The following is a 458,454-nucleotide window of genomic DNA, read 5'->3' as shown; positions in this document are numbered from 1 at the left end:
GCGGTGGTCATCCCGAGGGGCTGGTTCATCCCGGTATTTCTCTGCTCGTCAAAAATCCGGGGATTCCGTACACAGCTCCGCCGGTGCAGGAGGCGCTGAAGCTCGGGATCGAAGTGGTGACCGAGGTGGAAGTCGCCTATCACATCTGCAAGGCGCCGATTATCGGGATCACCGGCTCCAACGGCAAAACGACCACCACGACGTGGGTGGGCAACATGCTGGAAGCGGCCGGTATGCGTCCGATCGTCGCCGGCAACATCGGCACGCCGCTGTGTGAAGCGGCGCAGCATGCCGATGCGGGCAACTGGATGGTGACCGAGCTCAGCAGCTTCCAGCTGAAAGGAACGACGGATTTCCGTCCGCGTATCGGCTGCCTGCTGAACCTGACGGAAACCCATCTTGATTATCATGGCAGCATGGAAGACTATGCTTCTTCCAAAGCGAAAATGTTCGCCAACCAGAAAGAGGATGATACCGCGGTCCTCAATTGGGATGATTCTTACTGCCGCAGCCTGGTGCCTTATATAAAGGCCCAGCTGCTTCCGTTCTCGGTGACGGAAGAACTGCAAGTCGGCGTGTATGTGAGCCCGCCTTATATTCCGGACACGGAAGACGACCTAGAGCGCAGCATCGTATACCGCGATTCGGACGGGCGGTCCCAGGTAATCATCCCCGTGAAGGAAATTGGTATTCCCGGCCGGTTTAACGTCGCAAATGCCGCAGCGGCCTGCGCGATCGCGATCGCAGCCGGCGCCGCACCAGACCGGTTAGCCGAACCTCTGGCTTCGTTCCACGGGGTGGAGCACCGCTTGGAGTATGTCAGAGACGTCGGCGGAGCTGCCTATTACAACAATTCCAAAGCGACGAACGCCAAAGCGACAGGCATGGCGCTCACCTCGTTCCATCAGCCGGTCGTGCTGATTGCCGGCGGTCTGGACCGCGGCTCGGATTACATGGAGCTGATGCCGCTGCTGAGCGAGCACGTCAAGGCGGTCGTGGTGCTCGGCGAAACGGCGGATAAAATCGCGAAAGTTGCCGAAATGGCCGGATTAAAGCATATCCGCAAGGCCGATACTGGTGAGGACGCCGCCGCTGTGCTGCGTTCCGCGGTACAAGAGGCCGCAGCTCTCGCCGAAGCCGGGGATGTCGTTTTGCTCTCGCCGGCCTGCGCGAGCTGGGACATGTTTACCTCATATGAGGAGCGCGGACGCATTTTTAAAGAGGCGGTGCATAATCTTTAAGTAGGGGGGTGGATAAGCCCCTACTTCCTGGCAAAAGGTGGCCTCCTCATGAACAAGACACGACCGGCGCCGGATCTGTGGCTCCTTCTTTGTATTTTGGGCCTGCTGACGATCGGCATGATCATGGTATACAGTGCAGGCTCCGTACTGGGCTTTCACGATTACGGCGACTCATTCTATTTCGTCAAGCGACAGATGCTGTTTGCCGGACTCGGACTGGTCGCGATGTTTTTTACCGCAAATTTGGACTACCATGTATGGAAAAAATACGCCAAGGCGGGACTGATCATCTGCTTCGGGCTGCTCGTCATCGTCCTGATTCCGGGCATCGGCGTTGTGCGCGGGGGTGCACGGAGCTGGCTCGGGATCAGCTCCTTCGGCATTCAGCCCTCCGAATTTATGAAGCTCGGGATGATTCTGTTCCTGTCAAAGTGGCTGAGCAGCGAGAACTTCAACATTACGGCGTTTGGCAAAGGCCTGCTCCCGCCTCTCGGTCTGATTGGACTGGCCTTCGGGCTGATCATGATGCAGCCGGATTTGGGAACCGGTACGGTGATGCTTGGCGCGTCGATGATGATCGTTTTTACGGCAGGGGCCAAGCTGAGCCATCTGGGCTTTCTCGGGCTCGGCGGGGTAGCTGGCTTTGCGGGCCTGATCATTGCCGCGCCCTACCGGCTGAAGCGTATTACCGCTTTTCTTGACCCATGGTCGGATCCGCTCGGAGCCGGTTACCAGATCATCCAGTCGCTGTATGCGATCGGCCCCGGCGGACTCGGGGGGCTCGGACTCGGAATGAGCCGGCAGAAATACAGCTACGTGCCCGAGCCCCAGACCGACTTTATTTTCTCCATTCTGGCGGAGGAGCTCGGATTCATCGGCGGTCTGATCGTGCTGCTGCTGTTCCTTGTGCTCGTATGGCGGGGGATGCGAGTGGCCATGACGATCCCCGACCGGTTCGGAAGCCTGCTGGCCGTCGGCATTATCGGCATGGTTGCCGTCCAGGTCGTCATTAACATCGGCGTGGTCATCGGCATGATGCCGGTCACCGGAATTACGCTCCCGCTGATCAGTTACGGAGGCTCATCTTTAACTCTGATGCTGACCGCGCTCGGCATTTTACTTAATCTATCACGTTATGCGAGGTGAATACATTGCGCGTCGTATTATCCGGCGGCGGCACGGGAGGACATATTTACCCGGCCGTCGCTGTCGCGAGACAATGTGAGGCGGAAGATCCTGATTCCGAATTTTTATATATTGGCGGTACCCGGGGGCTGGAGAGCAAGCTCGTCCCCCAAGAAAATCTCCCTTTCGAAGCCATCGACATTACGGGGTTTCGCCGTAAGCTATCGATGGACAATGTGAAAACGGTTATGCGTTTTCTAAAGGGAGTCCAAACATCCAAGAAGCTGCTGAAAGAATTTAAGCCGGACGTTGTCATCGGCACCGGCGGCTATGTCTGCGGTCCCGTGGTGTACGCGGCTGCGAAGCTCGGCATTCCGAGCATCATTCATGAACAGAACGCCATCCCTGGGCTGACGAATCAGTTTCTGAGCCGGTACGTCAGCACGGTCGCCGTAAGCTTTGAAGGTTCCGAAGGCGCCTTTCCCAAAGCCAAACGGGTGATTTACACCGGGAATCCGCGGGCGACGACGGTTCAGACGGCGAACCGGGAAAGAGGTTTTGCCACACTGGGCATTCCGATGAACAGCTCGGTCGTTCTGATTGTGGGCGGCAGCAGAGGAGCCAAGGCGATTAACGACGCCATGATCGAAATGGCGCCGCGGCTTGAGAAGCTGAAGCATATCCATTTCGTTTATGTGACCGGAGAAACTTATTTTGACCAAACGCGTGAGGATATCAGGAGCCGGCTTGGAAGCCTTCCTAATCATCTTCACGTTTTGCCGTATATTCATAACATGCCGGAAGTGCTTGCGGCGACATCCCTGATCGTCAACCGTGCAGGGGCTTCGTTCCTGGCGGAGATCACATCGCTCGGGATTCCATCCGTTCTCATTCCTTCCCCGAATGTGACCAACAACCATCAGGTGGCCAACGCAAGACAGTTGGAGAAGGCCGGCGCGGCCAAAGTCATCCTGGAGAAAGAACTGACGGGCAAGCGCCTCTATGAGTCCATTGAAGATATTATGATGAATTACAATCTGCAGCAGGAAATGTCCGCAAGCTCCCGGAGCTTGGGTAAACCGGATTCGGCCAAGGTGATCGTGGAAGAAATGCGCCGCCTGTCGCGGGGCCGCTGAAAGCCGTGGGCGATTGTCACACACGCGGTATGTACTACATAAGATACTCTATAATCGTGACAATCACCCATGGAATACCGGCACGGTTCTACGATCGGCCGCAGTATACCGGTCCATACCGCTTCTTTCCCGCTTAACGATAAAGGAGGATGCTTTGCGATGCAGCAGTGGAAGTCCCTACTGTCCGAAGCCCATGTCGGAACGATTCGCTGGAATGAACCTCTCGAGAGCTATACCACCTGGAAAATCGGCGGTCCTGCCGACGCGCTTGTCATCCCGGGCAGCGTGGAGCAGCTGGTAAGCCTGATGTCCCTGCTGCATGCGAATCAAATCCCCTGGCTGCAGATCGGCCGCGGCTCCAACCTGCTCGTTGCCGACAAAGGCTTTCGCGGCGTCGTGATTAAACTGGGCGGGGAGCTCGATCATGCCCATTTTCAGGGAAACCGGGTTACCGCCGGAGGAGGCTTCTCCCTCGTAAAGCTTAGTGTCCTGGCCGGAAAAGAAGGTTTAACAGGCCTCGAGTTTGCGGGAGGGATACCCGGAAGCGTAGGCGGTGCCGTGTATATGAACGCCGGAGCCCACGGGTCTGATGTGTCACGCATATTCAAGTCCGCTGAGATTGTACTGGATACAGGAGAATTGGTGACTTACACTGCAGAAGAGATGGCCTTTGCCTATCGTCACTCCATCCTTCATGAGCGCAAAGGGATCGTGGCAAGAGCCGTGTTTGAGCTGCGGCCTGAAGACCGCAAGCAAATTGCGGAAGCGATGGCCCGCTTCAAAGAATACCGGCGCTGCACCCAACCGCTGCAGATGGCCTGCGCGGGGAGCGTGTTCCGCAATCCTCCAGGCGATCATGCCGCCAGGCTGGTGGAGCATGCCGGTTTGAAGGGCAAACGGATCGGAGGGGCAGAAGTGTCCATGCAGCACGCCAATTTCATTGTAAACACCGGTCAAGCGACAGCAGAGGACGTGCTCACATTAATGCATCACATTCAGGAGACGATTCAAACTGAATACGGCATTGAACTGATGCCGGAAGTGTATGCGGTTGGTGAGCGGTAAACTCGGAGGTGATACATTGGACAAATTGGTGATTGAGGGTGGCAAAGCCCTATCAGGAACCATACGTATCCATGGAGCAAAAAATGCCGCATTGCCGATTTTGGCAGCAAGCTTGCTGGCCGCAGGCGAAGTTCGGCTGAATAATGTCCCCCGGCTGCTGGACATTGATGTGATGCTGGGCATTCTCGAAAGGATCGGCTGCAAGACGCTGCATGAGCAGGAGACGGTCACCGTGGATACATCGTCCGCCAATTCGTTTCATGTGCCGGAAGACTTAATGGGGCAAATGCGTTCCTCCATATTTCTGATGGGTCCCCTTCTGGCCAGGTTCGGCGAGGTTGCCGTTTATCAGCCGGGCGGATGTGCGATTGGCGAACGGAAAATCGACCTTCATCTGCGGGGGCTTCAGGAGCTTGGTGCGGAAATTGAGGAGAGAGATCAGCAAATTATTTGTAGGGCGCGCAAATTAACCGGTGCCGACATCCATTTGGATTTTCCCAGCGTAGGGGCTACCGAAAACATTATGATGGCGGCGGCCACCGCCAGCGGAACGACGACGATTTCGAACGCCGCGCGCGAACCGGAAATCCAGGACTTGGCCAACTTCTTGAACAGGATGGGAGCCAGCATTATCGGCGCAGGTACAGATACGATCACGATCCAAGGGGTTCAGCAGCTGACCCCGTGCACTTATGAAATAATTCCTGACCGGATCGTAGCCGGAACCGTCATGATTGCCGCGGCGGCGACGCGGGGGAACGTCACTTTGACGCACTGCAATCCCGCGCACTTGTCTTCGCTTATCCACGTGCTGAAGCGCGCTGGTGTTCAAATCAGTATTCTCAATGATATAATGAGCGTAAGCTGCATGAGCCGCCCCAAAGCGGTGGAACGGATCGTAACATCACCGTATCCGTCGTTTCCCACCGACTTGCAGTCCCAGGTCATGGTGCTGCTGTCGTTAGCCGACGGTTTCAGCGTCATGAAGGAGACGGTATTTGAAGGCCGGTTCAAGCATGTCGACGAGCTAACCCGTATGGGCGCGGATATTACTATCGACCTGAACAGCGCTTTTATCCGCGGGGTGCAGCGCCTATACGGGGCCACGGTTGAAGCCACGGACTTGCGGGCCGGCGCCGCGCTGGTCATTGCCGGTCTGGCTGCACAGGGCAAAACGGTTGTGGAGCAGGTGCATCATATCGACCGCGGTTATGATCATATCGAAATGCTGTTCCAAAAACTCGGAGCGGATATACATCGGTTTACCCCGGTACCCAAACCGCTTGATTTAGCTAATTAACGCCATGCTTATCCCCTTCGCCAGTTGAAGGGGATAAGAGGCATTTTATGGAGAGTATCCTATGCCTAACGCCCAAATTCCTGTTTTAAAAGAAGACAAGCCTAAAAGAAAAGCCAGCAAACGTATTATTTGGATCCTGCTGCTGCTATTTATCGTGATCCTTTCCGTTCTGTTCTTTCGTTCGACGATGAGCCAGGTTACGGAGGTTCATTTCAAAGGCAATACATTTACGACAAGGGACGAGCTGCTGAAGGCCAGCGGCCTGCAGGTTGGCAGCCAGTTCTTCGGCGTATCTCCGTCCAAGGTGGAGAGCAGCCTGCTCAAGGTGAAATCGATTCAAAAGGCGACGGTGGACAAGCAGTTTCCGGGCGTCATTAACGTTACGATCGAGGAGTATCCTACCGTTGCGTACGAGCTTGCCGCGGAGGGGGATCTGCAGGCGATCCTTTCCAGCGGTGCGACGGTTTCGGTGAACAACACCGGAATCGCGGTGGAGAAGCCGATCCTGACGAAATGGAATGCCTCCGATCCGAACAAAGCAGCGCTCTGCAAGGTGCTGGGGCAAATTCCGAATGAACTGACCTCCGACATCTCGGAGATCATCCCGTCGCCGACGGAGTCCTTCCCGGACCGGATCAAGCTGTACACCCGCTCGCGGTTTGAGGTCATTACGGCCATCTCGCTATTAAAAGACAAGGTCGAATATCTTAACCAAGTCATAGAGACGGAAGAGCCGGGTATCATCACAATGCTGGAGGCTGATTCCTACGTTCCTTTCGAGCCTTCCGGCGAGGAAAACGGCGACCAAAATGCCACTACTCATGAATAGTAAAAAATGCTACAATTAAAATTACGGACAAGTATGAAATCTCCCTCTTTTTTCTTCTGATTTTGAAGAGATTCGTAACAAAGATTGGCAATTGAAAAATTTGTAGAAAAAAGAGGGAAAGAATCATGTATGTTGAATATGTAAAGTTGAGTGTCTTTTTACGCAGTTATTTTATAAAAACAGGAGGTGCCACGGTTGAGCAACAATGACATCATTGTTAGTTTGGACATCGGTACATCCAAAGTTCGTGCTATTATTGGGGAAGTTAATAATGGAACCTTTAATATTATTGGAGTTGGATCTGCCGACTCGGAAGGAATTCGCAAGGGTGCAATCGTAGATATTGACCAGACTGTACAATCCATCCGCAGTGCCGTTGACCACGCGGAGCGTATGGTCGGTATTCAAATATCGGAGGTCTATGTCGGCATTTCGGGGAATACTATCGGACTTCAATCAAGCCACGGTGTTGTGGCGGTATCGAATGAGGATCGGGAAATCGGCGAGGAAGACATCGAACGCGTGCTTAAGGCCGCTGAAGTTGTCGCTCTACCGCCGGACCGGGAAATTATTGATGTAGTTGCCAAACAATATGTTGTAGACGGGCTGGAGGGAATTCATGACCCGCGCGGCATGATCGGTGTCCGCTTGGAAGTGGAGGCCATCATTATTACCGGCGCTAAGACAGCCATACATAATCTTTTGCGCTGTGTGGAGAAGGCAGGACTCAAGATCAAGGATTTGGTCCTGATGTCTTTGGGAGCGGGCCAGCTGGCTTTGTCCAAGGATGAGAAGACGATGGGATCCGTTCTGGTTGACATCGGTGCGGGCTCAACGACGATTGCCGTGTTTGAGGCGGGAACGATCGCAGCGACATCCTCTTTGCCGATCGGCGGGGAATTCGTAACCAACGATATCGCTTACGGGTTGCGGACGCTGACCGACCAGGCCGAGAAAGTGAAACTGAAATACGGCTGTGCGTTAATGGCCGATGCCGCTCCGGACGTCACCTTCAAGGTGGTCCGCATCGGAAGCAACGTGGAGAAGGAGTTTACCCAGGAGGATTTGGCGGCTATCGTCGAGCCTCGGGTACAGGAAATTTTCCACCTGATCCGCGAAGAAGTGAAGCGGCTTGGTTACAGCGAGCTGCCTGGAGGTTATATTCTTACAGGCGGAACTGTTTCCATGCCTGGTGTTCTTCAGGTGGCACAGGGTGAGCTGGCGGCTTCGGTCCGAATCGCCGTGCCTGATTATATCGGGGTCAGAGATCCCGGCTATACGAGCGGTGTGGGGGTACTGCACAACGTGATCCGCAACATTCGCGTGCGCAGCACCAACAACACGGCGAGTGCCAATACCAGTAATGTGAAGAAAACAGTGAACCGACCGAAAGCGAATCCTGCTACCAACTCGGAGTCAGCCCAGAATCCGGGTATTATCGAACGGTTGAAGAAAATGTTCAGCGAATTCATCTAAGCAGGTTTTCCATATAACGTGGACGGGCCATCCATGCACAATGAGGGGGAGATGGGGAAATATGTTGGAATTTGATTTTGAAATGGAGAGCTTGGCTCAAATTAAAGTGATCGGTGTGGGCGGCGGCGGCAGCAACGCTGTAAACCGGATGATCGAGAATGGCGTGCAAGGCGTAGAATTCATTACGGTGAACACAGACGCCCAAGCATTGCATATGGCCAAATCGGAACACAAACTGCAAATCGGGGACAAACTGACCCGCGGATTGGGCGCAGGCGCAAATCCGGAGGTCGGCAAGAAAGCAGCCGAAGAATCCCGCGATTTGATTATGAATACGCTGAAGGGTGCAGACATGGTCTTCGTTACTGCGGGGATGGGCGGAGGTACCGGAACGGGTGCCGCTCCTGTCATCGCGGAAATCGCCAAGGAATGCGGCGCACTGACGGTCGGTGTGGTGACACGGCCGTTTACATTTGAAGGACGCAAGCGTTCCACCCAGGCTGTGCTCGGTATCGAAGCCTTAAAGGAAAAAGTCGATACACTTATCGTTATTCCGAATGATCGGCTATTAGAAATCGTTGATAAAAAAACACCGATGATGGAGGCATTCCGCGAGGCGGACAACGTGCTGCGTCAAGCGGTACAGGGCATTTCGGACTTGATCAAGGTGCCCGGCCTGATCAACCTTGACTTCGCCGACGTCAAAACAATCATGACCGAACGCGGTTCGGCTTTGATGGGGATCGGCATAGCGACAGGCGAAAACCGTGCAGCCGAAGCTGCACGTAAAGCGATTATGAGCCCGCTGCTCGAAACTTCGATCGAAGGTGCACTCGGCGTCATCATGAACATTACGGGAGGCGCGAATTTGTCGCTGTATGAAGTCAATGAAGCGGCGGAAATCGTTACCTCGGCATCGGATCCGGAGGTCAATATGATCTTCGGCGCTATTATTGAAGAGAGCATGAAGGATGAAATCAAAGTAACGGTCATCGCGACCGGGTTTGAGAACCGTCCTGTGCAGCAGCCTCAGGTGCGCAAGCAGGGAACACCGGCGCCGTCGGAACCTGCGGAATCGCGCAGCAACAACACGAACAATCTGCGTCCGTTCGGGAACCAGACAAGCAGCGATCAATTGGACATTCCAACGTTCCTGCGGAATCGTTCCCGTCAGAACAATAACGACTAAGGATGTCATTCCATCCGTCAAACACCCGCATTTCTTCGGAAATGCGGGTGTTTTTTTGTAGAATCGGGAATCCGTTGGAAACGAAACATCGTTGCTCGAAAAACTTTTGTTTGAGTGCACTCGGTCATTTCTGTCATCCGTGCCAATGCCTGAAGGCGTTCCTCTTTACAGAGTTCATCATATGTCATTAAATCCGGATGTAATACTTATAACAATTTGATGATAGATATGGGAGTGTCGAATCCCATGCCAACTGCGGCTTACGCTTCTTTTTCCCCGAAACTTCCTCTATAAAAGAACGGAACTCGACAAAAAAAGTTCAGGAGTCCCTTCCAATTTTAGACAGACTTTGAACCGTATTATTTTTATACTAATCACATCTCCCAAAAATGCTTAAGAGAATATCGGCGGTACCGTGTATGCGTTATGGATCCAATCATTCCATAAACATGAAAGGCGTCAGGCAGGTGATAAGCACTGGTTGTGTATATTGATTTGATATTCATCACGAATCTGCTGATCGACGGTGCACTGCTCTGGCTTACAGCCTGGATGCGGAAGCTGAAGCCCCCGTGGTGGAGATTGATTGTGGCGGCTGTGGTGGGTGCCCTGTATGTCGTCATGATGTTTGTGCCGCAGCTCTCGTTTATGTATACCTTTTTGGTCAAGCTGGGTTTATCCCTGCTGATGTTATGGATAACCTTCGGTTTTGGAAGTCTTCAAAACTATATCCGGAATATGGGGGCCTTTTATATTATCAATTTTGCGGTGGCCGGGGGGATTATCGGGATACATTATTTGCTGCAAAATTCGGGAGAAATTTTTAATGGGATTTGGTTCACGGCTTCAGGCGGCATGTCGTTTGAGCTGAAGATCGGGTTCTGGTTTACCTTCATCGGGGTGTTTGGCATGCTGCTGTGGTTCAAAATGGTTCACTCGACCCGGAAGCAGCTGGAAAGCCGTTCTGTATTTATGGGCGAGGTGGCCGTCGAGATCGGCGGTCACCGGGTGACCTGCAGAGGGCTGCTGGATACGGGCAATCAGCTGAGCGATCCGCTGACGAGAACGCCGGTGATGGTCATGGAAGCTTCGCTGTGGACGGACCGCCTGCCTTCGGGATGGTGCGAAAGGCTGGCCGATGGAGAGCCGGACAAACTGGTGATGGAGCTGGAACATATGGATTTTGCGTGGCAGGACCGGCTTCGTCTCGTTCCCTATCGGGGGGTGAACCGCAGCGCCTCGTTCATGCTGGCCATCAAGCCGGACGCCGTTGAGGTTCGGATCGGTGACGGCGTCCATCGTTCCAGCAAGGTGCTGATCGGCCTGGACGGCGGGCAGCTGTCGGGCGACCGGTCGTATCAGGCCATTATCCATCCGAAGCTGGTTGAGGATGATGCCCAGAGTCCAGCAGCCGAGCCATTGGAAACGGCGGGTAACCTGTGATCGCAGGGGAAGGTCGAAGACCGTTTGCCTGCGGAAGACGAAACAGACGCTTACGAAGATCGTTTTCCTATGGAAGACTAACGCTTATGCTTACGAAGATCGTTTTCCTACGGAAAACTAATGCTTATGCTTACGAAGATCGTTTTCCTATGGAAAACTAATGCTTATGCTTACGATGAGAGTTTTCCTGCGGAAAACTTATAGGAGGATCAATTATGCGTGTGAAATGGAGATTGGTGGCGCAGCTGCAGTACTACAGATTCCTGTTTCTCTTAGGACTCAAAAGCGAAGAAATCTATTACATAGGCGGCAGCGAGGCTCTCCCTCCTCCCCTGACACGCGAAGAGGAAGAATATTTGCTCCAGCGGCTGTCCACCGGAGATGCGGCCATCCGGGCGATGCTGATCGAGCGCAATCTGCGGCTCGTCGTGTACATCGCGCGCAAGTTCGAGAATACGGGCATCAACATCGAGGACCTGGTGTCCATCGGAGCGATCGGTCTGATTAAGGCGGTCAACACGTTTGACCCGGAGAAAAAAATCAAGCTGGCCACGTATGCCTCCCGCTGCATCGAAAACGAAATTTTGATGTATCTGCGGCGGAACAGCAAAATCCGGAGCGAGGTATCCTTCGATGAGCCGCTCAATATCGACTGGGACGGAAACGAGCTGCTGCTTTCCGATGTTCTCGGAACTGAAAATGATACCATTTACCGGAACATTGAAGAGCAGGTCGACCGTAAGCTTTTGCACAAGGCGCTCGACAAGCTGACCGACCGGGAGCGAACCATTATGGAGCTGCGTTTTGGCCTTCAGGACGGGGAGGAAAAGACGCAAAAGGACGTGGCGGATATGCTCGGCATTTCCCAATCCTACATTTCCCGGCTTGAAAAACGCATCATCAAGCGGCTGCGTAAGGAGTTCAACAAAATGGTCTAGGCAAAATTTTTATCAGGAATAAAATGACCCTCCAGGGAGATAATGTACATTAGTTTCTCCTTGGGAGGTATATCATCATGACCCGAAACAAAGTCGAGATCTGCGGTGTGGATACTTCGAAGCTGCCCGTCCTGACCAATGTGGAAATGCGGGAGCTGTTCCATGACTTACAGCAAAACAACGAACGTACAGCCAGAGAAAAGCTGGTGAACGGCAACCTGAGACTGGTGCTCAGCGTCATCCAGCGATTCAACAATCGGGGGGAGTTTGTCGACGATTTGTTTCAGGTGGGCTGTATCGGACTAATGAAAGCCATTGATAATTTTGATTTGTCTCAAAATGTGAAATTCTCAACCTATGCGGTGCCGATGATCATCGGGGAAATTCGCAGGTATTTGCGGGACAACAACCCGATCCGGGTATCCCGATCGCTCCGGGATATTGCGTACAAAGCGCTGCAGGTTCGTGATTCCTTAACGAATCAAAACTCAAGGGAACCGACGATTTTCGAAATTTCGGAAGTGCTGAACGTCCCCAAAGAGGACGTCGTCTTCGCACTGGATGCCATCCAGGACCCGGTGTCGCTGTTCGAACCGATCTACCATGACGGCGGCGACCCGATCTACGTGATGGACCAGATCAGCGACGACAAAAACAAGGACGTCTCCTGGATCGAGGAGATCGCGCTGCGTGAAGCGATGCAGAGACTGGGTCAGCGGGAAAAAATGATTTTGTCCATGCGCTTCTTCGAAGGCAAAACCCAGATGGAGGTCGCTGATGAAATCGGCATTTCCCAAGCCCAAGTATCACGTCTTGAAAAATCGGCCATCCAGCAAATGCAAAAGCACGTGAAATCGTGAATAGATGAAGTAAAGCAAGGCGGTCCGCGCTACGGGCCGTCTTTTTTTATGGATGAGATGCTGACTGCTGCTCGGCTTCTGCTATGGGTCGTCAACTTAAAGTTTCGAGAAACCGTACACAAAGCCCCTTCAAACCAACGAGGAGAGGCTGAGTATTGCGGAGGATTTCGCATCAAAACATGGGCATTTTGCCCGGCGCCGGCATATATTAATCATATATATTGAACGAGTCTGATGAATAGACTGCTAAAGGAGAGGAACATGTGAATCCAGAACGGTGGGCGGTGGACAGAAACATGAAAATATCCGATTTTCAAACGAAGGATGTCATCAACATCGTGGACGGCAAAAGGCTGGGGCAGATCAGCGATCTGGAGCTCGACCTTCGCCAGGGGCGGATCGAAGCGATCGTTGTCCCAAGCTACAGCAAGTTCAGGGGGCTGTTCGGAGGCGGCAGCGACCTGATCATTCCTTGGAGCAATATTGTCAAAATCGGATCGGATGTCGTCCTCGTCAAGATGGAGGAACTGCGGACACTCCAGGACGAGAAGGACGCCGCCTCCTACAGAGAGAGAACGGAGCAGGCGGACCGCCGCGGCTACCGGGATGTGTAAGGAAAGGACTGCCTTGTCAAACCAACCATTTTGGTTTTATGCAAGCCGTGTCCATGTGGTACACTGGAGGTTGAGGTGATTGAAATTGGAACCGTTCAAGTTAAAAGAGGGCGATTCGCGCTCTTCGTTATTTATGCTGGAGCCGTGGGTTCGTGAATGGAACGGCATCAGCGCCGGATTTACCGGACGGCATGGCGGCGCGGGAAGCGCGCCTTACGATACGCTTAACACCGCCTTTCATGTGGGAGACCAGCCGGAGACGGTGGTAGCCAACCGCTTGAAGGTTGCGGAAGAGCTGGGCTTTACGCTGGATGACTGGACGTGCGGGGAACAGGTTCACCGGGCGGACATCGCGGTGGTGACGAACGAAGGCCGCGGACGCGGCAGCCGGAATAGAGAATCGGGATTTCAGGATACAGACGGGCTTCTGACGAACGTGCCCGGGGTGCTGCTGACGTCGTTTTATGCGGACTGCGTACCGCTATATTTTTACGATCCCGTTCACCAGGCTGTCGGACTGGCCCATGCCGGCTGGAAAGGGACTGTGGCCCGAATCGCCGCGGCTATGGTGGAGAAGATGGGGCAGGCTTATGGCAGCCGGTCTGAGGAGATACGCGCCGCAATCGGTCCGTCCATCGGCTCCTGCTGTTACGAGGTAGATGACAAAGTGATGAGTCATGTACACGATTTAGCAAGTCATTTCCTGGGTAATGAACAGTACTCCCCTGCCGATTTTTACATTGCCAAACCCGACGGCAAAAGCATGCTGAACTTGAAAGAATTAAATCGACAGATTATGATGAAAGCAGGAATATTGCCGACTCATATCGAATGTACATCATGGTGTACGAGCTGTCGCAACGATTTGTTCTTTTCCTACAGAAAAGACGGCGGAACGACAGGGCGTATGGCGAGTTGGATCGGGCTTAGAGAAGGGGTGAATCTTCCTTGACATTGGAAGAACGGATAAGAGAAGTCAACAAGCGCATCGAGGAAGCCTGCCTTCGCAGCGGAAGATCCAGGGAAGACGTCAATGTGATCGCTGTAACCAAGTACGTGTCGACATCCATGACAGAAAGAGTACTGGACAGCGGTTTGACGCATATCGGCGAAAATCGCTGGCAGAACGCCGAGGAGAAATGGAATGCGCTTGGTTCCCGCGGGACCTGGCATTTTATTGGACATCTGCAGACCAACAAAGTCAAAGACGTGGCAGGCAAATTCGAATATATACATTCGCTGGACCGGCTTTCATTAGCCAAAGAACTGGAGAAGGTGGCGTCAGCTCGGAATCTGGAAATTAAAACCTTTATTCAGGTTAACATTTCTGGAGAAGATACCAAATACGGTTTGGAGCCGGAGCAGGCCGTCCCTTTTTTGAAAGAACTTCATCAATTTCCTCATATCAAGGTCGCCGGCTTGATGACCATGGCCCCCTTTGAAGGGGAGGCGGAGGATACCCGGCCCGTTTTTCGCGGGCTGCGGGAGCTAAGAGACGACATAAACCGGCAGGCAATTACGCGAGAGCCATTAATCGATCTTTCCATGGGAATGTCCAACGATTTCGAAGTGGCCATTGAAGAGGGAGCCACCTGGATCCGTTTGGGCTCGATTCTAGTAGGTAAACAGGAAGGGGAATGATGAGCGTGATGAACAAGTTTATGTCTTTTTTGGGATTACAAGAGCAGGAGGAAGTCGTAGAAAGGGAGCAGCTGCCGGTGGAGGAAGAAGAAGTTGAAACCCCGAGCATTGAGACACGTAGAAATACTAGAACCAACAATGTGGTCAGCATTCACTCCCAGAAAAATGTAAAGGTCATTTTGCATGAGCCGCATTCGTATGACGAAGCACAGGCCATTGCCGACCATCTGCGCGCGCACCGCACGGTGGTTGTCAATCTGCAGCGGGTCCGTTCGGACCAGGCGCTCCGCATTATCGATTTTCTCAGTGGGACGGTTTATGCCCTGAACGGCGGTATTTCCAAGATCGGCCATAACATCTTTTTGTGCACACCGGATACGGTCGAGATTCAGGGTGCCATTTCGGAATTATTATCCGAGGAACATGATTACAACAGAATGAGGTGAGCCAAGTTTGGCCCAAAACATTGATACGATTTTAAGTCTGCTCTTTAATATCTACTTCTACATGATCATCATCTATGTTCTCATGTCATGGCTTCCGAACATTCGCGAGAGCTTTATCGGTGAGCTGCTCGGCAAGCTCGTGGAGCCATACCTGTCCCCTTTCCGCAAAATTATCCCGCCAATCTTCGGCATGCTGGATATTTCCCCGATCGTCGCTCTGTTCGTGCTCCAGTTCGCTATGCAGGGATTGCGGTTCATTATTTTTTCACTATTGTTTTAGGTGACTGAGATGAAATTAGACATCTATGATCACTTTCACCCGGATGAACGCGAGTTTGTGGATCGGGCATGGGAATGGGTCGTTCACGCCGGGGAATATCACGAAGTCAAGCTTACCGATTTTTTGGACCCGCGGCAGGCTTTTATTTTGCAGTCGCTGGTGAACCGACATCCCGACGTTCAGGTGCGCCTGGACGGCGGATATGAGGGAGCGGAGCGCTGCCGGGCGCTGGTGGCTCCCGATTACCGGAATTTAAGCCAAGAGGACATGGGACTGAAGGTGCTTAGCATCTACTCCGGGGATCAGAAATTTTTGTCGCTGGAGCATGGCGATTACATGGGCTCCATTCTGGGACTCGGCGTAAAACGAAGCAAAATCGGGGATATCCATGTCCTTGAGGATGGATGCCACACCGTGGTTTGCGAAGAGATCAGTACGTTTCTCGACATGAACTTAACACAGGTGCACCGGATTCACGTGCTGCGCGAAATTTTGCCGATCGAACAACTGCGGACAAGCCAGGTTGAGCTGGAGCTGCAGGATATTACGGTCGCTTCTTTGCGTTTAGATGGAATTGCTTCTGATGCCTACCGCATCAGCCGGACCAAAGTGGTCGTTCCTATCCGTGCCGGCCGCTGCCGCGTCAATTGGAAAGTCGTCGAGGATCCTTCCTATCTGCTGAAAGAAGGGGACCTCGTTTCGATGCAGGGGTTCGGGCGGTTTAAAGTGATCGAAGCGGGCGGCATGACGAAAAAAGGACGCCAGCGCGTAAAAATAGGGAAATTTGTGTAGACCTACAGCAGGAATTGTCTTTTTGCTGTCGAAATGAATTATCCAAGAATATTAAAGATATCGTAACTTTTGACCGATACATTTGGGTGAGGCCCATCAGGACCGCTCGTCGACAGGGAAACCTGAACATTTTAGGAGGTGCGCATCAATGCCATTAACACCACTGGATATACATAACAAGGAGTTTGCCCGCCGAATCCGGGGTTATGACGAAGATGAAGTGAACGAGTTTCTCGACCAAGTCATTAAGGATTATGAGAGCGTGATCCGCGAGAACAAGGAACTTCAGGGTCAGCTGGCCTCATTGCAGGAAAGACTTGACCATTTCGTGAACATCGAGGAGACGCTGTCCAAGACCATCATCGTTGCGCAGGAAGCTGCGGATGAAGTGAAGAACAACGCGAAGAAGGAAGCGCAGCTCATCATCAAGGAATCGGAGAAGAATGCTGACCGCATCATTAACGAATCCTTGTCGAAGGCCCGCAAGATCGCGATGGAAGTCGAAGAGCTGAAGAAGCAAGCCTCGATTTACCGTACCCGTTTCCGGACGCTGGTGGAAGCACAGCTCGAGCTGCTCAGCCAGGATGGATGGGAAGCGCTGGAAACCCGGGAGACTCGTGAAGCGAACGAAGTATACTAGGCTTCTGCTTGGTTGACTTTTGCGGGAAAAAGGAATATAAATATATTCATATCGGTTTTTTTGCAAGTGATTGGGTTAGACTTGAAACGTAATATGAATTCGATGACGGGATAAGTAAGCTTGGGATTTGTTCCCCAGAGAGTTGGCGTATGCTGAAAGCCAATGTTCAGACCGAAGCCGAAGATCCTCCCTGAGAAGTGAAGCTGAAACGCAGGTTTGCGTGCGTAAGCCGAAACGGGCCGCCGAACGTTATATCGGCTCCATGCCGGAAGCTTGGCATGGACTGAGGAGTCATTCTTTGATCAATGTGCTTGACCTTGCGGCTCAAGGACGATTGTTGAAAGAATGGAATTAGGGTGGTCACGCGAGCAGAAGCCTCGTCCCTTAGGGGATGAGGCTTATTTTTGTTTTTCGGATCCCCCTAAATCCCCCTTATCCTAAGGGGGACCCCAGAGGGTCCTACCCTCTGGACACCCGAAAGTCTCCGAGGTCGGAACTGGTTTGGAGTTTTGATGCGACGGTAGGCGAGGTGCCCGGTTCTTCTCCGGCTGCCCCCTTTGGGGGACCGCCTTCGGAACCTCTCATGCGAGATGGGTCTTACGCGGCTTCGCACCCGCTCGACCTGGGGCACATGCGCAGGCTGTGTGCCGGGCTTTTGAGGACCATTTGGCTTACTGAGTGTGTATCAGGCTGGAAATGTTGGGATATAAAGATATTTTGCTCATCTAATTGCCCGTAGCTAGGTAACCCAAACGTCAAGCGTGCCCATCTTCACTTTGCGGGGCAAAGGAAGATGGGCGGCAAGCGGGGATACGCTCAAGCACAACTAAGTCCGTATCAAATGATGCGCCACGGAGACTTCCGGGTGTCCAGAGGACAGCGCCCTCGGGGTCCCTCTTATGAAGAGGGATTTAGGGAGATGGGAAGGCTTTTGATTTAGGGAGATGGGAAATCTTTTAAAGATTACGAAAGGTTGGATAATCATGCATAAGGTCGATGTCAAAGAAAAAGCGCGCACGAGAGATCAGCGCATCCTGAAAAAATGGAATGAAGAAGGCACCTTCAAAAAATCCATCGAAAACCGTTCGGGCAAGCCGAACTTCGTATTTTTCGAAGGTCCGCCGACAGCCAACGGGGCTCCGCATATCGGGCACGTGCTGGGACGCGTGATCAAGGATTTTGTGCCGCGTTACAAAACGATGAAGGGCTACCGCGTCGTGCGTAAAGCCGGCTGGGACACCCACGGTCTGCCGGTGGAGCTCGGCGTAGAGAAGCAGCTCGGCATCTCCGGTAAGCAGGATATCGAGAAATACGGCGTGGAAGAGTTTGTGAAGAAATGTAAGGACAGCGTGTTCGAGTACGAGAAGCAGTGGAGAGAGCTGACCGAAGCGATCGGGTACTGGACGGATCTGGACCATCCGTACATCACGCTGGAGAACAATTACATCGAGAGCGTATGGAACATCCTGTCCACGATTCACGGCAAAGGGCTGCTGTACCGCGGACATCGCGTCAGCCCGTACTGCCCTTGCTGCCAGACGACGCTCAGCTCCCACGAAGTGGCGCAGGGCTACGAAGACGTCAAGGATTTGAGTGCTACGGCCAAATTCAAACTGCATGACAGCGGCGATTACGTGCTGGCCTGGACGACCACGCCTTGGACGCTGCCGTCCCACGTGGCGCTGGCCATGAACCCGGATATGGAATATGCCCGCGTCCAGCAGGAAGACGGCGTCTACATCGTCGCCAAAAACCTGGTTGAAGACGTAATGAAAGGCGACTATACGGTTTTGTCCACACACAAAGGTTCCGAATTTGTCGGCCAGAGCTACACGCCGCCGTTTACTTATTTCAAGCCGGAAAAAGGCAACATCATCGTTGGCGCATCCTTTGTCACGGATTCGAGCGGTACGGGGATCGTGCATATGGCGCCGGCCCACGGGGAAGACGACTACAAAACCTGCCGGGAAAACGGCATCAGCTTCGTGAGCGTAGTGAACGCCCAAGGACGCTATACCGATGAGGTTACCGACTTCGCCGGGCGCTTCGTGAAAGATTGCGATCTGGACATCGTGAAGATGATGTCGGAAAAAGGAACTTTGTACAGCAAGGAAAAATATGAGCACAGCTATCCGTTCTGCTGGCGCTGTAAGTCTCCGCTTCTCTATTATGCGATGGAGAGCTGGTTTATCGAAACGACGGCCGTCAAGGATCAGCTGATCGCCAACAACAATGGCGTTACCTGGTATCCGGGCCATGTCCGTGAAGGACGTTTCGGCAAGTTCCTGGAAGAGCTGGTGGATTGGAATATCAGCCGTAACCGCTATTGGGGCACGCCGCTGAACGTTTGGGTCTGCGAATCGTGTAAAGGCGAATTTTCGCCGCACAGCTTTGCGGAGCTGAAGGCGCAGGCGGTCGGCGAAATCAGCGACGATCTGGAGCTTCATAAGCCTTACGTTGATGAGGTCAAAGTGCGCTGTCCGCACTGCGAAGGCGGCGTGATGGAACGGACGTCCGAAGTGATCGACGTTTGGTTCGACAGCGGCTCGATGCCGTTCGCGCAGCACCATTATCCGTTTGAGAACGTGGACACGTTCGAGGAGCAGTTCCCGGCGGATATGATCTGCGAAGGGATCGACCAGACCCGCGGCTGGTTCTACAGCCTGCTGGCCGTATCGACTCTGTTCAAAGGCGTTGCGCCTTACAAATCGGTCATCGCCACGGGGCATATCCTGGACGAAAACGGCCAAAAAATGTCCAAATCGAAGGGCAACGTCATCGACCCTTGGGACATCATCAACGAATACGGCACGGATGCGTTCCGCTGGGCGCTCCTTTCGGACAGCGCACCTTGGAACAGCAAACGCTTCTCCAAAGGCATCGTCGGTGAAGCCAAATCCAAAGTGATCGACACGCTGGTCAACACGCACGCGTTCCTGACGCTGTATGCGAACATCGACGGCTACAACCCGGCGGAGCATCCGTACCAGCCGTCGGAAAACAAGCTGGACCGCTGGATCCTGTCCCGTCTGAACAGCCTGATCCTGCTGGTGGACAAAGCGCTGGAAAGCAACGACTTCCTCAACTCGGCCAAGGCCATCGAAGGATTCGTCGACGAGCTGAGCAACTGGTACATCCGCCGTTCGCGCGACCGCTTCTGGGGCAGCGGACTCGGAGAAGATAAACTGGCCGCTTACGGCACGCTCACGCATGTGCTGGTCACGCTGGCCCAACTGATGGCGCCGTACACGCCGCTACTGTCGGAAGATATCTACACGAACCTGACCGGCGGGGAAAGCGTTCATCTGACGGATTATCCGGTTGCTGATGAGGCTCTGATCGACAAGGCGCTCGAGGAAGATATGGAAACCGCCCGCCAGGTCGTCGAGCTCGCCCGCAACGTGCGGAACGAAACGGGGATCAAGACCCGCCAGCCGTTGTCCGAGCTGATTGTGTCGCTGGACCGCGATTTTGATGTGGCCGGATACGAGGAGATCGTCAAGGAAGAAATCAACGTGAAGAACATCGTCGTGGAGACGAGCGACAGCGGATTCGTCGACTTTACGCTGAAGATGAACCTGAAGGTGGCGGGCAAGAAATACGGTAAAAATATCGGATTCCTGCAAGGCTTCCTGAAAGCGATGAGTCCGGAGGATACGCGGAACGTCGTCAATAACGGCAGCCTGAACGTCACTTCGCCGGATGGGGATGAGCTTCAGATTACGGCTGACGAGCTGCTCGTCGAGAAGCAGGCCAAAGCCGGATTTGCATCGGCTTCGGGCTATGGCATCACCGTCGCCCTCAATACGGAAATCACGCCTGAACTGGAACAGGAAGGCTGGGTCCGCGAAGTGGTGCGTGCCGTACAGGACTACCGCAAAAAGCTCGACCTGCCGATCGAAAAACGCGTTACGCTGGTCCTTGATGCGGATGAAGAATTGACGGCTGCGATCCAGGCGTTTGAGCATGTGCTCCGGGAAAACGTGCTGGTGAACGAGCTTGCGTTTGGCCAAGAAGCCGAAATGGAGCGCGTTGATCTCGCCGGCAAAACGCTGGGTATCCGCATTGCCGGATAACCTGCCCTTTCACCGCCATTGAATGGCAATCGCCGCTTTGGCGCATAATAGCACAACAAACGAACAAACGAGCCTTCTGGCCCGTGCGGAAATGAAAGACCATTTTCGCGCCGGCTTCGGCTCGTTTGTTGTTCATCGGAACGTGGATACCGCGCTGATCCGAGAGGAGACTGCAGAGATGGCGAATAAGAAGAGCATCATTCCTGAATCGGAAGAAGAGAAGCTGAACGTCGTGTACCGCTTGACCGTGCGGATTGCCGAAGAATTGGAGCAGGCCCGGATTGCGGAATATACTCAGCTTCTCCACAGGCCCTTCCGTTTGATTATGTTAAATCTGCTGTCCGGTGCGGCGCGCGGCGTCGGGGTCGCCATTGGATTCACCTTTTTTGCGGCGACGATTATTTATGTGCTGCAGGGGCTGGGAGCGCTCAATCTTCCGATTATCGGAGATTATATTGCCGATATCGTCCGGATCGTCCAGCGCCAGCTTGAGCTGAAGACGTATTAAATAAACCCTTCGTCCTCTTCGCCGAGCTGGTCCATGCTGATACCTTCGCCTTGGTCCATATATTTTCGGTACTCTTGGTTACGGACAAATTCGATCGGATTCCCGTAAATATCGGTGGCGACAAAAGCTTCATACGGCTCTACGCAGCCCTCCAGCTCGTCGGATGCTTCGATTTCAATCTCGTTGTAGCTGTGAACCTCCCGGCCTGTCGGGTAGTTGGAGGTGCCGAAATTTTCAACGATCTGCCACGCGTCTTCGCCGTCGAAACCGTTCTGGTCATCGCGTTCGTCCAGGCTCGTCCGGCCAAAAGGAGGCATCAGAAATTCCTCTTCAACCGGGCGGTAATTCTCGACATGTACTTTAGGCGAATGCTCTTTGCAAAAGGACGTCGTCGGAACGGCTTCCAACCGCTCGTACGGGATCGGCTTGCCGCATTCCTCACAGACTCCATAGGTTCCCTGCTTGAATCGGTCCAGCGCCATTTCAATACGGTCCATGTGGTGATCGTCATGGTCTTGAAGAGTTAAATCGACTTCCCTGGCGTAAAGCTCAGTGGCGACATCGGCGGGGTGGTTGTCGATGTTCGACAGCTCGCCGGTCTGGTCGCGCATGGAGTCTTCCAGGCCATAATGCTCGTTGCTGTCATCCTTTTGTCGGATGGATTCCTGCTGTTCTTTAAGCATGCTGTGCAAATGATCCAGCTGTGATTGTGTGAGATGCTGCATGACAAAGCCCCTTTCCGCTTCGGATCAACAAAACGATAAAGACGATTTCTTTTCATATCTAGAATGTGCGGATTAAGCCTGTTTTACAGAAGGAAATTGTTTTCGCCATTCCCCGTTTATGGACGGTTTCCGGCGCCCTATGCTACAATAAACAAGTCTTTACATGACGTGAAAGGCTGTGTCCGAGCGGACGGGCCTAATGAATAAGAACGGAGTGACAAATGGCTGTGGTGTACTACTTAATCGCTTTAATCGTGTTTTTGGTGGATCAGGGCGCCAAGTATTTAATTGCCACCAGATTGGAATTAGCAGAGGAAATTCCGGTGATTGGCAACTTTTTTCTGATTACCTCCCACCGGAACACGGGTGCAGCCTTCGGTATTCTTCCCAACCAGCGCTGGTTTTTTATCGTGATTACCATCGTCGTGGTGGTGGCGATTATCTGGTATATGAACCGGGTGAGAAGATCGTCTTCGCGCAAGCTGCTACCGGTAGCGCTTAGCCTCGTCCTGGGAGGGGCGATCGGCAACTTTCTCGACCGGGCGCTGAACGGCGAAGTGGTGGACTTTTTACAATTCAATTTCGGCAGCTATACGTTTCCGATTTTTAATGTGGCCGACTCCTGCATCGTGATCGGGGTGGCGCTCATTATACTGGATTCGCTGATGGACATGAACCGAACCGAATCGAACAACAAGAGCAATGAAGGGAATGAACCGGTTTGATCGAAGAACAAACATCCGGAGCGGGGGAAAACCCGGAGAGTGCGGATATCAGGGAGTGGGTCGTTGACCCTGTCCATGCCAAAGAACGCATCGATAAATATATTACGGAATCCTGGGAGGAGGACATTTCCCGGTCCCAGGTCCAGCTCTGGATCAGCGCAGGCCATGTGCTTGTGAACGGTCAGCCGGTCAAAGCCAATTATAAGCTGGCGGCGGGCGACCGCTTGGAAGTGACTGTTCCGGAGCCGTCCGCCGTCGAGATCGTACCGGAGGACATTCCACTGAATGTCGCTTTCGAGGACAAGGATGTCATCGTGGTCAACAAGCCGCGGGGGATGGTCGTTCATCCTGCGCCCGGGCATGCCTCGGGGACTCTGGTGAATGCGCTGATGTACCACTGTAAGGATTTGTCCGGCATTAACGGGGAGCTGCGCCCAGGCATCGTTCACCGGATTGATAAGGACACTTCCGGCTTGATCATGGCCGCAAAGAACGATATGGCCCACGCCTCTTTGGCCGCCCAGCTCAAAGACCACAGCGTGACCCGGCGCTATTATGCCCTGGTCCACGGCAATGTCAGCCATGATCAAGGAACGATAGACGCTCCGATCGGGCGCGATCCAATCGACCGCAAAATGTATACCGTGACGGAGAAGAACAGCAAGCACGCCGTCACCCATTTTACGGTCAAGGAGCGCTTTGGCGATTACACCCTGCTGGAGCTTCAGCTCGAAACCGGGCGGACTCACCAGATCCGGGTGCACATGAAGTTCATCGGCCATCCGCTCGTCGGGGATCCGGTGTACGGACGGAGCAAAGGAATCAAAATGAACGGACAAGCGCTGCACGCCGGCGTGCTTGGGTTCATCCATCCGGCAAGCGGCGAATATATGGAGTTCTCAGCGCCGATTCCCGGCGATATGGAGGATCTGCTGACATCGCTGCGCAGCCGTTGAAAGTACAAATCATACGATAATTAGTCCATGGCATTCCGCCATGGATTCCTTCATATTTAGGGGTGTAGAAATTGAAGTAGGAGATGAAAGAATACATGAGTATCGAACAGTACCAGCAAACGTACATTCAGAACAGCTTTGCGGACCGGATCGGCGGTTCCAATTATGGTAAAGACACAGCCATCTATAAATTTGAAAAAATCAAGCGGGCCAAAGCCCAGGCCATAAAGGACTTCCCGGACGTGGAACTGATCGACCTTGGCGTAGGCGAACCGGATGAAATGGCTGACGCCGGCATTGTGGCCAAGCTTGCGGAAGAAGCGGCCAAGCCGGAGAACCGCGGCTATGCAGATAACGGAATTCCTGAATTCAAGGAAGCGGCGGCCAAATACTTGAAGGAAGTCTTCAACGTGGACGGCATCGACCCGCAGACGGAAGTGCTCCACTCCATCGGCTCCAAGCCGGCCCTGGCGATGCTTCCATCGGTGTTCATCAACCCTGGCGACGTGACCATCATCACCGTGCCTGGTTATCCCGTTCTGGGAACACACACGAAATACCTCGGCGGGGAAGTATACACCGTTGAGCTGAAGAAGGAAAACAACTTCCTGCCGGACCTGAAGAGCATTCCGGAAGACATCGCTCAGCGCGCCAAGCTGATCTACCTGAACTATCCGAACAACCCGACGGGCGCAAGCGCCACAGTCGAGTTCTTCACCGAAGTGGTGGAATGGGCGAAGAAGTACGACATCGTCGTCGTTCATGACGCTCCTTACGCAGCCCTGACTTATGACGGACTGAAGCCGCTGAGCTTCCTGTCGATTCCAGGTGCGAAGGACGTAGGTGTCGAGCTGCACTCGCTGTCCAAATCCTACAACATGACCGGCTGGCGGATCGGCTTTATCGCCGGTAACCCGCTCGTCGTGAAAGCCTTCGGCGACGTGAAGGACAACAACGACTCCGGCCAGTTTATTGCCATCCAGAAAGCGGCCGCTTACGGTCTCGCCCATCCGGAAATTACGGAGAAAATTGCGGAGAAATATTCCCGCCGCCACGATATGCTGGTAGCCGCGCTGAACGAGCTTGGCTTCCAGGCCGAGAAACCGAAAGGCTCCTTCTTCCTCTATGTGGAAGCGCCTAAGGGCATTAAAGGCGGGGTCCGCTTCAATTCCGGCGAGGACTTCTCCCAGTTCTTGATCCGCGAGAAGCTGATCTCCACCGTGCCTTGGGATGATGCCGGCAGCTTTGTCCGTTTCTCCGTCACTTTCGAAGCGAAGGGCCAAGAAGACGAGAAGCGCGTCATTGCCGAAATTAAACGCCGCCTGAGCGACGTGGAATTCGAATTTTAATTCAATGTGCAGCAAGATCCGTCCCTGACATGCAGGGCGGATCTTTTTTTTGGCCGCAGCGTTATATCACCTGATGTAGCCCGATAAAGATGAGAATAAGGCCGGCAAGGACGCTGGCGCTTTTGCCCAGGCGTTCCCCGGCGATTTTTCGGCCGATGAGAGAGCAGAGACCCACGCTGGCAAAGCTGAAGATACCGGACAAAATCGACGTTTCCCAGATGCCGATATGGGTGATCCCGGCGTCGAAGCCGCCCGCCAGATTGTTGACCGACAGCGCGATGCCGAGGACGACCGATTCTTTGAAATCGACCGATTTGGACGCGTTGAAGTCGGCGGTTTCGGGATTTTGCAGGATTCGGGTCAACCAGTTCCGCCGGTCCGAATGCCGGGCCAATTGCTCCTGCAGCAGCGGCTGAATGATGACCCAGGTGCCGATCGAGACGAGGATGACCATGCCGACAATATTGCACACGGATGGCGGCAGCCAGGCGGACAGCGCTTTTCCCGATATCCCGCCGATCCAGGTCAGCAAAAATCCGATAAACGCGATGACGGTACCCGCCAATGCCGGTATTTTTATATTTCTTACACCATAAGCCACGCCGACGCCCGCATTATCGAGATTGGCGGCAAGCGCGATGGAAATCACCGGAATCCAAACAGCCAGATCCATGATGTCAGCTCCTTTAATTGAAGTAATACATCATATGGGGCCGTTGAGAAAAAGTGACGGGGATGGGCCAATTTGTTGAGATATCGTCAACAGGGTTTGGCAGCGAGCAATGGTTGTTGACTTAACGAAACGCATCCATTTTCAAGGCAGAAAGGGAGTGCAGCTTATGGTCACGGGGCCGGAAGATTCGATGTCCCACGAGAAATTGGCAGATATCATCAAGGCGGCACTTAAAAAGCAATCGCTCTCCATGCGCGGCCTCAGCGCGTTGACGGGCATGGATACCGCAACAATATCAAGAATTGTCAACGGAAAACAGAAGGCGAGGCTGGAGCATTTGCAGCATTTCGCGGTCCACCTGGGCATACCGATGGAGGCGTTGTTATCGGCAGCGGGGTATCCGCTTGACGGCAATACACAGCTAAAGGATGCAGATCAGCCAGGGGCTGCCGATGCAGGCTCCAATGAGCAGGAACTGCTGCGCGTGTTTGACGGGCTGGGCCTTGATGTCCGGGACATGACAGAGCGGGTCCGGCAGGAGCTGGTGAAGTACGAGGAATACGCGGAAACCCGGGAAGGGAGCGAGCTGATTACCGATCGGTTTCCGGAGAAGCTTGAGCAGCTGCAGAGCGCCGGGTTCTATATTCAGCAGCTAAAAGATTTGTACGCCCGCTATCATGAACCGGATGTTCCCGCCAATATGAAGACAGTGATCGGCAGCGCGCTGCTCTATTTTGTATTGTCCGCAGACATTATCCCGGATTACAGTTTTCCGCTCGGGTATATCGATGATGCGCTGGCAGTGCGGCTGGTGCTGGAGCGGCTGAAGGAACTGGAAACAAGCCCATGATTTTTGCGGCCAAACATGGTAAAGTGGACATAGCAATAAGGGCGCTTGCTTTTGAGAGCAAGGCCTGAAGTGGGAGTTGAGCAGCTCTGTTTAAACATTGGAAATGGGATTCGTATGTCGAACATTTGGGCGAATTGCGCAAGCGCCTGTTCTGGATTTTGGGCGCGTTTTTGGTGTCAATGATCGCGGCGCTGTTCGTGGTGGGCGACGTGCTTCACTTCTTGAGGGGCAGGCCGCCGGCCTCGCTGGTCGAATGGAACGCGTTCAGCCCGTGGGAGGGCGTTCGCATGTATATGTACATTGCTGCAGCCCTGTCGCTGGTTGTAGCGGTACCTTTTACAATGCTGCAAATTTGGGCTTTTGCCAAAAAGGGACTGCGCAAGAGCGAGCAGAAAGCGGCGCTAAAGTATGTGCCGGCTGCGTTCGTACTGCTGCTTGTCGGGTTTGCTTTTGCCTATTTTGTCGTGTTCCCGATGGCGTTTCGCTTTACGACGAGTATGACCAAAAACCTGGGATTGGTGGAGACGTACGGCATTGCGCAGTACTTTACGTTTCTGACCAACATCGTGGTTCCGGTGTCACTTGCCTTTGAGCTGCCGGTGCTGGTGATGCTGCTGACAAGGCTGCGTGTCATCAACCCGGGACTGCTGGGAAAAATGCGTAAAGTCTCATACATGGTGCTGGTCTTCATCGCGTGCATGATTTCTCCGCCGGAGTTTTTTTCGCATATTTCGGTGTCGGTACCGTTTATTCTGCTGTACGAAATCAGCGTTTTGATGTCCAAGCTGGTATACCGCAAGCAAATGCAGACGGATGCGGGGACCAAGGACCGGATGAATTATGGATCTGCCTAATGCAGGTTCGACCTTGGGTGATGAAGTGCACTGAAATCAAGTGGAGAAGCTGGTTTATAAATTGGTTTAAGGGAGGACGATTTACGTTATGCTAAGCGATATCGGTTTGCCGGGTTTCATTTTGCTGGCCGTGCTTGCGCTGCTGTTATTCGGACCAAACAAGCTGCCCGGTCTGGGCCGCTCGGCCGGACGCATGCTGCGGGAATTTAAAAACGAAATGAGCGACATTATGGGCGACTCGCCGCGCCAGAAGCGCAGCTCCGCCCAGGAGCCCGTAACGGAACAGGAGCAGCAGCCTCAGGCGGTTCGGACGGAATCCGCCGCATCCCCGCGTTTGCCGGAATAAAATTCCACGGATCGGGAAGGCTAAGCTCGGTTGACAACAGACGTCCAGTCTGTCATAATCTTCTGTAGTTGAATAGCACCTTTAAATCAGTCCCGTGAGACTGGCAAGGTAACGTGAACCGAGGTTCACTTCGCGGCAGCATACTGTCTGCTTTAAGCCGCCCAGCGAATCTCTATGTCTATCAGCGCATGCTGATGGCCTCTAACTCCTTGCCTACGGGCAGGGAGTTTTTTTGTTATCTGGGTCCCCTCAAAGCATCTAAACAGGCATAACAGCAAAGCCTCGCTTTGTGGGGAACCTTCACGGGTCAGCTATTTAAATCCCTTTTAGACGGAAGAAGGAGTGTGGAGCATGAGCAACGAGGTGCATGTCATTATGGATGAAACGGCAATCCGCCGTGCACTGACAAGGATTGCACACGAAATACTGGAGAGGAACAAGGGGATTGAAAATTGTGTGTTCATCGGCATCAAAACCCGGGGAGAATTTCTGGCCCAGCGCATCGCCGGCAAAATTCTCGAAATCGAAGGTACACCGGTTCCATGGGGCGCCGTTGACGTCACCCGGTACCGGGACGACCAGAAAGACAGCGCAGCATCCCTGACTGAAGCAAACATCGGCCTGGAAAAGCTCGATATTCATGATAAAAAAGTGATTTTGTTCGACGACGTGCTGTACACGGGACGGACGATCCGCGCCGCAATGGACGCCCTGATGGACTGCGGTCGGCCGCAGATGATCCAGCTGGCGGTGCTGGCGGACCGGGGACACCGGGAGCTGCCGATCCGGCCGGATTATATCGGCAAGAACGTACCGACGGCAAGGTCCGAGCAAATTGAAGTGGCCCTCACGGAAACGGACGGCAAGGACGAAGTGACGATTATGCAAAACCGGGAGGAGAAATAACATGCTAACGATGACGCAGCTGAAGGACCGGAGCCTGCTCGGACTGAAGGATCTGGGCCGCGACGAAATCGAATCGATCATGAACCGGGCCGCATACTGGGAAGCACAGCATGAAAAGCTGGTGCCGGTGCTGGCCTCCAAATTCGTGGCCAACATGTTTTTTGAGAACAGCACGCGGACGCGCTTTTCCTTCGAAATGGCAGAGAAACGCCTGGGCGCCCAGGTGCTGAACTTTACGGCGGCTGCTTCGAGCGTAGAGAAAGGCGAATCGATCTACGACACGGTAAGAACGCTCGAATCGATGGGGATTGACGCAGGCGTCATCCGGCTGAAGCCGGCTGGGGTACTGGAGGAGCTGTCCAGCAAAATCTCGGTTCCGCTCATCAATGCAGGGGACGGAAACAATGAGCATCCGACGCAGGCGCTGCTCGACCTGTACACGATGAAGAAACGGTTCGGCAGCCTTCAAGGCCTGACGGTGTCGATCATCGGCGACATTAAGCACAGCCGGGTGGCCAGATCGGACCTGTGGGCGCTGCGCAAGTTCGGGGCCGAAGTCAAATTCTGCGCGCCGAATAATATGACGGCACCGGAGCTGGAGCCGTTTGCCAGATACGTAACGATGGAAGAGGCGCTCCGCTCGGATGTGGTCATGATGCTGCGGGTTCAGCTTGAGCGTCATGCGACCGGCATGCTGAAATCGGCGGAGGAATACAGAGCGCAGTACGGATTGACGGAGGAGCGGGCTTCCAAATTGTCCAAGCATACACTAATTATGCATCCTGCTCCGGTGAACCGGAACGTGGAGATCGACGATGCGGTTGTCGAGTGTGAACAGTCGGCGATCTTCCCGCAAATGAGCAACGGCGTTCCGATCCGTATGGCTGTCATGGAACGGGCGATGAAATAATCAGGGATATATAGGCATACACAAATTTTATTAATAAATATACACAAAAATGAATTATTATTATACAATAGATTGGAAGCCACAGTGCCAATCAACGACCGGAGGTACTCATGATACAGATCATAACGAACGCCAGCGTACTGAACGAACAAGGGGAACAGGTAAGCAAGCATATCGTCATCGAGGACGGCATCATCAAAACATTGGTGGAACCCGATGCCGGCTGGAGTGCTCCCGAAGGGGCGGAAGTGACGGACGCTGCCGGCAAGCTGGTTACGCCCGGCTTGATCGATATGCATGTCCATCTGCGCGAACCTGGATTTGAACATAAGGAAACGATCGAGACCGGGAGCCGCTCGGCTGCCAAAGGCGGCTTCACGACCATCGCCTGCATGCCGAACACGAAACCGGTGACCGACAACCCGGAAACGGTCCAGCTGGTGCTGGAGAAGGCCCGCGAGGCGGGAATCGTGAAGGTGCTCCCTTATGCAGCGATTACGGTACGGGAGCTCGGACGGGAGCTGACGGATTTTGAAGCGCTCAAAGCATCGGGGGCGGTTGGCTTCACCGACGACGGCGTTGGCGTACAGAACGCCAAGATGATGAAAGACGCCATGCGCCGGGCGAAAGAGCTGAACATGCCGGTGATTGCGCACTGTGAAGAGAACTCCCTGGTCGAAGGGGGAAGCGTGACGGAAGGCAAGTTTGCCGAGCAGCACGGACTGATCGGTATTCCAAACGAGTCGGAAGCGATTCATGTGGGGCGGGACATCCTGCTGGCGGAAGCGACGGGCGTGCACTATCATGTGTGCCACGTCAGCACGGAACAGTCGGTCCGGCTGATCCGCCAGGCCAAGGAAGTCGGCATTCACGTCACCGCCGAGGTGTGTCCGCACCATCTGCTGCTGTCGGATGAAGACATTCCGGGGCTGGACGCCAACTGGAAAATGAATCCTCCGCTGCGCTCGCCGCGGGACGTGGAAGCCTGCATCGAAGGGCTGCTGGACGGAACACTCGACATCATCGTGACGGACCATGCGCCGCATGCGGCGGAAGAGAAAGCAAAAGGTATGGAAATGGCGCCGTTTGGCATCGTTGGCTTCGAGACGGCCTTCCCGCTCTTGTACACCAAATTTGTGGCGACTGGCAAATGGGAACTGGCCCTGCTGGTTCAGCGGATGACTTCCGATCCGGCGCGGGTGTTCGGTTTGAACACCGGACGGCTTGAGGAAGGCGCTCCTGCTGACCTGACGATGATTGACCTGGAAACCGAAAAAGCGGTGAATCCGGAAGAGTTTGCCTCAAAGGGACGGAACACGCCGTTTACCGGGTGGAAGCTGAAGGGCTGGCCGGTTAAAACCTGGATGGACGGCAAAGTCGTGTTTGAAGCCTAAGACCGGATATAACCGGGCCGGATCGGTTGATACAAAAGAAACAGATATAGATACTACTAGATACTAACTTAACGTAATTTGACAGAGGAGTGAGTGGGATGCAGGCAAGATTGCTGCTGGAGGACGGAACACTGTTTACGGGCAGTGCTTTCGGAGCAGAAGGTGAAACGACGGGCGAAGTCGTGTTTAATACAGGGATTACGGGATATCAAGAGGTGCTGTCGGACCCGTCGTACTGCGGGCAAATCGTCACGATGACGTTCCCGCTGATCGGCAACTACGGCATTACGCGCGACGATTTTGAGTCGGTTGCGCCATATGTGCACGGATTTGTCGTACGCCGCCATGAAACGGTGCCGAGCAACTGGCGCGCCGAGTACAGCGTGGATACGCTGCTGAAGGAATACGGGATCGTCGGCATCAGCGACATCGATACGCGCATGCTGACCCGACTTATCCGCAGCCACGGCACGATGAAGGGGATTCTGACGACATCCGCTCAGTCCGTCGAGGAGCTGAGAGAGCGTCTTGCTGCGAGCACCCTGATGACCGATCAGGTGTCGCGCGTGTCCACGAAGCATACTTACAGCAGCCCGGGCGCTAGAGAGCGGATCGTACTTATCGACTACGGCGCCAAGAGCGGTATTTTGCGCGAACTGACTTCCCGCGGCTGCGACGTGGTGGTTGTTCCGCATGATACGACGGCCGAGGAAATCCGCCGCCTGAATCCGGATGGCATTCAGCTGTCCAACGGCCCTGGGGATCCTAAAGATGTACCGCACGCGATCCAGACGATCAAGGAACTGCTCGGCGAATATCCGATCTTCGGCATCTGCCTGGGTCACCAGCTGTTCGCCCTGGCTTGCGGCGCCGACACCGAGAAGCTGAAATTCGGCCATCGCGGCGGTAACCATCCGGTGAAGGATTTGGCCACGAACCGCTGCTATATCACATCGCAGAACCATGGCTACACGGTTAAGGATGACTCCATTGCCGGCACAGAGCTCGAGGTTACGCATATCAACAACAACGACAAGACGGTGGAAGGGCTCAAACATAAGAAATACCCGGCCTTTACCGTGCAATACCACCCGGAAGCGGCCCCTGGCCCTTACGACAACAGCTATCTGTTTGACGAGTTCTTGAAAATGATTGCCGATCATAAACAGCAAAAACCTGCAAAACCGCGCCAGGCTGAACTGGCTGCAGCCGTGAAAGGAGCACGATAATATGCCTATCAATAAACAGCTTAAGAAAATCCTCGTTATCGGTTCTGGACCGATCGTCATCGGCCAGGCGGCTGAGTTCGACTATGCGGGCACGCAGGCATGCGAAGCACTGAAAGAGGAAGGCGTCGAGGTTGTCCTGATCAACAGCAACCCGGCGACCATCATGACCGACACGAACACGGCGGATAAAGTATACATCGAGCCGATCACCCTGGACTTTGTAACCCAGGTCATCCGCCAGGAGCGCCCGGACGGACTGCTGCCGACGCTCGGCGGCCAGACCGGCCTTAACATGGCGGTGGAACTGGCGAGAGCAGGCGTGCTGGAGCAGGAAAACGTTAAACTGCTGGGCACCCAGCTTCATTCGATCGAAAAAGCCGAAGACCGCGACCTGTTCCGCGAACTGATGCGCGAGCTGGAACAGCCGGTACCGGAAAGCACGATCGTCACAACCCTGGAAGAAGCGCTCGACTTCGCCGAAGAGATCGGCTACCCGCTGATCGTCCGTCCGGCGTACACGCTCGGCGGAACCGGCGGCGGCATCTGCGCGAATGAAGAAGAACTGCGTGAGACGGTAAGTTCTGGTATCCGTTACAGCCCGATCGGCCAGTGCCTGATCGAGAAGAGCATCGCGGGTATGAAGGAAGTCGAATACGAAGTCATGCGCGATGCCAATGACAACTGCATCGTCGTATGTAACATGGAGAACTTTGATCCGGTCGGCGTTCACACCGGGGACAGTATCGTCGTAGCCCCGTCCCAGACGCTCTCAGACCGTGAATACCAAATGCTGAGATCGGCGTCGCTGAAAATTATCCGCGCGCTGAACATCGAAGGCGGATGCAACGTGCAGTTCGCGCTGGATCCGCACAGCTACCAATACTATGTCATCGAGGTTAACCCTCGCGTCAGCCGCTCTTCGGCGCTCGCTTCCAAAGCGACCGGGTACCCGATCGCCAAGATGGCGGCAAAGATCGCCCTCGGCTACACCCTGGACGAAATCGTCAACCCGGTGACCGGGCAGACTTACGCTTGCTTCGAGCCGACGCTGGACTACATCGTCAGCAAAATTCCGCGCTGGCCGTTCGATAAATTCGTGCAGGCGAACCGCAAGCTGGGCACGCAAATGAAAGCGACCGGCGAAGTTATGGCTATCGGCCGCACGTTCGAGGAATCGATCCATAAAGCGATCCGCTCCCTGGAAATCGGAGTGCACCGCTTCTATCTGAAAGGTACGGAAGAGCTGAGCGAGGAAGTGCTCCGCGAGCGCCTCATCAAAGCCGATGACGAGCGGATCTTCCTGATCGCGGAAGCGTTCCGCCGCGGCTACGGCTTGCAGGAAGTTCAGGACCTGACCAAGATCGACTGGTGGTTCCTCGATAAAATCCAGGGGCTGATCGCGTTCGAAGAGCAGCTTCAGGAAGACACGCTTTCTTATGACACGCTGTACCTGGCGAAACGCCGCGGTTTCACCGACCGGGCGATTGCCGAGATCCGCAGCCAGAGCCAGGCCGGAAGCCTGACGACGGAGACGGAAGTTCGCGAGTTCCGCCTCTCGAACAGTCTGCGTCCGGTCTACAAAATGGTTGACACCTGCGCGGCCGAATTCGAAGCGACAACGCCATACTACTACTCGACCTACGAGACGGAGAACGAAGTAACGCCGTCCAACAAGGAGAAAGTGGTCGTGCTGGGATCCGGACCGATCCGGATCGGCCAAGGCATCGAGTTCGACTACTCGACCGTACACGCCGTGTGGGCGATTCAGAAGGCCGGATACGAAGCGGTTATCATCAACAATAACCCGGAAACGGTATCCACGGACTTCAACACGTCGGACCGCCTGTACTTCGAGCCGCTGTTCTTCGAGGACGTCATGAACGTTATCGAGCAGGAGAAGCCGATCGGCGTCATCGTGCAGTTCGGCGGCCAAACGGCCATCAACCTGGCCGGACCGCTGAGCAGAGCGGGCGTGAACATTCTCGGCACCAGCCTCGAAAGCATCGACGAGGCGGAGGATCGCAAGAAGTTCGAGGCGCTGCTCTCGAGACTGCAAATCGCCCAGCCGAAGGGCAGCACAGTTACATCGGTCGACGAAGCCGTAGACACGGCCCAATCGCTAGGCTATCCGGTGCTGGTCCGTCCATCCTACGTCCTTGGCGGGCGCGCGATGGAAATCGTCTACTCCGATGACGAGCTGCTGAGCTATATGGAGCAGGCTGTAAAAATCAATCCGGAGCATCCGGTCCTGATCGACCGCTACATGCTGGGTAAAGAGGTGGAAGTCGACGCGATCTGCGACGGCGAAACCGTGGTCATCCCGGGCATCATGGAGCATATCGAGCGCGCAGGCGTGCACTCCGGCGACTCTATCGCGGTATATCCGCCGCAGCACCTGGAGGAGCATCTGAAGGAGAAGATCGTGTCCATCACGACGCGGATTGCGAAGGAACTGAAAACGATCGGCCTGGTCAACATCCAGTTTGTCATTTACAACGACGAAGTGTATGTCATCGAGGTAAACCCGCGCTCTTCCCGGACGGTACCGTTCCTGAGCAAAGTGACGACGATTCCGATGGCGAACCTGGCCACGCAGGCCATTCTCGGCCGCAAGCTGAAGGACGCAGGCTACAAGGAAGGCCTCTGGCCGGAAAGCGACTACGTTTCCGTCAAAGTGCCGGTGTTCTCCTTCGCGAAGCTGCGCAGAGTCGAGCCGACACTCGGACCGGAAATGAAGTCGACCGGCGAAGTTATGGGACGCGACCTGCAGTACGCCAAAGCGCTGTACAAAGGCTTGATCGGCGCAGGCATGAAAATTCCGGCATCGGGTGCAATCATCGTTACCGTGGCCGACAAGGATAAGGAAGAAGCTGTGGAGCTCATGAAGGGCTACAAGCGCCTTGGTTACAAGATCTATGCAACCGAAGGTACGGCTCAAGCTTTGAACGAAGCCGGACTCAACGTAACGACCGTGCAGAAGCTCAGCGACGGCACACCGAACATCCTGGATCTGATCCGGGGTGGTGAAGCGCAGTTCGTATTCAACACCCTGACCAAAGGGAAAACGCCGCAGCGCGACGGATTCCGTATCCGCCGGGAAGCGGTAGAGAACGGCGTAGTCTGCATGACCTCGCTGGACACGGTGAGAGCGCTGATGAATATGCTGGATACCCTCAACTTCTCTTCGCAGGCCATGCCGGCTTTTGCGAACTGAGAAGGGGGAAATACTAGAAGTATGAATGATAAGTATACAGAAATGGCGGGCCGCTTGATCGTGGCCCTGGACTACCCGGATGCCGAAGCGGCATCCGCGCTGGTCCGCGAACTTGAAGGGATTCCCTGCTACTTGAAGGTGGGCATGCAGCTGTACTATGCTGCAGGGCCTGCTTTTGTGCGGGAATTGAAGTCAAAAGGCTACAGCGTATTTCTTGATCTGAAAATGCATGACATACCCAACACAGTAAGGGGTGGCGCAGAGAGCATCACCCGTCTTGGTGTGGACATGTTTAACGTCCATGCTGCCGGAGGTACGGCGATGATGAAAGCCGCGCTCGATGGAGCCGAATCCGCGCTTGCGGCCGATCCAGGGCTGAGCAGGCCGCTCATCATTGCGGTCACCCAGCTGACCAGCACCAGCCAGGAGACGCTTAACAGCGAGATCGGCATTCAGGGCAGCGTTCAGGACGCAGTGGTGCACTACGCCAAGCTGACGCAGTCGGCCGGACTAGACGGCGTAGTCGCCTCAGCCCAGGAATCGGCGCTGATCCGCGAGGCTTGCGGCCAGCAATTTATCACCGTTACGCCGGGTATCCGGCCTGCGGGCTCCGCAACAGGCGACCAGGCGCGCGTCCTGACGCCGGGCGAAGCCATTCGCCAAGGCAGCCATTACATCGTCGTCGGGCGTCCGATTACGGCGGCGGAAAACCCGCGTGAAGCTGCCGAACACATTATCAAGGAGATGATCGAAGCTTGACTACCCTAGCAGAAATTCCAGCACGTATCGCATCCCATTTGCTTGAGATCGGAGCGGTGGCGCTCCGGCCGAAACAGCCGTTCACTTGGACTTCGGGCATCAAGTCGCCTATCTACTGCGATAACCGTCTGACGATGTCTTACCCTGAAATCCGCGAGCTTATCGCCGAATCGTTCGCTGCGATCATCCGGGCGCAGTATCCGGACGCGGAAGTCATTGCGGGAACGGCGACGGCCGGTATCCCTCATGCGGCGTGGGTTGCCCAGAAGCTGAATCTGCCGATGGCCTATATCCGCGATAAAGCGAAGGGGCACGGCAAGGAGAACCTGATCGAGGGCATCATCAAGCCGGGGCAAAAAGTTGTCGTCATCGAAGACTTGATCTCGACCGGCGGCAGCTCGCTCAAAGCGGCGGTAGCCGTGAAGGAAGCCGGTGCCGAGCCGCTCGCCGTGCTCGCCATCTTCAGCTATCAGCTCGATAAAGGGGTACAAGCCTTTGCCGAAGCGGGGATTCCGCTGCAGACGTTGTCCAACTATGCAGCGCTGATGGAAGTGGCCCTGGAACAGGGAACCATTCAGCAGGAGGACGTCGAAGCGCTCAAAGCGTGGAGAGAAGATCCGTCATCGTTCGGAAACTAAGAAGACGACGCTTGTGTGAATTTTTCTCAAATGGATTTATAAAATGATACAGCAAAGGCAGCCCTAAGGGCTGCCTTTTTAAGTTGTTTACACGGATGATCGACCTTGCTGTAAACCTTAAGCTTGAGGTTTCAAATGATTTAGTGGATGGCATTTTTCTCAAAATTGCCGCCGAGCACATCGGACACATGCTCAATGGCAATAAAGGCTTTGGGATCGATCTCCTGCACGAGCGCCTTCAGTTTGGCCAGCTCAAGCCGGGTGACGACGCAATAGATGACTTGTGTATCTTCCTTCGAGTAGCCGCCTCTGGCGTACATGAAGGTCGTGCTGCGTCCCAGCCGATCCTGAATCGTTTGGGAAATTTCCTCGTATTCGTTCGAGATGATGGTGACCGACTTGGACTCGTTCAAGCCCTCGACCACGATATCCATCACTTTGGAGGCCATATAGTATGTAAATATGGAGTACATCGCGGAATCCCAACCGAAAACGAATCCGGCAACAATGAAAATGAAGACGTTCATGATCATGATGATTTGGCCGACCGGCATGCGGAGCCTTTTAGACAGCAGAATCGCGACAATTTCGGTTCCGTCGAGCGAGCCGCCGAAACGGATGACGAGTCCGACGCCAAGGCCGAGAATAAGGCCGCCGAACAGGACTGCTAATATTTTCTCATTGGTAAAAGGACTGACATGATGCAGCAGCTGCGTCGTTACTGACATCACGGCGATGCCGTAAAGGGTAGAAAAGGCGAACGTTTTTCCGATCTGCTTGTATCCCAGAAATAAAAAGGGGAGGTTGATAATAAACAGAAAAATACCGAGCGGAAAGGTCGTTACTTTGGATAAGACGATCGAAATCCCGGTGATGCCGCCATCGATGATTTCATTGGGAACCAGAAATACCTCGAGCGCAACGGCCATAAGCACGGCCCCCACCGTAATAAATACAAATTTTTTGACCAGATCCGCAAAAGACAGCTTTTTATGTGTTTTTGCCATGGACATTCCCCGCTTTCCTGAAAATTAAAATGTTAAACAACTTAGTTATCAGTATAAACGATTTTTCCGCTCAGCACAAAGCAATCTCGCTTTTTTTCGAACGTTTTCGACATTTTACTAGCCGAGATTTCGGCTGCTATGAATGAACCATCGCGTTTGCGGCAACAATAGGCATCAAAACAGCTCATCTATGAAAGGAGGGTTAGCAGCAATGCGGTGGGTGTATTTCGGCAAGCTCTACCGGACGAAGTTCCAGGCAGGGTGCCTGGCGAAGAGGCTGGAGCAGGACAGCTGGATTTACGGCTATGAAGAGCCGCGGCTCGTTGAAATTTTCCGTTCAAGGAGAGGCAGGTACGGTGTCCGCTTTTTGCCGTGACATGGCAGGCTCCACGTTGTCCTAACACCAATTCCATAAATAAATACTTGACGCAGTGGGTACATATGCTGTATATTAATTCTTGTCGCTATTTGATATGGTTAATGACGCGGGGTGGAGCAGTCCGGTAGCTCGTCGGGCTCATAACCCGAAGGCCGCAGGTTCAAATCCTGCCCCCGCAACCAATTTAACAGCCATTATCTGTACGGTATATACTTGATCAGGGCCCTTAGCTCAGTTGGTTAGAGCGGTCGGCTCATAACCGACTGGTCGGGGGTTCGAGTCCCTCAGGGCCCACCATATAGCAATATGCAAGAAACAGCATGCCGGGGTGGCGGAATTGGCAGACGCACAGGACTTAAAATCCTGCGGTAGGTGACTACCGTACCGGTTCGAGCCCGGTCCTCGGCATACAGGTAAACCATTCGAAGGAAGCCGGTTCAGTCTTTGACTGAGCCGGTTTTTTTGTGCTCATGGCCGGTAAAAGGAATGGGAATTAAAGGATTGCCGGTATAGGCCAAACATGTTATATTAAATTTTGTCGTCACAAAAGTGATAGACAAGCCGGGATGGCGGAATTGGCAGACGCACAGGACTTAAAATCCTGCGGTAGGTGACTACCGTACCGGTTCGAGCCCGGTTCTCGGCATTGGATTGGAACAAGATGAACAGGGTAAGCTGGTCCGGATCGGGGCCGGCTTATTTTTTTAGCTGCCGTTCAATGCGGTCTGACTTTCATTGATTGTGCGTCGGTAGACGTTTTTCTATAAAAATAGGTTTATATATTTACGAGAGAGGAGAAATGCTTCATGATATTTAATAACGATTGGGACGAGCAGCTGAAGGAAGAAACCGAAAAGGACTATTTTCAGGAACTCCGTTATAAGCTGGCCAAGGAATACAAGCTTCACAAAGTGTACCCGCCGAAAGAGGACCTCTTTAAAGCGCTCAAGCTGACCCCATACGAGGATACCAAAGTGGTCATTTTGGGACAGGATCCTTATCATGGACCCGGACAGGCCCACGGTCTTAGCTTTTCGGTCAAACCCGGCGTGCGGATTCCGCCTTCCCTCGTGAACATTTACAAAGAGCTGCACAGCGATTTGGGCGTGCCGATTCCAAACCATGGAACGCTGGTGCATTGGGCCGAGCAAGGGGTGCTGCTGCTCAATACGGTGCTGACCGTCCGGGATGGCGAGGCTAATTCGCATAAAGGATTAGGATGGGAGCGATTTACCGATGCTGTCATTGAGAAGCTGAATGAGCGGGATAAGCCGGTCGTGTTCATTCTATGGGGAAGCCATGCCCAGAAAAAAGGAGCTTTTATCGATCGGAAAAAGCATCTGGTGATCCAGTCGGTTCACCCGAGTCCGCTGTCGGTGCACCGCGGTTTTTTTGGAAGCAGGCCGTTTTCAAAAGCCAACGCGTTTTTAGCAGCCCATGGGATCAAGCCGGTCGATTGGGCGATTCCTGACAGGTAACTCATTTTAATGCGAAAGGAGGCGAAAGGGCCATGAAGAACTGGATCGGCAGGCGGGTTACCATCCTGTGCAATGACAAGCTGCATTCCCGGGTCAAGGGGACGCTTCGCAAGTGGGATGAACATAACGAATGGCTCGTGCTCGGGCCGCACGACCTGAAGCTGCCGTTTGGCGAGGTTTGTACGATCCGGCTTCTTCCCGAAGGGAAAAATGCCCCTGACGCCGTGCCTCATTCGGTCGGATATATCATGAAGGACAAACGGCAGTTCGATAACGCCGTGTTGTTCGGGTCCGAGGTCATGATCTGGCGGAAGGACCGTCTGGAAGCATACAGGGCCACCCTGAGCTCGCATAATGCGGAGACGGTGACCCTGTCGGACGGCCGGACTTTTCGGAAAGCGGAGTGCACTTGCGTTGTCCGGTCATTGCGGGGCATGCTGTGAGACATTCGTCTTGCGGCATGCTTTTTTTCCTCACTCTTTCATGTCATCTACCTTTTCCGCCAAAAACAGCCCATACCCCCTGACGATAATAATCTTGGCGATCATATAGACGGGAATGGCCAAAATGACGCCGACGATCCCGGATACGTCTCCGCCGATCAGCAGCAGGACGATGGCCGTCATCGGATGAATGTCCAGCTGCTTGCCGTAAATAATCGGCGTCAGCAGATTATCCTGGATCTGCTGGGAGACGATGATCACGACGAGCGACCATACGGCGACGGTAGGCGAATCGATAAAACCGATGATGACGACCGGAATGGCAGCGATGATCGCACCTACGTAAGGAATCAGGTTCAGGACGATTGAGATCAGCGCGAGCAGCAGAGAGTATGGAAGCCCGATAATGAGGAAGCCGATGTACATCAGCACGCCTAGAATGAGATTCAGCACGACCCTGCCGACGATAAAGTTGCTGAGCGCCGTATCGATTTCCCGCAGCGCTTCTTTCCCTTCCTTCCGGTATTTCCGCGGAAGTATGTGCAAAATTTTAGGCGGAAGCTTGCTGCTCTCTTTCAGCATGTAATACAGCACAATCGGAACGGTGGCGATAATGACCACGACATTGGATACGACGGATATAAAATTGGAGATCGAATCTGTTACGGCCATAATCAGCCCGTTGAGGTATTCACTCACGCGGGCATAAATTTCCGACTCGCTTGGCAGCGCCTTGGCGAAAAAGCTGTTTTTCTGAAGAGCCTCAAACTGCTTCTGCAAATCTTCCACGAAATAAGGCGCGTTTTCGGCAAAAGTGATCACCTGCTCGCGCAGCGTTGGCCATACCAGCACCGAAAACAGGGCGATCAGACCAACGAACACGAGGTAGATCGACAAAATCGAAAGCGACCTTTTCCAGTGGTGCTTTTCCAAGTAATTCACGATAGGCCTCAGCAAATAATACATGAAACCGGCCAGCATCACCGGGACCAGCAGCAGCTTGAACAGCAGCACGATCGGATTGAAAATAAACTTTACTTTGGCACCCAAATAAATAATTAAAAGCGCCGCGATGATACCCAGACATGTACGAAAATATTTGCTCTGCAGCAATCAAATCCCCCCAGCCTTCATGGACCAGCCTATGTAACGGTCTGTTTCCTCTTTTACAACCCATTAACCAAATGTCATAAGGATGATTCAGGGAGCTCCTGCCATCGCTTCTGGAAGCGGTAACCGTTTGAGGCAATCCGGGTATTCGTACAGTCAAACCGCAGGTGAACTACATAATATAGGTTGACCCCATGAAAAAGGAGGTTCAAACCTATGAGCGGAGTCGTAGGCGGCGTTGGTTATCCAGGCGGAGTCTTCAAATCGACGGGAGCGATCCTGGTTCTCTTCATCCTTTTGGTCATTATTTTGAGCTCCTGTTTTTGTTAAGGCGGAACACAACATCCTGGCGGTATCTTGCCGGGATGTTTTTTTATGCCCGCGTTAGTTTACCTAATTACATACAGTCATTTAACCTGGGAGGGATTGAGGATGAACCAACTCGTGATCGCATTGTTCCGGACGAGACAGGATACGGCGCTGGCGGTCAGCGCGCTTTGGGAGCGTCATTTTGACAAAAAGGACGTGTCGCTGCTTGCCCTTGACAAGAGACAGTTATCTATCGTATGCCGGGATACCGGCTTGAAAGAACCCGTGTCCAGGCATGGTACCAGCGGGTTGTTCGGCGAAATCCGGGATTTAACCTCCAGCCTGACGCTGCGGGATCAAGTCACCTGGGCATCGGGGCCGGCAGCGGCCAAACTTGGGGGGGCGGAAGTCGGCGGGAAGAGCGACGGGCTGATTGTCAGTCTGGTGGGGATTGGCGTCCCCGAAGGGGATGCAGAAAACTATGAGAAGCTGCTGATTCAGGGGCATTTTATGGTCATTGTGGAATGCAGTAAGGAGCGAAGCATCGAGGCGCAGCATGTTCTTGAGGCCCATCGTTGCGTCGAGACGAGAAATAAAAAGCGTGTATCGACATAAAAAAAAGGCGATCGAGTACCGATCCCCTTCCGGTCAATAAATGATTCTCCGGCTTAAGTTAACGGCCGTTCCGTATTTTTTGCTGAGGATCTTGGCCTCTTCGGTGACGTAGGCGAGGATGTGCTGCAGCCGCTGGGTGGCCGGCCGGATGGTTTCTTTGACTTCTCCGTGGACGATGACGTCAAACACGATCATGAACGAATACCTCCTTATATGCGGGATAAATCCATGATAAAATACAACCATCAGAGAGGAATCAATTTGGATGGAGCGGTTTGTAAACTCTACGGTTTATACTCGCATTACATAAGACGGGTACGATAAGTTGTAAGGTTTGCGAGAATACCAGTCGGGAGGTTGAGAGAAGTTGGATTCGATTATTAATTTTGCCCACCGTGGCGCATCTGCGGTATGTCCGGAAAATACGATGGCCGCTTTTGCCCGCAGTTTGGAGCTTGGTGCCACAGGGATTGAAACCGATGTTCAGTTAACCCGGGACGGCCGGCTTGTCCTGATTCACGACGAAACGTTGTCCCGGACGACAAACGGGAGCGGGTGGGTCAAAGACCATGACCTGGAAGATCTGAGGAAGCTGGACGCCGGCAGCTGGTTCCATCCCGATTTTGCGGAGGAGCGCCTTCCACTGCTGGAAGAGCTGCTGGAGCTGGTTCAGGACACCGGGACCGTTGTCAACATCGAGTTGAAAAATACGAAGGTACCTTATGCAGGGCTTGAGGAAAAGGTCATCGACATGGTAAGAAGCTATAACCTGAGCGAGCGGATCGTCATCTCAAGCTTCAATCACTATTCCCTGCGGCTCTGCAAGCAGCTCGCGCCTGAAATCCGCACCGGCATTTTGTACATGGAGGGACTGTATGAGCCGTGGGAGTATGCCCGCAGCGTTGAAGCCGACGCCCTGCACGCCTACCATTTTGCGGTGCTGCCTGAATTTGTGGCGGGAGCGAAGGCGGCCGGTAAGGTATACCACCCATGGACGGTCAACGAAGAAGAGGAAATGCAGCGTCTTATCGACGCAGGGGCAGCGGGGATCATCACCGACTACCCGGATAAGCTGGCGGCGCTGCTGAGCGCTTCTGTGCGATCTTAAACACCGATAACCCGATGCCAGGGCGGCATCGGGTTATTTTGTGCCTGAAAAGTCTCCAGAACAGTGAGGGAACGCGTCACCCTTGATGATCCGGTGAATTCCCGTTCGACGGATGTTTACCTTTCTTCAATTCCCGCGCCCCTTCTTCCAGCACGTCTTCAATCATGTCCGTGGATGAGGGCGTTTCATGATCGGGATCCGGAATGGGGTCGACCCCGGGGAAACGATCCTCTTCATTCGGTTTATTCATCGCCACACGTCCTTCCAATAGAATCGTTGGTACTTCCATAGTGTGTTCCTTATATGTAAGGATAAACCGTTCCAAGCGCCGATGAACCACATTTTCCTGCACCTTACGAGCCGAAAGGTGGTTAATCGTTATATAAAAAAATAAAGCCGCCCAGGCAGGGCAGCGAATATTAACGAATATGAATGAGGCGTGACAGATGGCCGACTTCATCCAGCGGAATCCACATGGAGCCATACACCGTCCGCATCTTTAAAGTTCCCGGATCATCGGATTTCTCGGGGATGCCGGTGATGGATTCGCCATCCAAATTTTGAACGAATAATTGATGGCCGCGGCGGATCGCCATTTCAATTTCCTTTTCCATGAGACTATTCTCCCGTATCCACATACTGGTAAGACTTTTGTATCAATAACTATCTTTATCATAAGATAATTTTCGTCTGTTGGATAGAGAACGAATGTTTGATTGGTGGGGATATGGACCTAAAATATGAATTTAATTTGAACGGATGTGCTGAAAAATAAAAAAACCCTCCGTCTGGAGGGGCAGAAAAGAAAACCGAGCAGCTAAATCCGGATGTCTAGACGGTTTCCCAAATGGGGTACAGCGCTGCTATCCAGCATTTTGACCAGGGATTGACCGTCCTGCGAGGCTTGATCCTTAGCGATTTTAAGCACCTGAATGCTCACATTTTGTGCCAGCCGGGACTGGCTCATGGCCATCGATAAAGCAGGGATATCCATCATAAGCCTCCTCTATGTAAAATGGGTAACATCTATGTTATCGGATGTTCGGTGTGATTTATAAAATAGATGCCGCCCGGGAACCAAGTTCCCGGGCGTGCGATCAGGGAGGTGTCATGCTGATTTCATCCGAAAAATCCGGAATTAATACATGTCTCCACCGAAGTGATCGCGACAGTGGCATCTTTTATGGTGGCGTTTTTTGAAGTGGTGGTGCTGTTTGTGAATCTTATGGCAGGAAACATGCTTTTCTTTGTGAACCTTTTTAATTACAGGTTCCCAGTCCACTTTGACAAATATCGTTTTCTTGATTTCTTTTTTGAGTACGACTGGTTTTGGTTTACGGACATGACAGTGACGACGGTGATCATGTTCGTGGAAAAAGAATTTACCCATTAGGTTACCCCACCTTTGTTGGAAAATGTGAAACCTGAGATATCGTATGTAACGGTTTCCTTCGCAAACACGGCGGAGGTCCCTGTGAGAACAAAATAGATGATTATCTTAACGGGACAAGGCCAAAACTTCTGCAGCTAAGTGTGAAAATAACAAAAAACCCTTGAAGCCTTAAGCTTCAAGGGTTTCTATAGATGATCTGCAGTGGGCTCGAACCACTGACCCCCACCCTGTCAAGATGGTGCTCTCCCAGCTGAGCTAGCAGATCTTATAAGTCAGATACATTTAATATAATAACAGCGCCGTAGTTAGCTGTCAATCATTTTATTTTGCTCACGGTGAATGGCATGCACAATTTGTTTGCCGCTCATGATTAGAAGCTATCCAAACGGGCGAAAACTAAAGTATATTTCGAAACAGAAGGAGTGGCACGGTATGCCGAACAAAGGCGGGCTGCTCGCTGCAGGGCTGTGCCTGCTGCTTGCCGGATGCTCCCCCGCGGGTGAGTTTTCGGATGCGCAGGAGCCGATCAAGCCCGGTTCAACAATGGCCGACTCACCGATTATGCTGGACGTTTACGGCAAATCGGTCAGCGAGGATGTGTATTCCAAGGGCCCTATTACTCCGCCCTGATTCCCCTGAACAAGACATAGGGTCCGTGCTCCGACTGCACCGGCCCTTGTTTTATTTTAGATATAAGAAAGTATTTGCATCGGAGATTCGGTTTCCTTATATCGCAAGAAAAACTTCCGCAAAACGCGGTCTATCTTCCGTGAGTGTTCGTCGATAAACGTTTTTCTTATTCCTCATCCCATTTGCGCGAATACCCTTTTTGGATGACATAAATGAATGAATAGATCAAGATGGCTGATAAAATGACGATCAGCGCAATGGTCATGCCCATAACGATCCATGGTCTCCCTTCCATAGAGCTCTCATGAGTCAACTATACAGGAAAATCATTTTTTTGTATAATGATTCAGCCGTGTTTTTTATATTGATTGCATGAAAGAGAGGGTAACCGATGCCTGCAGAAATAGTATACGTGACGACCCACGAGCAGCTGGAGCATGCGCTGGACATCCGCCAGGAGGTGTTCGTCAAGGAACAAAACGTGCCCGCCGACCTGGAGATCGACGAATACGATGTGATCAGCGAAAATGTTCATCATATCCTCCTTCAGGACAAGGATCAGTATGTGGCCACCGGCCGGATCATTTATTATAACAGCGATACCGCCAAAATGCAGCGAATCGCGGTTCGCCGCGAGTTCCGCACCCACGGGTTCGGCCGCATTTTGCTGATGGCGATGGAAGAGCGGGCGAGGGAACTGGGGCTGGCCTATTCCATCCTGGATGCTCAGTGCCAAGCTGAACAGTTCTATGCAAAACAAGGCTACGAGGTCATTTCCAAGGAGCCGTTCGATGACGCGGGCATTCCGCATGTCCGTATGAAGAAAACACTGTAGACTTCATTTCTTCGTATAAATCCATGTTCTCAGGGAACGATATCCATATGTCACCTTGATATATCATGACAACTTAAGGAGTGGATATCGATGGGAAACCCGGGAAGAGAACAATTTATCGCAGTACAGAAGAACGGTGACGGCGACTTGACGGCCTTTCAAACGTCGTCGGGCCGGGTGCTCGATTACGAGCAGGCGCTGCAGGAAGTAAAAGCGGGCGCCATTGCCGGAGTAAACGTCTTTAAAGGCCGTGACGGCGAGATGTACATCCGCGGGGACGCCGACGGCGATCCGTCGAATAATCTTGATAACCTGCCTACTTTTGAATAAAAGACGAGCGTCATGTTTCCAAAAATAACAGCCGGCTGCAGAGAAGGTTCATCTTTCTGCAGCCGGCTGTGTTTTTTCACCCGTAATCCACATCGACCTGCAAGGGTTACAGCGTATATACGTGCCCTTGCTCAAGGAAGGTCATTTCTCCGGTTTTTCCTACAAACTCGTCTTTATTATCAGCATAATGCATCAATCGGATCATACGCTGAACCGGCTCCGGCAGCGACAGCAGCTCGCTGAGCGTCGTATGCACCTCGCCCGGTCCTTCCAGCTGGACCTCGTGCAGGATCGTATCACAGCCGCGTTCCCGTACGAGCTTGTCCAGCAGCCCGGGGTCGAAGGTCATGTCCGCGCTGTAGAAGATCCGGCCGTTAATATAGAGGGAGAAGCTGTCTTTACCCGGAATGTGGCGGTTCGGGATGAGCTCCAGCTCGATTTGCTCCGACAGGCGGCAGGGAACTCCCGGCTGAAGCGTATGTACATCGAAGGCGTCCTCGAGGCAGGTGATTTGGCCGGGTTGGGACAGACCGCCCTTCAGCGTGTGCTCCCACAGCACATCACGCAAAGCTTCCGCGATATAAAGCTTCATTTTGCGATGGTACGCGTATTTCATCTGGAAGGCAAGCTCCTCCAGGCCGCCGACATGATCGCCATGAATATGGGTGATCAGCACGGCATCCAAGTCATTAAACGTTTTGCCCAGTTGGTGAAGGGCAAGGGGGGCCGTAATTCCGCAATCGATCAGCAAAGTAAACGACCCGTCCCCGAGCAGGGCATTATTGTTGAAATACTTTTTGGCAAAAGCGCTGCCTGTCCCCAGCATCTGAAGCTGCAAGCTCATCGGTCGATCCTCCTGTGAACGAGCGGCATGCCGAGCATGCCGTTCGTATTTTTTTCTTTCATTATACACCACAGTTCCCAATTTCCATCTACCCCCATAATATGCTGTAAACGCGCGAAATGGGGTTTTGTCATGGCGAAGGGAAAAAGCAAGAAACCGGCACAATCCAAAGGGGAAAAAGTCATCCGGGGCATGAGGCTCGTTACCTCTGACGTATGCGAGGCGTGTAAAACGCCCTGTGCCCGGGGAATGGCGTACGCGGCACGGATGAGAGTTCCGGGTGCGGTCGGCAAAGGGGTGCCCTGTATTTTAACCAAGAAATAAAGAGAGAAATGAGGAACTGAATCAAAAATTTGGAGCTATAGTCCCACAAGGTGGGGCTTTTTTTGTATTCCTGGAACAAAATTCCTTCACTTTTGAGAAAAAATGTGAGTTTTGCCCGTATGGACAGCGCAACTTGCGTTTGTACTTTTCGTATATACATACAACATCACGATGGAAATGGAGGGAAACGAACAAGATGAATTGGAAGAAAGTTATGGTATGCGTATTCGCCTTTTCCCTGATGGGGGGTTCTGTGTTTGCGGATTCGATCACCCAGAAAGTCAGGGTGTGGATGAACGGCAAGGAAATCCAGGACGGCGGTTATATCATCGACGGCAAAACCTATGTCCCGATTCGGGAGTTTGACGGGGTCGTAAAGTTTAATTCAGATACGAACAAGGTTGAATTCATTAAGCCTAACGTACATATATTTCTGTTTAATGGAGATACCGTCTTCGGTAACGTCAATAAAGGGAAGCTCAAGTTTAACGTATTCTGCCAGGTGGACAGCTTATCGGACGATGTGGCGAGCGTAAAAGTGGCTATTACGGATCCTTCGGGAAAGGTCAAGGATATCCAGTCTCAGGACGTGAGCGGCAGCCAGAAGGATAATTTCTGGTTCCGGACATACGATTTTACGTATGATTTCAGCAGCGCGGGCAAATATAAAGTGGGGTTCTACATTAAAGCCACCAAGACCAGCGATTACGTCCTCGTATCGCAAAAAGTAATCACTGCGCTGAACTGACAACCCCCGAGGAGGATAAATTGACCAGATCATGCGGACGTGATACGATACGGTGGTATGATCCATTCCAACCATAAGTGAGGTTTTTGTTAAAATGAGCGATCACAAGCATGAACACGGCGAAGCCTGCAATCATGATCATGACCATGATCACGAGCATGAGGAATTTGTTCTGACGCTGACAGATGAGAACGGCAAAGACGTGGAAATGGTTCTTGTCGAAACATTCGATGTAGGCGAGAACGTTTATGCACTGCTGCTGGAACGTGAGAATCCTGAAGCGGACGGCATCATCCTTCGCGTCGAGGAAGAGGACGAGGAAATGATGCTTTACAATATTGAAGACGAAGAAGAATGGAACAAAGTGGAGGCCGCTTATAACGAGCTGGTTGCCCAGTTGGACCAGGAGTAATCCTTTTCGCCACAAGACCTACACCAAGAAACCCCCGAACCGCAGCGAAAGCGGGACCGGGGGTTTCTTTTTTTTGGTGCAGGCGGCAAACAGCCGCGCGTATTAAAAAATCGGATCGGTTTCCACAATGACCTTGACGTTTTGGATATACCGGTCTTCCGGTCCTTTTACCGGCAGCCCGACGTCCACATGGTCGACGATGTAGTCGATATTGTCTTGGGAGATGACCTCACCCGGAAGAAGGATCGGAATGCCCGGCGGATACACATAAATGAACTCGGCAATGATGCGTCCGGCCGATTCCTTGAACGGAATGACTTCCGTATCCCCGTAGAAGGCGTCCCTTGGAATGAGGGACAGCTGCGGAATTTCCGGAATTTTAACAACCAGCTCGTTGGCTGTGTTTACATTATAGTAGGTCTGTGCCAGCTCGCGTAGCGCATTAACCAGGATGGAGATGGTCTCCTCGTTATCCCCTGGCGTAATCAGGCACAGGATGTTGTACATGTCGCTCAGCTCGACTTCGATATTATACTTTTCGCGAAGCCAGTTTTCGGTCTCATAACCGGTGATGCCCAGGTGGCGGACATGGATGGTCAGCTTGGTCGGATCATAATCGTAAGTCGCTTCCCCGCCGAGAATTTCCTTGCCGAAGCAGTAAAGACCTTCAATTTCATTGATTTGCTTGCGGGCGGACTGCGCCATGTCGATGGCACTTTGGGCCATGGCATATCCGTTCAGCGCCAGGTTCCGTCTGGAGGTATCCAGCGAGGCGAGCAAAATGTAGGAAGTCGACGTCGTGGTCAGCATACTGATGATCGTTTGCACGCGCTGCGGATTGACATAGCCGTTCTTCGTGTTCAGATTCAGCACGGAGCTCTGCGTCATGGAGCCGCCCAGCTTATGCACGCTCGTCGCGGCCATATCCGCTCCGGCATCCATAGCGGACATCGGCAGTTCCGGATGGAAATGGGTCAGCACGCCGTGGGCTTCGTCCACGAGGACGGGCACATGCCGGCTGTGGGCGAGGTCCACGATCTCCTTCAGATTGGCGGAGACTCCGAAATACGTCGGATTAATGACGAGAACCGCCTTGGTGTCCGGATGACGGTCCAGGGCCCGCTGCACGGAGCGGACGGTAATGCCGTGGTCGATCCCTAAATTTTCGTCGCGGGCCGGCGATACGAAGACGGGCTTGGCGCCGGAGAAAATAATCGCGGACATGACCGACTTATGAACATTCCGGGGAACGATGATTTTGTCGCCAGGAGAGCACATCGTCAGAATCATGGTCATGATCGCGCCGCTGGTTCCCTGTACGCTGAAGTACGTGTAATCGGCGCCGAAAGCGTCAGCAGCAAGAATCTGGGCTTCCTCGATGACACCGGTCGGCTGGTGGAGGTCGTCCAGCGGGGCAATATTGATCAGATCTATAGAGAGGGCGTTATCGCCGATAAATTCTCTGAATTCGGTATCGGTCCCCATTCCCTTCTTGTGTCCGGGAATATGGAACTGAACGGGATTTTTTGCCGCGTGCTGTGTGAGTGCTGTAAATAAAGGGGTACGGCTATGGTCCATGTATGCTGTCACAACCTTTCATCTGTTAAAATTACAAAGCTCAGTATAGCAAATCGGGGGGCGAATGCAAGCGGCTTTTTGACCCTGTGAAAATCTCGTCCCCATATGGGGTACACTATTAGTATAGACCATACTGCTGGGAGGATTCGCACAAACCAAAATAGGGAAGTGGTGAAACGCGTGTCGCAAATGACGGAAGCGGCGGCAGCCCGCCGGCTGATTTCGCCCTTTTTCATCGGGCTGCTGACGATTCTATTTCTCGTGGAATTTATGAAAGGGTCGCTTCTGGTGGCCATTTTGCCGGTTTATATGAAAAACTCGCTCGGTCTTGGCGCCCACACGATCGGTCTCGCTTTTTCCCTTCAATATATCGGAGACAACCTGTTCCGCAGCCCGTCGGGCTGGATCGCCGAGCGGCTGGGGTACCGCAGAACGCTGACGGGAGCGCTGGTGCTGACCATCGTCGCGGTTGGCATGATCGCCTTCTTATCCGGCGCCGGCTGGTTGTCGCTTGCCTGTTTTATTCTTGGGGTAGGCACTTCGCCGCTGTGGCCATGCGCCATGACCGGGACGACGGCCATTTCGGGTCCGAGAGGCAGCAGCGGACAAATGATCGGCATGCTCGAGATCGCTTCGCTGGGCGGAACAGGCGCAGGACCGATCGTCATGAATTTTTTGATGGACCGTACGAACAAAAACTATCAGACGCTATTTTTTATCCTTATCGGCTGCTGCATCATCGTAGTTCTGGTTGCATTGCTCCTCCCGGGAAGAGTCAAGGCCAATGGGCAGGGGATGGAAGGCAGGACGGAAGCTGTGAGGGGGTTCCTTCCCCAGCTGCTCGGGAAGGTGAATCATCTTTTTGCCAGCATCCGCAAGACGCTGTACGAAATCAGGCATAACCTGAAGGTCAGCTGGCTGGTATTTCCGGCGCTGTTTCTCCAATCCTTCGTCATCGGGCTGCTCAGCCCGGTGATCACGCTGTACGTTCAAAATGAGCTGCACCTGTCTCCGAATATGTACAGCCTGCTGCTGATCGCGGGCGGGGGCATTACGGTGCTGGCGATCATTCCATGCGGGAAGCTGGTCGACCGGTTCGGAACCGCTCCCTTCCTGAATGCCGGGTTTCTGCTGGCGGCTATTTCCCTCATCATGTTCTCGGCGGTGCGCTCGCTGCCGGTTGTGTTCGCCATCGTAGGTGTGGTGGGCATCAGCTATGCCATGATCCTGCCTGCCTGGAATACCTTTGTATCGACACATGTGCCCAAAGGCGAGCGGGGAGCGGTCTGGGGATTTTTCCTCACCCTCCAAGGCTCGGGCATGGTTGTCGGGCCGATCGTTTCAGGTCAGCTCTGGGACCGTATCGGGCATTCGGTGCCTTTTGTCGCCAGCAGCATCGTCATGGCCGTGCTGTATGTGATCCACCTCGTTTTGTCGCGCAAGAAGCGGGCAGAGGCGCCGTAACAAACAAAAAAAGGATAGGGTGCCAGCGCGCTTATGCGTACTGGCTGCTCTATCCTTTAATATTTGGCTGCACCGTAAGCGGCGGTTAGAACGCCATTTTATACAGCGGCAGCAGCTGTTCAAAGGTGGAATGAATGACGGACACCAATTGGTCTCTGTCCTCCAGCACGGGGTCCCCTTTTTCAATCCGGAGTCCGCACAGCACCTCGGATTTTTTGACGTTCTTCAGCTTGTCCGCCATTTTGGCGAAGTCTGCGGCCGTCATTTCAGACTGCGGGGTAAAGCCGGGATCCATATGGTCCATCGACCAATAGAACGTTTTGGGGAGCTTTTTGACTGCCGCGATTCCTTTCTTGCCTTCCAGATGCTCGGCGAATACAGACTTGTTCGTGCTCTCGTAAATGATCGCAAAGATGATGAACAGATGCGTGCCGAACATGCCCACCTGAAAATGGGGGAGGGCTTTGTAGCCGCGTTTGTTGGCTGCCCAAGCCACCCAGGTATCGTTCGGCGGATTCACCGTCCGGCGGGCATGCTTGGCCACGTGAACGAACATTTCCTCTCCGCAGAGCGCGGACAGGAATGGAACGATTTCGCTGCCTAATATTTCAAGTTTGGGGCGAACCCGCTCAATGAGCACTTCCATCCGGGGCTCCAGTCCCTCCACATTAAACACTTCAAAATCCTGCGCGTTAAATCCTGCAAACGGCATTCTTGCTGCCTCCTCCATCCAAATGCGTGTTGAATTTTTGTCCCATTATACCACAATCCGCGGCGGATCTTTAATTGGCAGGGCTTCGGCCGGTCTTTTCCGTTTAATGCTGCGCCCTGTCGGGTAAAAATAGTCAATAAACCAAGTTACCGTTACATAGGATAAAGTATAAAATATAGCAAAGCTGTTAAGCCATCAGCTTGATAACGAAGCTGAAGAATCACCGGCCGATTCCAGCCCGCCGGTCTTAAGAAGCGGGAGAAGGAAATAGCCAAAGGCGGTCCAATTTTGAAGGAGGGAGTGCCGTGAATAAGAGCTATGAAGTGGAATACTGCAATTTGGAGCTTCGGTTTAACCGGCGGCATATTCAGGACCTGATCAAGGATTTGATTCAAGACGGCTATTCGTTGTACTGGAGCGAAAACGAAACCCTGTTCATCATCTCCGTCCGAACGGGGCGCAAACTCGTCAAGCTGCGGTTTAACCGGACGAAAAACGGTTATAAGATGGTTGGGGATTACACGATCCGGGACGCCAAGCTGGCGGAATGGATGGAGAAGCTGATCGAGGATACCCGCGGTCACGCGATCGTCAAACGGTTCAAGGACCGCCAGATTCTGATCGAGAGCATTCTATTCGGCGAGGTGATCCGGCTTGTCGAAATTTCAGGCTATCAGCAAAAAGTATTGTATCAGAAGGGTCCCTTTATGACGGAGCAGGAGATTTCCAAAATGTATTTCTCCAAAGAGGGCGACTTGCGCCTGCAGCTCCTGAGGCTTGAGCTGGATGACGAGCTGGAGCGCCTGTACGAGGCGATGCAGGCCGGAGATGCCGAAAAAGCGGAGAAGAGCAAGGAGAAGCTCGCCGCCCTGTCCAAGGATTTAATGATGCTTGAATGGTAAATTACCTTTTGTACGACAATAGAATGAAAGATCGTTCATAAACACCTCGGATGCGCTGCGGGGTGTTTTATCACGGGCAGCTGACTGCCGAACCCAGACTTCACTTTCACGCGTAAACACGTTAAAATAGGCTTGTTCTAAAATTTTCATCAAAAAATCGCAAAGAATGGAGAAAAAACATATGTCGAAACAACAAATTGGTGTCATCGGCCTTGCTGTCATGGGCAAAAATCTGGCACTCAACATTGAGAGCAGAGGCTTCACCGTTTCCGTGTTTAACCGCTCTCCAGAAAAAACGCATGATCTTTTGAAGGAAGCCGAAGGAAAAAATCTGACGGGGACTTTCTCGATTGAGGAATTTGTGAACTCGCTGGAAACACCGCGAAAAATTTTAATTATGGTACAAGCCGGCAAGGCGACCGACGCCACAATCGAGCAGCTGGTGCCTCACTTGGACGAAGGGGACATCATCATCGACGGAGGTAACGCGTACTTCCCGGATACACAGCGCCGCAGCGCGGAGCTGGAAGCAAAAGGTCTGCGCTTTATCGGGACAGGCGTATCCGGCGGGGAAGAGGGAGCACTGAAGGGACCTTCCATTATGCCTGGGGGACAAAGAAGCGCCTACGAACTGGTGGAACCGATTCTGACGGCGATTTCCGCCAAAGTGAACGGGGAGCCTTGCTGTACATATATCGGACCGGACGGTGCCGGACATTACGTAAAAATGGTGCATAACGGCATCGAATATGGCGACATGCAGCTGATCTGCGAAGCTTACCAGCTTCTGAAGGACACGCTGGATTTGAGCGCCGAAGAACTGCATGAAATTTTCTCCGACTGGAACAAGGGCGAGCTTGACAGCTACCTGATCGAAATTACGGCCGATATTTTCGCGCAAAAGGATCCGGAGACGGGCAAACCGATGGTGGACGTTATTTTGGACGCAGCCGGCCAAAAAGGCACGGGCAAGTGGACAAGCCAAAGCTCCCTGGATTTGGGCGTGCCGCTGTCCATGATCACCGAATCCGTGTTCTCCCGCTTCCTGTCGGCCATGAAGGAAGAACGCGTAGAAGCGAGCAAAATTTTGAACGGCCCGAAAAAAGCCCCGTTCCAAGGGGACAAAGCCGAGTTTATCGAGAACGTCCGCAAGGCGCTGTTTGCAAGTAAAATCGTATCCTACGCCCAAGGCTTCGCGCAGCTGCGCGTCGCTTCCGACGAGTACGGCTGGGATCTGCAGTACGGCAACCTGGCGAAAATCTGGCGCGGCGGCTGCATCATCCGCTCCCGCTTCCTGCAGAACATCACCGACGCCTACGAGAAAGATCCGGGCCTGAAAAACCTGCTTCTGGATCCGTTCTTCAAGGACATCATCGAGAACTACCAGGAAGCATGGCGTACGACGGTATCGACGGCCGTGGCTCAAGGCGTTCCGGTTCCCGGCTTTGCCAGTGCCCTGGCCTATTTCGACAGCTACCGCACGGAGCGGCTTCCGGCGAACCTGCTTCAGGCGCAGCGCGATTACTTCGGGGCCCACACGTTCAAGCGCGTGGACAAGGAAGGCGTCTTCCATCACAACTGGATTCAGGAGTAATCGTTACTTGGGGGAGCCGCTTCGTTTTCTCCGCTCTGGAAAAGACCGTGCATCGCCTCCAGCAGGCAGACGCGGATCCTCTCGTTGTCGAGCCCCTGGGCAGATGACCGGCTGAGCAGGAGGACGGCGGCCTCGCCGAAATATTGAAAATTGCGCATTAGACGTGGCTTGGGAAGCTCCAGCAGGGCTGGATCTTTCTGGGCCACTTTTTTTTGGACGTAATGAAGCACCCAGAGCAGATCGTCCCGGCACAAAATGTGCTGGGGATCGAAGATTTGCTCTATCCGTTTGGGGCCTCCTAGTAAAGGGCTATGGGAATCATGCATGGCTCCTCTCGACCACTCCTCATATTCTACTGGTTATCAAGTTGATGTATGTATATGATAGAGTTCCTGCAAATAGACTTGCAGGCGAAGGACGGCATTGTCGAAAGTTTTTGGCCTGTGTTATGATATGTAGCAAGTAACGGCATGGGCAGCAGCAAGTGCAAAAAGGGGTGTTCTATTGAACCGGACTAAACAAAATATTATCTTGATCGGTATGATGGGCACGGGCAAGTCAACCGTTGGCGATCTGCTGGCTATGGAGCTCGGATACCGGCTGATCGATCTGGATGCCGCCGTCGTGGAAAAGGCCGGCATGACGATCCCGGAGATCTTCGAGCGGCATGGCGAGCCGCATTTCCGCGAGCTCGAGAACGAGACGCTGCGGCAGGTGCTCGCCTCCGGAGAAAGAGTGATCGTCGCCACGGGAGGCGGCGCGGTGCTTCGCCCGGACAACTGCGAGCTGATGCTGCAGGGCGGTCTCGTCGTGGCGCTCACCGCGGATGCGGAGCACATTATTGCCAGGGTCCAGGAGGACCGAAACCGGCCGCTGCTTGCTGGCAATGCGGATGAGCGTGTGAGAGCGCTGCTTGAGGAGCGGAGAGACGCATATCGCTTTGCCCACTGCACGGTGGACACATCGGGCCTTGCGGCGGAAGAAGTCATGCGTGCAATTTTAGCGCATTACCGCGTCTAAGCTTATCTCTGTGAAAAAGCAGCAGCAGCCTGACCGGGGTCAAGCTGCTGCTTCAGAAGCTTAGGTTGCGGAAGGGCATCGAAGCCATAACTTCACTTTGTGGGGATAATGTTTTGGGGCCCCCCGCAAAGTACCTGAATAGGCATCGAAGCAACGACTTCACTTTGTGGGGAGATGATTATTCTTCTTCCTCGTTCCATTGAAGCATGCCGCCGACCATGTTGACGCAGTCGATGCCGTGCTGCGCCAGGTACTGGCAGGCGCGCATGCTGCGGCCGCCGCTGCGGCAGATCATGATGACTTCGCCGTCTCTTGGGATTTCGTCCAGACGGGCGGGGATTTCACCCAGCGGGATATGCTTGGCGCCGCTGATCATGCCCTGGGCCACTTCATCGTCCTCACGGACGTCGATCATCTGCAGGGACTCGCCGGCAAGCAGGCGGCGTCTCACCTCAGAAGGCTCTATTTCACGAAACATTGACAATGTTAAAACCTCTTTTCGACTGTAATCATACTGTTCATCACCTATGATAACCAAGCAGTAAATCGGCTGTCAATCCGGACAGACCCGCGGGAAGAGCCATACTACCGACTAGTGCAAAGGAGATTACACATGGACATGATCGTACATCCGACTCCCCGGCTGAGCGGGGAAATCGGAGCTCTCTCATCCAAAAACTATACGACCCGCTACCTGCTGGTGGCGGCGCTGGCCGAAGGGACAAGCACGGTATACTTCCCGGCTCACAGCGAGGACAGCGATGCAATGCGCCGCTGTATCCAGGACCTCGGCGCCACGCTTGTCGAAGACGACGAGAAGGCCGTCATTACCGGCTTCGGCAGGCATCCGCGTGACGTCAAGGAGCTGAACGTCGGCAACGCCGGCGCGGTGCTGCGCTTCCTGATGGGGACCGCTGCCCTTTGCCCGGAGGTGACGTTCGTCAATACGTATCCGGACTCGCTGGGCAAGCGCCCGCACGACGACCTGATCACCGCGCTTGAGCAAATCGGCGTGCAGGTGGAGCACAACAACGGGCGCCTGCCGATCACGATTCGCGGCGGGCAGGCGAAAGGCGGTCGAATTACGGTATCGGGCGAAGTAAGCTCGCAGTACTTAAGCTCTCTGCTGTTCCTGACACCGCTGCTGGCGGAGGACAGCGAGATTGAGGTGACGGGCGACCTGAAATCGAAAGTCGTCATCGGTCAGACGCTGGAAGTGCTGGAGCAGGCAGGGATCGTCATTCATGCCAGCGACGACTATACGCATTTCCGCGTTCCCGGCAACCAGTCCTATCAGGCGAAAACCTATACCGTGCAGGGCGACTACCCCGGATCGGCGGCGGTGCTGGCCGCAGCTGCGGTCACGGAATCGGACGTGCTGATCAAGCGCCTGCCGGTGAAGAGCAAGCAGGGAGAGCGCGCGGTTGTCGACGTGCTTCAGATGATGCAGACTCCCCTGACGCATGAGAACGACGAAGTTCATGTCCGCGGCAACGGGAGGCTTAAAGCCGTCGAGTTTGACGGGGACGCGGCCACGGATGCCGTGCTGGCCATGGTGGCGGCCGCCGTGTTTGCGGAAGGGACCTCCCGCTTCTATAACGTGGAAAATTTGCGCTACAAGGAATGCGACCGCATCACCGATTACCTGGCCGAGCTGCGCAAAGCCGGGGCCAACGTGGAGGAGCGCCAGGCGGAGATCATCGTCCACGGGCGGCCGGAAGGGGTCGAGGGGGGCGTCGAGATCAACGCCCATTACGACCACCGGGTCATCATGGCGCTGACCATCGTCGGCCTGCGCTCCAAGCAGCCGCTGCGGATCAAGGACGCGCACCACGTCGCCAAATCGTATCCGCAGTTCTTCGACCATATGAAGGCGCTTGGCGCCCAGGTGGAATGGGTAAAGTAACTCATAAGTTATAAGTACAAGTAAATCCGATCTTGAAGGAAAAAAGAGTAAAGGCGGGATAAACGATGTCATTTGAAAATCCGACCCGGGAAGAAATCAAAGAAATTCTGGAGCAGGCCGGCAACATTGCGGTCGTCGGCCTGTCCGACAAGCCGGACCGCACTTCTTATATGATTGCGGAAGCGATGCAGCAGCGCGGCTACCGGATCATTCCCGTGAACCCGACCGTTCAGGGAACCATCCTTGGCGAAACGGTCTACGCCTCGCTGAAAGACATTCCCGAACCCGTCGATATTGTCGATGTGTTCCGGCGCAGCGAATACTGCGCGGACGTGGCCAGGGAGGCTGCCGTCATTGGCGCGCGGGTACTGTGGCTGCAGCTCGGCGTTGTCAGCGATGAAGCCGCCAGCATCGGCGAAGAGAACGGCATGCGGGTCATTATGGACCGCTGCATCAAGGTGGAGGACTCCGTAACCCGGCCGAACCGTCCAGGCCAAAAGAACGGATAATACCTTCACTGAATACGAGGCGAGACAGGGCCGTGCAGAGCAATCTGCAGGTCCTTTTTTCTTTTTGACAAAAAGTTGAACAACGCGTACCATTTTAAATATGTGTGTGTGTTGAGAGGGGAGTGCATGTCTTGAACTGGCTTGGATCGCTGCAGCAGCTCGGCAGAGCAGTGATGCTGCCTACGATGGTTCTGCCGTCGGCCGCCATACTGCTGTGTGTCGGCAGTCTGCCATGGGCAGCCTGGGGGCTGCCGGGCGTCGCAGAGGTGTGCACTTGGGCAGGACAGGGTATTTTTTATTTCCTCCCGTATCTGTTTGCGGTAGGAGTGGCCTGGGGACTGGCGAACCAGGCGGGACCGGCTGGCCTTGGGGCTCTGGCCGGGATGTTTATCTATGATCAAATTACGAGGCATCTGGGTAATGGTGGCATTCAGCCTTCCACGCTGATCGGCATCATTTTCGGCATGATCGCCGGCTCTGCCTATAACCGGTATAAACATATCAAGCTGCCTGAGATTGTCCAGTTTTTTGGCGGCTCGCGCTTCGTGCTTTTGTTTATGGGGCTGTTCTCCGCCCTGTTTTCGTGGGTGATGGTCTTCATCGCTCCGCTGCTGCAGAAGGCGCTGAACGAGCTGACCATGCTCATGGCGCATATGGGCGGATTCGGTCTGTTTTTATACGGCATTTTGTACCGGATCCTGACGGCGTTCGGCCTTCATCATCTGCTCAACAATGTTTTCTGGTTCCAGCTGGGAACTTACAAAACCCCGTCGGGCAGCATCGTGCAGGGGGATTTGCCGCGTTATTTTGCGGGGGATCCGACAGCCGGTACATTCATGGCCGGACTGTTCCCTATTATGATGTTCGCACTGCCGGGCATCGCCTTGGCGATCATCCAGGAAGCGCGGGAAGACCTGAAGCCGAAGGTCAAGAAGACGTTTTTGACGGCGGCCTTGGTCTGCTTTTTGACCGGGGTGTCCGAACAGATCGAGTTTGCCTTCTTGTTCGCAGCGCCTTATTTGTTCATCCTGCATTCGATCCTGTCGGGGATCGCGATGTGGATTACGTATGCGCTCGATATTCATCACGGGTTTTCCTATTCCGCAGGGGCGATCGATTACCTGCTGAACTTCCATCTGTCGCATAACGCGCTTCTGATTATTCCGATCGGGCTCGGATACGGCCTTGTGTACTATTTCCTGTTCCGCTGGGCCATTCGGAGGTTTCAAATTCCGACGCCCGGACGCGAGGAAGGCTCCACGCTGGAGGATTGGGCAGGCAATATCCCTTATCAGGCGCCGCTCATTCTGGAAGCGCTCGGGGGCAAGGACAACATCGTTCAGGTGGAATCCTGCATCACCCGGCTGCGGCTGACGGTCAAGAACGACCGCATGATCGACAGCAATGCGCTGAAGCTGCTCGGCTCCGCAGGGCTGATCAAGCTCGGCGGCGGCAACGTGCAGGTCGTATTCGGCACCTATTCGGAGCTGATCCGCGAGGAAGTGAACAAGCTGCTGCACCGGGATTTGCCGCAGGTGCTGTTCAGCGCGCCGGTCCAAGGAAAAATGATCCCGATCGAAGAAGTGCCCGATCATATTTTCGCCGCGAAGCTGGTGGGAGACGGGGTGGCGTTCATGCCGGAGAAAGGGGAGCTCGTGTCTCCGGTATACGGGACGATCATGCACCTGTACCCGACGATGCATGCCATCGGGATCTCGACACCGGAAGGGCTCGAGGTGCTGCTTCACATCGGCATCGATACGTCCCAGCTCAAGGGCGGGCATTTTACCGCAGTCGTTCAGGAGGGGGACGCGGTGGAGCCCGGCCAGCTGCTGGTTAAATTTGATATCAACTATATCCGAAGTCATGCTTCATCGCTTGCCACGCCGATGGTGATCACCAACCCGGACCGCGTTAAGTCATGGAGCTTCGCTCCGTTCAAAGCCGTCAAGAAGGGGCAGACGTCGGTTATGTCCGTAGTATTACACGACAGAAATGTTGGAGGTTTGGAATCATGATACAAGGCATCGGTGCATCTGCCGGGGTAGCGATTGGAAAAGCATTTGTACTGCCGAACTGGGAATGGGACCTGCCCGAGACCGGGATCGACGCAGTAGATCTGGCCAACGAATTTGAACGGCTGTATGAGGGGATACGCACCTCCAAAAATGAGATTGAGTTTATTAAAAACGAATTCAGGGATATGGTCGGGGAAGAGGAGTCGAGCATTTTTGACGCCCATTTGGCCATCCTGGACGATCCGGTGTTCATGAATGAAATCCAGGGCGTCATTGAGCGCCAGTATAAAGCGGCCGAGGTCGCGGTAAAAGAGGCGATCGATCATTTCGTCACGATGTTCGACCTGCTGGATGACGAATACATGAAGGAGCGGGCGATGGACATCAAGGATGTCGGCAACCGCCTGCTCAAGCATCTGCTCGGCGCGCCGGAGATTACGCTGCCTGCGGATACCCAGCCGTATATCCTCGTGGCCAAGGAGCTGTCCCCGTCCCAGCTGGCGCATTTGAATCCTTCCCACGTGCTCGGCATCGTGACGATGGTCGGCGGGAAGACGTCTCATTCGGCCATCATGGCACGGGCTCTCGGTATCCCGCTCGTTGCGGGGCTGGAGAACAAGCTGAAGGATCCGATCCAGACCGGGGATTTGCTGGTCATTGACGGGGACTCCGGGGCGCTGTATCTCAATCCGGACGATACGCTCGTGGAAGAATATGTGCGGATCCGGGAGCGCCAGCTGGCGAAGAAGGAGCAGCTGGAGCTGCTGGCTGCCGTCGAAGCGATCACGAAGGACGGCTGCGAGCTTCACCTTGCCGCGAATATCAGCTCCGCCAAAGAAGTGGAATCGGCCTTGAAATACGGCGCCAATGGCGTAGGTCTGTTCCGGACGGAATTTTTGTACATGGACCGCAGCACGTTTCCGAGCGAAGAGGAACAGTTTGAGGTGTACCGCCAGGTAGCCCAGCAAGTGGGTGAGCTTGGGGCGGTGATCCGCACGCTCGACATCGGCGGCGACAAGCAGCTGGATTATTTTGCGCTGCCGGATGAGGATAACCCGGTTCTAGGCTACCGGGCGATCCGGATCAGCCTTGACCGCCAGGAGCTTTTTCAGACGCAGCTGACCGCGATTCTTCGGGCGAGCGCGTTCGGCAGGGTCAAAATTATGTACCCGATGATTTCATCGGTCGACGAAATCAGACAAGCCAATGAAGTGCTGCATCGGGCCATGGCCGATCTTGACGCAAGGGGCATCGCTTACGACAAGGACATCCCGGTCGGCATCATGATCGAGATTCCCGCCGCGGTCATCATTGCCGATCTGCTCGCGGAAGAATGCGACTTTTTCAGCATCGGTACGAACGATCTGGTGCAGTACGTATTGGCTGTTGACCGGATGAACGAGCAGATCGCCCATATGTATCATCCGTTCCATCCGGCGATTCTGCGGATGCTGCGCACGACGGTGGAAGCGGCGCACCGGGCGGGCATTCCCGTCAGCGTGTGCGGCGAAATGGCCGGCGATGAACGCTCGGTACCGATCTGGCTGGAGCTGGGCGTGGACCATCTGAGCATGTCGATCCAGTCCCTGCTGAAGCTGAAGCATCGGATACTAAACACGACGGCTTCCGATGCGAAGCGGACGGCGCAGACATGCTACCAGTTGAAGAGCAGCGTCGAAATCGAACGCCTGCTGACCGAATTTGCCGAGCCTGCCTGCGCAAATAACGAAGGCGTGAATCAGCCTCGGGGCGAAAAGGGCAGCAACGCTTCCTGACCGCCTGCCTGCCCCTGCCGTCTAAATACAGAAAAGAGCCCGCCGATCCACCAAGTGGACGGTCAGGCTCTTTTTTTTGACCAAGCTGACTGCCTATGGCCTGCTGCTTATTGCCCCGCAAGCGCATCGCAAAAGGCTTTGCCGTAAGGCGGAAGATCCGGCGGGCGGCGGGCGGACACGATATGTCCGTCAGTGACGACCGCCTCGTCCTTCCAGATCGCGCCGGCGTTCTCCATGTCGTCCCGGATGCCCGGAGTGGAGGTCACGGTAACGCCCTGCAAAATTTTAGCCGAGACCAGCACCCAGCCTGCATGGCAGATTTGCCCGATCGGCTTGCGGTCCTCGTGCATTTCCCGCACCAGCTGCAGCACCTTTCCGTAGCGGCGCAGCTTGTCCGGCGCCCAGCCGCCGGGCACCAGTATGCCGTCGTAATCCCGGCTGTCCACTTCTTCAAACGAATAGTCCGATACGGCAGGAACGCCATATTTGCCGATGTAGGTATGTCCCTTCTTGTCCCCGACCAGGTGCACCTCGGCGCCTTCCTCCCTCACCCGGTATACGGGATACCACAGCTCCAAGTCTTCAAACTGGTCATCGACGAGCGCAATGACCTTCTTTCCGGCTAATCTCATGTTCAGCATGCTCCCTCCTGAGTAAATGTCCCTATGTTTCCAGTGTAACAAAAATGAATAGAACAATCATGCTTTACAAGAAAGGGATGGGCCGTTTGGTAAATAAAACAGGTGGGCTAGAGAGGAAGGAATCCAGCGCGGGCAGGGCGAATACGAAGGGGAACGACGATTTTTTACAATGACTATATAAAGATGTAAAAAGATATATGGGGTGGAAATATGGGATCAAAATGTAAATGTGGGGAAGTCCTTAGACTTGACCTACGCACGGTGATGTATACCCGTAATGTAATCATACGGCATGTTCCAGTGCTTGCTTGTGACGATTGTTCGAACTATGAGCTGCTGCCATGCATGAGACCGGTGCTGAAGAAATGCGTCGAGACGCTCGGGGAGCGTCCTTCCCGTCGAAGCTTTTCTTTGGCAGACCACCATGAGCTGGCAGGAATGGTTCGCGAGGTGTTCCTGCGTCCCGACAGCCTGTCCCGCGAAGATTTGGAGCTGCAGATTGAAACCGAGGTCAGGGACCGTATCAACCTGCTTCTGGACTTATACGGCTTTGCCGAACAGACGGAGGACCACGAGTGGGTGGAAAATATCCGGGAGCGGCTGTCCCAGCTGTCGGCGATGCTGCCTGAATTGAACCAATTTTACGCCTGATTTACGTTTTACTGCATTTTTTCGGGTTTTTCGCTAGGTATGTTGGATTTTTCACGAGCTTTTTGATACGATAGATTCAGGATTTGAATCGAAAAAAGGGGATGTATATCAAATGGCGACAATGACTAAACTGACTACTAGCGATCAGCTGCAATCCGCATTGGAAGCCTCCACAGATAAGCCTCTGCTGCTGTTTAAGCATAGTACACGCTGCCCGATCAGCGCCGGTGCGTATCGGGAAATGATGTCTTACTTGGAAGATCAGCCGAATGAAGCCGTACAGTATGGTCTGATCCATGTTGTCGAAGACCGTCCGGTATCGATGGAAGCGGCGGATCGTCTTGGGGTGCAGCATGAATCGCCTCAGGTTATTCTGGTTCAAAATCAGGCGCCCATCTGGCATACGTCTCATTCTCATATTACTTCTGAAGTGATTAAAGAGCATTTGCAACAGCTGTAAGTGTAATCATTGCACAATGCAAAATTTTGTCGTATCATTGAGTTTAATGGGTTGACGAATGAAAATTTATTTGCAATGGAGAGAAGGAATTTGACGGTAACCATTTACGATGTGGCGCGTGAAGCAGGCGTATCGATGGCCACGGTATCGCGGGTTGTCAACAACAATCCGAACGTGAAGCCTCAGACCCGGAAGAAAGTATATGAAGCAATTGAACGTTTAGGATATCGTCCGAACGCGGTGGCAAGAGGACTTGCCAGCAAGAAAACGACAACCGTGGGTGTCGTGATTCCGGACATATCCAACTCCATTTTTGCGGAGATCGCCCGGGGTATCGAAGATATCGCCAACATGTACCACTACAATATCATTTTGTGTAACGCTGACAAGAGAAAAGACAAGGAAATTCGCGTCATCAACACGCTGCTTGAGAAGCAGGTGGACGGGCTGCTCTTCATGGGCGGAACCGTAACGGACGAGCATATTCAGGCCTTCCAGACATCGGCTGTGCCGATCGTGCTCTGTGCGACCCGTGACGAGAACGGCATTTATCCTTCCGTGGATATCGATCATGAGGCGGCCGCCTTTGACGCAGTAAATACGCTGATTCGTCACGGTCACCGGGACATCGCCATGATCAGCGGAACGCTCCAGGACCCGGCGAACGGCTATGCCCGTTTCCAAGGCTACAAGAGAGCGCTGGAAGCTGCCGGCATCGAGTATCAGGAAGACCTGGTTCGCATCGGCAACTACCGGTACGAATCCGGTGTGGAAGCGATGAAGTATTTCCTCGGGCTGAAGAAGAAGCCTACGGCGATCTTTGCGGCCACTGACGAGATGGCGATCGGCGCTATTCACAGCATTCAAGACGAAGGTCTGAAGGTTCCCGATGACTTCTCGATCATCAGTGTGGATAACATCCGCATGGCTTCGATGGTTCGTCCGCAGCTGACGACTGTAGCGCAGCCGATGTACGATTTGGGTGCGGTAGCGATGCGTCTCTTGACCAAGCTGATGAAGAAAGAAAATGTGGACAACCCTCGGGTCATTCTTCCTCACGAAACGATTTTGCGGCTCTCCGTAAGTCATGTGAACGAGGAATAAATAGACATATCCAAATATGAAAAAGGTTGAATACTCGTGAAAAAAGCTCCTTCAGGGAGCTTTTTTTGGGATGTGCGGCTCTTAACAGATACGATGCAGCCATGTGCCTGTTTTCATAGCCAATGAAGGCCTTATCGTCCGAAATCATATTTTTGCACAAGCCAGCATCATCGAGAACTGACCGCTTGAAAGGATTGGAGATGACATGCCAGAAATGATAGGAATCATCGGAGCCATGGATGAGGAAGTGGAACTGCTTCTTGCCGGGATGGAAGGGGCGGAGACGGTCACGAAAGCGGGCGTCAAATATGCCCGGGGTACATACAGAGGCAAGCCGGTTATCGTTTGCAAATCCGGCGTGGGCAAAGTCAATGCGGCGGTAACGACGCAAATTTTGATCGACCAGTTTGGCGTCGGCAAAGTGCTGTTTACCGGTGTGGCCGGAGCCGTTCATCCGGAACTGAACATCGGCGATATCGTCATTTCGTCGGACTGCGTGCAGCATGATATGGATGTCAGCCCGCTCGGATATGCACGTGGCGTAATCCCTTACCAGGAAGTATCGGAGTTCAAGGCGGACGCAAGTCTCATCGCTTTGGCGCAGGAAGCTTGCCAGGCTCTCGGAGAGGTCAACTGCAAGGTGGGACGGGTTCTCTCAGGGGACCAGTTTATCGCGAACGTCGATCAGGTAGCCTGGTTTTATGAGCATATGGAAGGAGCCTGCGTCGAAATGGAAGGCTCTGCCGTAGCTCAAGTCTGCTATATGAACGGCGTGCCGTTTGTTGTGATCCGGTCGATGTCCGACAAGGCCGACGGTTCGGCACATGCCAATTTTGCTGAATTTACGGTAGCGTCGTCACGCCGCTCCCATGCGATTCTGGATTACATGGTGCAGCGGTTGTAGTCGGCGTCTCGACAAGCATCGAAACGATTGGAATCTAACTAAAAATCCCCAGTCCCTTGAAGAGAGGATGGAGCCGCACGATGATCGGCTCGCTTCGTCCCTCTTCCGGGAGACCGGGGATTTTTTCGGCTTGTCCGGCATATGGCAAAGGCCATCTCCGAAACATTGTGTATATTGTTAATACATAAATCGCTGCTGGAAACGGATCCGGTCAAACTGTTCCTTGGAGGATAGCGGAACGTCCCGGCCGATGCGGACCATAAGGCAGTTGGCCGGATGGGAACAGATCTCCGGATCGTCGGTGGCGTACCATACCATGTCCACGACTTTCATCAGCCGCTCCATCATTTTGCGATAGTCCCATACGCTGAGGCCGCTGGATTTGAGGTCCCAATGCCAATAGTACTCGGTCGTAAAGACAATGTAGGGCTCCATTTGGCCGCCTTCAAAAGCGGTTGTGATCATTTTCTGCCCGAGTCCCAGCGAACGGTAGCTGTTGGCCACCTCAATCGCTCCCAGCTCGATCAGGTCGGCCATATGGCCCTGCGACCAGCGTTCCTGCTCGTCCGGGTAATGGAAGGTGACATAGCCGACGATCACGTTTTCATCCCGGGTAATGATGATTCTCCCTTCCGGAAGGCCGGCGATTTCGATCAACGCCTTGTGCTGCTCGGCCGGCCTGCGGAAAGCGTCGAGATCCGGATGCATCGTAAGCTCCGCGAGCCTTCCCGGCGGTACGGGACCTTCGACAATCAGGCAGCGGTCCTCGCGGGACAGCGGATGGACATGATACAGTTTGAGGTGTTCCATCTGGACGCTCCTTTCTGCTTCTAACCTACTTATAGCAAAAAAACAAATAAATGAAAAGGGAATGGCAGGGGCATACATCCTGTGCTATAATATCTCTGACATAAATTAGTCACATTTTTTGCTGTTTCCGTAAGTGCTTAACCTGTATGCTATACCCTTTCAGCAATCATTCAAAACTCTCGTAAATCAAGTCATGATGTGTATGGTGTCAATCTATTGGCATGAACTCATACAAGATTGTAAGCGCTGCCCTAGCATGGGAGAACAGAGGGAGGATGAAAGTATGGATCAAATTCACAATGAAATCTTGCCGAGCGTGGTTTCATCATCCAATATGGGCGATTATGAACAGGCTCGTTCCGAGTTTCAATGGGAAGATGTGGAGAAACATTTCACCTGGTATGACACAGGCAAGGTAAATATGGCTTACGAGGCAATTGACCGCCATGTGGCGGAAGGACGCGGATCGAAGACGGCGCTCCTGTACAGCGATGCTTCCCGTGACGAGTCATATACCTTTGCGGAGATGAAGGAGCAGTCCGACAAATTCGGTAACGTGCTGCGCAAATACGGTATCGGTAAGGGAGACCGGGTGTTTATTTTTATGCCGCGGAGTCCGGAGCTTTATTTCTCCCTCATGGGTATTTTGAAAGTGGGAGCCGTCGTTGGACCGCTCTTTGAAGCGTTTATGGAGACGGCCGTCAAGGATCGGCTCGAAGACAGCGGGGCTGTCGCCCTGATTACGACGCCGCAGCTGCTTGGGCGCGTCAAGAAGGATGAGCTTCCCGACTTGAAGCATATTTTCGTCGTTGGCGACAATGTACAGACGGACGACAGCATTATTGATTATAAGCAGGAAATGAACGAAGCGCCTGCGGACCTGCAGATCGAATGGCTGGACCGCAGCGACGGATTGATTATTCATTATACTTCCGGTTCCACCGGCAAGCCGAAGGGCGTATACCACGTTCAGAATGCGATGATTCAGCATTACTATACGGGGCGGATCGTCCTTGATCTTCGGGAAGACGATACCTATTGGTGTACGGCTGACCCGGGCTGGGTAACAGGGACATCGTACGGCATTTTTGCCCCATGGCTGAACGGGGTAACCAATGTCATCCGCGGCGGACGCTTCAGTCCGCAGGATTGGTACGGCACGATTGATAAATACAAAGTCACGGTGTGGTACAGCGCACCGACCGCTTTCCGGATGCTGATGGGGGCCGGGGCCGATGTGATCTCCCAGTTTGACCTCAGCAGCCTCCGCCACGTTCTGTCCGTTGGCGAGCCGCTGAACCCTGAAGTCGTCCGCTGGGGCGAGAAGGTATACGGGCAGCGCATTCACGATACATGGTGGATGACCGAAACGGGCGGGCAGCTGATCTGTAACTATCCTTCCATGGCCATCAAGCCTGGCTCCATGGGACGCCCGCTTCCAGGGATCGAGGCCGCTATCCTGGACGATAACGGCAAGGAAGTGGCTCCATATACGATGGGCAATCTGGCCATCAAGGTCCCTTGGCCGTCGATGATGAACCAGATTTGGAAAAACCCGGCCAAGTATCAGGAGTATTTCAGAATTCCCGGCTGGTATATTTCCGGGGACTCGGCATACATGGACGAAGAAGGTTATTTCTGGTTCCAGGGCCGGATCGACGATGTCATCAACTCGTCCGGTGAGCGGATCGGACCGTTCGAAGTCGAGAGCAAGCTTGTCGAGCACCCGGCGGTTGCAGAAGCCGGCGTCATCGGCAAGCCGGATGCGACGAGAGGCGAAATCATCAAGGCGTTTATTTCGCTTCGCGAAGGTTACACCGAGTCGCAGGAGCTTAAGGACGAGATCTACCGCTTCGTCAAAGAGGGATTATCGGCCCATGCTGCACCGCGCGAAATTGAGTTCAAGGATAAACTGCCGAAGACGCGTTCCGGTAAAATTATGCGGCGCGTGCTGAAGGCGTGGGAGTTAAACCTTCCGACAGGCGATTTGTCCACAATTGAAGACTAAGCACTGAATCTAGCGTTATTTTTGCTAACGGTAAGGGATAACGCCGTAAACAGAATAAAGAACAGCCGGTTGCCCAGGGTTATACCCTGACAGCCGGCTGTTTTCGTTATCCCGATTATTCGGATAAACCGCTCTATACAATACAAGAGGCAATCCCATACCGGGATTGCCTCTTGTGATGCTGTAACTGCTTGCCAGGTCCATTACTTTTTCTCAAAGTAGGCGCCCGGCGATTTTGGCGATTCGCCTGCGCTATTTACTGCAGATACGAAGAAGTAACCTTTGATTGGAGTCGATGTGGTGTACGATAAGCCAGGCTCCGTGCTGGTGCCTAATTTAACATACGGACCGTTCGGATTTGTACTGTAATAAACATCGTACTCTGTGACCATTTCCTGGGCTCCTGCGGCGGTCCACTGGAATTGGATTCCGGTCTCCGTAGCAGCCATTTGAAGCCCGCTAGGAGCGGCTGGGGCCGTCTGAGGCGCCTGTTCCGTTCCCGGTGTCTCTCCAGATGCCATACCGCCGTCCGGATTGTCTTGCCCATCGTTTTGTCCTTGTTCCCCGGACGGATCGTCCGTGCCTCCGATAATGTTGGTCAATCCGCCGCCCAGGCCGACGGTCATGCTCGGTGCGGACTCTTTGCCGGCCACGTCGACGGCCGTGACATAGAAGCTGGATCCGCCGCTCGCAGCGCTGGTAAAGGATGACCCTTCTCCGACGAGGAGGCTGGCCTGTCTCCGGTAGGAGCCACCGTTATCCGAGCGGTACAGCCGGTAGCCGACGACATCGGATTGTCCGGTAGGGCTGAAGGAGATGACGGCCTTGCTGCCGTTCCACGAGATCGAAGCGTTCGATGGGGCAGCCGGTGCGGCGCCGTCGTCCACCCGCGGATCGATCTTGGTCGGCATGTCGCTGTTGGCATCCCTCGGGATGTAGTAAGACAGCGCATTGTGGCCGCCCTTCATTTTGGCAAACGCGTTCTCCAGCTCTTTGATCAGCTCGGAAATCGGCTTTTCCCGTTTGACGACGACCTTCTCCTTGAGCATGTCATCCGGCGTACCATCCTGCGGGATATAGTTTACGCCGTTATAGGTAATGTACTTCTCTTTGGCGATGCCGTCGTCGCTTTCCGTCGGAACGTATTTGCTGTTGAAAATGTCGGTCACGAACCGGTCCGTGAGCGATGTCGGCAATTTGCCGCTGTAGGCGGACACCGTCTTGGTTACGATGCCGTCCGGTTTATCGAACTTCGAAGTCTTGAACAGCTCCGGTTCTCTGTCGATCACCTCGTTCATCACGAGGGTCCAGATCGACTGGGCGCGTTTCTTCGCCGCCTTGGTGGTCAAGGTGTTCTTTTGTTCCTTATAGCCTGCCCAGACCCCGAGCGTCACGTCAGGGGAATAGCCCATAAACCAGACGTCGCCGTAATTCTGGGTCGTACCCGTTTTGCCGACGATCGGCACGGTTTTAAAATGCTTGTAATTTTTGCGGACGACATCGCCGGTTCCTTCGGTGATGACGGTCCGCAGCATGTCGGTCATCAGATAGGCCGTCTGCTTGGAAAAAGCCTGCACCGGCTTGGCTTCGTGCTGATACACGATGTTGCCTTTGGAGTCGGTGATTTTCTCGATCATGTAGGCGTCGTTAAACTGGCCGTTGTTCGCAATAGCGCTGTAAGCATTGGTCAGCTCTTCAACCGTCACACCATGAACGAGGCCGCCCAGCACGCCGGTCCTTGCAGTATAGTCATCCGGTTCCAGAGTCGTGATCCCGAGCTTCTTGGCAAAGCTCCAGGCGTTCTGGATTCCGACAATGTTGTTGTACAGTTTAAGCGCGACCGTATTCACGGAATTGTTGAGCGCGGAGCGCGCCGTCATCAATCCTTTATATCCCGTAGTTGAGTTTTTGGGAATATGATACCCTTTCTGTCCGTCCGGCAAAATAATCGGGGAGTCGTCAACCACGCTTGCCGGCTGTATGGCCCCTGATTCTATCGCCGGCAGGTAAGCCGCAATCGGCTTCATCGTCGATCCCGGCTGGCGGATCATCTGGGTCGCATAGTTCATCTGTTCTTTGTTAAAATCGCGGCCCTCGATCATGCCGAGAATGGCGCCGGTCTTGTTGTTGATCATCATTGCCGCCGTTTGCTCGGCCCCCTTGGTCTTGCTGTCAGGGGAGAAGTTGCTGTCATCCTCGGCGATTTTATGCATCGAATTGTACACCTTTTTATCAATCGTGGTATAGATCCGATACCCGCCCGTGCTGAGCTGCTGCCGGGCTTCTTCAAGCAGGTCGCCGTCCTGCTTCGCATCGTCCCCAGGAACCTTGCCTTCCGCCTGCTCATTCAGCTGCATGATGATTTGGGCGCCTTGGCGTTCCGTTTCCATCATCAGATAAGGGAAGGTGGCGTATGCCTTCTCCACATGGGGAGCCAGCTGCTTGCGAATGTCGAAAGCGAGCGCTTCCTTATACTGGGCTTCCGTGATTTTGTTCTCTTCAAGCATCCGCCGGAGCACCAGATGCTGCCGGTCGATGGCGCGCTTAAAGTTGGCTTCGTTAAACTCGCCTTTTCCATTGAAGGCCGAATATCTGGAAGGCAGCTGAGGAAGACCGGCCAAATAAGCCGCCTCGGCGACGTTCAATTTACTGAGATCACTAATATTAAAAATGCCTTTGGCTGCGGCCTGAATACCGTACAGATTGTAGCCGCTGGATCCGTTGCCGAACGGAACCTTGTTTAAGTATGCCGTTATAATTTCTTCTTTCGTCATAAACCGCTCCAGCCGGAGCGCGAGCAAAATTTCCTTGAACTTCCGGTCTTCCGTTTTGTCCAGGTTCAGGAATACGCGTCTGGCCAGCTGCTGGGTGAGCGTGCTTCCTCCGGTCTGAACGGATTCATGCAGAAGCTTCTGTTTGACGGCACGGAGCGTGCCCTTGATGTCAACACCCTTATGTGTAAAAAAGTTATTGTCTTCAATCGATACGACGGCGTCGATGACGATGGGCGGTATCTGCTTATACTCCACGGGGCGTCTGTCCTCATCGGTCCGAAGCTGTCCGATGGGGGTGCCGTCACGGAAGTAGGCGAATCCCGTAATGGAGTTCTCGCTCATCTTCTGGTCAATCAATGCCCTGGAACGGACCGGATCATCCTTCACGATGGAAGTGAGGTACCCGGCTGCCGTACCGCCGGCGAACAGCGCTCCCATAACGATAACGACCAGCGTCCACATCGCGGTAAGGCCGATGATGCGGCCGTAGGACCGTTTTTTCGGAGCGGTCTGCTCTTCCGGCTTTTGTTTGTTATCTTCAACCATTCGTGGCTATCCTCCTTTTGACGGAACTATTATAGCATAAATTGCGTATTTTGAATGCAGAGATCGAATCGTGGCCAAATGGATGGCAATCATTGACTTTTTTCGGGTGTGTGGTATAAATAGGTTTAATCCAAAAAGAACATATCGTCAAAAGGCAAAGAAAGACTCCAGTAGAAGGGAGCCTGGGCTGATCAGAGAGCCGGTGGGTGGTGCAAACCGGCAGCCTCTCCCTTTGAATTACCGTCTTGAGCCGTCTGGAGGAACGCGCGTCACCAGGAGCGCAAGTAGTCTGGCACCGGACCTGGCAGTCCGTTATCGTAATGAAGTGAAAGCAGTGGGTGGAAGGGGGTCGTCCCCGAAACGGCTGCTTTAATTAGGGTGGTAACGCGAGCAGGCTCCTTCTCGTCCCTTGGGACGAGAAGGAGCCTTTTTGCTGTACATTCTAAACGGATCAGAGAGAGGTTGATGACGATGAACTGGGAACAACTTATGCCGGCCCAGAAGGAAGAGGTTGAACGCCAACTGGCTGTCATCAGGAGGGGGACGGTCGAAATCCTGCCGAACGAAGAGCTGGAACGCAAGGTGATCCGGTCGGTTGTGCAAGGACGGCCGCTCAAGGTAAAGCTGGGTCTTGATCCATCCGCTCCGGACATTCATATGGGGCACACGGTAGTGCTGCACAAGCTGCGGCAGTTTCAGGAGCTGGGCCATGAGGTGCAGCTGATCATCGGAGATTTCACGGGCCGGATCGGCGACCCGACCGGGAAATCGGAAACGCGCAGACAGCTTACGGAAGAGGACGTGAAGCTGAATGCGGAAACGTACCAGGAACAGGCGTTCAAAATATTAAGCCCGGACAAAGCGAAGGTATACTACAACTCCGAATGGCTCGGCCCGATGACCTTTGCCGACGTGATCGGGCTCGGTTCCAAAGTGACGGTAGCCCGGATGCTGGAGCGAGACGATTTTTCCAAACGGTATGCCGGCGGGCTCCCGATCAGCATTCACGAGTTTTTCTACCCGCTGATGCAGGGCATGGATTCGGTGGCGCTGGAGACGGACATCGAGCTCGGTGGTACGGATCAGACGTTTAATCTCATGATGGGCCGCACCTTGCAGAAGGAATACGGGGCAGAACCGCAGGTGGCGATCACGCTTCCGCTGCTGGAAGGGCTGGATGGCGTGCAGAAGATGAGCAAAAGCCTTGGCAACTACATCGGAATCGATGACGCACCGAACGAAATGTTCGGTAAAACGATGTCGGTGCCGGATGGGCTGATGGTGAAATACTTCGAGCTGGCCACGGATATAACGAATGAAGACCTTCAGATTCTGCGCGAAGGATTGGAAGGCGGCCGTATCCACCCAAGGGATGCCAAAATGAGCCTGGCGGCAGCCTTTGTCCGGATGTACCACGGGCAGGAGGCGGCCGAAGCGGCCCGGCAGCATTTCGTCACCGTCTTTCAGCAGCGTGCGCTTCCTGAAGATATCGAGCTGCGCGGTATCCCCGCAAACGAGCTGCAGGGAGGGGCCATCCGGCTGGTCCGGCTGCTGACCCTTATCGGATTTGCTTCTTCCAACAGCGAGGCCAGAAGGAGCATTGAGCAAGGATCGGTCAAGCTGAATGAAGTGAAAATCGAGGATCCCCATGCGGAGATCGCGGTCAGGGACGGCGATATCGTTCAAGTGGGAAGACGCAAATTTGCCAAGCTCCGGCTGCTATAGAAGATTTAAGAAGCCGTGAGAAGGCTGGGAGAGGCCGGGGGATACTACCATGATAAACAGGGCTGCCAGTCAGCCCTGTTTATCATCCAGAACAAACAAAAAAGCCCGGAACATAAAGTTCCAGGCTTGGTTGCAGCAAATATTAACGGTTGTAGAATTCGACGATTTGTCTTTCGTCGATGTCTTGGGAAAGCTCGGCGCGCTCTGGGAAACGGATATATTTACCTTCCAAAGCTCCATCGTTGTACTCCAGGTAGCCTGGCAGATGCGCACGGTTTTCCAGCGCTTCTTTAATAGAAGAGAGGCTGCGGCTTCTTTCGCGAAGACCGATCACGTCGCCTGTGCTTACTTGGTAGGAAGCAACGTTTACTTTCTTGCCGTTAACAGTCACGTGACCGTGAGCGACCAATTGGCGCGCTCCTGCACGGGAGTTAGCGAAACCAAGACGGTAAACAAGGTTGTCCAAACGGCTTTCCAGCAAGAACATGAAGTTTTCGCCGGCAATACCTTGCATTTTTTGCGCTCTGTCGAACAGCGTGCGGAATTGCTTTTCACCCAAACCGTACATGTGGCGCAATTTTTGTTTTTCTTGAAGCTGCATACCGTAGTTGCTCATTTTTCTCCGTTGGTTAGGACCGTGTTGTCCTGGAGGAAAAGGGCGTTTCAATTCTTTACCAGTACCGCTCAGGGAAATTCCCAGACGACGGCTCAATTTGAACTTTGGACCTGTGTAACGTGCCATGTTATAGTAGACTCCTTTATTTTTCGAATAATTTACAGTAGGGCTCTATTTGCGCCGTATTTGTTTACCTGTGCGTCCTAGTACGAACTGCACAACTGACGGGAAAGTTCAGCCGCTGTCCTGTCAGCAACAAATGACGTGAGGGTGACACAACGTTACGCCCAAATCAAGACTATATTGCAGTCTTTTTCAACAATAGATTTTATATTATAGAGTAGGCAAAAGTCAAGGCCTGACATTTTGCTGGAAAAGTCTAATTTTGTCGATAGGGCTATAGTCCTAAAAAAGTAGGACAAATATCTGAAATATGAGTGCAAAATTGCTTGGAACAGAGTAGAATATGATTATTATAACACATCCGACATAACCCGACTTTGTCAGGGGATTTTCATATTGCAAGGATGACAATGATTGATTGTGATTTTATTGGTGCCTTGAAAGACACCCTCTGGGCACGGTGTAAAGGAGCGCCTGTCTATGTCAGAACACCAACGAGAAACAACCAAGCATCAAAGCCTGTTTCAGACGAATACCGAGCTGGCGTTTCCCTCAGAGTCGGCTACTTCCTGGCTGCAGGAGATCGACTTGTCCATTCATGATTTGCCCTATGTGGATCACGTGATTCAGGAAGCCTTTCTCCAATGGCGCACCGAAGGGCAGGCGCTGACGTTAAGCGGACAAGCCCTGTGGGCCGTGACGGATTACGAGGGGCGGTGGATCGAAGGCGATGAAGCTCTCCTTGCGGAACCTTTCTGCGGTTTGACGGGAGAGATCGGCCGCTGCCTGAAGTCCGGGGAACAAGTCTGGGTCCATCCTGATGACCCAGCGGAGCGCGGAAACTCCTGGGTCACGACGGTTATTCCGGTCTTTACGCGCCGGGACCATGCGCTGGTGTGCCTTCTGGTCTGCGGAATCCCCGCACGCTTTTTTGATGAAGGAATCCGAGACACCGTTGCCGCGATGGCGCTTCATTATCGTTCCTGCCTCTACAAAAGCTTTAAGTTCGCCCTCGTATCGGACATTCTGAAGGTGCAGGAAAGCACGGAACGGGAAGCCAATCGCCGGTCCATCCTGTTCCAAATCATGCAGCGGATGCATGATCAGATCGACGTCGATACCGTGCTGACGGAAGTTCTGGACAGTCTTGAAGTACTGTACCCCACCATCCGGGCGAGGCTGCTCATGTCCCAGGACCATCAAAGCCGCAATCCGCGGGTAGAACCGCTCGTGTTTCATCCCTGGGGCGAGGATATCTGCGTCAGGTCTTTCATGGATGGAAGGCTCATGATGCAGGATGGCAGTGGCGAAGGAATGGAAGGCCAGACCGAAATCGCCATTCCGCTCGGCGGCAAGCAGGGCGTCTATGGGGTGCTGCATCTGGTGATGTCCCGGGAGCTCCGGGAAGACTTAGACCTGCAGCTGATCGGCATGGTGGTCGACACAGCGGGGAACGCGTTCGAGAATGCGAAGCTCTACGAGCAGTCGAACCTGCTGATTCATGAGCTGCGCCTCATTAACGAATTGACCCAGCGGCTGAACCAGAGCCTCAAGCTGGGGGATATCTACAAGTTTGCCAGCGAAGAGATGCTGGATATTTTTCAGGCGGATTACTGCTGCTTCCTGCAGTACAATGAGGAGCGGGACGTTCTGGAGGTCATGGCATCCAACGTTTCCGGTCTTGCCTCGTCTTTTGACGCAGAGTACGGCTTCGGCGGACTTGTCTTTCATAAAAAGGAACCTGTAATTCTGTCAGACTATTCGCTGAACGGCAAAGTCCCCTCAAAGCTGATGGAAATCACGCATTCGCAATCCCTCATCGCTTCACCGCTGACCGTAAACGGCAAGGTGATGGGGGCGATTCTGCTGACGCACCGCAACCCTCATTATTTTTCCTATGACAACTACCGGCTTCTGCAGACCTTGTCCAGCCACATCGGCCTGTCGGTGAGCAACGCGCTGCTCCACGCCGAGCTGAGACGGATGGCCAACCGGGACATGCTGACCGACATGTACGCCCGCCATTACCTCGATAAGATGATTCAGCAGTATCAAGTGAGCGATTTTTGCGGGTCTCTGATCGTGGTAGACATTGATGAATTCAAACAGGTTAACGATACATACGGCCACCAGAAAGGGGACGACATTCTGAGGCAGGTCAGCGATATCGTGAAATCCTCCATTCGGGAGGAAGACGTGCCTGCACGCTGGGGCGGGGAAGAGCTGGCGGTGTATATGCCGCAGCTAGGGGTGCACCAGGCGGTCAAAGTCGCAGAAGTGATCCGGAGCCGGGTCGCCCGGGAGACAAGCCCGTCCGTAACGATTTCAAGCGGAATCGCGGAATGGTGCTGGACGGACCCGCAGGTGAGTGTAGACAGCTTGTTCTACAGAGCGGATATGGCCCTCTACAGGGCGAAGAACAGCGGACGCAACCAAATCCAAATGGAAAACATGAACGATATGTAGCAGGCGGCCTCGCTCTCGGGTGGGGGCGCCTTATTTTTGCATGAACTGGCCGGGCGGGGGACAGTCTATAAAGCAAAAAGGACCTATGATCGAAGAATGAACCTTGGTTCATTTTGTCCGGAAAGGCAGTTTTTCCATGATGAAAAAAATGGTACTTCCCGCCTTGCTGCTGCTCGGCCTTTACGGCGGTTTGACAGGCTGCGGCATGTTTCAGGACTCGAAATCGCCGGAGGAGTGGTTTTCCCAGACGATTACCGGTCTTGCCGGCATCGATTCGTTTTCATTTAGCGGCCTGGCTTCGGTCCGTGCCCAGGATCAGGGGCAGGTGCAGAACTTTGCTTACACCGGCAGGCTCACGGGCCACGACCAGCTGACCATGGAGAGCGTAATCCCTACTGGGGAGGCTGTTCAGACCACGGGACTCCAGGCACGGGGAATCACCGGGAAAACCGTGAAGGTGACGAATTTCCGCAGGCAGGACGGGGGATGGGTGAGGTTGTCGAGCGAAGCGAACCCTGAGGATAACTCTCCTTCATTAACCCGGTTAAACCCTCTGCAGCAGCTCGACGGCATTCATGGGCTTCCCAAAAGCATCAAGGTGGAGTCCAGCGCTGGCCGCGGCACCAAAGTGCTGCGGATCGAACTGGAAAGCTCCAGCGCAAAGGACTTTTTGACGAAGCAGCTTGAATCGGAAATGGAGGGTCTCCGCAAGCAGCCAGGATACACCCATGCACAGTCCGGGCAAAAGCAAAAGCTGCAGACGCTCTGGAATCAGGGGGACAAACAGCTGCGGCAGATGCTGAACGACGCCCAGGTCAGCACGGTCTATCATTTGACGATTAACCGCAAGTCCGGATTTCCGGTTCGTCTGACCTCGGAGAGCGCGATCGACTATATCAATCTGGACGGTGCGCAGACGCGGGAGACGATGGTCAATGATGTATCATTCCAGCCTTAGGCTCGCCCAGTGACGATAAGTTCCGCACCGAACGATCAGGTGACTGCTCATTTGGTCATCATCCGACCGGCAGACTTCGGGCTTTCCGCCTGCATCCGCAGCGCTCATGCTGACGGGACTTGCCATGCGTGCTACAATAAGTCTGAATGAATTAACCTTTGTTCAAATAAATAGCTAACAGGTTATGTCAAGGGGAGGAAATAAGTCATGCGTGATCCTAGAATTCAAAAACTGGCGGAAAACCTCGTCGGTTATTCCGTGAACGTACAGCCGGGGGAGAACGTCCTTGTCGAGATGATCGGCTCGGAGCGCGACCTGCTGAAGGCCGTCATTGATGAAGTCGGCAAGCGGGGAGGACGTCCGTTCGTACAAATTACCGACAAATCGGTGCAGCGTACGATGCTGATGAACGCAACAGAAGAGATGCTCAAGACATGGGCGGACATCGACCTGAACCGGATGAAGCAGATGGACTGCTATATCGGCATCCGCGCCGGAGAGAACGTCAACGATCTGGCCGACGTTCCTGACGAAAAGGTAAAACTGTTCAATTCGCTCTACAATCATCCGGTACATAGCGGGCAGCGCGTCAACCACACCAAATGGGTGGTGCTGCGTTATCCGAATCCAAGCATGGCCCAGTTGGCCAATATGAGCACAGAAGCCTTTGAGGACTTCTATTTTGACGTATGCAACCTCGATTACGCCAAGATGGATAAAGCGCAGGATCCGCTTGCCGAGCTGATGAGAAAGACGGACAAGGTCCGTATCGTCGGCCCGGGCACCGATCTCAGCTTTTCCATTAAGGGAATCGGCGCCGAAAAATGCGCAGGCGAGAAGAACATTCCGGACGGCGAGGTATACAGCGCACCGGTGCGTGATTCCGTCAACGGTACGATCAGCTACAACACCAGCACGGTATACAACGGCATTTCGTTCGAAAATATCAAGTTTACCTTCAAGGACGGAAAGATCGTGGAAGCGACCAGCAACGATACCGAGCGCCTGAACAACATTTTGGACTCGGATGAAGGGGCACGCTATATCGGCGAATTCGCGATCGGGTTTAATCCGTACATTTTGCACCCGATGAAGGACATTCTGTTCGACGAAAAAATTGCCGGCAGCATCCACTTCACCCCGGGTCAAGCCTATGAAGTAACGGATAACGGCAACCGTTCCTCCATCCACTGGGATATCGTGCTGATTCAGCGTGAAGACTACGGCGGCGGGGAGATCTACTTCGACGACGTGCTGATCCGCAAAGACGGCATCTTCGTCATTCCGGAACTGCAGGGGCTGAATCCTGAAAACTTGAAATAGGAATAGCTGAAGAAGGGAACCCGGCCCGTGAGGCCCAAGGTTCAGCGCTTTTCAGAAATTCCTTGCGCGAGAAAGCGGATTCAATGTATCATAAAAGTGGTAAAATCATAGTATACTTGATATCAAAAGCTACGGAGGGATCCTATGTCCAGTAACAACGCAGCTGTTGTAGAAATCGCTCAAACGGCAAGCCAATTTACCTCTTCGATCGTACTTCAAGCGGAAAACAAGTACATCGATGTCAAAAGTATCCTCGGTCTGTTTACGACACTCGTAAGCAGCCAAAGCTATGAGCTTCATGTTCATGGACCGGATGCGGACGAGGCTAAAACGGCGATGAAGGAAGTATTTGCCAAACACGGCCTGAACGTCAACGTGGTCTCTGAGTAAGCGATGAAGAAGAGCGCACCTGCTGGCAACAGTAAGGGCGCTTTTTTTAAAGTCATAACCTTGATATTTACCGGGGTTATTCTAGAACCTTGCACCGCCGCCAGCCTTCCCCTTAGAGTCCCTTTGCGCCGCGCTTGGCATTGAAACCCGGGTTCTTTGCGGACGATGGGCCAGAGTTTCCTGTTCCTTCGGCTTCCCGGGGACGTTTTTCTGGGCCAGGTTCTTGTATTGGTGTTCAATTTCGTCTAATATTAAGAATAGAATACAAGGGTGTAATTGTAGGATTTTGGACATAGGGGGGAAGATGCATGACTTCATCTGAGCTGCAGGAGCAGTTGAATATTAAGGCGATTAATCTGCTGAAAGATGATGCAGAGAAAATAGAGAAGCTTATTGAAGTACAAATGGAGAATCTGGCCACACGCTATTGCCCTCTCTATGAGGAAGTGCTGGACACCCAGATGTACGGATTTTCACGTGAGGTTGATTTTGCCGTACGTGCCGGTCTTGTGCCCGAACTTACTGGCAAACAGCTGGTCAGTGAGCTGGAGAAGAATCTGGCCAACCTCTATGAAGCCCTGAACAACAGGGAAGCCTAAATCATCAGCCTGTCGCAAGCAGGCTTACATAAGATGCAGAGTACGGGACGGCCTGTTCCTGTATCACACGATGATGAGTAGTTGCAGCTTGGCCTTCACATCGGAGGTCCCGAGATTTATAAATTTATACGTATAAAAAGGCATGCACTCCGCTGGAGCGCATGCCTTTTTTGCGTTTCCCTGCTTTGCAGGGTTAAGAGCTTAAGCTGCCTTGCTACACCAAGAAAAACGATACGCCCAAAATAACGTATACGACCAGCAGCAGCAGACCTTCATACCAGTTCGTTTTGCCATCCTGGATAATAGACTTGGCGATAAATACCGACACGCCAATCGCAAGCAGCTCTATGGTTGTAAACACCAGGTCCATCGTGGTAGGCCCGAAGAAATAGCTGACCAGCACGAGCACGGGGGCGACGAATAAAGCGATCTGCAGGCTGCTGCCTACGGCGATTTCGACCGCTGCGCCGATCTTGTTCTTCATAGCCAGCATGACGGCCGCACTGTGCTCTGCCGCATTGCCGATGATGGCCACGAGGAACGCACCTACGAACAGCTCACTAAGCCCAAATCGCGTCGTAAAGGTCTCCAGCGTATCTACCAGCCACTCACTCACGAAAGCGACCATAACGGTCGCCAGAAGGAGATACAGGATCGATTTGCCCTTGGACCATTCCGGCTCGCGTTCATGAGGCAGCTCTTCATCTTCTTCGTCGGTGACATCCGCCAAGTACTTCTTGTGCGTAATCATCGAGAAGACCAGCCAGGCAAGGTAAGCCACGATTAAGATACAAGCTACGATAAGGCTCAGCAGCTGGGTATCGCTTCCGGTAATGGAGTGGCTGCGCAGGAAGACCGCAGGCACGATCAGAGCGATCACGGCAACGAGCATCAGCGAGCCGTTCATACCCGCCAATGATACGTTGAAGCTCTGAACTTTAAACTTCAGTCCCCCGGCAAAAATACTGAGTCCCAGTACGAGCAGCAAGTTTCCGATTACCGAACCGGTCAGACTGGCTTTGACCATGTCGAACAAGCCTTCCTTCACGAGGAAGATGGCGATAATCAGCTCCGCTGCGTTACCGAAGGTGGCGTTCAGAAATCCACCGAGCCGCTGTCCGGCATAATGCGATACGTTCTCCGTCGCTTTGCCCAAAAATCCGGCCACAAAGATGACAGAAATCGCGGACAGAATAAACTGCAGCGTTGCATCCCAGCCTGCGAAATGTCCCACAGCACTAAGGATAAAGAAGGCGATGAGCAGGGTGGGGCTGATCCATTTTTTCAATTTTTGACACCTCTTGCCTTATGTAAGTTCGATTCTTATTCAATATACCCAAATTGCATAAGGTTGTAAACAAATCGGCAGGGCTTGGGATTTGCTTTTTGGGCCTGTTAGGATTTACAATAACGGATAATGGATGTAAAGGAGGATGGAGCATGTCGGAACAACTCCAACTAGAGAATGGAACCATACGGATTGCAGATGATGTCGTAGCGAAAATCGCCGGACTGGCCGCACTCGAAACACCAGGGATTGCAGCTATGTCGGGTGGTTTGTCGGAAGGATGGGCCAAGCGCCTGAGCGGAAAAAACGTGCAGAAGGGTGTCACGGTGGAGGTAGGCCAGCTGGAAGCGGCCATTGACCTGCGAATCATCGTGCTGTACGAAACCCCGATTCACGAAGTATCCCGCATGCTTCAGCAAAACGTGCGTGAAGCTGTCGAAAGCATGACCGGTCTGCGTGTGGTCGAAGTGAACGTGAAAGTGGAAGGCGTCGCTTTTAAAGATGACATGATTGAAGAGGTACCTACGCGCACCAAATAAGCACACGAACACATGAATAAGACGAAAAAAAGACTAGGGGACTTCAACGTCCTCTAGTCTTTTTGGTATGAGTCGCTTCAGGGTATCCCCTGAAGGTTCAGTTAAAGCGGCGTGTCTGATTGCGGGAGGAGACGGCGACCGACGGTTTCTTGACAGTCACCGACTTCACCTGCTCCTGCTTCGACGGCAGCGTACTGATCCGCGAGATGCTGAGCATGATCCCCATGCTCGCCATCATGATCAGCAGGGAAGTTCCGCCGTAACTGATAAACGGCAGGGTTACCCCGGTCAGCGGGATCGTTTGGGTGACGCCTCCGATGTTGATGAACGCCTGGATGGCAATCAAGCCCATAATCCCGATGCCGACAAGCGTTCCGAACGGATCGGGGCACCTCAGCGCGATGATGATTCCGCGCCAGATGAAGTAAATATAGACGATCAGGAAGATCGACGTTCCGATAAACCCGAACTCTTCGCCGATGACGGAGAAGATAAAGTCGTTATAGGGGTTAGGCAAATAATGAAGCTTCTGGACGCTTTTGCCGAATCCGGCTCCGGTCAACTGACCTTCACCGATAGCGGTCAGCGACTGCAGCAGATTGTAGCCCTCCCCCTGTGGATCCTTAGTCGGGTCCAAGAAGGCGTTAATCCGGCCGAGCTTATAGTTGCTCGATTGCACTGCCTGCTCCCCGCTATGGGACACCGACTTGATCAGGGCGTTAGCTCCGAGAACGAGGCTTGCACCGAGGATCAGCAGCAGGGCTGAACCTATCATATGCTTGAGGCTCGCGCCGCCGGCATAGATGATCAGGGCGCTCGTGGCCACCAGAATGAGGCAGGAACCGAGGTCCGGCTGCATCATGATGAGCCCGGCGACGAAGCCGACGATAACCATGACCGGGATGTAGCCTGTCCGCAGGTCGCGGAAGCGCTCCCCTTTTTTGCTGATCAAAGCGGACAGATACAGGATAATCGCGATCTTCGCGATTTCCGTCGGCTGGATGCCGAGAGATCCGACGCCGAACCAGCTTCGGGCACCGTTTAGGCTTTTCCCTATGAAAAGTACCAGTACTAGCATAATGACTGTCACGATAAACAGCGGGGCAAACAGCTTCTTGTACCTGGTGTAAGGAATGTTCATCGCGACGAACATGGCGACAGTGCCCAGAACTGCCCATACGAACTGCCTCTTAGTAAAGTACAGTGAGTCGTAGTGAAACTTCTCACTGGCGATGGCCAAGCTCGAACTGGCGCTGAATACCATGACCAGCCCAAAACCAACCAACAGCAAGGTGAGGATGAGCAGTTGGAAATCCGGCGTCCCTCTCTTGGTTTGTTGGGGTTTTTCTTCTCTCATAAGAGACCTGCTCAGGCTTCCAAAGCGGCTTTAAACTGCTGAAGCTTCTTGGTTGCAATTCCCATGATGGACGACGGAATCGGTGTTTCGTATTCCAGCCCGTGAGGGAAGGTCGCTTTGCCCATATACACAGCTTCAATTTGCAGCACAGCGCTTGGGTGTTCCAGCTTGCCCTCCACCGCACGGGTGTTGATCCGTACGAAATACTCCGAATTGGTGTTTTTATCTTCGATCTTATAGTCATATGTAGCGCGGTAGTATTCCCACTGCCAGCGGACAAAGCCTACTTTCTCGGCTACTTCGTCCATAAACGCCAGGTCGGCTTTGATGCCGTCCAGTCCCGTATTTTCAAAAATCATGGTTACTAAATCCTCCTCTATTGGTTGCCTGTAAAGTTCTTTACTCATGATATTATGTTTTAAACACTTGTGCAAGCCTTGGCAATATTGGGGCGATACCCCATCTTAAGCGTTTCTGCTACAATAGAAAAAAGGGTTCACAACCGCAATGTGGGATGACATATCGGCAACTTAACATCCATTCTATGGCGAGAGGACGGATACATATGAAAGAAGAAGCATTGCTGAGCAAGCTGCAGCCGCAAATGGTGGAGTGGAGGCGGTATCTGCACCGGCACCCGGAGCTGTCTTACCACGAGGAGAAGACGTCGGCGTTCGTGGCGGACAGGCTGCGGGAGCTGGGGATCGACGTCCGGACGCGGTTTGGCGGCGGATATGGGGTAGTCGGCGTATTAAAAGGAAGCAAGCCGGGGAAAACGGTCGTGCTGCGGGCGGATATGGACGCGCTTCCGATCCAGGATGAAAAGTCGTGCGATTATTCGTCCGAAGTTCCGGGCGTCATGCATGCTTGCGGTCACGACGGGCATACGTCGATCCTGCTGGCGGTGGCGACATACTTCAGCGCCCGGAAGGATGATCTTCCCGGAGAGATCCGGTTCGTATTTCAGCCGGCAGAGGAAGTATGTCCGGGCGGAGCCAAGGGGATGATCGAGGCCGGCGTTCTGGATGGGGCCGACGCGGTGTACGGCGTGCACTTATGGACGCCGTTCCCGGCAGGAACCGCGGCCAGCACGCCGGGGCCGATGATGGCGGCAGCGGATGAGTTCTTTATCGATATCATCGGTAAAGGCGGCCACGGTGGCATGCCGCACGTGACGGTGGACAGCGTGGTGGCCGGATCGGCGCTGGTCATGCAGCTGCAGAGCATCGTCAGCCGTTCGGTCAACCCGCTTCGGCCGGCGGTCGTTACGATCGGAACGATCCAGGGCGGAAGCGCGCAGAACGTCATCGCCGAATCGTGCCGGATTACCGGGACAGTACGGACATTTGATGAGGAGACGCGCCAATTTATCCGCGAACGGATCGAAGAAATAACCCGGCTTACGGCGCAGACTTATGGAGCCGATTCGAAAATTCAATATTTGATGGGTTACCCGCCGCTTGTGAATGATGAAGCGGAGACGGAAAGGTTTTTCCACGAAGCGCCGAAGGTGTTCGGGGAGTCGAAGGTGGAGCGCTGCGAGAAGATTATGCCTGCGGAGGACTTCGCATACTATTTGCAGGAAATCCCCGGGTGCTTTATGTTTGTGGGAGCAGGCAACGAAGAGCTTCGGGCTGTCTACCCGCACCATCATCCAAGGTTTGACTTTGACGAATCGGCCATGCTGAGCGCCGCCAAGCTGCTGGTGACGATGACCCAATCCTATCAGGGATGGGAATAGGCAGGCTCGGGCCGTCGAGTCTCCCGGTCTTGCATAGAGACGGTTCCTGAAGGCACGAATGTTTTGGCGGACGATGGGAAAACTTGAAATGGAAGAGGAAAAGTTCATTTCCGCTCTAGGAGATGAACTTTTTCATATGTTTGAAGGCTGAAAGAACAATTCGGATTGAAAGAAGGGGATTTGATGAGCGATACAAAAGCGTGCATCGTGCAGCGGGACCGGACCGTCCTGCTGGAATGCGGACATCCGGGGTTTGAGGAAGCCCGCGGGAAGCTGGCCCATTTTGCAGAGCTGGTCAAGAGTCCTTCTGCGTTTCATACGTACCGGATCACTCCGTTATCGCTGTGGAATGCCGCTTCGCTGGGATGGACCGCAGAGGAAATCGTCGACGCCCTGGCTTCGATTTCCAGATGGGAGGTTCCATCCGCGTTAATCCAGGACATCCGCAGCCTGGTGGGCAGATACGGGAAGCTCCGGATCGAGGCGGGGAAGGCGGAAGCCGGGAAGCTCCGCCTGACGGCATCCGATCCGCAGCTGCTGGATGAGGTGCTGGCGATCCCCGCCGTGCAGGCCAGCGGGCTGCGGCGCGCCGCGCCGGAGCAGGCGGAGCTTGATGCGGTCCGACGCGGACGGATCAAGCAGGAGCTGACGCGGCTCGGATATCCGGTCCTGGACTTGGCCGGATATCATGAGGGACAGCCGCTGCAGTTGGGCTGGAAAGCGCAGGGCGGCTCATTTGCGCTGCGGGACTACCAGCAGGCGGCGGCCGACGCTTTTGAAGGGGTGGCCGGGAGTGGAGGCAGCGGGGTGCTGGTGCTCCCTTGCGGAGCCGGGAAAACGGTCATCGGCCTTGGCGTGCTGGAGAAGCAGCAGTGCGAGTGCCTGATTCTGACGTCGAACGCAACCTCCGTCGGACAGTGGATCGCGGAGCTGACGGACAAGACGACGCTCGATCCTTCCCAGATCGGGGAGTATACGGGGCAGAAGAAGGAGGTGCGCCCGGTCACAGTGGCCACCTATCAAATTTTGACGCACCGCCGCTCCAAAGAGGACGAGTTTGAGCATATGCGTCTGTTTAACGAACGGAATTGGGGGCTCATCATTTACGATGAGGTGCATCTGCTGCCGGCTCCGGTGTTCCGGGCGACGGCCGATATCCAGGCGACCCGCCGGCTTGGACTGACCGCTACGCTCGTACGGGAGGACGGCTGCGAGCAGGATGTGTTTTCGCTGATCGGGCCGAAACGCTACGAGATGCCCTGGAAGGAGCTGGAGTCCATGGGCTGGATTGCGAAGGTCGAATGCACGGAGGTTAGGGTGGCGATGGCGCCGGAGCTGCGTGAAGCATACGCGTATGCGGAGGGCAAGGAGAAGTTCCGCATCGCCGCCGAAAATCCCGGCAAGCTCGAGGTCGTTCGCAGGCTGCTCGCTAAGCATCCGGAGGAGAGCATCCTCATTATCGGCCAGTATATCGATCAGCTGAAGCAACTGTCCGAATCGCTGGGCATTCCGCTGATTTCGGGGCGAATGGCGCACAAGGAACGCGGAAGGCTCTACGAGTCTTTTAAACGGGGAGAGATCAGAGTGCTGGCCGTTTCCAAGGTAGCCAATTTCGCCGTCGACCTGCCGGACGCTTCCGTGGCGATTGAAATATCGGGCAGCTTCGGCTCCAGGCAGGAGGAAGCCCAACGCCTAGGGCGGATTTTGCGTCCGAAAACCGAAAACAACCGGGCATATTTTTACGCACTGGTGTCCCAAGAAAGCAAAGAAGAGGACTTTGCCATCCGCCGCCAGCTCTTCCTTGTCGAACAGGGGTACGAGTATTCCGTCCGATATGATTCGGATCCCGGGCTGTTTCGTTCTGAGTCCAGTCATGAGCGGGCTTCTTCCCATCCTGCGAATGACCGTCCCATTCCAGACCTAAAGGAGGCATCATCCCGACCATGAGCACTGAAATGAACGAAGACCGGCCGCAGGAATCCGCGATCCGGTCCATCCTGCGTACGCTGGCTCCGGAGGATGCCGAGCTGCTTAAACGGCTGATCGTCCGTTTTGCCGGGCAGCCGTTCAGCGACGATGCCCGGACCACGGTGAAGAGCAGCGGCCGAAGCGGTGCGGAGCTTGAGCTGTCCTTTATCCGCTTGAGACGAGCCGGCCTGATCCAGGCGGTGAAAAAAGCTTGGGGAGAAAAGCTCTACTACATTCCTTTGGAAAGCCTGGGTCTATTGTATCGGCAGTTTTTCACCCCCGAAGCAGAAGTTGTCCCGGATTCAAATGTGCATCGGATCAGCGAAGCCAAGCCGGGCCTCGCCTTGGATCTGCTGCATGCGCTTGCGGCTCCGGCCGAGCATGGGCTTCCCTTAACGGCGAAAGGAACGGTACATAAGAAAAATATCCAGAAGCTGCTGGAAGCTGTGCACCTGAAAGATTCCGACCTTGAAGCGCTGCAGCTCCAATACGCGCATGCTGAAACCTATCCGCTTGTGGCCGCGGTGCTGCTCGATATGATGATGTGCCTCGGCCTTGCGGTGAAAGAAAGCCAGGGGATTCTGCTGGAAGAGGAGCGGCTCGGCGAGTGGCTGGGACTGTCTGAACAGGAGATGAACCGGGTGCTGCTCCCGGCGGTGTTGGACCGATACGGCATGAACAGCCCGGCGCTGCAGCATTTCCGCTACCTTCTTTGCCATCCTTCTTTCCAACCAGGCGTCTGGTACGATATGACGAATATGCTGGATTGGATGGAGCGGGAGGTTCTGCTCACCCGGTCCGTTTCGGAAGCGGGAGCCCGGGCATGGATGACGGCGATGGCGGGGTTTGGCTGGGGCGATACCGGTGAGGACGGCAGCGGACGCTGCTGTTTCCGGTGGGCCATGGATCCGGCCTTCGTTCTGGTTTCGGGCGGCGAAGATCGAGAGATGGCGGAAGAGGGTCGCTTCTATGTTCAGCCGGATTTTGACGTCATCGTTCCACCGGATGTGCCGTACCGGATCCGATGGAAGCTGCTTGCCTGCTCGGAGCGGGTACAGAGCGAACGGATGTCCATATACCGTTTGACCCGCAGCAGCACGGCCCGGGCGGTGGAGAACGGCATGAGCGCGGCCGAAATGACGCAGCTGCTGGACAACTTCTCGAGCAGCGGCGTCCCGGAGAACGTAAGGCTGGCTTTGGAGCAGTGGGGCAGGGAGATCGGCCGGACCCGCTTTGAGGAAGCCATGCTGCTGTCGTGTTCGGCTGAAGAAGACGGCGATCGGATCGAAGCGCATCCGAAGCTGATGGGGCATTTGCAGCGGATCGGTCCGAAGCATTTTCTCGTGAACCCTGGCGCGGTGCCGGAGGTGCGGAAAATTCTGGATTCGTCGGGACTCTCGCCCTTAAAGGCGATCGCTGAACCCGGCCGGACCGTTTCCGCATATCCGCTGATCCATGACTCCACACCGGACCTGGCAGGGCAGCGGATCGATGAAGAAAAGTTCCGCCAAACCGGGCTTTCCGCCGCCGGCGGTCTGGTGTACAGCGGCCGGAATATCCAGTATTTCGAGCCGGATTCCGACATTCCGAAGCCGGAGTCCCTGTTCCCGGGTTACGGGCAGGTTCCGAAAATGTGGACCCAGGATTTCCGGAACTATCACGGAACGACCGCCCAGCACATTATGGAACAGGCCTTGGAATGGCAGACCAAGGTGCTCATATCCCGCGGAGGCAGCCGTTTGGAATTCATCCCCCGGGCGATTCGGAGCCACCCTTGGGCGGTGGAAGGAACTCTCTTTGATCCGGAACGGGACGGTTATGAGGACGGGGCTCTGCTCTCGCCGGGGGATTGGGAGCAAATCCGGCTGATTGTGCCTTCTTTCACCTGAGGGTATCAGCAGGAAGTGCATTCAAACCTCTTCTTATGGGCCAAAGGTTATGATATGATAAAAGAGTCTACTCCAGACGGAGGAGAACATTCTTATAGAATTGGGATGAAGTTCATGAGCGTATCGGAGATCAACACGGTCGACATGGCAGCCGTGCTGATGAACGCCTATGAATTAGGCGATATGATCAATCAGTCGGTTGAGGTGTCCGATTATTTATATTGGAAGCAGCAGGTTGGCGGCAATCCGGCCGTACAGGAGCTTGTTCGGCTTCTGGCGAAGAAGAAGGAGCTTTTCGAAGAGACTCAGCGTTTCGGCCATTTTCATCCGAATTACCATAGTGCCAAGGATGAGGTCAAGGCCGTAGAGGAGCAGCTGGAGCAGTTCGAGGAAGTGAGACGCTTCAAACTGGCCGAGCAGAACTTGGATGACATGCTGCACCAAATGTCCGAAATGATCGCTTATTCCGTATCGGATACGATCAAGGTGCCGGGCAACGATTCGCATCTTAAAGGATGCGGCGGCGGGGGCAAATGCTCCTGCGGCGGGTAAAATATAGAGAGCCAGTATAAGTGAGGTGGGAAAATCATGTTTGCAGAACGGACGGGGTATATCATTTGGGTTAGCGATATCAAGGCAGCGCGGAATTTGGAGAAGTACGGGACCGTTCACTATATATCTCGCCGGATGCACTATGTCGTCATGTACGTGAATGCGGACCGGGCCGAGGAAGTAGCCAAAAATATCCGGCGCCTTTCCTATGTGCGTAAAATCGAACGCTCCTACCGCAACGAGATCAAAACGGAATATTCGAGCGACGTAACGGATAAGACCAGATTTTATGGCTTATAGTAGGAGGTTCATCTGCCTGTCATCAGTTTCAATCCCACCTGGAAAGTTATCGTATTGTCAGGAAGCAGCCGGATTCGGCTGCTTCTTTTTTTAGATCATGGCTTCCGGCTTCAGCGCGGGCAAAGCCTGTGAATCCGGCTAAGAAATTATCCGATTGGCGCGGAAAGAAACGGTGTAGATACGACGGTCCTCTTTTCCGTATATGAAAATATGCCGGGATACGTAGTTTGGAGCTTGTGAAGAACGTGGTAATGATGTAATATAATAGGCATAAATACATAGATACAAAGTCCTATGTAGTGGAGAGTGATAGTCCATGCGCGACAAAGGAATGGAAAGATGGAGCACCTATGAACCTTTTTTTGTGACCTTAGGGGATAAGCGGGTGGCCGATATCGTCATTACCCATCATGCGAAGACAAGGTACAACGACCGGATTCATAGTGATATCCATAGTATAGATGATATAGCCGCATGGATGTGGGAGTGCCTGAAGCAGGGCCGGATCGCTCCCTACTACCGGAATGAGAAGGACGTTTACCTGATTGACGAGGATCTTGTCGTCGTCGCGGAATTTGCGGAGATCGAAGGGGAAACCGACATCAGCGGAAATCCGCTGCACAAGATGATTATCGTGACGTTCCTTGGCAAAATGTCGGAGACGATCGAGCTGAGGGACCTGAAGTCTTATTATTCCTGGCTGCGCCATTCGCGGAGAATGACGTTGATTAAAAATACTCGCAAGCGGAAATAACCGCGTTTTGTAAGCGTGAGCATGGATTCCCCCTCCGGGAAGCCATGCTCATTTTTGTTGATTCATGTGCCGGGTTTCGCAGTCTTTATCTGCCGCTGAAATGTTAAACGGCGTTGGTGGTTCACGGCCGAATCGGATACAATATAAGAACGACGAGGGGGAGAGCATGCCATGAATTTTCACCAGCTCCACATTTTTTATACCGTGGCGGAACGTGGGAGCTTCTCGGCGGCGGCGAGCGCGCTGCACATGACCCAGCCGGCCGTTACGATGCAGATTCAGTCCCTGGAGGAATATTTCGGGACGCGCCTGCTGATCCGCTCCACCAAGAAGATCGAGCTGACCGAAGCGGGGATCACCCTTTTGCCGTATGCGGCAAAGAGCATTGCCCTGGTCAAGGAAACGGACAATGCGATGGCATCGCATACCCATATGCTGCAGGACCGGCTTCAGCTCGGCTCCAGCCTCACGATCGGCGAATACTTCCTGCCGCGGCTGCTCGGTCCGTTTGGACAGCAGTATCCGCACATCAGCATTATGATGAAAGTGATGAACACCACACAGATCATCGAAGAGATTACGAAGCATCAGCTGAATTTCGGCCTGATCGAGGCGACGATCCACCATCCGGATATGGTCATCGATCCCGTCATGCAGGACGAGCTGAAGCTGATCGTGCCTATCGGCCATCCCTTGGCGGAGCGGGAATCGGTCGAGCTGGAGGAAGTGCTTGCCTATCCGTTTGTGCTGCGGGAAAAAGGGTCGGGCACGCGCCAGGTGATGGAAAGTGTGCTGATCCACAAGGGGATCGATCCACAAAGCCTGCAGACCGCGATGGAGCTTGGCAGCACGGGAGCGGTGAAATCCGCCGTTGAGGCCGGTTTCGGCATTACGATGCTGTCGCCGGCCTCGGTCAAGCATGAAACCGCACTGAACCTGGTTACCATCATTCCGATCCGAGACGCCGAATTTAAGCGGCAGTTTTATGCCATTCATTTGAAATCCACCCTGCTTCCGCTGTCTGCCGTGACCTTTCTGAATTTTCTTAAACAGCAGCAGGAACAGCAAGGGGAATAGGGCCAAGCCGACAGTTAAAAGAATATTTCACAGCTTAAGACGCTGAATGAGTGAAGGAGGAATGGACTTGTCCACAGATCAGAAATACGGTGACCTGCATACGCATACGACGGCTTCCGACGGGATGCAGCCACCCTCGGAGAACGTTCGGATCGCCCACGGGAAGGGACTCGCGGCCGTGGCGATTACCGACCATGACACCGTGGGAGGCATTCCGGAAGCATTGGAAGCCGGGCAGCGGCTCGGCATCACCGTCGTTCCCGGCGTCGAAATCAGCACCCGTGCCAGCGGCAAGGATATACACGTCCTGGGCTATTACATCGACATAACACATGAGCCGTTTTTGAACCATCTCGCCGAGCTGAGACAGACCCGGGAACGGCGTAACGATCAGATGATCGCGAAGCTGCAGCAGCTTGGAATTTCCATCACGCTTGAGGAGATCATTGCCGGGCTGGGGCGCGAGCTGAAGCCGGATGAAAGCATCGGGCGGCCGCATATGGCCGATGTATTGGTCAAGAAGGGTTATGCCTCTGACATGCGGGACGCCTTTAACCGCTATTTGGGCGAGGATGCGCCTGCCTACGTATCCGTTCCGCGGATCACACCTGCGGATGCCTGCGCCTGGATCCGGGAAGCCGGCGGAACGCCTGTGCTGGCCCATCCGGGGATCTACGGCGATGACGCGCTGGTGGAACGGATTGTTAGGGAAGCGAAACCTGCCGGAATCGAAGTCTACCATTCCGACCACGGCCCGGCCGATGAGAAACGGTACCTGAGGATGGCTGATGAGCATGGGCTGATCGTCACGGCGGGCTCCGATTTTCACGGGGAACGGCAGGGCGTCGTCTTCCATGGCGATATCGGCAGCCGTACGATCCCGGTGACCGTATTGGAACAGCTTCAACGGGGAACAAAATAGTCATGGGTGCCCGGGCGAGTTTTAACCTTTTTTTGCAAAATTGGAAAATTGGGCTTGCGCCGGGCTTGCAGGCCGTACTATAATGTTGAACCAAGCAACAAGCACAAACAGTAAGGCGATGACCAAAGACATGATTTCGATCCAGGACAGCCCAGAGAGAGAAGTGAGTGGTGCAAGCTTCTCCTGACACCGGTTCAGAAATTACCCCTTTGCAGCTGTCCCTTTGAACCCACTGTCCAAACGGCGGCAGTAGAAGGAACCGGTTAATCCCCGATATCGGATGCTTAATAAGGACTTTGCATATGTACGTGTTCAGATGAACCGTCGGATGCAGGTCGAATTAGGGTGGAACCACGAGCTGAACGCACTCGTCCCTTGGGATGAGATGCGTTTTTTTGCGTTCACCAAATAGACCGAATTTGACGGAGGGAAGAACATGAACAAGGAAATACAAGTCAAGTTGCCGGACGGCTCGGTAAGAGCATTCGAGCAAGGCGTCCGGCTGGGGAGCATCGCCGAATCGATCAGCAGCAGCCTCGTGAAAAATGCCGAAGCAGGCAAAATTGACGGGATCCTGGTGGATCTCAGTACGCCGGTTGAGCAGGACAGCAGCATTGAAATCGTGACGGTGGACAGTCCGGAAGGGATCGAGGTGTACCGGCACAGCACAGCGCATTTATTGGCGCAGGCCGTGAAGCGTTTATTCGGAGCATCTTCCGTCAAGCTGGGAATCGGGCCGGTCATCGAGGACGGATTTTATTACGACATGGATCTTCCAAGCCCGCTGACGAGCGATGATTTATCCCGGATCGAACGGGAAATGAAGCGGATCGCGGAAGAGGATCTGCCGATACGGCGGAAGGCGGTCAGCCGGAAGGAAGCGCTGGAACTGTTCGGGCAGCTGCAGGAGCCGCTGAAGCTTGAGCTTATTCGGGACCTGCCCGAGGACGCCGAAATTTCGATTTACGAGCAGGGAGAGTTTGTGGACCTGTGCCGAGGACCGCACCTTCCTTCCACGGGTAAAATCAAAGCGTTCAAGCTGTTGAGCGTAGCCGGAGCCTATTGGCGCGGAAGCTCGGACAACAAGATGCTGCAGCGGATTTACGGCACCGCCTTCCCTAAGAAGGTGCAGCTTGACGAGCATCTTCACATGCTCGAGGAAGCGAAGAAGCGCGACCATCGCAAGCTGGGCAAGGAGCAGGGACTGTTCCTCTTTTCAGAGGAAGCGCCGGGCATGCCGTTTTACCTCCCTAAAGGTATGACTATCCGCAACGAGCTGGAGAAGCTGGAGCGTGAGCTGAACGCCGCTAGAGGATATGAAGAGGTCCGTACCCCGCTTATGATGAACAAGCGGATGTGGGAGGAATCCGGGCACTGGGATCACTACAAGGACAACATGTATTTTACCCAGGTGGACGAGACGGAATATGCGTTGAAGCCGATGAACTGCCCGGGGCATATGCTGATTTTCAAAAGCGGCCTCCGCTCCTACCGCGAGCTGCCGATCCGGCTGGCCGAGTTCGGACAGGTTCACCGCCACGAATTTTCGGGTGCGCTGAGCGGCATGATGCGTGTGCGGACGTTTTGCCAGGATGACGCTCACCTCTTTGTCAGACCTGACCAAATCGAGGAGGAGATCGCCGGCGTCATCGACCTGATCGACTATATGTACGCCATATTCGGCTTCTCTTACCGGATCGAACTGTCGACGCGGCCGGAGGATTCCATGGGCTCGGATGAGCTGTGGGAGCAGGCCGAGCAGTCGCTGCGCAGCGTACTGGAGCGGCGGGGGATCGAATACCGCCTGAACGAGGGGGACGGAGCTTTCTATGGTCCGAAAATCGATTTTCATATTCTCGATGCCCTGAAGCGCAGCTGGCAGTGCGGGACGATCCAGCTCGATTTTCAAATGCCGGAGAAGTTTGGTCTCAGCTATGTCGGTGAATACAACCAGAAGCATCGCCCGGTCATCATTCACCGCGCTGTCTACGGCTCCATTGACCGTTTCATCGGCATTCTGACGGAGCACTACTCGGGAGCTTTTCCGCTGTGGCTGGCACCGGTCCAGGCCAAGGTCGTCCCGGTATCCGAGCACGATCTGGATTATGCTTATCAGGTTAAGCAGTCGCTTGCGAAAGAGGGCATCCGGGTTGAGGTCAGCGCCAAAAACGAGAAGCTGGGCTATAAAATCCGCGAAGCCGAGCTGGAAAAAGTGCCGTACGTGCTCGTCGTCGGCAAGAGCGAGCAGGAGGCGGGTGCAGCGGCGGTCCGCAAGCGGGGCGAAGGGGATCTTGGCATGCAGCAGCTGCCGGACATCATTGAGCGCTTAAACCGGGAAATCCGGAAGAAATAAACGGGACAATAAATCAGGAAGACATCAAAAAAGGCTGTATCCCACCCGCTCTTAGGAACGGAGGATACAGCCTTTTCTATTATAGGGGCTGAAGCTTACAGGCGTTCATTGTGCACGGCTTAACCGTATTCTTTCTATATTTAGAAATCTAAAGCTTTGTATGATTATTTAATGACGCTTGTAAGCGACTTGATCAATTCCTCGTCAGGCGTGACGATCAGCGTCCGCTGGTGATCATAAATGACAAAGCCCGGTTTGGCGCCGCTCGGCTTATGCACATGGCGGATCAGAGTGCAGTCGACCGGCACGCTGCTGGATTCCTTGGCCTGGCTGAAGTAAGCGGCCAGTTGGGCGGCTTCCTCCAGGGTCTGGTCCCCGAACTGGCTGCTGCGGATGACGACGTGGGACCCGGGGATATCCTTGGTGTGCAGCCACGTATCACTGCCGCTGGCCAGTTTGTTGGTCACGTATTCGTTCTGCAGGTTGTTTTTGCCTACGTAAATTTCGATGCCCTCGGATGATGTGAATACATGCAGGGTAGGGCGGTCGTTTTTCTTCTTTTTGCGCGTTTTTTTGCTGCGGTCGCGGAGATATCCCTGCTGGACAAGCTCCTCGCGGATTTCGTCGATATCGTTCATGGATGCATGGGCCAGCTGCTGGAGCAGGTCATCCATGTAGCGGATCTCTTCCTTCGTTATAGCAAGCTGCTCGTCGATGACGGCCAGACTGTTTTTGTACTTATTATATTTCTTGAAGTACCGCTGGGCGTTATCGGAAGGGCTGAGCAGCGGGTCCAGCGGAATGGCCACTTCCTTCTGGTCCTCGTCATAGAAGTTGGTCAGCACCGCCTCCTTGTCCCCCTTTGCAATCGTATGCAGGGAGGCAAACAGCAGCTCGCCGTAAATCCGGTACTGGTCCGCATCGGCGGCTTCCTCCAGATCGGCGTGCAGGTGGTCCAGCTTTTTAATGTTTTTGGCGCGCTCATTGTGCAGGAAACGAAGCAGATCGCTCGTTTTTTGCTTGACGGTGTCGCGCTCGGCTTTTTCACCGTAATAATCCTCCATGCATGTGCTGATGGATTCATAGCGTTTGATCTCTTCCTGAATCATCGTCAGCTCGACGGCGGAAAAAACCATTTTCCCCTTGGCGTTCGCCCCTGACATCGGCTGGTACGCCTGCTGTCTGACGCTGTCCATCAGCCCGGTAAAGGCGTTCCATAGGGCGCTTCGGCGTGCTTCGCCAGCTTCGGGCCCTTCTTCCGAGTAGGACTGAAGGCCGGCGCGGTGCACGATCTCCTGCGCAACCAGCGGACTTACGCCGCTGAACGTATCCACAATCCACGAAATCGGTTCGGCGTCCGCTTCCTCGGTATATTTTTGTGCAAATAGCTCTCCTGTAACCTCAAGCGGATTCAGCTTATGCTGCTGCGGAGGCTCCGTATAGGAAAAGCCCGGCATGATGACCCGGAAGCTGCTGATGCTCGGGGTGACATGGTGGATGCCGTCCAGGATCGTCCCGCTCGAAGGGTCTGACAAAATAATGTTGCTGTGCCGGCCCATCAATTCGATGATGAGCTGCTTTGAGGAGACGTCCCCCAGCTCATCCCGCTGTCTGACGGTAATATGAATGATCCGCTCCATTCCAACCTGCCTGATGTCTTCAATGATGCCTCCTTCGCAGTGCTTGCGCAGCAGCATGCAGAACATCGGTGCCTCCTGCGGATTCAGAAAGCTTCGCTCGGTGAAGTGCACCCGCGGATACGTCGGGTTGGCCGACAGCAGCAGCTTGGCGTTGCCCTCCCGGGTCCGGAGGTGAAAGAGCAGGTCGTGATCGTTGGGCTGGTATATTTTACTGATCCGGGCGCCCTGAATGCTTTGCAGCTCATGGACAAGGGCCCGCGTTACGATTCCATCTAATGCCATAGTGTATCTCCCATCTTTACGCTGTACTTGGTTACGATTGCCTCCATACTATGATGCCATAGTTTGGCCAAAAACTTAAGAGGCCAGGCTTGTGATATTTTAGGCCCTGTCCGAATACATTTACGATAGAACAGGTGGAAAAGCTGTTGAACACCGGCAGCGCACAAAGACCGGGAGGGAAAGGGAAGCTATGGAACAAAAAAAATGGCATCAGTTGGACGCGGAAGAACTGCAGCATGTCCTCGGCGTTCACCCGCAGCAGGGCCTTTCGGAAGAAGAGGCGGAGGAAAGACGGAAGAAAAACGGATGGAACGAGCTTTCGGAAGGAAAGCGTATTTCTCCTTTGGCCTTATTTCTGAACCAATTTAAAGATTTCATGGTGCTGGTGCTGATGGGGGCAACGCTGGTTTCGGGCCTCCTCGGCGAATACCTGGACGCCATCACCATTATCGCCATCATTTTGCTGAACGGTGTCCTCGGCTTCATCCAGGAGTTCAAGGCGGAACGCTCCCTGCGCGCGCTGAAGCAGCTGTCCGCTCCGGGAGCGAAGGTGCTTCGGGGAGGCAAGGTAGTTCAGGTGCCGGCCAAAATGCTCGTTCCGGGGGACGTCGTTCTGCTGGAAAGCGGAGACCGTGTGCCCGCCGATGTCCGCTGGCTGGAAACGAGCAGCTGTTACATTGAAGAATCCGCGCTGACCGGGGAATCGGTGCCGGTAGGCAAGCATGCCCAGCCTATTCAAGAAGCGGACGTGCCCCTTGGCGATCAGAAGAACACCGGCTTCATGGGAACCATGATGACGCGGGGGACCGCCAAAGGCGTTGTCGTGCGCACCGGCATGGATACGGAAATGGGGAAAATCGCCGATCTGATCCAGAATACAGACTCGCAGGAAACGCCGCTTCAGCACCGCCTGGAGCAGCTCGGCAAAATGCTCATCATCCTGTCGCTGGGGCTTACGGTCATGGTCGTCGTTGCCGGAATTTTGCATGGACAGCCTGCCGTCGGCATGTTCCTGGCCGGCGTCAGCCTGGCCGTTGCGGCGATTCCCGAAGGACTGCCTGCCATCGTGACCGTGGCGCTGGCGCTCGGCGTGCAGCGGATGATCAAGCGGAAAGCGATCGTGCGCAAACTGCCGTCGGTCGAAACGCTGGGCTGCGCATCGGTCATCTGCTCCGATAAAACCGGAACGCTGACGCAGAACAAAATGACCGTTACGCGCGTATGGGTCGGGGGAAGAAGCCTGGAGGTCACCGGCGACGGTTATGCACCGACCGGACAAATCCTCGAAGAGAAGAAGCCGGTCGACGTGAAGAACGACCAGGGGCTGCGCAGGCTGCTCCAGATCAGCGCGCTGTGCAACAACGCGGAAATTTACGAAACGGCGGCTCCGGAGTCGCGCGGCAAGCGCAAAGGCAAGGAGGAGCCTCAAGGCCCGGTATGGGAGCTGAAGGGGGATCCGACCGAAGGGGCGCTCATTACCCTCGCTTCCAAAATGGGGATGACGACGCAGTCCTTGTCGGCACTGTATCAGCGGGATAAGGAATTTCCGTTCGATTCCGAACGGAAGCTGATGTCGGTCGTGGTGAGCCACCAGGGCGGCAAAATTTTATGCACCAAGGGCGCGCCTGACGTGCTGTTGAACCAGTGCACTTATATATTGTGGGAAGGCAACGTCGTGCCGTTTACCGGCACGCTCCGGCAGAAGGTGCTTGCCGCCAACGAAGAGATGGCTTCCTCCGCGCTTCGCGTGCTGGGGACGGCATACCGCGACCTGCGCCCGCATGATTCGCTGGACAGCGAAGCGGACGCCGAGAGCCAGCTCGTCTTCGTCGGCCTCGCCGGCATGATCGATCCGCCGCGCCGCGAAGTGCGCGATGCGATTAGCACCTGCCGCCGCGCTGGCATCAAGACGGTGATGATCACCGGTGACCATGGCACGACTGCCGAGGCGATCGCCCAGCAGCTTGGCATTATGCCGCGCGGAGGCGAAGCCATGTCCGGCCAGGAGCTGTCGCAGATCGACGACCAGGAGCTCGATGCGAAGGTCGACAACGTGTACGTGTACTCGCGCGTATCCCCTGAGCATAAGCTCCGCATCGTCAAATCTCTGCAGCGCAAAGGCCATGTCGTCGCTATGACCGGCGACGGCGTCAACGATGCGCCGGCCATCAAGGCGGCGGACATCGGCATTGCCATGGGCATTACCGGTACCGACGTCACCAAGGAAGCATCGGCGCTCATCCTCAGCGACGACAACTTCTCGACGATCGTGGCGGCAATCGAGGAAGGCCGGAGCATCTATGAGAATATCCGCAAATTCATCCGGTATTTGCTTGCATCGAACGTCGGTGAAATATTAACGATGTTCTTTGCGATGATGCTCGCCCTGCCGCTGCCGCTGCTGCCGATCCAGATTTTGTGGGTCAACCTCGTGACCGATGGCCTGCCGGCGATGGCCCTGGGCGTGGATCAGCCGGAGAAGGACCTCATGGAGCACAAGCCGCGCGGGGCCAAAGAAAATATATTCGCCCGCCGGCTGGGGTGGAAGATTATCAGCCGCGGCTTCCTGATCGGTCTGTGCACGCTCGGCGCGTTCTGGCTCACTCTCCGCGTTGATCCGCACAACGCCGCTCAGGTCACCAAAGCCCAATCGGTAGCTTTCGCCACGCTCGTTATGGCCCAGCTCATCCACGTGTTCGACTGCCGGAGCTCCAGGTCGATCTTCCATCGCAACCCGCTGCAAAACAAGTACCTGGTGCTGGCGGTGCTGTCTTCGGTCCTGCTCATGCTCGGCGTCATGTACATCGAGCCGCTGCAGCCGATCTTTAAAACCGTGCCGCTCGGCTTCCGCGAATGGTGCATTACGATCGTCGGCGCCGGCGTGCCTACCTTCCTGATGGGCATCGGCAGCGTATGGGGCGGAAGACGCAACAAGCGGCGGGGAAGCGGCCGCCTCGTGGCGAAAAGTACAAACATTTCTGCATAAAGTCAATAGCACGGCCCGGTCCTTTGAGGTATGCTAGTGGACAGTAAAAAGCTAGCATAACAAAGGAGTGGCACCATCCATGGAATTTACAAAAATGCACGGACTCGGGAACGACTTTATCGTTATCTACGGCGAGAAGGCTCTGCCGGACAACGCGGCAGAGCTCGCCTTGAAATGGTGCGACCGCTATTTCGGCATCGGAGCGGACGGACTGGTATATATTTTGCCGTCAGAGAAGGCGGATTTCCGCATGCGCATCATCAACTCGGACGGCTCGGAAGCGGAGCAGTGCGGCAACGCCATCCGCTGCGTGGCAAAATACATGTACGACCACGGCTATGTCAGCAGTGAGCAAATTACGATCGAAACGCTTGGAGCCGGCGTGCAGCCGGTAACGATCCATGTGGACAACGGCCTGGCCGCCACCGTCACGGTGGATATGGGCGAGCCCGTGCTCGACGGATTGAGCGTACCGACGACGATTGACGCGAACCCGGTCGTGGATGCGCCGATCGAGGCTGACGGCCGGCAGTTCCGGTTTACGGCCGTGTCGATGGGCAATCCGCACTGTGTCATTTATGTGGACGATGCGGTGAACTTCGACCTCGCCACCTGGGGGCCAAAGCTGGAAGTGCATCCGGTATTCCCGAAAAAGGTGAACGTCGAATTCGCGACCGTGAAGGACCGCGGTACCGTGGACATGCGCGTCTGGGAGCGCGGCGCCGGTCCGACGCTGGCCTGCGGAACCGGGGCGTGTGCAACCCTCGTATCCTCCGTGCTGAACGGTTTAACCGACCGGTCGGCATCGATCCGGCTGAAAGGTGGAGACCTGTTCATCGAGTGGAGCGAGAAAGACAACCACGTCTATATGACAGGCCCTGCGGCTGTCGTGTATACGGGAAGCGTCCAGGACGTTTAATCGCCCGGACTTTTGAAAAACCTGCGTTTAACACTTCAATAGCCCGGGGAGCGTATCGGCGGATACGATCCGCCGGGCTTTCCTGTTTCTTGGGGGCGCAGATCGTCCAAATCCGACTCTAGTAAAATAACTGGAGGATTCTATGACTTATCTTGTGCGCTGATTTATGATACATTAATGTGAAACTACTTTTTCGGGGTGGAGGAGCCAACATGAAACCGGATTTGCGTCAAGCGTGGGATCAACAGGTGCTGATCGGCGACGGAGCGATGGGCACTTTTCTATATCAAATGGGCTTTCCTGTGGGGATTTCCTATGAAGAACTGAACCTGACCTCACCGGAGGTCATCAAGGATGTTCACCGGCGTTATGTGGAAGCGGGGGCTCAAATCATTGAGACCAATACGTTTTCGGCCAACTTCGACAAGCTGTCCAAATACGGCCTGGAGTCGAAGGTGGAGGATATCAACCGGGCGGGTGTCCGGATTGCACGGGAAGTAGCGGGATCCGCCGGCTATGTGGTCGGAGCCATCGGTTCCATCCGCGGCGGCAAACGGACCAACGTCTCGACGGCCGAGCTTAAGAAATACTTCGAGCAGCAGATTCAGGCCCTTCTTCAAGAAGGAGTGGACGGCATCCTGCTCGAAACCTTCTACGATGTGGAAGAACTGTATCTGGCCTTGTCTATCGTGCGCAAGCTCAGCCCGCTGCCGGTCATCTGCCAGTTCGCCGTTGAGGACGTAGCCCGGACCTTGGACGGCTATACGATGCCGGAAGCGTTCCGGATGATGCAGCAGCAGGGCGCGGACGTGATCGGCTTCAACTGCCGCACGGGCCCGAACGGCATCATGAGCGCGATGAAGACCCTCGGCGGCCACTTGTCCGTGCCGATGTCAGTGTATCCGAATGCCGGGGTCGCCGATTATGTGGACGGGGAATATCAGTACGGGGCCAAGCCGGATTATTTCGGCCAGATGGCGGTGAAATTCGCCGATCTCGGCTCCCGGATCATCGGCGGCTGCTGCGGGACGACGCCCGCGCATATCGCGGCCATTTCGTCGGCGCTTCAGGGCTACGAGCCGCAGCCGATTACGTACGGGCCGATTGACATCGCCCCTGCCCCGATCGAAATCCATGAACATCTCGCGCCAGACGGCGGCGGTGAAGGCAAAGGCGGCAACCCGAACCTGGTCGACCTCGTCAAAGAGCGTCACACCGTCATCGTGGAGCTGGACCCTCCGCGCGATTTGGATATCGCCAAATTTATGAAGGGTGCGCAGGTGCTGAAGGATGCCGGGGCGGACGCGCTGACCCTCGCTGACAACTCGCTTGCGGTTACGCGGATGAGCAATATGGCTCTCGGCCATCTGGTGCAGGCGCAGACCGGTTTGCGCCCGCTGGTGCACATCGCCTGCCGGGACCGCAACTTGATCGGAACGCAGTCGCACCTTATGGGCTTTGACGCCCTTGGCATCGATCACGTGCTGGCTGTCACGGGCGACCCCGCACGCTTCGGGGATTTGCCGGGATCGAGCTCTGTATACGATTTGACTTCTTTTGAGATTATACGAATGATCAAGCAGTTAAATGAGGGAATCGCCTTCTCCGGCAAGCCGCTCAAGCAAAAGGCGAACTTCGTCGTCGGCGCGGCGTTTAACCCTCACGGGAAGCATCTCGATAAAGCCGTGCTGCGATTGGAACGCAAAATCGCTGCCGGCGCCGATTATATCATGACCCAGCCGGTGTACGATCCGGAGCTGATCCGCGCACTGAAGGAAGCGACGAGCCACCTCGACATTCCGATCTTCCTCGGCATCATGCCGCTGGCGAGCGGGCGCAATGCGGAATACCTGCACAACGAGGTGCCGGGAATCCAGCTCTCGGACGATGTGCGCCGCCGGATGAGCGGCCTGGAAGGCGAAGAAGGAAGAGCCATGGGGGTTGCCATTGCCAAAGAGCTGCTCGACGTGGCGATGGAGCATTTTAACGGAATTTACTTAATGACGCCGTTTATGCTGTATGACATGAGCGCCCAGCTCATCAGCCATGTGTGGGAGAAATCCGGACGCCGGCAGTCCCCCTTGTTTCACAGATAGTTATCAATTACAATAGTGTAATGGATGTGGTGCCGATGTCTTTCAGCATGACCGGTTACGGTCAATCCGCCCTTCATTTCGGAGGGTATAAAGTGGAAATTGAAGTGAAATCCGTGAACCACCGATACTGCGAAGTGGTCATACGCCTGCCGCGTGAATGGACACGCTTTGAGGACCCTTTGAGAAGAACGGTACAGCGGTTTGTCAAGCGCGGCCGGATCGATGTCTTTATTAACAAGGAGGCGGAAGAGAATACCGCTCCGCCTGTTTTGTTAAATCATAAAGCCGTCAATACTTATATGGAGGCGGCGCGTGAGGTATCCGAGAGGCATGGCCTGAACGGCGAACTGACGGTAAGAGACCTGCTGTCCCTGCCGGGCGTGTTTCTCACACCCGAGGAAGTCGGGACAAACCTTGATCCGGAGCCTGAAGAGTGGGGACGCGTACTTGAAGAAGGTCTTGTAAGGGCTATGGAAGGACTCGTCGCGATGAGGACTTCCGAAGGAAGCTTCCTTGCCCGTGATGTGGAGCAGCGCCTGAACCGGCTGGAGAAGCTTCACGGAGAAATGGTACAGCTCGCACCCAGCGTAGTGGAAGAATACCGCAATAAGCTCAGACAAAGGCTGACTGAACTGAATGACGGTTCGTTTGCTTTTGATGAACATAAATTTGGCATGGAAATTGCTATTTTTGCAGACCGCTGCAATATCGATGAGGAATTGATACGTCTGCACAGCCATTTTGAGCAATGCAAAGGATTACTTCGTGCGGATGAACCGGTCGGAAGAAAACTCGATTTTCTGATTCAGGAAATGAACAGGGAAGTCAATACGATTGGATCCAAGGCCAATCATCTGACTCTGGTAAACCGTGTTGTCGAAATGAAAGCGGAGCTGGAAAAAATTAGAGAGCAACTGGCCAATATAGAGTAAGGCACAATTTCGACAGAAAACAGGAGAGAGTCAAATGAATAGGGGGAAGAACCTGAATATGGCAATCAAACTCATTAACATCGGCTTCGGGAATATTGTATCGGCTAACCGTATCATTTCGATTGTAAGCCCCGAATCAGCGCCTATTAAGCGGATTATTCAGGAAGCAAGAGATCGTCACATGCTGATCGATGCGACCTATGGCCGCAGGACGCGCGCCGTAATCATTACGGACAGCGACCATGTCATCCTGTCGGCGGTGCAGCCGGAGACGGTGGCTCATCGCCTGTCCAGCAAAGATGACGATAATGACGAATAACAAGATGGGGAGTAATATGTCAAAAGGTATATTGTTTGTATTGTCAGGACCTTCCGGGGTCGGTAAAGGAACCGTGTGCAGCGCGCTGCGCGGGAAGCTGCCGGATTTGGTCTATTCGGTATCGGCGACGACACGGAGTCCGCGCCAGGGAGAAGTGAACGGGGTCAATTATTTTTTCAAAACCCGTGACCAGTTTCTGGATATGATGCAGAACGACCAGCTACTGGAGTATGCGGAGTACGTGGGGAACTATTACGGAACGCCGCGCGATTTCGTAGAGAAAACGCTGGAGAGCGGAAACGATATTATTCTGGAAATTGAGGTACAGGGTGCCCTTCAGGTCAAACAGAAGTTTCCCGAGGGGGTATTTATTTTCCTGCTGCCGCCTTCTCTGGACGAACTCAAGGACCGGATTATCGGGCGCGGTACGGAGAACCAGGCGACGATCGACCACCGCATGACGGTGGCGGTTGACGAAATCAATTTGATGCAGCATTATGACTATGCGGTGGTTAACGATCAAATTGATTGCGCCTGCAAACGAATAGAATCGATTATTATCGCCGAACATTGTAAAATCAAGAAATAAACGAAGACAGCAGCCATTTGAGAATAATAAAAGAGGTGTCGCCAAGTGTTGTACCCATCGATTGATGAAATGATGAATAAAGTCGACAGTAAATACTCGCTGGTCGTCGCGGCTTCCCGCCGTGCGAGACAGCTGCGCGAGGGCGCGAAGACCGACCTGAAGCATCCAAGATCCCACAAATACGTGGGCGTGGCGCTTGAGGAAATTTATGGGGATATGATTCGGGTGATTCCGGAACCGGTCGCCGAACGGGATGAGAATAAGGCGTAAGCCTGTTCTTCCCGGGACGGGGCTTTTTCTGCTGTTATGCGGCAGGTCTAACAAGAACTCATATTAAGTTTGCAGCAAGAGCGTATAGACGTCTTCCAGATACAACCGCAAGGTTGTATTTTTTTCTCTATCTAAATGAAACGGAAAGCGGGGAAATCGTATGTTAACCGGCAAAACCATCGTGCTCGGTGTGACGGGTGGAATCGCGGCGTTCAAGGCGGCCAGTCTGTGCAGCAAGCTGGTGCAAAAAGGCGCAGATGTCCACGTGATCATGACGGAATCGGCGAAGCAGTTTATTACGGAGCTGACCTTTCAGAGTCTGTCCAAAAATCCGGTATACAGCGACACGTTCGATGAGCGCGATCCATCCGTTGTCTCCCATATCCATCTGGCCGATGAGGCCGACCTCGTTCTCATCGCACCGGCTACAGCCAATATGATCGCAAAAATGGCCCATGGCCTGGCGGACGACATGCTGTCGACGACGCTGCTTGCCACCGAGGCGCCGGTCATGATCGCACCGGCCATGAACGTGCATATGTATGCCCATCCGGCGGTTCAGGCCAATATGCGGCTGCTCGAGTCCCGGGGCGTGATGATGATCGAGCCCGGCGAAGGACTGCTTGCCTGCGGCTATGTGGGCAAGGGACGGCTGGAGGAGCCGGAAACGATCGTCCAGGTGGTGGAGCGCTTTTTTGCGGCTCACAATGAATCCATACAAGGGCAGGGTCTGCTCCGCGGGAAAAAGGTCATCGTCACCTCGGGCGGAACGGTTGAACGGATCGACCCGGTGCGTTACATCACCAATGATTCTTCCGGGAAAATGGGGTTTGCCATCGCCAAGGCCGCCAAAGACATGGGCGCGGAGGTGCATGTCGTTTACGGCCATACGGACGTTGAGCCCCCTTCGGACGTGGACGCGGTGAAAGTCCAGTCCGCCGAGGATATGTACCGGGCGGTGCTGGAACATTGGGAGGACAGCGACCTGGTCATCAAGGCGGCGGCTGTCGCGGATTACCGTCCGAAGGTGACGGCCGCAAGCAAAATGAAAAAGTCGGGGGATACGATGACACTCGAGCTCGTCAAAACGGTGGATATTCTGGAGGAGCTCGGCAAGACGAAGACAAAGCAGTTTTTGATCGGATTCGCAGCTGAGACGAATGATGTGGAGAAATATGCCCAGGATAAGCTGAAACGGAAAAACGCCGATCTGATCGTGGCCAATGACGTAACGGCGGAGGGAGCCGGTTTCAGATCCGATACCAACATCGTTCAGGTATACGATGCCGGCGGACTGGTCGAACAAATGCCCGTAATGACCAAGGACGAAGTGGCCCGGCGCCTGCTGACGATCGCTGCGGCCCGGATGAATGGGGCTTTGTCCTGATGGAGATGCGTGTGGCAAAGGTGATCGTCGACGTCCCGGTGCGTGATACCGACCGTCCCTTTGACTATCTCATTCCCGAATCCATGCGGGCATGGATCGAGGTGGGAAGCCGGGTCGGTGTGCCGTTCGGCCACCGCACGGTCCAGGGATTCGTGGTCGCGCTTGAGCCGGAGCCGGCGGCTGCCGGCATGAAGCTTAAGGCCATCCAGGAAGTGCTTGACGTCATTCCGCCGCTGTCCGAAGAGCTGGTGGAACTGGCCGGGTGGATGAGCCGCAGGTATGCCTGCCGGATGATTACGGCGCTTCAGGTCATGGTGCCTACGGCCCTCAAGGGCAAGGCCGAACGGTTTATCTCGCTCGGAACCCCGCAGCCGAAGGAGCCTGAGGATTTGTATTCCGGCGGCTTGTTCGAATTGGAACTGGAGCCTTCCGGCGGCGAGCGGGCGATTCTTGATTTCGTCGAAAAAAAGGGTGAGGTCACCTCCAAGCAGCTGAGCAGGCAGTTTCCGGACAGCGCACCGGCGATCAAATCGCTGCTGCGCCGGGGCGTGCTGCAGGAGAACCAATCCATCAAGGACAAGCTGCAGATCAAGACGCTGAAAGCCGTCGATCTGGCGGTAACGCCGAACGAAGCGGAGGCCGCGCTGGCGTCGTTCGCGCCGAAAGCACAGCGTCAGCGCGAGGTGCTGCAGTTTATTGTGGAAATGAAAGAGATGCTTCCGCTTGCGCTGAAAGATGTCCTGGCGACGCTGCAGGTTTCGGCCGCGACCGTGAAAGGGCTGGCGGATAAAGGTTACATTACGATTGAGGACAAGGAAGCGTTCAGGGATCCTTACCGGGGTCGCTGGTTTAAGCCAAGCGATCCGCTGCCGCTGACCGCGGAGCAGCAGAACGCCTATGACCGTATTGTCTCGGTGCTCGATGCGCAGCGGCACGGGGTGTTTCTGCTGCATGGGGTTACAGGCAGCGGAAAGACCGAAATCTACCTGCAGAGCATCCAGCGCTGTATTGCGCAGGGCCGACAGGCCATCGTGCTCGTGCCGGAAATTTCGCTGACGCCGCAGATGGTGGAACGGTTCAAAGGGCGCTTCGGCGACCAGGTCGCCGTCATGCACAGCCGCCTGTCGGGCGGGGAGCGCTACGACGAATGGCGTAAAATCCGCGAAGGCCGGGCGGCCGTCGCCATCGGCGCCAGATCGGCGGTGTTCGCGCCGTTTGCCAAGATCGGGCTCATCATTATGGACGAGGAACATGAAACGTCGTACAAGCAGGAAGAAAGCCCGAAATACCATGCCCGGGACGTGGCTGTCCAGCGGGCGATGCAGCACGGCGCGGCGGTCATTCTGGGCTCGGCGACGCCTTCGCTTGAGAGCTACCATGCCGCGAGATCGCAGGCGAACGACGAGTTTGCACCAATGCTGCTCGAGATGAAGGCCCGGGCGCTCGGAAACGAGCTGCCTGGAGTACAAATCATCGATATGCGGGAAGAATTAAAAGAAGGCAACCGCTCCATGTTCAGCCGTTCGCTGCATCAGGCGGTTGCGGCCCGGCTGGAACGCAAGGAGCAGACCGTGCTGCTGCTCAACCGGCGCGGCTACTCCACGTTCGTCATGTGCCGCAGCTGCGGCTACGTGGCCGGCTGCCCCGAATGCGACATTTCGCTGACGTACCATCAGAAATCGAACAACCTCCGCTGTCATTACTGCGGCTATGCCGAGCCGGCGCCGTCCGTGTGCCCGGAATGCGGAAGCGAGCATATCCGCTATTTCGGCACCGGTACACAGCGCGTTGAGGAAGAGCTCGCGAAGCTGTTCCCGGGGATCCGGGTGATCCGGATGGATGTGGATACCACGACGGAGAAGGGGTCGCACGAGAAGCTGCTGAAGCAGTTCCGGGACAAAAAAGCGGACGTGCTGCTGGGCACCCAGATGGTGGCCAAAGGGCTCGACTTTCCGGACGTAACGCTGGTCGGCGTTATTACGGCCGATTCGGCGCTTAACCTGCCGGATTTCCGCGCCGCGGAGAAGACGTTCCAGCTGCTGACCCAGGTCGCCGGCCGCGCCGGCCGCCACCAGCTGCCCGGGGAGGTCATGATCCAGTCCTATACGCCGGATCATTATTCGATTATTCACGCCAGCGGGCACGATTACGATTCGTTTGTCCGGGAGGAGCTGAAGCATCGGCGGAACCTGCATTATCCGCCGTACTGCCGGCTGATTCTGGTCACGCTGTCGCATGAGCAGCTGCCGTTTCTCGTCCGGATGGCGGAGAACATGGTATCCGTCCTCCAGGGCAAAGCCCGGCAGAAGGGTTGGTATGGCAGCCTGGACCGGCTGACCTCGGACGCTTTTGACGTACTGGGGCCGGTGGCATCTCCTGTGCCCCGGATAAAAAATAGATACAGATTTCAATGTATGATAAAATGGCGTGGGACCATCGACGCTGTCGGCCTGGTCAGGGAAGCCGCCGAGCAGCTCGAGGATACCGCGCAGAATCCGAAGCTTCAAATCAGTATCGATGTAGACCCGCAAATGCTGATGTAGCAGCCCTAAGCGGCGTACCGTCATCATATGGAATCATGGATGAATAACCAACAATGAATATTTGAACCCGATAAGGAAGGTGTCAGCATGGCGATCCGAATTATTGTGAAAGAACCGGATGAGGTTTTGCATAAAACCGCTAAAGAAGTGAAAGAAGTTACCCCTAATGTCAAAAAGCTGCTGAACGACATGGCGGACACGATGTACGACGCGGAGGGCGTTGGCCTTGCCGCGCCGCAGGTTGGCATTTTGAAGAGACTGATCGTCGTCGATGTCGGCGATGAGCACGGCCTGATCAAGATGGTCAACCCGGAAATCGTAGCCAAGGATGGCGAGCAGTTTGGCCCAGAGGGCTGCCTGAGCATTCCCGGATTAAACGGAGACGTCCGCCGTGCCGAGCAGGTTACGGTGAAAGGGCTGGATGAGAACGGCAAGGAAGTGACGATTACGGGCACCGGCCTGCTGGCCCGCTGCTTCCAGCACGAAATTGATCATTTGGACGGCGTGCTGTTTACCGACATTGCAGAAAGAGTGTATGAGTATACGCCGGAACGCGCCGGAAAGGAGTAATGCCTGATGAATATCGTTTTTATGGGGACGCCCGCGTTTGCCGTTCCCAGTCTCCGCATGCTGCTTGCGGAGGGCTACAACGTCGTGGCCGTCGTCACGCAGCCGGACCGTCCGCAGGGACGGAAGAAGGTGCTGATGCCGACGCCCGTCAAGGAAGTGGCGCTTGAGCACGGTCTGCCGGTGCTGCAGCCGCAGCGTATGCGCAATGTCGAAGCGGTAAGCGAGCTCGCGGCCTACAAGCCCGACTTGATCGTTACGGCCGCTTACGGGCAAATTTTGCCGAAAGCGGTGCTGGATCTGCCGGCCAAGGGCTGCGTCAACGTTCACGGCTCGCTTTTGCCGAAATACAGAGGCGGCGCACCGATTCAGCGCTGCATCATCAATGGCGAGACGGTGACGGGCATTACGCTCATGTACATGGCCGAAGGGCTGGACACGGGCGACATGATCGCCCAAGTGGAGGTACCCATCACCGACGAGGATACCTCGGGAACGCTGTTCGAGAAGCTGAGCACCGCCGGGGCGGCGCTGCTCAAAGAACAGATGCCGCGGCTGCTGGAAGGCGGCGTCCCGGTGACGGTCCAGGATGACTCGCAGGCTACATACGCCCCGAACCTGAAGCGTGAAGACGAGAAAATCGACTGGAGCAAGGCGACGCGTGATATTTACAATCAAATTCGCGGCCTGGTGCCTTTTTCCGGGGCGTTTACGTTCTGGAACGACGACGTGTTCAAGGTCTGGGGCTCCCGCAAAGGAGAGAAGGCCTCCAAGGAAGCGGCTCCGGGAACGGTGCTTCAGCTTACACCGGAGGGGATTGAAGTAAAAACCGGCGACGGGGCCCTGTGGCTGACCGATATTCAGCCGAGCGGCAAGAAGGCGATGGATGCCGGGCAGTTTATCCGGGGAACCAGCATGACGCCCGGGACGGTGCTGAAGTGAGCGGACGCGGAACCCAAGAACGGAAGGGCCGCCAGCCCTCGGCGCGCGAGCTGGCGATGGATATTCTGACACGCGTGGAGCAGGAAGGCGCCTACAGCAACCTGCAGCTGAACGCTGCGCTGCAGCGCGCGAACCTGTCCCGCGAGGATGCCGGCCTTGCGACCGAGCTCGTGTACGGTCCGATCTCCCGGATGAACACGCTGGATTATTTCCTGAACCGCTTTGTCAGCAAAGGCGTGAGCAAGCTGCAGCCCTGGGTGAGAAGCCTGCTGCGGCTCAGTCTGTACCAGATCATGTACCTGGACCGCATTCCTTCCCATGCCGTGGTTAATGAGGCTGTGAACTTGGCTAAGCGCCGCGGCCACCAGGGCATTTCCGGGATGGTGAACGGCGTGCTCCGGAACGTGCTGCGCAGTCCCGACAAGCTGGTTCTGCCGGAAAGTCTCGGACCGGCCGAACGGATCGCGCTGGAGCATTCCCATCCTGAATGGCTGGTTCAGCGCTGGATCGGGCAGTACGGGGAAGAAGCGGCCGAGGCGATCTGCCGGGCGAACAATGAGCCTCCGGCCGTCAGCGTCCGGGTGAACACGACGATGATCAGCCGCGACGGCCTGCTAGGCGAGATGGAGGAGAAAGGCATGGACGCGGTGCCATCTCCGCTTACGCCGGAAGGTATTCTCGTCCGCAGCGGGGGCAATATGGCCCTGACCGGCTGGTACCGGGACGGCCAGCTGTCCGTACAGGACGAGAGCTCGATGCTGGTCGGGGATGCGGTAGGTCCCGAGCCCGGCATGAGGGTGCTCGACTGCTGTGCCGCCCCCGGAGGCAAGACGGCGCATATGGCCGAGCTCATGCGGGACGAGGGGAAGATCATCGCCAACGATCTGCACGAGCATAAGCAGAAGCTGATCCGCGAGCAGGCCGAGCGGCTCGGGCTGGACGCCATCGAGCCGGTAACCGGCGATGCGCTGGAACTGGCCGGACGGTATCCGGCGGCGTCCTTCGACCGCATTCTGCTGGATGCCCCATGCTCCGGCCTTGGCGTTATCCGGCGCAAGCCGGACCTGAAATGGGCCAAAACCCCGGGGGACATCGAGGAGATCGCGGCCCTGCAGTACCGGCTGCTGGAATCGGTGTCGGCTCTGCTCCGGCCCGGCGGCATTCTCGTATACAGCACGTGTACGATCGAGCCGCGGGAGAACGAGGAGAACGTCGAGCGGTTCCTGCGGAACCACCCGGAGTTCGCCATAGCACCGGAAGCGCCTCCTACCTGGGAACGGCTGCTGGATACGGCGCTGCCGCGGGGCGGCGGCGTACAGATTTTGCCCCAGCATTTTCATAGCGACGGATTTTACATTGCACGGATTCAGAGACTCTCCTAAACTAGCGGACCGCCCGCACGGGCAGCCGCTGCTTCCTGTAACCCGCCGGGCGCGAGCTTGGCGGGTTTTCTCTTTTACCGCTACTTTTATTTGTGTTAAAATAGGAAGAATGAGAAACAATAAGCATATGAATGAAAAGACAGGTGTGGTGAAGATGAAACCTTTTATATATGATTTGAATTTGGAAGACCTGCAAGATTGGGCGAAGGAAAACGGCGAGCCCGCGTTCCGCGCCGGCCAGATTTTTGACTGGCTCTACGTCAAACGGGTCAACAGCTTTGACGAAATGACGAACCTCTCCAAGGAGCTCCGCAAAAAGCTGGACGACCAGTTCCAGTTTGTGACGCTGCAGGAAATTACGAAGCTGGAATCCAAGGACGGAACCGTCAAGTTTCTGTTCGGCCTGCATGACGACCATGCGATTGAAACGGTCATCATGAAGCATAGCTACGGCAACAGCATCTGTGTCACGACCCAGGTCGGCTGCCGTATCGGCTGCACCTTTTGCGCCTCGACGCTGGGCGGTCTGAAGCGGAACCTGACGGCCGGGGAGATCGTGGCCCAGGTGGTGCAGGCCCAGAAGATTCTGGACGAGAAAGGGGAACGCGTCAGCAGCATCGTCATCATGGGCTCGGGCGAGCCTTTTGAAAACTATGAAGCGACGATGAAGTTCCTGCGTATTATGATTCATGAAAAAGGATTGAACATCGGGCAGCGGCATATTACCGTCTCCACGAGCGGCATCGTGCCGAACATTTATAAATTTGCAAACGAGGACACCCAGATCAATCTGGCGATTTCCATTCACGCGCCAAACGATGTGCTCCGCTCGAAGCTGATGCCCGTGAACCGCCGTTATCCGTTCGAGGATGTTATGGAATCCCTTCGCTATTACCTGGCCAAAACAGGCCGGCGGATTACGTTTGAGTACGCGCTGATCGGCGGCGTTAACGACCGTCCGGAGCATGCCCAGGAGCTGGCGAACGTGCTCAAGGATATGCTGTGCCACGTCAACCTGATTCCGGTCAATCACGTACCGGAGCGGAAGTATGTCAGAACGTCCCGTAACGATATATTCCAGTTTCAACGGGTTCTCGCCGATAGCGGCGTGAACGTGACGATCCGCCGCGAGCAGGGCCACGATATCGCGGCTGCCTGCGGACAGCTGCGGGCCAAGCACATGGAGTTGAGGTGAGAGGAATTTGATCAAAACTGTTCATGTCAGTAACGTTGGCCGGGTCCGCTCGGTCAATGAAGACTCGGTATGGGTCGGCCAGCTTCCGCAGGGCTATACCCTCGGGATCGTCGCTGACGGCATGGGAGGACATCAGGCGGGCGATACGGCCAGCCGGCTGGCCGTCGAAACCATGACGGGCGACCTGTCCTCGCTAGAATCCGGCATTTCGCCGGAAGGCCTGAAGGCCGCGCTTAGCGACGCCATCCTGCACGCCAATGATGTGATTTATACCGAGGCCTCCAAACACGAGGAATTTTACAATATGGGAACGACGGTCGTGGCCCTGCTCCTGAGCGGGGAATCCGGCTACATTGGACATATCGGCGACAGCCGGGCTTACAAGGTTGCCGGCGGCGAGGTCGTCCAATTAACGGAAGACCATAAACTGGTGTATGAATTGTACAAACGCGGACAAATCAGCCTGGAGAATATGAAAGTCCATCCGATGCGCAATGCGATTACGCGCGCGCTTGGAACGGACGCCGACGTGTCCGTGGACCTGTATCCCATCAGCCTCTCCCCCGGAGAGGTGCTGCTCTTGTGCAGCGACGGCTTAAGCGATCTGGTCAGCTCCGAGCACATCGGGCAAATATCCGGAAACCGCGAGCTGCCGCTGGAAGAAAGAGCGGACCGTTTACTTCAACTGGCACTTCTCGCCGGAGGCGATGACAACATTACCGTCGCCCTGTTCGAACTTCAAGACGAAGTCGCCGGGCAAAGCATAAAGGAGTGGGATTCATGATCGGACACGAATTGGGCGGTCGTTATGAGGTGATCGAGCGGATCGGTGGCGGCGGAATGGCACTCGTATACAAAGCTCATGATATTTTATTGGGCAGGAACGTAGCCATTAAGGTGCTGCGCCAACAGTTTGTGCACGATGAGGAATTTATTCGCCGTTTCCGCCGGGAGGCACAGTCAGCGGCTTCGCTATCGCATTCGAACGTGGTCAGCATTTATGATGTGGGCCAGGAAGACGACATTCATTATATCGTTATGGAATACGTCGAGGGGCATAATCTCGACGAGATCATCAAGGAGCGGGCTCCCCTGCAGGTGGACGAAGCGGTGCGAATCGCCTCACAGATTTGCGACGCGCTGGATCATGCGCATCAGAATCAAATCATCCACCGGGATATCAAGCCGCATAACATTATGATCGGCCGCAACGGCCGGGTAAAGGTAACGGATTTCGGGATTGCCCGTGCCGTTACGTCGACGACAATTACGCAGACGGGTTCGGTGGTCGGATCGGTTCATTATTTTTCTCCGGAGCATGCCAAGGGCGTGGTGACCGGGGAAAAGTCGGATTTATATTCTCTTGGTATCGTACTGTACCAGATGCTGACCGCACGTCTGCCGTTTTTGGGGGAGAGCCCGATCAGCGTGGCGCTTAAGCATCTTCAAGAGGAGTTCGAGGAGCCGCGTGAGGTGAATCCTCTCATTCCGCAGAGCGTCGAGAACATCATTTTGAAATCGATGCGCAAAAATCCGCAGGAGCGTTACCAGTCTGCCAAGGAAATGCTTCAGGACCTGGAGACCTGCCTGCTGCCGGAGCGCCGGAATGAGCCGAAGATCGAGTTTGACGATATGGACGATGAGGATCGGACCCGCGTCATTCCGGCCATCAAGCCCCAGCCGCGCTCCATTTCGAGAGCGAAAGCGCAGGCCGTGGAGGACGATGACGAGGCGGACGAGCCGGTGGTCGCCAAAGGCAAGCCAAAGAAGAAAAAGTCGGGCAGGGCGGCGCTGTGGATCAGCTTGACCCTGGTCGTTCTATTGGCTTTGGGCGGTGTGGTGTGGTACGTCAACCAGAAGCTGGTCGTGCCGAACGTCACCGTGCCGAACGTCATTAACATGACTGAGGAACAGGCGCGCAAGGCTCTCAGCGATCAGGGGCTGGAGGTGGATGACCCTGTCATCCGTAAATACAACAAGGACTTCGGCGAAGGAATCGTCTATGAGCAGAGCAGGCCGGAGGGAACGGTCGTCAAAGAAGGCGCGGCGATTCAGCTGACGGTGAGCACGGAGAAGCCGAAGGTGCCAATGCCTGACGTGAAGGGTTCTACGTTTGACGATGCGAGAAAAGCGCTGATTGATAAAGGGGTCAAAGAGAATAACATTAAGCAGAAACCGGAGTTCAGCGACAACGTTGAAAAGGGATTGATCATCAGTTCTGACCCTGGAGCTAACGAAGAAATCGATGTGGATAACCAGGAGATTACACTGACGGTCAGCCAAGGCCCAGAAACCGTAAAAATGCCCGATTTGATCGGCAAGACACTGCAGGAGGCACAGGATCTTCTAACGCAGAAGAAGCTGAAGCTGCTGCGGGTCGTCGAGGAAGATAGCTATACGGTGGAAAAAGGGAAAGTCATCAAGCAGTTCCCGTTTGACCCGAATATGCCGGCCACGCCGAATGCCGAAATCACGCTCACGATAAGCAAAGGCTACCCGGCGGATGCCCTGAACTATACGCTGAACCTGCCTGTGGCTCCGGTTGAGGAAGGCAAAAATACGAAAATCCAGATCAAATACTCGGACGCCCATACCGAAGGCAAAACGGTCGATTGGGGAACGAAGACGGTCCAAACGACGCAGGTGCTTCCGATCGATCTGGTGGTCGATCCGAACAGGGACGCTGTCGTCACGGTGCTTCGCGACGGACAGGTGTTCGATACGTATTCGGTTCGGTATACCGATGTACGAAATGGAACTGTTCCGCCGATCGAGCTCCCGGCCATGGGAAGCGAGGATCCCGGTGATCCGGGCCATGAGGGTGATCCCGGTGATCAGGGAGATTCCGGCAACGGGGATGATCCAGGATCAGACGAGACCGGATTTCTGAACGACCACCCGGGGAAGGGCAAAGGTAAGGACAAGGGTAAGGGGCCCGACACCGAAAACGTCATTTACAGATAACCAACGTGCATCCGGATATATTGAATAGATGTCAAAGTTAGTTAACTTTTAACAAATCATATTATCTCCGGCTCCTGCCTCACCGGCAGAAGCCGGAAAGAAAGAGAGGCCTTGCAATGTATGCCTGATGGAGTAATCGTGAAAGCTCTGAGCGGATACTACTATGTCAAACCGCTGGAGAACGGAAAAGCCGTAGGAAGCGCCGAAGCCGTACAGTGCCGTGCGCGGGGGATCTTCAAGAAGAGAGGCACCTCTCCGCTTGTCGGGGATCATGTGGTGTACTCCCTTACCGAGAACGGTGAGGGGATGGTGGATGAGATCAAGCCCCGCCGATCCGAACTGATCCGCCCGCCCGTTGCCAATGCGGAGCTTGCGGTCCTGCTGTTTTCCGTTCGTGAACCGGACCTCAACCTGTCCCTGCTTGACAAATTTCTGGTCCATATTGAGCATTCCGGCCTGGAGACGATCATTTGTCTCACCAAACAGGATCTGCTTGCCGCGGATACGGATGCCCAGGACCCGGTAATGGCCGTCAAGGAGCTCTATGAGCGGATCGGTTATGAGGTTCTGGTTACGAGTTCACGTTCCGGCCTGGGAAGCAGCGAGCTGAAGGAACGCCTTACGGACGTCATCAGCGTGTTTTCGGGCCAATCGGGCGTCGGCAAGTCCTCGCTTCTGAACCGGCTCGTTCCCGGACTTTCCCTCGAGACGAGCGCCATCAGCATGAGACTGGGGCGGGGAAAGCATACGACGCGCCATGTGGAGCTGATCGAGCTCGATAACGGCGGGTTTGTCGCCGATACGCCGGGGTTCAGCCAGCTCGATTTTCTGGAGCTCGGCGTCGAGGAATTGTCCACCTGCTTCCGGGAATTCGCGCCTTACGCGGAGCTATGCAAATTCCGCGGCTGCAGCCATACGCACGAACCGGGCTGCAAAGTCATTGAGGCGAAGGAGAGCGGGGATATCGCATTAAGCCGCTACGAGCATTATGTGCAGTTTTATACGGAAATGAAAGAAAAGAAGCGGAGGTATTAACACGATGATTAAAATCGCACCATCGATATTGTCGGCGGACTTCGCCAAACTGGGTCAGGAGGTTGCCGAAGCGGAGAAGTCCGGAGCCGACTGGATTCATGTGGACGTCATGGACGGGCACTTTGTGCCGAATATTACACTGGGGGCGCCGATCGTCAGCGCTATTGCCCCCCACACGACCCTGCCGCTGGATGTGCATCTGATGATCGAGAATCCGGAGCGGTACATCCCGGATTTCGCCAAGGCGGGAGCGGCTTTCATTACAGTGCATGCGGAAGCCTGCACGCATTTGCACCGCGTTGTGCATATGATTAAAGAGCTGGGCGTAAAGGCGGGGGTTGCCCTGAATCCGGGTACACCGGCGTCTGCGATCAGCGAAGTGCTGGAGGATCTGGACCTGGTGCTGGTCATGACCGTTAACCCCGGCTTCGGCGGACAGGCGTTCATTCCGCGCACCGTTCACAAAATCCGCCAAATCCGCCAGCGGCTCAACGAACTGTCGCTGTTTAACGTCCATATCGAAGTGGACGGCGGCATTACGTCCGAGACGGCGCCGCTGGTAACCGAGGCGGGTGCCGACGTGCTGGTGGCGGGAAGCGCCGTGTACGCACAGCCCGACAGAGCCGCTGCCATTTCGGCCATTCGCCGCAGCGTCGGGGGAAAATAATTTCATGAAATTCAAAGACGCGCTGTATCTGACTTTGGCCAGTATCGGAACAGGCCTGTTACTCGGTATATTTTCCATTCTGAAATCGCCGTTTAATGCCATCGCCTCGCTGATCGCGGTGGTGCTGGCCATTTATTATTTCCGGAAAAACGAACGCAAGGGATTAAGGATCGGCTACGTCATCTTTTCGATCCTATACTACCTGCTGTTTATCTTTATGCTGTCGGTCTACCAATTTTATCAATTGTCTCCGGCTTCAGCTTGAGGCTTAAGGCATAGGGCGTGCTCTTTGAGCATACATATGGTTACATGAGTCAAGGTTCTCATGTAACCTTTTTTTTGTTCCGTCTTAACATTGATCTGGTTCAGGGCATACCATACCGTGATGACATGAGAATGATGGGGAGGGTGAGATATGAAATTTTATACGTTTAAGCTGCCAAAGTTTTTGGGAGGATTCGTGAAGGCTCTTTTAAACACGTTTCACAAAAGCTGATCTTGATACCCTTTGGTATGCCGCTTGCACAACCGTAAACGGCTTCGCCTTATTGAAGATCATAGAACATACAAGGTTCAGCGGAGCTGAACGAATCTATGATCGCAAGAAAAACTTCTGCTTCGCGGTCTGTCTTCCCATGAGAGCGCATCAATAGACGTTTTTCTTACAGGCGGAGCTCACGTTTCGCGGATGAAATATAAGGCCGGTATAAGAACACAGGCGGATTGACCCTTATATTTCAAAAAAAACCTCTGACAGATGCCAGCGGCATGGCTGCCAACTGATACCGGCCAAAGGCATTAAAAAAGCACCTGCTGGAAACTAGGTGCTTTTTGCTTATATGTCATTACTAAACGCGGGTAACTTTACCTGCTTTCAACGCGCGAGTGCTTACATAAACGCGCTTCGGTTTGCCGTCAACGAGGATACGAACCTTTTGAACGTTTACACCCCAAGAACGACGGTTACGGTTGTTAGCGTGGGATACGTGGTTACCGCTGCCTGGTTTTTTGCCAGTCACATAACATTTGCGAGACATAGATTACACCTCCTTAGCTCCAAACACCTGCATAAAACAATACTTGTATATTTTATCATAGCAAAAAATGCTTCGTCAACCGCCTGCAAAAACATTTATTTCTGGGGTGTCTTATAGTACAATGTTGATTAGCCCATACTATTTTGAGATGGGATCAATTAACATTTATTTTTTTGAATAGGATTATCCGAAAATTGGACGAATGGCGAAACGAAAACGTGCATTGATTCGTATTTATAAGGACGCCAATGGCTTAGGGATCAAGCTAGGAAGGGGATTTATCATTGAGTAAGCGTTCTTTGAATGGAACTGATTTTACCGCTATGGTTCTGGCTGGGGCGGAACAATTGCAGCAGCATGCCGAGCATGTCAATTCATTGAATGTGTTTCCGGTACCTGATGGTGATACGGGCACGAACATGAATCTGACGATGGGTGCCGGTGTCGCTGAACTGAAGAGAAACAATTCGAATTCGATCGGGCACAGCGCAGGCGTGCTGTCCAAGGGACTGCTCATGGGCGCGCGGGGGAACTCCGGCGTGATTACCTCCCAATTGTTCCGGGGCTTTGGACGCTACGCCGCAACCTATGATGAACTGAATGCGGTTCAGTTCGCGCAGGCGCTGCAGACCGGAGTTGACGCAGCTTACAAGGCGGTGGTCAAGCCGGTGGAGGGCACGATCCTGACGGTTGCGAAGGAAGCCGCGAAGCATGCGGTATTTTTGGCACGGCGCACACCGGATATTACGGAGCTCATGGAACAGGTGCTCGCCAAAGCAAAAGAAACGTTAGCCCAGACTCCGGAGATGCTCCCTGTCCTGAAGCAGGTGGGGGTTGTCGATTCGGGGGGACAAGGTCTGGTTTATATTTACGAGGGATTTTTGCAATATTTGCACAGCGTCAGCGAAGGCGGCTATGACTACCAGTCCTTTGCGGCACCGAGTGCGGTACAGCCGGTCCAGGATCAACCGGCGGCAGCAAGAACCCAGATAAAGCCAGCGCCCGTGGCGACAGAAGTCCCGGATATTGCGCAGTCCCGCCTGGAAACGGAAGACATCGAATTTTTATATGATATGGAATTTTTTATTAACCGGAAGTTAGGGGATGCGGCAGGTACGCATTTCGACGAGGATCAATTCAGGAAAGCGTTGTCAATGAACGGGGATTCGATTATCGTCATTGCCGATGACGAGATCATCAAGGTTCACGTGCATTCCAAAGCACCGGGCGAGGTGCTGAATTTGGCGCTGCGTTACGGCGAAATTACCCAGATTCATATTCTGAATATGCGCGAGCAGCACCGGGATCTGCTGTCGGCCGGGATGGACATCGCGCCGATGCCGGAGGTTTTTGCCGATATTCCGGTCGAATCGATGGACCATACGCCGGAAGAGGCGCCCGCCGAGCCGCCGGCCGATGAACTGGCACCTTACGGGTTTATCGCTGTGGCCTCCGGACAGGGCATTGCGGATATTTTCAAGAGCCTGGGCGTCGATGTCGTCCTCTCGGGCGGCCAGACGATGAATCCGAGCACGGAGGACTTTGTGAACGCGATCGCGTCCATTTCCGCGCACCATATTTACATTTTGCCGAACAACTCCAATATCGTGCTGGCTGCCCAGCAGGCGGGAGAACTGCTTGAGGGCGAACGCAGCGTGAAGGTCATTCCGAGCAAGACGGTGCCCCAGGGCATTGCCGCGGCATTCGCCTTTTCGGAGGAGGATTCCGAGGAGACGAATACGAGCAGCATGCTGGAAGCGATCGGCCGGATCAAGTCGGGTCAAGTGACCTACGCCGTGCGCGACTCGCAAATCGATCAGCTGGATATTAAAGCCGGCCAGTTTATCGGCATCGAAAATTCGAAGATCGTGACGGCTGCTGAAGGCCTTCTGCCTGCATGTCAGGAGCTTCTGACCAAGATGCTGGAGAACGGGGACGAAATTGTGACCATTCTCGCCGGGGAAGAGGCGAACCCGGAAATGACGGGCGAGTTGGCCGCGTGGCTGGCAGAGCAGTACCCGGATGCGGAAATTGAAGTGCATCAGGGCGGACAGCCGCTGTACTATTACATTTTTTCAGTGGAATCTTGAAGAGCAGCCTTGGGACCGAAAATCGAAGTTTGAATGAAAATGAAGGAGGCCCCATTCGATGACCAAACCGGTAATTGTAACGGACAGTACGGCCGATATACCCGAGGATATCGCGAAGCAGCATGACATTCACGTCGTTCCGCTCCGGCTGATGTTCGGCGAGGATACCTTTGAAGACGGCGTGGATATTTCCGCCGAGGTGTTCTACAAACGGCTTGTCCAGTCCGAGCAGCTTCCGACCACGTCGCAGGCTTCTCCAGCAGATTATATGCAGGTTTATCAAGAAATTATGAATGAATATCCGGGATCTCCAATTATTTCCATTCATATTTCCTCCGGGCTGAGCGGCACGTATCAATCGGCCACGATTGCCAAGTCCATGCTGGAGGGCGACCCGGATATTACGATCGTCGATTCCAAATCGGCGTCCTACGGATTCGGCCTGCTGGTCGTGCATGCAGCCAGACTGGCTGCCGAAGGCAAAACTGCAGAGGAGATCGTGCGTTCCGTTGAAGAGGTGCGCAGGCAGCGCAAGCTGTATTTTCTCGTGGACACGCTGGAATATTTGCAAAAGGGAGGACGAATCGGCAAGGCGGCGGCCATGATCGGCAACCTGCTGAACATCAAGCCGATTCTGTCCATTGACGAAGAAGGCATTATTTATGCGGTGGAGAAGGTCAGAGGCCGCAAGAAGGCGCTGGCCCGGATCCTGGAGCGTTTTCGGGAGGATTTGGGCGGCGTTCAAAACATCAATGTGGCAGTGGGCCATACGGCCGACCCGGCTTCAGCCGAGCCCGTGCTTGAGGATCTGTCGCGGGACTTCCGGCTGCAGGAGGTCGTTCTGACGAACATCGGACCGGTCGTCGGAACCCATGTCGGGCCCGGGACGCTGGCCGTGTTTATATGGCCCGCTTAAATGAGGGATAACCATGAGTCTGAGTCTTGAACAAATATCGGTACGGCAGGTCCGCGGCGTGAGCGCCCTCAAGGAAGGGGAGCTTCACGCCTTTGGCATCTTTACGGTGAAGGATTTGCTGGAATATTATCCGTTCCGGTACGAGGATTACCGGCTCCGTTCGCTGCAGGACGTGAAGGACGGGGACAAAATTACGATCCAGGCGAAGGTGATGGGCGTTCCCGTACTGCAGCGGTATGGGCGAAAGTCCCGCCTCAGCTGCAAAATGATGGCTGAGGAGTGGATGTTCACCGCCACCTGGTTCAATCGGCATTTTCTGAAGGATCAGCTGACCTCCGGGCGCGAAATCGTGCTCGTCGGCAAATGGGACCAGCGCCGTATGCAGCTGACTGTGTCGGAGTCGGAGTTTCCGGACCAGGGGGCATGGCGCAGCGGTACGGTGCAGCCGGTCTATTCGGTCGGGGGCAAAATTACGCAGACCTGGATGCGCAAAACGATGACCCAGGCGCTCGAGCAGTACGGGGAAATGATCCCGGAAATTTTGCCGGAGGAACTGCTGCGGAAGTACCATCTGATGCCGCGGAAAAAGGCGATCGCCACGATCCATCAGCCCCAGGATACCGGGGAAGGGCAGCAGGGTCGCGAGCGGATGGTCTATGAGGAGCTGTTTCTGTTTCAGCTGAAAATGCAGGCGTTCCGCGCCCTGAACCGGGAGCGGATGGACGGCGTCGTCCATACGGTGGACAACAAAACGATGCGCGAGTTCGTGCGCAGCCTGCCGTTCGAGCTCACCGATGCGCAGAAGAAGGTCGAGCTCGAAATTTTGCAGGACATGCGCTCGCCGCACTGCATGAACCGGCTGCTGCAGGGAGACGTCGGCTCCGGCAAAACGGTGCTGGCGGCGATCGCCTTGTACGCGTCGGTGCGTTCGGGCTATCAGGGCGCGCTGATGGTGCCGACCGAAATTTTGGCCGAGCAGCATACGCGCTCGCTGCAGAAGCTGTTTGAGCCGTTCGGCATCACCGTCGGCCTGCTGACAGGCAGCGTTACGGGGCGCAAGCGCAAGGACCTGCTCGCCTCGCTGCAGATGGGCTTGACCGACATCGTCGTCGGAACGCACGCCCTGATCCAGGAGGACGTGTTTTTCCGCAAGCTGGGCGTCGTGGTCACCGACGAGCAGCACCGGTTCGGCGTCAACCAGCGCGGCATTCTGCGGCGCAAGGGGTATAATCCGGACGTGCTGACGATGACCGCGACGCCGATCCCGCGGACGCTGGCGATTACAGCGTTCGGCGACATGGACGTGTCCACGCTGTCGGAGCGCCCGAAAGGACGGATCCCGATCACGACGTACTGGGTCAAGCACAATATGCTCGACCGGGTGCTGGGCTTCATCGCCCGAGAGGTGGACCAGGGGCGCCAGGCGTACCTGATCTGTCCGCTGATCGAGGAGTCGGACAAGCTGGACGTGCAGAACGCGATCGATCTGCATGTCCAGATGCAGCAGGCGTTCCCTTCCTACAAGGTGGGCCTGCTGCACGGCCGTATGACGCCGGCCGAGAAGGAGGAAGTGATGCGGGCCTTCTACGAAAACGAGGTGCAGCTGCTCGTCTCGACCACCGTCGTCGAGGTCGGGGTGGACGTGCCGAACGCGACGCTGATGGTCATTATGGACGCGGACCGTTTTGGCCTGTCGCAGCTGCATCAGCTTCGGGGCCGTGTCGGACGCGGTGAGCACGCTTCCTACTGCGTGCTGATCGCCGATCCGAAGTCGGAGGTCGGGCAGGAGCGCATGAACGTCATGACCGAGACCGACGACGGCTTTGAGGTATCCCGGCGCGACCTGGACCTTCGCGGACCGGGCGATTTCTTCGGTACGAAGCAGAGCGGTCTGCCCGAGTTCCGCCTGGCGGACATGGTGAGCGACTTTGCCGTGCTGGAGCAGGCGAGGGATGACGCCGCCCGGCTGGTGGCGGATCCCGCGTTCTGGACCTCCCCGGCGTACGGGCCGCTGCGGGACTATCTGCAGCAGGAGCAGATTTTTCAAGGAGATTTGGTCGATTAGGTCAGTGGACAACCCCTCCCGTCATATACTTAGTTGGACTGCATTAGACGGGAGGTGCCAATATGGGTTATCAGCAGTACGGAATCAGCCCCCAATTGGTCGCACGGATCAAGCTGAAGATGAAAAATCCGGCCACCAAGGAGCGCATTAAAAAATTGATCGAAGGCGTAAACAAACAGGACCTGCAGGATCCGGCCAGGGTACAGCGGCTGGTCAAGTCGGCATCGTCCATCCTGAACGAGAAGCTGACCGGCGCCGAGGAAGGACAAATCGTCCGGTTTGTGATCGCCCAAAAGATCGATCCCAACAATACGTTCCACCTGATCAAGTTGTGGGGAATGTTCCGCTAAAAAAGCATACAAGCGCTTAGAATGCAGCCCTCCGGGAGAAACCCGGGGGGCTCTTTTTGTATTCAAAGCAGGCAGCAGCGAGACCTGCCCGAACTTCTTGACGTATAGGCTGTCAGGTGATTTGCGGATTCTCTTCCTTTGAAGATCATTGCAGCGGTTGTGATGGAAACCGCGAGGTTCGTCCTAGTCATTTGGTCGCAATATGACGTCTGATGTCAGATATTGCGTTTGAAACAGAGAAATTTTGGGTAACTGATTCGAAGTGGTCTTCTTTATTGCATCCACAATATTCATAATTGGAGGGATCATGTTGCCAGGACTGAAATTGGGGAAGAGCAGCAAGCCGGCCCGGTCGAAAGAACCGGATGAATCCCGGCGGAAATTTTTGAAAGCCTCGGGAATGACGCTTGGCGGTCTGGTCGTCGGCGGCGTGTTCGGGGGCGTCCTGACGGACAGTCTGGAGAAAAATCAGGCCCCCAAGACGGCGCCTACGGGCAGCAAGCCTGAGACTTCGCTGCAGGATGCGCTGATGTTCTTTAACCAGGAGCAGTTTAAAATGACCGAAGCGGCGGCCGAAAGGATTTATCCCGAAGATGAGAACGGTCCCGGTGCCAAGGCGCTGGGCGTCGCCTTTTTTATTGATCATCAGCTCGCAGGCCCATGGGGGTATAACGCGCGGGACTATATGATGGGTCCTTTTGTCCAGGCCCAGGCAACGCAGGGGGAGCAGTCACGGCTGAAGCGCAACGAGATGTTCACGCTGGGCCTGGAGGGACTGAAGAGCTACTGCCAGCAAAAGCACCAAAAGGCTTTTACGGAGCTTGAGGGCCAGCAGCAGGACGAAGTGCTGACCGCCATGGAGAAAGGGGACAAATTCCCCATGCGCGGGGTGACGAGCAGCAGCTTCTTCAACATGCTGAAAAATTTGACGATCGAGGGCGTATACGCCGATCCGCTCTATGGCGGCAACCGGAATATGAACGGGTGGAAGATGCGGAATTTTCCGGGCAACCAGATGAGCTACGCCCAGCAGATTACGAAGGAAGGGCTGGTCCAGATCCAGCCGAAAAGCCTGCAGGCTCACATGAGCGAATAAATTTCACAGATATAAGGGGACATCAGAATTGGCCAAATTACCTAAAGTACCAGTGGTTATTGTTGGAATGGGCTGGGTCGGCGGCATCATTGCGGCCGAGCTGACCAAAGCGGGCGTCCAGGTCGTCGGACTGGAGCGCGGAAAAAGCCGGAGTACGGAAGATTATTTCATGGATCATGATGAGCTGCGGTATGCGCGGCGTTTTGAACTGATGCAGGACTTGTCCAAGGAAACGATCACGTTCCGCAATGCGGAATCGATGAGGGCACTGCCGATGCGCAGCTATGGCTCCTTCCTGCTGGGGGACGGGCTCGGCGGCGCCGGATCGCATTGGAACGGGCAGACGCACCGCTTCCTGCCGTATGACTTTGAGATTTACAGCAAGACGGTCGATCGGTATGGAAAAGGCAAAATTCCCGCCGGCATGCAGCTGCAGGACTGGGGAATCACGTATGATGAAATCGAGCCGTATTACGACAAGTTCGAGCAGATGGCCGGCATTTCCGGGGAATCGGAAGCGAACCCGATGCTTGGCAAACGGTCCCATCCGTTTCCGACTCCGCCGATGAAAAAAACGCCGATCCTGCAAAGGTTCGAGGAGGCTTCGAAAAAGCTCGGGTACCATCCGTACATGATCCCTTCGGCCAACCTGAGCGAGAACTACAAAAACCCGGACGGCGTCTCCCGTGCGGCCTGCCAGTACTGCGGATTTTGCGAGCGGTTCGGCTGCGAGTACGGCGCCAAGGCGGATCCGGTCGTGACTGTGATCCCGACGGCGATGGCCACCGGCAAGCTGGAGGTGCGCACGTTCTCGAACGTGACCGAAATTCTCCATGACGGCAAAAAGGCGACCGGGGTAGTGTACATCAACACGGTGACCGGGGAAGAGGTGACCCAGCCGGCGGACGTGGTCATTCTCGGCAGCTTCGTGCTGAATAACGTGCGCCTGCTGCTGAGCTCCAAGCTCGGAACGCCCTATGACCGGAAAACCGGCCGGGGAACGATCGGCCGGAATTATGCGTATCAGGTCAACTCCGGGCACGCGGTCGGCTTTTACGATGATGAGGAATTCAGCACGTTCATGGGCGCCGGAGCGCTGGGGATGGAGTTCGACGACTTCAACGGGGACAACTTTGACCACTCCGATTTGAAGTTTCTGCACGGGGCGGGCATCCGGATCAGCCAGAACGGCCTGCGCCCGATCGAAAACAACCCGGCGCCGCAGGGCACGCCGACCTGGGGCAAGGAATGGAAGAAGACCACGCTGAAGTACGCCAACCGCGTGCTGACCGTAGCGACGCAGGGGGCAAGCTTGCCCTGGAAGCACCACTATTTGGATCTCGATCCGACCTATAAGGATATTTACGGCAAACCGCTGCTGCGGATTACGTTTGATTTCGAAGATCAGGACCGTGAGCTGACGAAGTTTCTGGCAGACAAGGCCGGTGAGGTCATGAAGGAGATGGGTCCTTCCCATGTGGAGATCAAGGACAAGCTAGATCCTTACAATATCGTTCCTTACCAATCCACCCACAATACCGGCGGGGTCATTATGGGCGCGGACCCGGAAACGTCGGCGGTGAACAGTTACCTGCAGATGTGGGAAGCGGAAAACGTATTTGTGGTAGGTGCTTCGGCATTTCCGCATAACAGCGGCTACAATCCGACCGATACCGTCGGCGCGCTTGCCTACCGGGCGGCGGAAGGGATCCAGAAGTATTTGAAACAGGGAGGCATGCTTGTCTGAACAGGCAGTGCTTTCGGGCTACTGCGTGACGGTCATGCGACTTCAAAATGGAAAAGGAGGGATCGGCCATGCTTTCGACGATCGGAATACCGGGGCTGCTGCTGTTGCTGCTGCTCGTCCTGCTGCTGTTCGGGCCGTCCAAGCTGCCGCAGCTCGGCAAGGCGGTGGGAACGACGCTTCACGAATTCCGTAGCTCCGCGCGGCATCTGACGGAAGAGGATGAGGAGAAGCAAGATGCGGGGCGCCGCCAGGAAGGATAACAGAACAACCATACTTATTTATTTCAAATGGAGGGATTTAACATGAAAAAATGGATGCTGATGGGACTTACACTGCTGCTGGTTTTTGTGCTTAGCGCCTGCGGAAGCAGCGGCGGAAGCGGGAGCGGCTCGTCGGATGAGTCTTCGTCTTCCGGCGGCTCGGACGGCGTGAAGGAAATCAAGGTGACGGCGTCAAACTTTAAGTTTGAGCCATCCGAGATCAAGGTCAAAAAGGGCGAAAAAGTCAAAATTACGCTGGAGAACAAAGATGGAAACCACGGTCTGGCCATTCCCGATTTCAACGTGGACCTGCAGAAGCCAAGCTCTGCAGAGTTTACCGCCGATCAAGCAGGTGAGCATGAGTTCCACTGCTCCGTCATGTGCGGTGCCGGCCACAGCGATATGAAGGGGACTCTGATTGTTGAATAAATTGACTTGGCAGATGATGGAGCACCGGACTGCCTTCTGACGAAACAGGAGGCAGAACCCAGAAAGCGCCGCCCAGCCGGACCGTAAAGGTTCGTGCAAGGCGGCGCTTTTTTTGCATATAAACGGTTACGCGCCTTCCGGCACCCGTTCGATGCAATCGGGCGTATCGTTTTTAACCGAATTGACCGTCCTTGAGACCGGGTAAGCTTCCATTTCCTCGGCAGGATAGGGCACGAGCAGCTTCTGCAGGGCGTTTACGTCCGTCTGCCCGCGGTCCAGCCAGGCCATTTCGTCCTCCGGGCGCAAAATGACGGGCATCCGGTCATGGATCGGCGCCATCAGTGCATTGGGCCCGGAAGTGATGACCGTGCAGGTGCTCAGCTTGCTGCCGTCCTCCTGCAGCCAGGTGTCGTAGAGGCCGGCCATGCTGAAGATTCCCCCGCCCCGGAGGGTGATCCGGTAAGGGACTTTGCCGCTGTCGGTTTTCATCCATTCATAAAATCCGTCGGCGGGGATCAGGCACCGCTTCCTCGCAAAAGGCAGCTTATAGGCCGGCTTGTCCGCCAGCGTTTCGCTTCTGGCGTTGATCATCTTGCTCCCCATGCTGCTGTCCTTGGCCCAGGACGGGACCAGCCCCCATTTAAGCTGACCGGCGCGAAGGCTGCTTCCATCGTGAATGACGGCCAGTACGTTCTGCGCCGGAGCGATATTGTAACGGGGATGAAAGTTCAGCGCAAGCTCGAGCTCGTAGCGCAGCATCAATTCTTCCATCGACACGGTCAGTGTATAACGGCCGCACATCAGGCACTCCCCCTTTTGTGGAATGATCGTTGTAAACAGTGTACCGCGGGATGCCGGTTTACGCCAGCCTGTCTGCCAGCAGCAAGGGAAGGCTGTCAAAAAATACATTTGCATAGAGAACATGTGTTTGGTATATAATACGAATATACGTTCGCTTACCGAGTGAGCATGCTTCGTGGAGAGGGAAGCAGCCCGGATCGTTTTTTTCGACGAGCGGTCTTTAGGGAGCTAGAGCTTCTCGGAGCTGCCCGGCCCAAACCGGTTTAACGAAATGCCAAAGTGGATGTGGAGGGTGTGTGCGCTTGAGCAGATCAAAGGAGAGAATTATATTTTTGGCCGATTGTCAGAGCTTTTATGCAAGCGTAGAGAAAGCGGATCATCCGGAGTATAAAGACAGGCCGCTCGCCGTTGCCGGAGACCCGATGCGCAGATCGGGCATCATTCTGGCCGCCTGCCCGATCGCCAAGAGCTACGGGGTATCGACCGCCGAACGGCTGGGGGAGGCGCTCAAGAAGTGCCCGGATCTCGTCATTATGCGTCCAAGAATGCAGCATTATATCGATGTCTCGCTTCAGATTACCCGGATTTACGAGGAATATACCGATCTGGTCGAGATATTCAGCATCGACGAGCAGTTTCTGGACGTGACCGGCAGCCTGGCTCTCTTCGGCGACCCCGTGAGCATTGCCAAGTCGATCCAGCAGAAGGTGATGGAGGAGACGGGAGTCTGGGTGCGGGTCGGCATCAGCTCGAACAAAATTTTGGCTAAAATCGCCACCGACATTTGGGCGAAGAAGAACAAGGAAGGCATTTTTATACTGCCCAAAGCCGACATCGAGAAGAATCTGTGGCCGCAGCCGGTCCATAAAATGTTTGGAGTGGGCTCGCGCATGACGGCCCATTTTGCCAAGCTCGGCATGACGACGATCGGGGATGTGGCGAGAACGCCTCTTCCCCAGCTGAAGGATAAATTCCGGGCGCGGTTCGGCAAGCAGTCGGATATCCAGGCCGAAGTGATGTGGCGCACCGCCAACGGCATGGACGACAGCAAGGTGACCCCGGAAACGTTCGACAAGCCTCCCAAATCGGTCGGGCATATGATGACGCTGCCCCGGGACTACGCCATCCCCAAGGAGGTCGACACGATCCTGCTGGAGCTGACGGAAGAAGTATGCCGCGACTGCCGCCGGAAGGGATACATGGGCTCGGTCGTCACGGTCAGCTGCATGTGCAGCCCTTATGACGCGCCGACAGGCTTTTCCCGGCAAATGAAGATGCCGGATCCCACGAACAACACGAACAAGGTGTATGAAGCCGTAAAAGCGATTTTTTATAAGCACTGGGACCGCATGCCCGTTAGGCGCGCCGGGGTCATGCTGAGCGAGCTCAGCGACGACCGGAATTACCAGCTGACGCTGTTTGAAGACCAGGAGCGGCTGCGGGCTCTGGAAAAGGCGACGGACCATATCAAGCAGCGGTACGGCAGCATGGCGATCGTAAGAGCCTCTTCCCTTACGGGCGCCGGCCAGGCGGCGGAGCGGTCCATGAAAATCGGGGGGCATTATAAATGAGCAAGAAGCTTGAGAATAACGGGATTTGGGAATCCAGCCGCATGATGCTGCCACAGCACCGGGAGGAACTGCTGAAGAGGCGCTCGCAGCAGGCGGAGGAACACCGGCCGCCCCGCAGGGAGGACCTGGAGCTGATGCGGGACAGAATCCTGCTCCCGGTCATGATATCGATTGTGAAGAAGCGGATCCAGGCGATCGAGGCGTCAAGCGAGGCCTTGAAGCACCTTTATTCGAAGGTGGCCCAGGTCCTGTTGCAGGACATCCAGAAGGATTTGTCCAAAGTAGAACAAACCTTCCTCGATGAGCGCATCGATCTGACCCAGGAGGGAAAGGACACCCAGATGATCTGGTACCGGTATTCGTTTCATGGGTATGAGGATACCTTCACGATCACGCGGGATTATATGCGCACGGAGGTCAGCGTAAGAATCGGACGGTACTCGGACCGGCTGATTACGGCATTGTACGCCCGTCTGCAGGATCATAAGCAGAAGTAACCGAATGGAGCCCGTTGTCTTGTCTGGGAGACAACGGGCTTTTGGCGTGTCGTACCTGGAGGAGATCAGGATCGGCGGACATCCAGGCGCTATGGCCATAACGATGGATAGGAAGCGTGCAGCAGAAATTACCAGGTTCAGCCGCCGAGATCCAGGGTAGGTATGGGAGTGGAACGCCCAGGAACGGAATGGGGCCTGTTTCCTATTTTGGAAATCCGGGGGATCATACGTTTTGCAATTCGGCGGGAAAAAGGACGCCAATGGTAAATTTCAACAAATTGCGATTTTAAAAAAAGCCCCCATAGCGATTGATTTTTGAAAAACCTGCCCGATGATCCTAGTCAAAAAGGAGCGGGGGAACGGGGAGGAAGGACCACAAAAATGAACGAAAAGTCTGGTAATAGAAATCCAGTAAATGGAATGATTTGGTGAAAAAAAGACAGGAGGTCCTACCCGGGACCACGTCCTCATTTTTGTAGTTTGACATAAATTGGCAAACGTTGATGTGACGCGGTTTTTCGCTGTCGCTTTATCGGACTATGGTATCAATTTTGTAATCTTTATGGATAAAGCTGTTAAAAAGACCACAACTTTAGCAATTTTGAGGCGTATAAATGTCCAGTTAACCTGTCGGCTCAAGGCTTGGTTTACGTTTCTTTGTCATTCGTAACGGGGCCGGCTGACAGGGGATGGCAGGGCTCTATGGTCCGCACGAGGGAGTGGCGGGCTAGGTCGGCGGGGTGGGAAATTTCCAACTACTAGCCTAGTTTACAGATCGGGGCCGAATAGTTAAAAATTAGATTTAGGCGAAGGCCAAGCCCCGGACCGATGAGGCAAAAATCGAAAACGAGGTGGGAACGAAGAGGCGATGATCAGACGTAAAACACTATTTATTTGGATCACGGCGGCTGCGGTTCTCATAGCCGGAGGCGGGGCGGCGGGACTGATGTTGAAGAACCCGACGGCTGCGGCCTACAAAGATCCGGACGGTACGAGATTTACGTTTAAAACCCAGGGGGACCGTTTCCTGAAGTACGAGAAGGACGGGACATGGAAAGAGATATTCGTTAAAGGCGTTAATCTTGGCGCCACGGTGCCGGGACATTTTCCGGGGGAGCTGCCGGCGACCGAGGAAGATTATCTGCGCTGGTTTAAAGAAATTGACGACATGGGCGCTAACGTCATACGGGTCTATACGATTCACCAGCCCGTATTCTATCAGGCTCTCGTCAAGTACAACAAAGACAAGGGGGACGACCCTCTGTATTTTATGCAGGGGATCTGGTCGCCTGAAGAACAGCTGATCGAGCAGCAGGACGCCTATTCGGGGGATATTACGAAACAGTTCAAAGAGGAAATCAAGAAAGCGGTGGCCGCGGTATACGGCGATGTCACGATCCCGCAGAAGCAGGGTGCGGCAAGCGGGGAGTACAAGGCGAATGCCGGCAAGTACTTGATGGCATGGCATCTTGGAACCGAATGGGACCCGGGTATGGTCAAAAATACGAACAAGGTGCACAGCGACGTGAAGGCCTATCAGGGCAAGTATTTTTCGGGTACAAAAGATGCGGCTCCGTTCGAAAACTGGCTGGCCAGCTTGCTTGACTATACGGCCGAGCAGGAGGAGCATTACGGTTGGGAGCATCCCGTGACTTTCACCAACTGGGTCACGACCGATGTGCTCAGCCACCCTGGCGAACCGCTGTTCGAGGAAGACATGGCGAGCGTTGATGCCCGGCATGTTCAGCCTACCGGCTGGAAAGGCGGTTATTTCGCGGCCTATCACGTCTATCCGTATTACCCGGACTTTTTCCGGACGGATTCGACGCTCCAGACGATCAAGGACGACCAGGGGAACTACAATACCTACAAAGCTTATCTCCGTCAGCTAAAGGCCAAGTATAAGGACATGCCGCTGATGGTCACGGAGTACGGTGTTCCTTCTTCTGTCGGCGTGTCGCATTTTGGCGCCGGAGGGCGCGATCAGGGCGGCCATAACGAACAGGAGCAGGGAGAGATCGATGCATCCCTGACCAAAGACATTCACGACGAAGGCTACGCTGGCGCCATCCTGTTCATGTGGCAGGACGAATGGTTCAAGAAAACCTGGAACACGATGCCGATGGAACTGCCTGAAGACCGGAGGTCCTATTGGATCAACGTTCTGACCAATGAGAAAATGTTCGGCCTGCTCGGCATGCTGCCGGGCAAGGAGAAGCTGATTACGATTGACGGTAATCTCGCCGACTGGGACAGGCTCCCGGAAGGGGAAGTACAGCACTGGCAGGGCAAGATCCCGGGAGTCCAGGATATGAAAATTACGCATGATGAGGGCTACCTGTACATCGGCATGAAGCTGGATCATCCATTTGATCCGGCCAAGTCGAAGCTCTACATCGGTGCCGACACGATCACAGGCGGCAACCAGCCGTCCGCGAAGCAGCTTCCCGGGAGGAAGCTGGAAGGCGGGGCGCCCGAGACGCTGATCGAAATTGGCAAGGACGAGGAGTCCCAGGTGGAAATCGCGGCCGATTATGATTTTCACCAGCGGCTGTACGGCAAAGACGGTTATTGGATGCTGCCCGAGGCCGAGGCTGGAAACACGGCGCCGTTCCATCCCTGGAAGCTGGCGATCAGCCTGCTCATGAATCCGCCGGATACGCGCTTTTCGCATCCGTTCATCGACAAGACGATGGGTACGCTGAAAAGAGGGACGACGGACCGCAGCAAGGAGACGTTCGACTCGCTGACTTCTTGGCAGTACAGCGGTGATTCGATAGAGATGCGAATCCCGTGGATGCTGCTGGGCTTCTCGGATCCGAGCTCCCTTCAGGTCATCGACTACGGTCCGCTGAAGGAACGGAGTTACTTCGGCACGACCACAACCGACGGGATACGGCTTATTCCGTGGATCGTCCAGCGTGACGGAAGCGGCGTGTCCTGGCCCGGAGGAGACCAGAAGACGCTGAACGTGCAAAGCCTGCCGCTGTATACCTGGAAGCAGTGGGACACGGTGCAGTACAGTGAACAGTTGAAGCAGAGCTATTACATCATGAAGGATGCTTTTACGAAAATTTCCGGCCCTAAAGAGAAAAAGGAGTAGGAGAATTGACTTTCTAAAAAGGAGGAACCTGCTAACATGTTTCATTTAACCGTTGCCTATATTTTCATCTATGTGTGCCTCGGCTTGATTGCCCTAGGGATTCTGCTGTTGCTCCAGATGAAAATATCGCATAACCGGGAACTTCGGAACCGTGAAGCGTATGCGAAGAAGCATCATGACTACTTTGTGTACGTTCAGGCCAATCTGCAGGACAATGTCGAATTGAGGCTTCCGCCCGGCAAGCTGAAGAAGCTTGAAAAGAGAGTGATTCAGGATAAATTTATCGAGTGGATCGAGCAGTTTAAAGGCGATTACCGTCTCAAGCTGATCGAACTGTGCCGGGAGGCCGGCTTTGTGGAGGAGGACCTGAAAGCACTCCGCAGCATCCGGTACGGCCGGAGGCTGGAGGCGGCCTACCGTTTGGGAGGCATGCGCGCGCCGGAGGCGGTGCCGCTGCTGCAGAACATCCTGCAAAAACGCAAATACAGCTCGCTGTCGATCGTTATGGCCCGCTCCATTGCGAAAGCGGCGGATAACAGCGAGGATCTGCTCCAGATGCTGCGCGCCCTCTTGTCTCACGGCAAGCCGATCCATAACCTGGCGGCGGATATTATGCTGGAGACGGGGCTGGATTCGAGTGCGATTTTGCTCAAGCTGCTGAACGACTCCGATTCCGCGCTGGTCAAGGTGGGACTGGTGGCCATGTGGGGACAAGCTGTACCGGAAGTCATGCCGGTTCTGGGACGTTTGGTCGGTGCGGAAGAGAAGGACGTTCGCGCCGAAGCGGTCAAGCTGTATCTCACTACAAATCCAGCGCTCAAGGACGATACGATCGCCCAGCTGATGAGCGACCGAAGCTGGGAAGTCCGGGCCGAGGCGGCCAGAGCGCTTGGCCAGCTGCACGCCGCAGGCAGCATTCCGCTGCTGACCGATGCGCTCCGCGATTCCAGCTGGAAGGTGCGCTATAACAGCGCCGAGAGCTTGGCGGAGCTGGGAGAAGCCGGCTTTGAGGCCTTGTGCCAGGCCGCGCTGACCGGCGCCGGCATCCAGCGCGAGGCTGCTCTGCACCGGATCGAGCTGGTGATGGAAAAGGAGCGCGAGCACAGCGCGATCGAACAAATGGTGGCTTACAACAAGAAACGGCTTCTGTACGACCGTTATTTCGGCGTGAAGCAGCCGGCCAAACGGGTTGGCGGGGTAGCCGCTGTAGGAGGGGATTACTCTGCTTAGAGACATACTAATGTATTACGGCATGGTCGCCGTGTATTACGTCATGATCGTTAACATTTTGTACTTTACCATTATGATCCTGTCGTACCGGAACATCGGGACCATCTACCGGAGGTCCAAATATTCCAATTACAATACGCTGTCCGGCTCGGAGCTGGTGCCTCCGGTATCACTGCTGGTGCCGGCCTTCAATGAGGAACTGACCATCAGCGAGAACGTCAACTGCCTGCTGACGCTCAACTATCCGACCTACGAGGTCATCGTCATTAACGACGGGTCCAGCGACAATACGGTGGATGTGCTCATCAAGGAATTCCGGCTGAAGAAAATGCCGAATCCGGAGTTCCGGGGGACGATCGACACGCAGGAGATTCGAGGCGTTTATCATAATCCCGATTATCCCTCCCTGTTTGTAATAGATAAGGAAAACGGCGGCAAGGCCGATTCGCTGAATGCCGGTATCAACTTGTCGCATTATCCGCTGATCTCTTCGATCGACGCGGACTCGCTGCTGGAGAAGGATGCCCTGATCCGCATGGCCCGCATGTACATGGAGAATCCGGAGGAAATGGTGGCGATCGGCGGCGACGTGCGTATTGCCAACGGCTGTCTGATCGAGAACGGTGCGGTGCAGAAAGTGTCGCTGCCGCGCAAGATCTGGCCGATGTTCCAGTCCATCGAGTATATGAAAGCCTTCCTGGGCGGACGGATCGGCTGGAGCCATATGAACGGCCTGATCATTGTCTCGGGCGCGTTCGGCCTTTTCCGCAAGGACTATGTCATTGCTGTTGGCGGGTACCGCGGCGGTTATCCGGGAGAAGACATGAACATCATCATCAAGCTTCACCGGTACATGCTCAGCCATAAAATCCCGTACAAGGTAGCTTTTTGCCCTGAAGCGGTCTGCTGGACGCAGGCACCGGATACGTACAAGATTATCTCCAACCAGCGCAAGCGCTGGGGGCGGGGAAATCTGAAGAACATGATCGAGAACCGCGGAATGCTGTTCAATCCGAAGTACAAGGTCATGGGTATGATCACGATGCCATACAACGTCCTGTTTGAAACGTTAAACCCTTATTTTAGAATCACGGGCCTGTTGGCTCTGGTAGGATATACGCTGCTGGACATGACTCACTGGCGCATTCTATTGACTTTCTTCCTTCTGAACTTCCTGAGCGGCTATCTGCTCAGCGTCGGTGCCATCGTCCTGGAGGAAATCGCCTTCCGGCGATACAAGAAATTGTCCGATCTGTGGAAAATGCTGCTGTTCTCCGCGCTGAAGTTTTTCGGATACCATCAGCTCGGCGTGCTGTGGCGCGTCCAAGGACATATCCAGTATCTCCAGAACAACAATTCCTGGGGAACGATGACCCGGCAAAGCTGGAGCGAAGAAAGCAAAACGGCCTGATGGGCCCCGATTCAAAGATTTATACATTTGAGAGAGGTGGGAGTGGATTATGCCGCAAACCGTAACTTTACAGAGAGAACAGACGACCGATGTGTACCACCATCTGGGAGAACGTTTGAAGGAAACGTCGCCGGACACTTGCGGAATCATGTTTCTGTACAGCAGTGCGAACCCCCCGCAGCTGGAAGAGCGGGTTCGGGAGATTTTGCAGCATGGTTCCGGGCTCGACTATGAGGTGCTGAAGGATGCGCAAACCCGGACGCTGGCGATTCTGCTGCCGGGACTTACGCTGGATGCGGCCCATTACCAGGCGCTGCTTCTGAAGCAGCAGCTGCAGGAGACGGTGAAGGATGCAGATCCGCGGATTACGCTGGCCGTATTCCCGGGGCAGGTCGAACCTACGCCTGGCGTTCTCAAACAGATGGCCGAGTCCACAAAGCTCAGCACATCGTCCGATATTCATATATTTACGAAAGAGGAGGCCGCGGAAGAGGCCGGAAGAATTTTGATCGTCGACAATGACGCCACCGTCCGCGAGTTTCTCCAGATTCGTCTGAAAATGCAGGGCTACGAGACACTGGCCGCTCATGACGGCACGTCCGCCCTGGAACTGATCGAGAAATGGGAGCCGGATCTGGTGCTGACGGAGCTCAACCTTTACGGGATTGACGGGCTGCCGTTCATTCACCAAATCCAGCAGCTGCCGGTCGACAACACGCCGAAAATCGTCGTGCTGACCGAACAGCGCGTGGAGCAAACCATCAGCCAGTGCTTTAAACACGGAGTAGACGACTATGTGACCAAGCCTTTCTCTCCGGTAGAGCTGGATGCCCGTATACACCGGTGCTTTCACTAAATCATCCGCTTTTCTTGAGCGTTACTTAGCAGCATACCAAAACTTACATCTAATGGAGGTTGAGTGCTTGTGAATCACGAATATGAGCAGTTGTTGGAAGGAATTAAAACCAAAAAGGCCGTATTGGGCGTAGTAGGACTGGGATACGTAGGACTTCCGCTGGCCGTGGAAATGGTCAAGCAGGGCTTTACTGTAATCGGTATCGACGTGGATCCTGCGAAAATCGATAAAATCTATCAGGGCGAATCCTATATCACCGATATCTCTTCCGAAGACTTGGCCGCGGTCGTGGCTAGCGGACGCTTCAAGCCGACGACGGACTACAGCATGATCGCCGTCATCGACGCGCTCAGCATTTGCGTGCCGACACCGCTCAGCGAAAACCAAGATCCGGATACGTCCTACATTACGAGCGTTGTGGATCAAATCAAGCTGCACATGAAAAAAGGCATGCTGATTACCCTGGAAAGCACGACTTACCCGGGTACGACCGAAGAGCTGATCCAGACGGAAATCGAAGCGCTCGGCTACAAGGTGGGCGAAGACTTCTTCCTCTGCTTCTCTCCGGAGCGGGTGGACCCTTCCAATGTGCGCTTTAACACCTTCAATACGCCAAAAGTTATCGGCGGTACGACCGAGGCCTGCCTTGAGCTGGGGACGGCGCTCTACTCCCAGTATGTACAGACGGTGGTGCCTGTCACTTCGCCGAAAGTGGCCGAAATGTCCAAGCTGCTAGAAAACACGTTCCGCAGCGTAAACATCGCCTTCATCAACGAAATGGCCATGATGTGCGACCGCATGGGCATCGACATTTGGGAAGTCATCGACGCAGCGGCAACCAAGCCGTTCGGCTTTATGCCGTTCTATCCGGGTCCTGGCATCGGCGGACACTGCATTCCGCTCGATCCGATGTACCTGTCGTGGAAGGCAAAGGGCTTCCGCTTCTACAGCAAGTTTATCGAGCTGGCACAGTCGACCAACGACAACATGCCGTATTACGTTATCGGCAAGACGTCGACAATTCTGAACGAATACGCGAAGTCCATCAAGAAATCGTCGATTCTCATCCTCGGCATGGCTTACAAGCCGGACATCAGCGACCTGCGCGAATCTCCGGGGCTTGAAGTCTACGAGCTGTTCAAAGAGAACGGCGCGAACGTGGAATACTACGATCCGTACGCTGTCAGCTTCCGCGACAAACACGGCGAGACCGTGCACAGCGTAGCCTACGATCCGGCGCAGTTTAAAAAATACGACTGCATGGTGCTGATCACCAATCACAGCGGACTCGACTACGGCGAAATCGCGGCGATGGGCGTGCCGATCATCGATACGCGCAATGCATTCAAAAACTACACCCTGCCTCATATTTACAAAATCGGACATTCGGTGCAGCACGTGGAAGAGCCGGATGTGGCGTTAATCGTATAATAAAGGAGGGGATGGTTTGGGAGAGCTGCTCAAAAAAGCGAAAATCCCGGTGATCCTAGTCATCTGCGGCTTGCTGCTCCTGCCTCTCCTGTTAAAATCGTCATCGATGGAAGATCAAAAAGCGACCTGGCTGTGGGATACCGAGCTGATCAAGGATCCCGGCAAAATTATAGCATTCTGCAGGGAGCAGAACGTAGGCACGATCTTCCTTCAGGTTCAGAAAAAGGTTAGCGATGAGGACTACCGCCGCTTTATTGCGGCAGCCTATGAGGAAGGCATTGCCGTGCACGCGCTGGACGGGCAGCCCGATTGGGCCTATGAACGACAGAGCAGGCAGGCGGATCAATTTCTGCAGTGGGTGTTTGATTATAATGCAAAAGCAGCCCCGAGCGAGAAGTTTGCCGGCATCCAGCTGGATGTGGAGCCCTATCAGTTAAGACGCTGGCAGAGGGATCAGGACGGCGTAGTCCGCGAATGGAGCAGCAATGTGGAAAAATGGGTAGCCCAGGGCAAGGAGAAGGGCCTGTACATGAGTGCGGCCGTTCCCTTCTGGCTGGGCAACGTTAAGGATGCCAACGGCAGCGGGAACCTGAGCCGGTGGATGATCAGCCAGTTTGATGCCGTCGCCGTCATGTCGTACCGGGACAGTGGACGGAAGATTTACGATGTGGCCCGCGAGCAGTTGGATGAAGCGGACCAGCTCGGTAAATCGGTATGGATCGGCATGGAGCTGGGCGACACCGAAGAAGGTTCGCACATCACGTTTTTTGGCAAGGCCGTGCCTGTGATGGAGGAAGAGATGAAGTCTGTGAACAGTCTGGGCGACAGCCATCCTTCCTTTGCCGGACTGGCGGTACACCATTATGAAATTTGGCAGGACAAAATCGCTTCAGCGGCTTCGGACGAGAAGCCCGAGAAGTCCAATCAGTAAATGGAATCAGGCGTGCGAAGAGGGAAACCATTCGCACGCTTTTTTTCGTGGATGGAGAGCAGCCTCGGCACCGCACAAGGTTGAACGCACATCGCACACCGATATAAAAGGCCCCGCTTGCCGGGGGCTTCACTTCAGGCATCCGGATCCGGCAGCCGGATGCCGAGATAACGGCTGAGCACGAGGCCCGATTCCGCCTGCACGTACGTCCAGAGCATGGCGAACCGCCGCTGGTATCCGCGGCACAGGTACGACGCCTCAATGCCCTTGGCGGTCCGGGTTTCCTCGTAGACCCGAATGCCGCGGGCCTTCATCTCGCGGCGGATCGATGTCAGGCTTGCCATAATCTGATCCTGGATGGACGACAGGGCGCGGATATACAGCTGTGCCATCTTCAGCGGGACAGTGCCGATCAGGCGAACGTCCTGCTCCAACGCATCAAGCAAAACCACGTGCAGCAGGTAGGCTTTGACCAGACGGCCGTCTTCTTCCGAGGGGGCCGGAGGGGAGAGGGATGCTTTCATGAGGCATGGCACTTCCTTACTAACAGTATAGGAACATACGTTCTAATTATACTCATGTTAAGGCAAAAGTATTCGGGAAGGCAATAACGAATTTATGGAAGCGCGCAGAGTATCGGTCCGGACGGGTGGATTTGATATAATAAAGAGAAGCGTTTATCAAATGTACTCATAAGATTTACCACAGACGGGAAAGCGTGGAGCAGTGATGATAGCCGGGGAACGGTTGTCAGCTCCACAGAGGCCAAAATTTTATATTTTGCGATGAGACCCTGGTTAGCTTCGCAGAAGCGGTATTGAACAAAAGAAACTTGGAATCGCGGAACTTTAGGTTGGAGGAAGAATCATGTTTTTGAACAAAGGAGAAATATTATTCAGACAGGGGGACAGCGGGGAATTTTTATACCATATCAAGAGCGGTTTGTTCAAGGTAACACGGCGTCCATAAAAACGGGAACAGCGTTCTGTTTAACGTGCTTTATCCGGGGGAAACGGTGCCTCACCATTCGTTGATCACCCCAAAGGATATCCACGGTACGGCAACGGCCCTGATGCGCAGCGAAGTCGAGAAAATTCCGGCAGAGGAGTGGTACCGCGAGCTCCGTGAGCACCCGGAGAAGGCGCTTGAAATCGCCCTTTTGCTGCAGGAAAAGGTGCGCTTTATGCAGCAGCGGATCGACCACCTAACCGTCGGGACTCCGGCCGAGAGGCTGGCGCTGCTGACCGATTGGCTGGACAGCTACGCCCACGGTATCCACTTTACCGAGCTGCTGACCCAGGAGGAGATCGGCCAGCTGATCGGTGTACGCAGGGAAACGATCAACCGGCTGCTCCGAGGACATTGACATAACGCCATCCAGCCATCCGCCATACGCGAACGGTTCGGTAAACAAACAAAGGGGCTGCCCCATTCAGGTTCTCTGAACCTGGGGGCAGCCCCTTTGTGCATTTTAGTAAATCGTATTGGCCGGTTTGGAAATCGCATTTGCTAACTCAGCGCATCGCATTAGCTAACTCCGCGCATTGCATTGACGTTGCATTAGCCTCCAATGACACCGTAGTCCGATAGGCGGGGTTGTCCCGCGAGCTGACAAGCTAACCGAGCTTGGCCCGCCGCCGATACGTTAGTCGAGCTGGCCTGCCGGGCCGAAAAATTCGTAATGGATCCGCTCTGCGGGGATTCCCAGCTCCTTAAGGGCGCTGTAGACGGTGCGCATGAACGGAACCGGGCCGCAGAAGTAAAAATCAGCGTTTGGATCGACGATTTGCTGCAGCCATGCAGCGTCGATATATCCGGTTTTATGGCAGCTGTCGCCCTCAAGCGGTGTCTCATAACAGAGGTAGGAGGACATTTGCGGATGCGCGCCTTCAAGGTCGGCGATATGCTCCTTCATCGCATGATGGCTTCCGTTAATCGCGGCGTGAACATAAGTGACTTTACGGGCCGGCTGTTCTTTCAGCAGCGTCTCCAGCATGCTGACCATTGGCGTCAGGCCGACCCCGCCGCTGATCAGCACGACTGGAATGTCTTGGGTCTGATCCAGCGTAAACGTGCCCGCCGGTGCACTGATTTCAAGGACGGTGCCTTCTTGGGCGTGCCCGTGCAGATAGTTGGAGACGACGCCTGCCGGTTTACCTGGCGCGGCATCTTCGCGGCGCACAGAAATCCGGTAGGAAGAACCGCCCGGCGCAGCGGACAAGCTGTAGTGGCGGATCTGCGTATACGGCTGGCCTTCAGGCTGAACGCGGACCGTGATGTATTGTCCCGGCAAATAAGAGGCGATCGGTCCGCCGTCTTGCGGTTTTAAATAGAAGGAAGTGATCACTTCGCTCTCCTTCACTCTCCGTTCCACGACGAATGGGCGGAAACCGGACCAGCCTCCCGGTGCGGCTTCAGCTTCCCGGTACATTTCCGCTTCCACGCTGATAAATGCGTCTGCAATGACGCCGTAAGCCTCTTTCCAGGCTTCAAGAATTTCCGGCGTGGCCGCATCGCCAAGAACTTCCTTGATGGCCCCAAGCAAATACTGCCCGACGATCGGGTAATGCTCCGGCTTGATTTGCAGCGCCCGGTGCTTCTGCCCGATCTGCTTGACGGCTGGAATGATATCCTCGAGATGATCGATATGCGCGGCCGCGGCATAGACGGCGCCCGCCAAGGCGGCCGACTGCCGTCCTTGGCGCTGGTTGGCATGGTTGAATATGTTCAGAAGCTCTGGATGATCCTTGAAGAGATTGTTATAAAAGACGGATGTAATGGACTGTCCGTGTACTTCCAGTACCGGAACGGTCGATTTGATCGTATCAATGGTTTGTTGGCTCAGCATAAAGGGTTCCTTCTTTCAACGTAATATTTAACGATTTCATAAGTTAAGTATAGAAAAGCCGATTACCCTTTATTGTGATTTCAGTCACATAAAAAATTGACATTGTGTGAACTTGAATTTACGTTCTGAAGACATGATCCGACGGAATAGGGCATAGGATATGACACGGTATCACGGTATCATTCCTGAAATCTGGATGACAGCGCCTGTGGCATAGAAGCCCTTCTTTTAGATATAAGAAAGTTATAAGTTTCGGAGACTGGTTTCCTTATAACGCAACCAAAACTATCATATAAAAGCGGTCTGGCTTCTTGGAATGCACGACGATAGACGTTTCTAACGCATTCTCCTCAGCAAGCTGTTTAGCAGGCAGTGCAACTGTGGTATAATAAGTATAGAAGTTATCAAACAAAAGAAAGGATCAGGATACCATGTGTCCCCGAAGGAACATTCCCCAAAGGACGATTTGGAAACGTTATGATCTCTCTTACACTTAGCTTCCATCGTAGAGAACAAGCGCCCGGATATTGGGTTGTGACAAACTTCTCGCGAAAGAAGGAAGCTTAAGATGCGAAGGACTCGGTCCTACAGGTTTCTTCCCGCGGAAGTTAGTCGCGTCCCTGACCAACTAACTACGATGAGGGGTAACCTGTATGAGGAAGAAAGACCATGTAATTTCAACGCTTCGACCAATCGCTATTATGATGTTAGGTACTTTTTTGCTGGCTTTTACGTATTATCACATTAATTTTCAGAATCATCTGTCCGAGGGCGGCTTCGTTGGCCTGTCGCTGCTCGGCAAGTACGCATTCGGATTTGACCCGGCAGTGACCGTGCTGATCCTGGATATTCCGGTGATCCTCGTTGCGCTGCTGCTGAATGGACGCAAATTTATTGTGAACACGCTTGTGGCGACCGTTTCGTTTTCCGTTTTTTACGATCTGATGGAACGCTACTCTGCGCTTGACATCAATCTTCACGGCAACCTGCTGCTTGCAGCGCTGCTGTCAGGCGTCTTGTCCGGCTTTGCAACCGGACTGGTGCTGCGGTTCGGAGGAGCGACAGGCGGCGACGATATCGTGTCTCTGCTGCTCAGCCGTCTCACTGGCCTTAAAGTCGGCACCGTATTTATTCTGCTCGATGCGGTCGTCCTGCTCGTGTCCTTGTTCTACCTGCCTCTGCAGGAAACTTTGTTTACGATTTTGGCCGTGAGCATTGCAGGGAAAATGATTACGTATACGGTCTCGTTCCGTGCGCATCGTACCTCGCCGGCAGCGGGAGATGCTGCACCTAAGATGACCGCGGGTCAGAAACAGCCAGCAGCCAAACCCGTTCACAAAGTTCGGAGTGTCCACTGATAGATAACCGCCTGGTTCCTTAGGGAATCAGGCGGTTTGCTGTTTATGGCAGGTATGGCAGGGCGGGGGGGCACCGTAAGAAGCCTCCCCGCGAAGACATACCACGAATCGCTCGATTTTGCCGTCTTGCGTGAACGCTGGCATGAACAGGGTCACGAATAACTTCGATTGCTCTCGATTTTGCCGTCTTTGCCGTGAACGATGGCATGGACATCGTGTTTCGAGGCGTAGTCTTCCGCCTCGTCCATGGCTTCCTTCTTCGATCCAAAAGTCGACAAGGGCTTGTCTTTGCCTTCCACCTTGAGCGCCCATCCGTCCTCATGGGTGACGACATGGACGTCGGCATCGCCGCCCCGGCCGCTGCGGGAACGGGAAGTCTTGCCTGCGTGCTCGTCCCGCTCGTCATCCGAACGGCCGGATGCATGCTTCGATTGCCCTTCCTCACCGGCAGGGTGGTCCTCATTCCACTTTTCCGCCTGAGCGGTGCCGATGGCAATGGCGCGCCCTTCCTCATAGCCTTCCTCGAGCAGCGCATTGGCGATTTCGACCGCCTTATTCCGCACCCGGGGCTCCAGGTTTTTCATGGATACAGGGTAATCATGCTTATTCCAAGGCATTGTCAATCCCTCCAAACCAGTTCTCGTTTACCCCTATATTACCCGGCGCCGCGCGAATCAAACGATGTTCATCCGCCCGATATGCATTATAATGGAAAAGATTGAGAATAAAGGAGTGAGGAATCGTGATGATGCAGATGCTGCTGGTACTGCTCTTGACGGGGATCATCCATACCGTGGACAGCCTTTCCTATGCTCTGCGGCTCGGCGGGCTGCGCAGCCGGCGGATTACACTGGCCCTGTCCTTGTCGGGGCTGCTTGTGATCGTGTCGAGGACTTCCAACATGGCGCAGGGGCCGATGGTCGGCAGCATGGTGGACAAGGCGCTGGCGTCTGCCTCCTTTCATTTGGAGTCGAGGCTGCATTGGATCATCGCCGCCGCCACAGCCGGTACAGCCGCAGCCATGCTGCTGTTTCCGAGCGTGGTGCGGATTTGCTCGCGGCTGGTCGTCCATTTGGAGGCTGCCGGTTCCATCCCGCAAATGGTAAGGCAGCTGACTGCCGGGCGAAAATGGAAGAATGGGGCGGCGTATGTCAAGCTGCCGAATCTCCAGATGCTTCGCAGCCTTTTTCAAGGCCGCCTACCCAGGCGCCTGATGGCGATCAATATGGCCGTCACGGCCATTTATACCGTCGGCGTGCTGTCCGCGCTGTATGCCGCCTATCTATGGCCGGAATCCCGGCTGGCGGCATCGACCTCCTCCGGTCTGATCAACGGGGTGGCGACAATTCTGCTGACGCTGCTCGTCGATCCGCGGATCGCCCTGATGTCGGACCGGACGCTGCGGGGAGAGTCGCGTCTGGGGCGGATGAATCAGGTGCTCGGCCTGATGCTCGTATCCCGTTGCGCCGGGACGATCGCGGCCCAGCTGCTGCTCGTTCCCTGTGCATTCTGGATCGGCTGGCTTATCTCCGGCTGACCTAATGCAGCCGGAAAAAAGGAAAGCGCATGAAAAAGAGGGTAAGGCTGCAAGCCTTACCCTCTTTTCGTATAAAGAACGAACCCCAGCGCCTATCGCTTGCTGGTCTCAAAATAGAACGGCAGTGCCGTTTATTCAAACAGCACTTTATATTCGGAATATCCTTCCTTATCCAGGTCTTCCTTCGGAATAAAGCGAAGCGCCGCGGAGTTGATGCAGTAGCGGAGGCCATCCGGCCCCGGCCCATCGTCAAAAACATGGCCCAGATGGGAATCCGAGCCTTTGCTGCGCACTTCGGTCCGTACCATCATATGGCTCAGGTCCAGCTTCTCTTTAATGGAGTAGTCGCGGATCGGCCGGGTAAAGCTCGGCCAGCCGCAGCCCGAGTCATACTTGTCCGTGGAGCTGAACAGCGGCTCGCCGGACACGATGTCGACGTAAATGCCGTCGCCGTGATGATCCCAGAACTCGTTTTGGAACGGCCGCTCCGTGGCGTTGTTCTGGGTGACTTCGTATTGAAGCGGCGTCAGGCGCTGTTTCAGCTCTTCCTTGTTTATCTTGGGAGCCCAGTGCTTCTCCAGGAAGTCATCGCGGCCCGATCCTTTCCGGTACCGTTTGTAATGTCCCGGGTTTTTTTTGTGGTAGTCCTGATGGTAATCTTCCGCTTCATAGAACGGGCCGGCAGGCAAAATCGGCGTAACGATCGGCTTGTCAAAGCGGCCGCTTCTTTCGAGCGCCTGCTTGGACGCTTCGGCCTTCTCGCGCTGCTCCTCGCTGTGATAGAAAATAGCGGTCTGGTAGGAAGAGCCGCGATCGTAGAACTGCCCGCCCGCATCGGTTGGATCGATCTGCTGCCAGAATAGCTCGAGCAGCTTTTCATAAGGAAAAATGTCCGGGTTGAACGTAATCTGCACCGCTTCCACATGCCCTGTCGTTTCAGAGCATACTTCCTCGTAAGTCGGGTTCGGCTTATGGCCGCCGGTATATCCGGACACGATGCTGACGATACCCGGCAGCTCCTCAAACGGGGTTACCATGCACCAAAAGCATCCACCCGCAAAAGTGGCTTTATGTTCAACTGGCTGTACGTCGCTCATGATATCACTCCGTTTCTTTCAAATCGTAAGTAAGGTGTACTTGTACAACTCCATTATAATCCATCCGCGCAAGGGAACCAAGGTGCCCAGTTATTTCGGTCTCGTGCGGGAGAGGCGGCGGTACATTACCGCGATCAGTCCGAGCAAGAGGACATAAGCGGATGCCGCAGCGGCGGAGATCCACGGGTGCGCAGACAGATTGCCGCCCAGGTAGGCATATAACAGGATGCCCGGCACTTTGCCGATCCCGGAAGCGGCGGTGTAGCTCCAGAAGGGAAGCGCCGCGGCCCCGGCGAATATATTGACCGCCATCTGCGGAACGATCGGAATAACCCGCGCGGCGGCGATACTGACAAACGGATGCGCTTCAATGAATGCGGTGAAAGTCTGCAGCGGCTTGATCCGTTCCAGATACCTCCTGCCCCGGTCCCGAAACAGATAGCGGACAAGTCCGTACAGAATCGTGGCCGCCAGCATCGTTCCGATCCAGGAGACGACCGCCGCCCACAGGGTACCATAAGCGTAACCGAGCGCTGCGATGACCAGCTTATAGGGAACGACAGGGAACAGGGCGACCAGGGCGGCAATTCCGACCAGCAGAAGGAAGGACGGCCTTTCGCCCAGCGCCTCCATGATCGCGTCCCGGTACAGGAAAGCCCAAACGAGCAGAAGGATGTACAAGAGGGGAAGCAGCCATTTTTTCATGGTGATTTCCTTTCCACTTAGCCTATAATCTCCATCATACCAAAAATTAATGAATAAAAATCATAGTAATTGCCTTAGAGTTTTGCTATAATGGTTCCAACAAGTGAATAGTTCCCAAAGGGGAGTAGCTCATGCAATAAAGTCGTCATTACGGGATCGGTATCCCCGGCTTTATTGGCAACGATTATGTTGTTTTGCGAGACCTTTGCCTGATTTTTCATTAGGTAAAGGTCTTTTTTGGTGGGCAAAAAGCGCCATTTTACCTAATGAAGGTAAGGGGCGCTTTTTTTAGTGCGGCGACTAATCATTCTATCTCAAACAACAGAAAGGTGGAAATCGTATGGAATTGTTTACTATGGCATTTTGGGCAGCGCTCATGTCCATTGTCATCATTGACCTGGTTCTTGCCGGCGATAACGCCATTGTAATCGGACTCGCCGCACGGAACGTCAAAAAAGAAGACCAGAAAAAAGTCATTATTTGGGGGACCGTCGGTGCTGTCGTCATCCGGGTTATCGCTACGCTGCTCGTCGTGCAGCTGCTGCTGATTCCGGGACTGCGGCTTGTCGGGGGAATCGCGCTTGTATGGATCGCGTATAAGCTGCTGATTGACGAAAAAAAGCACGACATATCCGCAGGCAACCAAATGTGGGCGGCCATCCGCACGATCATTATCGCCGATGCCATGATGGGTCTCGACAACGTGCTGGCGGTAGCCGGAGCGGCCCATGGAGACTTCCTGCTCGTCATTATCGGACTGGCGATTTCGGTACCGATTATGGTATGGGGCAGCACGATTATTCTGAAGCTGACGGAACGCTTCCCGGTCATTATTACGATCGGTGCGGCGGTGCTCGCCTGGACGGCGTCCAAAATGCTGGTGGAAGAGCCGCTGATTCACGACTGGTTTGCCAGCCCGATCCTGAAATACGGATTTGAAGTGGTGGTCATTGCCGCCGTCGTTGCTTTGGGACTGATGACCAAAAAGAAAAAGCAGAAGGAAAACCGGGCGGCAGAGTCGATGTAACGGCTTAAATTTGCCGGCCAAAAGCGGTATAATGGGTATCTGTCCGGCATGTCCGGAAGGTTCGTTGGATTGAAGAAAGGTGGACCCAAGGCATGAATGTAATAAACCATAAGCGGAAGGTTGCGCTGGCGGGGCTCGGGGACATCGCCCACAAGGTATATCTTCCGCTGCTGGCCCAGCACGAGAAGGTGGAGGTTGCCGGGGTGATGAGCCGCTCCGAAGCTACGGTGCAGCGCGTGACGCAGACTTACCGGTTTCCTCAGGGGACGACCGATTTGGAAGAACTGCTGTCATGGGACCTGGACGCCGTTTTTGTCCACAGCCCGACAGAAACCCATTATGACGTGGTCAAAGCCTGTTTGGAACGCGGGGTATCCGTCTATGTCGACAAGCCGCTGACGACGGATCTTACCAAGTCCAGGGAACTGGCCGCTCTGGCTTCAAAGAAAGGAATGCTGCTAGCGGTAGGCTTTAACCGTCGTTTTGCTCCATTATATGTGCGGGCAAAGGCATGGGTCGAGGAGACCGGCGGATTTGTCCAGGCCGCTGCAGCCAAGCACCGGACCACCCTGCAGAAGGGGAGCAGCAGCGACACGATTTACGACGATCTGATCCATATGCTGGACCTGCTGCTCTGGCTGGGCGGAGGTGATTACGAGCTGCTTCATCACCATCTAAGCGAAGATGAACAGGGCCGGCTGCTGCACACCTCCGGCGAGTTGGGCCTCGGCCGGAACGTCACAGGAAGGTACAGTATGATCCGGCAGGCCGGGGCGGATATGGAGAAGCTCGAGCTGCACGGAAGCGGCCGGTCGGCGGAAATGGTTAATCTGGAGCATGCGATTCTGTATGAACATGGAAGGCCGCCCGAGACCCGCGAATTTGGAAGCTGGGATACGATCCTGCATCGGCGCGGCTTCAGCGGGGCCGTAGATCATTTTCTGGAACATCTTGCTTCTCCGGAAGACTGTACTATTCGCGCCGAGCGGGTCATGCGCAGCCATGAGCTGGCATCGAGACTGGCGGAGCAGCTGAAGGGGGGGACTGACAATGGATGAACGGCAGAAGTCGCTGGAAGAAGGCATCGTGGAAAGCTACCGGCAGGATGAGGATATGATGATTCTGGTTTTTGCCCAGTGGTGCGTCAATCACGGATTGGACCCCCTGGAGCTGTACCGGCAGGCGTACCCGCAGCAGGGTGACAACGAGCGACTGCAGCGGGTGCTGGACCTGACCGTACCTAAAGAGGAGGCCGGGCCGATTCCGGACGATACTGTGCTTGGCGTGTTGTCGCTGTTCGGCAACGAAGACTTGGCGTTTGTCGTATCCGAAACGATCGCGGCGAGAGCCAAAAAATAAGCACCAGCAATTTTGGCTGCAGCATTGTATGGTAAAAGCAGCCCAGAAGCCATGCCCCATATCCGGGGCATGGCTTCTTTGCTCATAGGTCGGGAGAGCGTTATTTGCGGCCGGTATAACTCGCGGATGCTTCCAGCGCACTTTTCACCGCCTTCAAATATTGATAGCCGTGATGCTGGTCCGGTTCAAGGTAAGCTCCCTCCGCCCATTCGTTCCAGGCGTTGATAAACAGAAACTCGCTGCGGTACAGCCGGCTTGCCCTTTCGATCTGTCTCGCCAGATACCAGCCGAACTTGCGCGGGGAAGCCCCCATGCTGCTTTGCCCGTTTACGCCGAGGCGCGGCGTGTTGTCCCAGTTGACGAAAGCGCCCGGGAAAATCGTCTCCCCGGCGCGATGAGGCGAACGGTTCAATATGTTTTCCCAGACATGATCATAATCCACAACGATGTGCGGGTCGCCGCCGTACGTATTGACATAGCTCCAGATTTGCTGGGAACGGCTGTGACTGAACGTATAGTGCGGTTCGAACTCCAGGCTTGCTTCGAAGCCAGCTTGGTTGGGAAGGGGGAACCCCCCCAGCGTGCGCACAAAATAGATGCCTTCAAGCCCGTTTCTCCGGGCCAAATCGTTCCATAACCGGATCATCTCATCGCAGCGGGGGATGTTCCCGGGCCGATAGATGATAAACATCGGTTTCTCCTGAACACGGATGTATCTCTCATCCCGGAAGGCATCCAGCAGCGCATAAAAGTGCTCTTCCCAGTCATGTTCATCCCCGTATTCCTGCGGCATCAGCAGGTGATGATCACCGCCGTCCCACCTCCGGGTCCACGGCTCGTTGGCCCAGGACAGGCAGAACGGGATCCGGGGCTCACCCAGCCGCAGCACTTCGTTAAAAGGCTTTTCGAGCAGCCGCTTTCCTTTGAACCAGTAGTGGTAATAACAAAAGCCGTAAATCCCGTAGGATTGGGCGGTGTCCGCCTGCCACATCCGCGTGGCAGGGTCGGTCAAATCGTAGTAATACTGATCGAAGGGCTCATTGGGCTGCCTGTGCCCCGGGTACAAGGGGACGGCCTTTCGGGTATTTGTCCACTCTGTAAAACCCTCCCCCCACCACAAATCGTTTTCGGGTATCGGGTGAAACTGCGGAAGTAAAAATGCGATAAGCTTCAAGTTGACTTACCTCCCATACAACTTCGACGGCGGCTCAATCCTGATCCCGGCAGGCTGCCCGGACGGGTTGCATTCCTAGCGCCGAGCGGCGAGATGGAGCAGCTTCAGCACCATTTGCAGGCACGAATTGCGGTATTTGCTGCCGTACAGAGCGTTGGTCGACACATACCGCATGAGCTCGGGCCGATCCCAATAATAGCCGAGTTTTTCCTGCAGGTCGCCAGCGGAGCGGAAGATGACGATATCTTCGTCCGGCCGCGTGTACTCGTATAGATTGGGATCGTTCTCCGCCAGCAGAAAGCCTCCGCACGCGCCAATGGCCAAAACCTGCCCGGGCTCCGGCTGCGCATAAATGATTACGGTGGCCCCGTTATAATATTCATGGATATCGGCCAGCGGCCGCACGCAGGTTACGCCGTCTTCGGTCTGCCATCCTAAGCCCATGGCAAACACTTTTTTGTCCGCGAGCAGCGGCTTCATGCCGGCGAACATCTCCCGGGTACGCGGATCCGCATTTCCGATGAACAGAATGTCGGATTGATAAGCGGTGTTCACGGTTTTGGGGAAATACACGGATGGATCCGCGGCAAAAGGCAAATATACGATCTGCTTGCAGCCCATATAGCGGTATAGAGGAATGTGGTTGATATTTTGCGTGAATATGAGGTCGAATGCATCCGCAATCGAAGGCAGCTGTTCGGCAGGCGCGGCGGCATCCGCCAGACCGCTTTTACTGGGGAGCCGGACAGGACCGGATCCCGCAATTCGTCAAAAAAGTTCGCATCGGGATTGCCGAGCACCAGCAGGAGATCGAACGGAATGGCAGTCAGCCCTGCGGGCAGGGTATAGAGGTGCTTCACGGGAGCGGCCGCCTGTGTGACCAGCCTGAGCCCGTCAAGAATGGACTGTTCGGTATGCCAATGACTATCTTCCGAGAGCAGCGACCGCACAAGAACTTTCATTTGTTTGGTATCCACCGGGCCCGGGGGTTTGCGTGCTCCGTCCAATTCAGCGAGAACGGTTGGCGCCGCGGCCGGTTGTTCGGAAGGGACGGCTTCCGTTTCGGCAGACACGGGGGGGCCTGGCAGACTTGGGGCCGCGCCGGGAAGGGGAGCTGGTGCCTGCGGTGTTCCTCCGCCGTTTTTCTTCAGCACGCGGACCACCATTTTGGCGATGCGCTGCTCGGTAACGGGATGCAAACGGATCTGGGTGCGGCGGGATCGCTCGCGGCTCCTTTTTTTGTTCATGGCGTTTGATTTCCCTCCTCATCACCTTAGCATAGTGTCATTCCAGTGTATGGTTGTATCACGAAAGCTGGCCCCCGGACACCTGACCTGAAAAGGAATAAAAGGGCGGGGTGCTGAAGCCGGCAGCACGAAAAAACCGGCGCTTATCCGCGCCGGCTTCAGCCTGTCTTATCCGATGTTCTAGTTCGGCGAACGGACGCCGATCCCGGTCTGGATCTGCTCCCTGTTCTCCATGCGGTATTCCTTGGGCGACTTGCCGAACCGGGACCGGAATACCCGGTGGAAATACGTATAGCTGCCGAATCCCGAAGTTTCCGCAATGTCTTCGAGCGACATCGGACTAAACACGATCCGCTCACGTGCCATTTCCAGCCGGACGTCCAGCGTATATTGCATAATGCTCGTCCCGAAGGCCTCCTTAAACAGATGGACCGCCCTCGAGACGCTGATGCCGACATGTGAAGCGACATCCTCCAGCTTGAAGGATAACGAGGCGTGTTCTTCAATAAAATGCTTCATGCGGTAAGCGAGGTACGTTCTCGGGGTCGTGGAGGGATGCTCGCTAAGGAGGCGGTCCGTTTCGAGGCATAAAATCCGCATATAGTATCCGGATATTTCGGGATACGGGTTGGACATTCTCCGCTGCTCCAGCACGATCTGGCGGAACAGGCTGATCAGGCTCTCGTTAAGCGGGACGCGGATGCGCGTCGGCCGTTTCTGCTTGGCCCACCACTGGTCGATCCATTCCCCGCCGAAGAAAATATGATAGTCGCCGCTTTCTACGGCAAGCTCGCCCTGAGCGTTCGGCTCCTCGCCGATCAACAGCTCGTACGGCTCGTCAGGGGAATAAATCAACAGATCGCCCGATTCGACGGGAACAAGCTCACCGTCTACCAGTGCGCGGCATCTTCCGTCGGTCTGCAGACGCATGAGGTAATTTTTAACGCCGTCCATCTCGCTCATGTAGAACGGTTTATGATGAAATGAAAATCCTGCTGTATAAATGTGCACTGAATCTTGGGTGGACATGATAGGGCTCCCTTTGCAATCCAAAAAATAATGACCAGATTGTTCATGTTTCGATCATATAATTCATTTTAATATAAATAAATTCGGAATACCATGTTACTAGATTGTTGAATACGCATTCAGCATCGTAAGGAGTGACTTTCGTGGAGAACAAAATGAAAGCCGGCATTATCGGCTGCGGCAACATCAGTGCCATTTACCTGGAGAATTTGAAGAAAAGCCCGGTTGTTGAAGTGGTGGCGGTTGCCGATCTGGTGACTGAACGCGCCCAAGCGCGGGCTGAAGAGTTTGGGATTGCAAACGCATACACCGTGGATGAGCTGCTCGGTGACAAAGAGATTGAGCTCGTCATCAACCTGACGATTCCCGGCAGCCATGCCTCCATCGATTTGGCCGCGCTTGAAGCCGGCAAGCATGTATACGCAGAGAAGCCGCTGGCAACCTCGCTGCAGGACGGCAAGCGCGTGGTTGAACTGGCCGAGCAGAAAGGCCTGCGCGCCGGAAGCGCGCCGGATACGTTCCTCGGATCAGGCGTGCAGACCGCCAAAGCGGCGATCGAAGCCGGGAAGATCGGCATACCGGTGGCGGCAACCGCATTTATGATGGGCGGCGGCCCGGAGGGGTGGCATCCGGACCCTGAATTTTTCTACGCGCCGGGCGGCGGTCCGATGCTGGACATGGGTCCGTATTACCTGACGGCGCTGGTTGAGCTGCTGGGCTCGATCCGCCGGATCAGCGCCTCGGTAGGTGCCCAGATCCCGATGCGGACCATCGGCTCGGGGCCGAAGAGCGGCCAGCAGATTCAGGTGCAGACACCGACCCATCTGGCAGGCACCATCGATTTTAAACAAGGCGCCATCGCCACGATGATAACCAGCTTTGATATTAAAGCCGGGGCCAATCTGCCGTGGATTGAAATTTACGGTACGGAAGGAACGCTCAGCCTGCCGGATCCGAACTTCTTTAACGGCGACGTCAAGCTTCGCCGCAGCGGTTCCAGCGAATGGGAAGTGCTGACGCCCGTTTTTGAGAGCACCCAGAACGAACGCGGCCGCGGTGTAAACGACATGGTCGAAGCGATCCGCTCGGGGCGTAATCACCGGGCCAACGGCAACCTGGCCTACCACGTGCTGGAAGCCATGTATGCTTTTGAAGAGTCATCCATCAGCGGCAGCCATGTCGTACTTGCGAGCAGCCATGAATAACGGTCATCCCAATAAGGTGACCTATAAGCGAATACAGGGGTGAACCAATATGTTGAAGCTTGGCCTGCAGTTATATACGGTTCGTGAAGAAATGGAAAAGGATTTTGAGGGTACGTTGAAGAAAGTAGCAGAGCTGGGTTATCAGGGCGTGGAATTCCACACCTTCTTCGGACGCTCCAGCGCCGAGGTCAAGAAGCTGCTGGACGAGAACGGTCTGGTTGCCATCGGGACCCATACGCCGTACGACCGGATGCAAAACGCACTGGACGAGGAAATCGCCTATAACAAGGAGATCGGCAACAGCAGCCTGATCGTTCCTTACCTTGGTGAGGAGCAGCGCAAGTGGGACGAGGTGTTTGACAACCTGAAGCGTATCGGTGAGAAATGCGCCGCGCAGGGGGCCACACTGCTGTACCATAACCACGATTTTGAATTTACGGAAACACGCGGCGAGGAAACGGTATTCGACGCGATGTACGAAGCGGTGCCCGCCGACCTGCTGAAGGTGGAGCTGGATACGTGCTGGGTATATTTTGCCGGCTACGATCCGGTGGAGTACATCGAGAAGTATGCGGGACGCCTTCCGATTGTGCACTGGAAGGACGTCAAGCGGAAAGAGGACGGCACGCCGCAGACGGTCGAGCTCGGCGCAGGCGAAGTCAACCTGGAAGCCGTAGCCGAAGCAGCGGATCAAGCCGGCGTGGAATGGATCGTTGTGGAGCAGGATTTCTGTGAAAGACCACCGCTCGAAAGCATTGCAGCCAGCATGGAATGGATCAAATCTTATGCCAGAAACGGAGGACCCGTAAATGTCTAGCTCAAGCAAAACCCTGAAAATCGGCATCATCGGCTGCGGAGGAATCGCAAACGGCAAGCATATGCCGAGTCTCAAGAAGCAGCCTCAGGCGGAAATGGTTGCGTTCTGCGATATCGTGCAAGAGCGCGCAGAGAAGGCCGCTGCCGAATTCGGCGCAGAAGGCGCCAAAGTGTATACAGATTTCCGCGAACTGCTGAAGGACGCAAGCATCGACGTCATTCATGTATGTACGCCGAACGATTCCCACTCCGTCATTTCGGTGGCGGCACTGGAATCCGGCAAGCATGTCATGTGCGAGAAGCCGATGGCCAAGACGGCCGCCGAGGCCAAAGCGATGGTGGAAGCCGCCAAGCGCACCGGCAAGAAGCTGACGATCGGCTACCAGAACCGCTTCCGCAACGACAGCCAATACTTGAAGGAGCTGTGCGAGAACGGGGAGCTCGGCGACATTTATTACGGTAAAGCGCTGGCCATCCGCCGCCGTGCCGTTCCGACCTGGGGCGTGTTCCTTGACGAAGAGAAGCAGGGCGGAGGACCGCTGATCGATATCGGCACCCACGCGCTCGACCTGACGCTGTGGCTGATGGACAACTATAAGCCGAAGAGCGTGCTCGGGAGCACCTTCCACAAGCTGGGCCATAAAGAGAATGCGGCCAACGCGTTCGGCCCGTGGGACCCGGAAGAGTTCAAGGTGGAGGATTCCGCATTCGGTTTCATCACGATGCAGAACGGCGCAACGATCGTGCTGGAGTCCAGCTGGGCGCTGAACGTCGTGGAAACCGGAGAAGCGAAGACGGTTCTTGCCGGCACGGAAGGCGGGGCTGACATGAAGGACGGCCTGCGCATCAACGGTGAGAAAATGAGCCGCCTCTATGAAACCACGGTGGATCTGAACGCCGGCGGCGTAGCCTTCTACTCCGGATCGGCAGAGACCGATGCCGACAAGGAGCAGCGCCTGTGGCTCGAAGCCATCCTGGAAGATAAAGAGCCGGTGGTCAAGCCGGAGCAGGCCTATGTGGTCACGCAGATCCTCGAAGCCATTTACGAGTCTGCCAAAACAGGCAAAGCCGTTTATTTTGAGGAATAGTCATCCTTTGCATAGAAGCAATTATTTATAGCTACGATAACCAAGAATGAGGAGGAGTACACTTGAAACTGGGAGTATTTATGGTATTGTTTGGTGGACGCAAACTGGAGGACGCTTTGGACTATGTCGTCTCCAAAGGATTGAAGGCTGTTGAAATCGGAACAGGGGGCAATCCCGGCAACGCGCACTGCAAGCCGGCGGAGCTGCTGAAGGACGAAGCCGCATTGAAGCAATTCAAGGACGCAATCGAATCCCGCGGCCTGACGATCAGCTCGCTGAGCTGCCACGGCAACCCGCTGCATCCGCAGAAGCATCTGGCTCAGGCCGACCACGAGGATTTCGTGAACTCGGTGCTGCTGGCTGAGAAATTGGGCGTTGAAGTGGTCACCACGTTCTCCGGATGCCCTGGCGACCATGAGGATGCCAAATATCCGAACTGGCCGGTAGCGCCTTGGCCAAACGATTATCAGGAAGTGCTCGCATGGCAGTGGGAGAACAAAGTCATCCCTTACTGGACCGAACAAGCGAAGTTTGCCAAAGAGCATAACGTAAAAATCGCGCTTGAGCTCCACGGCGGATTCTCGGTGCATACACCAGCGACACTGCTCCGCCTGCGCGAAGCTGCCGGCGAAACGATCGGCGCCAACCTGGATCCGAGCCACATGTGGTGGCAGGGCATCGATCCGGTGCAGGCGATCCACATTTTGGGCCGTGAGGGTGCGATCCATCACTTCCATGCAAAGGATACCGTGATCGATCCGATCAATGTTAACAAATACGGCTTGACCGATATGCAGTCCTACACGAACATGCTGGACCGCGCTTGGCAGTTCCGCAGCGTAGGCTACGGACACGATGTGAAAACGTGGGCTGACATTATCAGCGCACTGCGCCTCGTCGGCTATGATTATGTCGTCAGCATCGAGCATGAAGACGGCCTGATGTCTGTTGAAGAAGGCTTCTCCAAAGCCGTTCAAAACCTGCAGCAAGTACTTATTGAAGAGCCACTCGGCGAGATGTGGTGGGTCTAGGGGGATAAACCATTGATTAATGTAACCATTTGGAACGAATTCGTTCATGAAAATATTCACGACGAAGTGAAGGCAGTCTATCCGGAAGGCATTCATGCCGCACTGGCCGCAGGGCTGGACGGCAACGGCTTTGCGATTACAACGGCGACGCTGGATCAGCCGGAGCATGGATTGACCGAAGAAGTGCTGAATGCCACGGACGTGCTCGTATGGTGGGGCCATATGGCCCACGACCAGGTCAGCGACGAAGTGGTGGCGCGTGTCGTAAAACGCGTGCTTGGCGGAATGGGACTCATCGTGCTGCACTCCGGCCATTTCTCCAAACCGTTTAAAGCGTTGATGGGAACCTCCTGCGACCTCAAGTGGAGAGAAGCAGGGGAGCAGGAAATCATTTGGAACGTGAACCCGTCCCATCCGATTTCCATGGGCATTGACGCCAAGATTATCCTCGAGCATGAGGAAATGTACGGCGAATTTTTCGATATTCCGGCTCCGGATGAGCTCGTGTTTATCAGTAATTTCGAAGGCGGCGAAGTGTTCAGAAGCGGATGCACCTTCCGCAGAGGCCAAGGGAAGATCTTCTATTTCCGTCCAGGCCATGAGACGTTCCCGACCTATTACCAGCCGGAAATCCTGAAAGTCATCGCCAACGCGATCAATTGGGCGTATCCTCTCCAAACGTCGGCTCCGGTATTCGGCAACATGCAGCCGGTCAGAGAGCTGAAGCCGGCGGCAGTATTGTAAGCTTTCGCAAGGCGCATCAGCCTAAAGCGGCGGTCCAACCGCCGCTTTTTTGCTTGCTTGCAGAGCATGCATGATTTTCGGATGATCTGCAAATCATGGGATCAGCAAGGAATCGGGAGTCCCATTTTGCAAGGGAAAGAACATTTGCGGAGCTTTCCAGCAGTTGTCTTGTTTCATTTTGCGCAAAAATGTGGTAAAATGAAATATACTAACTTAATGTAAGCGTTCATGAGACGTAACTGTTTACATGGATTCTGTAAAGAGGTGAAGATCATGAATCAACAACAATTTAACATGTGTCCGCGATTCGAAAATGCTTTCTCCATATTAGGAAAACGCTGGAACGGCTTGATCGTTTTTTCCCTGATGGATGGTCCGAAACGGTTCAAGGATATATCGAAATTAATTCCTTCGATGAGCGATAAGATGCTGTCCGAACGCATGAAAGACTTAGAAACGGAAGGAATTCTGGTTCGGCACGTTTATCCCGAAACGCCTGTCCGTATCGAATATGAGCTGACGGATAAAGGCCGAGCGCTGCGTCCCGTTATGGAGCAGGTTCAAGAGTGGGCAGAACAGTGGGTTGAGCTGTAAAACCGTCCGAAAGGTACGGTTCTGCGGGAACCCCGTTAACGACAAACCTTCCTTCCATTAAGGAGGGTTTTTGTTAATTATAGGAAAAGACTTGCACCAAATGACGGAGTCTGTAGTATAATTGGTAAAAAACTGCCTTTTCGGCGTATAAGGAGGCGGATGACGATGAGGAAGATCATACTCTCCCAGGGAATCGGGTACGGCAAGGACGATGTACACGAGCTTGAAAGCGCTTCGGTCAAGGTTCGGGGCATTTATGACAAGACACTCAGCATGCTGAGCCGGTATTGGCCGGAATCGATTTGGAAACGCTGGACCTTAGACAGGCCTGCTCAGGCGTCACCTGCCGACGAAGACAAAGACAAGAGCAGTACGATTTTTCAGAAATGGATTCAAGGTCCTACGGGCTGGAAATGCATCGGCTGTGAGCGGCATAATGTCGAGAGCCTTGATGCGAATCATGCCTCGGACGGAACGTCCAAGCATGAATACATCTTTCACAACGGCCGGCATCAGAGCATGCTGCTGCAGGTCATCATCTGGTCCCAGTACGAAGAAATCACCATGTTTCACCCCTTTCTCGGCGACACTCCTTTTTTCACAGAAGAAGAACTGGAGGTCATCTCCACTTATTTTGTGCCTACCTATGTCCATGAAGCCCCTCTGATCCAGCTTGGCAAAAGTTACAAGAAACACAACACGAAATTTCCGATCTACCAGGAATATATTTCAGCTCCGCCGCTGATGCTGCAGTTTGGGGGAGAGGTGCTGGAGGGCACGTGGATGACAGGCGTATACGTGGACCAGGCGAATTTTCTCGGTTTGGGCCCTTATTTGAAAAATACCGACGGCACACGGACATTCATGGAGCCTCTTATCGATTAATAGGAAACATCTGCAGGAATGTGCGGATTATGCGGGCCCGGCTCGAATATGGTAAAATAGAGTCCTCAGGGGAGGGCTCTATTTGCGTTTTGGAAGAGTCCTGCGAGATCGCGGAAACAAAGGTGGTTATTCGATGAGGAAGCCGGTTTTACACGCTGCATTCATCATGTTGATCATAGCAACACTGCTGCTGACAGGCTGCAAACAAGCCGACCAGGAGGAGGCATCGGCCAACGTTTATTCGAATGACGTCAATGGGGAGGTCTCTCTCTCGGAAAAAGACGGCTTCTTCTCACCGGCGGTCATCCAAAATTTACAGCAATATTTGCAGCAGGGCGTGACGGTCCGGGAAGGGCTGGAGAGAAGCGGCATTGTCGGTTTCAGCGACAACGGCAGCGTCCTGACGATCAGCCAGGTGTCCCTGGATCCTTTATTTGAGTGGGCATTTGAAATCAATGGCAAGAAGCTGGGCAAAGACAATCTCGACACCGTCCTGCAGGACCATGATGAAATTTCCATCAACATTCAGTACGCTGACCCCAAAAAGGACGGGAAAGATGCAAAGGCTCCCGAATTTACCGTGCTGAAGCTGGACGGCGGGTCCATGAAGCCTGATATGACGCATTCTTATGTATTTCCGTACACTAATAATCAAAGCGTCAGGGACGTTATGGCGCACAGCGGTTTCGTGAAGCTGACGGACAATAAAATGTACGTAGACACCGTCCAGGGGTACAGTCCCAAATCGGTGGAGAAGTGGGTCGTCAAGGTGAACGGGAAGGAACTGGTGGACAGCGGTTTGGAAATGAAGCTGACGCCGCAGGATGAAGTGGAAATCAGGCTGGAACGGGCAAGCGTATAATAGCAAAACAAGCAAATGGACAAGCCCGAATTGGGCTGCCAGCGAATGTGAAATGAACGTCTAGTTTAAATGATACATGTCGTGTGTAAAAGGAAGGGTACCCCTATGTGGTTGAATGAGAAGATCAAGGCTTCAGAGGTGGAATTAACCGGCTTGAACGGCGAGGATATCGGAATCGTCCCGACCAGGGAAGCGTTGGCCATGGCCCGCAAACTGAAAGTAGACCTCGTCTGCACGTCGCTGATGAGCAGTCCGCCGCCTTGCCGGCTGGTGGCTGCCGCCGACGCCAAGAAGGAAGCACAGGCAGCCAAAGCCAAATCTTCCGACCGGGTAGTAAAGGTGAAGGAGATCCGGCTGACCCCGAACATCGAGGAGCACGATCTGGACACGAAGAAGCAGCAGGCCGCGCGAATATTACAAGCGGGAAATGCAGTCATGCTGGTGGTCCGGGTGCAGGGCAAGGAGGGCGCCGCCGCCAAGGTCCTGCTGGAGGACCTGGTTCGGGAATTAAAGGAGTGGGGCCGCGCCAAAACAGGCATCCAGGTGAGCGGCAAGCAGGCTGCCGTACAGATCGATCCGGTCGCATAAATAAAAGACAAAGCCCCCGGGCGCCGTTAATTCAGGCACTCAGGGGCTTTTCTGCGGTTCGGGTTAATCATTAAGCGATCTCCAGCCGTCGAGGTCGTGAACGGACACCCCAGCGAATGAGGTATTGACCTGCGCCAATTGCTGCAGCTTGCCTAGCTGGGAGTCCATATAAGCTTTTCCTTCCTCATAGAAGGTAATAAATTCGCCTTCGCTGCTCGGCTTCGTTTCGACAGAAGCAAAGGCCGGTTTGCCGAGATAGTTCGCCTCTTCCAGTTCGCGCTTGGCGGTGCTGTAGATGCCATCGGCGGTATCCCGATAGGACATGATCGCAACGGCGTCATATTGGCTGATCATGAAGCGGCTCAGCGTGCTTGTTCCGTCCGCTGTCGTATAGTTGCAGAGCCAAAACGGAATATCGGCGGCAACTGGAAGATTCATTTCACGCACATTATCGGTTAAATACTGGACGTTCTCCTGCCATTGGCGGATGACCGAGGTCTGGTCCGACTTCCATTGAGGCAGCACGTGGGGTTCGATGTCGACATGAACGCCCTGGAACTTCTCGTCCTCTGCAGCGCCGTTCTGGTACGCCTTCACCCAATCGAGGAAGCTTGTGATTTTGTAACGTTCCGACGTAAGTCCCCAGGACGGGGCGCCGCTGAGCGCATCGACCCGGATATCCAAAGCTCCGGCCTGCTTAATGAAGCTCTTATAGTAGGAAGCAGGAATATCGCTGTTGGTCTGGAGATAAATCGTACGGACGCCGTGATCGGCCGAAAATTTCAGCATCTCCTTGGCTTCCGTCTTGATCAGCACCGTGTTCCACAGCCAGGTGGCTTTGGTGTAACCTTCCGCTTTAGCCTCATTTCCCGGGAAGAGACCCGCGGCAAACCATAATACAACGAAGGCGGCAATCCATCCTGAACGCAATGAATATTTACTTGACATGACAATCGTACACTCCTTTATGTGATATGCGGTACTACCTGATTCGATGGACCCTCTTTCACGACAAACACGATTCCTTATGACCAGATCTGACAGCGGGTAAGGCATATGATGTTCCTGGTATTGGCGGATCTCAGTCCTCCTTACAAGGATCTGTAGTCTGATAGCAGGCCCACGACATAATAGGTAGATCTGCGTAGTGGGTGAGTCCTTGGAAATAGGTGCTATCCAATTGATCGGTTCTTTATTCCGCATTATATATAGGTCTTAAGAATCATTTAATAGTATATGAAGAAAGCGCTTTAATGAATATAGGTATTTGGAAGGGTGAAAAGAGAAAAATTAGAGGGTGGTAGAAAGGAATCGAAGCGATACAGCCCTTTTAGCACATGAAAAACCCCCTGCGCTGCACGCAGAGGGAAGTGATGAGTTCTCTTAAATCCGGCATATTTCCTTCGGGCAATGCTCACAGTGACAGATGCCCTGCAGATGAGAAATGTCGTTAATGACAATCAGGCCGTCCACAATGTCCACCGCACCGCATCTGCGGAGGTCGCCCAGCATCCGGTTGACGCTTTCGCGTGTAGCTCCGATCAGGTTCGACAGATCCGTGTTGGTAAGCTTTTTATGGATGATGATACGTCCTCCGGTATGTTCTCCGTACGTATTGCCGAGCCGGATCAGTGTCGAACAGAGCGCGCCGGGCTTGCCGTACATCATGAGATCCCGGAACTTGGTCTGCGTGAGGCGGTGATGGTTGCCCATCCATTTCATAAAGTCCATCGCAAAAGCGCCGTCCTGGCAAATGAGGAATTCCATATCCTGCTGGTCGATCACGCCGACGACGCTGTCCTCAAGCACCTCGGCGGTATAGCTGTGCGTACGGCTGCCGATCGGGTCGGCCTGGCCGACGATATCGCCGCTTGTATACATATAGACGATAAGCTCTTTCCCTTCGACCGAGGATTTGCTTAATTTAACGCATCCGCTGTAGATATAGTAAAATCTGTCGGCAGCATCCCCTTCCCAGAACAGGTGGGAACCCGCAGGCATCTTTATTTCCGTCATCATGGAAAGCATCCGTGTGAAGTTGGCGTCCGAGAAGCAGCATGTATTCCGGACCGTGTCCTCGAGTGCAGGCAGTGTGCTCATCGTTCATTTCCCCTTTTTGGCTTGCTGTAATGTGATTGCCTTTATTCATATTATAGCGGGAATACGAGCGGCTGAGTGCGCGCCGGGCGGGCGAAAAGTGTCAAATTTCTAACAATGTGATTATTTTCACTTGATGTAGAAGATTTTCCCCCTGCATTAGCGGAATATTTCTCCTTACGGATCTGGAGGCCGCTTCTTATAATTAAGCATGTAAACCAGATTGCTAAGGGGGGCTAACCAGATGAAGATGAAAAGAAGTTTGATGCTGCTGATCTCGTTATGCTTTGCGGCGTCGCTCGCGTTATCCGGTTGTGGAAGCGATAACAAATCGGCCGGAGAGACGGGCGGGGGTTCATCGGGAACGGAGCCGAAGACGGAGGAAGCGCAAAAGGCCGAACCGTTCGAGCTGACACTGAGACATACGCAGGTTGGCCAGGACAAAGAGAAGCGTTTTGCCATTTTGCAGGACGTCGTGAAAAAGACGGAGGGCGAAATCGAAGGGTTAACGTTCAAGCTGGATGGCGTGGAATCCGACGTCAACCGGAAAGAGAAGCTGCGCGGCGAAATGGCGGCAGGCAATCCGCCGGATATTTTCGACCTGTTCGGCAGCCCCGATTCCAAAGTGTACGCCAAAGAGGGCAAACTGCTTGATTTGACGCCGATCATTGAGGAGCTGGGGATCAAGGATAAGTTCAGCTCGCTCGAGCCGTTCACTTACGAAGGTAAGGTCTACGGACTGCCGATCGGCGGATCCGGCGAAGGCTTCTTCTACAACAAGGAGTATTACGATAAAAAGGGCTGGGCGCCGCCTAAAACGTTCGCCGAGCTGGAAGAGCAGCTAGCCGCGATCAAGGCCGACGGCAAGGTGCCTATGGCGGCAGCTTCCAAGGCAGGCTGGGTGCCGCTGATGCTGACCAACCATCTGTGGTCGCGCTACGCGGGACCGGACATTACGAACAAATTTGCTACCGGCGAAGCCAAATGGAACGATCCGAACATGGTCAAGGCGTTTGCGAAGCATAAGGAATGGGTCGACAAGGGCTATTTCAAAAAGGGCGAGCTGGGCTTTGAATATGCTGAGTACACGACCCAATTTACGAGCGGGGAAGCCATTTTGATGTATGACGGAACCTGGAAGTCTTCGGTGTTCAAGCAAGGGGAATCCGGCGAAGGCATGATCGGAAAAGTCGGCTTCTTCAACCTTCCGCCGGTGGACGGCGGCGTAGGCGATCAGACGGCGCTGATGCGCGACGTCAACAACGGCTACGGCTTCTCGTCCGCGGTCGCCAAGGATCCGCGCAAGCTGGAAGCGGTGAAAGCCTTTATCAAGAACATGTTCAATGAGGAAATGCAGATCCGCGGCTTGGTGGAAGACGGGGTCCTGCCGGCCATGAAGCTGGACGCATCTGTGCTGGAGTCGAGCATTACCGACGATCTGATGAAGCAAATCGTCGACGTGCTGAACTCGGCCCAATCCTCCTTCCCGGCATTCGACTCGCTCGTACAGGCTGACGTGACGACGGAAATCAGCAACATTCAGATTCAAAAGCTGATCGGCAACCAGACGACGCCTGAGAAGATGGGCGAAGCGCTCCAGAAGGCACAAGAGGAAGCGAATTCACTGGAAGAATAACGGCAGCTGATGCGGTGTGCCTCGGGTCAAACCGGGGCACCTGTTTTTTACTCAACCCCCTCAAGTCTGAGGGAGCATGACATTTTTTCGGGCGGACGACCAAGCGCCCGCGTTGGGAGGAACTCCATGAACAAAGCATTGAAGAATCCTGCGCTCTACGTCCTGTTTATTCTTCCCTGCTTGATTTTGTTTGCCATGTTTTTTCTGTATCCGATTGTAAGCTCGATCCGTTACAGCCTGACCAGTTGGAACGGCGTATCCAGCGATCCGAAATTCATCGGCTTCGACAACTTCGTAAAGGCGCTGACGGAGAAACGGTTTTGGACCGCGGTCCGAAACAACGGCTATTTCATTTTGTTTTCCTGCGGAATCCAAGTGCCGCTGATCGTCTTTTTTTCGCTCCTGATCGCCCATGTCAAAAAACTGAAGGGGCTGTACAAGACGGCGGTATTTTTGCCTTCGATCATGTCTACGGCCGTGATCGGCATCCTCTGGGGATTTATTTATGAGCCGAACATCGGGCTGCTGAACAATATTTTGAAAGTGTTCGGCATCGAACCGCTGTATTGGCTGTCTGACGAAAAATACGCGATGCTGTCCATCCTGATTACCAATGCCTGGCAGTGGACCGGCTTTTATATCGTCATGGTGCTCGCCGCCATTATTTCCATTCCCCGCGAGTTAGACGAAGCCGCCGCCATCGACGGTGCAACGGCTGTACAGCGGGCGTTCTCCATTACGCTGCCGCTCATTAAGCCGATCATCTCCGTCGTCATTATGCTCTCCATCGCCGGTGCGATGAAAGCCGCGGACATCGTCATCGTCATGACGAAGGGCGGACCGGCGGGTTCGACCGACGTGATGGCCACCTACATGATCAAATATGCCATTACCAACTTCAAATACGGGTACGGCAACAGCATTTCTGTTCTCATCTTCGTCTTTACATTAATATTGACCGCCCTGTACCAACTGTTGATTGCAAGGCGCAGCGAAAGGATTGAATACTGATGACCAGGCTCAAAAAACTGCTGCCCCACATCGTCCTGATGGCCTACTTATTGGTTATTCTTTTCCCGTTCCTGTTCGTGCTTTTCTCTTCGGTCAAAAAGGATAACAATGCGATCGCCCTGAACCCGTTCGGCATACCAAAGCAGTTTGCGCTAGGTAATTACGTAGAGGCATGGGTCAACGCCAAGATCAGCACCTATTTTTTCAACAGTCTGTATATCTCGATTCTGTCGGCCGTCGTATCGATCCTGATCGCCGCGATGTTTGCGTTTGCGATAACCCGCATGCGGCATTTCAAAATCAGCGCGCTGCTGTCCGGCCTGATCCTGGTCGGCATGCTCATCCCAAACAACGCGCTTATGCTCCCGATTTATCTGCTCGTGCGCAAGCTTGGGATCCTGGATACGCATCTGGCGCTCATCATTCCTTACATCGCCAATGCGCTCCCGTTCTCAGTCATCATTCTGGCGGCGTTCATGCGGTCCCTGCCCGGCGAAATCGAGGAAGCAGCCGTCATGGACGGGTTGAAAGCCCAGGGTATATTTGCTAGAATTGTCGTACCCCTGACGGTTCCGGCCATGGTTACGGTGTTTATCGTGAACTTCCTCGGCAACTGGAACGAATTTTTGCTAGCCAACTACTTCCTCTCCAATGATTCGCTGCGGACCCTCCCGGTCGGGATGGTGCAGTTCCGGGATCAATACCAGATGAATTACGCGCAGATGTCAGCCGGCATCGTCTACAGCGTCGTACCGGTCATCGTGATTTACGCGATCCTTCAGGAGAAAATCATTGAAGGCGTTACAGCAGGCAGTGTTAAGGGATAACATGCGAAGAAACGGATGAATGCCAATGAATTTGCGGGTAAAATTGTTTACGGCATTTGTTACACTGATCATCGTTCCGCTGTGCGTGCTGGGCGTCGTCACCTTTATGGTGACCTCTCATTCGATTGAGACCAAATACAGCCGGCAGACGGAATATTCCCTTAAAGCGATCAGCTACAGCATCAACAGCGTGCTGAAGCAGATGGACAACGTGACGGATAACGGCATCGCGACCTCGGTGTTTCATATGGCGCTCATCGCCAAGGACCCGACCAAACAGGATTTGAACGATGCCGAGCAGCTGAACCTGAACAACAGCCAGCGCAACTTCCGGAGCCTGCTGTACAACCATCCTGCCATCAGTTATGCCTATCTGTACAACCTGCAGGGCAGCGGGCCGTCTAGCACGGTCTCTATTTTCACCAAGGAAGACTTTAATACGCTGTCATTCGAAGAGTTTAAAGCCCATCCGCTATATCAAGAAGTTATGGCCCTGAACGGGGTACCCAAATGGCTCGGACCGCATGAATACCCGGAAATCACCGGATCCGACCCGGTGTTTACACAAATTCGGCTCATCAAGGAGCTGAGCTTTTTTAAAAATATCGGGATTTTGGTGACCCAAATCAAAAACTGGGATATTGAGCTGATCTTCCGCAACCTGTCTTTAAACCGAGATATGCAGTCCACCGATTTTATGCTCGTGAACGATAAAGGACTTATTCTGTATGATCCGAATAAAGTGCTGGACGGCCAGCCAATCCAGTCCGTGATGAAGAGGGACGTCAAGTTCGGCGGTGATTTTCAGAGCTTCAAGACGGCGTTTAACGGGGAAAAAAGCATCGTTTCGATTTATCATATGAAAGGATACAATTGGAGTCTGGTTTCCGTCACTTCGTGGAGCTCCCTGTCACAGGAAACGCTGGTCTTTGCCAAATGGTTTATCGGCATTACGCTCGTCTGCCTTTTGGCGGCGGTAACCTTCAACATGGTCTTCATGAACCGGATTACCGGCTCGATCGCGGTCATCGTCCGCTTCATGCGTAAAGTGGAAGGCGGGGACTTCAATGTCCAGGTGCATCACCGGGGCAAAGACGAGCTGCATATTTTGGCGAAGGGCTTTAACGATCTGGTTGAACGGGTCAACGGCCTGTTCCAACAGATCCAGAAGGAGCAGAAGCAGAAGGCGAAGGCGGAGCTGCGGGTGCTCCAGGCCCAGATCAAGCCGCATTTTCTGTTCAATACGCTCGAGTCGATCAACGTCCTTGCGGTTCAGAACGAAGGGGAGAAGGTCAGCGAAATGGTGCACCGGCTTGGCAACATTTTGCGGATCAGCATCCAGGACAATGAAGAGATTACGCTTGGCCAGGAAATCGAGCATTTGCAGAGCTATTTGGAAATCCAGAAATTCAGGTTTCAGGATTTGTTTGAATATGAGATCGATATTCCGCCGGAGCTGCGGAGCCGCAGCGTGCTGAAGCTGACCCTGCAGCCGCTCGTCGAGAACTGCATCCAGCACGGATTTGAAGGGATCGGCTATAAGGGCATGATTTATGTGTCCTGCTGGAAAGAGCGCGGCCGGCTCGTTCTGCAGGTGCAGGACAACGGCATCGGCATCAGTCCGCGGCAGCTGGCGGCTTTTGAATACATGAAGAACGATAGCGGGGAACCGCCGGAAGCGAAGGATATGCAGGTGAACCACGAGCGGAGGGGACTCGGCGTACGCAGCGTTGCCGACCGCATCCGGATTCACTACGGCGATGTATACGGGTTGTTCATTTGTTCGTCCGGGACTACCGGAACGATAATCCAATGTATCATACCAGACAACGAGTGGAGGGACTTGGATGATTCTGAACGTGCTGCTGGTTGATGATGAAGCCCCGATTCTGAACAATCTGAAAAGCGTTATTCCGTGGAACGACATGCAGATGCAGGTGTACACCGCCCGGAGCGGACAGGAGGCGCTGGACATTTGCAGTCTCCATACTCCCGATATCGTGCTGTGCGACATTCGTATGCCGGTGATGGACGGACTGACCCTGATCGGCGAGCTGCGCAAAGGCGGATCCGCCGCCGAAATCATTCTGCTGACGGGATATCAGGAATTTGAGTATGCCCGGCAGGCGATCAAGTATAATGTCAGGGAGTACATCTGCAAGCCGATCCATTACAAGGAGCTGGAGAATACGATTCGCTCCGCCCGTGAGGATATTCTCCGGAAACGGCGCAGCGATCCATTCCAGGTGACCGTCGCCCGGATTGAGGAGGACAGCAGCGACAGCGGGGCAAGAAAGACCCCGCAGCAGCTGATGTCGGAAGCGATTCTTTATATCGGCGAGCGGCTGGGCAGCGATCTGGGCATCGAGGAGCTGGCGGGACACCTGGGCATCAGCTGCAGCTATTTTTGCCTGCTGTTCAAAAATCATCTCGGCGTCACCTTTGTCGAATATTTGACAGCGAAACGGATCGAAACCGCTAAATATCTGCTTACCCACAGCGACAAAAGCATCACGCAAATCGGCAGCAGCATCGGCTACCAGGAGCGTAGGTACTTTACCAAAGTGTTCCAGCGTCATACCGGGCTGACACCGTCCGAATTCCGTGACCAGACGAAGGGAAGAACGGCGGGGTAGCGGATGTATCGGCGGAGCAATATATGAATAGGGAGTGGGCATGTCATGTTTGTATCGGATCTAACGCTTGAGCAAAAAATCGGGCAAATGTTCATCTGCGGGTTCCACGCGCAGGAGCCGGATGAGCAAATCCGCCGTCTGATCGAAGAGTACCATGTAGGCGGCGTCATCTATTTCCGCCGGAACATCGGCGAGCCGGAACAGGTGGCCGCGATGTCTTCCTCCCTGCAGGAGATGGCTGCGAAGCAGGGGAACCTGCCGCTATGGATCGCCATCGACCAGGAAGGCGGCATGGTGGCCCGCATCGACCATCGCAGGGTGAGCCGCATTCCGGGAAACATGTCACTTGGGGCGACGGGAAACCCGGATTTTACCTACCAGGTGTCCGCTATAAGTGCCCAGGAGCTGCATGCGCTTGGGATCAACATGAACTTCGCGCCTGTGCTTGACGTGAACAACAATCCGCGGAATCCGGTCATCGGCGTCCGATCGTTCGGCGAAGATCCGGAGCAGGTGGCTGAGCACGGCTCGGCCGCCATTCGGGCGTACCAGGAGCACGGCGTATCGGCGGCAGCGAAGCATTTTCCGGGGCATGGCGATACCAGCGTCGACAGCCATCTGGGGCTGGCATCGGTAGAGCACGGCATGGAGCGGCTGCGCGAGGTGGAGCTGAAGCCGTTCGTCCGGGCGATCCGGGACGGGGTGGACGTCATTATGACGGCACATGTCGTCTTCCCGGCCATCGAGAAGGAGGCGGTTCCGGCGACGCTGTCCAAAGCGGTGCTCACCGGCCTGCTCCGCGAGCAGCTCGGTTACGAGGGCGTCATCGTGACCGACTGCCTGGAAATGCACGCGATTGCCAAACATTTTGGTGTGGGCGAAGGCGCGGTGCTTGCCGTGGAAGCGGGAGCGGACATCGTCCTGGTCAGCCATACCCTTCAGGATCAAATCGAAGCGATTGAAGCGGTCACGGCGGCTGTGCGCAGTGGAAGAATTCCGGAGAGCGTTATTGACGCTGCCGTGAACCGGGTCCTGAAGCTGAAGGAGAAGCGGCTGCAGCCTTCAGGTACCCAAGAAAGCGCGCCAGCCTTCCTTGAACGGCACGAAAAGCCGGAAACGGAACGGCTGCTTAGGGAAGTGGCAGCGGGCAGCATTACGCTCGTCAAAGACGAAGGCCAGCTGCCGCTTCAGGAAGACGAGCCGGTCCTTGTCGTGTGGCCGGAGCTCCGCTCGGAAACACAGGTGGATGAGCCATGGACGGAAGCGAAGACCCTCGGGCAGGCGCTGTCGGAATACATACAGGACGTAAATGAGCTGACAATCAGCGCGGAGCCGGACCTGCACGAGGTTGAACAGGTGCTGGCCGCCGCCCAAGGATATCGTCAGGTCGTCGTCGCCACATACACGGCCGGCAGCGAGCTTCCTTCAGGTCAGCGCAGGCTCGTCGAAGGGCTGATCGCGCTTCAGCCGCAGCGGCTCGTGGTGGCCTCCACGCGCAATCCGTACGATCTGGCAGCGGTACCGGCCTCGCCGGCATACCTGTGCTGCTACGAAAATACGCCTTATTTTATGGAAGGGCTGGCTTCCATTCTACCGGGGCATGCTAAGGCCGGAGGGACGCTGCCGGTTAGCCTTGGCAGTCAAACCACGGCGTCCTAGTGAACGTGATCATCCGCAACAAAAAGGCATGCGGTATAGATTTACCAAAGGTTGGATGCCCATTTGGGATATCCTTCCTTTTTTCTTTTGGAGATCTGTAAAATCGAGAGCAACTTTTCGGGGAATGAAGCGTCTAATACTATGTCTTTTCAATGATATCAGAAAAAATAAGCTTGATGGATCTGATGTCGGGGGGAACTAGCGTCAGCCTCTTTTTTTTGTATGGGGTCGGGAGGCTCGTTAGAAGAGAACGTGATTTAAAAATGGGAGCAGAAGGAGTCTGGAGATGAATTTCAAGAAATTGACCATGATTGCAGTGTTAGCTGCATCACAAACCGCTCTGGTCTTGCCGGCCGGCGCGGAAACCGCGGTACTGGTCCAGCAAAATGCGGGAACGGTCCAAGGTGTAGACAATGCAGCGGCAAGCGCAGTCACCAATAACATCACGAGCAGCACGACCAATACTGGCAATTCCAGCAATTCGGGCGCTGCAAGCAAAGGCGGAACAACAGGAACTGCAGGCACGTCCAGCACGACTGGTACAACCGGAAATGCAGGGGGAACGAAAGGCACGACGGGAACTGAAAGCGGTACAAGCATCACTACGACAACTTCCGGCCAAGACTCCACAGGCTCGGGAACCGCAGGAACGACCGGAAACACAGGTAACACCGGGCAAGGCGCTGCCCAGAACGGCGGCACGACAGACGGAACAAGCACTTCCGATCAAACCGATGGGAGCACCGGGAACACGAATGACGGTGGCCAAGCGGCGGACGGCCAAAATGCCGGCACGCAAGGAAACGAAGGACAGTCCGAAGGTACGGCAGGCGGCACCGCAACAACCACCGATCCGCAGGGAATTACGGCGACGGGAAGCACGACAACCGGTCAGGCCGGCCAGCTGATCCTCATGATGAACAGCAACAAAATGTACCAGGACGGCAAACTGTACTTGGCCGGACAGCCGATGGCCGTCAAGAACGGCGTATCTTACGTGGCGATCCGCGCCATGGTGGAGCGCGTCGGCCTGAAGCTGACGTATGACGCCAAAACGAAAGAAACGATTATTATTAAAGATAACAACGAGCTCCGGTTCAAAACGAACAGCAGCAGCTACCGCGTCAACGGAGAGGCGAAACCGATGAAGGGCCCTGCGTATCAGTACAAAAATACGTTTATGGTCCCGCTCACGTCGATCACGCAGGCGCTTGGCATTCCTTACACGGTCGACCAGCCCGGAAAGCGCGTTATTCTGAACCTGTCGACGAAGCCGGTAGCCACGTTCAGCGTTGGTCCAACTGAAATTTTTGCAGGTGAGACGACGGTGAACTACATTTCCCAAGCGACCTCTCCAAGCGGACTGCCAATTGTTGACGAGCGCTGGGAAGGGAAAGAGGACATTTTCCAAGAAGCCGGACCGCATACGGTGACTCACTATGTTCAGGATTCCAGCGGACAGTGGAGTGATCCGTACAGCATCACGGTGAACGTGATCAAGCCGAACGAGCCGCCAGTGGCCAGTTTTACAACCGACAAAGAACAATACAAAATGGGTGAACTGATCACCATTACCGACCAGAGTACGGATGATGAAGACGCGATCGTCAGCCGCGAATGGCTGAACGACCGCAAGGCGTTCTTCCAGCCTGGACCGCAGACGATCCGGCTCAAAGTAACGGACAAACACGGCGCGGTAAGCGAGTTCCAGAAGACCGTTGTCATTACGAACGAAACGTTGTACACCGAAGACGAGTTCAATAAGCTCTTTACACCGGTAGGAGACAAATTTACGTTCAACGGCGGATCGGTGCCTAGCTGGAAAACGGCGACCTTTACGACAACTTCCGATCCAGCCACGCTGATCCGCAGCAACAGTCCGGAGACGGTATATTCCGAAGGCCTCCTGTATCAGGAAACGGCGCTCGGAAGCACCCGGTTTATGCTCCACCATGTCAATGCTACGAATAAAAACATGCAGGTTTACGTCATCGCCACCAACACGATGCTGGATATGAGCAACACGATCAACATCCAGAACTTCGGCATGGGGGGACCTAGCCAGTATGCGACGGGCCACGGCAGAGCATCCGTGATGCGCTACTTTGATTCCATGACGAGCGGTTCGGGCCGTCAGGATATCACCCTTGCCCCTGGCGAGAGCAAGGTCATTATGACGAATATCAACAACATTAAAATTAAACCGGGTGAAGGCATTTCCGTTCTGGCGGACGCATTCAGCAACTATCCGGTAAAATACAGCGTCATTATGCTCGACGCCACGAAGGATCCGCTGCAGTCGCTGCCATTCCTTCCGGCCCTTGACCGCGACGTACACAACCGGGGCACGTATCCGAATTCCGTCGTGAACATGTCGACCGACGAAGTGCTTGGCAGCACCGAGACACGTATCGTTCTCGGCGACAATAACATCGATCCGAACCTGAAGGGACTGGACGGAATCTATGGAACCGAAGCTTCGAATGCAGGCAACTTTGGTGTATTGTACAAAATCAAGCTGAACCACGTTGCTCCGAATACGCTGATTACGCTTAACCCTCGCGGCGGCGTATACAACGGCATTTTTCTGGTGAACGGCCAGCAGGTGCAGGCAGCGAACAACACCCAGGATGTCAACGCCCCGAACGAAACGAGCGTTCTGTACCGTACCGGAAACTATGAGCAAAGCGTAGAAATTTGGTACACGGCGGCGCCGGGCAGCAACCTGCCGATTAACCTGCTCCTGATGCCGATGCCGCAGATGAAGCAGTAAACGAAAGCAGTAACGGATTATGATTACCGAAGACAGCAATAATTCTTTCTCATTCTTATAGGCAATGAAAAGACCCCCATCCACTGCAGCTGCGGTAGATGGGGGTCTTCTTTGTCTTTTTTATAATGCATTCGCTGCCGTATTGCACTAGGAAGAGCTGCGGCTCTTCCATAACAGGAATATGAAGAACGGCGCACCGACAGCCGATGTAAACACGCCGACCGGAATATCCAGCGGGGTGAACAGGTTGCGGGCGAGGACATCCGCCACGACAACGATGATGGCCCCGCTTAGAGCGCTGGCCGGAAGCAGGGAGCCGTAAGACGATCCGATCAGCTTCCGGGCTATGTGGGGAGCGAGGAGGGCGACAAAACCGATCGCTCCGCCGACGGAGATGCCTGCACCGGCAAGCCCGACGGCCATGAAGAGCAGGATCGTCCGGTCGCGCTCCACCCGGCTGCCGGCCCCGGCGGCCAAGTCGTCGCCGAGCTGCAGCATGTTGATGCGCCGGGCGAAGATCAGACTGAGCACGCCCAGCGCGATGAACCAGGGCAGCATCATGTTGACATGCTTCCAGGAACTGCCGTATACGCTGCCCAGCAGCCAGTTGAAGGCTTTCTGGGCGACGTCGGTCGGGCCTGTGACGAGCAGCATCGTGGAGATGGCCGAAGCGACCGCCCCGATGCCGACGCCGATCAGGACCAGCATGAGCGGGTTGACGCCCTTTTTCCACGAGAGCACATAAATCAGCAGCGTGGTGAGCGCGGCGCCGACAAAGGCGGCCGGAGGCAGCCAGAAGACGCTGGCCGACGGAATCAGCGTAATGATGGCCGTCGTCGCGACAGAGGCGCCGCTCGTGACGCCCATGACGTCCGGAGAAGCCAGCGGATTACGGATCAGTCCCTGCGTGATCGCCCCGGACATGGCGAGGCAGGCCCCGACCAATGCGCCGACGATGACCCTAGGAAGCCTGAGCTTCTGCACGACCACAACGTCCAGCTTGTTCCCTTGGCCGAAGATCGCCTGGGTCACCTCCCAGGGATTCACGTATTTGGTGCCGAAGCCGATGCTGATGATGACCGCAAGTAAAAGGACAATGGCTAGAATGCACAGGATGGCAATCTGGCGCTTCGATGTGAGAAAGGAAACCGCATCCCCGCCCATACGGACGCTGATGGGGCCTTTCGGTCTGGATGAACGGCTCATTGGCGAAGCAACCCCTTTCTCGCAGCGTGGATGAAGAATGGCACTCCGATGATCGCCGTCATGACGCCGATGGGGATCTCCCGGGGCATGGCGATAAAGCGGGACGCAATATCCGCAAGAAGGAGCAGAATGCCGCCCAGCAGCGCGCTGTAGGCGACCAGCCAGCGGGTATCCCGGCCGACGAGAGCTCTGGCGATGTGCGGGATAACGAGCCCGACAAACCCGATCGGTCCGGCGACGGCGACCGAGCTGCCTGCCAGCACGACGATGAGCAGTCCCATGGTCAGCTTGAGGAGTACGGTTTTTTGCCCCAGGCTGCGTGCTACGTCCTCGCCGAGCATGAGCGTGTTGACGGACGACGTGATGAGAAGGGCGATAATCCAGGCGGCAAGCATGTAAGGCAGAAGCCCCAGCAAAATGCTCAGGCTCCGGCCTTCAACGGAACCGGACATCCAGAACAGCACTTCCTCCATGGCCCGGCCGCTAATGATGAGCATGCCGTTGGTCAGCGAGCTGCAGAAGGCGGTAATGGCCGCCCCGGCGAGCGTGATTTTCAGCGGCGTTAAGCCTTGCCGCCCGGCGGAGCCGAGAATAAATACGAACAGGCAGCTGACAGCCGCCCCGAGGAAAGCGATCCAGGTGAAGGAAGCGAGCGAGCTGACGCCGAGCAGGACGAATGAAGCTACGACAAGCAGGGAGGCGCCGGCATTAATGCCGAATATCCCTGCATCCGCAAGCGGATTTTTGGTCAGGGATTGCAGCAGCACGCCGCAAATTCCCAGGCTTCCGCCGACGAAGGCGGCGATCAGCGCGCGCGGCACGCGGACATCCCGGACGATAATGTGCTCATTGCTTCCATTAAACGAAGTAAAGGCTTCGACAACTTCCCTCCAATTGGTGCTGTGCACGCCAAAGAGGATGCTCGCAGCAACACATAAGAGCAGGAGGACGAGCCCTGCGATCAAACCGGTCCATTTGGCAGATGATCTATGTAACCATTCCGGCTGCACGGCATACCCCTCTTTTCAATCAGGCTGTAAATAAATAGATTGAACTAAAGTTGTGCATTGAACTTCCTGTTATAAGAGCCTAATATGGCCTATATCATTCATTTCTTTAGCTCATTCTATGTAACATATTAAAGTTTAAGTGGAGCGCATAGGCTTGTCAATGAGGCTGATTCTCAATTTCAATATCTGTTTTTTGCACTTCCATACAGGAAGTTTATTGACAATACAGGCGCTATGAATTAGGATTAGGACGATACTGAGAATCATTATCAGGAGATTAGAAGGGGAGAGCTTTTACTTATGAGAAAATGGAACGGCCTTATACTTATGCTGTTGGCTGCTGTGCTGGTACTGTCCGCATGCGGCAAAGACAGCGGCAGCGGCAGCACCGCTTCCGGAAGTACAGGAGAGAGCAGTACGGAAGCGGGAGCTGCGAACGATGCAGACCGCACAATTGAGACGGTTATGGGGCAGGTCAAAGTACCGGCACATCCGAAGAAAATCGTCGTGTTGACCAATGAAGGAACCGAGGCGCTGCTGTCCATGGGCATCAAACCGGTGGGCGCCGTCAAATCTTGGACCGGCGATCCATGGTATCCGCATATTAAGGATCAAATGCAGGGCGTAGAAAATGTAGGCGACGAGGGCCAGCCGAACGTGGAAGCGATCGCTGCGCTCGAACCGGACCTCATCCTGGGCACGAAAATGCGCCAGGAGAAAATTTACGAGCAGCTGTCCGCCATCGCTCCAACCGTATTTTCCGAGACGCTCCGCGGTGAGTGGAAGGAAAACTTCAAGCTGTGGGCCGATGCGGTCGATGAGAAAGAGAAGGGCGACCAGGTACTGGCCGACTATGATAAGCATGTGGCTGACGTGAAAGCGCAGATCGGCGACAAATTGAGCACGAAAGTGTCGATGGTCCGGTTTATGCCGGGCAAGGCACGGATTTACTATAACGATACGTTCTCCGGCATCATTTTGAAGGAAGTGGGCCTCGCCCGTCCGGCGGTTCAGGATAATCCCGGATTCTCCGACGATGTCGGCAAAGAGCGCATTCCGGACATGAACGGCGACATTTTGTTCTACTTTACCTATGAAACCGGCGACGGCGAAGGCAGCAAGATGGAGAAGGAATGGACCGAAGACAAACTTTGGAAAAACCTTGAAGTGGTCAAGAAAGGCAACGCGCACCGCGTCGACGACGCCATCTGGAACACCGCAGGCGGGGTCCTTGCCGCCAATCTGATGCTAGACCAACTGGCATCCTACTTTAAATAAATTTGAAGCGCACAGGGGGCTCCGTCAGGGGTCCCCTGCTTCATTGACGGAGGCACGGATTTGAGGCATTATTAATAGTAGACAAATGTTGTAAACAAGAGTGGCTTACGGCTTTAAGCATAGAATGGGAGGATGAGCGTATGCTTTCGACGGAGAAGATTATTGACGCCATGTCCGAGCAGGGACTGCGCATAACCGACCAGCGCAAGACGCTCGCCAAATTATTTGGTGAACATTCGGGTTATTTGTCAGCCAAGGATGTCTATGAGTTTATGGGCAAAAAATACAGCGGACTCAGTTTCGATACCGTATACCGCAATCTGCGGGTCATGCAGGAGCTTGGCGTTCTCGAACAGATCGTGTTTGAGGACGGAGTCAAATTCAAAGCCAGCTGCAGCGAAGACCACCATCATCATCACATGATCTGCCTGCAATGCGAGAAGACGTATCCGATCAGCTTCTGCCCGGTTTCGATGGCGGATACGCCCGACGAATTTCAGGTCGTGAAGCATAAATTTGAAGTATTCGGATATTGTAAAGACTGCCGGCAGCCTGCGGATGCGGGGCTGAGTGTCAATCCGGTGTCCGGACGCAGCGGGGAGCATTAATGCCATGGGCGTATCCCGAAGAATCGTCCAAGGCCCCATCGTCATTTACCGCAAATACATTTCGCCGTTAAAACCGCCGACCTGCCGTTTCTACCCGACATGCTCGGCGTACGCAATGGAAGCGATCGAGGTGCACGGGGCCGCCAAAGGATCGTGGCTAGCCATGAAACGGATCGCCAAGTGCCATCCGTTTCATCCGGGGGGCGTGGATCTGGTTCCCCCGCGGAAGGAGAAGGGGAGCGCAGGCGCACCTCATCCTTCCGAAGGCGAGGGACACCTGACTTGACACGCGCTATGCGGGTTCAGTATATTATGGAATATATGACATTTCCGAGGAACGGATGAGTACGAGAACAGTAGCTTATTGCAGAGAGCCGGGGCAGCTGAGAGCCGGTATAAGCGAAGTCTCCGAAGATGGTCCGGGAGGAACCGCTTTCGAGCGGCATCCTGAATTAGAGGATGCGTAAGGGAGCGGCGTGATCCAGCGATAATGGACAGTGCGCGGCTGAGACATGCCGGTACTGATGGAGCCTGCCGCCTGCGAGGGCGCAGGGAATTTGGGTGGTAACACGTGAGGAATCTCTCGTCCCATTAGGGGCGGGAGTTTTTTTGTATCCTCGGGGCCCCCGCATAGTACCTGAACAGGGTATCACAGCAAAAGCCCCACTTCGTGGGGTTATTTTGTGTTCACACAGAAGATACAGGAACGCCGATTTTGGAAAGGAAGATGAACGATGGCTGACAAGAAAACATTTTATTTGACGACGCCGATCTATTATCCCAGCGACAAGCTGCATATCGGGCATGCATACACGACCGTGGCCGGCGACGCGATGGTTCGTTACAAGAAGCTGCGCGGCTACGATGTTCGCTATTTGACTGGAACCGACGAGCATGGTCAGAAGATTGAGCGCAAGGCTGCTGAAGCAGGCAAAACGCCGCAGCAGTTCGTTGACGACATCGTGGCGGGGATCAAGGAGCTGTGGAAGAAGCTCGACATCTCCAACGATGACTTTATCCGGACGACGGAACCGCGCCATACGAAGGTAGTTCAAGAAGTGTTCGAACGCCTGCAGGCGCAGGGCGATATCTACAAGGGCGAGTATGAAGGCTGGTACTGTACGCCGGATGAATCGTTTTTCCTGGAACGGCAGCTCGTAGACGGCAAATGTCCGGACTGCGGCCGGCCGGTGGAACGCGTGAAGGAAGAGAGCTATTTCTTCCGGATGAGCAAATATGTGGACCGGCTTCTCCAATATTATGAGGACCATCCGGACTTTATTCAGCCGGTGTCCCGCAAGAACGAAATGATCAACAACTTCATCAAGCCGGGACTGGAAGACCTGGCGGTGTCCCGTACGACCTACGAATGGGGCGTCAAAGTGAAGAGTGATCCGAAGCACGTCGTTTACGTCTGGATCGACGCGCTGCTGAACTATATCACCGCGCTGGGTTACGGCTCGGAAGACACGAGCCTGTTTGACAAGTACTGGCCGGCTGACGTTCATCTCATGAGCAAGGAAATCGTCCGCTTCCATACGATCTACTGGCCGATCATCCTGATGGCGCTGGACCTGCCGCTGCCGAAGAAAGTGTTTGCCCACGGCTGGCTGCTGATGAAGGACGGCAAGATGTCCAAATCGAAAGGCAACGTCGTCGATCCGGTCACGCTCATCGACCGATACGGTCTGGACGCCCTTCGCTATTACCTGCTGCGCGAGGTTCCGTTCGGAGCGGACGGCACGTTTACGCCGGAGAGCTTTGTGGAGCGCGTCAACTCCGATCTGGCCAATGACCTCGGCAACCTCCTGAACCGGACGGTGGCGATGGTGGACAAATATTTCGAGGGCCGGGTTCCTGCGTATCGCTCCGGCGTGACTCCGTTTGACGCGTCGCTCGAGGAAGCGGCCAAGGATGTTTACGTTAAAGTTGAAGAAGCGATGGAAAATATGGAGTTCTCCGTTGCGCTGACGGCCATCGGCCAGTTTATCAGCCGCAGCAACAAATATATCGACGAAACGCAGCCATGGGCGCTGGCAAAAGATGAGGCAAGACGCGAAGAGCTGGCGTCTGTCATGACCCACCTCGTTGAAAGCCTGCGGATCGGCTCGATCCTGCTGCAGCCGTTCCTGACCCAGGCTCCGCTGAAGATTTGGGAGCAGCTGGGCATTCAGCAAGGCGAGCTGACCGAATGGGACAGCGGCAAGACGTTCGGCTTGATTCCGGAAGGAACGCAGCTGGTGAAGGGCAACCCGATCTTCCCGCGCCTGGACGCGGAAGAAGAGGTGGCGTACATCAAGCAGGCAATGACCGGATCCGAAGCTCCCGCGAAGGAAGCGGAAGCCGGCAAGTCTGCCGAAGCGGCTGCGCCGCAGGAAGCGCCTGAGCTGAAGGAAGAAATCGGCATTGAAGATTTTGCCAAGGTCGAACTGCGCGTAGCTCAGGTTATCGCCTGCGAGCCTGTCAAGAAAGCCGACAAGCTGCTCAAGCTGCAGTTGGATCTCGGCTTCGAGCAGCGGCAGGTCGTGTCGGGCATCGCGAAGTTCTATACGCCGGAAGAGCTGATCGGACGCAAGGTTATCTGCGTCACCAACCTGAAGCCGGTGAAGCTGCGCGGCGAGTTGTCTCAGGGCATGATTCTGGCGGCATCCCAAGGCGATCAGCTGACACTGGCGACGGTGCCGGACAGCATGCCGAACGGAGCGGTCGTGAAGTAGGGCGCGAAGTATGGTGCACCTATAAGCAAGTATGGTCGATAGGAAGACGGAATCCCGTTAGCAGCGGGCTTCCGTCTTTTTGTCGTCCAGGTATATCGAACTCTTGGGAGACACGCCAAGCTCCAAGAACTCCACGGCAGGTATCGCTCGCTTCCCTCTGGTAATTTTGCACCCAAGGTTGACAAATAAAATAAGCCCATTCATAATCTTATTAGTAAAAGTTACGATTAGTGGGAGCGTACATCTGTGAATATGAGAAATGTGATCAAGCGGATTCTGGCGCCTTCGTTTCTTCTGGTGGCCATGCTGGTTTTTGCCGGCTGCGATAACTCAGGGAACGCACAGCTGGATCCGGATAAAGTGAATGTCATGACGACGTTCTATCCGATTTATGAGTTTGCCAAGGAAATCGGCGGCGAGGACGCCAACGTCATCAATTTACTGCCGGCCGGCGTCGAACCGCATGATTGGACGCCGCGGAGCCAGGATATCGTGAACACGTCCAAGTCGCAATTGTTTTTATATAACGGAGCCGGACTCGAAGGCTGGGTACCGAATTTTCTGAAAGGGCTGAACCGGGACTCCAAGGTGAAGGCTGTTGAGGTCAGCCAGGGCATCCAGCTGATCGAAGGCGAAGAAGACGGCGGGCATGATCTCGAAGGCGAGGGCATGGGGACCGGTCACAAGCATCACATCGACCCCCACACCTGGGTCAGCCCGAAATCGGCCATCATTATGGCCGAGAACATCAAGAACAGCTACGTGGATGCCGATCCGCAGCATGCGCAGGCTTACGAAGCGCGGTACGCCGAGCTCAGCCGGAAGCTGCAGGAGCTTGACCGCAAGTTCGAGACGGAGCTGGCGCAGGTTCCGCATCACAAAATCGTCGTATCCCATCAGGCCTTCGGCTACTTGTGCCGCGATTACGGCTTGGAGCAGCATCCCATCATGGGCTTGTCGCCGGATGCCGAGCCCCGGGCCCGCGATTTGGTGGAGCTGTCGAACCTGGTGAAGTCGGAAGGAATCAAATATATCTTTTTCGAAGAGCTGGTCTCCGACCGGCTGGCCAAAACGCTGGCTTCCGAGACCGGAGCGACCGTGTCCGTCCTGAATCCCCTCGAAGGACTGACGAAGGAGGAGCAGGAGAAGGGTGACGACTATTTTACCTTGATGGACAAAAATTTGAATAATCTCATTCTCGCATTACAATAAATGAAGCAACTAACAGAAAGGCGGATTTCGCATGTTTACGCCGATGATTGACGATTGTCATCAACCGATTATCGAGATGGAGAACATCTCCTTTTCATACAGGGACCAAAAGGTCATCAACGATCTGAACTTTACCGTGAAAGAACGCGATTTTGTCGGCATTATCGGCTCCAACGGGGCGGGCAAGACGACACTGCTGCGGATGATCGTCGGTCTTCTGCCCAGCGGCCAGGGCAGCATCCGGCTGTTCGGCCAGCCGATTCGCAGGTTCAAAGACTGGGAGCGGGTAGGCTATGTCCCGCAGAAAAATTCGTTTAATCCGTTGTTTCCGGCTACCGTTCGCGAGGTGGTCCTTTCCGGGCTGTACAATAACAAAAATCTGTTCCGCCGGATAAACAGACATATGCAGCAGCAGTGTGACGATGCGCTTGAGGTCATGCGGATTCAAGATATTGCCGGCAAACGGATCGGTGAGCTGTCCGGCGGTCAGCAGCAGCGCGCCTTCCTGGCGCGGGCGCTCATCAACAACCCGGATCTGCTCATACTGGACGAGCCTACGGTGGGCATTGACGCGGAGACGCAGGCCGGATTTTTCGAGCTGATTACCCACATGCACCGGCATCATCATATGACGCTGCTGATGGTGTCGCACGATATGGACATGATCGAGGGATATTTGGGCGAGAAGCCGAAGCAGAAGAACGGCAAGATCGAATTTTTCGTCAGACATTCCCATGAGATCCAGGACTGCGAGGTTCAGGACCTGCAGCACTCATTGTCATAAAAGCACGATCGTTTACAACATATTAAAAGCATCCGAAGGAGTCGTTATTGTTGGCTATAGAAATTATCCTCAGTGATTTTTTTCAAAGGGCGCTTGCCGGCGGTCTGCTAATCGGGATCACCGCACCGCTGATCGGCATTTTTCTCGTGCTGCGGCGTCTGTCCATGATCGGGGACACGCTTGCGCATGTGACGATCGCCGGGGTGGCGCTAGGTTTTCTGATTAATCTGTATCCTCTGGGGGCAGGTCTTGTATTTGCGGTTCTGGCTTCCTTTGCGATAGAAAAGCTCAGAAAAGCTTATAAAAGCTATGCCGAGCTGTCGATAGCGATCATTATGTCCGGCGGCGTTGCGCTGGCTTCTTTGTTTTTCACACTCGGGATGGGTTACAATACAGATGTGATGAGCTATTTGTTCGGCAGCATTTATACGCTGGATACCCAGGATCTGTACGTGGTGGGGGCCGTGACGCTGGTCGTCGTGGTCGTTATTACGCTCTTTTTCAAAGAGTTTTTCCTGCTGAGCTTTGAAGAAGACGCCGCAAGCGTAAGCGGTCTGCCTGTGCGCATGATGAACATGCTGATCACCGTCCTGACGGCCCTCGTCATCAGCACGGCCATCAAAATCGTCGGCGCTTTGCTCGTATCGGCACTGCTGACGATTCCTGTCGCTATCAGCCTCCTGATCGCCAGAAGCTTCAAATCTTCCGTCATCCTGTCGGTGGTCATTTCGGAGATTGCGGTTGTGGGGGGACTTGTGATTGCCGGCGTTTGGAACCTGGCTCCGGGAGCAACCATCGTGCTGCTGCTGATTGCGCTGCTGATCTTGACGATGGCGGGCAAGAAGGGATTATCAACGTAGGAGGTACTTGTCCTTGTCAAACTTGAACATATGGCTTGCCTTCTTCGCCGGACTGGCTTCCTTTATTTCTCCGTGCTGCCTGCCGCTGTATCCGTCCTACATTTCCTACATTACCGGGATGTCGGTACAGACGCTGAAGACGGAGCAGAATAAAAAAGAAGTCCGTTACCGGACGATGAGTCATACGCTGGCCTTTATTTTAGGTTTTTCCGCCGTATTCTATACGCTCGGGGTCGGAGCCGGCTTGTTCGGCAGCTTCTTTAACAACAACCGGGATCTGATCCGCCAGCTGTCGGCGCTGTTAATCATTTTGATGGGGCTGTTTCTGATCGGCCTCTTTCAGCCGCGCTTTTTGATGCGCGAATTTAAGATGGACCTGAAGTTCAAGCCCGCAGGTTACATAGGTTCTTTTATTTTCGGGATCGGCTTTTCCGCCGGATGGTCTCCTTGCGTCGGGCCGATCCTGGCGGCGATCATCGCTTTGGCAGCGACCGAACCCGGTGCTTGGTTTCCGCTGATTACGGCCTATACCGTCGGATTTGCCATTCCATTTTTTGTGCTTGCCTTCTTCATCGGGTCCACCAAGTGGATTGTGAAGTACTCGGGGATGATGATGAAAATCGGCGGGGCGCTCATGCTGTTTATGGGCGTACTGCTGTTCACGAACCAAATGACCAAGATAACGATTTGGCTGCAGGCCATCACGCCCGAATGGCTTAAGTTTTAGGTGAAGTAGTCGATGGTAGCTTCCGGAAAGTGCTCAAAAATCCGCTCTGTGATAAACTCGCGCAGGGCGTTTTGCTGTTCATCCGGGTACACGTATTTGAATTGGCCCCAGCGTCCCCATTTTTGCTTGCGCCTCGCGATATCCATCTCCAGCTTGGTTTTGGGATAACGCTGCTCAATGATGTTTTTGGCGGTTTTCGTGAAGCGGTGCTGAATCATTTCGAACGTCAAATCCTTCGTTGCCTCGGCCGGAAGCGTATCCGCCAGACGCTTCAGAAGCTCGGCATAGCCGTCCTGCCAGCCGTCATACCAAATGATCGGGGCGATGATGAAACCAAGCGGATAGCCGGCCCTGGCGACCTTTCCTGCGGCCTCGATCCGTTCCTCGAAGTGCGAAGTGGATGGCTCGAAGTTGCGGATGACGTAGTCCGAGTTGATGCTGAACCGGATACGGGTATGGCCGTTATGCTTCAGCGAGAGCAGCGGATCGACATGATGATACTTGGTCACGAACCGGAGTCTGCCGAATTCTTCGCCGGCCATGAAAGTAATCAGCTCCGCGAGGGAGCCCGTAATATGCTCCAGTCCCACCGGGTCAGATGTACAAGCGGCTTCAAACCGGGTGATTTCCGGCGAGCGTTCCTCGATGTATTGTTTGGCGGCGCCAATGATATCGGGTGTGTTGACATAGACACGGACATAGGGCTTGGCCCCGAGCGTCGTCTGCAGATAGCAGTAATGGCAGTGGCCCATGCACCCGGTTGAGATCGGGATGGCGTATTCGGCTGAAGGCTTGGACTGGTCGAACTTCAGCGTTTTACGCACGCCGACGACGAGGGTTCGTTTGGCGTTCCTGTATTTTTCCTGATCAGTTTCGCCTGGTAAATTGGTGATCCGGTTATGAGAGCTGGTCATACGATAAGGAATGTCTTTGGACTTGACCCATTCCATGATGTGCTGGCCTTTGGGATAGTTCAGCGCATCCGGTTCAAAATAAACAAGATCGGGGACAAACGGCTTGGTCGGCCGCAGCGTCCGCCTGGGCTTTTCTTTAACGCCAGTACCCATAGAACGACTCCTTTCGAGGAAAATATGAGTGCTTCGGTTTAGTATGTGTGCGGGTAGCAGGGGCAACCCGTGGCAATTACTGACCAGGATGGGAAGCGCGGCAGGCGGCAGGACTTGCCAAGTCCTCTTGAGAACATGTATCATTACAAGAGCAGGTAATCGGGCCAGATGATTGACGTTTATTACAGAAAAGAGGGAATATAATGCCAACGCCCAGCATGGAGGATTATTTGGAGCGTATCTATAAATTGATTGACGAGAAGGGATACGCGCGTGTTTCGGACATTGCCGAAGGCTTGGAGGTTCATCCCTCATCCGTTACCAAAATGATCCAGAAATTGGACAAGGACGAATATTTGATTTATGAAAAATACCGCGGCCTTGTTCTGACAAGCAAAGGTAAGAAAATGGGCAAACGCCTGGTTGACCGGCATCAGCTTCTGGAGGAATTCCTGACGATGATCGGGGTTCAGCAGGAAAATATTTATGGAGATGTCGAAGGCATTGAGCATCACTTAAGCTGGGATTCCATAACGCGTATCGAGACGCTGGTGGAGTATTTCCGCCGGGATGGACAGCGTCTGGAGGAGCTGCGGAACATTCATAATGAATTGGTCAGCGATTCGTAAACAAGGCATCTGTCCGCACCCTCAAACGACAGGTGCCTCTTTCATTCCCAGCACGTAATCCGGTGATTTCGGGGCCAAGACTGGCAAAACCCGGGTTGCACACGCAGCAAAGGTTACAGCTTTTCTGCCCGATCGGTCGTTTGCGCTTTATTCAGCAGATCATGATTTCAAGGTTGTCTGATGCCGGCTAGTGATCTCTAGATAGAGCGCGAATGACCGATTTTTTTACCCGCAAATCTATCAATAGTGGAGGATTAGTAGAATGGCGTTTCGGAAGTTTCATAGGTGGATCGTGGCATCGCTGCTGTTGGTGCTGCTGATTCCGTTTACGGGGCAGCAGGCGAAGGCTGCAAACAACATCACGATGGTCCTGGACGGGAAGCAGCTGGTCAGCGATATACCCCCGTACATCATGCCAAAAGTGAATGTGACGATGGTTCCGATCCGCGTGATCAGCGAAGGGCTGGGGGCGGCCGTCGCATGGAATCAAAACGCGAAAACCGCTGATATTTCGGGCGGAGGTCATACGATAACGTTGACCAGCGGCAAAAAGACGGCTTTGGTGGATGGAGCCTCTGTCGCCCTTGATGCCTCCGTGCAGCTTCGGGGTGGCCGCGTGCTGGTCCCTCTCCGTTTTGTCGGCGAACAGCTCGGTCTGCAGGTAGACTGGGACCAGGTGGCTAGAACGATTACCTTAACATCAAGTGTTTACATACCTACCGAGCCACCTGCTGAGGGCGGTGGAAGCAGCTCCAGCCAGCTCCGGGGAGCCTGGATCTCGACAGTGTACAACCTGGATTGGCCGACAACGTCCTCTTACGGCAAAATCGAGCAGCAGAAGCAGGAATATTCCGCTCTGCTCGACAAGCTGCAGGCCATGGGGCTGAACGCGGTGTTCGTTCAGGTTCGGACGGCCGGTGATGCGCTGTATCCGTCGGATCTGGTTCCGTGGTCGAAGGTGCTTACCGGCACCCAAGGCAAGGATCCGGGATATGATCCGCTCCAGTATATGATCGAGGAAACCCACAAGCGGGGGATGCAGTTCCATGCCTGGTTCAATCCGTTCCGGGCGAATCTGGACACGACGACAAGCAAGCTGGCGGCCAATCATGTGGCGGTTCAGCATCCCGACTGGGTCGTATCCGTCAATAACCAGCTGATCATCAACCCGGGAATTCCGGAGGCGAGACAGCATATTATCGACGTCGTGATGGAAGTGGTAAGCAAGCACGATATCGACGGTGTCCATCTGGACGATTATTTCTATCCGTCGAGCGGAACGTTTAACGATGATGCTGCTTTCAAGGCATACAATACGCAGGGCTTGAGCAAAGCGGATTGGCGCCGTGATAACATTAACCAGTTCGTGCAGCAGCTGGGCCAGTCGATTCACGCGTCCAAGCCGGCCGTCCAGTTTGGCATCAGCCCGTTCGGCGTATGGCGCAACCAGTCTACCGATCCGACGGGTTCTGATACCAAAGCGGGCGTTACGGCGTACGACTCCATGTCCGCGGATGTGAGAACCTGGGTGAAACAGCACTGGATTGATTACGTGGCACCGCAAATTTATTGGAGCATGTCCTTCAAGAACGCCCAGTACGACAAGCTCGTCGACTGGTGGGCGCAAGAAGTGCAGGGCACCGGCGTGGATCTCTATATCGGTCATGCCCCGTACAAGCTGGGAACCGCCGAGGCTGGATGGCAGTCGGCGCAGGAGATCATCAACCAGCTTCAATACAACACCAAATACGACGCAGTTAAAGGCAGCATTTTTTACAGCGCCAAGGATTTGATCAAAAATCCGCTTGGCATCGTTCAGGCACTGACCGCCTATTACCAGCAATGATAAATTCATAGAACATTGTCATGAATGAACCCCCGTGCTCATATCTTACTGTGGGATATTGAGACACGGGGGTTTTATTATGATCGTCAACGCGGTGTTCGAGGGCGGCGGAGTGAAAGGAATATCGCTGGCGGGGGCCGTCAAGGCTGCGGAGCAAGCCGGCGTTGTGTTTAACCGGGTGGCGGGTACCTCGTCGGGTTCCATTGTGGCGGCGCTGCTGGCGGCAGGGTTTTCGGCCGACGAGATGAGCGAGATCGTGAAGACGACCCCGTTTGAGTCCTTTCTTCACCGCGCGCCCATATTCAATACCAAAGTGATCGGACCCGCCGCGCGTTTGTTTCTGAAGAAAGGGCTGTATTCCGGAGAAGCGCTCGAAGTATGGATCCACCATATTTTGGCGGCCAAAGGGGTCAAGACGTTTGCGGATATCCCCCAAGGCAAGCTGATGATCATCGCCTCGGATATTACGAACGGGCGCATTCTGGTGCTCCCCGAAGACCTGGGCAAGCTGGGCGCCAACCCGTCCAGGTTTGCGGTTTCCAAGGCTATCCGGATGAGTACGAGCATTCCGTACTTTTTTGATCCGGTCATGCTGAGAATGACAGGCGAAGCGGCCAGGGGAAAATCGTTCGTTGATCAGTTTGTCTATATAGTAGACGGGGGGCTGCTCAGCAACTTCCCGCTGTGGCTCTTTGACGACGCTGCGGAAGGGGCCGGTCAGAAACCGGTTCCGACGATCGGATTTCAAATGGTCGGCAGGACGACGAACAAGCCGCATCTGATCCGTGGGCCTCTCAGCATGCTGCAGGCGATGTTTGAAACGATGCTGTCCGCTCATGATGAGCGGTACATCGAGCAGGAAAACCGTTTCCGGACGATCAAAATTCCGACTCTCGGCGTCGGAACGACGCAGTTTCATATTACACCGGAAGAAAGCCAGCAGCTGTATGAGTCAGGCATGCAGGCAGGGAAAAAGTTTTTTGCGGGCTGGAAGCCGTGACATCGAAGAAAAAATAAAAGGCATTCGCTGGTCCTCCTTTAGAAGGAGGGGCGAATGCCTTGTTTTTGATATTTTCAAACGCGCTTAGTGGTATTTCGGTTGTTGATCGTCATTCTTACCCTTTGAGCCTTCAATCACCTGGAAAGGGTAATTTTTGCGCTTGGCCGAAGATTGACCGCGTTTGGACGCATTGTATTTCTCCATCGTCCGCTGGGACGGCTTAACCTTGGGCCGCTTGTTGTAACGGGCAGGCGGGAATTTGTACAGCAGGAAAACCACACCGAACACGATCAAGGGCACAAGCAAATTCATAAGCGATCCTGCACCGCCAAACAAAATGTTGCCGAGCAGTCCGATGGCTGCCAGTACAATGGCAATCCAGAAAATTACAGCCTGCCTTTTCATGTCATCTCATCCTTTCAGGGGATCCAAGACTCCGTTTCTCACAGGTTGTTCCGCCCCGGGAGCTTTCTCCATCTGGGCGTCAAGCTCAAGCATGCGGTTGAAGGAGGCGATGGACACCTCAACCTGGTCATCCTTCGGTTCCTTCGTCGTCAACAGCTGTAGCCAAAGGCCCGGGTAACCGAGATACCGCAGCACCGGTACGTCGCGAAGCGCGTTGGTTAGTTTCAGAAACTCAAACGAAATGGCGATGACGACCGGAAGCAGAATGATCCGCTGCAGAACCCGCTGCGTCATATTATCCCACGGAACGAGCGAATAAATCAGTACGCCCAGTACGATCGTCAGCATCATGAAGCTGCTGCCGCAGCGGTAATGCAGACGGCTGTGCTTCTGCACGTTGGCTACCGTCAGCTCTTCACCCGCTTCATAGGTGCTGATCACCTTATGTTCCGCTCCATGGTACTGGAACAACCGCTTGATGACCGGGGTCTGGGAAATGCCCCATAGGTAAACGAGCAGCAACAGCAGTTTAATGCCGCCTTCTATAAGGTTATGCAGGATATAGTTGTCAAACATCTTGCCGAAAATGAAATTCTCTAAAAATACAGGCACCAGCGTCAGCACCAGCTTGCCTACGAGGAACGAAAGCACGCCGACCGCCGCAACGCCGATAATCATCCCTAAGCTCCAGCCGGATTCTTCTTTCTGCTTTTGCTTGGCGCGCTCCTCCGGCTCCACTTCGTCATCCGCGTAGGATTCCGCCGAGTAATTCAGGTGTTTCGTACCTTTGGCGCTTGCATCTATAATACTGACAATACCGCGAAGGAAAGGGATTTTGCGCAATTTGCCGACCCAAGGCTTATCCTCGCGCGGCACCTCCAAAAATGTAATCTCCTGATTCTTCCGCCGCACAGCGGTGACATTGACGTGCTTACCGCCAAACATAACGCCTTCAATGACGGCTTGGCCACCGTAGCTGACCGTTTTGGATTGCTCCGACAAACAATTCACCTTCCCCGAATGATTAGTTGTGATGCCTTTATTGTAACGAATTTCCCGCGCGATTTCTAGTTGGATTAGCCCCGGCCCCAAATGAACATACTAAGAAAAACAAAAAGGGTGATATTCAAAGTGAGTTCACAGGGAGCTGCCCTACGGCAGCATACGAATACAGGCCATACGAATCCGCTCAGCTTCTCGCTGGAGCTCGGCTTTTTTGCCGGGTTGTTCTGGGGGGCGGTTCACTGGGTTTTCCACTGGCTGCGTTTCACGATCGTCATCCCGGCCTTTTTGGCCGAGCCTTTCTTCAAGCATTCTTTTTTGAATAGCGGGTCAGGAGATCTGCTTGGCTGGCTCTTTTTTATTGCGTTTTCCATGGTCGCGGCAGTCATCTATACGCTGCTGTTCCGGAAGCTGGCCGGTCCGTGGCCGGGTATCGTATACGGTATCTGCTGGTGGGCCGTCCTGTTTGTGGCGGGTCCCGCACTCGGTATGATGAATCGTCTCAATCATCTGACCTGGAACACGATCGTCACCGAATTTTGCTTATACCTGCTGTGGGGACTGTTCATCGGATACACGGCGGCTTTCGAATTTACGGATGAGCGCAAACGGGAACCAGGCAGGGCTAAGGCGCACTAGACAAAAAAACTTCTCAAGAAGACATCCCCTATGTTAAAATAGCAGATGGTTATTTGACGACAAAGGGTGGGAATACCATTTTGAGAACCATTTGGGTGATCAACGGACCGAACCTGAATCTGCTCGGACTCCGGGAGCCTGGCGTGTACGGCTCTCAAAGTCTTGCGTCGATTGAAGAAGGCCTGCTTGAGAAAGCGGAGGCCCTGGGCGTGTCCGTCACATTTTATCAGTCCAACCATGAGGGAGATATCATTGACAGGATCCACGCCGCGCTGGGTCATGCCGACGGCATCGTTCTGAATCCGGGCGCGCTGACTCATTACAGCTATGCTGTCCGGGACGCCATCAGTTCCGTTAAAATTCCGACGGTGGAAGTCCATTTGTCGAACATTCACGCAAGGGAGACGTTCCGCCATACTTCCGTGATTGCTCCCGTGGCCGTAGGTCAAATTGCCGGATTCGGCGCTGTCAGCTATGAACTCGGCATGATGGCACTGCTGCGCCACTTGGAGAGTCAGGGACAGTAGTCGCTGCCTCTTTCCCCGGGGAAAGCTGTACATGAGAGAGGAGTGTAACGATGAGCATCAATCGAGTGAACAAGCTGCGTGAAGCGATGCAGCAATCCAATGTGGAAGCCATGTTTGTAACCAGTTCCATTAACCGCCGTTATTTGACGGGATTTACCGGTTCATCGGGATACGTCCTCATCACTTTGAATGATGCGTACCTGCTGACCGACTTTCGTTACATGACCCAGGCACCGCAGCAAGCGAAGGGATTTACAATCGTCGAGCACGGGCCAAAGGTAACGGAAACGGTAAAGGAGCTGCTGATTTCTGCAAACATCGGCAAGCTTGGCTTCGAGCAGGATGACGTATCTTTTGCCGGATACACCGCTTACGCGGAGCAGCTTAAGCCAATCCAGCTCGTGCCGGTTTCCGGCCTTGTGGAGAAGCTTCGTATCTTCAAGGATGAAGAAGAGCTGAAGGTGATGCAGAGAGCGGCGGACTTGGCCGACGATACGTTCAAACATATTCTCGGGTTTATCAAGACGGGAATGACGGAGCGGGAAGTCGACCTGGAGATGGAGTTTTACATGCGCCGCCACGGTGCCACTTCATCCTCCTTCGATACGATCGTCGCATCCGGGGAGCGTTCCGCCATGCCGCACGGCGTTGCCAGCGAACGGGTGATTGCCGGAAACGAGCTCATCACGTTCGATTTCGGCGCATTGCTTGACGGATACTGCTCCGATTTGACGCGGACGATTGCGATCGGGGATCCGGATCCGAAGCTTAAAGAAATTTATGACATTGTGCTGGAAGCCCAGCTCCACACACTTCAGAACATCAAGCCGGGGATGACCGGCCGCGAAGCGGACGCGCTTGCCCGCGATATCATCACCAAGTACGGCTACGGCGACAATTTCGGCCACAGCACGGGGCACGGCCTCGGCATGGAGGTTCATGAAATGCCTCGCCTGTCCAAGCTGAGCGACGATGTGCTGAAGCCGGGTATGGTCGTGACCGTGGAACCGGGAATTTACCTGCCGGGTCTCGGCGGCGTGCGCATTGAAGACGATATTGTGATCACGGAGACGGGAATTGTGATCTTGACGCATTCGTCTAAAGATTTCACCGTATTACCGGCGTGATAAATGCAATATATACTTAAACCTTTAGGAGGGCATTTCAGTGATTTCAGTTAACGATTTTAAAACAGGTCTGACGGTGGAAGTCGATGGCGACATCTTTACCGTTCTCGATTTTCAGCACGTTAAACCGGGTAAAGGGGCAGCCTTCGTTCGTTCGAAGCTGAAAAACCTCCGTAACGGCAACACCGTTGAGCGCACCTTCCGCGCAGGTGAAACGATCGGCCGTGCCATCATCGAAAACCGCGGCGTTTCTTATCTGTATGCAAGCGGTCAAGAGCATACATTCATGGACAACGAAACCTACGACCAGTTCACGCTGGACAGCAACCAGCTGGAGTGGGAACTGAACTTCCTTAAAGAGAACATGAACGTGAACATCGTCAGCTACCAGGGCGAAATTCTCGGGATCAACCTGCCGACCAGCGTCGAGCTGAAGGTTGTTGAAACCGAGCCGGGCATTAAAGGAAATACGGCTACAGGGGCGACGAAGAACGCGAAGCTGGAAACCGGCCTGAACGTTCAGGTGCCTTTGTTCATCAATGAAGGCGATGTGCTTCTGATCGACACCCGTGAAGGCAAATATATCTCCCGCGCGTAAAGCCGGCGATAGAATTGCTTAACACCCGACAGGGCTAAGCCGATCCTCCTTTCCTTCCGAAAGGAGGATTTTTTGTATAATCCCATGAAAAAACATTAACAATCGGGTGTACTTTCGTATTATACTAGTTTAAAGCGTAAAATTAGACAGTTGTCAGCATTTTGCAACATGAGATCCTGCTTTTTTCACCATGGCCAGTCTATTGGCGAAAAGGGTGCTGATCGCATATAGAAATAGGATCGGGCGGTTTTACCGGCGTGGGAAATGATTGCATAATGCCCAGTTGTACAATGAGTGGGGAGTGAATCGAAGTTGTCACTGTACGTCATGAAATTCGGAGGCAGTTCCGTCGGAGATATTGAGCGCATGCAGCGCGTGGCCCGGCGTATCGTCGAGAAACAGGACGAAGGACACCAGTGTGTAGTAGTCGTTTCCGCGATGGGGGATACGACGGATGATTTGATCGATCAGGCGATGCTGCTCAATCCAAATCCGCCTGCACGCGAGATGGATATGCTGATGACCACCGGGGAGCAGATTTCCATGTCGCTTCTGTCGATGGCCATTCATCAGCTCGGCCGTAGCGCCGTTTCGCTGACAGGCTGGCAGGCGGGATTCCGGACAGAGCCGGTGCACGCCAAAGCGAGAATCATGGATATCGTTCCGGACCGGGTGATTGGAGCCCTGCAGGAAGGAAACATCGTGATCGTGGCCGGATTCCAGGGCATGACCGAAGAAGGAGAAATCACGACGCTCGGCCGCGGGGGATCCGATACGACAGCCGTTGCGCTGGCTGCGGCGATTAGCGCCGACGTGTGCGAGATTTATACCGACGTGGACGGCATCTATTCGACCGATCCGCGAATCGTGAAATGCGCCCGCAAGCTTGAGGAAATTTCATATGACGAAATGCTGGAGCTGGCCAACCTGGGGGCGGCCGTTCTTCATCCGCGCGCGGTGGAGTACGCGAAGCATCACCAAGTGAAGCTCGTCGTCAGATCCAGTTTTAACTATAATGAAGGCACGGTTGTGAAGGAGGAAACCAGCATGGAGCAGGGAGTAGTGGTAAGCGGCATCGCTTATGATAAAAATGTGGCCAGAATCAGTATTTTGGGAGTGGAAGACGTTCCCGGCGTTCTTGCCACGGTGTTCGGAGCGCTCGCCGGCGCCGGCATCAACGTGGACATCATCGTGCAGAGCGGCGTTCAGGACGGCAAGGCGGACTTTTCCTTTACCACCTCTCTTTCGGAGAGCGGCCAGGCACTTCAAGTCATCAAGGATTTGAGATCCACCCTTCCGTACCGTGAAGTCACCTCGGAAGACAATCTGGTCAAAGTATCGATCGTAGGTGCGGGCATGATCAGCCATCCCGGCGTTGCCGCCGAAATGTTCGATGTTATTTCCAAGCAGGGCGTCAGCATTAAAATGGTCAGCACGTCCGAGATTAAAACGTCTTGCGTCATCGAAGGCGGCAATCTGGAGCAGGTCGTTAGAGCGCTTCATACCGCCTACAACCTCGATACCGATGCGCAGGTGTTTGTGGGAGGCCCACAGGACCGCCGCTAGGTTTAATGAATTATTCATATAAAAAAGCCGTCCCCACAGCAGGGGGCGGCTTTGTTTATTTCAGCGCGGCTCGGATTATCCGCGGTTCGCAGCAATTGCGAACAACGGCGTCAGGATCATTTCCGACTTCGCATACGGCACGACAGGGACCGTGTCGATCCCTGTGCAGTATTCGACGTCATGCGTAAATCCCAGCTTGACCAGCTGCTTCGCCGCGCATCCTTCCATTACGGTTTCAAACAGGGATCCCTTGCACTGCCGGTACGCATGCTTCATCGCCAGGCCTAGATCATTCAGCTGAAGCGGCGCTTCCGAAATGGACTCCATCGCATCGATGATCATTCCCGCGCACAGGCCATCCTCCAGCGAAAAGTCGTTGCGGCATCCCGAGCAAAGAAGGATGGCATCTTTCCCGAACGATAACAGAGCCGACGCACAGGCCGTCCCATTCATAAATGAAGCGGCGAAAATTCTGGCGGCTTTATGCGATTTGAGCAGCCCTCGGGTCCCGTTGGACGTGGTCAGCACCACCAGCTTTCCGGCAACCTCAGGGGTCATATAATCATGCGGCGAATTCCCGGCCTGAAAACCGGGGATTTTTTTATAATACCGTTCTCCACCGACAAACGTTTGGTCTCCCCGCATCTGCTGGGCTTGAGGAACCGTCTCCACGGGCAGCAGCCCGGTAGCGCCTTGGGCCAGAGCCGTAATCATCGTACTGGTTGCCCGCAGCACGTCAATCACAACGGCGCTCTTGTGCACAAACTCCTCCGATCTTACTTCGTCCACATTGGCAATGACATCCACCCGCATGGAATAAATCCTCCTTATGCACCTCTAAATAATACGACACCTCTTTCAGCTGCTTAGCCCTGAAGATGCCGATGGTTGAACGGTCCTCTCTTGGTTGGCCGGATGCAGGCAGTTTGTCTGCAGACAGGTCCAACCCAGGCAACTGACAAGCGGATAGGTATTTCATCAAACAATATATGCAAGCCCGGAGCATTTTGTTCCGAATATAGGAGTTATTAAATAGAGGCTTTGTCATGACTCTTTTGATAATCAGTGAAGCAGCTCCGTTTTGCCAAGTTATTTTCCGTATCTTTCTTGTAAAAGACAACTAAAAAGAGAGAGTCCCGCATATCTATGAGGTTAGAAGTACAATCTCGCAAAAGGGGGTCATTTTAGTGGACAAGTTCGTGGTCAGCATGGCTACGCTGCGTTTTATCTCCGGAAGTCTGGAAATCGCCGCCGCGCTGCTGATGCTAAAGCTCGCTCAGGTAGATAAGGCGCTGGCGGTCAATTCCCTGCTGGCATTCGTCGGGCCGACGGTGCTCATCCTGACGACTTCCATCGGGCTCATCGGCGTGGCTGATAAGCTCTCCTGGGGAAAGATGGCGTGGATCTTTTTCGGCGTGTCCTGTCTCTTAATCGGCATTCTCAAAAAATGATAGATTACAGTGGTCATAAATTTAGGGGCCAAGCATAGACATAAGTAAGAAAACATCTAGTAGTTTATCCATCAGAAGTTGAACAAGCTTGCAGGAGAAAGGCAGCACGGGGGTGGTCCTATTACAAATCCAAACTGGCTGGAGTTATTTCCGGAGCCGGTCAAATCGATCCTTCACCAGCTCCCTCACCATATTCTGAGCGTCGTGGAGGAGGTACGCATCCGTGAAGGCAGGCCGCTGGAAATCAACGGCGCAGGCTCACACCACTATGTTACGGGACAAAGCACGCTGACGCTGGATGCGGACAAGGCGTACAAGCCGCAGCGGGAGGTCAGCCGAAGGCTGCTCGATCTAATCAGCAACCATTCGCTGTACACGATGGAGGAAGAGCTTCGCAAAGGCTTTATCACCATTCCCGGCGGACACCGCATCGGCTTGGCAGGTAGAACGGTGCTTCACGCCGGACATGTCGAGCATATCCGCGATATCAGCGGATTCAATGTGCGGATTGCCCGGGAAGTGAAGGGTGCCGCTGACGGCATCCTCCCCTTTCTGATCGATAGGGAAGGAAACAGGATTCGTCATACGCTTCTGCTCTCGGCACCGCAGCAGGGCAAGACGACCCTCCTGCGGGATTTGGCGAGACAGATCAGCAGCGGGCTGCCCGGCCAAGGCAAATCCAGCCTGCCGGGGATGAAGGTGGGCATCGTCGACGAGCGTTCCGAAATTGCCGGCTGCCTCAAAGGCGTGCCGAGCTTTGACGTCGGACCCCGCACCGACGTGATGGATGCCTGTCCGAAGGCGGAAGGCATGATGATGATGATCCGGTCCATGTCACCGGACGTTCTCATGGTGGATGAGATCGGCAGGGGAGAGGACGCCGAATCGGTGACAGAGGCGCTGCATGCGGGCATTACGGTCGTCGCCACGGCGCATGCCGGCGGCATCGAAGAGCTGAAGCATCGGCCCGCCCTGGCTGGACTCATAGAAACCGGAATGTTTGAGAGGTACGTTCTTTTAAAAAGGAAGGCACAAGGGTTAAGCTGCCGGATCCTCGACCAGCAGCACCGGCCGCTGCAGCTTCAGACGGGCAGCCAGAGAGGGGTGAACTTCCTTGCTTAAGCTTTTTGGCGCCGTGCTGATTCTGCTGTCCGGCACACTTGCCGGATTCCATCAGGCCAGGCAGTTTGCCAGCCGGCCGAAGCAGATCCGGGAGCTGATCCTGGCCCTGCAGCGGCTGTCGACCGAAATCACCTATGGATTTACCCCACTTCCGGAAGCACTTCGCAAAATAGCGGATCAAATGCGGGAGCCTCTCCATACCTTTTTTCTGAATGCAGCGCGTGAGATGGGGCCGGCCACAGGATTGACCGCCCAGGAGAGCCTCCAGCGTTCTCTCCAAGAGAACTGGAAGCGGACCTCCATGAAGGCACCTGAACGCGAGGTGCTGCATCAGCTCAGCTTCACGCTCGGGACAAGCGACCGGCAGGACCAAATCAAGCACATCCAGCTGGCCGTCGAGCAGTTGAAGCATGAAGAAGCAACAGCCAGGGACGACCAGGCCAAATACGAGAAAATCAGTAAAAGTCTCGGGCTGCTCATCGGAGCATTGATCGTTATTTTGATCTTTTAGCGAGGTGCCTAGGAATGAACTTTGAAGTGAACGCAATTTTCCAGATTGCGGGAATCGGCATCATCATTGCCATGATTCACACAGTGCTGAAGCAAATGGGAAAAGAGGATATGGCTCATTGGGTGACGGTCATTGGTTTTGTCGTGGTGCTGTTCATGGTCGTCCGGCTGCTCGATAACCTGCTGCAGGAGATCAAAACCATCTTTTTGTTCCAGTAGGGGTTGCTAACCATGGAAATTATTCAAGTGGTAGGCCTTGGGCTTCTGTCCACGATTCTGATCCTCGTCATCAAGGAGCACAAGCCGATGTTCGCTTTCGTCCTGGCCGCCGCGACCGGCGTGCTGATCTTCATGTTCCTGATCGGCAAAATCGGTATGGTGATCCAGGAGCTCCAGCGGCTTGCCGAGGCGTCGGGAGTCCAGATGATCTACCTGAAAACGATACTGAAAATTATAGGGATCGCTTATATCGCCGAGTTTGGGGCGCAGCTCGTCAGAGACGCCGGGCAGGAAAGCATCGCTTCCAAAATCGAACTCGCGGGCAAGGTGCTGATCATGGTGCTTGCCATCCCCATTATCGGCATTATCATCGAAACGGTGCTTAAGCTGCTGCCAGCCTGAAGGAGAGGGGTGAAGACATGCCGGGACTGCGGAGGCTGCCGGACAAGATGCACATTGTTATTTTGTTTATCGTGTTCATGGTGGCAGGGATCACCCGGGTCTTTGCGGCTTCACCCACGGATCAGCTGATCCAGAGCCAGGCGGAGAATTTGCCGAAGGATCAAGTGGAGAAGTACTGGGACACTTTGATGAAGGAATACGGGGGATTTTTTCCGGACCAGAAAACACCATCCTTCATGGATATGCTCCTTCCTGGCGGCAGCGGCTTCAGCCTCAAATCGGTGCTGACCGCGGCAGGGACCTTTATGTGGCATGAGGTGCTGTACAACGGCAAGCTGCTCGTCACGATCGTCATCCTTAGCATCATGAGCATGATTCTAGAGACGCTTCAGGCGGCTTTTGAGAGGAAAACGGTGAGCAAAGTCGCATACGCCCTATGCTATATGGTCATCATCGTGCTGGCCATCAACAGCTTCAACGTCGCGATCGGTTATGCCAAAGAGGCGATCGACCGGATGATCGACTTCATGATGGCGATGGTACCGCTGCTGTTCGCACTGCTGGCTTCAATGGGCAACATCGTCACCGTGTCCGTTACGCATCCGCTGATCATCTTCATGATCAATACGATCGGAACGTTGATCCACGTCATGGTGTTTCCGCTGCTCTTCTTCTCAGCCGTGCTTCATCTGGTCAGCTCGCTGTCGGATAAGTACAAGCTGACGCAGATGGCGAACTTGCTGCGCAACATCAGCGTGGGGCTGCTCGGGGTGCTGCTGACGATTTTTCTCGGCGTTATCTCCGTGCAGGGCATCACGGGATCCATTACCGACGGGGTGACGATCCGGGCGGCCAAATACGTCTCTGGAAGCTTCATTCCGGTCGTCGGCAAAATGTTTGCGGATGCGACGGACACGGTGATCTCGGCATCGCTGCTGGTGAAAAACTCCATCGGTCTGGCAGGAGTCATCATCATCCTGTTCCTTTGCGCCTTTCCGGCCATCAAAATCCTGACGCTCGCGCTGATCTATAAAGTATCGGCAGCCATCATGCAGCCGCTCGGCGATTCCCCGATCACCGCCTGCCTGGACACGATCGGCAAAAGCATGATTTACGTCTTTGCCGCCTTGGCGGCGGTCGGACTGATGTTTTTCCTGGCGATCACCATCATGCTGACGGCTGGCAACGTGACCGTCATGATGCGGTGAAGGGAGGGGAAACCCGTGGAATGGCTTGGAAACTGGCTGAAAGAGGTCGTCATGGTCGTGCTGCTTGCCACTTTCGTCGACATGCTGCTGCCGAGCAGATCCATGGAGCGATACGTCAAGCTGGTCCTGAGCCTGCTCGTGCTGGTCACCCTGCTCAATCCGCTGATTCGAATCGTGACCGACGCGCCGCTCGACAAGCTGAGCGCAGCGATCGGCCGGATGGACCGGCAGCCGGGCGGCAGCGGTTCCAAAACCAGCCTCGAGCAGATTATGGACGAGGCCGAACAGATCAAGCATCGGCAGCAGAAACAAACACTCCAGTGGGCGGGAGAGCAAGTGGCTTCCACCATGAAGGAACAGATCAAGCAGCAAACCGGCGAGGAACCCGCGAACGTGCAGGTTGTTCTCGGACTGCCGAAGTCTAATGACGATCCGAATGCCGGAGCCGGCCAGTCACAGCCATACATTAGCGCAGTCACCGTTACAATGAGGGATTCGCAAGGCGATTCGGGCAGTTCGGGCGGCACCCAGGGGGAGAGCGGCATCCAGATCGAGCCCGTGAAGCCGGTTCACGTGCAGGTCACGATCGAGCCGGATGAGAAGCAGGCTGGAACAGATCAAGTGAATTCTGATCCGGGTGAGGATCAAGCGCAGGAGGCCACAGGCGCTGTGGATGACAAGAGCGCCGGCGAAGTCCGCAAGCTGCTGGCAAGCGAATGGAATATCGATCCGGAAGTAATCACGGTACGAAGCGGATCCGGGCAGGAGTCCCGGTTATAAAGACGGAGGTGAAACGATGGGGAAGTGGCTGAAGAAGCTTGAGCAATGGCTGGGGGGCGGACAGGGAGGGACGAAGCGAGTACATACGTTCAGGTGGCTAATTATCGTCGGCTTGATCGGGGTGGCAATCGTGCTGTTCAACTCCTTTGTCAATGTGAAGAAACTCGATAACGAAAACATAGGGAGGGAGCCTCCGGCTGGGGCTGAGTCCCAGGAAACGTTCCAGAGCTCGGCAGGTCAGACTTCGGACTTTGCAGCGATTGAGGAAACGGCCGAAGGCAGGATGAAGGACATTTTGGAGAAAATCGTTGGCGTAGGCACGGTGGACGTCATGGTCACGGTGGATTCCACGGAGGAAATCGTCTATCAACGGAATGTGAAAGACTCCCAGCAGCAGTCGGAAGAAAACGACGCGAACGGCGGTCAGCGCCATACGACCCAATATACCCGGGATGGCGAGATCGTCACCTACGAGCAGTCGGGAACGCAGACGCCGATCATTACGAAAAAGGTAAAGCCGCAAATTCGCGGGGTCCTGATCGTAGCCAAAGGTGCAGAGAATGAAGTGGTTCGCAACTTGATTGTGGACGCGGTGGAAAAAGGCCTGAACGTACCGGATTACCGGATCTCCGTCGTTCCGCGCAAGCAGGGGTAAGCCGATTTCCCCGATATAATCCAGTTGACTTATGAGGAGGATTTAACGAATGAACAGTAAAAGACAAACGATTTGGTTGGTGTCGATGCTCAGTTTGATGGTAGTCCTGTCCGCGTATTATCTGTTTACCGAGGACTCCGGGGCGTCGAAGACGCCGGTCGCCGACAGCCAGCAGGTGGACAGCAAGACCGACAAAGACGCCAAGACGACGGCCTCGGCCGGCAGCAAAGACAACGGGGTTGTCGTAGACGAAGTCGTGACATCGGGCCAATCTGGTGACAAGACCGCGGATTCGGGCAAGGCCGACGGTTCCGCCGCGAAGGATACAGCCCAGGATACGTCTAAGGAAGACGCGGCTAAGGATGCGACGAAGGATACCGCAGCTGCCGGCAGCACGGCCGATAAGGACGCAGCAGCCAAAGACACAGCCAAGGATACGGCTGACGCCGGACAAAAGAGCTCAGCGACAACCGACAAAGCTGCGGACGATAAAACGGCATCCACAAGTAAAACAGACGCCGGCAAGACAACCGCAAGCACGGAAAAAACGGACGATGAGATCCTGAAGGAAGTGGCTTCTCAGGCTTCGACAGGCAGCAGCATGCTCGAATCTCTTCAATGGCAGCGGTCGCAGACGAATGCTCAAAAAACAAACGACCTGATGGCGGCGATCAATGACATGAGCAAGGACAGCGAAGCTTCGGCCAAGGCGAGCCAGGAACTGCAGGCGCTCGAAAACAAAGAGACGATCATCGAAAGCATCGAGGAAGAGCTGGAGCAAAAATTCTCCTTTGCGAACGCATTCGTGAAGGAAAATGACGACAAGTACCAAGTGCTCGTCCTGAGCGACAAAATGGATGCCAAGCAGGCAGCGGGCATCGTTCAGCTGGTGATGAAAGAGCTGAAAGTGACCCAGGACAAAGTCAGCGTGAAAGTCGTCTCCGAGTAAAATGGCGGAAAAACAGAAATATCGTCGAAAGAGTCCGGGACAGCCCAGGACTCTTTCCATTTCTTCCGATTATGTTATAATACTTATCGTTATGTGTATGAATTGTCCGAAGCCACGGCTTCCACGCAGCTGAAGGAGTGAATTGCGAATGTTTAAATTGAACGAGATAAAAGAATTGATCAAGCTGGTCGATGAGACCTCCGTACATGAACTTGAACTTGAATCAGAAGGAGCACGCCTTTCCATCCGCAAGCCGGGCAAAACCGAAGTGGTTAGCGTTCAGGCTGCGCCTCAATTTGTACAGGCCCCTGCCGCACAGCAGGCTCCGCAATACGTACAGGCACCCGCCGACAATGCGCAGGCCCCTGCAGCAGGACAGGCAGCAGCACCGGATGCGGCTTCTTCCTCACTACATAAAATCGTCTCCCCGATGGTAGGAACGTTCTACAAAGCCTCTTCTCCGGACGCCGCGCCGTTTGTCAGCGTCGGTGACCGCGTTGACGAGAAAACGACGGTTTGCATTATTGAAGCGATGAAGCTGATGAATGAGCTCGAAGCAGAAGTAAAAGGCACCATCGTTGAGATTCTTGCGGAGAACGGACAACTGGTGGAATTCGGGCAGCCTCTGTTTCTGGTGAAGTCGGAATAGGCACCGCACAATGGAGGAGGTTACTTGCATGAAATTTCAAAAAATTCTGATTGCCAACCGCGGTGAAATCGCAGTCCGGATTATCCGGGCCTGCCGCGAGCTCGGCATTTCCACCGTTGCGGTTTATTCGGAGGCCGACAAGGAAGCGCTGCACGTCCGTTTGGCGGACGAGGCATACTGTATCGGCCCTACGCTTTCGAAAGACAGTTACCTGAATTTCACCAACATTATGAGCGTCGCCACGTTGACGGAGTGCGACGCCGTTCATCCGGGATACGGATTTCTCGCCGAGAATGCCGATTTCGCGGAAATTTGCGAGTCCTGCAACATTACCTTTATCGGACCTTCGGCCGACGCCATCAACAAGATGGGCGACAAAGCGGTTGCGAAGCAAACGATGAAGAGCGCCGGCGTGCCGGTCATTCCGGGTTCTGACGGCCTGGTTGAGGATCTGGATGAGGCGGTAATGATCGGCCGGGACATCGGCTACCCATTGATCATCAAAGCGACGGCCGGCGGCGGCGGAAAAGGAATCCGTATCGCTGAGGACGAGCAGGCGCTGATTAAGCAAATCACGGCGGCACAGCAGGAAGCCCAAAAGGCGTTCGGCAATGCCGGCGTTTATCTGGAGAAATATTTGACTGGCATGAAGCACGTTGAGATTCAAGTGATTGCCGACAACCACGGCAACGTCGTTCACCTGGGCGAACGCGACTGCTCGGTGCAGCGCCGCCGCCAGAAACTGATTGAGGAAGCGCCTTGTCCGGTGCTGTCCCCCGACATTCGTCAGCGGATGGGTGAAGCCGCAGTCCGCGCCGCCCTTGCCGTTAACTACTCCGGTGCGGGCACGCTCGAGTTTCTGCTCGGCAACGACGGCCAGTTCTACTTCATGGAAATGAACACCCGCATTCAGGTGGAGCATCCGGTTACGGAAATGGTCACCAACGTGGATTTGATCAAAGAAATGATTTCGGTCGCGGAAGGTCACCCGTTGTCGTTTACGCAGGAAGACGTTCAAATTAACGGCTGGTCGATCGAATGCCGCGTGAACGCGGAAGATCCGGACCGCAACTTTATGCCGGCTCCGGGCAAAATCCAATTTTATCTGCCACCGGGCGGTCCTGGTGTACGGGTGGACAGCGCGGCCTATCCGGGCTACAGCATTCCTCCGTTCTACGATTCCATGATCGCGAAGCTGATCGTATGGGCGCCGACGCGTCAGGAGGCGATTGCCAAGATGAAGCGGGCGCTGTCCGAATTCGTAATCGAGGGCGTGCACACCACCATTCCGTTCCATCAGAAGCTGATGGAGCATCCGGTGTTCAACCGCGGCGATTTTGACATCAAGTTTTTGGAGGAAAACGAAATCTGACGCCTGCTTCGGATTGTTTGTCATAAAGTTCCCCAAATGGTATAGTATGAATGATTAGGGGCAATCCTGCTTTCGTCTGAAGCGGTTTTATATATTATCTGAAAGGTGTGTTGATTCAGGGATGAGCACATTACCGAGTGAATTTGAACGTACGGACATCGGTGAAATTCAAATAGCACCTGAAGTGATTGAAGTGATCGCGGGTCTGGCTACGGTGGAAGTGAAAGGCGTCGCCGGCATGAGCGGCGGATTTGCCGGAGGCATCGCTGAGCTGCTTGGCCGCAAAAATTTGTCCAAAGGCGTGAAGGTGGAAGTCGGCCAGCGCGAAGCGGCTGTGGACGTCTCGGTTATTATCGAGTACGGAAACCGCCTGCCGGAAGTGGCGACGGAAATCCAGCGCAATGTCAAACGCTCCATCGAAATGATGACAGGCCTTACGGTCATTGAAGTCAATGTGCATATCCATGATGTTTACTTCAAAAACGCGGAGAGAGCCGAAGACGTTGATTACAGTCAGCGCGTAAAATAAAGGATTCAATTGGTCACCATAACCCCCGACACCCGAAATGTCGAGGGTTTACTCTAATTTAAGGAGGCTGTGCTGTTCGTGGCTAAGATACTGGACAGACTTCTGCTGTTTATTTACAGCTTGAGTATCGGAGTAATATGTGTATTTGCCATCCTCCTCATGAGTGATTTGGTTCCGTCTCCGGATGAACTGCTGAACACAGCCGAGCTTCAGCTGACGGTCATCGTGGCGGCGGTGATCCTCTTTTTACTCAGTATCCGCTTCTTCTATATCTCGATTCGCCCGGACAGAACGCATGTCCACTCGATTGACCAGAGGACCGAATTCGGCGACATCCAGATCTCGGTGGAGACGATCGAGAACCTGTGCCTCAAGGCAGCTTCGCGGGTCCGGGGCGTCAAGGACCTGAAGGCCAGAATCCATGTGACGGAAGCGGGCCTTGAAATCATGATTCGTGCCGTCGTTGACGGCGATGTGTCTATCCCGGCCATGACCACCGACGTGCAGAAGCAGGTTCATGATCACCTTCAGGAAACGACAGGCATTCCGGTCTCTAACGTGGCGGTATATATAGCGAATGTGGCCCATGCACCAGTGATCAAGAGTAGAGTGGAATAGAGGTGAATTCTCCGAGTGATCTGGAAAGAAATTTGGGAGAGTCACAAAGGACGGATTACCGGTATTGCCGGCGGTATTTTTTTCGGTTTTATTTATTTGTTTGCGGGTTTTTGGGATATGTTGTTCTTTGCATTGGTAGTGTTCATAGGATATTCTGCCGGCAAAAGGAAGGATCTTCGGATGGATTCCTTTTTCCGCTGGCGGGAAATGGGTCAGTGGCTCTCCGAGCGCTGGCGCCCGTTCAAATGAACCCGTGATATGCCTTTCTCCGGAAAAAGAGCTGCAGCTTCTTGAAGCCCATATTCTGGAGATTGACATGCTCACGGTTTTTTTGTGCAAATCACGATGTTTTTATTCCCGCGGTGACCCATAATAAGGACAAGAGGAAATTTCAAGGTTCTAGGAGGAACATGATGAAAAGACGTGTAGCCAGGGAACTGGTCGTTCAGTGCCTGTATCAGATGGAAATGAACGAAGCAACAAGCGAAGAAGCGCTGGAAATGCTGCTGGAGGATGCCGCCGAAGAAAATGATACCGAGCGGACCATCACCGATGAAGCGGAACTGAAGGAGTTTGTGCTGGGGCTCGTAAACGGCATTTGGGGCAGCAAAAAAGCGGTGGACGACCTGCTGGAAAATTATTTGAAGGGCTGGCAAATGAGCCGCCTTTCCAAGGTGGACCGCCAAATCCTCCGCCTCGCCGCCTATGAAATGCTGTATCGCGACGACGTGCCGGCCAAGGTTGCCGTCAATGAGGCGATCGAGCTGGCCAAGCATTTCGGAACCGAGGATTCGGGCAAGTTTGTCAATGGAGTTCTGGGGAACATGATCCGCGAGCTGGATCAATTGAAGTCATAGTCTTGCATAAGGACGCTTAGCCGTCCGCTTTGCCAATCTAAAACATAGGGGAGAGAGAGCGACATGACAGCATCTATTATCAATGGAAAACAGGTTTCTGAGGATATCCGGACCGGAATTGCCGCCGAAGTCAAGGAGCTGGCCGCCAAAGGCGTCACTCCGGGGCTTGCCGTCGTGCTGGTAGGAGAGGACCCGGCTTCCCAGGTTTATGTGCGAAACAAGGAAAAAGCGTGCCACGACCTCGGATACTATTCGGAGGTTCACCGGCTTCCGGCTTCGACAACTCAGGAGGATTTGCTTGCATTGGTGGACAAGCTGAACAAGCAGGACACTATTGACGGCATCCTCGTCCAGCTGCCGCTTCCCGGACATATTGACGAGAAGGCGGTCATAAACGCGATCGCGGTAGACAAGGACGTTGACGGATTCCATCCGGTAAACGTCGGCAACCTGGTCATCGGCGATGACAGCCTTCTTCCATGCACGCCGGCAGGCGTCATCGAGCTGATCAAGCGTGCGGGTGTAGAGCTGGCCGGTAAGCATGCCGTCGTCATCGGCCGCAGCAATATCGTCGGCAAACCGGTTTCGCTGCTGCTTCAACGCGAAAACGCGACCGTTACGATGTGCCACTCCCGGACGATCGGCATGGCGGACATTGCGCGTCAGGCCGACATTCTGGTCGTTGCGATCGGTCGGGCCAATTTCATCGATGCAAGCTTTGTGAAACCGGGTGCCGTCGTCATCGACGTGGGCATGAACCGGCTGGAGAATGGCAAGCTGGCCGGAGACGTGGATTTCGAAAGCGTTAAGGAAGTATCGGGCCCGATCACGCCGGTGCCTGGCGGCGTAGGACCGATGACGATTACGATGCTGATGCAGAACACCCTGATCGCGGCCAAACGCCACCACGGATTGGCATAACGGAGCGGATGCCATGGAGCCGCAGCGTATTTTTTCAATCAAGGACTTGAACCGTTATATCCGGATGAAGATGGACTCGGACAGTCTGCTGTCCGACGTCTGGATCCGGGGTGAAATATCGAATTTTACCCACCATTCCAGCGGGCATATGTATTTCACGCTCAAGGATGAAGGGAGCCGCATCAAAGCGATTATGTTTGCCTCCCACAACCAGCGGCTGCCGTTTCGACCTAAGGAAGGCTCAAGGGTCATTGCTAGAGGAAATGTTACGGTATACGAGCGGGATGGGCAGTACCAATTTTATGCCACCCAAATGCAGCCCGACGGGATCGGCAGTCTGTATTTGGCTTACGAGCAGCTTAAAGAAAAGCTGGAGAAAGAAGGGCTGTTTGCTGCAGACCGCAAGCGTCCGATTCCGGAGTTTCCGGAGACGATCGGCGTCATCACTTCGCCGACAGGTGCGGCCGTACGCGATATTATGACGACGCTTGAGCGGCGTTACCCGCGGGCGCGGATCATTCTCGCACCTGTCCTTGTCCAGGGAAAAGGGGCCGCTCCCTCGATCGTGAAGGCCATTCGCACGATGAACGAGCTGGATGAAGCGGACGTGCTGATCGTCGGCCGCGGCGGCGGCTCACTGGAGGAGCTGTGGGCCTTTAACGAAGAAATGGTCGCGCGGGCGATCCGCGCCTCGCATATTCCGGTCATTTCGGCCGTTGGGCACGAAACCGACTTCACGATCGCGGACTTCGCCGCAGACCTGAGAGCGGCGACTCCGACCGCGGCCGCGGAGCTTGCCGTGCCGCATGCAGGCGAGCTGAAGGCGCGGCTGCAGCAGCGGGAACGGCTGCTGCTCCAGCTGCTTCAGCAGCGGGTGAAGCGCAGCCGCCAGCAGCTGGCGTCACTGCAGCGATCGCCCGTGCTGCTGCATCCGCGGCGCTACATGCTGCAGCATGCGGAGCGCCTGGACATGCTGCGCCAGCGGCTGAGCGGCAACCTGCGTTCCCGGGTTCAGCTGAACCGGGAAAAGAGAAGCCGCATGTACCATGCGCTGATGCGGTACAATCCGCAGGAGCAGCTGACAGGGGCCCGGAGCCGCAACGATGCGGCGCGCCGGCAGCTTCTTCAGTCGATGCAGAACATACTGAAAGACAAGAAATCCCAGCTTACTTCCGGCGTGCGCCATCTGGACGCCCTCAGTCCGCTGAAGGTTATGGCCCGCGGCTACAGCCTCGTTTATGACGAGCAGGAGAAGCGTTTAATTAAATCGATTCATGAGGTACAGCCTGGCGACGTGGTCCATATCAAAGTGAACGACGGCCAGTTATCCTGCCAGGTATGGGAACTGAAGGAGGATGGACAGGAACATGGGGAATGAAAAAGAGCTCAGCTTTGAGGACGCAATGATTCAGCTCGAGGATATCGTCGGAGAACTGGAGCACGGCGACGTTCCGCTCGAAAAGGCGATCGAGCTGTTCCAGCAGGGAATGAAGCTGTCCCAGCTGTGCGGGCAGAAGCTCGAACAGGTGGAACGGAAAATCGAGATGATCGTTGAAGAGGATGGGGAGCTTCGCAAGAAGCCGTTCGGCGGCGGACAGCTCGATCAGAGCGGCGGTGAAGTTTTTGAGTGACCGGGTTTCGTTCCAGGAATACATGCAGCAGATTTCCGAGAAAGTAACCGCCTCGTTAGAGGACAGCCTGCCGAATCATTGGCAGGTTCCTTCTTCTTTAAAGGAATCCATGACGTATTCCTTGATGGCCGGAGGAAAGCGGCTCCGTCCGCTGCTGGTGATTGCGGCCTGCGAAGCGCTCGGAGGCAATGGGGAGGCGGCCCTTGATGCGGCATGCGCCGTTGAAATGGTGCATACCTACTCGCTCATTCATGATGATTTGCCAGCTATGGATAATGATGACTACCGCCGGGGCAAACTGACCAATCATAAAGTATATGGCGAAGCTACCGCCATTCTGGCCGGAGACGCCCTGCTGACGCATGCCTTTTATACGATCGCCCGAATCTCGGCGAAGCATGGCATTGATGCGGCCCCGATTTTGGCCATTGTGCAGGACCTCGCGGAGATGGCCGGTCCAAGAGGCATGGTTGGCGGACAGGCGGCCGATATGGAAGGGGAGCAGGGAGTCACGGATCTGGAGCATCTTCAGTATATCCACCAGCACAAGACGGGCGATCTGATTATTTTCTCCCTCCTTGCCGGCGGACGGATTGCCGGAGGCTCGGAGCGCGAGCTGGAAGCGCTGCGTACGTTTGGCAGCCGCCTTGGGCTCGCCTTTCAAATTCAGGATGATATCCTGGACCTGGTTGGAGACGAGGCAAAACTGGGTAAGAAGACACAGAGCGACATCAAGCAGGAGAAGGTGACGTATCCTTATTTTATCGGTCTGGAAGCTTCGCAGCAGCAGGTCGAGTCCTTGACCCGTGAAGCCAAAGCGGCTGTCTTGAACGCCGGTTTTCAGGATCCGGAGCGCCTGTTGGAGATCGCCGATTATTTAATGCACAGGGACCATTAGAGCATGATGCTTTATGTATGATGGGCATTTTATGATATAATGGCGAAAAGAATCTAATCATGGAAGAATGTCATGGATAACCATATCACTAATTACGAAGGAAAGCGGGGAGATTGCCGTGCTGCTTCCACAAATTAACGAGCCAGGACAATTGAAATCACTATCGGTTGACGAGCTCACTTCTCTGACGGCCGAAATCCGTCAATTTCTGATTGAGAAGCTGTCGGTCACCGGGGGGCATCTCGCATCAAATCTGGGAGTGGTGGAACTCACGCTGGCCCTGCACTATTGCTACAACAGCCCGCGCGATAAATTTATTTTTGATGTAGGACATCAGGCGTACGTTCACAAGATGCTGACGGGCCGGATGGATCAGTTCGACACGCTGCGGAAATACAAGGGGATGTGCGGCTTTGTCAAACGCAGCGAAAGCGAGCATGACGTCTGGGAAGCCGGGCACAGCAGCACCTCTTTGTCCGCAGCAATCGGCATGGCCGTTGCCCGGGACTTAAAAGGGGAAAACAACAAAGTGATTGCCATGATCGGGGACGGTGCGCTCACCGGCGGCATGGCATTCGAAGCCCTGAACCATATCGGACATGAACAGAAGGACCTGATGGTCATTCTGAACGACAACGAGATGTCGATTGCGCCGAACGTCGGCGCCATGCATAACTATTTGAGCAAAATCCGCTCGGACCGCCATTATTTGCGTGCAAAAGACGAGCTTGAGATGATGCTGAAGAAGATCCCGGCGATCGGCGGCATGCTGGCCAAGACCGGATCCAGGCTGAAGGAAAGCCTCAAATACATGATGGTTCCCGGCGTGCTGTTCGAAGAGCTGGGCTTAACCTATCTCGGACCGGTGGACGGCCATGATATCCACAAGCTGATCGAAACGTTCAAGCAGGCCGACAACGTGCGCGGACCGGTATTCGTGCATGTGCTTACCACCAAAGGCAAAGGATATAAACCCGCAGAAGCGGATTCATATAAATGGCACGGGATTACGCCGTACAAAATCGAATCTGGCCAAGTGCTTAAATCGGTAGGAAATCCGATGTACACCGACGTGTTCGGCAAGACGCTGATTGAGTTAGGTGAAAAGGATCCCCGCATCATCGCTGTCACGCCTGCAATGCCCAAAGGCTCCGGTCTCATTCCGTTCAGCGAACGGTTTCCGGACCGCATGATCGATGTTGGCATTGCGGAGCAGCACGCGGCGACGATGTGCGCCGCGTTGGCGATGGAGGGTATGAAGCCGGTGTTCGCCGTCTATTCCACGTTCATGCAGCGTGCGTACGACCAGATCGTTCACGATATTTGCCGCCACAACGCCAACGTCATGTTCGCCATCGACCGGGCCGGCTACGTAGGGGATGACGGCGAGACGCATCAGGGTGTGTTTGACATCGCGTTTATGCGCCATATTCCGAATATGGTCATGATGATGCCGAAGGATGAAAACGAGCTGAGACATATGATGAAAACCGCCCTGGAGTATAACGACGGACCGATTGCTTACCGCTACCCGCGGATCAACGGCCTTGGAGTTCATCTGGACGAAGAGCTTGTGCCGATTCCGATCGGCAAATGGGAAACCGTCCGTGAAGGCGAAGGATACGCCGTCTTGGCCTGCGGCCCGATGGTTCAGGTTGCGCTCGAGGCAGCAGACCAGCTGAAACGGGAAGGCATTCACCTGCAGGTGGTTAACGCCCGGTTCATGAAGCCGCTGGATGAAGAAATGCTGCTGGAGCTTGCCGAGAACGGCACGAATATGGTGGTGCTTGAGGAAGCTAGCGAGGCGGGCAGCTTGGGCAGCGCCGTACTGGAATTTTATGCTTCGAAGCATATATTTGACACGAAAGTGTCCTTGATGGGTGTGCCCGACCGCTTTATCGAGCATGGCAGCGTGAAGGAGCAGCGGGAGGAGACCGGTCTTACGGCAGCAGGAGTCGTCGGTGAAATCAAGAAGCTGATGTCCCTGCATCCTTACGAGATCGGCAAAACCCAGTTTCCTTCCTAATGGACGCCGAAATCGCCGTGCAGTCAGGAGATAACGATGAATTTGCCTAAAGAACGAATCGATGTCCTGCTCGTTGAGCAGGGCTTTTACGAGAGCCGGGAAAAAGCTAAGGCTGCGATTATGGCCGGGCTGGTCTTAGCCGCAGAAGAACCGGTCGAAAAGGCGGGGACGAAAATTCCGCGCGATACGCCGCTTAGGGTCAAGGGAGCTGTGCATCCTTATGTCAGCCGCGGCGGTTTGAAGCTGGAGAAGGCGCTCCGAACCTTTGGGATCGATCTGACCGGCAGAACGATGCTGGATATCGGGTCATCCACCGGCGGCTTTACCGACTGCGCGCTTCAGAACGGAGCCGGCTATGTGTACGCCATTGATGTCGGGTACAATCAGCTGGATTGGTCGCTGCGAAATGACGAGCGGGTATGCGTGATGGAACGGACCAACTTCCGCTACATGACGCCCGAGGATCTGAAAGGCCCTTCCCCGGATTTTGCCAGCATCGATGTATCCTTCATTTCGCTGCGCATCATCCTGCCCCCGCTGATGGCTCTCCTGAACAAACCGGCTGACGTGGCTGCGCTGATTAAACCGCAGTTTGAAGCCGGCAGGGAGAAGGTCGGAAAATCGGGCGTCGTCCGGGAACCTGAAGTTCACCGCGAGGTACTGATGAACGTGCTGTCTTTTGCCGCGGAGTTAGGCTTTATTCTAAAAGGACTAACGTTTTCGCCGATCACCGGCGGTGAAGGAAATATCGAATTTCTCGCTCATTGGCATGTGCACGCGAGCCCATCGGATACAGCAGGACAACCTGTAGCCGAAGAAGAACTGCAGGCTTTGGTTGCTGATGTAGTTGCGCAGGCACGCCATACGTTTACAGGGAACTCATCCAAGGGATGAGTTCTTTTTGTAGGGACGGTTATCATTCCTCCGAAACAAAAACTTTGGAATAACGATTGATGAGAACGTTTGTTTGGGTTATAATGAGCTTGTTTATATGCGTTTATACATTCGAAAAACGGATTTTTATACATTTAAAAAAGGGATTCTACCGCATTTCCGCGAATACCAAGGCGAGGTGATGAGGATGGAGGGACGTGCAGACTTGCTGGTTATGGTGCTGATCGGCGTACTCCTGATCGTTTGGATCGCGTACGGTCTGAGATCATGGCTGTTTAACCCTCTGCCTGCCCGCGTACCGGAAATGCCGATTAACGAACAGATACATGACCATCCCGCGGTAGATCTGCTGGAGGAGGCAGGCTATGAAGTGATCGGCGGCAAAATCAAGATCCCGCTGCTGTTTGAGGCGGACGGGGAGGAATATCACAGCCGCCTGTTTATCGATTATGTCGTGAGGGACGATGACGAGGTGTTGTACCTTGTGAAAGTCGCCAGAAGGCGTCTGCCCCTGGAATGGACCGGATCCGGTCTGCGCGACCGTCTGCTGCCCTATTTTCTGCTGTATCCGGGCTCAGGCGGCGTGCTCTTCGTCGATGCCGACGAAGGGGAGATCCGGCGTATTCATTTTGATTGGGATGAAGAGGACTGGAATGGTTATGATGATTAAATATGAGCAACTAACATTTGGGAGGCCACTATGAAAGGACAACGCCATATCAAAATACGCGAGATTATCACCCAGCAGGAGATCGAGACCCAGGACGAGCTGGTGGAGGCTCTGCGTGAAGCGGGTTTTCAGGTTACACAGGCAACCGTGTCCAGGGACATCAAAGAACTGCTGCTGATCAAGGTGCCGATGGATGACGGCAGGTATAAATATTCACTGCCGACGGATCAGCGCTACAATCCGATTCAGAAGCTTAAGCGCGCCCTGGTGGACAATTTCGTGCACATCGATTACACGAACAACCTGGTCGTCATGAAGTGCCTGCCGGGAACGGCCAATGCCGTTGCCGTCTTACTGGATAACATGGAATGGAACGAAATCATGGGAACGATCTGCGGCGATGACACGGCGCTGATCATATGCCGGACGAATGAGGACAGCGAGCGGCTTGTCCAGATGATCAACAGCTTTATTTCATAGTACAAATTATAGATTTGCCTTAGCGGAGGTGCGCTTTTTATCATGCTTTTAACATTGAGTATCCGAAACTTGGCGGTCGTCGAATCCGTCGACGTCCATTTTCATCCCGGCTTTCACGTGCTGACCGGGGAGACCGGTGCCGGGAAATCCATCATTATCGATGCTTTGGGGCTGATTGCCGGAGGAAGAGGCTCGGCGGACTTGATCCGCTACGGCTGCGACAAGGCGGAGATTGAAGCGATGTTCGAGCTGCAGGAAGGCCATCCCGTGTGGGAAGCCTTGGCCAAGATCGGTGTCGGAGGAAGTCATGAAGAGCATTTAATCATCCGCAGGGAGCTGACGTCTCAGGGCAAGAGCACGTCAAGAATCAACGGGCAGCTGGTTAACTTGACGATGCTGCGGGAAGTCGGCGAGCAGCTGGTCAACATACATGGCCAGCATGAGCATCAGAACCTGTTACGCGCAGACAGGCATCTCAGCTTGCTGGATACTTACGGGGATACGTTGATCGGACCCATCAAACGGGAATATCAGGAACGGTATGCGGCGTTCTCCAAAGTGGAGAAGGAGCTGCGGGAGCTGATGGAATCCAGCCAGAAAGCGTATCAGATGCTCGATCTCTATCGTTTCCAGCTGGAAGAAATCTCAGCCGCTTCATTAAAATCAGGAGAAGATGAATGGCTGGGCGAAGAAAGGGTCAAGCTATCCCATAGCGAGAAAATGATGGATGCGGTATCGGGATCTTATGAGCTGCTGAATGGGCATCAGGGAATCAGCGTGATCAGCACGGCCATTTCCCGTCTGGAAGATGTTATGAAGTATGATGAGAAGGGTCTGGGGCCGGTCCTGGAGCAGCTGCAGTCCGCTTTTTACCAGCTGGAGGACGCTGCCTTTCAGCTCCGGGATTACCGGGATCAGGTGGAGTTTAACCCTGAGCGGCTGGAAGAGGTGGAGCAGCGTTTGGATCTCATCTCCACACTCCGCCGTAAATACGGGGACAGCGTGGAGCAGATTCTGGCCTATTACGAGTCGATCCTGCAGGAAACGAGCCTGCTGGAGAACAAGGATGAGCGTCTGGAGCAGCTGAAATCCCAAAGGGAAGGACTGCTGAACGGACTGGTTGAATCCGCGCTAGAGCTAAGCGAAGCAAGGCAGCAGTGTGCTGCAGATCTCGCCAGACAGGTCGAGGCCGAGCTGAAGGACCTGCACATGGAGCGAACGTCGCTGGAAGTCCGTCTGGAGCGGCTTGATGATCCGCGGGGGATCGAGGTCGACGGCCGGAAGATCCGGCTCACCAGACAGGGGCTTGATACCGCTGAGTTTATGATATCCCCGAATCCGGGCGAGCCGCTGCGGCCGCTCAGCAAAATCGCGTCAGGCGGTGAGTTATCCCGGATGATGCTGGCGATGAAGAGCATCTTTGCCCGCCATGACCGCATTCCGGTCCTGATCTTTGACGAAGTGGACACGGGGGTCAGCGGAAGAGCGGCACAATCCATCGCCGAGAAGCTGAACAAGCTGGCTGAGACCTGCCAGGTGTTTTCGATTACCCATCTTCCGCAAGTGGCCTGCATGGCGGATCATCAGTATTTAATCGAAAAGAATGTGGATGAAGGACGTACAATGACGCGCGTAGAAGAGCTCTCGACGAAGGGCCGGGTTGAAGAATTGGCCCGCATGCTCGGCGGGGTGGAAATTACGAAGAAAACGCTCCATCATGCCCAAGAAATGCTGAAGCTGGCGGACGAGCGGAAAGCCGTCAAATCCGCACCAGAGTAATGATTGACAGTAATAAAAGCCTAGAGGCGGGGTAATCTTAAAGGTACGCAATTGGCGACCACCTTTCGTCAAGCGAAAGAAGCAAAAGGGAGCGTGACAGCCATTGAACTCCAGCCTCAGGAATAAAATGCTCGGTCTTTTCATTGTCTTCTTTCTTTGTTTTTTAGGAACAACAGAGCCGGTACAAAGCCTGGCCGCCATCCCGAATGAAATCAGGATGTTTGCGGGAACGGCACAAGCGCTCTCCATGCCGGTGACGGCCCAAGCAACCGTCGACCGTCCGGGCGTTCTGCATCTCAACGGTTCCGCCGTTACCGCCAAGGTGACTCCAGGACGTCCATTGCAGCTGACGCCGCAGCACAGCGGAATGGCGAAAGTAACCTTGAAATTATTCGGAACCATCCCTTTTAAAACCGTTCAGATCCATGTCGTTCCCGGACTCAAGGTTATACCGGGAGGACAAACCATTGGAGTGAAGGTGAAATCGGCGGGCATTTTGGTCGTTGGGCATCACCTGGTCAGCGTGGATGCCGATACAAAGGTGTCCCCTGGTGAGAATGCCGGAATCCAGCTGGGTGATTTAATGACACACATGAATGGGGTTCCGATGGACGATGTCGCAAAAGTTGCCAAAGTAGTCGAAGAGGCGGGCAAAAGCAAGCGACCGGTCGAAATCAAATTCAAACGCGGAAACAAAGAGATGAGCACGAAGCTGTCCCCTGCCTATGACCAGGAAGACAGGGTGTGGCGATTAGGACTGTATATTCGCGACTCAGCCGCAGGCGTCGGAACGTTAACCTTCTATGCTCCCGATCAAGGCGTTTATGGGGCACTGGGCCATGTCATTACGGATATGAACACGCAAACGCCGATTTCCGTCGGCAGCGGGGAAATTTTGCAGTCCAGCGTAACCTCGATATCGAAGAGCCAAGATGGCGAACCTGGCGAGAAGAGAGCACATTTTCTCAAGGAAAGTAAAATCCTCGGTAATATTGAGCGCAACACGCATTTCGGAATCTTCGGCAAGATGAATCAGAATCCGGAGCACAGCTTGTATAAAGAAGGCATCCCGGTAGCATTCGCCCAGGAGGTAAAAGAAGGCCCGGCCGAAATTTTGACTGTGGTGGATGGGCAGCAGGTCGAACGGTTCAAGGTCAATATTGTCCATGTGGCGAAGCAGGAATCGCCGGCCACCAAAGGACTGGTCATCCGAATTACCGATCCGCGGCTGCTGGAGAAGACCGGGGGCATCGTCCAAGGGATGAGCGGAAGCCCAATCGTGCAGGACGGCAAATTGGTCGGAGCGGTGACCCACGTGTTCGTTAACGATCCGCGGTCCGGTTACGGATGCTTCATCGAGTGGATGCTTCAGGATTCCGGAGTTCTTCCTCAATCGAAAAGTACTCAAAAAAGTCTTAAGGCCGTGTAGCCTTAAGACTTTTTGTCGTTTCATCGCGAAATAGTTAGAATAATGGATGAAAATATTAATTATAATTCAACAAGGTAAAAAAATAAACAAAAATAATTTTCGACAGAAGGAATTTAATGTTGGGTGTCGAAAACTTATCTCTGCAGAAAAATAAGGGAATACGATTCTAAGGAGGAAGCAGCCAGTGCAAAAAATAGAGGTATTGTTGGCGGATGACAACCGGGAATTCACGAATTTGCTTGCGGAATATATTACCGAGCAAGACGATATGATGGTAACGGGAATCGCCTATAATGGCGAGGAAGTCCTAAATATGATCAGTGAATCGAGAAAAATACCGGACGTACTGATTTTGGACATTATTATGCCGCATCTGGACGGATTGGGCGTTCTCGAAAGACTACGCGAGATGAATCTGTCCACGCAGCCTAAAATCATTATGCTGACTGCTTTCGGCCAGGAGAACATCACCCAAAGAGCGGTACAACTCGGTGCTTCATACTACATTCTTAAGCCGTTTGACATGGAGGTTCTAGCCAGCTGTATTCGTCAGCTCGTGGGGCAGCAGCATATCACGACAGGCAATATGACGGTATCAACGACCAAATCCAATGTGGTTCCGATGGCGAAAGGGAAAAACCTTGACGCCAATATTACGTCCATCATTCATGAGATCGGAGTTCCGGCCCATATCAAAGGTTACCAATATTTGCGCGAAGCGATTACTATGGTGTACAACAACATTGAAATCCTCGGTGCCATTACCAAAACGCTGTATCCGGCGATCGCCGAAAAGTTCAAAACGACGCCATCCCGGGTCGAGCGGGCGATCCGTCATGCAATCGAAGTGGCCTGGACGCGCGGCAACATCGATTCGATCAGCCATCTGTTCGGTTACACCATCAACATCAGCAAATCGAAGCCGACCAACAGCGAGTTTATCGCGATGGTGGCCGACAAGCTGCGCATTGAGCATAAGGTGTCGTGAAAGGAATAGCATGACCCTAAAGAATACGCCATACTATGACGATGATCATAGTATGGCGTTTTTTTATTTGATGAAGATCCATCATTTCCAGAAATATTCCGATATCCATTATTTTCATTTTGAAAAGGGTAATAATATATGGAACTGAAATTTTGTAGTTTCTTCGTTCATTCCATATAGTTACAAAGTTTTATCTGGATATCAAGCCTGATTAATTTTACACTTAAATTGTTATCAAAAATTGGAAACCTTGCTGGGCGAATACGGGAAGGAGTTTAACATTGAAAGCAAAAGGATGGATCATTGCCACCACGGCTGCGATGGTGTTGTCGGCAACGTCAATTATGGTCATGGCGAAACCGGACCCCATCAAAGTGATGCTCAACGGAACCGAGTGGGTGACTGAAGCGGCACCCGTTCACATAGATGATGAAATTATGATACCCCTGCAAACCTTCGGAAAGCTTTTTGGCAAACAAGTCACCTATGACAGCCAAAGCAACACGGTTCGAATTGACGACAAGAAACAGGACCCCTTTGCACAATCCGATGACCAGACGATACAGATCAGCGGAGATGCCAGCGAATCGGGAACCTATGAAAACTTAACGCTGAAGACTCAGACTTTCACCCGTCACATCCCTGGGTACAATGTGGACAATCCAAGCTATGCTCCAATCATCGATCGAGCCGATTTGACGGGTGACGGCAAGAAGGATATTGTTATCATTTTAACGACAGGATATGGAACCGGCGTTTATACTTCCAATCCGCTCGTGTATGCCCAAACAGCGGAACCCATACCTGTAGAGGATGCATATACGGCGTTTTTAAAACAGTTCGACAGTAAAGTGACGGACAAGCAAATTGAGCTGGATATTCGCGGCGAGCGGACGGTCATCCCTATATCCAAACTGCAGTCCGGCCCTGTAAAGCACCCGCCGGGGATCGGAAGCGTTATGACTTATACCCTTGAGGGGAATACCCTGAAAGCGACTACGGCCGTGCAGGTGTCCCCCGCCGAATTTATCGGCGATTTAACCTTAAGCTACACGTTTAAAAACGGTCTTCTACAAGCAGGTGATGCTCAGTTAGCCTTGTACCCCGAGTACGGTTCGTGATAAGATAACGTTCTGGCAGTTATTACTAACTTGTTAAGGCTACAGCCGTGAAAGGAACGATGATGAAGACATCCAAGATAACCACTTTATTGCTGACAGGCGTCATCACGGCGTTGCTGATCCTGAGCGGATGCAGTCTGGAGATCAACCCGGCGGCACCGGAGAACAACAGCACCCCAGCGAGCACCAGCGGGGGAAACCTTCGGGTCGTTTTTCTTGATGTAGGGCAGGGAGCTTCTCAGCTTATTATTTCCCCTTCCGGTAAAACGATGCTGATTGATGCCGGGAACAATGACAAAGAAGAGCTGATACTGCAATATATGGACCAATACGGCATCACCAAGCTCGACACGGTCATCGGAACTCATCCGGATGCCGATCATATCGGCGGACTGGATGCGGTCATTAACCACATTCCGGTGGGCCACATCTATATGCCGAAAGCACAGGCCAATACGAAAACGTTTGAATCCGTTCTGCGTGCCGTAAAAAATGCCAAACTGAAGGTACAAACGGCCAAGGCCGGGATCTCTTGGGATATGGACGATGAGGTTCATGTCGATATGCTGGCGCCCCGCAGAAGTTATGACGACTCGAATAACATGAGCGCTGTGGTGAAAATAACGTACGGCCGCACTTCTTTTCTGTTGACCGGTGACGCGGAGGCGGACAGCGAACGGGATATGCTTGACGCCGGAACGGATCTGCAGGCGGATGTCATGCTGGTGGGCCACCACGGCTCCAAATCGTCGACCACGCTCGCATTTCTCAAACGGGTTCATCCGAAGTATGCGGTCATACAGGTAGGTGCAGACAATACATACGGCCATCCGAAAAGCGTCATTCTAAACCGGCTGAAGCAGCAGGGCGTCAAGGTATACCGTAACGATCTTCAGGGAACGATTGAAGCGGAGTCGAATGGGCAGAAGGTGACATTCCGAACGGAAAGGTGAGAACGATGACGGGATATGTCGAAGGTTATGAAGGACCGTATTGCCGCATTGAAGTGGACGGTAACATCCAGGCCGTACCCCGTGAACAAGTGGATCCTCAAGTGAAGGCAGGAGACACGGTGGAACTGAGGGACGGAAAGTGGGTGACCGATCCGGCTGCAACGAAACGGCGCACGGACGAGATCAAAAAGCTGATGGACGATGTTTGGGAATCATAAAAAAACTCTTCGCCGGATGATGTGCTGATCGATCTTGCTCATCATCCCGAAGAGTTTTTTTGTATGATCAGGCGCTTCCTTTGGCACTGACCTTATGCGGTGGAACAAAACAGCACCGGCACCGCGGCTCGTAATCATCGGAATCCCCGATCATGATTACCGAGCCCAGCGGAGCGGGGTGGCCGTTGACAATCCGCTGTGTGAACACGGCTTCCGGGCTGCCGCATACCGCACAAAAGGCGGTCAGCAGCTGGATGTCGTCGGCCATGGCCAGTAGCCCGCCTATGTAGCCGAATTCTTTTCCACGATAGTCCAGATTCAGTCCGTCCACGATGACATGCTTCCCGCTGTATGCCAGCTCTTCCACCAGGCCAAGGATCGGCTTGCTGAAGAACTGAACCTCGTCAAAAGCGACCACATCCGCGTCAGCGGTTTCCGCCAAGATTTTGGCGGTGATGTCAGCGGTCAACTGCCGCGGAATGGAGATGGCTGGCAGCCGGTATCCGATCCGGCTGACGATTTCGTCCTTCGCGTAGCGCTGATCCTCCTCGGGCTTGTAAGCCACCAGCTTTTTCCGCCCGTATTGGATCAGTTTTTGGCACCGGCGGATAAGTTCACCCGATTTTTCGCTAAACATGGGTCCCGTAATTACGGTAATCCGTCCTTTATTCACGTTCAGCCTGCTCCTTTCCCGTTAGCATAACCCGTTCATGTTCTATATGATGACAAAACACGAAAAATTGCGACTTTTATAGAGTACCACAATTAAAACGGACATGGCTACAAAAATAACCGAAAGTGGCGTGCAGGCGTTTGGCCGTGGTATGGTTAATAGAAGAAGGATCGAATGAGCATTTGGAGGAGAAGGCATCATGCAGGAAAAAATAGAAGCTTATAAAGCAAGGATCGCTGAATTGACAGCAGAGCTCGGCAAGGACCCGCAAGTGGAAGAATTGGTCAGCAGTCTGCTCGCGGACCTCGAAGAAGCGGTTCAGCAAAACCATAAACTGCGGCTCACGCTGCTGAAATCTTCATCGAAGGAATCACGGATGTCCACCAAGCTGAGAGAGGCGCTGTACGAATAATTTATCCGGTCCGGTTCCTGACTAGTCGCTTGCTGCAGCTTTTGCGGCAAATTGGGATACACCAATTCGCATGATCCGCTATATCCTAAAGTGAGCAGGAATACATTGAAGCGGGGTGATTGGGTGAACCGGTCCACGGATAACAAGAAACGGCGCAAGCCGGCAAAACCGGTTGTAAAGTATGCCAAAGCCGGTGTGCCCCCGCCGAAATTGAGCCCGCAGCAAATCGCCATCATTGCGGGATTACTGAACAATTTCTTTGTGGTCGAATCTGTGCTTTACAACCGCGATAACGAGTTGAAGGTCGTCTTAACGAGCAGAACGCTAACGAATCTTCCGGTGCTGGGGAATCCGGAGTACGGATTGGTGAAGGAGGACATCGTTCTTGACATTATCGCCAGCGAAACCGATCAAGATTCGGACCAACAACAAAACCCCGTTCTGAGATAAATCTGCAGTCCGGGGTTCTTTGTTCGATTCCTGGTCTAGGAATCCGGCATTATGATGATTGTATGGGCGGTTTGGGCTTACGCTTCTCCTTGAAACGTGGCCCTACATAGTTTCGTTTGCGGTCCCGGAACAGAATCCAGCCGCCGAGAAAGCTCATCCCTGCCACGAACAGGAGCAGGCCGAGCACAAAATGTCCCCACGCAAACGACGGATGGGCGACGCTCGCATCGCCGTGGAGCGAATAATATTCGAATACCGCATCTTTCATAAACAAAAATCCGGTCATTGCCGCCAGTCCCGGAATGACGAGGATCAGGATGGCGATAAAGCGGGAAATAATCAGTTTCATGAAAAATCCCTTCCTGTTGGCCTGTTTTAGTCCACTATATCATAACTCGTCCGGCGAATCTTTGTCTATTTCCGGACATGTGATAACATTTTGTAATGCGGTGAAAACCGAGTACAATATAAAAGCGATGGAGTGCTTCTTACTCCGGGCACAACTTGTCATAAGTTATGCACCAAATGGTTTCAATATAAACATGTTAAGATGGGGGATGGACAATGACAATATCATGTGACGTAGCCGTTCTGGGCGGCGGTACCGGCGGTTATGTGGCTGCAATCCGCGCAGCTCAGCTGGGCAAGGAAGTCGTTATTATTGAAGCGGACAAGCTGGGAGGAACGTGCCTGCACCGCGGCTGTATTCCAAGTAAGTCTTTGCTGCGGAGCGCGGAAGTATACGCAGAGATCAAAGAAAGCGAGAGCTACGGCATCGAAACAGCAGGGGCCGCACTCAAATTTCCCAAGGTTCAGGCGCGGAAGGAAGCGATCGTAGATCAGCTGCACCAAGGGGTTCAGTACCTGATGCGCAAAAATAAAATTCAGGTGGTTCATGGAAAAGGGCGGGTCATCGGTCCTTCCATTTTTTCGCCGAAAAGCGGTGCCGTTGCTGTGGAGCTTGCAGATGGAGAGATGGAGACGGTGGTTCCGACGCATTTGATTATCGCCACAGGCTCCCGTCCAAGAGTGCTGCCTGGACTTGAACCCGACGGAATACATATTTTGACCAGCGACGAGGCACTACAAATGGAGGAGCTTCCGATGTCCATCATCATCGTCGGAGGCGGCGTGATCGGTGTCGAATGGGCTTCGATGCTGAACGATTTCGGCGTGGAGGTCACCGTCGTGGAGGCGGCGGGCCAGCTGCTGCCTGCAGAAGATGAAGAGGTGGCCCGTGAGCTTCAGAAGTCGTTTTCGCGCCGGGGCATCAAAATTGTTACCGGGGCTCAGCTGCAGACGGAGACATACGAAGCAGCGGATCATCAGGTGCAGATCGATGTGCTTGTCGGGGAAAAAACCGAACGGCTTCAAGCGGACAAGCTGCTTGTGTCGATCGGCCGCCAGGCTAATGTGGAGAATATCGGTCTGGAGAACACGGATGTCCGGGTGGAGCGCGGATTTATAGCTGTCAATAAACACTATCAAACCGGAGAATCCCATATTTATGCCATCGGCGACGTCATTGGCGGACTGCAGCTCGCGCATGCGGCAAGCCATGAAGGAATTGCGGCCGTCAACCATTTGGCAGGAGAAGAAGTTCACCCAGGGGATGCGGATCTGATTCCAAGGTGCGTGTACACAAGACCCGAAGTGGCCAGTGTCGGCATCACCGAGAAGGAAGCCCGCAACCGCGGATTCGAGGTTAAGGTCGGCAAATTCCCGTTCCAGGCCATCGGGAAGGCACTGGTACAGGGGAGCAAGGAAGGATTCGTAAAAGTAGTAGCTGATCCTAAGACAAACGACATTTTAGGCGTGCAAATGATCGGAGCCCATGCGACAGACCTGATCAGCGAGGCGGCATTGGCCCAATTTTTGAATGCAACCCCATGGGAGATAGGACAGATGGTGCATCCGCATCCGACGCTCTCGGAAATTTTGGGCGAGGCGATGCTGACGGTAGAAGGCAAATCCATCGGAATGTAAGACCAAAATTTAGAATCGGTTCTTTTCTTTCGCCGCGGTTATGATTATAATAGGGTTAAGCCAAGTCTTAGTACCAGGTTTTAATAGTAGATCAGGGACAGACTGCAGGCTCTAAAATAAGGAGGTACCTCCCATGAATGATCAGGGTACTGTTCACACGCCACATGAGCATGAGCAGCTTGGACTCAACAACGGCCAAGTCATCGACATGTACAGATATATGATGCTCGGGCGCAAATTTGACGAGCGTAACCTGCTGCTGCAGCGGGCTGGCAAGATTAACTTTCACGTATCGGGAATCGGTCAGGAAGCGGCCCAGGTCGCCGCAGCGTTTGCGCTGGATCGGGAAAAGGATTACTTTTTGCCTTATTATCGCGACTATTCATTTGTGTTATCGGTAGGAATGACTCCGTACGAGCTGATGCTGTCGGCCTTTGCGAAGGCTGACGATCCGAACAGCGGCGGGCGACAAATGCCAGGACACTTTGGCAGCAAGCGGCTGCGGATCGTAACGGGCTCAAGCCCCGTCACGACCCAAGTGCCCCACGCCGTAGGCGTAGCCTTGTCCGCCAAGATGAGAAAACAGGATTTCGTTTCGTTTGTCACTTTTGGCGAAGGCTCGAGCAATCAGGGGGACTTCCACGAGGGAGCCAACTTTGCGGGCGTTCATAAGCTGCCTGTGATTTTTATGTGCGAAAACAACCAGTATGCCATCTCGGTCCCGCTTCATAAGCAGATCAGCGGCAAAGTCAGCGACCGTGCGCTTGGCTATGGGTTTCCGGGCATCCGGGTGGACGGCAACGATGCGCTTGCGGTCTACAAAGCCGTGAAGGAAGCGCGTGAACGTGCTATCCGCGGTGAAGGACCTACGCTGATCGAAGCCTTGATGTACCGCTTGTCTCCGCACTCCACCTCGGATAACGACTTGGCATACCGTACCAAAGAAGAAGTGGAAGAGAACTGGAAAAAAGACGGCATTGTCCGTTTTAAACAATATTTGATCAGCTGCGGCATCTGGGATGAAGAAAAGGATGCGGACTTGCAAGCGCAGTTGGCTCTTGAGATCAAGGAAGCAACCGACTCGGCCGACAATGCTCCGTTCCCGAAACCCGAGGATACGCTGAAGCATGTGTATGCGGGCGATAGCGAAGAGGGGGTATACTAATGGCCGAAATGGAATATATCGATGCGATTCGTCTGGCAATGAAAGAAGAAATGGAAAAAGACGAAAACGTGTTTGTCCTCGGTGAGGATGTCGGCGTTAAAGGCGGCGTGTTCACGACGACAAAAGGCCTGCAGGACCAGTTCGGTGAGGAGCGGGTCATCGACACGCCGCTGGCGGAATCCGCCATCGCCGGCGTTGCGATCGGCGCGGCCATGGTCGGCATGAAGCCAATCGCGGAAATGCAGTACTCCGACTTCATGCTGCCGGCAACGAACCAAATTATCAGTGAAGCCGCGAAAATCCGCTATCGTTCCAACAACGACTGGAGCTGTCCGGTCGTCGTTCGTGCGCCGATCGGCGGAGGCATTTTCGGGGGATTATACCATTCCCAATGCCCGGAATCGATCTTCTTCGGCACCCCCGGTTTGAAAATCGTAGCGCCTTTTACCGCCTATGACGCGAAAGGACTGCTGAAAGCTGCGATCAACGATCCGGACCCGGTGCTGTTTTTTGAAAATAAAAAATGCTACCGGATGATCAAGGGCGACGTGCCTTTGGACGACTACACTGTACCGATCGGCAAAGCTAACGTGCTGCGCGAGGGGACCGACATCACGGTCATCGGCTACAGCATGCCGCTGCACTTCTGCCTACAAGCCGCCGAAGAGCTGGAGAAAGAAGAAGGCATCTCGGCCCATATTCTGGATCTGCGCTCCCTGCAGCCTCTGGACCGTGAAGCCATCATTGAGGCGGTCCGCAAAACCGGCAAGGTGCTGATTGTACACGAGGACAACAAAACGGGCGGTGTGGGCGCCGAAGTGTCCGCCATTATTTCGGAAGAATGCCTGTTCGACCTCGATGCGCCGATCAAGCGGCTGTGCGGTCCGGACGTACCGGCCATGCCGATCAGTCCGCCGATGGAAAAGTTCTTTATGCTGAGCAAGGATAAGGTCAAGCAAGCCATGCACGAACTGGCGGTTTATTGAGAATTGCCGTATGAAGGAGTGAAAATATGTCAAATCAAAAGTTTACCGATATGGTGATGCCGCAGCTGGCAGAATCGCTCGTGTCCGCCACCATCGCCAAATGGCTGAAGCAGCCTGGCGATAAGGTGGAACAGTATGAGCCGATCTGTGAGGTCATCACCGATAAGGTCAACGCGGAAATCCCGTCCACGGTGGACGGGATTATGGGAGAATGGGTCGCCGAGGAAGGCCAGACCGTCGCCGTCGGCGAGGTCATCTGCCGCATTGCGGCGGCAGGCGCCGCGGGGGCTCCGCTGGAGGAACGGCCGCAGTCGGAGCCGCGTACTACACCGGCCCCGGTACAGGCTGAAGCCTCTGGAGACCAGTCGATGCGCGGCCGGTATTCTCCAGCGGTGCAAAGCCTGGCAGCCGAGCATGGCGTGAACCTGAGCGCCGTCCAAGGAACGGGCATGGGTGGACGGATTACCCGCAAGGATGTCCTTGCCTATATCGAGAACGGCGGTGCGGCAGCGGAAACCGGCCGGGCTGAGGAAGCTCCGGTGAAGAGAGAGGTTCATTCTCCGTTCGAAGGGCTGCCGCATGCCAATCCTGCGGTCCGTCCGGAGCAGTACATCCCGGTTCCGCCGGCATCCAGCCGGCAGTCAGGTCTGCATATGACCGAATCGCCGCGTATTCCGGCCGTGGAACTCGAGGACCAGAACGGGCGCGCCGAGACGATGATCGACGTCACCCCGATCCGCAACGCCATTGCGACGAACATGCGCCAAAGTGTGTCGGAAATTCCGCATGCCTGGACGATGATCGAGGTCGACGTGACCAACCTGGTGCTGCTGCGCAACAAATTGAAGGATGAATTTAAGCGCAGAGAGGGCTATAATTTAACCTATCTGGCGTTTCTTCTGAAGGCTGTGGTCAATGCGATCAAGGATTACCCGATCATGAACTCGGTCTGGGCGGTCAACAAGATCATTGTGAAACGGGACATCAACATTTCCCTCGCCGTCGGGACGGAAGACTCCGTCATGACACCGGTTATTCAACGGGCCGACCAGAAAAACATTGCCGGTCTCGCCCGTGAAATCGAAGAACTGGCGACCAAAACGCGGCAGGGCAAGCTCAAGCTGGAGGATATGCAGGGCGGCACCTTTACGGTGAATAATACCGGGTCGTTCGGTTCGATCCTGTCTTACCCGATTATCAACTATCCGCAGGCGGCCATCCTGACCTTCGAATCGATCGTGAAGCGGCCTGTCGTGATCAATGACATGATCGCCGTCCGTTCGATGGCGAATATCTGCCTGTCGCTGGACCACCGGATTTTGGACGGAGTCATCTGCGGACGCTTCCTGCAGCGCGTGAAGGAAAACGTGGAGGGCTATACGCTGGATACCAAAGTTTACTAAATGAAAAGTCTTCGAAAGCTTGGTCATCATCTGAAAGGGCGTGAAGCAGTCATGACAACCAAACTTGAAGTATCCTATACGCCGATGATGGATTATGGTGCGGCCTGGGATTTGCAGAAAAGCATCGTCAGCCGCATAGACCTTGGAGAGCAGCAGGAAACCCTGCTGCTCTTGCAGCATCCACCGACGTATACGATCGGATCGCAGCGGCACCCCGAGCATCTCTTGCTCAGCAAGGAACAGCTGGAGCAGCAGGGCATCGGGCTGTTTGAAATCGACCGCGGCGGAGACATCACCTACCACGGTCCGGGGCAGCTGGTCGGCTATCCGCTGCTGCTGCTGGCGGGCAAGGAAGGACTGGATCTGCACGGTTATTTGCGCAATCTGGAGCAGGTTATCATCAATTACCTTGCGCATTACGGGATCGAGGCAGGCCGCAAGCCCGAATATACGGGTGTCTGGGTAGGCGATCTGAAAATTTGCGCTATCGGGGTCAAATTCAACAAGTGCAAACACCAAAGAGGGTTCGTGACCAGCCACGGGTTTGCCTTCAACATAACGTCCGGCATTCAAAACGAAGGCTTTCAGGGAATTATCCCGTGCGGAATTCAGGAGTATGGCGTCACGTCGCTTGAGGACTGCATTGGAAAGCCGATTGCGGTCGAGCAGGTGGCGGAGGAGATTGTTCCGTTCTTTACCGAGGTATTCGGATTTGAGGCCGTTTCAGCCCAAGGGGCAGAGGAAAGCCCGCTGAAATCAGCGGGCCATTAAGGACTCGACGAGCCCAAAGACGACGGATCCGACCATGGCAATGAGCATGAGGTATACAAAAACGCGAAACCATTTTTTTCGTTGCATAAATAGCTCCTTTATTCATCATTAATGAAGGCTCGATGTCGAGCCGGGACAACCTATGTACTATTGTAACTTAACGCCGAAGGAGAGGAAAGTCCATTGATTAAACAAGACCGTTTGATACAGGAGTTTATGGAATTGGTTCAGGTGGACAGCGAAACAGGCCATGAAGCGGAGATCGCCGCGCTGCTCAAGCAGAAATTTACGCAGCTTGGACTTGAGGTCGTTGAAGACGACTCCCAGGCCAAAACCGGACATGGCGCCGGCAACCTGATCGTGACCTGGAAGGGGGAAGGCGGCACGGAAGCTCCGAAGCTATTGTTCACCTGCCACATGGATACCGTAGCCCCAGGTAAAGGGATCAAGCCAGTCCTGGGAGAAGACGGTTGGATCCGCAGCGACGGGACGACGATTCTGGGGTCGGACGATAAAGCGGGCCTGGCGGTTCTGCTTGAGACGATCCGCGTTATCCAGGAGCAGAAGCTTCCCCATGGACAGATCCAATTCGTAATTACCGTCGGTGAGGAATCTGGACTGCTGGGAGCACGTTCGATGGATCCGCAGCATTTGGATGCTGATCTTGGATTTGCTCTCGATTCCAATGGAGAGGTCGGATCGATTGCCGTTGCGGCACCAACCCAGGCTAAAATCCAAATGAAGATTTTTGGCAAATCGGCGCATGCCGGCGTGAATCCGGAAGACGGAATCAGCGCCATTCAGGTCGCCTCCAAAGCGGTGTCGCGAATGAAGCTGGGCCGGCTCGACCAGGAGACGACAGCAAACATCGGTAAATTTTCCGGCGGTGGAGCGACCAATGTGGTGTGCGATTTTGTCCAGCTTGATGCGGAAGCGCGCAGCATCGTACAGGAGAAGGTAGATCAGCAGATCGCCCACATGCGGGAAGCGCTCGAAACGACCGTCCGCGAGTTCGGCGCCCAGTGTGAGTTCCGGAGCGAAATCGTGTATCCCGCGTTTAATTTCAACGAAAACGATCCTGTGGTGAGCCTGGCCAAACGTGCAATTGAGCGCCTTGGACTGAGCGGAAGAGTGTTCCGTTCGGGCGGCGGCAGCGACGCCAACATTTTCAACGGGCTTGGAGTTCCTACGGTGAATCTGGCCATCGGCTATGAGGACATACATACGACGAAGGAACGGATCCGCGCGGAGGATATGGTCAAAGCGGCTGAAATGGTGCTCAGCATCATTCAGGAAACCGTCAAATAAAGCTTTAACCCTATACAGCAGAATGAACCTGCACAAACAGGCTGTTCCATGCATGCGGCAAACCGCGCTGGAACAGCTTTTTTGCTGGGGTCATCCTTCTTCAGGGGCAAACGGGTAGGCTTGCAGGTTAGTGAACATAACGCCGGCGATCCGCGGCAGGATGATTTCTGCGCTGTGCCGGGGTCCATACTGTATGCCAGCTGGTGGATTGGATAATTTGCAGGGCCAGGGTGATATTCGTCAAATATTCGTCAATTTGAAAATACAGTTCACTTCCGATCACTTGACGTTCCTGTCTGTGATCCAAAGAGCTACGTGTCTCCTCCAGGAAGCAGGAGGCTGCCGCAAACCGTGCCAAGGAGTGGGACGGATCCGTTGCATAGATCGACTCGAACAGCTGCGCTGCTTTGGCGAAGTCACCTTGATCGTACAGCATTTCAGCGGCGATAAAGCAAAGTTCAAGCGAGCTCTGGCTTCTCTCGTGCGTCGGAATTCCCTCCAGTTTGTTCAGGAGCTTTTTGGCCTGTTCCACATAGCCCTCCCGGTAAAGGGTATAAATCAATTCGCTGGATTCATGGAACGAGGGATCGGGCTGAAGGGACATCCCAATGTCCACCATGCCGAGCACAATCGCTGATTTGGCTGTTTCCAGCCGGTTAAACCTGGACAATTCGGGCAATCCCCGTCCCTCCTGAAGCGCACAGCAGCACAAATATGCCGCATGGGATGCGGTAACGGAATGGGAAGCTGACTTGACCACGACCTTGTCCGGATCCATCGTGCACTGCGTCAGCCGCGCGTGCGCTTCCTTGAATTGATGGGTGTGAATAAGGCACAAAATATAAATGAGTTGAACGGATTCATTGAACCGTACGTCATTCGTATAACGGCTTAGAATGCCGAAGGCTTCCTCGTACGCGCCTAGATCCGCCAGCGTTTGGCCGACCTGCAGTTCGGTCGTGTCTGAGAGCGGGACCATTTCCAGAAGGCGCAGGCTTATTTCCGCATCTGTCTTTCCGGCGTTGTAGAGCAGTGCTCCCCATTCCGCGAGCGTTTTCCGATGATGCTGTCCGAGATTGACCGCCCGGCGGAAAGCTTCTTCGGCTTCCTCGGTACGGCTGCATGCATATAAGAGCCTTCCGTACTCGAGCCATCCCTGTGCTTCGTCAAAGCTTTCAGCATAGGGCAAACTTCTGGAATTATCATGTGCATGCGTCAGAGCCGTCCGAATGTGCGTCATCGCCTCACTGTTGTGTCCGCGCGATTTATACCATAATCCCAGCTTAAAATGCAGGGACGGGGAATTCGGGTAGGCTTGCAGCAGCGTTATCAATTCATCTTTGGTCATAATTGTACCCTCCAATATATAGAACAACCTGGTGAGTGAATAGTTGGCGGGAATGCTAAAAAAATGTTTAAAAAGTTAAATCGCTTACAGTTTTCAGATCATATCCGAAAAACCTGGGGATTTCGGGGGATATTAAAGGACAAAGATTCATCCGTCCCTTAATGATCCCGCCGGGAGGAAGCGAGCGATTGCAAAATGTGCTGCAGCGGCGTGTCGGGGTTCCATTCCTTCTGCAATTGGCGGAGCATGATTTTAATCTGCCAGGCCCGTCCTACCATATGGACCGAGTTCGCTGTACGGTAACTTTTCATGAAGGGATCCCTCTTTCCTTGGGGTGAAGTTTGTTATAATAAGACCATATGTGTCAGCATGGCCAAAAATGCTAGGTTTTAAATATAAGAGGTTGTTGAGCACGTACTATAAGGAGGATCATAGAATGAAAGAGTCTTTGCCACATATGAAGAAACCGTCCAAACATCTCGAGGAAGAGACCCTGTCCACCGAATCTATTTTTCAGGGAAAGGTCGTATCTTTGCAGATTGACAAGGTCCGGCTTCCCGACGGCAAAACGGCTGCACGGGAAATCATCCGACACCCCGGTGCGGTAGCTGTTCTGGCCATCAAGGATGACCGGATCATTCTGGTCGACCAGTATCGCCAGGCCATGGGACGGTGCGAACTTGAAATCCCGGCAGGGAAGCTGGAGCCAGGGGAGGACCCGATGGAAGCCGCCAAGCGTGAGCTTGTGGAGGAAACGGGGTATACATGCGGCCGCCTGGAGCTGCTTCACTCCTTTTATACTTCTCCCGGGTTTGCCGATGAGGTGATCCACCTCTATGTGGCTCATGATCTTCAAGAGGGCGAAGCGGCGCCGGATGAAGACGAGTTCGTGGAGCTGTTGGAATTGACGATGGAAGAGGCGCTTGAGGCGATTTCGCAAGGCCGGATCAGCGATGCCAAGACACTTATGGCGGTGTACGCCTGGAAGTTGAACAAGCTGACGGGTGAATTCCGCGTATGAGCAGTCCGGAACGTGTCAGTCACCAAGAGCTTGCATACGAGTCGGATATGTTGAGCGAATACTTTGCGGATCTGCACATCCATATCGGCAGGACGAACGACGGGCATGCGGTCAAAATCAGCGGCAGCTCCAATCTGACGTTCGCGAACATCGCCAAGGAAGCGTCGGAGCGCAAAGGGATCGAGCTGGTGGGCATTATCGACTGCCACTCGCCGGTCGTTCAGAAGGACATTATCGACTGCCTGGAATCCGGTGAAATGAATGAAGTGCAAGGCGGTGGGATCGCCTACCGGGGAACCACGATTCTTCTGGGCTCCGAAATTGAAATCTATGAACAGGGAAGAGGCGCTGCGCATCTGCTCGTTTACTTTGCGGACCTGTCGACGATGCAGGCCTTTACGGCCTGGATGTCGGGCCATATGAAGAACGTAAACCTCAGCTCACAGCGCATTTACGTTTCCGGTCGGGAGCTGCAGGCCAAGGTATACGACATGGGAGGCATCATGATTCCCGCCCACGTGTTCACTCCGCATAAAGGCCTGTACGGCAGCATGACGCCACGAATGGAGCATGTGCTCGACCCGGGGCTTGTGAGCGGAATCGAGCTTGGGCTGAGCTCCGATTCGGAAATGGCCGGACTGATATCGGAGCTCGATCCGTATACGTTTGTAACCAACTCCGATGCCCATTCCCTGGGTAAAATCGCCCGCGAGTACAATCGGATCCGTTTGGCGGAGCCGACCTTTGCAGAATTCCGCAAGGCGATGGAGAGGGCGGACGGCAGGTGCGTGACAGGGAACTACGGCCTCAATCCGCGTCTGGGCAAGTATCACCGTACCTATTGCCATGGCTGCAGCCGCGTGTTGGACATCGAACATGGGGGAGCAGGCTGCCCCTTCTGCGGCAGCACCAAGCGGGTACAGGGGGTGCTCGACCGGATCCTCGATATCGCCGACCGCAAGGAGCCGTACATGCCTGCCTTCCGGCCGGCATATCATTACCAGGTTCCGCTTGAGTTCATTCCGGGTCTCGGCAAGGCCAAAATGAAGCTGCTGCTGGAGCGGTTCGGTACGGAAATGTCGATTCTCCACCATGCTGCTGAAACAGAAATTGCCGAGGTCGTGGGCACCGATTTGGCGCGGATGATCGTCATGGCCAGAAACGGCACCCTGAAGCTGACCTCGGGCGGAGGGGGAACTTACGGGAAAGTGGAAGGGACGTCCATGCCCAAGACATAGTTTGGGACCTGCCTTCATACAGTAAGGGTATGCGATTGGAAAGGGGAGAAACTGCATGCGAGCTTTCCGCCATGCCCTGAAAGAACAAAACATCCTGTATATTTTTGTCGCCGTACTGTTTCTGGTTGGAGTCATCTTCGGCGCGCTCATGGTCAATGCTCTTTCCCTTGAACAGCAGCAGGACTTGGGACGGTATTTGGGCAATTTTTTCGTAACCGTTAATCAGGGAGCGGAGGCCGGACAGCCTGCGCACTCCTACTGGGACATCGCCGGGCTGCATTTGAAATGGGTTGGGCTGATTTGGATTCTCGGCCTGTCGGTCATCGGCCTGCCGGGCATTCTGATCCTCGATTTTTTGAAAGGCGTTCTGGTCGGCTTTACGGTTGGCTACCTGGTCGGCCAGTTTTCGTGGCACGGTCTGCTGTTTGCGCTGGTGTCGGTGGCTCCGCCGAACCTGCTTATCATTCCGGTGCTGATCGTTTGCAGCGTATCGGCGATCGCCTTTTCGCTTCATATTATTAAAAACCGGGTGATGCTCCAGCGTCCGGGCAACATTACCCGCCCATTTGCATCGTATGTCGGGATGACGCTCGTCATGGGCCTGATCATGCTGGGCATCTCCTCGTTTGAAACCTGGGTGACTCCCACGATGATGAGATGGGTGACGCCCATGCTGATCCACGCTCCGGCCATCTCCGGCATGTGAGGCAAAAGCGTTTGACTTTGTTTGGCAACTCCCCATATAATGAGAGAAGCGGTTATAGATAGGTGCAGAGATTTTCCTGTGGGGAGGGAGACAATGGAAGCACGGATCGATAAAATCAAACAACAATTACAATCCCAGGGCTATAAGCTGACACCCCAGCGGGAAGCTACCCTCAGAGTACTATTGGAGAATGAAGAAGACCATCTGAGTGCGGAAGACGTATTTATGCTTGTGAAAGAAAAGGCTCCGGAAATCGGTCTGGCAACCGTGTACCGTACCTTGGAGCTGCTGAGCGAGCTGCATGTCGTCGAGAAGATCAACTTTGGCGACGGTGTAGCCAGATACGATCTACGCACCGATACGGCCAAGCATCACCATCATCATATGATCTGCGTGAAATGCGGGAGCATGGATGAGATCCGCGAGGACTGGCTTGGACCGCTGGAAGAGCGGGTTGAACGGGAATTCAATTTCACCGTTTCGGACCACCGTCTTGATTTCCACGGGGTATGCTACCGTTGTAAGGCGAAGGAAGACAACGGCGGCAGCGATGACAAGTAATCATACAACGATTTTATAATATGATCTTGACGATCAAAGCTCTCTGCCCGGCATGCTGCCGGAAGGGGGCTTTTTTGGTCGGGGCGTCCTGGGGCATACATAAGGACAAACGTTCATATGCTGGATATAGCAAGGATGAACGGGAAGGAGAGGCGTCTCCTTCAAGAATGTGAGGTGCTTCCGGGATGATCATTCCGCTGCGAAAATGGCTGTCCGTGCTAAAGTTTCTGATCGTGTTTGTTTCTTTGGCCTATATGTTCTACCATGTGCTGACCCTGTTCACCGCATGGATCACGCCGGTGGACCATTACCGCATTCCGGAGGGGCATGCCGTCAAGGCGTTCCAGTCCGGTGACGGGAAGCAGGACGGTGAGCGGATGGGGGACAGGCTCCGTTTTTATTTTTGGTATGGTGAATAATGCCTCCGGCAGGGGACGTCCGCCCTGCTGTCGAAGTAGAACAGGACGAAGATACGTCAATCCAAAATGAACCCGAAGGAGCTGTTTCACAACATGATGCAGTATGTACAGCCCTTCATTCGGTACATCCGTGAGGAGAAAGGGCTGTCCAGTAACACACTTGAATCGTACACCCGTGATGTCCGTCAGTTTGTGGAATTTGTAGAGGAACGGGGGCTGAACTCGGCGGATCAGGTCAAACGGACGCATATCCAAATGTATTTGAACCTGAAGAAGCAGGAGCGCATGGCCCCGGCGACGCTCGCCCGCAAGCTGGTTTCCGTACGGTCTTTTATTCATTATTTGATCCGGGAATCCGTCATCCGGCAGGATCCGAGTCTTGGACTCGACGCTCCCCGGCTGGAGAAGAAGCCTCCAAGAGTTTTGTCCATCGGGGAAGTGAACCGGCTGCTGGAAGCCCCCGATGTTTCCGCACCGCAGGGGCTTCGGGACAAAGCCATGCTGGAACTGCTCTACGGTACCGGTTTGAAAGTATCGGAGCTCATCTCCCTGAACGTGGACAATGTCAATTTGGACATGCATTTCCTCCGCTGCACAAGCAGCGCTGGCAAGGAACGGGTGCTTCCGATCAATGGGATTTCGGCCGGGGCGGTCAAGGAGTATATAACCGGAATGCGGGATCCGCTCGTACGGGAAACCTCCTCGGACGACAGAGCCCTGTTTCTGAACCTGACCGGCAGCCGCCTGACGCGCCAGGGATTCTGGAAGGTGTTGAAAAAATACGCCGCTGATGCGGAGATCGAAGGCGAGATTACGCCGCATACGCTCAGGCATTCATTTGCCGCGCACCTGCTGGAGAACGGAGCCGATCTGCGCTCCGTACAGGAGATGCTGGGGCATGCCGATATGGCGACGACTCAAATGTACACCACAAGTACGAAAAGAACGATGAAGGACGTTTATGAAGAGCACCATCCCCGTGGACGGGATCATTCCAATACCGATTAGGAGAGATTATACGCATGTCAACGACACAGCTGAAGCAAATTCAAGAGGCAGCCGCCTTTATCCAGAGTAAGGGAGGCGTTCAACCGGAAGTGGGCCTCATACTCGGTTCCGGTCTCGGAATACTGGCTGACCTGATCCAGGACGGCATATCCATTGCCTACGAGGATATCCCTCATTTTCCGGTGTCGACGGTGGAAGGCCATGCGGGAGAGCTTCTACTCGGTACCATTGAAGGGCGAAGCGTCGTCTTAATGAAGGGACGCTTCCACATGTATGAGGGTTACGGCCCGGAAGTGACGGCTTTCCCGGTAAGGGTCATGAAAGAGCTCGGCGTGAAGAGCCTGCTGGTGACCAATGCGGCCGGCGGAATCAACACGGCTTTCGAGCCGGGAGACCTGATGGTCCTGACCGACCATCTGAACCTGACCGGCCGGAATCCGCTCATCGGCGCGAACGACCCTGCGCTTGGCGTCCGCTTCCCCGATATGTCCGAGGCGTACAGCCGGCGGCTCCGCCAGCTCTTGAAGGACACGGCCGCGTCGAAGAACATTCCGATTCGCGAAGGCGTATATGCCGGTCTGCTTGGACCGACGTACGAAACGCCGGCCGAAATCCGTATGCTGCGCACGCTGGGTGCAGACGCTGTCGGCATGTCGACGGTTTCGGAGACGATCGTGGCCCGGCACGCCGGCCTGGAAGTGCTCGGCATTTCCTGCATCAGCAACATGGCGGCGGGCATTCTGGACCAGCCTTTGTCCCATGAAGAGGTCATGGAAACGACCGAAAGAGTCCGCGAGAAGTTCCTCGGCCTGGTGCTTGCGGTCATCCCTCATATGTAATATGCACGACCCGTTTATTCAAAGCAGCCCCCGCAGGATACATCCTGCGGGGGCTTTTGCATTTTTCAAAAATAATTCGGCGTAAGCCGCCCCTGGCATGGAATATTTTCCTGTGATCCTGACGAAACTGAAAGACAGTAACCATTTCAATTGAACCATATAGAAATGAACTAAAGAAATGAAAGTTATAGGCCGTATCATGGCCTTAATAACAGGAAGTTCAATGAAAAAGCTTTAGTTCAATCTATACAATAGGTCAGGAGGGGACTTATTTTGAAAAAAACGATACTGGCGCTCGCGCTGTCCTTCGGGCTGTCCACGGTGGCGCTGCCTTATCTGGGGTATGCCGAAGAAGCGCCAAAAGGCGGTCAGGCTCCGGGCGTGGAGCTGGCGGCGAATGCTAGGTCAGCCATCCTTATGGATGCGGATACGGGAACGGTCATTTATGAGAAGAACAGCCATGATAAACTTCCGCCGGCAAGCATTACGAAAATTATGACCATGCTGCTGACCATGGAAGCCATCGACGAGGGCAAGCTGAAAATGACCGATATGGTCCGGACGAGCGAATATGCGGCGTCGATGGGCGGTTCGCAAATATTCCTTGAGCCGGGTGAAGAGATGACGGTCAACGAAATGCTCAAGGGCATCGCAATGGCTTCCGGCAACGATGCCTCGGTGGCGATGGCCGAAAAAATCGCCGGCACGGAGCAGGCCTTTGTCCAAATGATGAACGACAAGGCACAGGAGCTGGGGCTGAAGGATACCCATTTCGTGAACTGTAACGGGCTTCCTGCCGAGAACCATTACTCTTCGGCGCACGATATCGCGGTGATCAGCCGTGAACTGTTGAAGCATTCGGAAATTACGAAATACACCGGTTCCTATCAGGATTATTTGCGAAAAGATTCCGAAAAGCCCTTCTGGCTCGTGAATACGAACAAGCTGGTCCGCTTCTATACTGGGGCCGACGGTCTCAAAACGGGGTACACCTCCGAGGCGAAGTTCTGCCTCTCGGCTACGGCCAAGAACGGCAACCTGAGAGCGATCGCCGTGGTGCTGGGCGAGCCTAACACCAAGACACGGAACGAAGAAGTGTCCAAAATGTTCGACTATATGTTTGCCCAGTACAGCACGCATACCATTTTCAATCCGGGTGACGTGATGGGTACGGTAAAGGTGAACAAGGGCAATTCGAAGGAACTGACCTTGAAGGCCGGACAAACCTACAGCGTTCTGACAAAGAAAAACGCCAAGGCAGCGGACATCCGCCACGAAATGGTCGTTCCGAAGGAGATCAAGGCTCCGGTCCAGCAGGGACAGGTTCTCGGTAAATTGGTCGTCTACGAGGGCGGCAAGGTGCTGAAGGAATTTGAGCTGAAGTCGCCGGAGACGGTGGGCAAGGCCGGATGGTGGAAGCTGTTCAAACGGACGACATCAAAATTGTTTCTTGTAGATTGATAGCGGTTTTCTTCTAGTTTTGTCGTGATGCAGGAATCCGGTTTTACTCCGTAGAAATCGTTGTTCATGACAGGGAGGAGAGTGAGCAAACGTGAATCTGCAAGTGGAAATGGAGCATCACCGCAATATCTTGATTGTGCGCTTATCGGGAGAGCTCGATCACCATACGGCTGACCATGTCCGCATGAAAATGGATGAGACGATCCAGCGCGGACTGACAGACCATCTGGTGCTCAGCCTGAAAAATTTACAGTTCATGGACAGCTCAGGCCTGGGTGTGATCCTCGGAAGGTATAAGCTGATCAAGGCCAAGGGCGGCAAAATGGCGGTGTGCGACGTCAATCCTACCGTCTACCGGCTGCTCGATATGTCCGGCTTGTTCAAAATTATGCCCATTTACGATAACGAGGGTCATGCGCTCTCGGGTCTGGAGGTCGTGTCATGAGTAAAGAAAAGGCCATGGAACGCAATTTCATGACGCTCCAATTCGCAGCCAAGTCGGAAAACGAATCGTTCGCCCGTGTGACGGTGGCCGCCTTCATTTCACAGCTGGACCCGACCATGGATGAGCTGAGCGACCTGAAGACGGTCGTTTCCGAAGCGGTGACCAACAGCATCATTCACGGGTACGACAGCGATCCCGAGGGGATTGTCACGATCACTGCGGAAATTGTGGGAGATACCGTCACTCTGACCGTGGAGGATCGGGGAAGAGGCATCGAAGACCTGGAGCTTGCCAAGCAGCCCCTGTATACGTCGAAGCCGGAGCTGGAACGGTCGGGCATGGGCTTTACGATCATGGAGAACTTTATGGATGAATTCGAGGTATCCAGCGAGCCCGGTTCCGGAACATCAATCAAGATGAAGAAGAGGATCGAATCTAAGAAAGCTTTGTATAATTAGGGGTTGGGCGCATGGATGCTGATGTGAAGAAAGGTTCGCAGACTTATTTGGATGATGCCGAAGTCAAACGTCTAATCGCACTCAGCCAGACCGGGGACAGCTTGGCCCGCGATACGCTGGTAAACTGCAACATCCGCCTCGTCTGGTCTGTCGTGCAAAGGTTTATGAACCGGGGGTACGAACCCGAGGATCTGTTCCAGATCGGATGCATCGGCCTGCTGAAATCGGTCGACAAATTCGATTTAAGCTATGACGTCAAGTTTTCCACCTATGCTGTTCCGATGATTATCGGCGAGATCCAGCGCTTTCTCCGCGATGACGGAACGCTGAAGGTCAGCCGGTCACTGAAGGAAATGGCCAACAAGGTACGCAAGAAAAGGGACGAGCTGTCGAAGCACCTGGACCGGCTGCCGACCGTCAAGGAAGTGGCCGAGGAGCTTGGGGTAACACCGGAGGAAGTCGTGTTCGCCCAAGAGGCCAACAAGCCGCCGACCTCAATCCACGAGACGGTGTTCGAAAATGACGGGGATCCCATTACGCTAATGGACCAGATCGCCGACGAATCCCAGGAACGCTGGTTTGATAAACTGGCGCTGAACGAAGCAATCGATGGCCTGTCGGAGCGGGAAAAGCTGATCGTCTATTTAAGGTACTACCGCGACCAGACCCAATCGGAGGTAGCCACCCGGCTCGGGATATCCCAGGTACAGGTTTCGCGCCTCGAGAAAAAAATACTGCAGCTGATCCGCGATCAGATTGCCCAGTGAACAAGGAACCGTCTTCCGTATGGGAAGGCGGTTCCTTTTTTTGGGCAGCGATGCAAATCGGACTAGAAATTAGACCTTTTTCCTATACTAACGGTAATTCAGCAGCAAAAGGAGTGATTGGATGTCTGATCACGGATTGCCTACGGTCTACCTGCAGCTGCGCAGCCGCGTACCGATTTCCCATGGAAGGGTCGTGACCCTCGGCCACATCGCCCGGATTTTATGCGACCCCGAGTGGGAATCTTCGCTCCGCAGCCTGGAGCTGGTTCATCCCCATAAGTGGGATGGAAATTTGTTGTTAATTGACATGATGCACATCATACCGAAGATCCAGGAGCTCATTCCGGGCGTCCGCATTGAGTCGATGGGGAACAAGCACTCCCTGGTGGAAGTGATAAAAAAGGAGAAGAAACCGTCACTGATCCTATTCATCCTCGTCTGGCTCCTCCTTTTCTTCGGGTCAGCGCTGACGATCATGAATTTCCATGCGGACGTGAACATGCAGGAGGTGCAAATCCGTACAGTGGAAATGGTGACCGGCCGCCGGGACGAGCATCCCTACTTGTTCCAGACGGCTTATTCCTTCGGCATCGGGTTTGGCATGGTCGTTTTCTTCAACCATTTATTCAAAAAGAAATGGAACGAGGAGCCGACCCCGCTGGAAGTGGAAATGTTTCTGTACCAGGAAAATATCGACCAGTACGTCGTTGCCGAGGAATATAAACGGATGAAAACCGCGAGCCGTCAGGGGGATTCGTCTTGATTCTGGTCGGCTGGATCATCCAAATACTGCTTGGGATTGCCGGGGGAATTGCGGTTGGCGGCGGCGTTATCGCGCTGTTCATCGTCCTCGACATGATTCCAAGGCTGGCTCAGCTGACTTCATCCTATAACCGGGTTCACTGGTACGAAGGGGCGATGGTAACGGGGTCGCTGGTTGGGACCGTGTTCGACTTTTGGAACTGGAAACTATCCTTGGGACCTCTGGCCAGCCTCTTGATCGGGCTGTGTAACGGGATATTCGTCGGAATGCTGGCCGCCGCGCTCACCGAAGTGCTCAACGTGCTGCCCATTTTGGCTAAAAGGCTGCAGATGACCCGCTACCTGTTCGGTTTTTTGATGGCGATGGTCACGGGAAAAGTGGCGGGTTCCCTGTTTGACTGGTTTGTTTACAGAAAGTAAGGAGGAACGCTTCGTGAGAGATGACAAGGATCAGGAAATCAACGTAGAGGACCCTGCGGGTATTGCGATGATCATGCAGTATGGGGACGAATCGAAAGAGAAGAAGGAAGACGCTTCTCATCAGTCGGAGGAGGGGAAGGAGCCCCGGAGGACGGCGGGCCGGCGAGAAGGCGGTGAAGAACAGGCTGAGGATGAGCATAAGGCAGCGGGTGACGGCGGAGAAGATAAGCGGATGCAGGAAAAACGCGACCGGGAAAGGTCCGACACCGTCGAGGAATCTATCATCTATTGGCAGGATAAGGATGTCATCCCGGAAAGCCTGGAGACGACCAAAAACACGCTCAAGGAAGTGGTGGGCCTGGGTTCATCCTTTGACATCGTGTTTCGCGAAATGACCCTCGCCGGCCAGAACACGGGATTGTTCTTCATTAACGGCTTTGCCAAAGACAACATCATGCTGGAAATACTGAAGCGGCTTACCTATTTGTCCGCCGACCAGCTGACTTCGGATGCGCTTAAGTCCTTTTTTGAATTTTACATCCCGCATATTCAGGTCGAGATTGTCGACAAGCTCAGCGCGGCAGTCAATAAAGTACTGATGGGGATGTCCGCACTATTTATCGAGGGAGAGCGGGCGTGCATCATTTTAGATACCCGAAATTATCCGGTCCGTAGTCCCGAAGAACCTAGCATTGAACGGGTCGTTCGGGGCGCGCGCGACGGGTTTACCGAAACGCTGCTTACCAACATCGCCCTCGTGCGGCGGCGGATCCGCGACCCCGGATTCAAAAGCGAGCTTGTGCAGGTCGGGCGGCGGACGCGGACGGACGTCTGTATTGCCTATATCGACGATATTGTGGATAAGGTACAAGTAGACTCCATCCGGAAGAAAATCAAAAGTATTGACATCGACGGACTTCCCCAAGGCGACAAGCAGCTGGAGGAAGTCATTATCAATAAGGGATGGCATCCGTATCCGCTGGTCAGATATTCGGAGAGACCGGACGTGGTCGCTTCGCATATCATGGAAGGCAGGGTAGTGGTGTTCGTGGACACCTCGCCGAGCGTGATGGTCATGCCGACTACGTTTTTCGACCTGTGCCAGCATGCCGAAGAGAACAGGCAGACAGCCTTTATGGGGACCTACCTCAGGTGGGTCCGGTTTCTGGGCATTTTTGCCTCCATGTTTCTGCTTCCGCTGTGGATGCTGCTCGTGACGGACCCGTATTTGAAGCCTCCGGAATTAAACTTTATCGGACCGCACGACACCGCCAAAATTCCGCTTATCGCCCAGTTTCTGCTGGTCGAGTTCGGCGTCGATCTCCTCCGATTGGCCGCTGTGCATACGCCGACCCCGCTGGCTTCGGCCATGGGCCTCATCGCAGCGATCCTCGTCGGGGATATCGCGGTGAAAACAGGCTTGTTCGTCAATGAGGTCGTCTTGTACATGGCCGTAGCGGCCATCGGCATGTTCGCCACGCCGAGCTATGAGCTGGGATTGGCCAACCGGATGGTGAGGCTTGTGCTGCTGGTCGCGGTGGCTATTTTCAAAGTGCAGGGATTCGTTGTCGGAACGACGCTGCTGATCCTGCTGCTGACGCTGCACCGGTCCTATAACTCGTCTTATCTATGGCCGTTTATACCGTTTAATGCAAAGGCTCTATCTGAAGTGCTGCTGCGCTACCCGGTGCTTGAGAGCAAGAAAAGGCCGTCTTTCAACAAAACGAGGGATAATACGCGGATGGCGAAGAACCCGGACAACCGCGAACAATCGTAGGAAAACACAAATGTTGTGCAAAAAAATCCATTCATTCTCTTCCCTTGTCTGGTATACTGATGTAAAAGTTCACATGGAATATTTACATTTCCAAGGAAAGCGAAGGGATGCATAATATGTTTCTACATGGTACAAGTAAAATCAATGCGGACGGTCACCTGGAAATCGGTGGCTGTGACGTTACCGAGCTGAAGAAGCAGTATGGTACGCCGCTTTATATCGTCGACGAGGAGCTGGTCCGCACGCGGTGCCGCGAATACGTCGATGCGTTCCGCGCGTCCGGACTGAAATTCCAGGTGGCTTACGCCAGCAAGGCGTTCTGCGTCATGGCCATGTGCCGGATCGCAGAGGAAGAGGACATGTCCCTTGACGTCGTGTCCGACGGCGAATTGTTCACGGCGCTTCAGGCAGGCTTCCCGGCTAAGCGCATCCATTTCCACGGCAACAACAAGACGGTGGAAGAGATGGAAATGGCGATCGACGCCGGCATCGGCTGCTTCGTCGTAGACAATTTTGTTGAGCTGCATGTGCTGGAATCGGTGGCGGCTGAGAAAAAGGTGAAGGTCAACATTTTGCTCCGCGTCACACCAGGGGTTGAAGCTCATACGCATGAATATATTTCAACCGGCCAAACCGACTCGAAATTCGGTTTCGACATCGGTAACGGCTCTGCTTTTGAGGCAGTCAAAGCAGCTGCCGCTCAGGAGCATCTGGAACTTCTCGGCGTCCATTCCCATATCGGGTCGCAGATCTTCGAGGTCGACGGATTTCAGATGGCGGTTCAGCGTGTAGCCGAATTTGCCAAGAGTGTCAAAGAACAGCTGGGCGTGCAGTTCAAAGTAGTGAACCTCGGCGGAGGCTTTGGCATCCGTTACGTCGAAGGCGACACGCCGCTTGAAGTCAGCCAGTACGTGAAGGCGATTACCGACGCGGTGAAAACGCATTTTGCCGAGTGGGGAAGCGAGCTGCCGGAAATTTGGGTGGAACCGGGCCGCAGCATCGTGGGCGATGCGGGGACAACCTTGTACACCGTCGGCACCAGCAAGGATATTCCGGGTGTGCGCAAGTATGTGGCCGTGGATGGCGGCATGACGGACAACCCGCGCCCGGCGCTGTACGAGTCGAAGTATGAGGCCATGCTGGCCAACCGTGCCAACGACAAGCCGGAAGAAACCGTGTCCATAGCCGGCAAATGCTGCGAGAGCGGCGATATGCTGATTTGGGATGCAGAGCTTCCGAAAGTCAATAACGGTGACCTGCTCGCGGTTTCCTGCACAGGGGCCTACAACTATTCGATGGCGAGCAACTACAACCGGATCCGCAAACCGGCGGTCGTGTTCGTGAACCAAGGTCAAAGCGACCTGGTCGTTCGCCGCGAGAGCCTTCAGGATATCATCGGCCACGATGTCATTCCTGAGCGGATCGCAAAGCAGGCTGTGCTTAAGTAAGGAGATGCATTAAGGGGGCAGGCGCTGTTCGCTAGCGCCTCTGGTAAATGAATTGGTGCGCAGTATAAAGGATCATCTCTGTATTGGGGAATGCAGAGGGGTCCTTTTGCGCGTTTATAGAACGTTTAGAAATGCGGAATTATTTTGCTTCGCCCGGGATTTCATAGTAAACTAGAAGATGTCTGTTAACACTCAGGAAAGACATGAAAGGAGTCATTGACATAATGGCCAAGCAAGCAAAAATCACTCTTGAAAACGGCGGCGAAGTGCTGCTCGATCTGTTTGAAAAAGACGCTCCGAACACGGTGGCGAACTTTGAGAAACTGGCAAACTCAGGTTTCTACAACGGTCTGGTGTTCCACCGCGTCATTCCGGGATTCGTTGCGCAGGGCGGATGCCCGAACGGCACCGGTACCGGTGGCCCTGGCTACACGATCAACTGCGAGATCAACCCGAACAAACACGAGCGCGGATCGCTGGCGATGGCACATGCCGGCCGCAACACCGGCGGAAGCCAGTTCTATATCTGCTACCAGCCGCAGCCGCATCTCGACGGGCAGCATACCGTATTCGGCAAAGTGACGAAGGGCATGGAATACGTCGACGCGTTCCAAGGCCGCGACGTGATGAAGACGGTCGAAGTATACGAAGCTTAATCTGCGAGTCGCGCACGTTTTATCAGCCGCTTTCCCTGTTTCAAAAAGGGACAAGCGGCTTTTTGTTCAGGTCCGGGAAAAGAGGCGTATTGATTTTTTGCAGAGGCAGTGTTAACATTTCCTAGTATAGATGGGGCTTCCACTAGGCAGCCATTCCATCTGCAATTGCATATTGATATTGGTTATATCCTTCGGGGCAGGGTGAAATTCCCTACCGGCGGTGATGACGCGGCAGCCGATCAGTTCTGGCGCCCGTCTCAGTCCGTGACCCGGACGCTTCGTTTGACGCTTAGCGTACGGTGGACCTGGTGCAAATCCGGGACCGACAGTATAGTCTGGATGGGAGAAGGAGAGAAAGCGTGCACTTCAGTTGGAGTGCAGCTGTCCAATAAGATGTCACGTGTACGTGGTTGTTTTCACATAGTAGAAGGTTGTCCCTGAAGGGACGGCTTCTGTTTACTGATGACTTTACGCTACCGATGACTTATTTGGCTGATCCTGATTTTTGGGATTCTGCAGCCTTATTGGAGTGTATCTGACTTGTCTCTCACAGCCCCGAGGATGGTTTAAGCCATCCCGGGGCTTTTTGCTTTTTTACAAAGACCTGGGGGTCCCCGCTAAGTGCCGGTTTAAACGGCGCGGATCCAAAGCTGCGCATGGTAAGGTGATTTACCATGGAAATTCCAACATGCGAAGTATCCGCAAAGCGCCCGAAGCCGAGACTTAGCATTGAGGGGATGTCCCGATTACGAACAAGGGGGGAGATGAATGGACGGCATCATCAACGATGAATTTTATATGGGACTTGCGCTCGATATGGCGGAGCGGGCACAGGGTCAGACCGGGATCAATCCGGTTGTCGGCTGCGTCGTCGTTAAAGACGGGGCTATGGTTGGGCTTGGCACGCATTTGCAGCGGGGAACCGCCCATGCGGAAGTACATGCGCTGAATATGGCGGGTGAACGTGCGGAAGGAAGTACGGTTTATGTAACGCTGGAGCCCTGCAGCCATTACGGAAAAACGCCGCCCTGCAGCGAACGCCTCATACGCGAGAAGGTGAAGCGGGTCGTCGTGGCCTGCGAAGATCCCAACCCCCAGGTGGCGGGGAGAGGAATCAAGTTGCTCCGCCGCAGCGGGATTGAGGTGGAAGTCGGGCTGCTCGGTGAGAGGTCCCGCCGCTTGAATGAAAAGTTTATCAAGTACATCACGACCGGGCTGCCCTATGTGACGGTCAAGACAGCAAGCACGCTGGACGGGCGCATCGCGGCCGAATCGGGAGACAGTAAATGGATCACGAACGAAGCGGCCCGGGAGCAGGTTCATACGCTCCGCCACCGTCATCAAGGGATTATGGTTGGCGTAAATACGGTGATCGCGGACAATCCGCAGCTGACCACCCGGCTGCAGGGCGCCATCGGTCTGAATCCTGTACGGATCATCGTCGATTCCTTGCTGCGGATTCCGCTTGAGTCGAAGGTGATTCAGGATGGAGCAGCGCCGACCGTCATTTTGACGACGGAACGCGCCGATTTGGATAAGGAGGAAGCCCTTAAGAAGATCGGCGTAGAAACGATCCGCTGCGGATCGGGCCCGCAGGTCGATCTTCTCCTGGCGATGCAGGAGCTGGGCAAACGTGAGATCGGCTCGATTCTGGTGGAAGGCGGCGGCCGGCTGAACGGTGCCATGCTGGAGGCCCGACTGATCGACCGGGTCGTGCTCTATTTCGCGCCGAAAATCGTTGGAGGTCCGGCGGCTCCTGTCAACTTCTCGCTGCGAGGCGCCGACAAGATAGCGGACGCCGTCCGGCTAGAAGACGTAGAGACCGAAGTGCTCGGGGACAACGTCTGCATCAGCGGAAAGCCGGTTTGGCCGGCATGACCTGATCCGGAAAAACGATACTTAACTTTTTAAGGCTGCACACGGTTAACGATATGAATCGTATGAAATACTTCTTTACAGGACAGAAAGGAGCGATTGCGATGTTTACCGGTTTGGTTGAAGAGGTCGGCGTCATGCGGGGCGTCTCCAGCAAAGGGGAAGCGATGATCCTCCATATCGAGGCCTCCCGGATTATGGGCGATCTCAAAATCGGGGACAGCGTCTCGGTCAATGGCGTCTGCCTCACGGCTGTCGAGATTGGAGCCCGTTCGTTCGCGGTGGACGTCATGCCGCAAACGTACCGCCACTCCAACTTGAAATCGCTGGGGGCCGGAAGCCGGGTGAATTTGGAGCGCGCCATGCAGGTGGGTGCCCGCTTCGGCGGACATATCGTGCAGGGACATGCTGACGGGACAGGGACGATCCGGGCGATGGACCGGGATCAGAATGCGGTGTTGATCGAAGTGGAGCCGGAAGATACCGCCCTGCTCCGCTACATCATCCCGCAAGGATCTATTACCCTGGACGGCATCAGCTTGACGGTGGTCAAGACGAGCGCCACAACATTCACCGTTTCCATTATCCCGCATACGCTTGCGGAGACAAGTCTGGCGGACAAAAAGCCTGGAAGTGTGCTGAATCTGGAATGCGACATTCTCGGAAAATATGTGGACCATCTGCTTCACTACCGAACAGGGGAAGGGAATGGGCGTCCTGAACCTTCGGGAATCAGCCTGGAGCTGCTAGCACAACACGGATTTGCATGAGGCAGGCAAGAGGACAGACAGGCCAATAAGCCCATGCAGGAATAGGAGGGAAACCCATGGAGGAGGATTTTGTGTTTGACCGCATTGAAGATGCGGTGTCTGACTTGTCGGCAGGTAAGGTCGTTATCGTCGTAGACGACGAGGACCGCGAGAACGAAGGTGATTTTATCGCCTTGGCGGATCAGGCAACGCCTGAAGTCATCAACTTCATGATCACGGAAGGACGCGGACTGGTCTGCATGCCGATTACCGAGGAAAGAGCCGCAGAGCTCGGCCTGAAGCCGATGGTATCGAACAATACGGACCATCACGGCACGGCTTTTACCGTCTCCATCGACCACAAGGAGACGACAACGGGCATCTCCGCCTATGAGCGGTCCCTGACCGCCAAAGCGCTGGCCGACCCGGAAGCGACCGCAGCCGATTTCCGGCGCCCCGGCCACATGTTTCCGCTGATTGCCAAAACCGGCGGCGTGCTCCGGCGCGCCGGCCATACTGAAGCGGCGGTGGATCTCGCCCGTCTCAGCGGATCGTTCCCGGCCGGGGTGATCTGCGAGATTATCAAAGAGGACGGGACGATGGCACGGCTGCCGGACCTGGTGCAGATCGCCAAAAAACACGGCCTCAAGCTGATCAGCATCAAGGATTTGATCCAGTACCGCAACAATAAGGAAAAGCTCGTTACCCGCGAGGTTTCGGTGCGGATGCCGACGGACTTCGGCGAGTTCCAGATCGTCGCCTATACGAATGCGGTGGACAATAAAGAGCATTTGGCGCTCGTCAAAGGGGACATTGCATCCGGGGAGCCGGTGCTCACCCGCGTCCATTCCGAATGCCTGACAGGGGACGTGTTCCATTCCCATCGCTGCGATTGCGGCCCGCAGTTTGAAGCCGCACTCCGGCAGATCAACGAAGCAGGCCGCGGCGTGCTGCTGTACATGCGCCAGGAGGGACGCGGCATCGGGCTCCTTAACAAGCTGAGAGCCTATAAGCTCCAGGAAGAGGGCCTTGATACGGTCGATGCCAACCTGAAGCTTGGATTCCCCGCGGATCTCCGCGATTACGGCATCGGAGCTCAAATATTGAAGGATCTCGGCATTCGCCAAATTCGGCTCCTGACGAACAATCCGCGCAAAATCAAAGGCCTGGAGGGCTACGGGCTGGAAATCGTCGAGCGCGTGCCGATCCAAATGCAGGCCAATAAGGACAACGAGAACTACTTGCATACGAAGCAAATGAAGCTTGGGCACATGCTAAAGTTTGAGCAGCCCGATTCATTGACGACGACTACCGAATAATTACAGGAGGCTGATGAAGCATGGCACACATTTACGAAGGAAATTTGGTATCCGAAGGATTAAAATACGGCATCGTGGTTGGAAGATTCAATGAGTTTATCACCAGCAAGCTGCTGGGCGGCGCACTCGACGGACTAAAGCGTCACGGCGCCAAGGAAGAAGAAGTGGACGTGGCGTGGGTTCCGGGCGCTTTCGAAATCCCGCTGATTGCCCAGAAGATGGCCGAAAGCGGCAAGTACGACGCCGTCATTACGCTCGGCACGGTTATCCGGGGGTCAACCTCCCATTACGACTACGTGTGCAACGAGGTGGCCAAAGGCGTGGCGGCGATCAACCTGAAAACCGGCGTTCCTACCATTTTCGGCGTCTTGACGACAGAGAACATCGAGCAGGCGGTGGAACGGGCCGGAACGAAGGCCGGAAACAAAGGATACGATGCTGCGGTGGCGGCAATTGAAATGGCCAACTTGACGAAACAGTTAAAATAGTGCTTATTTAATGTAGTACCCTTTTTCCGGGTACTGCATTTTTTATGTCCGCAAAGTGCCTTACGGGCCCATTGGGACACAGCCCCGCTTGGCGGGCGTACTTTATGTGACGGGAGGATAAGCCGTGAACACCGTATTATATAAGCTGGAGACGTTTGAAGGTCCGCTTGATTTGCTGCTGCACCTGATTGACAAAGCGGAAATCGACATCCAGGATATCCCCGTCAGTGAGATTACCGATCAATATATGGAATATTTGCAGAGCTTGCAGGAGCTCGAATTGGATATCACCAGCGAGTTTCTGGTTATGGCGGCCACGCTGCTGTCGATCAAGAGCAAGCTCCTGCTGCCGAAGCCTCCGGTATTTGAAATGGACGAGTTTGACTTTTATGAAGAAGAAGAAATCGATCCGCGGGCGGAGCTCGTGCAGAAGCTGATCGAATACCGCAAATATAAAGGGATTGCCAAGCATTTGCAGGAAAAGGAATTTGAACGGAGCCTGATCTACTCCAAGGAGCCAGAGGATTTGACGCCGTGGGTGCCGCGCGTGTCGGACAATCCGGTCAAAGGCCTGCACGCCTCCGATTTGGTTGCGGCTTTTCAGAAGGCGCTGCGCAAGGCGTCAAAGCGGACCAGCTACGCCAAAATCCAGCGGGACGAAATTTCGGTGAAGGATCGGATCCGCGAGGTAGTGCATGCCCTGGAATCCAGCGGGCCCGGCGGCAAGCTATTGTTTTCCAAGCTGCTGCATGATGAGATGGTACGGCATGAAATCGTCGTGACGTTTCTGGCCATTTTGGAGCTGATGAAGATGAAACAAATTATTTGTTATCAGGAAAAGCTGTTCGACGACATTGTGATGGAATGGAAAGGGGGAGGTCTCTCGAATGGACTTTCCGACATTGAAGTCGATTATTGAGGGTCTGCTCTTTTTGGCGGGGGATGAAGGGCTGACGGCCAAGCAGATTGCCGAGGTCGTCGAGCACCGTCCCGAGCTGGTGACAGACGCCCTGGAGGAAATGAAGGAGGATTTTGTCAGGGAGAAAAGGGGGATCCAGGTCGTCCAGATTGCCGGCAGCTATCAGCTGGCTACGCTGCCCGATCACGCCCCGTATTTTGAGCGGCTCGCTTATTCCCCATCCCGATCCTCGCTGTCGCAGGCGGCACTCGAGACGCTGGCCATCGTGGCCTACCGGCAGCCGATTACCCGGGTGGAAATCGAAGAGATCCGCGGCGTCAAATCTGAGCGGGCGATCCAGACGCTGGTCAACAAGGACCTGATCGAGGAGACGGGACGGGCGGAGACAATCGGACGTCCGATTTTATACGGTACGACCAAGTCGTTCCTCGATTACTTTGGCCTGCCGAATCTTCAGGCGCTCCCGGAGCCGGCCATTTTTGAAGATACGGATAATCTGGAGGAAGAAACCCAGCTCTTGTTCGAGAAGCTGGACGGAAAACAGCTGACGTTTGACGATGTGCCGTAAAACTGCATAAACAACAAGACCCATCCGGATTCCCCGGGTGGGTCTTTGGCGTTCAAAAAAAGCTTGTGGCCGAATCTTTTCCATCGGGGAATGCCATACTATGCACAGGAAGATTTATGGACAGACTTGGGGGTTTATACGTGTGGATTGTAGTCGCCATTATTGTTCTCCTGATCATTCTGCTGGTTGCCGTCATAATGTCAAGCATTACCATTACATTATGGTACAGCAAGCATAATAAGGATGACAAGGCCGTATTGGACGTCAAGATGCTGTATGGAATCGTAAAGATGCATTATGAGATGCCTTCCCTGGTGTTTGCCAATATGAAAAAGGGCTTTATGCTCCGGCTTGAGAGTAAAAACAGTTTCCGTAACGGCCAAACCGTCGGAAAAGCGCATATTAACAAAAGACGGCTGGACCATTGGGCAGATGAAGTGAGGATTATGCTCCAGTCGACGGCTTCTTTAAAGGAATGGTTTAACCGTACTATGCAGCATGTGAACATCATAAAGCTGGATTGGTCCACTAATTTATCGACCGGCGATGCAGCATGGACTGCGATTGCAACGGGAACCGTGTGGGGGCTCAAAACGACCCTGGTGGGCTGGCTTTCCTTTAAAGTACGCATGCGAAACAATCCTAGGCTCTTTGTCGTTCCGGTGTTTAAGGATGAGCCGCAGTTTGCCACCGAGCTGTCCTGCGTCGCCCGCATCTCCTGCGGTTATGCCTTGTATGCCGGCATCGTGTTGATGGCCCGAATTCTCAAAGTACCGGGAGGTCCGATCCATTGGTTCCGATTGGCCAAACAGGTTCTTCGGTAGCAAAGGCTTACTTTATTTAACGGTACCGGCCGAGCAGACGTGACTACATACTTCAAAGGGATATGGGCAAGCTAACATCTGTGGCTCAGAGCTTAATATCAACACACTAGGAGGAATCAACATGGCAGAGCATCCGATTCAAGGCTTAATGCAGACTGCGATGGAAAACATCAAAGGCATGGTTGATGTCAACACAATTGTCGGCGACCCTGTAGAAACTCCTGACGGCAGCGTCATCCTTCCGATCAGTAAGGTGGGCTTTGGCTTTGCTGCAGGGGGAAGTGATTTTAACGCGGATGATATCAGTAAAAGCGTGAGCGCGGCACCCGGACACGAATCCAAGTCCTTGCCGTTCGGCGGGGGCAGCGGCGGCGGCGTTTCGATTCGTCCGATCGCATTTCTCGTTGTCGGCAAAGCGGGCGTGAATATCGTTCCGCTCGATAATCAAACGCATTTATTTGAGAAATTAATTGATTCCGCACCGTCCATGGTGGATAAAATCACGTCGATGTTCCAAACGAATACGCAAACGGGTGCTGTCAATCCAGCCCAAACGACGACTTCGGAGATCAATCCTTCATTGTTTTAAGCCTGTGCCAATCCCTTCCGTCAGCCGGGAGGGATTTTTTGTGAAGAAACGATTTCTGAAAAAGGTCATTGTTTTTTTCTGGTTTGCACGTTTGGCATACCCGAGTTAGGCCAAGCATATACTTGTACAAGATTTTCCGAACCGAAAGGAAAGATAACATGTGGATCAAGCATAAACGAATATGGAGCTGGATTGCGGTCATCACGCTCATCGCCAGCGGCTTTGCCGGTACAAGCCGGGCATCCGCCGCGAAAAATTTACCCGCTCTCGGCACCCACGCTCAGGCCGCAGCCTTGATCGATGTCACTTCAGGCAGGCTGCTGTATTCCAGCCACGGGGACGATGAGCTCCGGATCGCCAGCCTGACGAAAATCATGACCGCGATCGTAGCGATTGAGCATGGCAAGCTGGACAGCGAAGTGAAGGTCAGCAAAAATGCCTTTGGCAAAGAAGGGTCTTCCATCTATCTCAAGCTGGGGGAAGAAATGACCCTGGAAAATATGCTGTACGGGCTGATGCTCCGTTCAGGCAATGACGCGGCCACGGCGATTGCCGAGCACGTCGGAGGTTCTGTAGAGGGGTTTGTATATTTGATGAACGAGAAAGCCCGTATGCTGGGCCTTTCCCATTCGCATTTTATGAATCCGCACGGACTGGACGAGGAAGGCCATTATTCATCGGCCAACGATTTGGCCAAGCTGACGGCATATGCCCTGCATAATCCGGTTTTTAAGGAAATCGTGAAGACGCCGACGAAGAAGGTTCCGAATCCGAATGAATCCTGGGACTACAAATGGGATAACAAAAATAAAATGCTCCGCCTTTATGAAGGAGCGGACGGGGTCAAGACCGGCTATACCAAAAAGGCGTTCCGCTGCCTGGTCAGCTCGGCAACCCGCAACGGCCAACAGCTGGTCGCCGTGACACTGAACGACGGGGACGACTGGAACGACCACGGCAGAATGCTGGATTACGGGTTTGAATATTACCCGCTGAAACAGCTGACCGAAAAAGGGGAGTCGGTACAGGGTCAGGACCTGGTCGTCAGCCAAACGTTCCAGTACCCTTTTGCCGATGGCGAGGAAGCTCAGGTCAACAAGAAGCTGGTGCTCTATCCTGAAGCGGAGGAAGGAGCGCCGGATTTGAGATTCGGGCTGAGAGGGAAAATCGAGGTGTCACTGAAAGGGGAAAAGATCGGAGAAATTCCGGTCTACAGAAAAGGAAGCGTGCTGCCGGAACGAACGGCGTCCGGAACAGCTGCAAAACAGACGATGGCACCCGTTCACAAAAGTAATTGGGGACAATGGTTCAGCGTGGTGATGAAGCGTCTGCTTCAGCCCGGCGCCTGATGTTAACGTAACAACCTGGGGAGAGGGGATACGAAATGATCAATGCGATTTGGCTGGGGCTTATTCTGATTGGATTCGGTTTTGCAGCAGCCCAGGGGAAGATTGAACTGGTCACTTCTGCGGCCTTCGACGGGGCTAAGACCGGGGTGACAGTATGTTTCGGGTTAATTAGCGTGCTGGTCTTCTGGCTCGGTATGATGCGCCTTGCGGAAGATTCGGGCCTGCTGAAAAAAATAGCCCGGCTGCTGAGCCCGATCGTCACCTTTTTATTTCCGGATGTGCCGAAAAACCATCCTGCGATGGGTTACATCTTGTCCAATATGAGCGCGAATCTGCTCGGTCTAGGCAACGCAGCCACGCCAATGGGCATCAAGGCGATGCAGGAGCTGCAGACGCTGAATCCCGATAAGACGGCCGCCAGTCCGGCGATGTGCACGCTGCTGGCGCTCAATACGGCCAGCATCACCTTGATTCCGACTACGCTGATCGCGATCCGGATGAACTATCAGTCCGCCAATCCGACCGATATCGTTGGCACCACGCTGATGGCGACCGCCGTTGCCACGTTGGCAGCCATCGTGATGGACCGCTGGTACCGGCGCAAATTTATGCGCAGCAGGCCGAAGAAGCCGCCGGTGCATGCGGGTCCCGTTTCTTCCTCCCAATCCGAGCTGAAAGGGTGAGCAGGGCGTATGGTGGCGTTCATCAATCTGATATCGGCCTGGGCGATCCCCGTACTGATCGCGTTTATTCCCCTTTATGCTTTTACCAAGAAGGTGCCGGTGTACGAATCCTTCGTCGACGGAGCCAAAGAGGGATTTCAAACGGCCATTCAAATCATTCCTAACCTGGTCGGGATGATGGTAGGGATCAGCATCTTCCGGGCCTCGGGGGCCCTTGATTTTTTTGTGGGCTGGACAGGTCCCTTCCTTCAGCATTTGGGCGTTCCGAGCGAAATATTGCCCCTGGGTCTCCTGCGGCCGCTGACAGGAACAGGGTCCCTCGCATTCGCCACCGATCTGATCTCGGTGTACGGCCCGGATTCCATGATCGGACGGATGGCTTCAACGATTCAAGGCAGCACGGATACGACGCTGTACGTGCTCACCGTTTATTTGGGTGCGGTCGGGATCCGCAACGGGCGGTATGCGCTTAAGGTCGGTCTCTTGTCGGATGCGGTAGGATTTGCAGCCGCTATTGCCGTCTGCCTGTTGTTCTTCGGATAACCGGACTGCCGTGTGGAACGGTTTCATGGACACCTCATATACTGTAACAAGCTCAGGCTAGTTTAAATGAGGTGATCCGCATGACATTCGAAGGCTTTATCATCCATCATTCCGTATGCCCTTCCATCAACGGGAAAGGGTTTGATTTTTGGATCGGGGAGGATGCCTCGGTCGTTTCTTCCCCTTACGTCACCGATCCTTCCCATATCCATATTTGCCTCCAGGGTGATTTCAACCGCGAATACACCCTGTTTCGCGCTGCCGAAAAACAGCAGCTGTTCGTTGCCAGCAAACTTATTATGGAGCTGGCACGCCGCTACAATATTTCCCCCCTCTATTTGTATCCTCACTCCGACACCTGCCCAGGAGCGGATTTTCCATGGAACGAACTTGTGATTTATCCTGTTGATGGTTATCATTAGGGTTGAGGTGACCTATTGAACATGGAGAGATTACAGAAAGTGTTAGCGCAGGCCGGTATCGCTTCGCGCCGTAAGTGCGAAGAATTGATTCTGGCCGGCAAAGTGGAAGTTAACGGGGAAACCGTAACCACGCTGGGGACCAAGGCGGACCCGAATCAAGATATCATCAAGGTGAACGGCAAGCCGATCAAGCACGAGCAGAAGATTTACATCGTGTTCAACAAGCCGAAAGGGGTAATTACCAGCGCGTCCGACCCGGAAGGACGAAAAATCGTAACCGATTATTTGAAAGGCATCAAAGAGCGGGTTTATCCGGTCGGCCGTCTGGACTACGATACCGAAGGTCTGCTGCTGCTGACCAATGACGGCGAATTTGCCAATCTGCTGACTCACCCGCGGCATCATGTGCCCAAAACGTATCTGGCGACGGTGGAGGGGATCCCGCACGGCAGCGACCTGGACAAGCTCAAAGCCGGCATTCAGCTGGATGATGGTATGACGGCCCCTGCCGAAGTCGAATATAAAGATATCGACACGGAGAAGAACGAAGCCGTAATCAGCATCACGATTCATGAAGGCCGCAACCGGCAGGTCAGACGCATGTTTGATGCGATCAAGCACCCGGTGATCCGGCTGAAACGCGTGGCGTTCGGCGACCTGCTGCTGCACAATTTGAAGCGCGGTTTGTACCGCCACCTGACAAAGGATGAAGTACAAAGTTTATTAAATATGGCTAAATCGGGAAATTTAAACAAAAGATAGAACGGAAGGACACATAATTTTCAAATACTCCCGGAGCACCTGTGACATTATTTCGCTATAATTGTTCATAGGTTGTTCAAACTCTGCGCTTAAAATATGTGATTTGTCATGGAAAGGGAGCTTTTGGCATGGGTAAATCTAGAAAAAAGGTTCAAATCATTATCCTGCTGTTGATTGTCATTTTGGGCGGTTACGCCATTACGACACAGGTTTCGGGCTCTAATGGCAAACCGACGGAAGGCAGTAAGGCGCCGAACTTTGACTTGCTCGGGCTGGACGGCAAGGTTCATACGCTCGATGAATATAAAGGCAAGGCGCTTGTTGTCAATTTCTGGGGAACCTGGTGCGAACCATGCGTGAAGGAAATGCCCGCTCTGCAGGCCCAGTATGATAAGTGGAAGGATAAGGATGTCGTCATCGTTGGCATCAACGCCGGCGAGGACAAGATGGCCGTGGAAAATTTTGTGAAGCAGGTCCATGTCAGCTTCCCTGTAATGCTGGATCCCGAGAAGGACGCCATTCAATCCTACGGAATATCCCCGCTGCCTACGACGTTTTTTGTCTCGCCTAACGGGAAGATCAATAAGATCCATCTGGGACAGCTGGATTTGCAAACTCTCGATCAGCAAATTGAAGAGTTGGTGAATTCCTGATGATGAAGGAAGTTATTGCATTCAAGAACACCAAGTGCGAGTGCGGGCACCAAAACCCCGTGGGAACGGTGCTCTGCGAGGCTTGCGGAAGGCCATTGGAAGAACAAGACCGCGAGTCCAACGAAGTTCTGGAGATGCGCTATGACGGGATGGCACGACGCTCTCAGCGTGCCAACCCGAATTTCATAGACCGGATCTGGAACTTCTTTTCGTCTGTAAAGATCGCCGTATACATGATTATCCTGACCCTGCTCGGATCGATGCTCGGGACGATTTTCCCCCAGGAAAACACATTTCTGAACATCGATCCCTCAACGTACTACAAGGATACTTACGGCACGCCCGGATGGATTTATTACAAGCTGGGCCTGTCGCATACGTACGAATCCTGGTGGTTTGTCCTCCTGCTCGTCATGATCGGCGCGTCGCTGGTCATCTGCAGCCTGGACCGGGTGCTGCCATTGTACAAAGCGCTTACCAAGCAAAGAATTTTGAAGCATAAGCAGTTCCTGACCCGTCAGCGCGTGGTGTATCAGGGACCGGTAGAGCTGGAGTCCAAGAAATGGGTGGAGCAGGCATCCGTCCACATCAAGAAAAGAGGCTACCGTGTACATACCTTGGATAACGCTTTACTCGCAGAAAAGTACCGCTTCAGCCGCTGGGGACCATACGTCATCCATATCGGGCTGATCATTTTCCTGCTGGCCGTGCTGGCCCGCGGCTTGCCGGGTCTGCACATGGATCAGCATGTCGCTTTTCCTGAAGGCGAAATCAAGCACATTCCGAATACGTCGTATTATTTGAAGAACGAGAAGTTTACGGTTGAATATTACTCGGAACAAGATTTGCCAAAGGAATTTCAGGGCAAAAACAAGGTGCTTCCAAAACTGTTCAAGACGCAGGCGACCCTTTACGAATGTACGGCCAACTGCAATGATCCGTCCAAACAGCCTACGCTGAAGGCCGTTGACCATCACAATATCGAGGTTAACGACCCGATGGATTACAAAGGCCTGAAGGCCTATCAGTTTGACTATGATTTGACACCGGTCCTCCGTTCGGTCAAGCCTTCCCTGGTGGACAAGAAGACCGGCAAAGATTACGGTACGTTCCAGCTGAAGATCAAGGATCCAGAGCGGAACTACAAGGTAGGGCCATATTCGCTTGAGTTGAAGGAGAAGTACAACGATTTTGGGCTGGACGAGAACGGTCAGCCCGTCACGAAAACTCCGAATCCAAACGCGCCGGCTTTTCTCTTCCTGATTAAAGGGCCGAATTTGCCAGCCGAAGGCGTACATTATTTCTATTTCCCGAAACAAGTCGACAAGGAGCGCTTCCAGCAGGATGCCATAAACGCCAAAATGAACGGCGGCAGCGTTCCGCTTGAGCTGGATGTCAAAGGAATGGGAAATGTGGACTTATCGATGTCGACCACCTATTTGAACATCCGGGTGGACAAAGCGATGCCTTTTGTCTGGGTAGGCGCAGCCATCGTCATGCTTGGACTTATACTCGGCTTCTATTGGCAGCACCGCCGGATCTGGCTGCGGATTGACGACGGGAACCTGACCCTCGGTGCGCATACCAACAAGAACTGGTTCGGCATCCGCCGGGAGATTGCGGCAATACTTCGCAAAATGAATCTGGAAGTGGACGAGAAGTCCTTGGATAACGGAGGGAATCACTCATGAGTGGATTGTTAAATTTCAGCAGCAACATGTTCGTCGTCGCATTCTTCCTGTACTGCGCGGCGTTCATCCTGTTCGCGGTCGCCATTATGGGCCGCCGGTGGAGCAACAGGGATCCGGAGTCGCACCGCAGGAAGTGGGGGAATATCGCGTTCGGGGTATCCTCCCTCGGCCTGGTGCTGGAGCTAACGTACTTCTTTACCCGATGGGCGGGCGGCGGACATATTCCCGTCAGCAACATGTACGAATTCATGTCATTCCTTTCGATGATGGTCATGGTGGCGTTTACGGTGGTATATCTCATTTACCGCAAAACGATACTCGGCTTGTTCGCCGTTCCGATCACGATCATCATCATGGCATACGCCGCGGTATTTCCGCAGGAGGTGCAGCCGCTGATTCCGTCGCTGCAGTCCTATTGGCTGAAAATCCACGTCACGATGGCGGCGGCCGGAGAGTCGTTCTTCGCGATCGCATTTGCGGCAGGCTTTATGTACCTGCTGCGCACGGTGAATTTCAGCAGCACGGATAAAAAGGACAGACGCCAGCAGCGCTGGGTCGAAATCGTATTTTTCTCGATCATTCTGGTTATCTCGTTTATCATTACGGTCTTTGCCTTCCGTGCAGCCGGTTATGAATCCGTGTTCACCCAGACGAAGGCTTCCGGAACGGCCGGGCAAACGACGAGCGTTACGCAGACCGTCGAATACAAGCTGCCGCCGATCGTTGCGCCGTATCACAGCAAGGTCGAAAGCTATCAGCCGTTCCTCGGCATGACAAAGCCGCTGTTCAGCGCTCCGTCCTGGATGAACGGGATCAACGCGGGACGCAAGTTCAACACGATTATTTGGACGGTGATCTCCGGCATTATCCTGTACGGAATCCTCCGGTTGATCGCGCGCAAGCCGCTTGGACGTGCGGCCTCTCCGTTCCTGGACGGGATCGACCCCGACGATTTGGATGAGATCAGCTACCGTGCGATCGCCATCGGGTTTCCGATCTTTACGCTCGGCGCCTTGATCTTTGCAATGATTTGGGCTCAGGTGGCCTGGGGACGCTTCTGGGGATGGGATCCGAAAGAAGTGTGGGCGCTCATCTGCTGGCTGTTCTACAGTGCCTACCTGCATCTCAGATTGTCCCGCGGCTGGCAGGGGCGCCAGTCGTCATGGCTGTCGGTTCTCGGCTTCTTGGTGGTTATGTTTACCCTCGTCGGCGTGAACCTGGTCATTGCCGGACTTCACTCCTATGCGGGTACAAGCTGATTCGAATATGACAATTTATATGGATTGAACTAGAGCACATTCTTACTTTAGTTCAATCCATTTAGCACTGAATAATCCGTTTCACATTGCTCGCTTGGATGTTGAAACGGATTTTTGTTAAGATTAGCATGGAGTTATGACAAGTTCTTCATAGAAACATAGAAGGGGTTGAGGTTGTCTTATGTCAGAACATACAAACCGGATCCTGGTCGTGGACGACGAGGAACGGATCCGCCGCTTGCTGAAAATGTATTTGGAGAAGGAAGGCTATGAAGTCGAGGAGGCCGAGGACGGTGAAACCGCGCTCCGTAAAGCTTCCAATCAGGATTATGGCCTGATCATGCTGGACTTGATGCTTCCCGGCATGGACGGCATCGAGGTGTGCAACCGGCTGCGCCAGCTCAAATCGACGCCGGTGCTGATGCTGACCGCCAAGGGCGAGGAGATCAACCGGGTTCAAGGCTTTGAAGTCGGCGCGGACGATTATGTCGTGAAGCCATTCAGCCCGAGGGAAGTCATTTACCGGGTAAAAGCGATTTTGCGGCGCTCTTCGGCAACGGCGTACCTGTCGAAGGAAACGAATTCGAGCAACAACATCGTGTTTCCGCATCTTGTGATTGAGCACGATGCCCACCGGGTGACAGCGAACGGACAAGAGGTCAGCTTGACGCCTAAGGAATACGAGCTGCTGCATTACCTGGCGGTCTCGCCTGACAAGGTTTTTTCCCGGGAAGAATTGCTGAAGGATGTATGGAACTATGAATTTTTCGGTGACCTGCGGACGGTCGACACGCACGTGAAGCGCCTGCGGGAGAAGCTGAACAAGGTATCACCGGAGTCGGCGGCGATGATCACCACCGTCTGGGGCGTAGGCTACAAGCTCGAGGTACCGAAATAACATGAATTTCTGGACCTCTCTTGTCGGGAAGCTCTGGGCGACCATCATCTGCCTGGTAGCATGCATCCTGATTATTCTCGGGTTATTTCTGCTTCCATACATCGATATGAATTATTCGAACTCCGGAGACATCAAGCGGCTGTTTACGTACACGGCGATCATCGGGTTTTCGATGACGACCTTCTTTGCGCTGTTTCTGCTGACGAAGATTACGCAGCCGATGCAGCAGATGATTCAGGCTACCGAAGCGATCCGTAAAGGCGAGTACAACACACGCCTGTCGATCAATACGAGCGACGAGATTGGGAAGCTGGCGAACACGTTCAATCATATGGCGGCTGAGCTGGAAGACAACATCCGCAACTTGAACCAGGAAAAGGAGCATTTGGCGAGCGTCCTCCGAAGTATGAGCGACGGCGTCATTACGTTCGATACTTCAGGCAAGGTGATCTTGACGAATCCACCGGGACAGAAGCTGATCACCCAATGGAAGGATATCCACTGGAACTTGGACCAGGAGGACGCCGAAGGGGAAGAAGAACAGCAGGTACCCGAGCCTTTGCTGGACCTGTTCGACAATATGCTGGAGGGCAGCGGCGACACGAGCACGAATCTTCACGTCAAGCAGGGCGTCTGGTCGGTTCATATGGCGCCTCTGTATTCGGATAACGACATCCGCGGAGCGGTTGCGGTGCTCCGCAACGTAACCGAGGAAGTGCAGCTGGAGAAAATGCGCCAGGACTTCGTTGCCAACGTGTCGCATGAGATCCGTACACCGCTGTCCATGATGCAGGGATACAGCGAAGCGCTGCTGGATGGCATGGCGGCGTCGCCGGAGGAGAGCCAGGAACTGATTCAGGTCATTCATGACGAATCCCTTCGCATGGGGCGACTGGTTAAGGATCTGCTTGACATGGCGCGGATGGAAGCGGGGCATGTCGACATGGCCAAAAAGCAGCTTGACCTCAACGAGCTGCTGGAGCGCGTATACCGCAAGTTTACGGTACGGGCCAAGGAACGGAATATCGAGCTCCTTTATGACCGCAAGACGGAGGATATGGTGCTTGAGGAGGCCGACGAAGACCGTTTGGAGCAGGTGATGACCAACCTGCTGGACAATGCGTTCAGGCACACGCCTGAAGAGAAGAAGATCAGCATCCTTGCCGACCGTGTCCTGTCGGACAACAAGCTGATGATCCGAATCGTGGTGAAGGACGAGGGCGTAGGCATTCCGCCGGAGGATCTGCCGTTCGTGTTTGAACGGTTTTACAAGGCGGACAAGGCACGGGTACGCGGGGAATCGGTCGGAACGGGTCTTGGGCTAGCCATTGTTAAGAACATCGTAGAATCGCACCAGGGCAGCATTCAGGTGGACAGCATCCTGGGCGAAGGAACGGCCTTTACGATGCTGCTGCCCTGTCGAAAGCCGTAAATAATGGAAAAAGAACAGGAAACACCTCTGACGGGGTGTTTTTTTGTTGAAGAAAAAAGATTAATCTTGTTCAACGTGGAACATCAGCTTGTTTCCCACCAACAAAAAACAGCGTAAGCCAGGCTCACTTGAACCTGCTTACGCTGTTCTTAATAAAGTATGGACCGATTAGGAAAGGACGATTTCGACGGCACTGTTGAGTTCCGGAATCGTCGTCAGCTCATTCAGCACTTCTTTCTGCACGCCTTTGTCAACGGTCAGAATCATGATGGCTTCGCCGCCGATAATTTTCCGGCCGACCTGCATCGAAGCGATGTTAACGTCGTTCTTGCCGAGCAGCGTTCCTACTTGGCCAATAATACCTGGTTTATCGTTATGGGAAATCAGGATTTGATGACCCTCCGGAGCGATATCGACAGGGAACTTGTTCAGCTGCACGATCCGCTCTCCATAGCCGTTAAGGAGGGTGCCTGCTACCAGACGCTCTTCGTTTTCGGAGGTTTTGAGGGTCACGGTAAGCAGGTTCGTAAAGCCTTTGGATTTAGGAGCCGTGGATACGGCCACGTTGACTTCACGGTTTTTGGCGAGATGCATGCAGTTGACGATATTGACTTCGCTGCCAAGGTGGTGGGCAAGCACGCCTTTGACGATATAGCGAGTCAGCGGAAGGGTGTCGATGTCGGACAAATCTCCCGCATAGTCCACATGAATTTCATGGATCGCCTGGTTTTTCGTAATTTGGGCGGCAAAGCTGCCCAGTTTCTCCCCGAGCGAGAAGTAAGGCTGCAGACGGCTCATGATGCTCGGTGCCACCGGCGGCATGTTGACGGCGTTCTTGAACGGCTCGTCGCGCAGAATATGCAGCACTTCTTCGGACACGTCAATGGCTACGTTCTCCTGGGCTTCGATGGTGGAAGCGCCAAGGTGAGGCGTAACGATAATCTTCGGATGGTTCAGGAACGGATGGTCCTGCTGCGGCGGCTCCGATTCAAACACATCGAATGCGGCGCCGGCAACGATGCCTTCGTCGATTGCTTCAACCAGGGCCATCTCGTCAATGACGCCACCGCGGGCGCAGTTGATGATGCGCATACCCTTTTTCATCACTTCAAATTGCGGACGGGAAATCATATGGCGGGTCTCCGGCGTAAGAGGCGTATGCACTGTCATAAAATCGGCATTCCGGATAATATCGTCCACTGTTGCCAGCTTCACTTCGAGCTTCTCGGCGCGTTCCTGGGTCAGGAACGGGTCGAATGCCAGAATGTTCATGCCGAACGCTTTGGCACGTTTGGCCACCTCGCTGCCGATCCGTCCCATACCTAGTACGCCGAGCGTTTTGTTGCGAAGCTCGACGCCAAGGAACGATTTGCGGTCCCAGGTTCCGCCGATCGTTTTGGCATAAGCTTGCGGGATGTGACGGGCCAGCGCCATCATCATCGCAAAGGTATGCTCGCAGGTTGTTATCGTATTGCCGTCAGGGGCATTAATAACGATGATGCCGCGTTGGGTTGCCGCTTCGAGGTCGATGTTGTCCACGCCGACACCGGCGCGGCCGACGACTTTCAGGCGGGATCCCGCGGCCATAATTTTTTCGGTAACACGCGTTTGGCTGCGAACGAGAAGGGCGTCATAATCCCCGATGATCGCCGCAAGCTCGTCTTCGGAGAGCCCTGTATTTTTCTCTACCGTGACATCAGGTGCATCGACTAACTGCTGGATTCCGAGATCGCTAATCGGATCCGATACTAACACTTTAAACATTGGTTTCCATCCTCCTTAAATATCTAGAACGCTTATATATAAGGACATGTCCGATAGGAACATATCCGTGAAGCCAAAAGTGGAGCCGCTGAGCCTATGGGAGGCAATCAGGCGGACGCCTAAGTTTATTCCGTAAAGCAACGCGGTACTGTGCCAAAGGATGAACGTGCAGCTGGCCGGATTTTCCTTATTATTCTTAGTTGGACAACAAAAAAACTCCCGATCCGCATACTACTTCCGTAGTAAGGGACGAGAGTTATCGTGGTGCCACCCTAATTCACCGCCGTCTTCGCGAACGGCAGCCTCAAGGTCTTCCGATTGGAGACCTGATTGATAACGGAATCATCCGACTGCACCTACTGGGTAGTTCAATGCAATTGCTCTGGAACGCTAAAGATGACTTCTCTGTCACCGGTTTGCACCAACCACCGGCTCTCTGGAGACGATAAAGCCTCTTCTTTCCTTCATCGTGTTTCGCTCAATTAATTTTTCCATAATGTATCACGGGCCTATCAGGCGTGTCAATAGGTAAAAGTGCTTCCCTTGAATGTTCTGCTCTTAATCTGCTATGATTCTAATGCTGGGAGGACTTTTTTAACAAAGTTAAATCGTATATTTCGGGGGTCCCGCAGAACACAAACAGATGTTGGAGTAAAACCTTCACGTTGTGGGATGTTTGCAACCACTCTAGTAACAGAAACTTAATAGACAGGCAGGCCTCATCATGAAAAAAAGGAAATGGAAATTACCCAAAATTCAGCAGGCTAAGCCTGAACAGCTGAATGACCGTCTACTTCTGATCAATCTGTATATCACCCAGGGCCTAACCTTATTGATCGGTCTCGTATGGATTCTGCTGCAGCGAAGAAATCCGCTTGCCTTGTTTCAGCTTCAGCATCCCGGACAAGTTGCGGCATGGGGGCTTGGGCTGGCCGCCGTTATGTTTGCCGTCGATTTCCTCGTCTCCCGGATTACACCGGAGGAAGTGATGGATGACGGCGGAATCAACAACATGCTGTTCCAGCGCCGTCCCGTATGGCATATTATAGTCATCTCCGCGGTCGTGGCGGTATGCGAGGAGCTGCTGTTCCGTGGAGCCGTACAGCATGCGTTCGGTCCGTATTGGACCAGTATATTATTTGCGGTCATTCACGTCCGGTATTTGAAGCACTGGATTCCAACCGGCTGGGTTTTTTTGAGCAGTTACGGCCTCGGATATATCTACATACATTCCGGAACACTGCTTGCCCCGGTCTTATGCCATTTTATGATTGATTGTGTATCCGGGCTAGTGATTCGATTTCGGAGGGAAGCATGAACAGCGAATTGAGCAGAGTTGAAACGTACAGAAAAAATCGGAAGAAGACCCCGGTAAAAAAGGCGCCTTCAGCCGGTGCCGGTAAACGGACTCCGCCCAAGTCCAAGGCAGCAGAGACGTCTTCAACACGGGCGGCCGGAACGCTGAGACGCGGAAAAACGGCAGGAAATGCAGGGAAGCGGCCGGCGACCGCCAGAACTGCTGCAGCCGCTTCCGGCTCGGCGGCAGCCCCGCAGTCCCGTCGGAGTAACCGGACTGCCGGAAAAAGGGAGACGGAAGGCGAATCCGCCGTTCCGGCAAGGGCGGACACTTATGGTTCCCGGCGAATCAAGATCAGTAAATATTTTACGAACTCTTTAATCTTTTTATTTATCGGTTTAACGGCATTTCTTGTTTATTGGGGAATTAAGGGCGCACCCCCGCTGGAGGACCTATGGTAACCCCCTGGCTCGTTTGGGCGGGGGCAGGCGTCGTGGCTGCGGCTGCAGCGCTTTACGCCAGGATGTCGTATGAGGCGAGGCTGGAGCTGGTGCAGCAGGCCGACGTGAGGCTGGAGAGGCTGCCAAAGCCCTTTGACGGCAGCAAGCTCCTGTTCATATCGGATCTGCATAGCAGGAGGTTGACGGGGAAAACGATTCGGCAGCTGGCCGGAACGGTTGATTGGGTGATCCTTGGCGGGGATATTATGGAACGGAATGTACCGTTGAGCCAGGTGGAGCACAACTTAAGGCTGCTAGCCGAAATCGCCCCGGTGTATGCCGTATACGGCAACCATGATTATAAGGCCGAGCCGGAAGGTTTGGAAAAGCTGATGAACGCATGCGGAGTCACTTTACTGCGGGATGAGAACGTTCCTCTGCTGCGAAACGGCGCGCGCATCTGGTTAACCGGTGTTGATTATCCGCGGTACAAACGAAACGATTATCCTCCGGTTCCACAGCTGCCTGTCCGTGATGCCGGTGCGGAATGCCGCATCCTGGCCGTTCATGACCCGGCCTGGCTGCAGAAGCAGAAGACGATCCAGGCGGACCTTGTGCTTGCCGGCCATACCCATGGCGGACAAATTACGCTGCCTTGGCTCGGACCGGTCCGGCTGAATCAATTTTACCGGAAGTATGCTTCGGGATGGTTTGAATGGGAGCAGCCGGAAGCGGAGGTCCGCCGGCCGCGCATGCTGATCAGCCGTGGTTTCGGCACAAGACGCGTTCCGCTCCGCCTGTGCTGCCCTGCAGAAATGCATGTCCTTACGCTAAGGACAGAACCCATAGAAAAACACAGATAAACGAGTAAAAGCAGCCGATATGCCGGCTGCTTTTTTGTGCATTGCATGATTCCTTACTTGATTTGAGTATCGATGCTTTCGGGATCTACAAAGGTGTAGCCTTTGCTTTCCAGTTTGGTAAGGAGCGTATCCAGCGCTTCGACGGTCCACGGAAGCTCATGCATTAAAATGTTGCTGCCGCTGTGCAGCTGGTCCAGCACGTTCGAGACAACCTTGTCGGCATTGCCGCTGCTTTTGGAGCTCATCGTCCAATCGAGCGAGCCGTTGGACCAGGTCATGTACAGGAGACCGTTCTCCTTGGCGATTTTCTTGCCGGTATCACCACCAGCCCCATTGGGGGGACGGAAAAATACAGGCGCTTTGCCAACGGTTGCCTTGACGATCTGCTGCGTATCCTCGATTTGCCTGCGTACTTCCGCTTCGGGCTTATTTTTGAGGATGATGTGATCCCAGCTGTGGTTGCCGATGGTCTGCCCGCGTTCCGCTATTAATTTCAACAGCTCGGGATGCTGCTTGACGCGGTATCCATTGACAAAAAATATCGCCTTGGCGTGATGCTTGTCCAGCGTATCGATCAACCCGTTGATCATTTCGGCCTTTTTAGGGCCGTCGTCGAAGGTTAGCAGTACGACTTTTTTCGGAATCCCTTCAACACTCGGAACGATATCGTAAGCTTTATTCATGCGATACTGCACCGTTACCGCTTTTGTACCCGTCTGCTGATCGTTGGAATCCGGCTTGGTTGCGCTGCCTTGATTCGTTTGATCGTTATTCGTTTGATCCTTATTCGTTTCCGGAGAATTTTCCGGGACCGATCCGCCGGGTTGAACGCCGGACGTCCCGTTTGTTGTGGTGCTGCCTGAATTGTTTGTATGTACTTCGCTTGTTTGAGCCGGAGGGACAGCCTTTTGGTCTTTTTGCCCCTCGTTTTCGCAGGCGCTAAGGATGAGCAGTGAGCATAGAGCCAGCGCCGCCGTAATTTTAACCATGATTTCATCTCGCTTTCCTGAATTTATGCCGCATGAGCAGGACCATATTCGCTCAAAATATATTCGACTTCATCCCATAAGGAGGTTGTACCTAAATGAACACTTCTGCTTTTATTGGCGGTATTTTGGTTGGTGCTGCTGCAACGACGCTGTTGTCCAGAAACCGGGGACGTATGATTACGTCCGTCATGGGTGGCAATGCCAAGGACAAAATGATGGACATGGCAAACATCGGCATGGGCTCGTCCCATCGTCACGACACTCATGGTTCTCACAACGATTCGTATTCCAAGGGATCGAGCGTTACCCAGATTAAAGATTTTATCCGCACCAATCCGGATGTCAAGCGGGAAGTGGACATGATTCTGAAAGAGACAAATACGGTGATACCTGGATTGTAAACGCGTCAAACCCATTAGAATCATTTAAAGGGCGGTTATCCGCTCCAAATGATTCTTTTTTTGTCCATTTTACAGCGTGCATTTATGGTTATATAATGATAACATACTTACATAGAACTATTTTCAGCACATATTATGGGAGACATCATAATTTGTTATAACAATGCTTACAAGGAGGATCCTGTCATGAAAATAGAACGCTTAAGCTCAGATAAGATACGGATTTTCCTTACGTTTGACGACCTGAGTGAACGGGGCATCCAGAAGGAGGACATGTGGCAAGAAATCCCGAAGGTGCACGAGCTGTTTACCGAAATGATGGATCAGGCCTATAACGAACTGGGCTTTGATGCAACGGGACCGCTCGCCGTGGAAGTGTTTGCCCTTCCTGCTCAAGGAATGGTCGTCATCGTGACCCGGGGGAAATACGATCATCATCAGTACAGTCAACTGGGTGAAGATGAACTCCCTGAAGAAGTTTACGAAATGGAAGTCACGCTTGAACAAAGCGACTCCATCGTGTATGCTTTTAACGACTTCGAAGTGCTGATCGAAGCTGCACACGTACTTCAACGACATATCACCGAAGCCGGGCGGCTTTATCATTATAGAGATAAATGGGTACTGTACATGGACCCAGAAGAAATCGACGCTAATCAGCTTCCTTCGCTGATCGCGGTTCTTGCCGAGTTCGGAGAAGCTGCATCCTATACGGAAGCCGTACTTGAGGAATATGGCAAAGTCGTCATTGCCGAGAATGCGGTTGACGTCATTTGCACACATTTCAAGCGCCAGGATTAACACCGTTATCCTGATTGAGACATCCCATGAGGATTCATCTTCATGGGATGAACTTTGCTTTGAAGCTGGAGTTACATTCGGCAGGGCCGCTAAGGTCACTGCAAGGAAGTGGAGGGATTAAGAACGGTGCTTTTGTTTTCGGTTATTGCGTCGGCATTGGCGCCGGGTCTTGCCCTACTGACCTATTTTTATTTAAAGGACAGATACGATCAGGAACCGCTGCTTATGGTGATCAAGGTGTTTCTGCTTGGTTTTATGATCGTGGTTCCGGTCATGATCATCCAGCGGGGCCTTACAACGGGGATCGGTGGCAATCCGTATCTGGATTCTTTTGTCATATCGGCGTTTGTTGAGGAATTTTTGAAATGGTTCGTGCTGTTTCACATGATATACAACCATACGGAGTTTGACGAGCCGTACGACGGAATCGTGTATGCCGTAGCGATTTCGCTTGGTTTCGCGACTGTGGAGAATGTGATGTATGCCTGGTACAGCCACGCATCCTTCGGGGCGATGTTCCTGCGGGCGCTGCTTCCGGTATCGGGGCATGCCATGTTCGGGGTGATGATGGGTTATTACCTCGGCAGAGCGAGGTTTTCAACCGGAGCCAAGGCGAAGCGTTTTCTGGTCTATTCGATGATCATCCCGTGGTTCTGGCACGGGGTCTACGACTTTATTCTAAGCACGATGACGCATTATTGGATCTGGTTTATCGTCCCGCTGATGGCTTTTTTATGGTACGGAGGCATGGGCAAGGTATACCGGGCCAACAACCGCTCCCCGTTCCGTTTCCTGAAGCGGGAGGAAGAGGTTAATACGTAATTAAATTGGGCACACTTTATCCTAAGAAGTTACAATCCGCATTCGGATACAATCTTTTTAGGATGGAGGTGTCCTTTTTTGCGTGTCAAAGTAAAAATCGTCTGCAGGCAATGCGGGGAACGCTACGTGCTGCGCGGCAAAAAAGAACGCGGGAAGATCGAAACCGGCTTCAAGCAGTGCCTGTGCAACAACCAAAGCCAGTTCGATATCGAAGAAGACCCGTTTTGAACCGATACCTGGGAAACGATGCATAAGACTCCTTTCTTCTAGTCAAACTAACACCAGCTTTAAGTTGATGAAAGGAGACTTCACATGTACAAGCGATTAAGCGCTGTTTTATTTCCCATAGTCACCCTGTTTATGATCGGAGCGTTTGTGTGGGGGTACCAAGAGAACCAGGAGAAGAACGCCGTGCTGATCAAGGCGGAAAACCAGTATCAGCGGGCTTTTCATGACCTGTCCTATCATATGGACCGCCTGCACAGCGAGCTTGGCAATACGCTGGCCGTAAGCTCGGCTTCCAATGCGATGCACCGGAAAGGGCTGGTCAACGTGTGGCGGCTGACAAGCGAAGCGCAGAACGAAATCAACCAGCTGCCGCTCACCATGCTGCCGTTTAACAAGACCGAAGAGTTTCTGTCCAAAATATCGAAGTTTTCCTACCAGACCTCCATGCGGAATTTGGAGAAAGAGCCGCTGTCAAATGAGGAGATCAAAAACCTGAAGGCGCTCTACGCCAACTCCGGACAAATCACCAAGGATCTCCAGGACGTGCAGTCCAAGGTGATCAGCAACCGGCTGCGCTGGATGGACGTGGAAAGCGCGATGGCCACGGAAGACAAGAAGCTGGACAACACCATTATCGACGGCTTCAAGACGGTAGACAAAAGGGTCGGCGAGTACCCGGAATTGAACTGGGGTCCGTCGGTATCCAGCATCTATGACAAGCGGTCGGTGAAAAAGCTGTCGGCACAGCCGGTATCTCCCGAGGATATCAAGCGCAAAGCAGCCGAATTTGCCGGCGCGGGAGGAGGCCAATCCAACGTTCAAGTTACCGAAAACGGTAAAGGAACCGAATGGGCGTCCTACACAGCCACCGTCAGCTCCAACAACCGGCCTGCTCCGCTGTCGCTGAACTTCACCCGGCAAGGCGGCCACTTGATTTCCTTTTCCGATAACCGGGAGGTCGGACCGAAGGCGGTTACGATGGAAGAAGCCCGCAAGAAGGCCGATCAGTTTCTGCAAAGTAAAGGCTATAAAGATATGACGGCCGTTACAGCAGACCAGTATGATAATATGGGCAACTTCACATATGTGCGCAAGCAGGACGGCGTACTGGTGTACCCGGAAAAAATGACGGTTCGGGTCGGGCTCGATAACGGCGAGGTGACCGGGTTCCAGGCCAGCGATCTCGTCTACGAGCAATCCCAGGCGCGTAAAATTCCAAAACCGAAGCTGACCTTGAGCCAGGCGCGAAAGAAGCTGAATCCCGAGTTTAAGGAAAACTACAACCGGCTGGCGCTGATCAAGGACGATTCGGGCCAGGAAGTTCTCTGTTACGAATTCGGAGGCAACATTAACGGATCCAGATACCGGATATACATGGACGCCAATGACGGCTCTGAACGAGTCGTAGAGGAGCTCAAGGATTCGGACAAAAAAGCGGTGAAATAGGCAAAAAGTTGCAAGGATCAAGTGATGAGCAAAGCCTCTCGGACCAGCCGAGGGGCTTTTTATATTGCGCAAAAACACTGCTTACCTATGAACAAAGACATGGTATAATCAGGATAGAATGCTATTTTACAGGCTGGCGGTGAGTTTGTTGTTTCCTAAAATCAGCGATCAATTGTTTATCTCCGTGGATTCCGGAGACCAGAAAGAAGCGGGGATGGAGTACAAGTCCCGCATCACGGATTTGGAGGACGAGTCCATTCTGATGGAGGTGCCCATCCAGGAAAAGACCGGGCAGCTGAAGCGGCTGCACATGGGTGACGAGCTTTCGGTGTATTTTTTGACCGACGGCGGCGTTAAAAATTTTTTCAATACTTACGTGCTCGGCTTCAAGGAAGACGTCGTCCGCATGGTGCGAATCCGCAGGCCTGAGCCTGAGTCGATCGGCAAAGTCCAGCGCCGAAGCTTTTTGCGCGTCAATGCCGGGTTGGAGGTGGCGGTCCAGACCGAACACAATATCCGCTTCGTCACGCGTACAGAAGATGTCGGCGGGGGCGGCATTTCCTTTTATAGCGACGCCGACAAGGCGATCCGTGAAGGGGACATGCTGTCCTGCTGGGTGCTCGTACCGTATAAGAACGGAAACCTGGAGCATGTTCCGTTTAAAGGCAGCGTCGTCCGGATCCAGCAGCTCGACAACGGCCGGAAAATCATGATGCTGAAGTTTGAAGCGATTACGGATATGGAGCGGCAAAAGCTGATCCGGTACTGCTTCGAGCGCCAGTTTGATTTCCGGAACCGCTGAGAGATCGGGTGAGGGAATATTTTGCTCCGCCAAGGATACACTAGTAGGAAAATTCAGGGAGTGTATCTGATGGATGAACAGGATCGCGTTCGGCAGTATCTACGGCTGTTCGGGGAATGCTTTGACGTTTTGTCCAAATGGGTGAAAAGGGCTTTGATTGTGCTTGTCGTTATGCTGATCCTCATACAGGGGGCGCTTCATATCAAGCTGGTCAGACCTTACTTGTCCCCGGTGTACAAGCTTGACGGCATCCCTGTCAAAGAGCGGGATGTCAGGGATTGGAAAGAGTAAAATGGAGGGACGTTTTTGCATCGGAATAGGTTGTGTGGTATAATTTTCTCGACGCAGGCAATGCCTGCTTTTTTCTTGAGGCTTATGTTTGAGGAGGAATGCCCCTTTGGTTAGGCAGGGGACAGAGGATAACTTGAGAATCAACATTGCGATCGATGGACCTGCCGGGGCCGGCAAAAGCACGATTGCCCGCCTGGTGGCGAGAGCCCTCTCGTACATATACGTGGACACCGGAGCCATGTATCGGGCCGTAACGTGGTTTATGATGGAGCAAGGAATTGGACCGGAATTTCCTGAAAAAGTGCTTCAACTCACCCAAAAGATGGTGATTGAATTAATACCCGGGGAAGACGGGCAGAAAGTTCTGGTCAACGGCGAAGATGTGACCCCTTACATCCGTTCTTTGCAGGTGAACGGGATGGTATCCCAATACTCGCAGATTGAAGGAGTAAGACGCCACCTCGTTGCGCTGCAGCAGCAGATGGCTCTGCACAAGGGCATAGTGATGGATGGACGAGATATCGGAACGACCGTGCTTCCCGATGCCGAAGTGAAGATTTTCATGACGGCAAGCGTCAAAGAGCGTGCTCTCCGCCGGTACAAGGAAATGAACGATGCGGAAGGATTGACACTTGAACAGCTTGAGAAGGATATCGAAAGACGTGACCGTCTGGACGCAGAGCGCGAAATTTCGCCGCTTCGCTGTGCCGATGACGCCATTGTCCTGGATACAACGCACATGGATATATCTCAGGTTGTCGACACCATCGTTGATTACTGCAATACGTACAGGGGTGGGGAGAAGAATTGAAGATTTACGTTTTTTGCCGGGATATCCTTAGGGCAATATTCACCTTGTTGTACCGCTTTGAAGCGGTCGGCACGGAGAATATCCCCAAAGAAGGCGGGGTGCTGCTCTGCTCCAATCACAAAAGTCTGCTCGATCCGATATCCGTCGGGATCAAGGTGAAGCGGCAGGTCAAGTTCATGGCCAAGGAAGAATTGTTCAAAGTTCCCGTACTGGGATGGCTGATCACCCAGTTCGGAGCGTTTCCCGTCAAACGGGGAGGAGTCAGCAAAGAGTCCTTCAAGACCTCCATCTCCATTTTGCGCGGCGGTGAAATCATGGGCATCTTTCCGGTAGGCACGCGCTTCTCCGACACTGGCGCCGCCAAGAAAGGGGCTGCCATGTTTGCGCTCCGCGGCAATGCCGCCGTCGTGCCGGCCGCGATTATCGGCGATTACAAGATTTTCAGAAAAATGAAAATCGTGTATGGACAACCTATCGTCCTGGATGACCTGAAAAGCGGCGAGGTGGATGGCGATCCGCTCGAGTTGGTGACAGAACGCATCATGGACCGGATCCATGAAATGGAGAAGACCGGAAGACCTTCGGGGAATTAGCCGGGCGTGCATGAACACAAGCACTTATTGGAAACATATGATTCGTACTGCTTTATGATGTTTTGAACTCTGCGTCAGCAGGTTTGAATAAATGGGTTTTTTTGAATTGAGGAGGGTATTGACATGTCGGAAGAAACGAAAAATCAAGAAACTGCAGAAGCGGTAAACCAAGAGGAATTGGATCAATTCGTATCCTTGAAAAAAGGGGACACCGTGAAAGGCACGATCGTCAAACTGGAGGACAACCAAGCTTATGTAAGCATTGGATATAAATATGACGGCGTCATTCCGGTCCGCGAACTGTCTTCCGTACACCTTGACAACGCATCCGAAGCGGTGCAGGTTGGTCAGGAAGTGGAATGCAAGGTTGTCAGCATCGACGACGAGAAGGAAAGACTCGTTCTTTCCAAGCGCGCGATCGACAGCGAGAATGCTTGGGATGAGCTCGAGAAGCATTTCGAAGCTCAGGACGCTTTCGAAGTTACCGTAGCTGACGTGGTAAAAGGCGGTCTCGTCGCAGACGTGGGCGCACGCGGATTTATCCCGGCTTCCATGGTAGAGCGTCATTTCGTTGAAGACTTCAGCGACTACAAAGGCCGCACGCTGCGCGTGAAGGTAAAAGAGCTTGACCGTGAGAACAACAAAGTGATCCTGTCGCAAAAAGACGTTCTCGAAGAAGAGTTCGAAGCCAACAAGCAAAAAGTGATGGGTGAACTCCAAGAAGGACAAGAAATCGAAGGTACAGTACAGCGTCTGACTCAATTCGGCGCCTTTGTTGATGTGGGCGGCGTTGACGGACTGGTTCACGTGTCCGAAATGGCTTGGCATCATGTGGACAAACCTTCCGATGTCGTGTCCGAAGGCGACCAAGTGAAGGTAAAAGTTCTCAAAGTTGATCCGGAAAAAGGCAAAATCAGCCTGAGCATCAAGGCTGCCCAGCCAGGACCATGGGAATCCGCAGCCGACAAGTTCCATACCGGCGATGTAGTAACAGGCGAAGTGAAGCGTCTTGTCACTTTCGGTGCTTTCGTTGAGCTGGCGCCAGGTGTCGAAGGACTTGTTCATATTTCGCAAATTTCCCATAAGCACATCGGCACACCGCATGAAGTGCTCAAAGAAGGCCAAGAGGTTCAAGTCAAAATCTTGGACATCAACACGGCTGAAAAGCGCGTAAGCCTTAGCATCAAGGAAACCGAGGAAGCTCCTGCGGCAGCTCCAAGACCGGAAAGAGCACCGAAGAGCAGCGCGCACAAGGATGATCTGAAAGACAACCCGAACGTATCGCTCAGCAACCAAGGCCTCAGCATTACACTCGGTGAACGTTTTGGAGACAAACTCAGCAAATTTAAATGATTTGGGCCTCCAAAATTGAAATCGGTGAACCCTTACACGGGTTTACCGATTTTTTTTTAGATTAGCAAGTATGCTGACTCGGGCAAATTGGTTCGGGATGTTCGATCATTAAATCCAAAGAATCGGCCATGCATGGTTCTGTGTATGCTTTGGAAAAATACAATTAACATTCGGCTATTCCTATGAAAGGTTAGCCAAAAGAAACGTTTTTTGCTATGATGATTATCGTAAGAATTGACAGGAGGAGTGACTATGGCAAGACCCGTAGTGGCAATCGTGGGCAGGCCTAATGTGGGGAAATCCACCATTTTTAACCGTTTGGTCGGGGACAGGCTGGCCATTGTAGAAGATAAGCCGGGAGTGACGCGTGACCGGATTTACAGCGTTGCCGAATGGAACGGCAAACCTTTCAGTGTCATTGACACGGGAGGTATTGAAATTGACGGTGACGATGTAATTTTGAAATCGATCCGTATGCAGGCTGAGCTTGCCATCGAAGAAGCCGACGTCATCGTCTTTATGTGCGATGCCAAGAGCGGCGTAACCCAATCTGATGAAGAAGTAGCCCAGATGCTTTTCCGGTCCGGAAAACCGATCGTGCTGGCCGTAAACAAAGTGGACAATTTGCAGCGCAATGACGACATTTACGAGTTTTACAGCCTCGGTTTTGGGGACCCGATCGCGATATCCGGCAGTCACGGAACCGGGATCGGCGATCTTCTGGACGCTATTGTAGATATTTTGCCAGACCTGACGGATGACGAGTACGATGAGGACGTGATTCGGGTTGCACTGATCGGACGGCCGAATGTCGGCAAATCGTCGCTCGTAAATGCGATCCTTGGCGAAGAACGCGTCATTGTCAGCGATATTGCGGGAACGACCCGGGATGCCATTGACACTCCGTTTGAGCGGGACGGGCAGCGTTACGTGCTGATCGATACCGCCGGTATGCGCAAACGCGGAAAAGTATACGAAACGACCGAGAAGTACAGCGTTATGCGGGCGATGCGCGCCATCGAAAGAGCGGATGTGGTGCTTGTCGTCATTAACGGCGAAGAAGGGATCATCGACCAGGATAAGCATATTGCTGGTTACGCTTACGAGGCCGGCAAAGCTTCTCTTTTTGTCGTCAATAAATGGGACGCCGTCGAGAAGGATGACAAGACGATGCACCAGTTTGAGAAAAAGATCCGCGATCATTTCCTGTTTATGACCTATGCGCCGATTCTGTTTCTGTCCGCCAAAACGAAGCAGCGGCTCCACAAGCTTCTGCCGGTCGTTCAGCACGTCGCTGAGCAGCATTCGCTGCGGGTGCAGACGCATCTCTTAAATGACGTCGTATCCGACGCCGTAGCGATTAATCCGCCTCCGACGGACAAGGGGCGCCGTCTGCGTATCAACTATGCGACGCAGGTTGCGGTCAAGCCGCCGACGATGGTCATTTTCGTGAACGATCCGGAACTGATGCACTTCTCTTACGAGCGTTATTTGGAGAACAAGATCCGGTCTGCTTTTGATTTTGAAGGAACGCCTATACGCATCTTTACTCGGCGCAAATCGGATGAAAGTTAGGGGAGAATAGCTTGGTTCTACAGATCATCGCCATTATACTGAGTTACTTGCTCGGCTCCATCAGCTTCAGCGTCGTCCTTGCCAAGCTGCTGAAAGGGATCGACATCCGCCAGCACGGCAGCGGTAATGCGGGAGCGACGAATACGCTGCGCATACTGGGGAAGGGACCGGCCGTTCTGGTCCTGGCGCTGGACGTCCTTAAAGGAATTGCGGCGGTCTGGATCGGCGTGTGGATGGGCGGAGGCGAGGCATGGGTTCCCGCATTATGCGGCATCGGTGCGATCGTCGGGCATAACTGGCCGGTGTATTTTCACTTCCGCGGGGGCAAAGGCATTGCGACGACCATTGGCGTCATGGCGACACTGAGCTTTCTGCCAGCACTGTATGCCGGCATTATCGCCATTCTGCTGATCGTGGTTACACGGTACGTGTCGCTGGGATCGCTGGTATTCGTGGCGCTTACGCCTGTATTTTTGCTCATTTTGGGTTATGCCTGGCCGATTTTTTGGACCAGTCTCATTATTTGTTTATTTGCCTTCTGGAGACATCGGAGCAATATTGTGAAAATTCTTCAGGGCCGGGAAAACAAAATCGGATCCGGAGGGCCCAAAGGGGGTAAAGGGATTGTCAAATAAAGTGGCTGTATTGGTCGCGGGCAGCTGGGGAACGGCTTTGGCCAGCGTGCTGGCTGCAAACCATCCGGAGGTTGTGCTGTGGAGCCGAAATCCGGATCAGGTCAAGGAAATCAATGAGCAGCATACCAACAACCGCTATCTGCCGGACGCTCAGCTGCCGGTCAATTTAAAAGCGACAAGCGACATGGGGGAAGCGGTGTCGGGGGCGAAGGCCGTAGTTATCGTTGCCCCATCCAAAGCGATGCGTCAGGTGGCGCGGGACTTAAGCGCTCATTGGCAGAAGGATATGCTCGTGATCCATGCGACGAAAGGTTTTGAGACCGAAACGTTGAAGCGGATGTCTACGGTCATCGCTGAAGAGCTGGGCTGCGAAGAGGGAAGAATCGTAGTCATGTCCGGTCCTAGCCATGCGGAGGAGGTCGTCAAGCGGTGCCCGACCACCGTTGTGGTCGCATCACTGACCGAGAGCGAGGCGGTCGCCGCGCAGGACTTGTTTATGAATTCCGACTTCCGCGTATACACCAACCGGGATATGGTCGGGGTCGAGCTCGCGGGAGCGCTGAAGAACATCATTGCCCTCGGCGCGGGCATGTCGGATGGACTTGGCTTCGGGGACAACGCAAAAGCGGCGCTGCTGACGCGAGGTTTGGCTGAAATCACCCGGATCGGCGTGGAAATGGGAGCGAACCCGCTCACGTTCTCCGGCCTCGCGGGCGTCGGGGACCTGGTGGCCACGGCAACGAGCAGGCACAGCCGGAACTGGCGCGCAGGCTCCATGCTCGGTCAAGGCAAAAACCTCGATGAGGTGCTGGATTCGATGGGCATGGTGGTGGAAGGTGTCCGGACGACCCAAGCGGCGCATGACATCTCGAAAAAATACGGCGTACAGATGCCGATAGCCGATCAGCTGTACCACGTGCTCTTTTTGAACCGGAATCCGCGCATTGCCGTCGAGGCGCTCATGGGCCGGGACCCGAAGACCGAAATGGAGACGATGAAGCTGGAAACGTGGGAGCAGTGGCACCGTTAATGCTTATTCACCTTTTTCCGCACTTCCTCATATATTAGGGTTGAGGAATGCCGGAGGAGGGGAGAAGACATTGAGCAAAAACATTTCTAGGGATGCGCTGAAGGCGATCAATAAGAAAACGGGCAAAAACATCTCTGAAAGTGCCGTCAAAAAACTGGCCAGCACGGTTAAGCCGTCGACCATGCAAAACGAGGCCCAGCTCCGTCAGCTGATTAAACAAGTATCCGCGATGGCCAACGTTCCCGTCAGCGAGGAAACCATCAAGGATATCATCAGCGCTGTGAAGAAAAGCGGGATGAATCCTGAAAACATGGAAGCGTTGATGAAAATGATGATGAAGAAATAATCATATAGGTCAGACGAAAAAAGAGCATGAAGTCTTTGGAGCCGGAGGCTGCAGGGCTTTTCGCTCTTTTTTTATATGTGCCAAATCGTCTCTGCTGTTCCGATGAGAGGAAGAAGTACGGGGACTGCTGACCGAGCCTTACTTTGTGGGCCCATTTTGCGAAATTGGACAAGTTTCGTGTTATAATACGGTTAATGATGGAACAGATTGGAGAGTTTTAGCGTATGGATCCAATGACAAAAATGTGGGTATCCCTGATCGCCATCTTGATTATGGGGCTATCCGTCTTTCTCATTACCTTCGCCCGAACCAAAACAAAGGGGGTTCTTCGGGGAGCCCTCTCTTTGGTCGCATTTGTCATTATGGTGGTCGGATTTTTGGGCGGAATGGCAGCATTAATGTAGCAAAGGAACGGTGGATAACGAACATGGAAGCAGCATTACAGCTAATTGGAAGAACAATCGAGAAAACCGTCGTGCCTGAACCGGGCAAAAGCATCCTTCAGCATGCGAAGGACAACAAAGTGGACTGGCAGCACCTCTGCACCCGCGGTACCTGTGCCCGCTGCCGTTGTCTGATTTCCGAGGGGGCGGAGCACCTGGAGGAACCGACGAAAGCGGAACATCTTCGCCTCGACCCGGAAGAGTTTGACGAGGGCTATCGTCTAGGGTGCCAAGCCGTGGTCAAGACGGCGGGAAAAATCGTAGCCAGAAACAAAACGTATTTTTAAATGGACCGGAAGATTGGAGTGTGTGCCGTGCAGATCCCAGCCGAATTACAGCAAGCGCTGCATGACGCCTCTCATGCGCTGTCGCAAACTTCATCCTGCTGGTTAATTGGCGGAAGCTGCGGGCTTTTGCTGCAGGACGTGCATTTGGATAAACCGCCACGCGATATTGACATCTACGCCGATTCGGCCTCCGTATCGGAGCTTCACCATGCCCTCGCAGGGCGGGCGGTGGATCAGCCGGTCCTGAGCGTTACGGATCAATACAGGTCCGTGTTAAGCCATTATAAGTTGAGCCGGTACACGCTGGAACTGGTGGGAGAGTTCGAAGTCCAGGCGAAGGGTTCGCATTATAAGGTTGAAATTAACCGGAGGCTGGCCCCTGCGGGCGTCCATGCGAAACTAAACTCAATACGGATTCCGCTGATGCCGCTCAGCCATGAGCTGCTGTTTAATGTCCTTCGGAACCGGGAGGACCGGTACACGGCGATTGCCGCTGCCATGCGGGCAGATTTGCAGGCCCATTTACCGCTCCTGGAGGATCTGCTCACGGATAATGCGTTCCAATCCGAGCACATTCAGATCATTTCCCAACTGCTCCATACCGAGTCGTTAGTACGATTTGCGGTAAACGGCCGGGATTCAGGCCATGCCGGGCGGGAAAGCCAATGAACCATAAAGTTACGTTCCAGCCGTCAGGCAAAAGCGTTCTCGTCCGCGAAGGCATATCGCTGCTCCATGCGGCCAGGGATGCAGGTGTATACATACCCACGCGATGCGGGGGCAAAATGGGCTGTTTGATGTGCAAAGTTCAGGTTGACGCCGCCAGCGCCGGACAGCTTACCCCTCCCGCCGAGGCGGAGAAGCGCAAGCTCGGCTCCCTGATCCGCAGCGGCATCAGGCTGTCTTGTCAAGCCAGAGTGCGCGGGGCGGTGACGGTGACAGTCCCGGAAGACAAACTGAAGGCGGCGGTCCGCAAGCAGCTGGAAGCAGCAAGGAACCGTGACAGGGAGGACGACCTGTGGTAGCGGCAGGCAGGACAAACACGCTACAGGCTGCTTGATGTATCAATCGGCTTTACTATATGCAAAGGGTGATATTTGTTGATGACACCGGCTTTGACCAACAAGATGATGAAGGGAGCCCGGAAGGCGGCGACGGCTGTCATGGTGCTGCTGTTGATCATGACCGCCACAGCCTGCATGTATCCGGATCAGAAGAGCGGTGAGACGAGGGTATCCTACCGTGAAAGCGTGAAGCGCATCCAGTCCGCGATGGACGATTTTCAAAAGGACCAGGGGATCCTGCCGATCATCAATGCGGATGAAACGACGCCGCGCTTTGAGAAGTTCCGCATCGACCTGGACCAGCTCCAAAAACGGGGCTACTTGGACGATATACCGACGACCGCCTTTGAGAAAGGCGGAAGCGCATACTTCCTGGTACAGAACGAAGAGACAGACCCGACCGTTAAGGTCATGGATCTCGTCACGGTGCAAAAGGTCAACGACGTGCAGCGGGCTGTCGATTTGTATAAGTCCAAGCATGATGGGCAGCTGCCGGCCGGCGAAGAAATTTATCCCGGAATCCATGTCGTTGACCCGGATCTGGCTGGCACAAACAATGTTGAGCTGAAGAGCGTATATTCGGGTCAGGACATGAGCTTTATCATGGATGCCAAGGGCGTGGTGTACGCGGATTATGCGTTTGATATTATGCAGCTGATTGACAAGGAAGGCGTGAAGCCTTCCAAAGACGAGGATTTACGAGACTACCTGATCAAGTCTTCCGATTATGTACCGGTGAAGTCGCTGCCGTACGAGTGGTCGGGGGATGCGCCAGTCGCCAAATCGGAGACAGGGGCGTGAAGCTGAACGTACAGATTGAAAGAGAAAGGCCTGCTGGAAACAGCGGGTCTTTTTTAATGCGTATTGCTATGTTTTTCGGGATTCCCGCTAGCAAAACGGCATCAACAAGCGGATAAGCGGCTGTGCGCAGGTAGTTATGTTGTGCTGCATGCTTCATATACATATTTATTCCTGCCCCGGCATATATCTGAGAGGGATGACGAGGGGCATGCGAACGACGCAGGGATTATATGAATTTTATTCCGAATACCCGTCATATTGTTTTTAATAGGTACATACTATGATACTAGTCCAAATGCCTACGGAGTAACGCCGCTTTGCCGTTTCCCATCCTACCTGACTACCGGCGGCGGACTACTGACGACATTGTAAGGCTCACATCCGTTGCAATGGCTCGAGGCTCCAGATGGAACACGAAGCGGATGCTCTTAAAGCATTTTTCCTTCGGAGTAAATGAGGAGGGGATCTCTTTTGGAAAAAGTGGACATTTTTAAAGACATTGCCGAACGAACTGGCGGGGACATTTACCTGGGTGTCGTCGGCGCCGTCCGCACAGGAAAGTCAACATTTATTAAACGGTTCATGGAAACAATCGTACTGCCGAACATTGCAAGCGAGGCAGACCGCGCCAGAGCGGTCGATGAGCTCCCGCAGAGCGCTGCCGGGAAGACGATTATGACCACCGAGCCGAAGTTTGTACCGAACAATGCGGTGCAGCTGAAGGTCACCGAAGGTCTGGAAGTGAACGTCCGCCTTGTGGACTGCGTAGGCTACGCGGTAGAAGGCGCCAAAGGCTATGAGGATGAAAACGGTCCGCGCATGATATCGACGCCATGGTTCGAGGAGCCAATCCCGTTCCAGGAGGCAGCCGAAATCGGGACGCGGAAAGTGATTCAGGAGCACTCCACGCTGGGCGTCGTGGTGACCACGGACGGCACGATTGCCGAAATTCCGCGCCACTCCTATGTGGAAGCCGAAGAACGCGTCGTCGCCGAGCTGAAGGAAGTCGGCAAGCCGTTTGTGCTGGTCATCAACTCCACGAAGCCGCGGAGTGAAGAAACGCTGCAGCTGCGCAATGAGCTCGCCGAGAAATACGACATTCCGGTCATGGCGCTCAGTGCGGCGACAATGACGGAGGATGACGTCACCGGCGTCCTGCGCGAAGTGCTGTACGAATTCCCGGTGCACGAAGTCAACGTCAACCTGCCTAGCTGGGTTATGGTGTTGAACGAGAAGCACTGGCTGCGCAGCAACTATGAAAATTCCGTACGCGATACGGTCAAGGATATCCGCCGTTTGCGTGACGTGGACCGGGTGGTCACCCAGTTCATGGACTACGACTTTATCAACCGCGCGGCGCTCAGCGGCATGAATATGGGCCAAGGGGTAGCCGAGATCGACCTGTTCGCTCCGGATGAACTGTACGATCAAATCCTGATGGAAGTGGTCGGCGTGGAAATCCGCGGCAAGGACCACCTGCTGCAGCTGATGCAGGAATTCTCGCATGCCAAGCGGGAGTACGACCGGTTCGCCGAGGCGCTGGAGATGGTCAAGACGACCGGTTACGGCATCGCCGCTCCTTCGCTGGCCGAAATGTCGCTCGATGAGCCGGAACTGATCCGCCAAGGATCCCGTTTCGGGGTTCGCTTGAAGGCGACGGCGCCTTCGATCCATATGATCCGCGTCGATGTCGAGTCGGAATTCTCGCCGATCATCGGTACGGAGAAACAGTCCGAGGAACTCGTGCGCTACCTCATCCAGGACTTCGAAAACGATCCGATCAAGATCTGGGATTCAGACATTTTCGGCAGATCGCTGCACTCTATCGTACGGGAAGGCATTCAAGGCAAGATCGCCATGATGCCGGATAATGCGAGATATAAACTGCAGGAGACGCTCGGACGCATTATCAATGAAGGCTCTGGCGGATTGATCGCGATTATTTTGTAACCTATCAGCGTTAAGTAAAAACCGTAGGCAGGCGCCCGCTTGCTTGCGGTTTTTTTGTGCTTGAATGCAAAAATGTATACCTGTTGAAATTAATTCCTGTTTTATACATAAAAATAAGCATATGGATGCTCGGAGCCGAGTTAAGGGACCGTTATAACAGGTTTTTTATGAAAAAAAGAAAGTATTTATACAAACTCTTAAAAACCTATTTACATACTTGGATATAGGCTTTATATTAGTGTATAACATTTTAACATAGTGAAGCTTTTAAGGGGGAAGAGAGAAATGCGTTTAAGAGGTAAAAAAAGGGGTTTCGTGTTGGCATCCGTTCTGCTGGTGCTGTCGATGGTGATGAGCGCCTGCGGTCATAACGCGCCGCCGGCAGCGGACTCGGGGAGTGCATCCGGTACAAACTCGGACAAGCCTCTGGCAGGCAAACGAGTTGCGCTTATCATGGAGTTTAACACAGGGACGTTCTCCCAGCAATACGTTCAAGGGGTAACCGAGGAAGTAGAGAAATTCGGCGGAAAGCTGACGAAGTTCGTGGCCGCCAACGATAAAGCAAAAATGGCGTCTCTGCTGGATTCGGCCATCACGCAGCATTTTGACTTGATTCTGACCGACCACGGCGATTCGCTCCTCGAACCGGGCCTCCGCAAAGCGGTGGAGCAGAAGATCCCTGTTGTCGTCTTCGACGCTGACGTGAACGTGCCCGGCGCAACCGTGCTCTCTCAGGACGACCAGAAGATGGCCGACCTGACGCTGCAGCAGATGAAGGAGGACATCGGGGGCAAGGGCAACATCGTTAAAGTATGGGTGGCCGGATTCGCACCGATGGAACGGCGCCAAACCTCTTATGCGAAATTTATGAAAGAGAATCCGGATATTAAGGAAATCGCTACGTTCGGCACCGCGAATAACCCGGCACTGGACACGCAGACCCAGATGGAAGCGATTCTGAAGCAGTATCCGAAGGGACAGATTTCGGCCGTATGGGCTGCTTGGGACGAGTTCGCCAAAGGGGCGGCGCGCGCTATCCAGCAGGCCGGACGCGATGAAATCAAGGTGTACGGCATCGATATGAGTGACGAGGACCTGCAAATGATTCAGGATCCTAGCAACCCGTGGGTCGCTTCCGCCGCTGTCGATCCAAAGGATATCGGACGCATCCAGGTCCGCTATGGCTACCAGAAGCTGCATGGGGATCAAACCGAGGACAAGGTCGTTCTGAATCCGGTGTACGTATCCCGCGACGCTCTTCCTAAGGAGCAAATTTCCACCACCGAGCTGTCCCAATACGTAGACGGCTGGGGTGCCAGCAAGCAAGGACTTCAGGACTGGATGAACGAGTACAGCAAGTAAAAAAGATCCGGTCAAACCGGCAAATGCAAGTCTTGGGGTGGTGCTGAGGCGCTGCCCTTTTTCAGGAACAGGGGCTAAGCTGTACTCCACTTTGTGTGGCTTATTATTTCGGGGCCCCCCGCAAAGTACTTGAATAACATCGGCAGCAAATCATCACTTTGTGGGGCTCATTATTGAAGGAGGAATGCCGTGTGACATCATCATTTCAGCTGGAAATGAGCGGAATCGGCAAACAATTTGGCGGCGTTCCTGCGCTGCATGCGGTGGATTTTACGGTTCACGGCGGTCAGATTCATGCGCTGCTCGGTGCCAACGGCGCCGGGAAGAGCACGTTGATGAAGATTCTGTCGGGCGCTTATCAGCCGGATAGCGGACGCATTGCGGCAAACGGCACGGAGCTGCACATCACCTCTCCGGCCGCGGCCAAGCAGCACGGCATTCACTGCGTGTATCAAGAGGTCGATTCGGCCCTCGTCCCGCAGCTGAGCGTCGCCGAAAACGTCATGCTGGACGCCTTGTCTTCGGGCCGGGGTAGCATATGGGTCAATTATCGGTCTATGGACAAACAGGTCAAGGCGATTTTATCCAGGCTGGATGACAGTATAGACATTCATAAAAAGGTGTACGAGCTGTCGCTTGCGCAAAAACAGATTGTCCTACTGGCCCGCATTTTGTCCCAGGACGCCAAGGTGATTATATTCGACGAGCCGACCGCTCCGCTGAGCGACAGCGAATGCGAGGCTTTTTTCCGGATGATGCACTCGCTGAAGGACGCCGGTGTGGCGTGCATCTTTATTACACACCGCCTGCCGGAAGTGCTGCAGCACAGCGATATGGTGACCGTAATGCGTGACGGAAGGAAGGTTTACACCGGCCGGACACAGGATATCACCGGGGAAGACATTATCGGGCACATGCTCGGCAAAACGTTTGAAGAAGAGTTTCCGAAAAAGGATACCGTGATCGGGGACGTGCTCCTTCAGGCCGAAGGCGTCAAGCGCGGACACAAGGTGCGGGGCGCGGATCTTGAGGTCCGCCGCGGGGAAATTGTAGCTGTAGTCGGCCTGGTGGGTGCCGGTAAAACCGAACTGGCCCGCATCCTGAGCGGTGCGGATCAGCCGGACGAAGGCAGCATCCATCTGAAAGGAAAGAAGCTGTCGCTTAAACAACCGGCGGACGCGGTATCCGCGGGAATCGTCTCCATCCCGGAGGAGCGCCGGAAAGAGGGGATCTTTATCCACGAATCGGTGGATTTGAACCTGTCCATACCGGTGCTGAACCAAGTCAGCAGGCTGGGGTTCATCTCGCGGAAGAAGGAGAAGGCTTTATCCGCCAAAATGGTCGGCGCCCTCGGGGTCAAGGCCGCCTCCGGCAGCCAGCTGGTGAAGTTTCTGAGCGGCGGCAACCAGCAGAAGCTGGCGATCGGCAAATGGCTGGACAGCGGGGCGGAAGTTTTTATTTTTGACGAACCGACCAAAGGGGTCGATATCGGCGCGAAAAGCGATATATTCCGCATCATCGGAGATTTGGCGGATGCCGGCAAGGGCATTTTGTATTTTACCTGCGAATTGGCAGAAGGACTGGGAATCGGCGACCGGATCGCCGTCATGAGCGGCGGAACCATCAGCAAAGTATTTGCTCGGGGAGAAGCGACGCAAGCCCAGCTCCTATATTATGCGAGCGGAGGCTTGGAGGAAGACCATGAAGGATAAACTGTTAAACTTGGCGTTCCGGTACGGGGCGGTTGTCGTTATCATCGGGGTTATTGCATTTTTTTCGTTCAGACTGCCTTATTTCTTCACGTACGGGAACCTGACCGACATTCTGGGCTCGATCACGATCGTGACCTTTGTGGCGATTGGGGTGACCTTGTCGCTGGTCGTGGACGGCTTTGACCTGTCGGTAGGCTCAACCGTGTCGCTGACCACCGTAGGCGCCGCGTCGCTGATGATATGGTACGAGCAGCCGCTGTGGGTCGTCATCATCGTGCCGCTCATCCTGGGTGCCATCATCGGGCTCGTTAACGCCTTCCTGATCGTTAAGCTGCGGATTCCGGATCTTCTGGCGACCCTTGCCGTGATGTACATTGTCGGCGGGATTCACAAAACGTATGCCGCGGGTTACACGATTTACAACCATATGGAATTCCCGGACGGCACCAAAGCCCCCGGCGAGATGAGCGCCGCCTTCCTGCAGCTCGGACAGGGCAAATGGTTCGGCATTCCGATTTCGGCCGTCCTCCTCATTATCGCTGTGGCGCTTGTGCATATTTTTCTGACGCGGACCAAATACGGCCGTCAAATGTACGTCACGGGCGGTAATGAGGAAGCGGCGCGCCTGTCCGGAATCAAGGTGAAAAAGGTGCGTACGCTGGCGTACGTCGCTTCCGGCGTGTTCGCCGCGATCGGGGGGATTATTTACGCCTCACGGGTCGGATCCGGTCAAATCGACGCGGGATCGCCGCTCTTGATGGAATCCGTGGCGGCTGTGTTCGTCGGTTTTTCGGTCTTCGGCGCCGGCAAGCCCAACGTGATCGGCACGTTTATCGGGTCGGTATTGATCGGGGTACTGGTCAATGGACTGACCATGATGAATTTGCAGTATTTTACACATGATATCGTCAAAGGAATCGTTCTTGTCCTCGCACTCGCCGTCACTTTTTACGTTTTAAACCGCTCGCGAACGTAAAACTCTTGAAATTCTGCGGTTGCTGTATTACTATAAGTTTGTTCCGCGCCTGCGGCTGAATACGGTCTATATGGCGATTCTATCTGTAAATCTCACAGATGAACGTATATTTTACGGCAAAACGGAAAGATTGATAACATCGATTTATTATTTTGGGAGGTGAAATGATAGTGAACAAGTCCGAACTGATTTCCCAAGTAGCTGAAACGACAGAACTGTCCAAGAAGGATGCGACGAAAGCGGTTGACGCTGTATTCGAATCCATCGCACAGGCTCTGCAAAACGGGGACAAAGTCCAACTCGTTGGATTTGGTAACTTTGAAGTGCGCGAGCGTTCCGCACGTAAAGGCCGCAACCCGCAAACCGGTGAAGAAATCGAAATCCCTTCGAGCAAAATTCCGGCATTCAAGCCTGGTAAAGCGCTCAAAGACGGAATTAAATAAGATTTCTACATATTCCATACGCAAGAAGAGGACCGTGACGCTCGTTCACGGCCTTTTCTTTTCTGTAGGGCTGACATCTCCTTCGAGAGGATTGCCGTTGTCGTCCTTTTCCGAATAGGCGATCAGGATGACGGGAGAACCCGTCAGCTGGCTCAGCTGCTGCTCATATTCGCGAAGCTTGGAAATTTGCCCTTCCCGCAGGGGCGCCGGTTCATATTGCATGTTCTCAACTCCTTGGACTTTATTACATTGGGTAGTATAGCCATAGGATTTTAAAATAATTATACGCTGTGTGTAAGGCTCGCTGAAAAAAGGAGGATACACTCATGGAAAATAAAGGGAATACGGGGAACAGCGATTTTATCGTGATCAAGGCGAAGGATCAAGGGGTGCAGGTCATTGGACTGACCCGAGGCCAGGATACCCGGTTTCATCACACGGAGAAGCTGGACAAAGGCGAAGTGCTGATCGCCCAGTTTACGGACCATACCTCCGCCATTAAAATCCGTGGCAAAGCCGAAGTGTGGACGAAACACGGAAGTCTCGAAAGCGACAGCTAATAGCAAGGAGCTCAAAAAAACAGCTCTTGAATGCAAATTAGCTGCTGGTCAGGGGATGGCAAATTACCTTAAGCGCAATCTGTACAAACGCAGGCATAGCCTGCTTTTTTTCGTTGTAGAATGAGGTATGGACAGCACGTGTCCGGACGAAACTAAGGGATACTATGACGATGGGAGGGCTGTACTTGAAACGATTTCTCATTCCTGGCCTGGTGCTTGCTGTTACGCTGGGCTCGGTCCTCATCCTGCCTGCACTGTATCATGCGGAGCACACATTTGCCCGGGAAAGACGGGCTTTGGCCGCGTTTCATCCTCAATCGGGCTGGACGCTCGACAATGCGAATATCGTGGATGCGCTGGACAGCCTTCCCCTTACGCTGCCGATCCGCAAGGTGGAGTGGGAATCCCGCGTGCTGACGGTCGACCTGAAGGTGGCCACACCGGAGGTGTCCGTGTCTGAAGTCTATTCGAATATCGCCGAGATCCTCACATTTAGCTTTGACGGCACTTCCAATGTCGACCAGATTCTCCTTCGGCTCGTCGCAGAAGACAAATGGCTCGGCACAAGGCATCTGCTGCTGGCTGCGGATGTCCGGCGGACGGAGTGGAGTCCGGAGCTGAAACAGGCGCTTGGCGAAGCGGGAGAAGGCCCGCTTGGGGACGATATCAAAGCCCGATTCCACCTCACCGAAACGAAACTGTGGAGAGACCGGTTCGATCCGCAGGAAAACGGGTAAAAAGAAGTAAGCATACTGTGCGTGGTCTGACAAGTTGTGCTATAATAAAAAAGATTGTGAACAAAAGTTCTTGCTCGCAACAGACGACATAGAAGTGAGAAAGTTATAGGCTCGGAGGCTGACGATGAAACCGTACCGCATACCCCAACTAGCAAAGAAATATGTCGATTACGACATGATCCAAACCCATACGGAGCTGCCGCCCTATCCGGATGCCCGTGTTCATCTTCTATATATTTTTCTGAACCAGGGAAGCCGCAAGCCTTCCGTGCACACAGAGCTGCTGGCGCTTGTCACGTCGCTCGTTCAGATGGGTATTGACACGCATGAAACGATCGACACCATCCAGGGCAAACAGAACGAGGGAGAAATGCGTTCCCGTCAGCTTAAAGTGCTCGCGGGAGACTATTTCAGCAGCCGGTTCTATCAGCTTCTGTCCCAGAAGGGGCAAATCGAGGCTGTATCCATGTTGAGCGCGGCCATTTGCGATGTGAATATTTTGAAAATGAATCTGTACGGCAAAATGAAAAGCCTTCTCCTGTCAGCGGAGGAATACTTACGGCAACGGGTACAGCTGAATATGCAGCTGTTTCTTTCTTTTACCCCTTTTCTGGATGACTCGTTAAAGGAACTGTGGAAATCGCTTCTCCGCGGCTTCAGCGAATGCGAAACGGTCGTTCGGGAAATGCATCTGAGCTCCGGTTCGGAGCCGTTCTTGTACAGCTATTCGTTCTGGCACATCCTGGATGTGGCTTCGGATGAAGACAAGCTGGCCTTGAAGGAAAACCGGGTTGAGCCGAAAGACTGGAAGAAGATGCTGCTTAAGTACAAGGCCGGAGAACATTTGGCGGATAAGCTGCAGCAGGCGGTGAACAGCGTGCAGTCCATCCTGAAAATGGTTAAGGGAGACGGAATGTTCCGGGAGATCGGACAGGTGCTTGACCCGTTCCTTCGTCAGCTTAACACACCGGGATCCGCAGTAGGGGAGGGATTGGCGAGAGGATGAATACCAGCATGAGTGAACGGGACACGAAGACGGAAAACAAATACTCACATGTCCAATCCGTTTTTGAAAGCATTGCACCGAAATACGATGTGATGAACGATATTATAAGCTTTCGCAGGCACAAGGCCTGGCGGAAGTTCACGATGAAGAAAATGGCAATGAAACCCGGAGATACGGCGGTTGACCTGTGCTGCGGGACTTGCGACTGGACGTTGAGCATGGCGGAAGCCAGCGGCACGGGGCAGATGGTCGGCCTCGATTTCAGCCCGAACATGCTGAAGGTCGGCATGGACAAAATCAAGGCGAGACACCTCGAGGATCAGATTACGCTGGTTCAGGGGGATGCCATGAATTTGCCATTTGAGGATAACCGTTTTGACTACGCCACCATCGGCTTTGGTCTGCGGAACGTGCCTGACCTGGTGCAGGTGCTGAAAGAAATGCAGAGGGTAGTCAAGCCTGGGGGCATGGTTGTATGCCTGGAGGTGTCCAAGCCGACGTGGCAGCCTTTCAAAGGAATTTATTATTCTTATTTCAAGTATATACTGCCTGGACTCGGAAAGGTGTTGGCCAAAAGATATGAGCAGTACAAATGGCTGCCGGAATCGTTGGCTCTTTTCCCGGGAAGAGAGGAACTGGCAAGCATATTCCGCAGCATCGGTCTTCAGAATGTCGAAGCCTATCCCCTAACTGGCGGCGTCGCAGCATTACATATTGGGATCAAGGAGAATCGGCATGTTTAAGAAAATCGGCATTTTTCTAGAAATGATCAAAATTGAGCACACGTTATTTGCGTTACCTTTTGCGTTTATGGGCGCGATCCTCGGATCGGTCGTCGTAAACGGTCACCTTCCATCATGGGCCCAGATCGGCTGGGTCCTGTTAGCCATGTTCGGAGCCAGGAGCGCGGCCTTCGGCCTGAACCGGATGATCGACCAGGTGATCGACAAGAAAAATCCGCGGACGGCGAACCGGGCCATTCCGGCAGGTCTGCTGAAGAGCGCGGAAGTGATCCTGTTTACGGTCGTTTGCTTCCTGCTTCTGCTGTGGGCGGCCTATGAGCTGTCTCCGCTGGCGCTCAAACTGCTTCCGATCGCCGTGTTTTTTCTCGTCTTTTATTCCTACACAAAACGGTTTACCTGGCTGTGCCATATCGTGCTCGGCTTAACGATCGCGCTTGCCCCGCTCGGCGGCTGGGTGGCCGTGACTAACGAAATCGACTGGCCGTCCATCGTCCTGTACGTATCGGTTGCCTTCTGGACTGCCGGCTTTGATATCATTTATGCGATCCAGGATATCGATTTTGACCGGAAGGAAGGCTTGTACTCCATTCCCGCGCGCTTCGGCGTCCGCAAGTCGCTGCTCATCGCACGGTATTTTCATTTCATTACCGCGATCGGATTCGTTATCCTGTTCTTTACGACCGAGCTGAGCTGGTGGTATTTTGCCGGGATGCTGATCGCCTATATTATTCTCTTCTACGAGCATTTTATTTTGTCCCCGAATGACATGAGCAAGCTGCAGGTCGCCTTCTTTACGATGAACAGCGTCCTCAGCATTCTCGTATTCGTATTCACCCTGATTGATTTGGTGGTGCAGTACTTGTGACGCAGACGGAGAACAAGAGAAGAAGCTGGGTCGTCGGGATTACCGGCGCAAGCGGTTCGGTGTATGGGGTTCGGTTAACGGAGGTTCTGCTGAAGCAGGGCTATGACGTGCACATCGTCGTCTCGAATGCAGGCTGGCGGGTGCTCGGCGAAGAGCTCGGCTGGAAAACAGCTCAAAGGGAGCTTGTGCTAAGCGAGAAATTTGGCGGCCATCCGGGCAGCGTCTATTACCATCCGGTGGCGGATATCGGAGCAACGATTGCCAGCGGCTCCTATCAGGTGGAGGGCATGGTGATTGCGCCGTGCTCGATGGGGACACTGTCCGCAGTAGCTAACGGATCGTCCGACAATTTGATGACCCGCGCTGCAGACGTCATGCTGAAAGAAGGAAGGCCGCTGATTTTGGTGCCCCGTGAGACGCCGCTTCATGCCATTCACTTGGAAAATATGCTGAAGCTCGCCAGGCTCGGAGTGAAGATGATTCCGGCGATGCCGGCTTTTTACTTTCATCCCCGGACGATCGAGGATTTGATCGACTTCCAGGTGGGGAAGGTGCTTGACATGATGCGGATCGAGCATGAGCTGTTCAGGCGTTGGGACGGCGGGCTGGCCGGACAGGCCAAAGCTGCAGAGTCCGGTACCAAAGAATAGACAGTCCTCCAAACCCATTCGTGCAGCACGAATTGTATGCTATGATTTAAATAAGATGAAAATGAATGGAATTACGCCAGTGCTCTTTGTTTCTGCTATGCGGGCCATGCTCAAGCCGATGATTTGAACATGAACGGACAGGGAAATGCGGAGTAACATTACGCTGATACGGGTGAAGGAATGAAGAGATTAGACATATTCGGCTTACTGAAAAAAGATATGAATCAAATCGAACAAGAGCTCTTTCGCAGCATTGAGGGCGATCACGAGCTGCTGAACGAGACGTCCATGCACCTGCTAAAGGCAGGCGGCAAGCGGCTGCGACCGGTGTTTGTGCTGATGGGCGGCAAGTTCGGCAGCTATGACCTGGACAAGCTGAAGCATGTGGCCGTTCCCCTGGAGCTGATCCACATGGCTTCCTTGGTGCACGACGACGTCATTGACGACGCCGAGACGCGGCGCGGTCAATTGACCGTCAAGTCCAAGTGGGATAATAAAATCGCGATGTATACGGGGGACTATATATACGCCCGGGCGCTGCTGCTGGCCACGAAGCTGGAGAACCCGAAGATTCATCAAATCCTCTCCAAAGCGATGGTCGAGATGTCCATCGGGGAAATGGAGCAAATCCGGGACTTCTTCAATACGGAACAGAGCATCCGTCGTTACCTTCTCCGTATCCGGCGCAAAACCGCCCTTCTAATCGCAATTAGCTGCCAGCTGGGAGCGGTAGCGGCTGACGCGGAGCCGAAGGTAGGCAACCTGCTCTACCGCTACGGCTACAACGTAGGGATGGCATTCCAGATTCAGGACGATCTCCTGGATCTGTGCGGAACGGAGAAACAAATCGGCAAACCGCCTGGAAGCGATATCCGGCAGGGCAACATTACGCTGCCTGTGCTGTATGCCCTGGAGGACGAGACGGTTCGGGAACCGCTGCTGAAGGAGATCGCCGTCATCCGGGAACAGAACGGGGAATGCGACGTTTCCGCAGCGGTTTCGCTCATCAAATCCAGCACGGGAATTGCCCGGGCGGAGGAGCTGGCTACCCGCTATATCAACAAGGCGCTGGAGGCGCTCGACCGGCTTCCGAACCAGCGGACGAAGAAAAATTTGCGCGATATCGCCCATTTTGTGACCAAACGTTCGTATTGATACTTCCGCTGATCCGACTTTCTGTTTACAATACAAATCATAACTATGTACAACATTCGCAATGACTTGAGGAAATGGAGAGTGAGTTTATGCAGCGAACTTTTTTAATGATCAAGCCTGATGGAGTGCAGCGTGGTTTAATCGGTAAAATTATCGGCAGATTGGAAGACAAAGGTTTCAAAATGGTGGCAGGCAAGCTGGTGCAGGTGTCGGACGAGCAGGCCAAGCGTCATTACGCGGAGCATGAAGGCAAGGACTTTTATGACAATCTGGTGAAGTTCATCACGTCCGGCCCTGTGTTCGCTATGGTATGGGAAGGGGATAACATTATCCAATTGTCCCGCATTCTGATGGGCAAAACAGAAGTCACGGAGGCTCTGCCGGGCACCATCCGCGGGGACTACGCTTCCCATACGCCCCATAATCTGATTCACGGCTCGGATTCACCGGAGAGCAGCGCACGCGAAATCGCCAATTTCTTCGAAGCGCATGAACTGGTGGATTACGACCGCAGCATTACGCCGTGGATGTAAAGCCTGTTTTATATAATAGCGGCGCGTCGGAAGAGCCAGGGACGCCCGACCCGGATTACATAGGGTTTATCCAGAATATTAAGCGAAGCACGGGAATCGACCTTTCGGACTATAAGGAAGCCCAAATGAAGCGGCGTCTGACGACGCTCAGGGTAAAGAACGGATACAGCAGTTTTGCGGAATTTTTCGAGGCGCTGCAAAAGGATAAGCGCTTGTTTCATGAGTTTCTGGACCGGATGACGATCAACGTCTCGGAATTTTGGCGCAACCCGAACCGCTGGGAAGTGCTGCGCGATGTAATCCTTCCGGAATTGACCGCAGGTACGCGGTCCAGGCTTAAGGTATGGAGCGCCGCCTGTTCCACGGGAGAGGAGCCCTATACGCTGGCCATGATTTTGGACGGCAAAGGGCTGCTGCAGACGAGTACGCTGGTCGCCACCGATATCGATGAGGGCGCGCTGGCCAAAGCGAAACAGGGCTTGTACCTCGAGCGTTCGCTGAAGGACGTGCCGAAGGAAGTCGCGGCCCGGTATTTTTCCCAGGAAGGTCCGATGTACAAGTTCAGCGAAGGGCTCAAGGCAAACGTCCAATTCCGTAAGCAGAATCTGCTGACCGACACGTTTGAGCAGAATCACGATCTCATCGTCTGCCGGAATGTGATGATTTATTTTACAGAAGAAGCCAAAGCCAAGCTTTACCATAAATTTGCCGCTGCCCTGCATCCCGGGGGATATCTTTTTGTGGGGAGCACCGAGCAAATTTTTACGCCCGGCCAATACGGGCTCGAGCCGACCGAAACCTTTTTTTACCGGAAAAAGGCCGACGCTTAAGGTGTCAAGGTATATTCAAACCTTCTCTTTGCGATACTACGATTATATTACGGCATCAGACAAAGCGGAGGTTTGCACATCATGGACAAACGAAAGGTAATTACCGCGTATCAGCGCGGGTTTATTACCATTCAGGAATGCGGACAGATTCTGGGCATTGAGAGCGTCCAGCTGAGCCGCCTGGTACAGGATTCCCTGGAAGGTCAGAAGAATACGCAGCGAAGCAGCCAGCCGGTCAGCCGGTAGGCAGGCGGAAGCTGGCGCTAATAAGCACCGCTCTTTCACTAGGAAAGACGGTGCTTTTTTGTGCTTGGTTACGGGGCTATTCTTTCGGGTGCCCCCATGCAAAGGACTGAAGCTGTAAACGAACCGAACAGCTGGCCTTGATCGTGGGAATTCAATATAACGGGCTAATATGAACCAAGCTTCTCCTTGAATCAACTTCATTACAGCGAAGTGTTTTCCCTAGCTTTAGCACATTGTATATAGCTGTAGGGGTTTCTTGTCAAAGCGTGGCACCTATACTATAATGGCAAAAGATATCTGCGGATTTTAGCCAGTTAATGTTTAACAGTTTAAAGGGGGAAAGCACCATGAGTATACGCTACTTAACGGCGGGGGAGACGCACGGACCTCAACTCACGGCCATTATCGAAGGATTACCGAGCCAGTTGAAACTGGACTTTGAAGCCATCAATTTTCAGCTTGCACGCAGACAGAAGGGGCATGGACGCGGGCGCCGCATGCAAATCGAGAAGGATACGGCGAATATTGTAGGCGGTGTTCGGCACGGTTATACGACGGGAGCGCCTGTTGCCCTCGTGGTCGAGAACAAGGACTGGGCGAGCTGGAGCAATATCATGAACGTGGAGCCGATCGAAGGGTCGGATGAAGAGAAACGCCGCGTTCACCGTCCTCGCCCGGGACATGCCGACCTGAACGGAGGCCTGAAATACAACCATAAAGACCTGCGGAACGTGCTGGAGCGCTCCAGTGCGCGCGAGACGGCGGCACGCGTTGCCTGCGGGGCGATCGCCCGCCAGTTTCTCGAAGCTTTCGGCATCAAAATTGCCGGGCAGGTGATCCGGATCGGCGAGATTGAAGCGCCGGCCAACAACCTGAGCGTCGACGAACTGATCGAACGCACCGAGGCTTCTTCGGTCCGGGTGGTGGATCCTGAGACGGAAGCGAAGATGGAAGCCTACATCGATGAAATCAAGAAAGAAGGCGATTCCATCGGGGGGATCGTGGAGTGCGTCGTTGAGGGCGTACCGGTCGGTCTCGGAAGTTATGTGCAGTACGACCGCAAGCTGGACGGACGGATCGCTCAGGCGGTCATGTCGATCAACGCGTTTAAAGGCGTCGAGATCGGCATCGGGTTTGAGGCCGGCGTGCTGCGCGGATCCCAGGTTCACGACGAGATCCTGTACGAGGAAGGCAAGGGATATACCAGGGCCAGCAACCGCCTGGGCGGTTTTGAGGGCGGCATGACCAACGGCATGCCAGTTGTCGTCCGGGGCGTGATGAAGCCGATCCCGACGCTGTACAAACCGCTGCAGACCGTGGACATTGATACGAAAGAGCCGTACACCGCTCAGGTAGAGCGTTCGGACGCCTGCGCCGTTCCGGCGGCGAGCGTGGTGATGGAGCATGTGGTCGCATGGGAAATCGCCAAGGCGTTCCTGGAGAAGTTCGGCGGCGATTCCATGGACGAAATCAAAGCCAACTATGAAAATTACCTTGCCCAAGTGGAGAGGTACTAATGATGAGAACCGTACAAGTGGAGCTTGGCGACCGTTCGTATCCGATCTATATTGGCCCGGCCCTTCTTCCCGAAACGGGAAGTTATCTGGAGAAGCATGGGCTGACCAAGAAAAGCACGCATCTAATCGTCACGGATGAGCAGGTTGCGGCCCGCCATCTGGACACCCTCAAGCAAAGTCTGGAAAGCCGGGGATATACAGCGGTCGTCTCGATCGTCAAATCGGGGGAAACGTCCAAATCCCTCACGGTGTATGAAGAAGTGATGACGACGGCCATCCAGGGCGGTCTGGACCGCAGCTCGGCCGTTCTGGCGCTTGGCGGCGGCGTGGTCGGAGACCTTGCCGGCTTCGTGGCTGCTACATATATGCGCGGCGTCAAGTTTGTGCAGATTCCGACCACGATTCTGGCGCATGACAGCAGCGTAGGCGGGAAGGTAGCCGTCAACCACCGTCTCGCCAAAAACATGATCGGTGCCTTCCACCAGCCCGAGCTGGTGCTATACGACATGGATACGCTGCAGACGCTCCCGCCGCGCGAAGTATCCGCCGGTCTTGCCGAGATGGTCAAGCACGGCCTGATCCGGGATGCGGAGTTTGCCGGCTGGTGCCGCGACCACGCGTCTGAGCTGCTGTCCCTGGACCGGGAGGCGCTGGCGTACGGATTGGAACGCGGCTGTTCCATCAAGGCCGATGTCGTGTCGGCTGATGAACGCGAGGGCGGCCTGCGCGCCATTTTGAATCTGGGCCATACGATTGGCCATGCGATTGAAGCGGTTGGCGGCTATGGGGAATTTTTGCACGGTGAGGCGATTTCCATCGGGATGGCGGGCTCGGCTTTGCTGGCTGTCAAACTGGGACGCGATGCCTCCATCTACCCGGAAACGGTGTCCATGCTGAAGGCACTGAAACTTCCGGTCGTACTGCCGGAGCACTTGTCCACGGATGAGCTGATCGCGGCGATGAAGCATGACAAGAAATTTACGGAAGGCACCATGGTGTTTATCGTCCCGGATCGGATCGGGGAGGTCAGCATTGTGAAAGACATTCCGGAGGCTCTGGTCCGCGGAGTGATCGAAGAGCTGAGAAGAAAGGAGCCTGAGCATGTATAACCGGGGAATACGGGGAGCAACGACAGTAACCCGCAACGACGAACAGGAAATTCTGGATGAAACCCTTCGTTTGATGAAGGAAATTGCCGGCCGCAACGAGATCAATCCGGAAGACATTTGCAGCATCTGGATTACGCTGACCCAAGATCTGGATGCAGCGTTTCCGGCCAAAGCGATCCGCCAGTTGGAAGGCTGGGAGCTTGTGCCGCTGATGTGTTCGATGGAGGTTCCTGTAAAGGGAAGCCTGCCGCGCTGCATCCGTCTTATGGTGACGGTCAATACCGAGAAGGGCCAGGCAGAGATCAACCACGTCTACCTGAATGAAGCGAAGAAGCTGCGCCCGGATTTGGCCGCACCCAAAGCCTGATTTGAAAAACATGGTTGCCATAACAGGGAATGTTCCTGTATAGTGAAGGTAGTTGAGATGAGTAGAGTTTAGATGAGATGAGTTAAGTATAGTAGAGCAGAGTCCATAGTGTTGCATGATATATTTCGTCAACATGTCCGTTCTGAGGCAGTCAAGGCGTTACCTTGTATTAGGGGACGGGTGAATGCTGATGCGGTTCATGCTGTCGGACTCTTTCATATACTTATTGAAATCCAAACCTCTACTTCGGTAGAGGTTTTTTTGTTGCTTTTGAGTCTGCTGCTCAACAAAGTCCTGATCAATCGAAGGAGGGTACACGATGTTGAATCCTAATAAAGAGCAGGTCATCGCCCTGGCCGGACAGTACAATCTGATCCCGGTCGTCAAGCGGCTGCTGGCCGATATGGAAACGCCAATCCGTATATTTCAGCGCTATGCCCAGCGGGAATGCGCATTTCTGCTTGAAAGTGTAGAGGGAGGAAGCCAGTGGGCCCGTTATTCGTTTATCGGGACGGACCCGTTCATGATGATCTCCGGCAAGAAGGGGGAAATCGTGCTGGAGCAGGGCGGACAGAAGCAGCTCATGAAAGGGAAGCCTGTTGAGGAGCTTAAGGCGCTGCTTCGCTCGTACCGAAGCCCCAAGCTCGATGATCTTCCTCCGTTCACGGGAGGAGCGATTGGCTTCTTCGGATACGATCTGCTGCAGTATTATGAGAAGCTTCCCGCGCATCAGGTCGACGATCTGGGGATGGACGACATCCGCTTCATGTTCTGCGACACGGTCATCGTGTTTGATCATGTGAAGCAGCAAATTTTGCTGGTCGGCAACGTGCATGTAAAGGAAGGCGACAACGACGAAGCGATCCGCAAAACGTATGACGAGGTGGACCGCAAGTTGGAGGAGATCGCGGGGCAGCTGCAAGAGCAGGGTCCGCGAGAGAATGTCAACGGCCGCAGCATTCCGGTGGATATCGACCTCGGCGAAATCAAGTCGAACATGACCAAGGAGCAGTATATGGCGAACGTTCGCCAAGCGCAGGAGTATATTCGCGCAGGGGACATTTTTCAGGTGGTGCTGTCCCAACGCTTTCATATCGAGACGGAGGTGTCCCCGCTGCATGTGTACCGGGTGCTGAGAACACTGAATCCTTCGCCTTATATGTATTATTTGAAAATGCACGAAGAAATCATTGTCGGCACCTCACCCGAGGCGCTGGTCAAGGTCGACGGCAACAAGGTCGGCACCCGGCCGATCGCAGGCACGCGGCCGCGTGGGGCCGATGAGGCCGAAGACAGCCGTCTTGCCGCCGAGCTGCTCGCCGACGAGAAGGAGCGCGCCGAGCATTTGATGCTCGTGGATTTGGGACGCAACGATCTTGGCAGGGTGTCGGCGTTCGGCACCGTGAAATGCGACAGCTTTATGGAAATTGAGAAGTATTCGCATGTGATGCACATGGTTTCGAATGTGTCGGGGACGCTGCGGGACGACAAAGATTTCTTCGATGCCTTTCTGTCCTGCCTGCCGGCGGGAACGGTGTCCGGAGCACCGAAGCTGAGAGCGATGGAGATCATCGCCGAGATGGAGCGGGAGGCGCGGGGCGCTTATGCCGGCGCCATCGGGTATCTGGGCTTTAACGCTAACATGGACTCCTGTATTACGATCCGGACGATCATATTCCGCAAGGGCAAGGCGTACGTGCAGGCGGGCGCAGGCATCGTGTGGGACTCCGTTCCGGAGAAAGAGTATGAGGAGACGGTGAACAAAGCCAAAGCGCTCCTGAAATCGATCCGGACGGCGGAAGCGATGTTCCCGCCGGTCAAACTGGAGCGGGAAGTGACCAATCAGGATTATTTCTTTGAATATACACCTTAATGGATCGGAAAGGAGAGGAAAGAGCATGAGCGCAAGCGAATTGATACATGCGAGTTTGTCACAATTGATCGGAGGCGCGGATCTTTCAAGGGAGGAAGCCCGCGGACTGATGCAGTGCATCATGGAGGGAGCGGCGACATCTTCCCAGATCGGGGCGCTGCTGACGGCGCTGCGGATCAAGGGGGAGACCGTGGAGGAAATCACGGGGTTTGCCGAAGCGATGAGAAGCGTCGCTAGCCATGTAGCGACCGATAACGCAAGGCTGCTGGATACCTGCGGAACGGGCGGATCGGGGATCCACAAATTCAACATTTCCACCGTCTCGGCGATTATTTCTTCTTCCGTTTCTGTACGGGTGGCAAAACACGGCAACCGCTCGGCTTCCGGCCGCGCGGGCAGCGCCGATGTGCTGGAGGCGCTCGGCGTTAACATCCACTTGAGCAGTGAACAGGCTAAACGGTGCCTCGAGGAAATCGGTATCTGCTTCCTGTTCGCCCAAATCTACCATCCGTCCATGAAGCATGCAGCCGCTCCGCGCAAGGAGCTCGGCGTGCGGACGGTATTTAACATGCTGGGACCGCTGACGAATCCGGCAGGAGCCGACCGTCAGCTGCTGGGAATCTACGATCGGAACAAGACCGAAACGATCGCAAACGTGCTGAAGGAGCTCGGCTCCAAACGTGCGCTCGTTGTGACCAGCTTGGAAGGGCTGGACGAAATCAGCATCTCGGGGCCGACGCAAATTTCCGAACTGCGTCACGGCGAAGTGCGGACCTATCAGATTCACCCGCATGATCTCGGGTTGGACGTCCACCCGCTGGAAGCCGTTCTGGGCGGCGATGCGGTGCAGAATGCCGCCATTATCCGTTCGGTGCTGGCAGGCGAGAAGAGCCCGTACCGCGACATCGTGCTGGCCAACGCGGGGGCATGTATCTATGTAGCGGGTATTGCAGACAGCATCGCGGAAGGCGTACAGGCTGCGGCACGGGCCATCGACAACGGCAGCGCTTCGGCCAAACTTGAGCAACTGATCCAAATGACAGGAGAGCTGAGCTATGTATCTTGATAAAATCGTACAAACCAAACGGACCGAGGTGGCCCGACTCGCCGAGCATTTTTCACTTGCGGAAGCGGAGCGCCAAATCGCGGCGATGCCCGCGACCAAAGGGTTCCACCGGGCGCTGACTGCAGGACGCAAGCGGAGCATGGGTCTGATCGCCGAGGTGAAGAAGGCGTCGCCTTCCAAGGGTCTCATCCGTCCGGAATTTCATCCGGTGCGTATCGCCCAGGCTTATGAAGCGGCAGGGGCCGACTGCCTGTCGGTTCTGACGGACGTTGAATACTTCCAGGGGAGCGGGCAGTATTTGCGCGATGTGCGCGCCGCGGTGGACCTGCCGCTCCTGCGGAAGGACTTCATTATCGACGAGCGGCAAATTTATGAAGCCCGCCTCCTCGGTGCGGACGCGGTGCTGCTGATCGCGGCCATTCTGGAGCCCGATCAAATCGCCGCTTACCTGCAGCGGGCAGGTGCGCTCGGGCTCGACGCCCTGATTGAGGTTCACAGCCGGGAAGAACTCGAAGCCGTGCTTGGCCTCGGAGCGGATCTGCACCAAGGGGCGCTGATCGGGATCAACAACCGGAATCTGCATACGTTCGAGACCTCCCTGGAGGCAACGGCAAAGCTTCGGGAGCTGATTCCACAAGGGATTCCGGTCATCAGTGAGAGCGGTATCGCGGGCAAAGAAGATATGGCGTATTTGGAGCAGGCGGGAGCAAACGGCGTGCTGATCGGAGAGTATTTCATGCGCCGGGATGACATCGCGGAGGCGGTCCGTGACTTGATGGGGCCGATCTTATCCGGGGAAGAAGTGAAGCATCGTGGGTGAGACGGCGGTAAAAATTTGTGGACTTCAGGACGTTGAAGTGCTAAAATCAATGGTAAACTTGCCTGTGGATTATATCGGATTCATATTCGCACCGAGCCGGCGCCGGGTAACGCCTGAGCAGGCTGCCCTGCTTGCAGCGCAGCTGAAGGCGTGGAAGACGCCCGAAATTCCGCAAAGCGTCGGCGTGTTCGTCAACCCGGAACTGGAAGAGCTTGCCGCGATCGTGGAGGAGGCCCAGCTCGACGTCGTTCAGCTCCATGGACAGGAAAGCCCGCAATTTTGCCGGGAGGTCAAGGAGCGCTTGGGGACCCGGGTATTCAAGGTCCTATCGGTTCAATCCCTTAATGAGAATTCTGAAGCATCTATAAATCATGAACTATACGCAGGCGTAATCGACGGCCTGCTGCTTGATACATTCGATCCGGTGTATGGCGGAGGATCGGGAAGCACGTTTGCCTGGGAGGAGATACCGGCATACCGCGATTGGGCGAGAGCCCAAGGGATTCCGCTGTTTGTAGCCGGCGGCCTTCTGCCGTCCAACGTGGCCGAGCTGATTGATAAGTACAGCCCTGACGGCGTAGACGTTTCCAGCGGCGTGGAAAGTGACGGAGTAAAGGATATAGACAAAATCGCAGCATTTGTGGGAAGGGTGAAGCAGGCATGACAACACAATTACCAGACAAGAACGGGCGCTTCGGACCGTTTGGCGGAAGATTCGTTCCCGAGACGCTCATGAACGCGCTGATCGAGCTCGAGGAGTCATACAACCGATATTCGGACGACCCAAGCTTTCAGGAGGAGCTGAACTATCTGCTTAAGCAGTACTCCGGCCGTGAGACGCCCCTGTACTATGCGGAGCGTCTCAGCAAGCATTTGGGGCAGGCGAAGATCTACCTGAAACGGGAGGATCTCAATCACACCGGCGCCCATAAAATCAACAACGCGCTCGGACAAGGCGTTCTCGCCAAACGAATGGGCAAGACGAAGGTCATTGCCGAGACGGGAGCAGGCCAGCATGGTGTGGCAACGGCAACCGTAGCCGCACTCCTTGGAATGGAATGCAAGGTGTTCATGGGGGAAGAGGATACGAAACGGCAGGCGCTGAACGTATTCCGGATGCAGATGCTGGGCGCCGAAGTCGTACCCGTTACATCCGGTTCGCGCACGCTGAAGGACGCCGGCAACGAGGCGCTGCGGTACTGGGTCAGCCATGTCGACGATACGTTCTACATCCTCGGCTCTGCCGTAGGGCCGCATCCGTATCCGATGATGGTGCGCAACTTCCAGCGGATTATCGGCGACGAGACGCGCCGCCAGATTCAGGAGGCCGAAGGGCGTCTTCCGGACTATGTTGTCGCGGCCATCGGCGGCGGCAGCAATGCGATCGGCATGTTCTATCCGTTTATCGAGGACAAGGACGTACGGTTGATCGGAGTAGAGGCCGCAGGTAAGGGTGTGGAGACCGCCTTCCACGCCGCGACGATGAGCAAGGGCACCCATGGCGTCTTCCAAGGCTCCATGAGCTATCTGCTGCAGGACGATTTCGGCCAGGTGCAGGAAGCCCACTCCATATCGGCTGGCCTGGATTATCCGGGCGTCGGACCGGAGCACTCTTACCTTAAGGATATTGAGCGCGCCCAATACGTTCCGATCACGGACCAGGAAGCGCTCGATGCGCTTCAGCTGCTATGCCGGACGGAAGGGATCATTCCGGCCCTGGAATCCGCACATGCGATCGCTGAAGTGGTGAAGATGGCGCCGCGGCTTGGAGAGGACGACATCGTCGTCATCTGCCTGTCCGGACGGGGAGACAAGGACGTGGAGTCCATCATGGCTTATACGGGAGGTAAACAGGCATGAATTTGATGGATCAAACGTTTGCCCGTCTCAAACAGGAGAATCAAACGGCTCTGATTCCGTTTCTGACCATCGGTGACCCGGATCCCGATACGTCGGTTGAAATTATAGCCGGTCTCGAAGCGGCCGGTGCCGACATGATCGAGCTGGGCGTGCCGTATTCGGACCCCTTGGCCGACGGCCCGGTTATTCAGCGGGCTTCCGAGCGGGCGCTGAAGCATCAGGTAACGATCAAGACCTGCATGGAAACGGCGGTCAGAGCGCGCAAGGCCGGGGTGAACCTGCCGTTCATCCTGTTTACTTATTACAATCCGGTGCTTCAGTTCGGGCTGGACCGCTTTTTTGAAGAGGTCAAAGCGCATGACATCAGCGGCATCATCATCCCGGACCTGCCGATTGAAGAGTCAGCCGACGTGCGTGCCCGAGCCGAACGCTCGGATATCCATGTCGTGCCGCTGGTGGCTCCGACCTCCCATGAGCGGATCAAATCGATCGTGGAAGGAGCCAGAGGCTTCATTTACTGCGTATCCTCGCTCGGCGTAACGGGTGAGCGGGCGAGCTTCCATGAAGGCGTGGAAGATTTCATCGCCAGCGTGAAGAAGTATACAGACATTCCGGTGGCTATCGGCTTCGGTATTTCGAACAGGGAGCAGGCGGTGCGCTTTTCCCGGATCTGCGACGGTGTCGTCGTGGGCAGCGCCATCGTCCGCAAGGTCGAAGAAGCCATTCCGCTGCTGCAGGGTGGAGATACGCATGAACAGGGCCTTTTGCAAATTCGTGAATTTGTGGCACAATTAAAACCATAATCTTGAGTTGAAAGTGAGGGGGGATACGGTGAAACCAAAATCCCAGATAGTGAACATTCCGGTCTATGAGCCGGGCAAACCGATTGAAGAAGTCAAGCGGGAGCTTGGTCTCAGCGAAGTCATCAAGCTGGCTTCCAACGAAAATCCTTACGGTGCTTCGCCGCGTGTAAAGGAGGCGGTGCTTGCCGAGCTCGACAACATCAGTCTGTACCCGGACGGAGGCGCGGTGGAACTTACGGCTGAAGTGGCCCGCTTCCTGGGTGTTGAGCCCGGGCAAATCATTTTCGGCTGCGGCTCGGACGAAGTCATCGCCTTGATCTGCCGCGCGTTCTTGGTTTCCGGCGACGAGACCATCATGGCGGATCAAACCTTCTCCGTGTATAAAAGCAACGCCGACATCGAAGGGGCCGTCAGCATCGAGGTTCCGCTGGTGGACGGAAAGCATGATCTTGAAGCGATGCTCGCCAAGCTCAGCAGCAAGACGAAGATCGTGTGGATCTGCAACCCGAACAACCCGACGGGAACGATTCTCTCCGAAACCGAATTGACCGGCTTCCTGGATCAAGTTCCATCGGATGTGATGGTGGTGCTGGATGAGGCTTACTTCGAGTATGTAACCGACCTCTCCTACCCGGACGGAAGCAAGCTCCTATCCCAATATCCAAACCTAGTCGTTCTCCGGACCTTCTCGAAGATCTACGGCATGGCTTCCCTGCGGATCGGCTACGGCGTGGCTCAGCCTGAGGTCATTCAGCTGATCAACCGGGTGCGCGAACCGTTCAACACAACGCGGGCAGCCCAGGCAGCGGCCAAAGCGGCGCTTGGCGATCAGGAATACGTGGGTAACTGCCGCATCGCGAACGCGGAGGGCATCAAGCAGCTGCAGGCTGAGTTCGACCGGCTAAGCCTCGATTACTTCCCCGCGCACGGCAACTTTATTATGGTCAATGTGCGCAAGCCTGCGGTGGAAATGTTCCAATCGCTGCTTCAGAAGGGGATCATCGTTCGCGCCGGATTCGGCAAGTATCCGAATCATGTTCGTGTAACCGTTGGATCCGAGGAACAAAATAAAGCATTTATTCACGCATTGGAGCAGGTATTGAGCGAAGATAAGGCCCAAGTGCAGTAAGTGCGAACAAACGAGTGAGGGAACATGAATACAACGAAGATTGCTATATTTGGAGTGGGTCTGATCGGCGGTTCGCTGGCGCTTTGCTTTAAAGGCAAGCCCGGCTTAACCGTCGTGGGCCATGCCCATCTCCCTGAATTGGCCGACAAATATATGAGCCGCGGCGTCGTCGACGCAGCGACGCTGTCCATGGAAGAAGCCGCACTTGATGCGGACTTCATTTTTTTGTGCGTTCCTGTCGGTATGCTGGAAGAATACCTGGACCGGTTAAGCGCCCTGCCATTGAAAAAGGGCTGCATCATCACCGATGTGGGCAGCACGAAGGCTAGCATCGCGCAGGCGGCGCGTGCGCATGATTTCAAGAACTTTTACTTTATCGGCGGGCACCCGATGGCCGGCTCCGAGCGTTCCGGTGTAGAGGCGGCCACGCCGCTGCTGTTTGAGAACGCGTATTACGTGCTGACTCCGCCTCCGGGCACGCCTGATCATGCTTATGACGCGCTGGCGCAGCTGCTGTCTTACACCCACGCCCAAATCGTCAAGGTGGATCCGGTCCTGCATGATGAAATCGTCGGGGCGATCAGCCATCTGCCGCATATCATCGCAGTGGCGCTGGTGAACCAGGTGTGCGATTACAATCATTCCAATTCCTTATACCGGCTGCTCGCGGCAGGCGGTTTTCGTGACATTACCCGGATTGCATCCAGCGATCCGCTGATTTGGCGCGACATTCTGCTGGGCAACAAAAACGTACTGCTCAGACAGCTCAAGGACTGGAATGAAGGCATCGCCGCGTTCGTAGAGATGCTGGAAGAGGGCGATGGACAGGCCATTCAAGAGGCGTTTGCCAAGGCGAACGATTTCCGCAGCGAGCTTCCGGAACGCCGCAAGGGCATGATTACGCCTAGTTTTGATCTGTACCTCGACGTACCGGATACGCCCGGTATTATCGGGAAAATCGCCACAGAACTGGGCGTTAGGCACATCAACCTCAGCAACATGCAGATCATCGAGAGCCGGGAGGACGTCCCGGGCATTCTGCGCCTGTCCTTCAGGCAGGAACATGATTTGGAGCGGGCCAAGGAACTGCTGCAATCCATGAGTTATCAGGTATCGCAGTAAATTTTAAAACGTTTACAAAAAAACGCTTACTTTAGTGTTGACAAAATGAAAACGTATACATATAATAAAAGTACAGTATGGTTTCTCTCCACTCCTATCCAAATAAATGGCACTTTGTGCAGCCACCCGATGCGGGTGGTTTTTTTTTGCCTTTTTTTATTTTGCGGCCATTTTTTTTCTATAATCTAGCAACATTTACGGGGCGAAATTCGTCTATTAAGAGATTAGTGATGATTCAGCGTGTCCCAAAAAGCGTTAACATCTCCTTGGATTTGGCAATTCCGTTTGAGGTTCGACTGACTAGCAGGAATTAATATGTTACAATGGAAATGATATATTTGTAGAATCGTTGCCGATTTTGCCGAATACATAGCTTTTTGGACGTTTATACTGCCGCGCGGTGGCGTAAATACCGCAACTTTTCATCACCTGTTCAGTACAAACATATAACTGAATCGAACGGGGATGCTTGTGTACGGTCGAGGAGGTCACAATGGAAATGACGGATTCGCAGATGATACAGGACATCAAGAAGGGCAATGTTGAGCTCTTCTCTGAATTGATGCGCCGTTATCAGCGGAAAATATTGGCTTTTGTATATCATATGCTTAAAAGTTCACATTTGGAGTTAATGGCGGAAGACCTGTGTTCAGAGACGTTTTATAAGGCTTTCAAGAGCCTGCATTCGTTTCGTGAGGTCGACGCATCGTTCTCCACATGGCTCTATACGATTGCCCGGAACACGGTGCTCAGCGAGCTGAGAAAGCAGCGCAGCGCCAATGTGCCGCTGGAGGAGAGCGGGGTAACGCCGGTTGCGCCGATGGAGGTGGCGCCGGAGCAGGCCATTTTGCGCACTGAGAAGGTCGAGCTGGTTCGGGAGGCCATAAACAACCTGCCGGAAAAGCAGCGATCCGCGATCATTTTACGGGAATACGATCAGCTCGATTACCAGGAGATTGCCGACATTTTAGGTCAAAGCGTCAGCTCTGTAAAATCTCTTCTATTCCGGGCAAGGTCCAGTGTGAAAATTCAGCTGGAGCCGTATTTTTACGAGCTGACGTATGAAGAATATGAAGGGATGAAAAGCAAATGAATTGCGATGAGGCTCACAGCCTGTTCGGCATCGTTTTGGATTTGGAAGAAGACGATCCGAGACGGATTGAGCTCGAACAGCATACAGCCACTTGCAGTGATTGCCAAGCAGAATTGGCGTTATGGAAAGAAAGCCGGGTTCTCATGATGGAATTGCAGGAGGAGCCGACGGAAGAACAGGCGGAAGAAATCAACCGGAACGTCATGGACCGTATATACCGGGAGTCTCCATGGCTGATTCCGGACCAGAGCAAACCTTTTGCTGTACCTGCATCTACCCGAAAACGCATGTCCTGGTGGATTGCCGGGTTTGTCATGGTATTTTTGGTGAGCTTTCTGTATTGGGTCATCATGGATAAGCTGTTTGTTAAAGAGACAGCCGAAGCGGTACCTACCGGGATTCTTCCGACCGGCGTTGCGGGTTCGTCCGTGGTGACGGAACAGGTCAGTTATGTGATCCCGAAGACGAACAGCGGGATTATCGAGCCGCTTGTGGCAGGCATGGGTCCGACCCATCCGCAGTACTGGATGATTTTGTCGGTACTCGGGGTAGGAATGGCCCTCTTTTCATTGGGAAGGGTCAGCCGTATCAGGAAATAGGTTCTTTCGCATATATATATAGAAGAAAGGGGATACGCGCATGATGATCGGTTTGGTCCGCCACGGCCTGACGGATTGGAATAAGCTCGGCAAAATTCAGGGACAGAGCGATATCCCATTAAATGAAGAGGGCAGGCAGCAGGCGGAGCGGCTTGGGGAAAGGCTGCTTCACGAACCGTACCGCTGGGATTTTATCATCAGCAGCAAGCTCTCCCGCGCGCGGGAAACCGGGCAAATTCTTGCCGACAAGCTCCACATTCCGCTGCTTGAGCCTGATGAGCGGCTGAATGAACGGAGTTTTGGGCAAGCGGAGGGACTGACGGCCGATGAGCGGGAAAGCCGCTGGGGCAAGCAGTGGGATGTGCATGACCTTGGCCAGGAGTCGATCGAGCAGATTGAGGCTAGAGCTTTGGCGTTTATGGAGGATATGTGGACGGCTTACCCCGATAAAAACATGCTCGTCGTGAGTCACGGCGGGCTGCTGGCACAGCTGTACAAGTCACTGTACAGGGATAAATATACGGAACGGATTGGCAACCTGTCGCTTACGATCCTGGAGAAAAAGGATATCGACTGGGTGCCGCTCCTCTATAATTGCACCCGCCATTTGGCGGAAAAGAACGGATAACTCGGACAAGCGCCGGGTTATTTTTTTTGCCCGGATCGAATAAAAATTGTAATAATTCCCATAATGGTAGTAAAACGGCGAGGCGATGATGACATGAATTTAGCGGATATGCTTTCGTATGCGGATATCGGCCAGCTGACTACCATTGCAAGCCACTACCAATGCCAGTGCAAACGGAATTCCAAGCATGAACTGATCCAAAGCATCCTGGTCACGCTGAACCGGAGGGAGTTTATCGCACAGCAGGTTAACACGGTTTCTCTTCAAGATTTACGCTTTCTGAATTCGGTTTTGTTTGACAGCAGATCGTTTTACAGCGTAGAAGATCTGGCGGCTGTCGTCCGGCAGACGACTTTTGACCTCCCGACAAACGAGGTGCATGAGACCCCGAGGGAAGCTATCGCCCGCTATAAGCGCAGCGGCTGGCTGTTCAACGGGATGACATCCAGCACGAAATATCTGTTTCAAATGCCGGTTGATCTGAAGGACAGGTTCCGGGCCGAGCTTGGACACACGCTGAAGCGAAAGGTCGTTAAATCCGGAGAGCCTCCGGTTTACCGGGAAGAGCAGGATCTGTGCGCCGAGGATCTGATGTACATGCTGAAGTATGTGAACCAGCAGGAGATCGAGCTGAATCAGGAATTCGTAATGTACAAGCGATACCAGCAGCAGTTAATGGACATGTTCCATGTCAGCGAGCCCCTGCTGACCAAAGGGGGGTGGCGCTTTGGCTACGGTAGGAGCTTCAATGCATACCCAAACCGGATGGCGCTTCTGTATGACTATGCGTTCTACCACAGATATATCGAAGAAAACGGCAGCCGGCTGGAGCTGTTGGGCAAGGGCGCAGAGCTGCTGGAAAGCGGAACGAAAGAGAGCATGGTACAAATTTTCCGCTTTTGGTTAAAACTTTATAAAAGCGCCATACCTAACTTGGCATCCCTCGTATATTGGACCGGGGAATGCGCTAAGGAATGGGTAACCGCCGCTTCCCTGCATGATGCTTTGGGCTGGCTGATCAAACCGTTTTATTACGACACTGCAGAGTCGATATTAAATGAAAGAATTATCGCGATGATGATGCATCTTGGGCTGATCCGCATCGGAGAAAGTCCGGAGAGCGGCATGGTTTTGAAAATGACCGCTTTTGGACAAAAGCTGGCCAGCAAAAGCCTGAATCTCGGAAGCGGCGAGCTGGAACCGCTCATTGACAAGTCATAGCCGCCTTGTTACAATCACTCCCAAAGTTAAGGGGTGATGAAAACATGCTGTTACCTTACGGCCAGCATCTGCCAAAGATCCACCCATCCGTCTATGTCGCGGAGGGTGCCAAAATTGTCGGTGACGTTCAAATTGGACAGCAATCAAGCGTATGGTTTAACGCCGTGCTTCGGGGTGATATGGCACCCATCGTGATCGGTGACCGGTGCAACATTCAGGATGGAGCGGTAGGCCACGTAAATACGGACGAGCCGCTGATTCTAGAGGACGACGTCTCGGTCGGACATGCCGCCATCGTTCACGGCTGCACAATAGGCAAAGGTACATTAATCGGAATGGGGGCCATCGTACTGAACGGGGCCGAGATTGGTGAATATGCTTTAATAGGGGCAGGATCTATCGTTACTGAAAATAAAAAAATACCACCCTATACGCTTTCTCTGGGTTCGCCGGCGAGAGTGGTCCGTGAATTAACCGAAGAAGACTTGCGCAGAATGTATCGTACCACTCAAAACTATGTGGACAAGGGTAAAGAGTATAGGATGTTCTAATCAAAGGTTCGGAGGTGCATCCTAATGGATAAGATGAAAGCTACTTATGAAGTCATGTTGGGGCTGGCGGCTGAAATGGTATGGGACGAAGCGTTGCGAAAACACCGGAGCGAAGAGCTTTACCGCGAAATAGACAGGGCTCTGGCATCCGGAGACGAGGCGGCTTTCCGTAACCTGACGGATGAACTGAAGTTGCTTAATTAAGTGGAAATAAATGAAAAGAAATGCAGGCATCCATGCTGCATTTCTTTTTTGTTGGGATGGACTGCGCCAATGAATTTTACAAATTGCTGACACGGGAACAAGCATATTATAGAATGGAATGGTGAAAAATAATGGAAAGGGTGAACCCTTGAATGAAGTTCAGCGAAGTGGAAGAGGCAACATGGAGTGAACTCTCCCCCTATTTCGACACCTGCCTCATCCCTTACACCGGCCTGTCGGGCAAAGAGTCTCCCATAGAAGCGACGGAGGCGCTGGCGCGGCTGCGGGATTTTATGGACCTGGTCGAGATCCCGTTTAAAGGGAGGATCATTACATATCCGGCCGTACAATACGGTCAAGGGGAGGATTTGTCGTTATTGCAGGAAGTTTGTCGCAATGTAAGGAAAGCGGGCTTTGCTTACGTCATTGTCATGACGGCAGACATCGAGCTGATCCAAGGCCGGATTGAAGGCTGCGATTTGGTTCTGTCCCGGAAAGGATTCAATGAAGAAACGGGCGGAGCAGGTATAGCAGGCCAGATTAAGGATAAAATACAGGAAATGTGGCAGCGTGACAGCAAGATGGAAATGTGACAGAAATTCAACAATTTAATTGGGTAAATCTTCTTCCGCCTGATAAAAGAGTTGGATATTCTTGACGGTCTTATAAGGCTAATATATTATTATTATGTCCTAGTAAGTCGTGTGATAATAATCATTGAAAGCACTTTAAGACTTGGTTGACAAAGGGGGTTGAAGACATTATGAGCAACCAAAATGAGCACCATGAACCATCTCACAAACCACCCGGTCGTAAAGAAATGTCCCGTCGACAATTTCTGACTTATACATTGGGCGGTGCCACTGCTTACATGGCAGCCGGTGCGGTCCTGCCGATGGTGCGTTTTGCTGTGGATCCGATCCTGCATAAAAAGGGCGAGGGAGAGTTCATTAAAGTTGTCGAAGAAAGCAAAATTACCGACGAGCCTCAGGAATTCTCTTTTGAGCTGAAGCAGCAGGATGGATGGTATGCAAGCACTGCAACATTAACTGCTTGGATACGCAAGGATGAACAGGGAAAAATCTATGCGCTGTCCCCGATCTGTAAGCATTTGGGCTGTACGGTCGGCTGGAACAATGATAAAAGCTTCCCGGATGAATACCACTGCCCATGCCACGGGGCACGTTATACCAAAGAAGGCAAAAACTTGGCTGTAGCGCCGAAGCCGCTCGACACCTACAAATTGAAAATTGAAAACGGTTGGATTTATTTGGGCGGGGTAGAGCCAAATACTGAAGTGAAATAGGAGGCGTAGATTCGGATGTTTAAGAATGTCTACAACTGGATTGATGAACGTCTTGATGTCACGCCGATTTGGAGAGACGTGGCGGACCATGAAGTGCCGGAGCACGTTAACCCGGCGCATCATTTCTCTGCGTTTGTATACTGTTTTGGCGGATTGACGTTTTTTATCACGGTCATCCAGATCCTGTCGGGGATGTTCCTGACCATGTATTACGTTCCGGACATCATTAACGCCTACGCCAGCGTTGAGTACCTCCAGACGAAAGTAGCCTTCGGGCAAATCGTCCGCGGTATGCACCACTGGGGGGCGAGCTTGGTTATCGTTATGATGTTCCTACATACCATGCGCGTGTTCTTCACAGGTTCCTATAAGGCGCCTCGTGAAATGAACTGGGTCGTGGGTATGCTGATATTCTTTATCATGCTGGGCTTGGGCCTGACAGGCTATCTCCTTCCATGGGATAACAAAGCCTACTTTGCAACAAAGGTTACGCTGGAAATTGCGAATTCCGTTCCATGGCTTGGGCCGATCATTAAGGAATTCCTGCAGGGCGGTACAATTGTAGGTGCCGAGACGTTAACGCGTTTCTTCGCACTTCACGTCTTTTTCCTCCCGGCCGTGTTGCTCATTCTTCTGGTCGGACATTTTATTATGATCCGCAGACAGGGCATTTCCGGTCCACTATAATAAGAAGGGAGGAATATCCATGGCACACGGTAACAATTCAAAAGAAAAAGTGGTATATGTTGGCGACTCGCGCGTCCGCAAAGGCAACGGGTTCATTACGCCGCCGGACTACACGTCATATCCAGGTAAATCGGAAGCGTTTATCCCTAACTTTCTTTTGAAAGAATGGATGGTCGGTGTTGTCGTACTCGTCGGGTTTCTCGTACTCACTATTGCGGAGCCTGCTCCTCTATGGTTTCCTGCGAACCCGAGCGCGTCTATTATTCCAATGCCTGACTGGTACTTCTTGTTCCTGTATCAATACCTGAAGCTGCCATATGCATCCGGTGATTATGTCGTGTTAGGTGTCATCGGTGTGAGTGGTGTCGCATTTGGTTCGTTGCTATTGGCGCCGTTTCTGGATACAGGCAAAGAACGCCGCTTCTATCGTAGACCGATCGCATCCTCGCTCATGCTGCTGTCTTTGATAGCCTGCGTTTATTTAACAAACAGCGCATGGCACCACTACAAAGAAGAAATGGCTGCAACCGGTCAAATTCCGGAGAACATCCAGCGTGAAGAGAAAGCGGCCGAAAACAAGGCAAAAGGACTTCCGACGACCAGCGCGAACCAGCAAAAAGAGATCGCGATCGTCGATAAAGAAGATCCGGCAATGGAATCTTATAAAAAAGCAGGCTGCATTACCTGCCACGCAGCGGATATGAAAGGTGCTGCGGGTCCGTCTCTCCGTGGAGTCGGCGACAAACATAACAAAGAAGACATTCTGAAAATCATCAAAGAGGGCTATGAAGGTAAGATGCCTGCCATGTACGACTCAGCAATCGCTGCAGGCCTGACCGACAAAGACATCGATCATTTGGCAGAATGGCTTTCGAAGCAAAAGGCAGAGCAATAAGCGGCCATACTTATGAAAACCTGATCGTATTTACGATCAGGTTTTTTTAAGAGATCAGAAAGTATGGCTTACATGCTAAAAACACGATGAACGAACCTCAATAACCCAGCTTTAGCGGTAAAGGGATCGTGGGAGTACAAGGAGGGACAAGCGTGTCGATCGCTTATTTCTGGAGCCGTTCGCTCCTCGGAAACCGGGGATTTTTATGGCTCCTGTTATGGTGCAACCTGCTGGGAACAGTATACGGTTACTATTGGTATGCGGAACAAATGGAATATACCGTGGCGAACAACCCCTTCTGGCAGGTCATTTTCGTTCCGGACAGTCCGACGGCAAGCTTATTTTTTACGATCGCAATCTATATGCTGCTGTATCCGCCTAAGACGAAGTTCGGCTACGGACTCCGGCTGCTGATTGAGGCGCTGGCCGTCGTCACGTCGGTGAAATACGGCATTTGGGCGGTGAGCATCATATTTGCCGGATATGCACAGGGTTCCCCGCTGGTATGGCAGGACTGGATGCTGGTTCTCTCCCATTCGGCGATGGCCATTGAAGCGCTGCTGTACGTCCGCTTGTTCAAGTTAGGCGTGACGATGCTGATTCCGGCTGCGGCCTGGACATTCCTGAACGATACGGTGGATTATACATACGGGGTATTTCCTTGGCTGCCCGTTCAGCTGATGGACGATATCGCGAGCGTACAATATTTTACCTTCGGTTTGACGCTGTTCAGCGCGCTGCTGGCTTGGCTTGTCATCAGACAGGCAAGGCGCTGACTTCAAGTTCAGTTCTAGGGACATCCCTTCTGCCATACATATACGGTAGGAGGGATGTCCCATGTTACGTAGAGGCACGGCTGCCAGATGGAGCCTGGCGGTCATCATGGTGCTGCTTGGACTCGGCTGCAGTCTATCCTGGGTGGCGGCGGACGCCGATACGCTGTCGGCTGCAGGAGGCTCAGGCGGGAATGCTGAGGCGGTGAAGCAGGCGGAGCAGCTCGATATGCTGGCCGACTCGCTATATCAGCATGTACTGGAAGGTAACATCAATCTCGTCCGGCAGGAAATTCTGCAGGCCAGCGATATATTTGAGCATTCATCCTTTCAAGGCTTGACGAGTGTGGAAGGATTTCATGCCTTGTCGGAGAGCTTGGTGGAAATGAAGGAAGCGACGAATCAGGCGCAAATCCAGCAGGAACAATGGCAGACCGCTTCTGCCAAATTCCGGTTGGCCGCGGACAGCTTAAGTCACCCCAAGCAGCCGATGTGGATGCAGTACTACAAGGTGCTCCGTGAGGATTTGAGCGAAATGAAGGCCCGGGCGGCCGCTGCCGACTCCCGGGGGATGAAAGCGGCTTACGAGAGCCTGCAGAACCACTATGAGATCATCCGCCCGGCCGTGATCATCCAGCGCAAGCCGGAGGAAATCACAGCAGCGGATGCCTGGGTATCTTATGCAGGCGGCTTGGTTCAGTCTTCATCGTCCTCGGCTGCCGAAATTCAGGATGTCGTGACTTCCGGCGAGGAAGTGTTTAACGGCTTATTCGGTAAGAAAAAAGACGATAACCCGGCTTTCGCCCCCATTGACGAGGTCAACGGACTGTGGCCGTGGACCTTCTGGGCCGGCTCGTTTATCATCCTGATCCTGACTTATACCGGTTACCGGAAATATAAAGGGGAGCGGGACAGCTTTAAAAGCGTGAAGCCCAAAGAGCTGTAGTTCATATGGGTACTGGGCCGCATTTGCTGTCCATTGGAAAAGCCCGCCAGCTTCAAGAGCCGGCGGGCTTTTTGTGTGCTTCCGATTATTCTTCTTTAAAACCTTCGCCGTGAACGTCATGCACATCACTAATGATGACGAATGCCCGCGGGTCCACCGATTTTACAATATCGTGGAGCCTGCGGATCTCCTGGCGTCCGACGACGCAGTAGGCCATATGCTTGGCCTGCTTGGAGTACGCGCCTATGGCTGGAATCAGCGTAACGCCCCGCTCCATCTCGACCGTGATTTGGTCGGCGATTTCTTGGGCGTGGTCGCTAATAATCGTAAAGGCTTTGGCTGCATAGGCACCTTCCTGGATAAAGTCAATCACCCTGGAGGCGATGAAGACGGCTACGAAGGTGTACAGGATCCGCTCTCTAGGGATGAAGAACAGGGAAGCCCCGATAATGATAATATCGATCACGAGGATGACCCGTCCCATGCTCCAGCCAAATCGCCGGTTGCAAATGCGTGCAATGATATCGGATCCGCCGGTCGTCCCGCCGAAGCGGAATACGACGCCCAGTCCGGCTCCGAGAGTGACGCCTGCATACAGGGAAGCCAATATGTAGTCTCTTTCCGTTTGAAACGGCGTGATCCACCCGGCATCAATCAGCTTTTCGATGAACCACAGAAAAAACGTCAGCGATGCGATCCCGACGCCCGTATAAATCATCTGTCTGCCGCCGAGGATTTTCCAGCCGAGAAGGAAGAGCGGGATGTTCAGCACCAGAGTCGACAGGGACGGCGGAATGGAAAATGCATAATTCAGGAGGACGGTTACCCCTGTAACGCCCCCTTCCATCAGCTGGTTAGGGATAATGAAATAAAGCAGGCCGAAGGCATATACGGCAGAGCCCAAAATGATGGGCAATACGAGCTTGAGCTGAATAAACAACTTGGATGAACTCATGAAATCCCCCGCAATACCAGAAGTAGGAAGAAAGGTTTTTCTTCGCTCCATTCCATAGTATACCTTTTTCCCCGGCGATTAAAAAATATTTGTTTTCATTTCCGCTTTGCGATAACATATGGAGTAAACTAGCGTCCGGCGTGACGTGAAGCATTGTACATACGAAAGAGGGGGACGGTTCGGTATCATGGAGAAGTCATTGGCAGAAATGCAGCGGGAAGTCGACCGGTACATCTCCCAGTTTAAAGAAGGGTATTTCAGTCCGTTATCGATGCTGGCAAGGATGTCCGAAGAAGTCGGTGAGCTGGCCCGCGAGGTGAACCACCGGTTTGGGGAAAAGCCAAAGAAGCCTTCCGAAGCGGATAATTCCATTGAGCTCGAGCTCGGAGATATTTTGTTCATAACGATGTGCTTTGCGAATTCGCTGGGGATCGACCTGACGGAAGCGCACGACAAGGTCATGCACAAATTCAATACGCGCGATAAGGACCGTTGGACGAAAAAGGACACCGATTAGGCGGAATGAACATATGCTGTAGGAAAACCGCCTGAACGGGGGGAGCAGCTATGCAGTCCGAACCTTTTGTCCAAAAGGCTTACCATTGTATTTTGCAGAACGATTTTGAAGAAGCACTTCATTGGTTTGAAGCAGCGATCGCCGAAAACCCCGAGGATGCAGAAATTCATTATAGATGCTCCGTAACCTATGCAAGAAGCAGCCGGCTGGATAAGGCCATGGAACGTGCGCTAGAAGCCTCCAGGCTTGCACCCGATAAGCCGGAATACGGTTTGTATGTTCAGCATTTGCAGGCGATGCGCATCGTGCAGGATGCGAAAAAAACGATTGATTCTCCCGATGTAGCACCTGCCAATCAATTGTATGAAACGGTATCTATTTTGAAGGAAGCGGTGCGGCTCGACCCGCTCTACGGGGAGGCGTATATTTGGCTTGCGCTTGCCTACAGCCAGCTGAACGAGCACGCGCTTGCCATATCGGCTATCAAGGAAGTCATCGCCCTTCAACCCCATGACCACGGCCTGCAGGATATGCTGGAGCAGTTAAAAGGCCGGCTAAACTCGTATTTATACGATTCATCCACCTAAATAGAATGAACTAAAGTTTATCTCATGTAATGTCTGGATCCCCGGGTCATTTTTCCGTGTCAGAAAGGGACTTTCTTTAGTTCATTCTATAAATCATGAGAAAGTGGGGAGCTAACATGTCAACCATCAAAGTAGCCGTCGCAGGAGCAGCCGGCAGAATGGGCAAGGAAGTCGTCAAACTGGTACTCGAGGATCCCGATCTGGAGCTGGTAGCCGCCGTCGGACGGTCCGGAGAGGGGACGGACGCGGGCACTTTGGCCGGGCTTCCGGAATGCGGCGTGAAGCTGACCTCCGATCTGGAGATGGCACTGGTCGAAGGTAAGCCGGACGTGCTTGTGGACTTTACGACGCCGCAGTTCGCATACCCAAATACGGTCTTGGCCGTAAACCACGGGGTTCGTCCCGTGATCGGCACGACGGGCTTCACCCCGGAACAAATCGAAGAGTTGGACAAGCAGTGCAAGGAGAAGGGGATCGGCGGGCTGATCGCACCGAATTTCTCCATCGGGGCCATACTGATGATGAAATTTGCGGCGCAGGCTGCCAAGTATTTCCCACATCTCGAAATCATGGAATTCCATGGGGATCAGAAGCTTGACGCACCTTCCGGCACCGCCATCAAAACGGCTGAGATGATTGCCCAGAACCGCCAGGAGATCCGCCAGGGAAATCCGAACGAGGAAGAGACGATTGAAGGCTCTCGCGGGGGATATTATAATGGTTTCCGCATTCACAGCGTCCGGCTTCCTGGCGTATTCGCCCAGCAGGAAGTATTGTTCGGAGGCTTTGGCCAAACGCTGAAGATCCGCCACGATTCCTATGAGCGGGCAGGATATATGCCTGGCGTCAAAATGGCGGTCGAGAAGGTTATGACGTACGAGGGTATGGTTTACGGGTTTGACCATTTTATAGAGTAGTTCAGGAGGGGTTACAACATGCTAAAAATCGCATTCATCGCACACGACCGAAAAAAAGACGAGATGGTCAACTTTGTCACGGCTTATGAGCATGTGTTTGAGGGACACCAGCTGTATTCCACAGGAACGACCGGACAGCGGATTATGGAGGGCACTGACCTGAAAATCCACCGGTTCATGTCGGGTCCGCTTGGCGGTGACCAGCAGATTGGGGCGCTCGTGGCCGAGAATGAGATGGACCTCATTATTTTCCTGCGGGATCCGCTGATGGCTCAGCCTCACGAGCCGGACATCAATGCGCTGCTCCGTCTTTGCGACGTCCAGGGGATTCCGCTTGCGACCAACATCGCAACGGCCGAAATTTTGGTCAAGGCGCTGGACCGCGGGGATTTTGCCTGGCGCGAACTGGTACATAAATATAAGCCGGGTGCTGAAATATGAGTGAACGGCTGGATATTCTGATTTTCGGCGCCCATGCGGACGATGCCGAAATCGGGATGGGCGGCACGATCATCAAGCATGTGCAGGCCGGGCTGAAAGTGGGGATCTGCGATTTGACCTATGCGGAAATGTCCTCGAATGGAACGGTCGAGCGCAGGAAGCAGGAAGCGGCAGCCGCAGCTGGCGTTCTTGGTCTTTCCATGCGGAGCAGCCTTGGACTGCCGGACCGTGGACTGTTCATCACACCGGAACATGTGGAAGCCATCACTGCGGAAATCCGCCGTCATGCGCCGAGGGTCGTTTTCGCTCCGTATTGGGAAGACCGCCATCCCGATCATGTAGCCTGCAGCAAGCTGGTTGAGGAAGCGGTGTTCAACGCCAAGCTGCGCCGGTACATGCCGGACAAGCCGCCTGTACAGGTGGAACAGCTATATTTTTACTTCATTAATGATATGGGCAGAGCCGATCTGATGGTAGATATTACCGCACAGCAGGAAATGAAGGAACAGGCGCTCCTGTGTTACCGGTCGCAGTTTGAGATGACTCCGGTTGAAGGAGAAACGGTGGTTACCCCGCTGAATCAGGGATATATCGAACGCGTCAGATCCCGCGACCGGCTGACCGGCCAGCGCAGGCTCATTCCCTACGCGGAAGGCTTTGCGATCAAGTCGCCTTACGTCGTGGACATGTTCATTTCAGGATCCGAATAATGACCGATATACAGGACTGAAGTCAAGCGCCCAATCTTTAGGCTTGATTTCAGTTCTGACTTTTTATAAGCTGAAAGCGCGCAATCGAAATACCCGGTTGAGCGGTTGTACGCTGTAAAATGAAACGTCGCGAGACGTTTTTAATATTCTCTGGGTACATAATATAGAAAAGGCATGTAAAGAAGGGGGGACACGAAGCTTGGGTCAATCACTTAAAATTGGCATCACCTGCTATCCGTCACTCGGAGGCTCAGGTGTAGTCGCGACCGAGCTCGGCAAGCTGCTGGCCGAAAAGGGCCACCAGGTACACTTTATTGCCCACAGCATTCCATTCCGGCTGGGAGGGCAATTCCATAAAAACATTTTTTATCATGAGGTTGAAGTGAGTGATTATTACGTATTCCGCTATCCTCCTTATGACTTATCCCTTGCGACCAAAATGGCACAAGTGGCCAATATGCAGCAGCTGGACATTTTACACGTCCATTACGCGGTTCCTCACGCGGTGTGCGCCTTCTTGGCCAAGCAGATGGTAGGAAGCAACCTGAAGGTGGTCACGACGCTTCATGGCACGGATATTACGGTACTGGCGCAGGACGAATCGTTAAAGGACCTGATTCGCCTGGCGATCAACGAAAGCGATGCGGTCACGGCGGTATCCCGAGACTTGATCCGGGAAACCCGCGAAGTGCTGGACATCAGCCGCGATATCGATCTGACGTACAATTTTGTGGATAAGCGCATCTATTATCCGCGCGATACGTCCTCGCTCCACGGCGACTATGCCGAACCGAACGAGAAGATTGTGATGCATATTTCGAACTTCCGCCCGGTCAAACGCGTCGGTGACGTCGTAGACATCTTCGCCAAGGTCAACGAGGAGATGCCTTCCAAGCTGCTGTTTGTCGGAGAAGGTCCGGAGCTGCCGAAGGTCCAGTGCAAGATCAAGGAGCTCGGGCTGGAGCATAAAGTTCACTTTTTGGGCAAGCAGGACGAGATCGCCCAAGTCATCTCGCTGGCAGACGTGCTTTTGCTTCCATCGGAAAAAGAAAGCTTTGGTCTGGTCGCGCTGGAAGCGATGGCATGCGGTGTTCCGACGGTTGGATCGATCGCAGGAGGGATTCCCGAGCTGGTGGTTCACGGCGAAACCGGGTTCCTGTCCCCGATCGGAGATACGGACCAGATGGCTGATCAGGTGCTTCGGCTTCTGTCGGACGACGATCTTGCTGCACGGTTCCGCGAGGCCTGTCTGACACGGGCATGCCGGGAATTTTCCGACGCATTGATCACACGCAAGTATGAACAGATCTATTATCGCGTTCTCGGCCGTGAGGTGCCCCAGCTGGATGCGGTGTGCAGATAAGAGGTAGTCAATTAGGGGGTCATGGAAAGTTATGAAATGGAAGCAGGCGGATGCCGGGATGGCCGGCTGCGCCGAGCAGTTACTGTCCGTCCTCGAATCGCATGGGCATGAAGCGTATTGGGTCGGCGGATGCGTGCGTGACGAACTGATGGGCCGTCCGGTCAACGATATGGATATCACGACTTCGGCACGCCCCGATGAAGTGACCCGGCTTTTTGAACGGACGGTGCCTACGGGGATTGAGCACGGAACGGTCACCGTTCTGGTTGGAAACTACGCCTTTGAGGTTACTACATACCGGGTGGAAGGTTCTTACGAAAATCACCGCCGGCCAGCGGAAGTGGCCTTTGTGCGAAATCTGTCCGAGGATTTGCGCCGCCGGGATTTCACGATGAACGCGATAGCCTGTGACCGGCAGGGACGGTTTGTTGACCCTTATCATGGTGAAAACGACATTCGAAAAGGCATCATCCGCTGCGTTGGAGAGGCCCACGTCCGCTTTCAGGAGGATGCCCTGCGGATGGTGCGGTGCATCCGGTTTGCCTCGGTTTTCGGCTACCGCATTGCCTTTAACACCTGGAAAGGCCTTCTCCTGGAAAGAGACGGAATTCAGTATATCGCGCTGGAGCGGATTCGGGCGGAGCTCGATAAAATGATGGAGGGACCTCATCCTTATCTCGGCCTGAGCCTGCTGGGTAGGAGCCGATTGCTGGAAAAAGCCCGGGTACCGTTTACATCTACCACCGTGGACGGTTTCCTGTCCAGAATCGGCGAGATTCCTTCCAAGGAGACCGCTGTCAGATGGGCCCTGCTTATGTTGGCCTGCGGCTTATCCGGACAGGAAGCCGGAAACCTGATGCGCCAGTATACGTTTTCCAACGATGCCCGCGAGAGGGTCGAAGCCCTTTTGTATTTGGAAGAAGAGGTAGAAGGGTTGATTCGCGAGACCAATCTCAGGGAGCAGTGGGTAGGCTTGGTGCTAAAGTACGGTAAAGAGACCGTCCGGCGCTGGCTCCTGCTTAGCTCAGTACAGCCGCAGGAGCACAGGGGGACGGCAGCGGATGAGCTGCTGGCCCGCGGGCTGGAATGGATGGACGAAATGAAGATTTTCCACCTGCACGAGCTCCAGATCGGCGGCTCCGATTTGATCGCGGTTTCGGGCAAGAAGGGCGGACCTTGGGTGGGAGAACTGCTGAAGCAATTGCTGTTTAAAGCGGCGGCAGGCATGCTGCCCAATACGAAATTGGATTTGACAGAAGAAGTGAGACGGGTGATGGTTACCGATGAAAAAGGCTGAGACCCTTTTGGATATACTGCTGGATGCGGAAGAATTTGTTTCGGGCGAGGAGATCAGCCGGCGGCTGTCGGTCAGCAGAACCGCGGTCTGGAAACAGATCAACAAGCTCCGTGAAGCAGGGTACGAATTTGAAGCGGTTCCTCATAAAGGCTACCGGATTGTCAGCAAGCCGGACCTGCTGGATCAGCTAGAGCTGGCGCAGCGGATACAGTCTAAAGTGATGGGATCGCAGCTGAAAATATTGGGGACGACGGTATCAACGCAGGAAGAAGCGAAAGCGCTGGCTGAGGAGGGGGCGCCGGAAGGCACCCTGGTCATTGCCGAAGAACAGACCGGCGGCAAGGGGAGGATGGGCCGCAAATGGTTTTCGCCCTATGGAAAAGGCATCTGGATGAGCCTGGTCCTTCGGCCCGAGCAGCCGCTCCATTACACACCGCAGCTTACGCTCTTGACCGGAGTGGCGGTGTGCCGGGCAGTCCGCAAGGTGACCGGCGTCATGGCCGGCTTAAAATGGCCGAACGACCTGCTGGTCGACGGGCGGAAAATTTGCGGCATCTTGCTGGAGTCGGCGGCGGAAGACGAGCATGTCCGCTACTGCATTGCCGGCATCGGAATCAGCGCCAACCTGGACCGCGACGATTATCCGGAAGAGCTGACCGGGATCGGAACTTCCCTGAAGATCGAGGCGGGTGAGCCGATCGACCGGATGTCGCTCATCGCTTCGGTGATGGAAGAATTTGAAATGCTGTACGAGCTGTACCGCAAAGACGGATTTCAGCCGGTCGCCTCGCTGTGGGAGGCGCTGTCGGTAACGTTGGGCAAGCGTGTGTCGATTCAGACCGCACGCGGTCCGATCGAAGGAATGGCCGACGGGCTCGATGCAAGCGGCGCGCTTCGGGTTCGTACCGATTCGGGCGAGCAGATTCCTGTTTTTTCCGGAGATGTCGAACTTAGACGATGAAAAAATAATGAACTTTTGGTATACTGACATGTAGAGGCGGTATCGACGGATGATCGAACTGCACTCTGCATGTTTTTGTTTGAAGAACACCCTCATAACTGCAAATGGAATATTGCCGTTACGTTGGATTCTGCTCTGAGCCGGAAGGACCGAGACAGAAGGGACGATCGCAAGTGACCCTTTATGCCCTTTCGGACCTTTTTAGTGACTCACTAAAAGGTTTTTTTGTTTTTTATCCTATTTTTCACACTCATTCGAAAGGGGAAGAAGCACAATGGCAAACAAACAACCACTGAATATCGTGAAAATGAAAAAGATGAAGGCGGATGGCATTCCGCTCTCCATGGTAACCGCCTATGATTATCCTTCGGCGAGCTTGGCGGAGGAAGCCGGCGTGGACATGATCCTGGTCGGAGATTCGCTCGGGAACGTGGTGCTCGGTTATGATTCCACGCTGCCGGTCACGATCGACGACATGGTGTACCATACGAGATCGGTTGTCAGAGGCGCCGGGCATACATTTATCGTGGCTGATATGCCGTTTATGACCTACCACGGAAGCATCGACAGCACGCTGGACAACGTCAAACGCCTGATGCAGGACGGTCATGCCCATGCCGTGAAAATGGAGGGCGGACGCGAAATCTGCACCGCGGTGGAAACGATCGTCAAAGCCGGCGTTCCCGTGCTCGGCCACATCGGCTTAACGCCGCAATCGGTGAACCAGATCGGGGGTTACCGGATTCAAGGTAAGGACGAGGTGGATGCCGCCAGATTGCTGGAAGATGCGAAGGCTCTAGAAAAAGCAGGGGCATTCGGCGTCGTGCTTGAACTGGTAACGGAGGAAGTGGCCCGCTTTATTTCCGAGCAGCTGTCGATTCCGACCATCGGGATTGGCGCCGGGCGGTATGTCGACGGCCAGGTGCTCGTATTCCATGATTTGTTTAAGTACGCATCCCCGTATCGCGACAAGCGTTTTGTCAAAACCTATGGTGACATCGGAACGATCGTTCGCGACGGGATCAGCCAGTACGTTCATGACGTGAAGAGCCGCTCTTTTCCGGATGAGACCCATGTTTTTACGGCAGACGATCAGGTCGTCGAGAACTTGTACGGCAAAGGAAAGGAGAAGGTGGGACACGCATGAAAGCTGTAAGAACGATTGAAGAACTGCGCAGCGGTATACGGGCGCTACAAATAAATTTGGGACCGGAAGCCACGGTCGGCCTGGTTCCAACGATGGGTTATTTGCATGAGGGGCATGCCAGCTTAATCCGCCGTGCCCGCAATGATAATGGGATTGTCGTCGTCAGCATCTTCGTCAACCCGATCCAGTTCGGTCCGGGCGAGGACTACGAAACTTATCCGCGTGACGAAGCAAGAGATCTGGCACTGGCCGAAGCGGAAGGAGCGGATTTGGTCTTCCTTCCGTCGGTGGAGACGATGTATCCGCAGCCGACCAAGACCAAAATCATGGTATCGGACATTACGACCCGTTTGTGCGGAGCCTCCCGTCCGGGACATTTTGACGGCGTGACGACGGTGGTGAGCAAGCTGTTCAACATCGTTCAGCCCGATAAAGGTTATTTTGGCATGAAAGATGTACAGCAGGTCGCCGTGCTTCAGCAGATGGTACAGGATCTCAACATGAACGTGGAGATTGTTCCCTGCCCGATCGTACGTGAGGAAGATGGCCTAGCTCTAAGCTCGCGCAACGTGTACCTGAGCGAAGAGGAACGCCGGCAGGCACTTGTGCTGTCACGCTCTCTGCGCGAGGCTGCGGCTGCTGTGAGCGAGGGGACGGCGGTAACCGCCGGTGACATTCGAAACCTCTTGCAGCGCATCATCAGCCAGGCTCCGCTGGCCGATATCGAATACGCCGAGGTCGTGTCTTTCCCTGGGCTTCAGCCTTATCCCGATGACGAAGAAATCAGCCGGAAGGACGAGGCCGTCCTGATGGCCCTAGCCGTCCGTTTCGGTCGGACGCGCCTGATCGATAACCGTTTATTTAATCCCAAGGAGGCGAATTGACCGATGTACAGAACGATGATGAAATCCAAAATCCACCGTGCGACCGTAACCGAAGCGAATTTGAATTATGTGGGAAGCATTACGATCGATGAAGATTTGATGGAAGCCGCCGACCTGCTGGAGAACGAAAAGGTCCAAGTGGTGGATAACAATAACGGGGCGCGTCTGGAAACCTATGTCATCCCAGGGCCCCGCGGGAGCGGTGTGATTTGTTTGAACGGGGCGGCAGCCCGCATGGTTCAGCCCGGCGATACCGTCATTATTATATCCTACGCCGTCATGTCCGATGAGGAAATCAAGAGCCACAAGCCGACGGTAGTTTTTGTGAATGAATCCAATAAGCCGATGAATACGATGAGCAAAGAGGTTCATGCCACGATTATTTAAGGACTCGCCCGGTATGCGCGGGGAAGCTAAGACAAGGAATGGCAGCCCGGAGCGGGAATGAAAAAGCCCGGGTTAACAAAAAATGAGTTCAGGTGACCGCACTGATTTCATTTTTGTTTAAGGTGGGATGCAGCCATGTTTCAGCATGTATTCGCGGAAATGAACAACATGTTAGACGAAATCGTGAAACATTACCCCACAGCGCAGGAGGCCCAAAAGCATCAGCTGATCCAAAAGTGGAATTTGCTCAAAACGATGAGCGACGGCATCATAGAAGAATGGTTGTCTTTTGAAGAGAAAATGGGCGCTTTCCGGGAGCAGGCCAAGATCGCGCCTGTATTTCCGCAGCATGAAACGCCCGAGGTCGAGATGGATTCCTTTATCCGGGGGCAGGGATATTTCAAGTTGCTGATGTACAGGCAGGCGGCCCAGCAATTTGCGCAGGTGATCCTCGAATTCCCCGACAGCTTTTTGGCCCGGATGTACTTGGCCATGGCGTATTTGCACCTGGAGGAGCCGGCGGAAGCCCGCCATCATTTCCAGTGGATTCTGCCGCTTGCCCAGCATCCCAAGCTGAAGGCGATGGTGCTGAATGCGCTTGGCTGTGTCGAGGCGATGCAGGGCCAGCTTGGCAAGGCCCAGGATTATTTTACGCTGGCGCTTTCGCATGATCCCTCGTTCCCGGATCCGCTAATGAATCTGCAGGTTTGCCAGCAACAGTGCGGTCAGCTTCAGTATGGAAGCCAGTTAATATCGCTGATGTAATGCATGTGAGAAGACGATGCCCGCTGCACGGAAAGCGCCGGGTGTCGTCTTTTTCTATAGAACCGGAAGTTCAAGTTTTTCCTTCCTTGAATTTTCAAATGTGAAATCTTCTGTTATGCTGTTAAGGAGACTGGACGAAAGGATTTAGGAATCATGAAATTTGCCGTACTTGACTTCGAAACGACAGGCAACCAGTCCGCAGACGAAATTATTCAAGTTGGACTTGCCATTATAGAAGAGGATGGGACGATTTCAAAGGTGTATGGCTCTTATGTCAACCCGGGTATCGAAATCCCTCCGTTTATTACGGGACTTACCGGCATTACGAATGAGGATGTGGCCGCAGCTCCGGCCCTGGAAGAAATGATGATGGAGCTCGTGCCGCTGCTCGACGACGTGGTCCTGGTGGGGCATAATGTAGCATTCGATTTTAATTTTTTGCAAAACGCACTCGACCGGTGCGGCTATTTGCCGTTCTCTGGGCGGATTTTGGACACGCTCGACCTGCTCAAAATTTGCTTCCCTTCGCTGACTTCCTATCAGCTGGGCATGGTGACCGGACACTTCGGTCTTCAGCATGACCGGCCGCATCAGGCCGACAGCGACGCTTTGGCGACGGCATACGTTCTGCTGAAGTGCCTGGATGAGCTGAACAGCCTGCCGTTGATTACGCTGCAGCGGCTGGCCGAGCTGTTTGCAGATGAGGACAGCGACCTCGGCTGGTATTTCGACGGCCTCTGCCAGGAAAAGGAGCGGGAACCCGCTCAGGATCTGAACAGCCACACCTTTTACCGCCAGCTGGCGCTTAAGGTGGATGACTGGACCGAGATGGCCCCGCCGCGAGATGACGTGGACGACAATCCGCTCAAAGGTGTCGAGTTTAAGGAATATTTGGCCGAGATCGAAAAACGGCTGCGCGATATTATGCCTCATTACGAGGAGCGTGAGCCGCAGACGATCATGTTCGACCAGGTGATGAATGCGCTGGATCAGGACAAGCATTTGCTGATCGAAGCCGGGACCGGGACGGGCAAGTCGCTCGGCTACCTGATCCCCTCGATTTATCAGAGCGTGAAGCAGGACCAGAAGGTGATGGTCAGCACGCATACGATCAACCTGCAGGAGCAGCTCCGGGAGCGGGATATCCCCCTCTTGACGCAGGTCGTGCCCTTCCCTTTCAAGGCAGCTGTGTTCAAGGGCAGACAGCACTATTTGTGTTTGAGAAAATTTGAACATAAAATAAACAGAAGAGACTTTATCAATCCGAAGGAAGACACCATCACAGCCGCCCAGATGATCGTCTGGCTCGCCCAGACCGAATCGGGTGATGACGAGGAGCTGAGCCTCGGCGGCCGTGCGGGAGACTTCTGGGAGACCGTAAGCAGCGACTCGGACTCCTGTCAGGGCCGTGCCTGCCCTTGGTTCCGCAAGTGCTATTACCATCGGGCCAAGCATGAAGCCGGAATCGCGGATGTCGTCATAACGAACCATTCCAAGCTGTTTACGGACGTCAAGGCAGGCCATCAGCTCCTGCCTTCCTACGAGCGCCTCGTGATCGACGAAGCTCATCACCTAGAAGACGTTGCCGGCAAGCATCTCGGACTTCATTTGAAGTACTTTACCGTCGTCCATACGCTGACACGGCTCTATAAGGACGCCCGGAGTGGGCAGCTGCCGGCGCTTCGCCAGCTGCTTCAATCGTCGGCCTATGAGCAGGCCGGTGAATGGACCGCCGTTATCGACCGGATGAGCGAGGATTTGGTCGATGTTAAAGAGCATTGGGACAAGCTGAGCGAATCGCTCTTCGGCCTGCTTCCGGAACGGAGCGACGCTGCTCCCGGCGACGGCGGACAGTATACGCTGCGCCTTCAGCCGGGGAAAAAGCCGAAAGAGTGGGAGACGCTGGCGGCGCTCGAAAACCAGATCTTTGTCACGGTGGGGGAAATCGTCCGCAAAGGCGAAAAGATGCTGGCCGAATACAAGGAGGAGCAGGATGATTACGGTTCCGACAGCCTGATCACCGATATCGGCGGGCTGCTCAAGGACCTCAGCTCCGAGCGGGAGAATCTCCGGTTCTTTATGACGCTGAACGACGAAACCGTCGTGTACTGGATGGAAGCGAGCGGCCATTTCCGCAGCAAATCGCTCCAGCTGTACGCTGTTCCGGTTGACGTCAGCAAGCAGCTCAAGGAGCTGTTTTTTGACAAGAAAAAGAGCGTCATCCTGACGTCCGCCACTTTATCCGTAGATAAATCGTTCCAGTATATGATCGACAACCTTGGACTGCAGGAGGACCAGGACAGCGGACGCCTTGTGACGGTCCAGCTTCCGTCCCCGTTCCGGTACAGGGACCAGGCGCTGCTCGTCATTCCGCGGGATTTTCCAAGCGTGAAGGGAAGCGTCGGGGACGCCCTGTTTGTCGAAACGCTGGCCCGCTCACTAGCGGACGCCGCGATCGCGACCCACGGCCGGATGCTGGTGCTGTTCACCTCGTACCGCATGCTGCGCCAGGTATACGAGCCGCTGAAAGAAGCCCTCGCACAAAGCGACATCGCCGTGCTTGGACAGGGCGTAGACAGCGGCAGCCGCACGAAGCTGATCCGGCGGTTTACGGACAGCAGCGCTTCGGTGCTGCTTGGAACGAGCAGCTTCTGGGAAGGCGTGGACATCCCGGGAGAAGCGCTGACGTGCCTGGCCATCGTCCGGCTCCCGTTCCAGCCGCCGAACCATCCGCTGGTGGAAGCGAAGAGCGAGCTGCTGCAGCGCCAGAAGAAGAACCCGTTTATGAAGCTGTCGGTCCCGCAGGCCGTCATCCGCTTCAAGCAGGGCTTCGGGCGGCTGGTCCGCACCGCCCATGACCGGGGCATCGTCATCGTATACGATACGCGCGTCATCGAATCGTATTACGGGAAGTACTTCCTGTACTCGCTGCCTGGACCGAAAATGGAGCATATGCAGACAGACCAGATGGTTCCGCGCATCTCTGAATGGCTTCATCAGGACGGTGTGTCTTAAATGAGTCCATTAGATAGAATGAACTAAAGCGGTTAGAACAGGAAGTTCAATGCAAAACTTTAGTTCAATCTATATAACCAAATAAATATTCAAGCCGTTCAATAGGGGGAACATGCATGAAATCGGAGAAAATATCCGAGGCGGTTGTCCGCAGATTGCCTATATATCTTAGATATCTAAATGAGCTGAACAAGCGGGAGGTGGCCACGGTCTCCTCCCAGGAGCTCGGGCAGAAGCTGGATCTCAACCCGGCGCAGATCCGCAAGGATTTGGCGTATTTCGGGGATTTTGGCCGTAAGGGGATAGGGTATGACGTGTCCTATCTCATCGAGAAGATCCGTCAAATTCTGAATTTGGACCAGCAGATCAACGCGGTGCTGGTCGGAGCGGGGAATCTTGGTCAAGCTTTGTCCAACTATAACTTTTACCTGAAGGAAAATATGAAGATCGTGGCCGTGTTTGACGCCAATCCGTCCAAAATCGGCACGCGCATCAACACCTTGACGGTACAGGCTATGGATGAGCTGAAAGAAACGATACAAAGTAAAAATATCCGGATCGGGATTATTACCGTCCCGGATTTCGAAGCGCAAAACGTCGCCGATCAGCTGATTGCGGCCGGGATCGAAGCGATTCTGAATTTTGCGCCGACGATTCTGAAGGCGCCGGCAAGCATCCGGATACACGCCGCCGATTTTACGACGGATTTGCTCAGCCTTGCTTATTATTTGAACAACGGAAAGGACGACACGGAAGATGACGGACAATTTGAAGAGCTCCAGCAGCCGGAGCGCCAATCCTAAATGGGCCATCAAGAACGGAAGCTTTGCCGTTTTGCGGCCGGAGCAGCCGGTATTGCACGGCTGGATGGTCATTGAGGGCGACCGCATCACCTATATCGGTGAAGAGGAGCCGCAGCTGGAAGAGGGCGTACAGGTCGTCGACGGCACGCATTTATTTTTTATGCCGGGCCTGATCAACACCCATGGACATACCGCCATGTCGCTGCTGCGCGGTTACGGAGATGACATGGTGCTCCAGGAATGGCTGCAGGAAAAAATGTGGCCGATGGAAGCAAAATTCACGTCCAGTGACGTCTACTGGGGGACTTCGCTGTCCGTGCTTGAAATGCTGAAGGGCGGTACGACGACGTTCCTCGATATGTACGATCATATGGATCAGGTTGGCAAAGTGGTGACTGAATCCGGCATGCGCGCTGCCCTGACCCGCGGTGTCATCGGCCTGTGTCCGGAGGATGTGCAGCGGCACAAGCTGAACGAAGCCATTCAGTTCGCCAAGGACTGGCACGGGCAGGCAGACGGCCGGATCACGGCGATGATTTCTCCGCATGCCCCGTACACATGCCCTCCTGATTTTATCGAGAAGTTCGTTCAGGCGGCGCATGACCTGGATCTGCCGATGCATACGCATATGTCGGAGACCAAGGCGGAAGTGGAGCAGAATGTACGCGATTATGGAACGCGTCCGGCGATTCATTTGGAGAAGCTCGGCATGTTCTCACGGCCGACGATTCTGGCACACGCGGTCCATTTGACAGACGAGGAAATCGACATTTTGGCGAAGCATCACGTGACGGTATCACACAACCCTGGCAGCAACCTGAAGCTGGCGAGCGGGGTGGCCCGCGTTACCGACATGATGCAGGCAGGCATTACGGTTTCCCTCGGAACCGACAGTGCGGCGAGCAACAACAATTTGGACATGTTTGAAGAAATGCGCCTTGCCGCTTTGATACATAAGGGCGTCTCGGGAGATCCGACGGCGGTTCCCGCGGCGGAAGCGCTGCGTATGGGCACGATCTACGGAGCGCAATCCTTGTTCCTGGAGGGAATCGGTGCACTTGAGGCCGGGATGAAGGCGGATTTTATCGCGGTGAATACGGATCAGGCTCATTTTCTGCCGCGTACGGACTTTATTTCACACGTCATTTATTCGGCCAGCGCGAAGGACGTTGAGCATGTCTGGGTGGACGGGAAGCAGGTCGTGAAGCACGGCAGCTGTCTCACCCTGGACGAGGAACGCATCCGCAGGGAAGCCCAAGCGGCTTTTGAAGGTCTTCTCTCCCGATAAGACCGGGATGATTAGCTCACCTTTAAGAAAGGAAGTTCAGGTTGAAGAACAAGAAAAAATGGATCTTTCTCGGCATTGTCGCCCTGCTGCTGATCATTTTCGGCGCTTACCGTTATTTTATTTACGTGCTGCAGGATCAATGGAGCGAAAAGGACACCGCTATTGCCAGAGCGAAACAGGAAGCCGGAATCGTGTCGGTCGCCGATGCCCAAAAGTCTGTGTGGGACCAGAACAGCATCTACTGGGTCGTGGAAGGGACGAACAAGACGGGCCAGGAGGTCATGGTCTGGGTGCAGTTCACCGATCAGGGAAAACCCAAGGAAGGCCAGAATACCGTGCATCAAGAGCTTTTGAGCAGCGGTATGTCCAAAGAGAAGATGAAGGCCAAAATCAAAAGCTCCATTCCCGGCATTAAAGATATGCGCCTCGTACCGGGTGTCTATAACGGAGAATACGTATGGCAGCTGTTCTACAAGGTGGAAGATCACTATTACTATCAATTTTACCGGTTCAGCGACGGAGCGGAAATCGGCAGCCCGTTCACGCTGCCCAATCGATGATTTTGTTTAAACGGCCATATCATGCAGAAAGAACCCCATCCTTAAATGGGGTTCTTTGGCTTACAAAGGATAATATTTAAAATATATTCACACTTTACCTTCGATTTAGTATATACAATGTGATATACTCTTATTTGTATTGAAGAGATATATATGACGAACAGCCCGGATTGTACTATAATTAGAGGATAGCGTTTTTCAGTAAAATTCAGAAGCCCGCTTCAGCTTGGAAGAAGATTTTTCTGCTCTTTATTGAAAAGCATCGTATATAGAAGTACGGTCAGATGCGCGTATCAAACGAAGAGATGCTTGTGTTTCGCGACAAGCGCAAAACCATCCATCGAATCGGACTGAACAGAAGCATGGTGACCGACCAATGGACTTGAACCGCTAACGAAATATTTATTTTTGTCATCTAAAGTTTACTTTTTTTTTGCTTTACCATTTCGAAAGGGGGACAACAAGTGAAATTGCGTCCATTGCCTATTATTATAACTGTTGTGGTTTCGGTAGCCGTACTGTTTGGCGGCTTGTTCTTTTATCGGCAAACGACCCTTCAGGGTCCGCTGCAAAAAATCGTCAGCAATTATCAGGGCGTAAATAACGCACATTTTAATATTACCCGCGATCAGGTGGATTTGAAACTCGATTTGAAGCCGAATGTAAATTTGGCTGATTTGGCGGATAAAATCTCCACCGAAGGCAAATCCGTCGTCGGCACCCGGACGCTGAAGTTCGATTTTGTGGATCATTCATCGGACAAGCTGAACCAGTATTGGGATAAAGCGATGTTCTCTGTAGCGGAAGCGATGGAAAACAAGCGCTATACGGAAATTCCGGTCAAGCTGCAGGATCTGGCTAAGGGTACCGGAATCCAAACGAAAGCCGAAATGGACACGAAAAATGTCTATATTACGCTGACGGACGGCAGCTCGAGCAAGTTTCTTGTTCTGCCCCGTGATCCCGGCAAGATGGGAGTGTGGGAATAATGCCTAGATTGCTGAAGGAAGTTTTGATCGGATTTGTGCCGGTATTATTCATTTTTCTAGCTTTTGTAGGGGTCAATGTCATCCCTCTCATTATCGCCGGCCTGATGATCGGCGGACTCCTGTTTATGACCAACATGAGAGGCGGCCTGACGGTAGGTGCTGCTTCGGAACGCAAGCGTAAAAAGGGCGGGCCGAAGAAGCTCACTTTTGAAGAAATCGGCGGCCAGGATAATGCCAAGCAGGAGCTGCGCGAGGCACTGGACTTCCTGATCCGTCATGATGAAATCCAGAAGCTCGGCATCCGCCCGTTGAAAGGAATTCTGCTGACGGGACCTCCTGGAACAGGGAAGACGCTGATGGCCAAGGCGGCCGCACATTACACAGATTCGGTATTCGTTGCCGCATCCGGCAGTGAGTTCGTAGAAATGTACGTCGGCGTCGGCGCGGGCCGCGTCCGGGATCTGTTCCGCGATGCGAGAAACCGGGCAGCCAAGGAGAACAAGCAGAGCGCGATCATTTTCATCGATGAGATCGACGTCATCGGCGGCAAGCGCGAAGGCGGGCAGCAGCGCGAATACGATCAGACGCTGAACCAGCTGCTGACCGAGATGGACGGCATTTATTCGTCGGACAGCCCGAGAATCCTTTTGATTGCGGCGACCAACCGCAAGGAGATGCTGGACAGCGCACTGCTTCGTCCGGGACGGTTCGACCGTCATATTCAGGTGGACCTGCCTGACAAGAAGGGACGCAAGCACATCCTGGAGCTGCATGCGAAGAATAAGCCGCTGCACGAGGATGTCAACCTCGATAAAATCGCCGAGGAATCTTACGGCTTCTCCGGCGCCCAGCTGGAGAGCGTCATGAACGAAGCCGCGATCTACACGATGCGCGAAGGTCTGAAAGAGATCGAGCAGCGCCATCTGTCCATGTCCATCGACAAGGTGATGATGGGTGAGCGCACCGACCGTGAATCGACGATCGAAGAGAAGAAACGCGTCGCCATCCATGAGCTTGGACATGCCATCATGGCAGAGCTGGTGCGTCCGGGCAGTGTCAGCCAGGTGGCCCTCAGCCCACGCGGCAAGGCGCTCGGTTACGTGCGCCACAATCCGCAGTCGGAGCAGTACCTGTACACGAAATCGTTCCTCGAAGAGCAGATCATGATCGCTCTCGGCGGCGCGGCATCGGAGGAAATTTTCTACGGCGGACGCAGCACCGGTTCAAGCAACGACTTTGAACAGGCGCTCGACATCGTCAAGACGATGATGAGATCCGGCCTTACGTCTCTTGGCATCGTAAACATGGATATGGTCACGACCGAAGAGCTGATGAAGGTGAACAATGAGATTCTGGAAGACCTGATGGGCAGAACGCGCAGCCTTCTGGAAAACCACCGGATCATTTTCGACAAATCTCTGGATATTTTGCTGGCAGAAGAAACGCTGTCCGGCGAACAATTCCGCAAGCTGTTTCATGAGTTTTCACTACTGCCAGCCTGATGCGCTGGCTCTTTTTTTTACTTTTTTTTAATGCTGCGTTATTATTATAAGTTGGGTCGTAAATGTATTTTTCGACAAGAAGGGTACAATAAATATAGAAGACCATGGAAGGTGGAGCAGAAACATGTACTTTAAAAAAATTGGTGTTATCGGTGGGGGGACGATGGGCCAAGGCATAGCCGAAATGCTGGCCGCCAGAGGCTTGGACGTTCTGCTGGTCGAGAAAACGCCGGAGAAGCTCGATTATTCGTACAGCATGATCGAAACGAGTCTCGATAAGCAGCTTGAAAAATGGGCGATCACTCAGGCGGAGAAAAAGCTCATTTTGGGCCGAATCCAAAAGGTGGTCCATTTTGCCGAGTTGGGAAGCTGCGATATGGTTATTGAGACCATTTCGGAGGATCTCGAAGCGAAGAAGGAAGTATTTGCCCAGCTGGATCAAGTGTGTCCTAATCATATTATTCTCGCCAGCAATACTTCTACGCTCAGCTTAACGGAGCTTGCGAGCACGACGATGTATCCGGAGCGTGTCATCGGCCTGCACTTTATCCATCCTGTCAGCAAGGTTGACCTCGTGGAAATTATCCGCGGCCTGAAGACGTCTGATTCCACGTTCGGGGAAACGAAGCGTTTTGTGGAGGAAGTCGTGGACAAGAAAGGGATCATGGTATATGAGTCCCCAGGCTTTGTGACGAGCCGCATGATCTGCCTGATGATTAACGAAGCGCTGCATATCCTGCAGGAAGGCGTCGCCTCCGCGGAAGATATTGACGATGCCATGCGGATCGGCTATTCGTTCCAGCACGGACCGCTCGAAATGGCGGACCGCTTCGGTCTGGATTCGGTTCTTGCCGCTCTGGAGCGCATGTTCCGCGAGTTCGGCGAACTGAAATACCGCCCGTCCATCGTGCTGAAGAAAATGGTTCGTGCCGGGCATTTGGGCGTGAAAACGGGAGTAGGCTTCTTCAAGTATGACAAGGATGGTGACCGCGTATGAAAATTTTGGTGATCAATGCTGGCAGCTCTTCGCTGAAATACCAGTTGTATGATATGACAGACGAAAGCGTACTTGCAAAAGGACTCGTAGAACGGATCGGCATGGACTCATCCATCGTTACCCATAAACCTACCGGCCGCCCGGACGTGACTGAGGTCAGCGAAATTCTAGAGCATACGACGGCGATCCGCAAAGTGCTTGCCCTGCTGACGGATAAAGAGAACGGCGTGATCGAATCCGTGGATGAAATCCAGGCGGTCGGCCACCGGGTCGTGCACGGGGGAGAATTCTTCAAGGAATCCGCTCTGGTGGATGCGGAAGCCAAGTCTAAAATCCGCCAGCTGTTTGATCTGGCGCCGCTTCATAACCCTGCATCCATGCTGGGGATCAAAGCAACGGAGGCGAATATGCCTGGCGTTCCGCAGGTTGTCGTGTTTGATACCGCCTTCCATCAAACCATGCCGGAGACGGCTTATCTGTATGCCATTCCGAGAGTGCTGTACAACAAATACAAAGTCAGACGTTACGGTATGCATGGCACCTCGCATGATTTTGTCAGCAAAGCTGCAGCGGAGTACCTGGGCCGGCAGCTGGAAGATCTGAAGATCATTACCTGCCACATCGGGAATGGGGCCAGCCTAACCGCCGTGGATGGCGGAAAATCTGTTGATACGTCCATGGGCATGACGCCGCTCGAAGGCTTAATGATGGGTACACGGAGTGGTGACCTGGATCCGGCGATCGTTCCTTACGTGATGAACAAGGAAGAGCTGACGGTCAACGAAGTGAACTCCATGCTGAACAAGCACAGCGGTCTATTGGCCATCTCCGGCATCAGCAGCGACATGCGCGAAATTACCGAAGGGATGGAGAAGGGCGATGCCCATTCCAAGCTGGCCTTTGACATGTACGAATACCGTCTGCGCAAGTACATCGGTTCATACGCAGCCGCGCTGAACGGCGTGAACGTGATCGTCTTCACGGCGGGCGTCGGTGAGAATTCGGTTGTTTTGCGTAAAAAAGTATGCGAAAATTTGACTTACCTGGGCGTGGAATTGGACGAAGAACTGAACGCCGTCCGTTCCGGCGAACCGCGCCGCATTTCTTCCAAGAACTCCAAGGTGGAAGTGCTGGTCGTTCCGACGAACGAGGAACTGGTGATCGCCCGCGATACCAACCGGATCGTTCAATCCTTGAACGCCTAGGCTGAAGGGATACAGGCAAGTAAAGTTAAGGGAGAGATTGAGGCATGGCCACCAAATGTGTAATTCGTGACGTAAGCAAACACGTGGGTGAAACCGTCACGATTGGCAGCTGGATCAACAATAAGCGGTCCAGCGGTAAAATTCAATTTTTGCAGCTGCGCGACGGCACCGGATACATCCAGGGCGTCGTCGTCAAGAGCGAAGTCACCGATAAAGTGTGGGAAGACGCGAAAAGCTTGACGCAGGAGAGCTCCCTGTATGTCACAGGCGTCGTGCGCGAAGAACCGCGCAGCCCGTCCGGTTATGAAATGACGGTAACGGATGTGGAAATCATTCATCTGACGGAGAACTATCCGATTACGCCGAAAGAGCATGGCGTCGACTTCTTGATGGATCACCGCCACCTGTGGCTCAGATCGTCCAAGCAGCGGGCGATCCTGGTGATCCGCGCCGAAATTATCCGCGCTGTGCAGGAGTTCTTCGACCAGAACGGCTTCACCCTGGTGGACCCGCCGATCTTGACGCCGACGTCGGCCGAAGGGACAACGAACCTGTTCCATACGAAATACTTCGAGGAGGACGCCTATCTCACGCAGAGCGGTCAGCTGTACATGGAAGCCGCGGCGATGGCCCTCGGTAAGGTGTATTCGTTCGGACCGACTTTCCGTGCCGAGAAGTCCAAAACCCGCCGCCATTTGATCGAGTTCTGGATGATCGAGCCGGAAATGGCATTTACGGATCACGAAGAGAGCCTCCGTGTGCAGGAGCAGTTCATTACGCATGTGGTGCAGTCCGTCGTCAAAAACTGCCGGGCAGAGCTGGAAGCGGTAGGACGCGATGTATCCAAGCTGGAGAACATCCAGGCGCCGTTCCCGCGCATCACGTACGATGAAGCGATCGAATTTTTGCATGGACAAGGCTTCGATATCCCTTGGGGCGAGGATTTCGGCGCTCCGCATGAAACGGCGATTGCCGAAAACTATGACAAGCCGGTGTTCATTACGCACTATCCGGTCGGCATCAAGGCGTTCTATATGAAGCCGGATCCGAACCGTCCGGACGTCGTGCTGTGTGCTGACATGATCGCTCCGGAAGGATATGGCGAAATTATCGGCGGCTCGCAGCGGATCGACGATCCGGAGCTGCTGGAGGAACGCTTCAAGGAGCATGAGCTGTCCACGGACGCCTACCAATGGTACCTGGACCTGCGTAAATACGGGACTGTGCCGCATTCCGGATTTGGTCTCGGACTGGAACGGACGGTAGCCTGGATTTGTGGGCTGGATCATGTTCGCGAGACGATTCCGTTCCCGCGGACGCTGTACCGCTTGTACCCATAATGCCGGAAGAGGTGGAGCTCATGGACAATGCAGGTTGGAAGACATGGGCCGAGGGAGCATCATCCGGACTCGGGGCAGGCATGGCGGTCATTCCGTATGTGCTGCTTCGCCATTACCGCAAGCTGAAGCTGACGGATAGCGAAGCGATGCTGCTCGTTCACCTGATCGCGTTCAAGCAGGTCGAGCAGAAGGACTTTCCGACGATGGAGGAGCTGGAGGAGGTTACGGGATCCGGCGCCCAGTCGATTGCGGAGTCGCTGCAGAAGCTGATGAGGGCAGGGTTCATCGCCATCGATGAGGAGCTGGACGAGCTGCGCGGCATTCAATATGAACGGTACAACTTGTCCGGCCTTTATCATCAGCTGAGCCTGTGCCTGGCGAGCGAGGAGAAGCAGCGGACCCAGGCTGCGAATAGACGGACGAAGAAGGCGGCCAAGCCGGAGACGGACAGCAGCAATATGTTTACCGTTTTCGAAAAGGAATTCGGCCGTCCTCTCTCACCGATGGAATGCGAAACGATTTCGGGTTGGATGGACCAGGACCGTTACCCTGAAGAGCTCATCCGCATGGCGCTGAAGGAGGCGGTCTTTGCCGGTAAGGTCCATTTTCGGTACATAGACCGGATCCTGCTGGAATGGAGCCGCAACCGGGTGCGTAATGCCGAGGACGCCAGAGCCTATACGCAGAAGTTCCGCGGCGGCGGCAGAGCCTGACATCAGAGAGTTGAAAGCGTGCCTTTCCGTTTAAACGGAAGGGTACGCTTTTTTAGCGTCTGAACAGAACGATTAGCCGTGTGTTTGAATCAGGTAAGGACAGCTGCTGCTTGGAAGCGGTTTGGTTTCCGTCTGGATATGCGCCGGTTCGATGGACGTTTCCATATAAAAAAGGCGGATCGGCGGGCGGCAGGAACATGATCGGCAGGCAGGAGTATGGTACAATATTTCATAGTGTTCAAGAAGCTGGGTCTGTAAGCTTTTTATACGTTAAAGGAGGATATCCATGAAGAACATACTGATCCTTGGCGGTACCCGTTTTTTCGGCAAACGGCTTGTTGAGCGGCTGCTGGAGGATGGGCATGAAGTCACCATCGCGACAAGAGGAAACACGCCGGATCCCTTTGGCGACAGGGTAGAGCGGCTGGTGCTGGATCGTGAGAATAAGGAATCTCTGGCCCAGGCCGTGGCAGACGGCAGGGTGTGGGAGGTCGTATATGACAACATCTGCTACTCCCCTCAAGCGGCCCAGGATGCCTGTGACGTATTTCAGGGAAAAGTCAAAAGATACATACTTACCTCGTCTCTGTCGGTGTACGATCCTTCTTCGCACCGGAATCAGGAGAAGGACGTCAATCCGTACATTTATCCGATCACGATGGGAGGCAAGGATGATTTCTCCTATGCGGAAGGCAAGCGGCTCGCCGAGGCTGTCTTTTTCCAAAAGGCCGACTTCCCGGTATGCGCCGTCCGCTTTCCGATCGTGCTGGGGGAGGATGATTACACGGAGCGGCTTGAATTCCATATCCGGCGGATCCAAAGCGGTACGCCGATCGGCATGCCGAATCTGAGCGCCAAGTTAGCGTTGATCGATTCTGAAGAGGCCGCCTCTTTCCTGAGCTGGCTGAGAACCCAGCGTGTGGAGGGGCCAATTAATGCCTGCTCACAGGGGGATGTCAAACTGTCGGACATCATCGGCTGGATCGAGAAGGAAACGGGACGCAAAGCTATCATCCAGCGGGAGTCGGCAAAAGAAAATGCTTCCCCTTTTGGCGTACCGGAGTCCTGGACGATGGATACCTCCAAGGCGGAGCGGCTGGGATATTCGTTTAAAGCGATCCGCTCGTGGGTTCCGGCTTTGATCAAGCAGCTATCGCAGCAGGAGAATGTTTAGAAAATCATTTGCGGCGCTTCAGCTGGCCTGGGGCAGCCAGGCACGGATTCATTCAACCGGCAATTTAGGGCAGCCTCTTCCTTCGGGGAGGGGCTGTTTTTCTTTTGGATGATATTGGCACGAATTTTTTTTGAAAAACATGCAGGGTTAACCCGGAGGGCTGGCGTCTATAGATACGGGAAGGAGGAGAGAGTTATTGACGAGGAAGCATTGATCGAGCAAATTCGTGATGGCGACCAAAGCGCGTTCCGCACGCTCGTGGAGCGTTACGGACAGCATGTGTTCCATACGGCCTACTCGGTGCTGAAAGATGCCAAGGAAGCCGAGGACGCAGCCCAGGAAGCCTTTATACAAGTGTATAAATCTCTCTCCGAATACCGGTCCCAAGGATTCAAGACGTGGTTGACCCGCATTGCTTTACATAAAGCTATCGATGCTAAAAGAAAGCTGGGAAGGCGCAGGGAAGACCAGCTTGCGGATGCAGAGCAGCTGAACCAGTGGCCATCCGGCGAAGCGGATCTGCTGGCCCAGCTGGTCAAGAAGGAGAAAAAGGAGACGCTGGAGCGGAGGTTACATCGCCTGCCGCAGCAGCACCGCGAAATTTTGATTCATTTTTATATTCAGGAAAAAAATTACGAGCAGATCGCCAAGGAGCAGGGAATTGCCGTCAAAACGGTGGAATCCAGGCTGTACCGGGCGAGAAGCTGGGTCCGCACCCATTGGAAGGAGGAGGAGTGGAAATGAGTCACAAAGGACGCTCCCAGCCGGTGACGCAGGACTGGGTGGAGTACATTCAGGGGGCTTGCCCCCCGGAAAAAGCGGATTCGCTGGAGTCGCTGCTGCTGGAGGACGATTCGGCCCTGGCGGCATACATGCAGGTCATGAATGATCTGGGACCGAAGCTGCCCGGTCTCGAATATGAGCAGCGGTTCATCGACAACGTCATGGATGCTCTTCCTTCCGAAGATAAGGATGCGGAGCGCGGAGCAAACGAAAATTGGCGCCGGCGGTGGTACGAACATCGCATGTTCCATTACGCCGTGGCGGCCTGCATTACGCTCGTATTCCTGTCGACCGGATGGTTCGACAAGCTGGGCCCGGAAACGCTGCAAAAGGCAGGGACGGGCGGCCAGCCGACGTATGGTGAAAAGCTCGTTCATGTGACGACAGGCTGGCTGGACCGTCTGAAGCCATAAAAAGAGGGAATAGATGACCATTCAGAATCAAGGAAAGGAACGATGACTTTGTATCCACAACGCAGTAAGATGGCTGCTTTTATTCTCAATTTCATCCCGGGCCTCGGCCACTATTACATGGGACGGAAGCTGAGAGGGGTTATTTACCCTATGCTGTTTTTTGGAGGCATTTTGTTTGGAGTAATGGTGGCGATCGCACTGGGTGAAGGCGGCATGTTTTTTGCTTTTACCCTGCTGTGTGCGGGTATACTATGGGGGATCTGCATGCTGGACCTGATCGTGTATCTGGTGCGCATGCCTGCTCCGCAACCCGGGTATCCGCCGCAGCCTTATCCTCCGCATTGGGAACCGGGGGCCGTTCCTTATCCGGGAGGATATAGCGGGCAGGGGCAGCCTGGGTTTCCGGGGAATGGACCCGAATTTGCCCAGGAAGGAATGTATGCGCAGCAGCCGTACCCTCCTTATCCGCAGCCCAGCCCGGAGAACGAGCGCTTCTTTACGATTCTGCTCTCCTTTATTCCAGGGCTTGGACATCTTCATATGGGATTGATGCAGCGGGGCCTGTCGTTTCTGATCGCCTTTTTTGGGCTGGGGACCGTCATGTTCTTCCTGACCGGCCTGACCAGCCATGCGTTCTTTATGCTGTTCCTCGGCATCCTGCCGATCATCTGGCTGTACTGCATGTTTGACGCCGTGCAGCTGATCCACCGCAAGCAGGCCGGCGAACGGGTTGAGGACCGCACCCTGTTCGACGAGATGGAGGCCGGCCGGGCGGAAGGACGCCGCAGCAAAGTGCTCGCTACGCTGTTGTCTGCTTTCCCGGGAGCCGGACATATGTATTTGGGCCTGCAAAAAAGAGGGCTGCAGCTGATGGTGATTTTCCTGGGGAGCGTCTACATTTTGGATTTGCTGCGTCTGTCCCTGTTCATGTTTCTCATTCCGCTCATCTGGTTCTACGCCTTCTTCGACGGGCTGCAGCAGACGAGCCGATACGGGCGGGAGCGCCTGATTGACCGGCCTGTCATTGAAGGCATCAAGCTGCACCAGAAGTGGCTTGGCATTGGCCTAATGGCACTCGGCGTGTACTATATCGCCACGAGCCTGATCATTCCCGAGCTTGAAGCGCGGTTTCCCGAGTTCCATATCGATTACCGGATTTCGCATTACTTGAAAACAGCCATCGTGGCCCTGCTGCTGATCGGCGTAGGCATCCGGCTGTTGACCGGGCCCAAACCGAGCGGTCGGGAGAGAAGCCACGGGGATTTTTAAACGGATATTCACTCTAAGATATTGTTCGGCCCTTCATGCAGCCTGACTTGAGTCAGGCTGTTTTTTTTTTATGAGGCTATGGAGAGAAAAACTTTGCCGGATGGATTGCGCCTGGGATTCAAGAAATGTTATGATAGCCCATGCTCGATTTTTTGTCCTGTGAAAGGGAAAGGAGTGGAACGGGTGAAAGTATATGCTTTTGACCAAGAGGTCGGAAAGGAAATCGGTGTGTACGGAAGCCGCGAACTGATGATGTCCAAAATCCTGATGAGTGAACAATGGCATGAATCCGGGTCGGAATCAGGAATGACGATCAACGTCGTGGAAGGTCCGATACGATCTCCGGACATGGTTAAAATGGAGGTGCAGCCGTACTTGTGAACCAGTGGGATGCCGATATTCACATCACGGACGCTTTGGTCTGCGAGCTGATCGAAAGCCAGTTCCCAGATCTGGCCGGACTTCGGATCAGGCGGATTGGTGAAGGCTGGGACAACGCCGTTTATCGGGTGGGAGACCGCTATACGTTCCGTTTTCCAAGAAGAAGCATCGCGGTTGAATTTCTGCGCACAGAAGGGAGGCTGCTGCCGCTCCTTCGCGATTACATTGCGCTTCCCTATCCCAAACCGGTGTTCTACGGACAGGAAAGCAAAGCATATCCATTTCCGTTTCTGGGTTACACCTATATTCCCGGAACGTTTCCCGTTGGACTGACCGATGAACAGCGGCGTTTATCGGCGGCCTCCTTAGGAAGCTTTCTGCGTAAACTTCATTCGTTTCCTGTGGGAACGGCCAGGGAAGCCGGGGCTTCGGAAGACCACCGGAACCTGACGGACGTAATTTCACGCAAAACGAAAATGGTAGACATCCTGTCCAGCCTGAAGCCTCATCTGCCAAGGGAGGAGCATGATGCCATCCAGAAATATTTGTACCACCGTGTTACCGTGGACCGGATTATCCCGCAGGAAGTAATGCTCCATGGCGATCTGCACTTTAAAAATATGCTGGCAGACGAGCGTGGACAAATCAGCGGCGTGATCGACTGGGGAGATCTGAATGTCGGCCATCCGGGCTGCGATCTCAATATCGCTTACAGCTTTTTGGGCCCGGCAGAGAGGCAGCTGTTCTTCGAACAGTATGGCGAAGTGGATGAGGAAACCAGGCTGCTGGCCAGGCTGATCGGCGTGTTTATTCCGATGCTCCTTTTGGCTCAGGCGGTTCAAATCCAGGATGCCGGGGTGGCGGAAGAAGCGCGGGCTAGTATTCGCCGGGCTCTGTCCGGTGATTGAAACGGCCGATAATGATCCGCGGGGAGCGTATGGTCGTGGTCCAACGGGAACGGATTGAAACTTTTTTGAAAAGCGCCCCCCAACCTGTTAAGAATGATGGTGACAGCTGTCCGAATGCTAAGGCAGTAAGCAAGGCTTAATCGCCAGGGATTTTGGTTAGCTCAAACTGGCTGCCCCATCTTTGGGTAGTGGCGATGAGGGTGCGGTCTCCTTTCGTAAAAAAATAGCCGCTCCCTTCATGCTCCTTATAGTCCCACCCCTGTTTCTCCAGCATGGAAATGATGCGCTCACCATTCTGCTGCGAATTGAGCCGGCTGATATACCAAGTATTTTTTTCATCTGACAGCAGGACTGCAGGCGTATCGCCGGACTGCATGCCCTGATTCCATGCCGTCTTTTTGTCGACTCCTTGTAGTGGCAAAGCCGGGTATAGAAGATGGGTCTGAAGGATGAGCCACAGCAGAACGGATAGCAGAACCAAGGCTCCCGACGCACCGATAAACCATGTTTTCAACATTTTATATCCTCCTTTAATTTATCAAATGAAGTCACTGTTCCAGAATTTTCCTAATTCCCATTATAGCCTGGATCTTCGATGACTTGACAGGCCTACATATACAAATCAGGCGTTACTTTCCTCTCACTTAAAGCGTTTTATACAAAGAGAATGACGTACAGATCGTTTGAAGGGGGCGCTCTATTGAAATTTATATTGCCCGCGATCCTGCTGACGGTGTTGGTGTTAGCAGGCTGCAGTCCAGAAAGGGATACGTTCAGCTCACCGCTGTATCAAGGCCGAAGCTTGATGATCGGGGTGATTGGTGATATTCCGATGGTACGGGAGAGTAATGTTACTTTTAAGCAAATCACGTTTGACGATTTAGAAAAAGGAGATTCGTTCTTATCCGCATACGACGCCGTTTTTATCATGAAAGAGGAGCTGCCGACAGCCGCATCGCCGCAGTACGCCAAAATATATAAACTTGCTGGAATTCCGTTTTTTTTCTTCGAATCTTCCAAAATCCTTGCCACCTATATAGATGCTACGATTTCTTACGAGGATTGGCCTGACATGGGGCCCGGTTTCTTCGTACTTGGATACGACGGAGGGACACGGCACCAGTTTGGCACCGGTTTGTATAACGACACCAAAAACGAGACGAATGTCAAAAGCGCTTACTCTGATATTTTCAGGCAGATCGAAACCGGGCTATAGATGGTTATACCGTATTGAATAAGGAGGAACATGTCCTGAAAATCATCAGCTGCTCGCTGTTAGTGCTTCTACTGTTGCTTACCGGATGTGCTTCCATCCCCCAATCTTACAGCATGCCTGAGTATAAGGGCAGAAGCTTAACGATCGGAGTGGTTGGAGGGGCGCCTTCCGTAAGGGAGAACAACGTTACCTTTGTAACCTTAAATAAAGCAGATCTGGAGAAAGGTACCGCGAATTTAACCCGCTATGATGCCGTTTTTATCATGAAGAAGCATGTGTCTCATTTTGAAGCTCTCATGGAAAAAAATGAACTGAACTTAGAGGACGGCGTTCCGATCTTTTTTATCCAATCTTCGAATATACCGGATCCTCTTTTGTGCGGAAAGGGCTTGCTCCGGAAGAATACTTCCGAATCCAATGAATTTGCGTTAGGTTATGTGAAGAAGGGAGAGCAGAATAAAACATTTTCCTTGGTCTTGGACGAACATAACGACCCTTTCTCAAATCGGGAGAACGCCTATACCATCCTTTTCAAAACAATCGAATCGGGTATTTAGACGGACAAAAAAATCCTTACTCCGACGCCGGCAGATCCGGTATGGAATAAGGATTTTTTACTCTTTTCATCAAGAGCAGCAAGGCTGCTTCCGCGGTTGCTTAACGCCGGCCATCCAGCGTAAGCGGGGCGGCACTGTTCTGAAGAAGCATGCTGCGGTACAAATATTCAAAAATGAATTCAAACGCCTCCAGATGCTTTTTCGCTTCAAACGCGTTTTTGCCCCAGGCATAAATGCCGTGGTTGCGCAGCAGGATTCCCGGTACGGCCGGGTTCAGCACGCCCTCCACGAGTTCGGCAATGCGGGGAATATCCGCATAGTTCGGAAGCACAGGGATGGAAATCGGCGCATTCTCTTCCCAAATGTTGAAAGCTTTAATCAACTCGATGCCCTGAGCCGGCACGACTCCGGCCTCCCCGAACCATTCGCTGATCAGGTTGTTAAAGATCGTATGCACATGGAACACGGCGCCGCAGCCGGTGAGACGGTATATTTCGCAGTGGATTTGCGTCTCCGCGCTGGGCTTCAGCGAGGTCGTTTCCACCGCCCGGCCGCTTTTGTCCACAAACAAAAAGTCTTCCGGCGTCGTCAGCGACTTGTCTTTTCCGCTCGCCGTAATGGCGAAATAAAAGGCTTCCGGGTCAAATTCGCCCACCCGCATCGAAAGATTGCCGCTGGTCCCCGGAAACCAGTTCTTCGCGGCAATCTGCTGTTTGATCAGGCTCAACTCTCCGAGAACCTGCTGCTTATGCTCCAGGCTAATGCCGGCAAAGGTCATGTCTACAGCACTCCTTGTCGTTGTTTCTTCTTCATGTCCTCGATAATGTCAAAAAAGGTTTCAAAAGGAACATGCTTCACGCCAAGCTCCGCGCATTTGTCCGTCAGGATGGAGCGGGAGTAGACGAGGTCGGCGATTTTGGCACCTTCGAAGTCGGTCAGGCTGTCGCCGATCAGAATCCGCTCGTATTCGTCTTCCGGGAACCGGCGCATGACCGTCGTTTTGCACATCCCGCAGCCGTTATGGCAGGGATCCTGGCAAGGGTGCGGCCAGAGGATCTCGATCCGCTCTCCGCTGAAATCGGCGCTGTTGCAGAAAATATGGTCGGACGGAATCCCGAACGGCTCGAGGAGCGGATCGATAAAAAAGTCCATGCCGCCGCTGGTCACGTAAAAGCCGATATTTTCCTCTTTGGCATAGTCCAGAAATTCACGGAAGCCGTCTCGAATGCCCGCCCGGTCCAAGACGTAGCTGACAATTTCGTCCTTCATCGAAGAAGGCAGCAATGCGAACATGGCGCCGACGCCTTCGCGCAGGGTGATCTTCTGGCTGACTGTATCTTCCATGATCGGCTTGTACCCGGCCGGGTCAAAATGCTTCATGATCGCCACGATGTTATCCGACAGTGTGATCGTGCCGTCAAAATCGCAAAAGATTACGCGTTTCTTGGCTGTCATCGTTCGCCTCCCCAGGCGTCCAGGGCGGCCTTCAGTTCAGGATGGCCGTCTTCGGCATACTGGGCGAGCGGAATGGACTGCTGCGCCGCAGCAATCGCCTGCACAAATGCTCGTCCGCCGGCCTCCGTACCCATCGGATGGCCGTGAATGCCGCCCCCGGCGTTCACGACCACGTCGGTTCCGAAATCCCGCAGGATGAGCGGCACGAGTCCGGGGTGGATCCCCGCCGAAGGCACCGGCATGCTGGCCTTCATTGGCAGTTCCCGGCTGATCAGCTCGTCACGGATCGCCATGTTTTCCGCCTTAGGCATCGTCACGGATCCGTAAGGGGAAGGGAAGAGCACCAGATCCGCGCCGGTGAGCCGCATAAGCTGGCCGAGCAGCACCGAGGCAGAGATACCATAATACGGCGACGGGTAGAAGGCTCCCGCGAGGGCCGGATGCGCGGCGATCGGAACGTTGATCTCCGGATCGCTGCTCAGTTCATGCAGCACGTCGTAGCCGTAGGACAAGACATTGAACAGCAACGCGTTCGCGCCGGCACCGATTGCCTTCTTCGCCTGGCTCTTCAAACTGGACGTCGGTCCGGTCAAATTGGCCGCATACAGCAGCTTCTTGCCTGTTTCCTTCTGTGCCGCTTCCGCAGCCTTCAGGCATACTTCCACGCGCTTTTCGATCGGCGTCAATTCGTTCTCGAACAGGATCTCGTCGTCTTTAATCAGGTCGACTCCCCCGAGGGCTTGTCTCAGAAACTGCTCGCGCAGCTCGTCCGCATTCAGGCCGATGACGGACTTGAAAATGCTCATCAGAAGCGGCCGGTCATGGACGCCGAGAATGTCCCGAATGCCCGCGATGCCGAATTTGGGGCCCGGGAAACCCTGCACGAAATGATCTGAAAAGCCGAGGCGGTTCAGCTTGATTTTGCCGTCCATCGAGATTTTGCCGAAAACGGTGACAAGCAGGGCCGGAATGTCGCGGCTGAAGTTGATGTCCGGGTACGCGATGGTGACGTCGGCGTACCGCTCACCGGGTGCGGCGCCTACTGGCTCGTGAACGTCCACCTGGAGCACTTCGCCTAGATGCTTTTGCATCGATTCCCGCTTCGCTTGGGGAAGCTCGGTCCAGCTGCCGACGGTCATGCCGACAGCGATCGACTCGGCCTTTTTACGAAAGTCGGCCTTGTCGTCATACAGCCGGTACGTGGCTGTGCAGCGGCTCATGAAATTCCCTCCTTCAGCGCGGCCCCCATTTCCCGGGAGCGTTCCGCGCAGCGGTTCACGGCGGCGATCACCGTCTCGAAGAAATCGCCTTTGTCAAGCGTCTCCAGTGCCGCTTGGGTGGAGCCGTTCGGCGATGTCACCTTCGCCCGGAGGGCGGCAGGCTCCTCGCCGGTCTGCTGCACCATCCGTGCGGCGCCAAGAACCGTCTGCACCGTAAGCTCCTTGCATTGCTGCGGCGTCAGGCCGCCGCGGATGCCGGCAGCCATCATCGCTTCCATCATGTAATAGATATAAGCGGGGCCGCTGCCCGAGATGCCGGTCAGAATTTCTAGTTTGTCTTCGTCCACGACCGTTACCGTACCTACGGCCTGGAACAGCGTCATGACCGTCTGGCGGTCCTGGTCGTTGATTTCCTTGGAGAAGGAGACGCCGGTTGCACCGAGGCCGATGGAGCTGGAGGTGTTCGGCATCGTGCGGGCGACGGGCTGCTTGCGTCCGAGCAGATCCTGGATCGTGCGGATGGTGAGACCTGCGATGACGGATACGATCAGCGTGTTATCGGAGAGCAGCGGACCGAGTTTGCGCAGCACGTTAGCCGCATCCTTCGGTTTGATAGCGAGCACGATAATCGGAGATTCACGCAAAATTTCCGCGGTTTCCGCCGGGTCATTGTTCGTTTTGACATTGTAGCGGTGCTTAAGCTCTTCGAGCCGCCCCGAGTTGGAGCGGTTCAGCATGGTAAGACTTCCGGCATTGACGACCGATCTTCCGATCAATCCTCTGACGATGGCTTCCGCCATCGCTCCTGCACCGTAAAAGGTAATGGGCTGGGCAATCATGGCCTGTTGTTGACTCATTATAATTCCTCCTTGCGCGGCAAGCCGGTATTGTTGAGCTCCGGTATTACCCGCGAATTTGTCCATTTCCATGGATGATGTATTTCGTGGAAGTCAGAGCCGGCAGGCCCATCGGGCCGCGGGCGTGCAGCTTTTGCGTGCTAATGCCGATCTCTGCGCCAAATCCGAATTCGAAGCCGTCCGTAAATCGGGTGGAAGCGTTATGGTATACGGCGGCAGCGTCCACTTCCTGAAGGAAGCGTTCGGCATGGCGCTGATCAGCGGTAACGATGCATTCGGAATGCTTGGTACCGTAAGCAGCAATGTGCTGCATGGCCTCATCTATCGATTCTACAATTTTTACGTTCAAAATGTAATCACTGTACTCCGTTGCATAATCTTCTTCTGTGACCGGGAGAGCCCAGTCGACGATTCTGCGGGTTTCTTCGTCGCCGCGCAGCTCCACCCCGGCTTCCTTGAACGTTCCGGCCAGTGACAAGAGATGTTCCTTGGCATACGCCTGATGCACGATCAGTGTCTCCATCGAATTGCAGACCGATGGACGCTGTACCTTGGCATTGATCGAGATTTCCTCGGCCATCACGGGATCGGCCGTCTCATCCAGATACGTATGGCAAATGCCGGCGCCCGTTTCGATAACCGGCACGGTGGCGTTTTCCACTACGGTGCGGATGAGCGAGCTGCCGCCGCGTGGAATGACGACGTCGAGCAGGCCGTTCAGCTTCAGCATCTCGTCAACCGAGGAACGGTTCGGATCCTCGATCAGCTGCAGCGCCTCCGGTGGAATGGCGGTAGTGGCGAGGGCGCCATGGAGCACCTCGACGATTTTGCGGTTGGAGGAGAGGGCGGAGGAACCGCCCCGCAGCACGACGGCATTGCCTGTCTTCAGGCACAGGCCGGCGGCGTCGACGGTCACGTTCGGGCGCGCTTCGTAAATGATGCCGATAACGCCAAGCGGTACGCGGTATTTGCGGATGCGGAGCCCGTTTGGCCGTTCGATATTCTCCAGCTCGTCGCCGACCGGATCGGGGAGCTCGACGATTTGCTCGAGCCCGGCGGCGATGGCGTCGATCCGCTGCGGATTAAGCGCCAGGCGGTCGAGGAGCGAGGATGAAGTTCCCTGTTGGCGGCCGCGCTCAAGATCCTCGGCGTTGGCCGCGATAATTTCATCCTGCTTCTGACGCAGTGCCTCGGCCATGCGAAGCAGCGCCTGATTTTTCTCGTCGGTGCTCAGCCGGTTTAATACGGCGGCGGCAGCGCCGGCGCGTTCTGCTTTTGATCTTACTTCACTCATACATAAATGCCTCCTTGTCCTTATTATGTGAGTAACCTATTTTAAGGTAATCCACTCATCCCTATGAATCACTTCGAGCCGGTGAACGGTATCCAGCATCCGGATCACTTCAGCGCTGCCCAAGCCCTGAATCCGCCTGAGCTGCTCATCGTCATAATTGACGATGCCGCGGCCGCAGACCGTCCCTTCCAGGTTCAGCACCTCAACGACATCGCCGGCATGAAACTGGCCTTCGACCTGCTTCACGCCAACGGGGAGAAGGCTGTGGCCGCCATGAACGAGCGCTTCCTCAGCTCCCCGGTCCACGTAGAGAGTGCCTAGCGGTGTGGACATGAACCCGAGCCACTGCTTCTTCATCGGCAGCGAGTGCAGCTCGGTGTCGAAGTAGGTTCCTTTGCCGTGGCCTTCCATGGCACTGCGAAGATCGCCGTTCTCAGTTACGCGGCCCACGAAGACCGGCACGCCGCCGCGGGTGGCGATTTTGGCGGCATCCACTTTGGAGCGCATGCCGCCCGTACCGACAGATGAACCGGCGCCGCCGGCAATGGAGTAGATCTCCTCGGTAATTTCTCCGACATGGTCAAACCGGATTGCATTCGGGTTATTCCGTGGATCGGCCGTATAGAGACCGTCCGTATCGGTCAGGATCAGCAGGTGCTGGGCTTTGACCAGGTTGGCGACGAGCGCCGACAGCGTATCGTTGTCGCCGAATTTCAGCTCATCAACCGAAACGGTATCGTTCTCGTTGAATATGGGGACCGCCCCCTGCTTCAGCAGCTCCTCGACGGTCATGCTGGCATTGTTCATGCGCTTGCGGCTGCAAAAGTCGGTGCGGGTTAGCAGGATTTGCGCGGCGGTGATGCCGTGCGAGGCGAATGCTTCCTGGTATGCCTGCATAAGCAGTGCCTGGCCGACGGAGGCGGCGGCCTGCTTTTCGTGCAGAAGCTTGGGCCGGAAGCTGTAGCCGATCGCCCGGAAACCGGCCGCGACTGCACCGGAGGTGACAAGCAGCACTTCGCATCCGGCTTTGATGAGTGCTGCAATTTCGCCCGCAAAGAAGGCGACCGCATCGCGGTTCAGTCCACCTTCAACGCTAGTAAGCGAGCTGCTGCCGATTTTGACGACGACTCGAGATGGCATATGATATCACGTTCCTTTTCTAATATAAGACTGCTCTGTTTTCCTCATAAAAACATTCTGGTACAACAAAAAAACTTTCGTCCTTTGGAGTAAAGGACGAAAGTTTATACTTCCGCGGTACCACCTTTATTGATGATTGGATCATCCGGCTTTGGGCCCTGTAACAGAAGGCACTGTCCTGCACACAAGCAGGCCGCTCAGGGGTAGGTTTCGGAAGGGCTCGCGGTAAATTCTTTCAGCCGGTGGAATTTACTCTCTGGGCGCGAGTGTCCGTTCTTACTGGTCCCGTCAACGCGTTTCATTATGTTTCTATATTTGCTTCCTTTGGTTCATCCGCTTTATTTTCACCTAGAATACCACGAAGCGGCGGTCTTTGCAAAAGGTTATACGAACAGATTCAGCCGTCCGATCCGTTCAGCAGCTTCCTGCAGCCTCTCCTCGGAGGTCAGCAGCCCGACGCGGACGTAGCCTTCGCCATGCCGGCCGAAACCGATGCCGGGAGCAACGGCCACCTTGGCTTCATTCAGCAGGAGGTCGGCAAACGACTCTGACGTAAAGCCATTGGGCACCGGCAGCCAGCTGAAGAAGGAACCGCCCGGCTTCTCCGCCGTCCAGCCGATGCGGCCGAGACCGTCGAAAAGGGCGTTGCTCCGCGATTCATACCGCTGCACGAGCTCCTGTACGCAGTCCTGAGAGGAGGTGAGCGCCGCAGCGGCCGCGGCTTGGATGCCGCCGAACAGGCTGACGTAGATATGATCCTGCAGGTTGTTGATGAGCGAAATCACGTCCCTGTTGCCCAGCGCAAATCCGACGCGCCAGCCAGCCATGTTGTACGTTTTGGACAGGGTGTAAAATTCGATGCCGACTTCCTTGGCGCCCGGTGCCTGCAGGAAGCTGACGGGGCGCTCGCTGTCAAAGCCGATGGCCCCGTAAGCGAAGTCGCTTGCGACGACGATGCCGTTCTCTCTGGCGAAGCGGACCGTGTCCTCATAGAAGCTTAACGGGGCGACGGCCGATGTCGGATTGTTCGGATAATTCAGGAACATCAGCTTGGCGCGTGCCCGGTCCGCCGGGCTGATCCGGCCGTAATCCGGCAGGAAGGCGTTGTCCGCCAGCAGCGGCATAAACGACATTTCGGCTTTGGCCAGCGCTACGCCGGACCAGTAATCAGGATATCCCGGATCCGGAACGAGGCACAGATCGCCGGGATTGAGCAAAATCTGCGGGAGCTGCACCAGTCCCGTTTTGCCGCCGAACAAAATGGCAACCTCTTTCTCAGGGTCAAGCTCCACGCCATAATCCTCGAGATAGCGCTTCGCGATCGCTTCCTTTAAAAAGGCAAAGCCGGTAAACGGCGAATATTTATGATAGAGCGGGTTGGCTGCCGCCTCCTGCAGCGCGGACACGATGTGTCCCGGCGTCGGTGTATCGGGATTGCCTTGCCCCAGATTGATGACGTCATGCCCAGCGGCGATTTCCCGGTTCACCTTCTGCACGAGGGTAGCGAAAAACTGGGTCGGCAGCTGGGTCATCACTTCGGCGGGGACGATGGGAAAAGCGGATGTCGGACGTGCGTTGTCCTCTGATGAATGCATATCAAATCACTCCGGTCTGGACTCGAGAATAATATGTTTAAATCTATCACGATTTATCCGGGCTGTATAGAGGGAAATGACTGCTTGCACGCGGAATGGGCAGCGACTATGATGGTATACAAATGAGATTTGCGGATCAAGCCGTTCGCGCCATGATCCAGGGGAGGAACCAATCATGCCTTTAACTGAACGTGCGGTGCTGCGAGCCGCTTTAATACAGGCCGATATTCAAATCGGCCAGCCGGAGGCGAACCGCCGCCATATGGAAGACCTGCTGGAACAGGCGGTGTCTGCGGAGCCGAAGCCGGAACTGCTGGTGCTGCCCGAAATGTGGAATACCGGTTACGCGCTGGAGCGGATCCAGGAGCTCGCGGATCCGGATGGCAGGGAGAGCCGGGAATGGTTATCGGCTTTTGCCAAGCGGCACGGGGTGACGATCGTTGGCGGCTCCATCGCGGAGAAGAAGGACGGCGGCATCTACAACACGATGTACGTTTTTAACGAACAAGGTGACACAACGGCCCAATATTCCAAGATTCACCTGTTCCGGCTGATGGACGAGGAGAAGCATCTTGAGGCTGGCGATGAAATCGTCAGCTTTGCATTGCGTGAGGGCTTTCAGGCCGGCGCTTCGATCTGCTACGACATCCGTTTTCCGGAGCTGGCCCGCACCCAGGCGCTGAACGGCGTAAAGGTGCTGATCGTGCCTGCTGAATGGCCGCATCCGCGCTTGCACCACTGGCGCACACTGCTGATGGCCCGGGCGATCGAGAACCAGATGTATGTCATCGCCTGCAACCGCGTCGGGGTGAGCGGAAGCACCGAGTTTTTCGGCCATTCGCTCATCATCGACCCCTGGGGCGAGATTGTGGCTGAGGGCGGCGAAGGCGAAGAGATCGTGACCGGCGAACTCGATCTTGGGCTGGTCGATGAAGTGAGGGGCCGGATTCCGGTGTTCGAGGACCGCCGCCCCGATATTTACCGTAAACCGTAACCTCAAACCTCAATTTTCAAACCGGAAACCGCACATGAAAAAAAGGTCCGGGCTCTCCGCCCGGGCCTTTACGCGTTTTTAGACCAGATCATTCAGCGTATCCTTGAACGTTTCGATAAAAGCCTCCGCCGCTTTGGACAAATACCGTCCGCGCCGGTATGCGACCACAAGCGTCCGGCTCGGCACCGGCTCGGCAAGGGGAAGGTATACCGGCACGAATTCGCTTCGCGGCGCCCGCGCGATAAACCGCGGCACCAGCGTGATGCCCATGCCCGTGGCGACGAGCGACTGGATCGTCTCCATGTTGTTGCTCTCAAAGACGACCTTGGGCTCGAAACCGGCCTGCTGGCACAGGTCAAAGGTTATTTTGCGGAAGCCCTGTCCCTTTTTGAGCACGATAAACGATTCCCCGCTCAGCTCATCGATCCGGACCGGAACCGGCTTCCCGGCTTTGGCTCTCGCAGCGAGCGGATGCGATTCTGGTACGGCGAGGTCGATCTTTTCTTCGCCGATCACCTCGTATGTCAGCGAAGGCTCCTGCAGCGGCAGGGAGAGCAGGCTGAGGTCCGACTTGCCTCCGGCCGTAAGTTTCTCCAGGTTCATAGAGGAGTCCTCCAGCAGGGTGATTTCGATGTCCGGGTACTGGCGTTTGAATGTGGGTAGCACATGCGGAAGCAAGTGTGCGCCTGTAATCGGCATGCTGCCGATGACCACCTTGCCGCTCTTCAGCTGGGAGATATCAGCCATTTCCTGGCGCAGCAGCTCCACGGCGTCTATAATTTTTTGGGCCTGCTCCATGAAGGAAGCCCCGGCATGCGTCAGTTCCACTGTGCTCGTATTGCGCTGGAACAGCAGCACCCCGAGCTCTTTCTCCAGCTTGGACAGCTGTTGGCTCAAGGAGGGCTGGGCGATATGCAGCTTCTCGGCGGCTCGGGAGAAATTTCGCTCTTGGGCGATTTGGAGTGCGTATTGCAGCTGTCTAAGTTCCATGAGACACCTTCCTTTGCTTTCTATAAAGTAGCGGATAAAACACGCTTTTCTTGATAGTTAAATCCTATTACTTTTATAGATATTATATCTTGGATCAATTAAGCTGCAAATGCTATATTTAGTGTAATTCAAGAGGCTGCCGGGCCGAATCGCCTTCTGTCCGGCGTCTCTTCCAAGGAACGAAACCATGAAGAGGTGACAGTGATGAGTAAAAGAACGATGTTTGAGAAAATCTGGGATAACCACGTGATTCATCAGGAAGAAGGCAAGCCGAGCATTTTGTACATCGATTTGCACCTCGTCCACGAGGTAACGTCCCCGCAAGCCTTCGAGGGCCTGCGCCTGAGCGGCCGCAAGGTACGCCGTCCGGAGCTGACGTTCGCAACGATGGACCATAACGTACCGACGAAGGACCGTTTTAACATTACAGACCCGATCTCCAAGCAGCAGATCGACACGCTGTCGCAGAACTGCCGCGACTTCGGCGTCACACTCTTTGATCTGGATACGATTGACCAAGGGGTCGTGCACGTTATGGGGCCGGAACTCGGTCTGACCCATCCGGGCAAAACGATCGTCTGCGGCGACAGCCACACTTCGACTCACGGCGCATTCGGCGCTCTGGCGTTCGGGATCGGCACAAGCGAAGTGGAACACGTGCTGGCTACCCAATGCTTGCAGCAGGCCAAAGCGAAGACGATGGAAGTACGCTTCGTCGGCAAACGCAATCCCGGCGTAACGGCGAAAGACATGATCCTCGGCGTCATTGCCAAGTACGGCACGGATTTTGCTACAGGTTATGTTATTGAGTACACGGGCGAAGCGATCCGCGAGCTGTCGATGGAAGAGCGAATGACCGTCTGCAACATGTCGATCGAAGGCGGTGCGAGAGCGGGCATGATCGCTCCGGATGAAACGACATTCGAATACTTGCGCGGACGCCAATACGTGCCGCAAGGCAGCGACTTTGACCAAGCGGTGGAGCAGTGGAAGCAGCTCGTCACCGACGAAGGCGCAGCATACGACCGCGTTGTGGAGTTTGACGTGGAAACCCTGATCCCGCAAGTGACCTGGGGAACGAGCCCGGGTATGGGTACGGACATTACGTCCCGCGTGCCGGTGCCGGCGGAACTGCCGACCGAAAACGAACGCAAAGCAGCTGAAAAAGCGATTGAATATATGGGCCTGACGCCGGGAACGCCGATGTCGGAAATCGAAATCGACTACGTGTTTATCGGTTCCTGCACCAACGGCCGGATCGAGGACCTGCGCGCTGCGGCCCAGGTAGCCAAGGGGCACAAGGTGTCCGACCGGGTAACGGCGATCGTCGTTCCGGGTTCGGGACGCGTTAAGATCCAGGCGGAGAAGGAAGGACTGGACAAAATTTTCACCGAAGCGGGCTTCGAATGGCGTGATGCCGGATGCAGCATGTGCCTGGCGATGAACCCGGACGTTCTCCAGCCGGGACAGCGCTGCGCATCGACGTCCAACCGGAACTTCGAAGGCCGTCAAGGCCGCGGCGGACGCACGCACCTCGTGTCTCCGGCAATGGCTGCAGCAGCAGCGATCAAGGGTCGGTTCACGGATGTCCGTGATTGGAACTTCAAAACGGAAGCGGTCAGCAGCTAAGGAGGAGAATAAACATGGAAGCTTTTACGAAATTAACAGGTCTCGTCGCTCCGGTGGACCGGGTGAACGTGGATACGGATGCCATCATTCCTAAACAATTTTTGAAGCGGATCGAACGCACAGGTTTCGGACAATTTCTGTTCTATGAATGGAGATTCGATGAGCAGGGCAACGACATCCCGCAGTTTTCGCTGAACCAGCCGCGCTATAAAGGCGCTTCGATTCTGATCTCCAGAGCGAACTTCGGCTGCGGTTCTTCCCGTGAGCATGCGCCATGGGCGATCATGGATTACGGGTTCAGATGCGTCATCGCGCCATCGTTCGCAGACATTTTCTACAACAACTGCTTTAAGAACGGCATTCTGCCGATTAAACTGTCGGAAGAGCAGGTGGAAGACCTGTTCCAGCGTACGGCAGCAAATGAAGGCTACGAGCTGAACGTTGACCTGGAAAACAAAACGATCACGGATGCCCAAGGTCTGCGTATCGATTTCGACCTGGATGAGCACCGCCGTCAGTTCCTGCTGCAAGGCCTGGACGATATCGGCCTGACCCTTCAGCATGAAGATGCCATCTCCGCCTATGAGCAAAAGCACGCGGATCGCTTGTTCGCGTAACTTATCCAGCCGGATGGGCACTGCCCTTCATTATAAGCTCCCATGCTCCGATAAGGAGTGTGGGGGCTTTTTTGCTGGGCGCTGGAGTATATCCGAGGAGCCGAAGGAGTTAAGGGAGGTCGATATTTGGATAAATCGGGAAACAAAACAGGTAAAAATTTGTAAAATCAAGCAGGAATATAAGATTAGCACACAGAAATTGTTACAGGTCAAATTCCGTTAATGTTTTTTTCATACATACATTCTGCGGCTTGTCACGAGCAGCAGCAAAAAATCAGTTTGTCAGAGGTGGAACATGAAGAAATTCGGCTTTTTACTGTTTTTATTGATGTTCGCCTTTATTGTCGGCGCCCAGGCGCCGTCGGTATCGGCGGCAAGCGGCACGGAGATCGTGCTGGACGGGAAACAACTGGACATGCCTGCGGACGCAGGGGTTGTCAACGTGAACGGGAGTATTATGGTTCCCTTCCGCGTGGTCGGTGAAAATCTTGGATTTGCCGTAGATTGGGAGCAGAAGTCGCAGAAGGTCACGATTCAGAAAGGCAGCACCAAGATGCTGCTTGTCGTGAAGCAGAAATCGGCAACCGTGAACGGCAAAAAGGTGAGCTTGGATCAGCCGCCGCTCCTGCAGAAGGGCAGCGTCGTTGTGCCGATCCGGTTCGTGAGCGAACAGATGGGTCTTGCGGTCAGTTGGGATGGCGTCAACAAAACTGTGTATCTGTCGACGGATGGATCGAATCCGTCGGGAGCCGATCCGGGAACAGGAGCAGGCAGTGGAGGCACGATACCGGTTCCTGATACGGGGAGCGGCAATTCGGAAGGCACCGCTCCGTCAGGCGGTTCTGAAGGATCCGGCGTGACCGGCCAGGAGGGGATTGCCGAGCTGACAGGCATCAGTTTTAGCGACAACCGCCTGATGATCGCTACCTCTGGTGATGGAAATGTGGTCCCGAAAGTGTTTACGATGAAAAATCCGGACCGCATCGTCGTGGATCTGCCGCAGACCCAATTCTCAGGAGCACTGGGCGAGACGCTCCCCTTGAGCGCCGACGCTCAAGGGAAGCTGGACGTCAGCGGGTATCCCGACGTTTCCGGGATCCGGTATTCGTTGTTCAGCAGCAGTCCGTCCACCGTTCGGATCGTGATTGATTTGAACTATGCCAAAAACTATGCCGCATACCCGGATCCGTCCGGAAACGGTATGTTTATCGTCGATTTGAATTTAGCTTCGGAGACGCCGTCGGTTCCGGTCGGGGGCAGCGGGAAGAAGGTCGTCGTGATCGACGCCGGGCACGGTGCCAAGGATCCCGGGACGATCGGCTATTCGAAAACGAAGGAGAAGGACTTCAACTTGGCGGTTGCCCTAAAGGTCGGACAGCTTCTCGGGAGCGAGCCGAATATCGATTTTGTTCTGACGAGAAGCGATGACACCTTCCTCGAGTTGAAGGACCGTGTTAAAATAGCCAACGATCTGAATGCCGACGTATTTGTATCCATCCATGCGAACAGCGCGGGCTCGTCTGCGGCGAGCGGCAGCGAAACCTATTATCAGCGTGATGCAAGCAAATCGCTGGCGAACGTGCTGCACAAGTATTTGGTTCAGGCTACCGGCCTGGCGGACCGGGGAGTGAAATACGGCAACTTCCACGTCATTCGGGAGACCAAAATGCCGGCTGTTCTCCTGGAGGTTGGTTATCTGAGCAATCCGAAGGATGAGGCAACCTTGTTCTCCGAAAACGTTCAGCAGTCCGTCGCACAGGGGATCGTGAACGGCATTAAGGAATATTTGGGATTATAGAATTCCGAACTTGGCTGAAAGGAGTGTTATGGTGAATAAAAAAATATGGTGCGCAGTTCTTCTGTCCGCCGTGATGATTGTGGGAGCAGGCTGCGGTCAGAAAGCGAAGACGGCTCCTCCTCCGCCAGCGAGCGCTTCCGAACCGAGCTCATTTCAAGCGGACGAGAGCACATCGCCGCCGGTTACGGAAGGTACTGCTCCGGATGACAGCACGGCAGGCAGCAATTCGGGCAATGACAGCAGTGGAGGGACCGGGGAAACCAAGGGTGAATCAACCGGTGAGGCTGCTAAGGATCAACCCAGCTTTCAGAAATTGACCATTGATGTATATTACACCGACCCGCAGGAAATGGAGCTGAAGAAAGCCCGGAAGGAGATCAGCTTCCAGGTTCCTCTTGAGAAATACGTTGAGGCGTTCAAAGCGCTTCAAGACAGCGGCAACCCCGACCTCGTTCCGCTGTGGGGTAAAATCGAATTGACCAAAATGTCGCTGGACAAGGATACGGGACTCCTGCATATGGATATTCATATCCCGGACGAAGCCCGGCTGGGGTCGGGCGGGGAACAATTTGCTCTCGACTCGCTCAAGCAAACGATGTTTCAATTCGATGAAATCAAAGCGATCGACATCCTCGTCGACGGCCAAGCCGTGGAGAGTCTGATGGGCCACATGGATCTCGACCATCCGATCAAGAGAGGCGAGTAGATCATCGTTTCAATCATAACGAACAAGCATGCCGATTCCTATTGGGAGTCGGCATGCTTTTTTTTGCGGAAACCATGCTTTTCAGCAGGGGTGTTTGAATCGATAATACATAAAATCCCGGTTTTGTCCATCCAAAGTCATAGTAAAACTTTTGCATATAGAGGAATATATTCGCAACTTTTCAAGGGGGCTTGCGTCTAATAAATGTCTGGTGATGTCGAAGATGCCGAAGCCGAAACGTCAAAAAGCAGTTGAAAAATTTGAGAATGGTAGGGGTGAATAATGAAGAAGTTTGGTTTTTTGTTTGCGTTTATATTTGTCTTCATTTTGGCGTTTCCTCATAATGGACAGGCTGCGGCAGGGAGCACAAAGATTTTTTTGAATGACAATGAGCTGAAGCTAACAGGTAATGCAGTGGTTGAAAATGTGAAGGGTAATACGATGATCCCATTTCGTGTGGTCGGAGAGAGTCTGGGATTTGATGTCGCATGGGAGCAGAAGACCGGCACGGTAACCATACAAAAGGACTCGACAGTCATAAAGCTTGTTGTTAATCAAAAGAATGCTACGGTTAACGGCAGTAAGGTTGCACTTAATATCGCGCCGATTCTGCGCACCGACACGGTCATCGTCCCGCTTCGCTTTGTGAGTGAGCAAATGGGACTGACCGTCAGCTGGGATAATGTGAAGAAAGTGGTATATTTAATTACCCCGGATTCGAATTCCGGAAACAGCGGAAATGCCGGCACCGGTGCAGGCAACGGCGGGACAACCGTACCCGGCAACGGCAGCGGCGATAACGACAGCAGCGTCGGGCTCGTCAATGGACTCAGCTTCAGCGACAACCGGCTGCTGATCGCAACCAGCGGGTCGGTTAAGGCCAGCAGTTTTAAAATGACCGGTCCCGATCGGGTCGTCATCGATCTGACGAACGCGAAATTTTCGGATCAATTCAGCGGTTCTTCTCCGCTGGACAGCAATTATAACGGCTCAATCAACGTCAGCGGCTATCCGGATGTATCCAAAGTCCGTTACTCGCTGTATAACGATAATCCTTCCACGGTACGCGTGGTCATTGATCTGAATTATGCAAAAAATTATAAGCTGACCAATGAAAACGGGATGTATATCATCGACTTGAACACATCAGACAGCGGCACTCCTTCCACTCCAGTTGGCGGAGGCGGCAAAAAAATCGTCGTCATTGATGCAGGCCATGGCGATCAGGATCCTGGCGCATCAGGCGTTTCCGGCAAAAAAGAAAAAGCGTTTAACTTGGCGGTTGCCCTTAAAGTAGGGGCTCTGCTCAAAAATGATCCTAACATCGATGTCGTTCTTACCCGCAGCGACGATACGTTCCTTGAACTGAGCGAACGGGTAAAGATCGCCAACGATTTGAAGGCGGATGTGTTTATTTCCATTCATGCGAACAGTGCAGGCTCCTCTGTGGCAACAGGAAGTGAAACCTATTATCAGCGGGATGCCAGCAAGGCGCTGGCCAACGTGATGCATAAGTACCTGGTACAAGCCACCGGGCTGAAGGACCGCGGCGTTCGCTACGGCAATTTCCACGTCATTCGCGAAACGAAGATGCCGGCCGTGCTGCTGGAAGTCGGTTATCTGAGCAACAAAAACGACGAGGCCGCCCTTTTCTCGGAAAGCTTCCAGCAGCGGGTTGCCAAAGGCATCGTCAGTGGTATTAAAGAGTATTTGGGTGTGAAATCATAATGAGTCGCAGGAACAAGGAGGCGGGAAGTCAATGAATAAAAAAGTTTGGTGTGCAGGGGTTCTGGCTCTGGCGTTGGTTGCTTTGGCAGGCTGCGGCCAGAAGCCGACCGCCGCACCAGATCAGCAGCAGGAGACGGCCTCCGATCAGCAGGTGACTGGCAGCGGCGGCGATACGGCAGCCGGAGAAACGGGAACCGAAGGCACCAACGGTGCCGTTACTTCCGACAGCGGGCAGGACCAAGGTTCAGACCAAGGTCAGGCCTCTTCCGGTTCGCAAGGGCAAGGACAGGGTCAAGAGGCGACTGGCCAGGGCCAATCCACGTCCACGCAAACGACGAATTCGAACCAAAAAAGCTTGAATATCGATGTCTATTATACAGATCCTGAGGAACTGGATTTGCACAAAGTCCAGAAGGAAATCAGCTTCAGCAGCGATGATGAAAAGTATAAGAAGGCGTTCGAAGCGCTGCAGGCCAGCGACAAATCGGACCTCGTTCCTCTCTGGGGCAAGGTGGAACTTAAATCGCTGAGCATGAAGGACGGTCAGCTTACCATCGACATTCATCTGCCGGATGAGGCCCGTCTTGGTGCAGGGGGAGAGCAGTTCGCCCTGGACGCGCTCGACAACACGCTGTTCCAGTTTGACGAAGTGAAGTCGATCGAGCTGCTGGTTGACGGCGCCAAGGTGGAAAGCCTGATGGGGCATGTCGATTTGGAGCATCCGATGACAAGACACTGATTTTTTTGGGGAAATTCAGGAAATATAGCAGGAGCTCGGCTCCTGGATGTCGAATTATATACAGCTAGAGCATGGCTGATAGTATCGAACTAAAGTTGGAGCGCCGCGCATCCTTTGTGGGAGCTATGATTCCCGGGGAACGGGCGCCTCCGCTTTAGTTCTTTCTATTTATTTCAGAGAGGGGCACTATCATGGTTCAGAAACGCAGCAATCATTCCTTACCTTCTAAAAAAGTCGTCTCCGCCGTCCTGGTCGGTATGATGGCATTAAGCTCGGGCACAGCCGTATTCGCGGATACCCCGGCGACGACCGGAGCAAGTGTAACCGCAGCTTCCGTCGGTCAGTTCAGTGACGTCAAGAGCGGATTCTGGGCTGAGAAGCATATATACAAGCTTGCTGCCCAAGGCATCATCCTCGGCGATAAAGGGCTGTTCCGTCCAAACGATTATGTGACCCAGCAGGAAGCCGTTACGATGGCGATCCGTTTTGCCGGGCTTCAGAACAAGCTGAGCACGGACACGGCCGTTGCGCTGCCGGAGAATGTAGTCGTAAATAATTATTTCAAGCCATACGTTGCACTCGCTTTCCAGCAAAGCCTGCTGAACAAGGCGTCCGAAAGCGCGGCTACCGGTCAAAAGGGAACCTGGGGCGAGCGGAAGGCGAGCCGGGAGTGGATCACCGAAGTGCTGGTCCGCGCTCTGGGCAAGGAAAGCCAAGCTTCCGCCGCAGCCTCGAAGGCCACGACGTTTGCCGATAACGGCAAGATTTCCGCTTCAAAACGCGGCTTTGTGAACGTTGCGCTGGAGCTGGGCTTGACGAACGGTGTGGATGGTAACCGCTTTGATCCGCAAGGTTCGGTTACGCGCGCCCAGCTGGCGACCTTTTTCAGCCGGGCCGAAGCCTACAACAACATTAAGTACGACAACTCCGCCGAAGGCATCATCACCGGGCTGAGCGATAATAAGCTTGATTTGTATGTAGACGGCTCTGTGAAGAGCTACGCCATTGATGCGACAACCGGATATTTTACAAAGGATTCGGAAACGAAGATTGCCTTTACGGAACTGAAGCCGTACACCAAAGTGATGGTCATCGGCAGCGGGACGAAGGCAGGGTATGTGGAAGTGACGGATCCAACCGTTCAGCTGGAAAGTACGGAAGGAACGTTCCAGAAGCTGTCTCCGGGGAACATTCTCTGGATCGAAACGAACAGCACATTCCAGCAGTTTACATATGATGCGGGCACGACGTTCCTGGATCAGAACGGTGCGAAGATCGATCCTTCCGCCATCGCGGTCGGCAGCAAGGTATCGGTATCTCGTGAAACGTTCAGCTCCGCGAAGAAAACGGTCATCGTTCAAGTAAAATCGGGGATCGTGAACAAGACGGGCACCGGAACGCTGCAGAGCATCGATACGGCCACCAAGTCGCTCGTCATCAAAAATGACGCGGGCAATCTAGAGAGCTACACTTGGGATGCCAACTCGTTCTTCAGTTACCAGAATGAGATTTTGTCTCCGTCCGAACTGAAAGCGGGTTCGACCATTAATTACACGATCAAGAACAACATGATTCAATCCATTGAATTAAAGCAGGGAGTGGAGCGTACGATCCGCGGATCCTTGTATGAAGTTGGAGCAAACGGCTCGACCATCACCTACAAGCGGGATGGCGGAGCACTTGAAGTGAAGCTTCTTGCCAGCAAGCCGGAAATCGTCATCAGCGGCATCAGCGCACCGCTTCTTAGCGATCTGATCGCGGATTCCACCGCTGGCGACCAGGTACAAATTACGTTGAATCCTGACGAGCAGGTAACCAAAATTGAAGTGCTGAACCGCCAGATGGAGCAAAAACGCGGAGCCTCGGTCGTATCCTATGAACCGAAGACAAAGCTGCTCACGCTGATGGACGCCAACAAAAAACCGTTCGTTGTGACGCTTGACGATAAAACCAAGCTGGTGTACAACACGGCCAATCCGACACTGTCCGGCATCGAATCGCTGCTGACGACCGGCCGTAAAGTGAACGTCAGCTATCTGACGAACCGGGCGCTGTCGCTTGAGGTCATCTACCAGTACGACGGCAAGGTAACCGCGATCGATACGGCTGCCAAGAAGATAACTGTGGTAACCCCTGGCGGTGAAACACTCGTGCTGCCATACAGTAATCCGGCCGTACAGGCATACGGCAAGAGCAACGCGTCGATGTCCGACGTGAAGATCGGCAGTGATGTCGCCCTCGTGCTGAATGCGACGCAGGATGCCATTTCGTCTATTCTATTGAAATCGACGGTTCAATTTGAAGTCGTGGACATGAACTATTCCAGCAGCCGAATTACGGTGAAGAAGGATGGCGTGACGAGCCAGTTCTATCTGGACAAAGCCGCACTGACAGGAGATAACGGACAGGCTGTGGAGCTGGCGGATATTCGTGCCGGACAGATCCTCAACGTGACGTTTAACGGAACAAACGCGGCTGCCGCACAAATCGTTAAGCTGACGACGGGCCAAATCACGGCGGTGGATTCTTCAGCGGCATCGCCAAGCATTACGGTGAAGGATTATGCCGGGACGACGGAAACGTTCAAGCTGGGAACCGGATCGAAAATCGTCAATGACGCCGGCAGCTCTCTGAGCCTGGGGAACCTGGCTGCGGGCAACCGCGTCGAAGTCCGCAAGGACGAAAGCGGCAATGCCGTGGTCAAGGTGCTGAACGTAACGACCCAAACCTACTGGAAATATGACAGTTATGCGAAGGAAATATATGTGAAACGGCAAAATGTCAATGATGCCAACCTATACACGCTTTCGCCTGGCGCATATATTCACCAAGGTGACACGATATTGACCGTGCAATCCCTGAAAGAAAATGATACTATTGTATTGTATTTAAACAATGGAACGATTGTAGAAATACAGAAACAATAGTATGCTTTGGGAATGGTCATAAGATACACCGTCTTGATGCGGGGTTCTTACCCGCGTCAGGACGTTTTTTTTTGCAGGAGGTACTTCGCATGAAGGCTGAAACCGTTCGCTATATTTTGGACACGATCGGAGCGATGTTCCCTGACGCGCATTGTGAATTAAACCACAGCAATGCGTTCGAGCTGACGATCGCGGTTCTGTTGTCCGCCCAGTGTACGGACGAAACGGTAAACAAGGTAACCAAGGATCTTTTTCAAAAGTATAAAACGCCTGAGGATTATGTTTCGGTTCCCTTGGAGGAGCTCGAACAGGATATCCGCCGAATCGGCCTGTACCGTAACAAAGCAAAGCACATCCACAACCTGTGCCGCATTCTGATCGAACAGTACGGCGGAGAGGTTCCACGAGAGCATGACAAGCTGGTACAGCTTCCCGGCGTAGGACGCAAGACGGCCAATGTGGTGGTGTCGAATGCTTTTGACGTTCCGGCGATTGCGGTGGATACGCACGTCGAGCGGGTATCCAAGCGGCTTGCCTTGGCGGGCTGGAAGGATTCAGTGCTCGAAGTGGAGAAAAAGCTGATGAAGCGGGTTCCCAAGGATGAGTGGACGATCACGCACCACAGGCTCATCTTCTTCGGCCGGTATCACTGCAAGGCACAGAATCCGAAATGTCAGGTATGTCCGCTGCTCGATGTGTGCCGTGAAGGAAAAAAACGTATGAAGACGTCCCAAATCAGAAAAGATAAGGAACATACAGGATAGGAAGAACAAAGATGGAGAAGGATGGGATTTAGATGAAATGCATTTCGGTGTACACAGACAATTTTGAAATGTTTTCCGATATTTTTGACGCGGTTGTGGAAAGCAAACTGAGCGAAAACGAAGAGAAGGAAGTCGAAGGAATCACGGTGAGCCATTCGGGCGACGTGCCTGAGCATTACCTGGACCGGATGTCCGTTAAGCCTGAAGTCGTTGTCATGAAGGACAAGTCCCGTGGCTTGACGATTTTGCAGCACGGCAAAGTTTTTGAAATTTTGATTCCGGAACTGGAAAGCGCGTCGATTTAACGGCCTGTATATGCAGCGTAAGGCCCAGGATAAAACCGAATGGTATTCGGTTTTATTTTTTTTGTCCGGCAAAATGATTTCCAACCCATCGGTGGAATGTTAAAATAAAACTATTTGAATGGGTTTTCCGGCAAAAAGCGTCATGAGCCGCCTCATTCGGTCAATTGACACAAGGGAGAGTAGTCAGCATGTCGTTCACTGTCCAAACTACAGCTAGCCAAGGATCTATTGCGCTGCAGCCTCTGAAAGAGCAGCTTGCCGCTTGGGGCGATGCGAGATCGGCGAGTCTCATAGACGATTTAATACATAAAGCAGACGCCGGGGAAATGACCATCGCCTTTTGCGGCCATTTCTCGGCGGGAAAATCCAGCCTGATCAATTCCTTATGCGGACGAAAGGTGCTTCCATCCGGTCCGGTTCCGACCAGCGCCAACGTCGTCTCCATCCGCAATGGCGAGCCGCGCGCCCTGATCTATCCGGCCGCAGGCGCAGGGGATGTAGCCCCGAGAGAGACCGTGGACCCGCTTCAAGTCTCGCTTAAGGAACTGTACGAGTACTGCACCAACGGTGGTGACTATTCATCGGTGGAAGTGTGGGATGATGTTCCCCTGCTTGGGAAGCACGGCGTATTCATGGATACACCCGGGGTGGATTCGACGGATGACGGCCATCAAAAAGCGACCCACTCCGCGCTTCATTTGGCGGATGTCGTTCTGTATGTGATGGATTATAACCATGTCCAGTCCGAAAACAATTTGGTGTTTGCCAAGAGCCTGTCGGATTGGGGCAAACCGCTGTACCTGATCGTCAACCAAATCGATAAGCACCGGGAGCGGGAGCTATCCTTTGATACCTACCGCCAGGAAGTGGAGGCGGCTTTCAAGCGGTGGCAGGTGCATTACGAGAATTTGCTGTTTATCTCGCTGAAGAATCCGGAGCATCCGTATAACCAGCGGGCTCAGCTGGATGGCCTGGTGCAGGAGCTGATCGCCCAGCGGGGACCGCTATTGTCTTACAGCATCGACTGTTCCGCGCGTCATATCGCCGAGCAGCATACGGCGCAGTTCGCCGACTCGCTGCAGGAGGACATGGAGCAGCTGCTGCAGGAGATGGGAGGCGCCGAGAAGGCGGCGGAACTGGAACGGGAGATGGGCGCCCTCAGGGAGGAGATCGACCGGTTTGAGAATATCCGGCAGCTGGAGCGTGAAGCGGTTCGCCGTGAGGTGGAAGGACTCCTCGAGAATGCCAACCTGACGCCGGCCGATCTGCGGGACCGGGCACAGCTGTTTCTCGAAAGCCGCAAACCGGGCTTCAAGAAAGGCTTTCTGTTCTCCGGGGCGAAGACGGAGCAGGAGAAGCAGGAGCGCTTGGACGGTTTTCTGTCTTCGCTGCGCGAGCAGTGCGCCTCCCAGATCGGGTGGCATCTTCAGGAGCTGCTGCGCCGCTGGGGACAGTCCCACCGGATTTGGAACGAGGAACGCGATAAGCAGCTTGCCGATCGGATGCCGGTCATCGGGCCGGAACTGCTGGAGGGCACGGTGGAGCCGGGAGCGGTGCTGTCCGGCGAATACCTGCTGAATTACTGCCGCAAGCTGTCGGCAGAAATCAAGGCGCTGTACCGCCGCGCTGCGCTGGACGCGGCGGAAGAGATGCTGGCGGATGTCGAGGCATCCGCCGCGCCCGCCAAGCAGCGCGCACAGCAGGAGCTGGCCGCGCTGCAGGAGCAGTCCGCCGCGATGGCCCGCTACACGGAGCTGGCAGCGGCCATCGCGGCGCGCAAGGATGCGGCGGCGCGCCTGCTGCCGCCGCACCAGGCGCTCACCCCCGGCACCCTGCCGCGGGTGAGCGCCCCAACCCGGCCGGCTGCGCAGCCGGCCGGGGAAGACGCGGGCGCGCCGCTGGCGGCGCCCGCTGTGAAGCCCGCCCCGCATGGCGGGGCGGGGCCGCAGGGCGGCGCGGCCAAGGGCCGCCGCCAGCGGCTTGACGCGGCCGCGGCGCAGCTGCGCGAAGCGGCTGCGCTGCTGGGGCGCCATCCCGCGCTGGCTTCAGCCGCGCGGGGGCTGGAGGGCCGAGCCGAGGCGCTGGCCGGCGGCTCGTTCACGATGGCACTGTTCGGCGCGTTCAGTGCCGGCAAGTCTTCGTTCGCCAACGCTCTGCTCGGCGACAGCGTGCTGCCGGTCTCGCCGCATCCGACGACAGCGGCGATCAACCGCATCCTGGCGCCTGAGGGCGAGTATGCGCACGGGACGGCCAGGGTGCAAATGAAGTCGGCCGAGGCTTTCCAGGACGATTTGGCGTATTCCTTCTCGATCCTCCAGCTCGGTAAGCCGGAAGGCGACGGGTGGCTCGAGGCGGTACGCTCGATGAAGCCGGAAGGCGTGCATCCGGCCGGCCTGCCGCATTACGGATTTCTCAAGGCGGCCGCCGCGGGCTGGGAACTGGCGAAACCGCTGCTGGGCAGCGTTCAGACCGTTGATATGACGGAGTACCGCTCTTTTGTAGCCGATGAGACCAAATCTTGCTTTGTCGACCGGATTGATCTTTATTACAGTTCTCCGCTGACGGAGCAGGGAATCGTGCTCGTGGATACGCCGGGGGCCGACTCATTGCACGCCCGCCATACCGGCGTGACGTTCCAATATATGAAGCAGGCGGACGCCATCGTTTTTGTAACGTATTATAATCACGCGTTTTCAAAGGGTGACAGGCAGTTCCTGACCCAGCTCGGCCGGGTGAAGGACAGCTTTGCCCTCGATAAAATGTTTTTCATCGTCAACGCGGCCGATCTGGCTGCTTCCCAAGAAGAGCTGGAGCAGGTCGTCAAGCATGTGGACGGCAACCTGAAAGCCCGGGGCATCCGGCTGCCGCATATTTACCCCCTCTCCAGCATGACCGCGCTCGAGGCGAAGCTGGGCGGAGATGAAGCCATGCTGGCTCAATCGGGACTCGGCGCATTTGAGGATGCGCTCGGAGTCTTCGCCGGGGAAGAGCTGCCCAAGCTGTCCCTCCAAGCCGCCGCATCCGACGTGTCGGCTGCACGGAAAAGGGCGGAGGAATGGGCGCGTCTGTCCCGGCAGGATGCAGGAAGCAGGCAGCGGCGTAAGCAGGAGCTGGTCCGGACAGCCGAGCAGGCCAAGGGGCTTGTCGGGCAGTTTGCCACAATGCAGCAGGGGAATCTGATTGCACAGGAAACGAAAGAGCTGCTGTTCCACGTCAGACAGCGGATCGGTTTCGGAATGGGTGACTTTTTTAACGAAACGTTTCATCCTTCCGTTCTGCGTGAGGATGCGGGTCAGCTGAAGCGGGTGTTTGCCGGGTGCGGAAGCGAGCTGGAACGGACGCTTGTCCGTGAGCTGGAACAGGAGCTGCTGGCCACGACGCTTCGATTGGAGAACAAAGGCAAACAAATCGTGCATGCGGCCGCCGTACAGACGACAGAGGATATATCCGCATTGGATGCCGGTTTGGTTCTGAATCCGCCGGAGGAAAAGGAGTGGGAAACGCCGGAGCTTAAGGAAGTTCAGCTGGAAGGCATCGTCGACTGGAACGCGGCCTGGGGTTATTTTAAATCGCCGAAGGCTTTCTTTGAAGGCGGAGGACGCGAAAAAATGCGTGCGGCTGTAGAAGAACAGATCAAGGAAGCGCTGAGCCGCGAAGTATCGGCTCAGGAAGGGCTGCTGTCTGATTTTTACGCGCAGCGGATGGGGGATGCCCAGCATAGGCAGGCCGGCGCCCTGCAGGAGCAGCTGAAGGAAACGGTCGATGCGCTGACCGCCTCGCTGGAACAGGGCGAACGGCCGGAGACGTGGGATACGCTCGCAGCCGAACTGCTTCATATTGAACAGCGAATGACATCTTAGAAAACTGCACGGAGCGAGACACCGATTCGCATTTGGCGATAGCCGTTTCGAAGGCCGAGATCGTCGGTCCGATGGCCACAGCGCAGTTGAAAAAGGCCGGTCATCATCGGAAACCCCATGCAAAACAGGAATGAATGACGTTAGCTAAATAAACCACCACCGGCAAAGCCGGTAATTTGAAAGCCAACGCCCCTGTTATAGGGGCTTTTTTTTGTTTCGATATGTTGGGCGGGCAAGTCCAGGTTTTGAGCGGTCCACTGACCTCTTGGGGGTACGTTTCGGAGACCGAAAAATGGAAGCTTTCCCCCAAGTCAGGAAGCGCTTTTACAGCACCACCCGGCTTTTTATCGGGAAGCGCAGAGATTGAGAGGATTTGGCATGATTTGATAAGTAAACCCGGATTATATCCAGTTAATGCCGAACCATTGACAAAGCGGCGAAAATATGCGCTGTTATCCTCTTTGCCGCCTCTTGGAGACGGTGTTAAACTTCATAAATGTTCACAACTTACGCGAATGATTTTCAAGCATTCACATGACTCGAAGGAGGAGAACCATGAATGTTCTCAGGCAAATGCAGGGCTTTTTTTGGGCGAAGCGCAGTTTTCTTTATTTATCTATACTCTGCCTCGCCATAGCTACTGCGCTGGGGCTTGTTACCCCGAATTTGCTCCGGAAGCTGATCGACGAAGCGATCGTTCCGCAGCATTTTGAGCTCGTTCCCGCTCTGGCGCTCACCGTCATCGGTGTCGTCACCCTCAAAGCCGTCATGCAGTTTTTAAGCGGCATGCTCGGCGGAAGACTGGGGAACTATCTGGCATACCGTTTGCGTAACGGCTGCTACGAGAAGCTGCAAGTCTTGTCTTTCCGCTATTACGACACGGCCAGAACCGGCGACCTGATGTCCCGTCTGACCGGGGATCTCGAAGCGATCCGGCAATTTATCGCTTTCGGTATCCCGCAAATTTTGAACACGATCCTGATGGTTGTGTTCGGAGCGGTCATGATGCTGTCGATCAGCTGGCAGCTGACGCTCGCTACCATGATTAGCATCCCGTTCCTGGTGTTTGTCGCCCTGAAGTTCGAAGGCAAGATCCACCCGGCGTTCCAGGAAATGCGCCTGGCACTGAGTGCGCTGACGACTTCGGTACAAGAGAACATTACAGGTGTTCGTACGGTCAAATCATTTGCGCGTGAGCCTCACGAAGTCGACAAGTTTTCCGTGCGTAACGAACGCTACAAAAACAACCAGATCTTCGCTTCGGGTTTGTGGAGCCGCTACTTTCCGGTCATGGAGCTTCTCGCGTCCATCTGCGTCGTGCTGCTCCTCGGTGTCGGAGGCACGCTGGTCATCCACCAATTGCTGTCGCTGGGCGAGCTCGTTGCCTTCTTCAGCTTGATCTGGTACATTATCGGACCGATGTGGAATATCGGTTATCTCATTAACAACTACACGCAGTCGGAAGCTTCGGGGGAGCGGGTGCTCGAGCTCCTGAACCAGCCGATTGACGTCAAGGATAAAGACAATGCCGTCGCTCTGTCTTCCGACGAAGTGAAAGGGCATGTCACTTTTGAACATGTTACCTTTGCTTATGGCAATAAGCTGGCCGCTATCCAGGACATTAATTTGGATGCGCCTCCAGGATCGGTCATCGGCCTGCTCGGCGGAACCGGATCAGGGAAATCGACGGTCATCCAGCTGCTGATGCATGCGTATAACGTCAACAGCGGCAGCATCAAGCTGGACGGCAAGAACATCAATGACATTCAAGTCCGGAGCCTGCGCAGCCAAATCGCGTCGGTGTTCCAGGAGACGTTCCTGTTCTCGTCCAGTATCCGTAATAACATCGCGTACGGCCTGAAGGACGTAACGATGGACGAGATCATCCGGGCCGCCAAGCTGGCCAAAGCCCACGATTTCATTATGGAAATGCCGGACGGTTACGATACGGTGGTCGGCGAACGGGGCATGGGCCTCTCCGGTGGGCAGAAGCAGCGGATCGCGATTGCGCGCGCGCTGCTGAAGAATCCGAAGATCCTCATCCTCGATGACGCGACGAGCGCCGTCGACATGGAAACCGAGCATGAAATCCAGTCGGGCTTCCAGGAAGTTATGAAGGGACGGACGACGTTCATCATCGCCCACCGGATCTCTTCCCTGCGGCATGCCGACGAGATTCTCGTGCTGAACGAGGGCAAAATCGTGCAGCGCGGCAAGCATGAAGATTTAATCACGGTGCCTGGCCCTTACCAGGATGTATACCATATTCAATATGCAGACCACATTGCCCGGATGAATGGGAATGCAGGAGAGCAGGTGAGCTCATGAATCCCGCAGCGGAAACGAATAAACAGCGGCCGGGAGCCGCAAATAAGAACAACCCGAAGGGGAAGACGCCAGGTGTAACCGGCGAACGCTTCGTATATCAGGATGACGAAGTCATCGAAAAGCCGTTTAACTGGTCCCAGCTGACCCGGCTGTTTGCTTATATGAAGCCTTATGCCAAGCAAATGCTGCCGCTCGTCCTGCTGATGATGGTCCTCGGAACGATTACGAAACTGACCGTTCCGTTCCTGACCAGTCAGGCGATCGACAAGGCAATCGCGCCGAAAGACGGTAATACGAACCTGACGCTCTTGTACCTGCTTACGGCAGGGGCACTTGTTCTTTACATTATTCAGTGGATCGCGAGTACGTACCGCATCCGCCTGACCAACATAATCGGACAGCGCGTCATCTACGACCTGCGTTCGCATTTGTTCCAGCACATCCAGAAGCTGTCCTTCAACTTCTTTGACAAGCGGCCCGCAGGTTCCGTGCTCGTGCGTATCACCAACGACGTCAACTCCCTGCAGGAGCTGTTCACCAACGGCGTCGTCAACCTGATGATCGACTGTGTCCAGCTGGTCGGGATTGTGGTCATTTTGATGCTGATCAACTGGAAGCTCGGGCTTGCGGTTGTTCTGACCGTGCCGATCATGTTTTTCATCTCCACGAAGCTGCGGGTCAAGATCCGCCGCGCCTGGCAGGAAGTACGCATGAAGAACTCCCGGATCAACTCGCATTTGAACGAATCGATCCAGGGGATCCGCGTTACGCAGGCTTACACGCAGGAGCAGGAGAACATCAAGTTTTTCGACAAAATGAACATGGACAGCAAAAAGTCGTGGGACCGTGCGTCCACGCTGAACCAAGGGTTCGGCCCGCTGATCGAAATCACAGGAGGCATCGGCACCTTGATCCTGTTCTGGTTCGGGGCTTACCTGATACAGGAGGGCCAGCTGACCGTTGGTCTCCTGGTCGCCTTCTCCAGCTATGTCGGCAACTTCTGGGAGCCGATCAACCGGCTCGGCCAAATGTATAATCAGCTGCTGGTGGCGATGGCTTCCTCGGAGCGGATCTTCGAATTTATCGATGAGAAGCCGCATATCGACGACAAGCCGAATGCCCGGCCGATGCCGAAAATTCACGGCGACATCAAGCTGGAGAATGTTGTGTTCGAATACGAGAAGGGCCGGCCGGCACTCAAGGGTATCAACCTCGACGTCAAGGCGGGTCAAACAATCGCCCTCGTCGGGCATACCGGTTCAGGAAAAAGTACAATCATTAATTTGCTCAGCCGGTTCTATGATATAACAGGGGGCAAAATTACGATTGACGGTCTGGACATCCGGGACGTGAAGCTGGATACGCTCCGCAGCCAAATCGGAATCGTGCTGCAGGACACGTTCATTTTCTCGGGAACGATCCGCGATAACATTCGCTTTGGCCGGTTGGACGCGACCGACGAGGAGATCGAGGAAGTAGCCAAGGCCGTCGACGCTCATGAATTTATTATGAAGCTGCCGAGCGGTTACGATACGGAGGTCGAGGAGCGTGGGAACATGCTCTCCATGGGGCAGCGGCAGCTGCTGTCCTTCGCCCGGGCGCTTCTGGCCGATCCGCGCATTCTCATTCTTGATGAGGCGACGGCAAGCATCGATACGGAGACCGAGCTGAAAATTCAGGAAGCGCTGAAGGTGCTCCTGAAAGGACGTACTTCCTTTATCGTTGCGCACCGTTTGTCGACGATCCGCCACGCGGACAAAATCGTCGTACTGGATCACGGCGAGATCAAGGAGGAAGGCAATCACCAGGAACTGATGCAGAAGCAGGGAACGTACCATGGTCTGATCGAAGCGCAGTTCCGGTTTGTCTGAGGATGATATAATATATAAGTTGACCTAAAGAAGTCGATGCCAGCAAGGGAGTAAAATGATTCCGAAGAAGCGAAGCGGCCTCATTTGGCTTTCGGATTTCTGCCTCACGTGGTTCCATCTAATCGAGAAATCCGAAAACAAGAGAGGTCGTAGGGACATTTTACGTACTTGCCACCACCATCATTCATTTTTATCACTTATATAGGCTTTCAGCCGAGCTGAATTATTCTGGCCGAAAGATAAACTTCCGCATAAAAATGGATTGTTTTCCGTAGGTACATCGTTGGATATATTATATTTTCCCCAGTCGCCGAAAGTTAACGGTGCGTTTACAGCCAATTAACAAACAACCAAAATTGTAAAATCAAGCAAGCTTCTCCAATGATCGCCATTCAAATAAGGAGAGATTGTGAATTTTGCAGGAAAATGTCGGAGCACTCTTGCATTCTTCCTTCGGAACCCCGAAAATGATAGAGAGGTATACATTTGTGGTATACATTAGTAGGGGGGAATTGGGAAGTGGTGTGGGGTGCTCCTTTTTCTGCACATGCTACAAAACTGCTGCTTCTAGGCAGCGGTGAATTGGGAAAAGAAGTAGTTCTCGAGGCTCAGCGTTTGGGCGTAGAAACCATTGCCGTGGACCGATATGAACACGCCCCTGCGATGCAGGTGGCCCATCGAAGCCATGTCATTGATATGCTCGATCCCGAATCGCTGAAGCGGATTATTCATCAGGAACATCCGGACATCATCGTCCCGGAAATTGAAGCTATAGCTACACAGGCTCTCCTTGAGCTGGAAGAGGAAGGGTACCGCGTCATTCCGACGGCTCGCGCCGCCCGGCTGACGATGGACCGCGAAGGGATTCGCCGCCTGGCTGCGGAAGATCTCGGACTTCCTACGGCGGATTATCGATTCGCCGACAGCCTGGAGGAGCTGCAAGAAGCGGTAGCCGTGCTTGGCACGCCCTGCGTGGTTAAGCCGATCATGAGCTCATCCGGTAAAGGGCAGAGCGTTTGCCGCACGCCAGAAGATGCGGAAGAATGCTGGAATGCAGCCCTGGAAGGCGGACGAGCGAAGAGCACCCGCGTGATCGTTGAAGCATTTGTTACGTTTGAGAGCGAAATTACGCTCTTGACGGTCCGCTCTGTGAGCGGAACCACCTTTTGCCCGCCGATTGGACATATTCAAAAGGACGGGGATTATGTTGAATCCTGGCAGCCTCGTGTCATGAGTGAAGAGCAGCTGCGGGAGGCAGAGTCCATTGCCAAAGCCATTACAGACGAGCTCGGGGGATATGGCATTTTCGGAGTGGAGCTGTTTGTTACAAAGCAAGGCATCATATTCAGTGAAGTATCCCCGCGTCCACATGACACCGGTATGGTGACCATGGTGACGCAGGATTTATCGGAGTTCGCCCTGCATGTCAGAGCGATTCTCGGACTTCCGGTTACGTCGGTAGAACTGCTGACACCGGGAGCTTCGGCAACTTTGAAAGCGGTGAATGCAAGTACGAATTTTGCCGTCAGCGGTGTAGAGGAAGCACTGAGCCTTCCCCGGACACAGGTTCGGATTTTCGGCAAGCCTGAAACGAAGATCGGCCGGAGGATGGCGGTAGCGTTAAGCACTGACCCGGATATTCAGAAAGCACGGAACACGGCTAAGCAAGCCGCCAGTCTTTTAAAAGTGGAGGAATATGATCATGAACAGTAATTTGTCGGCTCCTACTTTGCAAATCCGCAAATCGAACTGCAATTGCGATCTGGAGTCTGTAACGGCGTTAATGCGCGAGCTTAACTATCCAACGACGATCAACGTTATGCGCGAACGGATGGAAGCCTCGGAAGACAATCCGAAACTGTGCACGATGGTGGCAGAGCTGGACGGAGAAGTTGTCGGCATGGTGGCGTTGAATCAGGTTCACTCCTATGCCACAGGCGAGACGGCGACTCAGGTATCCGCTTTGATCGTATCCGAGAAACACCGCGGCCAAGGGATCGGCAAGCGCCTGATCCGCAGCAGCGAAGAATGGGGAAGAGCCCACGGCAGCCAGGTTCTGTTTTTGACGAGCGGCAACCGTGTTGAACGTGCCCCGGCCCATGCCTTCTATGAACATATCGGTTTTGATAAAGTCGGCTACCGCTTCATCAGAAAGCTGAAATAATACCGATTTCCAACATACCGGCCCCCCTGCAGAGGAGGGCTTTTTTCTATTTCCTGTATCCTTAAGTACCGAAGTATTCTACAAACATGTTCAATATTTACAATACATATGAATTGATATACAATACGTGAGTGATATTTAGAAAGCGGTTACATTTTTCGACAAGACTAATGAGTTCTGGGGCCGGAGGAGCCGATAGTTCATGTTCTGACAAGTGTGAGTACAAATTTGGAACAGCCGAGGGATGAATGATGTATAAACTGCTGCTTGTGGAAGACGAAGAAGACGTCCGGGATGGGCTGGTCGAGGAAATCAGCTGGGAGCTTCACGGCTTTCAGGTGACGGGTACAGCCGAAAACGGGCGCGAAGCGCTGGAATGGATGGAAAAGGAGATGCCGGACATCGTCGTGACCGACATCCAAATGCCCTTTATGAACGGCTTGGAGCTGGCCGCGTGGATCCGGGAGCATGCCCCGTCCACCAAGATCATTATTTTGACCGGATACGATGAGTTTGAGTATGCCCAAAAAGCGATTAAGCTGCAGATTGACGAATATGTGCTCAAGCCGTTTTCTTCCCGGGAGCTCGTGGATGTGCTGCTGAAGGTGAAGACGCATATGGATGCTGAGCGGGCTGAGAAGGAAAACGTCCAGCTGCTGATGGAGCATTACCGGAAAAGCATACCTGTACTCAGGGAGCTTTTTTTGTCTTCACTGGTGACCCGGAGGCTTACGCCTGAGGAATACATCGAGAAAGGAGCCAGTTACGGGATCAGCCTGGACGGACAAACCTTTATGGCTTCGATCATTCGTCCCGATCCAGTGCAGAGAGAACGGGATGTCAGGGAGGAGGCGGAGGATCCGGCATCAGCGCTATCGCTAAAATACTCGGAGGACCGGTACCTGCTTCTGTTTGCCGTGTACAACGTGGCGGCAGAGATTTGCCAATTGCGGCAAGGGTTCAAGGCGTTTATTCACCATAACGACTGCGTTCTCCTGTCAGTGCTGCCCGATGCGGATGAGAGTGCGGCGGCGCAGCGGACGCTGGAGCTGCTGGAGGAAATCCGTCTGAACGTGAACAAATATTTGAAGCTGACGGTGACGGCAGGGGCCGGCTCTGTATACCGGTCGTTAGGCGATGTGTTCGATTCTTACGCGGAAGCGTCGCAGGCGCTGGACTATCGTCCTATTCTCGGCAACAACCGGGTCATTTGGATCGATGATGTGGAACAGCGGAAGGCGGATCCGCTCGTATTCGACAGCCTGAAGGAGCAGGAGCTCGTCCGGAGCATCCGCGTAGGCACGGCGGAAGAGCTGGAGGAGACGGTAAGGCGGATGTTTGACGGCCTGGAGTCGTCCAAGGTTAGCGTGCAGGACTGCCAAGTGTATATCATCGGCGTGTTGACCGCCGTCATCCGGGTGGCGAAGGAGTTCGGCATCGAGCTTGAAGAGCTGTTTGGCCGTGGATCGCTGCCTTTCGCCGACATGTACCATTATAACAATTTACAGGAGCTGCGGGAGTGGATACACCGGGTATCCTCGCGGCTGATGATAACGATCGCGCAGGGAAGGCAGTCCGGATATAACCAGCTTGTTGAGGATGCCAAAGCGTATATTCATGAGCATTACCGGGAAAGTGACATTTCCATCAACAAAGTATGCCGGCATCTGCATATCAGCACCGGGTATTTCAGCAGCATTTTTAAAAAGGAAATGAAGATGACCTTCGTAGCCTACTTGCTGCATGTACGCATGGAAGCGGCCAAGGAGATGCTGCGGTCGACGCCGCTGAAAGCGTTCGAAATCGCCGAAACGCTTGGGTTCGCGGATCCGAACTACTTCAGCTTCTGCTTCCGCAAGAAGTTCGGTATTACGCCCAAAGAATACCGCAGCGGCCACGGAGGAGGCGAATCGGCTTGAAGATTCTGCATCATCGCCTGAAGCCCCGTGCTCCCCGGCTGCCCATGTCCTTCCGGTTGCGGAGCATTCAAACGATCATCACCGCGACCTTTGCCGGTATGACGGTGCTCGTCGTCATCCTGGTCAGCATCATGCTGTACAACAAATTTTCCAAGACGGCGGAGGAGAACGCCTACCTCAATATTCAGCAAATCATCGAGCAGGTCAATTACCACCTGGAGCTGTATGTCAAAGGGATGCAGGACATTTATGCCGTAGTCGAGCAGCAGATTGATCAAACGCCTGACGTCAGCAGCGGGGTGCTCCGCGAGCAGCTGACCACATTACTTCATACACGGGAAGACCTTGTATCCGTAGGGCTGTTTACGCCCGAAGGCCGGCTGGTGCTGGACATTCCGAATGCCGAAATGCGCCGGAACACCAAGCTTACCGAACAGAGCTGGTACGAATCGGCACGGGAGGTGCCGCAGAAGCTGTCTTTTTCCCCGCCGCACATCCAAAATTTATACAAGGGCCAATACAAGTGGGTCGTATCGTTAAGCCGCATGATCGAATACCGGGACCAAGGAAAAGTAAAGCGCGGGATTCTGCTCGTTGACGTCAACTTCCGGACGATTGATGAGCTGAGCCGCAAAGTGAGCCTTGGCAAACAAGGTTATGCTTACATCATCGACGAGCTGGGGAACATCGTCTACCATCCGCAGCAGCAGCTGATCTATGCCGGTTTGAAGTACGAAAATCTGGAGCCCGTGTTTGACTATGCCTATGGCAGCTATATCGATAAATCGACTGGCGTGCCGCGGTATATCACGATCCGGACGGTACAGCCCATCGGCTGGAAAATCGTCGGGGTTGCCTTTCCGGACGAAATTGTGACGACCAAGCAGGACCTGAATCAGTTTATTTTCTGGTTTCTCGTGGTCGTCATTACGGCTGTGGTACTCCTCGCTGTCTTCATCTCGGCGAAAATATCCCAGCCGCTTCGCCGCTTGGAGCGGTCGGTCCAAAGCGTCGGACAGGGGGATTTCAGCACGCCGATTTACGTCAGCGGCGCTTATGAAGTGGTGCAGCTGTCCAAGCGGTTTAATTTTATGCTGCTCCGCATCCGCCAGCTGATGGACCAGATCATTCACGAGCAGGAAGCGAAACGGAAAAGCGAGCTGGATGTGCTGCAGTCGCAAATCAATCCCCATTTTCTCTACAATACGCTGAATTCAGTGATCCGGCTGGCGGAAAAAGGCAAAAAGGAAGAGGTCGTGACGACGATCACTTCGCTGTCCAAGTTTTTCCGGATCAGTCTGAGCAAAGGGAACACGATCATCACCGTTGAAGAAGAGCTGGAGCATGTGCGCCATTATTTGATCATCCAGAAAATCCGCTACAAGCATAAGTTCAATTATGATATTCAGTGCGATGAAGCCGCACGCTCCTGCAGGACGCTGAAGCTGATCCTGCAGCCGATCGTAGAGAACGCCATTTATCATGGAATCGAGAAAATGCCGGACGAAGGCTGGATCTCCATCTCGGCGGCGGTTCAGGGAGAGCAGCTCGTCTTGACCGTCAAGGACAACGGGCTTGGCATGACCCCGCAGGTGATGGATCAGATTCTCAGCGGTAATCACCGCAGCAGCAGTGGATCGGGTGTCGGCGTGAAGAACGTGAATGAGCGCATCCGGCTGTGCTACGGCAAGCCTTACGGTCTGCATTTTGCGAGCGAACTGGAAGAAGGGACAAGTGTTACGATCACGCTGCCGGCGGTATCGGACCGTGCGGAGGAACTGGAGAGGGGGATATCATGAGCTTAAGCCAAGGAATCGTCCGAGTAGCGCTGCTGCTTGCAATCATGCTCCTCACGGGCTCTTGTTCCTCGTCGCCTCCGAATCTCCGCGCCTCCGGCAAGCCGCGGACCATCGACATGATCGTCAAGATGAACCACGGCGACTACTGGAACACGGTGAAAATGGGCGCCGAGGTGGCGGCCAAAGAATTCAACGTTCAGCTGACGTTTAAGGCTCCTGATAACGAAAGCGATATCGATGGGCAAATTCGCCTGATGGATCAGTCCATCCAAAACAAGGCGGATGCCATCATTCTGTCTGCGAGCGACTACATGAAGCTGGCCCAGGTGACAGACCGCGCGGCCTATTACAAAATCCCGGTCATCTCAATGGATTCCGAGGTTGCATCGGCCCGGGTAAAAACGTTCGTTGGCACGAACAACTACGAAGCCGGCCAGAAGGCGGCGGAGCGGATGGTCGCCCTGACTGGAACGAACAGCCGCATCGGCGTGATGAATTTTGTGCAGGGCTCCAAAAACGGCGACGAGCGCGAGGAGGGCTTTATGGATTATATCGCCCGGTTTCCCGGGGTTCAGGTCGTGGCCGTGGAATACTGCCGGTCCAATGAACAGCTGGCGCGTGAACTCACCCGCAAAATGCTGAACGAGCATCCCGATATAAACGGGATTGTGGCGCTTAACGAAGTGGCGTCGATCGGCACCGGAGAGGAGATACAGAAGCTGGGGGCCGGCGGACGCGTGAAGCTGATCACGTTTGACAGCCCGGCCAAAGTGATGGAGCTGCTGCAGGAGGGGATCGTGCAGGCTACGGTCATCCAGAACCCGTTTAACAACGGTTATTTGGCTGTGCAGCACGCTGTTGAAGCGATGGAGGGCCTGGACGTCCCTGAGCGCATCGATACCAAGTCCAAAATCATCGATCTCGACAATATGCTCTGGCCGGAAAATCAAAAGCAGCTGTTTCCGTTTGTCCGCTGAGCTATTGGTGAACCGAGTGCCGCACCTCCTTAAGCGGCACTTTTTTTGCGTTCATCACATCATTCTCCCCACGTCATGAGAATTTTCATAGAACTCATGAGAATTTTATATTCGAATCTGCCCGCGGATACAGCATAATGTAAACGTATCCAAGAGAGATACGAGAGGCTCGTTAAGAGAATATCAGGAGGTCTGTGAACGATGAAAAAAATCACTTCCGTCATCCTAGCCGGTGCGCTGCTGGGTACGGTCATGGCCGGCTGCTCGAACTCCGGCGACAAATCCTCGGGGGCATCGGGCGGCAGCGCGGACAGCGGCAAGGAGCCGTCCATCGGGGTAGCCATTTATAAATTCGACGATACATTCATGACGGGTGTACGTAATGCCATCAAAACCAATGCGGAAGGCAAGGCAAAGGTGGATATTGTGGACAGCCAGAACTCCCAGCCGACCCAAAACGACAAGGTCGATCTGTTCATCACCAAAAAGACCGATGCGCTGCTGATCAACCCGGTGGACCGCACGGCGGCCGGCGTGATTATCGACAAAGCCAAAACGGCCAGCATCCCGGTTGTCTTCCTGAACCGTGAGCCGCTGCCCGAAGACATGAAGAAATGGGACAAAGTATATTACGTCGGCGCCAAAGCCGAAGAATCCGGCACGATGTCCGGGGAACTGATCGCGGACTATTGGAAGGCCCATCCGGAAGCGGATAAAAACAAAGACGGTGTACTGCAGTACGTCATGCTCAAAGGAGAACCCGGACACCAGGATGCGGAGCTGCGCACCAAGTACTCGATCCAGGCGATCGAAGACGCAGGCATCAAGGTCGAGAAGCTGGCGGAAGACACCGCGATGTGGGACCGCGTGAAAGGGCAGGAGAAGATGGCCGCTTTCCTTGGCTCGCATGGTGATAAAATCGAAGCCGTTCTCGCGAATAACGACGACATGGCGCTTGGCGCGATCGAGGCGCTGAAAGCGGCAGGCTACTTCACGGGCGGAAAAACGATGCCGGTTGTCGGCGTGGACGCCACGGCGCCGGCGCTTCAAGCACTGCAGGACGGCACGCTGCTCGGCACAGTGCTGAACGATGCGAACAACCAGGGCAAAGCTTCCGTGACGCTGGCCACGCTGCTGGCCAAGGGCGAAACGCCGACCAAGGAGAACGTCGGATTCGACATTACGGATAATCAATACGTGTGGATTCCTTACAAAAAAATTACCAAAGACAACATCGACGATGCGAAGTAAGCCGACAGGCTGGACTTAAACTAACCATCCCCGGAAAGGGCGGACGAGAAGCGCGGTCCGTCCTTTCCTCTGGATGAGGGCAGGGAGCGGAAGTTATGGCTGAGCGTGAATTTTTACTGGAAATGAACCGGATCAGCAAAGAGTTTCCCGGCGTTAAGGCGCTGGACGGGGTTACGCTGCAGGTAAGGCCCGGTACGGTTCATGCCCTGATGGGGGAGAACGGTGCCGGCAAGTCCACTTTAATGAAATGCCTGTACGGCATTTATTCGCCGGACGCGGGCGATATTCTGCTGGACGGCAATAAGGTCCAGATCAACAATTCCAAGGATGCGCTGAACCTGGGGATTTCGATGATTCATCAGGAGCTGCACCCGGTGCCTTTTCGCAATGTGATGGAAAATATTTGGCTGGGGCGTTTTCCGACAAAAGGCGCGGGATTCATCCGGTTTATCGACCATAAAAAAATGTACCGGGACACGAAGGAGCTGTTCAAGCAGCTGGACATTGATATTGATCCGGACGTGATGGTCGGCAAGCTGTCGGTCTCCAAAATCCAGTCCATCGAAATCGCCAAGGCAGTATCCTTTCATGCGCGGGTCATCATCATGGACGAACCGACGTCGTCCTTGACCGGTGTGGAAGTCGAGCATTTATTCCGCATCATCCGCGACCTGAAGAAACGCGGGGTGGCCATCATCTACATCTCGCACAAAATGGAGGAAATTTTGCAAATTTCCGACGATGTCACGATTATGCGCGACGGCAGCAAAATCGGCACATGGCCAGCCAGCGAGCTGACCACAGAGATGATTATCGCGAAGATGGTCGGACGGGACCTGACACACCGGTTTCCGGAGAAGGAAAACGTGCCTGGCGAAGTGATTTTGAAGGTTGAGGGCGTGACTTCGCCCATCCCGAAATCGTTTAAAGACATTTCCTTTGAGCTGCGCAAAGGGGAAATTCTCGGCATCGGGGGATTGGTCGGCGCCCAGCGTACCGAGCTGATCGAAGCGCTGTTCGGGCTGAGGGACATCGCCTCGGGCTCCGTTTCCCTGAACGGCAGACTGGTCAAGATCAAGTCGCCGGAGGACGCGAAGAAGCTCGGTATGGCGCTGCTGACGGAAGAACGGCGGGTCACCGGCATCTTCTCCGTTCTGCCTGTGCACGAAAACGCGGCAATCGCCAATTTGGGCAGATACCGCAAAGCGTTGTTCCTGCTGGACGGCAAACGCAAAAAGCAGGAAGCCGATCAAATGGTGGAGAAGCTGCGCACCAAAACGCCGACTACCCGGGCGCTGATCATGAACTTGTCCGGCGGCAACCAACAGAAGGTGCTGCTGGCCAGATGGCTTTTGACCGAACCCGAAATTCTGCTGCTGGATGAGCCGACAAGGGGGATCGACGTCGGGGCGAAGTTTGAAATCTATACGATCATCAAAGACCTGGCGAAACAAGGGAAAAGCATCATCATGATCTCCTCCGAAATGCCGGAGCTGCTCGGTATGTCGGACCGGATCATGGTGATGTCCGAAGGACGGCTGACCGGCATCGTGGACGGAAGCAGCGCCACGGAAGAAGAAATCATGCGTCTGGCCGCCCAGCATTAGGGAAAGCCGAAGGAGGAACTAACATGCTGAACACCAATAAAATCAACACAGGCAGGAGATTTCAGGGATTTGCCTCGCAGTATGCGATTTACATCGTGCTGGTGCTGCTGGTCATCGGGATTACGATCTACAATCCTTCTTTTCTGTCCGTAAACTCGCTGCGGGACATTCTGATCCAGTCATCGACCCGCGCCATCATCGCGCTTGGCGTTGCATTCATTTTGATCACGGCCGGAACCGACTTGTCGGCTGGCCGAATCGTCGGCCTGACCGCGGTTATATCGGCATCGATGCTGCAGAGCTCGGACTATGCTGCGCGTTTTTTTCCGAATCTGCCGCATCTTCAAGTATGGCTGCCCATTGTCCTGGCCATTATCGTCGGCCTGCTGTGCGGATTGGTTAACGGGCTGGTCGTCTCGAAGCTGAACGTTCCGCCGTTTATCGCAACGCTTGGCACGATGGTTGCCGTGTACGGCCTGAACTCGCTGTATTTTGATATGGAGCCGAATAACTCCCAGCCGATCGGGGGTCTGCGCAAAGATTTCACCGCGATCGGAACGGGATATATCGGAGAAGGGCAGTATTCCGTGCCTTATATCGTGCTGATCGCCATTTTCGTGGCGTTCATCGTGTGGGTCATTTTCACGAAAACGAAGCTTGGAAAATACATGTACGCGATCGGCGGCAACATCCAGGCGGCTAAAGTATCGGGCATCAACGTCGCCAAGTACCTGATTTATATCTATGCCATCGCAGGCGCCCTCTACGGGCTGGCGGGAGTGCTCGAAGCCTCCAGAACCGGCGGCGCAACGAACAACTACGGGAATATGTACGAGCTGGACGCCATTGCGGCCTGCGTCGTCGGCGGGGTGTCGACCACCGGCGGCATTGGCACGGTGCCCGGCGTCATGGTGGGCGTGCTGATCTTCACGATCATCAACTATGGCTTGACCTTTATCGGCATCAGCCCTTACTGGCAGCTCATCATTAAGGGATTGATCATCGTAGCGGCCGTCGCTTTCGACATGCGGAAGTATGCTGCCAAAAAGTAATAGGCCATAAAGGAATCGATCTTCTCGTTATGCAAACAAGCTGCGGCATTTCATGCTGCGGCTTATTTGTGCTGGAGCTGGAGTAGTTCGGCTGAAAGAAGGACGGATGGTTGATGTAAGAAGGTTTACCAATATTTGAGGCGTAGCCAGAAGAAACAAACATGTTACAATGTGAGGGTAGATTGTTTACAACTTTGTAACCTGTGTAAACGAAATCAACTTACGATAATTCACTGCGAAAAGGAGATGTTTGCAAGATGAAAAACAGAATGATGAAGACCATCGCCGGAGGAGCTTTCGCTGCCGTACTGGCTGCAGGACTGATCGGGTCCGGATCTGCATCAGCCGCTTCTGCCACCTCCGCTCCTCAAAAACAAGATCTCGGCAGCCTGCAGGCTTACCTGGAGCAGCTGCTGCAAAATAACGGCGGTTCTTTGAATTGGAACTTCGTATACGAGCTGCCTTCCAATGGGCAAGTAAACGTACCGACAACGGGGACGGACAAGCCTACGACGACCAAACCTTCCACGCCGCAAACAAGCAAGCCTTCGGCTCCACAGACGAGCAAGCCGTCGACGCCAACGACTACGACGCCTTCGACTCCGTCCAACAACAGCGGAAGCAACACGGCGGACAAGTCCGGCTATGCCGCTCAAGTTGTCAAGCTGGTTAACCAGGAACGTGCGAAAGCCGGCCTTGGTGCGCTGAAGGAAAATACGAAGCTGTCCGGTATGGCGATGGACAAAGCGAAAGACATGTACAGCAACAATTACTTTGACCACAATTCTCCAACGTACGGATCTCCGTTTGACATGATGAAGAAGTACGGCATTTCTTACAGCTATGCTGGCGAGAACATCGCCAAAGGCCAAAAGGATCCGGCTGACGTCATGAATGCGTGGATGAACAGCGAAGGCCACCGCGCGAACATTTTGAACAGCCATTACACCACGATCGGCGTGGCCTACTATAATGGGGTCTGGGTTCAAGAGTTTATTGCGAACTAATCATTCATATATCATCTAAACAAAAAGGGGTGCCCCATGGCCGTTCGGCAGGGGTACCCTTTTATTTTAAGAAAAGTTCGGCCAATCCCTCGGGAATATGGAAAACCGGGTTTGGACGGTGAGTCCGATGATTGCATAGGAATTGAAAAAAGCAGAACCCGCATGCTTCAGCATACGAATTCTGCTTTGATGGGTTATGCAGGGGTCGAACCTGCGACCTGCCGATTAAGAGTCGGCTGCTCTACCAGCTAAGCTAATAACCCGCGTCGTCTAACAGGGAATATTATAACTCCGTTTCTCCCCGATATCCACTATGTTCACAAAATCGACAAAAAAGGCTGGCGTTAAAACCGGGAATATGGCATGATTTGCAAATTGCCGGGAGAAGTTTTATGTTTATGTACATAACGTTTACGGAAACGACCGTTCAGATTGATCTGTGGAGGGATTATGTCTTGAGTTCATCGAAGTGGATTTGGCGGATTATCGGCATTCTGTCCATCGCGGCAACGCTCCTCCTCATCGCCGGCTTCGCATACGCGGTACAGGATATCAACCATCCCCAAGGCAGCAAGTTAAACCTGTCGGCTCCTTCCGCCAAACCTGAAGGAACGGCACCGGGCAATATTGAACAGAAAAAAGAGCTGAAGGCTGCGGTCATTGGAGATTCCCTGGCCAAAGGAACCGGCGACAGCACCGGGAGCGGCTTCGCGCGGCGAAGTGTGACCAAGCTTGCGGAGGCTACGGGCAAGAAGGTGACCCTGCTGAACAATCTCGGCATTAACGGGCTGACCACATCCGGACTGCTTCCGAAGCTGAAGGAACAAGGGACCCGGTACGTGCTTGGCGAGGCGGACATCATCCTGTTGTCCATCGGGGGCAATGATTTGTTCCAGGGGGCGGATCTGCTGTCAGGCAGCCAGACCGGTACGGCAACCAACGACGGAGAGGCTGCGGATCTGGACCCTGATGAGCTGCTGGAAGCGCTGCCCCAGGCGAAGAAACAGCTGCAGCAAATTTTGGAGCAAATCCGGAAGATCAACCCGGATGCGCTCATCATTTACGTCGGGCTCTATAATCCGTTTGTAGACGTGAAGGATCTTAAAGTGGCCGGTAATCAGGCCGTTTCGGAGTGGAACAGTGCCGCGCTCACGGTCATCAATAAATATGACAACATGACGCTTGTTCCAACGTTCGACCTGTTTCAGCACAGTTTGAACAAGTATTTGTCGACGGACCATTTCCATCCGAACGATCAAGGATATGAGCGGATTGCAGAGCGAATTGTACAGGGAATGTTGTGAGAAAGAAGCGGGAAAGGGGCGTCAGGCGCGCATATGTCTGAAGGAAGCATCTTGAAATCGCAGGATGACGTCGTTCTGTCGGTGGAGCATGTGAAGAAGAAGATCGGACGGAAGTGGATCATTCACGATGTCACCTTCGACGTCCGGGAGGGCGAAGTGTTCGGCTTTCTGGGCCCGAACGGGGCTGGCAAAACGACGACCATCCGCATGCTGGTGGATTTGATCAAGCCGACCAGCGGTACCATCCGGGTGTGCGGATACGACGTGAACAAGAATCAGGAGCAGGCGCTCCGGTTTGTAGGCTCGATCGTCGAAAACCCGGAGGCGTATACTTATTTGACAGGATGGGAGAACCTCGAGCATTTTGCCCGGATGCAGCGCGGCATAGACCGTCAGCGTATCCAGGAAGTGGTTGACATCGTCAGACTCGACCAGCGCATTCATGACAAGGTCAGCACGTATTCGCTCGGGATGAGGCAGCGGCTTGGAATCGCCCAAGCCCTTCTGGGACGGCCCAAGCTGCTGATCCTGGATGAACCGACCAACGGGCTCGATCCGAAAGGAATCAAGGAGCTGAGACAGTTTATCCGTCAGCTGGCCGATGAAGGGCTCGCCGTATTTGTGTCCAGCCACCTGCTGAGCGAAATCCAGCTGCTGTGCGACCGGGTGGCCATCATCAGCAAGGGGCGTGTACTGGCCGTGGGTCCTGTTGAAGAGCTGGTATCGGAAAATGCCCAATATGTTATATGGGATCTCTCTTCCGTGGGAGAAGGCAGGTCCTTACTCAGCCGGCAGGCAGGCGTAGAGGTGATTTCGGACGCCGAAGAGGTGCTCGATGACGCCATCATCGCTGGTATGGGGCAGGAAGCGATCGTGACCCGGATGGACGAACAGCATGTCGCCTCCATCGTCAGACAGCTCGTTTCAGCAGGGATTGAAGTCAAGGGCGTGCATAAAATTAATCCGACTCTGGAACAGCTGTTCCTCAAAATGACGGAAGGTGAGAGCATTGATTAACCTGCTTCCGCTGGTCAAAAACGAAACGATCAAAATCATCAAAAAGAAACGGTTTTATGTCGTATTGCTGATCCTTGTCGTCCTGGTGCCCATGTTCACCTACGCCCAGATGCGCTCGGCTGAACGGACACGCGAGAAGTTTCACGGCGATTGGCGGCTTGAAGTTCAGCAGCAGATCACCGATAATGAAAATTCACTCAGCAGCGACCGCGTTCCGGACGAATGGAAAAAGTTCCGGAAAATTTTTATCCAGCAGCTGCAGTATTATCTGGATCATGACGTGAACCCGAACGAGCCGAACGGCGTCACCTTTACCCGCGAGTTTCTGGACAACTCCATTTCTTTGTTCATTCCGCTGCTGGTGATGGCGATCGCCTCGGATATCGTATCAGGTGAGAGAACGTCAGGAACGATCAAAATGCTGCTGACCCGGCCGGTCAAAAGGTGGAAAGTGCTGCTCAGCAAATTGATCGCGCTGGTCATGTACAATTCGTTAATCGTCGTGGCGACGGTCATCATCACTTATTTGATTTCGGGCGCGGTATTTGGCTACAAAGGCTTTACGATTCCGGTGTTCACGGGCTTTCTTATCCGCGGCTCGGAGGTGGATATGTCCGCCGTTCATGCCGTTCCGCAGTGGGAATACCTGCTGATGCAGGCGGGTCTTGCCTGGTTCGTCAGCCTTGTCGTCGGGGTGCTCGCATTTATGGTGTCCGTGCTTGTCCGCAGTACCGCCGCCAGTATCGTCGTCATGATGGCTGCGTTGATTGCCGGCTCAATATTGACGAACATGGCGTCCGCATGGAACAGCGCTAAATATTTATTTATGGTCAACCTGCAGCTGACCAATTACCTGTCGGGCACGCCGGCGCCGATCGAGGGCATGAGCTTGACGTTTTCCCTCATCGTGCTGACGGTTTGGGGGGCTGCTGCGATTGCAATCTCTTTCCTTGTCTTTACGAAAAGGGATATCTTGAATTAAAATGGACAAGGATAACAAAACATCTGTTTGCATTTTGGATGAAATTCATCCTACATAAAGATACACAAAGGGGGAGCATGAATGGTCGAGCAGATCGATATGTTTGCAGAGTCATCAAAGGGCGGCCCGAACGGCCAAACCGGATACGATGCTGACGACATTCAAGTGCTCGAAGGCCTGGTTGCGGTTCGCAAACGGCCAGGTATGTATATTGGCAGCACCAGCTCATCCGGACTTCATCATCTGGTATGGGAAATTGTTGATAATGCTGTAGACGAGCATTTAGCCAAATACTGCACGAGAATTGATATTACGGTACACAAAGACGGATCCATTACCGTTCTGGACAACGGACGGGGGATACCGACAGGAATGCATAAGACAGGTATCCCTACGCCGCAGGTAGTATATACCATCCTGCATGCCGGCGGTAAATTTGGCGGATCGGGTTACAAGAAGTCCGGCGGTTTGCACGGAGTAGGCGCTTCGGTGACCAACGCGCTGTCGGAATGGCTTGAGGTGGAAATTTACCGGGAAGGCAAGATTCACCGGATGCGTTTTGAATATTGGCAGGACAAGAACGGCAAGGAGCACGTCGGCGAGCCGGTGACCGGCCTGGAAGTGCTGGGCAATACGAACAAGACCGGCACCAAGGTGACGTTTAAGCCTGACGCGCGTGTGTTTCAGGGCGGTATCAACGTAACTTACGATACCCTCGCCGAACGGCTTCAGGAAATTGCGTTCTTGAACTCCGGGCTGCGGATCGTCCTGAAGGACGAGCGTGCGGACCGCCAGGACGAGTTTTTCTATGAAGGCGGCGCCAGCCAGTTCGTCGAATTTCTGAACGAAGGCAAAGACGTCATGCATGACGTCATTCACTTTTACGGGGAAAAGGAAGATGTCGAGGTCGAGGTCGCTCTGCAGTATAACGCAGGATATACCGAAACGATCGCTTCTTTCGTTAACTCGATTCCGACTCGCGGCGGCGGTACGCATGAAACAGGCTTTAAAACGGCCTACACGCGCGTGATGAACGATTATGCCCGCAAAAATCACCTGCTGAAAGAAAAGGACAAAAACCTTGAGGGGAACGATCTGCGCGAAGGCATGATGGCGGTCATCAGCGTTAAGATGGCCGAAGTCGAATTCGTGGGCCAGACCAAGGACCAGCTCGGCAGCGCTTCCGCGCGGAGCACCGTCGATGCGGTCGTGTCGGAGAAAATGCAGATTTTCCTTGAGGAAAATCCGCAGGTGGCCCAGACGCTGATCAAAAAGGCGATCCAGGCCTCCAAAGCGAGGGAAGCCGCGCGGAAAGCGCGCGACGATATGCGCAGCGGCAAGAAGCGCAGCGAGAGCTCGAATCTGGGCGGCAAGCTGGCGCCGGCGCAGTCGAAGGATTTTACCCGTACGGAGCTGTTTGTCGTAGAAGGGAACTCTGCGGGCGGATCGGCCAAGCAGGGCCGCGATTCCAAAATTCAGGCAATCCTTCCGCTGAAGGGGAAGCCGATGAATCCGGAGAAGGCGAAGCTCGCCGACATTATGAAAAATGAAGAATACCGGATGATCATTTCCGCCATCGGGGCCGGCATCGGCAACGAGTTTGAAATCGAAGACAGCAATTACTCCAAAATTATTATTATGACCGACGCAGACACGGACGGAGCGCACATTCAAGTGCTGCTGCTGACCTTTTTCTACCGTTACATGAAGCCGCTGATCGATGCCGGAAGAGTGTATATCGCTCAGCCTCCGCTGTACAAAATTACGCGGAAGTCCGGCAAGCTGGAGACGATCCGTTATGCATATAACGACGAGCAGCTGCAAAACTATCTGAAAGAGTTCGGTAAAAACTACGAGCTTCAGCGCTACAAGGGACTCGGCGAAATGAACCCCGAACAGCTGTGGGAAACGACGATGAACCCGGATACCAGAACGCTGCTGCAGGTGCAGATCGAGGATGCCGCCAAGGCCGAACGGCGCGTCTCCACGCTGATGGGCGACAAGATTGATCCGCGCAAGCGCTGGATCGTGGAAAACGTGGACTTTAGAGAGTTCGAGGAATAGAAGGTGAATGGATGAGCTTATCGGAACAATTTTTGCCGGCCTTTCTGGAGGAGGTCGTCGGCGACCGCTTTGGCCGGTACTCCAAATATATTATTCAGGACCGGGCCATTCCCGACGTACGGGACGGCCTGAAGCCTGTTCAGCGCCGGATTCTGTATGCAATGTACGATTCGGGCAACACACCGGATAAACCTTACCGCAAATCCGCCAAAACCGTCGGGGACGTCATGGGCAACTATCATCCCCACGGGGATGCGTCGATTTATGACGGCATGGTCCGGATGGCCCAGCCTTGGAAGATGGGGCATGTGCTGGTGGACGGTCACGGCAACTGGGGTTCGATTGACGATGACCCGGCCGCAGCGATGCGTTACACGGAAGCGCGCCTGTCGCCGATCGCCATGGAGCTGCTGCGGGATATTGAGAAGCGCACCGTACAGTTCAAGGACAACTTTGATAATACCGCCAAGGAGCCGGTCGTTCTTCCCTCTAGGTATCCGAATCTGCTGGTCAACGGGGTCAGCGGCATTTCCGCGGGTTTTGCAACCGAGATTCCGCCGCACAACCTGCGCGAGGTGATCGACGCATGCATCGCCGTCATGCAGAAGCCGGAAATCGAACTGGACGAGATTATGACCTTTATCAAAGGTCCGGACTTTCCGACGGGCGGCCTGATCATGGGCGGAGACGGCATCAAGGAAGCGTACCAGACGGGCAAGGGACGGATTTACCTCCGGTCTAAAGCGGACATCGAGTTTTTGCGCGGCGGCAAGCAGCAAATCGTCATTACCGAAATTCCGTACCAGGTCGTCAAATCGCGTCTGGTGACACAAATGGAGAATATTCGACTCGAGAAAAAAATCGAGGGAATTTCGGAGGTTCGTGACGAAAGCGGCCGCGAAGGATTGCGCATCGTTGTCGAAATCAAGAAGGAAGCGGATGCCCAGGGCATTCTGGCGTATCTGCTTAAGAAGACCGATTTGCAAGTGACGTACAACTTCAACATGGTCTCCATCGTCAACAAAGCGCCGCAGCAGCTCGGACTGAAAGCGATGCTGCAGGCCTACATCGAGCATCAGCGCGAGGTCGTGACGTACCGGACGCAGTTTGACCTCGAGAAGGCGGAGGCCAGAGCCCATGTGCTGGAAGGTCTTGTCAAGGCGCTGAACATTCTGGACGAAGTCATCGCGGCGATCAAGGCTTCCAGCAACCGTCAGGATGCGCAGAACAACCTGCAGTGGATGTTCGGGTTTACGGATCGTCAGGCCGATGCGATTCTGACCCTGCAGCTGTACCGTCTGACCAACCTGGAGATCACGACGCTGCAGAAGGAGCTGGACGAGCTGCATAAGAAGATCGCCCAGTACCAGGCGATTCTGGAGAGCGACAAGAAGCTGATCGCGCTGATCCGCAAGGAGCTGCTCGAAATCCGCGACAAGTACGGCGTGGACCGGCGCTCTTCGATCCAGGGCGAGGTTGAGGAAATCAAGGTCAACCTGGAAGTCATGGTCAGCTCGGAGGATGTGCTCGTAACTCTGTCCAACGATGGATACATCAAGCGGACGAGCATGCTGTCGTTTACGCGTTCCGGCGGGGAGCTGGACAGCTCCGGGGTGAAGGAAGGCGATTATGTCAACAGGGTGCTTGAGGTCAACACGCTGGATAATTTGCTGATCTTTACGCAGCGTGGCCAGTTCTTCCTGCTGCCGGTGCATCAGGTGCCGGAGTTCAAGTGGAAGGACCCGGGAACGGCGATCGTCAACGTCATCAACCTGGCGAAGGAAGACGAGATCGTCGGGGCCATCCCTGTCAACAATTTTGATCAGCCGGATAAATCGCTCGTCTTCGTGACCCGCAAGGGCCAAGTGAAGCGGACGGAGCTGAAAGAATACATGACCAACCGCTCCAGCGCGGTTGCCGCTTGCAAAGTCGGCAGCGACGATGCGGTCCTGTCGGTAACGATGAGCAATAACGACAAAGACATTTTGCTGGTCAGCAGGGACGGCATGAGCATCCGCTTCAAGGAGCAGGAGGTTAATGCGATGGGCCGCGTATCCGCCGGGGTGCGCGGAATTCAGCTCAAGGAAGGCGATGAGGTCGTATCCGCCCTGTGGGTAGAAGAGGACGAGGGCGAAATTCTCACCCTGACGGATCTGGGCTACGGCAAACGGACGCTGCTGGCGGACTATCTGCCACAGAGCCGCGGCGGCAAGGGACTGGCTACGTTCGAGTTCAAGGAAGGCAAGCGGGTGAAGCCGAACGGAACCCGCATCGCGGGAGCGTTTTATTGCCGCGAGCCGCTCGAGATCACGGCCATGACCCAGGCCGGTCAAAGCTTCAGCTTTAATTCGGAGCAGGCGCCGCTCGCCGAGCGGAAATCAATCGGCAAGCTGCTCGTGCATGTGGAGAAAAAGGACGAGATTGTTGATTTGCTCGTGACCGGCTCCGAGCCGAGCCGGACGGAGTCCAAATCATAAAATCAATAGCTGAAAGGGCATCCCGGGCTGCGGGATGCCCTTTGTTTTTAACCGAAAATTTTAAAAAATTTCGTGGCTCCCCGAAAAGGTGCTAAATGGGCACGGGAAGGCCATCGGAGCCGTATTATAGGGTTTGTTTTTCCTGTAAATTTACACAGTTTTCACGAACCAAGCAAAGAAATTTTTCATGGTGAAGAAGGAATTGCTTTAAATTGCGCGAAACTTAATCATGTAAATCATGGCGATTATAAGATACTGAGCGAAAGGAAGGATATACAGTGCAGACTTCCGAATTTGCGAAAATGTGGTCTAAACTAAGCAAAGATTACAAATTACATATGGAAAACGAGCTCGCTCCGGCCCTGACAGAGTCTCAGCTAACCGTACTGGAAGTGCTGAGCGATCAGGAACGGATGAAGCCTTCGGATTTGACCCCGCTGCTGGCGACAAGCCCTGCCGCGGTCACCATGCTGCTGGACCGCATGGAGAAGAACGGGCTGATCCAGCGTGAGCGGGATTTGAACGACCGGCGGATCGTATGGGTGTCCATTTCGGAAAAGGGCAAGAACGAAGTGCTCCGCGGTCTGCAGATCCGCGATGCGTTCCTGTCCGGCGTGCTGAGCCGAATCTCGCTTCACAACCAGCAGCTGCTGGTGTATCTATTGGGCAAAATCACGGCCTAAACCGGGCCAGGCGTGTTGGAAGGCGCCGTTTAGGGCATCGTATGGATAACGATGCTTGTACCCCTATTATTTCTTCAAGAGGAGTCATCATGGATGAGTAAGTTAGAGCTTTTGCGGCACCCCAAGCAAAGAAAGCTGCTCTTTAGCGCCGGCTTCAGCTGGTTGTTCGACGCTATGGATGTCGGCATCATATCGTTTATTGTTACGGCATTAACGGCCGAATGGAAGCTGTCACCGCAGCAGGTCGGGGTCCTGACCAGCATGAACTCCGTCGGCATGGTAATCGGAGCGGCTGCTGCCGGTTATATGGCCGACCGGTTCGGACGCAAGACGATCCTGCTGTGGACCCTTCTCATTTTTTCGGTGGCGAGCGGCTTGTCCGCGTTGGCCGCAAGCTTTGCCGTGCTGTGCCTGCTGCGGTTTATTACCGGCATCGGTCTTGGCGGCGAGCTGCCAGTGGCTTCAACGCTCGTCTCGGAGTCGATGCCGGCACGCGACCGCGGCAAAGCCGTCGTCCTGCTGGAGAGCTTCTGGGCGGGAGGATGGCTGGTCGCTGCGCTGGTGTCGTACTTCGTTATTCCGAAGTACGGATGGCAGATTGCGTTTGTCATCGGGGCATTACCTGCGCTATATGCCATATATTTACGCAAATCCATCGAAGATGCGCCGCGTTTCAAGGAACAGCAGGCAAGCGTCTCGAAGCTGTCCTTCGGGACCAAATTCAAATCGATTTGGGCTAAAGAGCACAGCCGCTCCACGCTGATGCTTTGGATTCTGTGGTTTACCGTCGTGTTTTCCTATTACGGCATGTTTTTGTGGCTGCCGTCGGTCATGGTTCTCAAAGGCTTCAGTTTGGTCAAAAGTTTTGAATACGTGCTGATCATGACGATTGCCCAGCTGCCTGGTTATTTTACCGCGGCTTACTTCATCGAGAAGTTCGGACGCAAGTTCGTTATGGTTACTTATTTGACGCTGACGGCGCTGAGTGCGCTGTGGTTCGGTTATGCAGATACAGAAGGCATGCTGATTGCCGCGGGCATCTGCTTGTCCTTCTTTAACCTCGGTGCCTGGGGCGGCATGTATGCCTATACGCCGGAGCTGTACCCGACCCGGGTGCGGTCCACCGGCGTGGGGCTGGCCACCTCGGTCGGCCGGGTCGGCGGCGTCATTGCCCCGCTGCTCGTAGGCGTGATGGTTGGCAAGGGCATCAGCATCGATACCATTTTCGGCATGTTTTTTGTCATAGTGCTGATCGGTGCAATCGGAGTGCTGCTTCTCGGTAAGGAAACCAAAGGCAAGGAACTGGCCGATTAAACGGCAATAAATACGTCATGTGTTGAAGAAGCTGTCCCGGGCAGCTTCTTTCCTTTTTCGTCATGCATATCTATGAACTTTGCCACGCCCGTTCTTCCGCCCAAGATGACTAAATCTACGGGTTTGATTGTGATTTCCGGTTGTTTTGAATTATAATAAATATTGTTGCAGTTAGACGCTATCAGAATGGGGGAAGGAATATGCAGCTGATCAATCCCGGCATGGTCCAGGAGATGCTAGATTTACTGAAAAACCAGGACCTTTATATACACCTTGAAATGACAACGGGTGCTTACGCTTCACACAACGATTCATCCAAATTTACCGCATCGACGTTTATCCATAACGGCGTCGTCCGATATTCGCAGGGCTCCATCGCCGGCTTTGGCCCTTACCGGGTCGGCCTCAAGATGGAGCAGGGTTGGGTTTATTCCCAAGGCTTGACCCATTTTGAAGAAACGGAAACGGATCGGCTGATCATGGCCGGACATGACAGCGACGGCAAGCTCGTCGTGGCGCTTCAGCTGAGCCGCCAACCATTTTAACGAGAGAGAAGGTTAGACATATGGAAAAACATATCCTTGTGGTGTTTCCCCACCCCGATGATGAGTCGTTCGGCACGTCGGGGACGCTGGCTAAGCATATCCAGGCCGGAACCCAGGTGACGTACGCCTGTTTAACCCTGGGGGAAATGGCCCGCAACATGGGCAATCCCATCTTGGCGAACCGCGTGACGCTTCCCGAGCTGCGCCGGAAGGAGCTGGAGGAGTCCTGCCGGGCGATCGGCATCCAGGATCTTCGCCTCATGGGTCTGCATGACAAGACGGTGGAGTTTGAGGATCAGGAGATGCTCACCAGCCGCCTGCGCGCGCTGATTGACGAAGTGAAGCCGTCGCTGATCATCACGTTCTACCCGGGTTACGCCGTTCACCCGGACCATGACGCGACCGGAGCCGCGGTTATCCGGACCGTGACGGCCATGCCGAAGAAGGAGCGGCCGAAAGTGCACTGCCTGGCATTCTCCAACGGGTGCGAGAAGATCCTTGGCAAACCGGATGTCCTCGTGGATGTGCGCGATTATTTGCCGCAGAAGTTTGCCTCGATCCGCGCACATCAGTCGCAGTTCCGCTGGGAGACGAGCGGACAGTCGGAGCTGGATAAAGCAGTGCTGGAGCGCTTCAGCCAAGAGCGGTTCTGGACTTATCATTTTGAATAATAGCATGGATTCGAAGACAAGCCGGACGGGCTGCTGCCATCACTGCAGCGCCCGTCTTTTTTGTGCAGCATTATCGAAGCAGTAAGTCGGCTCTTGGAGCGAAAGCACATCCGGCGCGTCTTGGCACCAATGGGTCATATTGACAACATGGGGCTCCGGCGGATACAATTTGTGAAATCCTGTTTGGGATTAAACATGTGAGCAGAAAGGTGTGTGGCCTTGGAGATGAGCCGAGAAGAGTTGAGAAGAGCAGAGATTGACGAGAAGGAGCGTACCGCAGAAAAAGGTACCGGAGCAGGGCCGACAAGCAGAGGGCAGGCCGGTGAGGAGCCAAGCTGTGATCAGACTAGCCTTTCCGAAGAAGATGCGGGGGACATCCGGCTGGAGCGGATCGTCTTCATCGGAAGAACCTATGACGAATATTTGCGGATGTTTAATTTGAAGCCCGGGGACTTGGAGGGACGAACCGTCCTGGACTGCCCCGGCGGGGCATGCTCGTTTACGGCTAAAGCGAGGCAGATCGGCATTGAAGCCGTTGCTGCGGATATAGCCTATCAGTTTGACCCTGCTGCACTTGAAGCGAAGGGAAGGCTCGATATCGGACATGCGGTGCAGCATGTGGAGAGCCTAGGCGATCAGTACCGGTGGGACGAATTCGGTGGTCCCGAGGGGCTCCGCAGTGAGCGTACAAAGGCCTTGACCGCCACGGTCGAGGATATGGAGCAGCATCCTGAGCGATATGTGGCGGCCGTTTTGCCGGTGCTGCCGTTTGCAGACCGGCAGTTTGACATGACGCTGTCGGCGCATTTTTTGTTTATGTACAGCGACAAGCTGGATTACGCGTTTCATGAGCAGACGGTGGCTGAGCTGATGCGGGTGACGAAGGAGGAAATCCGGATTTTTCCGCTGGTGGACCAGAGCAGCCGCAGGTACAAGGACATGGAGAAGCTGCTGACGTTCGCCGCCGGAAACGGATGGTCAGCCGAGGAACGGCCGTCGGACTACGAGTTCCAACGGGGGGCTGCCTCAATGCTGGTGCTGACAAGAAGCTGACGGGAAAAAGAATGGCGGAACGAGACGGTCGTTGGATGCCGGAATAATGCCGAAGTTGGATCGTTACCGTCTTTTGTCAGTTCCGCAGAACTAATTCTTATTAAAATCATAAAAAAGCCGGAGAGCCTGCGTATGCAGGGCTCTCCGGCTTTTATATTGTTTGCGGCCGATTGCAGCCGCCGGGCGGGATAAATTATGATTCCTTGTCCGTCAAAGCGTTCAGGGTCGCTTCCGGCCACAAATTCCAGGGATGCTCGGCAGGCGGAAGTGAGGCAAGAACGATCTCTTCCTTTGTGATGGGATGAGGGACGCCGACGATGACAGACCACAGGGCGATCTGCTGCCCCGGCTTATTTATCCCATTGCCGTATTTCTGGTCGCCATAGAGCGGACAGCCGGCATGGCTCATCTGAACCCGAATCTGATGGGACCGGCCGGTATGGAGCTCCACCTTGACCAAGCTATAGCGGTCCGCCTCTGCGATCACTTCGTAATCCAGCAGCGCTTCCTTCGCGCCGGTTGTTCCTGGCTTCACCACAGACACGGTATTGGTCTTGGCATCCTTGAGCAGGAAGTCTTTCAGGCTTCCTGTCGGCGCAGGCAGCCGCCCGTGTACGACGGCCGCGTAAACTTTGCGGAACTTGCGGGAGCGTACCGTTTCCGACAGCCGAGAGGCGGCCTTGGATGTCTTGGCAAACACCATCGCCCCGCCGACGGGGCGATCCAGCCGATGCACCAGGCCGACAAATACGTTGCCGGGCTTGTTATACCGGATCTTGATGTCCTCCTTGAGCAGGCTGACCAGATCGGCGTCCCCGGAGGCATCTTCCTGCGTAGGCACGTTGACCGGCTTCACGATGCCTAATAAATGATTGTCCTCATACAAAATCGGAATGCGGACGTCCTGACCATCGGCTCTGCTCATGGTTTAAGACTCCCATCTTCCCAAAATACCGCACGGCAGATTCAGTCCGGAGGCGGTAATCGGCAGTCCGAGCTCGCCGCAGGAAATGCTTCCTCCAAACCGGCGGGCTGCCGTCATGGACAGGATGTTATGCAGTACGGTCGGCGAAATACCGGTCGTATACGAATTAATGAGCATAAACAGTGGGTTGTCCGACATGATGCTCATACAGCTCTCGACGAAGGGATAGAGGCTCTGCTCCAGCTTCCACATTTCCCCGCCGGGTCCACGCCCGTAGGATGGCGGGTCCATGATGATCGCATCATATTTATTGCCGCGGCGCTGTTCGCGCTGCACGAATTTGAACACGTCATCCGTTATGAAACGGACCGGACGGTCCCCGAGGCCGGACAGCTGCAGGTTCTCCTTGGCCCATTGAACCATGCCTTTTGCGGCGTCGACATGGACGACATGGGCGCCTGCGGAAGCTGCCGCCACGCTGGCTCCGCCGGTATAGGCGAACAGGTTCAGCACCTGGATCGGCCGGCCCGCCCCGGCAATCTTGTCCATCATCCAGCGCCAGTTGGCTGCTTGCTCGGGGAACAAACCGGTATGCTTAAAGTTGGTAGGGCGGATATGGAACTTCAGCTTGTCGTAGGAAATGGTCCAGCGGTCGGGGATAGGCTTTTTCATGTCCCATTGGCCGCCGCCCGAAGAGCTTCGGTGGTAATGCCCGTGAACTTGGCGCCACTGCCCCGTTTCGTTAGTGAGCGGCCATATAATCTGCGGGTCGGGTCTGCGGAGAATGACGTCTCCCCAACGCTCCAGCTTTTCCCCGTCCCCGGTATCAATCAATTCATAATCCTGCCAATCGCGTGCTACATACATGAATGCATTCCATCCTTCTGTTCTTTAATTTCATTTAGCTTATATTGTACAACATTTCGTACATACAATGCACTTTCTTCATACTCGGTGCGGGTAAAGGTATAATAAAGATAACCCCTCGCGAAAGGAGGACTTGCCGGTGAGCAGCAGACGGAAAATATCGTGGATTCTCACTTTGTTTGGCTTGTTTTGCGGCATTCTTTATGTCAATCTGGCGGTCCAGGGCGGCACGAAGGATTGGTTTGGCTTCCTTGTCTTCGCCGTGCTTCCGCTTGGAATCGGACTTATACTGCGCACGAAAACGAAAAAAGCGAGAGCATGGATGGAGATCACCCCCGAGATGGAGAAGAGCATTCTCCACCTGGCTGCGGAGCAGGAGAACCTGCTGACCGCAGCGGACGTTGCTTTGAATACGACGCTCAGTATGGAGCAGGCCGGCGAGGCGCTGGAAGCGATGCGCCGCAAAGGACAGGTCCATTTACGGGTAGCGGATAACGGGGCGCTGGTCTATGAATTCCAGGCCGTTCTATCGATTGAAGCCAAGCTGAATGCGGAGCGGGTGTAAAACCGCGCCTACTCCGCCCCGCACAACGCAATAAACCGGCTGCGCCTTGGACATGCCAAGCGCAGCCGGTTTTTCTTGTGGCGATTATTGGGACGCCATGTACTCGTAGTAGTCCTGCTGTCTCATCACTTTGAAGCCGCAGGACTCATATAGCCGGAGCGCATTGGGGTTCTGAACCGCCACCTCCAGCCATATGTCCCGCTCACGTGCTATCGCTTCGGATACGATGAGCATCAGTGTGCTGCGGCCGATCCCCTGACCCCGAACAGATGCTTTCACCGCAAAGCCGTAGATCCACGTATCGGATCCTGTATCTTCAAGAGATACCTTGCCGACGGTAACCCCATCCCGTTTAATGATGAGCGGCCGGGTTCCCGTTTCCTGCAGCAGCGATGAGTAGATTTCGGCTGATTCCTCCCGGCTCATCTCGAATCCTTCCTGATCGATGGCGATGATGTCCTCCATGTCGGCAAGCTCCGCGCTTCGCAGCCGGACCGACGGGTCCGCTTCCGTGACAGTTTGGCCGTTGTCATGCCATTTCATTTGATACTCCGAATGGCAGAACACCCCTCCTTGGGAATCGATGAAGCCTATGCCGCTGGAAGAGGAAGCCGGGGTATTCAGAAGGACGGTCTTATAGGCTGAAACGTTAGCCGAGTGGATGGCGTCCTTCCATAGATTCGTAAATATTCCCTGACGCCGGTATTCCGGATGTACCATACCGCATACCTCGAGACCGCCGCCGAGCGGATACAAGGCGAGAAAACCGGTCAGCATATCGCCGGAATAATGAAAAAAGTCCAGCTTTGCGTCCGCGGGACGTGACTTCAGCATGCTCCAGTTTAATTTCAGAGTGATGGCATCGGCCCGCTCGCACAGCTCCTGCAGAGCGGAGATATCGCCTAGTTGACTTGGATTAAGAATAGTCTGCTTCCCCCATATTCGTTATTTTCTGCTATCATATCATGTTCCTATTTGGCGTTAAAGAGAGTGAATTGCACTTTATGCAAGGTTTTTTTGTTCATGCAGAGCCTTCATGATTAGGCGGTCATACCTCACTTCATACAGCGGAGCGGAATAGGATGAATGTAACATTCCTAGGGAAGGGAGCCATCCGTATGCCGGTAAAAAGCGGTAAGGAGTATATGGAACGGATCGATAAGGCAAAGCCGGAGGTTTGGCTTCGGGGTAAGCAAATCCAAGGAAAGTTGTCCGATCATCCGGCTTTCCGCGGTCTAATAAGCACTCAGGCGTCACTGTACGATATGCAGACTTCGGAGGAGTATGCACCGCTCCTGACATACACGTCTCCGGAAACCGGGGAGCCGGCAGGCTTATCGTACTTACAGCCGAAGACGAAAGAAGATTTGGCCAGACGCAGGAGAGCGATGACGCTGTGGGGAGAGCGGCATTTCGGCCTGCTCGGCAGATCGCCGGATTATATGAACACGGCAGTTATGGCCTACGCTGCCGCCTCGGAGCTGCTGGCTGAAGCGGACGAGAAATATGCAGACAAGATGCGGAATTACTACCGGTACTGCTTAGAGCATGACATTACGCTGTCCCACGCCTTCGTGCAGCCGGCGGCGAGCCGTACCGCCGAAATGCTTGATGACGGGACGATCGTCAATACCGCGGCGCGCATCGTCGACCAGACGACAGAAGGCGTCATCGTGTCAGGCGCGTTTCTGCTGGCGACGCAGGGCGTCACAGCTGATGAAATACTCGTGTATCCGCCGGCATCGTTCATGTTTCAGGAGGAAGACAACCCCGAAACTTTTGTTTTTGCCGTCCCGAACAACCTTCCGGGTATGAAGTGGATAAGCCGGGAAAGCCTGGTCGGCGGCGATTCGGCTTACGATTATCCCCTTAGCTCGCGATTTGAGGAAATGGACACTCTCGTCATTTTCGATCACGTGCTCGTTCCTTGGGAGCGTATATTCATTCTTGGCAACGACAGCCTGTCCATACGCTTCTTTGCACAGAGCGGCTTTCACGTGCATGCAGCGCACCAGGTTTGCTGCCGATACGTGGCGAAGACCGAGTTTGTACTTGGAATCATTTTGTCCATCGCCGATGCACTGGAAAGAACCGGAAGCGTGGTCACCGAACAAGTGACAGAGGTGATCGTAAATCTGGAGTCGCTCAAGGCGCTGCTGCTCGCCTCCGAAGCGGGAGCAAAGGTGGACCGGTGGGGAAGCATGCTGCCCGACTATAAGCCGCTCTGGTCCGCTACCGTCATCTATCCCCAAATGTATGCGAGGATGATGGAAATTATCCAGCTGCTCGGGTCCAGCAGCGTCATTATGATTCCGTCGGAGCAGGATTTTGAGGCATCCGGGATTGCTCCCTATTTATCGACTTATCTCAAAGGCAGCAGCATGGACGCCCGGGATAAGACTGCGCTGTTCCGGCTGGCCTGGGAGCTGAGCAGCAGCGGTTTCGGCGGGCGGCAGCAGCTCTATGAACGCTTTTTCTTCGGGGGACAGCAGGTAACCAGCAACAGGCTGTTTCAAGGCTATTTGGATAAGGAGATGTACAAGGAGCGGGTTCAGCAATTTCTGCGGGATTTGTAATCACCGTTCTATGGATCGGTCATATTCCACCCGGCCCACTCATATATCTGTAATGGGGAACGTACGCAAGCAGCACGGGAGAGAGAAGCCGCCTGGGAAGAGCCATCCTTGCACAGAGGAGGCGGGCGGCGATGACGATCGATCAGCTGATCGCTTTATTGGCACTTGTCGTCATGATCATTGGACTTGTCAGCGGAAAAGGAAAATCATAAGCTGCAAAAAAGAGAGCTATATTCCAGCTCTCTTTTTTTTGCCTGCAAACCGCTTAACGATTCTGACCCGGCTCCTCCGACCCGTAAAGATCGAATTTGCATCGATGCTAAAGCACCGCCGCTTTGCGGTTCTGCCTCAGCACTAATCAGTAACCATTTGCCCTCCGTTGATGTGGATCGTCTGTCCGGTGATATATGACCCGTCGTCCGAAGCAAGGAGAACGTACGCTGGTGCCAGCTCGTAAGGCTGGGCGGCACGCCCCAGCGGCACATTGCGGCCGAAGGTGGCGACCATCTCTGGCGTCATCGTTGCAGGAATAAGCGGCGTCCATACAGGCCCCGGAGCGATCGTGTTCACTCGAATGGATTGACTGGCCAGGTTACGGGCGAGTGCACGGCTGAAGCTGACGATCGCCCCTTTGGTCGAGGAATAGTCCATCAGCTTGTCATGGCCAACATAGGCGTTTACGGAAGCGGTGTTCACGATGCTGCTTCCCGGACGAAGGTGGGGGAGGACCGCCTTGGTCAGCAGAATGAAAGAAAGGATATTCACCTCAAAAATATTGCGCAGCTGTTCCTCGGATATGTCCAGCAAGGACTCCCGGACGAACTGGATTGCGGCATTGTTGATAAGAATATCGATTTTTCCGTATGTCCGGAGGGTACGGTCCACGATTTGCGAAGCGAAACCCGGCGACCGCACGTCAACGGGAAGCAGTAGACATTTTCTGCCGAGCTGGCGGATTCGCCGCTCCGTGTCCTGAGCATCCCTGTGCTCATTAAGATATACGATCACAAGGTCGGCGCCTTCCTTGGCAAAAGCGATGGCAACCGCACGGCCGATGCCGCTGTCCCCACCGGTGATGATCGCCACTTTGTCCTTTAATTTTCCGGTTCCGACATAGTTCGGGTTTTCAGATACAGGTAGCGGGTTCATCACATATTCAATCCCCGGCTGCCCGTGCTGGTGCTGATCCGGCGGAAAAGCCACCGGAATGTCCTTGCACTGGTGAATGACGCCATATTTAGCATACGGATAGTTCATCGGCCAATCCTTCCTTAAGCTTTTGATGGTACACAGTCTATTCACGGGATGGGCGAGTGTGCCAGTTATTTTTAAGTCTTACATCGAAATAACAAACGAACATAAACGGCTGTCCCGGACATAAATATGTACCAAAGCTGATGATCACCCAATGATGACGCATGTTGTTGGCATTAGGGATCCTTTTGGAAGGAGGAGGGCCGATTGATAGTAAGCAATGAGATGAATGCTGACAAGAGAATGACACCCAAACGAAAAAGATGGTTCACGCGCAATGATTGGACCGGCTATTTGTTCAGCGCCCCATTAATTATCGGCGTGCTCGCATTTGCCATCTATCCGATGTTTGCCGCATTGTTTATCAGCTTTCACCAGACGTCGGGCCTGTCGCTGAACGGAAAGTGGGTGGGGCTCAGCAATTACCGGTATGCACTGGAGGATCCTGTTTTCTGGCAAGCGCTTACAAATACGTTTTTGATGGGCGTCTTGTCCGTGGTGCTCGGCATCGTATTATCCTTTGTACTGGCGAGCCTGATCAACAATCTCAAATGGAACTTCGGCAAAAACTTTTTTAAGGCCGTCTACTTTCTGCCGAACGTCGTATCGGCGGTAGCGACCAGTCTCCTGTTCTCGTTTCTGTTTTTCCCATCGAAAGAAGGGCTGCTAAACTTTGTGCTGAGCTGGTTCGGGGTTCACCATCCCATCGGCTGGTTTACGAATCCGGAGGTGTCGCGCTACAGCATCGTGCTGATGAGCCTGTGGGGGGCGCTTGGCTACAACACGATCATTTTTCTGGCTGGCCTGCAAAGCGTGCCACGCGACCTGTATGAAGCCGCTGAAGTCGATGGGGCGGGCGGGTACAAGAAATGGCTCCATATCACCATCCCTTATTTACGTCCGATCTTCGTCTTTATGCTCATTATGGGCACGATCGGCGGCATGAAGCGGTTCACTGACGTGTGGCTGATCGGCGGTACGGCGGGCAATCCGGGCGGAAGCCTGATGACGGTGGTCCTGTACATATACCGGAACGCATTTTTGGCATCGCAAATGGGTCTGGCCACAGCCGCTTCTTATCTGCTGTTCATCATCATTTTGGTGCTGACCGCAGTCATGATGCTGTTGAACCGCCGCAAAGACAGCCTCGACTGACGCACTAGGGCCAATACCGACTATCAATTTAGAACTACATGATACTTAAGCAAAGGAGGTCCCGCCATGATCCAAACGGCCGATTCCAAGGCGCTGCGCCGCAAAAAAACTCCTGTCAGTCAGTGGATTCTCGCCATCGTGCTGTTTCTCGGCTCCTTTATTATGATCGTGCCATTCCTGTGGATGCTCGTGACCAGCTTTGACTGGGGGGCCCGGCTGAACATTACGTTTCCGCCGAAAATTTGGCCGGAAGAGCCGTCCATACGCACGTATGAAGTGGCCTTTACGAACATTAAAATGTTCCGCTATATCATCAATTCCATCATCGTCAGCGCAGGCGTCATCGTTGTCAGCTCCCTGTCCGCGCTGCTGTCCGGTTATGCCCTCTCCAAGCTGCGGTTCAAAGGGGCGAGCCTGGTGCTTCTGCTGGCGCTGAGTACGATGATGATTCCGTTTGAAATGACCATGATTCCGCAGTACCTGCTCTTCAGCAAGCTGGGGCTTCTGGACAATTATCTGGCTTTTTATTTACCGGCACTTAACTATGCCTTCGGCACGTTTTTGGCCAAAGCCTTCATCGACCAGCTGCCATCCAGTCTGCGCGAAGCCGCCATTCTCGACGGCGCAGGGGAGTTCACCGTGTTCGGCCGGGTGTATTTGCCGCTCTGCACGCCGATTGTCGCCACCATGATCATCCTCCTGTTCCTGGGCGTGTGGAACGAAATGCTGTGGCCGCTGCTGGTGCTGAAGAACGCTGCCAAATATACGATCCAGATCGGCCTGGCGATGTTTACCTATAACAACGGCATCAACCAACAGCCCTCGATCATTATGGCTGCAACGGCGGTCAGTCTCATTCCTGTCGTCGTCGTATATATGTTTTTGCAGCGTTACATTATCGAAAGCATTGCTTTGTCCGGGATCAAGCAGTAAACCCGGCGAAGCGCGGCCTTGGGGCCGCACGGCACCTATGATGATTGCGAACACACTGACTATGAAAAGGGGGAACATGCATGAAAAAATGGCTTCTGCTCCTGCTGTCCTGCACGCTCGTATTCACGCTGGCAGCCTGCTCTGAAGGGTCAGGCAAGGACGTGACCGGCGGCGTGGAAATCAAGCAAGTCTCCGACATGAAAGGAACCGTCCGGGTGGCGCTGGCCGGATGGCAGCTCGACAACGGCATCAACGCGCAGACGGGCAATCCGACGATCGGGCTGACCGAGTACATGGATAAGACGTTCAAGAAAATGTACCCGAATATCAAGGTCGAGCTATACCAAATTCCTTGGGAGAACGTAAAGGCCAAGCAAACGGCGATGCTCATGTCGGGGGATGCCGACGTGCTGTACACCGGGGGAGCTTTTGCCTCCCAATGGTATCAGGACGGACTGCTGCGTGATCTGGACGACCTGATCAAAGAAGACACATCGTTTGATCCCGGCATTTACCTGGACGGCATCATGAACAATTCCTACAGCACCAAGTCGCCGGACGGATCCAAGCAGTTCGGAATTCCTGCCGTGCTGGGCCGCCGCATGACGATCTACGACAAAAAGCTGTTCAGCGACTGGGGCGTCGAAGGCTTGACGGAGAAAGCGACCCCGGAAGAAATATTGGAAAAAGCCAAAAAGATGACCGGCAAAAATCCGAAAACCGGCGAGCAGAACTACGGCGTATACTGGTCGGGCAACTCGCTGAACGGCTCCACTTTTGTGGCGCTGACCCTGGCTTTCGGAGCGAAAGGGGCCGAAGGCTCGCTGAAAGACGTAAAGTCGATCAAATGGCATCTGAACACCCCGGAAATGGTCAAGGTCATGGAATGGCTGAAGGAAGCCGCAAAGCTGCCGCCGGCCGGCTTTATCACAGCCCAGGGAGCGGAAAACTTCGGGCTTGAGAAAAATAACATCGCGATTGCGCTGGACAGCACCGGCGGCGCGACGATGAACGAATTTATCGCAAACAATAACAAGGATTTGCTGGACCGGTTCGAGCCGGTGATGAATATGGGTCCGAAAGGCGAAGGCTGGGTGGCCGTGGATCCGTTCGTCATGGCGAAGAACGCCAAGGACGTGAAAGCTTCCTGGGAAGTTCTCAAATTCCTGACCAGCCCGATGACGCAAAAATATACGTATGAGAACTTCGCGATGACACCGACGATCAAGCAGGCCGATTTTGTGAAGCCGGAAGACAAATATGTGAAAAAGGCGCTGGACATCGCCAATGTCGGGCACTCCGAGCTGATGGACGAAGCAAATCCGTTCTATATGAGCGACATCGTCCCGGCCGTCAACGGCTTTATCAGCAAGGCGGCTTCCGGCAACGCACCGGACATCCAGCAGTTCCTGGACGAACTGCAGGACCGCGCGGAGAAATGGTCCGCCAATTTGAAGTGACAGGTTAAAGCGAGTGCAGGGCCCTTCACGGGGCCTTTGCACTTCCTTTTTACAAGGAGACGCAAGGACGATATTCGAAATTGTATAGCTGCCTAGCGGCAGGAGCAAATGATCCCATTGCGTGTGTTTGAAAAACAGTATGTAAGGAGGTCCCATGATGGTTCGTGTTGGTTTGGTCGGGGCAGGCGGTATCGCCTCCGAGCATTTGAAGCATATTGACGATCATGATCAGGCAGAGCTGGTCGCCGTGTGCGATATTTCCGCGAAGCAGGCGGAACAAGCCGTAAAACGGTATGGTGGTGTCGCCTATACGGATATCCGGCGGATGCTGGCGAACGAGCAGCTGGATGCGCTCTTTGTGTGCGTCCCTCCTTTTGCCCATGGTGATATTGAAGAGCAGGCGGCAGGAAGAGGCATTCATCTGCTGGTGGAAAAGCCGCTGGGTCTGGATATGGGCATTGTACGGCAAAAAGCGGATTTTATCCGGAAAGCGGGTGTCATGACGGCCACAGGCTACTGCCTAAGGTATATGGAGCTGGTACAGAAGGCGAAACAGTACCTGGCCGGCAAAGAAATCGCCATGGTGCGGGCCCACAGGTTCGGCGGGTTGCCGGATACCCCTTGGTGGGTGGATCATGCCAAATCGGGCGGACAGCTGGTAGAGCAGACGACCCATAATGTGGATCTTATGCTGTACTTGGCCGGAACAGTCCACAAGGTCAGTGCAGACATGGCCCTGCTGCTGAACAGAGACGTTCCCGGGATCACGACGCCGGATGCCGCTTCGGTCAACCTGGTGTTCGATTCGGGCGCAATCGGTCACATTGACACCGGTTTTCTACCCCAGCCGGACAGCCGTTCCTCCCTGGAGATCATTGGAAGGGATTTCAGATTGACGCTCGAAGGGACGTCGCTTACCATTCTGGAACCGGAGGAGACGATCATTCTTCGCGGCAAATCCGATTTCTACAAAGTCCAGGATGACGCTTTCATGCGGGCCGTTGCCACGGGTGACCAGAGCTTGATTCTGGCTCCGTATGAAGATGCGATGCACACGCTGGAAGTGACGCTGGCTGCCAACGAATCGGCACAAAGCGGGTTGCCGGTAACCATAACCAAGAGGGGGTAAATATAGAGCCCCTGAAGGAGCCTGCGGGCTCCTTTTTTGCGTATCCGGATAGCCGTAAGGAGTGCATAAACATATCGATGCCGTGCATAATCACGCCTTTTCCATAATCAGGATATGACGGAGTATTCCAGAATAGAATCTGGTAAACCGTTTTCGATCTAGCAATTTGGATTTTTTGGATTCAGTGATTGTATACGTCAATTCGATGAAGGAAACAGTCACAGTTAAGCCAATTTGTATCATCATTACGATGGGGACAGCGCCTTCTAAAAGAAAAAAAATTCCGGATCGAAGGCTCCACTCTCTATCAGGAAACGGGATTCCCGGCTTTCCCTAATTCTTGTTTTCTTGCGAAGATCTTGCTTCTGCTGTCCCAAACAAGGTAAACTCAAACTTAGGCATAAAAAGAGCTGGAACAAGAAGGAAGGATTAGCATGTTGGATCTGAATGTGAATGAGCCGGATCAGCTGGTTCAGGTTGCTCATGCATTGTCCACCCGGGCGAGGGTGGATATGCTGAAACTGCTCTACACGCGGAGCATGAATATCATCGAAATTTCGGAAGCACTCAAGCTGCCGGTGTCGACAGTGGCGAACAACGTCAAAATTTTGGAGGCTGCCAAGCTGCTGACGACGGAGCTTCTGCCCGCGGCCCGGGGGGCGATGAAGGTATGCACCCGCAGTTATGATGACATCCATATCAGTCTCAACCCGGCGATCCAATCGACCAAGGAAAATTACGGCGTGTATGAGGTCGAAATTCCGATCGGATTGTACAGCGATTGCGAAGTATACCCGACCTGCGGCATGGCGAGCGGCACCGAAATGATCATCCGGGAAGACGAGCCGGCGAGCTTCTACCATCCGAAGCATATCGATGCGCAGATCATCTGGTTCCGCAAAGGTTACTTGGAGTACATTTTGCCGCTGGAGCTTCCGCAAAACGTCAAAATCAAGTCGCTTGAGCTGTCCATGGAAATCTGCTCGGAAGCGCCCAATTTCGATAACGATTGGCCCTCGGACATATCGGTCTGGGTGAACGGGCTTGAGATCGGGATGTGGACGAGTCCGGGGGATTTCGGGGACCGCCGCGGCAGGCTGAACCCCTCCTGGTGGCTCGACTGGACGACGCAGTACGGCCTCTTGAAAACGTGGCGGGTCGATGAGGACCGAACGACGCTGGATATGAAAAAGGTATCGGATGTGGGCATCAACGATCTTCAGCTGGAAGGGCGTCCGAATTTGCGCCTGCGGATCGGCGTGGATCCAAATGCGGTCCATAAAGGCGGGGTGAACATCTTCGGGCGGCAGTTCGGCGATTATGAGCAGGACATCAAGATGCGTATTCAATATGTTCCCCTCACGGACGAAGCGTAAAACCATTGTTACAACAAGTTTGTAACAATGGTTTTTTTGTTTCTGTCACCGGGCTTGTGTATTTTTATGGGAGAAGAGCGTGGTTAAGGCAATTTCTTCTTGCTGATAAAGCGATGAAGCCCATTTGATATGCACGAGCATGAGAACAGCCCAAAATTTTTATTACAAAAATATGAAATGAATGCGTTGACAAAATAGAAGTTTAGCCGTAATATAGCCCCATAAGAACAATAAAGTTGTAATAAAACAATAACGTTGTTCTTTAGAACGACTACGGTGACGAAAATGGGGGGTACGTATGAGAAGAAAATTCAGCTTCATGTGGATCACATTACTGTCTCTGACCTTATTGCTCAGCGCCTGCGGCAGCGGCGGCAGCGGCAGCAGTGGCGGGGCGGACAGTGCAGGCGGAGACGCGTCCGGCGGTACTGGTGAAAGCGCTTCGACGGATACGGGCGGCGGCAGCGGCGAGAAAGTGAATCTTTCCTTCTGGACGCTGTTTGACGGCGGAGACGGTGATAACATGCAGGCGATGGTAGACCAGTTCAATAAAGAGCATCCCGATATTCAGGTGAAAAATACGAAGCTCGTCTGGGGCGAGTATTATACGAAGCTGATCACAGCGGTTGGCGCAGGCAACGGTCCGGATGTGGGCATCTCCCATATTTCCCGTCTTCCCGACCTGATCAATCAGGGAGTTGCCACCGAGCTGGACGATTCGGCAAAGGATGCCAACATCGACTGGAGCACGTTCAACCAGAACATTCTGGAAGCTTCCGTTTACGATGACAAGCATTATGCGGTTCCGATCGATACACATCCGTTTATTATGTACTACAATAAAAAGCTGCTTAAAGACGCAGGGCTGCTCGGCGAAGACGGCAAGCCGGTTCTGGAGCAATCGGGCGAGGGATTCATCAAGTTTCTGACAACGCTGAAAGAGAAGCTTCCGAAAGGCAAATATCCGTTTGCGCTTTCGAGCTCCAACGACGATCCATTCCGTTTCTGGTGGGCACTTTATTCGCAGCAGGGCGGCAATGACGTCGTATCCGACGACCTGAAATCAGCCGACATCGACAAAGACAAAGCCGTCAAAGCCGCGGATTATATTAAGGACTTATACCATAAGTACAATTTCATCAAGCTGAACGACCCGGATTTCTATAAAACGTTCCAGAGCGGGAATGCGGCGATCATGATGACCGGCGTGTGGGCGACCGGAACGTGGGAGAAAACGAAAGGGCTGGAATTCGGGGCCATGCCGATCCCTAAAGTTTTCGATCAGGAAGCGACATGGGGCGATTCGCATACGATCATTCTGCCGGCAACGAGCAAAGAAGATCCGGAGAAACGCAAAGCTGCACTGATTTTCGCCAACTGGATCGCCGACCACGGAGAAATCTGGGCGAAAGCGGGCCATATCCCTTCGAAGCCAGCCGTATTCGACAAGCCGGAATTCAAAGAGATGCCGTACCGGAGCGATTATGTCTCGGTGGCAAGCACAGTTAAATTCAACAAGCATTCCGATAAGAACTGGCAGATCCGTGATAACGCACTCTTTAAATATTTGAACGAAGTTTGGTCCAACAAGATGTCGAGCTCGGATGCCGTTGACAAAATGCAAACCGAGATCGGTAAAGTTTTAAGCGAGTAACCATGAGGGTATGATCCATCAGACAGGTTTGGGGCGGCTGGCTCCAAGCCTGCCTGAGCGATGTGGGAGAGGAAGGTGAGTCATGAAGAAGCTTCGGATCGACTTGCAGGCACTGATTTTTTTACTGCCCTTTCTGATTGTGTATGTGTTGTTTACGATCTGGCCGATGATTAAGGGCGCGCAGATGAGCTTTTATAAATGGACCCTGATCCGGAAGATGAAATATGTCGGGTGGGACAATTTCCAGCGCATGTTTCATGACGACCAGTTCTGGGCTGCGGTATGGCATTCTACGATTTTCGTCTTTCTGACGACGCCGACCATGATCGTGCTGGCCATCGCGCTGGCACTTATCGCGAACCGGAAATCCAAGCTGCAGAAGCTGTACCGCAGTGCGTTTTTTCTGCCGAGCATTCTTTCGGTGTCGGTGGCTTCTTATTTAGGGTTGTTTATGTTCCAGCCCTATACCGGCTTCATTAACGGGATTCTGCATGGACTCGGCATCCTGGCGGAAGGGAAAGAGATCTTCTGGCTCACCGAGCCGTCGCTGGCCTGGATTGCGGTCGCCGCTCTAACGCTGTGGTGGACGGTGGGGTTCAACTTTATTTTGTATCTGTCCGCCATGCAGGAAATTCCGGACGAAATTTATGAGGCGGCATCGCTGGACGGAGCGGCCAAAGGGCAGATGTTCTGGCGGATCACGCTGCCGATGATGAATTCGATCACACGGATGATTCTGATGCTGCAAATTATCGCTTCATATAAAGTGTTCATGCAAATTTACATCATTACGGGCGGCGGACCGCTGGATTCGACAAGGCCGATCATCCAGTACATTTACCAGAGCGGTTTCAAAAAAAATGACCTGGGTTACGCGGCGACGATGTCCTATATGCTGTTTGCGATTTTGCTCGTATTGTCGATTATCCAGTATGTCGTTAACAACCGGAAGGAGGCGGCTTAAGGCATGAAATGGGTATACCGGATCATTTCTGTCATCGCGGCGTGCGTGTTTCTGGTTCCGCTGGTCTGGATGCTGGTCGTATCGATCAAGCAGGAAGGGATGAAGGTCTCCGGTTTGTTCGACTGGTTTACGCCGCCATATTCTTTCGCGGTGTACGGACAAATTATCAGCGGCACCAAGCTGATGCAGTGGGTGTGGAACAGCTTCTTCGTCGCAGGCGTCGTCACGGTTCTGACCGTTCTAGTTGCGGCGATGGCGGCTTATGCGTTGTCCAAAATTCCTTTCCGGTTTAAAGCCATCATGTTCTTTTTCATTTTGGCGGGTCTTCTCGTTCCCGGCGAAGCAACCATCATTCCGCTGTATCAGGTCGCCAAGGACATGCATTTGCTGAATTCGTACCAGGGGTTGATCGTCACAGCGCTGGCTTCGCCGATGGCGGTTATCGTGCTTAAAGGATTTTTTGACGGCATCCCGAACGACCTGATTGAGAGCGTGCAGATGGATGGGGGCGGCGTGTGGAAAATATTCGCGGTGATCATGCTGCCGCTGACCCGGCCGGCGCTCGCGTCGATGGCGATTCTGACCTTTATCGGCTCGTGGAACAATTTCCTGTGGCCATTCCTGTCGCTGACAAACGACAAGCTGTTTACGCTGCCGATGGGAATTCCGACCTTGATGAGTCAGTACTCGGAGGATTACGTGAAGCCAATGGTTGTGAACACGCTGTCTTCCATCCCGATCATTATTCTGTTTGTGATCTTTGAACGGCAAATCATCAAGGGGATCAGCCTGTCAGGGATTAAAGGGTGAGCGGCGCGGCCGTAGCCGGGATTGAGCCGAAGCGGCGCGAGCGCGCCATCGATTTGTTCAAAGGACTGCTGATCGTCGGGATGGTGTACTGCCACACGTTGCAATTTTTCAGCGATCCGGTCGTATACCCGTCCATCAGCCGCTGGATCGATTTCTTCAACCTCATCACCTTCTCGGGGTTTGTGTTCAGCTTCGGGTATGTAACGCAGCTTGCTTATTATTCCAAGCCGTTTCGCAGCGCCTGCCCGCGGATGCTGGCGGCCGCGCTGAAAACACTGCTGGCCTTTTATGTATCCGGAACGGCGTTCAGGGTGTTCCATGACGGAGCGCCGCTCCAATGGGACACGATTCGGCCGATCATGCTGCTGAAGGATATTCCGGGCTGGTCCGAGTTCTTGGTGTCTTTTACGTATTTGATGGTCCTCGGCTTGGTGCTGTTCGTTCCGCTGCGTTGGCTTTCCGGGCGAAAGTGGCTGGGTTTTCTGGCGGCCGGCCTGCTGCTTGCAGGGACGCTGTTTCCTTATGGAGCGGTCCATGTTCCCCAGCTTGGGTTATTGGTCGGCACGAGGGATTTCGCCTCGTTTCCGCCTGTTCAATATTTTCCGTATTACTTGCTTGGGATCTTGTTCGCCAAATACCGGATTCGCTTCGACTGGCTCGTTCTCGCCGGATCGGTGCTTGTAACCGGACTGTTTGCGGCAAATTGGCGGTATGCCGGGGAGCTTCCCTCGCGGTTTCCGCCTTCGTTGTTCTGGATTATCGGAGCTGCCTTCATATTATATGGTTATTATTTGCTGGCCAGGGTATTGGAACGCATTCCGTACGCGTTTGGCTTTCTGGAGTCGATGGGGCGGAACGTGCTTTTGTATCTGGTGCTCAGCAATTTACTGATTTTTACGGTAAAAAGCAGCCGGCCGGATCTTCTCGTCGGAAGCGGCGGCGGCTTGCTGTACGCGGCAGGATGGCTCGCCGTATGCGGATTTTGCAGCTGGATCGTTACCAAGCGTACGCGCTAAATGTGATTACTTCAAAGGAGTAGAGAGAAATGACAGAGATGCTGCGCGGCGAATATCCTCGCCCACAATTGGTTAGAGCGGATTGGCTCAACCTTAACGGAGTATGGAATTTTGAATTTGATGACGAAGCGGCCGGCGAGAGGGAAAAATGGTACGAGCATCCTTCCTTCTCGCGGACCATCCAGGTTCCGTTTTGCTATCAGAGCAAGCTGAGCGGAATCGGAGATCCTTCGTTCCATGATATCGTGTGGTACCATCGGAACTTTACGGTGCCAACAGCGTACCAAGGCAAGCGGCTGATTCTGCATTTCGGTGCCGTGGATTATGAATGCAAAGTATGGGTGAACGGCAGGCTCGCCGCTATCCACGAAGGCGGTCATACCCCGTTTGACGCGGATATTACGGACCTGCTTCAGGGAGCGGACAACTCGATCGTGGTCAAAGCCGTCGATTACAGCCGGGACGCGGCGCTTCCGCGGGGCAAGCAGTTCTGGGAGGAACAATCCGCCGGGATCTTCTATACGAGAACGACGGGGATTTGGCAGACGGTATGGATTGAACCCGTGCATGATCTCCATATCCGGAGGATTCGGCTGACGCCGAATATCGATACGAATGAAGTGTCCCTGCAGGCTTTCGTTCAGGGCTGGGACACCCGGGCCAAGCTTCAATTAAAGTCGGTTATTTCTTTCGCGGGGCAAGTCGTTTCCGAAGATTCCTTTTCGGTGACGGGGAAAGACGAGATGCGCCGCATCCGCCTGCACGATTTTAACGATCATGGCTTGGGGCGCTGGTGGTCGCCTGAACGTCCGAATCTGTATGACTTGGAGCTGACGCTCCTGGTTGACGGAGAAGCGGTGGATACCGTCGCCAGTTACTTCGGCATGCGGAAAATTTCGATCGAGGACGGCGTCGTGCTGCTCAATAACCGCCCTTATTATATGAAAATGGTGCTGGACCAGGGGTATTTTCCGGATGGCCTGCTGACGGCTCCTTCCGATGAAGCGCTGAAAAAAGACATTGAGCTGACGAAGGAAATGGGATTCAACGGCGCCCGAAAGCATCAAAAGATCGAAGACCCCCGTTACCTGTACTGGGCGGACCGTTTGGGCCTGCTTGTCTGGGGAGAAATGGCCAACGCGTTCCGGTTCACGGAAACCTATGCCGGTCAGATCACCCGGGAATGGCTGCAGGCGGTGGAGCGGGATTATAATCATCCCTGCATCGTAGCCTGGGTTCCGCTCAATGAAAGCTGGGGCGTAACGAATATATTGGTGAGCCCTGCCGAGCAGCAGCATGCGCTGGCGCTGTATCACATGACCAAATCGCTGGACATGTCACGTCCGGTCATCTCTAACGACGGCTGGGAACTGGTCAAAACCGACCTGGTTACCATTCATGATTACGAATGGCGCAAAGAAGTGCTGGCAGACCGTTATTCGACCGTGGAGCAGGCGCTTCAGGCAAAACCGGGCAACCGCTGGATTCTGGTGCCGGGGTATCCTTATGAAGGACAGCCGCTGCTGCTTACCGAATTCGGCGGAATCTCATTCCAGAAGGGGAACCAGGAAGGGTGGGGTTACTCCGGAGCGTCGAATGAGGAAGATTTCGAACGGCGCCTGGCCGACGTGGTTCAGGGCGCTCTCGCTTCGACCGTGCTTCAGGGCTTCTGCTATACGCAGCTGACGGACGTCGAACAGGAAATTAACGGTTTGCTGACATACGACCGGCAGCCAAAGATTCCGCTGGAGAAGATCCGTGAGATTGTGCAGGGACGTTGATACAGCTTTTAAAATAGAGTGGCTAATATGTAAATAAAGAGTGAAGAGGGCCCCGTTTCGGGGCTTTCTTTTTTTGTAAATGGTGGCATCGCCTAGTTAATCGGTATAAAGACTGTTATAATATATAAGACAAAGATATGATTGATCAGGATAATGTGGGCCCTTTCTTTGTTTAGAACCATCGCGTGACCAATGGAACCCGAGTCCGAATAAAACCATGGTGATACAGGAAAAGGGGAATGAGAAATGGAAATGAAACTGATTTTTACAAACAAAGGCAAAAATGCCATCGGGAACTTCGAAAACGAGGAGCTGATCGAAGTGTTCACGAGGTACAGTAAGACATTGATGAAAAAGTACGATCTTGTCGTGTCGGTTCCCTCTGAAGATAACCGTGACATTACGGCCGACGGTACCATCAATGTGCAACTGAACGACGTCAAATGCGATGTTCAAACGTTCTTCAAGGAACTGGCCAGAGATGTGAAGGTTCCGTTAAAGAAACGGCTGGACGCCGGCGAGACGCTGGATGGCGTGTTTAAGGCGGAGTTGGTCAAATAAGGCATTAGAATAATCGTTAATGAAGAAAAGGGAGCCGGCGGGCTCCCTTTTTTTGATGATCGAGCGGAACCACACAAATAACAGCTTAGCCTTTTAGAGCGGATATTTATCCGTTCACGGCTGCAGCACCGGCCGTTAATTCCGACCAGACCGCCTTCACGTCTCCGGCTTTCATATTTTTTCCGAAGTAATGCCCAATGTTCGATAGGGTCATTTCGTGGGCCTCGGCAGAGGAACCGGCGCAGGCGTCCTCGACGAGCGTCACGTTATAGTCGAGCATAAATGCGTCCCTGGCGGTCGACTCCACGCATACGTTTGTGAGGACGCCGGTCAGGACAACGGATTTGCACCCCAGAGAGCGCAGCATCAAATCGAGGTTGGTGCCGATAAATGCGCTGTACCGATGCTTTTCCACCACATAATCGCCCTCCTTGGGCTCCAGCCCGTACATTTCCGTGCCCCAACTTCCCTTCTCGACGATCCGAAGCGTGTTACCGCTGGCTGTATGCTGCAGCTCCCATGCCTGGGAGGTAGTGCCCGCATCCAACGTCATTTGTACGAAGATGACCGGCACCCCGCTAGCCCTCGCTTGACCGGTAAGGTCATGGATGGGCCGCACACAAGCCTGGAACGCCGGAATATCAACGATTCCCGCGCGGCCGCAGGCTCCGTTTTCGTGGCAAAAATCGTTTTGCATGTCAATGATGATCAGGGCGGTATCCTCCGGATGAAGCCATGCATGGGTACTCAAATGAAATCCCTCCAAAATAAATGTTGTTGTGTTTATGTCAAATAATATAACATTAAAACCCCGATTACAGGATATCGCACTTTTTTATACCCTGAATCACAAGAAATATGATATAAATAGGATAATATATGTTATTTATTCTTACACAATCGAAAATTCCTCCGACCTGCTGATCGGTAAAACCAATTTTTATGGAAGGTGGGGATGGAATGGATCTGGAAGGTCTGCATTCATTTGCAACGATCGCCAAGGAGAAGAGCATTTCCAAGGCTGCCCAGACGCTGCATGTCACCCAGCCGACGCTTAGCGCGAGAATACGCAAGCTGGAGGAGGGGATGGGAGTCAAGCTGCTTGACCGGGGGTGGGACGGAGTGAAGCTGACGCAGGAAGGGCATTATTTTCTGTATTATGCGATCCAGATGGTAAGCCAGTTCAACAATGCCTCCGCGATGCTGAACAAAGCAGACCTGCTGAAGTTCGATCGCTCCCTTGCCGAAGTGACCCGCATGGACCGGATGGTGATCGGCGTCGACACCGGACTGTCCGGCAGGTTCGTGTACCCTCTGGTTGCCGAATTGCAGCGCATTCGCCCCGATCTGAAGTGTAAGTATGTTTCCCGTTCGTCCATGCTGCTCATTGATCTGATCGAGTACGGGGTCATCGATATCGGGCTGTTTTATGATGTGAAGGAATGCCGCCATTTGCAGTCGGTGCATCTTCTGGACGACGAATGGGTGCTGTTGTGTTCGGAAGAAGCCTACCGGGGCGTGATTCGCGAGGATGATGACCTTATCGACGTGCTCAAGCATGACATGTTCGTGCTGTTCGAAAATCCGATCGCCACCTACGTGAATGTATGGGAGGTGCTGTCCAAACTGTTTGGGTCCACGCCAGACAAGTTCCAAATCGTGGACAGCAGCGATATGATGCTGGGGGTTGTGGCCAACGGCCAGGGATACACGTTCGTACCCAAATGCTACGTCCCTGAGTTGTACCTGGAGGCCTATCCGATCCGAATGATCCCTTTTGGTTCCATGCTGCCGGCTCTGCCGGTATACATGGCATACTCGGAAACCGTCCAGCTCGACGTGCCGATCGGCGAATTGCAGCGCAGGCTGCTTGCCAGATACAAGCCGGGCGCAGGGCACACCGCCGCTTCCGGCGGTTTGAATGGATAAGGAGACAAATACAAAATAGGAGCACCCTCCTGGATGAAATGAGCCGGGAGGGTGCTTTTTTACTTGTGCGGATTCAAACGAAGAAGTCGATCGTGCACGGATTCATCATGATGCGGGTGCAGCGGTTGGAGTTGTCATACCGTTTCTAAACATCGGCTGGATGACGGGCTCGATGCCCTCGACATCGATGTCATACAAAGTTCCTAGAAGCGAAAGGAGCGGAATGGCGGCAGACGCTGCCGCTTCAATACGCTCTTTGGCCATCGGGATGCCGATGATCGCTGCCTGCAGAACCTCGGCGGGGCTTTCTTCCGCATCCCTTTCTTCCCGGGTAGTGGCTGTTAGCTTGTATTCGTTATCCATGGTATTCCTCCTCTGGTATGGTATGTAGCGGGCTGATTCGTCTGTCCACTGATCAGGTGATGTGCAGAAACCGGTTCTTCGACTATTCCAGCCCCGGATGACGGAAATGCCAGTCCGTGCTTTGTTCATACGCATGGCCGATGCCGAGGAGCTCCGCTTCGGCAAACGGTTTGCCGATGAGTTGCATGCTGATCGGCATCCCTGCAGCCGAAAAGCCGCAGGGCATGGCGAGGCTCGGCAGGCCGGTTACGTTCGTCGGCATGGTCAGTTCAGCGAAGCGCATGCTGATTTCGACGTCGTGTATGCCGGGCGCAGTTGCCGGGAGGGTTGGGGTAAGCAGGACGTCGGCTGCAGATAGCGCCTGCATATACTCCTGCTGCAGGAGCCGGCGCGCCCGCTGTGCCTGCAAATAGTGGACAGCTGGGATCAGGCGGGCGCCTTCGATCATTCCCCGGACATCCGGTCCGTACTGCTCCGGCTGTTCCCGGTACCACTTCTCGTGAATGGAGGCGACTTCGCCCATGCAAATACCGTTGCCGATCGCGCTGACACGGCTTAAGATCGGGATCTCCACTTCAATGACATTCGCTCCAAGCAGCTTGAACTGCTCCATGGCTGCCTGGAGGGCGGCCTCCACCTCCGGATCGATGCCGTCGTAGTAAAAGGACGAGGGAATCCCGATGGTGATGCCATGCAGATCGCCGCGCAGCATGCCGGTGAAATCTGGGACCGATACGTCGGCCGACGTATCGTCCAGCGGGTCATACCCCGCCATAGCCTGAAGGCAGATGGCGGCGTCTTGGGTCGAGCGCGTCAGCGGGCCGGCGTGGTCCAGCGACCACGACAGCGGAAAAATGCCATGGCGGCTGACCCTGCCGTATGTCGGCTTCAAACCGACGATGCCGCAGGCTGCTGCGGGAATGCGGACTGAGCCGCCGGTGTCCGTGCCTGTGCCCATGTAGGCGAGTCCGGCCGCTACGGCCGATCCCGAGCCACCGCTTGAGCCGCCCGGCGATTTCTCCAGGTTCCACGGATTGCGGCAGGGACCGAAATGAGGGCTGTTCGTCAGCGTCCCGGCGGCAAACTCATGGGTCTGCACTTTGCCGAGCAGGACCGCGCCTGCTTCTCCCAGCTTGCGGACGACGGTGGCATCCGTATCCGGCACGAATGTTTCGAGGATTTTGGAGCCAACAGCCGTCCGGATTCCCTGGGTATTGTAAATATCTTTATGGGCGATAGGAATTCCGTGAAGCGGACCTCTGTACTCTCCTTTCATGATTTCAACTTCGGCCGCTTTGGCCTGGGCTTGCGCGAGATCGGCCGTAACCGTTACGTACGCATTCAACCGGGGATTGAGCGTTTCAATCCGTTCGAGAAGCATCTGCGTTATTTCGACGGGTGAAATGCGGCGGCTGCGGATCCGTTCCGATAAACCGGCGATCGTATCATACAGCAGCTCCTGATGCAGGGTGGTCATAGATAACATCTCCTTTGCGATAAAAAGATTGTGGATGAGTCCTCTACCTCTCGAATGACTTGAACAAATGGATTCTTTAAGGATATCCACCCATAGTTGATTTACCTTCAACCTGTGTCATTTCTATGGAAGAATGATGTTCCTCAAACGCAAAAATCCAATTGTTTTTTGTATATATGGAGGTAATTGTTAAGAAACATAACATATTATCGCCGAAAAGGGGCTAAAACAAGGTATAGAATGTTTCGATATCCTAACATTACAGAATGTATGTTAGTATTTATTACACAAACAGTATTCCTGGCATGCTGCAAAAATCCGCTTGATCAAAGGCCGGGGAGATCCATTTTTCAGAAGCTGCGAAGGAGGGAATATGATGTCAAATCTTTTGGAAATCGACAGCCTTGTCACCTCATTTTCGACCAAGAAAGGGATGGTGGATGCCGTCAGGGGAGTCACCCTGCGGGTCAAAAAAGGCAAGACGACGGTTATTCTCGGGGAATCGGGTTCGGGGAAGAGCGTCATGCTCCGTTCCATTCTGCGGCTGACGCAGCGCGGTTCGAATGTTGCCGGCAGCGTCCGGCTCGAAGGAGAAGACTTGCTGGGCAAATCGCCGAAAGAAATGGTGGCGATCCGCGGGAACCGGGTGGCGATGATATTCCAGGACGCCCTCTCGGCGCTCGACCCGCTGTACCGGGTCGGCGACCAGCTGAAGGAAACGATCAGGGCGCACCATAAGGTGGGGAGAAGGGAAGCGAAGGATAGGGTCATCGAGCTGTTCCGTAAGGTCGGCATTCCTTCGCCGGAGGAAAGGGTGCGTGCCTACCCGCACGAGATGAGCGGCGGCATGCGGCAGAGGGCGGTCATTGCGATGGCGCTCGGCTGCCGTCCCGATCTGCTTCTCGCCGATGAACCGACCACCGCCCTGGACGTTACCATTCAGGCGCAAATCCTTCGGCTGTTCAAGGAGCTTCAGGCCGAGTTCGGGATGTCGATCGTGCTGGTCACCCATGATATCGGCGTGGCCGCCGAAATGGCCGATGATGTCGCCGTCATGTATGCCGGCAAAATCGTCGAGTATGGATCGGCGGAGGAGGTTCTGACCAGACCGATGCATCCCTACACGGCCGGGCTGATTGCGGCGACGCCTCAGAGCAAGCAAACGGGAAGGCTGTCCACCATCCCCGGACAGCCGCCGCTCATTACGGAAATGCCGCCGGGATGCGCTTTTGCACAGCGCTGTCCTTATGCCGAGAGCCGGTGCACGGAGAATGTCCCGGATTACGTAAGCGCGGGACGATCGCAGCAGGCGGCCTGCTTCCAGTTTGCCGGCCGGGAAAGATACGCCCAATAAAAATAATGGAACCCTGTGGAGGTGCCGGAGATGAAACCATACTCAAGCTTGAAAAAAATGTACGCCATCACTCTACTGCTGCTTATCCTGTGCCTCTCAATGGTTCTTAGCGGGTGCGGCAGAGGCGGAGCGGCCGCCGAAGGCTCGGCGGCGAAAGGGACTTTGGTGATTGCCATGTCCGCCGCGAACATCCCGGTACCGGATACGATGCCGACTGAAGGCTACGAAGGGATGCGCTTTGTCGGCTATCAGCTGTACGACGCGCTGGTGAAATGGGATTTGAAGCAGGGCGACAAGCCGGCCGAACTCACGGGCGGCCTGGCCGAATCATGGGAACATTCGAACAGCGATCCGACCGAGTGGACCTTTCATCTGCGCCAAGGGGTTAAGTTCCATGACGGAACGCCGTTTAATGCGGATTCCGTCATCTTTGCCCTCGACCGTCTGCTGAAGCCGGATTCCCCGTATTACGATGCAAAAATTGCCGGTTCCACCGGCAGCTCGCTTCGTTTTATCGCGAAGTACGCCAAGGCTGACGAAAACACGGTTCGAATTTATACCAACGGACCATACAGCTTTCTGCTGTACGACTTGGCCAGCATCCTGATACCAAGCCCGGAAGCGGTCAAGAAGTACGGCGGGGATTATGCGAGTCATCCCACCGGAACAGGGCCCTTCAAATTCGTGAGCATGAAGCAGGGGCAGGAATTGGTTATGGATAAGAACGACAAGTACTGGGGCACGGTCCCGAAACTGGAACGGGTGGTGCTCCGGCCGATCAGCGATCCGTCTGCCCGGCTCGCGGCAATTCAGTCCGGGGAGGTCAACTGGGCCGAGATTCCGCCAACCGAATCGATTGAGCAGCTGAAAAGCATGGGATTCCAGGTGCTGACCAATACGTACCCGCACATTTGGCCGTATGTCCTGAACACGGCCGATGGCCCATGGAAAGACAAAAAGGTGCGGCAGGCGGCGAATTACGCCATCGACCGAGAGGGCATGAGCGCCGACTTGCTGGGCGGCGCCTCCATCCCGGCGACGCAGCTGATGTACAAAGGGCATGCTTGGTACAGTTCCGATGCGGAGCCGTATGCCTATGACCCGGACAAAGCCAAGAAGCTGCTGGCGGAAGCGGGTTATCCCAATGGCTTCTCAACCACCTTCCTGGTCCCGACAAGCGGATCCGGCAACATGTGGCCGGTGCAGATGAACGAATACGTTCAGAAGGACCTGAAGGCTGTGGGGATCGACGTGAAAATCGAATCTATCGAGTGGCAGTCGCTGCTGACCCAGTATCTTCAAGGGTTCCCCAAAGACAAGAAGGTGGGCGCAATAAATATTTCCCTTCCGACCATTGCCCCGAACTCCTTCCCGAATTTCTTCTCGTCGGCGGCTCTGTTTCCGAAAGGCTTGAATATCGGCGGATACTCCAATCCGGAGCTGGATCGGATATTGAACGAGGCGCAGACCAGCTTCGACGCCAGTAAGCGGGATGCGCTGCTGAAGCAGGCCTCGGCGATCATTGCGGAGGACGCCCCTTGGATCTTCGTCGTGCATGACCTGAACTTGAGGGTGCTCGCGCCGGATATTCACGGCTTTGTTCAGCCTCAGTCCTGGTTTGCGGATCTGACGGGCATCTCCATCGAGTAAAAAAGGGGGTATACGCGCATGGTTGCTTTTATCAGTAAACGTCTGCTTCTGTTCATCCCCACGCTGTTTGGTGTATCCGTCATCGTGTTTCTGATGCTCCAAATGGTCCCCGGCGATCCCGTCAACACGATCGTTCCTGCGGATGCGACCGAGGAAGAGCGGATGCGGGTAACACGCGAGCTTGGGCTCGACAAGCCGATTTATGTGCAGTTCATCTATTGGCTCGTCCATATGTTTCAAGGGGATATGGGGACATCTATCATCAAGCGGCTGCCGGTCAGCGAACTGCTGCTCCCGGCTATAGGAAATACGCTGCTGCTGGCGGCGGCTTCCGCCGTCGTATCGTTCGGCCTCGGACTGGCCATCGGCGTTTACAGCGCATACCGTCCCAAATCGTGGGCGGCTGCCCTGTTCAACGTGCTGGGACTCGCGGGAATCGGCATGCCGAATTTCTGGGCCGCGCTGATTCTGATCGGGATATTTTCCGTCAGTCTCGGCTGGCTCCCTTCCTCCGGGATACAGAGTATCGGGGGTGGAGGTCTGCTGGATACCTTCAGACACCTGATCCTTCCGACGATTGCGGCTTCCCTGACGACACTTGGCGTTATGACCCGGATGGTGCGCAGTACGATCGCGGGTTTGCTCCAGCAGGACTTCGTGTTCGCGCTGCAGGCCAAAGGTGCGCCGGCAGGCAAAGTGCTGCGCCATGTGCTCAAGAACGGCATGCCGACCATTTTGACGGTGGCCGGGCTCCAATTCGGCTATTTGATCGGCGGCTCCGTCCTCGTGGAAACGGTCTTTGCCTGGCCCGGCATCGGCCAGTTGATCTACCAGGCGATCGGGCAGCGGGACTTTCCCATCGTCCAATCGGGCGTTCTTGTGGTAGCTGTCGCTTTTGTTCTCATCAATCTGGCAGTCGACTCACTGCATGCGGTTCTTGATCCAAGAGTAAGGCATTCTTGAAAGGAGTGGGCAGCATGGCTACCAATGTTCAATCCATTGTTCCCGATGCGGCTTCGGCCGCAAGTTTGCCAAAACAGCCCTCGCAGGCTGCCGAACGATGGCGGGCGTTCTGCAGGCGGAGAGCGGCGATGGTCGCGCTGGTCATTCTCGCCGCGATCGTCCTCGCCTGCATCGCCGCCCCGTGGCTGTCCCCGTATGATCCTTACGCGGGTAACGTCAAAGAGAGGCTTCTCCCTGTCGGGTCTGCGGGACATCTTCTTGGCACGGATGAACAAGGCCGGGATTTGCTCACCCGGATCTTGTACGGGGGGCGGCTGAGCCTGCTGTCAGGCATCGTCCCTGTCATTATCGCCGTTATCCTAGGTGGCGGGCTTGGAATCATCGCCGGATATTTTAAAGGTATCGTCAACACGCTCATCATGCGCTCGCTGGACATTTTATTCTCGTTCCCGGCGATTCTGCTGGCCATCGGCATCTCCGCTTCGCTCGGTCCGGGCATCAGCAACATCATGATCTCGGCGACGATCGTCTTCATTCCACCGATTGCCCGCATTGCCGAAACGGCCGTGAAGGAGGTGAAGAAGGAGGAGTATATCGAAGCTGCGCTGTCCAGCGGGGCCGGAACGGGGCTCATCATCCGTTTTCATGTCGTAAACAACATTTTTTCTCGACTGTTTGTCTACAGTACGACCCAGATCGGCATCTGCCTCATGCTCGCGTCCGGTCTGAGCTTTCTGGGACTCGGCGTATCGCCGCCGACGCCAGAGTGGGGATTTATGCTGAACAATTTGAAACAAGTCATATTTATTGACCCCATCGTTACGATCGTCCCGGGCGTCTTTATATTCGTCACATCGCTTGCGCTCAACATCGTATCCGACGCCTTGTCGGATGTACTGGACAGCAAAGGTTAAGGAGGGATAACAGATGGAGCACATTCTTGAAGTGACCGATGTCAGCAAGACCTTCCCCCTGCGGGGGATGTTCGGACAGAGCAAGGGAGAGGTGTCCGCCGTCAACGGGGTATCCTTCACGCTGAAATCCAAGGGTACGCTCGGCATCGTCGGCGAGTCCGGATGCGGCAAGTCAACTTTGGCCCGGCTGATCATGAGGCTGATTGAGCCTGACCAAGGGCGGGTCCGATACAAGAACGAGGATTTGCTGAAGCTCGGCGGTTCCGATTTGAAGAAGATGAGGAAACGGATTCAAATGGTGTTTCAAAATCCTTATTCTTCGCTGAATCCGAAGCTGACCATTCTGGATAATGTGGCGTTCCCGCAGTGGGCCAATGGAACCGGGCGGGCTGCCGCCAGTACGCAGGCATACCGTTATTTGGATGCGGTAGGCTTGCCCAAATCCTATGCCGCGAAGCATCCGCATCATTTAAGCGGCGGGCAGAGGCAGCGCGTGGCCATTGCCAGGGCGCTCGTGCTCGAACCGGACATCGTCATTGCCGACGAGGCGGTGTCGGCACTGGACAAATCGGTGCAGGCCCAGGTGCTGAACCTGTTTCAAGATCTGAAAAAGGAGTTCGACCTGTCGCTGATCTTTATTTCCCACGATCTGCATGTAGTGGAATATATGAGCGACGATGTCATGGTTATGTATTTGGGCGGCGTCGTGGAGAAGGGGCCGAAGGAAGAAGTTTTCGCGAATCCACGGCATCCTTACACGCAGGCGCTTCTAGAGTCGGTGCCCTCGGTGGACCTGGCCGTTCGCAAGGCGCCGGAAACCGTGCTGCTGAAGGGTGACCTCCCGAGTCCGCTGAATCCGCCGTCCGGCTGCCGCTTCCGGACGCGGTGCATGTTCGCCGAAGCGCGCTGCGCACAGAATGTGCCAGCTCTCGTTGAGGTAGGTGAGGGTCATCACACGGCGTGCTTGCTGGTACACGAAGGAATGGCGGCCGTTCAAAATTTGTAGAAGGGTGTGTGAATATACGATGACAAATCCAAAGTTCGGCTCTAGCGAGGTTCAGGACATCGTTACGGTAGCTGCGATAAATTTTCATCCCAAATGGGGGGATAAGGCGGATAATTTGAAGCGCATGAAAGGCTATGTGCGGACGGCGGCGAAGCAGGGCGCGGATTTGATATTGTTCCCGGAAACCGCGCTAACCGGCTACGGTGTCAAGAATGACAACCCTGAAATGCAGAGGCAGAATGCCGAAACGGTGCCCGGCGAATCGACGCTGGCCCTTGCTGAGCTGTCCAAGGAATACGGTGTGTATGTCGTGCTTGGGACGCCGGAGCGGGATGCGGCGAACCCGGATATCATCTACAATTCCGCGGCCGTGATCGGTCCGGAAGGCGTAATCGGCGCCTACCGCAAAATCCATCCGGCAGCCAAGGAGTCGCTATGGGCGACAAAGGGCAGCGAGCCGCTCATGTTCGACACGCCATGGGGACCGGTGGGGGTCGGCATCTGTTACGATTCCTACTGCTTCCCCGAACTGGTCCGGTATTATACCGCGCTTGGTTCGCGGATATATTTGAATCCGACGGCGATCCACAATGTGGAGGGATGGCAGGACATGTATTACACGACGCTCAAATCGAGATCGCTGGAGAACGGCACGTTTATCGTCAGCTCGAACCTTGTCGGCCAGGATTACGATTCATATTTTCCCGGTGGCAGCATGATCGTCGGTCCTGCAAGCCACATTGGCACGGAATACAAGGGGGCGCCGGTCGAGGACAAGGAGGCGGTCGTCCTGGCGACCCTCGATTTGAGCCAGGCGGGAGGCCGGCTCCCGTTGTTTGAGCACAATCCGCTGACCGGTGTGCCGGACTGGAGGCCTGACATATACCTGCACATGCTGAGCGGCATAACCCGGAACGGCAAGTGGGCCGGCAGCTCTGAAAATAAGCTGCTCCCTAAGCCGTCGGCCGCCGTCATCGTGTAAACTCGTCTGCCGATAACGAACAAAAGCCGCCCTCTGCCTGGTCTGTTAGACTAGGGAGAAGGCGGCTTGTTGTTATGCTTGACATGCTCGGCGTCGGAACGATTAGAGGTCAGGGAATGCAGCTTACCGCTGCTGTATAGCTTAGCGTTCGTCCGAAGTCAGGTCCAGCCAATCAAGCTCCGCACGGCTCAGCTGAATCCGGGAGCCCTCGTCGCAGGAACGCAGCTCTTCTGCCGACTGGGCGCCAATCAGGGCGCAGGTCGGGAACGGCTGGTTCAGCACATATGCGAGGGCGATTTGGATGGCGGTCACGCCGCGCTCCGCGCCGAGCTGCTTCGCACGTTCCAGGCGCTCCCAGTTGGCGTCGCTGTAGAACACACGGACCAGGTCGGCGTTGTCGCGGACTTCCGGCGTAAACCGGCCGGTAAAGAAGCCTCTTGCCTGGGAAGACCAGGAGAAGAGCGGAAACTGCTCGGCTTCATGCCAGGCGCAGGTTTCGGCATCGGCCGAGACGCAGCCTTTCCAGAACGGCTCGTTCGGCTTGGCAAGGCTGAGGTTCGGGCTGCTGAAGGTAAAGCCGGTCAAGCCTTTCTCGGCCGCGTAATCGTTGGCTTCCTTGATCCGCTGCCACGTCCAGTTGGAACAGCCGATGGCGCCGACGGTACCTGATTTGACATACTCGTTCAAAATTTCGATCACTTCGCCGGCAGGCACGTTCGGATCGTCCCGGTGCAGCGCGTACAGATCGATAAAATCGGTCTGCAGCCGCTTCAGGCTGGTCGTAATATCGTGCCGGATTGCTTCCTTGTTGACGCGCGGACCGTTCTGGTCGTGATGGGCGCCCTTGGTCAGGATGACGATCTGATCCCGGTTGCCGCGCTCCTTCATGTAACGGCCCAGCACTTCTTCGCTTTCGCCGCCGCAGTAGATGTGGGCGGAGTCGACGGAATTGCCGCCGATGGCCAGATACGCGTCCATATTAGCCGCGGCTTTATCGTACGAATTGTGGTAAAAGTAGTCCGTGCCTTTCATCAAACGGGAAACCTTTTTATCCAGACCTTTGACGGAAATGTATTCCATGGATGATACCCTCCTAAGCTATTGTGGTTTTTTATGGATCGTTACAGCGCGACCCGGGTATGCTCGCGAGCAGACAGCAAGCAGGCGTCAATCACTTTCATGTTGTGAATCGCATCATCGGGCTGGAACTGCAGCGGCGTCTTGTTAATAATGGCCCGGGCGAGCTGATCGGCCTGCAGGCTGTATGCGTTTACATGAGGAACCTCGATTTCGCTCCGTTCCCCGCGTACGGTCAAGTAGAAGTTGCCGCTGCCCGGCGTCGGTGTAACGTAGGCTGAAGGCACCTCGATGATGCCGTCCGTGCCGAGGATTTCCAGCGGATTGCGCGACGCGGCCCACATGGCGCAGTCGAAGGTCAGTGCAACGGAGCCGTCAAATTCGATGAGGCCGGAGGCCATCATATCGACATCGTCATGCTCCGGCGAGAAGAAGGCGTTCACCGTGACGGCGATCGGTTCCCTGCCGAGCAGCAGTCGAGCCGCGTTGATTGGATAGCATCCGACGTCGTAGATCGAGCCGCCGCCCCAATCCTTGCGGTAGCGGACGTTCGTTTTGTCGCCGGCGTTGTTAAAAGTAAAGGCGCTGCGGATGCCGCGGACTTCGCCGATTTGGCCCGAGTCGATAATCTGCTTGATCTTGTCGTAGCGGGGGTGGTAACGGTACATGAAGGCTTCGGACAAGTACACGCCCGCGTTGGCGGCGGCTTCAGCCATTTCAGCGGCTTCGCTTTCGGTCAGGGCCAGTGGCTTCTCGCATAGGATATGCTTGCCGGCTTCCGCCGCGTGGATTGTCCACTCTTTATGAAGATGATTCGGCAAAGGAATGTATACGACGTCGATGGACGGATCCTCAAGCAGCGCCTCGTAGCTTCCGTAAGCGACCGGAATATTCAGGTCCGCCGCCGTCTGCTTTGCTTTCTCCTCGTTCCGGCTGGCGATGGCGGCGACTTCATTCAGCTCGGACTGCTGCACCCCGGGAATGACTGAGCGCTTGGCGATGCCCGCGCAGCCCAGGACGCCCCATTTCAATTTCTGGCTCATGTTCGTGTATCATCTCCTCAAGAAGCTTATTTATGATTATATTGCGATTATAAAAGATTATATTTAAAATTAATATAATACGATTTTGCAATGTATTATAACAATATTGTCATTTGAGGTGAGGACAGGTGAAGCGGCAAAGCCATTTGCTGACCCTTCCGTCGATGCCGTTTTTCTGTTTTCCCGAATCGGTCGGCTTTTACCGGAACGATCCGGGTCACAGCGTATTCCGGGAGGCGGGGGCCTTGAACAATTTCAACATTCATTACGTGGCTGCAGGCAGAGGGTACGTGGAAGTGGAGGATGTGGTCTATGAGCTGGGGCCGGGAGAGGCCGTGCTGTATTTTCCCATGCAGCGCCAGCGGTACTACAGCAGCGAGGAAGACCCGTGGGATATCCGCTGGTTTCACTTCTACGGGAGCGGTCTGCAGGATTATTTGATCGAACGCGGTCTGCATCACAGCCTCTTATGGACGATCCGCCAATCGGCTTCGTTTGAGCAGGCGCACGAAAATCTGCTGCAGGAGGCGGAAGAGCACCGGATGCTCCACCCGGTCCGCCTCTCGACACTTACTTACGCGCTGCTGGCCGAATTTATCGAGCATGCCACCCCGTTGTCTCCGGTCAAATCGAACAATTCGGGCAGCCGGATCCTGGAGCTGCTTCCGGTCATGCAGCAGGAGGCTGTCAAGCCGTTCATCCTGGAGGATTGGGCGGGCAGACTTGGCATATCCACCTACTACTTCTGCAAGCTGTTCCGCAGCGTAACCGAGATGACGCCGATGGAGTTCATCACGCGCTGCCGCCTGCAGATGGCGAAGCAGTGGCTGCTCGAGCGAAAGAGTACGACGATCGGGCAGATCGCAGAGGACGCGGGTTATCCAAGCGTGAGCTATTTCAACAAGCGTTTTATGGAGCATGAGGGGATGACGCCCTCGGCTTACCGGCGGTTATACGGAGGGGCGTAAGCGTAAGGGATCGTTCGGCGGTAATCCGCGGGGATAACATTTGTCCCATAATTGAGATTCTTCCTGCCACCTGACCAAATACCACCGTTACTCCTAGCAATTTTAAAAAGTACAGTAAAAAAGCCGGTCCCTCGCAAGTAGAGGGACCGGCTTTTTTGCTTTGATTTCAGTTCTTCGCTGTCTTTTTACGGTTATTTCCCGTTCCTGTTCGCTGTTTCATGACCCTCCAGCTTCTCCATACCGGCGCTGGGCGCTGGACCGCTGGACCCGCGCTTCAGCAGTTTGGTGGGCAAGAGCAGTTCGGTATACGGATGCTCGGGATGATCCATCCGCCAGAACAGCTGCTCCACGGCCTTGCGTCCGTAGAGCTTCAGGTCCACATCCATCGTCGTAATCTGAGGTGTGGACACCTGAGACAAATAACCGTTGTCGAAGCTGACGACGGAAACGTCCTCCGGCACGCTGTAACCCGATTGCTGCAGGGCCGAATTCAGGTAAAAGCCGAGCCCGTCGTTGACGCAGAACCAAGCCGTCGGGAGCTGTGGCAGCGTTTTTATTTTTTGCAAAATGTAATCCGTGTTTTCTACGGCATCCTTGATCACCCATGGCTCGTGGATCTCCAGCCCGAAGTCGTTCATCGCCAGTACGTATCCTTCCCAGCGCTCGTAATAACTTGGCGAAAACGTAGTGTTGGCCAACAGGCCGATCTTTCGATGTCCCAGCTCTGTCAAGTGACGGACAGCCTCATAAGCACTAAACCGGTTATTGGTTAAAATGCAGTCAGCATGGATAGAGGGATGGTGATGGTCGATGAGGACCGTCGGTTTACCCATGTTTGTAATGGTATTGATATAGTCAGTTGTAATGTGAGACAGAATGAGGATGCCGTCCACGGATTGATTGAGCAGAAACGAAGGGAGAGCCAGCTTATCAGCCGACTGTTTGCTGACCGACTGGATCAGAAGATTTTTTCCCCTGCGCACCGTTTCTCGTTCGATACTCAAATAAATTTCACCAAAGAAACTTTTCATTGAAAAGGCAAAATCAGAAGCGATCAGCGCAATATTTCCGGTCTGTTCCAGCTCGCCGGAGCGGCGCTTACGACTTTGCGAATACACATATCCCATCCGGTGTGCCGTTTCGAGGATCAGCTTCCGCGTATCTTCGCTGACCCCGTCTTTTCCCGACAACGCCTGGGACACGGAATTCTTCGATATATTCAGCTGCTCCGCAATATCCTGCATGGTTACTTTATCCTTCATATGACACCTCAATCTTTGTTTTGCCTGCATAATTGGAGCTCTTTCTAAGAAACTTAAAAAGAAGCCTGCCTTTCAATAAATCACATTACGTTAAATTGTAACGTTACAAGTTCTATAAGTAAAGAGCCTTTATATAAAAAGATTATTCTGTCTTTAATAAAGTGTTGACAAGGTTTTTGTAATGCACAATAATAGGGTTACACAAACGCTTACAAAATATTAAGTAATCTTAATTTGTAACGTTACAAAATAATGTTTCGAGTCTTTGGAATGATGGTTTCAATCTTTCGAGACAATTTTTTGAGGAGGTCAACGATTCGATGAAAAGAAAAATGCTCGGACTTCTGGCTTTGGTGTTGGTGTTATCCTCCATGCTCGCCGCCTGCGGTTCCAAAAAGCAAAGCGCAACGACGGCGGATGGCGTGACGACCATTGAGTTTTGGGCGGCAGCCAATCCGACGCAGCAAGCCTTCTGGGAGAAGATGGCCAAGGCGTACGAACAGACCAATTCCAAAGTGAAAATCAACGTCAGCGTCATCAAGGAATCTCCAAGCTCCGAGGCCAGCATTCAGGCTGCGATTGCCGGGGGAAGCGCTCCGACCATTTCGGAAAACATCAACCGCGGTTTTGCCGCCCAGCTTGCAAACAGCAAGGCACTGGTGCCGCTTGATACGCTAAGCGGATTTAACGATATCGTCACCACCCGTAATATGAAAAATACGATTGAACCATGGAAATTCGCCGACGGGCATCAATACGTGCTTCCGATTTACTCCAATGCGATGCTGTTCGGCTGGCGCCTTGACCTGCTGAAGGAACTGGGGTACAACGAGCCGCCTAAAACGTACAGCGAAGCGCTTGAAGTGAATAAGAAGCTGAAAGCGAAATATCCGGACAAATACTTCTGGGCCAAAGCGGACCTCGCCGATCCGACGGCATGGAAGAGATGGTTTGACTTCTTCATGCTGTATAACGCGGCTTCCGGCGGCAACAAATTCATTGAAGGCAACAAGTTCGTCGGGGATGAGAAAGCGGGCGTCGAAACGCTGAAGTTTATTGACGATCTCCGCAAGGACAAGGGCATCCTGGCGCAAAACGTACAGGATCCGTTCGAGACCGGCACTAGCCTGTTTATCGACCTCGGTCCTTGGACCTTTACGAACTGGGCCGAGAAGTTTCCTGACATGAAATACAACCAGAACTACACGCTGAGCATGCCTCCGGTACCTGACGGCGTAGATCCGAAAGATTCCAAAACGTTTGCCGATACGAAAGGGCTTGTGATCTATGCGTCGGCCACCAAGGAGCAGCAGCAGGCGGCGATGGATTTTGTGAAGTGGGTCTATTCGGATGCGAAAAACGACGCCCAGTGGTTTGATGAAACGAAGCTGCCGCCGGCTCGCGACGACCTGACCACCAACGAATCCTTCAAGGCGATTTTGGACAAAAACCCGGAACTGAAGCCTTATGCCGAAAATGTGCCGAATGCGGTGCCGCCGATGGATAATCCGAAATATAACGACCTGCAGACCTTTATTGGACAAGAAGCCTGGAATAAAGTCGTCCGCGGGGAGATCGATCCGGCAGCCGGATGGGCGAACATGAAGAAAGCCATTGAAGGGGAACTTCAATAAAAGGAGTCTTCTAAATGAAAGAAAACAATAACCGGTTGGGCTGGCTGTTCGCCAGTCCCTACCTGATTTACTCTCTCGTGTTTTTCCTGATTCCGCTCGTTTGGTCTTTTTATTTGTCTTTTACGAACTGGGACCTGATCGCTCCCGAATATGACTTTGTCGGCTTTGACAATTTTGCCAAGGCACTTAAATCGCCCGGCGTGCACGCCGCGTTCTGGGTGACATACAAATTCATGATGGTGTTTGTGCCGCTAGTGATCGTGCTGTCGCTCGTCGTTTCGGTTCTGGTGCACAGTCTTCCGCGTTTGAAAAGCTTGTTTCTCATCGGCTTTTTCCTGCCGTACCTGTCTTCCGGCGTCGTATCGGCGCTGATTGTTAAAGGTTTGCTGTCTTTCAACAGCCCGGTCAACACGGCGCTGCGCAAAATCGGCATTAACATCGACTGGTTGGGGACTTCCTGGTCGGCACTCCTGATCGTCGGCATGATTATGGCTTGGAAATTTACCGGGTACTACGCGCTCATACTGACGTCGGGCCTGGAAAGCATAGATCACGAAGTATACGAGGCGGCTGCCATCGACGGAGTTACCGGCCGGCAGCGCTTCTGGAAAATTACGCTTCCGCTGCTGTACCCTGCGCTCTATACGACGCTGATTCTCGCTTTCGGCGTCACCTTCGGCATCTTCACCGAGGTATACCAGCTGACAGGCGGAGGTCCAAACAATGCCACCAATACGTGGCAGATGGAAATTTACAGCCAGGCGTTCAAAAACCTGCAGGCCGGTTATGCGTCTGCGGTGGCGCTGCTCGCCTCGGTAGCTACCTTTATTTCGATCTTTATCATCCGGAAACTGCTAGAAAAGTGGGGTGCTCGAAATGGTTGGGTCTAAACGCAGCCGCAAGTCCAGTCTGGCCATCCGTTATATCATCGCAGGAGTATTGCTGCTCGTGATGGTGTATCCGTATTTGTACATGGTGCTGAATTCGTTTGCGGACTGGACACAGGTGGATCGGAAGCTGATTCCGAGTTCGTATACGCTGAAGTCGTACACCTGGCTGTTTACAGGCGGTGAGACGGGAATCACGCGGCCCTGGCTGGGCGCTTTTGTAAACAGTATCATCGTGTCTCTGCTGTCGACCTTCCTCATGATGATGTTCGGGGTGATGGTCGCTTATGCCCTTTCGAAGCTGAAATGGCGCGGCAGGGATACCGTCAACAACTTCATTTTGTTCCACATGTTTTTTCCGGCCATCATTCTGTTGATTCCGAGCTTTCTCATTATTCAAAAGCTGGGTTGGTACGACACCTACTGGGCGATGATCATTCCGAAAGGGGTCAGCCTGTGGGCGATCTTCATGTACACGAACTTCTTCAAGGCGGTGCCATCCGTATTTATTGAAGCGGCCAAGCTGGATGGAGCAAGGGATTTTCAAATTTTGTACAAAATCATGATGCCGATGTCCAAGTCCATCACCAGCGTCGTCTTTCTGTTCCTCCTGATGGAGCGCTGGACCGAGCTGTTGTGGGATATGATCATGGTCCGCAGCGACGGGATGCTGACGCTGAACGTCCTGCTTTCGCAGATGTTCGGTCCGTACGGAACGTATCCGGGTCCGCTGTACGCGGGATCGGTGCTGCTGTCCCTGCCGATCATCATCCTGTTCATCATCTTCGGCAAAAACTTCCAGAAGGGCATGCAGGTCAGCTTGAAATAGGCCCTGCGCGATAGGAAGGAGCGGATCACAATGGGGGAGAAGACGGTGGCTGCAGAGACACCCTGGTGGAAAAGCAGCGTTTTTTATGAAATCTACATGCCAAGCTTTTGTGACGGAAACGGGGATGGCACCGGCGATTTCCAGGGATTGACCTCCAAGCTGGATTACTTGCGGGATCTTGGAACCGGGGGCATCTGGCTGACCCCGTTTTATCCCTCGCCGCGCGTAGATAACGGGTATGACATCTCGGATTATTACGGGGTGGACCCGGTGTTCGGGACGCTGGATGACTTTGACCGATTCGTCCGGGAAGCTCACCGGCGCGGCATTCGCGTGATCGCGGATCTGGTGCTGAATCATACGTCCGCCGAGCATCCCTGGTTCATGGAGTCCCGGTCATCACGGACGAGTCCAAAGCGGGATTGGTATATCTGGAAGGATGCAGTGGACGGCGGCACACCGAACAATTGGGAGTCCTTTTTCGGAGGGACGGCATGGGAATGGGATGAGGCGACCGGACAGTATTATTACCATGCCTTCGCCAAAGAGCAGGTAGATCTCAACTGGGCGAATCCCGAGGTCAGGGAGGCAATGAAGGAAGTGATGTCGTTTTGGCTCGGCCGCGGGATTGACGGTTTCCGGCTGGACGTCATTAATTTCCTGAAGGTGTCCGGGCAGTTTAAGGAAAACCCGGTCACGGCGGATGGCGAACAGGATCACCGGTTCGACCAAAATCAGGAGGGCATTGTGGAGGCCATCCGCGATATTTGCGAATTCGTACGGTCTCAGAACAAAGATGTATTTATGGTAGGCGAAGTCGGTTCCGAGGATATGGAGGTGCTGCGCCGATACAGCGGCGGGGACCTTCTGGACGTGGTGTTTAATTTTAACCTGGGCAGCCGCAAGGAACTGAAGGTCCAAGAGATGTTTGCCGAGCTTGTTCGGATGGAGGGGCTTCATCGGCCGGAGCAGGTGCCGACGATTTTCTTCAGCAGCCATGACATGCCGCGGCATTATAGCCGCTTTTCCTCTGGAGACGATTCCTTGGACCTGTGCACCGCCAAGCTGATGGCGGCATTGATGCTGACCGCCAAAGGCGTTCCCTTCATTTATTACGGTGATGAAATCGGCATGCGGGACTTCGTGCCGGCGGACATCGGGCAAATGCGCGATATTCAGGGGCTGACCGCATACCGGATGGCAAAGGAATCGGGGATGCCCGATTCCGATGCGCTTGCCGCCGCAATCCTCCGAAGCCGGGATCACTCCAGAACGCCGATGCAATGGGATGGGAGCCGATACGGCGGATTTTCACTTCACGGATCGTGGATACCGCTAGGCCCGTCGTCCCGGCAGGTTCATGTCCAGAAGCAGTGGGGGAGCAAGCACTCACTGCTGGAATTTTACCGCTCCCTCATCCGGCTGCGTGGTAAGCATAAGGCACTCCAAACCGGGAAGTACACCTTTTTGAAGCGGAAAGGGGAGTGTATTTACTACGGCCGTCAATCGGAGGAGGAAGAGGTTTGGGTTGCGCTTAATTTCGGGAACCGGCCGTGCGATTTGAACCATTTGGCTGCCGACGCGGCTTCGTACCGGTTACTGCTGGCCAGCAAAGAAACGTCCGTGGATTCGAATCGCTGTCATTCACTGGTTATTGATCCCTTTGAGGCTGCGGTCTGGGCAACGAGCACGAACCATAACATGCAATGAATTTAACTTCGACCAGGTAGGGGGATCATCGTGTTAAACGTGAACAAAACGGAAGTAAAAACATGCCGCGTGCTGCTGGAACAGTACATGGAGGGGCGGGAGAGTACCGCTCCTGCTCACAAGGCGGAGAAGCTGGTTTTTGCCGGCGTCGGAGACCGGGATGTATACAACATCACGGCTCCGTTCGAGGATGATGGGCGGATCGTCATCGCGGGCCGGGTGGAATCCCGGGACAGTGAGCATTCCCAGGTCGTGTTCTTCGTGGAAAACGACGGTGCCTGGGTGCCGCTTGAAGGAGCGCCGGTACTCGAACTGCAGGACCCGTTTCATACCCGGATCGGCGGAGAGCTGATCATGGGCGGAGTTCAGATTTACCCGCACCCTGAGAAAGAGGGAGCGCTCATGTGGCGCACGGCATTTTACCGGGGCGGCCGCATCGCGGATTTAAAGCTGTTCTTCACCGGTCCGGACGGCATGAAGGATCTGCGGCTCACCGGACTTCCGGACGGCGGGATCGGCGTGTTCACCCGCCCGCAGGGCGATAAAGGCGGGCGCGGCCAGATCGGTTATTTCCAGGCCGCATCACTGGACGACTTGACTGTACAGGCAATTGAGGAAGCCCCGCTCCTGGAAGGCCAGTTTATCCCCGAAGAATGGGGAGGGGCCAATGAAATCCACGTGCTAAGCAACGGCCTTCTCGGCGTGCTGGGACATACGGCCTGTTACGATGCCGAAGGCGATCGTCATTATTATCCCATGATTTTTGTACTCGATCCGCAGACGGCTGCGTTTTCCGATATGATGCTGATTGCGGTGCGGGCCGATTTTCTGCCGGGTCCGGCCAAGCGAGAAGACCTTCAGGACGTCGTATTCAGCGGCGGCATCCTGCGCCGGGGCGACGGTACGGCGGTCCTGTATGCGGGAACAAGCGATGCGGAGGCACAGCGTCTGATCATAGCCGATCCTTTTGCGAGATTCGAATCCTAGTTAATACAATGAAGGAGCTTGATCCGAATGAACATTTATCGATATCCTGAAAATCCTTTAATCACCCCTGCCGACGTCAAGCCTCACCGCGAGGGCTTTGAGGTGATCGGTGCATTTAATGCCGGCATCGCCGAGTATCAAGGGGAAACGCTGATGCTGCTGCGTGTGGCGGAGCGTCCGGTCAGCGGCGATCCGAACGTCGTCATCGCCCCTGTATTCAATGCGAAACGTGGTGATCTTGAACTGATTCCTTTCCGCAAAGACGATGACCGGTACGATTTTTCCGACCCGCGGGTGATCCGCAATAAATCTAAAAACGGCACGTTTGAGTATTTGACATCCCTTTCCTATATCCGAATCGCCCGCAGCAGGGACGGCCACCACTTCACGGTGGACGATCAGCCGTTCATTTATCCGTCCAACGAACAGGAAGCGTTCGGCATCGAGGATCCGCGGGTTACGCAGATCGGCGATACTTACTATGTTTATTTTTCCGTCGTGTCTCCCGTAGGGATCGGAGAATCGCTCGTGTCGACCACCGACTTTGTGACGACCCGGCATCACGGCATGATCTTTGGTCCGGACAATAAGGACGTGCTCATTTTCCCGGAAAAGATCAACGGCAAATACTATGCTCTCCATCGTCCGACTATGAAAAGCATCGGAAATCCGGAAATTTGGATCGCGGAATCCGACAATCTGCTCTATTGGGGCAATCATAAGCATCTGCTCGGCCTACGGGACGGGATGTGGGACAGCGGCCGGATCGGCGGCGGCGCCGTGCCATTCAAGACCGACAAAGGCTGGCTTGAGCTGTATCACGGAGCGACATCGGATCACCGCTACTGCATGGGTGCCGTGCTTCTCGATCTGAACGATCCGACGCGGGTGATCGCCCGTTCCGGGAAGCCGGTGATGGAGCCTGAGGCGGAATATGAAAAGCAGGGCTTTTTTGGGGACGTAGTGTTTTCCTGCGGCGCCGTCATTGACGGTGACACGGTGAAAATGTTCTATGGCGTTGCGGACACCTCCATGGCCTGTGCGGAGCTCAGCGTGAAGGAAATATTGGACAGCCTCGAATACCTCGAAGCCAAAGTTTAAGATCGGGTTACAGAACGCCAAAACAAATCATTGTTTTGGCGTTCTATTACATCAGGCCCGGACGAGCCGGTTCGGCTTGCAGCAAGGGCGAAGTGAGGGGAACAGCATGATCATCAAAGACCATTGGAAGCTGCGGGATTTCAGGGAAGGGGAGGCGAAGGATCTTGAAGTGGCCTCGCCGCTTTATGACGATTACTTTTGGATGTCGGCGGAGGTGCCGGGCGACGTCCATACGACGCTGATGCGCCACGGGCTGATCGACGATCCGTTCTATGGGCACAACGACCAGAAGTGCCGGTGGGTGGAGGAGCGGATCTGGTGGTACCGGACCGTTTTTACACTGGACGAGGCACCGCGGCCGGACGACAAAATGCTGCTGGTGTTCGAAGGGCTGGACACATTTGCGACCGTGTATTTGAACGGTGCGGAGCTTGGTTCTACGGACAACATGTTTATCAGCCATACGTTCGAAGTCAGCCGCGAGCTGAAGACGGGCAAAAATGTCATCGCCGTCAAATTCGACCCGGTCCATGCGAAAGTGGGCGGGAAGGCCGTCTCCACGTTCTGGTCCGGTTTTAGCAAGGAACGGGTCTGGACCCGTAAAAACCAAAGCCATTTCGGCTGGGATTGGGGGCCACCGCTCCTGTGCGCGGGAATCTGGAAGGAAGTCCGGCTCGAGAAATATGATGCTGTCAGAATAGAACATGTGTATGCTCGGACGGCGGAGGTTGGCGAGATGGAGGCGCTGGTTGATATATCGGTGGAATTGACTTCATGGGACCGCCGGAAAACATACAGCGTTCTTGTCCAACTGCTCGACGAGGAGAGCGGGGAGGTGGCGGCTGCAGAAACATTGGAGATAAGCGGAACCACCGGCAGCGGGCTGTCCGGATTGGCCGGCGGCATGAGTCTGACGGGCGGAACGAAACTTCGCGTATCGAAGCCCAAGCTGTGGTGGACCCATGATCTCGGCACGCCCCATTTATATGAGCTGCGGATTTCGGTGCATGCGGACGGGATCACCATGGACAAGCGCAGCCAGAAGCTGGGGATTCGCACGCTGGAGTTGAAGCAGCGGGATGCCGATGGAAAACCTGCCTTTACTTTTTTGCTGAACGGCGTTCGTGTATTTGCCAAGGGAGCCAACTGGATTCCGATCGACAGCTTTATCGGCGCGGTGCCGGATGAGCGTTATTCCCGCCTGATTGACATGGCGAAGGCAGCGAACATGAATATGCTCCGGGTCTGGGGAGGGGGCATTTACGAGCGGGATATTTTCTATGATGAGTGTGACCGCCTGGGAATTTTGGTATGGCAGGACTTTATGTTTGCCTGTGCCCTGTATCCCGACTATAACCGCAATTTTATGGATAACGTCGCGGAAGAAGTGCAGCAGGTCGTCAAGCGGCTGCGCAGCCGGACATGCCTGGCCCTGTGGTGCGGCAATAACGAAAATGACTGGCTGTATGAGGCGCTTCATGCGAGCGGAGACATTCCGCACCCTTTTTACGGTGAGAAAATCAATCATGAACTGATGCCTGCGCTTCTGGAGCAGCTGGATCCTTCCCGGACTTTCTGGCCGAGCTCGCCTTACGGAGGGAACGACCATAATTCCCGTGAGGAGGGGGACACGCATAACTGGCAGGTCTGGCACGGCAACATCGAGCCGAGGGTATTCGGCGAGCCCCAGCTTCAGGACTACAGCGTGGAAGGGTTGTCGTTCAAGAAATTCAAGGAGGACCGCACGAAGTTCGCCAGCGAGTTCGGCATGCATGCTTCCGCCAATTTGTACACGCTGCAGCGGAACGTGCCGCGGACGGAGCTGGTGCTTGGCAGTGCGGAAATGATGAACCGCAACAAGGATATCAATCATCTCAAGGGCGTTATGCTGATGGAGGGATACACCGGGATTCCGGGCAACTTGGAGGAATACATCCATTTTTCCATGCTGACACAGGCCGAAGGCCTCAAATACGGCATCGAGCATTACCGAAGAAACAAGCCGGATACGAGCGGGGCGTTGTTCTGGCAGTTCAACGACTGCTGGCCCGGCACCAGCTGGTCCGTCATCGACTATTACGGTCTGCCGAAAGCGGCTTACCATTACGCCCGCAAGTTTTATCATCCGCTGCTGTTGACGGCAGAGTATACGCCCGGGGATGCGGAATTCGTGCTGTGGGGCGTGAACGATACGCGGGAAACTGTTTCCAAGACGGCGGAGCTGGTTGTCTACGGCATGGACGGCCGTCAGGTATATGCCCGGACGTTCGCTGCAGAGATTGAGGCATGCGGGAAACAGCGCATCGCAGTGGTGAAGCTGGACGACCTGCTTCAAGGTCTCGACGCCGATGAAGCCGTCTGCGTTGTACGCTGGATGGACGGCTGCGGGGAAGACAACTTTTATTATTTTTGCGACCATAAAGATATGAACTTCCGGCCCGTTAACTTGAACGTTCAGGTGAACCCCGAGGAACGGAGCGTAACGGTATCCTCCGACTATGCCGCCCGAATGGTAAGGCTTGAGATGGACGAAGCCTGGCTGGATTGGGAGGATAATTATTTCGACCTGCTGCCGGGACAGACGCGAGTCATCCATGTCGGACAGAAGGAAGGCAAGGAGGTTCCGTGGAATACCTTGAAGGTATCGGCATTAAACGGTGCGTCGGTCGCGATGAATGGACGACAGCCGGTTACGGAATGAGGAAGGGGAGAATTGGCGATGAGAGCGGCAGTGCTTGTGGACCAGGAAGTAATGGATGTTAAGGAACAGAAGACCTCGGAGGCCGGCACCGGCGAGGTGCTGATTCGGGTGCGCAGCTGCGGCATTTGCGGAACGGACCAGCACATTTACCACGGTCATCCGGGTTCGGCGGAAGTGCATCCGCCGATCGTACTCGGGCATGAGCTGTCCGGCGAGGTGGTGGCGGTCGGGCAGGGCGTAAGCAGCTTAAAGGAAGGGGACCGGGTTTCGGTCGATCCGAATATATACTGCGGAAGCTGCGAATTCTGCCGCAGCGGCAGGTTTCACCTATGCGACCGGCTGCAGGCAGTCGGCGTAACGCGGGACGGCGGCATGGCTGAATTCTGCCTCGTGCCTGAAGAAAATTGTTACAATATCCCGGACGCGATGAGTTATGAAGAAGCGGCTCTGCTTGAACCGCTCGGCTGCGTGCTGCACGGGTTTCGCAAGCTCGATATCCGGCCGCAGCATCAGGTGCTGATCATCGGCGGCGGATTTATCGGGCAGATCTTCCTGCAGCTCGTTCGCGAATGCGGCGTTTCGCGGATTACGGTCAGCGAACCGGCGTCCTACAAGCATGAGACGCTTCGCAGCTTGGGGGCGGATGCGGTCGTATCGCCTCTCGATCCGGATACCGCGGACGCGCTTGCTTCCAGTGCCGATGTCGTGATCGAATGCGTCGGGCGGACGGATTCGGTACAGTCGGCCATTCGTGCCGCCCGCAAGGGAGGGCAGGTGCTGCTGTTTGGCGTGGCTGCTCCGGACGCGGAGGCCGCCATCCGTCCTTTCGACATTTTTTCGAAGGAGCTGCGGATCATGGGTTCGTTCATCAACCCGTTTACCCACACGGATGCGATCCAGCTGGTATCCCGCGGCAAGGTCCGGCTCGCGCCTCTCATCAGCCACCGCTTCACACTGGAGCAGCTGCCGGATGCGATGCGGAATTACCCTCAGCTGGGGGTCAGCAAAGGCATCGTTCAAATCTAAAAGGTGAAAGCAGGTAAGCTGGAATAGACACTGATAGAATCGGTGTCTATTTTTCCATTTTTGGGTAATCTATGATTGTTATCGCCTAAAATTGATTTATTGACTGAAAAAAGCAAGATTACCAGCTTTGACCAAGCATTTTTGGTCATTTTTTCACGAACTAACATAATTGACCGTCCGTTAATTTAACTATATACTTCTTATAATATAAAGATTAGCGAAGGAGGAAATCGGATTGGAAGACAGATCCATGACCGTAAAGATTGAGATAGATACGCTGGTAACGATGCTGAAAATGGCCTTCTCCTTTGAGAATTGGGATAACATGATTAAAATTTCTACCGAACTTTATGAGTCCGCTTACGAGATGTATGTCGAACAAAAGGAACGGAATCGACGGCTTCAGGTTACGGAACGCCCGATCGTCTATTATTTCGGGTACAGCCATCTCATGAAGGGGCTTGCCTACCAAAAGAAGAAAATGTACCAAGAGGCTAAACAGTGCATAGCTAACTATGAAGATCTAAGCTACATGTCTGACGGTTCTCCTGCCAACAATCAGGCTGTCGAAAACTTCCGTTTTTTCGCAAGAGCCAATATGTTTACGCTTAACATTCTTTCAGGGAATTTGGACTGCCTGGAGGATTATTCAGCGTTTATACAGGAAAATCCATCCGAAACTCTCCCTGGACTAATTACGATTTTAGAGGCAGCAAATATACATAACTATGACGTCGATCATATCCTGGATATTCTTGTCGTCGAAGATTCGCAGCTCATTCCGATTGACCAAAATCCCGTAGATCTCTCCTATTATATTTCTTTTTTGTATTTGCTGGCGGTTTATAGATTTAAAAAAGAAAATCACGCAGAAGCGCTCGATAGGACTTTACAAGCTTTGACATTATCTGATAAACTTGAAGATGACAAAATTTTCAAAAAATGCGTCGCCTTATTCGAATCTTTCAGATCACATGCTTCACAGTCTCAACTAGAATCGTACTCGTCTATCCAAAAAAACATTCTCAAAGGAGCGATTGAAGATGAAGAAGGTATTGTTTTCGACGGTAGTAGCATTAGGACTATTTAGTGTTAGTCTGCTGACGGCATCCGCCTTTACGACGCTGAACCACGGTGCCAACTATGATACGGCCAACCATGGAGCCAACTATTCGATCCAGAACCACGGTGCAAACTATTAATCGGTTTTGCTAGCGGAGGTTAAGATACTTTATAGACGATTTAGAAGAACAGCCCGACAGCTTGTTGGGCTGTTTTTTTGTTTCCCTTATGCCTGTTTGTGTCGAATGTGGCCTCCGAGCTGTTGAACCATGGAGGGGCACCGAATGCAGACGACCTGATGGCCTGATGGCCTGATGGTCTTATACTTCTGTTTGAATTGACGTTTGTTGTTATATCTTGTCATTTGTATTTATAATGAAGAAAAACGGTTGGAGGTTACTATGTTTGCAACCCAGCGAAGAGAAAAAATACTGGAGGCGCTTCAACGCGACAAGCAAATTGTGGTGAAGCAGCTGGCACGCGAGCTGCAGGTGTCTGAGGGGACCCTGCGGACGGATTTGCGGATGCTGGAAGAAGAGGGTGTCCTGGAGCGTACCCACGGCGGAGCGGTTCCGGCGAGGACCAAACCGGTGCCGGCCGAGCCCCGGTATCCGAGCCGCAGCGAGCTGAACTACGAGGAGAAGCGGGCGATCGGGACAAAGGCTGCCGAACTCGTAACCCGGGGCCAATGCATTATTCTGGATGCCAGCTCCAGCGTGCTGGAGCTGGCGAAGGCGCTGGTGGAGCATGATTATCTCACCGTTGTGACGAATGGACTGGAGGCTGCCACCATCCTGAACCAGAATCCGCGGATCAACGTCATTTTGATCGGCGGTATCCTCCGCTCCGGCTCTAAAACGATCGAGGGGGTTCTAGGAAAAAGCATTTTGGAAGGGATTCATTCCGACCTGTTCTTTACTTCGGCGGAGGGGCTGAGCGTCAGGGAGGGCATGACCGATTTCAGCCTGTACGAGGCGGAGCTGAAGAAGCTGATGATTGCGAGCTCGAGCAAAACGGTTGCGCTTGTGGACCACACCAAGCTGGGCCGGCGGTCGATCGCCACATCCGCCAAAATGGAGGACATCGACGTGCTCATCACCGATGAAGGGGCAGACCCGGAGTTTCTGCGTCAGCTGGGTACGACGGAAGTGTTGATCGCTCCCTATTTATAATACGGCGGTCCGTGATCGTGTCTGACTGAATTCAAATCGTCATATATTGCCATTTAAAAACGTTCACAAAAGCAAACAATCGTTGACAAACGCAGACAATCACAGGGAGAATGAACATATAAGAACACGGCGGGAGGATCTAAAAATGAGTTTGGAGACAGTGGACGGTTTTATTATCGATTTGGACGGGACGGTATACCGGGGGGCGCAAGCCATTCCGGGGGCCAAGGAGAGCATTGCGCTGCTCCGATCGCAGGGCAAGCGGATGGTTTTCCTCAGCAACCGGGGGAACATTTCACGGGCGATGTGCCATCAGAAGCTTCTTTCCATGGGTATCGACGTGCCTGCGCAAGAGATTCTGCTTACTTCCACGGTAACAGCCCGGTACCTTCAGCAGCACCACCCTGGAAGCCAGGCGTGGGTGCTGGGGCCGGACGGACTGCGGGATGAACTGGTACTGGCCGGCATCGGGCTGGCTGAGAAACCCGAGAATGCCGACTGGCTCGTCATCACGCTGCACGAGGAGCTGACTTATGCGGAGCTGAATCAGGCGTTTCGGGCCGTGCGGAACGGCGCCCGCATCATCGCAACCAATGACGATAAATCGTTCCCCGGGGATGACGGGGAGTGCATCGACGTCGGCGGCATGATCGCCGCCATCGTCGCCACGGCGGGCCAAGAGGTCGAAGTGGTCATCGGCAAGCCGTCGGCATTGATGGCTGAAGCGGCTTTACAGGTGCTCGGACTGCCGCCGCAGCAGTGCTTGGTGATCGGGGACAGCCTGGGCTCGGACATCCAGCTCGGCCGCCGGGCAGGCATCCGCACCGCGCTGGTGCTGAGCGGATCGGCAACAAGGCGGGATGCGGAGACGGCCGCAGAAGGCCCGGACATGGTCTGGGAGTCGCTGGCCGAGCTTCAGCATCTCTTGAAGGGAAAGGAAGGAATCAAATGACGGATTGGTTGAAGGATATCAGGGAAGCGGCGGGACGTATGGATGACGCGGATGAGCGCCTCGCCGACATTTGTCCGGTCGTGCTGGAAAGCGGTGCGATTCGGAAGGCGGGCGCATTTTTAAAAGACCAGGATTACCGCCGCGTAATCGTCACGGCTGACAAGAACACCTTTGCAGCCGCCGGCGAACAGCTGATGGAATCCGTTACGGAAGCAGGGGTTAACGCAAGCGTTACGTTCATTTCCCCTGATGAGCAGGGCGATGTCATCGCCGACGAGCGGTCAATTGTGCAGCTGCTGCTTGACGTGAAATCCACTAAGGCGGATGCGGTAGTTGCGCTCGGATCAGGAACGCTGCACGACGTATCCAGATTTGCCGCATACTCGGCAGGTATCCCGTTTGTATCCGTGCCGACCGCCCCATCGGTGGACGGATTTAATTCCAAGGGAGCGCCGCTCATTATCCGCGGCGAGAAAATCACGATTCAATCGATCGGCCCGGCGGCGATTTTCGCCGACCTGGATATTTTGACGGCTGCGCCGCGGACGATGGTCGCCGCCGGCTTCGGGGACATGCTGGGCAAATGCACGTCGCTGTTTGATTGGACATTCGGGAGTCTGACGGCGGATGAGCCTTATTCCGAAATTGTGGCCGAGATGACGACCAAAGCGCTGCAGCAGTGTGTGGATCACATCGACGCGATCGCGGACCGCACGCCGGAAGGAATCCGGGTGCTGACGCAAGCTTTGATCGAGTCCGGTTTTGCCATGCTGCTGTTCGGACAGTCGCACCCGGCTTCCGGAGCGGAGCACCATTTGTCCCATTATTGGGAAATGGCGTTTTTACGTGAAGGCAGAAGGGCGGTACTGCATGGGGCCAAGGTCGGCGTCGCCTGTGCGGAAATTTCGCAGCTGTACCACCGGCTGGACGCGGAAAATTCCCTGCCGGTTGCTGAGGAGCAGTTGGAGCGCGTCCGCGCGGAGCTGGCCAAGGTGCCGTCACCTGATACGCTGCGGGCCTGGCTGCGCAAGGTTGGCGGTCCCGCTTCCATTCAGGAGCTGGACATCGATCCGGAGCTGCTGAAGCGAAGCCTAGCGGAGGCCGACCAGATCCGTCCGAACCGCCATACCCTGCTACGGGCGGTGAACGATCAGCGGCGAACGTGATTTCGATTGGAAAACGTTGCAGCGATTACGCTCTGGTGAAAAAATCGGGCGATCATGACTATACTCAAATAAAGGCCGCCGGTATGGCGGCTTTTTTGCGTTTTCATGGTTTGGGACAATTTGTTGCTTAGCTCCTCGCCAGGGAGGAACAGCCTGCGCGAGAGATGATTGTTTAGTTGTGTAAATGAAGGAAGCCGGGAAGGGCGTACCCGATCTTTATATCGAAAAGTATTCACTAGGCTTGTAATCTTCCCTTAATCTAAGATGGAAAAGGCTCCTTTCTCATTAGAGAAAGGGCCTGTTTTGCGGTGAAATAATATTTCACGGACCTAGGTGCGTATGTGTTGTATTCACTCGGTATGAGGAAAGGTCGAGGTAGGGTTTACTGCTGAACCTTAGGCAGTGTAGTATTGCCAGGCAGTGAGTTAATACTCACTGCCTTATGTTTTTCTGTACAGAGCAAAGCGATTGTACAGCAACATTGCCCACCCCTACAGCAGCGAATGTTTGGACGGGCGAACGTCTTTGGCTTTGTGCGAAGCACAAAACAAGATAGAGAGCCCGGCCAAACAGAGCAGCCCCAAACAGGAGCAGCCTGCACTTTTTTACAATTACCATAAAAGAATATTATTACTTCCGAAATAAAATATTATTTCAAAAACCGTTGACCGGAATGAAATTTATCGTTATTATGAAATCAAGAAATAGAAGTCAACACGGATAGGGGGATGGCTATGGATGAGTATCTGGCGGGGTTAACGACAGAAGGGATCAACGATAAAACATTGAGTATAGATGAATGTTCAACCGAAGAGATGGTTCGCCTGATGAATGAACAGGATTCCAAAGTTCCGGCTGCAGTCGCTGCAGAGATACCGCAAATTGTAAGGGCGGTGGACACACTCCATCATGTGCTGAAGAATGGTGGAAGAATGTTTTACGTTGGGGCTGGATCTTCCGGCAGGCTCGGTGTGCTGGACGCTTCTGAATGTCCTCCCACGTTCGGCGTGGATCCCTTGCTGGTACAAGGACATATTGCCGGAGGAGACGGAGCACTGAGAACTGCTGTTGAGGGTTATGAAGACAATGCTGAGGAGGGGGTCGCTTTAATTGAAAGGTGCGGCGTGACAGACAAGGATGCGGTTATCGGCATCAGCGCCAGCGGAAGCGCGACATTCGTCATCGCTGCCTTGAAGAAGGCAGGGGAAATCGGAGCCGCTACGATCGGCGTCGTCAATAACAAAAATTCCAAAGTGGAGCACGTCTGCGACGTATGCATAGCACCTGTCGTAGGGCCGGAAGTGATCATGGGATCAACCAGATTAAAAGCGGGGACTGCACAGAAAATGGTCCTGAACATGCTGACCACCTGTACGATGGTGAAGCTGGGCAAGACCTACAACAATCTCATGGTGGACTTGAAAGCAAGCAATATCAAGCTGCGGGACCGATCGGTGCGTATCATAAAGACAGCAACCGGGGTCGATGACAAGACGGCACTTTCCTATTTGGAAAGCGCTTCCATGAATTGCAAGCTGGCTATTATGATGATCAAAACCGGCTTGGACGCCCAGGCGGCGGAACAAGCGCTGGATCAAGCCGAGGGGAGCCTGAAGAGGGCGATCCGCAATTTTTCGAAAGTGGTCTAATACCAGAGGATATCCTTGAGGAGGCATGTTGTTCATGAAGAAAAGAATGCGTGTATTAGCATCCGTATTTGCCGTAAGCATGGCACTGACCACACTGACGGCCTGCGGCGGCAAAGGCGATTCCAAATCGGCCGAAGCGTCCGATCCGAACGCGAAAGATACCATTACGGCGCTGCTGCCGCCGGTATCGGGCAATTTCCAGGACACCTTCGCGGACATTCAAAAGGAATTTACGGAGAAATATCCGAACCTGACGCTGAAAATCGAACCGGCCAGCTGGGAGGACATGACACAGAAGCTTGATACCCAGGTGAACGCCGGCAGCCCTCCGGACATTGCGTTTATCGGTTCCGACGGCATCTCCAAATACGTTGACCAAGGCATGGCGCTTGACATCAAGGACATCGCCACACCGGAAATGATCAACGATTACGACAAAGGACCGCTGGAATACATGAAGAAGGGCGACGGCCTGTACGGCTTCCCGGCTTATATGGAAGTCCACGCGCTGGGCGGTAACCGCGAGTTCCTTGAGAAGGCGGGCATCGACTGGAAAAAGGTACAGCAGCAAGGATGGACCTTCGATGAGTTCCGTGAAGCCATCAAGAAAGGCGTCGTTTCCGAAGGCGGCAAAACGTCCCGTTACGGCTTCGTATTTGCTACCGCCGGCGTCACTTCGAAAGACTACTTGGGCATTCTGATCAAAAATGCAGGCATGCCTTCCGCATTTACGCAAGATTTGAAATACGCGTACACCAGTAAAAACTATCTTGAAGTACTTAAGGATATCCGCGCATTGATCGACGACGGCTCCATGCCGAAGGAATTGAGCTCCATTGACGCGGGTAAACGCTGGAACATGTTCCTGACCGGCCAAACGATGATCACCGGTAAAGGGATGGCGACCTTCGAAAAATCCGCAAATACGAACAATGAGAAAATCAAAGCCAACGACGGCAGCGCGGTCAAAGGCAGCATTCCAGTGACTTATACGGTTCTCCCGGTTCCGTCCTTCCTTGGCGAAAAAGCCGTTTCCAGCGTAGCGGTTGACGGTTACGTCGCATTCCGCGGCAAAAAGGAACCAAGCGAAGCCCATAAGCAAAACGTCGTGAAGGCGCTGTACTTCCTGGCCAGCGGCAAAGTAGCCGCAACCACGAACAACGACCTGTTCGTCGCTCAAATTACGGAAAGCGGCAGAAAAGCGGCGGAAAGCATGCCGGTTGAACGCGACGCAGACAACAAGGCAGCCGTTGAAACGATGCTGAAGAACGCGGCGCCTGCCCGTCCGGACATCCCGGCTGAGCTGGAAGCCAAAGCCATCAAGCTGGAGGACGAAGTGATCGTTCCGAAGCTGCAGGCACTCATTGCCGGCGAGATCAAGCCGGAAGAGATGTACGATGCCGTCAAATCCGCCGCGGTTTCCGCGTTCGGTGAAGACGGAGTAGTGAAAGACTAATCCCTGAATCAAGCGGATAGCCGTGTGCGGGTCACGCGGCTATCCGATATATAGGCTGTAAGAAGGGATAGGAAAGGAGTTTCGCAAAAGATGGCTCAACTAGCTAAACCGGCCAAAAGACGCAGAATTAGGGGAGACGGAGCCTGGGCGTATGCTTTTATCGCCGTTGCTTTGGTGGTCTTCGCCATGTTTACCGCTTATCCGGTCGTGAGCGCGTTTATTATCAGCTTCCAGAAATACAAGCCGATCGGCTCGGAGTATGTGGGGTTCGATAACTACATCGCCACATTCAAGGATTCCTTGTTTTGGAAATCGGTGGTCAACACGGTCGTGTACACGATTCTAACCGTCCCCGTATCGTTAATCATCTCCTTCGCCATTGCGATTCTGATCCTGCCGCTGAAGAAAAAGCTGCAGACGACGTTCAAGGCGGTCTATTACCTGCCTGCAGTCGCTTCGGGTGTTGCGCTGTCGGTGGTATGGCTGTGGATCTTCGATCCGATGCCGGAAGGCATTTTCAACAAGCTGATCAGCTTGTTCGGCATCAGCAACCAGAACTGGCTTGGCTCCAGCGCCACGTCGATGTTCTCGCTGGTCCTGATGGCCTGGCTGTCCAGCCACGGCACCAGCATTATCATTTATTTGGCCGCGCTGCTCGGCATCGATTCCAGCTATTATGAAGCCGCCGATTTGGATGGCGCCAACTTTTTTCAGAAGCTGTGGTACATCGTCATTCCGAGCCTGAAGCCGACGACGCTGTTCCTGCTGGTTACCGGTGTTATCGGTTCCTTCCAGGTGTTCCAGAATGCGTACCTCATGACAGGCGGCGGTCCGGACAACTCGACGACGATGGTAGGTCTCCTGATCTTTAACAACGCCTTCAAGTACTTCGAATTCGGTAAAGCGGCAGCCCAGTCCCTCGTGCTCGCAGCGATTATCGCGCTGATCTCGCTGGTGCAGTTCAAGTTTATGGGCAAAGACGTGGAATATTAAGAAATACGCCGCTGAGGCGTCATTTTCACAGAAGACAGACCGCGCTTCGCGGAAGTTTTTCTTGCGAGATCAGGATGCTTAAGCGAAAGAAGTTATACTTTCTGATCTCTTAAGTAAGGAGGAAGATCCGAACATGGCACTTTACAGCGAACATACCGGAAAGCCGGCGGCAAAGCGCGCCAGAAACGGTGTGATCATTATCATTTTGATCCTATTTGCATTAGCAACGATTTTCCCCATTTATTTCATGATCATGTCGTCCTTTGGCGATCCGATCGAAGCGGGGGCGGCGAACTATTCCCTGTTTCCGACCAAATTCACGCTGGACTCCTATAAATTCTTTTTTGATTACAGCGAATATTCGTACCGCTGGCTGCTGAACTCGCTGATCGTGGCGACGACGGTTATGGTATCGAACGTGTTTTTCGCCAGCCTGGCGGGTTACGCGTTTTCCAAAATCAAGTTTAAGGGCAGAACGGTTCTGTTTACGATCCTGCTGATCGCCATGATGATCCCTTATCAGGTGACCCAGGTTCCGCTTTACATTTTGATCGTCAACATTTTCAATATTCAAAACACCTACAGCGCCTTGATTTTGCCGGGCCTTGTCACGGTCTACAACATTTTCTTGGCCAAACAGTTCATGGGCAGCATCCCTGGGGAAATCCTTGAATGTGCCAAAATCGAAGGCTGCAACCAGTTCCAGATTTATTTCCGGATCATTCTGCCATTGTCCAAAACGGTGCTGGCGGTCATGGCCATCCTGACCTTTATGGACAGCTGGAACACGTTCTTCTGGCCGTTCCTCGTGACAAACACGATGGATATGCAGACGATTCAGGTCGGTCTGAAAAACTTCCGGTTTGCGAATACGACCTATTTTGCGCCGATGATGGCGGGTGCCACCATTTCCGCGCTGCCGATGTTCATCCTCTTCTTCAGCCTGCAAAAGTACTTCCTGGAAGGAGTCACGGTGGGAGCCGTGAAGGGCTGATATGGGGACAAAGGGAGAAAAAGCGGAGCTCCGACGTCCCCGGTATGCCGTTGGTCTGATGTCCGGGACGTCGGTGGACGGCATCGATGCAGCAGTCGTGGAAATCAACGGCAATCAGGAGGAACCTCCAGGCGTGCGTCTGGTCGCTTTTGAAAATTCGCCTTACCCGGCGGGTGTCAGGGAAGACATTTTTGCTTTATTCGATCCATACAACGCAACCGTTGACCGAGTTGGAAAAATGAATGTGCTTTTGGGAGAACTGTACGCCGAGGCGGCTTTGTCCGTGATTGGAGAGGCGGGGCTGTCCGCCGAGGACGTTTCAGTGATCGGTTCACACGGTCAGACGATCTACCATGCTCCAAGCATGGAGCCGTACCATGGCCGTAACGTGCATTACACTGTGCAGATCGGAGAAGGGGCGGTCATCGCGGCAAGAACAGGGATTCCTTGCGTGTCGGACTTCCGGCCGGCGGACATGGCTGTCGGCGGTCAGGGAGCGCCGCTGGTTCCCTTTACCGAATATTTGCTGTACCGGGAGGAACACCGGACACTGCTGCTGCAGAACATCGGCGGCATCGGGAACATGACGGTGATTCCGGCCGGATGCAGCCCCGGTGAGGTATACGCTTTCGACACAGGCCCGGGAAACATGATCATCGACGGGGTCGTGGAGCGACTGTATCCGGGACAATTAACGATGGATATTGGAGGAGCGATCGCTCGGTCGGGCACCGCCGATCCGCGTCTGCTTGGCCGGCTGCAGCGGGAGGCTTACTATTCGCAGCCGCTGCCGAAATCGACGGGCCGCGAGCTGTTCGGTTCCTCTTATATAGATAAGCTTATGTATGATGCCGAAGCGCTTGGCATGCAGGCGGAAGACATTGTCGCCACAGTGACGATGCTGACCGCCTGGTCGATCGGCGACGCCTATCGCAGATATGTGATGGCAGGCCATCCCGCCGATGCGATGATCGTTGGCGGCGGAGGCAGCTATAATCTGGTGCTCATGGAATGGATCCGTCAGGAGATGGCGAAGGCAGGCGTTCAAGTGCTGACGCAGGAGGCCATCGGCCATAACAGTGATGCGAAGGAAGCCGTAGCGTTTGCCGTTCTGGCGGATTACGCGATCGCCAACCGGCCGAATAACCTTCCGCATGTGACCGGCGCTTCCAGACCTGTCGTCATGGGCAAAATCAGCTATTAAAGGGATGGAGGGACGAAGTACCGAGATGGTTGTAACCACATGGAGTGACCAATACACTGATGCTGTCATTGGCTTGTGGAACACGGTAGCTGTGCGGGACGGTTACAAGGAGATAACGGAGGCAAGCTTCAGCGGCATATTTACGGGTAATCGCTATTTCGATCCGGAGAACACATTTGTTCTCGTGGAAGAAGGTGAAGTGAAGGGCTTTGCCTGCGGCTGCACCGGCGGCGATTTGCCGCTTGGAGATCATGCGGGGTACATCACCTGCATCGTGCTTGCCGACGAAGTCTGCACGGATGACAACTACAAGATGATGCTGGAGCATCTGGAAGGGCGCTTTCAGTCACTGGGCAAAAAGCAGGCCGACGTGCTGTTTTTCAATCCGATGATGCTGCCCTGGTACATACCGGATACGCCGCGCCACGAGCATAACAATGCGCCCGGTGTGCCGACAGGCAGCAGGCTCCATTCGTTTTTGCTGGGCCAGGGATACGTGGAGAGGGCGCAGGAATGCGCGATGTACCTGAACCTGTCTTCGTTCTCCATCCCGCAAGAGATTCGCGGGAAAGAAGAGAAGGCCAATGCCGATGGATACACGGTAGAGCTGTTTGACCAAGGCAAGCATCACGGCGTTACGGACATGCTGCAGGGCTTCGATAATCCGCTGTGGCAGAAGGAAATCGCTCAATCGACCGAGGACGGGGTGCCTGTCGTCGTGGCGGCGCACCACGGTAAGGTGGTTGGATTTGCCGGTCCGGTTATCCGCCAGGAGAGCGGGCGCGGCTATTTTGCCGGCATCGGCGTTCACCCCGAGCATGAGGGACACGGACTCGGCAGCATCCTTTTTTTTAAGCTGTGCGAAGCATTTCAGCAGATCGGGACGGATTATATGTCCCTGTACACCGGCAGCACCAATCCGGCCATCCGGATTTACGAGAAGGCAGGGTTTAAGACGGTCCGGACATTTTCGATCATGAGAAGGGAGTTTTAAAGCGATGAGCGAACAGAATTTGACGATTATGGCGATTGGCGGCCATGTTGGGGATGCGGAACTGACGGCGGGCGGCGTGCTTGCCAGCCATTCCTTGAAGGGCGACCGCATCGTCACGCTGGCACTGACGGCAGGGGAACGCGGCGTGCCTGCGGGTCAGGATATGGCGGAGTACCGCCAGCAAAAGGTGAACGAGGCAAAGGCGTTTGCCGACATGCTAGGGGGCGAGTCTATCGTGTTCGACATTCCCGACGGCGAGCTGAAGGATACCGAGGACATGCGTCTGAGAGTATGCGACGAAATCCGGCGCGTGAAGCCGAACATCATCATTACCCACTGGAAGAACAGCATGCACAAGGACCACGCGACGACGCATAACATCGTGAACGATGCGCGCTTTTTTGCCGGCCTGGCGTCCTTTGAGCGGGAACTGCCCGCGTTTTTCGCTTCCAAGCTCTACTATGCGGAAAACTGGGAGGATGCAGTGGATTACAAGCCGTACGTGTACGTGGACTTTTCACAGGAGGCTTTTGACCTGTGGGTGAAAGCGGTATCGCAGCATTGGTTCGTCACGAACAGCAAGTCCTTCCCATATCTCGAGTACTATAAGCATCTGGCACGCGTGCGCGGAATCGAGGCGCGTAAGGAGTACGCGGAAACGTTTATGATTCCGGCGGAAACGATGCGCCTGCGCCAAAGCGAACTGTAAGCAGCGATAAATCAATTGAAGGGCTGACTGTGACGATTGTTTGGTTGCAGTCCTTTTTTTCGGAAACTACGAAAATATAACTTTTTTGGCGCTGCACCAAATTCACTACCAGGAGGTTGCTATGATCGTTAACGGAATTGACCGGATCGAAGAATACTCCCATCTGCTCCAAGGGAAGCGGCTCGGGCTGATTACCTCACCGACGGGCTTAAACCGTAAATTTGAATCCACCATACAAATTCTGTATGAGCGGTTCCAGCTGACGGCACTGTTTTCGCCGGAACACGGGGTTCGGGGGGATCAGGCAGCAGGGGCGCAGGTTGAAACCTACCGGGACCCGATTACCGGCGTGCCGGTGTACAGCCTGTACCGCAAGGACTCCAAGCGGCTGAGCGCGGAAATGCTGGACGAAGTGGACGCCGTCGTTTACGATATCCAGGATGTGGGCGTGCGCTACTATACGTTCATTTATACGATGCTGTACGCCCTGGAGGATTGCGCCAAGGCGGGAAAAGAGTTCATCGTCCTCGACCGGATTAACCCGCTGGACGGGGTGACGGTGGAAGGCAACGTCCTGAAGCCCGGCTTTGAATCGTTCGTCGGCAATTACCCGCTCGCCGTCCGCTATGGCTTGACAGCCGGCGAGGTGGCGTCGATGGCGAACGAGCAAATGGGCTGGAACGCCCAACTGCATGTCGTTCCATGCGGCGGCTGGGACCGGAACATGCTGTTTCCCGAAACGGGAAACCTCTGGGTCATGCCGTCGCTCGGGCTGCCGCGCTTTGACAGCGCGCTCCTCTATCCGGGAACCTGTTTGTTCGAGGGCACGAACCTGTCCGAAGGACGGGGAACGACGGCACCTTTTGAAATCGTTGGAGCACCGTTTGTTGAGGCGGAGAAGCTGGCGGACGAGATGAACGCCATGAAGCTGCCCGGCGTTATTTTCCGGCCGGTTTATTTCAAGCCGACGTTCTCCAAGCATGAGGGTGAGCAGTGCGGCGGCGTGCAGCTGCATATTACCGATCAGCGGGCGCTGCAGCCGCTCGAGACGGGGATCCGGCTGATGTATACGCTGAAGCGGAACTATGAAGCATTCGAATTTTTGCCGCCGCACAAGGGCAACAAGCTGCCGTTCATCGACCTTTTGGGCGGGGATGATCTGTACCGGAGCGAGCCACTGGATCTGCCGGCCTTGCTGGAACAGTTCCGTGAGGAAGCTCGCTCGTTTGCCGACATGAAGCTGCAGTATCATATCTATTAGACAGACGAAGGAAGGGATGACGATGCGGTACGTAGCCGGGCTGGATGGCGGCGGAACGAAAACGGCTGTCGCCGTCGCCGATGAGAGCGGCGCAGTAATCGCCGCCTTCGAATCCGGCGGCATCAATTACAACGGGCAGGACGAGGCCAGCATCGAAGCCAGCCTGCGCGACATGCTGGGGCGGATCGGCGAGGCCGCCGGCGGGCTGGACCGCTGCGCCTATCTGTGCATCGGTGCCGCGGGAGTCAGCAATCCCGCCGTGAGCGCCCGCCTGACCGCCAAGGTCAGGGAAAGCGGCTATGCAGGCGGCCTCCTGATCACCGGCGATCAGGAAACGGCATTGAGCGGCGCTCATGAAAGCGAGTACGGCATGATCCTGATCGCGGGCACGGGGTCGATCTGTTACGGCCGCAACGAACGCGGCGAGACCCATCGTACCGGCGGATGCGGTCACCTGATCGATGATGAAGGCAGCGGGTACGCGATCGGCCGGGATCTGCTGTCCGTTCTGGTCCGGGCCCATGACGGCCGGCTGCCGGAAACGGTCATTACGGACCTGGTCTACGGCAAGCTGGGCCTGAAATCGGTACGCGACATCATCGGCTACGTGTACGATCCAGCCCGGAGCAAAAAGGACATCGCCGCGTTGGCGCCACTGCTGACCCGGGCATGCGAGCTCGGCGACCCTGCTGCTCTGGGCATTGCGCAGCGCAGCGCGGCTTCGCTCGCCGAGCTGGTAACCCCCGTTGCCGAGAAGCTGGCACTGCAGACAGGGGCACTGGCCATGGCCGGAAGCGTGTTGCTTAACAACGTGTATATCCAGGACGCTTTTCTGGAGCGGCTGCAGGGACGCTATCCGGAAATCACCTGCATCACGCCCAAAAAAGACGCTGCCAACGGTGCGGTGCTGATGGCCCTGAATCGTCTGCGGGGAGCAAAATAGCCGCATGACCAACGGTGAACCGGAAGACGAGCGGCCAACTGGCGGCCAATAGCAAAACCTCCTTTCCTTGCGGCATATGCCGGCATGATAAAAGGAGGTTTTTTCGTTGTAAGCCTTAAGATAAAGATAAGTTTCTCATATTTCGTTTGGAAATGAATCGTCATGCTGGCGAGGCTCCATGTCAGTACGAACCATCACGACGGACACCTGAACGATCCGCAGAAGCAGGATATTTCAGCAATACGGAAGAAATAGGTAGGCAAAGAGGGGTGTATAATGCATAGGAAAATCGGAATGAGGTGCGCATTAAATATGGATGACTTCGAGTTGATTGAACGATACCGCCTTGATTTGCAAAAGTATTCCGCCTGGCAGCTGCGGTACATTCCCGGACCGGAGATCTGGTCGATCGGCCAGATGTACGATCATCTAATCGCCGTTGCCATGGAGTACCTGGACTTTGTCCAAATTTGTGCAGAGAGTACGGAGGAGCAGCCGCTGGGCAAAACACCTGCTGGAGATGACGTGTTCCGGCGCGGCGGCTTTCCGCCGGTCAAGATCAAGCTGGAAGGAGCGCAGGCCGCCAGTCCGAATAACGCATTAAGCGGCGAAGAACTGGACGAGGGGCTGGCGAAGGTGGTGGCAAGAATGCGGGAGTGGGAGCTGAAATTGGAAGAGGTTCATCCGGGCGGCAAAGTCCGGCACGGCGGCTTCGGCTGGCTGAATGCGCAGGAATGGTACCGGCTGATCGGAATGCACTTCCGCCACCATTTGCGGCAGCAAGCGGAGCTGGAAGAGCGGCTGCCAGGGCATCCCTGGGAAAGATGATTGCCGGGTCAGCTGCGGATCGAATAGGGAGCAAGCACCTTTTTCCAAGCTTCGGCATCCCCTTCCCAGGTCGCTCCGGCGGGCATCCGAACGATGCGGATCCGCGGGTGGCCCGAATCGATCTCGGCCGTATCCGGATCACTGCTGTGCAATACAAATAAATATCGGAGATGTGGATTCGAGTAGCTGTTCTCGATCGTCTCGAATATGCGGAAGGCATCTTCGGTATGCTTGACCGTCCGGATCAGCAGCACGTTTTGAACGGATGAGAGGCAGTGATTGAAGCGTCCGATTCGGCGTTTCAGCCTGTCGCGGAATTCGGGATAATCGAAGAGCGGGGGCAATTTTGGATCGTATTTAAAATCGTGAAAGGACAGGCAGGTGCTGGCCTTATCCCGAACATAGTGGCAGTTGACCGAATGGCTGTAGACCTCCAGATTCGGCAGCAGCATAAACCATTCAAATCGCGATTCAAGCACCTGGCAGAAGCCCGGGGTTGAGGCGAAGTTGAACCAGTCGAAAGGACCGGCTGCCATGCGCAGCCCGTTCCTCCGCAGCTGGGAGGCGACCTGGCAGCTGCTACCAAGACTG

General features: G+C 54.2%; 453 protein-coding genes, 6 tRNA genes, 1 pseudogene, 1 riboswitch and 2 other annotated features (2 of these 463 only partly in view). Of the genes and pseudogenes, 388 read left to right on the top strand and 72 right to left on the bottom strand.

Going from position 1 to position 458,454, the window contains the following annotated elements:
* From murD to ABIE48_RS21290, 20 genes are all read left to right on the top strand, one after another.
* Positions 1–1,241 carry the 3' portion of a UDP-N-acetylmuramoyl-L-alanine--D-glutamate ligase gene (gene murD / locus ABIE48_RS21385; RefSeq protein ID WP_192715691.1) on the top strand. 181 nt of this gene lie to the left of the window's left edge, so 1,241 of the gene's 1,422 nt are visible here — the last part of the coding sequence; its start codon lies beyond the left edge, outside the window; its stop codon occupies positions 1,239–1,241.
* A 48-nt stretch (positions 1,242–1,289) separates the two neighbouring features.
* A complete protein-coding gene (gene spoVE / locus ABIE48_RS21380; protein WP_089548187.1) occupies positions 1,290–2,387 on the top strand; it encodes a stage V sporulation protein E in 1,098 nt (365 codons plus the stop codon).
* Positions 2,388–2,392: 5 nt separating this feature from the next.
* Entirely contained in the window at positions 2,393–3,502 is a 1,110-nt protein-coding gene (gene murG, locus ABIE48_RS21375) for an undecaprenyldiphospho-muramoylpentapeptide beta-N-acetylglucosaminyltransferase (protein WP_105444531.1), read from the top strand.
* Positions 3,503–3,661: 159 nt separating this feature from the next.
* Positions 3,662–4,567, top strand: a complete 906-nt coding sequence (murB, locus tag ABIE48_RS21370; RefSeq protein ID WP_192715690.1) for a UDP-N-acetylmuramate dehydrogenase — start codon at positions 3,662–3,664, stop codon at positions 4,565–4,567.
* 16 nt (positions 4,568–4,583) lie between these two features.
* Positions 4,584–5,867 carry a UDP-N-acetylglucosamine 1-carboxyvinyltransferase gene (gene murA / locus ABIE48_RS21365; protein WP_076169855.1) on the top strand — a complete coding sequence of 428 codons (1,284 nt, stop codon included), beginning with the start codon at positions 4,584–4,586 and terminating at the stop codon, positions 5,865–5,867.
* A 61-nt stretch (positions 5,868–5,928) separates the two neighbouring features.
* Positions 5,929–6,696, top strand: coding sequence for a cell division protein FtsQ/DivIB (locus ABIE48_RS21360; RefSeq protein ID WP_089548184.1), 768 nt, complete (start codon positions 5,929–5,931; stop codon positions 6,694–6,696).
* 195 nt (positions 6,697–6,891) lie between these two features.
* Positions 6,892–8,172, top strand: a complete 1,281-nt coding sequence (gene ftsA / locus ABIE48_RS21355; protein ID WP_076169857.1) for a cell division protein FtsA — start codon at positions 6,892–6,894, stop codon at positions 8,170–8,172.
* Between the two features lie 61 nt (positions 8,173–8,233).
* Entirely contained in the window at positions 8,234–9,361 is a 1,128-nt protein-coding gene (gene ftsZ, locus ABIE48_RS21350) for a cell division protein FtsZ (protein ID WP_076169858.1), read from the top strand.
* Between the two features lie 477 nt (positions 9,362–9,838).
* On the top strand, positions 9,839–10,804 hold the full coding sequence (gene spoIIGA, locus ABIE48_RS21345) for a sigma-E processing peptidase SpoIIGA (RefSeq protein ID WP_145023629.1): 966 nt from the start codon (positions 9,839–9,841) through the stop codon (positions 10,802–10,804).
* Positions 10,805–11,019: 215 nt separating this feature from the next.
* Positions 11,020–11,742 carry an RNA polymerase sporulation sigma factor SigE gene (gene sigE, locus ABIE48_RS21340; protein ID WP_076169860.1) on the top strand — a complete coding sequence of 241 codons (723 nt, stop codon included), beginning with the start codon at positions 11,020–11,022 and terminating at the stop codon, positions 11,740–11,742.
* A gap of 77 nt (positions 11,743–11,819) precedes the next feature.
* Complete coding sequence (gene sigG / locus ABIE48_RS21335; RefSeq protein WP_076169861.1) at positions 11,820–12,602, top strand: RNA polymerase sporulation sigma factor SigG; 783 nt, start codon at positions 11,820–11,822, stop codon at positions 12,600–12,602.
* Between the two features lie 296 nt (positions 12,603–12,898).
* Entirely contained in the window at positions 12,899–13,216 is a 318-nt protein-coding gene (locus ABIE48_RS21330) for a YlmC/YmxH family sporulation protein (RefSeq protein WP_116231581.1), read from the top strand.
* Positions 13,217–13,301: 85 nt separating this feature from the next.
* Positions 13,302–14,168: a peptidoglycan editing factor PgeF gene (gene pgeF, locus ABIE48_RS21325; RefSeq protein ID WP_483312694.1), complete on the top strand. Its 867-nt coding sequence runs from the start codon at positions 13,302–13,304 to the stop codon at positions 14,166–14,168.
* The gene (locus tag ABIE48_RS21320) at positions 14,165–14,857 is read left to right on the top strand and encodes a YggS family pyridoxal phosphate-dependent enzyme (RefSeq protein ID WP_145023631.1); all 693 of its coding nucleotides are present in this window, start codon (positions 14,165–14,167) and stop codon (positions 14,855–14,857) included. Before pgeF ends, ABIE48_RS21320 begins: the two co-directional genes overlap by 4 nt.
* The gene (locus tag ABIE48_RS21315) at positions 14,857–15,303 is read left to right on the top strand and encodes a cell division protein SepF (protein WP_076169863.1); all 447 of its coding nucleotides are present in this window, start codon (positions 14,857–14,859) and stop codon (positions 15,301–15,303) included. The genes ABIE48_RS21320 and ABIE48_RS21315 overlap by 1 nt, the downstream gene beginning before the upstream one ends.
* A 7-nt stretch (positions 15,304–15,310) precedes the next feature.
* The gene (locus ABIE48_RS21310; RefSeq protein ID WP_192715689.1) at positions 15,311–15,583 is read left to right on the top strand and encodes a YggT family protein; all 273 of its coding nucleotides are present in this window, start codon (positions 15,311–15,313) and stop codon (positions 15,581–15,583) included.
* Positions 15,584–15,592: 9 nt separating this feature from the next.
* Positions 15,593–16,375 carry a YlmH family RNA-binding protein gene (locus ABIE48_RS21305; protein WP_192715688.1) on the top strand — a complete coding sequence of 261 codons (783 nt, stop codon included), beginning with the start codon at positions 15,593–15,595 and terminating at the stop codon, positions 16,373–16,375.
* A gap of 148 nt (positions 16,376–16,523) precedes the next feature.
* The gene (locus ABIE48_RS21300; protein WP_076169866.1) at positions 16,524–17,015 is read left to right on the top strand and encodes a DivIVA domain-containing protein; all 492 of its coding nucleotides are present in this window, start codon (positions 16,524–16,526) and stop codon (positions 17,013–17,015) included.
* Positions 17,016–17,998: 983 nt separating this feature from the next.
* On the top strand, positions 17,999–21,091 hold the full coding sequence (ileS, locus tag ABIE48_RS21295; RefSeq protein ID WP_192715687.1) for an isoleucine--tRNA ligase: 3,093 nt from the start codon (positions 17,999–18,001) through the stop codon (positions 21,089–21,091).
* A gap of 178 nt (positions 21,092–21,269) precedes the next feature.
* Positions 21,270–21,599, top strand: a complete 330-nt coding sequence (locus tag ABIE48_RS21290) for a DUF5665 domain-containing protein (RefSeq protein WP_105444719.1) — start codon at positions 21,270–21,272, stop codon at positions 21,597–21,599.
* On the opposite strand, the gene ABIE48_RS21285 is transcribed toward ABIE48_RS21290, so the two are convergent.
* Complete coding sequence (locus tag ABIE48_RS21285) at positions 21,596–22,324, bottom strand: TraR/DksA C4-type zinc finger protein (RefSeq protein WP_192715686.1); 729 nt, start codon at positions 22,322–22,324, stop codon at positions 21,596–21,598. The two genes, ABIE48_RS21290 and ABIE48_RS21285, sit on opposite strands and share 4 nt — an antisense overlap.
* A 227-nt stretch (positions 22,325–22,551) precedes the next feature.
* Here ABIE48_RS21285 and lspA point away from each other — a divergent pair, with 227 nt between their 5' ends.
* From lspA to ABIE48_RS21270, 3 genes are all read left to right on the top strand, one after another.
* Complete coding sequence (lspA, locus tag ABIE48_RS21280; protein WP_145024570.1) at positions 22,552–23,049, top strand: signal peptidase II; 498 nt, start codon at positions 22,552–22,554, stop codon at positions 23,047–23,049.
* Between the two features lie 47 nt (positions 23,050–23,096).
* Positions 23,097–24,005 carry an RluA family pseudouridine synthase gene (locus tag ABIE48_RS21275; RefSeq protein ID WP_260869370.1) on the top strand — a complete coding sequence of 303 codons (909 nt, stop codon included), beginning with the start codon at positions 23,097–23,099 and terminating at the stop codon, positions 24,003–24,005.
* A 95-nt stretch (positions 24,006–24,100) separates the two neighbouring features.
* Positions 24,101–25,354, top strand: a complete 1,254-nt coding sequence (locus tag ABIE48_RS21270) for an LL-diaminopimelate aminotransferase (RefSeq protein ID WP_192715685.1) — start codon at positions 24,101–24,103, stop codon at positions 25,352–25,354.
* Positions 25,355–25,415: 61 nt separating this feature from the next.
* Here ABIE48_RS21270 and ytaF read toward each other — a convergent pair whose 3' ends face one another.
* The gene (gene ytaF / locus ABIE48_RS21265) at positions 25,416–26,027 is read right to left on the bottom strand and encodes a sporulation membrane protein YtaF (RefSeq protein WP_192715684.1); all 612 of its coding nucleotides are present in this window, start codon (positions 26,025–26,027) and stop codon (positions 25,416–25,418) included.
* 166 nt (positions 26,028–26,193) lie between these two features.
* Between ytaF and ABIE48_RS21260 the strand changes: the two genes are divergently transcribed.
* The 10 genes from ABIE48_RS21260 to pyrE all read left to right on the top strand — a co-directional run bounded on the left by ABIE48_RS21260 (position 26,194) and on the right by pyrE (position 37,127).
* Complete coding sequence (locus ABIE48_RS21260; protein ID WP_354519617.1) at positions 26,194–26,877, top strand: DUF1232 domain-containing protein; 684 nt, start codon at positions 26,194–26,196, stop codon at positions 26,875–26,877.
* 125 nt (positions 26,878–27,002) lie between these two features.
* Positions 27,003–27,731 (top strand): twin-arginine translocase subunit TatC, encoded by a 729-nt coding sequence (gene tatC / locus ABIE48_RS21255; RefSeq protein WP_234489325.1) that lies wholly within the window; start codon positions 27,003–27,005, stop codon positions 27,729–27,731.
* Between the two features lie 88 nt (positions 27,732–27,819).
* A complete protein-coding gene (locus tag ABIE48_RS21250) occupies positions 27,820–28,077 on the top strand; it encodes a twin-arginine translocase TatA/TatE family subunit (RefSeq protein ID WP_145023646.1) in 258 nt (85 codons plus the stop codon).
* A gap of 351 nt (positions 28,078–28,428) precedes the next feature.
* Positions 28,429–28,983, top strand: coding sequence for a bifunctional pyr operon transcriptional regulator/uracil phosphoribosyltransferase PyrR (gene pyrR, locus ABIE48_RS21245; RefSeq protein ID WP_105444544.1), 555 nt, complete (start codon positions 28,429–28,431; stop codon positions 28,981–28,983).
* Position 28,984: 1 nt separating this feature from the next.
* The gene (locus ABIE48_RS21240) at positions 28,985–29,893 is read left to right on the top strand and encodes an aspartate carbamoyltransferase catalytic subunit (RefSeq protein WP_145023648.1); all 909 of its coding nucleotides are present in this window, start codon (positions 28,985–28,987) and stop codon (positions 29,891–29,893) included.
* 110 nt (positions 29,894–30,003) lie between these two features.
* Positions 30,004–31,287, top strand: coding sequence for a dihydroorotase (locus ABIE48_RS21235; protein ID WP_145023650.1), 1,284 nt, complete (start codon positions 30,004–30,006; stop codon positions 31,285–31,287).
* A 98-nt stretch (positions 31,288–31,385) separates the two neighbouring features.
* Complete coding sequence (locus tag ABIE48_RS21230) at positions 31,386–32,516, top strand: carbamoyl phosphate synthase small subunit (RefSeq protein ID WP_076169875.1); 1,131 nt, start codon at positions 31,386–31,388, stop codon at positions 32,514–32,516.
* A gap of 1 nt (position 32,517) precedes the next feature.
* Positions 32,518–35,730 (top strand): carbamoyl-phosphate synthase large subunit, encoded by a 3,213-nt coding sequence (gene carB / locus ABIE48_RS21225; RefSeq protein ID WP_192715683.1) that lies wholly within the window; start codon positions 32,518–32,520, stop codon positions 35,728–35,730.
* A 21-nt stretch (positions 35,731–35,751) separates the two neighbouring features.
* Positions 35,752–36,489: an orotidine-5'-phosphate decarboxylase gene (gene pyrF / locus ABIE48_RS21220; RefSeq protein WP_145023654.1), complete on the top strand. Its 738-nt coding sequence runs from the start codon at positions 35,752–35,754 to the stop codon at positions 36,487–36,489.
* Positions 36,486–37,127 (top strand): orotate phosphoribosyltransferase, encoded by a 642-nt coding sequence (gene pyrE, locus ABIE48_RS21215; protein WP_192715682.1) that lies wholly within the window; start codon positions 36,486–36,488, stop codon positions 37,125–37,127. The genes pyrF and pyrE overlap by 4 nt, the downstream gene beginning before the upstream one ends.
* A gap of 140 nt (positions 37,128–37,267) precedes the next feature.
* Here pyrE and ABIE48_RS21210 read toward each other — a convergent pair whose 3' ends face one another.
* Positions 37,268–38,134: a YitT family protein gene (locus ABIE48_RS21210; RefSeq protein WP_105444721.1), complete on the bottom strand. Its 867-nt coding sequence runs from the start codon at positions 38,132–38,134 to the stop codon at positions 37,268–37,270.
* Between the two features lie 211 nt (positions 38,135–38,345).
* Here ABIE48_RS21210 and ABIE48_RS21205 point away from each other — a divergent pair, with 211 nt between their 5' ends.
* From ABIE48_RS21205 to ABIE48_RS21175, 7 genes are all read left to right on the top strand, one after another.
* Complete coding sequence (locus tag ABIE48_RS21205; RefSeq protein WP_163879495.1) at positions 38,346–38,510, top strand: hypothetical protein; 165 nt, start codon at positions 38,346–38,348, stop codon at positions 38,508–38,510.
* A 108-nt stretch (positions 38,511–38,618) separates the two neighbouring features.
* Positions 38,619–38,695: transfer RNA gene (locus tag ABIE48_RS21200), tRNA-Met, on the top strand.
* A 38-nt stretch (positions 38,696–38,733) separates the two neighbouring features.
* Positions 38,734–38,810, top strand: a tRNA-Ile gene (locus ABIE48_RS21195).
* Between the two features lie 25 nt (positions 38,811–38,835).
* A tRNA-Leu gene (locus ABIE48_RS21190) sits at positions 38,836–38,921 on the top strand.
* A 152-nt stretch (positions 38,922–39,073) separates the two neighbouring features.
* A tRNA-Leu gene (locus ABIE48_RS21185) sits at positions 39,074–39,159 on the top strand.
* Positions 39,160–39,322: 163 nt separating this feature from the next.
* A complete protein-coding gene (locus ABIE48_RS21180) occupies positions 39,323–39,991 on the top strand; it encodes a uracil-DNA glycosylase (RefSeq protein WP_089550315.1) in 669 nt (222 codons plus the stop codon).
* A 32-nt stretch (positions 39,992–40,023) separates the two neighbouring features.
* Positions 40,024–40,434 carry a hypothetical protein gene (locus ABIE48_RS21175; protein WP_145023658.1) on the top strand — a complete coding sequence of 137 codons (411 nt, stop codon included), beginning with the start codon at positions 40,024–40,026 and terminating at the stop codon, positions 40,432–40,434.
* Positions 40,435–40,464: 30 nt separating this feature from the next.
* On the opposite strand, the gene ABIE48_RS21170 is transcribed toward ABIE48_RS21175, so the two are convergent.
* Complete coding sequence (locus ABIE48_RS21170; RefSeq protein ID WP_192715681.1) at positions 40,465–41,547, bottom strand: AI-2E family transporter; 1,083 nt, start codon at positions 41,545–41,547, stop codon at positions 40,465–40,467.
* 213 nt (positions 41,548–41,760) lie between these two features.
* Between ABIE48_RS21170 and ABIE48_RS21165 the strand changes: the two genes are divergently transcribed.
* The gene (locus ABIE48_RS21165) at positions 41,761–41,874 is read left to right on the top strand and encodes a sporulation protein YjcZ (RefSeq protein ID WP_084203873.1); all 114 of its coding nucleotides are present in this window, start codon (positions 41,761–41,763) and stop codon (positions 41,872–41,874) included.
* Positions 41,875–41,976: 102 nt separating this feature from the next.
* A complete protein-coding gene (locus ABIE48_RS21160; protein WP_145023662.1) occupies positions 41,977–42,468 on the top strand; it encodes a hypothetical protein in 492 nt (163 codons plus the stop codon).
* 33 nt (positions 42,469–42,501) lie between these two features.
* On the opposite strand, the gene ABIE48_RS21155 is transcribed toward ABIE48_RS21160, so the two are convergent.
* Positions 42,502–42,663, bottom strand: coding sequence for a mechanosensitive ion channel protein MscL (locus ABIE48_RS21155; protein WP_076169882.1), 162 nt, complete (start codon positions 42,661–42,663; stop codon positions 42,502–42,504).
* A 172-nt stretch (positions 42,664–42,835) separates the two neighbouring features.
* On the opposite strand from ABIE48_RS21155, the gene ABIE48_RS21150 reads away from it, so the two are divergent.
* On the top strand, positions 42,836–43,576 hold the full coding sequence (locus tag ABIE48_RS21150; RefSeq protein WP_145023664.1) for a glycerophosphodiester phosphodiesterase: 741 nt from the start codon (positions 42,836–42,838) through the stop codon (positions 43,574–43,576).
* A 76-nt stretch (positions 43,577–43,652) separates the two neighbouring features.
* Here ABIE48_RS21150 and ABIE48_RS21145 read toward each other — a convergent pair whose 3' ends face one another.
* The 5 genes from ABIE48_RS21145 to ABIE48_RS21125 form a co-directional block, all read right to left on the bottom strand.
* Positions 43,653–43,826, bottom strand: a complete 174-nt coding sequence (locus ABIE48_RS21145) for a hypothetical protein (protein ID WP_192715680.1) — start codon at positions 43,824–43,826, stop codon at positions 43,653–43,655.
* A 169-nt stretch (positions 43,827–43,995) separates the two neighbouring features.
* Positions 43,996–44,190 (bottom strand): hypothetical protein, encoded by a 195-nt coding sequence (locus ABIE48_RS21140; protein WP_089548166.1) that lies wholly within the window; start codon positions 44,188–44,190, stop codon positions 43,996–43,998.
* A gap of 203 nt (positions 44,191–44,393) precedes the next feature.
* Complete coding sequence (locus ABIE48_RS21135) at positions 44,394–44,570, bottom strand: YjfB family protein (protein ID WP_105444553.1); 177 nt, start codon at positions 44,568–44,570, stop codon at positions 44,394–44,396.
* Positions 44,571–44,714: 144 nt separating this feature from the next.
* On the bottom strand, positions 44,715–44,966 hold the full coding sequence (locus ABIE48_RS21130) for a hypothetical protein (protein ID WP_192715679.1): 252 nt from the start codon (positions 44,964–44,966) through the stop codon (positions 44,715–44,717).
* Positions 44,967–45,161: 195 nt separating this feature from the next.
* Positions 45,162–45,234, bottom strand: a tRNA-Val gene (locus tag ABIE48_RS21125).
* 167 nt (positions 45,235–45,401) lie between these two features.
* Here ABIE48_RS21125 and ABIE48_RS21120 point away from each other — a divergent pair.
* The 3 genes from ABIE48_RS21120 to ABIE48_RS21110 all read left to right on the top strand — a co-directional run bounded on the left by ABIE48_RS21120 (position 45,402) and on the right by ABIE48_RS21110 (position 46,764).
* Positions 45,402–45,599, top strand: a complete 198-nt coding sequence (locus tag ABIE48_RS21120; RefSeq protein WP_105444555.1) for a hypothetical protein — start codon at positions 45,402–45,404, stop codon at positions 45,597–45,599.
* Positions 45,600–45,990: 391 nt separating this feature from the next.
* On the top strand, positions 45,991–46,434 hold the full coding sequence (locus ABIE48_RS21115; RefSeq protein WP_192715678.1) for a GNAT family N-acetyltransferase: 444 nt from the start codon (positions 45,991–45,993) through the stop codon (positions 46,432–46,434).
* A 90-nt stretch (positions 46,435–46,524) separates the two neighbouring features.
* On the top strand, positions 46,525–46,764 hold the full coding sequence (locus ABIE48_RS21110) for a DUF3892 domain-containing protein (protein ID WP_076169889.1): 240 nt from the start codon (positions 46,525–46,527) through the stop codon (positions 46,762–46,764).
* A 106-nt stretch (positions 46,765–46,870) separates the two neighbouring features.
* Here the strand turns inward: ABIE48_RS21110 and ABIE48_RS21105 are convergent, their stop codons facing one another.
* Positions 46,871–47,608, bottom strand: coding sequence for an MBL fold metallo-hydrolase (locus tag ABIE48_RS21105; protein WP_145023668.1), 738 nt, complete (start codon positions 47,606–47,608; stop codon positions 46,871–46,873).
* A 132-nt stretch (positions 47,609–47,740) separates the two neighbouring features.
* Here ABIE48_RS21105 and ABIE48_RS21100 point away from each other — a divergent pair, with 132 nt between their 5' ends.
* The 3 genes from ABIE48_RS21100 (at position 47,741) to ABIE48_RS21090 (ending at position 49,092) form a co-directional block, all read left to right on the top strand.
* Positions 47,741–47,932, top strand: a complete 192-nt coding sequence (locus ABIE48_RS21100; RefSeq protein WP_145023670.1) for a hypothetical protein — start codon at positions 47,741–47,743, stop codon at positions 47,930–47,932.
* Positions 47,933–48,128: 196 nt separating this feature from the next.
* Entirely contained in the window at positions 48,129–48,680 is a 552-nt protein-coding gene (locus ABIE48_RS21095) for a copper amine oxidase (protein WP_089548164.1), read from the top strand.
* A gap of 94 nt (positions 48,681–48,774) precedes the next feature.
* Positions 48,775–49,092, top strand: coding sequence for a DUF1292 domain-containing protein (locus ABIE48_RS21090; protein ID WP_076169893.1), 318 nt, complete (start codon positions 48,775–48,777; stop codon positions 49,090–49,092).
* A gap of 102 nt (positions 49,093–49,194) precedes the next feature.
* On the opposite strand, the gene ABIE48_RS21085 is transcribed toward ABIE48_RS21090, so the two are convergent.
* On the bottom strand, positions 49,195–50,670 hold the full coding sequence (locus ABIE48_RS21085) for an aminotransferase class I/II-fold pyridoxal phosphate-dependent enzyme (RefSeq protein ID WP_076169894.1): 1,476 nt from the start codon (positions 50,668–50,670) through the stop codon (positions 49,195–49,197).
* Positions 50,671–50,850: 180 nt separating this feature from the next.
* On the opposite strand from ABIE48_RS21085, the gene ABIE48_RS21080 reads away from it, so the two are divergent.
* The gene (locus tag ABIE48_RS21080) at positions 50,851–52,134 is read left to right on the top strand and encodes an MFS transporter (protein WP_354519608.1); all 1,284 of its coding nucleotides are present in this window, start codon (positions 50,851–50,853) and stop codon (positions 52,132–52,134) included.
* An 85-nt stretch (positions 52,135–52,219) separates the two neighbouring features.
* Here the strand turns inward: ABIE48_RS21080 and ABIE48_RS21075 are convergent, their stop codons facing one another.
* Positions 52,220–52,846, bottom strand: coding sequence for a YktB family protein (locus ABIE48_RS21075; RefSeq protein WP_089548162.1), 627 nt, complete (start codon positions 52,844–52,846; stop codon positions 52,220–52,222).
* A gap of 305 nt (positions 52,847–53,151) precedes the next feature.
* On the opposite strand from ABIE48_RS21075, the gene ABIE48_RS21070 reads away from it, so the two are divergent.
* Together ABIE48_RS21070 and gndA are read left to right on the top strand one after the other, a co-directional pair.
* On the top strand, positions 53,152–53,748 hold the full coding sequence (locus tag ABIE48_RS21070) for a hypothetical protein (RefSeq protein WP_076169896.1): 597 nt from the start codon (positions 53,152–53,154) through the stop codon (positions 53,746–53,748).
* Positions 53,749–53,929: 181 nt separating this feature from the next.
* Positions 53,930–55,342: an NADP-dependent phosphogluconate dehydrogenase gene (gene gndA, locus ABIE48_RS21065; RefSeq protein WP_192715677.1), complete on the top strand. Its 1,413-nt coding sequence runs from the start codon at positions 53,930–53,932 to the stop codon at positions 55,340–55,342.
* Here gndA and ABIE48_RS21060 read toward each other — a convergent pair.
* Positions 55,333–55,668 carry a hypothetical protein gene (locus ABIE48_RS21060; RefSeq protein WP_076169898.1) on the bottom strand — a complete coding sequence of 112 codons (336 nt, stop codon included), beginning with the start codon at positions 55,666–55,668 and terminating at the stop codon, positions 55,333–55,335. The genes gndA and ABIE48_RS21060 overlap by 10 nt on opposite strands.
* 178 nt (positions 55,669–55,846) lie before the next feature.
* On the opposite strand from ABIE48_RS21060, the gene ABIE48_RS21055 reads away from it, so the two are divergent.
* Positions 55,847–56,362, top strand: a complete 516-nt coding sequence (locus tag ABIE48_RS21055) for a shikimate kinase (protein WP_260869334.1) — start codon at positions 55,847–55,849, stop codon at positions 56,360–56,362.
* Positions 56,363–56,540: 178 nt separating this feature from the next.
* Here ABIE48_RS21055 and ABIE48_RS21050 read toward each other — a convergent pair whose 3' ends face one another.
* Entirely contained in the window at positions 56,541–56,840 is a 300-nt protein-coding gene (locus ABIE48_RS21050; RefSeq protein WP_192715676.1) for a rhodanese-like domain-containing protein, read from the bottom strand.
* Between the two features lie 135 nt (positions 56,841–56,975).
* Between ABIE48_RS21050 and aroA the strand changes: the two genes are divergently transcribed.
* The 4 genes from aroA to ptsP all read left to right on the top strand — a co-directional run bounded on the left by aroA (position 56,976) and on the right by ptsP (position 62,570).
* A complete protein-coding gene (gene aroA / locus ABIE48_RS21045) occupies positions 56,976–58,268 on the top strand; it encodes a 3-phosphoshikimate 1-carboxyvinyltransferase (protein WP_192715675.1) in 1,293 nt (430 codons plus the stop codon).
* Between the two features lie 65 nt (positions 58,269–58,333).
* Positions 58,334–58,777, top strand: a complete 444-nt coding sequence (locus ABIE48_RS21040; protein ID WP_192715674.1) for a CoA-binding protein — start codon at positions 58,334–58,336, stop codon at positions 58,775–58,777.
* A 131-nt stretch (positions 58,778–58,908) separates the two neighbouring features.
* The gene (locus ABIE48_RS21035) at positions 58,909–60,795 is read left to right on the top strand and encodes a glucose PTS transporter subunit IIA (RefSeq protein ID WP_145023678.1); all 1,887 of its coding nucleotides are present in this window, start codon (positions 58,909–58,911) and stop codon (positions 60,793–60,795) included.
* Positions 60,792–62,570, top strand: a complete 1,779-nt coding sequence (gene ptsP, locus ABIE48_RS21030; protein ID WP_145023680.1) for a phosphoenolpyruvate--protein phosphotransferase — start codon at positions 60,792–60,794, stop codon at positions 62,568–62,570. Before ABIE48_RS21035 ends, ptsP begins: the two co-directional genes overlap by 4 nt.
* Positions 62,571–62,677: 107 nt before the next feature.
* Here ptsP and ABIE48_RS21025 read toward each other — a convergent pair whose 3' ends face one another.
* A complete protein-coding gene (locus ABIE48_RS21025; protein ID WP_116231587.1) occupies positions 62,678–63,202 on the bottom strand; it encodes a type 1 glutamine amidotransferase domain-containing protein in 525 nt (174 codons plus the stop codon).
* 354 nt (positions 63,203–63,556) lie between these two features.
* On the opposite strand from ABIE48_RS21025, the gene ABIE48_RS21020 reads away from it, so the two are divergent.
* From ABIE48_RS21020 to ABIE48_RS21005, 4 genes are all read left to right on the top strand, one after another.
* Positions 63,557–63,862, top strand: a complete 306-nt coding sequence (locus ABIE48_RS21020) for a hypothetical protein (RefSeq protein ID WP_145023682.1) — start codon at positions 63,557–63,559, stop codon at positions 63,860–63,862.
* Positions 63,863–63,974: 112 nt separating this feature from the next.
* On the top strand, positions 63,975–64,322 hold the full coding sequence (ytxJ, locus tag ABIE48_RS21015) for a bacillithiol system redox-active protein YtxJ (protein WP_076169905.1): 348 nt from the start codon (positions 63,975–63,977) through the stop codon (positions 64,320–64,322).
* Positions 64,323–64,412: 90 nt separating this feature from the next.
* Positions 64,413–65,426, top strand: coding sequence for a catabolite control protein A (gene ccpA / locus ABIE48_RS21010; protein ID WP_076169906.1), 1,014 nt, complete (start codon positions 64,413–64,415; stop codon positions 65,424–65,426).
* 205 nt (positions 65,427–65,631) lie between these two features.
* Positions 65,632–66,330, top strand: coding sequence for a 5'-methylthioadenosine/adenosylhomocysteine nucleosidase (locus tag ABIE48_RS21005; RefSeq protein WP_116229577.1), 699 nt, complete (start codon positions 65,632–65,634; stop codon positions 66,328–66,330).
* Between the two features lie 177 nt (positions 66,331–66,507).
* Here ABIE48_RS21005 and ABIE48_RS21000 read toward each other — a convergent pair whose 3' ends face one another.
* On the bottom strand, positions 66,508–67,140 hold the full coding sequence (locus ABIE48_RS21000) for a GNAT family N-acetyltransferase (protein ID WP_089548156.1): 633 nt from the start codon (positions 67,138–67,140) through the stop codon (positions 66,508–66,510).
* Positions 67,141–67,423: 283 nt separating this feature from the next.
* On the opposite strand from ABIE48_RS21000, the gene acsA reads away from it, so the two are divergent.
* On the top strand, positions 67,424–69,148 hold the full coding sequence (acsA, locus tag ABIE48_RS20995; protein ID WP_192715673.1) for an acetate--CoA ligase: 1,725 nt from the start codon (positions 67,424–67,426) through the stop codon (positions 69,146–69,148).
* A gap of 203 nt (positions 69,149–69,351) precedes the next feature.
* Here acsA and ABIE48_RS20990 read toward each other — a convergent pair whose 3' ends face one another.
* On the bottom strand, positions 69,352–72,468 hold the full coding sequence (locus tag ABIE48_RS20990) for a transglycosylase domain-containing protein (protein ID WP_145023684.1): 3,117 nt from the start codon (positions 72,466–72,468) through the stop codon (positions 69,352–69,354).
* A gap of 148 nt (positions 72,469–72,616) precedes the next feature.
* Positions 72,617–72,881 (top strand) — a binding site (T-box leader).
* Between the two features lie 58 nt (positions 72,882–72,939).
* Here ABIE48_RS20990 and tyrS point away from each other — a divergent pair.
* On the top strand, positions 72,940–74,193 hold the full coding sequence (gene tyrS, locus ABIE48_RS20985) for a tyrosine--tRNA ligase (protein ID WP_145023686.1): 1,254 nt from the start codon (positions 72,940–72,942) through the stop codon (positions 74,191–74,193).
* Positions 74,194–74,335: 142 nt separating this feature from the next.
* Here tyrS and rpsD read toward each other — a convergent pair whose 3' ends face one another.
* Positions 74,336–74,935 (bottom strand): 30S ribosomal protein S4, encoded by a 600-nt coding sequence (rpsD, locus tag ABIE48_RS20980; protein WP_105444573.1) that lies wholly within the window; start codon positions 74,933–74,935, stop codon positions 74,336–74,338.
* 477 nt (positions 74,936–75,412) lie between these two features.
* On the opposite strand from rpsD, the gene ABIE48_RS20975 reads away from it, so the two are divergent.
* The 5 genes from ABIE48_RS20975 (at position 75,413) to ABIE48_RS20955 (ending at position 80,668) form a co-directional block, all read left to right on the top strand.
* Positions 75,413–77,398 carry a sensor domain-containing diguanylate cyclase gene (locus ABIE48_RS20975; protein ID WP_192715672.1) on the top strand — a complete coding sequence of 662 codons (1,986 nt, stop codon included), beginning with the start codon at positions 75,413–75,415 and terminating at the stop codon, positions 77,396–77,398.
* 136 nt (positions 77,399–77,534) lie between these two features.
* Positions 77,535–78,356 carry a hypothetical protein gene (locus ABIE48_RS20970; RefSeq protein WP_354519601.1) on the top strand — a complete coding sequence of 274 codons (822 nt, stop codon included), beginning with the start codon at positions 77,535–77,537 and terminating at the stop codon, positions 78,354–78,356.
* A gap of 207 nt (positions 78,357–78,563) precedes the next feature.
* Positions 78,564–79,679, top strand: a complete 1,116-nt coding sequence (locus ABIE48_RS20965; protein WP_145023692.1) for an aminopeptidase — start codon at positions 78,564–78,566, stop codon at positions 79,677–79,679.
* A gap of 144 nt (positions 79,680–79,823) precedes the next feature.
* Positions 79,824–80,069, top strand: coding sequence for an HPr family phosphocarrier protein (locus ABIE48_RS20960; protein WP_076169916.1), 246 nt, complete (start codon positions 79,824–79,826; stop codon positions 80,067–80,069).
* A 308-nt stretch (positions 80,070–80,377) separates the two neighbouring features.
* Complete coding sequence (locus tag ABIE48_RS20955) at positions 80,378–80,668, top strand: Fpa/YlaN family protein (RefSeq protein WP_076169917.1); 291 nt, start codon at positions 80,378–80,380, stop codon at positions 80,666–80,668.
* A gap of 214 nt (positions 80,669–80,882) precedes the next feature.
* Here the strand turns inward: ABIE48_RS20955 and cax are convergent, their stop codons facing one another.
* Positions 80,883–81,956 carry a calcium/proton exchanger gene (gene cax / locus ABIE48_RS20950; RefSeq protein WP_076169918.1) on the bottom strand — a complete coding sequence of 358 codons (1,074 nt, stop codon included), beginning with the start codon at positions 81,954–81,956 and terminating at the stop codon, positions 80,883–80,885.
* 152 nt (positions 81,957–82,108) lie between these two features.
* Here cax and ABIE48_RS20945 point away from each other — a divergent pair, with 152 nt between their 5' ends.
* Positions 82,109–82,495: an Asp23/Gls24 family envelope stress response protein gene (locus ABIE48_RS20945; protein WP_076169919.1), complete on the top strand. Its 387-nt coding sequence runs from the start codon at positions 82,109–82,111 to the stop codon at positions 82,493–82,495.
* Positions 82,496–82,592: 97 nt separating this feature from the next.
* On the opposite strand, the gene ftsW is transcribed toward ABIE48_RS20945, so the two are convergent.
* Both ftsW and ABIE48_RS20935 read right to left on the bottom strand, forming a co-directional pair.
* Positions 82,593–83,852, bottom strand: a complete 1,260-nt coding sequence (ftsW, locus tag ABIE48_RS20940; RefSeq protein ID WP_192715670.1) for a putative lipid II flippase FtsW — start codon at positions 83,850–83,852, stop codon at positions 82,593–82,595.
* A gap of 11 nt (positions 83,853–83,863) precedes the next feature.
* A complete protein-coding gene (locus ABIE48_RS20935; protein WP_192715669.1) occupies positions 83,864–84,211 on the bottom strand; it encodes a YugN family protein in 348 nt (115 codons plus the stop codon).
* A 206-nt stretch (positions 84,212–84,417) separates the two neighbouring features.
* On the opposite strand from ABIE48_RS20935, the gene ABIE48_RS20930 reads away from it, so the two are divergent.
* The 9 genes from ABIE48_RS20930 to thrS all read left to right on the top strand — a co-directional run bounded on the left by ABIE48_RS20930 (position 84,418) and on the right by thrS (position 95,408).
* Positions 84,418–85,593, top strand: a complete 1,176-nt coding sequence (locus ABIE48_RS20930; protein ID WP_192715668.1) for a M20 family metallopeptidase — start codon at positions 84,418–84,420, stop codon at positions 85,591–85,593.
* A 183-nt stretch (positions 85,594–85,776) separates the two neighbouring features.
* A complete protein-coding gene (locus ABIE48_RS20925; protein ID WP_145023698.1) occupies positions 85,777–87,540 on the top strand; it encodes a DNA repair helicase XPB in 1,764 nt (587 codons plus the stop codon).
* Positions 87,537–89,450, top strand: coding sequence for a helicase-associated domain-containing protein (locus ABIE48_RS20920; RefSeq protein ID WP_192715667.1), 1,914 nt, complete (start codon positions 87,537–87,539; stop codon positions 89,448–89,450). The genes ABIE48_RS20925 and ABIE48_RS20920 overlap by 4 nt, the downstream gene beginning before the upstream one ends.
* A gap of 114 nt (positions 89,451–89,564) precedes the next feature.
* Positions 89,565–90,002: a YlbF/YmcA family competence regulator gene (locus tag ABIE48_RS20915; protein WP_192715666.1), complete on the top strand. Its 438-nt coding sequence runs from the start codon at positions 89,565–89,567 to the stop codon at positions 90,000–90,002.
* A 36-nt stretch (positions 90,003–90,038) separates the two neighbouring features.
* On the top strand, positions 90,039–90,302 hold the full coding sequence (locus ABIE48_RS20910; protein ID WP_076169924.1) for a YlbG family protein: 264 nt from the start codon (positions 90,039–90,041) through the stop codon (positions 90,300–90,302).
* Positions 90,303–90,618: 316 nt separating this feature from the next.
* A complete protein-coding gene (locus ABIE48_RS20905) occupies positions 90,619–91,056 on the top strand; it encodes a hypothetical protein (protein ID WP_076169925.1) in 438 nt (145 codons plus the stop codon).
* A 171-nt stretch (positions 91,057–91,227) separates the two neighbouring features.
* Positions 91,228–92,133, top strand: a complete 906-nt coding sequence (locus ABIE48_RS20900; RefSeq protein ID WP_145023706.1) for a selenium metabolism-associated LysR family transcriptional regulator — start codon at positions 91,228–91,230, stop codon at positions 92,131–92,133.
* 61 nt (positions 92,134–92,194) lie between these two features.
* Complete coding sequence (locus ABIE48_RS20895) at positions 92,195–93,055, top strand: PHP domain-containing protein (RefSeq protein WP_192715863.1); 861 nt, start codon at positions 92,195–92,197, stop codon at positions 93,053–93,055.
* A 436-nt stretch (positions 93,056–93,491) separates the two neighbouring features.
* Positions 93,492–95,408 (top strand): threonine--tRNA ligase, encoded by a 1,917-nt coding sequence (thrS, locus tag ABIE48_RS20890; protein ID WP_192715665.1) that lies wholly within the window; start codon positions 93,492–93,494, stop codon positions 95,406–95,408.
* Positions 95,409–95,572: 164 nt separating this feature from the next.
* Here thrS and ABIE48_RS20885 read toward each other — a convergent pair whose 3' ends face one another.
* Positions 95,573–97,330 (bottom strand): Rqc2 family fibronectin-binding protein, encoded by a 1,758-nt coding sequence (locus ABIE48_RS20885; RefSeq protein WP_192715664.1) that lies wholly within the window; start codon positions 97,328–97,330, stop codon positions 95,573–95,575.
* A gap of 190 nt (positions 97,331–97,520) precedes the next feature.
* On the opposite strand from ABIE48_RS20885, the gene ABIE48_RS20880 reads away from it, so the two are divergent.
* The 19 genes from ABIE48_RS20880 (at position 97,521) to spoVM (ending at position 118,619) form a co-directional block, all read left to right on the top strand.
* Positions 97,521–100,316: a calcium-translocating P-type ATPase, SERCA-type gene (locus tag ABIE48_RS20880; RefSeq protein ID WP_192715663.1), complete on the top strand. Its 2,796-nt coding sequence runs from the start codon at positions 97,521–97,523 to the stop codon at positions 100,314–100,316.
* Positions 100,317–100,395: 79 nt separating this feature from the next.
* On the top strand, positions 100,396–101,235 hold the full coding sequence (gene dapF, locus ABIE48_RS20875; protein WP_192715662.1) for a diaminopimelate epimerase: 840 nt from the start codon (positions 100,396–100,398) through the stop codon (positions 101,233–101,235).
* Between the two features lie 212 nt (positions 101,236–101,447).
* Positions 101,448–103,331 (top strand): bifunctional homocysteine S-methyltransferase/methylenetetrahydrofolate reductase, encoded by a 1,884-nt coding sequence (locus ABIE48_RS20870; protein ID WP_192715661.1) that lies wholly within the window; start codon positions 101,448–101,450, stop codon positions 103,329–103,331.
* A gap of 35 nt (positions 103,332–103,366) precedes the next feature.
* Positions 103,367–104,263: a YicC/YloC family endoribonuclease gene (locus ABIE48_RS20865; RefSeq protein WP_192715660.1), complete on the top strand. Its 897-nt coding sequence runs from the start codon at positions 103,367–103,369 to the stop codon at positions 104,261–104,263.
* 58 nt (positions 104,264–104,321) lie between these two features.
* Positions 104,322–104,582, top strand: a complete 261-nt coding sequence (gene remA, locus ABIE48_RS20860) for an extracellular matrix/biofilm regulator RemA (RefSeq protein ID WP_006209218.1) — start codon at positions 104,322–104,324, stop codon at positions 104,580–104,582.
* A gap of 16 nt (positions 104,583–104,598) precedes the next feature.
* Positions 104,599–105,171 carry a guanylate kinase gene (gene gmk / locus ABIE48_RS20855; protein ID WP_116229595.1) on the top strand — a complete coding sequence of 191 codons (573 nt, stop codon included), beginning with the start codon at positions 104,599–104,601 and terminating at the stop codon, positions 105,169–105,171.
* A gap of 45 nt (positions 105,172–105,216) precedes the next feature.
* Entirely contained in the window at positions 105,217–105,441 is a 225-nt protein-coding gene (gene rpoZ / locus ABIE48_RS20850; RefSeq protein ID WP_076169934.1) for a DNA-directed RNA polymerase subunit omega, read from the top strand.
* A 160-nt stretch (positions 105,442–105,601) separates the two neighbouring features.
* Positions 105,602–106,828 carry a bifunctional phosphopantothenoylcysteine decarboxylase/phosphopantothenate--cysteine ligase CoaBC gene (gene coaBC / locus ABIE48_RS20845; protein ID WP_145023720.1) on the top strand — a complete coding sequence of 409 codons (1,227 nt, stop codon included), beginning with the start codon at positions 105,602–105,604 and terminating at the stop codon, positions 106,826–106,828.
* Positions 106,829–106,833: 5 nt separating this feature from the next.
* Positions 106,834–109,371 carry a primosomal protein N' gene (gene priA, locus ABIE48_RS20840; protein WP_145024576.1) on the top strand — a complete coding sequence of 846 codons (2,538 nt, stop codon included), beginning with the start codon at positions 106,834–106,836 and terminating at the stop codon, positions 109,369–109,371.
* A gap of 87 nt (positions 109,372–109,458) precedes the next feature.
* Positions 109,459–109,941, top strand: a complete 483-nt coding sequence (gene def, locus ABIE48_RS20835; protein WP_076169936.1) for a peptide deformylase — start codon at positions 109,459–109,461, stop codon at positions 109,939–109,941.
* A gap of 6 nt (positions 109,942–109,947) precedes the next feature.
* Positions 109,948–110,880: a methionyl-tRNA formyltransferase gene (gene fmt, locus ABIE48_RS20830; protein ID WP_192715659.1), complete on the top strand. Its 933-nt coding sequence runs from the start codon at positions 109,948–109,950 to the stop codon at positions 110,878–110,880.
* 56 nt (positions 110,881–110,936) lie between these two features.
* Entirely contained in the window at positions 110,937–112,262 is a 1,326-nt protein-coding gene (gene rsmB, locus ABIE48_RS20825; protein WP_192715862.1) for a 16S rRNA (cytosine(967)-C(5))-methyltransferase RsmB, read from the top strand.
* A gap of 154 nt (positions 112,263–112,416) precedes the next feature.
* Positions 112,417–113,457: a dual-specificity RNA methyltransferase RlmN gene (rlmN, locus tag ABIE48_RS20820; protein ID WP_076170163.1), complete on the top strand. Its 1,041-nt coding sequence runs from the start codon at positions 112,417–112,419 to the stop codon at positions 113,455–113,457.
* A 7-nt stretch (positions 113,458–113,464) separates the two neighbouring features.
* On the top strand, positions 113,465–114,241 hold the full coding sequence (locus ABIE48_RS20815; RefSeq protein WP_076169939.1) for a Stp1/IreP family PP2C-type Ser/Thr phosphatase: 777 nt from the start codon (positions 113,465–113,467) through the stop codon (positions 114,239–114,241).
* Positions 114,238–116,421, top strand: a complete 2,184-nt coding sequence (gene pknB / locus ABIE48_RS20810) for a Stk1 family PASTA domain-containing Ser/Thr kinase (protein WP_192715658.1) — start codon at positions 114,238–114,240, stop codon at positions 116,419–116,421. The genes ABIE48_RS20815 and pknB overlap by 4 nt, the downstream gene beginning before the upstream one ends.
* Before the next feature lie 120 nt (positions 116,422–116,541).
* Positions 116,542–117,456, top strand: a complete 915-nt coding sequence (gene rsgA / locus ABIE48_RS20805; protein WP_192715657.1) for a ribosome small subunit-dependent GTPase A — start codon at positions 116,542–116,544, stop codon at positions 117,454–117,456.
* A 4-nt stretch (positions 117,457–117,460) separates the two neighbouring features.
* Positions 117,461–118,123 carry a ribulose-phosphate 3-epimerase gene (gene rpe / locus ABIE48_RS20800; RefSeq protein ID WP_089548135.1) on the top strand — a complete coding sequence of 221 codons (663 nt, stop codon included), beginning with the start codon at positions 117,461–117,463 and terminating at the stop codon, positions 118,121–118,123.
* Between the two features lie 4 nt (positions 118,124–118,127).
* Positions 118,128–118,388: a hypothetical protein gene (locus ABIE48_RS20795; RefSeq protein WP_076169943.1), complete on the top strand. Its 261-nt coding sequence runs from the start codon at positions 118,128–118,130 to the stop codon at positions 118,386–118,388.
* A 150-nt stretch (positions 118,389–118,538) separates the two neighbouring features.
* Positions 118,539–118,619: a stage V sporulation protein SpoVM gene (gene spoVM, locus ABIE48_RS20790; RefSeq protein WP_036707696.1), complete on the top strand. Its 81-nt coding sequence runs from the start codon at positions 118,539–118,541 to the stop codon at positions 118,617–118,619.
* A gap of 352 nt (positions 118,620–118,971) precedes the next feature.
* Here spoVM and rpmB read toward each other — a convergent pair whose 3' ends face one another.
* Positions 118,972–119,160: a 50S ribosomal protein L28 gene (rpmB, locus tag ABIE48_RS20785; protein WP_047910965.1), complete on the bottom strand. Its 189-nt coding sequence runs from the start codon at positions 119,158–119,160 to the stop codon at positions 118,972–118,974.
* A 284-nt stretch (positions 119,161–119,444) separates the two neighbouring features.
* Here rpmB and ABIE48_RS20780 point away from each other — a divergent pair, with 284 nt between their 5' ends.
* The 8 genes from ABIE48_RS20780 to ABIE48_RS20745 all read left to right on the top strand — a co-directional run bounded on the left by ABIE48_RS20780 (position 119,445) and on the right by ABIE48_RS20745 (position 128,113).
* Complete coding sequence (locus ABIE48_RS20780; protein WP_192715656.1) at positions 119,445–121,250, top strand: DAK2 domain-containing protein; 1,806 nt, start codon at positions 119,445–119,447, stop codon at positions 121,248–121,250.
* A gap of 58 nt (positions 121,251–121,308) precedes the next feature.
* On the top strand, positions 121,309–122,166 hold the full coding sequence (locus ABIE48_RS20775) for a DegV family protein (RefSeq protein ID WP_192715655.1): 858 nt from the start codon (positions 121,309–121,311) through the stop codon (positions 122,164–122,166).
* A 13-nt stretch (positions 122,167–122,179) separates the two neighbouring features.
* On the top strand, positions 122,180–124,231 hold the full coding sequence (gene recG, locus ABIE48_RS20770; RefSeq protein ID WP_089548132.1) for an ATP-dependent DNA helicase RecG: 2,052 nt from the start codon (positions 122,180–122,182) through the stop codon (positions 124,229–124,231).
* A gap of 62 nt (positions 124,232–124,293) precedes the next feature.
* Positions 124,294–124,581: a stage VI sporulation protein F gene (locus tag ABIE48_RS20765; protein WP_076169947.1), complete on the top strand. Its 288-nt coding sequence runs from the start codon at positions 124,294–124,296 to the stop codon at positions 124,579–124,581.
* A gap of 310 nt (positions 124,582–124,891) precedes the next feature.
* Positions 124,892–125,677, top strand: coding sequence for a gluconate 2-dehydrogenase subunit 3 family protein (locus tag ABIE48_RS20760; protein WP_260869335.1), 786 nt, complete (start codon positions 124,892–124,894; stop codon positions 125,675–125,677).
* A 67-nt stretch (positions 125,678–125,744) separates the two neighbouring features.
* On the top strand, positions 125,745–127,424 hold the full coding sequence (locus ABIE48_RS20755) for a GMC family oxidoreductase (RefSeq protein WP_192715861.1): 1,680 nt from the start codon (positions 125,745–125,747) through the stop codon (positions 127,422–127,424).
* Positions 127,425–127,492: 68 nt separating this feature from the next.
* Positions 127,493–127,684, top strand: coding sequence for a twin-arginine translocase TatA/TatE family subunit (tatA, locus tag ABIE48_RS20750; protein ID WP_105444599.1), 192 nt, complete (start codon positions 127,493–127,495; stop codon positions 127,682–127,684).
* 42 nt (positions 127,685–127,726) lie between these two features.
* Positions 127,727–128,113 (top strand): cupredoxin domain-containing protein, encoded by a 387-nt coding sequence (locus tag ABIE48_RS20745; RefSeq protein WP_076169951.1) that lies wholly within the window; start codon positions 127,727–127,729, stop codon positions 128,111–128,113.
* A gap of 126 nt (positions 128,114–128,239) precedes the next feature.
* On the opposite strand, the gene ABIE48_RS20740 is transcribed toward ABIE48_RS20745, so the two are convergent.
* A complete protein-coding gene (locus ABIE48_RS20740; RefSeq protein ID WP_105444601.1) occupies positions 128,240–128,914 on the bottom strand; it encodes an SOS response-associated peptidase in 675 nt (224 codons plus the stop codon).
* Between the two features lie 302 nt (positions 128,915–129,216).
* On the opposite strand from ABIE48_RS20740, the gene ABIE48_RS20735 reads away from it, so the two are divergent.
* From ABIE48_RS20735 to ABIE48_RS20700, 8 genes are all read left to right on the top strand, one after another.
* Complete coding sequence (locus ABIE48_RS20735) at positions 129,217–130,485, top strand: DNA polymerase IV (protein ID WP_089548129.1); 1,269 nt, start codon at positions 129,217–129,219, stop codon at positions 130,483–130,485.
* Entirely contained in the window at positions 130,482–130,982 is a 501-nt protein-coding gene (locus tag ABIE48_RS20730) for a YhjD family protein (protein WP_145023740.1), read from the top strand. Before ABIE48_RS20735 ends, ABIE48_RS20730 begins: the two co-directional genes overlap by 4 nt.
* 868 nt (positions 130,983–131,850) lie before the next feature.
* A complete protein-coding gene (locus ABIE48_RS20725; protein WP_483312661.1) occupies positions 131,851–134,085 on the top strand; it encodes a hypothetical protein in 2,235 nt (744 codons plus the stop codon).
* Between the two features lie 36 nt (positions 134,086–134,121).
* Positions 134,122–135,315: a HEAT repeat domain-containing protein gene (locus tag ABIE48_RS20720; RefSeq protein ID WP_105444596.1), complete on the top strand. Its 1,194-nt coding sequence runs from the start codon at positions 134,122–134,124 to the stop codon at positions 135,313–135,315.
* Between the two features lie 43 nt (positions 135,316–135,358).
* Entirely contained in the window at positions 135,359–136,726 is a 1,368-nt protein-coding gene (locus ABIE48_RS20715) for a glycosyltransferase family 2 protein (protein WP_186325989.1), read from the top strand.
* A gap of 49 nt (positions 136,727–136,775) precedes the next feature.
* Entirely contained in the window at positions 136,776–137,582 is an 807-nt protein-coding gene (locus ABIE48_RS20710) for a response regulator (protein ID WP_145023743.1), read from the top strand.
* A gap of 69 nt (positions 137,583–137,651) precedes the next feature.
* Positions 137,652–139,013, top strand: coding sequence for a nucleotide sugar dehydrogenase (locus tag ABIE48_RS20705; RefSeq protein WP_076169958.1), 1,362 nt, complete (start codon positions 137,652–137,654; stop codon positions 139,011–139,013).
* Between the two features lie 16 nt (positions 139,014–139,029).
* Complete coding sequence (locus ABIE48_RS20700; RefSeq protein ID WP_145023745.1) at positions 139,030–139,944, top strand: hypothetical protein; 915 nt, start codon at positions 139,030–139,032, stop codon at positions 139,942–139,944.
* A gap of 134 nt (positions 139,945–140,078) precedes the next feature.
* On the opposite strand, the gene ABIE48_RS20695 is transcribed toward ABIE48_RS20700, so the two are convergent.
* The gene (locus ABIE48_RS20695) at positions 140,079–140,468 is read right to left on the bottom strand and encodes a YhjD family protein (RefSeq protein WP_145023747.1); all 390 of its coding nucleotides are present in this window, start codon (positions 140,466–140,468) and stop codon (positions 140,079–140,081) included.
* Between the two features lie 343 nt (positions 140,469–140,811).
* On the opposite strand from ABIE48_RS20695, the pseudogene ABIE48_RS20690 reads away from it, so the two are divergent.
* Positions 140,812–141,310 (top strand): annotated as a pseudogene (locus ABIE48_RS20690) (Crp/Fnr family transcriptional regulator).
* A gap of 279 nt (positions 141,311–141,589) precedes the next feature.
* On the opposite strand, the gene hmpA reads toward ABIE48_RS20690, so the two are convergent.
* On the bottom strand, positions 141,590–142,792 hold the full coding sequence (gene hmpA / locus ABIE48_RS20685; protein ID WP_192715654.1) for an NO-inducible flavohemoprotein: 1,203 nt from the start codon (positions 142,790–142,792) through the stop codon (positions 141,590–141,592).
* Between the two features lie 653 nt (positions 142,793–143,445).
* Between hmpA and ABIE48_RS20680 the strand changes: the two genes are divergently transcribed.
* Positions 143,446–144,150, top strand: a complete 705-nt coding sequence (locus tag ABIE48_RS20680; RefSeq protein WP_192715653.1) for a YitT family protein — start codon at positions 143,446–143,448, stop codon at positions 144,148–144,150.
* 152 nt (positions 144,151–144,302) lie between these two features.
* Here the strand turns inward: ABIE48_RS20680 and ABIE48_RS20675 are convergent, their stop codons facing one another.
* Entirely contained in the window at positions 144,303–144,767 is a 465-nt protein-coding gene (locus ABIE48_RS20675; protein ID WP_076169964.1) for a DUF2188 domain-containing protein, read from the bottom strand.
* Between the two features lie 128 nt (positions 144,768–144,895).
* Between ABIE48_RS20675 and ABIE48_RS20670 the strand changes: the two genes are divergently transcribed.
* Positions 144,896–145,687 (top strand): lipid II flippase Amj family protein, encoded by a 792-nt coding sequence (locus ABIE48_RS20670; RefSeq protein ID WP_192715859.1) that lies wholly within the window; start codon positions 144,896–144,898, stop codon positions 145,685–145,687.
* Between the two features lie 131 nt (positions 145,688–145,818).
* Here ABIE48_RS20670 and msrA read toward each other — a convergent pair whose 3' ends face one another.
* Entirely contained in the window at positions 145,819–146,784 is a 966-nt protein-coding gene (msrA, locus tag ABIE48_RS20665) for a peptide-methionine (S)-S-oxide reductase MsrA (protein ID WP_192715652.1), read from the bottom strand.
* Between the two features lie 90 nt (positions 146,785–146,874).
* A complete protein-coding gene (locus tag ABIE48_RS20660) occupies positions 146,875–147,489 on the bottom strand; it encodes a TVP38/TMEM64 family protein (RefSeq protein WP_192715651.1) in 615 nt (204 codons plus the stop codon).
* A 340-nt stretch (positions 147,490–147,829) separates the two neighbouring features.
* On the opposite strand from ABIE48_RS20660, the gene ABIE48_RS20655 reads away from it, so the two are divergent.
* The 3 genes from ABIE48_RS20655 to ABIE48_RS20645 all read left to right on the top strand — a co-directional run bounded on the left by ABIE48_RS20655 (position 147,830) and on the right by ABIE48_RS20645 (position 149,875).
* Positions 147,830–148,516, top strand: coding sequence for a TerC family protein (locus tag ABIE48_RS20655; RefSeq protein ID WP_076169968.1), 687 nt, complete (start codon positions 147,830–147,832; stop codon positions 148,514–148,516).
* Between the two features lie 92 nt (positions 148,517–148,608).
* Positions 148,609–149,574: a Gfo/Idh/MocA family protein gene (locus ABIE48_RS20650; RefSeq protein WP_192715650.1), complete on the top strand. Its 966-nt coding sequence runs from the start codon at positions 148,609–148,611 to the stop codon at positions 149,572–149,574.
* Positions 149,567–149,875: a hypothetical protein gene (locus ABIE48_RS20645; RefSeq protein WP_076169969.1), complete on the top strand. Its 309-nt coding sequence runs from the start codon at positions 149,567–149,569 to the stop codon at positions 149,873–149,875. The genes ABIE48_RS20650 and ABIE48_RS20645 overlap by 8 nt, the downstream gene beginning before the upstream one ends.
* 100 nt (positions 149,876–149,975) lie before the next feature.
* Here the strand turns inward: ABIE48_RS20645 and ABIE48_RS20640 are convergent, their stop codons facing one another.
* The 4 genes from ABIE48_RS20640 to ABIE48_RS20625 form a co-directional block, all read right to left on the bottom strand.
* Complete coding sequence (locus tag ABIE48_RS20640) at positions 149,976–151,049, bottom strand: glycosyltransferase WbsX family protein (RefSeq protein WP_145023757.1); 1,074 nt, start codon at positions 151,047–151,049, stop codon at positions 149,976–149,978.
* A 75-nt stretch (positions 151,050–151,124) separates the two neighbouring features.
* Complete coding sequence (locus ABIE48_RS20635; protein ID WP_483312660.1) at positions 151,125–151,646, bottom strand: glycosyltransferase family protein; 522 nt, start codon at positions 151,644–151,646, stop codon at positions 151,125–151,127.
* Entirely contained in the window at positions 151,601–152,296 is a 696-nt protein-coding gene (locus ABIE48_RS20630; RefSeq protein ID WP_192715648.1) for a hypothetical protein, read from the bottom strand. Before ABIE48_RS20630 ends, ABIE48_RS20635 begins: the two co-directional genes overlap by 46 nt.
* A gap of 180 nt (positions 152,297–152,476) precedes the next feature.
* Positions 152,477–153,325 carry an AraC family transcriptional regulator gene (locus tag ABIE48_RS20625; RefSeq protein WP_076169972.1) on the bottom strand — a complete coding sequence of 283 codons (849 nt, stop codon included), beginning with the start codon at positions 153,323–153,325 and terminating at the stop codon, positions 152,477–152,479.
* Positions 153,326–153,480: 155 nt separating this feature from the next.
* Between ABIE48_RS20625 and ABIE48_RS20620 the strand changes: the two genes are divergently transcribed.
* The 9 genes from ABIE48_RS20620 (at position 153,481) to infC (ending at position 161,138) form a co-directional block, all read left to right on the top strand.
* Positions 153,481–154,530 (top strand): Gfo/Idh/MocA family protein, encoded by a 1,050-nt coding sequence (locus ABIE48_RS20620; RefSeq protein ID WP_192715858.1) that lies wholly within the window; start codon positions 153,481–153,483, stop codon positions 154,528–154,530.
* A 49-nt stretch (positions 154,531–154,579) separates the two neighbouring features.
* Positions 154,580–155,347 (top strand): sugar phosphate isomerase/epimerase family protein, encoded by a 768-nt coding sequence (locus tag ABIE48_RS20615; RefSeq protein WP_145023761.1) that lies wholly within the window; start codon positions 154,580–154,582, stop codon positions 155,345–155,347.
* Entirely contained in the window at positions 155,340–156,434 is a 1,095-nt protein-coding gene (locus ABIE48_RS20610) for a Gfo/Idh/MocA family protein (RefSeq protein WP_192715647.1), read from the top strand. Before ABIE48_RS20615 ends, ABIE48_RS20610 begins: the two co-directional genes overlap by 8 nt.
* Positions 156,435–156,496: 62 nt before the next feature.
* The gene (locus ABIE48_RS20605) at positions 156,497–157,465 is read left to right on the top strand and encodes a sugar phosphate isomerase/epimerase family protein (protein WP_089548117.1); all 969 of its coding nucleotides are present in this window, start codon (positions 156,497–156,499) and stop codon (positions 157,463–157,465) included.
* Positions 157,466–157,477: 12 nt separating this feature from the next.
* Positions 157,478–158,209: a ThuA domain-containing protein gene (locus ABIE48_RS20600; protein ID WP_145023765.1), complete on the top strand. Its 732-nt coding sequence runs from the start codon at positions 157,478–157,480 to the stop codon at positions 158,207–158,209.
* Positions 158,210–158,482: 273 nt separating this feature from the next.
* Positions 158,483–158,803 carry a winged helix-turn-helix transcriptional regulator gene (locus ABIE48_RS20595; protein ID WP_076169977.1) on the top strand — a complete coding sequence of 107 codons (321 nt, stop codon included), beginning with the start codon at positions 158,483–158,485 and terminating at the stop codon, positions 158,801–158,803.
* 165 nt (positions 158,804–158,968) lie between these two features.
* Positions 158,969–159,688, top strand: coding sequence for a hypothetical protein (locus ABIE48_RS20590; RefSeq protein WP_145023767.1), 720 nt, complete (start codon positions 158,969–158,971; stop codon positions 159,686–159,688).
* Positions 159,689–159,821: 133 nt separating this feature from the next.
* Entirely contained in the window at positions 159,822–160,550 is a 729-nt protein-coding gene (locus ABIE48_RS20585; RefSeq protein WP_354519584.1) for a hypothetical protein, read from the top strand.
* Positions 160,551–160,655: 105 nt separating this feature from the next.
* On the top strand, positions 160,656–161,138 hold the full coding sequence (gene infC, locus ABIE48_RS20580; RefSeq protein WP_192715645.1) for a translation initiation factor IF-3: 483 nt from the start codon (positions 160,656–160,658) through the stop codon (positions 161,136–161,138).
* Between the two features lie 63 nt (positions 161,139–161,201).
* On the opposite strand, the gene ABIE48_RS20575 is transcribed toward infC, so the two are convergent.
* A complete protein-coding gene (locus tag ABIE48_RS20575) occupies positions 161,202–162,086 on the bottom strand; it encodes a hypothetical protein (RefSeq protein ID WP_089548113.1) in 885 nt (294 codons plus the stop codon).
* A gap of 435 nt (positions 162,087–162,521) precedes the next feature.
* A complete protein-coding gene (locus ABIE48_RS20570; protein WP_116229623.1) occupies positions 162,522–163,238 on the bottom strand; it encodes a Crp/Fnr family transcriptional regulator in 717 nt (238 codons plus the stop codon).
* A gap of 247 nt (positions 163,239–163,485) precedes the next feature.
* Between ABIE48_RS20570 and ABIE48_RS20565 the strand changes: the two genes are divergently transcribed.
* From ABIE48_RS20565 to ABIE48_RS20535, 7 genes are all read left to right on the top strand, one after another.
* Entirely contained in the window at positions 163,486–164,871 is a 1,386-nt protein-coding gene (locus tag ABIE48_RS20565) for an ABC transporter substrate-binding protein (protein WP_181909051.1), read from the top strand.
* Between the two features lie 126 nt (positions 164,872–164,997).
* The gene (locus ABIE48_RS20560) at positions 164,998–165,882 is read left to right on the top strand and encodes a carbohydrate ABC transporter permease (protein ID WP_076169984.1); all 885 of its coding nucleotides are present in this window, start codon (positions 164,998–165,000) and stop codon (positions 165,880–165,882) included.
* On the top strand, positions 165,882–166,709 hold the full coding sequence (locus ABIE48_RS20555; protein WP_089548111.1) for a carbohydrate ABC transporter permease: 828 nt from the start codon (positions 165,882–165,884) through the stop codon (positions 166,707–166,709). The genes ABIE48_RS20560 and ABIE48_RS20555 overlap by 1 nt, the downstream gene beginning before the upstream one ends.
* A gap of 25 nt (positions 166,710–166,734) precedes the next feature.
* Complete coding sequence (locus ABIE48_RS20550) at positions 166,735–168,582, top strand: cache domain-containing sensor histidine kinase (RefSeq protein WP_192715644.1); 1,848 nt, start codon at positions 166,735–166,737, stop codon at positions 168,580–168,582.
* A complete protein-coding gene (locus tag ABIE48_RS20545; protein ID WP_313958204.1) occupies positions 168,557–169,345 on the top strand; it encodes a response regulator in 789 nt (262 codons plus the stop codon). The genes ABIE48_RS20550 and ABIE48_RS20545 overlap by 26 nt, the downstream gene beginning before the upstream one ends.
* A gap of 45 nt (positions 169,346–169,390) precedes the next feature.
* Positions 169,391–171,004 (top strand): beta-N-acetylhexosaminidase, encoded by a 1,614-nt coding sequence (nagZ, locus tag ABIE48_RS20540; RefSeq protein ID WP_192715643.1) that lies wholly within the window; start codon positions 169,391–169,393, stop codon positions 171,002–171,004.
* 286 nt (positions 171,005–171,290) lie between these two features.
* The gene (locus ABIE48_RS20535; RefSeq protein WP_192715642.1) at positions 171,291–173,777 is read left to right on the top strand and encodes a copper amine oxidase N-terminal domain-containing protein; all 2,487 of its coding nucleotides are present in this window, start codon (positions 171,291–171,293) and stop codon (positions 173,775–173,777) included.
* Positions 173,778–173,924: 147 nt separating this feature from the next.
* On the opposite strand, the gene ABIE48_RS20530 is transcribed toward ABIE48_RS20535, so the two are convergent.
* Together ABIE48_RS20530 and ABIE48_RS20525 are read right to left on the bottom strand one after the other, a co-directional pair.
* Positions 173,925–174,983 carry a FecCD family ABC transporter permease gene (locus ABIE48_RS20530; protein ID WP_354519581.1) on the bottom strand — a complete coding sequence of 353 codons (1,059 nt, stop codon included), beginning with the start codon at positions 174,981–174,983 and terminating at the stop codon, positions 173,925–173,927.
* Entirely contained in the window at positions 174,980–175,993 is a 1,014-nt protein-coding gene (locus ABIE48_RS20525) for a FecCD family ABC transporter permease (RefSeq protein ID WP_192715641.1), read from the bottom strand. Before ABIE48_RS20525 ends, ABIE48_RS20530 begins: the two co-directional genes overlap by 4 nt.
* A gap of 300 nt (positions 175,994–176,293) precedes the next feature.
* Between ABIE48_RS20525 and ABIE48_RS20520 the strand changes: the two genes are divergently transcribed.
* The 8 genes from ABIE48_RS20520 (at position 176,294) to ABIE48_RS20485 (ending at position 184,179) form a co-directional block, all read left to right on the top strand.
* Complete coding sequence (locus ABIE48_RS20520) at positions 176,294–177,271, top strand: ABC transporter substrate-binding protein (RefSeq protein WP_076169991.1); 978 nt, start codon at positions 176,294–176,296, stop codon at positions 177,269–177,271.
* A 140-nt stretch (positions 177,272–177,411) separates the two neighbouring features.
* Complete coding sequence (locus tag ABIE48_RS20515) at positions 177,412–177,879, top strand: Fur family transcriptional regulator (protein ID WP_145023784.1); 468 nt, start codon at positions 177,412–177,414, stop codon at positions 177,877–177,879.
* 4 nt (positions 177,880–177,883) lie between these two features.
* Complete coding sequence (gene yidD, locus ABIE48_RS20510; protein WP_145023786.1) at positions 177,884–178,165, top strand: membrane protein insertion efficiency factor YidD; 282 nt, start codon at positions 177,884–177,886, stop codon at positions 178,163–178,165.
* Between the two features lie 448 nt (positions 178,166–178,613).
* A complete protein-coding gene (gene metG, locus ABIE48_RS20505; protein WP_145023788.1) occupies positions 178,614–180,596 on the top strand; it encodes a methionine--tRNA ligase in 1,983 nt (660 codons plus the stop codon).
* Positions 180,597–180,848: 252 nt separating this feature from the next.
* Positions 180,849–181,808 (top strand): metal ABC transporter substrate-binding protein, encoded by a 960-nt coding sequence (locus ABIE48_RS20500; protein WP_192715856.1) that lies wholly within the window; start codon positions 180,849–180,851, stop codon positions 181,806–181,808.
* A gap of 31 nt (positions 181,809–181,839) precedes the next feature.
* Complete coding sequence (locus ABIE48_RS20495; protein ID WP_354519578.1) at positions 181,840–182,592, top strand: metal ABC transporter ATP-binding protein; 753 nt, start codon at positions 181,840–181,842, stop codon at positions 182,590–182,592.
* A 56-nt stretch (positions 182,593–182,648) separates the two neighbouring features.
* Positions 182,649–183,452 carry a metal ABC transporter permease gene (locus tag ABIE48_RS20490; RefSeq protein WP_076170170.1) on the top strand — a complete coding sequence of 268 codons (804 nt, stop codon included), beginning with the start codon at positions 182,649–182,651 and terminating at the stop codon, positions 183,450–183,452.
* A 13-nt stretch (positions 183,453–183,465) separates the two neighbouring features.
* On the top strand, positions 183,466–184,179 hold the full coding sequence (locus ABIE48_RS20485) for a cytochrome c biogenesis CcdA family protein (protein WP_192715640.1): 714 nt from the start codon (positions 183,466–183,468) through the stop codon (positions 184,177–184,179).
* Here ABIE48_RS20485 and splB read toward each other — a convergent pair.
* Positions 184,176–185,246, bottom strand: a complete 1,071-nt coding sequence (gene splB, locus ABIE48_RS20480) for a spore photoproduct lyase (protein WP_192715639.1) — start codon at positions 185,244–185,246, stop codon at positions 184,176–184,178. The genes ABIE48_RS20485 and splB overlap by 4 nt on opposite strands.
* A gap of 203 nt (positions 185,247–185,449) precedes the next feature.
* Between splB and mntR the strand changes: the two genes are divergently transcribed.
* The 3 genes from mntR to ABIE48_RS20465 all read left to right on the top strand — a co-directional run bounded on the left by mntR (position 185,450) and on the right by ABIE48_RS20465 (position 188,721).
* The gene (mntR, locus tag ABIE48_RS20475; protein WP_076169997.1) at positions 185,450–185,875 is read left to right on the top strand and encodes a transcriptional regulator MntR; all 426 of its coding nucleotides are present in this window, start codon (positions 185,450–185,452) and stop codon (positions 185,873–185,875) included.
* Between the two features lie 262 nt (positions 185,876–186,137).
* Complete coding sequence (locus ABIE48_RS20470) at positions 186,138–187,721, top strand: family 10 glycosylhydrolase (protein WP_192715638.1); 1,584 nt, start codon at positions 186,138–186,140, stop codon at positions 187,719–187,721.
* 79 nt (positions 187,722–187,800) lie between these two features.
* The gene (locus tag ABIE48_RS20465; protein WP_089548101.1) at positions 187,801–188,721 is read left to right on the top strand and encodes a patatin-like phospholipase family protein; all 921 of its coding nucleotides are present in this window, start codon (positions 187,801–187,803) and stop codon (positions 188,719–188,721) included.
* An 84-nt stretch (positions 188,722–188,805) separates the two neighbouring features.
* Here the strand turns inward: ABIE48_RS20465 and ABIE48_RS20460 are convergent, their stop codons facing one another.
* Positions 188,806–189,126: an MFS transporter gene (locus ABIE48_RS20460; RefSeq protein ID WP_076170000.1), complete on the bottom strand. Its 321-nt coding sequence runs from the start codon at positions 189,124–189,126 to the stop codon at positions 188,806–188,808.
* Between the two features lie 6 nt (positions 189,127–189,132).
* Positions 189,133–190,128 carry a DUF1385 domain-containing protein gene (locus tag ABIE48_RS20455; RefSeq protein WP_076170001.1) on the bottom strand — a complete coding sequence of 332 codons (996 nt, stop codon included), beginning with the start codon at positions 190,126–190,128 and terminating at the stop codon, positions 189,133–189,135.
* A 129-nt stretch (positions 190,129–190,257) separates the two neighbouring features.
* Here ABIE48_RS20455 and ABIE48_RS20450 point away from each other — a divergent pair, with 129 nt between their 5' ends.
* From ABIE48_RS20450 to ABIE48_RS20430, 5 genes are all read left to right on the top strand, one after another.
* Positions 190,258–190,767 carry a YqhR family membrane protein gene (locus ABIE48_RS20450; protein ID WP_354519574.1) on the top strand — a complete coding sequence of 170 codons (510 nt, stop codon included), beginning with the start codon at positions 190,258–190,260 and terminating at the stop codon, positions 190,765–190,767.
* 80 nt (positions 190,768–190,847) lie between these two features.
* Positions 190,848–191,294 carry a type II 3-dehydroquinate dehydratase gene (gene aroQ / locus ABIE48_RS20445; protein WP_116229636.1) on the top strand — a complete coding sequence of 149 codons (447 nt, stop codon included), beginning with the start codon at positions 190,848–190,850 and terminating at the stop codon, positions 191,292–191,294.
* 50 nt (positions 191,295–191,344) lie between these two features.
* On the top strand, positions 191,345–192,421 hold the full coding sequence (locus tag ABIE48_RS20440; RefSeq protein ID WP_145023796.1) for a M24 family metallopeptidase: 1,077 nt from the start codon (positions 191,345–191,347) through the stop codon (positions 192,419–192,421).
* Positions 192,422–192,461: 40 nt separating this feature from the next.
* Positions 192,462–193,019, top strand: a complete 558-nt coding sequence (gene efp, locus ABIE48_RS20435; RefSeq protein WP_105444627.1) for an elongation factor P — start codon at positions 192,462–192,464, stop codon at positions 193,017–193,019.
* Between the two features lie 312 nt (positions 193,020–193,331).
* The gene (locus ABIE48_RS20430; RefSeq protein WP_145023798.1) at positions 193,332–194,585 is read left to right on the top strand and encodes an aspartate kinase; all 1,254 of its coding nucleotides are present in this window, start codon (positions 193,332–193,334) and stop codon (positions 194,583–194,585) included.
* Positions 194,586–194,660: 75 nt separating this feature from the next.
* Here the strand turns inward: ABIE48_RS20430 and ABIE48_RS20425 are convergent, their stop codons facing one another.
* A complete protein-coding gene (locus ABIE48_RS20425; RefSeq protein WP_192715636.1) occupies positions 194,661–195,398 on the bottom strand; it encodes a 2-phosphosulfolactate phosphatase in 738 nt (245 codons plus the stop codon).
* A 368-nt stretch (positions 195,399–195,766) separates the two neighbouring features.
* On the opposite strand from ABIE48_RS20425, the gene ABIE48_RS20420 reads away from it, so the two are divergent.
* From ABIE48_RS20420 to ABIE48_RS20280, 29 genes are all read left to right on the top strand, one after another.
* Complete coding sequence (locus tag ABIE48_RS20420) at positions 195,767–196,036, top strand: YqhV family protein (RefSeq protein ID WP_397341684.1); 270 nt, start codon at positions 195,767–195,769, stop codon at positions 196,034–196,036.
* Positions 196,037–196,114: 78 nt separating this feature from the next.
* Positions 196,115–197,158, top strand: coding sequence for a stage III sporulation protein AA (gene spoIIIAA / locus ABIE48_RS20415; protein ID WP_354519571.1), 1,044 nt, complete (start codon positions 196,115–196,117; stop codon positions 197,156–197,158).
* Positions 197,151–197,669, top strand: coding sequence for a stage III sporulation protein SpoIIIAB (spoIIIAB, locus tag ABIE48_RS20410; RefSeq protein ID WP_116229640.1), 519 nt, complete (start codon positions 197,151–197,153; stop codon positions 197,667–197,669). The genes spoIIIAA and spoIIIAB overlap by 8 nt, the downstream gene beginning before the upstream one ends.
* A gap of 14 nt (positions 197,670–197,683) precedes the next feature.
* Positions 197,684–197,887, top strand: coding sequence for a stage III sporulation protein AC (gene spoIIIAC / locus ABIE48_RS20405; protein ID WP_076170008.1), 204 nt, complete (start codon positions 197,684–197,686; stop codon positions 197,885–197,887).
* 12 nt (positions 197,888–197,899) lie between these two features.
* The gene (spoIIIAD, locus tag ABIE48_RS20400) at positions 197,900–198,289 is read left to right on the top strand and encodes a stage III sporulation protein AD (protein ID WP_076170009.1); all 390 of its coding nucleotides are present in this window, start codon (positions 197,900–197,902) and stop codon (positions 198,287–198,289) included.
* A gap of 17 nt (positions 198,290–198,306) precedes the next feature.
* Entirely contained in the window at positions 198,307–199,497 is a 1,191-nt protein-coding gene (gene spoIIIAE, locus ABIE48_RS20395; RefSeq protein WP_076170010.1) for a stage III sporulation protein AE, read from the top strand.
* 15 nt (positions 199,498–199,512) lie between these two features.
* On the top strand, positions 199,513–200,277 hold the full coding sequence (gene spoIIIAF, locus ABIE48_RS20390; protein WP_192715635.1) for a stage III sporulation protein AF: 765 nt from the start codon (positions 199,513–199,515) through the stop codon (positions 200,275–200,277).
* A 16-nt stretch (positions 200,278–200,293) separates the two neighbouring features.
* The gene (spoIIIAG, locus tag ABIE48_RS20385; protein ID WP_076170012.1) at positions 200,294–200,932 is read left to right on the top strand and encodes a stage III sporulation protein AG; all 639 of its coding nucleotides are present in this window, start codon (positions 200,294–200,296) and stop codon (positions 200,930–200,932) included.
* 49 nt (positions 200,933–200,981) lie between these two features.
* Positions 200,982–201,881 (top strand): SpoIIIAH-like family protein, encoded by a 900-nt coding sequence (locus ABIE48_RS20380; RefSeq protein WP_192715634.1) that lies wholly within the window; start codon positions 200,982–200,984, stop codon positions 201,879–201,881.
* 148 nt (positions 201,882–202,029) lie between these two features.
* Positions 202,030–202,530: an acetyl-CoA carboxylase biotin carboxyl carrier protein gene (gene accB / locus ABIE48_RS20375; protein WP_145023806.1), complete on the top strand. Its 501-nt coding sequence runs from the start codon at positions 202,030–202,032 to the stop codon at positions 202,528–202,530.
* 28 nt (positions 202,531–202,558) lie between these two features.
* The gene (gene accC / locus ABIE48_RS20370) at positions 202,559–203,902 is read left to right on the top strand and encodes an acetyl-CoA carboxylase biotin carboxylase subunit (RefSeq protein ID WP_145023808.1); all 1,344 of its coding nucleotides are present in this window, start codon (positions 202,559–202,561) and stop codon (positions 203,900–203,902) included.
* Positions 203,903–204,023: 121 nt separating this feature from the next.
* The gene (locus ABIE48_RS20365) at positions 204,024–204,431 is read left to right on the top strand and encodes an Asp23/Gls24 family envelope stress response protein (protein ID WP_076170016.1); all 408 of its coding nucleotides are present in this window, start codon (positions 204,024–204,026) and stop codon (positions 204,429–204,431) included.
* Between the two features lie 78 nt (positions 204,432–204,509).
* A complete protein-coding gene (gene amaP, locus ABIE48_RS20360; RefSeq protein WP_076170174.1) occupies positions 204,510–205,049 on the top strand; it encodes an alkaline shock response membrane anchor protein AmaP in 540 nt (179 codons plus the stop codon).
* A gap of 15 nt (positions 205,050–205,064) precedes the next feature.
* Positions 205,065–205,298 (top strand): DUF2273 domain-containing protein, encoded by a 234-nt coding sequence (locus tag ABIE48_RS20355; protein ID WP_076170017.1) that lies wholly within the window; start codon positions 205,065–205,067, stop codon positions 205,296–205,298.
* A gap of 164 nt (positions 205,299–205,462) precedes the next feature.
* Positions 205,463–205,906: a transcription antitermination factor NusB gene (nusB, locus tag ABIE48_RS20350; RefSeq protein WP_076170018.1), complete on the top strand. Its 444-nt coding sequence runs from the start codon at positions 205,463–205,465 to the stop codon at positions 205,904–205,906.
* 63 nt (positions 205,907–205,969) lie between these two features.
* A complete protein-coding gene (gene folD / locus ABIE48_RS20345; protein WP_076170019.1) occupies positions 205,970–206,827 on the top strand; it encodes a bifunctional methylenetetrahydrofolate dehydrogenase/methenyltetrahydrofolate cyclohydrolase FolD in 858 nt (285 codons plus the stop codon).
* A 13-nt stretch (positions 206,828–206,840) separates the two neighbouring features.
* Positions 206,841–208,205, top strand: a complete 1,365-nt coding sequence (xseA, locus tag ABIE48_RS20340; protein ID WP_192715633.1) for an exodeoxyribonuclease VII large subunit — start codon at positions 206,841–206,843, stop codon at positions 208,203–208,205.
* A complete protein-coding gene (gene xseB / locus ABIE48_RS20335; RefSeq protein WP_076170021.1) occupies positions 208,195–208,458 on the top strand; it encodes an exodeoxyribonuclease VII small subunit in 264 nt (87 codons plus the stop codon). The genes xseA and xseB overlap by 11 nt, the downstream gene beginning before the upstream one ends.
* Positions 208,430–209,356, top strand: coding sequence for a polyprenyl synthetase family protein (locus ABIE48_RS20330; protein WP_186325991.1), 927 nt, complete (start codon positions 208,430–208,432; stop codon positions 209,354–209,356). Before xseB ends, ABIE48_RS20330 begins: the two co-directional genes overlap by 29 nt.
* 118 nt (positions 209,357–209,474) lie before the next feature.
* On the top strand, positions 209,475–211,382 hold the full coding sequence (dxs, locus tag ABIE48_RS20325; protein WP_192715853.1) for a 1-deoxy-D-xylulose-5-phosphate synthase: 1,908 nt from the start codon (positions 209,475–209,477) through the stop codon (positions 211,380–211,382).
* A gap of 36 nt (positions 211,383–211,418) precedes the next feature.
* Complete coding sequence (locus ABIE48_RS20320; RefSeq protein WP_145023814.1) at positions 211,419–212,276, top strand: TlyA family RNA methyltransferase; 858 nt, start codon at positions 211,419–211,421, stop codon at positions 212,274–212,276.
* 187 nt (positions 212,277–212,463) lie between these two features.
* Positions 212,464–212,946, top strand: a complete 483-nt coding sequence (locus ABIE48_RS20315; protein ID WP_076170176.1) for a hypothetical protein — start codon at positions 212,464–212,466, stop codon at positions 212,944–212,946.
* A gap of 30 nt (positions 212,947–212,976) precedes the next feature.
* Entirely contained in the window at positions 212,977–213,426 is a 450-nt protein-coding gene (gene ahrC / locus ABIE48_RS20310) for a transcriptional regulator AhrC/ArgR (RefSeq protein WP_145023816.1), read from the top strand.
* 42 nt (positions 213,427–213,468) lie between these two features.
* Positions 213,469–215,205, top strand: coding sequence for a DNA repair protein RecN (gene recN, locus ABIE48_RS20305; RefSeq protein WP_116229649.1), 1,737 nt, complete (start codon positions 213,469–213,471; stop codon positions 215,203–215,205).
* 103 nt (positions 215,206–215,308) lie between these two features.
* Positions 215,309–216,634: a SpoIVB peptidase gene (spoIVB, locus tag ABIE48_RS20300; RefSeq protein WP_089548090.1), complete on the top strand. Its 1,326-nt coding sequence runs from the start codon at positions 215,309–215,311 to the stop codon at positions 216,632–216,634.
* 184 nt (positions 216,635–216,818) lie between these two features.
* A complete protein-coding gene (gene spo0A / locus ABIE48_RS20295; RefSeq protein ID WP_192715632.1) occupies positions 216,819–217,622 on the top strand; it encodes a sporulation transcription factor Spo0A in 804 nt (267 codons plus the stop codon).
* Between the two features lie 281 nt (positions 217,623–217,903).
* Positions 217,904–218,743, top strand: coding sequence for a stalk domain-containing protein (locus tag ABIE48_RS20290; protein WP_145023820.1), 840 nt, complete (start codon positions 217,904–217,906; stop codon positions 218,741–218,743).
* Between the two features lie 62 nt (positions 218,744–218,805).
* Complete coding sequence (locus ABIE48_RS20285; protein ID WP_260869339.1) at positions 218,806–219,696, top strand: ComEC/Rec2 family competence protein; 891 nt, start codon at positions 218,806–218,808, stop codon at positions 219,694–219,696.
* Positions 219,697–219,701: 5 nt separating this feature from the next.
* Positions 219,702–219,914, top strand: a complete 213-nt coding sequence (locus ABIE48_RS20280) for a DUF3006 domain-containing protein (RefSeq protein WP_145024598.1) — start codon at positions 219,702–219,704, stop codon at positions 219,912–219,914.
* Between the two features lie 67 nt (positions 219,915–219,981).
* Here ABIE48_RS20280 and ABIE48_RS20275 read toward each other — a convergent pair whose 3' ends face one another.
* Entirely contained in the window at positions 219,982–220,587 is a 606-nt protein-coding gene (locus ABIE48_RS20275; protein WP_084203876.1) for a thymidine kinase, read from the bottom strand.
* Positions 220,588–220,786: 199 nt separating this feature from the next.
* Here ABIE48_RS20275 and ABIE48_RS20270 point away from each other — a divergent pair, with 199 nt between their 5' ends.
* Together ABIE48_RS20270 and ABIE48_RS20265 are read left to right on the top strand one after the other, a co-directional pair.
* Positions 220,787–220,999: a hypothetical protein gene (locus ABIE48_RS20270; protein WP_145023824.1), complete on the top strand. Its 213-nt coding sequence runs from the start codon at positions 220,787–220,789 to the stop codon at positions 220,997–220,999.
* A gap of 105 nt (positions 221,000–221,104) precedes the next feature.
* Positions 221,105–221,449 carry a hypothetical protein gene (locus tag ABIE48_RS20265; protein ID WP_076170031.1) on the top strand — a complete coding sequence of 115 codons (345 nt, stop codon included), beginning with the start codon at positions 221,105–221,107 and terminating at the stop codon, positions 221,447–221,449.
* A gap of 49 nt (positions 221,450–221,498) precedes the next feature.
* Here the strand turns inward: ABIE48_RS20265 and ABIE48_RS20260 are convergent, their stop codons facing one another.
* On the bottom strand, positions 221,499–221,798 hold the full coding sequence (locus ABIE48_RS20260) for a DUF2627 domain-containing protein (protein WP_145023828.1): 300 nt from the start codon (positions 221,796–221,798) through the stop codon (positions 221,499–221,501).
* A 215-nt stretch (positions 221,799–222,013) separates the two neighbouring features.
* Here ABIE48_RS20260 and lpdA point away from each other — a divergent pair, with 215 nt between their 5' ends.
* The 5 genes from lpdA (at position 222,014) to lipB (ending at position 227,760) form a co-directional block, all read left to right on the top strand.
* A complete protein-coding gene (gene lpdA / locus ABIE48_RS20255; RefSeq protein WP_192715631.1) occupies positions 222,014–223,435 on the top strand; it encodes a dihydrolipoyl dehydrogenase in 1,422 nt (473 codons plus the stop codon).
* Positions 223,436–223,568: 133 nt separating this feature from the next.
* Positions 223,569–224,600 (top strand): thiamine pyrophosphate-dependent dehydrogenase E1 component subunit alpha, encoded by a 1,032-nt coding sequence (locus ABIE48_RS20250; protein WP_145023832.1) that lies wholly within the window; start codon positions 223,569–223,571, stop codon positions 224,598–224,600.
* A complete protein-coding gene (locus tag ABIE48_RS20245; protein WP_145023835.1) occupies positions 224,600–225,586 on the top strand; it encodes an alpha-ketoacid dehydrogenase subunit beta in 987 nt (328 codons plus the stop codon). The genes ABIE48_RS20250 and ABIE48_RS20245 overlap by 1 nt, the downstream gene beginning before the upstream one ends.
* A 26-nt stretch (positions 225,587–225,612) precedes the next feature.
* Positions 225,613–226,989, top strand: a complete 1,377-nt coding sequence (locus ABIE48_RS20240; RefSeq protein WP_145023837.1) for a dihydrolipoamide acetyltransferase family protein — start codon at positions 225,613–225,615, stop codon at positions 226,987–226,989.
* A gap of 51 nt (positions 226,990–227,040) precedes the next feature.
* Complete coding sequence (gene lipB, locus ABIE48_RS20235) at positions 227,041–227,760, top strand: lipoyl(octanoyl) transferase LipB (RefSeq protein WP_145131926.1); 720 nt, start codon at positions 227,041–227,043, stop codon at positions 227,758–227,760.
* Here lipB and prli42 read toward each other — a convergent pair.
* A complete protein-coding gene (prli42, locus tag ABIE48_RS20230; protein ID WP_076170037.1) occupies positions 227,746–227,847 on the bottom strand; it encodes a stressosome-associated protein Prli42 in 102 nt (33 codons plus the stop codon). The two genes, lipB and prli42, sit on opposite strands and share 15 nt — an antisense overlap.
* 96 nt (positions 227,848–227,943) lie before the next feature.
* Between prli42 and ABIE48_RS20225 the strand changes: the two genes are divergently transcribed.
* A complete protein-coding gene (locus tag ABIE48_RS20225) occupies positions 227,944–229,068 on the top strand; it encodes a tripeptidase T (protein WP_192715630.1) in 1,125 nt (374 codons plus the stop codon).
* 127 nt (positions 229,069–229,195) lie between these two features.
* Here ABIE48_RS20225 and ABIE48_RS20220 read toward each other — a convergent pair whose 3' ends face one another.
* Positions 229,196–230,416: a tetratricopeptide repeat protein gene (locus ABIE48_RS20220; protein WP_192715629.1), complete on the bottom strand. Its 1,221-nt coding sequence runs from the start codon at positions 230,414–230,416 to the stop codon at positions 229,196–229,198.
* Between the two features lie 158 nt (positions 230,417–230,574).
* Positions 230,575–230,727: a Z-ring formation inhibitor MciZ gene (mciZ, locus tag ABIE48_RS20215; protein ID WP_076170040.1), complete on the bottom strand. Its 153-nt coding sequence runs from the start codon at positions 230,725–230,727 to the stop codon at positions 230,575–230,577.
* Positions 230,728–230,852: 125 nt separating this feature from the next.
* Here mciZ and ABIE48_RS20210 point away from each other — a divergent pair, with 125 nt between their 5' ends.
* The 34 genes from ABIE48_RS20210 (at position 230,853) to ABIE48_RS20045 (ending at position 261,425) form a co-directional block, all read left to right on the top strand.
* Positions 230,853–231,437, top strand: coding sequence for an NUDIX domain-containing protein (locus ABIE48_RS20210; protein ID WP_354519560.1), 585 nt, complete (start codon positions 230,853–230,855; stop codon positions 231,435–231,437).
* A 47-nt stretch (positions 231,438–231,484) separates the two neighbouring features.
* On the top strand, positions 231,485–232,675 hold the full coding sequence (locus tag ABIE48_RS20205) for an endonuclease Q family protein (protein ID WP_192715851.1): 1,191 nt from the start codon (positions 231,485–231,487) through the stop codon (positions 232,673–232,675).
* A gap of 55 nt (positions 232,676–232,730) precedes the next feature.
* On the top strand, positions 232,731–233,381 hold the full coding sequence (gene spoIIM / locus ABIE48_RS20200) for a stage II sporulation protein M (RefSeq protein WP_089548079.1): 651 nt from the start codon (positions 232,731–232,733) through the stop codon (positions 233,379–233,381).
* Between the two features lie 93 nt (positions 233,382–233,474).
* Positions 233,475–233,942 carry a ferric iron uptake transcriptional regulator gene (gene fur, locus ABIE48_RS20195; RefSeq protein ID WP_076170043.1) on the top strand — a complete coding sequence of 156 codons (468 nt, stop codon included), beginning with the start codon at positions 233,475–233,477 and terminating at the stop codon, positions 233,940–233,942.
* 185 nt (positions 233,943–234,127) lie between these two features.
* Complete coding sequence (locus tag ABIE48_RS20190) at positions 234,128–234,361, top strand: DUF4227 family protein (RefSeq protein ID WP_089548078.1); 234 nt, start codon at positions 234,128–234,130, stop codon at positions 234,359–234,361.
* Between the two features lie 93 nt (positions 234,362–234,454).
* Positions 234,455–235,369, top strand: coding sequence for a site-specific tyrosine recombinase XerD (gene xerD, locus ABIE48_RS20185; RefSeq protein WP_192715628.1), 915 nt, complete (start codon positions 234,455–234,457; stop codon positions 235,367–235,369).
* Positions 235,370–235,383: 14 nt separating this feature from the next.
* On the top strand, positions 235,384–236,208 hold the full coding sequence (locus ABIE48_RS20180; RefSeq protein WP_089548077.1) for a purine-nucleoside phosphorylase: 825 nt from the start codon (positions 235,384–235,386) through the stop codon (positions 236,206–236,208).
* 273 nt (positions 236,209–236,481) lie between these two features.
* Positions 236,482–237,669, top strand: a complete 1,188-nt coding sequence (locus ABIE48_RS20175) for a D-alanyl-D-alanine carboxypeptidase family protein (RefSeq protein WP_089548076.1) — start codon at positions 236,482–236,484, stop codon at positions 237,667–237,669.
* A gap of 91 nt (positions 237,670–237,760) precedes the next feature.
* The gene (gene spoIIAA / locus ABIE48_RS20170; RefSeq protein ID WP_076170047.1) at positions 237,761–238,114 is read left to right on the top strand and encodes an anti-sigma F factor antagonist; all 354 of its coding nucleotides are present in this window, start codon (positions 237,761–237,763) and stop codon (positions 238,112–238,114) included.
* The gene (gene spoIIAB, locus ABIE48_RS20165) at positions 238,111–238,572 is read left to right on the top strand and encodes an anti-sigma F factor (protein WP_076170048.1); all 462 of its coding nucleotides are present in this window, start codon (positions 238,111–238,113) and stop codon (positions 238,570–238,572) included. Before spoIIAA ends, spoIIAB begins: the two co-directional genes overlap by 4 nt.
* An 11-nt stretch (positions 238,573–238,583) precedes the next feature.
* Entirely contained in the window at positions 238,584–239,339 is a 756-nt protein-coding gene (gene sigF, locus ABIE48_RS20160; RefSeq protein ID WP_089548075.1) for an RNA polymerase sporulation sigma factor SigF, read from the top strand.
* Positions 239,340–239,460: 121 nt separating this feature from the next.
* Positions 239,461–240,102: a stage V sporulation protein AA gene (locus ABIE48_RS20155; protein WP_145023849.1), complete on the top strand. Its 642-nt coding sequence runs from the start codon at positions 239,461–239,463 to the stop codon at positions 240,100–240,102.
* Positions 240,099–240,521, top strand: a complete 423-nt coding sequence (locus tag ABIE48_RS20150) for a stage V sporulation protein AB (RefSeq protein WP_397341505.1) — start codon at positions 240,099–240,101, stop codon at positions 240,519–240,521. Before ABIE48_RS20155 ends, ABIE48_RS20150 begins: the two co-directional genes overlap by 4 nt.
* A 73-nt stretch (positions 240,522–240,594) precedes the next feature.
* Positions 240,595–242,298 (top strand): spore germination protein, encoded by a 1,704-nt coding sequence (locus ABIE48_RS20145; RefSeq protein WP_145024601.1) that lies wholly within the window; start codon positions 240,595–240,597, stop codon positions 242,296–242,298.
* A gap of 116 nt (positions 242,299–242,414) precedes the next feature.
* On the top strand, positions 242,415–243,746 hold the full coding sequence (gene lysA / locus ABIE48_RS20140; RefSeq protein WP_076170182.1) for a diaminopimelate decarboxylase: 1,332 nt from the start codon (positions 242,415–242,417) through the stop codon (positions 243,744–243,746).
* Positions 243,747–243,970: 224 nt separating this feature from the next.
* On the top strand, positions 243,971–244,402 hold the full coding sequence (locus ABIE48_RS20135; RefSeq protein WP_076170052.1) for a peptidylprolyl isomerase: 432 nt from the start codon (positions 243,971–243,973) through the stop codon (positions 244,400–244,402).
* A gap of 183 nt (positions 244,403–244,585) precedes the next feature.
* Positions 244,586–244,757, top strand: a riboswitch (FMN riboswitch).
* 413 nt (positions 244,758–245,170) lie between these two features.
* Complete coding sequence (gene ribD / locus ABIE48_RS20130; protein ID WP_192715627.1) at positions 245,171–246,280, top strand: bifunctional diaminohydroxyphosphoribosylaminopyrimidine deaminase/5-amino-6-(5-phosphoribosylamino)uracil reductase RibD; 1,110 nt, start codon at positions 245,171–245,173, stop codon at positions 246,278–246,280.
* A gap of 101 nt (positions 246,281–246,381) precedes the next feature.
* Entirely contained in the window at positions 246,382–247,047 is a 666-nt protein-coding gene (locus tag ABIE48_RS20125; RefSeq protein ID WP_145023853.1) for a riboflavin synthase, read from the top strand.
* A gap of 56 nt (positions 247,048–247,103) precedes the next feature.
* Entirely contained in the window at positions 247,104–248,345 is a 1,242-nt protein-coding gene (locus tag ABIE48_RS20120) for a bifunctional 3,4-dihydroxy-2-butanone-4-phosphate synthase/GTP cyclohydrolase II (RefSeq protein WP_354519555.1), read from the top strand.
* Positions 248,346–248,365: 20 nt separating this feature from the next.
* Positions 248,366–248,833, top strand: coding sequence for a 6,7-dimethyl-8-ribityllumazine synthase (ribH, locus tag ABIE48_RS20115; protein WP_089548072.1), 468 nt, complete (start codon positions 248,366–248,368; stop codon positions 248,831–248,833).
* A gap of 124 nt (positions 248,834–248,957) precedes the next feature.
* A complete protein-coding gene (locus ABIE48_RS20110) occupies positions 248,958–249,752 on the top strand; it encodes a segregation and condensation protein A (RefSeq protein ID WP_145023857.1) in 795 nt (264 codons plus the stop codon).
* A complete protein-coding gene (gene scpB / locus ABIE48_RS20105) occupies positions 249,721–250,320 on the top strand; it encodes an SMC-Scp complex subunit ScpB (protein WP_192715626.1) in 600 nt (199 codons plus the stop codon). The genes ABIE48_RS20110 and scpB overlap by 32 nt, the downstream gene beginning before the upstream one ends.
* A 140-nt stretch (positions 250,321–250,460) precedes the next feature.
* On the top strand, positions 250,461–251,144 hold the full coding sequence (locus tag ABIE48_RS20100) for a DUF2953 domain-containing protein (RefSeq protein WP_186325965.1): 684 nt from the start codon (positions 250,461–250,463) through the stop codon (positions 251,142–251,144).
* A 121-nt stretch (positions 251,145–251,265) separates the two neighbouring features.
* Positions 251,266–251,733, top strand: coding sequence for a GerW family sporulation protein (ytfJ, locus tag ABIE48_RS20095; RefSeq protein ID WP_076170059.1), 468 nt, complete (start codon positions 251,266–251,268; stop codon positions 251,731–251,733).
* 158 nt (positions 251,734–251,891) lie between these two features.
* Positions 251,892–253,082 carry a D-alanyl-D-alanine carboxypeptidase family protein gene (locus ABIE48_RS20090; protein WP_145023863.1) on the top strand — a complete coding sequence of 397 codons (1,191 nt, stop codon included), beginning with the start codon at positions 251,892–251,894 and terminating at the stop codon, positions 253,080–253,082.
* A gap of 35 nt (positions 253,083–253,117) precedes the next feature.
* Positions 253,118–253,765, top strand: a complete 648-nt coding sequence (locus ABIE48_RS20085) for a nucleoside recognition domain-containing protein (protein ID WP_145023865.1) — start codon at positions 253,118–253,120, stop codon at positions 253,763–253,765.
* 9 nt (positions 253,766–253,774) lie between these two features.
* A complete protein-coding gene (locus ABIE48_RS20080) occupies positions 253,775–254,308 on the top strand; it encodes a spore maturation protein (RefSeq protein WP_076170061.1) in 534 nt (177 codons plus the stop codon).
* Positions 254,309–254,388: 80 nt separating this feature from the next.
* Entirely contained in the window at positions 254,389–254,730 is a 342-nt protein-coding gene (locus tag ABIE48_RS20075; RefSeq protein ID WP_145023867.1) for a peptidoglycan recognition protein family protein, read from the top strand.
* 21 nt (positions 254,731–254,751) lie between these two features.
* The gene (locus ABIE48_RS20070; protein ID WP_145023869.1) at positions 254,752–255,492 is read left to right on the top strand and encodes a pseudouridine synthase; all 741 of its coding nucleotides are present in this window, start codon (positions 254,752–254,754) and stop codon (positions 255,490–255,492) included.
* Positions 255,493–255,620: 128 nt separating this feature from the next.
* A complete protein-coding gene (gene resA / locus ABIE48_RS20065) occupies positions 255,621–256,145 on the top strand; it encodes a thiol-disulfide oxidoreductase ResA (protein ID WP_076170064.1) in 525 nt (174 codons plus the stop codon).
* Positions 256,145–257,836 (top strand): cytochrome c biogenesis protein ResB, encoded by a 1,692-nt coding sequence (resB, locus tag ABIE48_RS20060; protein ID WP_354519550.1) that lies wholly within the window; start codon positions 256,145–256,147, stop codon positions 257,834–257,836. Before resA ends, resB begins: the two co-directional genes overlap by 1 nt.
* Complete coding sequence (gene ccsA / locus ABIE48_RS20055) at positions 257,833–259,095, top strand: cytochrome c biogenesis protein CcsA (RefSeq protein ID WP_145023873.1); 1,263 nt, start codon at positions 257,833–257,835, stop codon at positions 259,093–259,095. Before resB ends, ccsA begins: the two co-directional genes overlap by 4 nt.
* Before the next feature lie 181 nt (positions 259,096–259,276).
* A complete protein-coding gene (locus tag ABIE48_RS20050) occupies positions 259,277–259,993 on the top strand; it encodes a response regulator transcription factor (protein WP_076170066.1) in 717 nt (238 codons plus the stop codon).
* A 1-nt stretch (position 259,994) separates the two neighbouring features.
* Positions 259,995–261,425 carry an ATP-binding protein gene (locus ABIE48_RS20045; RefSeq protein WP_354519548.1) on the top strand — a complete coding sequence of 477 codons (1,431 nt, stop codon included), beginning with the start codon at positions 259,995–259,997 and terminating at the stop codon, positions 261,423–261,425.
* A 168-nt stretch (positions 261,426–261,593) separates the two neighbouring features.
* On the opposite strand, the gene serA is transcribed toward ABIE48_RS20045, so the two are convergent.
* Positions 261,594–263,189 (bottom strand): phosphoglycerate dehydrogenase, encoded by a 1,596-nt coding sequence (gene serA, locus ABIE48_RS20040; protein ID WP_145023876.1) that lies wholly within the window; start codon positions 263,187–263,189, stop codon positions 261,594–261,596.
* Between the two features lie 242 nt (positions 263,190–263,431).
* Positions 263,432–263,666, bottom strand: a binding site (T-box leader).
* A gap of 247 nt (positions 263,667–263,913) precedes the next feature.
* On the opposite strand from serA, the gene ABIE48_RS20035 reads away from it, so the two are divergent.
* Genes ABIE48_RS20035 through ABIE48_RS20025 form a run of 3 tightly spaced genes read left to right on the top strand, consistent with a single transcriptional unit; the run spans position 263,914 to position 265,789 of the window.
* Positions 263,914–264,507 (top strand): CPBP family intramembrane glutamic endopeptidase, encoded by a 594-nt coding sequence (locus ABIE48_RS20035; protein ID WP_076170069.1) that lies wholly within the window; start codon positions 263,914–263,916, stop codon positions 264,505–264,507.
* On the top strand, positions 264,504–264,947 hold the full coding sequence (locus ABIE48_RS20030) for a hypothetical protein (protein ID WP_145023878.1): 444 nt from the start codon (positions 264,504–264,506) through the stop codon (positions 264,945–264,947). Before ABIE48_RS20035 ends, ABIE48_RS20030 begins: the two co-directional genes overlap by 4 nt.
* Positions 264,941–265,789, top strand: a complete 849-nt coding sequence (locus tag ABIE48_RS20025; RefSeq protein ID WP_145023880.1) for a metallophosphoesterase — start codon at positions 264,941–264,943, stop codon at positions 265,787–265,789. Before ABIE48_RS20030 ends, ABIE48_RS20025 begins: the two co-directional genes overlap by 7 nt.
* 53 nt (positions 265,790–265,842) lie before the next feature.
* Here ABIE48_RS20025 and ABIE48_RS20020 read toward each other — a convergent pair whose 3' ends face one another.
* Entirely contained in the window at positions 265,843–266,778 is a 936-nt protein-coding gene (locus ABIE48_RS20020) for a polysaccharide deacetylase family protein (RefSeq protein ID WP_145023882.1), read from the bottom strand.
* 95 nt (positions 266,779–266,873) lie between these two features.
* Here ABIE48_RS20020 and ABIE48_RS20015 point away from each other — a divergent pair, with 95 nt between their 5' ends.
* The 24 genes from ABIE48_RS20015 to ABIE48_RS19900 all read left to right on the top strand — a co-directional run bounded on the left by ABIE48_RS20015 (position 266,874) and on the right by ABIE48_RS19900 (position 286,950).
* On the top strand, positions 266,874–267,179 hold the full coding sequence (locus ABIE48_RS20015; RefSeq protein ID WP_145023884.1) for a hypothetical protein: 306 nt from the start codon (positions 266,874–266,876) through the stop codon (positions 267,177–267,179).
* Between the two features lie 186 nt (positions 267,180–267,365).
* On the top strand, positions 267,366–267,980 hold the full coding sequence (locus ABIE48_RS20010) for a genetic competence negative regulator (protein WP_076170074.1): 615 nt from the start codon (positions 267,366–267,368) through the stop codon (positions 267,978–267,980).
* Positions 267,981–268,106: 126 nt separating this feature from the next.
* Positions 268,107–268,802: a glutamic-type intramembrane protease PrsW gene (gene prsW, locus ABIE48_RS20005; protein ID WP_145023886.1), complete on the top strand. Its 696-nt coding sequence runs from the start codon at positions 268,107–268,109 to the stop codon at positions 268,800–268,802.
* A gap of 78 nt (positions 268,803–268,880) precedes the next feature.
* Positions 268,881–269,030: a hypothetical protein gene (locus ABIE48_RS20000; RefSeq protein ID WP_163879344.1), complete on the top strand. Its 150-nt coding sequence runs from the start codon at positions 268,881–268,883 to the stop codon at positions 269,028–269,030.
* A gap of 84 nt (positions 269,031–269,114) precedes the next feature.
* Positions 269,115–270,476 carry a germination protein YpeB gene (gene ypeB, locus ABIE48_RS19995; protein ID WP_145023888.1) on the top strand — a complete coding sequence of 454 codons (1,362 nt, stop codon included), beginning with the start codon at positions 269,115–269,117 and terminating at the stop codon, positions 270,474–270,476.
* Positions 270,477–270,624: 148 nt separating this feature from the next.
* Positions 270,625–271,278, top strand: coding sequence for a flagellar brake protein (locus tag ABIE48_RS19990; RefSeq protein ID WP_192715849.1), 654 nt, complete (start codon positions 270,625–270,627; stop codon positions 271,276–271,278).
* Between the two features lie 69 nt (positions 271,279–271,347).
* Positions 271,348–271,569 (top strand): hypothetical protein, encoded by a 222-nt coding sequence (locus ABIE48_RS19985; protein ID WP_192715624.1) that lies wholly within the window; start codon positions 271,348–271,350, stop codon positions 271,567–271,569.
* Positions 271,570–271,675: 106 nt separating this feature from the next.
* Positions 271,676–272,380, top strand: coding sequence for a (d)CMP kinase (gene cmk, locus ABIE48_RS19980; RefSeq protein WP_192715623.1), 705 nt, complete (start codon positions 271,676–271,678; stop codon positions 272,378–272,380).
* Entirely contained in the window at positions 272,377–272,973 is a 597-nt protein-coding gene (locus tag ABIE48_RS19975; protein ID WP_285855049.1) for a lysophospholipid acyltransferase family protein, read from the top strand. The genes cmk and ABIE48_RS19975 overlap by 4 nt, the downstream gene beginning before the upstream one ends.
* 123 nt (positions 272,974–273,096) lie before the next feature.
* A complete protein-coding gene (gene rpsA / locus ABIE48_RS19970) occupies positions 273,097–274,326 on the top strand; it encodes a 30S ribosomal protein S1 (protein ID WP_076170079.1) in 1,230 nt (409 codons plus the stop codon).
* A gap of 252 nt (positions 274,327–274,578) precedes the next feature.
* Positions 274,579–275,901 (top strand): ribosome biogenesis GTPase Der, encoded by a 1,323-nt coding sequence (gene der / locus ABIE48_RS19965; RefSeq protein ID WP_089548060.1) that lies wholly within the window; start codon positions 274,579–274,581, stop codon positions 275,899–275,901.
* A gap of 11 nt (positions 275,902–275,912) precedes the next feature.
* On the top strand, positions 275,913–276,536 hold the full coding sequence (gene plsY, locus ABIE48_RS19960) for a glycerol-3-phosphate 1-O-acyltransferase PlsY (RefSeq protein ID WP_076170081.1): 624 nt from the start codon (positions 275,913–275,915) through the stop codon (positions 276,534–276,536).
* On the top strand, positions 276,526–277,566 hold the full coding sequence (locus tag ABIE48_RS19955) for an NAD(P)H-dependent glycerol-3-phosphate dehydrogenase (protein WP_076170082.1): 1,041 nt from the start codon (positions 276,526–276,528) through the stop codon (positions 277,564–277,566). The genes plsY and ABIE48_RS19955 overlap by 11 nt, the downstream gene beginning before the upstream one ends.
* Positions 277,567–277,636: 70 nt before the next feature.
* Positions 277,637–277,912, top strand: coding sequence for a stage VI sporulation protein F (locus tag ABIE48_RS19950; RefSeq protein ID WP_076170083.1), 276 nt, complete (start codon positions 277,637–277,639; stop codon positions 277,910–277,912).
* 224 nt (positions 277,913–278,136) lie between these two features.
* Positions 278,137–278,316 (top strand): DUF2768 family protein, encoded by a 180-nt coding sequence (locus ABIE48_RS19945; protein ID WP_076170084.1) that lies wholly within the window; start codon positions 278,137–278,139, stop codon positions 278,314–278,316.
* Positions 278,317–278,339: 23 nt separating this feature from the next.
* Entirely contained in the window at positions 278,340–278,642 is a 303-nt protein-coding gene (locus ABIE48_RS19940; protein WP_089548059.1) for a 2Fe-2S iron-sulfur cluster-binding protein, read from the top strand.
* 27 nt (positions 278,643–278,669) lie between these two features.
* Positions 278,670–279,311 (top strand): nucleotidyltransferase family protein, encoded by a 642-nt coding sequence (locus tag ABIE48_RS19935; protein ID WP_354519543.1) that lies wholly within the window; start codon positions 278,670–278,672, stop codon positions 279,309–279,311.
* Positions 279,308–279,667, top strand: coding sequence for a 2Fe-2S iron-sulfur cluster-binding protein (locus ABIE48_RS19930; RefSeq protein WP_145023896.1), 360 nt, complete (start codon positions 279,308–279,310; stop codon positions 279,665–279,667). Before ABIE48_RS19935 ends, ABIE48_RS19930 begins: the two co-directional genes overlap by 4 nt.
* 78 nt (positions 279,668–279,745) lie before the next feature.
* Entirely contained in the window at positions 279,746–280,507 is a 762-nt protein-coding gene (locus tag ABIE48_RS19925) for a hypothetical protein (RefSeq protein ID WP_354519541.1), read from the top strand.
* A 471-nt stretch (positions 280,508–280,978) separates the two neighbouring features.
* Positions 280,979–282,457, top strand: coding sequence for a stage IV sporulation protein A (gene spoIVA / locus ABIE48_RS19920; protein ID WP_076170087.1), 1,479 nt, complete (start codon positions 280,979–280,981; stop codon positions 282,455–282,457).
* A gap of 285 nt (positions 282,458–282,742) precedes the next feature.
* Positions 282,743–283,819 (top strand): sugar ABC transporter substrate-binding protein, encoded by a 1,077-nt coding sequence (locus tag ABIE48_RS19915; RefSeq protein WP_192715621.1) that lies wholly within the window; start codon positions 282,743–282,745, stop codon positions 283,817–283,819.
* Positions 283,820–284,034: 215 nt separating this feature from the next.
* The gene (locus ABIE48_RS19910; RefSeq protein ID WP_192715848.1) at positions 284,035–285,531 is read left to right on the top strand and encodes a sugar ABC transporter ATP-binding protein; all 1,497 of its coding nucleotides are present in this window, start codon (positions 284,035–284,037) and stop codon (positions 285,529–285,531) included.
* Positions 285,521–286,507: an ABC transporter permease gene (locus ABIE48_RS19905; protein ID WP_192715620.1), complete on the top strand. Its 987-nt coding sequence runs from the start codon at positions 285,521–285,523 to the stop codon at positions 286,505–286,507. The genes ABIE48_RS19910 and ABIE48_RS19905 overlap by 11 nt, the downstream gene beginning before the upstream one ends.
* A 170-nt stretch (positions 286,508–286,677) precedes the next feature.
* Complete coding sequence (locus ABIE48_RS19900) at positions 286,678–286,950, top strand: HU family DNA-binding protein (protein ID WP_076170090.1); 273 nt, start codon at positions 286,678–286,680, stop codon at positions 286,948–286,950.
* 45 nt (positions 286,951–286,995) lie between these two features.
* Here ABIE48_RS19900 and ABIE48_RS19895 read toward each other — a convergent pair whose 3' ends face one another.
* The gene (locus tag ABIE48_RS19895) at positions 286,996–287,172 is read right to left on the bottom strand and encodes a hypothetical protein (protein ID WP_167527085.1); all 177 of its coding nucleotides are present in this window, start codon (positions 287,170–287,172) and stop codon (positions 286,996–286,998) included.
* A gap of 104 nt (positions 287,173–287,276) precedes the next feature.
* Here ABIE48_RS19895 and mtrB point away from each other — a divergent pair, with 104 nt between their 5' ends.
* From mtrB to ABIE48_RS19730, 33 genes are all read left to right on the top strand, one after another.
* On the top strand, positions 287,277–287,510 hold the full coding sequence (mtrB, locus tag ABIE48_RS19890; protein WP_076170091.1) for a trp RNA-binding attenuation protein MtrB: 234 nt from the start codon (positions 287,277–287,279) through the stop codon (positions 287,508–287,510).
* A gap of 185 nt (positions 287,511–287,695) precedes the next feature.
* A complete protein-coding gene (locus ABIE48_RS19885) occupies positions 287,696–288,247 on the top strand; it encodes a hypothetical protein (protein WP_192715619.1) in 552 nt (183 codons plus the stop codon).
* Positions 288,248–288,371: 124 nt separating this feature from the next.
* Positions 288,372–289,253, top strand: a complete 882-nt coding sequence (locus ABIE48_RS19880; RefSeq protein WP_105444682.1) for a heptaprenyl diphosphate synthase component 1 — start codon at positions 288,372–288,374, stop codon at positions 289,251–289,253.
* An 8-nt stretch (positions 289,254–289,261) separates the two neighbouring features.
* Complete coding sequence (locus ABIE48_RS19875) at positions 289,262–289,996, top strand: demethylmenaquinone methyltransferase (protein ID WP_076170190.1); 735 nt, start codon at positions 289,262–289,264, stop codon at positions 289,994–289,996.
* A complete protein-coding gene (locus ABIE48_RS19870; RefSeq protein ID WP_145023902.1) occupies positions 289,989–290,861 on the top strand; it encodes a UbiA-like polyprenyltransferase in 873 nt (290 codons plus the stop codon). The genes ABIE48_RS19875 and ABIE48_RS19870 overlap by 8 nt, the downstream gene beginning before the upstream one ends.
* A complete protein-coding gene (locus tag ABIE48_RS19865) occupies positions 290,858–291,511 on the top strand; it encodes a UbiX family flavin prenyltransferase (RefSeq protein ID WP_089548052.1) in 654 nt (217 codons plus the stop codon). The genes ABIE48_RS19870 and ABIE48_RS19865 overlap by 4 nt, the downstream gene beginning before the upstream one ends.
* 180 nt (positions 291,512–291,691) lie before the next feature.
* Entirely contained in the window at positions 291,692–292,666 is a 975-nt protein-coding gene (locus ABIE48_RS19860) for a polyprenyl synthetase family protein (RefSeq protein WP_192715618.1), read from the top strand.
* 89 nt (positions 292,667–292,755) lie between these two features.
* Positions 292,756–293,199: a nucleoside-diphosphate kinase gene (ndk, locus tag ABIE48_RS19855; protein ID WP_076170097.1), complete on the top strand. Its 444-nt coding sequence runs from the start codon at positions 292,756–292,758 to the stop codon at positions 293,197–293,199.
* A complete protein-coding gene (locus tag ABIE48_RS19850) occupies positions 293,190–294,029 on the top strand; it encodes a CheR family methyltransferase (RefSeq protein ID WP_354519538.1) in 840 nt (279 codons plus the stop codon). The genes ndk and ABIE48_RS19850 overlap by 10 nt, the downstream gene beginning before the upstream one ends.
* 81 nt (positions 294,030–294,110) lie before the next feature.
* Positions 294,111–294,275 carry a hypothetical protein gene (locus ABIE48_RS19845; RefSeq protein WP_163879324.1) on the top strand — a complete coding sequence of 55 codons (165 nt, stop codon included), beginning with the start codon at positions 294,111–294,113 and terminating at the stop codon, positions 294,273–294,275.
* A gap of 347 nt (positions 294,276–294,622) precedes the next feature.
* Positions 294,623–295,792, top strand: a complete 1,170-nt coding sequence (gene aroC, locus ABIE48_RS19840) for a chorismate synthase (RefSeq protein WP_145023906.1) — start codon at positions 294,623–294,625, stop codon at positions 295,790–295,792.
* A gap of 2 nt (positions 295,793–295,794) precedes the next feature.
* Complete coding sequence (gene aroB / locus ABIE48_RS19835; RefSeq protein ID WP_192715617.1) at positions 295,795–296,901, top strand: 3-dehydroquinate synthase; 1,107 nt, start codon at positions 295,795–295,797, stop codon at positions 296,899–296,901.
* Positions 296,894–297,268, top strand: a complete 375-nt coding sequence (aroH, locus tag ABIE48_RS19830) for a chorismate mutase (RefSeq protein WP_145023908.1) — start codon at positions 296,894–296,896, stop codon at positions 297,266–297,268. Before aroB ends, aroH begins: the two co-directional genes overlap by 8 nt.
* 319 nt (positions 297,269–297,587) lie before the next feature.
* Complete coding sequence (trpE, locus tag ABIE48_RS19825; RefSeq protein WP_145023910.1) at positions 297,588–299,141, top strand: anthranilate synthase component I; 1,554 nt, start codon at positions 297,588–297,590, stop codon at positions 299,139–299,141.
* 25 nt (positions 299,142–299,166) lie between these two features.
* Entirely contained in the window at positions 299,167–300,207 is a 1,041-nt protein-coding gene (trpD, locus tag ABIE48_RS19820) for an anthranilate phosphoribosyltransferase (protein WP_145023912.1), read from the top strand.
* Positions 300,197–301,027: an indole-3-glycerol phosphate synthase TrpC gene (gene trpC / locus ABIE48_RS19815; protein WP_192715616.1), complete on the top strand. Its 831-nt coding sequence runs from the start codon at positions 300,197–300,199 to the stop codon at positions 301,025–301,027. Before trpD ends, trpC begins: the two co-directional genes overlap by 11 nt.
* On the top strand, positions 301,020–301,691 hold the full coding sequence (locus ABIE48_RS19810) for a phosphoribosylanthranilate isomerase (protein ID WP_192715615.1): 672 nt from the start codon (positions 301,020–301,022) through the stop codon (positions 301,689–301,691). The genes trpC and ABIE48_RS19810 overlap by 8 nt, the downstream gene beginning before the upstream one ends.
* Positions 301,688–302,887 (top strand): tryptophan synthase subunit beta, encoded by a 1,200-nt coding sequence (gene trpB / locus ABIE48_RS19805; protein WP_116229700.1) that lies wholly within the window; start codon positions 301,688–301,690, stop codon positions 302,885–302,887. Before ABIE48_RS19810 ends, trpB begins: the two co-directional genes overlap by 4 nt.
* Entirely contained in the window at positions 302,884–303,690 is an 807-nt protein-coding gene (gene trpA, locus ABIE48_RS19800) for a tryptophan synthase subunit alpha (RefSeq protein ID WP_145023918.1), read from the top strand. The genes trpB and trpA overlap by 4 nt, the downstream gene beginning before the upstream one ends.
* A 28-nt stretch (positions 303,691–303,718) precedes the next feature.
* Positions 303,719–304,819 (top strand): histidinol-phosphate transaminase, encoded by a 1,101-nt coding sequence (gene hisC / locus ABIE48_RS19795; protein ID WP_192715614.1) that lies wholly within the window; start codon positions 303,719–303,721, stop codon positions 304,817–304,819.
* A 24-nt stretch (positions 304,820–304,843) separates the two neighbouring features.
* A complete protein-coding gene (locus ABIE48_RS19790) occupies positions 304,844–305,941 on the top strand; it encodes a prephenate dehydrogenase (protein ID WP_192715613.1) in 1,098 nt (365 codons plus the stop codon).
* A gap of 499 nt (positions 305,942–306,440) precedes the next feature.
* Complete coding sequence (locus ABIE48_RS19785) at positions 306,441–307,034, top strand: RNA polymerase sigma factor (RefSeq protein ID WP_145024608.1); 594 nt, start codon at positions 306,441–306,443, stop codon at positions 307,032–307,034.
* On the top strand, positions 307,031–307,633 hold the full coding sequence (locus tag ABIE48_RS19780; RefSeq protein WP_192715612.1) for an anti-sigma factor family protein: 603 nt from the start codon (positions 307,031–307,033) through the stop codon (positions 307,631–307,633). The genes ABIE48_RS19785 and ABIE48_RS19780 overlap by 4 nt, the downstream gene beginning before the upstream one ends.
* 40 nt (positions 307,634–307,673) lie before the next feature.
* Entirely contained in the window at positions 307,674–308,261 is a 588-nt protein-coding gene (locus ABIE48_RS19775; protein ID WP_192715611.1) for a histidine phosphatase family protein, read from the top strand.
* 93 nt (positions 308,262–308,354) lie between these two features.
* Positions 308,355–309,482 (top strand): hypothetical protein, encoded by a 1,128-nt coding sequence (locus ABIE48_RS19770; RefSeq protein ID WP_192715610.1) that lies wholly within the window; start codon positions 308,355–308,357, stop codon positions 309,480–309,482.
* A 44-nt stretch (positions 309,483–309,526) separates the two neighbouring features.
* Positions 309,527–310,033, top strand: a complete 507-nt coding sequence (locus ABIE48_RS19765; RefSeq protein ID WP_089548041.1) for a gamma carbonic anhydrase family protein — start codon at positions 309,527–309,529, stop codon at positions 310,031–310,033.
* A gap of 24 nt (positions 310,034–310,057) precedes the next feature.
* On the top strand, positions 310,058–310,237 hold the full coding sequence (locus ABIE48_RS19760) for an IDEAL domain-containing protein (protein WP_076170113.1): 180 nt from the start codon (positions 310,058–310,060) through the stop codon (positions 310,235–310,237).
* 152 nt (positions 310,238–310,389) lie between these two features.
* Positions 310,390–310,830: a DUF2487 family protein gene (locus ABIE48_RS19755; RefSeq protein WP_145023930.1), complete on the top strand. Its 441-nt coding sequence runs from the start codon at positions 310,390–310,392 to the stop codon at positions 310,828–310,830.
* Positions 310,831–311,000: 170 nt separating this feature from the next.
* Positions 311,001–311,543, top strand: coding sequence for a Rieske (2Fe-2S) protein (locus tag ABIE48_RS19750; RefSeq protein ID WP_181153012.1), 543 nt, complete (start codon positions 311,001–311,003; stop codon positions 311,541–311,543).
* Between the two features lie 15 nt (positions 311,544–311,558).
* A complete protein-coding gene (gene qcrB / locus ABIE48_RS19745) occupies positions 311,559–312,230 on the top strand; it encodes a menaquinol-cytochrome c reductase cytochrome b subunit (RefSeq protein WP_076170115.1) in 672 nt (223 codons plus the stop codon).
* A 19-nt stretch (positions 312,231–312,249) separates the two neighbouring features.
* Complete coding sequence (locus tag ABIE48_RS19740; RefSeq protein WP_105444695.1) at positions 312,250–313,125, top strand: menaquinol-cytochrome c reductase cytochrome b/c subunit; 876 nt, start codon at positions 312,250–312,252, stop codon at positions 313,123–313,125.
* A gap of 152 nt (positions 313,126–313,277) precedes the next feature.
* Positions 313,278–313,901 (top strand): DUF1405 domain-containing protein, encoded by a 624-nt coding sequence (locus ABIE48_RS19735; RefSeq protein WP_145023931.1) that lies wholly within the window; start codon positions 313,278–313,280, stop codon positions 313,899–313,901.
* A 61-nt stretch (positions 313,902–313,962) separates the two neighbouring features.
* Positions 313,963–314,844 carry a sporulation protein YpjB gene (locus tag ABIE48_RS19730; RefSeq protein ID WP_145023932.1) on the top strand — a complete coding sequence of 294 codons (882 nt, stop codon included), beginning with the start codon at positions 313,963–313,965 and terminating at the stop codon, positions 314,842–314,844.
* Between the two features lie 85 nt (positions 314,845–314,929).
* On the opposite strand, the gene ABIE48_RS19725 is transcribed toward ABIE48_RS19730, so the two are convergent.
* Positions 314,930–315,799: a YitT family protein gene (locus ABIE48_RS19725; RefSeq protein ID WP_076170119.1), complete on the bottom strand. Its 870-nt coding sequence runs from the start codon at positions 315,797–315,799 to the stop codon at positions 314,930–314,932.
* 187 nt (positions 315,800–315,986) lie between these two features.
* Here ABIE48_RS19725 and ABIE48_RS19720 point away from each other — a divergent pair, with 187 nt between their 5' ends.
* The 28 genes from ABIE48_RS19720 (at position 315,987) to ABIE48_RS19585 (ending at position 343,115) form a co-directional block, all read left to right on the top strand.
* Positions 315,987–316,316: a nucleotide pyrophosphohydrolase gene (locus ABIE48_RS19720; protein WP_076170120.1), complete on the top strand. Its 330-nt coding sequence runs from the start codon at positions 315,987–315,989 to the stop codon at positions 316,314–316,316.
* Positions 316,317–316,366: 50 nt separating this feature from the next.
* Positions 316,367–316,903 carry a tetratricopeptide repeat protein gene (locus ABIE48_RS19715; RefSeq protein WP_116229710.1) on the top strand — a complete coding sequence of 179 codons (537 nt, stop codon included), beginning with the start codon at positions 316,367–316,369 and terminating at the stop codon, positions 316,901–316,903.
* 116 nt (positions 316,904–317,019) lie between these two features.
* The gene (gene dapB / locus ABIE48_RS19710; RefSeq protein ID WP_145023933.1) at positions 317,020–317,820 is read left to right on the top strand and encodes a 4-hydroxy-tetrahydrodipicolinate reductase; all 801 of its coding nucleotides are present in this window, start codon (positions 317,020–317,022) and stop codon (positions 317,818–317,820) included.
* A gap of 18 nt (positions 317,821–317,838) precedes the next feature.
* Positions 317,839–318,261 (top strand): methylglyoxal synthase, encoded by a 423-nt coding sequence (gene mgsA / locus ABIE48_RS19705; protein WP_116229712.1) that lies wholly within the window; start codon positions 317,839–317,841, stop codon positions 318,259–318,261.
* Positions 318,258–318,971, top strand: a complete 714-nt coding sequence (bshB1, locus tag ABIE48_RS19700; RefSeq protein ID WP_192715609.1) for a bacillithiol biosynthesis deacetylase BshB1 — start codon at positions 318,258–318,260, stop codon at positions 318,969–318,971. Before mgsA ends, bshB1 begins: the two co-directional genes overlap by 4 nt.
* Before the next feature lie 199 nt (positions 318,972–319,170).
* A complete protein-coding gene (gene bshA / locus ABIE48_RS19695) occupies positions 319,171–320,334 on the top strand; it encodes an N-acetyl-alpha-D-glucosaminyl L-malate synthase BshA (protein WP_192715608.1) in 1,164 nt (387 codons plus the stop codon).
* 31 nt (positions 320,335–320,365) lie between these two features.
* Positions 320,366–321,631: a CCA tRNA nucleotidyltransferase gene (locus ABIE48_RS19690; RefSeq protein ID WP_192715607.1), complete on the top strand. Its 1,266-nt coding sequence runs from the start codon at positions 320,366–320,368 to the stop codon at positions 321,629–321,631.
* Entirely contained in the window at positions 321,618–322,592 is a 975-nt protein-coding gene (locus ABIE48_RS19685; RefSeq protein WP_192715606.1) for a biotin--[acetyl-CoA-carboxylase] ligase, read from the top strand. The genes ABIE48_RS19690 and ABIE48_RS19685 overlap by 14 nt, the downstream gene beginning before the upstream one ends.
* Positions 322,593–322,866: 274 nt before the next feature.
* A complete protein-coding gene (panB, locus tag ABIE48_RS19680) occupies positions 322,867–323,739 on the top strand; it encodes a 3-methyl-2-oxobutanoate hydroxymethyltransferase (protein WP_192715605.1) in 873 nt (290 codons plus the stop codon).
* Positions 323,736–324,623 (top strand): pantoate--beta-alanine ligase, encoded by an 888-nt coding sequence (panC, locus tag ABIE48_RS19675; RefSeq protein WP_192715604.1) that lies wholly within the window; start codon positions 323,736–323,738, stop codon positions 324,621–324,623. Before panB ends, panC begins: the two co-directional genes overlap by 4 nt.
* A gap of 3 nt (positions 324,624–324,626) precedes the next feature.
* Entirely contained in the window at positions 324,627–325,010 is a 384-nt protein-coding gene (panD, locus tag ABIE48_RS19670) for an aspartate 1-decarboxylase (protein ID WP_076170868.1), read from the top strand.
* A 135-nt stretch (positions 325,011–325,145) separates the two neighbouring features.
* Entirely contained in the window at positions 325,146–325,775 is a 630-nt protein-coding gene (locus tag ABIE48_RS19665) for a tetratricopeptide repeat protein (protein WP_105442119.1), read from the top strand.
* A gap of 153 nt (positions 325,776–325,928) precedes the next feature.
* A complete protein-coding gene (gene dinG, locus ABIE48_RS19660; protein WP_192715603.1) occupies positions 325,929–328,790 on the top strand; it encodes an ATP-dependent DNA helicase DinG in 2,862 nt (953 codons plus the stop codon).
* Between the two features lie 116 nt (positions 328,791–328,906).
* A complete protein-coding gene (locus tag ABIE48_RS19655; protein WP_076170875.1) occupies positions 328,907–329,593 on the top strand; it encodes a redox-sensing transcriptional repressor Rex in 687 nt (228 codons plus the stop codon).
* A complete protein-coding gene (locus ABIE48_RS19650; RefSeq protein WP_145023941.1) occupies positions 329,547–330,881 on the top strand; it encodes an amidohydrolase in 1,335 nt (444 codons plus the stop codon). Before ABIE48_RS19655 ends, ABIE48_RS19650 begins: the two co-directional genes overlap by 47 nt.
* A gap of 41 nt (positions 330,882–330,922) precedes the next feature.
* Positions 330,923–331,441 (top strand): cell wall elongation regulator TseB-like domain-containing protein, encoded by a 519-nt coding sequence (locus tag ABIE48_RS19645; protein WP_192715602.1) that lies wholly within the window; start codon positions 330,923–330,925, stop codon positions 331,439–331,441.
* A gap of 464 nt (positions 331,442–331,905) precedes the next feature.
* A complete protein-coding gene (locus ABIE48_RS19640) occupies positions 331,906–332,430 on the top strand; it encodes a hypothetical protein (protein ID WP_192715601.1) in 525 nt (174 codons plus the stop codon).
* Entirely contained in the window at positions 332,430–333,932 is a 1,503-nt protein-coding gene (locus ABIE48_RS19635; RefSeq protein WP_145023943.1) for an AAA family ATPase, read from the top strand. The genes ABIE48_RS19640 and ABIE48_RS19635 overlap by 1 nt, the downstream gene beginning before the upstream one ends.
* A gap of 124 nt (positions 333,933–334,056) precedes the next feature.
* Positions 334,057–334,929, top strand: a complete 873-nt coding sequence (locus ABIE48_RS19630; protein ID WP_076170885.1) for a 3-hydroxyacyl-CoA dehydrogenase family protein — start codon at positions 334,057–334,059, stop codon at positions 334,927–334,929.
* A complete protein-coding gene (locus tag ABIE48_RS19625) occupies positions 334,926–336,134 on the top strand; it encodes an acetate/propionate family kinase (RefSeq protein ID WP_192715600.1) in 1,209 nt (402 codons plus the stop codon). The genes ABIE48_RS19630 and ABIE48_RS19625 overlap by 4 nt, the downstream gene beginning before the upstream one ends.
* A gap of 44 nt (positions 336,135–336,178) precedes the next feature.
* On the top strand, positions 336,179–337,474 hold the full coding sequence (asnS, locus tag ABIE48_RS19620) for an asparagine--tRNA ligase (protein ID WP_076170891.1): 1,296 nt from the start codon (positions 336,179–336,181) through the stop codon (positions 337,472–337,474).
* 20 nt (positions 337,475–337,494) lie between these two features.
* The gene (locus tag ABIE48_RS19615) at positions 337,495–338,187 is read left to right on the top strand and encodes a DnaD domain-containing protein (protein WP_145023947.1); all 693 of its coding nucleotides are present in this window, start codon (positions 337,495–337,497) and stop codon (positions 338,185–338,187) included.
* A 286-nt stretch (positions 338,188–338,473) separates the two neighbouring features.
* Entirely contained in the window at positions 338,474–339,361 is an 888-nt protein-coding gene (locus tag ABIE48_RS19610; protein WP_192715599.1) for an NAD-dependent epimerase/dehydratase family protein, read from the top strand.
* Positions 339,362–339,571: 210 nt separating this feature from the next.
* Positions 339,572–340,105 carry an RNA polymerase sigma factor gene (locus tag ABIE48_RS19605; protein WP_240913289.1) on the top strand — a complete coding sequence of 178 codons (534 nt, stop codon included), beginning with the start codon at positions 339,572–339,574 and terminating at the stop codon, positions 340,103–340,105.
* Positions 340,102–340,557 carry a hypothetical protein gene (locus ABIE48_RS19600; protein WP_145023953.1) on the top strand — a complete coding sequence of 152 codons (456 nt, stop codon included), beginning with the start codon at positions 340,102–340,104 and terminating at the stop codon, positions 340,555–340,557. The genes ABIE48_RS19605 and ABIE48_RS19600 overlap by 4 nt, the downstream gene beginning before the upstream one ends.
* Positions 340,558–340,599: 42 nt before the next feature.
* Positions 340,600–341,826: a hypothetical protein gene (locus ABIE48_RS19595; protein WP_192715598.1), complete on the top strand. Its 1,227-nt coding sequence runs from the start codon at positions 340,600–340,602 to the stop codon at positions 341,824–341,826.
* Between the two features lie 183 nt (positions 341,827–342,009).
* Positions 342,010–342,207 (top strand): hypothetical protein, encoded by a 198-nt coding sequence (locus ABIE48_RS19590; RefSeq protein ID WP_192715597.1) that lies wholly within the window; start codon positions 342,010–342,012, stop codon positions 342,205–342,207.
* The gene (locus ABIE48_RS19585) at positions 342,204–343,115 is read left to right on the top strand and encodes a phosphotransferase (RefSeq protein ID WP_192715596.1); all 912 of its coding nucleotides are present in this window, start codon (positions 342,204–342,206) and stop codon (positions 343,113–343,115) included. Before ABIE48_RS19590 ends, ABIE48_RS19585 begins: the two co-directional genes overlap by 4 nt.
* A 136-nt stretch (positions 343,116–343,251) precedes the next feature.
* Here the strand turns inward: ABIE48_RS19585 and ABIE48_RS19580 are convergent, their stop codons facing one another.
* Positions 343,252–343,632 (bottom strand): hypothetical protein, encoded by a 381-nt coding sequence (locus tag ABIE48_RS19580; RefSeq protein WP_192715595.1) that lies wholly within the window; start codon positions 343,630–343,632, stop codon positions 343,252–343,254.
* 183 nt (positions 343,633–343,815) lie between these two features.
* On the opposite strand from ABIE48_RS19580, the gene ABIE48_RS19575 reads away from it, so the two are divergent.
* Together ABIE48_RS19575 and ABIE48_RS19570 are read left to right on the top strand one after the other, a co-directional pair.
* Positions 343,816–344,331 carry a hypothetical protein gene (locus ABIE48_RS19575; RefSeq protein ID WP_192715594.1) on the top strand — a complete coding sequence of 172 codons (516 nt, stop codon included), beginning with the start codon at positions 343,816–343,818 and terminating at the stop codon, positions 344,329–344,331.
* A gap of 14 nt (positions 344,332–344,345) precedes the next feature.
* Entirely contained in the window at positions 344,346–344,888 is a 543-nt protein-coding gene (locus ABIE48_RS19570) for a hypothetical protein (RefSeq protein WP_192715593.1), read from the top strand.
* Positions 344,889–344,988: 100 nt separating this feature from the next.
* Here the strand turns inward: ABIE48_RS19570 and mtnB are convergent, their stop codons facing one another.
* The 7 genes from mtnB to ABIE48_RS19535 all read right to left on the bottom strand — a co-directional run bounded on the left by mtnB (position 344,989) and on the right by ABIE48_RS19535 (position 352,449).
* The gene (gene mtnB, locus ABIE48_RS19565) at positions 344,989–345,666 is read right to left on the bottom strand and encodes a methylthioribulose 1-phosphate dehydratase (protein WP_192715592.1); all 678 of its coding nucleotides are present in this window, start codon (positions 345,664–345,666) and stop codon (positions 344,989–344,991) included.
* A gap of 2 nt (positions 345,667–345,668) precedes the next feature.
* Positions 345,669–346,343, bottom strand: a complete 675-nt coding sequence (locus tag ABIE48_RS19560; protein ID WP_192715591.1) for a 2-hydroxy-3-keto-5-methylthiopentenyl-1-phosphate phosphatase — start codon at positions 346,341–346,343, stop codon at positions 345,669–345,671.
* Positions 346,340–347,563 (bottom strand): 2,3-diketo-5-methylthiopentyl-1-phosphate enolase, encoded by a 1,224-nt coding sequence (locus tag ABIE48_RS19555; RefSeq protein WP_192715590.1) that lies wholly within the window; start codon positions 347,561–347,563, stop codon positions 346,340–346,342. Before ABIE48_RS19555 ends, ABIE48_RS19560 begins: the two co-directional genes overlap by 4 nt.
* Positions 347,560–348,420 (bottom strand): pyrroline-5-carboxylate reductase, encoded by an 861-nt coding sequence (gene proC / locus ABIE48_RS19550; RefSeq protein WP_397341538.1) that lies wholly within the window; start codon positions 348,418–348,420, stop codon positions 347,560–347,562. The genes ABIE48_RS19555 and proC overlap by 4 nt, the downstream gene beginning before the upstream one ends.
* Before the next feature lie 46 nt (positions 348,421–348,466).
* The gene (locus ABIE48_RS19545) at positions 348,467–349,714 is read right to left on the bottom strand and encodes a glutamate-5-semialdehyde dehydrogenase (RefSeq protein WP_145023970.1); all 1,248 of its coding nucleotides are present in this window, start codon (positions 349,712–349,714) and stop codon (positions 348,467–348,469) included.
* Between the two features lie 36 nt (positions 349,715–349,750).
* Positions 349,751–350,854, bottom strand: a complete 1,104-nt coding sequence (proB, locus tag ABIE48_RS19540) for a glutamate 5-kinase (protein ID WP_145023972.1) — start codon at positions 350,852–350,854, stop codon at positions 349,751–349,753.
* 383 nt (positions 350,855–351,237) lie between these two features.
* Positions 351,238–352,449: a pyridoxal phosphate-dependent aminotransferase gene (locus ABIE48_RS19535; protein WP_192715589.1), complete on the bottom strand. Its 1,212-nt coding sequence runs from the start codon at positions 352,447–352,449 to the stop codon at positions 351,238–351,240.
* A 175-nt stretch (positions 352,450–352,624) separates the two neighbouring features.
* Here ABIE48_RS19535 and ABIE48_RS19530 point away from each other — a divergent pair, with 175 nt between their 5' ends.
* Complete coding sequence (locus ABIE48_RS19530; protein ID WP_192715588.1) at positions 352,625–353,443, top strand: carbon-nitrogen family hydrolase; 819 nt, start codon at positions 352,625–352,627, stop codon at positions 353,441–353,443.
* Positions 353,444–353,521: 78 nt separating this feature from the next.
* On the opposite strand, the gene ABIE48_RS19525 is transcribed toward ABIE48_RS19530, so the two are convergent.
* On the bottom strand, positions 353,522–354,433 hold the full coding sequence (locus ABIE48_RS19525) for a LysR family transcriptional regulator (protein ID WP_076170924.1): 912 nt from the start codon (positions 354,431–354,433) through the stop codon (positions 353,522–353,524).
* Positions 354,434–354,637: 204 nt separating this feature from the next.
* On the opposite strand from ABIE48_RS19525, the gene leuC reads away from it, so the two are divergent.
* The 21 genes from leuC (at position 354,638) to ABIE48_RS19420 (ending at position 385,481) form a co-directional block, all read left to right on the top strand.
* Positions 354,638–356,062 carry a 3-isopropylmalate dehydratase large subunit gene (gene leuC / locus ABIE48_RS19520; RefSeq protein ID WP_116229744.1) on the top strand — a complete coding sequence of 475 codons (1,425 nt, stop codon included), beginning with the start codon at positions 354,638–354,640 and terminating at the stop codon, positions 356,060–356,062.
* 14 nt (positions 356,063–356,076) lie between these two features.
* Positions 356,077–356,679 carry a 3-isopropylmalate dehydratase small subunit gene (gene leuD / locus ABIE48_RS19515; protein WP_105442141.1) on the top strand — a complete coding sequence of 201 codons (603 nt, stop codon included), beginning with the start codon at positions 356,077–356,079 and terminating at the stop codon, positions 356,677–356,679.
* Positions 356,680–356,974: 295 nt separating this feature from the next.
* On the top strand, positions 356,975–358,477 hold the full coding sequence (locus ABIE48_RS19510) for an N-acetylmuramoyl-L-alanine amidase family protein (RefSeq protein WP_192715587.1): 1,503 nt from the start codon (positions 356,975–356,977) through the stop codon (positions 358,475–358,477).
* 31 nt (positions 358,478–358,508) lie between these two features.
* Positions 358,509–359,183 (top strand): GerMN domain-containing protein, encoded by a 675-nt coding sequence (locus ABIE48_RS19505; RefSeq protein WP_192715586.1) that lies wholly within the window; start codon positions 358,509–358,511, stop codon positions 359,181–359,183.
* Positions 359,184–359,465: 282 nt separating this feature from the next.
* On the top strand, positions 359,466–360,911 hold the full coding sequence (locus tag ABIE48_RS19500; protein WP_192715585.1) for an N-acetylmuramoyl-L-alanine amidase family protein: 1,446 nt from the start codon (positions 359,466–359,468) through the stop codon (positions 360,909–360,911).
* 31 nt (positions 360,912–360,942) lie between these two features.
* Positions 360,943–361,650, top strand: coding sequence for a GerMN domain-containing protein (locus ABIE48_RS19495; RefSeq protein ID WP_192715584.1), 708 nt, complete (start codon positions 360,943–360,945; stop codon positions 361,648–361,650).
* Between the two features lie 191 nt (positions 361,651–361,841).
* On the top strand, positions 361,842–364,577 hold the full coding sequence (locus ABIE48_RS19490; protein WP_192715583.1) for an S-layer homology domain-containing protein: 2,736 nt from the start codon (positions 361,842–361,844) through the stop codon (positions 364,575–364,577).
* 89 nt (positions 364,578–364,666) lie between these two features.
* Positions 364,667–365,341, top strand: a complete 675-nt coding sequence (gene nth, locus ABIE48_RS19485; protein WP_076170938.1) for an endonuclease III — start codon at positions 364,667–364,669, stop codon at positions 365,339–365,341.
* A gap of 32 nt (positions 365,342–365,373) precedes the next feature.
* Positions 365,374–365,646 (top strand): NAD/NADP transhydrogenase alpha subunit, encoded by a 273-nt coding sequence (locus tag ABIE48_RS19480; RefSeq protein ID WP_076170940.1) that lies wholly within the window; start codon positions 365,374–365,376, stop codon positions 365,644–365,646.
* A 188-nt stretch (positions 365,647–365,834) separates the two neighbouring features.
* Positions 365,835–369,506 carry a dynamin family protein gene (locus ABIE48_RS19475; protein ID WP_192715582.1) on the top strand — a complete coding sequence of 1,224 codons (3,672 nt, stop codon included), beginning with the start codon at positions 365,835–365,837 and terminating at the stop codon, positions 369,504–369,506.
* Positions 369,507–370,061: 555 nt separating this feature from the next.
* Positions 370,062–371,834 (top strand): ABC transporter ATP-binding protein, encoded by a 1,773-nt coding sequence (locus ABIE48_RS19470; RefSeq protein WP_192715581.1) that lies wholly within the window; start codon positions 370,062–370,064, stop codon positions 371,832–371,834.
* A complete protein-coding gene (locus tag ABIE48_RS19465) occupies positions 371,831–373,705 on the top strand; it encodes an ABC transporter ATP-binding protein (protein ID WP_145023996.1) in 1,875 nt (624 codons plus the stop codon). The genes ABIE48_RS19470 and ABIE48_RS19465 overlap by 4 nt, the downstream gene beginning before the upstream one ends.
* Before the next feature lie 522 nt (positions 373,706–374,227).
* Positions 374,228–375,418: a formate-dependent phosphoribosylglycinamide formyltransferase gene (purT, locus tag ABIE48_RS19460; protein WP_192715847.1), complete on the top strand. Its 1,191-nt coding sequence runs from the start codon at positions 374,228–374,230 to the stop codon at positions 375,416–375,418.
* Entirely contained in the window at positions 375,408–375,869 is a 462-nt protein-coding gene (locus ABIE48_RS19455) for a GNAT family N-acetyltransferase (protein ID WP_234489346.1), read from the top strand. The genes purT and ABIE48_RS19455 overlap by 11 nt, the downstream gene beginning before the upstream one ends.
* Before the next feature lie 248 nt (positions 375,870–376,117).
* Entirely contained in the window at positions 376,118–377,788 is a 1,671-nt protein-coding gene (locus ABIE48_RS19450) for a response regulator (RefSeq protein WP_306433678.1), read from the top strand.
* Between the two features lie 44 nt (positions 377,789–377,832).
* Complete coding sequence (locus ABIE48_RS19445; protein WP_145024612.1) at positions 377,833–379,587, top strand: sensor histidine kinase; 1,755 nt, start codon at positions 377,833–377,835, stop codon at positions 379,585–379,587.
* A complete protein-coding gene (locus ABIE48_RS19440; protein ID WP_145024000.1) occupies positions 379,584–380,564 on the top strand; it encodes a substrate-binding domain-containing protein in 981 nt (326 codons plus the stop codon). Before ABIE48_RS19445 ends, ABIE48_RS19440 begins: the two co-directional genes overlap by 4 nt.
* Positions 380,565–380,765: 201 nt before the next feature.
* Positions 380,766–381,815 (top strand): galactose ABC transporter substrate-binding protein, encoded by a 1,050-nt coding sequence (locus ABIE48_RS19435; RefSeq protein WP_076170952.1) that lies wholly within the window; start codon positions 380,766–380,768, stop codon positions 381,813–381,815.
* A gap of 95 nt (positions 381,816–381,910) precedes the next feature.
* The gene (locus tag ABIE48_RS19430; RefSeq protein ID WP_192715580.1) at positions 381,911–383,422 is read left to right on the top strand and encodes a sugar ABC transporter ATP-binding protein; all 1,512 of its coding nucleotides are present in this window, start codon (positions 381,911–381,913) and stop codon (positions 383,420–383,422) included.
* A gap of 23 nt (positions 383,423–383,445) precedes the next feature.
* On the top strand, positions 383,446–384,474 hold the full coding sequence (gene mglC / locus ABIE48_RS19425; protein ID WP_089547997.1) for a galactose/methyl galactoside ABC transporter permease MglC: 1,029 nt from the start codon (positions 383,446–383,448) through the stop codon (positions 384,472–384,474).
* A 257-nt stretch (positions 384,475–384,731) separates the two neighbouring features.
* On the top strand, positions 384,732–385,481 hold the full coding sequence (locus tag ABIE48_RS19420) for a CAP domain-containing protein (protein WP_192715579.1): 750 nt from the start codon (positions 384,732–384,734) through the stop codon (positions 385,479–385,481).
* A gap of 190 nt (positions 385,482–385,671) precedes the next feature.
* Here the strand turns inward: ABIE48_RS19420 and ABIE48_RS19415 are convergent.
* Positions 385,672–385,744, bottom strand: a tRNA-Lys gene (locus tag ABIE48_RS19415).
* Positions 385,745–385,873: 129 nt separating this feature from the next.
* On the opposite strand from ABIE48_RS19415, the gene ABIE48_RS19410 reads away from it, so the two are divergent.
* The 10 genes from ABIE48_RS19410 (at position 385,874) to ABIE48_RS19365 (ending at position 397,591) form a co-directional block, all read left to right on the top strand.
* Entirely contained in the window at positions 385,874–386,785 is a 912-nt protein-coding gene (locus ABIE48_RS19410; protein WP_354519518.1) for a GDSL-type esterase/lipase family protein, read from the top strand.
* A gap of 33 nt (positions 386,786–386,818) precedes the next feature.
* Positions 386,819–387,802 carry an ABC transporter ATP-binding protein gene (locus ABIE48_RS19405; protein ID WP_145132100.1) on the top strand — a complete coding sequence of 328 codons (984 nt, stop codon included), beginning with the start codon at positions 386,819–386,821 and terminating at the stop codon, positions 387,800–387,802.
* On the top strand, positions 387,795–388,784 hold the full coding sequence (locus ABIE48_RS19400; protein WP_163876889.1) for an ABC transporter permease: 990 nt from the start codon (positions 387,795–387,797) through the stop codon (positions 388,782–388,784). The genes ABIE48_RS19405 and ABIE48_RS19400 overlap by 8 nt, the downstream gene beginning before the upstream one ends.
* A gap of 81 nt (positions 388,785–388,865) precedes the next feature.
* Positions 388,866–390,848: a DNA topoisomerase IV subunit B gene (gene parE, locus ABIE48_RS19395; RefSeq protein ID WP_076170964.1), complete on the top strand. Its 1,983-nt coding sequence runs from the start codon at positions 388,866–388,868 to the stop codon at positions 390,846–390,848.
* Between the two features lie 11 nt (positions 390,849–390,859).
* Positions 390,860–393,325, top strand: coding sequence for a DNA gyrase subunit A (gyrA, locus tag ABIE48_RS19390; RefSeq protein ID WP_145024008.1), 2,466 nt, complete (start codon positions 390,860–390,862; stop codon positions 393,323–393,325).
* 278 nt (positions 393,326–393,603) lie between these two features.
* On the top strand, positions 393,604–394,008 hold the full coding sequence (locus ABIE48_RS19385; protein WP_076170968.1) for a MarR family winged helix-turn-helix transcriptional regulator: 405 nt from the start codon (positions 393,604–393,606) through the stop codon (positions 394,006–394,008).
* Positions 394,009–394,101: 93 nt separating this feature from the next.
* On the top strand, positions 394,102–395,322 hold the full coding sequence (locus ABIE48_RS19380) for an MFS transporter (protein WP_192715578.1): 1,221 nt from the start codon (positions 394,102–394,104) through the stop codon (positions 395,320–395,322).
* A 200-nt stretch (positions 395,323–395,522) separates the two neighbouring features.
* The gene (locus ABIE48_RS19375; RefSeq protein WP_192715577.1) at positions 395,523–395,867 is read left to right on the top strand and encodes a YojF family protein; all 345 of its coding nucleotides are present in this window, start codon (positions 395,523–395,525) and stop codon (positions 395,865–395,867) included.
* 20 nt (positions 395,868–395,887) lie between these two features.
* Entirely contained in the window at positions 395,888–396,538 is a 651-nt protein-coding gene (bshB2, locus tag ABIE48_RS19370; RefSeq protein WP_105442154.1) for a bacillithiol biosynthesis deacetylase BshB2, read from the top strand.
* A gap of 225 nt (positions 396,539–396,763) precedes the next feature.
* The gene (locus ABIE48_RS19365; RefSeq protein WP_354519514.1) at positions 396,764–397,591 is read left to right on the top strand and encodes a class I SAM-dependent methyltransferase; all 828 of its coding nucleotides are present in this window, start codon (positions 396,764–396,766) and stop codon (positions 397,589–397,591) included.
* 193 nt (positions 397,592–397,784) lie between these two features.
* On the opposite strand, the gene ABIE48_RS19360 is transcribed toward ABIE48_RS19365, so the two are convergent.
* Both ABIE48_RS19360 and ABIE48_RS19355 read right to left on the bottom strand, forming a co-directional pair.
* Complete coding sequence (locus tag ABIE48_RS19360) at positions 397,785–398,516, bottom strand: RluA family pseudouridine synthase (RefSeq protein ID WP_145024012.1); 732 nt, start codon at positions 398,514–398,516, stop codon at positions 397,785–397,787.
* A gap of 3 nt (positions 398,517–398,519) precedes the next feature.
* Positions 398,520–399,383 carry a class I SAM-dependent methyltransferase gene (locus ABIE48_RS19355; protein WP_145024014.1) on the bottom strand — a complete coding sequence of 288 codons (864 nt, stop codon included), beginning with the start codon at positions 399,381–399,383 and terminating at the stop codon, positions 398,520–398,522.
* 139 nt (positions 399,384–399,522) lie between these two features.
* Here ABIE48_RS19355 and ABIE48_RS19350 point away from each other — a divergent pair, with 139 nt between their 5' ends.
* The gene (locus ABIE48_RS19350) at positions 399,523–399,948 is read left to right on the top strand and encodes a hypothetical protein (protein ID WP_145024016.1); all 426 of its coding nucleotides are present in this window, start codon (positions 399,523–399,525) and stop codon (positions 399,946–399,948) included.
* An 84-nt stretch (positions 399,949–400,032) separates the two neighbouring features.
* Here the strand turns inward: ABIE48_RS19350 and ABIE48_RS19345 are convergent, their stop codons facing one another.
* Positions 400,033–400,782, bottom strand: coding sequence for a GNAT family N-acetyltransferase (locus ABIE48_RS19345; protein ID WP_145024018.1), 750 nt, complete (start codon positions 400,780–400,782; stop codon positions 400,033–400,035).
* Between the two features lie 248 nt (positions 400,783–401,030).
* On the opposite strand from ABIE48_RS19345, the gene hpaB reads away from it, so the two are divergent.
* Positions 401,031–402,524 carry a 4-hydroxyphenylacetate 3-monooxygenase, oxygenase component gene (gene hpaB, locus ABIE48_RS19340; protein WP_354519511.1) on the top strand — a complete coding sequence of 498 codons (1,494 nt, stop codon included), beginning with the start codon at positions 401,031–401,033 and terminating at the stop codon, positions 402,522–402,524.
* Positions 402,525–402,878: 354 nt separating this feature from the next.
* Here the strand turns inward: hpaB and ABIE48_RS19335 are convergent, their stop codons facing one another.
* Positions 402,879–403,781 (bottom strand): glucose 1-dehydrogenase, encoded by a 903-nt coding sequence (locus ABIE48_RS19335; protein ID WP_192715576.1) that lies wholly within the window; start codon positions 403,779–403,781, stop codon positions 402,879–402,881.
* A 222-nt stretch (positions 403,782–404,003) separates the two neighbouring features.
* On the opposite strand from ABIE48_RS19335, the gene ABIE48_RS19330 reads away from it, so the two are divergent.
* From ABIE48_RS19330 to ABIE48_RS19280, 11 genes are all read left to right on the top strand, one after another.
* Positions 404,004–404,933, top strand: a complete 930-nt coding sequence (locus ABIE48_RS19330) for a carbohydrate ABC transporter permease (RefSeq protein ID WP_076171734.1) — start codon at positions 404,004–404,006, stop codon at positions 404,931–404,933.
* Positions 404,934–404,999: 66 nt separating this feature from the next.
* Entirely contained in the window at positions 405,000–405,866 is an 867-nt protein-coding gene (locus ABIE48_RS19325; protein ID WP_192715575.1) for a carbohydrate ABC transporter permease, read from the top strand.
* An 80-nt stretch (positions 405,867–405,946) separates the two neighbouring features.
* Complete coding sequence (locus ABIE48_RS19320; protein ID WP_076170990.1) at positions 405,947–407,326, top strand: extracellular solute-binding protein; 1,380 nt, start codon at positions 405,947–405,949, stop codon at positions 407,324–407,326.
* Between the two features lie 157 nt (positions 407,327–407,483).
* A complete protein-coding gene (locus ABIE48_RS19315) occupies positions 407,484–408,455 on the top strand; it encodes a Gfo/Idh/MocA family protein (RefSeq protein WP_192715574.1) in 972 nt (323 codons plus the stop codon).
* Positions 408,456–408,889: 434 nt separating this feature from the next.
* A complete protein-coding gene (locus tag ABIE48_RS19310; RefSeq protein ID WP_076170998.1) occupies positions 408,890–409,831 on the top strand; it encodes an ArsR/SmtB family transcription factor in 942 nt (313 codons plus the stop codon).
* Positions 409,832–410,129: 298 nt separating this feature from the next.
* Positions 410,130–411,485, top strand: a complete 1,356-nt coding sequence (locus tag ABIE48_RS19305) for an ABC transporter substrate-binding protein (RefSeq protein WP_145024028.1) — start codon at positions 410,130–410,132, stop codon at positions 411,483–411,485.
* 82 nt (positions 411,486–411,567) lie between these two features.
* Entirely contained in the window at positions 411,568–412,449 is an 882-nt protein-coding gene (locus ABIE48_RS19300) for a carbohydrate ABC transporter permease (protein ID WP_076171002.1), read from the top strand.
* Between the two features lie 3 nt (positions 412,450–412,452).
* On the top strand, positions 412,453–413,259 hold the full coding sequence (locus ABIE48_RS19295; protein ID WP_105442161.1) for a carbohydrate ABC transporter permease: 807 nt from the start codon (positions 412,453–412,455) through the stop codon (positions 413,257–413,259).
* Positions 413,256–414,275: a hypothetical protein gene (locus tag ABIE48_RS19290; RefSeq protein WP_192715573.1), complete on the top strand. Its 1,020-nt coding sequence runs from the start codon at positions 413,256–413,258 to the stop codon at positions 414,273–414,275. Before ABIE48_RS19295 ends, ABIE48_RS19290 begins: the two co-directional genes overlap by 4 nt.
* Before the next feature lie 29 nt (positions 414,276–414,304).
* On the top strand, positions 414,305–416,056 hold the full coding sequence (locus ABIE48_RS19285) for a glycoside hydrolase family 2 protein (RefSeq protein ID WP_192715572.1): 1,752 nt from the start codon (positions 414,305–414,307) through the stop codon (positions 416,054–416,056).
* Positions 416,057–416,302: 246 nt separating this feature from the next.
* Positions 416,303–416,617: a hypothetical protein gene (locus ABIE48_RS19280; protein WP_105442164.1), complete on the top strand. Its 315-nt coding sequence runs from the start codon at positions 416,303–416,305 to the stop codon at positions 416,615–416,617.
* 106 nt (positions 416,618–416,723) lie between these two features.
* Here ABIE48_RS19280 and ABIE48_RS19275 read toward each other — a convergent pair whose 3' ends face one another.
* Positions 416,724–417,368, bottom strand: coding sequence for a cysteine hydrolase family protein (locus ABIE48_RS19275; RefSeq protein ID WP_192715571.1), 645 nt, complete (start codon positions 417,366–417,368; stop codon positions 416,724–416,726).
* 209 nt (positions 417,369–417,577) lie between these two features.
* Between ABIE48_RS19275 and ABIE48_RS19270 the strand changes: the two genes are divergently transcribed.
* Positions 417,578–418,546 carry a LysR family transcriptional regulator gene (locus ABIE48_RS19270; RefSeq protein WP_192715570.1) on the top strand — a complete coding sequence of 323 codons (969 nt, stop codon included), beginning with the start codon at positions 417,578–417,580 and terminating at the stop codon, positions 418,544–418,546.
* A 105-nt stretch (positions 418,547–418,651) separates the two neighbouring features.
* Here the strand turns inward: ABIE48_RS19270 and ABIE48_RS19265 are convergent, their stop codons facing one another.
* Both ABIE48_RS19265 and ABIE48_RS19260 read right to left on the bottom strand, forming a co-directional pair.
* The gene (locus ABIE48_RS19265; protein WP_192715569.1) at positions 418,652–418,909 is read right to left on the bottom strand and encodes a hypothetical protein; all 258 of its coding nucleotides are present in this window, start codon (positions 418,907–418,909) and stop codon (positions 418,652–418,654) included.
* A gap of 82 nt (positions 418,910–418,991) precedes the next feature.
* On the bottom strand, positions 418,992–420,386 hold the full coding sequence (locus tag ABIE48_RS19260; RefSeq protein WP_192715568.1) for an amidase: 1,395 nt from the start codon (positions 420,384–420,386) through the stop codon (positions 418,992–418,994).
* 376 nt (positions 420,387–420,762) lie between these two features.
* Here ABIE48_RS19260 and ABIE48_RS19255 point away from each other — a divergent pair, with 376 nt between their 5' ends.
* Genes ABIE48_RS19255 through ABIE48_RS19230 form a run of 6 tightly spaced genes read left to right on the top strand, consistent with a single transcriptional unit; the run spans position 420,763 to position 427,255 of the window.
* Entirely contained in the window at positions 420,763–421,740 is a 978-nt protein-coding gene (locus tag ABIE48_RS19255; protein ID WP_192715567.1) for an ABC transporter ATP-binding protein, read from the top strand.
* 30 nt (positions 421,741–421,770) lie between these two features.
* Positions 421,771–423,390 (top strand): ABC transporter substrate-binding protein, encoded by a 1,620-nt coding sequence (locus ABIE48_RS19250; protein ID WP_192715566.1) that lies wholly within the window; start codon positions 421,771–421,773, stop codon positions 423,388–423,390.
* 18 nt (positions 423,391–423,408) lie between these two features.
* On the top strand, positions 423,409–424,353 hold the full coding sequence (locus ABIE48_RS19245; protein ID WP_192715565.1) for an ABC transporter permease: 945 nt from the start codon (positions 423,409–423,411) through the stop codon (positions 424,351–424,353).
* Between the two features lie 14 nt (positions 424,354–424,367).
* Complete coding sequence (locus ABIE48_RS19240) at positions 424,368–425,267, top strand: ABC transporter permease (RefSeq protein ID WP_192715564.1); 900 nt, start codon at positions 424,368–424,370, stop codon at positions 425,265–425,267.
* 13 nt (positions 425,268–425,280) lie between these two features.
* Positions 425,281–426,273, top strand: a complete 993-nt coding sequence (locus ABIE48_RS19235; RefSeq protein WP_192715563.1) for an ABC transporter ATP-binding protein — start codon at positions 425,281–425,283, stop codon at positions 426,271–426,273.
* 19 nt (positions 426,274–426,292) lie between these two features.
* Positions 426,293–427,255, top strand: coding sequence for a carbon-nitrogen hydrolase family protein (locus ABIE48_RS19230; protein ID WP_192715562.1), 963 nt, complete (start codon positions 426,293–426,295; stop codon positions 427,253–427,255).
* 141 nt (positions 427,256–427,396) lie between these two features.
* Here ABIE48_RS19230 and ABIE48_RS19225 read toward each other — a convergent pair whose 3' ends face one another.
* Positions 427,397–428,335, bottom strand: a complete 939-nt coding sequence (locus ABIE48_RS19225) for an aldo/keto reductase (protein ID WP_145024056.1) — start codon at positions 428,333–428,335, stop codon at positions 427,397–427,399.
* 41 nt (positions 428,336–428,376) lie between these two features.
* Positions 428,377–429,375, bottom strand: a complete 999-nt coding sequence (locus ABIE48_RS19220) for a Gfo/Idh/MocA family protein (RefSeq protein ID WP_145024058.1) — start codon at positions 429,373–429,375, stop codon at positions 428,377–428,379.
* Positions 429,376–429,503: 128 nt separating this feature from the next.
* On the opposite strand from ABIE48_RS19220, the gene ABIE48_RS19215 reads away from it, so the two are divergent.
* Complete coding sequence (locus tag ABIE48_RS19215; RefSeq protein ID WP_145024060.1) at positions 429,504–430,343, top strand: helix-turn-helix transcriptional regulator; 840 nt, start codon at positions 429,504–429,506, stop codon at positions 430,341–430,343.
* 191 nt (positions 430,344–430,534) lie between these two features.
* Here the strand turns inward: ABIE48_RS19215 and ABIE48_RS19210 are convergent, their stop codons facing one another.
* Positions 430,535–431,605 carry a LacI family DNA-binding transcriptional regulator gene (locus ABIE48_RS19210; RefSeq protein WP_145024062.1) on the bottom strand — a complete coding sequence of 357 codons (1,071 nt, stop codon included), beginning with the start codon at positions 431,603–431,605 and terminating at the stop codon, positions 430,535–430,537.
* 320 nt (positions 431,606–431,925) lie between these two features.
* Here ABIE48_RS19210 and ABIE48_RS19205 point away from each other — a divergent pair, with 320 nt between their 5' ends.
* The 23 genes from ABIE48_RS19205 to ABIE48_RS19095 all read left to right on the top strand — a co-directional run bounded on the left by ABIE48_RS19205 (position 431,926) and on the right by ABIE48_RS19095 (position 457,863).
* A complete protein-coding gene (locus tag ABIE48_RS19205) occupies positions 431,926–433,239 on the top strand; it encodes an ABC transporter substrate-binding protein (protein ID WP_105442176.1) in 1,314 nt (437 codons plus the stop codon).
* Positions 433,240–433,253: 14 nt separating this feature from the next.
* Positions 433,254–434,129, top strand: coding sequence for a carbohydrate ABC transporter permease (locus ABIE48_RS19200; RefSeq protein ID WP_076171042.1), 876 nt, complete (start codon positions 433,254–433,256; stop codon positions 434,127–434,129).
* Positions 434,116–434,955, top strand: coding sequence for a carbohydrate ABC transporter permease (locus tag ABIE48_RS19195; protein ID WP_192715561.1), 840 nt, complete (start codon positions 434,116–434,118; stop codon positions 434,953–434,955). Before ABIE48_RS19200 ends, ABIE48_RS19195 begins: the two co-directional genes overlap by 14 nt.
* Before the next feature lie 30 nt (positions 434,956–434,985).
* Entirely contained in the window at positions 434,986–436,665 is a 1,680-nt protein-coding gene (locus ABIE48_RS19190; RefSeq protein ID WP_354519503.1) for an alpha-glucosidase, read from the top strand.
* Positions 436,666–436,752: 87 nt separating this feature from the next.
* The gene (locus ABIE48_RS19185; protein ID WP_192715843.1) at positions 436,753–437,652 is read left to right on the top strand and encodes an MTP-1 family protein; all 900 of its coding nucleotides are present in this window, start codon (positions 436,753–436,755) and stop codon (positions 437,650–437,652) included.
* Between the two features lie 27 nt (positions 437,653–437,679).
* Positions 437,680–438,753 (top strand): BtaManbiosPhlase, encoded by a 1,074-nt coding sequence (locus ABIE48_RS19180; RefSeq protein ID WP_192715560.1) that lies wholly within the window; start codon positions 437,680–437,682, stop codon positions 438,751–438,753.
* Positions 438,754–438,859: 106 nt separating this feature from the next.
* Positions 438,860–441,454: a beta-mannosidase gene (locus ABIE48_RS19175; protein WP_192715559.1), complete on the top strand. Its 2,595-nt coding sequence runs from the start codon at positions 438,860–438,862 to the stop codon at positions 441,452–441,454.
* Positions 441,455–441,472: 18 nt separating this feature from the next.
* Positions 441,473–442,480, top strand: coding sequence for a zinc-dependent alcohol dehydrogenase family protein (locus ABIE48_RS19170; protein ID WP_192715558.1), 1,008 nt, complete (start codon positions 441,473–441,475; stop codon positions 442,478–442,480).
* Between the two features lie 235 nt (positions 442,481–442,715).
* Complete coding sequence (locus ABIE48_RS19165; RefSeq protein WP_089547964.1) at positions 442,716–443,570, top strand: hypothetical protein; 855 nt, start codon at positions 442,716–442,718, stop codon at positions 443,568–443,570.
* Positions 443,524–443,682: a hypothetical protein gene (locus tag ABIE48_RS19160; RefSeq protein WP_163876363.1), complete on the top strand. Its 159-nt coding sequence runs from the start codon at positions 443,524–443,526 to the stop codon at positions 443,680–443,682. The genes ABIE48_RS19165 and ABIE48_RS19160 overlap by 47 nt, the downstream gene beginning before the upstream one ends.
* Before the next feature lie 261 nt (positions 443,683–443,943).
* Positions 443,944–444,714, top strand: coding sequence for a DeoR/GlpR family DNA-binding transcription regulator (locus ABIE48_RS19155; protein WP_089547963.1), 771 nt, complete (start codon positions 443,944–443,946; stop codon positions 444,712–444,714).
* A 145-nt stretch (positions 444,715–444,859) separates the two neighbouring features.
* Positions 444,860–445,666, top strand: coding sequence for an HAD-IIA family hydrolase (locus ABIE48_RS19150; RefSeq protein WP_192715557.1), 807 nt, complete (start codon positions 444,860–444,862; stop codon positions 445,664–445,666).
* Entirely contained in the window at positions 445,663–446,832 is a 1,170-nt protein-coding gene (locus tag ABIE48_RS19145) for a sn-glycerol-1-phosphate dehydrogenase (RefSeq protein WP_145024072.1), read from the top strand. The genes ABIE48_RS19150 and ABIE48_RS19145 overlap by 4 nt, the downstream gene beginning before the upstream one ends.
* Before the next feature lie 734 nt (positions 446,833–447,566).
* The gene (gene murQ / locus ABIE48_RS19140; protein ID WP_105442182.1) at positions 447,567–448,481 is read left to right on the top strand and encodes an N-acetylmuramic acid 6-phosphate etherase; all 915 of its coding nucleotides are present in this window, start codon (positions 447,567–447,569) and stop codon (positions 448,479–448,481) included.
* Between the two features lie 34 nt (positions 448,482–448,515).
* Positions 448,516–449,937, top strand: a complete 1,422-nt coding sequence (locus ABIE48_RS19135) for an ABC transporter substrate-binding protein (protein ID WP_076171073.1) — start codon at positions 448,516–448,518, stop codon at positions 449,935–449,937.
* Positions 449,938–450,027: 90 nt separating this feature from the next.
* Positions 450,028–450,930, top strand: coding sequence for a carbohydrate ABC transporter permease (locus ABIE48_RS19130; protein ID WP_076171075.1), 903 nt, complete (start codon positions 450,028–450,030; stop codon positions 450,928–450,930).
* A gap of 133 nt (positions 450,931–451,063) precedes the next feature.
* On the top strand, positions 451,064–451,924 hold the full coding sequence (locus ABIE48_RS19125) for a carbohydrate ABC transporter permease (protein ID WP_076171078.1): 861 nt from the start codon (positions 451,064–451,066) through the stop codon (positions 451,922–451,924).
* 1 nt (position 451,925) lies between these two features.
* Positions 451,926–453,128: an anhydro-N-acetylmuramic acid kinase gene (locus tag ABIE48_RS19120; protein ID WP_192715556.1), complete on the top strand. Its 1,203-nt coding sequence runs from the start codon at positions 451,926–451,928 to the stop codon at positions 453,126–453,128.
* 25 nt (positions 453,129–453,153) lie between these two features.
* Positions 453,154–454,122: a GNAT family N-acetyltransferase gene (locus tag ABIE48_RS19115; RefSeq protein ID WP_145024076.1), complete on the top strand. Its 969-nt coding sequence runs from the start codon at positions 453,154–453,156 to the stop codon at positions 454,120–454,122.
* A 4-nt stretch (positions 454,123–454,126) separates the two neighbouring features.
* Positions 454,127–454,831, top strand: a complete 705-nt coding sequence (locus tag ABIE48_RS19110; protein WP_192715555.1) for a PIG-L deacetylase family protein — start codon at positions 454,127–454,129, stop codon at positions 454,829–454,831.
* A gap of 121 nt (positions 454,832–454,952) precedes the next feature.
* Positions 454,953–456,092 (top strand): exo-beta-N-acetylmuramidase NamZ family protein, encoded by a 1,140-nt coding sequence (locus tag ABIE48_RS19105; RefSeq protein WP_192715554.1) that lies wholly within the window; start codon positions 454,953–454,955, stop codon positions 456,090–456,092.
* Between the two features lie 22 nt (positions 456,093–456,114).
* Positions 456,115–457,035: an N-acetylglucosamine kinase gene (locus tag ABIE48_RS19100; protein ID WP_145024080.1), complete on the top strand. Its 921-nt coding sequence runs from the start codon at positions 456,115–456,117 to the stop codon at positions 457,033–457,035.
* A 312-nt stretch (positions 457,036–457,347) separates the two neighbouring features.
* A complete protein-coding gene (locus tag ABIE48_RS19095) occupies positions 457,348–457,863 on the top strand; it encodes a DinB family protein (RefSeq protein ID WP_192715553.1) in 516 nt (171 codons plus the stop codon).
* A gap of 8 nt (positions 457,864–457,871) precedes the next feature.
* Here ABIE48_RS19095 and ABIE48_RS19090 read toward each other — a convergent pair whose 3' ends face one another.
* Positions 457,872–458,454, bottom strand: the 3' portion of a protein-coding gene (locus tag ABIE48_RS19090; RefSeq protein WP_192715552.1) for a DUF1796 family putative cysteine peptidase. It continues 32 nt past the right edge of the window; the window shows 583 of its 615 coding nt (coding positions 33–615); its start codon lies beyond the right edge, outside the window; it ends in the stop codon at positions 457,872–457,874.

It is taken from the genome of Paenibacillus sp. OAE614 (genome assembly GCF_040546645.1).
Lineage (GTDB): Bacteria > Bacillota > Bacilli > Paenibacillales > Paenibacillaceae > Paenibacillus_AQ > Paenibacillus_AQ favisporus.
Note: the sequence above shows the minus strand (reverse complement) of the source record. Positions and strands in the feature narration are given on the sequence as shown.

What these genes read in the sequence shown, in the direction of transcription:
- pknB (WP_192715658.1), top strand. Translation starts at nt 114,238, where the DNA reads ATGATCGGACACGAATTGGGCGGTCGTTATGAGGTGATCGAGCGGATC.
- serA (WP_145023876.1), bottom strand. Translation starts at nt 263,189, where the DNA reads ATGTTTAAAGTGTTAGTATCGGATCCGATTAGCGATCTCGGAATCCAG.
- ccsA (WP_145023873.1), top strand. Translation starts at nt 257,833, where the DNA reads ATGAGTGGATTGTTAAATTTCAGCAGCAACATGTTCGTCGTCGCATTC.
- ABIE48_RS20925 (WP_145023698.1), top strand. Translation starts at nt 85,777, where the DNA reads ATGAGCGATACAAAAGCGTGCATCGTGCAGCGGGACCGGACCGTCCTG.
- ABIE48_RS19630 (WP_076170885.1), top strand. Translation starts at nt 334,057, where the DNA reads ATGTACTTTAAAAAAATTGGTGTTATCGGTGGGGGGACGATGGGCCAA.
- recN (WP_116229649.1), top strand. Translation starts at nt 213,469, where the DNA reads ATGCTTTTAACATTGAGTATCCGAAACTTGGCGGTCGTCGAATCCGTC.
- ABIE48_RS19685 (WP_192715606.1), top strand. Translation starts at nt 321,618, where the DNA reads ATGAAAAAGGCTGAGACCCTTTTGGATATACTGCTGGATGCGGAAGAA.
- ABIE48_RS20380 (WP_192715634.1), top strand. Translation starts at nt 200,982, where the DNA reads ATGAACAGTAAAAGACAAACGATTTGGTTGGTGTCGATGCTCAGTTTG.
- recG (WP_089548132.1), top strand. Translation starts at nt 122,180, where the DNA reads ATGAGTCTGAGTCTTGAACAAATATCGGTACGGCAGGTCCGCGGCGTG.
- ABIE48_RS19160 (WP_163876363.1), top strand. Translation starts at nt 443,524, where the DNA reads ATGAAGAAGGTATTGTTTTCGACGGTAGTAGCATTAGGACTATTTAGT.
- ABIE48_RS20520 (WP_076169991.1), top strand. Translation starts at nt 176,294, where the DNA reads ATGAGAAAATGGAACGGCCTTATACTTATGCTGTTGGCTGCTGTGCTG.
- ABIE48_RS19770 (WP_192715610.1), top strand. Translation starts at nt 308,355, where the DNA reads ATGAATTTAGCGGATATGCTTTCGTATGCGGATATCGGCCAGCTGACT.
- aroH (WP_145023908.1), top strand. Translation starts at nt 296,894, where the DNA reads ATGTATAACCGGGGAATACGGGGAGCAACGACAGTAACCCGCAACGAC.
- tatA (WP_105444599.1), top strand. Translation starts at nt 127,493, where the DNA reads ATGCTTTCGACGATCGGAATACCGGGGCTGCTGCTGTTGCTGCTGCTC.
- ABIE48_RS19235 (WP_192715563.1), top strand. Translation starts at nt 425,281, where the DNA reads ATGGAGCACATTCTTGAAGTGACCGATGTCAGCAAGACCTTCCCCCTG.
- ABIE48_RS20910 (WP_076169924.1), top strand. Translation starts at nt 90,039, where the DNA reads ATGTTTGCAGAACGGACGGGGTATATCATTTGGGTTAGCGATATCAAG.
- ABIE48_RS19270 (WP_192715570.1), top strand. Translation starts at nt 417,578, where the DNA reads ATGGATCTGGAAGGTCTGCATTCATTTGCAACGATCGCCAAGGAGAAG.
- ABIE48_RS19730 (WP_145023932.1), top strand. Translation starts at nt 313,963, where the DNA reads ATGTTACGTAGAGGCACGGCTGCCAGATGGAGCCTGGCGGTCATCATG.
- ABIE48_RS21005 (WP_116229577.1), top strand. Translation starts at nt 65,632, where the DNA reads ATGCCAGAAATGATAGGAATCATCGGAGCCATGGATGAGGAAGTGGAA.
- ABIE48_RS21115 (WP_192715678.1), top strand. Translation starts at nt 45,991, where the DNA reads ATGCCTGCAGAAATAGTATACGTGACGACCCACGAGCAGCTGGAGCAT.
- ABIE48_RS19120 (WP_192715556.1), top strand. Translation starts at nt 451,926, where the DNA reads ATGGGGACAAAGGGAGAAAAAGCGGAGCTCCGACGTCCCCGGTATGCC.
- ABIE48_RS20590 (WP_145023767.1), top strand. Translation starts at nt 158,969, where the DNA reads ATGAGGAAGATCATACTCTCCCAGGGAATCGGGTACGGCAAGGACGAT.
- nusB (WP_076170018.1), top strand. Translation starts at nt 205,463, where the DNA reads ATGAAAAGACGTGTAGCCAGGGAACTGGTCGTTCAGTGCCTGTATCAG.
- ribH (WP_089548072.1), top strand. Translation starts at nt 248,366, where the DNA reads ATGGCACACATTTACGAAGGAAATTTGGTATCCGAAGGATTAAAATAC.
- ABIE48_RS20795 (WP_076169943.1), top strand. Translation starts at nt 118,128, where the DNA reads ATGAAATTCAAAGACGCGCTGTATCTGACTTTGGCCAGTATCGGAACA.
- ABIE48_RS19280 (WP_105442164.1), top strand. Translation starts at nt 416,303, where the DNA reads ATGGAAATGAAACTGATTTTTACAAACAAAGGCAAAAATGCCATCGGG.
- parE (WP_076170964.1), top strand. Translation starts at nt 388,866, where the DNA reads ATGGTCGAGCAGATCGATATGTTTGCAGAGTCATCAAAGGGCGGCCCG.
- ABIE48_RS19650 (WP_145023941.1), top strand. Translation starts at nt 329,547, where the DNA reads ATGACGGACAATTTGAAGAGCTCCAGCAGCCGGAGCGCCAATCCTAAA.
- ABIE48_RS19895 (WP_167527085.1), bottom strand. Translation starts at nt 287,172, where the DNA reads ATGCAATATGAACCGGCGCCCCTGCGGGAAGGGCAAATTTCCAAGCTT.
- ABIE48_RS20905 (WP_076169925.1), top strand. Translation starts at nt 90,619, where the DNA reads ATGCGCGACAAAGGAATGGAAAGATGGAGCACCTATGAACCTTTTTTT.
- ABIE48_RS19615 (WP_145023947.1), top strand. Translation starts at nt 337,495, where the DNA reads ATGGACAATGCAGGTTGGAAGACATGGGCCGAGGGAGCATCATCCGGA.
- ABIE48_RS20080 (WP_076170061.1), top strand. Translation starts at nt 253,775, where the DNA reads ATGGTGGCGTTCATCAATCTGATATCGGCCTGGGCGATCCCCGTACTG.
- ABIE48_RS19380 (WP_192715578.1), top strand. Translation starts at nt 394,102, where the DNA reads ATGAGTAAGTTAGAGCTTTTGCGGCACCCCAAGCAAAGAAAGCTGCTC.
- ABIE48_RS20695 (WP_145023747.1), bottom strand. Translation starts at nt 140,468, where the DNA reads ATGAAAGCATCCCTCTCCCCTCCGGCCCCCTCGGAAGAAGACGGCCGT.
- ABIE48_RS20655 (WP_076169968.1), top strand. Translation starts at nt 147,830, where the DNA reads ATGGAATTGTTTACTATGGCATTTTGGGCAGCGCTCATGTCCATTGTC.
- mtnB (WP_192715592.1), bottom strand. Translation starts at nt 345,666, where the DNA reads ATGACCTTTGCCGGCATTAGCCTGGAGCATAAGCAGCAGGTTCTCGGA.
- ABIE48_RS19740 (WP_105444695.1), top strand. Translation starts at nt 312,250, where the DNA reads ATGGCACACGGTAACAATTCAAAAGAAAAAGTGGTATATGTTGGCGAC.
- trpA (WP_145023918.1), top strand. Translation starts at nt 302,884, where the DNA reads ATGAATTTGATGGATCAAACGTTTGCCCGTCTCAAACAGGAGAATCAA.
- ABIE48_RS19910 (WP_192715848.1), top strand. Translation starts at nt 284,035, where the DNA reads ATGAGCGGAATCGGCAAACAATTTGGCGGCGTTCCTGCGCTGCATGCG.
- aroB (WP_192715617.1), top strand. Translation starts at nt 295,795, where the DNA reads ATGAGAACCGTACAAGTGGAGCTTGGCGACCGTTCGTATCCGATCTAT.
- ABIE48_RS19115 (WP_145024076.1), top strand. Translation starts at nt 453,154, where the DNA reads ATGGTTGTAACCACATGGAGTGACCAATACACTGATGCTGTCATTGGC.
- ABIE48_RS20035 (WP_076170069.1), top strand. Translation starts at nt 263,914, where the DNA reads ATGAAAAAAAGGAAATGGAAATTACCCAAAATTCAGCAGGCTAAGCCT.
- ABIE48_RS20020 (WP_145023882.1), bottom strand. Translation starts at nt 266,778, where the DNA reads ATGGTTAAAATTACGGCGGCGCTGGCTCTATGCTCACTGCTCATCCTT.
- fmt (WP_192715659.1), top strand. Translation starts at nt 109,948, where the DNA reads ATGAATATCGTTTTTATGGGGACGCCCGCGTTTGCCGTTCCCAGTCTC.
- rpe (WP_089548135.1), top strand. Translation starts at nt 117,461, where the DNA reads ATGATTAAAATCGCACCATCGATATTGTCGGCGGACTTCGCCAAACTG.
- ABIE48_RS20620 (WP_192715858.1), top strand. Translation starts at nt 153,481, where the DNA reads ATGAAAGCCGGCATTATCGGCTGCGGCAACATCAGTGCCATTTACCTG.
- ABIE48_RS19880 (WP_105444682.1), top strand. Translation starts at nt 288,372, where the DNA reads ATGAAACCGTACCGCATACCCCAACTAGCAAAGAAATATGTCGATTAC.
- ABIE48_RS19200 (WP_076171042.1), top strand. Translation starts at nt 433,254, where the DNA reads ATGAAAGAAAACAATAACCGGTTGGGCTGGCTGTTCGCCAGTCCCTAC.
- ABIE48_RS20900 (WP_145023706.1), top strand. Translation starts at nt 91,228, where the DNA reads ATGAATTTTCACCAGCTCCACATTTTTTATACCGTGGCGGAACGTGGG.
- ABIE48_RS20155 (WP_145023849.1), top strand. Translation starts at nt 239,461, where the DNA reads ATGTCTGATCACGGATTGCCTACGGTCTACCTGCAGCTGCGCAGCCGC.
- ABIE48_RS19355 (WP_145024014.1), bottom strand. Translation starts at nt 399,383, where the DNA reads ATGTATGTAGCACGCGATTGGCAGGATTATGAATTGATTGATACCGGG.
- ABIE48_RS19870 (WP_145023902.1), top strand. Translation starts at nt 289,989, where the DNA reads ATGTTTAAGAAAATCGGCATTTTTCTAGAAATGATCAAAATTGAGCAC.
- murQ (WP_105442182.1), top strand. Translation starts at nt 447,567, where the DNA reads ATGGATGAGTATCTGGCGGGGTTAACGACAGAAGGGATCAACGATAAA.
- ABIE48_RS20740 (WP_105444601.1), bottom strand. Translation starts at nt 128,914, where the DNA reads ATGTGCGGCCGTTATACACTGACCGTGTCGATGGAAGAATTGATGCTG.
- ABIE48_RS21130 (WP_192715679.1), bottom strand. Translation starts at nt 44,966, where the DNA reads ATGGGTAAATTCTTTTTCCACGAACATGATCACCGTCGTCACTGTCAT.
- ABIE48_RS19780 (WP_192715612.1), top strand. Translation starts at nt 307,031, where the DNA reads ATGAATTGCGATGAGGCTCACAGCCTGTTCGGCATCGTTTTGGATTTG.
- ABIE48_RS19130 (WP_076171075.1), top strand. Translation starts at nt 450,028, where the DNA reads ATGGCTCAACTAGCTAAACCGGCCAAAAGACGCAGAATTAGGGGAGAC.
- ABIE48_RS20865 (WP_192715660.1), top strand. Translation starts at nt 103,367, where the DNA reads ATGTCTTTCAGCATGACCGGTTACGGTCAATCCGCCCTTCATTTCGGA.
- priA (WP_145024576.1), top strand. Translation starts at nt 106,834, where the DNA reads ATGCGTGTGGCAAAGGTGATCGTCGACGTCCCGGTGCGTGATACCGAC.
- proC (WP_397341538.1), bottom strand. Translation starts at nt 348,420, where the DNA reads ATGAGTCAACAACAGGCCATGATTGCCCAGCCCATTACCTTTTACGGT.
- ptsP (WP_145023680.1), top strand. Translation starts at nt 60,792, where the DNA reads ATGATACAAGGCATCGGTGCATCTGCCGGGGTAGCGATTGGAAAAGCA.
- ABIE48_RS19260 (WP_192715568.1), bottom strand. Translation starts at nt 420,386, where the DNA reads ATGACCACCCTGCATCAGGAGCTGCTGTATGATACGATCGCCGGTTTA.
- ABIE48_RS19635 (WP_145023943.1), top strand. Translation starts at nt 332,430, where the DNA reads ATGCCTAGATTGCTGAAGGAAGTTTTGATCGGATTTGTGCCGGTATTA.
- ABIE48_RS21095 (WP_089548164.1), top strand. Translation starts at nt 48,129, where the DNA reads ATGAATTGGAAGAAAGTTATGGTATGCGTATTCGCCTTTTCCCTGATG.
- ABIE48_RS19100 (WP_145024080.1), top strand. Translation starts at nt 456,115, where the DNA reads ATGCGGTACGTAGCCGGGCTGGATGGCGGCGGAACGAAAACGGCTGTC.
- yidD (WP_145023786.1), top strand. Translation starts at nt 177,884, where the DNA reads ATGGGCGTATCCCGAAGAATCGTCCAAGGCCCCATCGTCATTTACCGC.
- ABIE48_RS20085 (WP_145023865.1), top strand. Translation starts at nt 253,118, where the DNA reads ATGATCAATGCGATTTGGCTGGGGCTTATTCTGATTGGATTCGGTTTT.
- ABIE48_RS21090 (WP_076169893.1), top strand. Translation starts at nt 48,775, where the DNA reads ATGAGCGATCACAAGCATGAACACGGCGAAGCCTGCAATCATGATCAT.
- ABIE48_RS20975 (WP_192715672.1), top strand. Translation starts at nt 75,413, where the DNA reads ATGTCAGAACACCAACGAGAAACAACCAAGCATCAAAGCCTGTTTCAG.
- ABIE48_RS21050 (WP_192715676.1), bottom strand. Translation starts at nt 56,840, where the DNA reads ATGTTTCGTGAAATAGAGCCTTCTGAGGTGAGACGCCGCCTGCTTGCC.
- bshB1 (WP_192715609.1), top strand. Translation starts at nt 318,258, where the DNA reads ATGAGTGAACGGCTGGATATTCTGATTTTCGGCGCCCATGCGGACGAT.
- hmpA (WP_192715654.1), bottom strand. Translation starts at nt 142,792, where the DNA reads ATGCTGAGCCAACAAACCATTGATACGATCAAATCGACCGTTCCGGTA.
- ABIE48_RS20550 (WP_192715644.1), top strand. Translation starts at nt 166,735, where the DNA reads ATGAATTTGCGGGTAAAATTGTTTACGGCATTTGTTACACTGATCATC.
- mtrB (WP_076170091.1), top strand. Translation starts at nt 287,277, where the DNA reads ATGGAAAATAAAGGGAATACGGGGAACAGCGATTTTATCGTGATCAAG.
- ABIE48_RS20725 (WP_483312661.1), top strand. Translation starts at nt 131,851, where the DNA reads ATGATCAGACGTAAAACACTATTTATTTGGATCACGGCGGCTGCGGTT.
- ABIE48_RS19250 (WP_192715566.1), top strand. Translation starts at nt 421,771, where the DNA reads ATGAAACCATACTCAAGCTTGAAAAAAATGTACGCCATCACTCTACTG.
- ABIE48_RS19665 (WP_105442119.1), top strand. Translation starts at nt 325,146, where the DNA reads ATGTTTCAGCATGTATTCGCGGAAATGAACAACATGTTAGACGAAATC.
- ABIE48_RS19510 (WP_192715587.1), top strand. Translation starts at nt 356,975, where the DNA reads ATGAAGAAATTCGGCTTTTTACTGTTTTTATTGATGTTCGCCTTTATT.
- gndA (WP_192715677.1), top strand. Translation starts at nt 53,930, where the DNA reads ATGTCGAAACAACAAATTGGTGTCATCGGCCTTGCTGTCATGGGCAAA.
- resA (WP_076170064.1), top strand. Translation starts at nt 255,621, where the DNA reads ATGGGTAAATCTAGAAAAAAGGTTCAAATCATTATCCTGCTGTTGATT.
- trpC (WP_192715616.1), top strand. Translation starts at nt 300,197, where the DNA reads ATGTATCTTGATAAAATCGTACAAACCAAACGGACCGAGGTGGCCCGA.
- gyrA (WP_145024008.1), top strand. Translation starts at nt 390,860, where the DNA reads ATGAGCTTATCGGAACAATTTTTGCCGGCCTTTCTGGAGGAGGTCGTC.
- spoIIIAE (WP_076170010.1), top strand. Translation starts at nt 198,307, where the DNA reads ATGCCGGGACTGCGGAGGCTGCCGGACAAGATGCACATTGTTATTTTG.
- ABIE48_RS20715 (WP_186325989.1), top strand. Translation starts at nt 135,359, where the DNA reads ATGATCGTTAACATTTTGTACTTTACCATTATGATCCTGTCGTACCGG.
- ABIE48_RS19185 (WP_192715843.1), top strand. Translation starts at nt 436,753, where the DNA reads ATGGAGGGGCGGGAGAGTACCGCTCCTGCTCACAAGGCGGAGAAGCTG.
- ABIE48_RS19125 (WP_076171078.1), top strand. Translation starts at nt 451,064, where the DNA reads ATGGCACTTTACAGCGAACATACCGGAAAGCCGGCGGCAAAGCGCGCC.
- ABIE48_RS19790 (WP_192715613.1), top strand. Translation starts at nt 304,844, where the DNA reads ATGAATACAACGAAGATTGCTATATTTGGAGTGGGTCTGATCGGCGGT.
- ftsW (WP_192715670.1), bottom strand. Translation starts at nt 83,852, where the DNA reads ATGAGAGAAGAAAAACCCCAACAAACCAAGAGAGGGACGCCGGATTTC.
- scpB (WP_192715626.1), top strand. Translation starts at nt 249,721, where the DNA reads ATGGACTTTCCGACATTGAAGTCGATTATTGAGGGTCTGCTCTTTTTG.
- ABIE48_RS20575 (WP_089548113.1), bottom strand. Translation starts at nt 162,086, where the DNA reads ATGTCAAGTAAATATTCATTGCGTTCAGGATGGATTGCCGCCTTCGTT.
- ABIE48_RS20465 (WP_089548101.1), top strand. Translation starts at nt 187,801, where the DNA reads ATGATCGTCAACGCGGTGTTCGAGGGCGGCGGAGTGAAAGGAATATCG.
- ABIE48_RS21285 (WP_192715686.1), bottom strand. Translation starts at nt 22,324, where the DNA reads ATGCAGCATCTCACACAATCACAGCTGGATCATTTGCACAGCATGCTT.
- pyrF (WP_145023654.1), top strand. Translation starts at nt 35,752, where the DNA reads ATGAATGATAAGTATACAGAAATGGCGGGCCGCTTGATCGTGGCCCTG.
- ABIE48_RS21160 (WP_145023662.1), top strand. Translation starts at nt 41,977, where the DNA reads ATGAACCAACTCGTGATCGCATTGTTCCGGACGAGACAGGATACGGCG.
- ABIE48_RS21060 (WP_076169898.1), bottom strand. Translation starts at nt 55,668, where the DNA reads ATGCATGATTCCCATAGCCCTTTACTAGGAGGCCCCAAACGGATAGAG.
- ABIE48_RS21135 (WP_105444553.1), bottom strand. Translation starts at nt 44,570, where the DNA reads ATGGATATCCCTGCTTTATCGATGGCCATGAGCCAGTCCCGGCTGGCA.
- ABIE48_RS21235 (WP_145023650.1), top strand. Translation starts at nt 30,004, where the DNA reads ATGATACAGATCATAACGAACGCCAGCGTACTGAACGAACAAGGGGAA.
- ABIE48_RS20720 (WP_105444596.1), top strand. Translation starts at nt 134,122, where the DNA reads ATGTTTCATTTAACCGTTGCCTATATTTTCATCTATGTGTGCCTCGGC.
- mglC (WP_089547997.1), top strand. Translation starts at nt 383,446, where the DNA reads ATGCTGAACACCAATAAAATCAACACAGGCAGGAGATTTCAGGGATTT.
- ABIE48_RS19190 (WP_354519503.1), top strand. Translation starts at nt 434,986, where the DNA reads ATGGGGGAGAAGACGGTGGCTGCAGAGACACCCTGGTGGAAAAGCAGC.
- ABIE48_RS20625 (WP_076169972.1), bottom strand. Translation starts at nt 153,325, where the DNA reads ATGTCCACCCAAGATTCAGTGCACATTTATACAGCAGGATTTTCATTT.
- sigE (WP_076169860.1), top strand. Translation starts at nt 11,020, where the DNA reads ATGCGTGTGAAATGGAGATTGGTGGCGCAGCTGCAGTACTACAGATTC.
- aroA (WP_192715675.1), top strand. Translation starts at nt 56,976, where the DNA reads ATGGACATGATCGTACATCCGACTCCCCGGCTGAGCGGGGAAATCGGA.
- ribD (WP_192715627.1), top strand. Translation starts at nt 245,171, where the DNA reads ATGGACGGCATCATCAACGATGAATTTTATATGGGACTTGCGCTCGAT.
- ABIE48_RS20755 (WP_192715861.1), top strand. Translation starts at nt 125,745, where the DNA reads ATGGGCTGGGTCGGCGGCATCATTGCGGCCGAGCTGACCAAAGCGGGC.
- ABIE48_RS19925 (WP_354519541.1), top strand. Translation starts at nt 279,746, where the DNA reads ATGACACCGGCTTTGACCAACAAGATGATGAAGGGAGCCCGGAAGGCG.
- ABIE48_RS19765 (WP_089548041.1), top strand. Translation starts at nt 309,527, where the DNA reads ATGCTGTTACCTTACGGCCAGCATCTGCCAAAGATCCACCCATCCGTC.
- prli42 (WP_076170037.1), bottom strand. Translation starts at nt 227,847, where the DNA reads ATGCAACGAAAAAAATGGTTTCGCGTTTTTGTATACCTCATGCTCATT.
- ABIE48_RS20220 (WP_192715629.1), bottom strand. Translation starts at nt 230,416, where the DNA reads ATGACCAAAGATGAATTGATAACGCTGCTGCAAGCCTACCCGAATTCC.
- ABIE48_RS20645 (WP_076169969.1), top strand. Translation starts at nt 149,567, where the DNA reads ATGGATGAACGGCAGAAGTCGCTGGAAGAAGGCATCGTGGAAAGCTAC.
- ABIE48_RS19750 (WP_181153012.1), top strand. Translation starts at nt 311,001, where the DNA reads ATGAGCAACCAAAATGAGCACCATGAACCATCTCACAAACCACCCGGT.
- ABIE48_RS20615 (WP_145023761.1), top strand. Translation starts at nt 154,580, where the DNA reads ATGTTGAAGCTTGGCCTGCAGTTATATACGGTTCGTGAAGAAATGGAA.
- ABIE48_RS20945 (WP_076169919.1), top strand. Translation starts at nt 82,109, where the DNA reads ATGTCGGAACAACTCCAACTAGAGAATGGAACCATACGGATTGCAGAT.
- pyrR (WP_105444544.1), top strand. Translation starts at nt 28,429, where the DNA reads ATGAGCAACGAGGTGCATGTCATTATGGATGAAACGGCAATCCGCCGT.
- ABIE48_RS19915 (WP_192715621.1), top strand. Translation starts at nt 282,743, where the DNA reads ATGCGTTTAAGAGGTAAAAAAAGGGGTTTCGTGTTGGCATCCGTTCTG.
- ABIE48_RS19150 (WP_192715557.1), top strand. Translation starts at nt 444,860, where the DNA reads ATGAGTTTGGAGACAGTGGACGGTTTTATTATCGATTTGGACGGGACG.
- lysA (WP_076170182.1), top strand. Translation starts at nt 242,415, where the DNA reads ATGTTTCTACATGGTACAAGTAAAATCAATGCGGACGGTCACCTGGAA.
- ABIE48_RS20145 (WP_145024601.1), top strand. Translation starts at nt 240,595, where the DNA reads ATGCAGTATGGGGACGAATCGAAAGAGAAGAAGGAAGACGCTTCTCAT.
- ABIE48_RS20555 (WP_089548111.1), top strand. Translation starts at nt 165,882, where the DNA reads ATGACCAGGCTCAAAAAACTGCTGCCCCACATCGTCCTGATGGCCTAC.
- proB (WP_145023972.1), bottom strand. Translation starts at nt 350,854, where the DNA reads ATGCCATCTCGAGTCGTCGTCAAAATCGGCAGCAGCTCGCTTACTAGC.
- ABIE48_RS20570 (WP_116229623.1), bottom strand. Translation starts at nt 163,238, where the DNA reads ATGAGCACACTGCCTGCACTCGAGGACACGGTCCGGAATACATGCTGC.
- ABIE48_RS20075 (WP_145023867.1), top strand. Translation starts at nt 254,389, where the DNA reads ATGACATTCGAAGGCTTTATCATCCATCATTCCGTATGCCCTTCCATC.
- ABIE48_RS20775 (WP_192715655.1), top strand. Translation starts at nt 121,309, where the DNA reads ATGACCAAACCGGTAATTGTAACGGACAGTACGGCCGATATACCCGAG.
- ABIE48_RS20885 (WP_192715664.1), bottom strand. Translation starts at nt 97,330, where the DNA reads ATGGCATTAGATGGAATCGTAACGCGGGCCCTTGTCCATGAGCTGCAA.
- ABIE48_RS19725 (WP_076170119.1), bottom strand. Translation starts at nt 315,799, where the DNA reads ATGAGTTCATCCAAGTTGTTTATTCAGCTCAAGCTCGTATTGCCCATC.
- ABIE48_RS21140 (WP_089548166.1), bottom strand. Translation starts at nt 44,190, where the DNA reads ATGGAAAAGGAAATTGAAATGGCGATCCGCCGCGGCCATCAATTATTC.
- ABIE48_RS19455 (WP_234489346.1), top strand. Translation starts at nt 375,408, where the DNA reads ATGAACAGTAATTTGTCGGCTCCTACTTTGCAAATCCGCAAATCGAAC.
- nth (WP_076170938.1), top strand. Translation starts at nt 364,667, where the DNA reads ATGAAGGCTGAAACCGTTCGCTATATTTTGGACACGATCGGAGCGATG.
- spoVE (WP_089548187.1), top strand. Translation starts at nt 1,290, where the DNA reads ATGAACAAGACACGACCGGCGCCGGATCTGTGGCTCCTTCTTTGTATT.
- ABIE48_RS19775 (WP_192715611.1), top strand. Translation starts at nt 307,674, where the DNA reads ATGATGATCGGTTTGGTCCGCCACGGCCTGACGGATTGGAATAAGCTC.
- ABIE48_RS20535 (WP_192715642.1), top strand. Translation starts at nt 171,291, where the DNA reads ATGAATTTCAAGAAATTGACCATGATTGCAGTGTTAGCTGCATCACAA.
- ABIE48_RS21145 (WP_192715680.1), bottom strand. Translation starts at nt 43,826, where the DNA reads ATGAATAAACCGAATGAAGAGGATCGTTTCCCCGGGGTCGACCCCATT.
- ABIE48_RS19225 (WP_145024056.1), bottom strand. Translation starts at nt 428,335, where the DNA reads ATGGAATACATTTCCGTCAAAGGTCTGGATAAAAAGGTTTCCCGTTTG.
- ABIE48_RS20710 (WP_145023743.1), top strand. Translation starts at nt 136,776, where the DNA reads ATGCCGCAAACCGTAACTTTACAGAGAGAACAGACGACCGATGTGTAC.
- gmk (WP_116229595.1), top strand. Translation starts at nt 104,599, where the DNA reads ATGTCAAAAGGTATATTGTTTGTATTGTCAGGACCTTCCGGGGTCGGT.
- ABIE48_RS20650 (WP_192715650.1), top strand. Translation starts at nt 148,609, where the DNA reads ATGAATGTAATAAACCATAAGCGGAAGGTTGCGCTGGCGGGGCTCGGG.
- ABIE48_RS20530 (WP_354519581.1), bottom strand. Translation starts at nt 174,983, where the DNA reads ATGAGCCGTTCATCCAGACCGAAAGGCCCCATCAGCGTCCGTATGGGC.
- dapF (WP_192715662.1), top strand. Translation starts at nt 100,396, where the DNA reads ATGGAATTTACAAAAATGCACGGACTCGGGAACGACTTTATCGTTATC.
- ABIE48_RS19555 (WP_192715590.1), bottom strand. Translation starts at nt 347,563, where the DNA reads ATGAGCCGCTGCACAGCCACGTACCGGCTGTATGACGACAAGGCCGAC.
- ABIE48_RS21240 (WP_145023648.1), top strand. Translation starts at nt 28,985, where the DNA reads ATGCTAACGATGACGCAGCTGAAGGACCGGAGCCTGCTCGGACTGAAG.
- ABIE48_RS19500 (WP_192715585.1), top strand. Translation starts at nt 359,466, where the DNA reads ATGAAGAAGTTTGGTTTTTTGTTTGCGTTTATATTTGTCTTCATTTTG.
- ABIE48_RS20895 (WP_192715863.1), top strand. Translation starts at nt 92,195, where the DNA reads ATGGACTTGTCCACAGATCAGAAATACGGTGACCTGCATACGCATACG.
- ABIE48_RS20320 (WP_145023814.1), top strand. Translation starts at nt 211,419, where the DNA reads ATGAATTTGCCTAAAGAACGAATCGATGTCCTGCTCGTTGAGCAGGGC.
- ABIE48_RS20675 (WP_076169964.1), bottom strand. Translation starts at nt 144,767, where the DNA reads ATGCCTTGGAATAAGCATGATTACCCTGTATCCATGAAAAACCTGGAG.
- ABIE48_RS20495 (WP_354519578.1), top strand. Translation starts at nt 181,840, where the DNA reads ATGTTTACGCCGATGATTGACGATTGTCATCAACCGATTATCGAGATG.
- ABIE48_RS19595 (WP_192715598.1), top strand. Translation starts at nt 340,600, where the DNA reads ATGACTTTGTATCCACAACGCAGTAAGATGGCTGCTTTTATTCTCAAT.
- ytaF (WP_192715684.1), bottom strand. Translation starts at nt 26,027, where the DNA reads ATGGATCTGGCTGTTTGGATTCCGGTGATTTCCATCGCGCTTGCCGCC.
- ABIE48_RS19335 (WP_192715576.1), bottom strand. Translation starts at nt 403,781, where the DNA reads ATGAACTATCCGTATGCTAAATATGGCGTCATTCACCAGTGCAAGGAC.
- rpsD (WP_105444573.1), bottom strand. Translation starts at nt 74,935, where the DNA reads ATGGCACGTTACACAGGTCCAAAGTTCAAATTGAGCCGTCGTCTGGGA.
- trpD (WP_145023912.1), top strand. Translation starts at nt 299,167, where the DNA reads ATGAGCGCAAGCGAATTGATACATGCGAGTTTGTCACAATTGATCGGA.
- ABIE48_RS20120 (WP_354519555.1), top strand. Translation starts at nt 247,104, where the DNA reads ATGGAGGAGGATTTTGTGTTTGACCGCATTGAAGATGCGGTGTCTGAC.
- folD (WP_076170019.1), top strand. Translation starts at nt 205,970, where the DNA reads ATGACAGCATCTATTATCAATGGAAAACAGGTTTCTGAGGATATCCGG.
- ABIE48_RS19580 (WP_192715595.1), bottom strand. Translation starts at nt 343,632, where the DNA reads ATGTTGAAAACATGGTTTATCGGTGCGTCGGGAGCCTTGGTTCTGCTA.
- ABIE48_RS20010 (WP_076170074.1), top strand. Translation starts at nt 267,366, where the DNA reads ATGAAAATAGAACGCTTAAGCTCAGATAAGATACGGATTTTCCTTACG.
- ABIE48_RS19330 (WP_076171734.1), top strand. Translation starts at nt 404,004, where the DNA reads ATGAATGCTGACAAGAGAATGACACCCAAACGAAAAAGATGGTTCACG.
- spoIIAB (WP_076170048.1), top strand. Translation starts at nt 238,111, where the DNA reads ATGAGTAAAGAAAAGGCCATGGAACGCAATTTCATGACGCTCCAATTC.
- rpmB (WP_047910965.1), bottom strand. Translation starts at nt 119,160, where the DNA reads ATGTCTCGCAAATGTTATGTGACTGGCAAAAAACCAGGCAGCGGTAAC.
- ABIE48_RS19205 (WP_105442176.1), top strand. Translation starts at nt 431,926, where the DNA reads ATGAAAAGAAAAATGCTCGGACTTCTGGCTTTGGTGTTGGTGTTATCC.
- ABIE48_RS20125 (WP_145023853.1), top strand. Translation starts at nt 246,382, where the DNA reads ATGTTTACCGGTTTGGTTGAAGAGGTCGGCGTCATGCGGGGCGTCTCC.
- ABIE48_RS21205 (WP_163879495.1), top strand. Translation starts at nt 38,346, where the DNA reads ATGCGGTGGGTGTATTTCGGCAAGCTCTACCGGACGAAGTTCCAGGCA.
- ytxJ (WP_076169905.1), top strand. Translation starts at nt 63,975, where the DNA reads ATGGCGACAATGACTAAACTGACTACTAGCGATCAGCTGCAATCCGCA.
- ABIE48_RS19465 (WP_145023996.1), top strand. Translation starts at nt 371,831, where the DNA reads ATGAATCCCGCAGCGGAAACGAATAAACAGCGGCCGGGAGCCGCAAAT.
- asnS (WP_076170891.1), top strand. Translation starts at nt 336,179, where the DNA reads ATGGCCACCAAATGTGTAATTCGTGACGTAAGCAAACACGTGGGTGAA.
- ABIE48_RS21105 (WP_145023668.1), bottom strand. Translation starts at nt 47,608, where the DNA reads ATGAGCTTGCAGCTTCAGATGCTGGGGACAGGCAGCGCTTTTGCCAAA.
- ABIE48_RS20880 (WP_192715663.1), top strand. Translation starts at nt 97,521, where the DNA reads ATGGAACAAAAAAAATGGCATCAGTTGGACGCGGAAGAACTGCAGCAT.
- ABIE48_RS19535 (WP_192715589.1), bottom strand. Translation starts at nt 352,449, where the DNA reads ATGCATTCATCAGAGGACAACGCACGTCCGACATCCGCTTTTCCCATC.
- ABIE48_RS20765 (WP_076169947.1), top strand. Translation starts at nt 124,294, where the DNA reads ATGGGTTATCAGCAGTACGGAATCAGCCCCCAATTGGTCGCACGGATC.
- xerD (WP_192715628.1), top strand. Translation starts at nt 234,455, where the DNA reads ATGATGCAGTATGTACAGCCCTTCATTCGGTACATCCGTGAGGAGAAA.
- aroC (WP_145023906.1), top strand. Translation starts at nt 294,623, where the DNA reads ATGAGTATACGCTACTTAACGGCGGGGGAGACGCACGGACCTCAACTC.
- ABIE48_RS20930 (WP_192715668.1), top strand. Translation starts at nt 84,418, where the DNA reads ATGAAAGAAGAAGCATTGCTGAGCAAGCTGCAGCCGCAAATGGTGGAG.
- ABIE48_RS19265 (WP_192715569.1), bottom strand. Translation starts at nt 418,909, where the DNA reads ATGGATAACGAATACAAGCTAACAGCCACTACCCGGGAAGAAAGGGAT.
- bshB2 (WP_105442154.1), top strand. Translation starts at nt 395,888, where the DNA reads ATGGAAAAACATATCCTTGTGGTGTTTCCCCACCCCGATGATGAGTCG.
- ABIE48_RS21210 (WP_105444721.1), bottom strand. Translation starts at nt 38,134, where the DNA reads ATGGCAAAAACACATAAAAAGCTGTCTTTTGCGGATCTGGTCAAAAAA.
- ABIE48_RS19320 (WP_076170990.1), top strand. Translation starts at nt 405,947, where the DNA reads ATGAAAAAATGGCTTCTGCTCCTGCTGTCCTGCACGCTCGTATTCACG.
- leuD (WP_105442141.1), top strand. Translation starts at nt 356,077, where the DNA reads ATGGAAGCTTTTACGAAATTAACAGGTCTCGTCGCTCCGGTGGACCGG.
- ABIE48_RS21100 (WP_145023670.1), top strand. Translation starts at nt 47,741, where the DNA reads ATGGCGAAGGGAAAAAGCAAGAAACCGGCACAATCCAAAGGGGAAAAA.
- murB (WP_192715690.1), top strand. Translation starts at nt 3,662, where the DNA reads ATGCAGCAGTGGAAGTCCCTACTGTCCGAAGCCCATGTCGGAACGATT.
- ABIE48_RS21270 (WP_192715685.1), top strand. Translation starts at nt 24,101, where the DNA reads ATGAGTATCGAACAGTACCAGCAAACGTACATTCAGAACAGCTTTGCG.
- ABIE48_RS20260 (WP_145023828.1), bottom strand. Translation starts at nt 221,798, where the DNA reads ATGAAACTGATTATTTCCCGCTTTATCGCCATCCTGATCCTCGTCATT.
- ABIE48_RS20500 (WP_192715856.1), top strand. Translation starts at nt 180,849, where the DNA reads ATGAGAAATGTGATCAAGCGGATTCTGGCGCCTTCGTTTCTTCTGGTG.
- ABIE48_RS20315 (WP_076170176.1), top strand. Translation starts at nt 212,464, where the DNA reads ATGGAGGGACGTGCAGACTTGCTGGTTATGGTGCTGATCGGCGTACTC.
- ahrC (WP_145023816.1), top strand. Translation starts at nt 212,977, where the DNA reads ATGAAAGGACAACGCCATATCAAAATACGCGAGATTATCACCCAGCAG.
- ABIE48_RS19445 (WP_145024612.1), top strand. Translation starts at nt 377,833, where the DNA reads ATGTCCTTCCGGTTGCGGAGCATTCAAACGATCATCACCGCGACCTTT.
- ABIE48_RS19625 (WP_192715600.1), top strand. Translation starts at nt 334,926, where the DNA reads ATGAAAATTTTGGTGATCAATGCTGGCAGCTCTTCGCTGAAATACCAG.
- acsA (WP_192715673.1), top strand. Translation starts at nt 67,424, where the DNA reads ATGGATCAAATTCACAATGAAATCTTGCCGAGCGTGGTTTCATCATCC.
- ABIE48_RS20245 (WP_145023835.1), top strand. Translation starts at nt 224,600, where the DNA reads ATGGCCGAAATGGAATATATCGATGCGATTCGTCTGGCAATGAAAGAA.
- sigF (WP_089548075.1), top strand. Translation starts at nt 238,584, where the DNA reads ATGGATGCTGATGTGAAGAAAGGTTCGCAGACTTATTTGGATGATGCC.
- ABIE48_RS19210 (WP_145024062.1), bottom strand. Translation starts at nt 431,605, where the DNA reads ATGAAGGATAAAGTAACCATGCAGGATATTGCGGAGCAGCTGAATATA.
- ABIE48_RS19755 (WP_145023930.1), top strand. Translation starts at nt 310,390, where the DNA reads ATGAAGTTCAGCGAAGTGGAAGAGGCAACATGGAGTGAACTCTCCCCC.
- ABIE48_RS19255 (WP_192715567.1), top strand. Translation starts at nt 420,763, where the DNA reads ATGTCAAATCTTTTGGAAATCGACAGCCTTGTCACCTCATTTTCGACC.
- ABIE48_RS19655 (WP_076170875.1), top strand. Translation starts at nt 328,907, where the DNA reads ATGAAATCGGAGAAAATATCCGAGGCGGTTGTCCGCAGATTGCCTATA.
- ABIE48_RS19305 (WP_145024028.1), top strand. Translation starts at nt 410,130, where the DNA reads ATGAGAAGAAAATTCAGCTTCATGTGGATCACATTACTGTCTCTGACC.
- ABIE48_RS21290 (WP_105444719.1), top strand. Translation starts at nt 21,270, where the DNA reads ATGGCGAATAAGAAGAGCATCATTCCTGAATCGGAAGAAGAGAAGCTG.
- ABIE48_RS20630 (WP_192715648.1), bottom strand. Translation starts at nt 152,296, where the DNA reads ATGAACAAAAAAAGGAGCCGCGAGCGATCCCGCCGCACCCAGATCCGT.
- ABIE48_RS19405 (WP_145132100.1), top strand. Translation starts at nt 386,819, where the DNA reads ATGTCTGAAGGAAGCATCTTGAAATCGCAGGATGACGTCGTTCTGTCG.
- rsgA (WP_192715657.1), top strand. Translation starts at nt 116,542, where the DNA reads ATGCCTGATGGAGTAATCGTGAAAGCTCTGAGCGGATACTACTATGTC.
- ABIE48_RS19760 (WP_076170113.1), top strand. Translation starts at nt 310,058, where the DNA reads ATGGATAAGATGAAAGCTACTTATGAAGTCATGTTGGGGCTGGCGGCT.
- ABIE48_RS20545 (WP_313958204.1), top strand. Translation starts at nt 168,557, where the DNA reads ATGATTCTGAACGTGCTGCTGGTTGATGATGAAGCCCCGATTCTGAAC.
- ABIE48_RS19430 (WP_192715580.1), top strand. Translation starts at nt 381,911, where the DNA reads ATGGCTGAGCGTGAATTTTTACTGGAAATGAACCGGATCAGCAAAGAG.
- ABIE48_RS19495 (WP_192715584.1), top strand. Translation starts at nt 360,943, where the DNA reads ATGAATAAAAAAGTTTGGTGTGCAGGGGTTCTGGCTCTGGCGTTGGTT.
- spoIIM (WP_089548079.1), top strand. Translation starts at nt 232,731, where the DNA reads ATGCGAGCTTTCCGCCATGCCCTGAAAGAACAAAACATCCTGTATATT.
- ABIE48_RS20585 (WP_354519584.1), top strand. Translation starts at nt 159,822, where the DNA reads ATGAGGAAGCCGGTTTTACACGCTGCATTCATCATGTTGATCATAGCA.
- ABIE48_RS21110 (WP_076169889.1), top strand. Translation starts at nt 46,525, where the DNA reads ATGGGAAACCCGGGAAGAGAACAATTTATCGCAGTACAGAAGAACGGT.
- ABIE48_RS20250 (WP_145023832.1), top strand. Translation starts at nt 223,569, where the DNA reads ATGAATGATCAGGGTACTGTTCACACGCCACATGAGCATGAGCAGCTT.
- ABIE48_RS19240 (WP_192715564.1), top strand. Translation starts at nt 424,368, where the DNA reads ATGGCTACCAATGTTCAATCCATTGTTCCCGATGCGGCTTCGGCCGCA.
- ABIE48_RS21165 (WP_084203873.1), top strand. Translation starts at nt 41,761, where the DNA reads ATGAGCGGAGTCGTAGGCGGCGTTGGTTATCCAGGCGGAGTCTTCAAA.
- ABIE48_RS19720 (WP_076170120.1), top strand. Translation starts at nt 315,987, where the DNA reads ATGGAGAAGTCATTGGCAGAAATGCAGCGGGAAGTCGACCGGTACATC.
- ytfJ (WP_076170059.1), top strand. Translation starts at nt 251,266, where the DNA reads ATGGCAGAGCATCCGATTCAAGGCTTAATGCAGACTGCGATGGAAAAC.
- ABIE48_RS19180 (WP_192715560.1), top strand. Translation starts at nt 437,680, where the DNA reads ATGAACATTTATCGATATCCTGAAAATCCTTTAATCACCCCTGCCGAC.
- ABIE48_RS20270 (WP_145023824.1), top strand. Translation starts at nt 220,787, where the DNA reads ATGCAGGAAAAAATAGAAGCTTATAAAGCAAGGATCGCTGAATTGACA.
- ABIE48_RS19310 (WP_076170998.1), top strand. Translation starts at nt 408,890, where the DNA reads ATGTTGGATCTGAATGTGAATGAGCCGGATCAGCTGGTTCAGGTTGCT.
- ABIE48_RS20180 (WP_089548077.1), top strand. Translation starts at nt 235,384, where the DNA reads ATGTCAACGACACAGCTGAAGCAAATTCAAGAGGCAGCCGCCTTTATC.
- ABIE48_RS20240 (WP_145023837.1), top strand. Translation starts at nt 225,613, where the DNA reads ATGTCAAATCAAAAGTTTACCGATATGGTGATGCCGCAGCTGGCAGAA.
- resB (WP_354519550.1), top strand. Translation starts at nt 256,145, where the DNA reads ATGATGAAGGAAGTTATTGCATTCAAGAACACCAAGTGCGAGTGCGGG.
- ABIE48_RS20565 (WP_181909051.1), top strand. Translation starts at nt 163,486, where the DNA reads ATGAAAAGAAGTTTGATGCTGCTGATCTCGTTATGCTTTGCGGCGTCG.
- ABIE48_RS19945 (WP_076170084.1), top strand. Translation starts at nt 278,137, where the DNA reads ATGGATCCAATGACAAAAATGTGGGTATCCCTGATCGCCATCTTGATT.
- ABIE48_RS19690 (WP_192715607.1), top strand. Translation starts at nt 320,366, where the DNA reads ATGAAATGGAAGCAGGCGGATGCCGGGATGGCCGGCTGCGCCGAGCAG.
- ABIE48_RS19285 (WP_192715572.1), top strand. Translation starts at nt 414,305, where the DNA reads ATGACAGAGATGCTGCGCGGCGAATATCCTCGCCCACAATTGGTTAGA.
- ABIE48_RS21155 (WP_076169882.1), bottom strand. Translation starts at nt 42,663, where the DNA reads ATGATCGTGTTTGACGTCATCGTCCACGGAGAAGTCAAAGAAACCATC.
- ABIE48_RS19325 (WP_192715575.1), top strand. Translation starts at nt 405,000, where the DNA reads ATGATCCAAACGGCCGATTCCAAGGCGCTGCGCCGCAAAAAAACTCCT.
- sigG (WP_076169861.1), top strand. Translation starts at nt 11,820, where the DNA reads ATGACCCGAAACAAAGTCGAGATCTGCGGTGTGGATACTTCGAAGCTG.
- ABIE48_RS21360 (WP_089548184.1), top strand. Translation starts at nt 5,929, where the DNA reads ATGCCTAACGCCCAAATTCCTGTTTTAAAAGAAGACAAGCCTAAAAGA.
- ABIE48_RS20425 (WP_192715636.1), bottom strand. Translation starts at nt 195,398, where the DNA reads ATGCGGGTGGATGTCATTGCCAATGTGGACGAAGTAAGATCGGAGGAG.
- ABIE48_RS20955 (WP_076169917.1), top strand. Translation starts at nt 80,378, where the DNA reads ATGACTTCATCTGAGCTGCAGGAGCAGTTGAATATTAAGGCGATTAAT.
- mntR (WP_076169997.1), top strand. Translation starts at nt 185,450, where the DNA reads ATGCCAACGCCCAGCATGGAGGATTATTTGGAGCGTATCTATAAATTG.
- xseA (WP_192715633.1), top strand. Translation starts at nt 206,841, where the DNA reads ATGGAGCCGCAGCGTATTTTTTCAATCAAGGACTTGAACCGTTATATC.
- ABIE48_RS19530 (WP_192715588.1), top strand. Translation starts at nt 352,625, where the DNA reads ATGCCTTTAACTGAACGTGCGGTGCTGCGAGCCGCTTTAATACAGGCC.
- ABIE48_RS20190 (WP_089548078.1), top strand. Translation starts at nt 234,128, where the DNA reads ATGATCATTCCGCTGCGAAAATGGCTGTCCGTGCTAAAGTTTCTGATC.
- ABIE48_RS20730 (WP_145023740.1), top strand. Translation starts at nt 130,482, where the DNA reads ATGAGCAAGAAGCTTGAGAATAACGGGATTTGGGAATCCAGCCGCATG.
- ABIE48_RS19145 (WP_145024072.1), top strand. Translation starts at nt 445,663, where the DNA reads ATGACGGATTGGTTGAAGGATATCAGGGAAGCGGCGGGACGTATGGAT.
- coaBC (WP_145023720.1), top strand. Translation starts at nt 105,602, where the DNA reads ATGTTAACCGGCAAAACCATCGTGCTCGGTGTGACGGGTGGAATCGCG.
- leuC (WP_116229744.1), top strand. Translation starts at nt 354,638, where the DNA reads ATGAGTAAAAGAACGATGTTTGAGAAAATCTGGGATAACCACGTGATT.
- ABIE48_RS19560 (WP_192715591.1), bottom strand. Translation starts at nt 346,343, where the DNA reads ATGACAGCCAAGAAACGCGTAATCTTTTGCGATTTTGACGGCACGATC.
- ABIE48_RS19905 (WP_192715620.1), top strand. Translation starts at nt 285,521, where the DNA reads ATGAAGGATAAACTGTTAAACTTGGCGTTCCGGTACGGGGCGGTTGTC.
- ABIE48_RS19860 (WP_192715618.1), top strand. Translation starts at nt 291,692, where the DNA reads ATGAAGAGATTAGACATATTCGGCTTACTGAAAAAAGATATGAATCAA.
- ABIE48_RS20935 (WP_192715669.1), bottom strand. Translation starts at nt 84,211, where the DNA reads ATGATTTTTGAAAATACGGGACTGGACGGCATCAAAGCCGACCTGGCG.
- ABIE48_RS19175 (WP_192715559.1), top strand. Translation starts at nt 438,860, where the DNA reads ATGATCATCAAAGACCATTGGAAGCTGCGGGATTTCAGGGAAGGGGAG.
- spoIIIAG (WP_076170012.1), top strand. Translation starts at nt 200,294, where the DNA reads ATGGGGAAGTGGCTGAAGAAGCTTGAGCAATGGCTGGGGGGCGGACAG.
- ABIE48_RS19490 (WP_192715583.1), top strand. Translation starts at nt 361,842, where the DNA reads ATGGTTCAGAAACGCAGCAATCATTCCTTACCTTCTAAAAAAGTCGTC.
- spoIIIAC (WP_076170008.1), top strand. Translation starts at nt 197,684, where the DNA reads ATGAACTTTGAAGTGAACGCAATTTTCCAGATTGCGGGAATCGGCATC.
- ABIE48_RS19300 (WP_076171002.1), top strand. Translation starts at nt 411,568, where the DNA reads ATGAAGAAGCTTCGGATCGACTTGCAGGCACTGATTTTTTTACTGCCC.
- remA (WP_006209218.1), top strand. Translation starts at nt 104,322, where the DNA reads ATGGCAATCAAACTCATTAACATCGGCTTCGGGAATATTGTATCGGCT.
- ABIE48_RS20560 (WP_076169984.1), top strand. Translation starts at nt 164,998, where the DNA reads ATGAACAAAGCATTGAAGAATCCTGCGCTCTACGTCCTGTTTATTCTT.
- tyrS (WP_145023686.1), top strand. Translation starts at nt 72,940, where the DNA reads ATGAACTGGGAACAACTTATGCCGGCCCAGAAGGAAGAGGTTGAACGC.
- ABIE48_RS19245 (WP_192715565.1), top strand. Translation starts at nt 423,409, where the DNA reads ATGGTTGCTTTTATCAGTAAACGTCTGCTTCTGTTCATCCCCACGCTG.
- ABIE48_RS19930 (WP_145023896.1), top strand. Translation starts at nt 279,308, where the DNA reads ATGAACCATAAAGTTACGTTCCAGCCGTCAGGCAAAAGCGTTCTCGTC.
- ABIE48_RS21315 (WP_076169863.1), top strand. Translation starts at nt 14,857, where the DNA reads ATGAGCGTGATGAACAAGTTTATGTCTTTTTTGGGATTACAAGAGCAG.
- ABIE48_RS19440 (WP_145024000.1), top strand. Translation starts at nt 379,584, where the DNA reads ATGAGCTTAAGCCAAGGAATCGTCCGAGTAGCGCTGCTGCTTGCAATC.
- xseB (WP_076170021.1), top strand. Translation starts at nt 208,195, where the DNA reads ATGGGGAATGAAAAAGAGCTCAGCTTTGAGGACGCAATGATTCAGCTC.
- accB (WP_145023806.1), top strand. Translation starts at nt 202,030, where the DNA reads ATGTTTAAATTGAACGAGATAAAAGAATTGATCAAGCTGGTCGATGAG.
- ABIE48_RS19105 (WP_192715554.1), top strand. Translation starts at nt 454,953, where the DNA reads ATGATCGTTAACGGAATTGACCGGATCGAAGAATACTCCCATCTGCTC.
- ABIE48_RS19525 (WP_076170924.1), bottom strand. Translation starts at nt 354,433, where the DNA reads ATGGAACTTAGACAGCTGCAATACGCACTCCAAATCGCCCAAGAGCGA.
- ABIE48_RS20210 (WP_354519560.1), top strand. Translation starts at nt 230,853, where the DNA reads ATGAAAGAGTCTTTGCCACATATGAAGAAACCGTCCAAACATCTCGAG.
- ABIE48_RS20280 (WP_145024598.1), top strand. Translation starts at nt 219,702, where the DNA reads ATGACGGGATATGTCGAAGGTTATGAAGGACCGTATTGCCGCATTGAA.
- ABIE48_RS19610 (WP_192715599.1), top strand. Translation starts at nt 338,474, where the DNA reads ATGAAGAACATACTGATCCTTGGCGGTACCCGTTTTTTCGGCAAACGG.
- ileS (WP_192715687.1), top strand. Translation starts at nt 17,999, where the DNA reads ATGCATAAGGTCGATGTCAAAGAAAAAGCGCGCACGAGAGATCAGCGC.
- thrS (WP_192715665.1), top strand. Translation starts at nt 93,492, where the DNA reads ATGAACAAGGAAATACAAGTCAAGTTGCCGGACGGCTCGGTAAGAGCA.
- ABIE48_RS20970 (WP_354519601.1), top strand. Translation starts at nt 77,535, where the DNA reads ATGATGAAAAAAATGGTACTTCCCGCCTTGCTGCTGCTCGGCCTTTAC.
- ABIE48_RS19135 (WP_076171073.1), top strand. Translation starts at nt 448,516, where the DNA reads ATGAAGAAAAGAATGCGTGTATTAGCATCCGTATTTGCCGTAAGCATG.
- spoVM (WP_036707696.1), top strand. Translation starts at nt 118,539, where the DNA reads ATGAAATTTTATACGTTTAAGCTGCCAAAGTTTTTGGGAGGATTCGTG.
- ABIE48_RS20470 (WP_192715638.1), top strand. Translation starts at nt 186,138, where the DNA reads ATGGCGTTTCGGAAGTTTCATAGGTGGATCGTGGCATCGCTGCTGTTG.
- panD (WP_076170868.1), top strand. Translation starts at nt 324,627, where the DNA reads ATGTACAGAACGATGATGAAATCCAAAATCCACCGTGCGACCGTAACC.
- ABIE48_RS20595 (WP_076169977.1), top strand. Translation starts at nt 158,483, where the DNA reads ATGAATCAACAACAATTTAACATGTGTCCGCGATTCGAAAATGCTTTC.
- ABIE48_RS20460 (WP_076170000.1), bottom strand. Translation starts at nt 189,126, where the DNA reads ATGAAAAGGCAGGCTGTAATTTTCTGGATTGCCATTGTACTGGCAGCC.
- accC (WP_145023808.1), top strand. Translation starts at nt 202,559, where the DNA reads ATGAAATTTCAAAAAATTCTGATTGCCAACCGCGGTGAAATCGCAGTC.
- ABIE48_RS19170 (WP_192715558.1), top strand. Translation starts at nt 441,473, where the DNA reads ATGAGAGCGGCAGTGCTTGTGGACCAGGAAGTAATGGATGTTAAGGAA.
- ABIE48_RS20285 (WP_260869339.1), top strand. Translation starts at nt 218,806, where the DNA reads ATGAAGACATCCAAGATAACCACTTTATTGCTGACAGGCGTCATCACG.
- ABIE48_RS21300 (WP_076169866.1), top strand. Translation starts at nt 16,524, where the DNA reads ATGCCATTAACACCACTGGATATACATAACAAGGAGTTTGCCCGCCGA.
- rpsA (WP_076170079.1), top strand. Translation starts at nt 273,097, where the DNA reads ATGTCGGAAGAAACGAAAAATCAAGAAACTGCAGAAGCGGTAAACCAA.
- ABIE48_RS19450 (WP_306433678.1), top strand. Translation starts at nt 376,118, where the DNA reads ATGATGTATAAACTGCTGCTTGTGGAAGACGAAGAAGACGTCCGGGAT.
- ABIE48_RS21075 (WP_089548162.1), bottom strand. Translation starts at nt 52,846, where the DNA reads ATGCCGTTTGCAGGATTTAACGCGCAGGATTTTGAAGTGTTTAATGTG.
- def (WP_076169936.1), top strand. Translation starts at nt 109,459, where the DNA reads ATGGCGATCCGAATTATTGTGAAAGAACCGGATGAGGTTTTGCATAAA.
- rlmN (WP_076170163.1), top strand. Translation starts at nt 112,417, where the DNA reads ATGAAACCTTTTATATATGATTTGAATTTGGAAGACCTGCAAGATTGG.
- splB (WP_192715639.1), bottom strand. Translation starts at nt 185,246, where the DNA reads ATGGGTACTGGCGTTAAAGAAAAGCCCAGGCGGACGCTGCGGCCGACC.
- spoIIIAD (WP_076170009.1), top strand. Translation starts at nt 197,900, where the DNA reads ATGGAAATTATTCAAGTGGTAGGCCTTGGGCTTCTGTCCACGATTCTG.
- ABIE48_RS19480 (WP_076170940.1), top strand. Translation starts at nt 365,374, where the DNA reads ATGAAATGCATTTCGGTGTACACAGACAATTTTGAAATGTTTTCCGAT.
- ABIE48_RS19545 (WP_145023970.1), bottom strand. Translation starts at nt 349,714, where the DNA reads ATGAGTGAAGTAAGATCAAAAGCAGAACGCGCCGGCGCTGCCGCCGCC.
- ABIE48_RS21230 (WP_076169875.1), top strand. Translation starts at nt 31,386, where the DNA reads ATGCAGGCAAGATTGCTGCTGGAGGACGGAACACTGTTTACGGGCAGT.
- ABIE48_RS20050 (WP_076170066.1), top strand. Translation starts at nt 259,277, where the DNA reads ATGTCAGAACATACAAACCGGATCCTGGTCGTGGACGACGAGGAACGG.
- ABIE48_RS19420 (WP_192715579.1), top strand. Translation starts at nt 384,732, where the DNA reads ATGAAAAACAGAATGATGAAGACCATCGCCGGAGGAGCTTTCGCTGCC.
- ABIE48_RS21175 (WP_145023658.1), top strand. Translation starts at nt 40,024, where the DNA reads ATGAAGAACTGGATCGGCAGGCGGGTTACCATCCTGTGCAATGACAAG.
- ABIE48_RS19845 (WP_163879324.1), top strand. Translation starts at nt 294,111, where the DNA reads ATGGACAAACGAAAGGTAATTACCGCGTATCAGCGCGGGTTTATTACC.
- ABIE48_RS20440 (WP_145023796.1), top strand. Translation starts at nt 191,345, where the DNA reads ATGAGCATCAATCGAGTGAACAAGCTGCGTGAAGCGATGCAGCAATCC.
- lipB (WP_145131926.1), top strand. Translation starts at nt 227,041, where the DNA reads ATGACAACCAAACTTGAAGTATCCTATACGCCGATGATGGATTATGGT.
- ABIE48_RS19095 (WP_192715553.1), top strand. Translation starts at nt 457,348, where the DNA reads ATGGATGACTTCGAGTTGATTGAACGATACCGCCTTGATTTGCAAAAG.
- ABIE48_RS20670 (WP_192715859.1), top strand. Translation starts at nt 144,896, where the DNA reads ATGATGCAGATGCTGCTGGTACTGCTCTTGACGGGGATCATCCATACC.
- lpdA (WP_192715631.1), top strand. Translation starts at nt 222,014, where the DNA reads ATGACAATATCATGTGACGTAGCCGTTCTGGGCGGCGGTACCGGCGGT.
- ABIE48_RS20965 (WP_145023692.1), top strand. Translation starts at nt 78,564, where the DNA reads ATGCGTGATCCTAGAATTCAAAAACTGGCGGAAAACCTCGTCGGTTAT.
- mgsA (WP_116229712.1), top strand. Translation starts at nt 317,839, where the DNA reads ATGCTAAAAATCGCATTCATCGCACACGACCGAAAAAAAGACGAGATG.
- ABIE48_RS19230 (WP_192715562.1), top strand. Translation starts at nt 426,293, where the DNA reads ATGACAAATCCAAAGTTCGGCTCTAGCGAGGTTCAGGACATCGTTACG.
- ABIE48_RS20660 (WP_192715651.1), bottom strand. Translation starts at nt 147,489, where the DNA reads ATGAAAAAATGGCTGCTTCCCCTCTTGTACATCCTTCTGCTCGTTTGG.
- ABIE48_RS19195 (WP_192715561.1), top strand. Translation starts at nt 434,116, where the DNA reads ATGGTTGGGTCTAAACGCAGCCGCAAGTCCAGTCTGGCCATCCGTTAT.
- ABIE48_RS19410 (WP_354519518.1), top strand. Translation starts at nt 385,874, where the DNA reads ATGTTTATGTACATAACGTTTACGGAAACGACCGTTCAGATTGATCTG.
- ABIE48_RS19985 (WP_192715624.1), top strand. Translation starts at nt 271,348, where the DNA reads ATGGATGAACAGGATCGCGTTCGGCAGTATCTACGGCTGTTCGGGGAA.
- ABIE48_RS19600 (WP_145023953.1), top strand. Translation starts at nt 340,102, where the DNA reads ATGAGTCACAAAGGACGCTCCCAGCCGGTGACGCAGGACTGGGTGGAG.
- ABIE48_RS20015 (WP_145023884.1), top strand. Translation starts at nt 266,874, where the DNA reads ATGAACACTTCTGCTTTTATTGGCGGTATTTTGGTTGGTGCTGCTGCA.
- ftsZ (WP_076169858.1), top strand. Translation starts at nt 8,234, where the DNA reads ATGTTGGAATTTGATTTTGAAATGGAGAGCTTGGCTCAAATTAAAGTG.
- ABIE48_RS20515 (WP_145023784.1), top strand. Translation starts at nt 177,412, where the DNA reads ATGCTTTCGACGGAGAAGATTATTGACGCCATGTCCGAGCAGGGACTG.
- ABIE48_RS19155 (WP_089547963.1), top strand. Translation starts at nt 443,944, where the DNA reads ATGTTTGCAACCCAGCGAAGAGAAAAAATACTGGAGGCGCTTCAACGC.
- ABIE48_RS19365 (WP_354519514.1), top strand. Translation starts at nt 396,764, where the DNA reads ATGAGCCGAGAAGAGTTGAGAAGAGCAGAGATTGACGAGAAGGAGCGT.
- ABIE48_RS20045 (WP_354519548.1), top strand. Translation starts at nt 259,995, where the DNA reads ATGAATTTCTGGACCTCTCTTGTCGGGAAGCTCTGGGCGACCATCATC.
- ABIE48_RS20030 (WP_145023878.1), top strand. Translation starts at nt 264,504, where the DNA reads ATGAACAGCGAATTGAGCAGAGTTGAAACGTACAGAAAAAATCGGAAG.
- ABIE48_RS20610 (WP_192715647.1), top strand. Translation starts at nt 155,340, where the DNA reads ATGTCTAGCTCAAGCAAAACCCTGAAAATCGGCATCATCGGCTGCGGA.
- ABIE48_RS19875 (WP_076170190.1), top strand. Translation starts at nt 289,262, where the DNA reads ATGAGTGAACGGGACACGAAGACGGAAAACAAATACTCACATGTCCAA.
- ABIE48_RS19360 (WP_145024012.1), bottom strand. Translation starts at nt 398,516, where the DNA reads ATGAGCAGAGCCGATGGTCAGGACGTCCGCATTCCGATTTTGTATGAG.
- ABIE48_RS19315 (WP_192715574.1), top strand. Translation starts at nt 407,484, where the DNA reads ATGGTTCGTGTTGGTTTGGTCGGGGCAGGCGGTATCGCCTCCGAGCAT.
- ndk (WP_076170097.1), top strand. Translation starts at nt 292,756, where the DNA reads ATGCAGCGAACTTTTTTAATGATCAAGCCTGATGGAGTGCAGCGTGGT.
- ABIE48_RS20205 (WP_192715851.1), top strand. Translation starts at nt 231,485, where the DNA reads ATGTTGAGCGAATACTTTGCGGATCTGCACATCCATATCGGCAGGACG.
- mciZ (WP_076170040.1), bottom strand. Translation starts at nt 230,727, where the DNA reads ATGAAAAGTTACCGTACAGCGAACTCGGTCCATATGGTAGGACGGGCC.
- ABIE48_RS21085 (WP_076169894.1), bottom strand. Translation starts at nt 50,670, where the DNA reads ATGGACCATAGCCGTACCCCTTTATTTACAGCACTCACACAGCACGCG.
- rsmB (WP_192715862.1), top strand. Translation starts at nt 110,937, where the DNA reads ATGGATATTCTGACACGCGTGGAGCAGGAAGGCGCCTACAGCAACCTG.
- metG (WP_145023788.1), top strand. Translation starts at nt 178,614, where the DNA reads ATGGCTGACAAGAAAACATTTTATTTGACGACGCCGATCTATTATCCC.
- ABIE48_RS20365 (WP_076170016.1), top strand. Translation starts at nt 204,024, where the DNA reads ATGAGCACATTACCGAGTGAATTTGAACGTACGGACATCGGTGAAATT.
- dapB (WP_145023933.1), top strand. Translation starts at nt 317,020, where the DNA reads ATGTCAACCATCAAAGTAGCCGTCGCAGGAGCAGCCGGCAGAATGGGC.
- dinG (WP_192715603.1), top strand. Translation starts at nt 325,929, where the DNA reads ATGAAATTTGCCGTACTTGACTTCGAAACGACAGGCAACCAGTCCGCA.
- ABIE48_RS20915 (WP_192715666.1), top strand. Translation starts at nt 89,565, where the DNA reads ATGAGCGTATCGGAGATCAACACGGTCGACATGGCAGCCGTGCTGATG.
- ABIE48_RS20070 (WP_145023869.1), top strand. Translation starts at nt 254,752, where the DNA reads ATGGAGAGATTACAGAAAGTGTTAGCGCAGGCCGGTATCGCTTCGCGC.
- panB (WP_192715605.1), top strand. Translation starts at nt 322,867, where the DNA reads ATGGCAAACAAACAACCACTGAATATCGTGAAAATGAAAAAGATGAAG.
- ABIE48_RS21020 (WP_145023682.1), top strand. Translation starts at nt 63,557, where the DNA reads ATGAGACCGGTGCTGAAGAAATGCGTCGAGACGCTCGGGGAGCGTCCT.
- ABIE48_RS19295 (WP_105442161.1), top strand. Translation starts at nt 412,453, where the DNA reads ATGAAATGGGTATACCGGATCATTTCTGTCATCGCGGCGTGCGTGTTT.
- msrA (WP_192715652.1), bottom strand. Translation starts at nt 146,784, where the DNA reads ATGAGCGACGTACAGCCAGTTGAACATAAAGCCACTTTTGCGGGTGGA.
- ABIE48_RS20920 (WP_192715667.1), top strand. Translation starts at nt 87,537, where the DNA reads ATGAGCACTGAAATGAACGAAGACCGGCCGCAGGAATCCGCGATCCGG.
- ABIE48_RS21260 (WP_354519617.1), top strand. Translation starts at nt 26,194, where the DNA reads ATGGTCACGGGGCCGGAAGATTCGATGTCCCACGAGAAATTGGCAGAT.
- der (WP_089548060.1), top strand. Translation starts at nt 274,579, where the DNA reads ATGGCAAGACCCGTAGTGGCAATCGTGGGCAGGCCTAATGTGGGGAAA.
- ABIE48_RS20745 (WP_076169951.1), top strand. Translation starts at nt 127,727, where the DNA reads ATGAAAAAATGGATGCTGATGGGACTTACACTGCTGCTGGTTTTTGTG.
- infC (WP_192715645.1), top strand. Translation starts at nt 160,656, where the DNA reads ATGTGGTTGAATGAGAAGATCAAGGCTTCAGAGGTGGAATTAACCGGC.
- ABIE48_RS20680 (WP_192715653.1), top strand. Translation starts at nt 143,446, where the DNA reads ATGAGGAAGAAAGACCATGTAATTTCAACGCTTCGACCAATCGCTATT.
- ABIE48_RS19435 (WP_076170952.1), top strand. Translation starts at nt 380,766, where the DNA reads ATGAAAAAAATCACTTCCGTCATCCTAGCCGGTGCGCTGCTGGGTACG.
- ABIE48_RS21250 (WP_145023646.1), top strand. Translation starts at nt 27,820, where the DNA reads ATGCTAAGCGATATCGGTTTGCCGGGTTTCATTTTGCTGGCCGTGCTT.
- ABIE48_RS21040 (WP_192715674.1), top strand. Translation starts at nt 58,334, where the DNA reads ATGTCATTTGAAAATCCGACCCGGGAAGAAATCAAAGAAATTCTGGAG.
- ABIE48_RS19940 (WP_089548059.1), top strand. Translation starts at nt 278,340, where the DNA reads ATGGAAGCAGCATTACAGCTAATTGGAAGAACAATCGAGAAAACCGTC.
- ABIE48_RS20090 (WP_145023863.1), top strand. Translation starts at nt 251,892, where the DNA reads ATGTGGATCAAGCATAAACGAATATGGAGCTGGATTGCGGTCATCACG.
- ypeB (WP_145023888.1), top strand. Translation starts at nt 269,115, where the DNA reads ATGTACAAGCGATTAAGCGCTGTTTTATTTCCCATAGTCACCCTGTTT.
- ABIE48_RS21025 (WP_116231587.1), bottom strand. Translation starts at nt 63,202, where the DNA reads ATGAGATTAGCCGGAAAGAAGGTCATTGCGCTCGTCGATGACCAGTTT.
- ABIE48_RS21330 (WP_116231581.1), top strand. Translation starts at nt 12,899, where the DNA reads ATGAAAATATCCGATTTTCAAACGAAGGATGTCATCAACATCGTGGAC.
- nagZ (WP_192715643.1), top strand. Translation starts at nt 169,391, where the DNA reads ATGTTTGTATCGGATCTAACGCTTGAGCAAAAAATCGGGCAAATGTTC.
- ABIE48_RS21305 (WP_192715688.1), top strand. Translation starts at nt 15,593, where the DNA reads ATGAAATTAGACATCTATGATCACTTTCACCCGGATGAACGCGAGTTT.
- ABIE48_RS19110 (WP_192715555.1), top strand. Translation starts at nt 454,127, where the DNA reads ATGAGCGAACAGAATTTGACGATTATGGCGATTGGCGGCCATGTTGGG.
- ABIE48_RS21000 (WP_089548156.1), bottom strand. Translation starts at nt 67,140, where the DNA reads ATGGAACACCTCAAACTGTATCATGTCCATCCGCTGTCCCGCGAGGAC.
- ABIE48_RS19475 (WP_192715582.1), top strand. Translation starts at nt 365,835, where the DNA reads ATGTCGTTCACTGTCCAAACTACAGCTAGCCAAGGATCTATTGCGCTG.
- ABIE48_RS19785 (WP_145024608.1), top strand. Translation starts at nt 306,441, where the DNA reads ATGACGGATTCGCAGATGATACAGGACATCAAGAAGGGCAATGTTGAG.
- hpaB (WP_354519511.1), top strand. Translation starts at nt 401,031, where the DNA reads ATGAATGTAACATTCCTAGGGAAGGGAGCCATCCGTATGCCGGTAAAA.
- ABIE48_RS20135 (WP_076170052.1), top strand. Translation starts at nt 243,971, where the DNA reads ATGGCCAAGCAAGCAAAAATCACTCTTGAAAACGGCGGCGAAGTGCTG.
- ABIE48_RS21120 (WP_105444555.1), top strand. Translation starts at nt 45,402, where the DNA reads ATGCCGAACAAAGGCGGGCTGCTCGCTGCAGGGCTGTGCCTGCTGCTT.
- ABIE48_RS20870 (WP_192715661.1), top strand. Translation starts at nt 101,448, where the DNA reads ATGAAACCGGATTTGCGTCAAGCGTGGGATCAACAGGTGCTGATCGGC.
- ABIE48_RS19345 (WP_145024018.1), bottom strand. Translation starts at nt 400,782, where the DNA reads ATGCTGAAGTCACGTCCCGCGGACGCAAAGCTGGACTTTTTTCATTAT.
- trpB (WP_116229700.1), top strand. Translation starts at nt 301,688, where the DNA reads ATGACAACACAATTACCAGACAAGAACGGGCGCTTCGGACCGTTTGGC.
- carB (WP_192715683.1), top strand. Translation starts at nt 32,518, where the DNA reads ATGCCTATCAATAAACAGCTTAAGAAAATCCTCGTTATCGGTTCTGGA.
- ABIE48_RS19470 (WP_192715581.1), top strand. Translation starts at nt 370,062, where the DNA reads ATGAATGTTCTCAGGCAAATGCAGGGCTTTTTTTGGGCGAAGCGCAGT.
- ABIE48_RS20990 (WP_145023684.1), bottom strand. Translation starts at nt 72,468, where the DNA reads ATGGTTGAAGATAACAAACAAAAGCCGGAAGAGCAGACCGCTCCGAAA.
- panC (WP_192715604.1), top strand. Translation starts at nt 323,736, where the DNA reads ATGAAAGCTGTAAGAACGATTGAAGAACTGCGCAGCGGTATACGGGCG.
- fur (WP_076170043.1), top strand. Translation starts at nt 233,475, where the DNA reads ATGGAAGCACGGATCGATAAAATCAAACAACAATTACAATCCCAGGGC.
- ABIE48_RS20960 (WP_076169916.1), top strand. Translation starts at nt 79,824, where the DNA reads ATGTCCAGTAACAACGCAGCTGTTGTAGAAATCGCTCAAACGGCAAGC.
- trpE (WP_145023910.1), top strand. Translation starts at nt 297,588, where the DNA reads ATGTTGAATCCTAATAAAGAGCAGGTCATCGCCCTGGCCGGACAGTAC.
- ABIE48_RS19715 (WP_116229710.1), top strand. Translation starts at nt 316,367, where the DNA reads ATGCAGTCCGAACCTTTTGTCCAAAAGGCTTACCATTGTATTTTGCAG.
- ABIE48_RS20025 (WP_145023880.1), top strand. Translation starts at nt 264,941, where the DNA reads ATGGTAACCCCCTGGCTCGTTTGGGCGGGGGCAGGCGTCGTGGCTGCG.
- ABIE48_RS19220 (WP_145024058.1), bottom strand. Translation starts at nt 429,375, where the DNA reads ATGAGCCAGAAATTGAAATGGGGCGTCCTGGGCTGCGCGGGCATCGCC.
- qcrB (WP_076170115.1), top strand. Translation starts at nt 311,559, where the DNA reads ATGTTTAAGAATGTCTACAACTGGATTGATGAACGTCTTGATGTCACG.
- ABIE48_RS19375 (WP_192715577.1), top strand. Translation starts at nt 395,523, where the DNA reads ATGCAGCTGATCAATCCCGGCATGGTCCAGGAGATGCTAGATTTACTG.